The 461,373-nt window shown below is 58.7% G+C and carries 357 protein-coding genes, 1 tRNA gene, 28 pseudogenes and 2 riboswitches (2 of these 388 cut by a window edge); of the genes and pseudogenes, 217 read left to right on the top strand and 169 right to left on the bottom strand.

The genetic code is table 11. The features are described from left to right. The 5 genes from ACYZTL_RS03330 to ACYZTL_RS03310 form a co-directional block, all read left to right on the top strand. On the top strand, positions 1-1,074 hold the 3' portion of the coding sequence (locus ACYZTL_RS03330) for a TonB-dependent siderophore receptor (RefSeq protein WP_461950565.1). The gene continues 1,053 nt to the left of window position 1, outside the view; 1,074 of the gene's 2,127 nt are visible here — the last part of the coding sequence; its start codon lies beyond the left edge, outside the window; it ends in the stop codon at positions 1,072-1,074. Between the two features lie 245 nt (positions 1,075-1,319). Continuing rightward, positions 1,320-2,489: a DUF1624 domain-containing protein gene (locus tag ACYZTL_RS03325; RefSeq protein ID WP_461950564.1), complete on the top strand. Its 1,170-nt coding sequence runs from the start codon at positions 1,320-1,322 to the stop codon at positions 2,487-2,489. Positions 2,490-2,830: 341 nt separating this feature from the next. Then, positions 2,831-5,392, top strand: a complete 2,562-nt coding sequence (gene nirB, locus ACYZTL_RS03320; RefSeq protein ID WP_461950563.1) for a nitrite reductase large subunit NirB — start codon at positions 2,831-2,833, stop codon at positions 5,390-5,392. Continuing rightward, positions 5,392-5,769, top strand: coding sequence for a nitrite reductase small subunit NirD (gene nirD, locus ACYZTL_RS03315; RefSeq protein WP_461950562.1), 378 nt, complete (start codon positions 5,392-5,394; stop codon positions 5,767-5,769). The genes nirB and nirD overlap by 1 nt, the downstream gene beginning before the upstream one ends. A gap of 40 nt (positions 5,770-5,809) precedes the next feature. Continuing rightward, positions 5,810-6,250, top strand: a complete 441-nt coding sequence (locus ACYZTL_RS03310; protein ID WP_461950561.1) for a CBS domain-containing protein — start codon at positions 5,810-5,812, stop codon at positions 6,248-6,250. Between the two features lie 22 nt (positions 6,251-6,272). Here ACYZTL_RS03310 and ACYZTL_RS03305 read toward each other — a convergent pair whose 3' ends face one another. Next, positions 6,273-6,905, bottom strand: coding sequence for a response regulator (locus tag ACYZTL_RS03305; RefSeq protein ID WP_461950560.1), 633 nt, complete (start codon positions 6,903-6,905; stop codon positions 6,273-6,275). 26 nt (positions 6,906-6,931) lie between these two features. Then, positions 6,932-8,293: a cache domain-containing protein gene (locus ACYZTL_RS03300; protein ID WP_461950559.1), complete on the bottom strand. Its 1,362-nt coding sequence runs from the start codon at positions 8,291-8,293 to the stop codon at positions 6,932-6,934. A gap of 500 nt (positions 8,294-8,793) precedes the next feature. Here ACYZTL_RS03300 and ACYZTL_RS03295 point away from each other — a divergent pair, with 500 nt between their 5' ends. Together ACYZTL_RS03295 and ACYZTL_RS03290 are read left to right on the top strand one after the other, a co-directional pair. Continuing rightward, positions 8,794-10,851, top strand: a complete 2,058-nt coding sequence (locus ACYZTL_RS03295) for a carbon starvation CstA family protein (protein ID WP_461950558.1) — start codon at positions 8,794-8,796, stop codon at positions 10,849-10,851. Between the two features lie 14 nt (positions 10,852-10,865). Continuing rightward, a complete protein-coding gene (locus ACYZTL_RS03290; RefSeq protein WP_157715158.1) occupies positions 10,866-11,063 on the top strand; it encodes a YbdD/YjiX family protein in 198 nt (65 codons plus the stop codon). A gap of 169 nt (positions 11,064-11,232) precedes the next feature. Here the strand turns inward: ACYZTL_RS03290 and ACYZTL_RS03285 are convergent, their stop codons facing one another. The 4 genes from ACYZTL_RS03285 to gfa form a co-directional block, all read right to left on the bottom strand. Continuing rightward, a complete protein-coding gene (locus tag ACYZTL_RS03285; RefSeq protein ID WP_461950557.1) occupies positions 11,233-11,715 on the bottom strand; it encodes a hypothetical protein in 483 nt (160 codons plus the stop codon). Positions 11,716-11,721: 6 nt separating this feature from the next. After that, positions 11,722-12,186 (bottom strand): hypothetical protein, encoded by a 465-nt coding sequence (locus ACYZTL_RS03280; RefSeq protein WP_461950556.1) that lies wholly within the window; start codon positions 12,184-12,186, stop codon positions 11,722-11,724. A gap of 352 nt (positions 12,187-12,538) precedes the next feature. Beyond that, a complete protein-coding gene (locus tag ACYZTL_RS03275) occupies positions 12,539-12,829 on the bottom strand; it encodes a hypothetical protein (protein ID WP_461950555.1) in 291 nt (96 codons plus the stop codon). A 170-nt stretch (positions 12,830-12,999) separates the two neighbouring features. Then, positions 13,000-13,578: an S-(hydroxymethyl)glutathione synthase gene (gfa, locus tag ACYZTL_RS03270; protein ID WP_461950554.1), complete on the bottom strand. Its 579-nt coding sequence runs from the start codon at positions 13,576-13,578 to the stop codon at positions 13,000-13,002. 73 nt (positions 13,579-13,651) lie between these two features. Here gfa and ACYZTL_RS03265 point away from each other — a divergent pair. Then, positions 13,652-13,729: pseudogene (locus ACYZTL_RS03265) on the top strand (molybdate ABC transporter substrate-binding protein); the annotation flags it as partial. Between the two features lie 103 nt (positions 13,730-13,832). Then, a complete protein-coding gene (locus tag ACYZTL_RS03260; protein ID WP_461950553.1) occupies positions 13,833-15,833 on the top strand; it encodes a peptidase U32 family protein in 2,001 nt (666 codons plus the stop codon). A gap of 293 nt (positions 15,834-16,126) precedes the next feature. Here ACYZTL_RS03260 and ACYZTL_RS03255 read toward each other — a convergent pair whose 3' ends face one another. Further along, complete coding sequence (locus ACYZTL_RS03255; RefSeq protein WP_461950552.1) at positions 16,127-17,701, bottom strand: sensor domain-containing diguanylate cyclase; 1,575 nt, start codon at positions 17,699-17,701, stop codon at positions 16,127-16,129. Between the two features lie 985 nt (positions 17,702-18,686). Here ACYZTL_RS03255 and ACYZTL_RS03250 point away from each other — a divergent pair. Both ACYZTL_RS03250 and ACYZTL_RS03245 read left to right on the top strand, forming a co-directional pair. Continuing rightward, entirely contained in the window at positions 18,687-19,943 is a 1,257-nt protein-coding gene (locus ACYZTL_RS03250) for a tyrosine-type recombinase/integrase (protein ID WP_461950551.1), read from the top strand. A gap of 250 nt (positions 19,944-20,193) precedes the next feature. After that, positions 20,194-20,415 carry a helix-turn-helix transcriptional regulator gene (locus ACYZTL_RS03245; protein ID WP_461950550.1) on the top strand — a complete coding sequence of 74 codons (222 nt, stop codon included), beginning with the start codon at positions 20,194-20,196 and terminating at the stop codon, positions 20,413-20,415. A 122-nt stretch (positions 20,416-20,537) separates the two neighbouring features. Here ACYZTL_RS03245 and ACYZTL_RS03240 read toward each other — a convergent pair. After that, a protein-coding gene (locus ACYZTL_RS03240; protein ID WP_461950440.1) for an IS3 family transposase occupies positions 20,538-22,090 on the bottom strand; the annotation gives its coding sequence in 2 pieces (ribosomal slippage) (positions 20,538-21,628 and positions 21,628-22,090; 1,554 coding nt in all). A gap of 138 nt (positions 22,091-22,228) precedes the next feature. On the opposite strand from ACYZTL_RS03240, the gene ACYZTL_RS03235 reads away from it, so the two are divergent. Beyond that, on the top strand, positions 22,229-24,223 hold the full coding sequence (locus tag ACYZTL_RS03235; protein WP_461950549.1) for an AAA family ATPase: 1,995 nt from the start codon (positions 22,229-22,231) through the stop codon (positions 24,221-24,223). A gap of 337 nt (positions 24,224-24,560) precedes the next feature. Here ACYZTL_RS03235 and ACYZTL_RS03230 read toward each other — a convergent pair whose 3' ends face one another. After that, positions 24,561-24,965 (bottom strand): hypothetical protein, encoded by a 405-nt coding sequence (locus ACYZTL_RS03230; protein ID WP_461950548.1) that lies wholly within the window; start codon positions 24,963-24,965, stop codon positions 24,561-24,563. 283 nt (positions 24,966-25,248) lie between these two features. Between ACYZTL_RS03230 and ACYZTL_RS03225 the strand changes: the two genes are divergently transcribed. From ACYZTL_RS03225 to ACYZTL_RS03210, 4 genes are read left to right on the top strand one after another with little or no spacing between them, the layout of a single operon-like run. Further along, positions 25,249-25,941: a hypothetical protein gene (locus ACYZTL_RS03225; RefSeq protein WP_461950547.1), complete on the top strand. Its 693-nt coding sequence runs from the start codon at positions 25,249-25,251 to the stop codon at positions 25,939-25,941. Beyond that, positions 25,938-26,468 (top strand): DUF5681 domain-containing protein, encoded by a 531-nt coding sequence (locus ACYZTL_RS03220; protein ID WP_461950546.1) that lies wholly within the window; start codon positions 25,938-25,940, stop codon positions 26,466-26,468. Before ACYZTL_RS03225 ends, ACYZTL_RS03220 begins: the two co-directional genes overlap by 4 nt. Next, positions 26,465-27,112 carry a hypothetical protein gene (locus ACYZTL_RS03215; RefSeq protein ID WP_461950545.1) on the top strand — a complete coding sequence of 216 codons (648 nt, stop codon included), beginning with the start codon at positions 26,465-26,467 and terminating at the stop codon, positions 27,110-27,112. Before ACYZTL_RS03220 ends, ACYZTL_RS03215 begins: the two co-directional genes overlap by 4 nt. Next, a complete protein-coding gene (locus ACYZTL_RS03210; RefSeq protein ID WP_461950544.1) occupies positions 27,109-27,372 on the top strand; it encodes a hypothetical protein in 264 nt (87 codons plus the stop codon). The genes ACYZTL_RS03215 and ACYZTL_RS03210 overlap by 4 nt, the downstream gene beginning before the upstream one ends. Positions 27,373-27,654: 282 nt before the next feature. Here ACYZTL_RS03210 and ACYZTL_RS03205 read toward each other — a convergent pair whose 3' ends face one another. Then, a complete protein-coding gene (locus ACYZTL_RS03205) occupies positions 27,655-28,167 on the bottom strand; it encodes a hypothetical protein (protein ID WP_461950543.1) in 513 nt (170 codons plus the stop codon). A gap of 163 nt (positions 28,168-28,330) precedes the next feature. Next, positions 28,331-28,418 (bottom strand) — tRNA-Ser (locus ACYZTL_RS03200). Positions 28,419-28,541: 123 nt separating this feature from the next. On the opposite strand from ACYZTL_RS03200, the gene ACYZTL_RS03195 reads away from it, so the two are divergent. Then, positions 28,542-29,213: a Bax inhibitor-1/YccA family protein gene (locus ACYZTL_RS03195; RefSeq protein WP_017339210.1), complete on the top strand. Its 672-nt coding sequence runs from the start codon at positions 28,542-28,544 to the stop codon at positions 29,211-29,213. Positions 29,214-29,279: 66 nt separating this feature from the next. Here ACYZTL_RS03195 and ACYZTL_RS03190 read toward each other — a convergent pair whose 3' ends face one another. Next, positions 29,280-29,717, bottom strand: coding sequence for an Lrp/AsnC family transcriptional regulator (locus ACYZTL_RS03190; protein WP_461950542.1), 438 nt, complete (start codon positions 29,715-29,717; stop codon positions 29,280-29,282). Between the two features lie 135 nt (positions 29,718-29,852). On the opposite strand from ACYZTL_RS03190, the gene ACYZTL_RS03185 reads away from it, so the two are divergent. After that, positions 29,853-30,746, top strand: a complete 894-nt coding sequence (locus ACYZTL_RS03185; protein ID WP_461950541.1) for a DMT family transporter — start codon at positions 29,853-29,855, stop codon at positions 30,744-30,746. A gap of 7 nt (positions 30,747-30,753) precedes the next feature. Here the strand turns inward: ACYZTL_RS03185 and ACYZTL_RS03180 are convergent, their stop codons facing one another. Together ACYZTL_RS03180 and ACYZTL_RS03175 are read right to left on the bottom strand one after the other, a co-directional pair. Beyond that, on the bottom strand, positions 30,754-31,797 hold the full coding sequence (locus tag ACYZTL_RS03180) for an FUSC family protein (RefSeq protein WP_461954246.1): 1,044 nt from the start codon (positions 31,795-31,797) through the stop codon (positions 30,754-30,756). Between the two features lie 44 nt (positions 31,798-31,841). Next, positions 31,842-33,467: an NADP-dependent glyceraldehyde-3-phosphate dehydrogenase gene (locus tag ACYZTL_RS03175; protein WP_461950540.1), complete on the bottom strand. Its 1,626-nt coding sequence runs from the start codon at positions 33,465-33,467 to the stop codon at positions 31,842-31,844. A 184-nt stretch (positions 33,468-33,651) separates the two neighbouring features. On the opposite strand from ACYZTL_RS03175, the gene ACYZTL_RS03170 reads away from it, so the two are divergent. From ACYZTL_RS03170 to ACYZTL_RS03125, 10 genes and pseudogenes are all read left to right on the top strand, one after another. Beyond that, positions 33,652-34,539, top strand: a complete 888-nt coding sequence (locus ACYZTL_RS03170; protein ID WP_461950539.1) for a Dyp-type peroxidase — start codon at positions 33,652-33,654, stop codon at positions 34,537-34,539. Positions 34,540-34,730: 191 nt separating this feature from the next. Further along, positions 34,731-35,483, top strand: a complete 753-nt coding sequence (locus tag ACYZTL_RS03165) for a GntR family transcriptional regulator (RefSeq protein ID WP_461950538.1) — start codon at positions 34,731-34,733, stop codon at positions 35,481-35,483. Further along, positions 35,480-36,703: pseudogene (locus tag ACYZTL_RS03160) on the top strand (FAD-dependent oxidoreductase). The gene ACYZTL_RS03165 and the pseudogene ACYZTL_RS03160 overlap by 4 nt, the downstream one beginning before the upstream one ends. Before the next feature lie 25 nt (positions 36,704-36,728). Then, positions 36,729-36,974: a 4Fe-4S dicluster domain-containing protein gene (locus ACYZTL_RS03155; RefSeq protein ID WP_008060065.1), complete on the top strand. Its 246-nt coding sequence runs from the start codon at positions 36,729-36,731 to the stop codon at positions 36,972-36,974. A 318-nt stretch (positions 36,975-37,292) separates the two neighbouring features. After that, positions 37,293-38,028: pseudogene (locus ACYZTL_RS03150) on the top strand (substrate binding domain-containing protein); the annotation flags it as partial. 141 nt (positions 38,029-38,169) lie between these two features. Next, positions 38,170-38,787, top strand: a complete 618-nt coding sequence (gene lexA / locus ACYZTL_RS03145; protein ID WP_461954245.1) for a transcriptional repressor LexA — start codon at positions 38,170-38,172, stop codon at positions 38,785-38,787. Next, positions 38,787-39,404: a translesion DNA synthesis-associated protein ImuA gene (gene imuA, locus ACYZTL_RS03140; RefSeq protein ID WP_461950537.1), complete on the top strand. Its 618-nt coding sequence runs from the start codon at positions 38,787-38,789 to the stop codon at positions 39,402-39,404. Before lexA ends, imuA begins: the two co-directional genes overlap by 1 nt. 7 nt (positions 39,405-39,411) lie before the next feature. Then, a complete protein-coding gene (locus ACYZTL_RS03135) occupies positions 39,412-40,827 on the top strand; it encodes a Y-family DNA polymerase (RefSeq protein ID WP_461950536.1) in 1,416 nt (471 codons plus the stop codon). Then, positions 40,803-43,901 carry an error-prone DNA polymerase gene (locus ACYZTL_RS03130; RefSeq protein WP_461950535.1) on the top strand — a complete coding sequence of 1,033 codons (3,099 nt, stop codon included), beginning with the start codon at positions 40,803-40,805 and terminating at the stop codon, positions 43,899-43,901. Before ACYZTL_RS03135 ends, ACYZTL_RS03130 begins: the two co-directional genes overlap by 25 nt. A gap of 216 nt (positions 43,902-44,117) precedes the next feature. Beyond that, entirely contained in the window at positions 44,118-46,229 is a 2,112-nt protein-coding gene (locus ACYZTL_RS03125) for a hybrid sensor histidine kinase/response regulator (RefSeq protein ID WP_461950534.1), read from the top strand. Positions 46,230-46,272: 43 nt separating this feature from the next. Here the strand turns inward: ACYZTL_RS03125 and ACYZTL_RS03120 are convergent. Next, positions 46,273-46,515 (bottom strand): annotated as a pseudogene (locus ACYZTL_RS03120) (response regulator); the annotation flags it as partial. Positions 46,516-46,765: 250 nt separating this feature from the next. After that, complete coding sequence (locus ACYZTL_RS03115; RefSeq protein WP_461950533.1) at positions 46,766-47,287, bottom strand: DUF4142 domain-containing protein; 522 nt, start codon at positions 47,285-47,287, stop codon at positions 46,766-46,768. Positions 47,288-47,504: 217 nt separating this feature from the next. On the opposite strand from ACYZTL_RS03115, the gene ACYZTL_RS03110 reads away from it, so the two are divergent. Together ACYZTL_RS03110 and ACYZTL_RS03105 are read left to right on the top strand one after the other, a co-directional pair. After that, positions 47,505-47,744: a DUF465 domain-containing protein gene (locus ACYZTL_RS03110; protein ID WP_214382902.1), complete on the top strand. Its 240-nt coding sequence runs from the start codon at positions 47,505-47,507 to the stop codon at positions 47,742-47,744. A gap of 109 nt (positions 47,745-47,853) precedes the next feature. Beyond that, the gene (locus ACYZTL_RS03105; protein ID WP_461950532.1) at positions 47,854-48,096 is read left to right on the top strand and encodes a hypothetical protein; all 243 of its coding nucleotides are present in this window, start codon (positions 47,854-47,856) and stop codon (positions 48,094-48,096) included. 122 nt (positions 48,097-48,218) lie between these two features. Here the strand turns inward: ACYZTL_RS03105 and ACYZTL_RS03100 are convergent, their stop codons facing one another. From ACYZTL_RS03100 to ACYZTL_RS03075, 6 genes are all read right to left on the bottom strand, one after another. Beyond that, positions 48,219-49,310, bottom strand: coding sequence for an SMP-30/gluconolactonase/LRE family protein (locus tag ACYZTL_RS03100; RefSeq protein ID WP_461950531.1), 1,092 nt, complete (start codon positions 49,308-49,310; stop codon positions 48,219-48,221). Next, positions 49,307-50,452 carry an SRPBCC family protein gene (locus tag ACYZTL_RS03095; protein ID WP_461950530.1) on the bottom strand — a complete coding sequence of 382 codons (1,146 nt, stop codon included), beginning with the start codon at positions 50,450-50,452 and terminating at the stop codon, positions 49,307-49,309. The genes ACYZTL_RS03100 and ACYZTL_RS03095 overlap by 4 nt, the downstream gene beginning before the upstream one ends. 106 nt (positions 50,453-50,558) lie before the next feature. Next, positions 50,559-51,422 carry a LysR family transcriptional regulator gene (locus ACYZTL_RS03090; protein WP_461950529.1) on the bottom strand — a complete coding sequence of 288 codons (864 nt, stop codon included), beginning with the start codon at positions 51,420-51,422 and terminating at the stop codon, positions 50,559-50,561. An 895-nt stretch (positions 51,423-52,317) separates the two neighbouring features. After that, a complete protein-coding gene (locus ACYZTL_RS03085; protein WP_461954244.1) occupies positions 52,318-54,165 on the bottom strand; it encodes an amidohydrolase in 1,848 nt (615 codons plus the stop codon). 308 nt (positions 54,166-54,473) lie between these two features. Next, on the bottom strand, positions 54,474-54,788 hold the full coding sequence (locus ACYZTL_RS03080) for an SCP2 sterol-binding domain-containing protein (protein WP_223545087.1): 315 nt from the start codon (positions 54,786-54,788) through the stop codon (positions 54,474-54,476). 64 nt (positions 54,789-54,852) lie between these two features. Beyond that, positions 54,853-55,563, bottom strand: coding sequence for a histidine phosphatase family protein (locus ACYZTL_RS03075; protein WP_461950528.1), 711 nt, complete (start codon positions 55,561-55,563; stop codon positions 54,853-54,855). Between the two features lie 202 nt (positions 55,564-55,765). Here ACYZTL_RS03075 and sohB point away from each other — a divergent pair, with 202 nt between their 5' ends. From sohB to ACYZTL_RS03055, 4 genes and pseudogenes are all read left to right on the top strand, one after another. Then, positions 55,766-56,788 carry a protease SohB gene (gene sohB, locus ACYZTL_RS03070; RefSeq protein WP_461950527.1) on the top strand — a complete coding sequence of 341 codons (1,023 nt, stop codon included), beginning with the start codon at positions 55,766-55,768 and terminating at the stop codon, positions 56,786-56,788. A 197-nt stretch (positions 56,789-56,985) separates the two neighbouring features. Further along, a pseudogene (locus ACYZTL_RS03065) lies at positions 56,986-57,930 on the top strand (dermonecrotic toxin domain-containing protein); the annotation flags it as partial. Positions 57,931-58,083: 153 nt separating this feature from the next. Beyond that, positions 58,084-61,872: an NEL-type E3 ubiquitin ligase domain-containing protein gene (locus tag ACYZTL_RS03060; RefSeq protein ID WP_461954243.1), complete on the top strand. Its 3,789-nt coding sequence runs from the start codon at positions 58,084-58,086 to the stop codon at positions 61,870-61,872. Continuing rightward, the gene (locus ACYZTL_RS03055) at positions 61,865-65,758 is read left to right on the top strand and encodes a leucine-rich repeat domain-containing protein (RefSeq protein WP_461950526.1); all 3,894 of its coding nucleotides are present in this window, start codon (positions 61,865-61,867) and stop codon (positions 65,756-65,758) included. The genes ACYZTL_RS03060 and ACYZTL_RS03055 overlap by 8 nt, the downstream gene beginning before the upstream one ends. A gap of 47 nt (positions 65,759-65,805) precedes the next feature. Here the strand turns inward: ACYZTL_RS03055 and ACYZTL_RS03050 are convergent, their stop codons facing one another. From ACYZTL_RS03050 to metH, 4 genes are all read right to left on the bottom strand, one after another. Further along, on the bottom strand, positions 65,806-66,300 hold the full coding sequence (locus ACYZTL_RS03050; protein ID WP_461950525.1) for a DUF934 domain-containing protein: 495 nt from the start codon (positions 66,298-66,300) through the stop codon (positions 65,806-65,808). After that, positions 66,284-67,942 carry a nitrite/sulfite reductase gene (locus tag ACYZTL_RS03045; RefSeq protein WP_461950524.1) on the bottom strand — a complete coding sequence of 553 codons (1,659 nt, stop codon included), beginning with the start codon at positions 67,940-67,942 and terminating at the stop codon, positions 66,284-66,286. The genes ACYZTL_RS03050 and ACYZTL_RS03045 overlap by 17 nt, the downstream gene beginning before the upstream one ends. 611 nt (positions 67,943-68,553) lie before the next feature. After that, complete coding sequence (locus ACYZTL_RS03040) at positions 68,554-68,772, bottom strand: DUF2970 domain-containing protein (RefSeq protein ID WP_461950523.1); 219 nt, start codon at positions 68,770-68,772, stop codon at positions 68,554-68,556. 128 nt (positions 68,773-68,900) lie between these two features. Further along, on the bottom strand, positions 68,901-72,611 hold the full coding sequence (metH, locus tag ACYZTL_RS03035) for a methionine synthase (RefSeq protein ID WP_461950522.1): 3,711 nt from the start codon (positions 72,609-72,611) through the stop codon (positions 68,901-68,903). A 156-nt stretch (positions 72,612-72,767) separates the two neighbouring features. Between metH and ACYZTL_RS03030 the strand changes: the two genes are divergently transcribed. Then, the gene (locus ACYZTL_RS03030) at positions 72,768-75,065 is read left to right on the top strand and encodes a fatty acid cis/trans isomerase (protein WP_461950521.1); all 2,298 of its coding nucleotides are present in this window, start codon (positions 72,768-72,770) and stop codon (positions 75,063-75,065) included. 201 nt (positions 75,066-75,266) lie between these two features. Next, on the top strand, positions 75,267-75,851 hold the full coding sequence (gene nfuA / locus ACYZTL_RS03025) for a Fe-S biogenesis protein NfuA (RefSeq protein ID WP_028621370.1): 585 nt from the start codon (positions 75,267-75,269) through the stop codon (positions 75,849-75,851). Between the two features lie 167 nt (positions 75,852-76,018). Here the strand turns inward: nfuA and cobM are convergent, their stop codons facing one another. The 4 genes from cobM to ACYZTL_RS03005 form a co-directional block, all read right to left on the bottom strand. Beyond that, positions 76,019-76,765, bottom strand: a complete 747-nt coding sequence (gene cobM, locus ACYZTL_RS03020) for a precorrin-4 C(11)-methyltransferase (RefSeq protein ID WP_461950520.1) — start codon at positions 76,763-76,765, stop codon at positions 76,019-76,021. Between the two features lie 83 nt (positions 76,766-76,848). Beyond that, the gene (locus ACYZTL_RS03015) at positions 76,849-77,262 is read right to left on the bottom strand and encodes a cobalamin biosynthesis protein (RefSeq protein ID WP_461950519.1); all 414 of its coding nucleotides are present in this window, start codon (positions 77,260-77,262) and stop codon (positions 76,849-76,851) included. Continuing rightward, positions 77,259-77,963 carry a CbtA family protein gene (locus ACYZTL_RS03010; RefSeq protein WP_461950518.1) on the bottom strand — a complete coding sequence of 235 codons (705 nt, stop codon included), beginning with the start codon at positions 77,961-77,963 and terminating at the stop codon, positions 77,259-77,261. Before ACYZTL_RS03010 ends, ACYZTL_RS03015 begins: the two co-directional genes overlap by 4 nt. An 11-nt stretch (positions 77,964-77,974) precedes the next feature. Continuing rightward, complete coding sequence (locus ACYZTL_RS03005; protein ID WP_192416590.1) at positions 77,975-78,169, bottom strand: CbtB domain-containing protein; 195 nt, start codon at positions 78,167-78,169, stop codon at positions 77,975-77,977. A 120-nt stretch (positions 78,170-78,289) separates the two neighbouring features. Next, a riboswitch (cobalamin riboswitch) is annotated at positions 78,290-78,517 on the bottom strand. Between the two features lie 94 nt (positions 78,518-78,611). Further along, positions 78,612-78,824, top strand: a riboswitch (cobalamin riboswitch). A 102-nt stretch (positions 78,825-78,926) separates the two neighbouring features. On the opposite strand from ACYZTL_RS03005, the gene cobW reads away from it, so the two are divergent. The 5 genes from cobW to ACYZTL_RS02980 all read left to right on the top strand — a co-directional run bounded on the left by cobW (position 78,927) and on the right by ACYZTL_RS02980 (position 87,550). Beyond that, entirely contained in the window at positions 78,927-79,988 is a 1,062-nt protein-coding gene (cobW, locus tag ACYZTL_RS03000; protein ID WP_461950517.1) for a cobalamin biosynthesis protein CobW, read from the top strand. A 3-nt stretch (positions 79,989-79,991) separates the two neighbouring features. Beyond that, positions 79,992-83,885 carry a cobaltochelatase subunit CobN gene (gene cobN, locus ACYZTL_RS02995; RefSeq protein ID WP_461950516.1) on the top strand — a complete coding sequence of 1,298 codons (3,894 nt, stop codon included), beginning with the start codon at positions 79,992-79,994 and terminating at the stop codon, positions 83,883-83,885. A 172-nt stretch (positions 83,886-84,057) separates the two neighbouring features. Beyond that, positions 84,058-85,056: an ATP-binding protein gene (locus tag ACYZTL_RS02990; protein WP_461950515.1), complete on the top strand. Its 999-nt coding sequence runs from the start codon at positions 84,058-84,060 to the stop codon at positions 85,054-85,056. A 119-nt stretch (positions 85,057-85,175) separates the two neighbouring features. Next, positions 85,176-85,721: a vWA domain-containing protein gene (locus ACYZTL_RS02985; RefSeq protein ID WP_461950514.1), complete on the top strand. Its 546-nt coding sequence runs from the start codon at positions 85,176-85,178 to the stop codon at positions 85,719-85,721. A gap of 182 nt (positions 85,722-85,903) precedes the next feature. Then, positions 85,904-87,550, top strand: coding sequence for a phospholipase D-like domain-containing protein (locus tag ACYZTL_RS02980; RefSeq protein WP_461950513.1), 1,647 nt, complete (start codon positions 85,904-85,906; stop codon positions 87,548-87,550). A gap of 281 nt (positions 87,551-87,831) precedes the next feature. Here the strand turns inward: ACYZTL_RS02980 and ACYZTL_RS02975 are convergent, their stop codons facing one another. Then, the gene (locus ACYZTL_RS02975) at positions 87,832-89,055 is read right to left on the bottom strand and encodes an NADH:flavin oxidoreductase/NADH oxidase family protein (protein WP_461950512.1); all 1,224 of its coding nucleotides are present in this window, start codon (positions 89,053-89,055) and stop codon (positions 87,832-87,834) included. A gap of 77 nt (positions 89,056-89,132) precedes the next feature. On the opposite strand from ACYZTL_RS02975, the gene ACYZTL_RS02970 reads away from it, so the two are divergent. The 3 genes and pseudogenes from ACYZTL_RS02970 to ACYZTL_RS02960 all read left to right on the top strand — a co-directional run. Then, positions 89,133-89,543 carry a MerR family transcriptional regulator gene (locus ACYZTL_RS02970; protein WP_461950511.1) on the top strand — a complete coding sequence of 137 codons (411 nt, stop codon included), beginning with the start codon at positions 89,133-89,135 and terminating at the stop codon, positions 89,541-89,543. Then, positions 89,543-89,671 (top strand): hypothetical protein, encoded by a 129-nt coding sequence (locus tag ACYZTL_RS02965; protein WP_461954387.1) that lies wholly within the window; start codon positions 89,543-89,545, stop codon positions 89,669-89,671. Before ACYZTL_RS02970 ends, ACYZTL_RS02965 begins: the two co-directional genes overlap by 1 nt. Then, positions 89,661-89,759, top strand: a pseudogene (locus ACYZTL_RS02960) (LysR family transcriptional regulator); the annotation flags it as partial. The gene ACYZTL_RS02965 and the pseudogene ACYZTL_RS02960, both read left to right, overlap by 11 nt. Before the next feature lie 131 nt (positions 89,760-89,890). Here ACYZTL_RS02960 and ACYZTL_RS02955 read toward each other — a convergent pair. The 4 genes from ACYZTL_RS02955 to wecB are packed head-to-tail and all read right to left on the bottom strand — an operon-like array spanning position 89,891 to position 97,288. Then, positions 89,891-90,799, bottom strand: a complete 909-nt coding sequence (locus ACYZTL_RS02955; RefSeq protein WP_461950510.1) for a DUF4434 family protein — start codon at positions 90,797-90,799, stop codon at positions 89,891-89,893. Next, on the bottom strand, positions 90,799-93,966 hold the full coding sequence (locus tag ACYZTL_RS02950; protein ID WP_461950509.1) for an NfrA family protein: 3,168 nt from the start codon (positions 93,964-93,966) through the stop codon (positions 90,799-90,801). Before ACYZTL_RS02950 ends, ACYZTL_RS02955 begins: the two co-directional genes overlap by 1 nt. Continuing rightward, positions 93,963-96,137 (bottom strand): cyclic di-3',5'-guanylate-activated glycosyltransferase NfrB, encoded by a 2,175-nt coding sequence (gene nfrB / locus ACYZTL_RS02945; protein WP_461950508.1) that lies wholly within the window; start codon positions 96,135-96,137, stop codon positions 93,963-93,965. The genes ACYZTL_RS02950 and nfrB overlap by 4 nt, the downstream gene beginning before the upstream one ends. Next, positions 96,134-97,288 carry a non-hydrolyzing UDP-N-acetylglucosamine 2-epimerase gene (gene wecB, locus ACYZTL_RS02940; protein WP_461950507.1) on the bottom strand — a complete coding sequence of 385 codons (1,155 nt, stop codon included), beginning with the start codon at positions 97,286-97,288 and terminating at the stop codon, positions 96,134-96,136. The genes nfrB and wecB overlap by 4 nt, the downstream gene beginning before the upstream one ends. A gap of 292 nt (positions 97,289-97,580) precedes the next feature. Between wecB and ACYZTL_RS02935 the strand changes: the two are divergent. From ACYZTL_RS02935 to ACYZTL_RS02915, 5 genes and pseudogenes are all read left to right on the top strand, one after another. Continuing rightward, a pseudogene (locus tag ACYZTL_RS02935) lies at positions 97,581-97,708 on the top strand (amino acid ABC transporter ATP-binding protein); the annotation flags it as partial. A gap of 31 nt (positions 97,709-97,739) precedes the next feature. After that, the gene (locus tag ACYZTL_RS02930) at positions 97,740-98,129 is read left to right on the top strand and encodes a RidA family protein (RefSeq protein WP_461950506.1); all 390 of its coding nucleotides are present in this window, start codon (positions 97,740-97,742) and stop codon (positions 98,127-98,129) included. A gap of 133 nt (positions 98,130-98,262) precedes the next feature. Continuing rightward, a complete protein-coding gene (locus ACYZTL_RS02925) occupies positions 98,263-99,027 on the top strand; it encodes an IclR family transcriptional regulator (protein WP_214382970.1) in 765 nt (254 codons plus the stop codon). Between the two features lie 39 nt (positions 99,028-99,066). Beyond that, entirely contained in the window at positions 99,067-100,284 is a 1,218-nt protein-coding gene (locus tag ACYZTL_RS02920; protein WP_461950505.1) for an amino acid deaminase, read from the top strand. A 57-nt stretch (positions 100,285-100,341) separates the two neighbouring features. Continuing rightward, entirely contained in the window at positions 100,342-101,277 is a 936-nt protein-coding gene (locus ACYZTL_RS02915; protein ID WP_461950504.1) for a sugar kinase, read from the top strand. Between the two features lie 108 nt (positions 101,278-101,385). On the opposite strand, the gene ACYZTL_RS02910 is transcribed toward ACYZTL_RS02915, so the two are convergent. Together ACYZTL_RS02910 and ACYZTL_RS02905 are read right to left on the bottom strand one after the other, a co-directional pair. Continuing rightward, positions 101,386-101,661, bottom strand: a complete 276-nt coding sequence (locus tag ACYZTL_RS02910; protein WP_007898282.1) for a peptidylprolyl isomerase — start codon at positions 101,659-101,661, stop codon at positions 101,386-101,388. Between the two features lie 95 nt (positions 101,662-101,756). Continuing rightward, complete coding sequence (locus ACYZTL_RS02905; protein ID WP_461954242.1) at positions 101,757-104,291, bottom strand: PAS domain-containing hybrid sensor histidine kinase/response regulator; 2,535 nt, start codon at positions 104,289-104,291, stop codon at positions 101,757-101,759. Between the two features lie 121 nt (positions 104,292-104,412). On the opposite strand from ACYZTL_RS02905, the gene ACYZTL_RS02900 reads away from it, so the two are divergent. After that, complete coding sequence (locus tag ACYZTL_RS02900; protein WP_461950503.1) at positions 104,413-105,519, top strand: PilT/PilU family type 4a pilus ATPase; 1,107 nt, start codon at positions 104,413-104,415, stop codon at positions 105,517-105,519. Between the two features lie 217 nt (positions 105,520-105,736). On the opposite strand, the gene ACYZTL_RS02895 is transcribed toward ACYZTL_RS02900, so the two are convergent. The 4 genes from ACYZTL_RS02895 to ACYZTL_RS02880 form a co-directional block, all read right to left on the bottom strand. Next, on the bottom strand, positions 105,737-107,158 hold the full coding sequence (locus ACYZTL_RS02895; protein WP_461950502.1) for an efflux transporter outer membrane subunit: 1,422 nt from the start codon (positions 107,156-107,158) through the stop codon (positions 105,737-105,739). Further along, positions 107,155-110,346 carry an efflux RND transporter permease subunit gene (locus ACYZTL_RS02890; RefSeq protein ID WP_461950501.1) on the bottom strand — a complete coding sequence of 1,064 codons (3,192 nt, stop codon included), beginning with the start codon at positions 110,344-110,346 and terminating at the stop codon, positions 107,155-107,157. Before ACYZTL_RS02890 ends, ACYZTL_RS02895 begins: the two co-directional genes overlap by 4 nt. Before the next feature lie 16 nt (positions 110,347-110,362). Next, positions 110,363-111,616, bottom strand: a complete 1,254-nt coding sequence (gene mexE / locus ACYZTL_RS02885; RefSeq protein ID WP_461950500.1) for a multidrug efflux RND transporter periplasmic adaptor subunit MexE — start codon at positions 111,614-111,616, stop codon at positions 110,363-110,365. A 309-nt stretch (positions 111,617-111,925) separates the two neighbouring features. Then, on the bottom strand, positions 111,926-112,843 hold the full coding sequence (locus ACYZTL_RS02880) for a LysR family transcriptional regulator (protein ID WP_461950499.1): 918 nt from the start codon (positions 112,841-112,843) through the stop codon (positions 111,926-111,928). A 269-nt stretch (positions 112,844-113,112) separates the two neighbouring features. Here ACYZTL_RS02880 and ACYZTL_RS02875 point away from each other — a divergent pair, with 269 nt between their 5' ends. The 4 genes from ACYZTL_RS02875 (at position 113,113) to pgm (ending at position 119,524) form a co-directional block, all read left to right on the top strand. Continuing rightward, a complete protein-coding gene (locus tag ACYZTL_RS02875) occupies positions 113,113-114,135 on the top strand; it encodes a zinc-dependent alcohol dehydrogenase family protein (RefSeq protein WP_461950498.1) in 1,023 nt (340 codons plus the stop codon). Between the two features lie 765 nt (positions 114,136-114,900). Next, positions 114,901-116,370 (top strand): hypothetical protein, encoded by a 1,470-nt coding sequence (locus tag ACYZTL_RS02870; protein ID WP_461950497.1) that lies wholly within the window; start codon positions 114,901-114,903, stop codon positions 116,368-116,370. Beyond that, positions 116,367-117,767, top strand: coding sequence for an aminotransferase-like domain-containing protein (locus ACYZTL_RS02865; RefSeq protein ID WP_461954241.1), 1,401 nt, complete (start codon positions 116,367-116,369; stop codon positions 117,765-117,767). The genes ACYZTL_RS02870 and ACYZTL_RS02865 overlap by 4 nt, the downstream gene beginning before the upstream one ends. A 110-nt stretch (positions 117,768-117,877) precedes the next feature. After that, a complete protein-coding gene (pgm, locus tag ACYZTL_RS02860; protein ID WP_461950496.1) occupies positions 117,878-119,524 on the top strand; it encodes a phosphoglucomutase (alpha-D-glucose-1,6-bisphosphate-dependent) in 1,647 nt (548 codons plus the stop codon). A 108-nt stretch (positions 119,525-119,632) separates the two neighbouring features. On the opposite strand, the gene ACYZTL_RS02855 is transcribed toward pgm, so the two are convergent. Further along, positions 119,633-120,328: a pirin family protein gene (locus ACYZTL_RS02855; RefSeq protein WP_461950495.1), complete on the bottom strand. Its 696-nt coding sequence runs from the start codon at positions 120,326-120,328 to the stop codon at positions 119,633-119,635. A gap of 237 nt (positions 120,329-120,565) precedes the next feature. On the opposite strand from ACYZTL_RS02855, the gene ACYZTL_RS02850 reads away from it, so the two are divergent. Next, positions 120,566-123,037, top strand: a complete 2,472-nt coding sequence (locus ACYZTL_RS02850) for a UvrD-helicase domain-containing protein (RefSeq protein WP_461950494.1) — start codon at positions 120,566-120,568, stop codon at positions 123,035-123,037. Between the two features lie 153 nt (positions 123,038-123,190). On the opposite strand, the gene ACYZTL_RS02845 is transcribed toward ACYZTL_RS02850, so the two are convergent. Beyond that, a complete protein-coding gene (locus ACYZTL_RS02845; RefSeq protein ID WP_461950493.1) occupies positions 123,191-123,463 on the bottom strand; it encodes a DUF1652 domain-containing protein in 273 nt (90 codons plus the stop codon). A gap of 262 nt (positions 123,464-123,725) precedes the next feature. On the opposite strand from ACYZTL_RS02845, the gene ACYZTL_RS02840 reads away from it, so the two are divergent. From ACYZTL_RS02840 to ACYZTL_RS02825, 4 genes are all read left to right on the top strand, one after another. Next, positions 123,726-124,541 carry an AraC family transcriptional regulator gene (locus ACYZTL_RS02840; RefSeq protein ID WP_461950492.1) on the top strand — a complete coding sequence of 272 codons (816 nt, stop codon included), beginning with the start codon at positions 123,726-123,728 and terminating at the stop codon, positions 124,539-124,541. 50 nt (positions 124,542-124,591) lie between these two features. Further along, the gene (locus ACYZTL_RS02835) at positions 124,592-125,998 is read left to right on the top strand and encodes an NAD(P)/FAD-dependent oxidoreductase (RefSeq protein ID WP_461950491.1); all 1,407 of its coding nucleotides are present in this window, start codon (positions 124,592-124,594) and stop codon (positions 125,996-125,998) included. Positions 125,999-126,028: 30 nt separating this feature from the next. After that, a complete protein-coding gene (locus tag ACYZTL_RS02830; protein WP_262166214.1) occupies positions 126,029-126,370 on the top strand; it encodes a cupin domain-containing protein in 342 nt (113 codons plus the stop codon). Positions 126,371-126,431: 61 nt separating this feature from the next. Then, complete coding sequence (locus ACYZTL_RS02825) at positions 126,432-127,517, top strand: polyamine ABC transporter substrate-binding protein (RefSeq protein WP_461950490.1); 1,086 nt, start codon at positions 126,432-126,434, stop codon at positions 127,515-127,517. A gap of 43 nt (positions 127,518-127,560) precedes the next feature. Here ACYZTL_RS02825 and ACYZTL_RS02820 read toward each other — a convergent pair whose 3' ends face one another. Together ACYZTL_RS02820 and ACYZTL_RS02815 are read right to left on the bottom strand one after the other, a co-directional pair. Further along, positions 127,561-128,217, bottom strand: a complete 657-nt coding sequence (locus tag ACYZTL_RS02820; protein WP_461950489.1) for a hypothetical protein — start codon at positions 128,215-128,217, stop codon at positions 127,561-127,563. Between the two features lie 301 nt (positions 128,218-128,518). Then, positions 128,519-128,743, bottom strand: a complete 225-nt coding sequence (locus ACYZTL_RS02815; protein ID WP_461950488.1) for a YgdI/YgdR family lipoprotein — start codon at positions 128,741-128,743, stop codon at positions 128,519-128,521. Between the two features lie 223 nt (positions 128,744-128,966). On the opposite strand from ACYZTL_RS02815, the gene ACYZTL_RS02810 reads away from it, so the two are divergent. The 5 genes and pseudogenes from ACYZTL_RS02810 to ACYZTL_RS02790 form a co-directional block, all read left to right on the top strand. Continuing rightward, positions 128,967-130,619, top strand: coding sequence for a VRR-NUC domain-containing protein (locus tag ACYZTL_RS02810; RefSeq protein ID WP_461950487.1), 1,653 nt, complete (start codon positions 128,967-128,969; stop codon positions 130,617-130,619). Next, entirely contained in the window at positions 130,616-132,895 is a 2,280-nt protein-coding gene (locus ACYZTL_RS02805; protein ID WP_461950486.1) for an ATP-dependent DNA helicase, read from the top strand. The genes ACYZTL_RS02810 and ACYZTL_RS02805 overlap by 4 nt, the downstream gene beginning before the upstream one ends. Positions 132,896-133,023: 128 nt before the next feature. After that, entirely contained in the window at positions 133,024-133,932 is a 909-nt protein-coding gene (locus tag ACYZTL_RS02800) for a zeta toxin family protein (RefSeq protein WP_461950485.1), read from the top strand. Positions 133,933-134,019: 87 nt separating this feature from the next. Further along, a complete protein-coding gene (locus ACYZTL_RS02795) occupies positions 134,020-135,939 on the top strand; it encodes a hybrid sensor histidine kinase/response regulator (RefSeq protein ID WP_461950484.1) in 1,920 nt (639 codons plus the stop codon). 55 nt (positions 135,940-135,994) lie between these two features. Beyond that, positions 135,995-136,351, top strand: a pseudogene (locus ACYZTL_RS02790) (hypothetical protein); the annotation flags it as partial. 195 nt (positions 136,352-136,546) lie between these two features. On the opposite strand, the pseudogene ACYZTL_RS02785 reads toward ACYZTL_RS02790, so the two are convergent. Together ACYZTL_RS02785 and ACYZTL_RS02780 are read right to left on the bottom strand one after the other, a co-directional pair. After that, positions 136,547-136,662, bottom strand: a pseudogene (locus ACYZTL_RS02785) (NAD(P)-dependent oxidoreductase); the annotation flags it as partial. A gap of 60 nt (positions 136,663-136,722) precedes the next feature. Continuing rightward, the gene (locus ACYZTL_RS02780) at positions 136,723-137,877 is read right to left on the bottom strand and encodes a MalY/PatB family protein (protein WP_461950483.1); all 1,155 of its coding nucleotides are present in this window, start codon (positions 137,875-137,877) and stop codon (positions 136,723-136,725) included. A 201-nt stretch (positions 137,878-138,078) separates the two neighbouring features. On the opposite strand from ACYZTL_RS02780, the gene ACYZTL_RS02775 reads away from it, so the two are divergent. The 9 genes from ACYZTL_RS02775 to otnI all read left to right on the top strand — a co-directional run bounded on the left by ACYZTL_RS02775 (position 138,079) and on the right by otnI (position 146,594). Continuing rightward, the gene (locus ACYZTL_RS02775) at positions 138,079-139,167 is read left to right on the top strand and encodes an AI-2E family transporter (protein WP_461950482.1); all 1,089 of its coding nucleotides are present in this window, start codon (positions 138,079-138,081) and stop codon (positions 139,165-139,167) included. A 2-nt stretch (positions 139,168-139,169) separates the two neighbouring features. After that, a complete protein-coding gene (locus ACYZTL_RS02770) occupies positions 139,170-139,901 on the top strand; it encodes a hypothetical protein (protein WP_461950481.1) in 732 nt (243 codons plus the stop codon). 21 nt (positions 139,902-139,922) lie between these two features. Continuing rightward, positions 139,923-140,387: a MaoC family dehydratase gene (locus tag ACYZTL_RS02765; RefSeq protein ID WP_461950480.1), complete on the top strand. Its 465-nt coding sequence runs from the start codon at positions 139,923-139,925 to the stop codon at positions 140,385-140,387. A 478-nt stretch (positions 140,388-140,865) separates the two neighbouring features. After that, positions 140,866-141,033, top strand: a complete 168-nt coding sequence (locus tag ACYZTL_RS02760; RefSeq protein ID WP_461950479.1) for a hypothetical protein — start codon at positions 140,866-140,868, stop codon at positions 141,031-141,033. Continuing rightward, a complete protein-coding gene (gene ltnD / locus ACYZTL_RS02755; protein WP_461950478.1) occupies positions 141,026-141,931 on the top strand; it encodes an L-threonate dehydrogenase in 906 nt (301 codons plus the stop codon). Before ACYZTL_RS02760 ends, ltnD begins: the two co-directional genes overlap by 8 nt. Positions 141,932-141,941: 10 nt before the next feature. Beyond that, positions 141,942-143,240, top strand: a complete 1,299-nt coding sequence (gene otnK / locus ACYZTL_RS02750; protein WP_461950477.1) for a 3-oxo-tetronate kinase — start codon at positions 141,942-141,944, stop codon at positions 143,238-143,240. Continuing rightward, the gene (gene otnC, locus ACYZTL_RS02745; protein ID WP_214383357.1) at positions 143,237-143,875 is read left to right on the top strand and encodes a 3-oxo-tetronate 4-phosphate decarboxylase; all 639 of its coding nucleotides are present in this window, start codon (positions 143,237-143,239) and stop codon (positions 143,873-143,875) included. The genes otnK and otnC overlap by 4 nt, the downstream gene beginning before the upstream one ends. A gap of 191 nt (positions 143,876-144,066) precedes the next feature. Beyond that, positions 144,067-145,527 (top strand): GntT/GntP/DsdX family permease, encoded by a 1,461-nt coding sequence (locus ACYZTL_RS02740; RefSeq protein ID WP_461950476.1) that lies wholly within the window; start codon positions 144,067-144,069, stop codon positions 145,525-145,527. Between the two features lie 284 nt (positions 145,528-145,811). Then, positions 145,812-146,594: a 2-oxo-tetronate isomerase gene (gene otnI / locus ACYZTL_RS02735; protein WP_461950475.1), complete on the top strand. Its 783-nt coding sequence runs from the start codon at positions 145,812-145,814 to the stop codon at positions 146,592-146,594. Positions 146,595-146,645: 51 nt separating this feature from the next. Here the strand turns inward: otnI and ACYZTL_RS02730 are convergent, their stop codons facing one another. The 17 genes and pseudogenes from ACYZTL_RS02730 to ACYZTL_RS02650 all read right to left on the bottom strand — a co-directional run. Then, positions 146,646-147,467 carry a DeoR/GlpR family DNA-binding transcription regulator gene (locus ACYZTL_RS02730; protein ID WP_461950474.1) on the bottom strand — a complete coding sequence of 274 codons (822 nt, stop codon included), beginning with the start codon at positions 147,465-147,467 and terminating at the stop codon, positions 146,646-146,648. 163 nt (positions 147,468-147,630) lie between these two features. Then, positions 147,631-149,256: a methyl-accepting chemotaxis protein gene (locus ACYZTL_RS02725; RefSeq protein ID WP_461950473.1), complete on the bottom strand. Its 1,626-nt coding sequence runs from the start codon at positions 149,254-149,256 to the stop codon at positions 147,631-147,633. Positions 149,257-149,677: 421 nt separating this feature from the next. Next, positions 149,678-150,466 (bottom strand): SDR family oxidoreductase, encoded by a 789-nt coding sequence (locus tag ACYZTL_RS02720; protein ID WP_461950472.1) that lies wholly within the window; start codon positions 150,464-150,466, stop codon positions 149,678-149,680. A gap of 46 nt (positions 150,467-150,512) precedes the next feature. Beyond that, positions 150,513-152,060, bottom strand: coding sequence for an amino acid ABC transporter permease/ATP-binding protein (locus ACYZTL_RS02715; RefSeq protein WP_461950471.1), 1,548 nt, complete (start codon positions 152,058-152,060; stop codon positions 150,513-150,515). Between the two features lie 64 nt (positions 152,061-152,124). Beyond that, entirely contained in the window at positions 152,125-152,919 is a 795-nt protein-coding gene (locus ACYZTL_RS02710; protein WP_461950470.1) for an ABC transporter substrate-binding protein, read from the bottom strand. A gap of 46 nt (positions 152,920-152,965) precedes the next feature. Further along, entirely contained in the window at positions 152,966-154,036 is a 1,071-nt protein-coding gene (locus ACYZTL_RS02705) for an isopenicillin N synthase family dioxygenase (protein ID WP_461950469.1), read from the bottom strand. A gap of 14 nt (positions 154,037-154,050) precedes the next feature. Beyond that, positions 154,051-154,902: a sugar phosphate isomerase/epimerase family protein gene (locus ACYZTL_RS02700; RefSeq protein ID WP_461950468.1), complete on the bottom strand. Its 852-nt coding sequence runs from the start codon at positions 154,900-154,902 to the stop codon at positions 154,051-154,053. A gap of 1,027 nt (positions 154,903-155,929) precedes the next feature. After that, positions 155,930-157,015, bottom strand: a complete 1,086-nt coding sequence (locus tag ACYZTL_RS02695) for an HNH endonuclease (RefSeq protein WP_461950467.1) — start codon at positions 157,013-157,015, stop codon at positions 155,930-155,932. A 96-nt stretch (positions 157,016-157,111) separates the two neighbouring features. Continuing rightward, positions 157,112-159,457: an AAA family ATPase gene (locus tag ACYZTL_RS02690; protein WP_461950466.1), complete on the bottom strand. Its 2,346-nt coding sequence runs from the start codon at positions 159,455-159,457 to the stop codon at positions 157,112-157,114. Between the two features lie 693 nt (positions 159,458-160,150). Beyond that, positions 160,151-160,942 carry an ABC transporter ATP-binding protein gene (locus tag ACYZTL_RS02685; protein ID WP_461950465.1) on the bottom strand — a complete coding sequence of 264 codons (792 nt, stop codon included), beginning with the start codon at positions 160,940-160,942 and terminating at the stop codon, positions 160,151-160,153. Between the two features lie 62 nt (positions 160,943-161,004). After that, positions 161,005-161,856 (bottom strand): nitrate ABC transporter permease, encoded by an 852-nt coding sequence (gene ntrB / locus ACYZTL_RS02680; RefSeq protein WP_461950464.1) that lies wholly within the window; start codon positions 161,854-161,856, stop codon positions 161,005-161,007. A 15-nt stretch (positions 161,857-161,871) separates the two neighbouring features. Next, positions 161,872-163,158, bottom strand: a complete 1,287-nt coding sequence (locus ACYZTL_RS02675; protein ID WP_461950463.1) for a CmpA/NrtA family ABC transporter substrate-binding protein — start codon at positions 163,156-163,158, stop codon at positions 161,872-161,874. Positions 163,159-163,514: 356 nt separating this feature from the next. Continuing rightward, a complete protein-coding gene (locus tag ACYZTL_RS02670) occupies positions 163,515-164,162 on the bottom strand; it encodes a hypothetical protein (protein WP_461950462.1) in 648 nt (215 codons plus the stop codon). After that, complete coding sequence (locus ACYZTL_RS02665; protein WP_461954240.1) at positions 164,159-164,725, bottom strand: methyl-accepting chemotaxis protein; 567 nt, start codon at positions 164,723-164,725, stop codon at positions 164,159-164,161. The genes ACYZTL_RS02670 and ACYZTL_RS02665 overlap by 4 nt, the downstream gene beginning before the upstream one ends. 951 nt (positions 164,726-165,676) lie before the next feature. Further along, the gene (locus ACYZTL_RS02660; protein ID WP_461950461.1) at positions 165,677-165,916 is read right to left on the bottom strand and encodes a hypothetical protein; all 240 of its coding nucleotides are present in this window, start codon (positions 165,914-165,916) and stop codon (positions 165,677-165,679) included. A 289-nt stretch (positions 165,917-166,205) separates the two neighbouring features. Beyond that, positions 166,206-167,433 (bottom strand): annotated as a pseudogene (locus ACYZTL_RS02655) (IS3 family transposase). A gap of 675 nt (positions 167,434-168,108) precedes the next feature. Further along, positions 168,109-168,410: pseudogene (locus tag ACYZTL_RS02650) on the bottom strand (hypothetical protein); the annotation flags it as partial. Positions 168,411-168,533: 123 nt separating this feature from the next. Here ACYZTL_RS02650 and ACYZTL_RS02645 point away from each other — a divergent pair. The 3 genes from ACYZTL_RS02645 (at position 168,534) to ACYZTL_RS02635 (ending at position 173,435) form a co-directional block, all read left to right on the top strand. Next, positions 168,534-169,151, top strand: a complete 618-nt coding sequence (locus ACYZTL_RS02645; protein ID WP_461950460.1) for a TetR/AcrR family transcriptional regulator — start codon at positions 168,534-168,536, stop codon at positions 169,149-169,151. 82 nt (positions 169,152-169,233) lie between these two features. Beyond that, positions 169,234-170,352 carry an efflux RND transporter periplasmic adaptor subunit gene (locus tag ACYZTL_RS02640; RefSeq protein WP_461950459.1) on the top strand — a complete coding sequence of 373 codons (1,119 nt, stop codon included), beginning with the start codon at positions 169,234-169,236 and terminating at the stop codon, positions 170,350-170,352. Further along, positions 170,349-173,435 (top strand): efflux RND transporter permease subunit, encoded by a 3,087-nt coding sequence (locus tag ACYZTL_RS02635; protein ID WP_461950458.1) that lies wholly within the window; start codon positions 170,349-170,351, stop codon positions 173,433-173,435. Before ACYZTL_RS02640 ends, ACYZTL_RS02635 begins: the two co-directional genes overlap by 4 nt. Positions 173,436-173,588: 153 nt before the next feature. On the opposite strand, the pseudogene ACYZTL_RS02630 reads toward ACYZTL_RS02635, so the two are convergent. Next, positions 173,589-173,801, bottom strand: a pseudogene (locus ACYZTL_RS02630) (hypothetical protein); the annotation flags it as partial. Positions 173,802-174,281: 480 nt separating this feature from the next. Between ACYZTL_RS02630 and ACYZTL_RS02625 the strand changes: the two are divergent. Further along, a complete protein-coding gene (locus tag ACYZTL_RS02625) occupies positions 174,282-174,647 on the top strand; it encodes a histone-like nucleoid-structuring protein, MvaT/MvaU family (RefSeq protein ID WP_461950457.1) in 366 nt (121 codons plus the stop codon). Positions 174,648-174,813: 166 nt separating this feature from the next. Here ACYZTL_RS02625 and ACYZTL_RS02620 read toward each other — a convergent pair whose 3' ends face one another. From ACYZTL_RS02620 to ACYZTL_RS02610, 3 genes are all read right to left on the bottom strand, one after another. Continuing rightward, entirely contained in the window at positions 174,814-175,308 is a 495-nt protein-coding gene (locus ACYZTL_RS02620; protein ID WP_461950456.1) for a MaoC/PaaZ C-terminal domain-containing protein, read from the bottom strand. Between the two features lie 263 nt (positions 175,309-175,571). Then, positions 175,572-176,762 carry an acetyl-CoA C-acyltransferase gene (locus ACYZTL_RS02615; protein WP_340311687.1) on the bottom strand — a complete coding sequence of 397 codons (1,191 nt, stop codon included), beginning with the start codon at positions 176,760-176,762 and terminating at the stop codon, positions 175,572-175,574. 60 nt (positions 176,763-176,822) lie between these two features. Beyond that, positions 176,823-177,590, bottom strand: a complete 768-nt coding sequence (locus ACYZTL_RS02610; RefSeq protein WP_340311689.1) for a 3-hydroxyacyl-CoA dehydrogenase — start codon at positions 177,588-177,590, stop codon at positions 176,823-176,825. Positions 177,591-177,882: 292 nt separating this feature from the next. Here ACYZTL_RS02610 and ACYZTL_RS02605 point away from each other — a divergent pair, with 292 nt between their 5' ends. From ACYZTL_RS02605 to ACYZTL_RS02585, 5 genes are all read left to right on the top strand, one after another. Further along, on the top strand, positions 177,883-179,004 hold the full coding sequence (locus ACYZTL_RS02605; RefSeq protein WP_461950455.1) for an AraC family transcriptional regulator: 1,122 nt from the start codon (positions 177,883-177,885) through the stop codon (positions 179,002-179,004). Between the two features lie 339 nt (positions 179,005-179,343). Then, positions 179,344-180,687, top strand: coding sequence for an MFS transporter (locus tag ACYZTL_RS02600; RefSeq protein ID WP_461950454.1), 1,344 nt, complete (start codon positions 179,344-179,346; stop codon positions 180,685-180,687). Between the two features lie 45 nt (positions 180,688-180,732). Continuing rightward, entirely contained in the window at positions 180,733-181,479 is a 747-nt protein-coding gene (locus ACYZTL_RS02595) for a nitroreductase (protein ID WP_461950453.1), read from the top strand. Next, complete coding sequence (locus tag ACYZTL_RS02590) at positions 181,476-183,128, top strand: AMP-binding protein (RefSeq protein WP_461950452.1); 1,653 nt, start codon at positions 181,476-181,478, stop codon at positions 183,126-183,128. The genes ACYZTL_RS02595 and ACYZTL_RS02590 overlap by 4 nt, the downstream gene beginning before the upstream one ends. Before the next feature lie 309 nt (positions 183,129-183,437). Beyond that, entirely contained in the window at positions 183,438-184,745 is a 1,308-nt protein-coding gene (locus ACYZTL_RS02585) for an OprD family porin (protein WP_461950451.1), read from the top strand. 249 nt (positions 184,746-184,994) lie between these two features. Here the strand turns inward: ACYZTL_RS02585 and ACYZTL_RS02580 are convergent, their stop codons facing one another. From ACYZTL_RS02580 to ACYZTL_RS02560, 5 genes are all read right to left on the bottom strand, one after another. After that, positions 184,995-185,234, bottom strand: a complete 240-nt coding sequence (locus ACYZTL_RS02580) for a hypothetical protein (RefSeq protein ID WP_461950450.1) — start codon at positions 185,232-185,234, stop codon at positions 184,995-184,997. 44 nt (positions 185,235-185,278) lie between these two features. Further along, positions 185,279-186,277 (bottom strand): NADP-dependent oxidoreductase, encoded by a 999-nt coding sequence (locus ACYZTL_RS02575; protein ID WP_461950449.1) that lies wholly within the window; start codon positions 186,275-186,277, stop codon positions 185,279-185,281. A 45-nt stretch (positions 186,278-186,322) separates the two neighbouring features. Beyond that, complete coding sequence (locus ACYZTL_RS02570; RefSeq protein WP_461950448.1) at positions 186,323-187,192, bottom strand: alpha/beta fold hydrolase; 870 nt, start codon at positions 187,190-187,192, stop codon at positions 186,323-186,325. Between the two features lie 96 nt (positions 187,193-187,288). Continuing rightward, entirely contained in the window at positions 187,289-188,077 is a 789-nt protein-coding gene (locus ACYZTL_RS02565) for an SDR family NAD(P)-dependent oxidoreductase (RefSeq protein WP_461950447.1), read from the bottom strand. Positions 188,078-188,151: 74 nt separating this feature from the next. Then, complete coding sequence (locus ACYZTL_RS02560) at positions 188,152-189,252, bottom strand: alkene reductase (RefSeq protein WP_461950446.1); 1,101 nt, start codon at positions 189,250-189,252, stop codon at positions 188,152-188,154. Positions 189,253-189,419: 167 nt separating this feature from the next. Here ACYZTL_RS02560 and ACYZTL_RS02555 point away from each other — a divergent pair, with 167 nt between their 5' ends. After that, positions 189,420-190,019, top strand: a complete 600-nt coding sequence (locus tag ACYZTL_RS02555) for a TetR/AcrR family transcriptional regulator (RefSeq protein WP_461950445.1) — start codon at positions 189,420-189,422, stop codon at positions 190,017-190,019. Beyond that, positions 190,013-190,255, top strand: a pseudogene (locus ACYZTL_RS02550) (transposase domain-containing protein); the annotation flags it as partial. The gene ACYZTL_RS02555 and the pseudogene ACYZTL_RS02550, both read left to right, overlap by 7 nt. 51 nt (positions 190,256-190,306) lie before the next feature. Here the strand turns inward: ACYZTL_RS02550 and ACYZTL_RS02545 are convergent. Next, positions 190,307-190,978, bottom strand: coding sequence for a hypothetical protein (locus tag ACYZTL_RS02545; protein ID WP_461950444.1), 672 nt, complete (start codon positions 190,976-190,978; stop codon positions 190,307-190,309). Between the two features lie 93 nt (positions 190,979-191,071). Between ACYZTL_RS02545 and ACYZTL_RS02540 the strand changes: the two are divergent. Together ACYZTL_RS02540 and ACYZTL_RS02535 are read left to right on the top strand one after the other, a co-directional pair. After that, positions 191,072-191,338 (top strand): annotated as a pseudogene (locus ACYZTL_RS02540) (cyclic nucleotide-binding domain-containing protein); the annotation flags it as partial. A gap of 14 nt (positions 191,339-191,352) precedes the next feature. After that, positions 191,353-191,490: pseudogene (locus ACYZTL_RS02535) on the top strand (cupin); the annotation flags it as partial. A gap of 114 nt (positions 191,491-191,604) precedes the next feature. On the opposite strand, the gene ACYZTL_RS02530 reads toward ACYZTL_RS02535, so the two are convergent. After that, positions 191,605-191,985, bottom strand: a complete 381-nt coding sequence (locus tag ACYZTL_RS02530) for a winged helix-turn-helix transcriptional regulator (RefSeq protein ID WP_461950443.1) — start codon at positions 191,983-191,985, stop codon at positions 191,605-191,607. A 96-nt stretch (positions 191,986-192,081) separates the two neighbouring features. Here ACYZTL_RS02530 and ACYZTL_RS02525 point away from each other — a divergent pair, with 96 nt between their 5' ends. Both ACYZTL_RS02525 and ACYZTL_RS02520 read left to right on the top strand, forming a co-directional pair. Beyond that, a complete protein-coding gene (locus tag ACYZTL_RS02525; RefSeq protein ID WP_461950442.1) occupies positions 192,082-192,489 on the top strand; it encodes a DoxX family protein in 408 nt (135 codons plus the stop codon). A gap of 12 nt (positions 192,490-192,501) precedes the next feature. Beyond that, entirely contained in the window at positions 192,502-193,245 is a 744-nt protein-coding gene (locus ACYZTL_RS02520) for an SDR family NAD(P)-dependent oxidoreductase (RefSeq protein WP_461950441.1), read from the top strand. A 74-nt stretch (positions 193,246-193,319) separates the two neighbouring features. Here ACYZTL_RS02520 and ACYZTL_RS02515 read toward each other — a convergent pair. The 5 genes and pseudogenes from ACYZTL_RS02515 to ACYZTL_RS02495 all read right to left on the bottom strand — a co-directional run. Continuing rightward, positions 193,320-194,132, bottom strand: a pseudogene (locus ACYZTL_RS02515) (MFS transporter); the annotation flags it as partial. Positions 194,133-194,170: 38 nt separating this feature from the next. Next, a protein-coding gene (locus ACYZTL_RS02510; protein ID WP_461950440.1) for an IS3 family transposase occupies positions 194,171-195,723 on the bottom strand; the annotation gives its coding sequence in 2 pieces (ribosomal slippage) (positions 194,171-195,261 and positions 195,261-195,723; 1,554 coding nt in all). 40 nt (positions 195,724-195,763) lie between these two features. After that, positions 195,764-196,189: pseudogene (locus tag ACYZTL_RS02505) on the bottom strand (MFS transporter); the annotation flags it as partial. An 86-nt stretch (positions 196,190-196,275) separates the two neighbouring features. Continuing rightward, the gene (locus tag ACYZTL_RS02500) at positions 196,276-197,298 is read right to left on the bottom strand and encodes an alpha/beta hydrolase (RefSeq protein ID WP_461950439.1); all 1,023 of its coding nucleotides are present in this window, start codon (positions 197,296-197,298) and stop codon (positions 196,276-196,278) included. 54 nt (positions 197,299-197,352) lie between these two features. After that, entirely contained in the window at positions 197,353-198,402 is a 1,050-nt protein-coding gene (locus ACYZTL_RS02495; RefSeq protein ID WP_461950438.1) for an NAD(P)-dependent alcohol dehydrogenase, read from the bottom strand. 165 nt (positions 198,403-198,567) lie between these two features. On the opposite strand from ACYZTL_RS02495, the gene ACYZTL_RS02490 reads away from it, so the two are divergent. Next, a complete protein-coding gene (locus tag ACYZTL_RS02490) occupies positions 198,568-199,485 on the top strand; it encodes an AraC family transcriptional regulator (RefSeq protein ID WP_461950437.1) in 918 nt (305 codons plus the stop codon). A 112-nt stretch (positions 199,486-199,597) separates the two neighbouring features. On the opposite strand, the gene ACYZTL_RS02485 is transcribed toward ACYZTL_RS02490, so the two are convergent. The 7 genes and pseudogenes from ACYZTL_RS02485 to ACYZTL_RS02455 form a co-directional block, all read right to left on the bottom strand. Continuing rightward, complete coding sequence (locus ACYZTL_RS02485; protein ID WP_461950436.1) at positions 199,598-199,807, bottom strand: hypothetical protein; 210 nt, start codon at positions 199,805-199,807, stop codon at positions 199,598-199,600. Between the two features lie 255 nt (positions 199,808-200,062). After that, a complete protein-coding gene (locus ACYZTL_RS02480) occupies positions 200,063-200,929 on the bottom strand; it encodes a patatin-like phospholipase family protein (protein WP_461950435.1) in 867 nt (288 codons plus the stop codon). A 432-nt stretch (positions 200,930-201,361) separates the two neighbouring features. After that, positions 201,362-201,470, bottom strand: a pseudogene (locus ACYZTL_RS02475) (DUF2256 domain-containing protein). Beyond that, positions 201,467-201,652, bottom strand: a pseudogene (locus ACYZTL_RS02470) (cryptochrome/photolyase family protein); the annotation flags it as partial. The pseudogenes ACYZTL_RS02470 and ACYZTL_RS02475, both read right to left, overlap by 4 nt. 180 nt (positions 201,653-201,832) lie before the next feature. Next, positions 201,833-202,372, bottom strand: coding sequence for a TetR/AcrR family transcriptional regulator (locus tag ACYZTL_RS02465; protein ID WP_461950434.1), 540 nt, complete (start codon positions 202,370-202,372; stop codon positions 201,833-201,835). Positions 202,373-202,889: 517 nt separating this feature from the next. Then, on the bottom strand, positions 202,890-204,260 hold the full coding sequence (locus tag ACYZTL_RS02460; RefSeq protein ID WP_461950433.1) for an outer membrane protein transport protein: 1,371 nt from the start codon (positions 204,258-204,260) through the stop codon (positions 202,890-202,892). A gap of 340 nt (positions 204,261-204,600) precedes the next feature. Then, entirely contained in the window at positions 204,601-206,244 is a 1,644-nt protein-coding gene (locus ACYZTL_RS02455; RefSeq protein WP_461950432.1) for a GMC oxidoreductase, read from the bottom strand. A 184-nt stretch (positions 206,245-206,428) separates the two neighbouring features. Between ACYZTL_RS02455 and ACYZTL_RS02450 the strand changes: the two genes are divergently transcribed. Genes ACYZTL_RS02450 through ACYZTL_RS02435 form a run of 4 tightly spaced genes read left to right on the top strand, consistent with a single transcriptional unit; the run spans position 206,429 to position 209,688 of the window. Further along, the gene (locus ACYZTL_RS02450; RefSeq protein ID WP_461950431.1) at positions 206,429-207,274 is read left to right on the top strand and encodes an alpha/beta fold hydrolase; all 846 of its coding nucleotides are present in this window, start codon (positions 206,429-206,431) and stop codon (positions 207,272-207,274) included. A 35-nt stretch (positions 207,275-207,309) separates the two neighbouring features. Further along, entirely contained in the window at positions 207,310-207,708 is a 399-nt protein-coding gene (locus ACYZTL_RS02445) for a helicase (RefSeq protein ID WP_461950430.1), read from the top strand. A 20-nt stretch (positions 207,709-207,728) separates the two neighbouring features. Beyond that, complete coding sequence (locus ACYZTL_RS02440; RefSeq protein ID WP_461950429.1) at positions 207,729-208,442, top strand: winged helix-turn-helix transcriptional regulator; 714 nt, start codon at positions 207,729-207,731, stop codon at positions 208,440-208,442. Further along, complete coding sequence (locus ACYZTL_RS02435; RefSeq protein WP_461950428.1) at positions 208,432-209,688, top strand: NADH:flavin oxidoreductase/NADH oxidase family protein; 1,257 nt, start codon at positions 208,432-208,434, stop codon at positions 209,686-209,688. The genes ACYZTL_RS02440 and ACYZTL_RS02435 overlap by 11 nt, the downstream gene beginning before the upstream one ends. A 717-nt stretch (positions 209,689-210,405) precedes the next feature. Here the strand turns inward: ACYZTL_RS02435 and ACYZTL_RS02430 are convergent. From ACYZTL_RS02430 to istA, 3 genes are all read right to left on the bottom strand, one after another. Then, positions 210,406-210,624 (bottom strand): hypothetical protein, encoded by a 219-nt coding sequence (locus ACYZTL_RS02430; protein ID WP_461950427.1) that lies wholly within the window; start codon positions 210,622-210,624, stop codon positions 210,406-210,408. Between the two features lie 94 nt (positions 210,625-210,718). After that, positions 210,719-211,522 carry an IS21-like element helper ATPase IstB gene (istB, locus tag ACYZTL_RS02425; protein WP_461950426.1) on the bottom strand — a complete coding sequence of 268 codons (804 nt, stop codon included), beginning with the start codon at positions 211,520-211,522 and terminating at the stop codon, positions 210,719-210,721. After that, positions 211,515-213,014 (bottom strand): IS21 family transposase, encoded by a 1,500-nt coding sequence (gene istA, locus ACYZTL_RS02420; RefSeq protein ID WP_461950425.1) that lies wholly within the window; start codon positions 213,012-213,014, stop codon positions 211,515-211,517. The genes istB and istA overlap by 8 nt, the downstream gene beginning before the upstream one ends. A gap of 106 nt (positions 213,015-213,120) precedes the next feature. Here istA and ACYZTL_RS02415 point away from each other — a divergent pair. Together ACYZTL_RS02415 and ACYZTL_RS02410 are read left to right on the top strand one after the other, a co-directional pair. Further along, positions 213,121-216,327 (top strand): annotated as a pseudogene (locus tag ACYZTL_RS02415) (YobI family P-loop NTPase); the annotation flags it as partial. A 200-nt stretch (positions 216,328-216,527) separates the two neighbouring features. Further along, on the top strand, positions 216,528-216,815 hold the full coding sequence (locus ACYZTL_RS02410) for a pentapeptide repeat-containing protein (protein ID WP_461954239.1): 288 nt from the start codon (positions 216,528-216,530) through the stop codon (positions 216,813-216,815). A gap of 451 nt (positions 216,816-217,266) precedes the next feature. Here ACYZTL_RS02410 and ACYZTL_RS02405 read toward each other — a convergent pair whose 3' ends face one another. Continuing rightward, a complete protein-coding gene (locus ACYZTL_RS02405; RefSeq protein WP_461950424.1) occupies positions 217,267-218,223 on the bottom strand; it encodes a tyrosine-type recombinase/integrase in 957 nt (318 codons plus the stop codon). Positions 218,224-218,418: 195 nt separating this feature from the next. On the opposite strand from ACYZTL_RS02405, the gene ACYZTL_RS02400 reads away from it, so the two are divergent. The 3 genes from ACYZTL_RS02400 (at position 218,419) to ACYZTL_RS02390 (ending at position 225,607) form a co-directional block, all read left to right on the top strand. Continuing rightward, positions 218,419-219,489 carry a DNA-binding protein gene (locus ACYZTL_RS02400; protein ID WP_461950423.1) on the top strand — a complete coding sequence of 357 codons (1,071 nt, stop codon included), beginning with the start codon at positions 218,419-218,421 and terminating at the stop codon, positions 219,487-219,489. A gap of 310 nt (positions 219,490-219,799) precedes the next feature. Beyond that, positions 219,800-220,834 (top strand): hypothetical protein, encoded by a 1,035-nt coding sequence (locus tag ACYZTL_RS02395; RefSeq protein WP_461950422.1) that lies wholly within the window; start codon positions 219,800-219,802, stop codon positions 220,832-220,834. A 186-nt stretch (positions 220,835-221,020) separates the two neighbouring features. Beyond that, positions 221,021-225,607, top strand: coding sequence for an AAA domain-containing protein (locus tag ACYZTL_RS02390; protein WP_461950421.1), 4,587 nt, complete (start codon positions 221,021-221,023; stop codon positions 225,605-225,607). A gap of 415 nt (positions 225,608-226,022) precedes the next feature. On the opposite strand, the gene ACYZTL_RS02385 is transcribed toward ACYZTL_RS02390, so the two are convergent. Continuing rightward, on the bottom strand, positions 226,023-226,988 hold the full coding sequence (locus ACYZTL_RS02385; protein ID WP_461950420.1) for an integrase: 966 nt from the start codon (positions 226,986-226,988) through the stop codon (positions 226,023-226,025). 465 nt (positions 226,989-227,453) lie between these two features. Continuing rightward, a complete protein-coding gene (locus ACYZTL_RS02380) occupies positions 227,454-227,954 on the bottom strand; it encodes a cupin domain-containing protein (protein ID WP_461950419.1) in 501 nt (166 codons plus the stop codon). A gap of 237 nt (positions 227,955-228,191) precedes the next feature. On the opposite strand from ACYZTL_RS02380, the gene ACYZTL_RS02375 reads away from it, so the two are divergent. Continuing rightward, complete coding sequence (locus ACYZTL_RS02375; RefSeq protein WP_461950418.1) at positions 228,192-229,658, top strand: DUF3300 domain-containing protein; 1,467 nt, start codon at positions 228,192-228,194, stop codon at positions 229,656-229,658. A 26-nt stretch (positions 229,659-229,684) separates the two neighbouring features. After that, a complete protein-coding gene (locus tag ACYZTL_RS02370) occupies positions 229,685-230,572 on the top strand; it encodes a DUF2950 domain-containing protein (protein ID WP_461954238.1) in 888 nt (295 codons plus the stop codon). A 52-nt stretch (positions 230,573-230,624) separates the two neighbouring features. Here ACYZTL_RS02370 and ACYZTL_RS02365 read toward each other — a convergent pair whose 3' ends face one another. From ACYZTL_RS02365 to ACYZTL_RS02335, 7 genes are all read right to left on the bottom strand, one after another. After that, on the bottom strand, positions 230,625-232,268 hold the full coding sequence (locus ACYZTL_RS02365) for a fatty acid--CoA ligase (RefSeq protein ID WP_461950417.1): 1,644 nt from the start codon (positions 232,266-232,268) through the stop codon (positions 230,625-230,627). A gap of 62 nt (positions 232,269-232,330) precedes the next feature. Continuing rightward, the gene (locus tag ACYZTL_RS02360; RefSeq protein ID WP_461950416.1) at positions 232,331-234,109 is read right to left on the bottom strand and encodes an acyl-CoA dehydrogenase C-terminal domain-containing protein; all 1,779 of its coding nucleotides are present in this window, start codon (positions 234,107-234,109) and stop codon (positions 232,331-232,333) included. A gap of 7 nt (positions 234,110-234,116) precedes the next feature. Continuing rightward, the gene (locus ACYZTL_RS02355) at positions 234,117-236,651 is read right to left on the bottom strand and encodes an efflux RND transporter permease subunit (RefSeq protein WP_461950415.1); all 2,535 of its coding nucleotides are present in this window, start codon (positions 236,649-236,651) and stop codon (positions 234,117-234,119) included. Between the two features lie 31 nt (positions 236,652-236,682). Beyond that, entirely contained in the window at positions 236,683-237,756 is a 1,074-nt protein-coding gene (locus ACYZTL_RS02350) for a WD40/YVTN/BNR-like repeat-containing protein (protein WP_461950414.1), read from the bottom strand. Positions 237,757-237,906: 150 nt separating this feature from the next. Then, positions 237,907-239,265: a DUF1329 domain-containing protein gene (locus tag ACYZTL_RS02345; protein ID WP_461950413.1), complete on the bottom strand. Its 1,359-nt coding sequence runs from the start codon at positions 239,263-239,265 to the stop codon at positions 237,907-237,909. A 41-nt stretch (positions 239,266-239,306) separates the two neighbouring features. Beyond that, entirely contained in the window at positions 239,307-241,319 is a 2,013-nt protein-coding gene (locus ACYZTL_RS02340; RefSeq protein ID WP_461950412.1) for a DUF1302 domain-containing protein, read from the bottom strand. Positions 241,320-241,447: 128 nt separating this feature from the next. Then, a complete protein-coding gene (locus ACYZTL_RS02335) occupies positions 241,448-242,014 on the bottom strand; it encodes an RBBP9/YdeN family alpha/beta hydrolase (RefSeq protein ID WP_461950411.1) in 567 nt (188 codons plus the stop codon). Between the two features lie 354 nt (positions 242,015-242,368). Between ACYZTL_RS02335 and ACYZTL_RS02330 the strand changes: the two genes are divergently transcribed. Continuing rightward, positions 242,369-243,418, top strand: a complete 1,050-nt coding sequence (locus ACYZTL_RS02330; RefSeq protein WP_461950410.1) for an AraC family transcriptional regulator — start codon at positions 242,369-242,371, stop codon at positions 243,416-243,418. Between the two features lie 307 nt (positions 243,419-243,725). On the opposite strand, the gene ACYZTL_RS02325 is transcribed toward ACYZTL_RS02330, so the two are convergent. The 7 genes from ACYZTL_RS02325 to ACYZTL_RS02295 all read right to left on the bottom strand — a co-directional run bounded on the left by ACYZTL_RS02325 (position 243,726) and on the right by ACYZTL_RS02295 (position 250,105). Then, positions 243,726-244,736 carry a YeiH family protein gene (locus tag ACYZTL_RS02325; protein ID WP_461950409.1) on the bottom strand — a complete coding sequence of 337 codons (1,011 nt, stop codon included), beginning with the start codon at positions 244,734-244,736 and terminating at the stop codon, positions 243,726-243,728. Then, entirely contained in the window at positions 244,733-245,056 is a 324-nt protein-coding gene (locus tag ACYZTL_RS02320; RefSeq protein ID WP_461950408.1) for a Rieske (2Fe-2S) protein, read from the bottom strand. The genes ACYZTL_RS02325 and ACYZTL_RS02320 overlap by 4 nt, the downstream gene beginning before the upstream one ends. Further along, entirely contained in the window at positions 245,053-245,715 is a 663-nt protein-coding gene (locus tag ACYZTL_RS02315) for a DsbA family oxidoreductase (RefSeq protein WP_461950407.1), read from the bottom strand. Before ACYZTL_RS02315 ends, ACYZTL_RS02320 begins: the two co-directional genes overlap by 4 nt. Further along, the gene (locus ACYZTL_RS02310) at positions 245,712-247,031 is read right to left on the bottom strand and encodes an MFS transporter (RefSeq protein WP_461950406.1); all 1,320 of its coding nucleotides are present in this window, start codon (positions 247,029-247,031) and stop codon (positions 245,712-245,714) included. Before ACYZTL_RS02310 ends, ACYZTL_RS02315 begins: the two co-directional genes overlap by 4 nt. Positions 247,032-247,122: 91 nt before the next feature. Next, positions 247,123-248,175 (bottom strand): beta-keto acid cleavage family enzyme, encoded by a 1,053-nt coding sequence (locus ACYZTL_RS02305; RefSeq protein WP_461950405.1) that lies wholly within the window; start codon positions 248,173-248,175, stop codon positions 247,123-247,125. Positions 248,176-248,261: 86 nt separating this feature from the next. Continuing rightward, positions 248,262-249,110 carry a TauD/TfdA dioxygenase family protein gene (locus ACYZTL_RS02300; protein ID WP_461950404.1) on the bottom strand — a complete coding sequence of 283 codons (849 nt, stop codon included), beginning with the start codon at positions 249,108-249,110 and terminating at the stop codon, positions 248,262-248,264. A 14-nt stretch (positions 249,111-249,124) separates the two neighbouring features. Further along, complete coding sequence (locus tag ACYZTL_RS02295; RefSeq protein ID WP_461950403.1) at positions 249,125-250,105, bottom strand: quinone oxidoreductase family protein; 981 nt, start codon at positions 250,103-250,105, stop codon at positions 249,125-249,127. A 191-nt stretch (positions 250,106-250,296) separates the two neighbouring features. On the opposite strand from ACYZTL_RS02295, the gene ACYZTL_RS02290 reads away from it, so the two are divergent. From ACYZTL_RS02290 to ACYZTL_RS02280, 3 genes are read left to right on the top strand one after another with little or no spacing between them, the layout of a single operon-like run. Continuing rightward, positions 250,297-251,514: an efflux RND transporter periplasmic adaptor subunit gene (locus ACYZTL_RS02290; RefSeq protein ID WP_461950402.1), complete on the top strand. Its 1,218-nt coding sequence runs from the start codon at positions 250,297-250,299 to the stop codon at positions 251,512-251,514. Next, complete coding sequence (locus tag ACYZTL_RS02285) at positions 251,511-254,720, top strand: efflux RND transporter permease subunit (RefSeq protein WP_461950401.1); 3,210 nt, start codon at positions 251,511-251,513, stop codon at positions 254,718-254,720. Before ACYZTL_RS02290 ends, ACYZTL_RS02285 begins: the two co-directional genes overlap by 4 nt. A gap of 1 nt (position 254,721) precedes the next feature. Continuing rightward, entirely contained in the window at positions 254,722-256,158 is a 1,437-nt protein-coding gene (locus ACYZTL_RS02280) for an efflux transporter outer membrane subunit (RefSeq protein WP_461950400.1), read from the top strand. A 211-nt stretch (positions 256,159-256,369) separates the two neighbouring features. On the opposite strand, the gene ACYZTL_RS02275 is transcribed toward ACYZTL_RS02280, so the two are convergent. Both ACYZTL_RS02275 and ACYZTL_RS02270 read right to left on the bottom strand, forming a co-directional pair. After that, the gene (locus ACYZTL_RS02275) at positions 256,370-258,157 is read right to left on the bottom strand and encodes a SulP family inorganic anion transporter (protein ID WP_461950399.1); all 1,788 of its coding nucleotides are present in this window, start codon (positions 258,155-258,157) and stop codon (positions 256,370-256,372) included. Between the two features lie 153 nt (positions 258,158-258,310). Further along, positions 258,311-258,973 carry a hypothetical protein gene (locus ACYZTL_RS02270; protein ID WP_461950398.1) on the bottom strand — a complete coding sequence of 221 codons (663 nt, stop codon included), beginning with the start codon at positions 258,971-258,973 and terminating at the stop codon, positions 258,311-258,313. Positions 258,974-259,152: 179 nt separating this feature from the next. Here ACYZTL_RS02270 and ACYZTL_RS02265 point away from each other — a divergent pair, with 179 nt between their 5' ends. The 5 genes from ACYZTL_RS02265 to ACYZTL_RS02245 all read left to right on the top strand — a co-directional run bounded on the left by ACYZTL_RS02265 (position 259,153) and on the right by ACYZTL_RS02245 (position 265,584). Further along, positions 259,153-260,868 (top strand): cation:proton antiporter, encoded by a 1,716-nt coding sequence (locus tag ACYZTL_RS02265; protein ID WP_461950397.1) that lies wholly within the window; start codon positions 259,153-259,155, stop codon positions 260,866-260,868. Positions 260,869-261,133: 265 nt separating this feature from the next. Further along, positions 261,134-261,808 carry a DUF3313 domain-containing protein gene (locus tag ACYZTL_RS02260; RefSeq protein ID WP_461950396.1) on the top strand — a complete coding sequence of 225 codons (675 nt, stop codon included), beginning with the start codon at positions 261,134-261,136 and terminating at the stop codon, positions 261,806-261,808. Between the two features lie 132 nt (positions 261,809-261,940). Beyond that, a complete protein-coding gene (locus tag ACYZTL_RS02255; protein ID WP_461950395.1) occupies positions 261,941-263,452 on the top strand; it encodes an efflux transporter outer membrane subunit in 1,512 nt (503 codons plus the stop codon). Beyond that, positions 263,445-264,569 (top strand): HlyD family secretion protein, encoded by a 1,125-nt coding sequence (locus ACYZTL_RS02250; RefSeq protein ID WP_461950394.1) that lies wholly within the window; start codon positions 263,445-263,447, stop codon positions 264,567-264,569. The genes ACYZTL_RS02255 and ACYZTL_RS02250 overlap by 8 nt, the downstream gene beginning before the upstream one ends. Further along, a complete protein-coding gene (locus ACYZTL_RS02245; RefSeq protein WP_461950393.1) occupies positions 264,559-265,584 on the top strand; it encodes a DUF2955 domain-containing protein in 1,026 nt (341 codons plus the stop codon). The genes ACYZTL_RS02250 and ACYZTL_RS02245 overlap by 11 nt, the downstream gene beginning before the upstream one ends. Here ACYZTL_RS02245 and ACYZTL_RS02240 read toward each other — a convergent pair. Together ACYZTL_RS02240 and ACYZTL_RS02235 are read right to left on the bottom strand one after the other, a co-directional pair. Continuing rightward, on the bottom strand, positions 265,569-266,021 hold the full coding sequence (locus tag ACYZTL_RS02240; RefSeq protein WP_461950392.1) for a hypothetical protein: 453 nt from the start codon (positions 266,019-266,021) through the stop codon (positions 265,569-265,571). The genes ACYZTL_RS02245 and ACYZTL_RS02240 overlap by 16 nt on opposite strands. Positions 266,022-266,085: 64 nt before the next feature. Further along, positions 266,086-266,994, bottom strand: a complete 909-nt coding sequence (locus tag ACYZTL_RS02235; RefSeq protein ID WP_461950391.1) for a helix-turn-helix domain-containing protein — start codon at positions 266,992-266,994, stop codon at positions 266,086-266,088. A 161-nt stretch (positions 266,995-267,155) separates the two neighbouring features. Between ACYZTL_RS02235 and ACYZTL_RS02230 the strand changes: the two genes are divergently transcribed. The 10 genes from ACYZTL_RS02230 (at position 267,156) to ACYZTL_RS02185 (ending at position 278,680) form a co-directional block, all read left to right on the top strand. After that, positions 267,156-268,514, top strand: a complete 1,359-nt coding sequence (locus ACYZTL_RS02230) for a glutamine synthetase family protein (RefSeq protein WP_461950390.1) — start codon at positions 267,156-267,158, stop codon at positions 268,512-268,514. Between the two features lie 219 nt (positions 268,515-268,733). Beyond that, complete coding sequence (locus ACYZTL_RS02225) at positions 268,734-269,822, top strand: polyamine ABC transporter substrate-binding protein (protein ID WP_461950389.1); 1,089 nt, start codon at positions 268,734-268,736, stop codon at positions 269,820-269,822. Then, complete coding sequence (locus ACYZTL_RS02220; RefSeq protein ID WP_461950388.1) at positions 269,819-271,120, top strand: NAD(P)/FAD-dependent oxidoreductase; 1,302 nt, start codon at positions 269,819-269,821, stop codon at positions 271,118-271,120. The genes ACYZTL_RS02225 and ACYZTL_RS02220 overlap by 4 nt, the downstream gene beginning before the upstream one ends. Positions 271,121-271,398: 278 nt before the next feature. Beyond that, positions 271,399-271,995 (top strand): paraquat-inducible protein A, encoded by a 597-nt coding sequence (locus ACYZTL_RS02215; RefSeq protein ID WP_461950387.1) that lies wholly within the window; start codon positions 271,399-271,401, stop codon positions 271,993-271,995. Beyond that, positions 271,992-272,642, top strand: a complete 651-nt coding sequence (locus ACYZTL_RS02210) for a paraquat-inducible protein A (RefSeq protein WP_461950386.1) — start codon at positions 271,992-271,994, stop codon at positions 272,640-272,642. The genes ACYZTL_RS02215 and ACYZTL_RS02210 overlap by 4 nt, the downstream gene beginning before the upstream one ends. Further along, entirely contained in the window at positions 272,623-274,278 is a 1,656-nt protein-coding gene (locus ACYZTL_RS02205) for a PqiB family protein (protein WP_461950385.1), read from the top strand. The genes ACYZTL_RS02210 and ACYZTL_RS02205 overlap by 20 nt, the downstream gene beginning before the upstream one ends. 17 nt (positions 274,279-274,295) lie before the next feature. Beyond that, positions 274,296-274,856, top strand: a complete 561-nt coding sequence (locus tag ACYZTL_RS02200; protein WP_461950384.1) for a PqiC family protein — start codon at positions 274,296-274,298, stop codon at positions 274,854-274,856. A 140-nt stretch (positions 274,857-274,996) separates the two neighbouring features. Continuing rightward, positions 274,997-276,010, top strand: a complete 1,014-nt coding sequence (locus tag ACYZTL_RS02195) for an iron ABC transporter substrate-binding protein (RefSeq protein WP_461950383.1) — start codon at positions 274,997-274,999, stop codon at positions 276,008-276,010. A gap of 4 nt (positions 276,011-276,014) precedes the next feature. Continuing rightward, entirely contained in the window at positions 276,015-277,613 is a 1,599-nt protein-coding gene (locus ACYZTL_RS02190; RefSeq protein ID WP_461950382.1) for an ABC transporter permease, read from the top strand. Beyond that, the gene (locus ACYZTL_RS02185) at positions 277,610-278,680 is read left to right on the top strand and encodes an ABC transporter ATP-binding protein (RefSeq protein WP_461950381.1); all 1,071 of its coding nucleotides are present in this window, start codon (positions 277,610-277,612) and stop codon (positions 278,678-278,680) included. Before ACYZTL_RS02190 ends, ACYZTL_RS02185 begins: the two co-directional genes overlap by 4 nt. Here ACYZTL_RS02185 and ACYZTL_RS02180 read toward each other — a convergent pair. After that, a complete protein-coding gene (locus ACYZTL_RS02180) occupies positions 278,677-279,567 on the bottom strand; it encodes a site-specific integrase (RefSeq protein ID WP_461950380.1) in 891 nt (296 codons plus the stop codon). The genes ACYZTL_RS02185 and ACYZTL_RS02180 overlap by 4 nt on opposite strands. Before the next feature lie 421 nt (positions 279,568-279,988). Here ACYZTL_RS02180 and arnB point away from each other — a divergent pair, with 421 nt between their 5' ends. The 20 genes and pseudogenes from arnB to ACYZTL_RS02080 all read left to right on the top strand — a co-directional run bounded on the left by arnB (position 279,989) and on the right by ACYZTL_RS02080 (position 304,088). Then, the gene (gene arnB / locus ACYZTL_RS02175; RefSeq protein ID WP_461950379.1) at positions 279,989-281,137 is read left to right on the top strand and encodes a UDP-4-amino-4-deoxy-L-arabinose aminotransferase; all 1,149 of its coding nucleotides are present in this window, start codon (positions 279,989-279,991) and stop codon (positions 281,135-281,137) included. Next, positions 281,134-282,153, top strand: coding sequence for an undecaprenyl-phosphate 4-deoxy-4-formamido-L-arabinose transferase (gene arnC / locus ACYZTL_RS02170; protein ID WP_461950378.1), 1,020 nt, complete (start codon positions 281,134-281,136; stop codon positions 282,151-282,153). The genes arnB and arnC overlap by 4 nt, the downstream gene beginning before the upstream one ends. After that, positions 282,150-284,141, top strand: a complete 1,992-nt coding sequence (arnA, locus tag ACYZTL_RS02165; protein ID WP_461950377.1) for a bifunctional UDP-4-amino-4-deoxy-L-arabinose formyltransferase/UDP-glucuronic acid oxidase ArnA — start codon at positions 282,150-282,152, stop codon at positions 284,139-284,141. Before arnC ends, arnA begins: the two co-directional genes overlap by 4 nt. Continuing rightward, complete coding sequence (gene arnD, locus ACYZTL_RS02160; RefSeq protein WP_461950376.1) at positions 284,141-285,025, top strand: 4-deoxy-4-formamido-L-arabinose-phosphoundecaprenol deformylase; 885 nt, start codon at positions 284,141-284,143, stop codon at positions 285,023-285,025. Before arnA ends, arnD begins: the two co-directional genes overlap by 1 nt. Then, on the top strand, positions 285,022-286,671 hold the full coding sequence (gene arnT / locus ACYZTL_RS02155; RefSeq protein ID WP_461950375.1) for a lipid IV(A) 4-amino-4-deoxy-L-arabinosyltransferase: 1,650 nt from the start codon (positions 285,022-285,024) through the stop codon (positions 286,669-286,671). Before arnD ends, arnT begins: the two co-directional genes overlap by 4 nt. Continuing rightward, positions 286,668-287,012, top strand: coding sequence for a 4-amino-4-deoxy-L-arabinose-phosphoundecaprenol flippase subunit ArnE (gene arnE, locus ACYZTL_RS02150; protein WP_461950374.1), 345 nt, complete (start codon positions 286,668-286,670; stop codon positions 287,010-287,012). The genes arnT and arnE overlap by 4 nt, the downstream gene beginning before the upstream one ends. Beyond that, positions 287,009-287,410 carry a 4-amino-4-deoxy-L-arabinose-phosphoundecaprenol flippase subunit ArnF gene (gene arnF, locus ACYZTL_RS02145; RefSeq protein WP_461950373.1) on the top strand — a complete coding sequence of 134 codons (402 nt, stop codon included), beginning with the start codon at positions 287,009-287,011 and terminating at the stop codon, positions 287,408-287,410. The genes arnE and arnF overlap by 4 nt, the downstream gene beginning before the upstream one ends. Next, complete coding sequence (locus ACYZTL_RS02140) at positions 287,407-288,786, top strand: UDP-glucose dehydrogenase family protein (protein WP_461950372.1); 1,380 nt, start codon at positions 287,407-287,409, stop codon at positions 288,784-288,786. Before arnF ends, ACYZTL_RS02140 begins: the two co-directional genes overlap by 4 nt. Before the next feature lie 303 nt (positions 288,787-289,089). Beyond that, positions 289,090-291,090: a type VI secretion system Vgr family protein gene (locus ACYZTL_RS02135; protein WP_461950371.1), complete on the top strand. Its 2,001-nt coding sequence runs from the start codon at positions 289,090-289,092 to the stop codon at positions 291,088-291,090. Then, positions 291,087-291,953 carry a DUF4123 domain-containing protein gene (locus ACYZTL_RS02130; RefSeq protein ID WP_461950370.1) on the top strand — a complete coding sequence of 289 codons (867 nt, stop codon included), beginning with the start codon at positions 291,087-291,089 and terminating at the stop codon, positions 291,951-291,953. Before ACYZTL_RS02135 ends, ACYZTL_RS02130 begins: the two co-directional genes overlap by 4 nt. Continuing rightward, on the top strand, positions 291,950-294,088 hold the full coding sequence (locus ACYZTL_RS02125) for a toxin VasX (RefSeq protein WP_461950369.1): 2,139 nt from the start codon (positions 291,950-291,952) through the stop codon (positions 294,086-294,088). Before ACYZTL_RS02130 ends, ACYZTL_RS02125 begins: the two co-directional genes overlap by 4 nt. 32 nt (positions 294,089-294,120) lie before the next feature. Beyond that, positions 294,121-295,673, top strand: a protein-coding gene (locus tag ACYZTL_RS02120) for an IS3 family transposase (protein WP_461950368.1) whose coding sequence is annotated in 2 segments (ribosomal slippage) — positions 294,121-294,583 and positions 294,583-295,673 — 1,554 coding nt in all. Because the reading frame shifts where the segments join, the coding sequence is not laid out codon by codon here. A gap of 25 nt (positions 295,674-295,698) precedes the next feature. Beyond that, positions 295,699-297,252, top strand: coding sequence for a hypothetical protein (locus tag ACYZTL_RS02115; protein WP_461950367.1), 1,554 nt, complete (start codon positions 295,699-295,701; stop codon positions 297,250-297,252). Then, positions 297,236-298,366: a hypothetical protein gene (locus ACYZTL_RS02110; RefSeq protein ID WP_461950366.1), complete on the top strand. Its 1,131-nt coding sequence runs from the start codon at positions 297,236-297,238 to the stop codon at positions 298,364-298,366. Before ACYZTL_RS02115 ends, ACYZTL_RS02110 begins: the two co-directional genes overlap by 17 nt. After that, positions 298,363-298,743 carry a GNAT family N-acetyltransferase gene (locus ACYZTL_RS02105; RefSeq protein ID WP_461950365.1) on the top strand — a complete coding sequence of 127 codons (381 nt, stop codon included), beginning with the start codon at positions 298,363-298,365 and terminating at the stop codon, positions 298,741-298,743. Before ACYZTL_RS02110 ends, ACYZTL_RS02105 begins: the two co-directional genes overlap by 4 nt. 178 nt (positions 298,744-298,921) lie before the next feature. After that, positions 298,922-299,410 (top strand): annotated as a pseudogene (locus tag ACYZTL_RS02100) (MmgE/PrpD family protein); the annotation flags it as partial. Positions 299,411-299,560: 150 nt separating this feature from the next. Further along, positions 299,561-300,739: an MFS transporter gene (locus ACYZTL_RS02095; RefSeq protein WP_461950364.1), complete on the top strand. Its 1,179-nt coding sequence runs from the start codon at positions 299,561-299,563 to the stop codon at positions 300,737-300,739. Positions 300,740-300,898: 159 nt separating this feature from the next. After that, complete coding sequence (locus ACYZTL_RS02090; RefSeq protein ID WP_461950363.1) at positions 300,899-301,600, top strand: HPP family protein; 702 nt, start codon at positions 300,899-300,901, stop codon at positions 301,598-301,600. Positions 301,601-301,826: 226 nt separating this feature from the next. Next, positions 301,827-302,933, top strand: coding sequence for an enoyl-CoA hydratase/isomerase family protein (locus tag ACYZTL_RS02085; protein ID WP_461950362.1), 1,107 nt, complete (start codon positions 301,827-301,829; stop codon positions 302,931-302,933). Between the two features lie 3 nt (positions 302,934-302,936). Further along, a complete protein-coding gene (locus ACYZTL_RS02080) occupies positions 302,937-304,088 on the top strand; it encodes an acyl-CoA dehydrogenase family protein (protein ID WP_461950361.1) in 1,152 nt (383 codons plus the stop codon). Between the two features lie 165 nt (positions 304,089-304,253). On the opposite strand, the gene ACYZTL_RS02075 is transcribed toward ACYZTL_RS02080, so the two are convergent. From ACYZTL_RS02075 to ACYZTL_RS02050, 6 genes are all read right to left on the bottom strand, one after another. Next, on the bottom strand, positions 304,254-305,027 hold the full coding sequence (locus ACYZTL_RS02075) for an enoyl-CoA hydratase (RefSeq protein WP_461950360.1): 774 nt from the start codon (positions 305,025-305,027) through the stop codon (positions 304,254-304,256). Positions 305,028-305,150: 123 nt separating this feature from the next. After that, positions 305,151-306,278, bottom strand: a complete 1,128-nt coding sequence (locus ACYZTL_RS02070; protein ID WP_461950359.1) for an acyl-CoA dehydrogenase — start codon at positions 306,276-306,278, stop codon at positions 305,151-305,153. 148 nt (positions 306,279-306,426) lie between these two features. Beyond that, positions 306,427-307,620, bottom strand: a complete 1,194-nt coding sequence (locus ACYZTL_RS02065) for an acetyl-CoA C-acyltransferase (RefSeq protein WP_461950358.1) — start codon at positions 307,618-307,620, stop codon at positions 306,427-306,429. A 12-nt stretch (positions 307,621-307,632) separates the two neighbouring features. Continuing rightward, the gene (locus ACYZTL_RS02060; protein ID WP_461950357.1) at positions 307,633-308,394 is read right to left on the bottom strand and encodes an SDR family NAD(P)-dependent oxidoreductase; all 762 of its coding nucleotides are present in this window, start codon (positions 308,392-308,394) and stop codon (positions 307,633-307,635) included. Positions 308,395-308,410: 16 nt separating this feature from the next. Then, positions 308,411-310,075, bottom strand: coding sequence for an AMP-binding protein (locus tag ACYZTL_RS02055; RefSeq protein ID WP_461950356.1), 1,665 nt, complete (start codon positions 310,073-310,075; stop codon positions 308,411-308,413). Positions 310,076-310,338: 263 nt separating this feature from the next. Further along, positions 310,339-311,355 carry an AraC family transcriptional regulator gene (locus tag ACYZTL_RS02050; RefSeq protein WP_461950355.1) on the bottom strand — a complete coding sequence of 339 codons (1,017 nt, stop codon included), beginning with the start codon at positions 311,353-311,355 and terminating at the stop codon, positions 310,339-310,341. A 168-nt stretch (positions 311,356-311,523) separates the two neighbouring features. On the opposite strand from ACYZTL_RS02050, the gene ACYZTL_RS02045 reads away from it, so the two are divergent. After that, positions 311,524-312,702, top strand: coding sequence for an MFS transporter (locus ACYZTL_RS02045; protein WP_461950354.1), 1,179 nt, complete (start codon positions 311,524-311,526; stop codon positions 312,700-312,702). Here ACYZTL_RS02045 and pssA read toward each other — a convergent pair. Further along, positions 312,697-314,040 carry a CDP-diacylglycerol--serine O-phosphatidyltransferase gene (pssA, locus tag ACYZTL_RS02040; protein ID WP_461950353.1) on the bottom strand — a complete coding sequence of 448 codons (1,344 nt, stop codon included), beginning with the start codon at positions 314,038-314,040 and terminating at the stop codon, positions 312,697-312,699. The two genes, ACYZTL_RS02045 and pssA, sit on opposite strands and share 6 nt — an antisense overlap. A gap of 283 nt (positions 314,041-314,323) precedes the next feature. Between pssA and ACYZTL_RS02035 the strand changes: the two genes are divergently transcribed. Beyond that, the gene (locus ACYZTL_RS02035; protein WP_223434540.1) at positions 314,324-315,103 is read left to right on the top strand and encodes a TSUP family transporter; all 780 of its coding nucleotides are present in this window, start codon (positions 314,324-314,326) and stop codon (positions 315,101-315,103) included. Here ACYZTL_RS02035 and nudC read toward each other — a convergent pair. Further along, entirely contained in the window at positions 315,071-315,901 is an 831-nt protein-coding gene (gene nudC / locus ACYZTL_RS02030) for an NAD(+) diphosphatase (protein ID WP_461950352.1), read from the bottom strand. The two genes, ACYZTL_RS02035 and nudC, sit on opposite strands and share 33 nt — an antisense overlap. 7 nt (positions 315,902-315,908) lie before the next feature. Further along, positions 315,909-316,721 carry a crotonase/enoyl-CoA hydratase family protein gene (locus ACYZTL_RS02025; protein WP_461950351.1) on the bottom strand — a complete coding sequence of 271 codons (813 nt, stop codon included), beginning with the start codon at positions 316,719-316,721 and terminating at the stop codon, positions 315,909-315,911. Positions 316,722-317,253: 532 nt separating this feature from the next. On the opposite strand from ACYZTL_RS02025, the gene glgA reads away from it, so the two are divergent. The 9 genes from glgA to ACYZTL_RS01980 all read left to right on the top strand — a co-directional run bounded on the left by glgA (position 317,254) and on the right by ACYZTL_RS01980 (position 331,657). Continuing rightward, the gene (gene glgA, locus ACYZTL_RS02020) at positions 317,254-318,840 is read left to right on the top strand and encodes a glycogen synthase GlgA (RefSeq protein WP_461950350.1); all 1,587 of its coding nucleotides are present in this window, start codon (positions 317,254-317,256) and stop codon (positions 318,838-318,840) included. A 14-nt stretch (positions 318,841-318,854) separates the two neighbouring features. After that, positions 318,855-320,651, top strand: coding sequence for a malto-oligosyltrehalose trehalohydrolase (gene treZ, locus ACYZTL_RS02015; RefSeq protein WP_461950349.1), 1,797 nt, complete (start codon positions 318,855-318,857; stop codon positions 320,649-320,651). Then, a complete protein-coding gene (malQ, locus tag ACYZTL_RS02010) occupies positions 320,648-322,726 on the top strand; it encodes a 4-alpha-glucanotransferase (protein WP_461950348.1) in 2,079 nt (692 codons plus the stop codon). Before treZ ends, malQ begins: the two co-directional genes overlap by 4 nt. Next, complete coding sequence (locus ACYZTL_RS02005; protein WP_461950347.1) at positions 322,723-325,509, top strand: malto-oligosyltrehalose synthase; 2,787 nt, start codon at positions 322,723-322,725, stop codon at positions 325,507-325,509. The genes malQ and ACYZTL_RS02005 overlap by 4 nt, the downstream gene beginning before the upstream one ends. A 2-nt stretch (positions 325,510-325,511) precedes the next feature. After that, complete coding sequence (locus ACYZTL_RS02000; RefSeq protein WP_461950346.1) at positions 325,512-325,835, top strand: DUF2934 domain-containing protein; 324 nt, start codon at positions 325,512-325,514, stop codon at positions 325,833-325,835. Between the two features lie 235 nt (positions 325,836-326,070). Next, positions 326,071-328,230 (top strand): glycogen debranching protein GlgX, encoded by a 2,160-nt coding sequence (gene glgX / locus ACYZTL_RS01995; protein ID WP_461950345.1) that lies wholly within the window; start codon positions 326,071-326,073, stop codon positions 328,228-328,230. A gap of 218 nt (positions 328,231-328,448) precedes the next feature. Next, complete coding sequence (locus tag ACYZTL_RS01990) at positions 328,449-329,207, top strand: PIG-L deacetylase family protein (protein ID WP_461950344.1); 759 nt, start codon at positions 328,449-328,451, stop codon at positions 329,205-329,207. A 164-nt stretch (positions 329,208-329,371) separates the two neighbouring features. Then, positions 329,372-330,172 (top strand): endonuclease/exonuclease/phosphatase family protein, encoded by an 801-nt coding sequence (locus ACYZTL_RS01985; protein ID WP_461950343.1) that lies wholly within the window; start codon positions 329,372-329,374, stop codon positions 330,170-330,172. A gap of 417 nt (positions 330,173-330,589) precedes the next feature. Further along, a complete protein-coding gene (locus ACYZTL_RS01980; RefSeq protein WP_461950342.1) occupies positions 330,590-331,657 on the top strand; it encodes an autotransporter domain-containing protein in 1,068 nt (355 codons plus the stop codon). Positions 331,658-331,796: 139 nt separating this feature from the next. Here the strand turns inward: ACYZTL_RS01980 and glgB are convergent, their stop codons facing one another. The 3 genes from glgB to ACYZTL_RS01965 all read right to left on the bottom strand — a co-directional run bounded on the left by glgB (position 331,797) and on the right by ACYZTL_RS01965 (position 339,555). Next, entirely contained in the window at positions 331,797-334,028 is a 2,232-nt protein-coding gene (gene glgB / locus ACYZTL_RS01975; RefSeq protein ID WP_461950341.1) for a 1,4-alpha-glucan branching protein GlgB, read from the bottom strand. A 2-nt stretch (positions 334,029-334,030) separates the two neighbouring features. Then, positions 334,031-337,372 carry a maltose alpha-D-glucosyltransferase gene (gene treS, locus ACYZTL_RS01970; RefSeq protein ID WP_461950340.1) on the bottom strand — a complete coding sequence of 1,114 codons (3,342 nt, stop codon included), beginning with the start codon at positions 337,370-337,372 and terminating at the stop codon, positions 334,031-334,033. Between the two features lie 185 nt (positions 337,373-337,557). After that, positions 337,558-339,555: an alpha-1,4-glucan--maltose-1-phosphate maltosyltransferase gene (locus ACYZTL_RS01965; RefSeq protein ID WP_461950339.1), complete on the bottom strand. Its 1,998-nt coding sequence runs from the start codon at positions 339,553-339,555 to the stop codon at positions 337,558-337,560. A gap of 800 nt (positions 339,556-340,355) precedes the next feature. Here ACYZTL_RS01965 and ACYZTL_RS01960 point away from each other — a divergent pair. The 7 genes from ACYZTL_RS01960 (at position 340,356) to ACYZTL_RS01930 (ending at position 345,305) form a co-directional block, all read left to right on the top strand. Next, entirely contained in the window at positions 340,356-340,583 is a 228-nt protein-coding gene (locus ACYZTL_RS01960) for a hypothetical protein (RefSeq protein WP_461950338.1), read from the top strand. A gap of 64 nt (positions 340,584-340,647) precedes the next feature. After that, positions 340,648-341,529, top strand: a complete 882-nt coding sequence (locus ACYZTL_RS01955) for an McbB family protein (RefSeq protein ID WP_461950337.1) — start codon at positions 340,648-340,650, stop codon at positions 341,527-341,529. Beyond that, positions 341,510-342,307, top strand: coding sequence for a SagB/ThcOx family dehydrogenase (locus tag ACYZTL_RS01950; RefSeq protein WP_461950336.1), 798 nt, complete (start codon positions 341,510-341,512; stop codon positions 342,305-342,307). The genes ACYZTL_RS01955 and ACYZTL_RS01950 overlap by 20 nt, the downstream gene beginning before the upstream one ends. Continuing rightward, a complete protein-coding gene (locus ACYZTL_RS01945) occupies positions 342,304-343,512 on the top strand; it encodes a YcaO-like family protein (protein WP_461950335.1) in 1,209 nt (402 codons plus the stop codon). The genes ACYZTL_RS01950 and ACYZTL_RS01945 overlap by 4 nt, the downstream gene beginning before the upstream one ends. A gap of 11 nt (positions 343,513-343,523) precedes the next feature. Beyond that, positions 343,524-344,267, top strand: coding sequence for an ABC transporter permease (locus ACYZTL_RS01940; protein ID WP_461950334.1), 744 nt, complete (start codon positions 343,524-343,526; stop codon positions 344,265-344,267). Beyond that, positions 344,267-345,022: an ATP-binding cassette domain-containing protein gene (locus ACYZTL_RS01935; RefSeq protein ID WP_461950333.1), complete on the top strand. Its 756-nt coding sequence runs from the start codon at positions 344,267-344,269 to the stop codon at positions 345,020-345,022. Before ACYZTL_RS01940 ends, ACYZTL_RS01935 begins: the two co-directional genes overlap by 1 nt. 106 nt (positions 345,023-345,128) lie before the next feature. Further along, positions 345,129-345,305, top strand: coding sequence for a hypothetical protein (locus ACYZTL_RS01930; protein WP_461954386.1), 177 nt, complete (start codon positions 345,129-345,131; stop codon positions 345,303-345,305). 108 nt (positions 345,306-345,413) lie between these two features. On the opposite strand, the gene ACYZTL_RS01925 is transcribed toward ACYZTL_RS01930, so the two are convergent. Next, a complete protein-coding gene (locus tag ACYZTL_RS01925; protein ID WP_461950332.1) occupies positions 345,414-345,917 on the bottom strand; it encodes an MgtC/SapB family protein in 504 nt (167 codons plus the stop codon). Positions 345,918-346,039: 122 nt separating this feature from the next. Here ACYZTL_RS01925 and ACYZTL_RS01920 point away from each other — a divergent pair, with 122 nt between their 5' ends. The 3 genes from ACYZTL_RS01920 to mapR all read left to right on the top strand — a co-directional run bounded on the left by ACYZTL_RS01920 (position 346,040) and on the right by mapR (position 349,444). Beyond that, entirely contained in the window at positions 346,040-346,273 is a 234-nt protein-coding gene (locus ACYZTL_RS01920; RefSeq protein ID WP_461950331.1) for a DUF3203 family protein, read from the top strand. A 195-nt stretch (positions 346,274-346,468) separates the two neighbouring features. Beyond that, complete coding sequence (gene ccoG, locus ACYZTL_RS01915) at positions 346,469-347,881, top strand: cytochrome c oxidase accessory protein CcoG (protein WP_461950330.1); 1,413 nt, start codon at positions 346,469-346,471, stop codon at positions 347,879-347,881. 153 nt (positions 347,882-348,034) lie between these two features. Continuing rightward, positions 348,035-349,444 (top strand): GntR family transcriptional regulator MpaR, encoded by a 1,410-nt coding sequence (mapR, locus tag ACYZTL_RS01910; protein WP_461950329.1) that lies wholly within the window; start codon positions 348,035-348,037, stop codon positions 349,442-349,444. A gap of 177 nt (positions 349,445-349,621) precedes the next feature. On the opposite strand, the gene ACYZTL_RS01905 is transcribed toward mapR, so the two are convergent. From ACYZTL_RS01905 to ACYZTL_RS01870, 8 genes are all read right to left on the bottom strand, one after another. Continuing rightward, positions 349,622-350,368: an SDR family oxidoreductase gene (locus ACYZTL_RS01905; protein ID WP_461950328.1), complete on the bottom strand. Its 747-nt coding sequence runs from the start codon at positions 350,366-350,368 to the stop codon at positions 349,622-349,624. 223 nt (positions 350,369-350,591) lie between these two features. Beyond that, complete coding sequence (locus ACYZTL_RS01900; RefSeq protein ID WP_461950327.1) at positions 350,592-352,673, bottom strand: putative bifunctional diguanylate cyclase/phosphodiesterase; 2,082 nt, start codon at positions 352,671-352,673, stop codon at positions 350,592-350,594. Between the two features lie 295 nt (positions 352,674-352,968). Next, positions 352,969-354,444, bottom strand: a complete 1,476-nt coding sequence (locus ACYZTL_RS01895; RefSeq protein WP_461950326.1) for an efflux transporter outer membrane subunit — start codon at positions 354,442-354,444, stop codon at positions 352,969-352,971. Further along, positions 354,441-357,548, bottom strand: coding sequence for an efflux RND transporter permease subunit (locus ACYZTL_RS01890; RefSeq protein WP_461950325.1), 3,108 nt, complete (start codon positions 357,546-357,548; stop codon positions 354,441-354,443). The genes ACYZTL_RS01895 and ACYZTL_RS01890 overlap by 4 nt, the downstream gene beginning before the upstream one ends. Continuing rightward, entirely contained in the window at positions 357,545-360,649 is a 3,105-nt protein-coding gene (locus tag ACYZTL_RS01885; RefSeq protein WP_461950324.1) for an MdtB/MuxB family multidrug efflux RND transporter permease subunit, read from the bottom strand. The genes ACYZTL_RS01890 and ACYZTL_RS01885 overlap by 4 nt, the downstream gene beginning before the upstream one ends. Next, the gene (locus ACYZTL_RS01880) at positions 360,646-361,962 is read right to left on the bottom strand and encodes an MdtA/MuxA family multidrug efflux RND transporter periplasmic adaptor subunit (protein WP_461950323.1); all 1,317 of its coding nucleotides are present in this window, start codon (positions 361,960-361,962) and stop codon (positions 360,646-360,648) included. Before ACYZTL_RS01880 ends, ACYZTL_RS01885 begins: the two co-directional genes overlap by 4 nt. A gap of 178 nt (positions 361,963-362,140) precedes the next feature. Next, entirely contained in the window at positions 362,141-362,641 is a 501-nt protein-coding gene (gene tpx, locus ACYZTL_RS01875) for a thiol peroxidase (RefSeq protein WP_034146655.1), read from the bottom strand. A 255-nt stretch (positions 362,642-362,896) separates the two neighbouring features. Then, the gene (locus ACYZTL_RS01870; protein WP_461950322.1) at positions 362,897-363,340 is read right to left on the bottom strand and encodes an SRPBCC family protein; all 444 of its coding nucleotides are present in this window, start codon (positions 363,338-363,340) and stop codon (positions 362,897-362,899) included. 173 nt (positions 363,341-363,513) lie between these two features. Here ACYZTL_RS01870 and ACYZTL_RS01865 point away from each other — a divergent pair, with 173 nt between their 5' ends. The 3 genes and pseudogenes from ACYZTL_RS01865 to ACYZTL_RS01855 form a co-directional block, all read left to right on the top strand. Continuing rightward, entirely contained in the window at positions 363,514-363,936 is a 423-nt protein-coding gene (locus tag ACYZTL_RS01865) for a YciI family protein (RefSeq protein WP_461950321.1), read from the top strand. A gap of 278 nt (positions 363,937-364,214) precedes the next feature. Continuing rightward, positions 364,215-365,006, top strand: coding sequence for a hypothetical protein (locus ACYZTL_RS01860; protein WP_461950320.1), 792 nt, complete (start codon positions 364,215-364,217; stop codon positions 365,004-365,006). Positions 365,007-365,016: 10 nt separating this feature from the next. Next, a pseudogene (locus ACYZTL_RS01855) lies at positions 365,017-365,223 on the top strand (DUF1254 domain-containing protein); the annotation flags it as partial. Between the two features lie 117 nt (positions 365,224-365,340). Here ACYZTL_RS01855 and ACYZTL_RS01850 read toward each other — a convergent pair. Continuing rightward, positions 365,341-366,012: a DUF3313 domain-containing protein gene (locus tag ACYZTL_RS01850; protein ID WP_461950319.1), complete on the bottom strand. Its 672-nt coding sequence runs from the start codon at positions 366,010-366,012 to the stop codon at positions 365,341-365,343. Between the two features lie 391 nt (positions 366,013-366,403). Beyond that, positions 366,404-366,898, bottom strand: a complete 495-nt coding sequence (locus tag ACYZTL_RS01845) for a hypothetical protein (protein ID WP_461950318.1) — start codon at positions 366,896-366,898, stop codon at positions 366,404-366,406. 138 nt (positions 366,899-367,036) lie between these two features. On the opposite strand from ACYZTL_RS01845, the gene ACYZTL_RS01840 reads away from it, so the two are divergent. Continuing rightward, entirely contained in the window at positions 367,037-367,729 is a 693-nt protein-coding gene (locus ACYZTL_RS01840; protein WP_461950317.1) for an aspartate/glutamate racemase family protein, read from the top strand. A gap of 1 nt (position 367,730) precedes the next feature. Here the strand turns inward: ACYZTL_RS01840 and ACYZTL_RS01835 are convergent. The 3 genes and pseudogenes from ACYZTL_RS01835 to ACYZTL_RS01825 all read right to left on the bottom strand — a co-directional run bounded on the left by ACYZTL_RS01835 (position 367,731) and on the right by ACYZTL_RS01825 (position 369,954). Next, positions 367,731-368,253: pseudogene (locus ACYZTL_RS01835) on the bottom strand (GNAT family N-acetyltransferase). A gap of 204 nt (positions 368,254-368,457) precedes the next feature. Next, complete coding sequence (locus tag ACYZTL_RS01830) at positions 368,458-369,438, bottom strand: LysR substrate-binding domain-containing protein (protein WP_461950316.1); 981 nt, start codon at positions 369,436-369,438, stop codon at positions 368,458-368,460. Between the two features lie 75 nt (positions 369,439-369,513). Further along, on the bottom strand, positions 369,514-369,954 hold the full coding sequence (locus ACYZTL_RS01825) for a carboxymuconolactone decarboxylase family protein (RefSeq protein WP_461950315.1): 441 nt from the start codon (positions 369,952-369,954) through the stop codon (positions 369,514-369,516). Between the two features lie 203 nt (positions 369,955-370,157). Between ACYZTL_RS01825 and pdxR the strand changes: the two genes are divergently transcribed. The 5 genes from pdxR to ACYZTL_RS01800 all read left to right on the top strand — a co-directional run bounded on the left by pdxR (position 370,158) and on the right by ACYZTL_RS01800 (position 374,263). Then, a complete protein-coding gene (gene pdxR / locus ACYZTL_RS01820) occupies positions 370,158-371,591 on the top strand; it encodes a MocR-like pyridoxine biosynthesis transcription factor PdxR (protein ID WP_461950314.1) in 1,434 nt (477 codons plus the stop codon). A gap of 123 nt (positions 371,592-371,714) precedes the next feature. Then, on the top strand, positions 371,715-372,008 hold the full coding sequence (locus tag ACYZTL_RS01815; RefSeq protein WP_461950313.1) for a putative quinol monooxygenase: 294 nt from the start codon (positions 371,715-371,717) through the stop codon (positions 372,006-372,008). 191 nt (positions 372,009-372,199) lie between these two features. After that, the gene (locus ACYZTL_RS01810; protein WP_461950312.1) at positions 372,200-372,610 is read left to right on the top strand and encodes a cupin domain-containing protein; all 411 of its coding nucleotides are present in this window, start codon (positions 372,200-372,202) and stop codon (positions 372,608-372,610) included. Between the two features lie 212 nt (positions 372,611-372,822). After that, positions 372,823-373,533, top strand: a complete 711-nt coding sequence (locus ACYZTL_RS01805) for an ATPase (RefSeq protein WP_461950311.1) — start codon at positions 372,823-372,825, stop codon at positions 373,531-373,533. Positions 373,534-373,693: 160 nt separating this feature from the next. Beyond that, on the top strand, positions 373,694-374,263 hold the full coding sequence (locus ACYZTL_RS01800) for a hypothetical protein (RefSeq protein ID WP_461950310.1): 570 nt from the start codon (positions 373,694-373,696) through the stop codon (positions 374,261-374,263). An 84-nt stretch (positions 374,264-374,347) separates the two neighbouring features. On the opposite strand, the gene ACYZTL_RS01795 is transcribed toward ACYZTL_RS01800, so the two are convergent. After that, entirely contained in the window at positions 374,348-379,252 is a 4,905-nt protein-coding gene (locus ACYZTL_RS01795) for an NAD-glutamate dehydrogenase (RefSeq protein ID WP_461950309.1), read from the bottom strand. Positions 379,253-379,755: 503 nt separating this feature from the next. Between ACYZTL_RS01795 and ACYZTL_RS01790 the strand changes: the two genes are divergently transcribed. The 12 genes from ACYZTL_RS01790 (at position 379,756) to ACYZTL_RS01735 (ending at position 396,506) form a co-directional block, all read left to right on the top strand. Then, positions 379,756-380,109: a hypothetical protein gene (locus ACYZTL_RS01790; protein WP_017338463.1), complete on the top strand. Its 354-nt coding sequence runs from the start codon at positions 379,756-379,758 to the stop codon at positions 380,107-380,109. A 793-nt stretch (positions 380,110-380,902) separates the two neighbouring features. Next, complete coding sequence (locus ACYZTL_RS01785) at positions 380,903-382,081, top strand: YcaO-like family protein (RefSeq protein ID WP_461950308.1); 1,179 nt, start codon at positions 380,903-380,905, stop codon at positions 382,079-382,081. A gap of 40 nt (positions 382,082-382,121) precedes the next feature. Then, positions 382,122-383,837, top strand: a complete 1,716-nt coding sequence (locus ACYZTL_RS01780; protein ID WP_461950307.1) for an ATP-binding cassette domain-containing protein — start codon at positions 382,122-382,124, stop codon at positions 383,835-383,837. 169 nt (positions 383,838-384,006) lie between these two features. Continuing rightward, a complete protein-coding gene (locus ACYZTL_RS01775; protein WP_008030123.1) occupies positions 384,007-384,966 on the top strand; it encodes an AAA family ATPase in 960 nt (319 codons plus the stop codon). Between the two features lie 5 nt (positions 384,967-384,971). Then, positions 384,972-385,916, top strand: coding sequence for a DUF58 domain-containing protein (locus tag ACYZTL_RS01770; RefSeq protein ID WP_461950306.1), 945 nt, complete (start codon positions 384,972-384,974; stop codon positions 385,914-385,916). Continuing rightward, complete coding sequence (locus ACYZTL_RS01765) at positions 385,913-386,407, top strand: DUF4381 domain-containing protein (protein ID WP_461950305.1); 495 nt, start codon at positions 385,913-385,915, stop codon at positions 386,405-386,407. The genes ACYZTL_RS01770 and ACYZTL_RS01765 overlap by 4 nt, the downstream gene beginning before the upstream one ends. Continuing rightward, complete coding sequence (locus tag ACYZTL_RS01760) at positions 386,400-387,479, top strand: vWA domain-containing protein (RefSeq protein WP_461950304.1); 1,080 nt, start codon at positions 386,400-386,402, stop codon at positions 387,477-387,479. The genes ACYZTL_RS01765 and ACYZTL_RS01760 overlap by 8 nt, the downstream gene beginning before the upstream one ends. After that, entirely contained in the window at positions 387,476-389,212 is a 1,737-nt protein-coding gene (locus tag ACYZTL_RS01755) for a tetratricopeptide repeat protein (RefSeq protein ID WP_461950303.1), read from the top strand. Before ACYZTL_RS01760 ends, ACYZTL_RS01755 begins: the two co-directional genes overlap by 4 nt. Then, positions 389,209-390,849, top strand: coding sequence for a BatD family protein (locus ACYZTL_RS01750; protein ID WP_461950302.1), 1,641 nt, complete (start codon positions 389,209-389,211; stop codon positions 390,847-390,849). Before ACYZTL_RS01755 ends, ACYZTL_RS01750 begins: the two co-directional genes overlap by 4 nt. Before the next feature lie 181 nt (positions 390,850-391,030). Then, positions 391,031-392,275, top strand: a complete 1,245-nt coding sequence (locus ACYZTL_RS01745) for an exonuclease SbcCD subunit D C-terminal domain-containing protein (RefSeq protein WP_461950301.1) — start codon at positions 391,031-391,033, stop codon at positions 392,273-392,275. Then, the gene (locus ACYZTL_RS01740; RefSeq protein WP_461950300.1) at positions 392,272-395,913 is read left to right on the top strand and encodes an SbcC/MukB-like Walker B domain-containing protein; all 3,642 of its coding nucleotides are present in this window, start codon (positions 392,272-392,274) and stop codon (positions 395,911-395,913) included. Before ACYZTL_RS01745 ends, ACYZTL_RS01740 begins: the two co-directional genes overlap by 4 nt. Next, positions 395,910-396,506, top strand: a complete 597-nt coding sequence (locus ACYZTL_RS01735) for a glutathione S-transferase (RefSeq protein WP_461950299.1) — start codon at positions 395,910-395,912, stop codon at positions 396,504-396,506. The genes ACYZTL_RS01740 and ACYZTL_RS01735 overlap by 4 nt, the downstream gene beginning before the upstream one ends. A 97-nt stretch (positions 396,507-396,603) precedes the next feature. Here ACYZTL_RS01735 and ACYZTL_RS01730 read toward each other — a convergent pair whose 3' ends face one another. The 6 genes and pseudogenes from ACYZTL_RS01730 to ACYZTL_RS01705 form a co-directional block, all read right to left on the bottom strand. Continuing rightward, positions 396,604-396,861 (bottom strand): hypothetical protein, encoded by a 258-nt coding sequence (locus ACYZTL_RS01730; protein ID WP_461950298.1) that lies wholly within the window; start codon positions 396,859-396,861, stop codon positions 396,604-396,606. Continuing rightward, on the bottom strand, positions 396,858-397,070 hold the full coding sequence (locus ACYZTL_RS01725; RefSeq protein WP_461950297.1) for a hypothetical protein: 213 nt from the start codon (positions 397,068-397,070) through the stop codon (positions 396,858-396,860). The genes ACYZTL_RS01730 and ACYZTL_RS01725 overlap by 4 nt, the downstream gene beginning before the upstream one ends. Before the next feature lie 115 nt (positions 397,071-397,185). Next, on the bottom strand, positions 397,186-397,311 hold the full coding sequence (locus tag ACYZTL_RS01720) for a hypothetical protein (RefSeq protein WP_461950296.1): 126 nt from the start codon (positions 397,309-397,311) through the stop codon (positions 397,186-397,188). 211 nt (positions 397,312-397,522) lie between these two features. Next, positions 397,523-397,702, bottom strand: coding sequence for a hypothetical protein (locus ACYZTL_RS01715; RefSeq protein WP_031318838.1), 180 nt, complete (start codon positions 397,700-397,702; stop codon positions 397,523-397,525). 155 nt (positions 397,703-397,857) lie between these two features. Beyond that, positions 397,858-398,652: pseudogene (locus ACYZTL_RS01710) on the bottom strand (lactonase family protein); the annotation flags it as partial. A gap of 45 nt (positions 398,653-398,697) precedes the next feature. After that, on the bottom strand, positions 398,698-398,997 hold the full coding sequence (locus ACYZTL_RS01705; protein ID WP_461950295.1) for a DUF5629 family protein: 300 nt from the start codon (positions 398,995-398,997) through the stop codon (positions 398,698-398,700). Positions 398,998-399,174: 177 nt separating this feature from the next. Between ACYZTL_RS01705 and ACYZTL_RS01700 the strand changes: the two genes are divergently transcribed. Next, a complete protein-coding gene (locus tag ACYZTL_RS01700; protein WP_461950294.1) occupies positions 399,175-399,894 on the top strand; it encodes a FadR/GntR family transcriptional regulator in 720 nt (239 codons plus the stop codon). Between the two features lie 172 nt (positions 399,895-400,066). Here ACYZTL_RS01700 and ACYZTL_RS01695 read toward each other — a convergent pair whose 3' ends face one another. Beyond that, positions 400,067-402,442 carry an efflux RND transporter permease subunit gene (locus ACYZTL_RS01695; protein ID WP_461950293.1) on the bottom strand — a complete coding sequence of 792 codons (2,376 nt, stop codon included), beginning with the start codon at positions 402,440-402,442 and terminating at the stop codon, positions 400,067-400,069. Positions 402,443-402,467: 25 nt separating this feature from the next. Next, entirely contained in the window at positions 402,468-403,520 is a 1,053-nt protein-coding gene (locus tag ACYZTL_RS01690; RefSeq protein WP_461950292.1) for a WD40/YVTN/BNR-like repeat-containing protein, read from the bottom strand. 311 nt (positions 403,521-403,831) lie between these two features. Between ACYZTL_RS01690 and ACYZTL_RS01685 the strand changes: the two genes are divergently transcribed. After that, entirely contained in the window at positions 403,832-405,142 is a 1,311-nt protein-coding gene (locus tag ACYZTL_RS01685) for an ElyC/SanA/YdcF family protein (RefSeq protein ID WP_461950291.1), read from the top strand. Positions 405,143-405,223: 81 nt separating this feature from the next. Here the strand turns inward: ACYZTL_RS01685 and pepN are convergent, their stop codons facing one another. Genes pepN through ACYZTL_RS01655 form a run of 6 tightly spaced genes read right to left on the bottom strand, consistent with a single transcriptional unit; the run spans position 405,224 to position 411,741 of the window. After that, the gene (gene pepN, locus ACYZTL_RS01680) at positions 405,224-407,881 is read right to left on the bottom strand and encodes an aminopeptidase N (protein WP_461950290.1); all 2,658 of its coding nucleotides are present in this window, start codon (positions 407,879-407,881) and stop codon (positions 405,224-405,226) included. A gap of 10 nt (positions 407,882-407,891) precedes the next feature. Continuing rightward, on the bottom strand, positions 407,892-408,722 hold the full coding sequence (locus ACYZTL_RS01675) for a DUF2797 domain-containing protein (protein ID WP_461950289.1): 831 nt from the start codon (positions 408,720-408,722) through the stop codon (positions 407,892-407,894). Continuing rightward, positions 408,719-408,979, bottom strand: a complete 261-nt coding sequence (locus tag ACYZTL_RS01670; RefSeq protein WP_461950288.1) for a YeaC family protein — start codon at positions 408,977-408,979, stop codon at positions 408,719-408,721. The genes ACYZTL_RS01675 and ACYZTL_RS01670 overlap by 4 nt, the downstream gene beginning before the upstream one ends. Before the next feature lie 22 nt (positions 408,980-409,001). Then, positions 409,002-409,883 (bottom strand): rhomboid family intramembrane serine protease, encoded by an 882-nt coding sequence (locus ACYZTL_RS01665; protein ID WP_461950287.1) that lies wholly within the window; start codon positions 409,881-409,883, stop codon positions 409,002-409,004. Continuing rightward, a complete protein-coding gene (locus ACYZTL_RS01660; protein WP_461954237.1) occupies positions 409,880-410,854 on the bottom strand; it encodes a metallophosphoesterase in 975 nt (324 codons plus the stop codon). Before ACYZTL_RS01660 ends, ACYZTL_RS01665 begins: the two co-directional genes overlap by 4 nt. After that, positions 410,851-411,741, bottom strand: a complete 891-nt coding sequence (locus ACYZTL_RS01655; RefSeq protein WP_007988608.1) for an NAD(+) kinase — start codon at positions 411,739-411,741, stop codon at positions 410,851-410,853. The genes ACYZTL_RS01660 and ACYZTL_RS01655 overlap by 4 nt, the downstream gene beginning before the upstream one ends. A gap of 123 nt (positions 411,742-411,864) precedes the next feature. Between ACYZTL_RS01655 and ACYZTL_RS01650 the strand changes: the two genes are divergently transcribed. Then, complete coding sequence (locus ACYZTL_RS01650) at positions 411,865-412,815, top strand: DUF1853 family protein (protein ID WP_461950286.1); 951 nt, start codon at positions 411,865-411,867, stop codon at positions 412,813-412,815. Positions 412,816-412,943: 128 nt separating this feature from the next. Here ACYZTL_RS01650 and ACYZTL_RS01645 read toward each other — a convergent pair whose 3' ends face one another. The 3 genes from ACYZTL_RS01645 to ACYZTL_RS01635 all read right to left on the bottom strand — a co-directional run bounded on the left by ACYZTL_RS01645 (position 412,944) and on the right by ACYZTL_RS01635 (position 415,286). Beyond that, positions 412,944-414,227: an arsenic transporter gene (locus ACYZTL_RS01645; RefSeq protein ID WP_461950285.1), complete on the bottom strand. Its 1,284-nt coding sequence runs from the start codon at positions 414,225-414,227 to the stop codon at positions 412,944-412,946. Positions 414,228-414,256: 29 nt separating this feature from the next. Further along, complete coding sequence (locus ACYZTL_RS01640; protein WP_461950284.1) at positions 414,257-414,604, bottom strand: metalloregulator ArsR/SmtB family transcription factor; 348 nt, start codon at positions 414,602-414,604, stop codon at positions 414,257-414,259. A gap of 121 nt (positions 414,605-414,725) precedes the next feature. Next, positions 414,726-415,286 (bottom strand): NADPH-dependent FMN reductase, encoded by a 561-nt coding sequence (locus ACYZTL_RS01635; protein ID WP_461950283.1) that lies wholly within the window; start codon positions 415,284-415,286, stop codon positions 414,726-414,728. Positions 415,287-415,460: 174 nt separating this feature from the next. Between ACYZTL_RS01635 and ACYZTL_RS01630 the strand changes: the two genes are divergently transcribed. Together ACYZTL_RS01630 and ACYZTL_RS01625 are read left to right on the top strand one after the other, a co-directional pair. Continuing rightward, on the top strand, positions 415,461-415,712 hold the full coding sequence (locus ACYZTL_RS01630) for a hypothetical protein (RefSeq protein WP_461950282.1): 252 nt from the start codon (positions 415,461-415,463) through the stop codon (positions 415,710-415,712). A gap of 88 nt (positions 415,713-415,800) precedes the next feature. Next, positions 415,801-416,694 (top strand): LysR family transcriptional regulator, encoded by an 894-nt coding sequence (locus ACYZTL_RS01625; RefSeq protein ID WP_461950281.1) that lies wholly within the window; start codon positions 415,801-415,803, stop codon positions 416,692-416,694. Here ACYZTL_RS01625 and ACYZTL_RS01620 read toward each other — a convergent pair. The 3 genes from ACYZTL_RS01620 to dnaQ form a co-directional block, all read right to left on the bottom strand. Beyond that, complete coding sequence (locus ACYZTL_RS01620) at positions 416,660-417,274, bottom strand: GNAT family N-acetyltransferase (protein WP_461950280.1); 615 nt, start codon at positions 417,272-417,274, stop codon at positions 416,660-416,662. The two genes, ACYZTL_RS01625 and ACYZTL_RS01620, sit on opposite strands and share 35 nt — an antisense overlap. A gap of 14 nt (positions 417,275-417,288) precedes the next feature. Further along, entirely contained in the window at positions 417,289-419,544 is a 2,256-nt protein-coding gene (locus ACYZTL_RS01615) for an Orn/Lys/Arg family decarboxylase (protein WP_461950279.1), read from the bottom strand. Positions 419,545-419,771: 227 nt separating this feature from the next. Continuing rightward, the gene (gene dnaQ / locus ACYZTL_RS01610) at positions 419,772-420,530 is read right to left on the bottom strand and encodes a DNA polymerase III subunit epsilon (protein WP_214383761.1); all 759 of its coding nucleotides are present in this window, start codon (positions 420,528-420,530) and stop codon (positions 419,772-419,774) included. Positions 420,531-420,719: 189 nt separating this feature from the next. Between dnaQ and ACYZTL_RS01605 the strand changes: the two are divergent. After that, positions 420,720-421,023, top strand: a pseudogene (locus ACYZTL_RS01605) (DUF2388 domain-containing protein). Between the two features lie 161 nt (positions 421,024-421,184). Here the strand turns inward: ACYZTL_RS01605 and ACYZTL_RS01600 are convergent. Beyond that, complete coding sequence (locus ACYZTL_RS01600; RefSeq protein WP_461950278.1) at positions 421,185-421,835, bottom strand: T3SS effector cysteine hydrolase SpvD family protein; 651 nt, start codon at positions 421,833-421,835, stop codon at positions 421,185-421,187. Positions 421,836-422,265: 430 nt separating this feature from the next. On the opposite strand from ACYZTL_RS01600, the gene ACYZTL_RS01595 reads away from it, so the two are divergent. Both ACYZTL_RS01595 and ACYZTL_RS01590 read left to right on the top strand, forming a co-directional pair. After that, positions 422,266-422,409, top strand: coding sequence for a flavodoxin-dependent (E)-4-hydroxy-3-methylbut-2-enyl-diphosphate synthase (locus tag ACYZTL_RS01595; protein WP_461950277.1), 144 nt, complete (start codon positions 422,266-422,268; stop codon positions 422,407-422,409). Positions 422,410-422,430: 21 nt separating this feature from the next. Beyond that, positions 422,431-422,556 carry a DUF2388 domain-containing protein gene (locus ACYZTL_RS01590; RefSeq protein WP_461950276.1) on the top strand — a complete coding sequence of 42 codons (126 nt, stop codon included), beginning with the start codon at positions 422,431-422,433 and terminating at the stop codon, positions 422,554-422,556. Positions 422,557-422,665: 109 nt separating this feature from the next. Here ACYZTL_RS01590 and rnhA read toward each other — a convergent pair whose 3' ends face one another. Both rnhA and ACYZTL_RS01580 read right to left on the bottom strand, forming a co-directional pair. After that, entirely contained in the window at positions 422,666-423,118 is a 453-nt protein-coding gene (rnhA, locus tag ACYZTL_RS01585) for a ribonuclease HI (RefSeq protein WP_461950275.1), read from the bottom strand. Between the two features lie 91 nt (positions 423,119-423,209). Beyond that, positions 423,210-423,968 (bottom strand): methyltransferase domain-containing protein, encoded by a 759-nt coding sequence (locus ACYZTL_RS01580; RefSeq protein WP_461950274.1) that lies wholly within the window; start codon positions 423,966-423,968, stop codon positions 423,210-423,212. A gap of 65 nt (positions 423,969-424,033) precedes the next feature. On the opposite strand from ACYZTL_RS01580, the gene gloB reads away from it, so the two are divergent. The 8 genes from gloB to fabI all read left to right on the top strand — a co-directional run bounded on the left by gloB (position 424,034) and on the right by fabI (position 434,763). Beyond that, complete coding sequence (gene gloB / locus ACYZTL_RS01575; RefSeq protein WP_461950273.1) at positions 424,034-424,801, top strand: hydroxyacylglutathione hydrolase; 768 nt, start codon at positions 424,034-424,036, stop codon at positions 424,799-424,801. Between the two features lie 99 nt (positions 424,802-424,900). Next, positions 424,901-426,346: a LysM peptidoglycan-binding domain-containing protein gene (locus tag ACYZTL_RS01570; protein ID WP_461950272.1), complete on the top strand. Its 1,446-nt coding sequence runs from the start codon at positions 424,901-424,903 to the stop codon at positions 426,344-426,346. Positions 426,347-426,584: 238 nt separating this feature from the next. Continuing rightward, complete coding sequence (locus ACYZTL_RS01565; RefSeq protein WP_461954236.1) at positions 426,585-428,399, top strand: extracellular solute-binding protein; 1,815 nt, start codon at positions 426,585-426,587, stop codon at positions 428,397-428,399. Beyond that, positions 428,396-430,237, top strand: a complete 1,842-nt coding sequence (locus ACYZTL_RS01560) for an extracellular solute-binding protein (protein WP_461950271.1) — start codon at positions 428,396-428,398, stop codon at positions 430,235-430,237. The genes ACYZTL_RS01565 and ACYZTL_RS01560 overlap by 4 nt, the downstream gene beginning before the upstream one ends. A gap of 3 nt (positions 430,238-430,240) precedes the next feature. Next, positions 430,241-431,314 carry a microcin C ABC transporter permease YejB gene (locus tag ACYZTL_RS01555; protein WP_150630560.1) on the top strand — a complete coding sequence of 358 codons (1,074 nt, stop codon included), beginning with the start codon at positions 430,241-430,243 and terminating at the stop codon, positions 431,312-431,314. A 1-nt stretch (position 431,315) separates the two neighbouring features. Further along, positions 431,316-432,335 carry an ABC transporter permease gene (locus tag ACYZTL_RS01550; protein WP_461950270.1) on the top strand — a complete coding sequence of 340 codons (1,020 nt, stop codon included), beginning with the start codon at positions 431,316-431,318 and terminating at the stop codon, positions 432,333-432,335. Position 432,336: 1 nt separating this feature from the next. Continuing rightward, on the top strand, positions 432,337-433,947 hold the full coding sequence (locus tag ACYZTL_RS01545) for an ABC transporter ATP-binding protein (RefSeq protein ID WP_461950269.1): 1,611 nt from the start codon (positions 432,337-432,339) through the stop codon (positions 433,945-433,947). A 21-nt stretch (positions 433,948-433,968) separates the two neighbouring features. Next, positions 433,969-434,763, top strand: coding sequence for an enoyl-ACP reductase FabI (gene fabI / locus ACYZTL_RS01540; protein ID WP_461950268.1), 795 nt, complete (start codon positions 433,969-433,971; stop codon positions 434,761-434,763). A gap of 147 nt (positions 434,764-434,910) precedes the next feature. On the opposite strand, the gene ACYZTL_RS01535 is transcribed toward fabI, so the two are convergent. Further along, entirely contained in the window at positions 434,911-435,765 is an 855-nt protein-coding gene (locus ACYZTL_RS01535; protein WP_461950267.1) for a LysR family transcriptional regulator, read from the bottom strand. Positions 435,766-435,879: 114 nt separating this feature from the next. On the opposite strand from ACYZTL_RS01535, the gene ACYZTL_RS01530 reads away from it, so the two are divergent. Further along, complete coding sequence (locus ACYZTL_RS01530) at positions 435,880-436,305, top strand: VOC family protein (protein ID WP_461950266.1); 426 nt, start codon at positions 435,880-435,882, stop codon at positions 436,303-436,305. 133 nt (positions 436,306-436,438) lie between these two features. Here the strand turns inward: ACYZTL_RS01530 and ACYZTL_RS01525 are convergent, their stop codons facing one another. Next, positions 436,439-437,020 carry a GGDEF domain-containing protein gene (locus ACYZTL_RS01525; RefSeq protein WP_461950265.1) on the bottom strand — a complete coding sequence of 194 codons (582 nt, stop codon included), beginning with the start codon at positions 437,018-437,020 and terminating at the stop codon, positions 436,439-436,441. Positions 437,021-437,354: 334 nt separating this feature from the next. After that, positions 437,355-438,200 carry an oxidoreductase gene (locus ACYZTL_RS01520; protein WP_461950264.1) on the bottom strand — a complete coding sequence of 282 codons (846 nt, stop codon included), beginning with the start codon at positions 438,198-438,200 and terminating at the stop codon, positions 437,355-437,357. A 115-nt stretch (positions 438,201-438,315) separates the two neighbouring features. Here ACYZTL_RS01520 and ACYZTL_RS01515 point away from each other — a divergent pair, with 115 nt between their 5' ends. Continuing rightward, on the top strand, positions 438,316-439,239 hold the full coding sequence (locus tag ACYZTL_RS01515) for a LysR family transcriptional regulator (RefSeq protein WP_461950263.1): 924 nt from the start codon (positions 438,316-438,318) through the stop codon (positions 439,237-439,239). Here the strand turns inward: ACYZTL_RS01515 and ACYZTL_RS01510 are convergent. Then, a complete protein-coding gene (locus ACYZTL_RS01510; protein ID WP_461950262.1) occupies positions 439,223-440,377 on the bottom strand; it encodes an NnrS family protein in 1,155 nt (384 codons plus the stop codon). The two genes, ACYZTL_RS01515 and ACYZTL_RS01510, sit on opposite strands and share 17 nt — an antisense overlap. After that, on the bottom strand, positions 440,377-440,625 hold the full coding sequence (locus ACYZTL_RS01505) for a transmembrane sensor/regulator PpyR (protein ID WP_461950261.1): 249 nt from the start codon (positions 440,623-440,625) through the stop codon (positions 440,377-440,379). The genes ACYZTL_RS01510 and ACYZTL_RS01505 overlap by 1 nt, the downstream gene beginning before the upstream one ends. A 282-nt stretch (positions 440,626-440,907) precedes the next feature. Here ACYZTL_RS01505 and ACYZTL_RS01500 point away from each other — a divergent pair, with 282 nt between their 5' ends. The 5 genes from ACYZTL_RS01500 (at position 440,908) to ACYZTL_RS01480 (ending at position 446,524) form a co-directional block, all read left to right on the top strand. Beyond that, positions 440,908-441,432 carry a sigma-70 family RNA polymerase sigma factor gene (locus tag ACYZTL_RS01500; RefSeq protein ID WP_461950260.1) on the top strand — a complete coding sequence of 175 codons (525 nt, stop codon included), beginning with the start codon at positions 440,908-440,910 and terminating at the stop codon, positions 441,430-441,432. A gap of 4 nt (positions 441,433-441,436) precedes the next feature. Next, a complete protein-coding gene (locus ACYZTL_RS01495; RefSeq protein WP_461950259.1) occupies positions 441,437-442,444 on the top strand; it encodes a FecR domain-containing protein in 1,008 nt (335 codons plus the stop codon). A 129-nt stretch (positions 442,445-442,573) separates the two neighbouring features. Beyond that, positions 442,574-445,060 (top strand): TonB-dependent siderophore receptor, encoded by a 2,487-nt coding sequence (locus ACYZTL_RS01490; protein WP_461950258.1) that lies wholly within the window; start codon positions 442,574-442,576, stop codon positions 445,058-445,060. 91 nt (positions 445,061-445,151) lie between these two features. Further along, entirely contained in the window at positions 445,152-445,655 is a 504-nt protein-coding gene (locus ACYZTL_RS01485) for a VOC family protein (RefSeq protein WP_461950257.1), read from the top strand. A gap of 35 nt (positions 445,656-445,690) precedes the next feature. After that, positions 445,691-446,524: an AraC family ligand binding domain-containing protein gene (locus tag ACYZTL_RS01480; RefSeq protein ID WP_461950256.1), complete on the top strand. Its 834-nt coding sequence runs from the start codon at positions 445,691-445,693 to the stop codon at positions 446,522-446,524. A gap of 195 nt (positions 446,525-446,719) precedes the next feature. On the opposite strand, the gene ACYZTL_RS01475 is transcribed toward ACYZTL_RS01480, so the two are convergent. Both ACYZTL_RS01475 and ACYZTL_RS01470 read right to left on the bottom strand, forming a co-directional pair. Next, positions 446,720-447,307 carry a LysE family translocator gene (locus ACYZTL_RS01475; protein WP_461950255.1) on the bottom strand — a complete coding sequence of 196 codons (588 nt, stop codon included), beginning with the start codon at positions 447,305-447,307 and terminating at the stop codon, positions 446,720-446,722. 223 nt (positions 447,308-447,530) lie between these two features. Further along, a complete protein-coding gene (locus ACYZTL_RS01470) occupies positions 447,531-448,862 on the bottom strand; it encodes an aminotransferase-like domain-containing protein (RefSeq protein WP_461950254.1) in 1,332 nt (443 codons plus the stop codon). Between the two features lie 102 nt (positions 448,863-448,964). On the opposite strand from ACYZTL_RS01470, the gene ACYZTL_RS01465 reads away from it, so the two are divergent. From ACYZTL_RS01465 to ACYZTL_RS01405, 13 genes and pseudogenes are all read left to right on the top strand, one after another. After that, positions 448,965-449,861, top strand: a complete 897-nt coding sequence (locus ACYZTL_RS01465) for a DMT family transporter (RefSeq protein WP_461950253.1) — start codon at positions 448,965-448,967, stop codon at positions 449,859-449,861. 382 nt (positions 449,862-450,243) lie between these two features. Beyond that, positions 450,244-450,603 (top strand): DUF6124 family protein, encoded by a 360-nt coding sequence (locus tag ACYZTL_RS01460; RefSeq protein ID WP_461950252.1) that lies wholly within the window; start codon positions 450,244-450,246, stop codon positions 450,601-450,603. Positions 450,604-450,706: 103 nt separating this feature from the next. Continuing rightward, positions 450,707-451,078, top strand: a pseudogene (locus ACYZTL_RS01455) (LysE family translocator); the annotation flags it as partial. A 423-nt stretch (positions 451,079-451,501) separates the two neighbouring features. Continuing rightward, positions 451,502-451,966 (top strand): toll/interleukin-1 receptor domain-containing protein, encoded by a 465-nt coding sequence (locus ACYZTL_RS01450; protein ID WP_461950251.1) that lies wholly within the window; start codon positions 451,502-451,504, stop codon positions 451,964-451,966. Positions 451,967-452,397: 431 nt separating this feature from the next. Further along, positions 452,398-453,570 carry an RES family NAD+ phosphorylase gene (locus tag ACYZTL_RS01445; RefSeq protein WP_461950250.1) on the top strand — a complete coding sequence of 391 codons (1,173 nt, stop codon included), beginning with the start codon at positions 452,398-452,400 and terminating at the stop codon, positions 453,568-453,570. 156 nt (positions 453,571-453,726) lie between these two features. Then, positions 453,727-453,996 (top strand): annotated as a pseudogene (locus ACYZTL_RS01440) (LysE family translocator); the annotation flags it as partial. A gap of 169 nt (positions 453,997-454,165) precedes the next feature. Further along, entirely contained in the window at positions 454,166-455,248 is a 1,083-nt protein-coding gene (locus tag ACYZTL_RS01435; protein ID WP_461950249.1) for a bifunctional transcriptional activator/DNA repair enzyme AdaA, read from the top strand. Between the two features lie 33 nt (positions 455,249-455,281). Next, a complete protein-coding gene (locus ACYZTL_RS01430) occupies positions 455,282-456,094 on the top strand; it encodes an isocitrate lyase/PEP mutase family protein (RefSeq protein ID WP_461950248.1) in 813 nt (270 codons plus the stop codon). Continuing rightward, on the top strand, positions 456,091-456,708 hold the full coding sequence (locus ACYZTL_RS01425) for a DNA-3-methyladenine glycosylase family protein (RefSeq protein ID WP_461950247.1): 618 nt from the start codon (positions 456,091-456,093) through the stop codon (positions 456,706-456,708). Before ACYZTL_RS01430 ends, ACYZTL_RS01425 begins: the two co-directional genes overlap by 4 nt. 179 nt (positions 456,709-456,887) lie before the next feature. Beyond that, positions 456,888-457,376, top strand: a complete 489-nt coding sequence (locus ACYZTL_RS01420) for a GFA family protein (protein ID WP_461950246.1) — start codon at positions 456,888-456,890, stop codon at positions 457,374-457,376. Between the two features lie 119 nt (positions 457,377-457,495). Then, entirely contained in the window at positions 457,496-459,745 is a 2,250-nt protein-coding gene (locus ACYZTL_RS01415) for a TonB-dependent siderophore receptor (protein ID WP_461950245.1), read from the top strand. A 300-nt stretch (positions 459,746-460,045) separates the two neighbouring features. After that, positions 460,046-460,471 (top strand): annotated as a pseudogene (locus tag ACYZTL_RS01410) (MipA/OmpV family protein); the annotation flags it as partial. Between the two features lie 255 nt (positions 460,472-460,726). Next, a protein-coding gene (locus tag ACYZTL_RS01405) for a trypsin-like serine peptidase (RefSeq protein WP_461950244.1) crosses the window boundary here: on the top strand, positions 460,727-461,373 show its start. The gene runs 880 nt beyond the window's last position; the window shows 647 of its 1,527 coding nt (coding positions 1-647); its start codon is at positions 460,727-460,729; its stop codon lies beyond the right edge, outside the window.

Genomic DNA, 461,373 nt, shown 5'->3' with positions numbered 1-461,373 from the left:
AAAGATACCCAGCTCAACCTCACCGGACATTTCTCCACCGGTGGTTTCGATCACACATTGTTGACCGGTGTCGAGTACGAGGATTACGACTACAAGTCCATCATCCAGCGCTCCAGCGGTGCGGTCGGTGCCTACCCGATTGATATCTTCAACCCGGTGTATGGCCAGCCTCGTCCGGCCTTGACCCGAACGCCGACCAACGACCAGGAAAACCTCAAGACCTACGCGGCCTTCGTCCAGGATCAGGTGGCGTTGACTGAGCGGTTGAAGGTGTTAGCCGGCGCCCGTTTCGAGCGCTTCGAGCATGACTATGAGACCTTCGTACCGGGTGGTCGAAGCTGGGAAGCGAGCGACAATGCGGTGACGCCGCGTCTCGGAGTGCTTTATGACCTGACCGATACGTTGGCGGTTTATGCCGATACAGCGCGCTCATTCAAACCCAATACCGGGGCCAGTCGACAGGGTGGCGGCTTTGAGCCGGAAAAGGGCAAGTCCTATGAGGTGGGTATCAAATGGGAAGCTCTGGATCGCCAGTTGAGTGTTGACGCGGCGATCTATCAGATTGAAAAACGCAATGTCCTTACCACCGATCCCGTTGACTCGACCTTCAGCGTGGCGGCTGGCGAGGTACGCAGCCGTGGCTTTGACCTGAACGTGGCAGGCAATGTAACTCCAGAGTGGCGGGTGGTGGGTGGCTATGCCTATGTCGACGCCGAGGTCACCAAAGACAACGTGATCCAGTCGGGCACCCGGCTGATGAACATTCCCAGGAACAGCTTCAGCCTGCTGAACGTTTACGAGTTTCAGGAGGGTGCTTTCAAGGGGCTAGGCTTGGGTGTGGGTGGTAAATACGTCGATGAACGTGCGGGCCAGACCGCTAATACAGCGTTTACGATGGGCAGTTACACCGTCGTCGACCTGCTCAGCTTCTACAAGATCAATGACAAGGTCAGAGTTAATCTCGATGTGAAGAATCTGTTCGACCGGGACTATGAAGAAGGCGCTTTTGGCAATGTCTACGCTTACCCTGGTGAGCCGAGAACAGTTCAGGTCGGTATTTCTTACACACTCTGACGATCAAACCGGTATGTAGGAGCGAGCTTGTCTCCGGGCGGCGTTCCGACGATGGTCGTTAACGGAAACGCGTGTTGTCTGGGTAAACGCGGCGTTCTGAAGTCCATCGTCGGAACGCCGCCCGGAGACAAGCTCGCTCCTACGGTTTCCAATGTGCAGTTGAGATGTTATAGGGTAACAATATAGTATCCTCGTCCGTCTTTTCGGCGGGACACTTTTATTCACCCTTGTGTTGCGAAACCTCCATGACCATTGCGCTCCCTCGTTCCACCGGCACGGCAGTCGGCCGGCTCCTTTCCATCGATGCATTGAGAGGCATGGTGATTCTGTTCATGCTGCTCGACCACGTCCGCGAGACCTTTTTCCTGCATCGACAGGTGTCCGATCCCATGGACATCGCCACGACCGAACCCGTCTTGTTTTTCAGCCGCACACTCGCTCATTTGTGCGCGCCGGTCTTCGTGCTGCTCACCGGTCTGTCGGCCTGGTTGTACGGTGAGAAATACGCCGGCAAGGCTGACGTTTGCAGTTTTCTGTTCAAGCGAGGTCTGTTTCTGGTGGTGCTTGAGTTCACCCTGGTGAACTTCGCCTGGACGTTCCAGCTGCCGCCGACGGTCATTTATATGCAGGTGATCTGGGCCATCGGCTTGAGCATGATTGCGCTGTCGGTGATGGTCTGGCTGCCGCGTCCGATGTTGCTGCTCCTGAGCCTGGCGATCATCGCCGGTCACAACCTGCTGGACGCGCTGCACTTTCCAGTGGAATCGGCGATGCACGTACCTTGGGCGATTCTCCATGATCGCGGCTGGATCGAACTGTCCGAAGGGCTTCGGCTGCGCACGTCCTATCCGGTGCTGCCGTGGATTGGCGTGATCGGACTGGGTTATGCCATGGGGCCGTGGTTCGGGCGAACGGCGGACGCGAGGGGGCGCCAACGCGCATTGCTGATCTGCAGCGTCGCCGGGCTGGCGGGATTCATCGCGCTGCGGCAGCTCAATGGCTATGGCGAGAAGCCCTGGAGCGTGGGCGATACGTCCCTGCAAACGCTGATGAGCTTTTTCAACGTCACCAAATACCCGCCGTCGCTGCTGTTTATTGCGCTGACCCTGAGCGTCGGATGCTTGCTGCTCCTGTGGTTTGAACACTTGCAGAAGAGCCAGTGGCTGCGTCCCATGACGGTCTTCGGATCGGCGCCGATGTTCTTTTATCTTGTGCACCTGTATGCGCTTAAAGTTTTGTATGTCATCGCGGTCGCGCTGTTCGGGTTGAATCAGGGCTCATGGTTTGGCTTCACGTCGGTAGGGGCGGTCTGGATAACGGCCATCTTGCTCGCCATTGCGCTGTACCCGCCGGTTAAATGGTTCTCCGGATTAAAGGCGCGACGTCGAGACATTGCCTGGCTGAAATACTTTTAATACCCATGTTTGTGCACTTTTATAAAGCCGTGAAGCGTGCCGTTGCACTATGCGAAGGCAAAACGCTGGGGCGAAACCCACGGCGAAAGCCCCGACAAGCAGCCTGGAGCAGCACTTTTGCGATCTGGCACAAACACTGCAACACACCAGGCAGGCCCATCGTAAACGCAGTCGAGTGGGCAGCCCCCTCGGTCAACGACGATCGATTCATGGGCAACATCGGTGGATCAGGCATAGACGTCTGGTACTAACACCGCAAAAGAACAGGCAAAGACGCCTGGAACCGAAAGGTTTCAGGCGTTTTTTTTTGCTTTTTGAACCGCTTTAGCCGGGTGCTTCTTATGAATTCCAATGTTGCCGCGTTGAACAAATTGCAAACGCTGATCGTGATCGGCAATGGCATGGTCGGACATCATTGTGTCGAGCAGTTGATCGAGCGGGGGGCGCTTGCCCAGTATTGCTTGCACGTGTTCAGCGAAGAGCCGATGCGTGCCTACGATCGCGTGCATCTTTCCGAGTATTTCTCTGGCCGTGATGCTGAATCCCTGGCCCTCGGCGAAGCCTCGCTGTACCAGACACCGGGCGTCACCCTGCATTTGGGTGTGCCGGTACTGGAAATCGACCGCGCCCGTCGCCAGGTGACCACCGCGCAAGGTTGCGTGCCTTACGACAAATTGGTTCTGGCCACCGGGTCGTATCCGTTTGTGCCGCCGATCGAAGGTGCGGAGGGCGATTCACGCCTGGTGTATCGAACCCTTGAAGACCTCGACGCGATCCGCACCGCCGCTGCCAATGCCCGACGTGGTGTCGTGGTGGGCGGTGGCCTCTTGGGCCTTGAGGCTGCCAACGCGCTGAAGAGTCTGGGCCTGGAAGCGCATGTGGTGGAATTCGCCCCGCGCCTGATGCCGGTGCAGCTGGACGAGATGGGTGGCCTTGCGCTCAAGTCGCAGATCGAAAGGCTGGGCGTCGGTGTGCACCTGTCCCGCGCCACCCAATCGATCAGCGCGGGCGAGGCGTATCGCTACCGCATGAACTTCGCCAACGACGAGTTTCTTGAAGCCGATCTGATCGTGTTCTCGGCCGGCATTCGCGCACAAGATGCGCTGGCCCGGCAATGCTCGCTGGACATCGGTCCGCGCGGCGGCGTCGTGATTGACGACGAATGCCGGAGCAGCGACCCGGACATCTACGCCATCGGCGAGTGCGCCTCGTGGAACGGCAGCCTGTTCGGCTTGGTCGCGCCGGGCTACCAGATGGCGCGTAGCGTCGCGGCACGCCTGTGCAATGAGATTGCCGAGCCCTTCATCGGCGCCGACATGTCGACCAAACTCAAGCTGCTGGGCGTCGATGTCGGCTCCATCGGCGATGCCCACGGCCACACGCCGGGCGCGCGCAGTTATCAGTTCATTGACGAAACCACGGCCAGCTATCGGCGATTGGTGGTGGATGCCACCGGCAAGCACGTTATCGGTGCGGTGCTGGTCGGCGATAACAGCTATTACGACACGCTGCTGCAATACATGCAGAACGCCATCGCCTTGCCGACGGAACCTGCCAGCCTGATTCTGCCGTCCTCCGAAGGCGCCCCGACGCTGGGCCCGGGCGCGTTGCCCGAGTCGGCCACGGTCTGCTCGTGCCACAACGTCACCAAGGGTTCCATCTGCTCGGCCATCGACGGTGGCTGCACCGACCTCGGCCTGCTCAAGGCGCAGACCAAGGCCTGCACCGGCTGCGGTGGTTGCGCCGGTTTGCTCAAGCAAGTCTTCGAGCATGAATTGATTGCCCGGGGTGTCAGCGTCGACAAAAGCCTCTGCGAACACTTCGCCTACACCCGTCAGGAGTTGTATGCGCTGGTGCGGGTAGAAGGGGTGACCACCTTCGAGGAACTGCTGGCCAAACATGGCCGTGGCCACACCGGGTGCGACGTCTGCAAACCGGCGGTTGGCTCGATCCTCGCCTCGTGCTGGAACCAGCCGATCATGGACGCGTCGCTGGTGCCGTTGCAGGACACCAACGACACCTTCATGGCCAACATGCAGAAAAACGGCACCTATTCGGTGGTGCCGCGCATTCCCGGTGGCGAGATCACCGCCGACAAACTGATCGCGATCGGTGTGGTGGCGAAGAAATACGACCTCTACACCAAAATCACCGGCGGCCAGCGTATCGACCTGTTCGGTGCGCAGTTGCATGAACTGCCGGACATCTGGGCCGAGTTGATCGAAGCCGGTTTCGAAACCGGGCACGCCTACGGCAAATCGACCCGGACGGTGAAATCCTGCGTCGGCAGCACCTGGTGCCGTTACGGCGTGCAGGACAGTGTGCAAATGGCCCTGACGATCGAGGATCGTTACAAAGGTCTGCGCTCGCCGCACAAGCTCAAATTTGCGGTGTCCGGTTGCACTCGCGAATGCGCCGAGGCCCAGAGCAAAGACGTGGGCGTGATCGCCACCGAGAAAGGTTGGAACCTCTACATCGCCGGTAATGGCGGCATGCGTCCGCGCCATGCGGAACTGTTCGCCACCGACCTCGACGACGAAACCCTGATCCGCTACATCGACCGCTTCCTGATGTTCTACATTCGCACAGCCGACAAACTGCAGCGCACCTCGGTGTGGCGTGAAACGCTGGAAGGCGGCCTCGATTACCTCAAAGACGTGGTCATCCACGACAGTCTCGGACTTGGCGCGGAACTTGAATCGCAAATGCAGTGGGTGGTCGACCGCTACGAATGCGAATGGGCGAATGCCCTTAAAGATCCGGAAAAACTCAAACGCTTTCGTACCTTCGTCAACGACAAGCGCCCGGACCCGGACATCCATTTTGTCCAGGAGCGTGGTCAGCGGCGCCCGATCATGGCCGCCGAACTCAACCTGATTCCCGTCATCGAGGAGATTGCCTGATGAGCCAGTCTACTACCCAACGCATCAATGCCCTGGCCGACACCAATGTCTGGCAAAGCGTGTGTGCGCGACAGGATCTGGTCAGTGATTCCGGTGTCGTCGTCTGGCTCGACGGCGCACAAGTGGCGCTGTTTTATTTGCCGGGCGCTGAGGGCCGAACCCTCTACGCCATCGACAACCATGACCCGCAATCCGGGGCGAACGTCATCGGCCGCGGGTTGGTCGGCAGCATCAAGGGCGATCTGGTGGTGGCTTCGCCGATCTATAAACAGCATTTTCGGCTGGAGGACGGCAGTTGCCTGGAGTATCCGCAACAACGTCTGCGTGTGTGGCCGGTGCGGTTGAACGGCGACGTCGTGGAAGTCGGAGTGGCTTGAGAGTAATTAACCGCATTGCGCAACGGTACTGGAGGCATGGATGAAAACAGCCGCACAACTGCTGAAACTCAAGGTCGTGCAAAACCAGCACGTCCATAGCATCGCGCCTGACCAGATGGTGCTTGAAGCCCTGAAGCTGATGGCCGAGAAAAACGTCGGCGCGCTGCCGGTCATCGACGCCGGGCAAGTGGTCGGCGTGATCAGTGAACGCGACTATGCACGCAAGGTTGTTCTGCAGGGGCGTTCTTCGGTTGGCACGCCGGTGCGCGAAATCATGAGCGCACCGGTGGTGACCGCCGACAGTCAGCAGAGCATCGAGCGCTGCATGGCCGTCATGACCGACAGTCATCTGCGCCATCTGCCGGTGGTGGAGGGGGGCGAACTGATTGGCCTGTTATCGATTGGTGATCTGGTGAAAGAAGCCATCGCCGAGCAGGCCGATCTGATTCGACAGATGGAGCATTACATTCGCGGTGATTAAGGGGGGGCGGCAAGGAATAGCCCTATGGGGAAATGATCCCGTGATCGATCGCGTACTTGACCAGCGCCGCCGGTTTGTCGATGTTGAGTTTGCGGCGGATGCTCAGGCGATGGGTTTCTACGGTACGCACGCTGATATCCAGATCGCGGGCCATTTCCTTGTTGTTCATCCCTTGCGCCATTTTGTACAACACCTGGCTTTCACGTGGTGTCAGCTCATTGTCGATGCTTTTATCGGCAATGAGCCGCTGGGCGATTTCAGCACTGTAGAACGTCCCGCCGCTGGCAATGGCTTCGATAGCCGCAATGATTTCCCGTGACGGTGCATTCTTCAGTACATACCCGCTGGCACCTGAGCGAACGGACTCACTCACGTATTCGTAGTTGTCGTACATGCTGAGCACCAGCACTTTGAGCGACGGGTACTGGCTGCGCATCAAGCGGGTCAACTCCAGGCCGTTCATGTCCTTGAGGCTGATATCGACCAGCAACAGGTCCGGCTGACAGCGCCCGACCATCTCGATGGCGTCCGCACCATTCTCGGCTTCACCCACCACTTCCAGCGGGGCCATGACAGACAGCAGCGCCTTGATCCCGTCGCGGACCAAAGAGTGATCGTCGACCAGGGCGACGCGGATCGGGGAGGGCAGGTTCATCACGGGCATTCACTCTTATTGTCAGGTCAGCGTTTTGCGCCGGGCATTTTCATCGGCAGCAGCACGTCCAGCTCACTTCTTCCCGGCATCGAGATCAGGTCGAACCGCCCCCCGAAATGCTCGACACGCTCACGGATATTGCGCAGGCCAATGCCGGCGTGCAGACGTTCGACCTGGGCGACATTGAAGCCGACGCCGTCATCGATCACCGTCAGCCGTATGGATTCTTCAGACCCGTGCAGGGTAATGGAAACGTTTTTCGCCTGGGCATGGCGTTCAATATTGGTCAGGCCTTCCTGCACGATGCGGAACAGCGAGACCGCTGCACCATCGACCAGATGGCAGTCGAATTCGTTGTCGTTGTAGGTCACGGCAAGGCCGCTGCGTTGTTCGAATTCTTCGGCAAGTTGGCCGATGGCTGCGGACAGGCCAAGGGTGTCGAGCAAAGACGAGCGCAGGTCGTGGGAGAGGCTGCGAACCTCGCCAATCGCTTCCCCCAACCGCTCCGTGGCCTCTCTTAAAATGCTCAAGCCTTTGTCCTGTCCGTTCTCCAGGACATGGCTGGCCAGTTCGAACTGGAACTTGATCGAGACCAGCACCTGACTGATGCCGTCGTGCAGTTCCCGGGAAACCCGCGATCGTTCTTCCTCCTGCAAACTGACGATGCGCTGGGTCAGGCGCTGGAGTTTTTTGTCGGCCAGACGGTGTTCGCTGACATTCAGCGTCATGCCGCTGGCAAACACGAACAGCACCGCCACGAGCGCCACGGCGGCAATCGCCAGCATGGTTTTGCGGATGCCCTGAGCCACCTCGTCACGCGCCTGCTGAGTGGCGCGTTCAACGTCTTCAAGGTAAATGCCGGTGCCGAGCATCCAGCCCCAGCGATCCAGCATCACCACGTAGGCGAGTTTGTCGGTCACCTGGCCAGAGGAGGGTTTGTTCCAGGCGTAGCGCTGAAAACCTTCGCCCGATTGCGCACTCTTGAGCAATGCCTGGATCACCGGCAGGCCGTGCGGGTCCTTCATGTCCCACAAATACTGCCCCACCAGCTCCGATTGCCGCGCGTGCATCAGGCTGCGGCCCTCGCGGTCGTACACGAAGAAGTAGCCATTGATGCCAAAGCTGAGTTTGCGCAGTTCTTCCAACACTTGCTGCTGGGCGCGCGCGTCACCGTGGCCATCGTCGTACAGCGGCGCGATCAGGCTTTGCGCCATTTCCACGTAGTTTTTCAGTTCAGCGCGCTTGCTGGCCAGAATGCTGTCTTCGATCAGCTGCGCCTGCTGATCACCCAGTTGGCGGTTCAGGGAAATCACCAGCGCACAGATGACAGCAATCGCCAGCACCAGCGGCAGAATCCCGAGCGCGACGATTTTGTGTTTGAGCTGCATCTGGGCTCCTGAGGACTTTGTAGGAGCGAGCTTGCTCGCGATGGTCGTCAACGAAAACGCGGGGTTGCTGAATAGGCGCGTTGTTCTTGAGTCCATCGCGAGCAATCGAGCGTCGACCGGCTGCTCCTACAGGGATGGCGTTAGGCGAAGGCCGGCATCATATGCCAAAGATACGCGCGTCCAGTAGCGCTGCTGGACGGAATGACTTGTGGTTGTGATGAAACGCAAAACCTGTGGGAGCGGGCTTGCCCGCGAAAGCGGTCTGTCAGTCGACTTCAATGCCAACTGAAAGATTGCATTCGCGGGCAAGCCCGCTCCCTCAGGGTCTTCATTTCAACTTGGAGATCAGTGGTGTCTACGTAGAACTACGTAGGCGTCGCGTACGTAGTAACGCGGATTTATTTGTGGACGGCATGCGCGGATATTGGGCCAGCTCCGCACAGCGGACACAATTATAAAAATTACCGCCGCAGTCACTGGCTGTCGGCAGGAGACACGCTATGCCCCGTCTGGCTAAACACCTTGCCTGGTTTGCCGTGGCTGTTCTGGGAGCGTTTGCGCTGAGTGTCGTGGCCCTGCGCCGCGGCGAAGCGATCAACGCCCTCTGGATCGTAGTCGCAGCCGTCGCCATCTACCTCGTTGCCTACCGCTACTACAGCCTGTTCATCGCCAACAAGGTGATGCAACTCGACCCCAATCGAGCCACTCCCGCTGTACTCAATAATGATGGTCTGGACTACGTGCCGACCAACAAACACGTCCTTTTCGGTCACCACTTCGCGGCCATCGCTGGCGCAGGTCCGCTGGTCGGTCCGGTATTGGCGGCGCAGATGGGCTATCTGCCCGGCACGCTGTGGCTGATTGCCGGCGTGGTGCTGGCCGGTGCGGTTCAGGACTTCATGGTCCTGTTCATGTCCACCCGCCGTAACGGCCGCTCCCTGGGCGACATGGTTCGCGAAGAAATGGGTCGCATCCCCGGCACCATCGCGCTGTTTGGCTGCTTCCTGATCATGATCATCATCCTCGCGGTGCTGGCGCTGATCGTGGTCAAAGCCCTGGCCGAAAGCCCGTGGGGCATTTTCACGGTGATGGCGACCATCCCGATCGCGATGTTCATGGGCATCTACATGCGCTACATCCGCCCGGGCCGCATCGGTGAAGTCTCGGTGATCGGCGTGTTGCTGCTGCTCGGTTCGATCTGGCTCGGTGGGCAGATTGCCGCCGATCCGGTGTGGGCCAAAGCCTTCACCTTTACGGGCATCCAAATCACCTGGATGCTGATCGGCTACGGTTTCGTCGCCGCGGTACTGCCGGTGTGGCTGATTCTGGCACCGCGTGACTACCTGTCGACGTTCCTGAAAATCGGCACCATCATCGCCTTGGCGATCGGCATCCTGATCACCATGCCTGATCTGAAAATGCCGGCATTGACCCAATTCATCGACGGCACCGGTCCGGTGTGGAAGGGCGGTCTGTTCCCATTCCTGTTCATCACCATTGCCTGCGGCGCGGTGTCGGGTTTCCACTCGCTGATCGCTTCGGGCACTACGCCGAAGCTGCTGGCCAGCGAAGGCCATGCCCGTTACATCGGGTACGGCGGCATGCTGATGGAATCGTTCGTGGCCATCATGGCGATGGTTGCCGCGTCGGTGATCGAGCCAGGCGTGTATTTCGCCATGAACAGCCCGGCGGCGATTGTCGGTGCTGACGTAGTTTCGGTCGCTCAGACCGTCAGCAGCTGGGGTTTCCTGATTACCCCGGAAGCCCTGCAAGCCGTGGCCAAAGACATCGGTGAAACCACCATCCTGGCTCGCGCCGGCGGTGCGCCGACCCTGGCCGTTGGCATCGCGCAGATCTTGCACAGCGTGCTGCCGGGTGAAAACACCATGGCGTTCTGGTACCACTTCGCGATCCTGTTCGAAGCGCTGTTCATCCTGACCGCAGTCGATGCCGGGACCCGTGCCGGTCGCTTCATGCTCCAGGATTTGCTCGGCTCCTTCGTGCCAGCGCTGAAACGCACCGAATCCTGGACCGCCAACCTGATCGCCACCGCCGGTTGCGTGGCGATGTGGGGTTACTTGCTCTATCAAGGCGTGATCGACCCGCTGGGCGGCATCAACACCTTGTGGCCGCTGTTCGGCATCTCCAACCAGATGCTGGCCGGTATCGCGCTAATGCTGGCGACCGTTGTGCTGATCAAAATGAAACGCCAGCGCTATGTCTGGGTCACGATGCTGCCAGCGGTTTGGCTGCTGATCTGCACCACCACCGCCGGATTCATCAAGTTGTTCGACGCCAACCCGGCCATCGGTTTCCTCGCGCTGGCGAAGAAATACAGTGACGCATTGGCCAACGGTCAGGTACTCGCCCCGGCCAAGAGCATCGAGCAGATGCAGCACGTGATCTACAACGCCTACACCAACGCAACGCTGACGGCGCTGTTTTTGCTGGTGGTCTTCAGCATCCTGTTCTTTGCCCTCAAGGTCGGTATCGCCGCCTGGGGAACCAAGGAGCGCACGGATAAAGAAGCGCCATTTCAAGCGTTGCCGGATGCCTGATCGAGGAGTGCAGCATGTTCAATGACCTGAGTCGCCTCGGTAAATACCTCGGTCAGGCCGCGCGCCTGATGGTCGGCATGCCCGACTACGACAACTACGTCGAGCACATGCAGAGCAAACACCCGGACAAACCGGTGATGAGTTATGAGGCGTTCTTTCGGGAGCGCCAGGAAGCTCGTTATGGCAGCAAGGCCGGACCCAAGTGCTGTTAACGCAACAGCCAGGTTGATGCCAATCCCCCTGTGGGAGCGGCGGTGCGACGATTCGACTTGCTCGCGAAGGCGGTGTGTCATTCAACATTTAAGTTGTCTGACACACCGCCTTCGCGAGCAAGTCGAATCGTCGCACCGCCGCTCCCACATTTGTTTTGCGCAGCAACTTTCAGGGTTTACGTTCGATGATGATTCGCCCCGGTTCACTATGGCAATCAAGTTTGTCCCGATAGTAGTGACACAACGATTGCAGCACATCACTGGCACAAGCCCCGCTAATCCTTCTATCAATGGCAAAACTCGCCACGTCCCCTTTCAGTTGAACATCCACCCCTGACACGGTCTCCAGTCGCTGCTTGATCTCTCCCAGTGTCCAGGGCTTTGAACTGAACACAATGCTGTCGGCCGGGTATTGATTATTCAGCCACCAATAGATGCCTCCCAGTACAGCGAAACATGTCAGCAGGCAAAGCAGGGGAGGCGGCAACTTCAAATGGAGTTTGTCGTAGATGACTTCCGTAAGCGTTTGCCAGAGCTTCAGGCGAAAGGACAAGCCAAGGCCCACAAGCAGCAAGATCGCGGCACCCATCATCGCCACTATCAAACCTGTCCGGTCAAGGTCCGACAGTTCTTCAAGGCATGTGAAATTCATGAGCCTTCACCTCTGTGCTGGCGAGAAGTAAAGAACGCGTAGTTGAATATCCTTTCTGTAATTGATCTGGACACAACCGCGACCCAGTTCAACGTCGCTCTCGGCATCCCACTTGAGGGTGTGCGGCTCTTTTTTGCCGAGGAAAATCGCTTCCAGTTCGCCGCTGTATTTGTGTGTCACATCCTGAATCACGGCATCCAGCTGCTTGATCGGCGCTTCTGCTATTTGCGCGGCTGCGCGATACAGGCTGGCGCGGGCCATTACAGGCAAGCTGCGCGCTATGAATTCGTGATCGCTGAGTTGCGTGATATTGCCCGTTCTTACGAACTCGAGATAACGACTGAAAATGTCAGGAGCGACGTCCAGTTGGGCCTGCAGACTGTTGGAGCCCAGCCTCGGATTAATCAGCACATCGGGATTGGCGCCGATACCGGCGAAGGATATCTCGCAGATGCTGGCTTTTGCGTACATGAATACACCACAGGCACCACTCGTGCCGTAGGCTTGATAATCCCGGCTGCTGAACTCGCACTCACAGGTTTTGACGTCGGGTTGAGCGCTGCTTGCAGCCGATGCCGCAAGAAGGAGTCCGCCAAGGACCCCGGCGGGTAATCTCGGATATAAAAGCATAGGAGGGTCTACCTCTCGTCATGCAGAGGAAGATGCGTTGTGTTGAGCGTAGCGGGAGGTTGAAACGTTGCCTGTGCAGGAAGGGCATTCAATGCGCGGTTTACGGCAACTCTTCCCATTTGACGTCGGTCAAACCGGACTTTTCAGCATGGTCGAGCAACTTGGCGTGGTTTTCCTGGATCGTCAGGGCGCGCTAATTGATCTGCACAATGACCGGACCTTCCGTGATGACCGGTGGGTACGCGTGGATGTGCGAAGCGTTTTTCTGAATCCACTCGCGAGCGACTTTCATGCTCTCATCGGTGCCGGCCTTGTCCGTGCAAACAGTCACCGATATACCGCCATCACCGAGAGGCAGCAGTGTGTAGCTTGCGAGGCCAGGCACTTTCCGGAGGGCAGCTTCGACGTCGGCCTTTTGCTCTTCTAAAAAATCGAAAAGCTGTTTTGCGCCAGGACCCGAGTAAGTTCTTATGACCGCGTACATGTTCGTCTCCTTTGCGAGTGACCGTCTTGATACCCATCCAGATTCGCTGGTGGCCGCTATCACCTGGATTTCAGTTCGTACCGATCTATTCAGCTTAGTCAAACGCTGGTGACAAGCGAAATGCAACGACCACCGGCAGCTCCTGGCCCGGAGCCGCGGCGGTCGATCAATCAGGCGGCGGGGAGCAGGCCTTTCTGTTTGGCGACATGAGTCGCCATTGCGTCCATCAAGTCCGGGGACAGGCAGTCATAGGGTTCCAGGCCGATCGAGCGCAGGCGCTCACGGATGGCCTTCATTTGCGCTGGCGGTGTGCCGGTTTCGATGATGGAGGACACGAACGCCGCGAAGCTCGGCGCAGCCCATCCGCTCTGGGGAGAGAGCTCGGTGTGGACGAAGTCCAGGCCATAAAATGCATGGTCCTTGTTCTCGATCCGCCCGAAGAGATGAACGTGGCACTGCTTGCAGGCGTGGCGCTGGATGGTGGCGGTTTCGTCGACAATTGCCAGTTTTTCGCCGTGGGCAGTGACGCTGACCTTATCCCGAGGTACTACGGCAATGACGGCGAATGTCGCGTTTTGCGGCTTCCAGCATTTGCTGCAGCCGCACGCGTGGTTATGCAGAGTTTGCGCGTCGATCCTGACCTCGACCTTGTCGGTCGCACACAGGCATTGCAGGGTGCCACCGGTGAAATTCGCGGCGGCGGGTTGGAAACCATTGTCCAGTGCAGGGTGAAGTTTCAAGGTGCTCATGCTGGCGTCTCCGTTTCAGGATGTCAGACAAAAGTGCCTGGGGCGGTGCTCCAGGCCGGTAGTTCATCAGAGCTTGATGACCTCCTTCGGTGCGACCGGTCAGTTCTATACCCGGATTAAGAATAGCGCGCCGTTCGAAGTGTTCCCATCAGGCTGGAAAAGCGAGCGGTTACCACTCGGTAGGCCACGGGTGCCGGTCAAGCGTTTCGCCGGTACAATGCGTGCCTCGACCGTGACAAACCAGATAAAAAAATATGTCTCTGCCTAAACATCACCTGGAACTGCTCAGCCCCGCCCGTGACGTGAGCATCGCCCGCGAGGCCATCCTGCATGGTGCCGACGCTGTGTATATCGGTGGCCCAAGCTTTGGCGCCCGCCACAACGCCTGCAACGAGGTGAGTGAAATCGCCGGGCTAGTGGAATTCGCCCGTCGCTACCACGCCCGGGTGTTCACCACCCTCAACACGATCCTGCATGACAACGAGCTGGAGCCGGCCCGCAAGCTGATCCACCAACTGTACGATGCCGGTGTCGATGCGTTGATCGTTCAGGACCTGGGCGTGATGGAGCTGGATATCCCGCCGATCGAGCTGCACGCCAGCACCCAGACCGACATTCGCACCCTGGCGCGGGCGAAGTTTCTTGACCAGGCTGGCTTCTCCCAACTGGTACTCGCCCGCGAGCTGAACCTGCAAGAGATTCGCGCCATCGCCGACGAGACCGATGCGGCGATCGAGTTCTTCATTCACGGCGCGCTGTGTGTGGCGTTCTCCGGCCAGTGCAATATTTCCCACGCACAGAACGGCCGTAGCGCCAACCGTGGCGACTGCTCCCAGGCGTGTCGTTTGCCGTACACGCTCAAGGACGACCAGGGCCGTGTAGTTGCCTACGAAAAACACCTGCTGTCGATGAAGGACAACAACCAGAGCGCCAACATCCGCGCGTTGGTGGAAGCCGGAGTACGCTCGTTCAAGATCGAAGGGCGCTACAAGGACATGGGCTACGTGAAGAACATCACGGCCTACTACCGCCAGCGCCTGGACGACGTCCTAGAAGACCGCCCGGACCTGGCCCGCGCGTCCAGCGGCCGTACCGCGCACTTCTTCGTGCCCGACCCGGACAAGACCTTCCACCGTGGCAGCACCGACTACTTCGTCAGCGAGCGCAAGATCGACATCGGCGCCTTCGACTCACCGACCTTCACCGGCTTGCCGGTGGGCGTGGTGGAGAAGGTTGGCAAGCGCGACTTGCAGGTGGTGACCTTTGAACCGTTGTCCAACGGCGATGGCCTCAATGTGCAGATCAAACGCGAGGTGGTGGGATTTCGCGCCAATATCGCCGAGTCCAAAGGTGAATTCGACGAAGATGGCCAGAAACGCTATCGCTACCGCGTCGAACCCAACGAGATGCCGGAAGGGATGTACAAGCTGCGGCCCAACCATCCACTGAGCCGCAACCTGGACCATAACTGGCAGCAAGCCTTGCAGAAGACCTCCGCCGAACGTCGCATCGGTCTGACCTGGGTCGCACAGCTGAACGAGCAGCGCCTGCAACTCACCGCCACCAGCGAGGAGGGCGTCAGCGCCAGCGTGTCCCTGGACGGCCCGTTCGGTCTGGCCAACAAGCCGGAGCAGGCCTTGGAGCAACTGCGTGACCTGCTCGGTCAACTGGGCACCACCGACTACTACGCCACCGCCATTGAACTGGATGCAGCCCAGGCGTTCTTTATCCCCAACTCGCAGCTCAAGGCCTTGCGCCGCGAAGTGATCGAAGCGTTGACCGTGGCCCGCGTGCAAGCCCATCCACGGGGAGGTCGAAAGGCCGAAACCAGCCCGCCGCCGGTGTACCCGGAATCGCACCTGTCTTTCCTGGCCAACGTCTACAACCAAAAAGCCCGCGACTTCTATCACCGTCATGGCGTGAAGCTGATCGACGCGGCCTTCGAGGCCCACGAGGAGACCGGCGAGGTGCCGGTGATGATCACCAAGCACTGCCTGCGCTTCTCCTTCAACCTTTGCCCCAAGCAAGCCAAAGGCGTTACCGGTGTGCGCACCAAGGTCGCGCCAATGCAACTGGTGCACGGTGACGAGGTGCTGACGCTGAAGTTCGACTGCAAGCCTTGCGAGATGCACGTCATCGGCAAGATCAAGGGACACATCCTTGATCTGCCGCAACCGGGCAGCGTCAAGGAACCGATCGTCGGTCACATCAGCCCCGAAGACCTGCTCAAGACGATTCCTCGCGGGCCACACTGAGCGTGACAGGCGAACGTGCAATGGTCCTGTTGCGTTCGCCTGGTCAGCCCTAATGCCGATCAGTTAAGCGAAGGTGATCCCCTAGATGTAGGAGCGAGCTTGCTCCGGGCGGCGTTCCGACGATGGTCTTTAACGAAAACGCGTGTTTACTGGCTAAACGCGGCGCTCTTGAGTCCATCGCGAGCAAGCTCGCTCCTACATATGGTCAGCCCGATCGCGTTGCGTGAGCTTATCGACCTTCAAGGCCGGGGCGGATACCGTCAGCTACAACCTGGTTTGCAGCGCGGGGAAATTCAGAGCTTTTCCATTTGTTCTTCAGCGCAGCACCAACGATTTCGTCCGCTTTGCTTCGCTGAATACAGACAGGCGTCAGCTGTCTTTATCAAGGTGACTGGCGTTACGTCCTCGATGCTCGGTTGCCTGACAGTTATGCCTGCGCTGGCCGTCACTTTCCCCAGCGGATGTTCGGAGTGTTCGATGTCCAGCGCTCGAATGGCTTCCAGAACATCTTGGGCGACCTGTATTGCACCCGCGCTGTCGGTGTTGGGAAGTAGCACTGCAAACTCTTCTCCGCCGTACCTGGCGGCCAGATCTCCGGGCCTTTTAATCGCTTGCTGGATCGCGCGCCCGACTGCGCTCAGGCAGTCATCGCCGGCGGCGTGCCCATACCTGTCGTTGTAGCGTTTGAAGTAATCGACATCGAGCAAGATCAACGCAAGAGTAGATCCGTTGCGCTGGGCCAAACGAATCTCATCCAGCAGCGCCGTATCCAGACGTCGACGATTACCCAGTCCAGTCAGGCTGTCAGTCAGCGCCATGTCTCGCATGGCTTTGTGTGCGTGACGTAACTCTCTTTCCACCCCCATTCTCTGACGGAGCTGACTCAAGACGATGAGCCCGAAAACCGCGAGAACGGCTATCAGGAAAACCAGCACGAATCCTGTTTTTAGTAGATCACGACGCCAGGGTGCCGTGATGGATTCCCGGGAAAGCCCTGCTTCTACGACCAGGGGGTAAGTGGTCAATGCTCTATAACCGTAAAGACGCTCAGTGTCATCTACCACCGCTTTTGCTTCTGCGACGCCTTCGTTGGAGTTCGGCAGGTAGCTCTTGAAAATCTCGCTGTTCGCCAGGCTCTTGCCGACGACGGATTCGATGAAGGGGCGCCGCACAAGGATCGTTCCGTTGCGCATGGCCAGCACCAGGGCGCCCTTGTTATCGATTTTAAAGTCGCCGTAGTAATCCACGAAGTAGCTGACTTTGATCGTTCCAAGCAGCACGCCTGCGAAAGACCCATCAGGATTGTTCAAGCGGCGTGAAATAGGAATGATCAGATCGTTGGTGGATCTGCTTCTGACGACCTCGCCAATATGTACGTCCCCATCATCATGAGTACGGTGGTACTGAAAGTAATCGCGGTCGGCATTGTTCGCCGGCTCTGGCGTCACTTCCTTGTCCGTCACGATCCACTGCCCGTCAGCGCCGTAAATGAACAGCCCGTGCAGCTGCGGCATTATTCTGGATTGCTCAACCAGGAGGTTGTGAATGCGAGGGATGTTGAGGTTCTGTAAGCCATCACCTTCGACGCGTTCACTGAGCGCAGCGGTCAGTACATCCACTTGTCGAATGGCATCTTCCGCATGCTGAGCTGTTGCACGCGCCAGATTTGTCACGGAGTCGCGGGCCGATGAAAAGGAGGAACGATAGTCACGCCACGTCCGCCAGCCCTCAACCGCCACGAACGCGACGATTGCCACCAGCATGAAACTCACTGTGAGTCGAAATGTAGCTCCAGCTTGCACGGCTTTGGTAGAAAAGGGTTCAGTTGAGCGATCCTCCTTCGGCTCTGGCTGTCTGCGTCCGAGCATTTACGTTTCCTTCTACGACTGAATTGCACACGGTACGTGCCGAACCCAGCCGCAATCATATCAGCGGATTCAGTGACGGGCTAAAGGCCTGGTTCGGTATTGCTGGCCACCAGGAGCGTATCGACGCGGGATCTCCGGTGGTTTCAGCTCAAGAACTCGTCAAGGCACCTTTGAAAGTCAAATGAGTGTCTGGCGCGCCCAGCAGTTGAGGCTATACAAGGCCGACAAACGACAGAATAACGAGGACGATCACAACGGCCCCGACGATGTAGATAATATTGTTCATGAAGATCACCTCTCTATCTGAACGGGATTTCGACACCGAGGTGTCTAGTACAGATGACCCCTTCGCTCGCAGTTCCGTTCCGCAAACCAGTCTCTATCAACAGGTGGGAATTACCTGGATTTGCCAAACTGTACGTAAAATAAGGCTTCATCAATCGGGACCAGCGAAAGGGCCTGGTAACCGAGGCGACCAAGCGATATGTCCATTCAGTCGAAGGTGTTGGTGAAGTACATGAGGTCTTGATAAAAGCCGCGACCCATTAATGAATACCGGTGAGCCGGGCGAAGGAGAGAAGGTGTCGAGTTCGACGTGTTCCCAAACACCAGAAACGACAAAGCCCTGAATAATCAGGGCTTTGTCGTATAAAGATGGCGGAGGCGATGGGATTCGAACTCATGGACCTGTTACAGTCGACGGTTTTCAAGTATGCCGGAGGACAGCTTTATAGTGCTTCCCACTCCTTTGGTAAGCTTCTCCAGCCCTTATAGTTCAAGCACTTAAGTCGCTTGCATGTTTGTTGTAGGTTGTCCTAGCTTTACCCAGCCTGCTTACAATACGCTCACTAGCGCAAAAAGCAGATGCGGCCGGCAGCTGCGCTAACAGCCCCGACCGCGTGGTCAACCTCCTTCTATTTCAAGGAAGCCAACATGCTCATAGTAACCACAGTTGCGCTGATCGCGCACGTCCGCGAGGTGTCGCATGCCTAAGCTGACGAAGTCGTATGTAGACAAGCTCGAACCACCTGCTGACGGATATGCGCTGCACTGGTGTAGCGAAACCAAGGGCTTTGGCCTGCGCTGCACCGCAGCAGGGAAAGTCACCTACGTCGTTCAAGGTCGGGTGCGTGCCAAATCAGCTCGCATCACAATCGGGCCGCATGGAGTTTTCACTGCTGATCAAGCGCGGGAAGTCGCTCGCGAACATCTACGTAGCATGCGTATGGGCATCGACCCACGTGAGACGGCGAAGGAGGAAGCTGCCGCTAACGTGACGCTACGGCAGGTTGCAGATGCCTACATGCGTGATCGCCCATTGAAGGAAAGCAGCAAGAGCGAAATTGACCGTCATGTGACCACAACATTTGAGGCATGGCAGAAAAAGCCTATTACCTCTATCCGTCGCGAGGCAGTCACGAAGCGCTTCAATGAGATGAAGACCAAAGGCTTGCGGGGCGATGGTCCAGCACCCGCGCAGGCAAATCAGAGCTTCTCTGTGTTGCGAGCGCTCTTCAACTACGCGATTCGCGAATACCGCAAACCAGATGGCTCGCCTGTCATCACAGATAACCCTGTCGATGTTCTCTACAAAAAATGGACTCCGATCAAGCCCCGCACTAGCCGCGTTCCAGACAGCAAGCTAGGGGCAGTGTGGTCACACCTGCAACAAAGCCGCGAGGTCGCGTACAACCGTGACACCCTCGCCAGCCTTGACCTCGTCATGTTCCTAATGCTCACCGGCGCACGCATCGGTGAGGCGTCAGCTCTAACATGGGGCAGGGTGAATCTCGAAGAGGGTTGGTGGCATATACCCGATCCGAAGAACTCGAACCCGGTATGGCTGCCACTATCGACACAGGCAGTGGAGCTATTGACCACACGCCAGCGCATCGAGGGAAGCTCCTTCGTCTTCACATCCTGGGGTAAGTGCGGCCACCTCAAAGACCCGCGCGATACGATGAAAAATCTGTCCGTCGTAGCAGGCACAAAGATTACGCCCCACGACTTAAGACGCACGTTCACGACAATAGGTGTGGCCACATGTGGTATCGACTTGCACAAGGTTGAACTGCTGACGAACCACGTTCCCAAGGGCGTGACAGCGCGGCACTATCTGGAAACCTCACATCTTCAATACCTGAAGCCCGAGGTACAACGTATTGCCGACTGGATTGCTGAACAAGGGCGTATTGCTCGGATGATCGCTGATGGTGAAAACGTGATTCCTATTAGGGCTTAAATTGGGCTAGCCCAATAAAATTAAGTAAAAACATCAGCTTGCTACACCATGGTACTTCTGCGTAAAGTACCAACCAACACAACTCGGCTTCCCGTTTCAGCGCGATGCAATTCCTGCACAGGCAGGATGGAACGGTAACGAAAAGTCTGCATGGGCAGGCGGCTAGAGATTCAGCGCGTGCAAATCACGCCGAAACTTGCCGCGCTGCCCATTTTCTTTTCTGCAGGCGGCGGACCAGTCGGAGTCCCCCATGAAGCTACTCACCAACGTACAAGCTTGCGAGCTGCTTGGCCTCAAACCGAACACTTTGGAAGTGTGGCGTACTCAAGGCAAAGGCCCCCAGTACCGAAAAATCGGCCGGGCTATTCGTTACGTTGAGTCTGACATTCTGGCTTGGATTGATGCCCAGACTTGTACCAACACCAGTCAGTATTCGACGCCGTTCTGCGCTAGCCGCCTAGCCGCAATTTAACCTACGACATACCGCATATATGGCGTTCGACCGAGCGCCAGCAGAACTGCGCCGCGAGATATGCCCCAACCATATCTATTCGCGCGGCGTTTTTCAAGGTAGTTGTCGCGTCAACCGTCTAACTATGCCGCTCTTTTCTCGACCTGTTGCTCTCGATCCGGGTTCAACAGCACGGTGCCGATCGGCTCCCAGTTACGTGTGCAACCCGACCACCGTTCCGGCTTTTTCTCTTTGGCTCGTTCGTACAGCTCATGTCGCCGGGCCAAGACCTGATGGTCCAGTCCTCGATGCCGCTCAGCCGGTGTGACGAACCGGATACGGCTATGCCGGTGTTCGTTGTTGTACCAGCGCATGAAATCCCTCACCCAAGCTCGTGCGGCGTCCAGACTGGCAAAGCCATGCTGCGGCCATTGCGGGCAGTACTTCAGTGTTCTAAACAGCGACTCCGAGTAGGGATTGTCGTTGCTCACCCGCGGTCGGCCCCGCGAGGGCGTGATGCCCAGTTCGTACATCTTGCTCAACAGCGTCACCGATTTCATCGGCGCTCCGTTGTCCGAGTGCAGCACCAGCGGTTCGTGTAAACACTGCTCGCCGATCACGCTGCGTTGCAGCAGCGCGGCGGCTTTCTCGCCGCTTTCCGCGTCGTAGACCTCCCAGCCCACGGCCTTGCGGCTGTAAATATCCTCGATCAGATAGAGGTAGTAATACTTGCCGCGTATCGGCGACGGCAGATACGTGATGTCCCATGACCACACCTGATTGGGCGCTTCAGCCGCATGCGTCGTTGGGGCCGCGTGCCGCCTGGGGCGCTGGCTACGACCTCGATGCTGCTGTTGACCCGCCGCACGCAAGACGCGATAAAACGTTGCCTCCGACGCCAGATAGCGCCCTTGATCGGCCAGGCGCGGCACGATCTGGCTCGGCGGCAGATGGGCGTACTCCAGGCTGTTGCACAGCGTCACAATGGTCTGTCGCTCAGCCTCGTTTAGTGCATTTCGCGGCGTTGGCCGTGTGACAGTCGTTCGGGCATCGGCCTGGATAACGTCTGTTTCAGTCCACCGTTGCAAAGTCCGCAGCGATAGACCGATTTCCAGGCTGGCCCTGATTTTTCTGGCTCCCGCCGCGACCGCGTTGCTCAGCCAGTCCACGAGTAACTGCCGTTCTGGCAAAGACGTCAGTTGTCCTCGTTGTCGGTCCCCCAGTAGTCGTTGAGCTTTTTTCGCAGCACCAACAACGCCGCTGTTTCAGCGAGCGCCTTGTCTTTGCGGCGCAGTTCGCGCTCAAGTTCCTGGATGCGTTTCTTATCTTTGCGAGACTGCTCCCGATCTTCTTTTTGCTGGGCCTTTTCCGATTTCTGGCCGGTGATGAAGGCTTGTCGCCAGGCAGTGATTTGCTCGGGGTAAAGGCCTTTGCGGCGGCAATACTCGCCCAGGTCGATCTCGGACAAACCGGCCGCTTCAAGGACGACAGCAAACTTGGTTTCGGCTGACCAGTTCTGAGCCGATTGCTTGTTTTCGGACACTGCACTTCCTTCAGAACTGAGCTGCTTGCGCCAGTTGGACAAAGACATTTCGCTGACCCCTTCGCGCCGGGAAACCTCGGCCATCGACAGGTTCAGTGGGGGAAGCAGCATCTTGAGTAATGCGGCTCTGCGTTCAGGTGAATAGTACGGCACGACCAGTCTCTTTCCGCCCCCGATATGCTTTTTTAGGAAAAACCGGAGAGGCGACAACTATCCTGACACCGGGGGCGCGTAAGCACATTGCAATAAAATCAAAATAGAGGCTTTGAGGGAGTCGCTAGAAGGAATTATATGAACACCCTCATTTCAAACCCTAGCCATAACGGCACCAGTGCGGCACAGCCTTTCACCCAGTACCCAAGCCCTGAGCTGGCATCGATCACGCAGCCACCGGCACCACAGCCTGAGCTGTGGGCGAACATCCCGGCAGAACTACGCGAGCGCCCACAGTGGTGCTTGGCTAGCGACAGTAAGCGACCTATAACTATCAACGGTGGGGCTGCCAGCTCCACTGACCCGAGCTCATGGGCTGATTTTGATAGCGTTATCCGCACTGCGCGCCAGAAGGGTTTACATATCGGCTACATGATCCATGAAGATGATCCCTTTGCGTGCATCGACCTGGACGTGAAGGACAGCACACCACAAGACCAGATAGACCGGTTCTGGTCCATTGTGAAGGCATTCGATAGCTATACCGAACGCTCACGTTCTGGCCGTGGCTTGCACGTATGGGTGCGCGGTGAAATCGGGCAGGGGTGCAAGCGCGACGGTGTGGAGCTGTACAGCCAAGAGCGCTTCATCATTACCACAGGTGACACGCTGCAAAACAACCCTATCGAGCGCCGGCAGGAAATGCTCATCAACATGGCAGAGCAGATGCGTCAAGCGCAAGGAACCGCTGAGCCGCTGCCTGATGAAGACGAAGTTGAAGGTGACGACACTATTCTTCAGCGTGCCCGATCCGCTGAGAACGCAAGCAAATTTATCGCTCATTATGAAGGAGACTTTAATGCAATAGGCGACGATGACCACAGCCGTGTGGACATGGTGCTTGTACAGATGCTCGCTCACTACACGCGGAACAATGCCCAGCTTAAGAGGTTGTTCTTGGGCTCTGCACTCGGACAGCGTGCAAAGGCAAGGCAACGCAAGGACTATCTTGACGGGACAATCCGCCATGCTCGTTCCAATCAAGCCGAAGACGCCAACAAATTCGCTCACGGCGAGTCGATTGCAAAGGTGTTTGTTGAAAATTACGAAAAGGCGAAGCAATCCAAACAGTCTAAGTTCCGCATCTATTCCGAATCTGAAGTTCTGGCTCGACCGCCTGTTCGGTGGCGCGTACACGGATTGATTCCACAAGAGGGGCTGGGCGCCATATTCGGGCAGCCAGCCTGCGGTAAATCGTTCTTAGCTATAGACCTGCTCGCAGCCATAGCAAATGGCCGTGAATGGTTCGGCCGTACAACTCGGCCGAGTTCGGTGGTCTATATCGCATTAGAAGGTCGTGGTGGTATCTCTCAGCGCCTCAGAGCCTACAATGCTTGCAAAGGTCGCTCGAATATTCACTTTATGGACATGCCGCTCGACCTTCGCGATAAACAAGACCGCAAGTGCCTGATCGAAGCAGTGACTGATAAACACCTCCAAGGCGGCATTGTGTGCATCGACACATTGGCTGCAAGCGCTCCAGGAATGGATGAAAACACCAGTGCTGACATGGGTATGGTCATTGCTGGTATGCAAGAGGTTCAGGGCGCTCTAGGCGGGTGCGTGTTATTCGTTCACCACGCAGGGAAAAGCAGTGAGCGTGGACTTCGAGGTTGGTCAGGCTTGACTGGAGCTGTTGACTTTAGCATTGAAGTTTCTGCGAAAGAAAAACTGCGGACATGGCGCGTCGCTAAATCGAAAGACGGCGAAGGTGGCATTGAATGTAACTTTATGCTTGTCCCAGTTAACGTAGGTACGGATGAAGAAGGCTTTGCCATCACCTCCTGTGTTATTGACACCCAAAGCACTTGGAATTTCGAGTCGTCATTAAAGGTCGATGAAGTGACTGGTGGTGAAGATGAAAACTACATTTTTAATTTTATAAAAAACGCTCAAGACAGCGGTCAAAAGTTGAGCGCGGCTCGCCTGGAGTCCGAGATTAAGCCACACAGGTCCATCACTCAGAAAAGATTCCGTGGGGCGATCAAGCGGCTACGGGACTCATGCCGAATAGTGCAAGAAGGAACCGGAAACAGTGCTTGGTTAAGGGCAACATGTACGGAGGTAAGCTAGTTTCTGCGCGTTGCGCGTTGTTGCAGGTTGCTTCGCGTTATTTCAGTTTAACGCGAAGATGAAACTGCTGGGTTGCAAAACGCGCCTTTGCGCGTTACTGCGTTTACCCTATAGGCAACGCGCAAAAAGCAACGCGCAGCACTGGGGTATTACCTCTGGCCATCTATTTAAGTATGCGCGTTACCAAAAAGCGCGCGACCTGCGCCATGCTTAAGCGCACAGCCCTTACCTTGAGCCCGGCCCGATCGGCGCGTTACGGGGCTGGCCGGGAGCCTGCTGGGCATAAACAACCCGCTCCACGCTCTGGCAGGTGGGAAGGGCGCGCAAGCCCCTGTGGTCAAGCGGCATTGACGTTGCGCCTGTTCAACCCGTGATACTTGCGCCACTGATACAGTTCGATTGCTGCATTGTTCTGGTTCCAGCCTTTCTGAAGTGCCGCTGCTTTAACGTTCTTCACTGGCTGGTCACCTTGGGCGTCAAGCCAATCCCACACATTGCCGCAGAGGGTGCCAGACCTGGGCCGCTTGACCCCATTCCGTATATCCGGGGCGCAGTTGGTATCGCTGGCCGCTACTGTGGTCACCACAGGCTTGGCTGCAAAAGCTTTAACCTTCCAGCCGAACTTAACTTCGCTACCGTTCTTATGAACGGTAATGTCTAAGCGCTCACTCGGGACACCCGTGGCAGCAACACCAGCACGACGGGCGTTTTCACGCTTCGTATAGGTCGTCTTCGATTCCATCATTGTTTCTCATTCATTTATTGATGGAGCAACGCTAAGACAGCGCGTCTAGCCTCTGCAACGAACGCTCGCTGTAACCCGCCTAAATATCTCCATCAAGAAATGAGCATTGATGGAAAACCTCAATCACAACTGAGAACAGCAAACTGTAAATACGATGCGGTTATTACAAAGAAGTGAACTAACCACCTGTTAATTAACAAATAGTTTTGTAGATGTCCTGCAATTGCATGTAACTTGTTACCACACCGTAAACAACCACCAATAATTCTAGGACTTTCCAATGGAAATTCATTCGCACGTAACTCCATCTCTCCATCCTCAGAATATTTCTGCCGTGCCGGGATATAACGAAGATATCGCACCTCACTTGGCGTCTGCTGTAGACGCCTTGGATACGGCTTATCAAGGTCTTAACGCTATCCATAAAGCGCGCAAAGGAGCAGCAACGAACCCTACTATGAATGATGCTGGCCGTCTTCTGGTAGTTGCAGACTTCGCAGAAAAACATCAGCACTTAATAAATCGAAAATTTGATTATTCTATGTCGGTGCTAAAGAAGAATATTGATGCGCTTGAAACCATGCTCAATACCCCTTTGGTGCAAAGTAGGGCAGATGGAATAACTGCGGAGATTCGTGCGCACGTAAAAGGGCTTTCAGTTGAAGCGCGACACAACTTCTTAAATGAAGCTCTAGAAAATGGTGACAAACAAACTCTCGGCTCTGTACTTGGGGCTCCGGCATACCTGAGCGGTATTAGCCAAGCCGAGCAGCAAACTCGGACGCGCATGTACCATCGCAGCAATGCCCCAGAAGCGGTACAGCGGTTGGAGGCGACAAAGGCCGCGTATGAAATGCTTGGCAGGGTAGGTGGGTTGGTCCACACCGAAATTGAAAAAGCTATGGGTGCATCCTGGTCAAAGGTTAACGACGTCCGCACCGCCAAGCAGCGCGCGGAGGCACCTTTTAAATGAGCCACCTGCAACCAGACTGCAAATTACAAGAAGGGGCAGAAATTGCCCCTTCGACCACTCCTGAATGGCTCCAGCAGCACCAGCAAGATGCGGCCGGTGAACAGGCGACCCGAGGTGTCTGGCAGCCCGGCCAAAGCGGCAATCCGAAAGGTCGGCCAAAAGGTGCCAAGAACAAGCGGACGCTCCTTGGCGAGGAGCTTGAGAAAAAGGGCGCCGAGGTTGCTGCTGTGGTTATTGAGGCGGCATTGGCTGGCGACATGCACGCGGCAGGCTTGGTACTGGCTCGCCTAGCTCCACCGTTGCGCTCTCAGGCACCGCTTGTACAGTTCGAGCTTGATCGTAACCTGACTCTCACCGAGCAGGCGGGGCAGGTCATCGCAGCCGTAGCCGATGGTCAGCTATCGCCGGATGCCGGAAAAATGCTACTCGATTCGCTGGCAGCCTACGCGAACATGCGAAACGTTGATGAACTCGCGCACAAGCTCGCAGAGATTGAGCGGCGCCTTGGAATAGGGGAGTCGTCATGAGCAACACACCACACGGTTTGCTGTTTTTTTGGGTCCAAGAAAGTACAAGGTATTCAATCGTCGGGGCCATTCATGGGGAGTGCCCAGATGCCATCGAAGTGCTTGATTATGAATCTGCGGATGCGCCAGCAGTAGTCCGCACTATCGTTCGACAAGCTGACGAATCCGCTAACGGCATCTGGCAACGTGCCCTCGACACGATGAAAGATTTCAAGCGAGCGCGCCCATTCAACGCGTCCCAATCGACTCAGGGTCTTTTCAGATTTCGGTATGGCGAAACGGTGGACCAAGCTGAGGCGGGCGCCAATGACTGCTATCGAAATCTGCGGCATCAGGCAGTGTGGACTACCAGAAACGGCGCAACGGAGGAAATCAGAACCGCAGCCAAAGCCGCACTAGGGCGCATGGCTGAACAAACCAATGATTCCATCCTGGAGCGAGCGCTCGCGAATCTTGAAATTACCGCGCTATGTGGTCTGCTGACTCGCGCAGAGAAACGTACTTTCGAACAATGGGCAGAAGAACACCACGCAGCCACGCCAATTGGCGATTCGGAGTCGCTCAATAGGATCGGGAGGCAGTTAGCGCTTCGGGTGCTGAAACTGCTCGAAGGTGCCTCGCATTCCGTGGGCACACTTCAATGAAAGCCCGTACCCCTTCAGCAATGTGGTCAAAGATCAAAGCGATTGCTAGCGCATTGGAGAATACGCCCGTCGCGCTCAGAAGCCGGGCCTTCGCACGCTGGAGCAAAGAAGGTTGGGTAGAAATACTGCCGTTAGACGATTGGGAAGCTGTGGCCACAGTTCAGCAGGGCAAGCTCGTGGCGGACGCACGCGAAAGCATCGCTGAGCCTGCTGAAATCGCCATGGCCTATTCAAACGATGTGAGCCATAAGTACAGGTGAGTCTGGAGCTTCCTACTTAGTCCAGCCTTGCCCTCGAACTCCGGAGTCCCAAAATCCGAGGCGACCGCCGAAGTCGCGGGCTGGGTATAGATAGACCAAGCCACAGTATGTGCAACGCTTAGCTCTACCGTGATCTGTAATTTCAACGCGAATCGCCTCAGGAAGCTTAATCAGCAATCCTTCCTGTACGATCATCTGACGATCCGACTGACCGCCAGCGCATTTGTCAGGGCAATACCCTGGAGGATAAGCACGCTGCATAGGATATCCTGAGTTGGAAGATCAGCTGTCAAAATCACTAGTTGGGAGGATGTCAAGATCGCCTGATTGACTGGTGAATACGCGAAAAGATTTGCTTTGATTTGCCTTGATTACGAAGTCTCGCTCACGTTTTCCAGCGTTCGCAGCACACAAGCCTTTTCCTTCAAGAGCCGCGCCAAGCAGATGCTCGCCAGCCGGGAGATAGAAAACCACCTTTTCTTTCGTATCCAGGCGGGCCGCGCGCTCACCATCCACAAACAGCGAAGCAAAACAACCTGATCCGAGCATGCCACTGTCACGCACCAAGACAAGTCGGCCCATATCTGGTCCATTTTTTTGATAGAGCATCACCCGCTCAGATGGAGCTGCAACTGCCACATCTACGGGGACGGCGGTGGTTGAGCATCCAACAAGCGTGACGCAAAGTACGGCGAAGGTTATGGACTGTAACCGCAGCCCTGTATTAGTACCATTCCCCGTTCCAGTCTCAGTCGCGAGCTGGAAATCCATCGATTTGATTTGCTCAACTTCCATATAAAGCTCCGTCCTATGGCAATTTTTCGTCACTGGTTTGAAGAAGCGACATTGTTTATACCAGCATTGCGTCCTTGGTTACGAGTGCTTACGGTGTGCTTACGCACCCCAAAAAGCAAAAAGGCCAGCCCCGTGAGGGACCAGCCTAAGTGCTTGAAAAATATGGCGGAGGCGATGGGATTCGAACTCATGGACCTGTTACAGTCGACGGTTTTCAAGACCGTTGCCTTAAACCACTCGGCCACACCTCCGTTTGCGTTGCGGGCGCCATAATACCTGAATGAAACACACTGTCAAACTCTCTGCATGGCTTGTTACAGAGCGTCTGCTATGATCTTTGCGACTGAACGTTTCAAACCAACAGGAGTGTCGCCATGCGCGAACAGGATTACGCAGTTAATAACAGCGTGCAGGCTGAGCAGCTAGAGGTTAGCCGCGTCCTGCGCAACACATACGGCTTGCTCGCTCTCACCCTCGCATTCAGCGGCGTGATGGCGTTTGTTGCCCAGCAGATGCGTGTCGGCTACCCGAACATTTTCGTGGTGCTGATCGGTTTCTACGGCCTTTTCTTCCTTACCAACAAACTCCGTGATTCCGCGTGGGGCCTGGTGTCGGCGTTTGCCTTGACCGGTTTCATGGGTTTCCTGCTCGGCCCGATCCTCAACCGCTACCTGGGCATGCAGGGCGGCGCGGAAGTCGTGAGTTCGGCCTTCGCAATGACGGCGCTGGTGTTTGGTGGTCTGTCGGCCTACGTGCTGATCACTCGCAAGGACATGAGTTTCCTCGGCGGCTTCATCACCGCAGGTTTCTTCGTGTTGCTGGGTGCGACGCTGGCGAGCCTGTTCTTTCAGATCAGCGGTCTGCAACTGGCGATCAGCGCAGGTTTCGTGCTGTTCTCGTCGGTCTGCATTCTGTTCCAGACCAGCGCCATCATTCATGGCGGCGAGCGTAACTACATCATGGCGACCATCAGCCTGTATGTATCGATCTACAACCTGTTCATCAGCTTGTTGCAGATCTTCGGCATCATGAGCCGCGACGATTGATCGTTGAGCATGAGTAAAAAACCCGCCTCGGCGGGTTTTTTCTTGCCCGCAATTTGGGTAAGGGACTCACGCCATCGGCGGCAATCGGCGTTTGACCGGGGTTTTCTTGACGATCGCAGTGTTGGTTTCGGCGTGGGTGTTGAGGCGGTCGAGGAGGGTGTCCAACTGTTCCATCGAGCGCACATGCAGGCGGGCGATGAAGCAGTCGTCCCCGGTAACCTTGTCGCACTCAGTGAATTCGGGGATGGCCTGAATCTGCCGCTCCACTTCCTGCAACTGGCCTGGCAGCGGGCGGATGCGCACGATGGCCTGGAGTTGATAGCCGAAGCATCTGGGATCAATCTCGACGGTGTAGCCCTTGAGCACACCGCGTTCTTCGAGGCGGCGTAAACGCTCGGCGACGCTGGGCGAGGACAGGCCGCTGAGGTGCGCCAGGGCCTTGAGCGAACGCCGTGAGTCTTCCATCAACGCCGTGATCAGCACTTGGTCGATATCGTCAGTCATGGCGCAACCCCTATTAGGCAATTAATCGAAACCGCCTTGATAAAAAAGGCAGATACCGAGTTTAGCCTGCTTTTTGCGCTGGAGAAGCCCCCGGTTGGATTGGCATACTTTGGGCTCAAACACAGGAGTCTGATGATGGACAAAACAATTCGTCACGGGTCATTTGAGATGACCGCCGCCATGCTGATCTCCGGGACCATCGGCTGGTTCGTGCTGGTGTCCGGGCAACCGGTGCTGGACGTAGTGTTCTGGCGTTGTGTGTTCGGCGCCGGCACGTTATTGCTGATCTGCGCGGCATTCGGCTTCCTGCGCCCCGGCATTCTGACCCGTACCACCTTCCTGCTGGCCGTGCTCAGCGGCGTGGCGATTGTCGGTAACTGGGTGCTGTTGTTCGCCTCTTACTCCCGCGCCTCGATTGCCATCGGCACCGCGGTGTATAACGTTCAGCCGTTCATGCTGGTCGGATTGGCCGCGTTGTTCCTCAACGAAAAAATCACCTTGCAGAAGCTGTTCTGGCTGGGCGTTTCGTTTCTGGGGATGCTGGCGATTGTCAGTGCACACGGTGAACAGGGCGAGAGTGGCAATGATTACCTGATGGGCATCGCGCTGGCGCTCGGGGCTGCTTTCCTTTACGCAATTGCGGCGTTAATTATCAAACGCCTGACCGGCACACCACCGCATCTGATTGCGCTGATTCAGGTCAGCACCGGCGTGTTGTTGCTCGCGCCGTTCGCACATTTCTCGGCGTTGCCGCAAGCACCGAGCGCCTGGGCCAGCCTGGTGACCCTCGGCATTGTTCACACCGGCGTGATGTACGTGTTGCTGTACGGCGCGATCCAGAAATTGCCGACGGCACTGACCGGTGCGTTGTCGTTCATCTACCCGATTGCGGCGATTTTCGTCGACTGGTTTGCCTTCGGCCATCGCCTGGAAACGCTGCAATGGATCGGTGTCGCCGCGATTTTGCTGGCCGCCGCTGGCATGCAACAGGGTTGGAGCCTGAAGTTTCGTCGCACGGTAACGCCATAAGCTGGCTTCAGATGTTCCAGCGCGGCGCGGTCTTGGCCAGGCGCTGGCGCATCTCGCCAATGTTGCTGGCCAGCTGCCGGATCAACAACCGGTAGCCGTCCAGCGGGTTGTAGACCGGAGTATCCCGGCTTGAATCCGGCGGCAGTTCAACGGGCCGACTGAGCCGCTGGGATGTGCCGGTTTTCAGTGCCCGCGCCATCCCCACCAGTTGCACCCTAATCAGCCGATGCTCCGCTTTCAACGCCGATTGCAGATGAGCCATCGCGTCCGGGTTATTGGTATCCGGTCGGGTGTTACTGAGGATTTCCAAGGTGCTCACGCACATCCGCAAATGACGCTGAATCGCGTCGAGCTCAGTCATGGAGATCTTCACTTCCTTGGACACCGACGGCATCAGCGAACGCAATTGCACCATCACGGCGTTGAGTCGGTTCATCAACTTCACGTGCTCGTCATCGGTGACGGGCTGGCCATTGATGATCCGCCCGTAAATCGTTGCGCAATCGCGCAGGGCGTCGGCCAGGTTGTAGCGCCAGGAGTAAACCGCGTACAGCGGCAGTGCGAAGGAAAACGCCAGGGCCAGGGCAATGCCGATCAGGATGTCCACCCCGCGCCACAACCCGTCGGTCACCGGGTTATCGCCATGCCCGGCGACGATAAACACGGTGATCGCCGACAGCAGTGCCGTGTAACCCCCCTTGCCGATGGCATGGTAAGAGAAGAATCCGCAGACCACCGACATCGCAAAATAGGTCAGCCACGGCATTCCGAGCCAGGCCTGTTGCGCCACGAGCACCAGGCCAACAGCAGCACCGATCAAGGTGCCGATGGCACGCTCGGCGGCTTTTTTGCCGATATTACCGTGGTGCTGCAAACCGCCGATCACCACCAGCATCGTCACCGACGCCCACTCCCCGTGGGGCAGGTGGATGCCGGTGGTCAGCAGGATCGTCGCCAGCAACCCCAACGACACGCGCACCGCGTGGATCAGTTTGGCGTGGCGATAGCGCCGGTACGGGTCCAGTAACGGACGCAGTACCCGGCGCAACAGTGGTGGCAGTCGATGGGCTCTGAAGGTGCTCAGGCTCGTTGTCCTCAGAAGATGTAATCGGTGGTCAGGAAACTCGAACTACGGCCGCTGATGATCTCGCTGATCAGGTCTTTGTTGGTTTCCTGGAACTTGGTCGCGACCAGCGTGCGAATCGAAAACACCCGCAGCGCATCGTGCACCGACAACGTACCTTCGGCGGAATTCTTGCGGCCGTTGAACGGGTAGGTGTCCGGGCCGCGCTGGCACTGGGCGTTGAGGTTGATCCGCCCGACCTGGTTGGCGAAGGTGTCCACGAGCCGGCCGACCGCCACCGGGTTGGTGCCGAAGATACTCAGTTGCTGGCCGAAGTCCGATTCCAGAACGTAATCGATCACCGTGTCCAGATGCCGGTAAGGCACGATCGGCACCACCGGGCCAAACTGTTCCTCCTGATAAACGCGCATCTGCGGCGTCACCGGGAATAACACCGCCGGATAGAAGAAGGACGCGCGAGCCTCGCCACCATTCGGGTTGACCACACGGGCACCTTTGCTCTCGGCATCCGCGACCAGCGCGTGCAGATAGTCGACCTTGCCCGATTCCGGCAGCGGCGTCAGGGCCACGCCGCTTTCCCATGGCATGCCGGGTTTGAGGCTGGCGAGTTTGGCGTTGAACTTGTGGATGAACGCCTCGACCACGTCTTCGTGGACGAAGAGGATTTTCAGCGCGGTGCAGCGCTGGCCATTGAACGACAACGAACCGGTGACCGCTTCATTCACGGCATTGTCCAGATCCACCTCAGGCAAGACGATGCCGGGGTTTTTCGCGTCCAGGCCTAGCGCGGCGCGCAAGCGATGCGGTTTCGGGTGGAGCTTTTTCAGGTCGCTGGCCGCCTTGTTGGTGCCGATAAACGCAAAAATATCAATCTTGCCGCTGGCCATCAGCGCGCTGACCGTCTCGCGGCCGCTGCCGTAGATCACGTTGATCACCCCGGTCGGGAAGCTGTCGCGGAACGCTTCCAGCAACGGGCGAATCAGCAGCACGCCGAGTTTGGCCGGTTTGAACACCACGGTATTGCCCATGATCAGCGCCGGAATCAGCGTGGTGAAGGTTTCGTTCAGCGGGTAGTTGTAAGGTCCCATGCACAACGCCACGCCCAGTGGAACGCGGCGGATCTGGCCCAGCGTGTCCTGTTCCAGCTCGAAACGGCTGGAGCGGCGGTCGAGTTCCTTGAGGGCGTTGATGGTGTCGACGATGTAGTCGCAGGTGCGGTCGAACTCTTTTTCCGAGTCCTTGAGGTTCTTGCCGATCTCCCACATCAGCAACTTGACCACCGCTTCGCGCTGTTCGCGCATACGGCTGAGGAAAGTTTCGACGTGCTGGATACGCTCAGCCACGCGCATGGTCGGCCACAGGCCCTGGCCCCGGTCATAGGCGCGAACGGCGGCGTCGAGGGCGGTCAGTGCGGTGTCGGCATCGAGCAGCGGCGTGCTGCCGAGGATGACCTGTTCATCGCCGTTTTCACCGGTCAGGTACACCGGGCTGCGAACCTGGGCGAGGGGGCCGGGCCAGGTTTTCAGCTCGCCATCGACCAGGTATTCACGCTGTTCGATCTGACCGTCGAGGCGGTATTTTTCCGGGATGTCGCTGGAGTCGGGAAACAGGTTGCCAAGGATATGTGCTGTGGTCATGTCGCTACTCCATGTGATGTCAGCCATGCGCTGGCGGCTTACCGTTAAGATTCACTTCAAAGGTTATACGCCTTATTGGCCCGACTTTTTAAGTGCCGATTTCATGAGCTGCGATCTTTTGACCTGAGGACACACAACGGTCGATGCTGCGGGTAAACTTCGCGCTCTTTCTTAAGGAGTTCATATGAGTGACTACCAGCCGGGCATTCTCGCCACCCCAGTACCGCCTCAAGCCCGTCATATGTTCTTCGCGCTGGAATCCGTAGATGCACTGCCGGCTGCGCTCGAGAAATTGATGCAACTGGTGGACGGGAAGTCGGCAGTGGTCGGTTTCGGTGAATCCCTGGTCAAGGCGCTGCACGTACAAATCGACGGGCTGCGGTCGTTTCCGGCGCTGACCGGCGTTGGCGTCGACAACCCGTCGACCCAGCACGCGCTGTGGTGCTGGTTGCATGGCGTCGACCGTGGCGAGTTGCTCAATCGCAGCAACGCCATCGAAGCCGCGCTGGCGCCGGCCCTGCGTCTGGTGCAGATGAACGAAACCTTCCGCCACCTGACCGGCCACGACCTGACCGGTTACGAAGACGGCACTGAAAACCCGCACGACGAAGCCGCCGTGGCTGCCGCGCTGGTGGGCGAAGGCGTTGAAGGTCTGGTGGGCGGCAGCTTCGCCGCGATCCAGCAGTGGCAGCATGATTTGAAGGGCTTCCACGGAATGTCGTCCCATGAGAAGGACAACATCATGGGCCGTCGCCTGAGCGACAACGAAGAAATCGCTGACGCGCCGGTCTCCGCCCACGTCAAACGCACCGCCCAGGAAAGCTTCGCACCGGAAGCGTTCGTGGTCCGCCGTTCGATGCCGTGGATCGAAGGGGATCGTGCCGGTCTGATGTTCCTCGCGTTCGGTTTTTCTCTCGATGCCTTCGAAGCGCAACTGAGGCGCATGAGCGGTCTGGAAGACGGCATCACCGACGGTTTGTACCGCATCAGCCGGCCGATCACCGGCGGCTACTACTGGTGCCCGCCGATCAAGGACGGTCATCTGGATTTGCGCGCGCTGCGTGTTGGCTGAATAGATCAAAAGATCGCAGCCTGCGGCAGCTCCTACATGGAATGCGTACACATGTAGGAGCTGCCGCAGGCTGCGATCTTTTGTTTTTGCCGACCTGACGGCGAATCTAACCTTATATCCAAACAGTATTCTCAAGCCCGCCATTAGAACCCTAAGATCACGTCATAACTCGTTATAACAAGTGATCCGCCATGACCGATAACGTTCTATCCCTGAGCAGTGTCCCGCTGCACACCCAACTCAGGGATGTCCTGCGCGCCCGCATTCTCGACGGCGAATATCCGCAAGACAGCCAGATGCCCTCCGAAAGCGAACTCGGTGCGCTGTTCAAAGTCAGTCGCATCACCGTGCGCCAGGCGCTGGGCGATCTGCAAAAAGAAGGGCTGATCTTCAAGATTCACGGCAAGGGCACCTTCGTCGCCAAGCCGAAAACCTTCCAGAACGTCAGCACCCTGCAAGGCCTCGCCGAGTCCATGACCGGTCGCGGCTACGAGGTGATCAACCGCCTGCGCAGCTTTAAATTCATTGCCGCCGACAAACTCGTCGCCGAGCGTTTGCAGGTGAGCGAAGGCGAGACCGTGGCGCAGATCAAACGGGTTCGGCTGATCAACCGCGAGCCGATTTCACTGGAAATCACCTACCTGCCGAAAGCCATCGGCGAGCGCCTGGAGAAGGCTGATCTGGTCACACGCGACATCTTCCTGATCCTTGAAAACGACTGCGGTCTGGCCCTCGGTCATGCCGATCTGGCCATCGACGCGGTGCTCGCCGACAGCGACCTGACCCAGGCACTGAACGTCGAAGCCGGCTCGCCGATCATGCGCATCGAGCGTCTGACCCACGATGTCAGCGGCCAGCCCGTGGACTTCGAACACCTTTACTACCGCGGCGATGCGTTCCAGTACCGCCTGCGGATCGACCGGCAAAAAGGGGCGCAGGCATGACCCGGACTACTCTGGAGCAGGAATACGACATCGTCGTGATCGGCGGCGGCATCGCAGGTCCCATGGCGGCAATCAAGGCCAAGAAGCGTAACCGCGATCTGCGGGTGCTGCTGATCGACAAGGCCAACGTCAAACGTAGCGGTGCGATCAGCATGGGCATGGACGGCCTGAACAACGCGATCATTCCCGGCCACTCGACGCCGGAGTAGTACACCAAGGAAATCACCATCGCCAACGACGGCATCGTCAATCAAGCGGCGGTTTACGCCTACGCGACTCACAGCTTTGAAACCATCGAGCAACTGGACCGCTGGGGCGTGAAGTTCGAGAAAGACGAAACCGGCGACTACGCGGTGAAAAAGGTTCACCACATGGGCGCCTACGTGCTGCCGATGCCGGAAGGGCACGACATCAAGAAAGTCCTGTACCGCCAGTTGAAACGCGCGCGGGTCAGCATCACCAATCGCGTCGTTTGCACGCGCTTGCTGACGGACGAAGAGGGCACGGTCAACGGCGTGATGGGCTTCGACTGCCGCACCGCCGATTTCCACGTGATCAAAGCCAAGGCGGTGATCCTCGCGTGCGGTGCCGCCGGGCGCCTGGGGTTACCGTCCTCGGGTTACCTGATGGGCACCTACGAAAACCCGACCAATGCCGGCGACGGTTACGCCATGGCCTATCACGCCGGTGCAGAGCTGGCGAACCTCGAATGCTTCCAGATCAACCCGCTGATCAAGGATTACAACGGTCCGGAAACGGAAAAACAACGGGTCTACGCGCCACTGGACCGTGAACACGGTCTGCCGCCCGCACAAGTCGAATACAAGCTGCGGCGCTTTGTGAACGATTACCTGCAACCGCCGAAAGTCACCAAGAAGATGCAAATCGGCCTGCAACGCTTCAGTGATATCCAGCGTGATCTCGATCAGATCAAGGCCCACAACGCCCACGAACTGATGCGCGCCATGGAAGTCAGCATGATCCGCGACTGCGCCGAAATGGCCGCCCGCGCTTCGTTGTACCGCGCGGAAAGTTACCACTATCGGGTCGATCACCCGCAGCGCAACGACAGCGACTGGTTCTGCCATTGCCATTTGAAGAAGGATGAAAACGGCCAGATGACCCGTTTCAAGAAAGCTGTCGAGCCTTACATCATCCTGCTGGATGCCGAAGAAATGCAGGCTTACGGCCGGCTGCGTGTCGGTGCCTTTGCGGCCTGAGCCTCACAAACAGAGAGACCGCGAAATGGCCTATCAACCCCAGGAAATCTTCTTCCGCTCCAACGCGCCGGTCACGGTCGACGAGGACCTTTGCATTGCCCACAAAGGCTGCACCGTGTGCGTCGACGTCTGCCCGATGGACTTGCTGGCGATCAACCCGGCCACGCAAAAGGCCTACATGGCTTTCGACGAATGCTGGTACTGCATGCCGTGTGAAAAGGACTGCCCGACCGGGGCGGTGAAAGTCGATATCCCGTATCTGTTGCGTTGAAACACGATCTAAATGTGGGAGCGGGCTTGCTCGCGAAGAGGCCAACACAGATTGCATCTCCATTGACTGCAAGGGCGCCTTCGCGGGCAAGCCCGCTCCCACAGGGATTTGCGCTGAATCTAATTTTGCAGACACCAAGGAAACCTGTGGGAGCGGCGGTGCGACGATTCGATTTTCCCGCGAAGGGGCCAGTACAGACAACCCAAAACGCTATCCGGCCACCCCGGACGCTTGCTTCAAAACACCCCTCGTTTCCCACCGCGCCCTGATCGTGGCGGAGACGAACATCCTATAAATGATTCGAGGGGAAACACTCATGTCCTGCTGACTGAATCCGGGCGGCTCTATCTGGAAACCGCGCCAGGTATTGCAGCGACTGGACGAGGCCGGCGAGGAACTCGAGCAGTTGCAGCATGGCTTGCGTGGCAACCTGAAAATCACCGCGCCGCTGGCTTACGGGCAGGCTTTTCTGGATCAGGTCTGCGGCGGTTTTCTGGAGCAATACCCGCAGATCAATCTGCAAGTGGACCTGTGCGATGAGTTCGTCAACCTGCTGGAAAGCGGCTATGACCTCGCGTTGCGCGAAGGCCATGACGATTTGCCGGGGCTGATCGCCCGCGTCGTCGGCAGCAATCGCCTGGCGTTGTGCGCCAGCCCGGCCTATCTGGCGCGCAAGGCACTGCCGGTCACGCCGCAAACCCTCGATGAGCACGAATGGCTGCTGTATCGCCATCCGTTGCTCAGCCGCGAATTCTGGTGGGCCGAGCGCGACGGGCAGCGTCTGAGCCTGCCGCAACCGCCGTCGCCGCGTTTGCGCAGCGACAATTACGACCTGCTGCTGGCCAACGCACTGGCCGGGCGCGGCTTGCTGCACACGCCTTTGTGGAGTGCCGCGCCGTATATTGCAGACGGGCGGCTGGTGCGGGTGATGGCTGACTACGACATCGATCCGGACAGCTTTGGCGCGCACATTCTGGCGGTGTACCCGAGCCATCGGCGGGCGACGGCCAAGGTCCTGGCGTTTATCGATTACATCGCGGGGTTTCTGGCGTCCCCCCCAACTGTAGGAGCGAGCTTGCTCGCGATGGACGTTAACGGTAACGCGGGCTGTCTGAATGACTGCGTTGTTCAGACGTTTTTCGCGAGCGAGCTCGCTCCTACAGGTACTTGTCAGGAAAACATCAAAAGAGTACAAATGTACTCCATGACGACTTTAACTCCCCGCCGTACCGCCATCCTGACCTTTATCCGTGATCGAATCGCGGAGCACGGCCAGTCTCCGAGCCTCGCTGAAATCAGCGAGGCCTTCGGTTTCGCCTCTCGCAGCGTGGCGCGCAAGCATGTGCTGGCGCTGACCGAAGCCGGGTTTATCGAGGTCAATCCGCATCAGGCCCGGGGCATTCGTTTGCTCGGGCAACCGGCGCGGCCCGAGTTGCTGGATATTCCGGTTCTCGGCCGGGTGGCCGCGGGTGCGCCGATCGGTGCCGATGCCGAGGTGCACAGTCGGTTGTTGCTTGATCCTTCGATTTTTTCGCGGGTGCCGGACTACATGCTGCGGGTCAAGGGCGACTCGATGATCGAGGACGGCATTCTCGACGGCGATCTGGTGGGCGTGCACCGCAATCCCGAGGCATTTAACGGTCAGATCGTCGTGGCGCGGCTTGATGGCGAAGTGACCATCAAGCGTTTTGAGCGGGTCGGCGACGCGGTGCGCCTGTTGCCGCGTAACCCGGCCTACCAGCCGATCATCGTTCAACCCGATCAGGACCTCGCGATCGAAGGGGTGTTCTGCGGTCTGGTGAGGCAAGGGTGATGGGCGCCGTCGTTGCGCTGGACACGCTGTTCAATGGCGGCCAGGTCTGGAAAGGCCGGCCTGCGCCTTCGACCGTCAGCCCGCAACCCACCGGGCATGCTGCGTTGGATGCGGCGTTGCCCACCGGCGGCTGGCCGGAAGCGGCGCTGACGGAAATCCTCCTGGCCGGGCAGGGCGTTGGCGAGTTGCAACTGGTGTGGCCGGCGCTGGCGCGGCTGTCGGCAGCGGGCGAGCGCATTGTGCTGGTGGCGCCGCCGTACGTGCCGTATCCGCAAGCGTGGCAAAACGCCGGGGTCGATCTGCGCCAGTTGTCGATCATCCAGGCCAGCGAGCGCGATGCGCTGTGGGCGGCGGAACAATGCCTGCGTTCGGGCAGTTGCGGTGCGGTGCTGTGCTGGCCGCACAAGGCTGATGACCGGGCGTTGCGCCGCTTGCAGGTGGCGGCGGAAACCGGCTCGACCCTGGCGTTCGCCTACCGTTCGATCAATGAAGCGATCAACCCGTCACCGGCCGCGCTGCGCATCGCCATCGACGCCAGGCCTGCGCAATTGCGCGTGCTCAAGTGCCGGGGCGGGCTGGCCCGTTCGGCGCCGATTGCCTTCCCCGTGGGGCATTGAGGTTGCCATGCGCTGGGTCTGCATTCTCTTCCCGCAATTGGCGCTGGACGCGGTACTGCGTCAGCGCGCCGACCCCGATGAGCCGCTGGCGCTGCTGACCGGCCCGGCGCAGCGTCGGGTGTTGCAGGCGGTCAACGCTTCGGCGCGGGCGCTGGGCTTGCGGCCCGGCCAGTCGATGACCGCCGCCCAGGCCTTGAGCAAAGGCTTTGTCACGGCGGAATACGACGCGGCCGAGATCGAACACTGGCAGCAGTTTCTGGCCGCGTGGGCCTACCGCTTCAGCTCCCAGGTCAGCGTGCATTACCCGCGTGCGGTGGTGTTTGAAATCGAGTCCAGCCTGGGATTATTCGGCGATTGGCCGCAACTCGAAGCGCGACTGCGCGCCGAACTCGGCGAGCTGGGGTTTCGGCATCGGATCGTTGCGGCACCCAATCCGGTGGCGGCGCGGATTCTGGCCAACGCCTATGACGGTCTGGTGGTGCCCGACGATCAGGCCTTGCAGCATCATCTGGGGCAATTGCCCGTCGACCGGATCGGGCTGGAGGCCAGCGTCGCCACGGCGTTGTCGCGCATGGGGCTGCGTACCTTGAGCCAGGTGCAGGCGTTGCCCCGGCAGAGTCTGGCCCGGCGTTTCGAGTCTCAGGTGCTCAAGCACCTGGATGCTCTGCTTGGCACGCGGCGACTGGCCCTGGCGTTCTACCTGCCGCCGGACCGGTTCGACGTGCGCATCGAGCTCAATTTCGACGTGCAGTCCCATCAGGCGCTGCTGTTTCCGTTACGCCGGTTGACTGGCGATCTGTCGGCGTTCCTGTGCGGTCGCGACAGCGGCGTGCAGCGTTTCGACCTGCACCTGGAACACGCCGGGTTACCGGACAGCGTGATCAAGGTCGGCCTGCTCAGTGCCGAGCGCGATCCGGCAATGCTTTTCGAACTGGCCCGAGGACGCCTGGAACAGGTTCAGGTCGAAGCGCCGGTGCGCGGTTTTCGCCTGCGCGCCGAAGACTTGCCGGCCTTCGTTCCCCAGTATCAGGAACTGTTCGACGATCGCCCGCAGCAGTCCTTGCCCTGGGAGCAACTGCGCGAGCGCTTGCGCGCGCGGTTGGGGGATGACGCGGTGCATGGCTTGCGGTTCCAGGCCGATCACCGGCCGGAGTGCGCGTGGCAGGCCAGTGTCGACAGTCAGCGTTGCGGTGTCATGCCGGGCGTGCAGCGTCCGGGTTGGTTGCTGACTGAACCGCAGGCGGTCCACGAAGGTTCGACGCGCATCCTCATGGGCCCGGAACGCATCGAGTCCGGTTGGTGGGACGGCGCCGACGTGCGCCGCGATTACTACCTGATCGAAACCCGTTCCGGCCAGCAGGGCTGGGCCTATCGTGCGGTCGGTGAGGACGGCCCGTTGTGGTTGCAGGGCTGGTTCGCATGAGCATCGACTATGCCGAGTTGCACTGCCTGTCGAACTTCAGTTTCCAGCGCGGCGCTTCCAGTGCCCTTGAACTCTTTCAACGGGCGAAAAAGCAGGGCTATCAAGCGCTGGCGATCACCGATGAATGCACCCTGGCCGGCATTGTCCGCGCCTGGCAAGCGGCCAAATCCGTGGAGCTGCCGCTGATTATCGGCAGCGAAGTGCGCATCGAAAACGGTCCGAAACTGGTGCTGCTGGTAGAGAACCTTGAGGGCTACCAAAACCTGTGCCGGCTGATTACCCGGGCGCGACGGCGCACGCAGAAAGGCCAGTATCAGGTGCTGCGGGAGGATTTTCGCGAGCCGTTGCCGGGGCTGTTGGTGTTGTGGGTGCCGGATGCGGTGGACGATTTTCAAAACGGCCACTGGCTGAAGCAGACCTTCGCCGAAGGCCTGTGGCTGGCGGTCCAGCTGCATCGAGGCCAGGACGATACCCGACGGCTGAACGAGCTGTTGATGCTGGCGCGGGAACTGCAAATTCCGGCAGTGGCCAGCGGTGATGTGCACATGCACACCCGTGGCCGACGCGCCTTGCAGGACACCATGACCGCAATCCGTCATCACCTGCCGGTGGCCGAGGCCGGGTTGCGCTTGCACCCCAATGGCGAGCGGCATCTGCGCAGCCTCGATGTCTTGCAATCGATCTACCCGCAAGCGTTGCTCGATGAAACGCTGACCATTGCCCGGCGCTGCACCTTTGATCTTGGCCAGTTGCGTTATCAGTATCCCCGCGAGTTGGTGCCGGAAGGTCACAGCGCAGCGTCCTGGCTGAGCGAGTTGACCGAACGTGGCATTCGCGAGCGATGGCCCGCAGGTGCGAGCGAGAAGGTGCGCGGGTTGATCGACAAGGAGCTGGGGCTGATCGCCGAGCTGGGTTACGAAAGCTATTTCCTGACCGTTCAGGACATTGTTGCCTTCGCCCGACGCGAGAAAATTCTCTGTCAGGGTCGAGGTTCTGCGGCCAACTCGGCGGTGTGTTTCGCCTTGGGCATCACCGAGATCGATCCGGACCGCATGAACATGCTGTTTGAGCGTTTTCTCTCCAAGGAACGCAACGAGCCGCCGGATATTGATGTGGACTTCGAGCACGAACGCCGCGAAGAAGTCTTGCAGTACGTGTTTCAGCGCTATGGCCGGACCCGCGCAGCGTTGACCGCGGTGGTCAGCACCTATCACGCTGCCGGCGCGGTACGCGATGTGGCCAAGGCCCTGGGTTTACCGCCGGATCAGATCAATGCCCTGGCCGATTGCTGCGGGCACTGGAGTGACAAGGCGCCGCCCGTCGAGCGCCTGCTTGAAGGTGGTTTTGATCCCGAGAGCCCGGTGCTGCGCCGGGTGTTGAGTTTGACGCAACAGCTGATCGGTTTCCCCCGGCACCTGTCCCAGCACCCCGGCGGCTTCGTCATTTCCGAGCAGCCGCTGGACAGCCTCGTGCCGGTGGAAAACGCTGCGATGGCCGAGCGCACCATCATTCAGTGGGACAAGGATGATCTCGATGCGGTCGGGCTGCTCAAGGTGGATATTCTGGCATTGGGCATGCTCAGCGCGATTCGTCGTTGTTTCGATCTGCTGCGCCGTCATCGCGACCTGGACTTGAGTCTGGCCACGATACCCGCCGAAGACCCGCAAACCTACGACATGATCAGCCGTGCCGACACCATCGGCGTATTCCAGATCGAATCCCGGGCACAAATGTCGATGCTGCCCAGGCTCAAGCCCCGCAAGTTCTATGATTTGGTGATTGAGGTGGCCATCGTTCGCCCGGGACCTATTCAGGGCGGGATGGTGCATCCGTATCTGCGGCGGCGAAACAAGGAAGAGCTCGAAAGCTACCCCTCTGAAGAGTTGAGGGAAGTGTTGAAACGTACCCTCGGTGTGCCGCTATTTCAGGAGCAGGTCATGCAGATTGCGATTGTCGCCGCCAGCTACAGTCCCGGCGAAGCGGATCAGTTGCGCCGCTCCATGGCGGCCTGGAAACGTCACGGTGGTCTCGAACCGCACAAGGATCGCCTCGCTGCGGGCATGAAGAAAAAAGGCTACACGCCAGAATTCGCCGCGCAGATTTTCGAGCAGATCAAAGGCTTTGGCAGCTACGGATTCCCCGAGTCCCACGCCGCCAGTTTTGCCTTGCTGACCTATGCCAGTTGCTGGTTGAAATGTCACGAACCGGCGGCCTTCGCCTGCGCGCTGATCAACAGCTGGCCCATGGGTTTCTACAGCCCGGACCAGATTTTGCAGGACGCTCGCCGGCATCATTTGCAGATTCGCCCGGTGGACGTGCGCGCCAGCGACTGGGATTGCAGCCTCGAACCGATCATCGGCGCGCAGCCGGCGATTCGCATGGGGTTGCGGATGATCAAGGGTTTTCGCGAAGACGATGCGAGGCGAATCGAAATCGCGAGGTCGAAGGGGGCGTTTATCGACATCGCCGACCTTGGCGAACGGGCGCGGCTCGATGCCCGTGCGCAGGAGCAACTGGCCGATGCCGGCGCGTTGCGTGGGTTGGCCGGTGACCGGCATCGAGCGCGCTGGGAGGTGGCGGGGGTGCAGAAACAATTGGGTTTGTTCGCCGGTTTGCCGAGCCAGGAAGAGGACGCGGTGGCGTTGCCAAAACCCACGGTCGGCGAAGACCTGCTGGCGGATTACAACAGCCTCGGCACCACCCTCGGCCCGCATCCGCTGGCCCTGTTGCGGGGCGAATTGAAAGCCCGGCGCTGCCGCAGTTCGAAGGAGCTGCTGGAGGTCGAGCATGGCCGACCGGTCAGCGTCGCCGGGCTGGTGACCGGCCGACAGCGTCCGGGCACCGCCAGTGGCGTGACCTTCGTCACCCTCGAAGACGAGTTCGGCAACGTCAACGTGGTGGTCTGGCGCGACCTGGCCGAGCGGCAACGGCAGGTGTTGGTCGGATCGCAGTTGCTCAAGGTCGATGGGCGCTGGGAGAAGGAAGGCGAGGTGCGCCACCTGATTGCCGGGCGTTTGAGCGACCTGAGCCCGTTGCTCGACGGCATCAGCGTGCGCAGCCGGGATTTCCATTGACACCGCAATCCCTGTGGGAGCGGGCTTGCTCGCGAAGAGGCCCTTAAATCCAACATCACTGTTGACTGACACGCCGCTTTCGCGAGCAAGCCCGCTCCCACAGGGATCTGTGGTTGCCATGGATTGCCGTGAGAATCAGCTATACCTCTATGAAACCATTGGCATCCGCGATGCTCGAAACAATCGGGTGCCAATCACAGGACACAGAGCCAGTCGATGCAGTTTCTAGACGATAGCCACGGGTGTGCCGGTTGGCACGGCGAAATGGCCGGGCGCATCCGCGCGTTCGACTGGAGCCGGACCGAACTGGGGAGCATCGACACCTGGCCCGCCAGCCTGTGCAGCGAGGTGCAGCTGTTGCTCGCCTCGCCACTGCCGATGGTGATGCTGTGGGGCCGCCCCGGCTACATGATCTATAACGATGCGTACTCGTTGTTCGCCGGTGGCCGGCATCCTTACCTGCTCGGCTCCCCAGTGGAGCTGGGCTGGCCGGAAGTCGCCGAGTTCAACCGGCATGTGGTCGATACCTGCCTGGCCGGCGGCACCTTGTCCTATCGCAACAAAGAGCTGGTGCTGTTGAGGGACGGCGTCCCCGAAGACGTCTGGCTGGACCTCTATTACAGCCCGGTAGCCAATGACAAAGGCGCGCCGGCCGGGGTCATGGCCATGGTGGTCGAAACCACTGACCATGTGATTTCCGAGCGCCGTCGCCAGGAAGCCGAAGATGCCTACCGCGCCGACAATGAGCGGGTGCGTCTGGCGTTGAATGCCGGTGCCTTGCTCGGCTCGTTCGTCTGGGACATCAAGGGCAATCTGCTCACCGGCGATGAACGTTTTGCCCGGACCTTTTCCTATCCGGCCGGGCATAACCTCGGCGATTTGCCGACGGACCTCGCTGAAGCGCGGATTCACCCCGACGACCGCAGTTGGGTCAACGAGCAGGTCAATCAATCCGTCACCACCGGCGAGCCCTTCAACGCCGAATACCGGATTCTGCGCCCTGACGGCAGCTACCTGTGGGTGCAGGCCAGCGGTTGCTGCGAGTTCGATGAGCAAGGCCAGCCATTTCGCTTTCCCGGGGTGTTGATCGACATCCATGAGCGCAAGACCGCCGAAGAATCCCTGCTCAAGTTCACCCGAAATCTGGAGCAGCGCGTCGCCGATGAAGTCGATGCGCGGCTGGCGGCGGAAGAACAACTGCGCCAGTCACAGAAACTCGAAGCCATCGGCGGACTCACGGGTGGCGTGGCCCATGACTTCAATAACCTGTTGCAGGTGATCGCCGGCAACCTGCACTTGCTGGCGCGGCATGAGCCAGACAATGCCAACGTGCAGCGCCGGGTCACCGCATCGATTGCGGCGGTGGAGCGTGGCGCAAAGCTGTCTTCGCAATTGCTCGCATTCGCCCGCCGTCAGCCGCTGTCGCCAGCGGTCTGTGACCCACGGAAAATCTTCGAAGGCCTCGGCGAACTGTTGCAACGGGCACTGGGAGAAACTATCCAGATTGATGTGCGGTTGCCTCAAGCGTCCTGGCGCATCAACGTCGATCGCAATCAACTGGAAAACGCCATTCTCAATCTGGCGATCAATGCCCGTGACGCCATGCAGGGTGAAGGGGTCATCGAACTGAGCGCCGAGAACGTCGTACTCGACCGAAAATTCTGCACGGGCAAGGGTATTTCGGCTGGCGATTATGTCCGCGTCGCCGTGGCCGATACCGGCACCGGCATGTCGCCGCAGGTGCTCGCGCAAGCGTTCGAACCGTTTTTCACCACCAAGGCCGATGGCCAGGGCACGGGGTTGGGGCTGAGCATGGTGTTCGGTTTCGTCAAACAGAGTGGCGGGCACATCGAGATGGCCAGCGTCGAAGGGCAGGGCACTCGGGTGCAGCTGTATTTTCCGCGGAGCCTGCGCCCGTTGCTCAGTGAAACAGCGACCCATGACGCGCAGCAACGCGGCGGCCATGAAACCATTCTGGTGGTCGAGGACAATGAAGCGGTGCGCGTTTCTGCGGTGGAATTGTTGAGCGAGGAGGGCTATCAGGTCCTGACCGCCTCCAACGGCGATGCCGCCATGCAGATGTTGCTGGACGGCGTGGCGGTGGAGCTGATTTTCACCGACGTGGTCATGCCCGGGCTGATCAAAAGTTCGGACCTGGCGGCCTGGGCCAAAGTGCAGACGCCACCGGTGGCGGTGCTGTTCACGTCCGGCCACACCCGTGACATTATTTCGCGCAATCACCAACTCAGCCCCGACACCTTTTTGCTGAGCAAACCCTATAGCCCCGAGTCGCTCACCCGGATGGTCCGCACCGTGCTCAACGGCTGAAACCGATCAAGTGTGGGAGCGGGCTTGCTCGCGAATCGGTTTATCAGGCGCAGTCGAGGGTGCGGCGGACCTTGTCCAGCTGCTCGCTGATCTGGAACGGTTTGATCAGCATGTCCATGCCATCGCCAAGGAACACCTGGCGGTTGAGGGCGTTTTCCGCGTAGCCGGTCATGAACAGGATCGGCAACCCTTCGCGCCAGCCACGGGCGACGTCCGCCAGTTCCCGGCCGTTCATGCGCGGCAGGCCCACGTCCGTCAGCATCAGATTGATGGAAGGGTCGTTTTGAGTGACATTTCTCGTATGAAATAGTTGTTTTCTCCCGCCGGATATTTTCATCCGCGCACACCGACTCCGTAGGAGCTGCCGCAGGCTGCGATCTTTTGATCTTGATTCCGGAATGTAAGCCACAATCAAGATCAAAAGATCGCAGCCTGCGGCAGCTCCTACATAATAGGCAGCCTGTCCAAGGCGGTTATTTACAAGCGCAAACAAAAAGACCGCATCCATGGAGGCGGTCTTTTTGTTTTGGCGCGGGTTACTTGCTCGGATGGGCGGCTTGCAGTTTTTTCGCCATATCCAGGTGCTTTTCCAGACCCGGCAACATTTTCTGTGCGAAACCTTTGAGTTCGGTAGCGCCTTTGACTTTGTCGTCGGTCACGGTGTTGGCTTCTTTCTTGAACAGCTCGATGGTTTCTTCGTGCGCCTTCACCTGATTGTTGGCGTAGGCGGCGTCGAACGATTCGTCACGCATGTCGAGGATCTTTTCCTTGGCCTGCTTCACCAGCGTCGTCTCATCTGGCACTTCGATATCATTTTTCTTCGCGATGGCCGCCAGTTCTTTATTCGCCTTGGAGTGATCGGCGATCATCATGTTGGCAAACGTCTTGATGTCAGCCGAGGCGCTTTTTTCCAGTGCCAGTTTGCTGGTTTCAATTTCCGCGATGCCGCCGGCGGCCGCGTTGTCGACGAAGTCATTGGAAGTGGCCGCGAAAGCCGCGCCCATGCTGGTGCTCAAGGCTACGGCCAAAGCGAGGTGGCGCAGGGTCAATCCGTCCATTGGTCATTCTCCACACAGGTTTTCATGGGCGATCAGGTGATCGTTAACCTGTGGAGGCCGACGGACGGGCAAAGGTTTTATCGGGTTTGCGACAGGACGACGAACGGACACCGCTGGTCTGATAGGCGGTCGACAGAACCGGCACACCGAGGCCATTCTGATAGTTGGTGAACGCAATCGATCGCGTTTGCCACCGATCAACAAACGGAGGTGTTCCATGCCGGTGCCACACGACCTTTATCAGGACTTGAAACTTTCAAAGGAAGATATCCAGCAAAAACGCACCAAGGATCCGTTACTGGATTCACTGATCAACAAGTATTCGCAGGCGGACGCCGAGGTGGTAAAGGCTGAAACCGCCCAATCGGATGCGCCCAGTGATGACGCACTGAAGAAGCTCAAGGAGAAGCGCTTGCAGGTCAAGGACAAGATCGTCCAACAACTCCAGTCGTCCTGACATGTCGCCCCAGCCACCGACGACCGGTGACTGAAAAATTGGAACGGCGATAAATCCCGGCACCTCGAATGATCAGAGTCCGACTGAACGACTCCATACGAGGTGCCCCATGACTGATCCGAAATTCCCCAGCGAAGAGCAGGGTGGCTACGACCCCATCCCCACACATCCCGAGCCATTGAGCCCGGGGCGCACCACCGTCAACCCTGAAGATGAGCCGGGTATCGACGAACTGCCGAACAACGAAGGTGCCATCCCCATGGACCAGGACGACGGCACCGACCTTGACCCGGAGCGCGTTCGTGAAGAAACCGATAACGCGGTGCGCGATGGCGAGATGGATCCTCGGTAAGCCAGTCACACACAATCCCCTGTGGGAGCGAGCCTGCTCGCGAAAGCGGTTATCCATCAAACATTGATGTTGATTGACACAACGCTTTCGCGAGCAGGCTCGCTCCCACATTTTGATTGGCGTTACTTCTGTAGGGCTGTGCTTAGCGGCAACCGCACCATGTGTTTGGCCTTCAACGACCCGAAATACAACCACTCCCCATACTCACGCACCGTAGTGATCGGCGAGTAATTGTCGCTGCTGCCGTCCTGCAGATTGGCAATCACCTTGCCCTCGACATCCAGCCCTAACGCAAACCCGCGTTTCTCCAGCGGTTTGGGCAGAATGGTCATCGCCCGCACGATCATCTTGCGCACGAAGGGATGCGCTGCCGTGGCATCGAGCAGTGCGTTGCGCGGGGCATACAGCGCCACCCAGAAACGGTCCCGGCCATTGAACGCGAGGTTGTCCGGCAGTCCCGGCAAGTTGTCGATAAACAGATCGTGAGTACCTGCTTTCGGCCCGCTGAGCCAGTAACGACTGATGCGATAGGCACCGGTTTCGTTGACCAGCACAAAAGCATCGTCCGGTCCCAGGGTCACGCCGTTGGCAAACTCCAGTTTATCCAGCAGGACCGCCGTTTTACCGGTCTGGAAGTCATAGCGCAGCAAGCGACCATCGCCGCCGTGCTCCATGATCGCCTCGCCATCGTGGCCGTATCCGAAGCGGCTGGAAGCATCACTGAAATAGGCGTAATGCCCGGACTTGTCGATGGCCACGTCGTCGGTGAAACCAAAGTCCACGCCATTCGCCGCCGTGGTCAACGCGATCAACCGGCCTTGAGCGTCCAGCGACAGCAAGCCCTTGACCCCGTCAGCGATCACCAGCAAACCATTGGGATGACGCGCCAGGCCCAGCGGCCGGCCGCCGGTGTCGGCCAGCACTTTGGTGACCTTGCCGTCGAGGCTGGTGCGAATCAGCCGGCCGTCGTGCAGGCCGGTGATGAGGACATTGTCCTCCAGCAGCAACGCTTCCGGCCCGTCGATATCGTCGGCGCCCACACGCTCCATACCTTTGAGGCGCTGATTGTCGGCGTACGGCCCACTGGTGAGTGAAGGCGCCGGTGGCGGCGTCCAGGCCACCGGTTGCACCTTGGTCGGCATCAGCAGCAGAAAGGCCGCAATGGCCACGACCACCAGCAACACGACATGGCGGAACTTGACGGTTCGACTCACACGGTGACTCCTGCTGGTGCCAGGTGCTTGTGGGCCATTTCGCGCAAGGCCAGCATCGACGCGGCTGATTCATGATTGATACGCCGCTTCAGCAATAGACGGTTGGCGATGCGCATCCCCAGGCCGCTGAACCGGTACTCCAGGGTGCGGACAAACCGCGTGCCGTCGCCCTCGGCCTCGCATTCGTAAGTCACCACCAACGACAGGCCATGATCGCCCTGAGCGTGAGCCCTCCAGCGACGACCCGGTAAATACTCGTTGACCGCCCAGCTCAAATGTCCCTCGCGCCCGCCGGCCCGGATGTCTTCTTCGAAGCGCATCCCGGCATGTAGCGGACCGCCATGGCCCTCGACCTTGAGCGACGAAGGGTGCCACTCCGGCCAGCGGGTCACGGTGCTGGCGTAGGCGAGCACGTCAATCGGGTTGCCGGCAATGTTGATCTGGTGCTGCATGCGGGTCATGGGCGTTCTCGTCGGGTGCAGGTAGGTCGGTTCGGGCTCCCAGTAAAGGGTGCCGAACAGGTAGTCCGTCAGTGGGAAAACGATGTTGAAATTGCGTTCCTGCATCAACTCCCGGCGGTGATGCAGTTCATGCAGACGGCGCATCTGACGGATCCACGGCCAGCGCGTCACCGGGTTCGAGGGCGGCAAGTGCTCGCAGGCATGGAACACTTCATAGGTCAGGTAACCGAGGACCAGGCAGCCGCCGACCAGACCGGCGACGTTGGCATCGAACTGCGCGAGCAACCACCAGACGGGCAGGGTGATGACGAGCGTATGCACCACGATTAGCCAGGCCGGAAACAGGATCACCCGCCAGTCGCGGGCGCTGTCGTAAGTCATGTGGCCGGGGGCGAAGAAGCTGTGATGGTCACCGGCATGGCGGGCATAGAACATCCGCGCAAAGCTTTTTTTGTGATGACCCAAGTGGCGATGCACCGTGTACACGCCGAAGTTGAAGAACAACAACGTCAGCGGCACTGCCAGCCATTCCAGCGGCAGCACTTGATGCCCGGTGCTCCAGAATGCCCCAATGGCCAGCAAACCGAACAGCAGCACAAAGCCGCCGTGCAGCCAGGGGTTGTAGCGTGGATGAATGTCAGCGCGATAGCGGGTGCGAAAAGCCTCGGTGGTCTGCCTCACTGCGTTCACCTGTGGTTATTGTTGTCCCAGCAGATTAGACGATCCCGCCGTTTCCGGAGGGCCGAAGCCAGAAGACACAAACGCCATGTTCCGGTGTAAACCGGACTCAGGTCAGCGGGTTCCAGCGTTGCGACCAGTCATCGTCGGACTGGATGACTTCGCGCAGCAGGTCGAAGGCGTGTTGCAGGGTCGCCGAGTCACGGTCGCGGGAGTAAACCAGATAGGTCGGGTAGTTGAATTCCGGGGCTTTCGGCACTTGTTCCAATACACCGCTTTCCAGGTAGCTTTGCACCACCCGGGTACGAAAGTAGCCACTGCCGCCGTTTTCCAGAATGTACTGCAAGGCCAGGGGGCCGAGGTTGAAGCTCAGCGCCGCTTTGGCTTTCTCCGGTAACGCGGCATCGTGCTGACGGCGAAAGTCCTGGCCCCAGTCGATGTACACGTAGGGATCAGGCTTTCTGGCCAGGCGCACCAGAATCAGTTTTTCTTCCAGCACCTGCTCGACTTGCAGGCGTGGCCAATATTCGGGCTGATAGACCAGCGCCGCGTCCAGCACTCCCAGTTCCAGTTGGCGCAGCAGGTTTTCGCCGTCGCGGATCTCCATGCGCAGCGCGTGGCCGGGAATCTTCTCCCGCAGTTCACCGGCCCAACTGAGCATCAACGGGTTGCACAGACTGACTTCGCCGCCGATGTGCAGTACGTCGTGGTAGCCCTCAGGCAACGGCAAGTCCCGGCGTGCGGCTTCCCAGGTTTCGACCAGTTGATTGGCGTAGACCACAAAGGCTTCGCCGTTCGGGGTCAAACGAGCACCGGCGCGGTTACGCACGAATAGCGTGCTGCCCAGCTGGTTTTCGAGTTTCTGTACACGCGCAGTGATCGCGGTCTGGGTGACGTGGAGTTTTTCCGCTGCGGCGGCGAGGCTGCCGTGGCGGACGATTTCCAGAAAGGTACGGGCGAGGTCGATGTCCATGGGGAGGCCGGTTTGGGGGGTGTGGGCATTGTAAGCGGATACTGCGGGGCTCGTTTGTGTGGCGGTTGCGCGGTATTTCTTTTGTTGAATGGGTACATATCCGTTTCCGCGGTAACGGCTGCTGGCGGTTTCGCCCTGACGGCGAGTCACTTGGAAGAGCCCCAAGTAACCAAGGGCTTTTGCCCCTTTCGTTCGGTGCCTCGCTAGTGCTCGGCATGCCCTCGCTCCGGTCCTGCTCCGTGGGCCCGCCGCGATCGGCCATCCATGGCCGTGCGCGGCTAACCCGGCATCCATGCCGGGTTGCCCACTGCGCAGAACCTGCGCTAGGCCTCTCGAGGGGGCGGGCACCGCAACAGCACCGCGAGGCGGCCTGCCAGCCGACCTGATTTCAGGTGTACGCGTTCCCCTGTAGGAGCTGGCTTGCCTGCGATGGACGTGAACGATAACGCGTGCTGTCTGAATGCACGCAGTGCCCAGACGATTTTCGCGAGTAAGCTCGCTCCTACAGTTTTCAGTGGCTCTGGTTCTGGCTCTGGCTCTGGCTCTGGCTTTGGTTTTTGATCTTGATCTTGATCTGCCCCGGAGCGAGGGCATGCCGAGCCTAGGCGAGGCACCGTACGTCAGGGGCGCTGGCGCTTGGTTACTTGGCGCTTTTCCAAGTGACCCGCTGTAAAAGCGGAACCATAAGCGGCCGTTACCGCAGCAACGGATATGTACACCATAAAAAAACTCGTCGCCTGACACACAGCCATCGCAGGCAAGCCAGCTCCCACAGGGTTTCGGGTACATCCGCAAGGTCAGGTCAGCCATCTGCCTCATGACCGAAATGCACGGCAGCAGAGTCCGGCGAGGCATTCCCCTTGGTTAACACAGGCAGCGCTCTCAACGGTTCAATTCAAAACGTAAAACACGAACAGCCAAACGCTCCCCAGAATCCCTGAAAGTCACTGACCGGTGCCGAGGACAATCGCGCCCGATCATGGCTGTGAGCATGCACCGCGCAAGCCCCGACGCATTGATGAGCCTGCGCCGTCATCGGCGCCAACGGTTTCCAATGGCCGGGCACGTTCACCACCGGTGACCATTCCGGCACCACCGGCACGGGGGGCGGACCAAGTTTCTCGAACTCGACGCTGCCATAGACGATCTTGCCATCGACAATCGTCAGCACCGACTCGATCCATTTCACCGCCTCATCCTCGATATGGAAATAGTCCGCCGACAGTGCAATCAAATCCGCCAGTTGCCCGACCTTGATCTGGCCTTTCTTGCCTTGCTCGGAAGAAAACCAGGCACTGCCGTGGGTGAACAGCTCCAGTGCGGTGTCACGGCTCAAGCCTTGCGGGTACAGCGCCAGACCACCAACGGTGCGCCCGCTGATCAGCCAATACATCGACGTCCAGGGGTTGTAGCTCGACACCCGCGTGGCATCGGTGCCGGCGCCAACGGGAACGCCTTCGGCGAGCATCCGTGCGATCGGTGGCGTGTGCTCGGCGGCCTTGGCGCCGTAGCGGTCGACAAAGTACTCGCCCTGAAACGCCATGCGATCCTGGATCGCGATCCCGCCGCCCAAGGCTTTGACCCGCTCGATGTTTTGCGGGGTGATGGTTTCGGCGTGATCGAAAAACCATGGCAAGCCGTCGAACGGAATGTCGCGATTGACCTTCTCGAACACATCGAGCATGCGACTGATGGATTCGTTGTAGGTGGCGTGCAGGCGGAATGGCCAGCGTTGCTCGACGAGGTGGCGAACCACCGGCTCCAGTTCCTGTTCCATGGTTAGCGGCAGGTCCGGACGCGGCTCGAGAAAGTCTTCGAAATCCGCTGCCGAAAACACCAGCATTTCTCCGGCGCCGTTGTGTCGCAGAAAGTCGTCGCCCTGGCCGTAATGGGAGGTGCTGGTCCAGTTTTTGAAGTCGGTCAGCTCTTCCTTGGGTTTCTGGGTGAACAGGTTGTAGGCGATGCGCACTGTGAGCTGTTGGTCCTTGGCCAGTTGCTGAATGACTTGATAGTCGTCCGGATAATTCTGATAACCACCGCCGGCGTCGATGGCGCTGGTGACACCAAGGCGATTGAGTTCGCGCATGAATTGCCGGGTCGAATTGACCTGGTATTCCAGTGGCAGTTTCGGTCCCTTGGCCAGGGTCGAGTAGAGAATCATCGCGTTGGGGCGGGCGATCAGCATGCCGGTCGGGTCGCCATTGGCGTCGCGCTGGATTTCACCGCCGGGCGGGTTCGGCGTGTCGCGGGTGTAGCCGACCACTTTCAATGCGGCGCGGTTGAGCAGGGCGCGGTCGTAGAGGTGCAGCACGAACACCGGCGTGTCCGGTGCCGCTGTATTCAGTTCATCAATGGTTGGCAGGCGTTTTTCGGCGAACTGGAATTCGTTCCAGCCACCGACGACCCGTACCCATTGCGGCGTGGGTGTGCGGTCGGCCTGATCCTTGAGCATGCGCAGGGCATCGACCAGCGACGGCACGCCTTCCCAACGCAGTTCCAGGTTGTAATTCAAACCGCCACGGATCAGGTGCAAGTGCGAGTCGTTGAGGCCGGGAATCACCGTGCGTCCGTGCAGGTCAATAATTTGCGTGCCGGGGCCTTGTAACGCCATGGCTTGAGCGTCGCTGCCGACCACCACGAAGCGTCCGTCCTTGATCGCGACGGCACTGGCCTGGGGTTTCTTGCGATCGACGGTGTGCAGGCGTCCGTTGTAAAGAATGAGGTCGGCCGGAGTCTCTGGCATGGTTTTACTCCCTGCGAATAGAGGGCTGATCCAGGCACCGACGGCACCTGCCGAAAGGCCTTGCAGTACATGTCGGCGGTTGAAACCGTCGTGGTCGTCAGGCGGGCTCATGGCAGTGTTCTCCGCTCGGTTCTTTCATAGAAAAAAAGGGGGACAGAACAGCCGATGTCTGACGCATGCGGCCAGAAGGAATATAGACCGCAAATCCGCAGGGGGCGGTTTTCCAAAGGTGAAAAACGACGAATCCCGCCACAAGGGGCGGGATTCGTATGCAGCCAGAGAGGCTCCCGAGAACGGGAGCCGCCATCTTATGCCGGGAACAGCTCGGACAGTTTCATCGCCAGCATCATGTCGCCTTCAGCGCGCAGTTTGCCGCCCATGAACGCCTGCATGCCGTCGGTCGAACCGTCAACGATGCCTTCCAGGGTTTCGCCGTCCATCACCAGAGTGACCTGGGCGTCCGGGTTCTCACCTTCCTGCAGTTCGCAGGTGCTGTCTTTGACAATCAGCGAGAAGTTCTTGGTGTCGTCGATGCGGAAACCGAAAACCAGGTCCAGACCGGCAGCAGCGGCTGGGTTGAACTTGGCTTTCATTGCTTGTACGGCATCAGCTACGGAGGTCATGGTTCGATCCTTTCTTGGGTAATTAGAGCTGGGTGATTACAGCCAGGGTCACAATAGTCCGGACTCAGCGAAACGTGATGAGTTCCGGTGCTTTCAACAGTTGCAGATGCGCATGATTGTTGAAAGAAGCCAGTGCCACCTCGCGACCACGAAACTTCAGTTGGTTGAGCGAGGTGTTGACGATTTGCCAGTTAAGTTCAAACGCCTGGCGAGCAGGCATTTGCGTAATCAGGTGGAGCAGGGCAGTGATGGTGCCGCCGGAGGTGAACACGGCGATTTTCTGGGTGTTGTCGGCGCTTTCGAGGATTCGGTGCAGACCGGCCTGCACCCGTTCGACAAAACCCAGCCAGCTTTCAAGGCCCGGGGTGTCATACGTACCGGCCAGCCAGCGCTCGATGATCAGGGCGAAAATACGCTGGAACTCGGCACGGTTTTGCGCGGCATTGCGCAGGATCTCCAGCGCTTCGGGCTCGTCGTCGAGCATGGCCGGCAGCAGCGCACGGATCACCGCATCGGCATCGAATTCATTGAAGGCGGAATCGGTTTCCACAATCGGCACCGGCAGCCCCGCAGCGGCGAACTGTTCCAGCGCACTGCTGGCGGTATGTTGCTGGCGGCGCAGATCGCCCGAGAGGCAGCGATCAAAGCGGATGCCCAGCCCGGCGAGGTGCTGGCCGAGGACTTCTGCCTGGCGAATACCGGTCGGTGACAGGACGTCATAGTCGTCTGCACCGAAGGAGGCCTGGCCATGTCGAATCAAATAGATACTGCCCACGTCCGCGTCATCCCGGTACGTTGAAGGTTTGGCGAGGTTATGAGGATGACGGTGAGCTGTCAATGAAAAAACATACGCTTGTTTGAAATGCCCGTTACAGCCTGTTGCCAGAGGTTTCACGGCTGGCCGCCGGGCCGGCGCATGGGTATGCTGATGTTATCCCGCGCGCGTTTATGCAGCGCATTGTACTGAAGGAGCCACTGTGGAGTTTTTGTCCGAGTACGCCAGTTTCCTGGCTAAAACCGTGACGCTGGTGATCGCCATTCTGGTGGTCATGGCCAGTTTCGCGTCGTTGCGCAGCAAAGGTCGGCGCAAGTCGGCCGGTCAGCTGCAAGTCAGCAAACTCAATGATTTCTACAAAGGGCTGCGTGAACGCCTGGAGCAGACCTTGCTCGACAAGGACCAGCTCAAGGCCTTGCGCAAGGTCGAAGCTAAAACCGAGAAAAAGCAGAAGAAAAAACCCGAGGCCAAATCCCGGGTGTTCGTGCTGGATTTCGATGGCGACATCAAGGCCTCGGCCACTGAAAGCCTGCGCCACGAAATCACCGCGCTGCTGACCCTGGCCACGCCAAAGGATGAAGTGGTGCTGCGTCTGGAGAGCGGTGGCGGCATGGTTCACAGCTACGGCCTGGCGTCTTCGCAACTGGCGCGCATCCGTGACGCTGGCGTGCCACTGACGGTGTGCATCGACAAGGTCGCGGCCAGTGGCGGCTACATGATGGCGTGCATCGGCGAGAAGATCATCAGCGCGCCGTTCGCCATCCTCGGCTCGATCGGCGTGGTGGCGCAGTTGCCAAACGTCAATCGCCTGCTGAGAAAGCACGACATCGACTTTGAAGTCCTCACCGCCGGCGAATACAAACGCACCCTGACCGTGTTTGGCGAAAACACCGAAAAGGGCCGCGAGAAATTTCAGGAAGACCTGGACGTCACCCATCAGCTGTTCAAGAACTTCGTTTCCCGCTATCGCCCGCAACTGGCCATCGACGAAGTGGCGACCGGCGAAATCTGGCTCGGCGTTGCCGCGCTGGACAAGCAATTGGTGGACGAACTCAAGACCAGCGACGAATACCTCGCCGAACGGGCCAAGAAGTCGGAGCTTTACCACTTGCACTACGCCGAACGCAAAAGCCTGCAGGAGCGCATCGGCATGGCGGCCAGCGGCTCGGTCGATCGCGTGTTACTGACCTGGTGGAGCCGATTGACGCAGCAGCGTTTCTGGTAAGCCGCACCAAGGGTCTTGTTGCCGGGATCAGCACAAGACCCTATTACACGCTGAGTCGAATCAGCGGTGGTACATATCTATTTTAAAGGCTCGTAATGTTGGTGTTTTAAAGCGCATTCCCATTGGGTATTTGCGCTTTTTTCAAGAGAAGTTCGATCTTAAGCTGACTGTTCCTATCAGTTTCAAGGTCGTTCAACATGGATGTAAAAACGAGCAATACAACACTGCCTGCCATAACGCCTGCTCAACAAGGCGTTTATTTTGACTTGATTAAGAAGCAGACGCCTTCCTGGCTGCTGGAATCCTCAGCCGATTTACGGAGCGAACTGTATAAAAGTCTGAAAGCCAGTTATCAAACGCGCCGTGCGGCGCTTGACGATTTGCAGGCGTTTAAATCTCCGGAATCATTTTGCGCACCGTTATTGGCCAAGGCCATGACGGACAAACTGGGCGAACCCTTCGATGTGGAGGGTGTGGTTTTTCAGCATGTCCGCTCGACTTCAAGCTTGCTTGGCTTGCGAAAGAAACTGGTTTTGCCCATTGGCCGGGACCTGTTGAGGGCCGCCTGTGAGAACTTCGAAGATTCCGAAACTCAGGCAGGCAACTATCACGACAGTTCATTGATTTATGTGCCGGAGCATATTACCGGCCGACCTAACAAAGTTATTTCAATTCATCCGCATGAATTTGCCCAGCTTTGTCGCACGCTGGATTTGGGTAAGCAGTATCAGGATCATGTTAAAGCGCTGTTCGGTGATGGAACGCAAGCGGGTGCTTTGCGCGACAAGTATGTGGCGTGCGCGAAAGATCAGTTTGAAGTCGCCAGGCATATCGCTTTAATGAAAAAGCATATCAGCGCTGATGTTTATCAGATGCTGAAGTCGGTAACGGATGTCAGTCCGTCGATCACTCTGGGTAAAAACACGCTGAGTTTTTAACGTCTGGAAATCTTCGGCGTCAAGTTGAATGGCCCGATGTTCATAGGGCCTGTCAGTGACCCTGCAGACGATGATTACCGTTGCGTGGTTTACATGCCGGATGATCCGGTGCACCCCTTGAAGGAGTACGTGTCGTTCACCCGCTGCGAGGTGGAGTTGATCAATCGCCTGAAAACCCCGGAATTTCGCAACTTTTTCCTGCGTTTCATCGCGCTGGAAGATCGTGACATTTTTTTCAAGGGGGTGGACAAGAAGATTCTGAATCCACCAAAAACGCCGTTTCCCTCGACGAGCGTCTACGCCAATGTCTCCGGTTTTGATCTGCAAGATGAGGTGAAAGCTGATTTATTTCTGGCGATGTATCGTCAGCGTGCGGCGCAAGTCCTTGCTGATTCGCGGTTGCTGGTGGTGCCTACCGATGACGAGGATGAGAAAACCCGTTTGGCCAGGCTGGAAGCCTATGAGGATATCGGCATTAACATAGCGCTGTTTTTCGCCTCGTTTGTGCCCGTCCTTGGCGAAGTCATGTTTGCCGTGGCAGGTTTCCAGTTACTACAGGGGATTTACGAAGGCATTGACAGTTGGGCCAAGGGCGAACAGGAACAAGCGACCGACTATTTTTTCGATACCCTCGAGAATCTGATTTTGATGACGGCATTGAGCGCCGGTACCTCGGCAGCCGGTAAGGCCTACAAAGCCGTCAGAACTTCAAGTTTTGTACAGGGATTGAGGGCGGTGCCTGTTTCTAGCGGTTCTGTGCGGTTATGGAAGCCCGATCTGAGCGCTTATCGACGACCACTGCCAATACGATCTGAATTCCGGCCCGATGAGCAAGGGTTGGTCTTGAGGCATGGGCATCGTTATCTGCCGATTGGCACGGATGGCTATGCCGTGCGCCCGGTTCACGACACGGGCTTGTGGGAAATTCAGTCTCCGGAATCGTTCGGACGCTATTCACCGGTGCTTGAAACCAACGGCGCGGGCGCCTGGCGGCATGCCTCGGAACTGCCCCAGGACTGGAATCTTTTGACCTTGTTCAGGCGTATGGGTTATCGCAAGGCGGATGTGTCGGACGCCCAGGCCTTGCAGATCCTTGCTGCCATTGGCGTCGACGAAAAACCATTGCGTCAGCTATACGTTGATCGGCGCAAACCGATGGCGACCCTGATCGATACGGCGCGACGCTTTCGTGCGGACGGCGATACCGGACACTTCATCGAGCAGATGCGCACGCCGGCCTCCGCGCCGTATGCCGATGCCGACTTGCAGTTGTATTTACTGACCTCCCTCGGTAAATGGCCAGGGGACGCGGCTGTGAGCATTACCAACATTGTGGGCGATGAGGTCACACGCTACGGTTCGGGGACGGCCACCCGGACGATAAAAATCAGTCAGGATCTGCTGCGCAAGGGACAGTTCCACCCACCACTGTTGGCGGCCCTGAATGCTCAGGAACGCTCGCTTCTGCTGGGTTCGGCGACCGCTGGCCAACCCGCACAAACCACGTTGCTGACCGGCTTGATCGCCGAGCACGTGGAGCGCTTCCGACTGCCCCTTTTCGATCGGCTCTTTCGCCGTGCCGACACCCTCAAAACGGAAAAGGCAGCACCCATCCGCGAAGCTTTTACCGAGCTGCCGGCCAGCGTCGCCGACGAATTAGTTGAATATGCCGATCTCGGTGAGTGGCAGGAGTTGGAAGCGGGGCGAGTGCCCTTACGCCTGGCCGAAGAAGCGCGGCGGTATGTGCAGGTGTTGCGCTTGAACCGGGCTTACGAGGGGTTGTACCTGGACGCTACCAACGATCAGGGAGCACACCTGCTGGTGCTGGACGCCCTCGAACACTTGCCAGGCTGGCCGAAGGATGTGTCGGTCCAGATTATGGAATGGGCGGTGCATTCGGACGAGAAACCCAGTATTGGCCCGAACGATGCGGTGCATGAAGTGTTCATCGATGCCCACCCCGACCGTTATGAGGCAACTGATGCCCAGGGCAAGGTTCTGTTCAGCCATCCGGGGCGCACACGCCAACATTTTTTTCAGACACTCTGGGAAAGCCTGCCCGTACAGAGTCGCAAAAGCCTCGGCGTGGAAGCGGACGATGCCGGTGCCGGGTTGCGGCAAAAAATCACGGCACTGGCCCTGCAGCGACGTGACGCCATCGCCAAGAAGATTGGCATCGTGCCTCTACGCGCGTGTTATCGCTCTCCCATGGGATTGGCGGATTGGCCGATAGAGCGTTCAATCTCGCTGGCCTTGCCCGATCCGAAAACCACTGCGCCACGATCACCCGCACTGCTGCAGCGGGCACGAGAACTCTACCCGACGCATTCGCCCGCGCAGATCGAGCGCTTCCTGGTGACGATAGGCACGGATGAAGTGCTGGCGTTGAGAGCACTTGAAAGCTTAAGGCTGGAATATCAAAGCATTCGCAATACGCTGGAGCACTGGGTGCATCGCGACAGCCATTACCAAGTGGGCGATGGCCCCAGACTCAAGGTTCCCGGCCACAGCAAGTCACGAGCGGCGCAGGCCATTCTGCGCGCCTGGCGCAAGGAAACCGACTTAACCCTTGAGGGGGCGCAAGGGACCTACCATTTGGCGTTCGATGCGCAGCCCTTGGGGGACATGCCGGTGATTGTCGGCGGCTTCAGTCACATCGACACGCTGGAGATGAACAAGGTGGGGGGCAGCGCGGGGTTGAATGCGTTCCTGCGTAATTTTACCCATCTGCATGCGTTGAGCCTGACGGGTAACGAGTTGACACGCATCCCTCAGGCGGTGGCAGACATGCCCAATCTGACTCGCCTGGATTTGAGCGATAACCAGATCTATCTAACGCCCGAATCGATCACATCGCTCGGCAGCAACACGCATCTGCATTCCCTCAACCTGAGCTTTAACCCGGCCCTTGGCCGAGTGCCAACAGTCACTTCGCTTAGAGAACTGCGGCATCTTGCGTTGCGCGGAACGGGGATAGTCGAATGGCCGGAAGGGGTGACTGGACTGCCCGATCTGCAGACTATGGATTTGCGCGATAACGCCATCGTGCAGATTCCGAAGGCGGTGTTTGAGGCTCGATCTCCATTGAACTTCGGCACCAGCGTCGACGGCAATCCACTGTCATCGTCCAGCCTGCAAGCGATCGCTTCCTACCAACAGTCCCATGGCATCAATCTGGGCGTGATTACCGCCGACTACCGCCCGGCCGCAAGACGAGTGATTCCGGATCCTCGCGGCTCCAGCTGGATGACAGGCCTGTCCAAAGCACAGATCACCCAACGCCAGGCGCTCTGGCTTTCGCTGTCGGCTTACCCGAATTCTGGAGATTTCTTCTACCTGCTGGGACAACTGCTCAATACCGCCGATTTCGCCCGGCTACCGGGTGACTTGTCTCGACGGGTAGGGGAGGTGCTGGAGGCGGCGGGTGAAGACGACACATTGCGCCGTTCATTGTTTCGAATCAGTCGGCTCGGTCGGGTCAGTGCCGACGATCCGGCCCGGCTGTTCAGCAATCTGGAGGTCCGGGTGTTGTGTTTTCGAGCCATGGCGGCGGCTCGCACCGGCATCCGTTCCCTCGAAGGGGAGCTGGTTCATTTGATGAGGGGACTGTTTCGCTTGCAGGAGGTCGAACGGCAAGCCCTGATGGACGTCGCTGAGCGCATTCTCTCCGGATCGGTCAATCGTGGGCAGGCGCACGAACTCAGCCTGGCCTACCGCGTCGGGCTGGCGCAGCGACTGGATCTGCCCGCTCAGCCAAGAGAAATAAACGTTCGGTTGGATGTCGAGGTTTCCACTGAACAGCTCGAACACGCCTACCAGGAGATCGTCAAGGCCGAAACGCCAACGGCAGTCTTGGGGTCGCACACTCAAGGGTTTTGGTACGAATACCTGCAGGCGACTTATCAGCACCAGTTCAGTGCCATTTCCGAACGCACGACGATAGCCTTGGTAAAACTGGAGGCACAGGTCGACCTGCCCCGTGCAACCGCTACCCAGCGCCTGAAGGCGATCATTGAAAACGATAAAAATGAGAACCGAGAACTCATCAAGCGTCTGACCGATGAGGCCTTGGCAAGACATCCAGGCTTGGCAACGCCCGACACGTCCGTTCGTTCAAGTAACAGCCAGGGAGTGGACAATGATTAATCAACAGCCTATTAAACGTGCCGCGCCTGGTTTACCCCCGACACCGCGAATGCGTGATGAGCTGAGCTCTGTCGTCGATACCGCGCTTCCGCAAACCCCGGGCCAGTTTGGCGGACAACTGATCAAGCAAAAGTGGGGTGCGGAAATCGATCCGCAGACCGCCTTGCTGGTGACCCTCGATTACGACTACAGGGGCCATGAAGAACAGAACGGCATTCACCAAGGGCAAGTGGGAAGTTCGCGCACGCTGGTGCAGACGCTGCTTTCCAACTACCAGACCGTTGGCGACGGGCGCTTTGGTGAAACAGCTTTTGGTTTATATACGCCGCCAGATGTCGGGCCAACTGTTCGTCTCGTCGAAAACGTCGACGAATTCGCTGATCACGGCAGTGGCAATCACCGTACTTACGAAGGCATTTATCGACAGACAACCCCGCAAGCCTATGGACCCGATACACAAATCAAGCTGCGTCCAGCCGATTTCAAGAAATGGGTCTGGGAGCTGGATTTGAAGTATTTGTATGAAAACTATCTGGACAAAGCCTGGCCGTCGGACGAGGTGCTGATTGCGTCCAGACCTTACGCATTGAGAACCTCGGTCAAGGCCGCTTTTGTCATGACCGCGTGGCTGCAACATCATGAAAACAGCTTGTCCAAAAAAGGCCTGGAGCTGGCCATGCGCGCGGCAGGGCTGCCGCCCGATCAAACCTGGGAAGCGCTGACTATTGGACAACTGCAAGCGTCGACTCGGCTGTCTGCCAGCGTCGAGAGGGGCCGTTTAAAGCTCTATCGATACACGGCGAGGGATATCTGGTGTTACCGCGACCGATCCAGTGGCCGAGTGCTGCTGTACATTCCCGGCAACTCCTCACCGCTGCACGAGTTCGCCGACGGGGGCGAGCTTCGCCAATGGATAGTCGAGCAGGGCAAGGCTGCGGTAACGAAGCGGGCACTGGCTGCGCACTTCGCCGAGGATGATCGCGAAGACGGCACGTTTCACGCCGGCGTGCTCACAGCGCTCGATGGCATGGCGATTTATCCGCGCCAGTATCACCTGACCAAAGAATCGGGCTTTTTCAACAACGATGGTTATTGGGACCCGGCCGACTACATCGACGTCGACATTGCTTCCTCGAAGACTGATCCGTTTGCGCAACTGGTTCTGACCATGAAGCAGGCGGCCATCGCCAGTAATCAAATCATCCGCGACGATGCTGATGTCAATCGCGCCAATTTAAGCGCCATCGTCGAGCCCATTGTCCAGTGGGTTAATCAGTTCGGCCCGTTGGCGCTGTTCGTGCCTGGAGGAGAGGGGTTGTTGGTCCTTGCCGGGCTGATCGATACCGGGTATGGCCTGGATCAGACTGTTAACGGTGAGACCGCCAGTAAACGCTCGCAGGGTGTGACCCGAATCGTCTTCGGTTTGCTAAACGCACTGCCGCTGGTATCTGCCGTTGGTTCGCTTGGCAAGGACGGGGCGGAGTTGGCTGAGCTGACCGATCTGGATCACGAAAGCGGCGGATCAAGCCAACCGATAAAGGAACCCGTTGCACCCCCTGCGCCCCTGCAACCGGAATTGCCGCTGCCGACGCGGGTGGAGCTTCTACGGGGAGTCGGTGCCCCGGCCGGTACTTTCACGGATGAAGTGCTGGCACAAATCGGCAAGGTCAGCGCCGTCGATAACGACATGCTTCGGCTGATGCAGACGGGGCGCGCACCCACGCCTTTACTGGCCGACACAGTGGACCGTTTCCGGATTGATCAGGAAGTCGCAGCGCTGGGCGACCCATCGACTGCGGCTGCTGAATTCAACCGTCGGTATCAGGCACTTCAGCAGTCGGAGCACGAATGGGTCCAGCTCTTTCAACGGACCTATCCCGATCTGCCCAAATCGGCCGTGGAGCAAATGCTGGATCGCTATGGCGTCGACTTCAAGACGACCCCCGACCCTGACCTGGCCAGGGAATTGTTCAAAAAGCTGGACAGCAAGGCACGCCAATACCAGCAGCATGTGCGTCTGAGTCGTGCTTATGAAGGTCTCTATCTTCGTTCAGTATCCAGCGCTGAATCGGATACGCTGGCGTTGCACTCTCTTGCAAATCTGCCTGGATGGCCCAAAGGGCTTCGAGTCGAAGTGCTCGACGGTTCGCTAGGCGGTCGAGTGCTGGATCGTGCCGGTCCACTCGATTCACCTGATTGCCTGCGCCTGATCAAGGTCCAGGAGCGGTATCAGTCAGCTTCTGCTACCGCAGCGACGAATTTTTACACGGCGGTCGCCGATGTCCTGTCCAAGGATGAACGCTCGGCCTTGCAACTGCTGTCCGCGGATCCCGGCTCTGAGCTGAAGCTGAAAGTCAGTAATCACGCGCTGTCTCGTTCCGAGCTGGTTACCGGGTTGGACAGAATGAACTCAAGACTCCCCTTTGAGCCGCAGGGACTCAAAGGCGGCAGCAACCCGGGAACAACTCAAGCCGAAGCGCTCACGCAGCCAGTGAAGAGGCTACTGCTCAGGGAAGTCTATCCAGAGTTCACTAATGCTGAAGCCGATGTGGAGTTGGAGCGAGTGGGTATCAATTACATGGCCCATATTGATCGGTTAAAAGATCAACTTGAACAGTTGTGCGTTGATATGAACGACTGGATTAATCTGGTGGCGCAAGACATTGACGATATGGGTGTACCTCTCCTGAACATCGGCGATCCCGCTGCTGCGGGTATGAATCCTGCGCAATTGGCAGCCCATAATGCAGGACTGATTCATGATGCGATGACGCTTGAGAGGCAGCTCAGAATTGAACTGGCTGACGAACTCATTTCCATCTGGCGCAAGCGTCCACCGCAGCAAAATAGCCATTACTCTGGCAACCATTCCGTTGGTTTTACGATGGACATGGATAATGAAACTTTCCATCGATTACCCGCGCTCAACGTTCGACTGAATGATGTCGTCGGTCTGAATATGCACAACTTTCAAATGAACGTCATTTCCAGTCTGGATGAATTTCTTGATGGCTTCCCCAATGTGCAGATGCTGGATCTTGAAGATGTCGACTTGCAGTTCCACATTGCGAATGTGCTACAGGACGGCGAATTGCCATCCACGATTCCGATGTTGAAGCGTCTCACTTCATTGAACTTGCGTAACACCCAACTGAAATTGAGTGAGCTCAATGCCGGGAAGTTGAATGAACTGACCAATCTTCAACACTTGGACATGAGCGATAACCCATTGGGCGATCCGCCCTTGGTAATGAGCATGAACCAGCTGCGATCTTTGAATTTGAACAACACAGGGATCACGATCTGCCCGGTCGGGATCATGGATCAACCGTATTTGACGCTGCTGGATTTGAGGAATAACCGGATTAGCCGCGTACCGCCGGCTGTACTGAATCAGGCTATCGCCCGGGATCGAGTACTGCTGTGGAACAACCCGATCACCGACGAAGATACCTTGCAGAGGTTGGTGACGCATCGGGAGCAAACGGGCATTAACCTGTGGCTGAGCGTGCCGGACGCCAATTATGGGAACCCTGGGGCCTGGTTGAACGGCATTGCGGATGGGCAAGCGAATACCCGATTAGCGATTTGGCAACGATTGGCACTCAGACAGCGCGGCGGACGATTTCTAGGGACCATCAGTACCCTGACGCTCACCGCGGATTTCCAGGTCAATTATCTGGATCTTCAGGCACGGGTATGGCGATTGCTGACTGAAGCAGACGCTTCGGAAGAATTGTGGGGGCGCTTGACCGTGAATGTGCCGTTGCCAGCGGGCGCCTTCGACAACCCGTTTGCGGCGTTCACAACATTAGAGGACCGGGCGCGACTTTATGCCCACTGGGTGGCGTTGGGGCGGCCATTTCCGGCCGTAGGGCAACCCTAGCAACAACCCATGAGCCTTGAACCCCGTAGGGGCTCAAGGCATCACGGTCAACGGCGACGGAACAGCGGCAACGGTTCGTCGGTAGCGGCCTGATAGGTCACCGAGAAGTCCTTGAGACCTTCAAGGGCTTCATACGGGTCTTTATCGGCGCGAATAGCAAATGCATCGAAACCGCAGCGATGCAGGTAGAACAGCTGGTCGCGCAGCACATCGCCAATCGCCCGCAGTTCGCCTTTGAAACCGTAACGGTCACGCAGCAGGCGGGCGTTGGAGTAGTTGCGGCCATCAGTGAAGGCCGGGAAATTCAGGGCGATCACCTGGAAGTTTTCCACGTCGTCACCGATCTCTTCAGCTTCTTCGTCAGCGTCCAGCCAAACGCCCAGACCACCGTCGCGGGCCTTGAGCATGCGGCCGTGTTCGCGCCAGAGCGTCAGCGGCACGATCAGGTCGTCGCAGTTGCTGATCTCGTCGATGTTGAAGTCCTTGGGCAGCAGGTGCCAGGTTTCGTCGACGACTTCGTTGTTCTTAATGATTCGCTGCATAGACGCGTTCCTTGAAGAGGTCGATGCCAATACGTTGATAGGTGTCGATGAAGCGCTCGTCTTCGGTACGTTGTTCGATGTACACGTCGATCAGCTTTTCGATCACGTCAGGCATGGCGTCCTGGGCAAAGGACGGGCCGAGGATCTTGCCCAGGCTGGCGTCGCGACTGGCGCTGCCACCCAGGGACACCTGGTAGAACTCTTCGCCTTTCTTGTCCACCCCGAGGATGCCGATGTGGCCGACGTGGTGGTGACCGCAGGCGTTCATGCAACCGGAGATGTTCAGGTCCAGTTCACCGATGTCGAACAGGTAATCCAGGTCATCGAAACGACGCTGGATGGATTCGGCGATCGGAATCGACTTGGCGTTGGCCAGCGAGCAGAAATCACCGCCAGGGCAGCAGATGATGTCGGTCAACAAACCGATGTTCGGCGTGGCGAAACCTTGCTCGCGCAATTCGCCCCACATCGCGAACAGTTGAGTCTGCTCGACGTCGGCCAGAATGATGTTCTGCTCGTGGGAAGTGCGCAGTTGACCGAAGCTGTAACGATCGGCCAGGTCGGCCACGGCGTCGAGCTGCTTGTCGGTGATGTCGCCCGGCGCAACGCCGGTCGGCTTCAGGGACAGGGTCACGGCCACGTAACCCGGCTTCTTGTGCGCCAGGGTATTGCGAGTGCGCCAGCGAGCGAAGCCAGGGTGTTGCTTGTCGAGTTCGGCCAGTTCGGCCGTCTGGTTGTCCAGCGCCTTGTAGTCCGGGTCAACGAAGTGTTTGGCAACGCGATGCACTTCGGCTTCGGTCAGCGTGGTCTGGCCACCGCGAAGGTGTTCCATTTCCGCATCGACTTTTTGCGCGAAGACTTCAGGCGTCAGGGCCTTGACCAGAATCTTGATCCGCGCCTTGTACTTGTTGTCACGACGGCCATAGCGGTTGTAAACGCGCAGGATGGCGTCGAGGTAGCTCAACAGGTCTTGCCACGGCAGGAATTCATTGATGAACGCGCCGACCACCGGGGTACGGCCCAGTCCACCGCCGACCAGCACACGGAAGCCCAGTTCGCCCGCGGCGTTGTGCACCGGCTCAAGGCCGATGTCGTGGACTTCGATGGCGGCACGATCAGACGTCGAACCGTTGATGGCGATCTTGAACTTGCGCGGCAGGTAAGCGAATTCCGGGTGGAAGGTCGTCCATTGGCGAACGATCTCGCACCATGGGCGCGGGTCGATCAACTCGTCGGCAGCGACACCGGCGAACTGGTCGGTGGTGACGTTGCGCAGGCAGTTGCCGCTGGTCTGGATCGCGTGCATTTGCACGGTGGCCAGTTCAGCCAGGATGTCCGGGATGTCTTCCAGCGCCGGCCAGTTGAACTGCACGTTCTGGCGGGTACTGATGTGGGCATAGCCCTTGTCGTAGTCGCGGGCAATCTTCGCCATCATTCGCGTCTGGCGCGAAGTCAGCTGGCCGTAAGGCACCGCCACCCGCAACATCGGCGCGAAGCGCTGGATATAAAGCCCGTTTTGCAGGCGCAGAGGGCGGAATTCTTCTTCGCTCAGCTCGCCTGCCAGATAGCGTCGGGTCTGATCACGGAACTGCTTGACGCGGTCCTCGATGATCCGCTGATCGTACTCGTCGTATACGTACATATAAGTCCTGTTCTCAGGCTTGGGCCGGTCGGATCCAGTTGCGTTTTTCGCCTGGAAAGTCTCCGATACTGCCTCGGCAATTCTGCGCGCACGGCCGCGCACTCCCTACGGAGCCGGGGCAAGATACCAGTTTGGAGTTATGCGCAAAAGTGATGTTTGAGTATATGTAAAGAACCAAAACGACTAACGAGAACCGTTATTGATAAACCCGTATTTGTCGCGCGGGCAATCCTCGTCTTTACTGTGGTCGAGTCTTTATGCAATCACCGATAAAACCGACAAGAGGCGATGCAATGAACAACCCTGACAAAGCTTCAAAGCCTGACAGTACGGTCGATGCCTGGGCCATTCTGTTTCTGATCATGCTGGTCGTGGGCACCGCGGTATTCTGGGTCAGCCATCAGTAACCGACCCCGTCCGGGCCCGACTCTGACGATTGTCGGCCAAAAGCCGGAATAAGCGCCGTTTTTCGGAGGTTCGCTGGCTAGAATGCGCAGCGAATTTCTGTGGGCTTGGACGATCAATGCTGGAATTGCATGGCCTCGATCGGGGCGTGGACTTCCGTCGACTGTCGGCCGGCGCAATCTGTTCAACTTGCCAACCCTGATGCGCTAAACCCCTGCCAGCAGTACCACCAGCTGCACGATGCCGTAGAGCGTCAATGCGAACACCGCCGTGAACAGAATCCCCAGAATCACGAAATGACTGGGCTTGCCGTGAGTGAAATCCCGGGCCCGGTTCTTCCCGCTCTGCACCCCGAACGCCGCCGCCATGACGCTGTGCAGCATCTGCCAGAACGTGGGCGGCTTGTTGTCGACTGGATCGTCCATAAACCCCTCGTCACCACTATGTGAAAAGTAAGCATAGACAATGCAAAAAAGATCGCAGCCTGCGGCAGCTCCTACAGGGTTATGTGTACACCCTTGTAGGAGCTGCCGCAGGCTGCGATCTTTTGATCTTAGTTGTCGTAACCCAGGTTCGGCGCCAGCCAGCGCTCGGTCACGCTCAACTCCTGGCCTTTGCGCGACGTGTAGCTCTGCACCTGATCCTTGTCGACCTTGCCCACGGCGAAATACTGCGCCTGCGGGTGAGCGAAGTACCAGCCGCTGACCGCCGCCGCCGGGAACATTGCGTAGTGCTCGGTGAGGAACACGCCGCTACGGCCTGCTTTCATTTCGCTGGCTTCAGGGTCGAGCAAGGCAAACAGCGTGCTTTTCTCGGTGTGATCCGGGCACGCCGGGTAGCCCGGAGCAGGGCGGATGCCCGTGTATTGCTCTTTGATCAGCGCTTCGTTGTCGAGCGTTTCGTCCTTCGCGTAGCCCCAGTGCTCTTTACGCACTTGCTGGTGCAACCACTCGGCGCAGGCCTCGGCCAGACGGTCGGCCAAGGCTTTGACCATGATCGAGTTGTAGTCGTCGCCAGCATCCTGATACGCCTTGGCCACTTCTTCGGCACCGATGCCGGCGGTGGTGATGAAGCCGCCCACGTAGTCGGTGATTTCACTGTCTTTCGGTGCGACGAAGTCGGCGAGGGAGAAATTCGGCTTGCCGTCGGTCTTGATGATTTGCTGGCGCAGGTGATGCAGTTTGGCCAATGGCTTGCCGTCGTCGCCGTAGACTTCGATGTCGTCGTCACGCACCTGATTGGCCGGCCAGAAACCGAACACCGCACGGGCGCTGATCAGTTTCTCGTCGATAAGCTTGGCGAGCATTTCCTGAGCGTCCGCGTACAGCGCGGTCGCGGCTTCACCGACCACTTCGTCTTCGAGGATGCGCGGGAACTTGCCGGCCAGGTCCCAGGAGATGAAGAACGGTGTCCAGTCGATGTATTCCGCCAGGACTTTCAGGTCGATGTTGTCCAGCACTTTGGAACCGGTGAAGGTCGGTTTGACCGGCGCGTAGGTGCTCCAGTCGAACTGCGGCTTCTTGGCGATGGCCGCCGGATAGCTCAGGCGTTCGGTGCGGGCGCTGCGGTTGGCGGTCCGTTCGCGAACGTCGATGTATTCCAGACGGGTCTTCTCGACGAACGCCGGTTTCAGCTCCTTGGACAGCAACTGCGTCGCCACGCCCACGGCGCGGGAGGCGTCGGTCACGTAGATCACCGCGTCGTTGCTGTACTTCGGCTCGATCTTCACCGCCGTGTGCGCCTTGGACGTGGTCGCGCCGCCGATCATCAACGGCAGGTAAAAGTCCTGACGCTGCATCTCGCGGGCCACGTGGACCATTTCATCCAGCGAAGGCGTGATCAGACCGGACAGGCCGATGATGTCGCACTTCTGCTCCTTGGCCACCTGCAGGATCTTCTCCGCCGGCACCATCACGCCGAGGTCGACGATGTCGTAGCCGTTACAGCCCAGCACCACGCCGACGATGTTCTTGCCGATGTCGTGCACGTCGCCTTTCACCGTGGCCATCAGGATCTTGCCCTTGGCTTGCGGCTTGTCGCCTTTTTCCAGTTCGATGAACGGGATCAAGTGCGCCACGGCCTGCTTCATTACGCGGGCGGATTTCACCACCTGCGGCAGGAACATTTTGCCGGCGCCGAACAGGTCGCCGACGATGTTCATGCCCGACATCAACGGGCCTTCGATCACTTCGATCGGACGCGCGAACGACTGGCGGGATTCTTCGGTGTCTTCGACGATGTGCGTGGTGATGCCCTTGACCAGGGCGTGCTCCAGACGCTTGTTGACGTCCCAGCCGCGCCACTCTTCGGTCTCGGCTTCCTTGACGCTGCCGTCGCCCTTGTATTTGTCGGCAATGGCGAGGAGGGCGTCGGTGCCTTCCGGGGTGCGGTTGAGGATCACGTCTTCGACGGCGTCGCGCAGCTCGACCGGGATCTGGTCGTAGATCTCCAGTTGGCCAGCGTTGACGATACCCATGGTCAGGCCGTTGCGGATCGCATACAGCAGGAACACTGAGTGAATCGCCTCGCGCACCGGGTTGTTGCCACGGAACGAGAACGACACGTTGGACACTCCGCCCGAGGTCAGCGCATACGGCAGCTCGTCACGGATGTAGGCGCAGGCGTTGATGAAGTCCACGGCGTAGTTGTTGTGTTCTTCGATGCCGGTGGCCACGGCGAAGATGTTCGGGTCGAAGATGATGTCTTCCGGCGGGAAGCCGACTTCGTTGACCAGAATGTCGTAGGAGCGTTTGCAGATCTCTTTCTTGCGCGCTTCGGTGTCGGCCTGGCCGGCTTCGTCGAAGGCCATCACGACGACTGCGGCGCCGTAGCGCTTGCACAGCTTGGCGTGATGAATGAACTGCTCGACGCCTTCTTTCATGCTGATCGAGTTGACGATGCCCTTGCCCTGGATGCACTTCAGGCCGGCTTCGATCACTTCCCATTTCGAGGAGTCGATCATGATCGGCACGCGAGAGATGTCCGGCTCGCCGGCAATCAGATTGAGGAAGGTCACCATCGCCTTCTTCGAATCGAGCATCCCTTCGTCCATGTTGATGTCGATCACCTGGGCGCCGGCTTCGACCTGTTGCAGGGCGACTTCCAGGGCTTCGGTGTAGTTGTCTTCACGGATCAGGCGGGCGAATTTTGCCGAACCGGTGATGTTGGTGCGCTCGCCCACGTTGACGAACAACGAGCTGCGATCGATGGTGAACGGCTCCAGACCGGAGAGGCGGCAGGCCTTCGGAATGTCCGGAATCTCGCGCGGCGCATAACCGGCCACGGCTTTGGCGATGGCTTCGATGTGGCCCGGCGTGGTGCCGCAGCAGCCGCCGACGATGTTGAGGAAGCCGCTTTGGGCGAATTCTTCGATGACCTTGGCGGTTTCCGACGGCAGTTCGTCGTACTCGCCGAACTCGTTCGGCAGGCCGGCGTTCGGGTGCGCCGACACGTGGGTGCTGGCCTTGTTCGACAGCTCTTCCAGGTACGGGCGCAGTTCGCTGGCGCCGAGGGCGCAGTTCAGACCGACCGAAATCGGCTTGGCGTGGGCCACGGAGTTCCAGAACGCTTCGGTGGTCTGGCCCGACAGGGTACGGCCGGAGGCGTCGGTGATGGTGCCGGAAATCATGATCGGCAGCTCGACGCCCAGCTCTTCGAACACCCCTTGCACGGCGAAGATCGCGGCTTTGGCGTTGAGGGTGTCGAAAATGGTTTCGATCAGGATCAGGTCGGCGCCGCCTTCGATCAGGCCTTTGGTGGCCTCGGTGTAGTTTTCCACCAATTCATCGAAGGTCACGTTGCGGTAGCCAGGGTTGTTGACGTCCGGCGACAGCGAGCAGGTGCGGCTGGTCGGGCCGAGCACGCCGGCGACGAAGCGCGGCTTGTCCGGGTTCTCGAGGGTTTTCGCGTCGGCGATCTTGCGCGCCAGTCGAGCGCCTTCTACGTTCAGTTCGTAGGCCAGTTCTTCCATGCCGTAATCGGCCATGGAAATCCGGGTGGCGTTGAAGGTGTTGGTTTCCAGAATGTCAGCGCCGGCATCCAGGTAGGCTTTTTCGATGCCACCGATCACGTCCGGGCGCGTCAGCACCAACAGGTCGTTGTTGCCTTTGACATCGCTTGCCCAGTCGGCAAAGCGCTTGCCACGGTAATCCTGCTCTTCGAGCTTGTAGCTCTGGATCATCGTGCCCATGCCGCCATCGAGAATCAGAATGCGCTCTTTGAGGGCGTGCTTGAGGGCTTGAAGGCGAACACTGCGATCGGACATTGGGACTACTCGGAAAGACCATGACGAAGGGCCGGGATCATAGCAAACCTGTGCGCTTTTAGAGCATGTGCGGTTTTTGCATGAATATCGCTCATGTTGATGTGGGCGCTGTCCCGGTAGAATCGCAGCGTTTTTTCAAGGATCGGGAACAGGGATATGTCGTATCGCGTCGTCATCAGCAGTGTATTGCTGTTTTTAAGCTGGGGCGCCGTGGCGCAGGATCCGGCGATTTCTGCTGCTATTTCCTACAGCCGTGACATTCAACCGATCTTCACCGAAAAGTGCGTGGCCTGCCATGCCTGCAATGACTCCGCCTGTCAGCTCAATCTGGGCAGCGGCGAGGGGGCGGCGCGCGGCGCGTCGAAAGTCCCGGTCTACGACGGCGAACGCAGTCAGGCTGCCGCGCCGACCCGATTGTTTTATGACGCCTTCGGCAAGCACGCCTGGCAGCAAAAAGGCTTCTATCCGGTGCTCGACGCCCAGGGCAGCCAGGCCGCGTTGATGGCGCGGATGCTGGAACTGGGTCACAAAACGCCTCTGACGCCCAACGCCAAATTGCCGGAAGACATCGTCCTGGGCCTGAACCGGGAAAACATGTGCGCGATGCCGGCCGAGTTCGACGGTTACGCCAGCACGCATCCGAAGGAAGGCATGCCGCTGGCGGTCACCGGCCTGACCGATCAGCAGTACCAGACGCTGCAACGCTGGCTGGCCTCGGGCGCGCCGATCGACGAGCAAGGTCTGGTGCCTTCCGCGAAAGAAGCCTTGCAAGTGGTGCAATGGGAAAACCTGCTCAACTCACCGGGCGCCCGCCAGAGCCTGGTGGGGCGCTGGTTGTTTGAACACTGGTTCCTCGCCCATATTTATTTCAAGGATGGCGAACCGGGGCATTTCTTTCAGTGGGTGCGTTCGCGCACGCCCACCGGCCAGCCGATTGACCTGATCAACACGCGCCGCCCGAATGACGATCCCGGCACGCAGGTGTATTACCGCTTGTGGCCGGTGCAGGGCGTGATCGTGCAGAAGACCCACATCACCTATCCGCTGAGTGCGGCGAAGATGGCGCGGATCAAAAGCCTGTTCTACAACGGCAAATGGCAGGTCAACGCCTTGCCGGGTTACGGGCCGGAGCGCCGGGCCAATCCGTTTGCCACGTTCGAGGCGATCCCGGCGCAGGCGCGCTATCAGTTCATGCTCGATAACGCCGAGTACTTCGTGCGCACGTTTATCCGCGGGCCGGTGTGTCGCGGCCAGATCGCCACCGACGTGATCCGCGATAATTTCTGGGCGTTGTTTCAGGCGCCGGAACACGACCTCTATATTATCGACCCCAATTACCGCGGCCAGGCCACGCCATTGCTGGCGATGCCGGGGCAGAACGACGACGTCGGCAGTGTGCTGAGCCTGTGGCATGACTACCGCGACAAGCGCAACGAGTACGAGGCGCTGCGCCGCGACAACTACGCCGATGCGCCCGCGCCGAGCTGGTCGACCTTGTGGGCAGGCAACGACAACGCGCTGCTGAGTATTTTCCGGCACTTCGACAGTGCCTCGGTGAACAAGGGCCTGATCGGCGATGTGCCACAAACGATGTGGCTGTTCGATTTTCCGCTGTTGGAGCGCACGTACTATCAGTTGGCGGTCAACTTCGACGTGTTCGGTAACGTCTCCCATCAGGCTCAGACGCGTCTGTATTTCGACCTGATTCGCAACGGCGCCGAACAGAACTTCCTGCGTCTGATGCCTGCCGACTCCCGGGACGGCTATCTCGACGACTGGTATCAAAGCAGCGGTAAATTCAAGATGTGGCTCGACTATGAAGCCATCGACAACGACAAACCGACGGCGCTGAAGCTCGACGAGAAAGACCCGAAGCGCGACTTCGCGATGCAACTGCTGGCTCGCTACGGTGAACTCAACGCCAAGCCCGATCCGATCAACCGCTGCGACGGGGCGTATTGCTCGCGGCCAAATATCGATCCGGCATTGCAGAGTACCGAGCAGGCGCTCAGCCGCCTGACCTCGCGTCCTGCTGCCGGGCTGAAAGTCATCGATCAGTTGCCGGAAGCAACAATGCTGCGTATTGAAACGGCGAGCGGCAAGCGTGAGGTATACAGCCTGTTGCGCAACCGCGCGCACAGCAACGTGGCGTTCCTGCTGGGCGAGTCGCTGCGTTACCAGCCGGGGCTCGACACGCTCACCCTATTCCCCGGCGTACTCAGCAGCTATCCGAACTTCATGTTCAACATTCCCGCCGAGCAGGTGCCAGCGTTTGTGGAGGCGATGGAAAATGCCAGGGACGCCAACCGTTTCGAGAAAATCGTCGAGCGCTGGGGGATTCGCCGCAGCCATCCGCAGTTCTGGTTCTACTTCCATGACCTGAGCAAGTACGTCCAAGAAACCGACCCGGTGGAAGAGGGCGTGCTGGACATGAACCGGTACGAGAATCTCTGAATCCCCCCTATCTAACGTAGGAGCGAAGCTTGCTCGCGAAGGTGTATCAGCTACATACATGTTTCCTGACACACCTTCGCGAGCAAGCTTCGCTCCTACATTAGGCAGGGGGATTGTCGTAATCTTTCCCGACAAAAATACTGGGACTTTGTGCGGCGCGATGATTGGCGTAAACTGCGCCCAAGCCTGCGAGGAGTTTCCATGACCGCTATTACCATCACCGACGCCGCCCACGATTACCTGGCTGATCTGCTTTCCAAGCAGAACACCCCGGGCATCGGCATCCGCGTCTTCATCACCCAGCCTGGCACTCAGTACGCCGAAACCTGCATTGCCTATTGCAAGCCGGGCGAAGAAAAACCCGAAGATACCGCGCTGGGGCTGAAAAGCTTCACTGCTTACATCGACTCGTTCAGCGAAGCTTTCCTGGACGACGCGGTTGTTGACTACGCCACCGACCGCATGGGCGGCCAACTGACCATCAAGGCGCCAAACGCCAAAGTCCCGATGGTCAACGCCGACAGCCCGGTCAACGAGCGCATCAACTACTACCTGCAAACCGAGATCAACCCGGGGCTCGCCAGCCACGGCGGTCAAGTCAGCCTGATCGATGTGGTCGACGATGGTATCGCCGTGTTGAAGTTCGGCGGCGGTTGCCAAGGCTGCGGCCAGGCGGACGTCACCCTGCGTGAAGGCATCGAGCGCACCTTGCTCGAGCGCATTCCCGAGCTCAAGGGGGTTCGTGACGTGACCGACCATACGCAGAAAGAAAACGCCTACTACTAAGGTGTTCGCTGCGACATAAAAAACGGCACTGTGGCGAGGGAGCTTGCTCCCGCTCGATTGCGAAGCAATCGCAAAGCAGCTAATGCATTCTCCCGTGATGAATGCGTTAGCTGATGTTGGGACCGCTCCGCGGTCCAGCGGGAGCAAGCTCCCTCGCCACAGGTGCTTTAGGGCCGATACAAATGTGCATGCCCCGCGCGATACAGCGATGACTCGCTGAAATGATCGCTTCCTAGCACCCGCCCCACCAGAATCAACGCCGTTCGACGAAACCCTTTCGCCTCAACCTTCCCGGCAATATCCGCCAGCGTCCCCACCACCCAGTCCTGATCCGGCCATGTCGCCCGGTGGATCACCGCAATCGGACAGTCCGCGCCGTAATGCGGCAGCAATTCAACCAGGATTTTCTCCAGATGATTGACCCCAAGGTGAATCGCCATGGTCGCCCCATGCTGCGCCAGACTCCCCAGTTCTTCACCGGCGGGCATCGCAGTCTTGTCGGCGTAGCGAGTCAGAATCACGCTCTGTGACACGTCCGGCAACGTCAGCTCCGCGCCCAAAAGCGCCGCACAGGCCGCCGTGGCGGTGACACCGGGAATGATTTCAAACGGAATGTCGAGTTCACGCAGGTAGCGAATCTGCTCGCCAATCGCACCATAAAGGCTTGGGTCGCCGGAATGCACCCGCGCCACATCATGGCCATTGGCGTGGGCGGTCTTGATCAGTTCGATGATCTGTTTCAGGTGCAGTTCGGCGCTGTTGACCACCTGTACGGCGCAATGTCCTTCAAGTACGGCGGCGGGCACCAGGGAGCCGGCGTAGATGATCACTGGGCAGCTGCGGATCAGGCGCTGGCCTTTAACGGTGATCAGTTCCGGGTCGCCGGGACCTGCGCCAATGAAGTAGACGGTCATCGTCGTTTCCTGTCAGAAAAAGGGTCTGGGCAAAGCTTCAGATGAAGATTGCTCATGATCGAAGGCGGGGATTATCGAGGATTTTACGCAGTGCCGGCCAATGCCAGGGTGGCCTGGGCGTATTTTTGTCGCAAGATCAGCAGTTTTGCCGGTGCCTGAGCCAGTTGTTCAGCGAGGGCGAGGGCGGCACTTTCCGCTACGCCATAGCAGCCGGTGCGTTCAAAAGCGATGTCCGAGCGGTGGCTGAGTCTTGATTGATAACCGGCCAGTTGTTCACTGCTGAAGTACATCAAGGGCAGCGCAAGTTGTGCGGCGAGCTCGATCAGGCCGGGTTCGTCGCGCTTCAGGTCGATGCTGGCCAGGGCCTTGATCTGGTGAAGTTCGATTTGATGCGCCTGTAACGCCTGATCGAGTAACGCCCGCAACGTGCTGACAGGGCAGCCGCGCTGGCAGCCCAGGCCGACCACTAGAGTCGGCGCTGCGTCAGTATCCGTCATGCGTGGTATTGGCCATCGCTTTTGCGGCGAAACAACCAGGCGCTGACCAGGCCCAGGGCCAGCCAGAACGCCACGTTGGTCAGCTGCGAAGCGATTTTGAACTGCGCTTCCAGGGCTTGCGGCGCGAGCATCGAGTGCACTTCCGGTTGCGGCGCGCCGATGACGTGAGGAACGGCGAGAATCGCCACGCCAAGAATCTTCATCAGCCAGTGACGACTGAACACGATCAGCGCGATGCCAACAGCGGTAGACGCTGCAGTGCCGATCCACCAGATTTGCCGTTGGGCCAGATCCGCCGCGGCAGTGCCGGGCAATTCAGGCGGCAGGCCGAGGGTCGGTGCCAGCACGAACGTCGCGTAACCGGCCAGGCCCCAAAGCAGACCCTGAGAGGTTTTGGTCGGCGCACGCAAGGTGTAGAGGCCGGCGAGCATCAGCGCGAAACCCACTGCAACCACCAGGTTGCCGCCCGTGGTGGACAGCACGCGCTGCCAGCCGTCTTCCGGTTCCCAGGCTTTGGCGTCGTGGGTATGAGCGGCGGCACCGGCGGCATGTTGGTGAACCTCAACAGCAGCAGGTTCTGATTTTTCGTAGGTTTCCGCCTGCAGAATCAGCGGAGCGACCCAGAAGCTTTGCAGCAGGGTCAGCAACAGGGCGGCCAGCAGCCCGGTGAAACCTGCGGTTTGCGCAATACGCTTGATCATGTCGGCAGGTCTCAATGGCACGGGAAGGCGGAGCTGTGACGGGTATCGTGCGCGGCGTTGTGCACCGCTTCGATGTGCGAGAAACCGGCGAAATACACCAGGCACGCGCCCAGGATCGACGCACAGACGGCGGCGGTCAGGCGTTGAGCCAAGGTTGTAGTGGTGGTGCTGGCGGATGTGTGGCCGGTGCTGCTGATGATCGACATGGCGCTTCCCTCTGGTCTGTCAGCGGGTGAATAGAGCGCATGGAAGATCCCCGCGAATCGGGCTCGCAGAGATTCAAACAGCGCCCGCCCACCGCGGGTTTGTTATTCAGTGAACGTAATCGTCACTTTGTGTTGCGGGCCGGTCTCCGGGCTCGCGAGGGGCTTGGGCGTCAGCCGAAACCTGCAAGCGTCACCTTCCCATGCCGAACTGCTGGCACAGTGGATCTGACGCTTCGCTCGCTTACCGTTGCGGGGGCAGCACCGGACTGACATGGCTTTGAGTAAAGCACATGATTCACCGGTTTCCCGTTTCACCCTGTGAGGGGCACCCGTAACAAGGTATGTAGGAGAGCATGGGCGGGGGTTGGGCGTCAATTGGCAGGGGTTCTCAATTGGAACTGAATGATGATTCTACGGACATTGACCCGCTTCGACACCATGCGTAGCCTTGCGCTTTCGAGGTTCTTCGGCATTTGCCGAAGCTAAGAAGGGAACGCGGTCGATGCCGCGGCTGCCCCCGCAACTGTGAACGGTGATGTTCGCTGCCACGCCACTGCACGCTCCAGCCCTGGAGCCCGCGGGAAGGCGCAGCAAACGCCAGTCTAGCGACAGGCACACCGTCAGCCAGGAGACCTGCCTCGACACGAATTCTCACTACAACCGGGCGGGGTGATCCGGTGGCGAAATCTTCCGCGCGCCTGCCTGTGCAGCAGCGGTCGTCGTCCCGTATGCCCGCCACCTTGCCAAAGGGCATCCGATGAAAACACTGGCCAAACTCCCCGTCACCATCGTTACCGGTTTCCTCGGCTCGGGCAAAACCACCTTGCTGCGGCACATGCTCGACAACGCTCAGGGCCGCCGCATCGCGGTGATCGTCAACGAGTTCGGTGAGCTGGGCATCGACGGCGAAATCCTCAAGCAGTGCTCCATCGGTTGCACCGAAGAAGAAGCCAACGGTCGGGTCTACGAACTGGCCAACGGCTGCCTGTGCTGCACCGTTCAGGAAGAATTCTTCCCGGTGATGCGCGAACTGGTCGCCCGTCGCGGCGACCTCGATCACATCCTCATCGAAACTTCGGGTCTGGCCCTGCCAAAGCCTTTGGTTCAAGCCTTCCAGTGGCCGGAAATCCGCAGCGCCTGCACGGTTGATGCGGTCATCACCGTGGTCGACAGCCCGGCCGTCGCCGCCGGCACTTTCGCTGCCTTCCCGGATCAGGTCGACGCCCAACGCAAACTCGACCCGAACCTGGACCACGAATCGCCACTGCACGAGCTGTTCGCCGACCAACTGGCCAGCGCCGACCTGGTGATCCTCAACAAGGCCGACCTGATCAGCCCGGAAGACCTCGCCCGCGTACGCCTGGAAGTCGCCGAAGAACTGCCACCAGCGGTGAAAGTCATCGAAGCCAGCAGCGGCCGTCTGCCACTGGACGTGCTGATCGGCCTCGGCGCCGGCTCCGAAGAGCACATCGACAGCCGTCACAGCCATCACGATCACCATCATGAAGGTGAAGATGACCACGATCACGACGCCTTCGACTCCATTTCCATCGAACTGCCCCAAGCCGACGAAAGCCTGCTGCTGGACGCGCTGACCCAGCTGGTGGTCAAGCACGGCATCCTGCGTGTCAAAGGCTTCGCCGCCATCCCGAACAAACCGATGCGCCTGCTGATCCAGGGCGTGGGCACGCGATTCGACAAGCATTTCGACCGTCAGTGGGGCGCCGATGAAGCGCGCACCACGCGTCTGGTGTTGATCGGTCAGGAGCTGGACGCCGCGCAACTCGAAGCGCAATTGCGCGCCGCGCTCAGCGTTTAACCCATGCACCTGCTCAGGACCCAGCCCGGCGGTTTCGTCTCGGATGACAACATTGCCGACCTTGGACAAACCCCCGCCGAGCTGGTGATCCTGTGCAGCGGCGATTCCAGTCTGGCGTTGCTCGCCGAAGCGGCGCAGCAATTGCCCGACGACTACCCGAGCGTGCGCCTGGCCAACCCGATGCAGGTGCAGAATCACGCGTCGGTCGACTTGTACGTCGATGAAGTGCTGCGCCACGCCAAGGTGATTTTGATCTCGCTGCACGGCGGCATCGCGTATTGGCGTTACGGCGTCGAGCGTCTGGTCGAGCTTTCGCAGCGCGGCGTGCAGCTGATTCTGGTGCCCGGCGATGATCGCCCGGACCCGGAGCTCAGCGACCTGAGCACGGTGATACCTGAAGACCGTGATCGGCTCTGGCATTACTTGCGTCAGGGCGGCATGGCCAACGCTCTCGATCTGTTTCGCTGCCTCGCCAATCGCTGGCTGAATCGCGATTATGCGTGGGCCGAACCGCAAACCTTGCCGCGCACCGCGATCTACCACCCGCAAAAAAGCCCCGCAACATTGAGTGATTGGCAAGCCGACTGGCAGGCCGGTCAACCGGTGGCGGCGGTGCTGTTTTACCGCTCGCATTTGCAGGCGGCGAACACCGCGTTCATTGATGTTTTCTGCCAACGTTTGCAAGCGGCGGGGTTGAACCCGTTGCCGATTGCCGTGGCCAGTTTGAAGGAGCCCGGCTGCCTGACGGTGGTCGAGGACTGGCTGGATGAAGCCTGCGCCTCGGTGATTCTCAACACCACCGGTTTCGCCCAGTCCAGCCCCGAAACGCCGCATTTGCGACCGTTTCGCCGCAATATCCCGGTCATTCAGGCGATCTGCGCCCAGGACAACGAACCCGGCTGGCGTGCCAGCGAGCAAGGCCTCGGCCCGCGGGATCTGGCGATGCACATCGCGCTGCCCGAACTGGACGGGCGGATCATCAGCCGCCCGATCAGCTTCAAGGACCTGGCGTGGCGCAGCGAGCGCAGTCAGTCCGATGTGGTCTGCTATCGGCCACAACCGGAGCGCATGGATTTTGTCGCCGAACTGGCGCGGCGCTGGATCGAACTGGCGCGGGTGCCGAACAGCGAAAAACGCATTGCGCTGATCCTCGCCAATTACCCGACACGCGACGGTCGCATTGGCAATGGCGTCGGTCTCGATACACCTGCCGCCGCGTTGAATATCCTCCGAGCGTTGCACGCAGAAGGTTATCCGCTGCCCGCCGAACTGCCGGGCAGCGGCACCGCGTTGATCCAGCAATTGCTCGGCGGTGTCAGCAACGACCTCGATACCCTCGACCAGCGTCCGTGTCATCAAAGCCTGGCACTGGACGACTACAACCTGATGTTCAACGCCTTGCCCGAGGCCAACCGCCAGGCCGTGCTGGAACGCTGGGGCACGCCGGAAAGCGATCCGATGTTCCGCGGCGGACGGATGATGATTGCCGGGCTGCGTTTCGGCCTGACCTTCATCGGCATTCAACCGGCGCGGGGTTATCAGGTTGATCCGAGTGCGGTGTATCACGACCCCGATCTGGTGCCGCCCCACGGCTATCTGGCGTTCTACTTCTGGTTGCGTAACACCTACGGCGCCCATGGCGTGATCCACGTCGGCAAGCACGGCAACCTTGAATGGCTGCCGGGCAAAGGCGTCGGGCTGTCGGAAAGCTGCTGGCCGGACGCGTTGCTCGGGCCGCTGCCAAACATCTATCCGTTTATCGTCAACGATCCGGGCGAGGGCGCCCAGGCCAAGCGTCGCACGCAAGCGGTGATCATCGATCACCTGATGCCACCGCTGACTCGCGCCGAAACGTATGGCCCGCTGCGTAATCTCGAGCTGTTGGCCGACGAATATTACGAAGCGCAATTGCTTGATCCGCGTCGTGCCCGGGAGTTGCAACGCGACATCCTGCAACTGGTGCGCGACACGCACATCGACCGCGAGCTGCAACTGGACGAGAAGCTCGACAGCGATGCTGATGCGGCGATCTGGTTACCGCGTCTGGATACTTATTTATGCGATTTGAAGGAATCGCAGATTCGCGATGGCCTGCATGTGTTCGGCGAGTCGCCGACCGGACGTTTGCGCATCGATACGTTGCTGGCCTTGTTGCGCATTCCGCGTGGCGATGGGCGAGGGGCGCAATCGAGTTTGTTGCGGGCGTTGGCGAAGGCGTTCGGATTGGGTTTCGATCCGCTGGATTGTGCGTTAGCCGAGCCTTGGACCGGGCCGCGCCCGGCTGAATTGCAGCGCGTCGCTGATGAAGTCTGGCGCACGGCCGGTGACACACGCGAACGCCTTGAACTGTTCGCCGCGCAACTGATCTCGCAAGTATTAAATGCCAATCCCGAACCCTGTGGGAACATACCTTTGTGGCGAGGGGATTTATCCCCGTTGGACTGCGCAGCAGTCCCATTTTCCGGGGCCGCTTCGCGACCCAACGGGGATAAATCCCCTCACCACAAAAGCCCGCTCCCACACGAGGCAGGCTGGTCTGATGTGCAAGCCATCCTCGACAACCTGCGCCAAGTGGTCGCGCCACGACTGGACGCCTGCGGCCCGGCCGAAATGCGCGGTCTGCTCGACGCCCTCAGCGGTCGTTTCGTCCCGGCCGGCCCTAGCGGCGCGCCAAGTCGTGGACGCCTGGACGTGCTGCCCACTGGGCGCAATTTCTACTCGGTGGACGTGCGCAACCTGCCGACCACCACCGCGTGGCGCATCGGTTTCCAGTCGGCGAACCTGATTCTTGAGCGGCACTTGCAGGATCACGGTGATCACCTGCGCCAGCTCGGCCTGTCGGTCTGGGGCACCGCGACCATGCGCACCGGCGGCGATGACATCGCGCAAGCCATGGCGCTGATGGGCGTGCGGCCGGTCTGGGCGACGGGCAGTCAGCGCGTCGATGATTTTGAAATCCTGCCGCTGAGTGTGCTGGACCGTCCGCGGGTCGACGTGACTTTGCGCGTGTCCGGGTTCTTCCGTGATGCGTTTGCCAATCTGATCCGCCTGTTCGACGCCGCCGTGCAAGCGGTCGCCGCGCTGGATGAACCGGACGATCTCAATCCATTGGCCGCCAAGGTCCGCGCCGAGCGTGAAACGCTGCTGCAATCGGGGCTCGATGAGGAGGCGGCCAGGCGGCAGGCCGGTTGGCGAATCTTCGGCGCGAAACCCGGTGCTTATGGCGCGGGTGTGCAGGGCGCCATTGATGGGCGCCTGTGGCAAAGCCGCGACGACCTCGCCGAGGTGTACCTGAACTGGGGCGGCTACGCTTACGGCGGTACGGACGAAGGCACCGCCGCCCGCGAACAGTTCGCCCAGCGCCTGAGCCAGGTTCAGGCCGTGCTGCAAAACCAGGACAACCGCGAGCATGACTTGCTCGATTCCAACGACTACTACCAGTTCCAGGGCGGCATGCTCGCCGCCGTGGAAAGTCTGAGCGGCGAAGCGGCGGCCAGTTACCATGGCGATCACAGTCAGCCGGACTTGCCAAAAATCCGCACGTTGAAGGAAGAATTGAACCGGGTGATCCGCTCGCGGGCGGCCAATCCGAAGTGGATCGACGGCGTGAAGCGCCACGGCTACAAAGGTGCGTTTGAACTGGCGGCGACGGTCGATAACCTGTTCGCCTTCGACGCGACGACACAACTGATCGACGATCACCAGTACGCGTTGCTGGCGGATGCTTATTTGCTGGACCCGGCGACGCGGGAGTTTGTTCGCGAACATAATCCGCATGCCTTGCGCGACATGACCGAACGGATGCTGGAAGCGCAGCAGCGCGGGATGTGGAAGGAACCGGGTGAGTACCGCGAGGCGCTGGAGAATTTGTTACTGGACATAGAAGAAGACAGCTAACTGTTGAACGCAGGGCAGCTGTGGCGAGGGAGCTTGCTCCCGCTCGGCTGCGAAGCAGTCGTAAAACCTGAAAATGCTGTGTGTCAGATTTTTTTTTGGGGCCGCTACGCAGCCCAGCGGGAGCAAGCTCCCTCGCCACAGAGTAATAGCCGACCATGAACGAGTATTGAAGATGACCGACACCCCCCATTTCCCGCTCTCCGCCGTGGTCGGCGCCGACGACTTGAAACTCGCCCTGTACCTCACCGCTATCGACCCGAAAATCGGCGGCGTGCTGATCGAAGGCCCGCGCGGCATGGCCAAATCCACCCTGGCCCGAGGCCTCGCGGACCTGCTCGCCAGCGGTCAATTCGTTACGTTGCCGCTTGGTGCCACGGAAGAGCGCCTGGTCGGCACCCTCGACCTCGACGCGGCCCTGAGCGAAGGTCGTGCGCAGTTTTCTCCCGGCGTATTGGCCAAGGCTGACGGCGGTGTGCTTTACGTCGATGAAGTCAATCTGCTGCCCGATCATCTGGTCGACCTGCTGCTCGACGTCGCCGCCAGCGGCACCAACCTGATCGAGCGCGACGGCATTTCCCACCGGCATTCAGCGAAGTTCGTGCTGATTGGCACGATGAACCCGGAAGAGGGTGAGCTGCGACCGCAATTGCTCGACCGCTTTGGATTGAACGTGGCGCTCAGTGGCCATACCGCACCGGCCCAACGTGGTCAGATCATCCGCCGGCGTCTGGATTTCGACAGCGATCCGCAACGGTTCTGCGCCGAGTGGGAAAGTCATCAACAGTCCCTGCGTGAACGTTGCGAGTACGCGCGCAGCACACTGGCGAGCATCCCCCTCGACGATGAAGCGTTGGCACAGATTACCGAGCGCTGCTTTGCCGCCGGTGTCGATGGCCTGCGCGCCGACCTGGTCTGGCTGCGTGCCGCCCGTGCCCATGCGGCGTGGCGGGGTGCGAGCGCCATTGCCGAGGCCGATATCGACGCGGTCGCTGAATTCGCCTTGCGTCACCGTCGTCGCGAACAATCGCCGCCGGCGCCGCACCAGGCCCAGCAACCCGCACCCCACCACTCCAACCCGAGCGAAGGCCAGGGCCAGTGGGGCGAGATGCCTGCCCAGGCGCTGCCGGTCGGAGCCCGGCGTGAAGTGCCGAGCTGGCCAAAAAAGCCCTAGGCATTCGCCCTCGATCTGATGCGGGGGCGAATGCCAGACCCCGTGCCGGACAGCTGGCCAACGGCAAACAGGGTAAACGTCAGGCCGCCCGCAGCGGCTCGATCGACTGGCCCGGCACCTTGCTCAATGGCCGTCCTCGTCAACGGCAGGATCTCCTGTTTCAGGTGCGCACCCGTTCGCCCCACGAACTGTGGCTGGTGATCGTCGACGCCTCGGCCTCGACGCGCCGCCACCAGGCATTGAGCGATGCCAAGGGTTTGTTGGCGCAACTGTTCGACGACGCTTACCGCCAGCGCGCGCGCCTGGCGTTGTTGACGGCCAGCGGTCATGCACCAGCGTGGCAAGTGCAGGGGTTGAAAGCTTCCACCGGTTTACGCCACTGGCTCGATGGCCTCGGTGCGGGCGGTGGCACGCCGTTGCTGGCGGCGCTCGGCGAGGCGGGGCAATGGCTCGCGGCACGACAAAAACGCTTTCCGGCGGAACAGCAGCGGTTGTTGCTGGTGACTGATGGGCGATTGAAGGATTGGTCGAGGTTGCCGGCGCTGGCGTGTCCGGGGTTGCTGATTGATATTGAGCGGGGGCCGATTCGGTTGGGTCGGGCGAGGCAGTTGGCCGCGGAACTACAAGCAGATTATCGACATATCGACGAGCTGATTTCAGGCTGAGTTTTGTGTTGTCTGTGCTGGCCTCTTCGCGAGCAGGCTCGCTCCCACAGTTAATCTCCGGCGTTGACAAATCCCTTGTGGGAGCGAGCCTGCTCGCGAAGGGATCACCTCGGTTTCGGATAATCCGGCTAATCTGCAACGCAGCTCTATGCTCTGAAAGCAGCCATTCAAAGGAGTGAATCATGCGTGTTCTAGCCACAAACAGTCAGGACGATTTCCGCGTCAAAGCCTACGCCGGCACCAACGGCGTGCTGCTGGCCATGGACCTGGCCGAATCCCGGCGCAAAGGTCTGTTGGGTTTTGCCATCGAAAAACAGCAGGGCAGCAAGCCCTGGCTGTTCCTGTTCAACAGCCTGACGTTCCCCGGCAAGGCTCATACGTTCCCGCAGTTCCACGCCACCCCGAGCGATCTCGCGCCGTTGCAGAAATTTCGCTGGGCCGATTACGCGGTCAATCCGGGGATGACGATCCATTACCGGATTCACTTGGCGTACGGCAGCGCTGACGCACCGCAGCTGGGCGAATACCTGGAAGTGACCGTCACGTCCGACAATGGCCTGCCGCAGCATCAAAGCGTGATCTTCAACCGCGCGGTGGCCGCCAGTCAGGCGTTCCAGCGCAAGTTTCCCGACCTCGACGCGCAGATCAGCGCCAACAAAAACCTGCCCATCGAGGCCTGGCCCGATGCCCCTCGGCAATGGCTGGAAAACGGTCTGCTCGGGCGCTTGCTGGGGTTTATCGAGCGGGCGGTGGATGGTCAGTGGGCCCTCGACATTGCCATTTACGAATACGAGCTGGAGGTGGTCGTCGATGCTGTCAACGCGGCGTTCGAACGAGGGGTGAAGGTTCGCGTGCTGTACCACGCGCAACCCGACGATGACGACACCGCCATCAACGAAGCCAGCCTGGAAAAAATCCCCGCGGCGAACAAGCGCGGGCGAATCACTCACAACATCTTCCACAACAAATTCATAGTGCTGAGCCGGGTCGATGCAGCCGGGCAACTTCAGCCCGAAGCGGTGCTGTGTGGCAGCACCAACTTCACACCCAACGGCGTTTATCGCCAGGCCAACGTGGTGCATGTGCTGGACGATGCAAGCGTCAGCGCCAGTTATCTGCGTACTTTCGAGCAAGTCTGGGCGACACCGGCCGACGTCGGCGCCACCCGGCAATGGATCACGCAACACAACCCGATGGACCCGCAGCAACCGGTGTTCGCCGGTTTCTCACCGCGTTCGGGGCAGGGTGATTTGCATGAGTTTGTCGAGATCATCAACGCCGCGAAAAAGGACGTGCTGTTCGTCACCGCGTTCGCCTTGCCCGACGACATTCTCAATGCGTTGCTCGGCCAGCCCCACGACGACATTTTGCGTTACGGCCTGCAAAACACCGCCAGCCGCATTACCGGTTTCCACGCCGACCGCACCGCCGAATTCGCCGCTACTGCGCTGCTCAACACCGGGCTCGAAGGCTGGCTTCGCGAGAACATGAAAGGCCAGAAGGGTAATCTGCTGGTGCACACCAAAGCCGTGGTCACCGACTTCACCAGCGACGCGCCGACGATCATCAGTGGCAGCCACAACCTCAGCGCTGCGGCCAGTAACGGTAACGACGAGAACTACCTGATCGTTCGCGGCGATACCCATCTGGCCGACCGTTATGGCCTGGAACTGCTGCGGTTCTACGAGCATTACCGTTTTCGCTACTTTGCCAAGAAGCTTGCGCTGAAGCAGGTGCAGCCGTTGAAGGCGGATGACAGCTGGACCGATGATTATTACCTCGCGGGGGATTTGCGGCAGCTCTCGCGACTGCGTTTCTCCGGCCGATAGAGGTCCCCTTGTGGGAGCCAATGCTGCTCACTTAAGCGCGCTCTTGGATCATGCATACCTTTGTGGCGAGCGAGCTTGCTCGCGCTGGGCTGCGTAGCGGCCCCAAAAATCTGACGACCAATGCCGATTTTTGTGAGTGCTACGCACTGGAGCGCCAGCCCGGTCAAACGGGAGCAAGCTCCCTCGCCACAGGTTTCTCTGGTTCAGACTCTCTTAAGTGAACAGCATTGCCTTGTGGTAGCGGGCCTTCACCATCACCTCGTTCCCGCACCCGCTCCCGATTACTTGCCCATCGCCTGACGGTACTGCCGCGTGCGACGGCCGATGTACAAGCGGTCGAGGATCAGCGCCCAGACGGCCGACACTTCGGGCCGGGGCTTGCGTCCGCGGCTGAGGCGATGCAGCTGGAATTTCACCACGGCCATGCTCGCCAGTGAGGCCAACGCCTTGCGTTTCCAGCGGATCGGCGGCAATTGCGGATGGCTGTCCTGGCCTGCGCGCCAGTGTTTGACCAACTGCGGTTCGAGGGCCAGCGCCGTGCCGATACCGGCCATGGCGATGCCGCTGTCGAGCACTTGTTCGACGATCGCCAGACGCCGGATCCCGCCGGTCACCATCACCGGCATGCGCGCCACGCTGGCCAGTTCGCCGGCCATCTCCAGAAAGTACGCTTCCCGCGCCAGGGTCCGGCCATCGCGTGCCTCGCCTTGCATGGCCGGGGCTTCGTAGCTGCCGCCAGACAACTCCAACAAATCTATCTGCGAATCGTTGAGCCACTGGATCACTTGCCGGGCGTCGTCGGCATCGAATCCGCCGCGCTGGAAGTCGGCGGAGTTGAGCTTCACCGCCACACAAAACTGCGGTGACACGGCTTGGCGAACGGCGCTGACGACGTCCAGCAGCAGGCGCGCGCGATTCGCAAGCGACCCACCCCAGCGGTCGGTTCGACGGTTAGTCAGCGGCGACAGGAACTGACTGATCAGGTAACCGTGTGCGGCATGAATCTGCACGCCGGTGAATCCGGCTTTTTCAGCGAGCGCGGCGCTGGTGGCGAAGCGCGTGATCACCTCGGCGATCTCGCCCTCGGACATGGGTTTGGGTTCGGCAAACATCTTGGAAAATGAACCAAGATCCAGCGCCACCGCCGAGGGCGCCCACGCTTGCTGGCCGAGGTTGGCCATGGTCTGGCGCCCAGGATGATTGAGCTGCATCCAGAACTGCGCGCCGCCGGTCTTGCCGATGTTTGCCCACTGACGAAAGCGCGCCATGTCCCGCTCGTCTTCCAGCACCACGCCACCGGGGCCGGTCATCGCGCGGCGATCGATCATCACATTGCCGGTCAGCAACAATCCGGCTTCGCCCCCGGCCCAGGCCTGATACAACCGAAACAGCGCGTCGGAAGGGGCCTGGCCGGTATCGGCGAGGTTCTCTTCCATGGCCGCTTTGGCAATGCGATTGCCGATCGTCTGGCCGTTGGGCAAATTCAACGCTTGGAAGGGCGACATGCTTGACTCCTCATAAGTGATGCGTAGAGGCTAAGCTTAAAGTTAACTTTAATGTCAAGCAGGCAAATGAGGCTGAGATGAAGATTGGTGAATTGGCGCAGTTAAGCGGATTCAACGCGTCGCGTATTCGTTTTTATGAAGCCCAGGGCCTGATCCAGAAAGTGGAGCGCCGGGCGAACGGCTACCGGCATTATCCCGACCAGGTTTTGCAAACGCTGTATCTCATCCAGTGTGCGCAGCAGGCCGGGTTCAGCCTGGAAGAGTTGAAGCAGTTGTTGCCGGACACTGCGACCGGTGAGTTCAAGCACGACGAACTGGTGGCGGGTCTCAGGCGCAAAGTCGACCAGATCGAAGAAATGCAGCTGCACCTGGCGCAGAGCAAAGCGAAGCTGTTGGCGGTGATTGACGATATTCAGGCGAAACCCGACGGCATGGGCTGCGATGCGAATGCCGAGCGGGTGCTGGCGTCATTCAAGCATTCGCGCTGATGGCGTCAGCCGAAGGGGCGGGGATCGGATTGCGCATCAACGTGCCCACCACCAACGCCCCCCAGCAAAGACAACAGACCCGCGACCCAAAGCAGGAAACCGCCGACAAAGGCTTGGCGAGCCTGTGAGGCGAGTTCGTGGCTGTCGTTGATTCATTGGCGGTTTGAGAAATCGGCGGCGGTTACCAGGTATATCGAGCGGGTAAAACATCGCTAGAGCAAAAGCTTCGCGAGCAAGCCCGCTCCCACAGTTTGACCGCGTTATCCGGACGAACGCGGTCAAACTGTGGGAGCGGCGGTGCGACGATTCGACTTGCTCGCGAAGGCTGACTCCAATACGACTCAGCCCTATTGATGAAAGGTAGTCCGATCATTCCCCCTATGTTTTGAAATATCGCCGACCTGGTGCTTGCGTTGGTTGTCGAGAATCACTTTGCCCCACGGCCGATAACGCAGGGAAAACACGGCCGTTGAGTGGCAGCCTGCCGACGTGGTGTCCGGAGTGGCCGGTTCCGCGCGAAACGGTTGGCCCTCGGCGCTGACCTGCCGGAAGGCTTCGCGCACGATGCCGACCGGGCAGGGCAGTGCGCTGGCATAGCCGTTGCGCACCAGTGGCGGCAAACGACCGGTGCCGGCGCCGTCCTGCCACCAGACCTGAACACCGATACCCGCGAGACCACCCAGCCACTGGCCGTTCACCTGCGGCGCGAGCTTGCCGACAGTGAAGGCGCTGACGTGCAACGGTGCGTCCAGTTTGCCGGCGAAATCCTTGAGCTGGCGCTGCAGGGTTTGCCGTCGATCGACCGCCAGGAAGTGAAAGTCGTCGAGTTCCAGCGGTAGGTACCAACCGCTGACCGGCAGCTTCCAGTCCTGGCGCAGCCGCTGTTGCTGAGCCAGCGACTGCCCGAGTTGTGCCTGCCAATAAGCCGCGAGCCCGGCGCTGTCCAGCTCATTGATGCGCTGGTAATAGGCCGGGTCCATGCGCAGGCCCAGCACCAGTTTCAGGCCTTGCTCGTGGGCCAGCTTCAGACTGTTGGCGAGCCAGCCGTTGACGCCACCAAAGTTCGAATCACCGTACGCCGTCCATTGCACGATGACGGTCTGCACGCCGTGTCTGGCGCTGTCTTGCCAGATCCGCTGCCATTGCGCCTGGCTCAGACCGGCGTCGACGTTCAGCGGTTGATAAAAAATCCGCTCATCGGCGCGGGCCATTGTGCTGCTCAGTAACAGGCAAAAAACCAGAAGAAGTCGAGTCATCAGAAATTCAACTCCACGCCCAGCAGCACGCCGTTCCCGCCTTCATACAGATTGCCGCTCAGGGATTGCTGATATTCGGTGCGAACCGTCAGGTGTGCGCGGTAGGCGTTGTAGATGTCGTCGTCGAACCACCATTGCCAACGCACGCCGATACCGGTGCGCAGGTCCTGGCGCCAGTCGTTGCTCGGATCCTGTGTGGCGAACTCGAGAAAGCCGTACGGCATGACGGTTTGCGCGCCGTTGAACGGCAGCTTCCAGGTGTGACCTTGCTGGAATCGCGACAGCCATTGGTGATCGCCGGCCTTGGTCCACCACGCCGCGTCGAGGTAAAGGAAGCGTTCTTCCCAGTCGTTTTCATCGACGCGCCAGTCGTTGCGAAACCGTCCCTGATCAAGGAATGACGCGGTGGCGCGCAGCAGGTAATCGGTGCTGGTGTGGCCGTCCTGGCGGTGATCGTGGAACTGGTCGGCCAGCTTTTCGGGAATCAGCAATTGGCCCAGGCTCAAGCGCTGATTGTCGTTGTCATCGAACGTACTCTGCTTGTAGAGCTCGCCATAGAAGTTGATGTTCGCCGTGCCCCAGGGCTTGTAACGCAGACCCACGCCGGTGCCGAGGGATTCAGCGTAACTCGATCGGCCCTGGCCGCCGAGCAACACGCGGCCGTAGACCGACAACGTGCTGCCGGCGCGGCTCGGTTCTTCACCGAGCGCGTGGTCCCAGATCGCCACTTGCACATTTTGCGAGGTGGCGCGCCGTGATGTGTCGCTGCGGTTGCCGTCGGGGCGGAAGCTGTCGTTGGTCGACACCCCGGCCGGTGACCAGGTGCTGGCAAGCGTGCGGCTGTCGCGGCGGGACAAGGTTTCGTGCGCGCGGCGCTGGCGATAACGTCTGGCTTCCATGCTGCCGTCCTCATCGTCGGCGGCCACCGGGTGCTGTTCCAGATCAATGACCCTGCGCAGTTCCTTGCGCGCCGCCGCGCTGTCTTCGACTTCGTCATAACGCAGCGCGAGGGTTTCGCCGAGGCGATAGTCTTCCGGGAAATCCCGGGTGGCGCTTTGCAGATACGGGATGGCGTGGGCGCGTTGTTCCCGCGTGCCAGCACCGGCCAGACGCATGCCGTAATCGGCGCGATAACGCGGGTTGTTCGGCTCGCGGCGTACGGCTTCCGCCAGCCATGCGGTGCTTTGCTCCAGTTCGCCGGCCTTTTGCGCGGTGACCGACGCCGCATAAAAATGACTGGCATCCGGCGCCTGTTGCAAGGCTGAGCGTTGGCGCTGCAACGCCTGTGCATGATCGCCGCGAGCGTCGGCGATGGCAGCACCGAGCGCCCACTCATTGGCGCCCCGGGCGTGACTGTGTTGCCAGTAACGTTGCGCCGCCTGAGGATCGCCAGCGGTGAGGGCGCTGCGACTGGCCGTCAGTTTGGCGTTATCGCTCAGTTCGGCCTCCGGCAGGCTGCGCCAAATGGCCAGGGCACCGGATGAATCTCCGGCCGCTTCCAGGGCATACGCCAGTGGCAGACGGCTGCCTCGGTCGCCGAGTTTTTCTGCCGCCTGGTAATAGACGACTGCTTCGCCCGGCCGATCCGGCATGGCACAACGGCCCAAGGCACGATAGTCGCCGGCGACTTGCGGGTGGTTGCCGATCGCTTGTTGCACCGCCTCGCACTGACCTTTCTCGGCCAGTTGCGCCAGCAGTTGGCCGCGCGTGGCGGGATCGACGCGATTGAGCAGCGACACCCTGCGTTTCTGCTGCGCGAGGGTCGGCGTCGACGATGCATAGAGCCCCGCCAGCCGTTGCAGCATGGCGACGGGTAACTTGCCGTCGTGACGGTCGTAAGCGCTTTCGAGCAACTGTTGCGCGTGTTCACGCTGACCGGCGTTCAGCGCCAGATACGTCGCCTGATTGAGCGAACCGAGGTTGCCGGTCTGCTGGTAGTGGCGCTCCCAAAGCGTTGCCGCTTCGGTATTGCGCCCCAACGCCTGAACTCGTTCGGCCCGACGTTTCACCACGTCAGCGGTCTGTGGCTGGCCGGCGAGCCAGGCCATGACTTTGTCGCTCTGGCCCTGTTCCTGCCAGATATCCAGTAGTCGTGCCTGCCGACGGCTATCCCAGGGTTCGGGCAGTCGCGTGTTTTGCAACAGCTCGGTGGCCTGCAGGCGCTGGGCCAGGATCAGCCAGGTTTGCGGGTCGTCGTTCGGTTGGCAGTTACGCAGTTGCGTGCGTGCGGCTTCCGGATCGCGACCGGACAGCCATTCGGCCGTTTCCAGGCACGGACGCTGCAATTCGCCACTCAAGCGTTGCACGGTAGGCACATCGCCGGTCTGCCGCGCCAATTCCCACAGGCGATGGCGTTGCGCCGGATCAGCCAGATCGCTGGCCGGCAACGATTGAATCCAGCGCTGGGCCTGCTGGACGTGGCCCATGGCGATCGCCCGATCAATCATCGCAAGCCGGGCCTTGCGCGCCGCTTCGGGTGTCGGCGCCTGTTGCAATAATTGCTGCAACGGCTGTTCGTCGAGACGTTGCACGTACGCATTGGCCAGTCGCTGCCAACCTTCGGCGTCCAATTGCTTGCTGGCGGCCAGTGGTGCCAGTTGCTCGATGGTCCCGTTCCAGTCGCCCAATTGCTCCGACCAGTTGGCGCGGGCTAGGCGCAGGATCTTGTCGTCACCCTTGGGCGTCAGTTGCGCCAGCCAGTCGTGGGCCCGGCCCGCGCCACCAAACCTGGCGAGGCTCAGGCTGTAGGCCTGCCACAGGCGTACACGCTGATTGAGGTTGCTGGTGGTCAGCCATTTTTCCACCTGCTCGCTTCCCGGCGGGTCCTGTTCGATCCAGGTCAGGCGCAGGTTGAGCAGGGCGTCGTTGTTATCCGGATTGTCGGGCAACGCTTGCTCGGCATCTTTGTAACGTCGTTGCTTGGCCAACGCTTCCACCAGCAGGGCACGGGCTTCATCGTTTTTCGGCACCATGGCCAGCAGGTGACGCATCAGCCGTTCGACTTCGGCCCAGTTGCCTTTTTTCGCTTCGCGGTAGCTGCGATCCATGTAGGGGAAACTGCGAAATTGTTCGAACTCGCTCAGCGGTTCTGCCTGCACCCACGTTGCGGTAGTCAGACTCAGTAACAGGGTGCCGACGAGCAGGGCATGACGATTAACAGGCTTCATGCGACCTCCCGGACAATGCGGTAGGCGGCTTGTTGTTCGCTGGCCTGATCCGCCAGGGCCTGTTCGAGGATTTCCTGAGTGATCATGCCGCGCGCGATAAGGTGCTCGCCCAAGGACATGTGCTCGGCATCGAAGTCGATCAAGGCCTGATTGAACAGACTCGGCGGCACCATGCCGCGCACTTGCAGCAGGTTACCCAGGAGCACCTGGTGATGACTGACGCGTTCGAGCAAGGCTTCATCGTCCTGATGGCGCTCAAGCACTTCGAGCATGTGGTGGACTTCTTCATTCTGACGGGGGCTGGCGTACCAGTAACGGATACCCAGCGTGACCCGGCCCTGAGGCGCGAGACGGCAGCGCACCGGGCGTTTCAATTGACGGCTGATGGCGCCGAGGGAGACCTGGCTCACCGGCCCCTCGGAGGCGAGCACCAGCGTGTGGCCTTCTTCGGCCACCGGCAGCACGCCGTAGTGCGAGGCAATCTTGCGCGGCACGGCGTCGATCAGGCGTTTGTCGAGCTTGAACGGGTTCAGCGGCGCCCATTCGAGGTCCAGTTGTTCGGCGAGGGTTTCCACCAGTTGCGTGCTGTTGATGTGTTCGCGCAACAGCAGTTCGTGGCCCAGACGGCGCCGTATCGGGCTGGTGATCGCCGCTTCCAGCTGCTCTTCGGTGAGCAGGCCTTTTTCCACCAGTCGATGCCCGAGCGGGGTGCGCTGGGCCTTGGTCAGGGCCGGGAACTCATGGGTGGTCTTGTCCCACGCCACGCGGCGCGAATCGCCCATCTCCATGACCTGTCGCAGTGCTCGCACGTTGGCGAAGAAGTTGATGAAGTTGCTCCACATCATCCGCGGCGCCGACAGCAGGCCTTCGATCAAACCGTAGTAGCGGGTGACAAACCAGGCGCGCTGGAACAACCGATTGATCAGCATCAAACCGTTGAGCCACAGCAGGGTCGCGAGCAGCGGACTGTTGGACAGGATCGATGGGTAGCGCCAGGCCTCGGGCGCAATTATTGTCACCAGCCACATCGCCAGCAGCGCCAGGAACAGCAGGTTGACCAGGAAACTCAGCAAGTAGGCGATCATGCCGCGACGATCACGCCACAGAAAATAATTGAGCACACCCTTGGGGCTCCAGCCGAGGTTCTTGGTGCCCTGAAACACGATGCCGACGATCCAGCGGGATTTCTGCCGGATGGCATGCTGCAAGTCCCGAGGGAAATGCTCGCGCACGCAGATCACCTGGGAAAACACGCGGTCCATGCCGAACACCCAGGGTTGTTCGAGCGCCAGTTTCGGATCGGTCACCGAATAGCGGGCGAAGATGCACTTCATGCCTTTTTGCTTGAGACGGAAACCAATGTCGTAGTCTTCAGTCAGGCTCTGCACGTCGAAGGCAATGCCGTCGCCGTCTTCGAGCAGGGCACTGATGGCTTTACGGCTGAAGCAGGTGCCGACGCCGGCGCTGGGTACCTGGCCGGTCATGGCTTCGCGGACGATCACGTCCTTGCCGTGGTTCTCGGCAAATTCGTCGACATAGTGCCCGGCGGTGAAGCCTCGCCATTCCGGTGCATAGGGGTAGACCGGAATCTGGATCAGGTCCTTGGCCGGCAGAAGGTAGTTGAAGAGGCGCAACTCCATGGGCGAAATCACGTCTTCGGCATCGTGCAGGATGAACCCGGCGAACTGGATTTTCGCTTCGCTTTCAAAGCGCAGGATCGCGTCGATGATGTTGTTCAGGCAGTCGGCCTTACTGGTGGGGCCGGGGCGGGCGCAGACCACTTTGTGTACGTTGGGATAGTGCTGACAGACCGCATCGACGTCGGCCTGGGTCTCGGCATCGTTGGGGTAAGTGCCGACGAATATCTGATAGTTCTCGTAATCGAGGGTCGACGCCGCGAGGCGCGCCATCTCGCCAACCACACCGACTTCGTTCCACGCCGGGACCATGATCGCCAGTGGTTTTTCGGCAATGGCGTACAGACGTTCCTCATCGGCGCGCTTGAATTTTTCATAGATCCGCCAGCGCCGGACCAGCTTGCGGCCCCAGTACACGAGGTCGATGAACAGGTCATCGAGCCCGAGGATGAACATCAACAGCGCCAGGGTGATCGCGAGGTATTTGAGACCGAACAGGACGTAGGCAAAAAAATCGACAACACCGAAAGTCATCGCGCTTTGACCGCCGCCGAGTGTTCGCTCAGCCACTCGCCCAGACGGGTGGCAATGCGTTCGCTGGCGTGGCCGTCACCATAAGGGCTGTGCACGCGGCTCATGCGCTCGAAGTGAGCCTCGTCATCCAGCAACCGGCTGGCTTCCTTGACGATGCGATCGGTGTTGGTGCCGACCAGCAACACGGTCCCGCCTTCGAGCACGGACGGCCGTTCAGTCACCTCACGCAGCACCAGCAGCGGCTTGGCGATAGCAGGGGCTTCCTCCTGGATACCGCCCGAATCGGTGAGGATGAAATGCGCACGGCCCATCAGCCAGACGAAATGCTGATAATCCTGCGGCGCCACCAGATAAATGTTCGGCTTGTCCGACAGCACGCCATACACGGCTTTCTGCACCTGCGGATTCAGGTGCACCGGGTAGACGAATTGCACATCCGGGTAGCGCACCGCGAGGTCGGCGAGCGCCTGGCAGATGTTACGGAAACCATGGCCGAAATTCTCCCGGCGGTGGCCGGTGATGAGCACCATCCGACGATTGTTGTCGAGCACGGCCAGAGGCGAATCAGTAGCCGGGTGCCAGTGAATGTCCTCCTGATGCGTGCGCATCCACAGCAGCGCATCGATCACCGTGTTGCCAGTGACTTCAATATTGGCTTTGGGCACGTTTTCACGCAGCAGGTTATTTTCGCCCTTGGTGGTCGGTGTGAAATGCAGGTCGGCGATGACGCCTGTCAAGCGGCGGTTGGCTTCTTCCGGCCACGGTGCGCGCAGGTTACCGGTACGCAAACCGGCCTCGACGTGGCCGATGGGCAATTGCCGGTTGAAGGCGGCGAGGGCGGCAATGAAGCTGGTGGTGGTATCGCCGTGGACCAGCACGATGTCGGGGTTCACCCGCTCGTAAGCCTGATCGAGCTTGATCAGCAGTTGTTGTGACAATCCGTTGAGGGTCTGGCCCTGAGTCATCACCTGCAGGTCTTCGTCGATCGTCAGTTCGAAGGAATCCAGCACTTGGTTGAGCATCTCCCGGTGTTGGCCGGTGGAACAGATGTTCAGTTTGATCCCGGGCCATTGACGCAACACTCTGGCAAGCGGCGCCATCTTGATGGCCTCCGGACGTGTACCGAAAACCATCATGACTTTGAAAGTCATGGACTTCTCCTGGGGACAGCAAACGCCCAGTTGTGTCTCAGCTATTGAGGTCGTTTATTACCCCCGCTAGTGAATCAAGCAAAGCAGTCTAATCCGAGGTTGTCCAATGCCTGTTGGCGTGGGGGCTCCTGTTCTTCAGATGGGATTTTCCGACCGGAATTCGGACATGCTGATTCAAAACACGTTTCACTTTCCCCTGCATTCGCCTCGCAACCTGTGGCACACTTTCTGTCATCTATTCCGTTGGTGCGAACCATGTTCCGCTATAGCGGAATAACCATCATCCTGGAATCACGAAATGCGCTTCGCTTTCGAGGTCTCGGACAAGATCGTTTTCATGAATCAGGAGCCACCCAAGGAGCTGTTCGAACGTCCGCAATCCTGCGTCTGGCTGAGTTTCTGAAGAACACGCGGTTTTAGAACTTTCATATCTCAAACAGGAGAAACACTCATGAGCATTACTCGTTACGGCATCGGCAGCACCGCCGGTGGCGGCCAGCCCCGTCCTTTCGCTCGCGCCGTTGAAGCCGATGGCTGGCTGCACGTGTCCGGGCAAGTGCCGGCGCTGGATGGCGAAATCATTGTGGGTGGCATCGTCGAGCAGACTCACCAGACCATGAAGAACCTGATCGCCATTCTCGAAGAGGCCGGTTATGGCCTGGAAGACGTGGTGCGCACCGGCGTGTGGCTGGAAGACCCGCGGGATTTCTGGAGTTTCAACAAGGTGTTTTCCGAGTACTTCAGCCCGGAACATGCGCCGGCCCGCGCCTGTGTGCAGGCGAACATGATGGTTGATTGCAAGGTCGAGATCGACTGCATTGCGTACAAGAAAAAGGCCTGAGTGGCGTTCGCTCTTGTAGGAGCTGCCGAAGGCTGCGATCTTTTGGCGTTTTTGGACATGCCGCAAAGGCAAGATCAAAAGATCGCAGCCTGCGGCAGCTCCTACGGGGCGAATTTGATTGGGGATTACTGACATGACCGAAGACACCATCAAGCGCCGGGCTCGCGGTCTGGACCGGGCGTTCGATATCCTCGATTTCCTCAAGGAGATCGGCCAGCCCCTGCGTCCGAATGAAATCGCCAGCGGTATCGGCAGCCCCAAATCCACGGTCTACGAACTGGTGGCCTCGCTGCTGGAGCGGCGGATTCTCGAGCCCGTCGGCAAGGACGGTCACGTCTACCTCGGCCGTCAGCTGTACTTCCTCGGCCAGGCGCACTTACGCCATTTCGACCTGACCCGCGAGGCCGATCATGCCTTGCAGGAGATCGTCAGCCAGACCCGTGAAACCGCGCAGATGTGCCTGCTCAACGGGCGCAAATACACCGTGGCCCTGATGAAAGAGGGCGAGCGGCATTTCCGCATTTCCTCGGACATCGGCGAAAACGCACCGATACCCTGGACCGCATCCGGACGCCTGTTGCTGGCGCACCTGAGCGACCAGGCAATCATCGACCTGATCGACCACGATGACTTCATCCTGCCCAACGGCGAACGCCTGCCGCTGGAGCAGTTTCTTGGTGAAATCCGTCAGGCCGGTATCGACGGTTTTTTCTCCTTCGATAGCGTCGCCGACACCTTTACCCATTGCTTCGCCGCCCCGGTCAAAGACCCGAACGGCATTGCCATTGCGACCCTGTGCATCGTCGCTCCACGGGCCGATGCCAAAAACAATTACAACGACTATCGCCGGGTGCTGATCGACAGCGCCAACAGCCTCGCCCGGCGTATCAACGAATAACAGCGGCTGCCTGCGACCGCGAATGTGAGGAGTTCGACCATGTCTACTGCCCAAAATGCTGCCGCCGTGGAAAAGGGCTTTGCCCAGACCGGTGCCAATCTGGTGCGCGACGTCAGCCTGCCGGCGCTGGTGCTGCACCGCGAAGCGCTGGAGCACAACATTCGCTGGATGCAGGCGTTCGTCAGCAACAGCGGCGCCGAACTCGCGCCTCACGGCAAAACCAGCATGACCCCGGCGCTGTTTCGCCGCCAACTGGATGCCGGCGCCTGGGGAATCACCCTGGCCAGCGCCACGCAAACCCGCGCGGCGTACGCCCATGGCGTGCGTCGGGTGCTGATGGCCAACCAATTGGTCGGTACGCCGAACATGGCGCTGATCGCCGATCTGCTGGCGGACCCGACGTTCGATTTCCATTGCATGGTCGATCACCCGGACAACGTCGCTGACCTCGGTGCTTACTTCGCTTCGCGCGGTGTGCGCTTGAACGTGATGATCGAGTACGGCGTGTTCGGCGGTCGTTGCGGTTGCCGCACCGAAGAGGAAGTGCTCGCGCTGGCCAAGGCCATCAACGCCCAACCGGCATTGGCGCTGACGGGCATCGAAGGCTACGAAGGCGTGATCCATGGCGATCATGCCGTCACCGGCATCCGCGAGTTCGCCGCGTCGTTGGTGCGTTTGGCGGTGCAGTTGCAGGACAGCGGCGCGTTCGCCATTGCCAAGCCGATCATCACCGCGTCGGGTTCGGCCTGGTACGACCTGATCGCCGAATCCTTCGAATCGCAGAACGCCGGCGGACGTTTCCTCAGCGTGTTGCGCCCCGGCAGTTACGTGGCGCACGACCATGGCATCTATAAAGAAGCGCAATGCTGCGTGCTCGACCGCCGCAGTGATTTGCACGAAGGCCTGCGCCCGGCGCTGGAAGTCTGGGCTCACGTGCAATCGTTGCCGGAGCCGGGCTTCGCGGTGATCGCACTGGGCAAGCGCGACGTGGCCTACGACGCGGGTCTGCCGGTGCCGTTGCTGCGTTACAAAGCCGGTGTGGTGCCGGCGACGGGCGACGATGTCAGGGCCTGCAAGGTGACGGCGGTGATGGACCAGCATGCGTTCATGACGGTGGCGCCGGGGGTTGAGTTGCGGGTAGGCGACATCATTTCGTTCGGGACTTCGCACCCGTGCCTGACGTTTGACAAGTGGCGGATCGGGTGTCTGGTGGATGAGCAGTTGAATGTCATTGAAACCATGGAAACCTGTTTCTAAGGCTTGAGACCGAGGCGTCCTCCCAGACACCATCGAACCACCAAAGACACAACAACAATGAACACCATCAACACCCTCGGCCCCAACACCCCGCGCATCGCCCTGATCGGCGAATGCATGATCGAGCTGCAGCAACGCCCCGACAGCAGTCTGCAACAGAGCTTCGGCGGCGATACGTTGAACACTGCGGTCTACCTGTCCCGCGAACTGGGCGAGGGCGGCGCGGTGGATTACGTCACCGCCCTGGGCGATGACAGTTTCAGCGACGCCATGTGCCAGAGTTGGGCCAACGAAAACATCGGTCTGGGCATGGTTCAGCGCTTGCCCGGCCGATTGCCCGGTTTGTATTGCATCCAGACCGACGCCGCCGGCGAGCGACGTTTTCTTTACTGGCGCAACGAAGCCGCGGTCCGTGATTGCTTCACCACCCCGGCCGCGGCACCCATTCTCGCGGCGTTGCCGGATTACGACGTGTTGTATTTCAGCGGCATCACCCTGGCGGTGCTCGGCGAGCAAGGTCGGGCGAAACTGCTGGAAACCTTGATCGAAGCTCGGCAGCGGGATGCGCGCATTGTGTTCGACAACAACTACCGGCCACGCCTATGGGCCTCGATCGAGGAGGCCCGGGCGGCGTATCGCAGCGTGTTGCCGTATGTCGATCTGGCGTTTGTGACGGTGGATGACGAGCAGGCGCTGTTCCATTGTTCCGATTGTGAGGCGGTGTTTGCCGCTTACGCGCAGATGGGGACGCCGGAAGTGGTGCTCAAGCGCGGCGCCGAGGCCTGTCTGATTCGTTGTGACGGTGAGTTGTTCGAGGTGCCGGCGCAGAAGGTTGAACGCGTGGTGGACACCACGGCGGCGGGGGATTCGTTCAGTGCGGCGTATTTGGCCAGTCGGCTCAAGGGTGGAAGCCCGGTGGAGGCGGCCGAGGCGGGGCATCGGTTGGCGAGTCGGGTGATTCAGGTGCCGGGTGCGTTGATTCCCAAGAATTGAAATGCATCCCAATGTAGGAGCTGCCGAAGGCTGCGATCTTTTGATCTTGCCCTTAGAAATCAAGATCAAAAGATCGCAGCCTTCGGCAGCTCCTACAGGGATTTGTGATCAATCCCGGTAAAACACCTGCACCAGGTGATACCCGAACTTGCTTTTGATCGGTCCATGCACCACCCGCAGTGGTTTCTTGAAGATCACCGCGTCAATCACTCCGACCATCTGCCCCGGTCGCACCTCACCGAGATCACCGCCGCGCTTGCCGGACGGGCAGGTGGAGTATTTCTTGGCCAGCACATCGAAGGCTTCGCCCTTTGCGATGCGTTGTTTGAGCTGCTCGGCTTCTTCCGAGGTTTTCACCAGAATATGGCGGGCTTGAGCTTTCATGGGCAGTACCTTGCAACGGTGGTGGCTATGTTGGGGCGATCGGCGCGCGCGATTATGCCTTAACTTGCTGAAAAGATCGCAGCCTGCGGCAGCTCCTACGGTTGGCCGATCATCGTGCGAATCTTGTTGGCCAGCAGATCAATGGAAAACGGTTTGGCCACCATGTCCATGCCTTCCTCGAGGAATCCCTGGCGTTCGGCGGCTTTCTCCGCGTAACCGGTCATGAACAGCACCTTGAGTTCCGGCCGGTGCTGACGCGCGATTTCGGCCAGTTGCCGACCGTTCATGCCCGGCAGCCCGACATCGGTCACGAGCAGATCAACGCGCAAGTCGGACTCCAGCAAGGGCAGGGCGGTCTTCGCATCTTCGGCTTCATGGGCGTGATAACCCAGCTCATTCAGCAAATCGAGGACCAGCATGCGCACGGCCGGATCGTCTTCCACCAACATCACGGTTTCACCGGCAATCGCCGCCGGTGCCTCGCCGTTGAAGGGCATCAGCGTGTTCTCTGGCTCCGGGAAATGCAGGCGCGGCAGGTAAAGGCGAACGCAGGTGCCTTGGCCTGGAAGGCTGTCGAGTTTGACGTGTCCACCTGACTGCTGGGCAAAACCATAAATCATCGACAGGCCAAGACCGGTGCCCTGGCCGATGGGTTTAGTGGTGAAGAACGGGTCGAACGCCTTGGCCAGCACCGACGGGGTCATGCCGGTGCCGTTGTCGCTGACGGCAATCATCACGTAGTCCCCGGCCTTGACCGATTCCAGAGGGATGATGTCATTGCTGTCGAGATACACGTTGGCGGTTTCGATCAGTAACTCGCCGCCATCGGGCATGGCGTCGCGGGCGTTGATCACCAGGTTGAGCAACGCGTTTTCCAGTTGGCTGACGTCGGTGCTGACCGGCCAGACTTCATCGGCCAGTTGCAGTTTCAGCGCAATGTGATCGCCCTTGGTGCGGCTGAGCAGGTCTTCCAGGGAATGAATCAGCTCGTTGGCATTCAGCGTCTTGCGATCCAGCGACTGCCGCCGGGAGAACGCCAGCAGGCGATGGGTCAGGGCGGCCGCGCGGTTGGCGGACGACACCGCCGCTTCGGTGAAACGGCTGATCTCGGCGGTACGCCCGTCGGCGATGTAGCGCTGCATCAGGTCAAGGCTGCCGATGATCCCGGTGAGCATGTTGTTGAAGTCATGGGCGATGCCGCCAGTGAGCTGACCGACCGCCTCCATTTTCTGTGCATGACGCAACGCCTCTTCAGCACGTTCGCGTTCGAACATCTCGTTTTGCAGGCGCTCGTTCGCTTCGGCCAATTGCCGGGTGCGGGCGGCAACGCGCTCTTCAAGGGTTTCGTTGAGGTTGCGCAAGGCTTCTTCGGTCTGTTTACGCTCGGTTTCGTCGATCACGAAAATGTAGAAACCGTTCACCGCACCGTCCGGCCCGTGGCGGGGCAGGTAGTTCATCAGGGCCTGGCGAATGCTGCCGTCGCGGTGTGGCGTGCTGATGCTGAAACAGCAGGTTCTGCCCGCGAGTGCTTCGGTGATGTATTCGGCGCGCAAGGCGTAGGCCTCTTCGCCCAGCACCTCACGAATGGTCCGACCGTAAAGTTCCTGTGGCGTCAGGCCGTACCAATCCAGGTACGCAGCGTTGTTCAGGCGAAAGCGTTCCTCGCTGTCGATGTAACTGATCAGGATCGGCATGGCGTTGATGATCAGTTGCAGCTCGGTCTGGCTCTGGCGCAAGGCCTGTTCGGTATGTTTGCGTTCGGTCAGGTCCAGGGCGGCGCCGAGGAAACGGATCGGCCGACCATGGTGATCCTTGTAACAACGGCCCCGGGCAAATACCCAGCGCAGTTGGCCGTCGGGTTGCAGCAGGCGATATTCCTCGGTGTATTCGGTGCCGTGGGTGATGCAGTGCTTGATGCCGCGGGTGACCATCGAGCGGTCTTCCGGGTGCACGGCCTTGAGGTAGTCGCTGATCGGCAGTTGGCTGGCGAGGAGGGGGTCAATGCCGTGCAATTGGGCGAAGTGCGCGTCGGCGATGAAGCGGTCTTCGCTGATGTCCCAGTCCCAGGTGCCGACGGCGTCGGTGGCCGCCAGCGCCAATTGCAGGCGTTCCTCGGTTTCGCGCTGAGCCTTCAGACTGGCGGCTGAACGCTGCTCCAGTTCGAAGGCGATGCGTCGGCGTTCGTTGGTTTCGATGGCGGTGACCAGAATCCCGGCGACCTCGGCGCTTTCATCGCGGATCGGGCTGTAGGTCAAATCCAGCCAGAAGTCGGAATCATCATCGTTGTGTTGCAGGGTGAAGCGCTGTTCGCTGTAGGTCCGCACCTGGCCCTGTAGGACGGCGCTGTAAATCGGGTCGGTAAAGTCTTTGAGTTCTGGCCAGATCTGGTGTGTCGGTTGTCCGAAAGCGTGCGGATGCTTGCGGCCGGCCAGCAGGGCGAAGCCGTCGTTGTAGATCTGCGTGAGCTCCGGGCCCCACAGCAACAGCATCGGCATCGGTGAATGAATCACGATGTCCACCGCCGTACGCAGGCTCTGCGGCCATGCACTGGCGGCACCCAGCGGGGTGCGCGTCCAGTCCAGTCTGGCAATCAAGGCCTGGGCATCGCTGCCGGTCGGTGATGCGCTCATCAAGGTGTCCTGCACGTCAGTCAGTGTGGCGGGCATCTACTATCCTTGGGCGGTAGACGTTGTATGACCGGTTTTTCGGGGTCATTTCTGTTCATTGAATGCTTCGCGGGTGCTTTTTGCCATGGAAATCGATGCACTGTTGAAGATCCTGGCCAGCCAGGAAGGTTCCGATCTGTACCTGTCCACCGGCGCGGCGCCCTGCGCGCGGTTTGATGGTGTGCTCAAACCCTTGACCGAGCGGCCGTTCAAACCGGGGGAAATCACAGCGATTGCCACATCCATCATGGACGCCGAGCAGCGGCTGGAGTTCGATCGGGAGCTGGAGATGAACCTGGCGATCTCTTTGACGGGGGTCGGGCGTTTTCGGGTCAACATTTTCAAGCAGCGCAACGATGTGTCGATCGTGGTGCGTAATGTCAAACTCGACATTCCGCGTTTCGAAGACCTCCAGTTGCCCGCGGTGTTGCTGGAATCGGTCATGCTCAAACAAGGGCTGTTGCTGTTCGTCGGCGCCACCGACTCGGGCAAGTCTACTTCACTGGCGGCGCTGATCGATTATCGGAACCGCCACAGCAGCGGCCACATCATCACCATCGAAGACCCGGTCGAATACATTCATCGGCACAAGCAATCGATCATCAATCAGCGCGAGGTCGGCGTGGATACCCGCAGTTTTCATGCGGCGTTGAAGAACACGCTGCGCCAGGCGCCGGATGTGGTGCTGATCGGCGAGATCCGCGACCGCGAAACCATGGAGCATGCGCTGGCATTTGCCGATACCGGGCATCTGGTGATTTCCACCCTGCATGCCCACAACGCCAATCAGGCGCTGGACCGCATCATCAACTTCTTTCCGGAAGAACGACGGGCGCAGCTGCTGCATAACCTGGGCAACAATCTGAAAGCGTTCGTTTCCCAACGGCTTGTGCGTACCCGTGATGGTCAACGAAGGGCGGCGGTGGAAGTGATGCTCGGTACGCCGACCATCGGTGACCTGATCCGGCGCAACGAATTTGATGAGCTCAAAGGGATCATGGAGAAGTCTGCCGAGCAGGGCATGCAGACGTTCGATGGCGCGCTGTTCGCATTGGTTGAAGAAGGTGCGATCGATGAAGAAGAAGCGCTGAAGCATGCGGATTCGGTGAACAATTTGCGCCTGCGGCTCAAGTTGCATGCCGAAGCATCACCCGGGCCTCACTCGCCGGGTGATTGGGGACTGATGGATTAACGCTGAACCCCCTGTGGGAGCGGGCTTGCTCGCGAAGGCGTCGGGTCAGACAACAATGATGTCGACTGAAACACCGCATTCGCGAGCAAGCCCGCTCCCACAGGGGACTGTGGCGGATTCAACATTGTGTGCAGACAAAAAAGCCCCGCGACCGAATGAGTCGCGGGGCAAAAAAAATCTGGTTGGTTGCGGCCAACCAAAGGAGTTCGTTAGTGCGTTACTTGCTGGCAACCGTCTCTGGTTGCCAGCCGCCACCAAGGGCCTTGTAGATCGCGACGATGCCGCGATACAGATCGACTTCAGCCTGGGCCTGGGTGTCTTCCGCCGCCAGACGTTCGCGCTGGGCATCGAGCAGGACGAGGAAGTCCGACGAGCCTTCGCGGTAGCGAATTTCCGCCAGGTCGGCTGCTGCGCGGCTTGATTCGCTCTGACGAATCAGCGAAATCAGGCGTTGCTGGCGTTTGCCGTAATCGCTGAAGGCGTTTTCCGACTCTTCCAGGGCCAGCAGCACTTGCTGCTCGTAGGTCGCCAGTGCGCCTTCGGCATCCGCGTCGGCACCGCGCAACCGAGCACGGACGCTGCCCAGGTCAAACGCTGCCCAGGTGATGCTCGGGCCCAGTGCCCAGGCGTTGGCCGCCGAGGAACCGATCTGCGAACCACGCCCGGCGGTAAAGCCGAGGAAGCCACTGAGGCTGACCCGCGGGAACAGGTCCGCCTTGGCCACACCGATACGCGCCGTGGCCGACGCCAGTTTGCGTTCAGCGCTGAGAATGTCCGGACGGCGCTGCAGCAGTTCACCCGGATCACCGATCGGCAGCGCCTTGGCAATCGCTGGCAAATCTTTCGAGCTCAGGTCCACCGTCAGCTTGTCCGGACGCTCGCCCAACAGGGTGGCGATACGGTTTTTCTGCCGAACCTGTTCAGCCTGCAACTGCGGCACGCTGGCTTCGACGGCCGCCAGGCGTGCATCGGCGCGGACCACATCGAGCTGATCGCCGACACCGGCATCACGCAGGCTTTCGGTGATCTTGCGCGATTCCTGCTGGTTGTTCAGGTTAGCCAGGGCAATCTTTTCCCGCAGTTGCGCACCGCGCAATTGACCGTAGGCGTCCACCAGTTCGGCAATCATGGTGACTTGCAGCTGGTACAGATCGGCTTCGGCCGCTTGCTGCTCGGCGTCGCTGGATTCCAGGTTGCGCTGGATACGACCAAACAGGTCCAGTTCCCAGGCCATGTCCAGACCCAGGTCATAGCGTTCGCTATTGACCCGTTTGGTGGTCTGGCCGGGAATCTGACCTTTGCCCAGATCACTGCTGACGCGGCTGGTGATGGTCGGCATGGCGTCATTGCTGACGTCATCGCGGATCGCCCGGGCCGCTTTCCAGCGAGCGAAGGCGACGCGCAAGTCACGGTTGCCTTGCAGGGATTGCGTCACCAACTGGTTGAGGGTCGGGTCTTCAAACTGCTGCCACCAGATGCCTTCGAAACGAGAACGGTCGAAGTTTTTCTGACCGGCAGCGCCATCGGTGGCGGTGGTGATGTTGGCCGGTTCGGTGGCCGGGGTCTTGTAATCCGGGCCGACGGCACAGGCGCTCAGGGCCAGTGCCAGCAGGCTCGGCAGGAAGGCTTTCAGACTCATTGTTGCGCCTCCAGTTGCTTGTCCAGTTTCGGCGCCTTGGCCGCTTTGCGCTTCTCTGCTCGCTCCACGAAATTACGAATCAACACGTAGAACACTGGCGTCAGCAACAGACCGAAGAAGGTCACCCCGAGCATCCCGGAGAACACCGCCACACCCATGGCATGACGCATTTCGGCACCGGCACCGCTGGAGAACACCAGTGGCACCACACCCATGATGAACGCGAAGGAGGTCATCAGGATCGGACGCAGACGCAGACGGCAAGCTTCCAGAACTGCATCCAGCGGGTTGAGACCTTCTTCCTGTTTATCCTTGGCAAACTCGACGATCAGAATCGCGTTCTTGCACGCAAGTCCCACCAGTACGATCAAGCCGATCTGGGTGAAGATGTTGTTGTCGCCGCCCGAAGCAATCACGCCGGTGATGGCCGACAGCAGAGTCATCGGTACGATCAGGATCACCGCCAGAGGCAGGCTCCAGCTTTCGTACTGCGCCGCGAGCACCAGGAACGCCAGCAATACGCAGAGCGGGAACACGAACAGTGCGGTGTTGCCGGACAGAATCTGCTGGTAGGTCAGGTCGGTCCATTCGTAGGTCATGCCGTTCGGAAGTTCTTCCTTGAGCAGTTTCTCGATGGCCGCCTGAGCCTGGCCGGAGCTGTAGCCTGGGGCTGCCGCGCCGTTGATTTCAGCGGTGATGAAGCCGTTGTAGTGCATCACGCGGTCCGGGCCCGAGGTGTCGCTGACCTTGATGAAGGTCGCCAGCGGGATCATCTCGCCTTTGTTGTTGCGCACTTTCAGCTGACCGATCTGGTCCGGCTCGAGGCGGAACTGCTGTTCAGCCTGAACGTTGACCTGATAGGTACGACCGAAGCGGTTGAAGTCGTTGGCATACAGCGAACCCAGGTAGATCTGCAGGGTGTCGAAGATGTCGCTGACGGCCACGCCGTGGGTCTTGGCTTTTTCCCGGTCGATGGCGGCATCGACCTGCGGCACGTTCACGGTGTAGCTGGTGAACAGGGCGGCCAGTTCCGGCACGTTGTGGCTCTTGGTGATGATGTTCATGGTTTCTTTGTACAGTTCGTCGTAACCCAGGTTGCCCCGGTCTTCGATCTGTAGGCGGAAACCACCGATGGTGCCCAGGCCTTGTACCGGCGGTGGCGGGAAGATCGCCATGTAGGCTTCCTGAATCCCGGCGAACTGGCCGTTCAATGCACCGGCAATCGCACCGGCGGACATGCTCGGGTCTTTACGCTCGTCGAATGGTTTCAGGGTCACGAACACGATACCGGCGTTCGGGCTGTTGGTGAACCCGTTGATCGACAGGCCCGGGAACGCGACGGCACTTTCCACCCCTGGCTGTTTCAGGGCCAGGTCGGACATGCGTTTGATCACATCTTCGGTGCGGTCCAGGCTCGAAGCGTCCGGCAGTTGCGCGAAAGCCACCAGGTATTGCTTGTCCTGGCCGGGTACGAAACCGGTCGGGGTGCTGGAGAAACCGAAGAACGTCAGCACCATCAGGCCTGCGTACAACAGCAGGGCGATACCGCTGCTGCGGATAACCCGGCCTACCGTGCCGACGTAAGTGTGGCTGGCCTTGTCAAAGAAACGGTTGAACGGACGGAACAACCAGCCACCGAAGATCTTGTCCAGCACCCTGGAGAAACGGTCTTTCGGTGCGTCATGGCTTTTGAGCAACACAGCGGCCAGTGCGGGCGACAGGGTCAGCGAGTTGAAGGCCGAGATCACCGTCGAGATCGCAATGGTCAGGGCGAACTGTTTGTAGAACTGCCCGGTCAACCCGGAGATGAACGCCGCCGGGATAAACACCGCACACAGCACCAGCGCCGTGGCGATGATCGGGCCGGTCACTTCACGCATGGCACGCTTGGTCGCTTCGACCGGTGTCAGCCCGAGTCCGATGTTTCGCTCGACGTTTTCCACCACCACGATGGCGTCGTCCACCACGATGCCAATGGCCAGAACCAATCCGAACAGTGACAAGGCGTTCAGCGAGAAGCCGAACAGGTGCATGACCGCAAACGTACCGATCAGCGATACGGGCACCGCCACCAACGGAATGATCGAGGCGCGCCAGGTTTGCAGGAACAGGATCACTACCAGAACAACGAGGATCAGCGCTTCGAAGAGGGTGTGAACCACCGCTTCGATGGAACCGCGCACGAAGATCGTCGGGTCATAGACGATGCTGAAGTCCATGCCTTCCGGGAAGCTCTTCTTCAGCTCCGCCATCTTGTCGCGCACTTCGTTGGAGATTTCGATCGCGTTGGAACCCGGACGCTGGAAGATCGGGATCGCCACCGCCGGCTGGTTGTTCAGCAAGGAACGCAGGGCGTACTGGCTGGAACCCAGCTCGACGCGCGCGATGTCTTTCAGACGGGTGATTTCACCGTTTTCGCCGGAGCGAATGATGATGTTCTGGAACTCTTCTTCAGAAACCAGACGACCTTGGGTGTTGACCGACAACTGGAACGCAGTGGCATTCGGCGCAGGAGGCGCACCCAATGCACCGGCAGCGACTTGACGGTTCTGTTCACGAATCGCCGTGACCACATCGGTCGCGGTCAGATTGCGCGAAGCGGTCTTGTTCGGGTCGAGCCACACCCGCAGGGAGTAGTCGCCCATACCGAACAGTTGCACATCACCGACACCGCCCAGACGCGCCAGCTCATCCTTGATGTTGAGCAAGGCGTAGTTGGACAGGTACAGCATGTCGTAGCGTTTGTCCGGCGAGGTCAAGTGCACAACCATGGTCAGGTCGGGCGACGCCTTGTCCACGGTGATACCGATACGCGTCACTTCTTCTGGAAGTTTCGGCTCGGTGCGGGTCACGCGGTTCTGCACCTGCACCTGTGCGTTGTCCAGGTCAGTGCCCAGCGCAAAGGTGATGGTCAGGGTGATCTTGCCGTCAGCGGTGGACTGCGAGGACATGTACAGCATGTTCTCGACGCCGGTGATGGCTTGCTCCAGTGGAGCGGCCACGGTTTCACCGATGACTTTTGGGTTGGCGCCCGGGAAGTTGGCACGGACCACAACGGTCGGTGGCACGACTTCCGGGTATTCGCTGATCGGCAACTGGAACAGCGAGATGGCGCCGGCGATCAGGATCAGCAGCGACAGCACCGCTGCAAAGATCGGCCGTGAAATGAAGAATTGGGAAAAATTCATCGCAGTTGTTGCTCCCTTAACCGCGTGGAGTCGCAGCAGCCAGTTTCACAACCGAACCCGGCGCGACCTTGGCAGGTGCGACTTGGGGCAGGTTGCTGGCTTCCAGCGCTTGTCGTTGTTGTGCGAGTGCCGCGAGGGTTTGCTCGCTGGCCATCGGGATCACTTCAGGGGTGACTGGCGAACCGGGACGTACCCGTTGCAGGCCCTTGACGATGATCGTGTCGTCCTTGTTCAGGCCGTTGCGCACAATGCGCAGACCTTCGATTTTCGGACCCAGCTCGACGGCGCGGTACGCAGTCTTGTTGTCCGCATCCATCACCAGCACGAATTTTTTACCCAGGTCAGTACCGACCGCTTCATCGTTGATCAGCACGGCGGAGTAGGTGCCGCTGCCGACCAGTTTCAGGCGGGCATACAGGCCAGGGGTGTAGGTGCCGTCGGTGTTGTCGAACACCGCGCGACCACGAATGGTGCCGGTTTTCGGGTTGACCTGGTTGTCGACGAAGTTCATCACGCCCTGGTGCGGGTTGCCGTCTTCGTTGGACAGCCCGAGGTAAACCGGGGTGGTGGCGCCGCGTTTGCCCTGGCGAGCGAGCTGGGTGTACTTGAGGAACACACGCTCGTCGGCGTCGAAGTAGGCGTAAACCTTGTCGGTGGAGACCACGCTGGTCAGCGCGGTGGTATCGGCGGTCACCAGGTTGCCGGCGGTGATTTCCGCACGGCTGACACGACCGCTGATTGGCGCGGTGACGCGGGTGAAACTCAGGTTCAGTTTTGCCAGGTCCAGTTGCGCCTGAAGAGCGCCGACAGCGGCGCGGGCTTCTTGTGCAGCGCTGGTGCGCGAATCGGCCAGTTCAGCGGAAATCGCGTTGCTGGTGCGCAGACGTTCACCGCGCTGGGCTTCATTTTCGCTGCGGGTGGCATTGGCACGGGATTGGGCAACCAGCGCTTCGAGGCGGCGGACCTCAGCCTGGAAAGGGCGTGGGTCGATCTGGAACAGCAGGTCACCTTTCTTGACCAGCGCGCCTTCAGTGAAGGCAACGTCATCGATCTGGCCGGAGACCCGTGGACGAATTTCTACCGTTTCCGGCGCCTCAAGGCGCCCGGTGAATTCGTCCCACTCGTTGACCGGTTGTTCCAGCACCTTGGCGACACTGACTTTCGCCGCAGGCATGGTCGCGGCAGACTCCGGAGCCTTGCCGCAAGCGCTCATCACCAGCACGGCCAACATGGCCAAGGGGAAGCGCAAATGTTTGAGTGACTGTTCCATGGATGCATCCGCCAATGTATTGAGATGGGCGGATGATGCTTGGCGGGGTGGTATCGCACGAATCGAATGAAGCGAAGGTAACTATCATTCGGAATGATATAAGTTCAAAGCGAGCCCTCTAGCATGCACCTCAGGTTAGAAAGCGATCAACGTGTTTGACGGTAATTCTGTGTTGCGGGGAATGCAAAGGATTGGGTTGAAACCGAGTCGCGGCATTCGCGGGCAAGCCCGCTCCCACAGGAGTACTCGATTCACTGTGGGAGCGGGCTTGCCCGCGAAGGGGCTATCAGCCCCAACAAAAAATCAAGATCAGGTCAGACTGTCCGGATCCCCAAAGAACATCTGAATCCGCGACCGCAACCAGCGCTCACCGGGATCATTGTCCTGCGACCCACGCCACGCCATGTGCAACTCAAAGCTGCGCACCGGCAATGGCGGATCTTCAGCCCGCACGCCACCGGCTGCCGTCAGCGCTTCAGCCGTGTAATCCGGCACGGTGGCGACAATATCAGTGCCGCTGATCAGCGTACTCAGCCCATTGAACTGCGGCACCGCGAGCACCACATGGCGTTTGCGTCCGAGCTTCTCCAGTTCTTCATCTATAAAGCCGCTCAGGTCGCCGGCAAACGACACCAGTGCATGAGGGCGCGCGCAGAAGTCGTCGAGGCTCAACGGCCCCGGCACGGTATCGGCGCGCAACACCTTCGGCAGGCTGCGGCGTAGCACCTTGCGCTTGGCGTTGGCCGGCAGGTCGGCGGTGTAGCTGACGCCGATTGAAATCTCTCCCGAGGCCAGCAGGCTCGGCATCAGGATGTAGTTGGCCCGCCGCACCACCAGCACAATCCCCGGTGATTCGGCGCGCAGGCGCTTGAGCAGCATCGGCAGCAACGCGAACTCGACATCGTCCGACAGACCAATGCGAAACACCGCGGTGCTGGTCGCCGGATCGAATTCCGCCGCACGGCTGACGGCGGTGGAAATCGAGTCCAGGGCAGGCGAGAGCAGGGCGAAGATCTCCACGGCCCGGGCGGACGGCTCCATGCTGCGGCCGGTGCGCACGAACAACGGGTCATCGAACAGCCCGCGCAGGCGCGAGAGTGCCGCACTGATGGCGGGCTGGCCGAGGAATAATTTCTCCGCAGCGCGGGTCACACTGCGTTCGTGCATCAATGTTTCGAACACGATCAACAGGTTCAGGTCGACACGACGCAGGTCATTACGATTCATCTGGAGTCCTGGCAGAGTCATCAAGCTTGACGAGAGCGGCCATTTGAGAACAATGGCCGGCATGAATATTACGGGCAAAGACTGCTACTCTGCACCGAGTAATTCAGTTTTCCTACAAAGGCTGCTTCGGTTTCTTACGACATTAGGAGATGTCGCCGGCGCTGCGGAATCAATGACAGGCATGTCGACTATTAATAGCCACTGATAGTCTTGGGTAGAAAGCCCAGATAGAGTTCAGGGCATTAGAGGTTTCTTTGACGAGGTTTGCGATGTCCCGCACGATCCGTTTTCACAAGTTTGGTCCAGCCGAGGTGCTCAAATGCGAAGAGCATGCGGCCGCTCTCCCTGCGCCGGGCGAAGTGCAGGTGCGCGTCGAGGCGATTGGCATCAGTTGGTACGACATTCTCTGGCGCCAGAACCTGGCCTCGTCCCACGCTCGTCTGCCTTCAGGCCTCGGCCATGAAATGTCTGGCGTCGTGACGGCGGTCGGCGAGGGCGTCGATGATCTGGCAGTGGGTGACAAGGTCGCCAGTTTCCCGGCTGAAAGCCCGAACGACTATCCGGTCTATGGCGAGCAGATCGTTTTGCCACGCTCGGCACTGACCCGCTATCCGGACGTGCTGAGTCCGATTGAAGCAGCGGTGCATTACACGCCGCTATTGATTGCTTACTTTGCCTATGCCGATCTGGCACGGGTCAAGCCTGGGCAGTTTGCCTTGGTGACTGACGCCAGCCACTGCGCCGGGCCTTCGTTCGTGCAACTGGGCAAAGCCTTGGGTGTACGGGTGATTGCCGCTACCAAGACAGCGGAAGAGCGTGAATACCTGCTGTCACTGGGTGCCGAGAAGGTCATCGTCACCGAAGAAGAAGATCTGCTGATGCGGATCAACAAGATCACCGACAACCGTGGTGTGGACGTGGTGTTCGATGGCTTGGGCGGCCCACAGATGTCGCTGCTCGGCGACGTGTTGGCACCGCGCGGCAGCCTGGTTCTGTATGGCCTGCAGGGTGGCAACCAGACGCCGTTCCCGGCCTGCGCAGCGTTCCAGAAGAACATTCAGTTCTTTGTGCACTGCATCGGCAACTTCACCGGCAAGCCGGAACTGGGCATCGTTCAGGACCAGGTCGCACTGCAACGTGCCTTGCGCGACATCAATCAACTGACCGCCGATCGCGTTCTGCTGCCGCTCAAGACTCGGGTCTTCCCGTTTTCCGAGTTTGTCGAAGCACACCGCTACATGGACGAATGCCCATGCCGCGAACGGGTCGCCCTGCAGGTCGAACCTGCGTAACAGCCCATGAAAAAGTCCGTGCAGGCACGTAATGCTGTTCACTTAAGAGAGTCTTGAATCAGAGAAACCTGTGGCGAGGGAGCTTGCTCCCGCTTGAGTGCGTAGCACTCACAAAGTCGGCAATGGTTGTCAGATTTTTGGGGCCGCTACGCAACCCAGCGCGAGCAAGCTCGCTCGCCACAAAGGTATGCACGACCCAAGAGCGCGCTTAAGTGAACAGCATTACGTGCCTGCACGGACTTTTTTATTGCCTTCTGAAAACATGAGACGTCCCTGCCGATGGGGGGGCAGTTCAGCAACTGAACTGGTTTTTGCTCTCGATCTGTATCTTCTAATCGCCATTTAAGCCCTGATAATTGAATGATTACTTTCATCTCAAGGAAAGAGTCATGGCTGGGTATCGGTTTGATACTTTTCAACGCACATCGTTAATATTTTCCCGACAAACCGTTGTTCATTTCGCAGTTGCCAAACAATCCTGTGCGACTTCTTTCTTTATTTCTTGTGCTAAATGTCTGTGGGACTCTGTCGGACATTTCCTAGGATATATCGCGCAGCCCCGGAGCTCCGGTATTACGGGGCTTTGCGGCGAGCTGCCTTTGGTCACGATGCTCGCACTGTCCAGGCATTTCAAATAACTACGCAAAGCTTAAGTGCTAGCATTTGGCAATAACGCCCAGCACTTCATGTGTGGCAGGCAATCTGTTTGCGCACTGCATATCGTTGTTTGCGCATATTGAACTTACAAGCATCAGGTAAATTAAGATGACCCGTATCCATGATCAGGCGATGAATTATGTCTATCAGCAAATGCTGCAACGTTTACTGAGTTTCTTTTCCCGGGCCGAACGCACGGCATTGCAGCTGATGATTCAGCGGTTGGTGGTCACCGCCGGTGGTATGGAGTGCATTGGCGATTACAAGGTGCTGGCCATCCAGTCCGGGTCCCGGGACAGTTGCTACACCTTGGCGCTGCTGCGCGCCGCGCAGCTGAGTATTGCCGGCAGGGCACCTGCCACGTTCCAGTTGCGCGTAGCTTCATTGCGCATGAACGGCCTCAGTTCGTCGGCTCAAGACAACATTCATCGCACCGGCAGTGCTTTGTTCCTCTACGACGATCCCAGGGTCGAAGTGCTGATGGTCGATAATCGGGAGGTTTTGCCGTTCAGGCACCTGGCGCCGATTTCGGAGGCGGGCCGCGAAGCCAATCGACTCAATCTGCTGATGGTGGGGCATCGTCGGACCTTGGAAGGGTCGATCGATCTGTGGGACGACGGATATCTGGCCACTGGCGAGTTCGTTGGACAAATTGCCCGGTGGAACAGCGGCGTCGATGCATTGATCAGCAGCGATACGCTGCGTCAGCAGAAACAGTTTATCGAGGGCTTGAAGCGGGCCGCCGCGAAGGCCGGGCTCAAGACGTCGAATCATCCCGGAACAGGCTTTGAAGAGCTGTTTGCAGTGCTCGATGAACTCGGCAGCGATTGTTACCGCACGTTTTATGCCGGGCATGACCAGGCGCAATGGCGTCCGGCCGAACAGTTTGAAGCCTGCCGTCGCACCACGTTCATCGACATTCACGACATGCTGGTCAGCAACCGGGAAGAGCGATGGCCGCTGCTCACCGAGTTTCTGGGCTTTCAACCTGACGAACTCTCGGCACAGCTCAGCGACAACGAATTCGTCACCCCGTCGATCTCTGCCCATGTCCGGGGGTTGCAAGCGTGCTTCGTGCACGGTCACAGCTATGAGTCGGGTGTCGCCGAATACTTGCAGCGAGCCTTGGTGATGATGCGTCGCAAGCGACTACCGGAGCGTCTGTGCGAACAAGCCGTGGAGGCCTTTGGCAACCCGACGGGGGTGTCCGATCAGCGCGCACTGGCAGCGGCGGAGGCGCAGAAAAACCTCGGGTTGAACGAGGCGCAGTTGGTGTGCCTGCTCTTCGCGCCTTTTGTCGAAAACGGTGCCCGGCTTGAGCGTTTTCTGCGTCAGTGCCACCCGGGCATGCTGGTCGCGATGCCTGACTTGCACCGGGCGATGCAGGGCAATCCGGTGCCGGAACAGATTGCCCAATGGATGGTTGATGTCAGCGGGCTGCCCGTCAGCCTGATCGGCAAGCTGTACCGCATGGGGCCGGTGCCTGGCGTCGAGGGCAGGGTGACTGACGGGGAATCCGACGGCGCGGACTATGATCACGATGCTGCGGTGGCGGGTGAATGGTCAGCGGGACATTGAAAGGACCTCGCGAGACCGACTTTGCCTATCAGGCGGTGTACCGATACTTGACCCACCTGATCAACGAGCCGGTCAGCGACGCGAGTGTGCGCTTGCCATCGTTACGCCAGTTGGCTAACCGTCTGAGCGTGTCGATCTCGACCATTCAGTACGCTTATTCGCTGCTGGAGAAAGAAGGGCGTGTCTATTCGGTGGCCAAGTCCGGCTATTACGCGTTGCCGGTGTCCTCGATCAATATGCCCGGCAGTGGCAACGACCTGCTCGAAACCGTCTATGTCAGTGCACGGCGGCCGGGCATGCTGGTCCTCAGCGCTGATGAGCCGGCGTTGCTGCAGCCCCTCGACAGTCCGTTGTTGCTGCTGGAGCGCGAACTGCTGCGCCAGTACCCGCGTCAACCACAACTGCCTTCACAACCTTGCGGCGAGCTCGAACTTCGCACCGCCCTCGCGGCACGTTACACCACGTCGCCGGTGCGCTGTTGGCATGCCGATGACGTCTATGTCGGCGCAGACTTGCGCGGTGTCCTGGAAATATTGATCGCCGTACTGGGTCTCAAGGAGGCCGCCGTGGTGGTCGAGTCGCCATGTGACTGGACGATTCTGCGCCTGCTTGAGGCGGCGGACGTTCAAGTGATCGAATGGTCGGTGCAAGCCAATGGCAGCCTGGACGCCGAGCGACTCAAGGAACTGCTGGAAACCCGGCCGGTGCGCCTGGTGATGCTGTCGTCGGGATTGAGCGCCCTGCGGGGCAGTCTGCCGCCCGACGACAATCGACAAGCCATTGCGCAGTTGCTGGAGCAGCATGGCAGTTGGGTGTTGGAAAACGACTGTTACGGTGAGCTCGAATTCGAGCCTGGCGGCTTGCGATTCCGTGACCTGCTCGACCCCGGCCGGCTGATCGTGTTCTCCACGTTCGAGAAAGTCATCGGTCCGGAAGCGCCCTACGGCTATCTGCTTTCGCGGCATTTCAGCGAGCAATTGCAGCGCCACTTTCTGCTACGCTCATTCCGCTTGTCGCCGATTCGCCAGAAAGCCATTGCCCGTTTGTACGGCAATGGCCGGATCGATCAGCATCTTCAGGTGCTGCGCAGGTTGCTCAAGGATCGCAAGGTGCACATGACGCAGATATTGCAGGAGCGTCTGGGTGACGCGCTGCATGTCGTCGAGCCTCAAGGCGGGGCGACGATCTGGGCACGCTCACTGCGTCAGGTCGATATGCGTCGAGTGTTCCAGCGACTGCTCAAGCATCATGTGGTGATTGCGCCGGGGGAGTTGTTCAGTCTGCAGGGCCTGTACACGCAGCACTTGCGCCTGAGTCATGCTTTCGGCGGAGATCATGACATCGGTGCTGCATTGAGCCGGCTGGGGGATGCCTTGCGATTGGAGTCGATGGACTGAACGCGGTCGATAACATCCTCTGTGCCGGTGGATCGATCCCATCGCGTTGCGGTCAAACTGCCAGTAAACTGCGCCCCTATTCCTGAACCACTCTATTCCAGAGGTTTTGCATGACACTCAGTCCTTTTGCGGGCAAACCGGCACCGGCAGAATTGTTGGTCGACATCCCGCGACTGGTCACGGCCTATTACACCGGCCAGCCCGATGCCGCCATCTCCACCCAGCGCGTCGCTTTCGGCACGTCCGGGCACCGGGGCAGCTCGTTCGACCTGAGTTTCAACGAGTGGCACGTCCTGGCGATCAGCCAGGCAATCTGCCTGTACCGCGAAGCCCAGGGCATCGACGGGCCGCTGTTCGTCGGCATCGATACCCACGCGCTGTCTACTCCGGCTGGCGCCAGCGCCCTCGAAGTATTGGCGGCCAACGGCGTGACGGTCATGATTGCCGAAGGTGACGAATACACCCCGACACCGGCGATTTCCCACGCCATTCTCTGCTACAACCGCGGCCGCACGTCCGGGCTGGCGGACGGTATCGTCATCACGCCGTCCCACAACCCGCCGCAAAGCGGTGGCTATAAATACAACCCTACCAACGGTGGTCCGGCCGATACCCACATCACCAAGTGGATCGAAGCCAAGGCCAACGAACTGCTGGGCAACAAGCTCACCGGCGTCAAACGCATCAGCTACGAACAGGCGCTGAATGCCAGCACCACCCATCGTCATGATTTCCTCAACACCTATGTTGCCGACCTGATCAATGTGATCGACTTCGATGCCATTCGCGATGCCAAGCTGCGTCTGGGCGTTGATCCGCTGGGCGGAGCAGGGGTGCGCTACTGGTCGGCGATTGCCGAGCATTACAAGCTGGACCTGGAAGTGGTGAACAAGCAGGTCGATCCGACTTTCCGTTTCATGACGGTCGACTGGGATGGCCAGATCCGCATGGACCCGTCATCCAGTCACGCGATGCAAGGCCTGATCGGCCTGAAAGAGCGCTTTGACGTGGCGTTCGCCTGCGATCCGGATCACGACCGCCATGGCATCGTGACCCCGTCGGGAGGGTTGCTGGCACCGAACAGTTACCTGGCGGTATCGATCGACTACCTGTTCCAGAACCGTCCGCAATGGCGCGCCGATGCGGCCGTGGGCAAAACCGTGGTCAGCAGCGGCTTGATCGATCGTGTGGCCAAGCGTTTGGGCCGTCGTCTGTACGAAGTGCCGGTCGGTTTCAAATGGTTTGCGGACGGTCTGTTCGACGGCTCGCTGGGCTTCGGCGGCGAAGAAAGCGCCGGCGCGTCGTTCCTGCGCAAGGACGGCGGTGTCTGGAGTACTGACAAGGACGGTTTAATCCCGGCGCTGCTGGCTGCAGAAATGACCGCTCGTACCGGTCGTGACCCAAGCCAGGCTTACCGCGCGTTGACCGACGAACTGGGCGAACCGTTCTCGGTGCGGGTCGATGCCAAGGCCAATCCGCAACAGAAAGCGCTGCTGAGCAAGTTGTCGCCGGAGCAGGTCACCTCGACCCAACTGGCGGGCGAAGCGATCCAGAGCATCCTCAGCCATGCGCCGGGCAACGACCAGGCCATCGGCGGGCTGAAAGTCATGACCGAGAACGGCTGGTTCGCGGCGCGTCCGTCGGGCACGGAGGACATCTACAAGATTTACGCCGAGAGTTTCGTTAGTGACGAACATCTGAAACAGTTGGTGGCAGAGGCTCAAACCCTCGTGGATGGCGCAATTTCTGCGAAGTGATCGAGGGCCCTGTGGCGGGGGAGCAAGCTCCCTCGCCACAATTAACAGCATGCAAAAAAGGGGCGACCATCAAGGTTCGCCCCTTTTGCATATCCGGCGTTTACAACATCAAGCCAGGTCTACCAAGACAATCTCACTGTCCTCAACCGCCGTCACCCGCAACACCTGCTCATCGACCACCGCTACACCGTCTCGAGCTTGTGCACGCAACCCATTGACTTCAATGACACCCGTCGCCGGCACCAGGTAAGCACGACGGCCGTTGTCCAGCCGATACTCGGCAGACTCGCCGGCCTTCAGGTTCGCCGCCACCAGTCGCGCATCTGCACGAATCCGCAGGCTTTGGTCGTCGCCGCTCTTGCCGCTCGCCAGCGTCACGAAGCCTTCACGCTGACCTTTAGGGAACGGCTTGGCGCCCCACGACGGTGCCAGGCCGGTTTCGTTCGGGATGATCCAGATCTGGAAGATTTTGGTTTCGGTGGCTTCCAGGTTGTACTCACTGTGGGCAATCCCGGTGCCGGCGCTCATGACCTGAACGTCGCCCGCTTCGGTGCGGCCCCTGTTGCCAAGGTTGTCTTCGTGGGTAATCGCGCCTTCACGAACGTAAGTGATGATCTCCATGTCCCGGTGTGGATGTTTCGGGAACCCGGTGCCTGAGGCAATCACATCGTCGTTCCACACCCGCAGGTTGCCCCAGTTCATGCGTTTGGGGTCGTGGTACTCGGCGAACGAAAAGTGGTGATGGGCATCCAACCAGCCATGGTGGGCGCCGCCCAGGGAGTTGAAAGGTCTGAGTTCGAGCATGATCGTCTCCTGAAATGGGTTTTGATGGCGAGCATCATCCATCAGGCACTGATCGATAAAAAGCGTAAAAAATGCCTCAATACCATCGAATACATTGATATCAAATAACCTCGAAACATTCTCACCCAGCCTTCACTTCATCGCATAAGCCAATGATCTGTAAGCATTTCACTAGAACTGAACGGCAAATGCAGACACCATAGCCCTCAACAGCCTCACACCCTGGAGTCAGCCCGCGTGCCGCAACACACCCCCGATCTTCCTCCTGAACTTCGTCCCTTGGCCGAGATGCCGCTGCTCAAGCGTCTTGCAGCCCGGTTCTTCGGCCATGGCCTGACCCGGCTGCGCGCGCAACACCGTGCGTCATGGCTGCATGGTCAGGCCGATGGCTTCCGTAGTGGCCACAGCGCGGGCGTGGATTATGGCTATAAGGAAGGCAAGCTCGAAGGGTTGGAGGAAGGTCGGCAGGTGTTGCTGATCCGCGATTCGCGCTCGACCGAACACCGCCCACCCAACGTCGACGACAACCTGTTCGATGATTGGCGCCTGCCATTGAGTGCCGACTTGAAAAAGCGCATGAAGGCCGACGTCGCCCGGCTGCTGCCACCCCATGCCCAACCCAGTGCTGCGCAGTGGAAGATGATCTTCAGCGACACGCCATCGACCTCGGTTATCGCCGGCGCGGGTGCGGGCAAGTCCACCACCCTGGTGCTGCGTATATTGCTGCTGACCCACTATCTGGGCTTCGAGCTCGATTCGATGACCGTGGTTACGTTTACACGTGAGTCGCGCAAGGACTTCATCAATAAGCTGATCGAGCTGTTTGCGCTCTGGGGCCGGACACTCAGCTTGAAAGAAGCGCGGGATCTGGTACGCACCTTCCACTCACGAATCCTGCCAATGGTGCGCAGCCTACCGGGCTTCGAAAGGCTGCAAGCCTTCGAAAACCTCAGTCACCGCTCACAAAATGGCGATGAGGAAGCCGACAGCAATCCGTTCGACTTGCGTATCAATGACGCCCAACGTCAGCAACTCAATGCCTGTTATCACAGCCTGCACACCCGCGATGAACGTTTCCGCGAGCTGATCAAGCCATTATCCCGCCATGCCTTGCAGCTAAAGGAACTGGAAAGGGATCACCCGGACGTGCAAAAGCGCATGGCCGTGACCGAACTGGCCGCCAAGCGTGATGAAGAGCTGTGCGATTTCATCGAAGATCTGTGGTTTCGCGCCGGTGCCTGGCCGATCAAGGGTATCGAGCCCAATCGTCAGTCGTTTGATATCAATGGATCGACCTTTCACTGCCATGGCTATATTCCGAGCCTCGATGCGTGGGTGGTGCTGGGATTCGATCCGCGGGAAAACCAGGTCAGTCGCGCAAATGCCAAGCTCAGCGTTCGCGCGGAGTGGGCTGTAAAGCGAACACTGTTTCAAGCTTTCTGTCGTAAGCCATTGATATGGATAGATAGTTATGAATCATCCAAACGGGTTTTGGCCTCACTGGCAGGGGATGCCAGCGCCGGGCCGGGGTTCGATTACAAGGTCAAAGGCGAACTTGGTTCCGCGCCGTTGCTCGACTGTTTCGTCGCGGCGGCCGGGTTTATCGAGAACCTGGGTCTGGATGTTCCAGGCGCGGTTGGCCAGATGAGTTTTGCCAAGGACGACCCGGACCGTTTTTTCTTCGAAGCCCTGAGCCTTTACTGGCGTGCTCTGGAAGATCATCTGCTGGATCAGAAGCCGCCAGTGATGACCTACAACCGCATGTTTGCCTTGTTCAGCGAGCACTCGCCGGAAAACCAGAAACTGCTGAGTGATGAATTGCTGCGACCGCTGTCGCACTTGATGATCGACGAATTTCAGGACGTATCACCGCAGATCGTCTCCTGGATTCGGGCCAGTCTGGCCGAAATTCGCAGTCGCGGCCCGGCCATGCACGTCGGTCGCGGCGCCCAGCGTTCGTCGCTGCTCTGCGTGGGCGATGACTGGCAGTCCATTTATGGATGGCGCGGCAGTTCGCCAACGTATTTCATGGAGTTCAACAAGGAATTCCCGTCGCCGAGCACCACCAAAGTCATGCTCAGTGACAACTATCGCAGCCATCAGCACATCATCGATGCGGCGGAACACATCGTCCGCGCTGCGCCGGCCATCGCCGGGAAAAAGGCCAAGGCCAGCGGCGAGCCCAAATCGCTGCTTCCGGTCAATGTGCTGGATCGGGACGATCAGGGCATGGCCAAACGCCTGATGGAGCACTACAGAAAGGGTGATTCAATCTTGATGCTTTATCGAAAAGGCAGCGATAAGTCGTTGATAGAAGAGCATATTCAGTCTGTAGTTAATGTGGATTCTAGCTTGCCGTACGAAAGCCGGCGGCTGAAGCAATTGACCTACCACAGCGCCAAAGGCCTTCAGGCTGATGCCGTATTCCTGCTGGGGGATTGTCAACACCTGACCAGTTCGCCTTACAAGAATCAGGTCTACCGCATGGCCGGTCTCGGCAAGCCTGGCGACAACGAGGCTTATGACAACTCACAGAAAGACGAAATCTTGCGGCTGGCGTATGTCGGCATCACGCGGGCGGTGAGCCATTGCTACTGGTATGTCGACGGTCAGGACACTCAGGCGGCGAACATGCCCAAGGCTTCCGACCGGGTTGGCAAGGGCAAGGCGTTTTTTGCCGATCATCGTGCAGGCAAGACATCGGCGTAAGCCTTGAAAGATCGCAGCCTCGTTTCACTCGACAGCTCCTACAGGTATCCGCAATCCCTTGTAGGAGCTGTCGAGTGAAACGAGGCTGCGATCTTTTCATCACAAAAAAAGCCCACAAAATGTGGGCTTTTTATTGCAAATGCGCTTCAACCTTCAGGCATAACTCCTGAGGGTCGCCGGTGGAATGAAGGACTCAAGCTCATCCTCCACCGCTTCGATTATTCGTTCCACATCCGCGGCATTCATGACCGTTGCGCACGGAATACCGGCAATGGCGATCATGGTCTCGCCACTGGCGCGGTCAAACAGACGGGCGATCATGCTGCCCGGTGCGTCCATGCTCGCCTCAAAACCCATGGGATGAAAATGCCAGCGCATCAGCTGGCAGGCATTTGGAAAGGTGACCTTACTGAACCCTTTATTCATATGTTGCCCGCCTTTTTCATCGAGCGCTTCCGTTAGCTCATGTTAGGAGGGAGAGCCTTCATTGGCTCAACCGGTGACTGCCCTTAAAAGTAGCATCTGGATGTGAATTTAATGTGGATTTTTGACGCCGATTAGCGATTGGTTGAGTTTTTTTTGATTCAGGTCCCAGCACCACGGAAGTTAGGCAAAGGGCCGGTATTGGATCAACGTTGAAGCCGGGGCTGAATTTCGGCAAGCTCGCTTTTTTCCCATCGAGACCTTTATGCCCGCCGATGATGATGGTCCGCTGCAAACCCAGGCCACGCGCGAGACGGTCATGCGCTATCACCTGCGCTGGAAACACCGGGACCTGGACGGGGTCATTGCGCTTTATCACCCGGATGTTCAATACAACGATTTTTTCCAGAACCGTGTGATGGGGCTGGACGAGTTGCGCGAGTACGTGCGCAGCAGCATGCCGCGCGATCCCGATGAGGCGCTGGAACACTCGGACCGCATTCGACTGGACGGCAATACGGCATTCATTCAATACCGCATCACCCTGCGCGGCGGTGAAGGGTTGGTGTCATTTCGCGCCAGTGAAGCGATTACCGTGCGCGACGGGCTGATCTGGCGGGTCAATGAATACGCCTCGCTGGTCTATGAGCGGCCCGTCAGCAAAACCGCCAACAATCAGCGGCCGGCCGCCAGCCGACTCGGGTTATCACCGCGTCAGCTGAGTTTCATGGCTGAAGACCTACAACAGTATTTCCAGCGTCAGCAGCCCTATCTGAATCCCGAGCTCGACCTGCAACGGGTGGCGAAGGAGTGCGGCTACAGTCGCAATCAGATTTCCTATCTGCTGAATCAGGTGCTGGGCCAGAGTTTCTATCGCTACGTTAACCAGGCGCGGTTGCAGCATCTGCTCGTAGCGCTGGACACCGCCACGCCGCCACTGCGGATTGATGAACTGGCGTTTGCCGCCGGCTTCAATTCGCTGTCGGCGTTCTACAGCTGCTTCCGTCAGCACACCGGCCTGTCGCCGAAGGCCTACGCCAAACAAATTTCTTTGCGTGCACGCGCGCAAGACAGCCTCTGAGCCCACGCACTAGGATCAACGCCATCGAAGTTTGAGTGGCGGAGTCTTGCATGCCGGCGTGGCGCACTATCAGTTTGTGGATGGACCAACTCGACGAGGCGTTGTTGGCGCGTCCGGCGTTGGAGCAGGATCTGGACGTCGACGTCGCCATCATTGGCGCGGGATACACCGGACTCTGGACCGCGTACTACCTCAAACGCCTGGCGCCGGGCCTGGACATCGCCATCATTGAAGCGCAGACCGCCGGTTTTGGTGCCTCGGGACGCAACGGTGGCTGGCTGATGGGCAACATCCTCGGCGAAGACCGCTTGCTGGCCGATCTAACGGCCGAACAGCGTCGTGCCTCTTACGATCTCCTGCACAGCATTCCGGATGAAGTCGAAATTGTCCTCGAACGTGAAGGTATCGACTGCGACTATCGCAAAGGCGGGGCGCTGTATTGCGCGGCGCGCTATCCGGAACAGGAAGCCAGCCTGCGGCGCTATCTGGACAAGCTCTATCAACAGGGCCTGACCGAAAGCGATTACCGCTGGCTCAGCCCGGAGCAGTTGGCGCAACAGATCAGAATTGCCAAGCCTTATGGCGGTATCTATGCACCGCACGTTGCAACCCTTCACCCGGCAAAACTGGTGCGAGGCCTGGCCCGGACGGTGGAGAGCATGGGCGTCAGGATTTACGAAAACAGTCCGGTCAGCCACTGGCAATCGGGCAGCCTGCGTACGGCGAAAGTCGCCGTGCGCAGTCGCTGGATCGTTCCGGCGGTAGAAGGTTACGCGACTACGCTGCCACCGTTGGGTCGTTATCAATTGCCGGTGCAAAGCTTGATTGTGGCGACCGAGCCGCTGTCCGCGGCGACTTGGGACGAAATCGGCCTGAGTCGCGGCCAGGCGTTCGGCGAAAGCAGCCGTCAGGTCACTTACGGTCAGCGTACGGCGGATAACCGCCTGGTGTTCGGCGCACGGGGCGGCTATCAGTTCGCCGGCAAACTGCGCCATGACTTCGACCTGACCAGCAGCGAAGTAGAGCTGCGCCGTTACCTCTTCGGCGAGCTGTTCCCGCAACTCAAGAACGTACGCATCACCCACGGCTGGGGCGGCAACCTGGGTATGTCCCGACGGTTCAAGCCGCACATGTTGTGTGATCAGGCCAGCGGTATCGCCTTGTCCGGCGGTTATGGCGGGGAGGGCGTCGGTGCCAGCAACCTGGGCGGACGGACTCTGGCCGATCTGATCCTGCAACGTGACACCGGGCTGGTTCACCAGCCATGGGTCATTCCTCAAGGCGGTCTCGGTGCGCTCAAAGCCTGGGAACCGGAACCCTGCCGCTGGCTCGGCTACAACGCGATCATCCGCAGCTTCGTCCTCGAAGACCAGACCCTGGCCAACCCTGCCACTGCGCCTTGGCGACGCAAACTGGCCAGCGGGGTTGCCGGGTTCATGGAAGGTTTCATGCAGTAATCGGCGCTCTCTACATCGACAGGTACTCCCATGAGCATCACGCAATTCAAGAACACCGCAACCCTGAAGCTGGACGAATCGAACCCGGTCGCCGTGCCGCTGGGCACACCCGTGGCGGTGGCATCCACCACCAGCGTCGAGCGCGACGATGGCGTCGAAACCGGCGTCTGGGAATGCACCCCCGGTCGCTGGCGCCGGCAGATCGTTGCCCAGGAATTCTGTCATTTCATCCAGGGGCGCTGCACCTTCACCCCAGACGACGGTGAAACCCTCCACATAGAAGCCGGCGACGCACTGATGCTGCCAGCCAACAGCCTCGGTATCTGGGACATCCAGGAAACCGTGCGTAAGACCTACGTGTTGATTTTTTGATCCTCTGATTGCCTGCCGGCCCTTCAATAAAAACAAAAATAACCCACACAGGAATCCACTCATGATCCGAAAGACCCTGGCACTGGCCCCATTGGCGCTCGTCGTGTCCCTCAGCCACGCGGCCGAAACCGTCAAGATCTACAACTGGTCGGACTACATCGCACCGGACACCACCAAAAACTTCCAGACAGAAACCGGCATCGGCTTCAGCTACGACGTCTACGACAGCAACGAAACCCTCGACGGCAAGTTGATGACCGGTAAATCCGGCTACGACGTGGTGTTCCCGTCCAACCACTTCATGGCCCGGCAGATTCAGGGCGGCGCGCTGAAGAAGCTCGACAAGAGCCAGTTGCCGAACTGGAGAAATCTGAATCCGGTCTTGCTCAAAGCGTTGCAGGCCAACGATCCGGGCAACGAGCACGGCTTCCCGTACCTGTGGGGCAGCACCGGCATCGGCTACAACATCGCCAAGGTCAAAGCGGCATTGGGCGATAACGCGCCCGTGGATTCCTGGGACCTGATCTTCAAGCCCGAGAACATGGCCAAACTGCAGAAGTGCGGCGTGGCGATCCTCGACAATGGCCCGGAATTGCTCCCGGCGGCGCTGAACTACCTGGGCCTGCCGCATCACAGCAAGAACCCGGAAGACTACAAAAAGGCTGAAGCGCTGCTGATGAAAGTCCGGCCTTACGTCAGCTATTTCCACTCCTCCAAGTACACCAGCGACCTTGCCAACGGTGACATCTGCGTGGCGGTCGGTTTCTCCGGCGACATCCTTCAGGCCGAAAACCGCGCCAGGGAAGCCAAGAACGGTGTGGACATCGGCTACGCGATTCCCAAGGAAGGCGCCGCCATCTGGTTCGACATGGTTGCCATGCCCGCCGATGCCCCGGACGGAAAAGCCGGTTACGCCTTCATGAACTACCTGCTGCGCCCGGACGTCATGGCCAGCATCAGCAACTACGTGCATTACGCCAATGGCAACGAACAGGCTGACAGCCTGATAGACCCGGCGATCAAGAACGACACCAAGGTCTACCCGAGCCCGGAAATGATGGGGAAATTGTTTGCTCTGGAAGCGATGCCGCTGAATGTAGACCGGATTCGGACGCGGGTGTGGAACAAGATTCGCACCGGCAGCTGACAGGCGGAATCAAGCCATCGGGACAGGATGTCCCGTGGCGCAATCAGCCGATCGGCTCGTTCGTACAACTCATTCGCCCCGATCCCGGCATCTGGAAAAAGGCCTCGATGCCGTTTTGCCAGAAGCTGTAGTTCCCCCGGTAATCCTTGCCGTTGTATTGGGTTGCGAAATCATTCGGTACCTGGATAAGGGTGACAGAGGTATTCGCCCATTTCAGGTACACCACGCGCGGCTCGACATTGAAGAAAGTGGCGGCAATCAACGCGTTGAACCCTGCGCAACGGAAGGCTACGGGGCCATCGGTGAGTCTGCTCGGATCCTTGGTTCGCGCAATCGCCGAGCCCTGACGAAGCTGATGCGCACGCTCGGCATAACTGCGGATCGTGCAGGCCTTGGGATCTGCCCCGGCAGAGCACTGATTGCGGGCGTCGACCCAGAACCGCTGTTCGATCTCGACTTTGTCAGGACGCGGCACCGAATGATCGTCCGTGAGCGCCAAGCGATACAGGCGCGTCAGTTCAATATCCATCTGCTTCAGTTGTGGGGTGCGGCAGATCAGCTTCTCGACGGTTGCGCTGGCCGTGGCGCAATCGAAGCTGGTTGCCAGGACCGTAGAAGTCTCGGCATTTGCGCAAAGGTTCGTTGCCGCGCACGCGCTGGCGGCGATGAGAGCGGCCAAAAAGGGCGTGACCATTTTCATGTCGGCTTCACCCGGATCATTTCGTGAGTCCCGTGGTGCGATGGGAACCATGCATCGTCATTCGTTTACATGGGCCGTATCGCAGTTTAAGGCAGTGTGCGAAACCTGCCACATCGAGGAGGGCTCGGGAGGAACGATAACGCCGGTTGGGGTAGGCTGGACAGTGTTTCTGGAGTGGGGATTGTGATTTCCCGAAGGTGATTCGGTGCCTGCTGGCCTCTTCGCGAGCAAGCCCGCTCCCACAGGATGCACGCCAACCCTGTGGGAGCGGGCTTGCTCGCGAAGAACGATAACGCGGTCCTCAGTCTTCCTTGCGAACCGTGGCCACGTCATCAACCTTGACCTTCACTTTCGTCCCGGAAATATCTTCGAATTCGTAAAAGCCTTCTTTGGTATTGGCTTTCGGCATGTCCTTGGTCAAATACTGGGTGCCGTTCTGCAGGGTCACCACCGTTGGCGTCGAGCAACCAGCCAGGGCCAGCAAGGCCGCCACTGCCAGGGGTAAACCCAGAGTCTTGATATTCATAACCACCTCTCATCCTCCAAAAAAACAGCGCGACTGCTTCGAATCCTTCAATCGTCACTGTACCTCTAACGCGGTTGGTACGACGGATCCGCGGAAAGTTCGACGGGGCATTGAAATATTTTCGGATCACGTCGCCGCTTATCCTTTTCCGTTTGCACCGGACAGGGCGTTGCTGGTATCTGTGCGCATAACCAGTACTCGTTCCCCATGGCCCTGTTTTCCCGTGACCACAAACCCTCTCGACGATCCGTTCTATTACTTGAACAACTTCATGCAAGTGCTTGATTGGCTTGAACATCGCTATACCAATGTGCTGAGTGTCGAGGAGCATGCCTTCATCCGTGATTTCAACCGGTTGCCCCGGGAATCCAGCGCGTTGCTGGTACGGATGGTGATGCGCAGGGGGATTCACTTTCGGGCGAGCAAACTGCATTACCTCGAGATTGGCGACATCGCCAGCGCCGCCGGGCCATTGCTGGAACTGGGCTGGATCGATGAGCAGGCGCCGCTGCCACTCGAAACGTTATTCGACGTGTTGCTCAAGGCGGAAATTGTGCAGTGCTTCGGCACCGCCATCGAACAGCCCAAAGGCAAAAAGACCGACTGGCTCCCGACCCTGAGAGAGCAGTTTCCCGAAGCTTTCAGCTTTACCCATTGGTGCGCACCACTGGAGGACCGGTTGTTCAGCCTGACCATCATGGGCCTGTGTGATCGTCTGCGCCTGATGTTCTTCGGCAATCTCTATCAGGACTGGTCGGAGTTCGTGCTGGCCGACCTCGGCATCTTCACCTACGAAAAAGTTGAGTTCTGCGCCGAATCCCGAGGCTTGCGCAGTCGCGAGGACGTGGATGCCTGTCTCTTCCTTCACGAATGCCTGCAGCAATTCGAGGCCGGAGCGGCGGTGGCGCACATTGTCGAACAGATCAACGGGCTGACACTGACCAATCCCTGGTTGCAGAAACGGCGCGGCAAGCTGTTGTTCCAGATCGCTCAGCACTGCGAGCGCATGGCGGATTTCGCCAATGCGCTGAGCATCTACCGCGACTGTGCCTGGCCCGGTGCGAGGTCGCGGTTGATTCGTGTGCTGGAGCGCTGCGGCGAGTATCAACTGGCTATGGACCTGGCCACGGTTGCTGGCCAATCGCCGGAAAGCCCTGCCGAACAACAGCAGCTTTTGCGTGTGTTGCCCAGGCTGCGGCGCAAGCTCGGCGGGCCGCCAACAAAACGTTCGTCCCCAAGGGAAATGCTACGCCTGGACCTGCGACTGCCCAGAACCGACCCGGAGTTGTCGGTGGAGTTTTACGTACAGGCGCATCTGGCGGAGGATTCGGCACCGGTGCATTACGTCGAAAACAGCCTGATCAACTCGCTGTTCGGGTTGCTGTGCTGGCCGGCGATCTTCGCGCCCTTGCCGGGGGCGTTTTTCCACCCGTTCCAGCGTGGGCCGGTGGACCTGCTCAATGAAGACTTCCATGCACGGCGGGCCGATCTGTTCCAGGCCTGTATCGCCGAGCTCGATGACGGACGTTACCTCCAGACGATCCGGGAGCGCTATGCCGCCAAGTGGGGCGTGCAATCGCCCTTCGTGTTCTGGGGCGCGTTGAACGAAGAATTGCTCGATCAGGCGCTTGATTGCCTGCCGGCCGAGCACCTCAAACACTGGTTCAACCGTTTGCTGCTGGACATCAAGGCCAACCGCGCCGGCATGCCGGACCTGATCCAGTTCTGGCCGCAGCACAAGACCTACCGCATGATCGAAGTCAAAGGCCCTGGCGATCGCCTGCAAGACAACCAGTTGCGCTGGCTCGAGTTCTGTCATGAACACCAGATGCCCGTTGCCGTCTGTTACGTGCAATGGGCGGAGCAAAGCGCTTGAGCTACAGCATCGCGGTGCGGGCGTTGTGTGAGTTCACCGCCAAGGTCGGCGACCTCGACCTGCGCTTCACGCCATCGCCGACTGCGCTGGAGGGTATCGTCGGCCACCGGACGGTGGCGTCCCGGCGTAGCGACGGTTATCAGAGCGAAGTCACGCTTGAAGGCCAGTATCAAACGTTGAAGGTCAAGGGCAGGGCGGACGGCTACGACCCGGCGCAAAACTGCCTGGAAGAAGTCAAAACCTACCGCGGCGACCTGAACAAGCAACCAGCCAACCATCGTCAACTGCACTGGGCGCAGGCCAAGGTCTACGGCTGGTTGATGTGCCAGAAACTGGAGCTGGCGCAGATCAACCTGGCGCTGGTGTACTTCGACATCGTCAGCGAAAAGGAAACCTGTCTGGTCGAGGCCTTCAACGCTGAAGAGCTGAAGGTGTTCTTCGAACACCATTGCAAGCTGTTCCTGCGCTGGGCCGAACAGGAAATGGCCCATCGCGAAGCACGCAACGGCGCGGCGCAGCAACTGGCGTTTCCCCATGCTGACTTTCGTCCGGGGCAACGGCATCTGGCCGAATCCGTGTTCAAGGCCGTCAGCACCGGCCGTTGCCTGATGGCCCAGGCGCCGACCGGCATCGGCAAGACCGTCGGCACGCTGTTTCCGATGCTCAAGGCCCTGGCGCCGCAGCAGCTGGACAAGGTGTTTTTCCTCACGGCGAAAACCCCCGGACGCAAACTGGCGCTCGATGCGGCGCAGGTCATTCTCGACAGCGCCATTACGCCACCGTTGCGTGTCCTGGAAATGATCGCCCGGGACAAGGCCTGCGAGCATCCGGACAAGGCCTGCCATGGCGAATCCTGCCCGTTGGCCCAGGGTTTCTATGATCGGTTGCCGGCCGCGCGCCAGGCCGCCAGTGAGCTGTCACTGTTGAATCAGAACGCCTTGCGCGAGGTGGCCCTGAAGCACAACGTCTGCCCTTATTACTTGAGCCAGGAAATGGCCCGTTGGGCCGACGTGGTGGTCGCTGACTACAACTACTATTTCGATTTCAGCGCGCTGCTGTTCGGGCTGGCCCAGGCCAACAACTGGAAAGTCGCGGTACTGGTGGACGAAGCCCACAATCTGGTGGAACGCGGACGGCAGATGTACAGCGCCAGCCTTGACCAGTCGACCCTCAACGGTGTGCGCAAAACCGCTCCCGAACCGTTGAAGAAAGCCTTGCAGCGGGTCAATCGTGAGTGGAACGCCCTGCATAACCTGCAACTCGCGCCGTACCAGGCGTACGACAAACCCCCGGAGAAATTGCTCCAGGCATTGTCGTCATGCAGCGCGAGCATCGGCGATTACCTCAACGATCATCCTCAAGGCCTGGACAGCGCCTTACAGAGTTTCTATTTCGACATGCTGCAATTCTGCCGGGTAGCCGAATTCTTCGATGAGCAGTTCCTGTTCGACATCAGCAAGCGCGACCTCGACCGCAAACGCAACCTGTCGCAACTGTGCCTGCGTAACGTGGTGCCCGCCGGTTTCATCCGCCCGCGCCTGACGGCGGCACGCAGCACGGTGCTGTTTTCCGCGACGTTGAGCCCCCGGCATTACTATGCCGACCTGCTCGGGACACCCGCGAACACGGTCTGGATCGACGTCGAATCGCCGTTTCACGCTGACCAGTTGAAGGTCCATGTCGTCAGCCAGATTTCCACCCGGTTTGTGCATCGGCAATCTTCTCTGGCGCCGATTGTCGAGCTGATTGCCAGGCAGTTCAGCCAGCGACCCGGCAACTACCTGGCGTTTTTCAGCAGCTTCGATTACTTGCAGCAAGTGGCGCAGTTGCTGGCCGAGACACATCCACACATCAATCTGTGGTCGCAAACCCGAGGCATGGGGGAAGGACAGCGTCAGGACTTTCTCGATCAGTTCACCGCGCACAGCGAGGGCATCGGCTTCGCGGTGCTGGGCGGGGCGTTTGGCGAGGGCATCGACTTGCCCGGAGCCCGGTTGATCGGCGCATTTATCGCCACCCTCGGACTGGCGCAACTCAACCCCGTCAATGAACAGTTGAAACATCGGATGTCAGCGATTTTCGGTGCCGGTTATGACTACACCTACCTGTTTCCTGGCGTGCAGAAAGTGGTTCAGGCGGCGGGACGCGTGATCCGTACCCAACAGGATCAAGGGGTGGTGATGCTGATCGATGACCGGTTTGGCGACAGCAAGGTCAGGCAGCTGTTTCCGCGCTGGTGGTCGGTTGCTCCGCCGATTTCGCTCTCTGTCGAGTAGGATTTTTTACCTTAAAAAACATCGACATACCTTGAAAACTACGGCCGTTTGAACAAACGACGAATCACCGCTTTATTGATAGGGCAAGTCATCACTTTCAAACCCGTCTTTGATAAGGAAATCAAGGTATGTCAGAAGCACCGAAATACACGTACACCTCCGACCAGGTTACGGATGCATTCGATGAAATAATAGCGACGCTGTTCAAGGGCATCACTGCCGAGGACACGCCAAAAATGCTGGTGGTTGCCGGGCTACAGTCCTCGGGCAAAACGTATCTGCTGGAAAAGACCCTCATACCGTCAAAGCGCTACGACAACTATGTTCGTTTGTACCTTCCCGAATACCGGAAAAAACACCCTCAATATGAGGAGATGATCAAACTTGGCGTTCTGCATGCCTACGAGCATACGGACGCGTTTGTTCGGGAACTCAGCACGAAGATCTTCGTGAACGCATTCGTCGCCAAATACAACATCATCATGGAGTGCGCGTTCGACAGCATCGATTTCGCGACTTTTCCATCGGGGGCAACAGCCCAAGGCTATCAATTCGAGAACCACATTGTAGGTTGCACTCAAGAGTTCGCTCATGTGTCGAGCATCAAAAGAGCACTGAAAAGTCTGGAAACCAAAGAAATGGAAAGGTTCCTCCCGGCATCGAAGCTGGAGACCAGCATGGGTTACGCGCAAGCGATCATTCTTGCTTTTGATACAGCTGCGAAGGCGATCAGCGGTGGGCAAACCTGCTTGTACGAGCGCGGATTCGACGCGCTGCAAGAGCGAGTCCTGGTCGCTCAGAGCACCTACACAAAGGCTGCCGGAGGGGCGGTCACCACAACGACAACCAAAAAGGAATTTGCGTTCAGCGACTACTCCAACATCATCGACAATCAAGTCTTCGCGATTCGCGAACGCGACCAGGTCGTAAAGGAATGTCACGTTGCGCTGCATAAAACACAGGGCCATGCCAAGGATGTCCCTGACTTTGTCTACAACGACCTGTATGGCTACATCGTCAAATACGTGTACCGATAACGCTTTACGCCCAGTGCTGCTTTTCGGCTTTCCAAAATCCCGGTTTGTCGCATACTCCTCAAAAAGCATTCCTGACGTGAGGGCTCAATGAGCGAAGATCGAACCAAAGCCAGCACCATCGAGGACGGGCGTTTTCGCCTGTTGATCGATGCGGTGATTGACTACGCGATCTACATGATTGATCCCGACGGCATCATCACTAGCTGGAATGCCGGTGCCAAGCGCTTTAAAGGGTATGAGGAAGCCGAAATTCTCGGTCAGCACTTCTCGCGTTTCTACACGGAAGAGGATCGTCTCAAGGGTTTGCCCCAACGGGCGCTGGATACGGCGATTCGCGAGGGGCGGTTCGAGGGGGAAGGCTGGCGGGTTCGCAAGGACGGTACGCATTTCTGGTGCCACGTGGTGATCGATCCGATCCTCGATCCGACGGGCAAGTTGCTGGGATTTGCCAAAATCCCCCGGGACCTGACCGACCGCAAGATGGCCGAAGAAGTCCTCAAGCAAAGCGAGCAGCAATTCCGGCTATTGGTTCAAAGCGTCACGGACTACGCCATCTACATGCTCGACCCTGATGGACGACTGACCAACTGGAATCCTGGTGCCCAGCGCATCAAGGGTTACTTGCCGGAAGAAGTGATCGGCCAGCATTTTTCGATGTTCTACACCCCGGAGGATCGCGAAGCCGGCGAACCGCAACGCACGTTGACCATTGCCGTGCGTGAGGGACGGTTTGAAAACAAGGGTTGGCGACTGCGCAAGGACGGTACACGGTTCCTGGCGCATGTCGTCGTCGACCCGATTTGGGGCGACACCGGCACATTGCTCGGTTTCGCCAAGATCACCCGGGATATCACCGAAGCGACCCACGCTCAACAGGCCCTTGAGCAAACCCGGGAGGCGCTCTTTCAGGCGCAAAAAATGCAGGCCATCGGGCAACTCAGCGGGGGCATTGCCCATGACTTCAATAATCTGCTGACAGTGATCCTTGGTAATCTGGAAATCGTTCGCAAGCGCGTGGGGGATGATTCGAAAATCACGCGCTTGCTGGACAACGCCACTCAGGGCGCCTTGCGCGGGGTTTCGCTGACCCAACGCATGCTGGCGTTTGCGAGACGTCAGGAACTGAAGACCGAGTCCGTCAAGATTCCAACATTGGTAGAAGGTATTACCGGCCTGTTACGCAGTTCCCTCGGGCCTTCCGTGGTACTCGAAACCCATTTTCCGCAAGAAGTCGAACCGGTTCTGGCCGACGTCAACCAGCTCGAACTGGCGGTCCTGAACCTGGTGACTAACGCCCGTGACGCCATGCCCCACGGCGGGAAAATCCTGATCAGCGCAAGATCTGAAGAAGCCGGCGATCACACGTCGCTCACCTCGATGCCGGGCCGTTATGTCTGCCTGAGCATCACCGATTCGGGGGAGGGCATGGATGACGAGACACTGGCCGTGGCGATGGACCCGTTCTTTACCACCAAGGGCGTCGGCAAAGGTACGGGGCTCGGGCTGTCGATGGTTCATGGCTTCATTGAACAATTGGGTGGACGATTCATTCTCAAGAGCCAGAAGGACAAGGGAACCACGGCCGAACTGTGGATCCCCGTTGCCACGCAGGGCTCGGTTACCAGGCCTGACCAGGAGGAAGCTGCGCCGCCGGTGTCGCGTCTGTGCGTGCTGGTGGTGGATGACGACAGCCTTGTGCTGACCAGTACCTGTCTGTTGCTCGAAGATTTGGGGCATCGGGTGATCAGTGCACCCTCCGGGGCTCATGCGCTGAAAGTGTTCGACAGCGAAAAGGCCATTGATCTGGTCATCACCGACATGGCCATGCCGCAAATGAACGGCGCACAACTGGCGCAGGCGATCCGAACCCTCAAACCGGACCTGCCGATCATCCTCGCCACGGGTTACGCCGAGCGGCTGGAAGGCTTTGCGACCCGACTCCCGCGTCTGTCCAAGCCCTTTACTCAACTCAATCTGGTGGAAATCATTGCCTCGACCATGAAATGACCGGCGTATTCATTGTCCGGTCTCGGTGCCTGGGTTCTTTTTGAAACCGCGCAGGTTCGCATCGTGCATGGCCAACCTCAATCCCGAGTGGCGCAAACTCTTCACCCTGGTGGTGCCGCCGTTTCTGGCGTTGTTGGGGCTGCTCAGCTCGCTCAACGCCTGGCCTGGCATTCGCGCGGCGTATGACATCATCGATCACTGGCACTTCAAACAAAGTGAATTGCTGCGCAGTGAACCCTTGATGGGACTCGCCTACGACGAGTCACCGCTGTTCAGCGAGATGGAGTCGTCCCACAAGGGCTACCGCAAGTCGCTGTTGTTCTCGGTGCGTACACCCTGGATTTTCGCCACGTTCTGGGTGCTGCTGGGCAGTTACGCGGTTTTCATTCAGGTCACAAACCCCGGCGGATAATCGTGAAAAGCAAAAGGCCCGGCGTTTAATGTAATGTTGTTCACTTAAGAGAGTCTTGAATCAGAGAAACCTGTGGCGAGGGAGCTTGCTCCCGCTTGAGTGCGTAGCACTCACAAAAATCGGCAATGGCTGTCAGATTTTTAGGGCCGCTACGCAGCCCAGCGCGAGCAAGCTCGCTCGCCACAGGCTGCTCATTCAAAGCATCGGCTTGCCGCCGGTAATCCCGTAGCGCTGACCGATGCCAGCAGCACATAAATCGGCGCCACTTCGACCGGTTGTCCCGGCCGTCCCAGTAGTGTTTTCCCACCAAAGAAGAGTCAAAGGGTGGACCCCGCTCCCACAGTTGGATTTGTGGTGTTGCTAAGGTTGGGTCAGGCCTTGAGATTGAGCAAACTGCGTTCCATCCGCGCGATGCCTTCCTCCAGCAACGCACGCGGGCAGCCGAAGTTCAGGCGCACGAACTGTTTATGGGCATCGCCGAAATCCAGACCTGCACTCAATCCGACTTTGGCCTGTTCAAGGAAGAACTGCTGCGGATTGTCCAGACCCAGCGCCGAGCAATCGAGCCAGGCCAGATAAGTGCTCTGGGGAACATTCATGGTGACGCCCGGCAGCCGGGTGCGAACCGCATCAACCAGGTAATCGCGGTTACCTTGCAGGTAGCACAACAGCTCGGTCAGCCACGGCCCGGCTTCGGTATAGGCGACGCGTGTCGCCTCCATGCCCAGCGGATTGACGCTGTCGACCATGCCGCAACGGGCGTGGTTGACCCGTTCACGCAAAGCCCGGTCCTGGATGATCATGAACGAGGTCTTCAGACCGGCGATGTTGTAGGCCTTGCTTGCCGACATCAGCGTGATGGTGCGCTGGGCGATTTCCGGGCTCAACGACGCGGTGGGAATGTGTTTGCGCCCGTCGAAGCACAGTTCGGCGTGGATCTCGTCAGAGATGATCCAGGCGTCCTGTTCCAGGCAGATGTCGGCCACCGCTTGCAGTTCGTCCCGTGGGAACGCCTTGCCCAACGGGTTGTGCGGATTGCTCAGCAGCAACGCACCGCCACCGGCCAGCGACTGGCGCAAGGCGTCGAGTGGCGTGGCGTAGGTGCCGTCAGCCAGCGTGTCGAAATTCAGTTCAACCTTGTTCAGGCCCCAATGGACGGGGGCATGCCGCAGCGGCGGGTAGTTGGGAACCTGGACCACGACGTTCTGTTGCGGTTGCACCAAGGCGTTCAGGGCCATGTTGAAACCCGATTCCACACCCGGCAGAAAAATCAGTTCCTGCGGCTCGATGCGCCAGGCGTACTTGTTCCACAGATCGGCAACGATGGCGTGGCGCAAGTCATCCTGAGCCACGCTGTAGCCGAGCAACGGGTGTTCCAGACGTTTTTGCAGGGCCTGGATGATCACCGGCGGCGCGGCGAAGTCCATGTCGGCGACCCACATCGGCAATACCTCGGCCGGGTAGCGGCTCCACTTGGTACTGCCGGTGTTGTGGCGGTCGAACACCTGATCAAAATCGAAAGTCATGCTCATCTCATAAAGGCCGGGATTAATTCGGCAGACATGATAAGCGCCAAGCCCATGTGGGAGCGAGCTTGTGTGGTGAAGGGCCATTGACGATTTTCTGTATGCCGAAGGCGGCGGATAGGGAAGGGAGCGCAAAAACCTCCCTGACGTCTATGCTGGGCTAACCGATCCCGTAACGTTGCAGAGATCAGGAAGGCCTTCATGGAACCCACGTCGTTCTCCGAGAAAATGCTCACACGCACGCTGCTCGATGTCTTGATCCGGGCGGGACTGATCACCGTTCTGGTGCTCTTCTGCTTCCAGATTTTCAGTCCGTTCCGCGACCTGATGCTGTGGTCGCTGATCCTGGCGATCACCCTTTACCCGCTGCAAGAGCGGCTGAAAGGGCCGTTGGGACAAAAAGAGGGGCGTATCGCGACGCTGATTATCCTGGTCGCCATCTTCATCCTGATGGTGCCGATCTACTTGCTGGGCACCTCGATTGCCGACTCGGTCGAGCGCGCGGTGGAAATGGTCAAGGGCGGCAACTTTCAGATTCCACCGCCCGCCGAGTCAGTCGCCAGCTGGCCATTGGTGGGCCGGCCGCTGTCGGAATTGTGGCTGCAGGCATCAACCAATCTTCCCGAATTGACCGCCAAGTACATCCCGCAGATCAAATTCGTCAGCCTGACCCTGTTGGGCAAGCTGGCCGGCGTCGGCATGGGGTTCCTGATCTTCATTTTCGCCTTGATCATTGCCGGTATCTTCATGGCCTACGGCGAGAGTGGCAGCCGCAGCGCAGTACAGATCGCATCGCGCGTCAGCGATCCGGCCAAGGGGCCGAAAATCGCAGCACTCTGCACCGCCACGATCCGTGCGGTGGCGCTGGGCGTGGTGGGCATTGCGTTTATCCAGATGCTGCTGGTGGGGCTCGGTTTTGTCTTCATGGGCATTCCCGGCGCTGGCCTGCTTGCGCTGGCGGTGCTGTTGCTCGGCATCATGCAATTGCCGGTGACGTTGATCACGCTGCCGGTGATTGTCTTTGTGTTTGCCACCCAAGGCCCCAGCACCGGGACGATCGTGTTCGCCATTTACGTTTTTGTTGCCGGCCTGGTGGACAACGTGCTCAAACCGCTTCTGTTGGGGCGCGGGGTCGATGTGCCGATGCCGGTGGTGCTGATCGGCGCACTCGGCGGCATGGTCACCAGTGGCATCATAGGACTGTTCATCGGCCCGGTAATACTGGCGGTCGGGTATCAATTATTCTGGCAATGGGTCCAGGATCGGCCGCCGGAGGGAGGAGGGCCGTAACCATGAATGCGCAGCGTCATGAACTGCTGAATCAGGTACTGACCGCCCACGGCGGTCTGGAACGCTGGAACAGCTTCAGCCAGGTACGCGCCACCATCGTGACCGGTGGCTCACTTTGGGCAATGAAAGGGCTGACCCAGGACAGCGCACCACGCGAGATGACCGTCTGGCTGCATGAACAGCGAGCCTCGGTGACGCCCTTTGGTGGCGCCGATCAATTCACCGCTTACACCCCGGATCGAATCGCCATCGAAAATACCGCCGGCAAGGTGATTGCCGAGCGATCAGCACCCAGAGCGTCCTTTCGCGACCATGGGGAAAACAGCCCTTGGGATCCCCTGCACCGCGCGTACTTCAATGGCTACGCACTCTGGTCCTACCTGACCATGCCTTTCCTGTTCTCCTGGCCGGGTGTCGTGACCGAGGAAGTCGAGCCCTGGCAAGAGGGCCCTCAGCGCTGGCGGCGATTGCGGGTGACCTTTCCCGAGCACGTCGCCACTCACTGCGCCGTGCAGGATTTCTATTTCGGTGAAGACTTTTTGCTGCGTCGACACGACTACAACGTGGACGTCAGCGGTGGCCTGCCTGCCGCCCAGTACGTTCATGGCTATGTTGAAGCCGATGGCTTGCGCATGCCCGGCAAGCGGCGCGCCTATCGACGCAAGGCCGACGGTCAGGCAGACAAGGATGCCTTGCTGGTGGCCATCGACCTCAGTGACATCGGCTACTCGTAATGCACTGCGGAGGAATGAATCATGACCCTGCATTCCTGGGAAAAACTCTATCTCGATGACCTGAGCCTGGGTCAGGAATTTGAAAGCGACCCTGTTCGCGTCCACCAGGAAGCGATGCTGGCGTTTGCTCGCGAATATGACCCGCAACCCTTTCACCTGAACGCCGAAGAGGCCAAGTTGAGTCTGTTCGGCGGCCTGGCTGCCAGCGGTTGGAACACTGCGGCCCTGACCATGAAGCTGCTGGTGGCCAGCGTGCCCTTGGCGGACGGCATCATTGGCCTGAACATCGAGCTGAGTTGGCCAACGCCGACCTATCCAGATGACGTGTTGCGCCTGTTCAGCACTGTGCAGGCGATCGAACCGTCTGCCTCCAAACCGGATCGGGGCGTGGTGACGCTGTTCATGGAAACGCTGAATCAGAATGACAAGGTGGTGCAGCGTGCGACCGGGAAGTTGCTGGTGTTCAGAAAGCCGCCAGAGGATTGAAGTGGCTGGCCCTAATGCCAGTCAGTTAAGGAAATTGTAGGAGCGAGCTTGCTCCGGGCGGCGTTCCGACGATGGACTCAAGAGCGCCTCGTTTAGCCAGTAAGCACGCGTTTTCGTTAAAGACCATCGCGAGCAAGCTCGCTCCTACAGCATTTTGGCTGGCCCCTGTTTCAGGTTTTGGGGGGCGGCGCACGGTCTATAAGTATTCCAGACACATGACCTGCCTGGATTTCTCCCGGGCCGGACGCCATCAGACAAAAGCGCGGAGCACCGCCGGAGCGCCTTCGACCTGAACATTTCGCGCCAGCCCCAGGCATGGATCAGGTAGCCGGAGACCAACGACATTTGAATGCTGTGATTGGTCGGAGTGTTAAAAAATGTTATATCGAAAAAATACTTCACATAATCCGCTCATTGGTGGATGATCTGTGCAGCCGGCATGACAACTTGATAACAAGACAAAAGCAGGACTGCCCTGATGTTCGATGAGATCCCGACTCACGTGCTGAACGACAGCGCCCCTCAGCTGGTTTATCCGCTCGGCGCTGATCCTGCCTGTCGCGCCCCTATCTACAACGCGCCCGCCGTCCGCGCCTTACAGGCGTGGAAGCAGTCGCAGCTTTCCTCTGGAGTACGCCATGAATAACAAGAATGTAGGTGTTGTCGGTCTGGGCGCGATGGGGCTGGGCATTGCCCGCTCGTTGCTGCGCAGCGGTTTCAATGTGCATGCCTGTGATGTGCGCGCTGCCGTAACAGAACAGTTCGCCGGGGAGGGCGGTGTGGCTTGCCCTTCGCCATCGCACATGGCCGCTGAGTGTGACGTGATCATTACCGTCGTGGTCAACGCCGAGCAGACCGAGACCGTATTGTTTGGTGAGGGTGGTGCCGTGGCCTCGCTACGGCCGGGCAGCCTGGTGATCGGCTGCGCCACCGTGGCCCCGACCTATGCCGTGGAGCTGGGCCAGCGCCTGGCCACAATGGGTCTGCTGTATCTGGATGCACCGATTTCCGGGGGGGCCGCCAAAGCTGCCGCTGGCGAGATGACCATGATGACCTCGGGCCCGGCCGACGCCTATGCCAAGGCTGAGTCGATCCTGGCTGGCATGGCTGGCAAGGTTTATCGCCTGGGTGACGTCCATGGCCTGGGTTCGAAGGTCAAAATCATCAACCAACTGCTCGCCGGGGTACATATTGCCGCCTCTGCCGAAGCCATGGCGCTGGGCCTGCGTGAAGGGGTCGATGCCGATGCGCTGTATGAGGTGATTACCCATAGCGCCGGTAATTCCTGGATGTTCGAAAACCGCGTACCGCACATTCTAAAGGCTGACTACACGCCGTTGTCCGCGGTGGATATTTTCGTCAAGGACCTGGGTCTGGTGCTGGATACCGCCCGGGCCAGCAAATTCCCGCTGCCGCTGTCGGCCACCGCTCACCAGATGTTCATGCAGGCTTCCAGTGCCGGCTTCGGTCGTGAGGACGACTCGGCAGTGATCAAGATTTTCCCGGGCATCGAATTGCCGACGGCCAAGCCTGAGTCTGTTTGAGGAACACGTCATGACTACCTCCACCGCACGCCCTCTGTTGGGCTGCATCGCCGACGATTTCACGGGTGCCACGGACCTTGCCAACATGCTGGTGCGCGGCGGTATGCGTACCGTGCAAAGCATCGGTATCCCGAGCTCGGAAGTTGCTGCCGGGCTTGACGCCGATGCGATCGTCATTGCCCTGAAGTCGCGTACCACGCCGGTCGCCGAAGCGGTCGAACAGTCTCTCGCTGCGCTGGAATGGTTGCGCGAACAAGGCTGCGAGCAGATCTTCTTCAAGTATTGCTCGACGTTCGACTCCACCGCGGCCGGCAATATCGGCCAGGTCAGCGAAGCACTGCTGGCCGCACTGGGTAGCGACTTCACCCTGGCCTGCCCGGCATTCCCGGAGAATGGCCGGACGATCTTTCGCGGCCACTTGTTTGTGCAGGATCAGTTGCTCAGCGAGTCGGGTATGCAACATCACCCGCTGACGCCGATGGACGATGCCAATCTGGTTCGGGTGCTTCAATCGCAGACCCGCATGAATGTCGGCCTGTTGCGCTACGACACCATTGCCCGCGGTATCGAGCCGGTACGTGCGCGAATCGCAGAGTTGAAGGCTCAAGGTGTCGGCATGGCAATCGCCGATGCCTTGTCTGACAGCGATCTGTATACCCTTGGTGCCGCTTGCGCCGATCTTCCATTGTTGACGGGTGGTTCGGGGCTGGCCTTGGGCTTGCCGGAGAATTTCCGTTGCGCCGGCAAGTTGCGCGACCTCGATGCCTCGAAACTCCCGGCAGTGTCCGGTGGAGAAGTGGTGTTGGCCGGTAGTGCTTCGATCGCCACCAATGGGCAAGTGGCAGCCTGGCTAGAAGCCGGTCGGCCGGCCTTGCGGATTGATCCGTTGGCCTTGGCTGCTGGTGAACCGGTGGTGGCGCAAGCCTTGACCTTCGCCCGTGATAACGAACAAACCGTATTGATCTACGCCACCAGCTCGCCGGAAGAGGTCAAGTTGGTGCAACAGCAACTGGGTGTGGAGCGAGCGGGCAGCCTGGTGGAAAACGCCCTTGGCGAAATTGCACAAGGTCTGCGTCAGAGCGGTGTGCGCCGCTTCGTGATCGCCGGCGGTGAAACGTCGGGCGCTGTGGTTCAGGCGCTGGGCGTACAACTGCTGCAGATCGGCGCGCAGATCGATCCGGGTGTGCCGGCGACCGTCAGCAGTACTGACGAGCCTTTGGCGCTGGCACTCAAGTCGGGCAACTTCGGTGGCCGGGACTTCTTCACCAAGGCCTTGAATCAACTTGCCCAGGCCGGAGGCGCGCAGTGAGTAACGAAAACGCTCTGCGCGAAGAAATCTGTGAGGTGGGCCGCAGCCTTTACCAGCGCGGTTACACCGTCGGCAGCGCTGGCAATATCAGCGCGCGCCTGGACGACGGCTGGTTGATCACCCCGACTGACGTCTGCCTCGGGCGCCTCGATCCGGCGACCATCGCCAAGGTCAATCTGGCCGGGGAATGGGTGTCCGGTGACAAACCTTCAAAGACCCTGGCGCTGCATCGCCAGGTCTACGACCGCAACCCGAGCGTCGGCGGCGTGGTACATACCCACTCCACCCATCTGGTGGCGTTGACACTGGCCGGTGTCTGGCAGGCGGACGATATTCTGCCTCCACTGACGCCGTATCAGGTCATGAAAGTCGGGCATATCCCGTTGATTGGCTATCAGCGCCCCGGCTCGCCGAAGGTCGCCGAGCAGGTCGCCCAACTGGCCAACAGCGTTCGCGGCGTAATGCTCGAACGGCTGGGCCCGGTGGTCTGGGAGAGTTCGGTATCCAGGGCCAGCTACGCCCTGGAAGAACTCGAGGAAACCGCGCGGCTGTGGCTGATGAGCAATCCCAAGCCCGAACCGCTTGATCAGGCAGCGCTGGACGAGCTGCGAGAGACCTTTGGCGCGCACTGGTAGAGCGCTGGTTCAGCACGACAGAACACGATAGATCGAGAACGCAGGCCTTGTTCGGGAGACGCGCAGCGACTCCCAACGACCCCGGCTTGCCTGAAAAATACAATAACAAGAGGACATCAAAGTATGACTCACTCTCACTGCAACATTATTAGAAGTACCCATTCGTTGTCCCGGCGTGGAGGGCTTTCGATATGAGCCCGTTACTCCTGTTGGTTACCGCGGGGCTAGGGATCGCTCTGTTGTTGTTTCTGGTGCTCAAGTACAAGTTCCAGCCCTTCGTTGCCTTGATGCTGGTGAGCATTCTGGTGGCGCTGGTGGCCGGGGTAAAACCGGCCGATCTGGTCGCTACCATCGAAGGAGGCATGGGCAAGACCCTGGGCCATATCGCGATCATCATTGCCTTGGGCGCGATGATCGGGCGGATCATCGAACTCTCCGGTGGTGCCGAGGCGTTGGCCAAGACACTGATTTCCCGTTTCGGCAACCGGCGTACTCCCCTGGCGTTGACGATTGCCGGCTTCATGGTCGGGGTGCCAGTGTTCTTCGAGGTCGGTGTGATCATCCTCATGCCGCTGGCCTATGGCGTTGCCCGCAGTGCGCGTAAGCCGCTGTTGGTGTTCGCGCTGCCGATGTGCGCGGCTTTGTTGACCGTACACGCCTTTCTGCCGCCACACCCGGGCGCAGTCGCCGCTGCCAGCCAATTGGGCGCCGATCTGGGCCGCGTGTTGATGTTCGGGCTGCCGATGACCGCGTTCCTTTGCTATGTCGGTTACCGCGTGGCCGGGCGCATGACCCGTCGGGTGTTCCCGATGACCGACGATATTCGTGCCGAGGTCTATGGCCCGCATGTCACCAACGAAGATCTGGCCGCCTGGTCCAATGGCAACGACAAGAGCTCTGAACGGGCGGCTGTGGCCGTGTCGCACATGGGTCTGGAAGAGTCCACCAGCAGCATCGTTTCCAAATTGCCGCCGGCACCAGCGCCGGGCTTTGGTCTGATCGTCAGCCTGATCCTGCTACCCATCATTCTGATTCTGTTGGGAACACTGTCCACCTCATTGCTGCCTGCTGAATCGACCCTGCGCGGCATCATGACCGTGCTGGGCGCTCCGCTGGTGGCGTTGTTGATCGACACCTTGCTGTGTGCCTGGTTGCTGGGTTCGCGTCGGGGCTGGAGCCGCACTCAGGTGTCCGATGTGATCGGTTCGGCCTTGCCTGGTGTGGCTATGGTGATTCTGATTGCCGGTGCCGGCGGTGTGTTCGGCAAGGTGCTGGTGGATACCGGAATCGGTGCCGTGGTCTCCGATATGTTGCGCACCACCGGTCTGCCGGTGCTGGCGCTGGGCTTTCTGCTGACCATGCTGTTGCGCGCGGTGCAGGGCTCGACCACGGTGGCGCTGGTGACCACTGCCGGCATCATCAGTCCGCTGATTGCGACCCTCAGTCTCACCCCGAACCACATGGCCCTGCTGTGCCTGGCCATGGGTGGTGGCGGGTTGGCCATGTCCCATATCAATGATGCCGGTTACTGGATTTTCACCAAACTGGCCGGGCTGAATGTGGCCGACGGCTTGCGCACCTGGACGGTATTGACCACTTTGCTCGGTACCCTGGGTTTTTGTATTACCCTGTTGATCTGGCCCTTTGTCTAACGAACTGTCGACCTGTAGGAGTCGAGCTTGCTGGCGATGGCGATCTCAAGGACGCCATCGCCGGCAAGCCGTAATGCCGATCAGTTAAGCGAAAGCTGACTCTTGTAGGAGCGAGCTTGCTCGCGATGGACGCCAACGATAACGCGTATTCTCTGGATACACGCGTCGTCCTGAAGTCCATCGTCGGAACGCCGCCCGGAGCAAGCGCGCTCCTACAATTTCCTTAACTGACTGGCATTACAGCAATCCGTGCACCTGCAATAACGCCATCTATAGGAGCTACCATGCCTCGTTTTGCTGCCAATCTAAGCATGCTCTACCCGGAGCATCAGTTTCTGGATCGTTTCGCCGCCGCGGCTGCCGATGGTTTCGAAGCGGTGGAGTATCTGTTTCCCTACGACTACAGCGCTCAGGAACTCAAGCAACGCTTGAGTGACAACGGCCTGGTACAGGCACTGTTCAATGCGCCGCCCGGTGATTGGGCAGCGGGCGAGCGGGGCATAGTGTCGTTGCCCGGTCGGGAGAGTGAATTTCGTAGCGGTTTTGATCGCGCACTGGAATACGCCGACGTGCTGGGCAATTCACGCATCCATGTCATGGCCGGCCTGCTGCCCTCCGAGGATGACCGGGTACGGCATCACGGTGTTTACCTGGAGAACCTTGCCTACGCCACCGCACAGGCGGCCAAGGTAGGCGTCACCGTATTGCTCGAGCCGATCAATACACGGGACATGCCGGGCTTTTTTCTCAACCGGCAGGATCAGGCCCAGGCCATCTGCAAGGAAGTGGGCGCCAGTAACCTGAAGGTTCAGTTCGACTGCTACCACTGCCAAATCGTCGAAGGTGACCTGGCCACTAAACTGCGTCGGGACTTCGACGGAATCGGCCATATCCAGATCGCCGGCGTGCCAGACCGGCATGAACCGGACCTGGGAGAAGTCAACTATCCCTATCTGTTCGAGCTGATCGACCAGTTGGGTTATGACGGTTGGGTAGGGTGTGAGTACCGGCCGCGAGGCGACACGTCTGCCGGCTTGCAGTGGTTGCGGGACTGGAAGGCGCGCTAGGCGCAGCACAGGAGGGGAGACGGGCTCTGCCGGATCTGAGAGCCCGTTGTTTCAAGCCGAAATATTGTCCGACGGCAGCAACAGCTCGACACCCTGCTTGCGGATACCATCGGCCGCGGCAGGGGCCAACGCGTCATCGCTGAGGATGATGTCGAACTGCTCGAGCCCGGCGATCCTGTACATACTGAAAGTGCCGTATTTCGAACTGCTGGCCACCAGCACCGCTTGCGAGGCCGATTGCATCGCGGCTTGTTTGACCTCCACCTTCAGCGCCGAAGGCGTGGTCAGGCCGCGACGCAAATCCCAGGAACTGGTCGATATGAAGGCGATATCGGTGACGACTTGACGCAAAGTGGCAACCGCCAGGCTGCCCACGCACGATTGATTCGAGTGATCCAGCTGTCCGCCGGTATGAATCACCGTGACATGGGGTGCGTCAATCAGTGCCTGCACAATACCGAAGTCGTTAGTCACCACGGTCATACCGGAAAGCGCCTTGATGTGGGGGACGATTTCCAGTGTGCTGGTTCCCGCATCCAGGTAAATCGTCATATCGGCATGCAGTAACCGGGCGGCGATCCTGGCCATGGCCTGCTTCTGTGGCAATTCGACCACCGCCTTGAATTGATGGCTGGGCTCACTATGGAGCTGGCTAGCGATCCGCACCCCACCCGTTACCGAGTAAGCACGACCTTCCTGCTCCAGCAACGCGATGTCGCGGCGAATGGTCATGTGCGAACAGTCGAACATTTCCATCAATTGATGAACGCTCAGCACCTGATGCTTGCGCAACTGTCGCAGCATCAATTCACGGCGCTGTTCAGGGATCATCGGTGCGCCGTTTTCGGTGGCGATGTCCTTTTGACTAGGCATTCGGGCTCCAAAGTGAGGAAAGCTGACGGTAAAGGAAACGGACAAACATAGTAGCGAATCTGCGGCTGGATCAGTAGCGCGACGATGTGACGGACCCTGCTCAGTCAGCAGGTGGTTGAGCCGATTCGCCAAAGCGAGGGCAGCTCAACGATAGCGTCGGGGGCTAGAAACTGAACCGCTGCAGAATAACGCCCAGTCCGTCGGACATTACCTTGAGTTCCTGGGTTGTGCGCACGATCCCGCCTTGGGCTGTGGCGTTCTCTTCTACACTTTGCGCCACTCTTTCGACGTTGCAGGCGACCTGTTCACTGGCGGCGCGTTGTTCCTGGAGCGACAACGAAATGAAACTGACGGCCGCAAGGGATTCGTCCAGTGCACCCTTGATCCTGCCCATTGAAAGGCCCGCGCTTTCGACCAGTTTCTGACCATGGGTCACGCGCTCACAGCCAGCGGCCATGCTGTCTTTGGCTTTGACCATGCCGCTTTGTATGGCATTGACCAAGGCAACGATTTCCGTGGTGGATTGGGCTGTGCGGGCGGCGAGGCTGCGCACTTCATCGGCGACCACGGCGAAGCCGCGACCTTGCTCACCCGCGCGTGCCGCTTCGATGGCGGCATTGAGGGCAAGGAGATTGGTCTGATCGGCGATGCCCCGAATCACACCGACAATCAAACTGATGTCGTTAGACTGAATCGCCAGTTGATCGATGTCCGAGGCGCTTTGTGTCACCAGATCGGCAATCTGGCCCATTTCCTCAATGGATGCCTGCATGACCGACATGCCTTCGCTGGTGATTTCGCCTGCTTTCTGCGCGGTGCTCTGGGCCTGTCGAGCGTTGTCGGCGATGTGAGTGATGCTTACGGAAAGCTCTTCGACTGTGGCCGCCATGGAGGAGGCTGTCTCGCTTTGCATGGCGGCGCTGCTCAATCCTTGTTCGGAGGACGCAGACAATTGCAGCGTGGCACCTTCGATCTGCTCGGAGGCCTGGCTGATCTTGCCGATCATATCGCTCAGGCTGTGGCGCATCGCCTGGACGGAGTGCAGCACCCCCGTCGCCTGCTGTTGCTGATCAAACTGTGTAGCGGCCAGTTTCCCCTGGGCGATGTTCGAACTGATGGCGGCAAGTTCTGCCGGTTCGGCACCGAGCTGGCGGCTCAACAGTCGGGAGAGGAAGAACGTGTAGGCCGCGCCCGCGATTAGCGCCAATGCCAGAATCAACAGGCTGAACCGGAGACTGGAGGTATAGGCGATCTGGTTCTGCTCGAACTGGTTCTTGGCCTCTACCAGTTGAACCTCGATCAACTCGGAAAACTTGGCTGACAAGGGATCGATCAGTTGATACAAGTGATCTGTCGCGAAACGTGCGAGACCGGCGGCGTCGTTCTGGCGCAGCATGCCCTGCAAGTTTTGCATTGGCCCGTGAGTGGCTTCCATCAGCGGGTCGATTTGCGCGATTAAACGGGTTTCTGCGGGGATCAGTTGAGTCGATTTGAACGCTTGCCACGTGTGATCGATTTCCCTCTGCGCTTGCTCTATCCGGGTCAATGATTCAGCGTTGGTGAAGTTGCCATTGCGTGCCTTGTGGGTGGCATCGACGATGTCCACGGCGTACAGGTCAGCAATTTTTTTCAAGTCCCGTAGCGGCACGACTCGATCGAGATACACGGTCTCCAGACTGTGTACAGCGGATTGCATTCCCAACAGTCCAAGCCCGCCGACACACAACAAACCCAGCAGCAACGTGCTGGTGAGCACAAGCAGGTGAGTCCTGATTTTCCAACTTTCCATAGTCCGTAGTTCCTGAGTCAGCTAATCGATGGGTGATCGAGGGGGCAGCGTCAGTTGCAATGAAGGCACATTGGCATCATGTGCTGAGACTCAGGAGAAAAACATCGTGTGACCGGCGAGAATTTATGATTTTGCGACGTTTGATAACTACCTGACGGGCACGCTATCGGAGTCGACGCGGAAAGACTGGCAATCCCGGTCATTTGCGACAGTTGTGTTACAGCATCAACCTTGAAATGTCATGCAGCCAGTGAAGGCATTGAACAGTGTGTGCTGCTTGGTGATCGGTCTTGGGCCACGGCCGAGAAGAGGCGATGACCCTGCGGTTGGACAGGGTACAGCGACTGATTTGAAGGGCCCGTTCTTGAGAGGTGCGGGGCGAAAGCATCTATGCCATCCGCTCCCATTGTGCCTGCCGTCACTATTGGCTGGAGCGAATGGCCCCTCCATCAATCAACAAGTTCTGCCCGGTCAGGTAGCCCGCATGGCTGCTGCAAACGAAGGCACAAAGAGCACCGAACTCCTCGGGTGAGCCGAAGCGTTTAGCAGGAATTTCGCTACGGCATTCGCCAAGGAATACCTCACTGTCTTGCCCCAACTCTTCGGCAGCAGCGATCAGGTTGTCACGCAGTCGATCGGTGTCGAATGAGCCTGGTTGCAGGTTGTTGATCGTCACATTACGACTGGCAATGTTTTCTTGCCGGGCAAGCCCTGCGATAAACCCCGTCAGACCACTGCGCGCGCCATTGGACAGGCCCAGGCTTTCGATAGGGGACTTCACGGCACTCGAGGTGATGTTGATGATTCGGCCAAATCCGCGTGCCGCCATACCGTCTACCGTTGCCTTGATCAACTCGATAGGGGTCAGCATGTTGGCATCCAGCGCCTTGAGCCAGGCGTCGCGATTCCATTCGCGGAAATCCCCGGGAGGAGGGCCTCCGGCATTGTTGATCAAAATATCGAAATGCTCATGGGCCATGAGGGCTGTCGCCCGACCCTCGGGCGTCGAAATGTCTCCGGCTACGGCGATGACAGTCACTTCGGGATTTATCGCTCTGAGCTGACGGGCTGTGTCATTCAGCGTGTGTTCGCCTCGTGCGGTGATCACCACGTTCACGCCTTCGTGGACGAGTGCCTGTGCGCAGGCTTTACCCAGACCTTTGCTGGCGGCGCACACCAGCGCCCAACGTCCTGCAATTCCAAGATTCATGGGTGTTTTCCTGAAAGAAGGAAGCTCAAAGAAAGTGGATGCCGATTCATGCGTGATCCACCGTTGCAGACAGGTTTGGCGATCGAGCACCGATTCCCATAAAGCGCCGCACTCTTTCTCCTTCGGCATCGCATCGTATGGTTTCAGGTGCAGCATCCAGTTGGATATTGCCGTTCTCCATGAACACGACCCTGTCGGATATCGACATGGCAAAGTCCATTTCGTGGGTCACGATCAGCATGGTCATGCCTTCCTTGGCCAAGTCGCGGATCACGTTCAGCACGTCGTTGACCAGTTCCGGGTCGAGGGCCGAGGTGGGCTCGTCGAACAGCATGATCTGCGGCTCCATCGCCAGGGCCCGGGCGATCGCCACGCGCTGTTGCTGCCCGCCGGAAAGCTGGTGCGGGTACTTGTGGGCATGGGCCAGCAGGCCGACCTTGTCCAGTAGCGCATAAGCACGATGTTCACTCAGCTCGCCCGGCTGGCCATGGTAACGGGGTGCCAGCGTGACGTTGTCGAGAATGGTGCGGTGCGGGAATAGGTTGAAGTTCTGGAACACCATGCCGATGTGCCGCACGCCTTTGCGCAGGCGGGAGCTGTTGGGTTTGTCCGACGCTTCGATGAATTTTTCGCCGAACAACAGAATGTCGCCGGTATCGATGGTTTCCAGGCCGTTGACGGTGCGGATCAGCGAAGTTTTGCCCGAGCCGGATGGCCCGATGATCGAGACCACCTGGCCGTATTCGACATTAAGGTCGATACCCAGCAGCACCTTGTGCGTGCCATAGCTTTTCTGGATGTTCTTCAGTTGCAGGATGGGCGTCGCGTTGCTGCCTGCGGCTTTGCGCGCATTGTCGGGCAACGCTTCGGCGCTGGCCCTGAACGTGTCTATGGCGGCCCCGTCGAGCGTATGCGGCTTGCGGAAGTTCAGGTCCAGGTAACGCTCCAGGCGCTGCAGGAAATAGCCGAACACGGTGACGATCAATACGTAGTAGACGCCTACCGCAGCCAGGGTTTCCATGACCAGGAAGTTAGTGGCATAGAGGCGTTGGCCGACCGTGAGGATTTCGGTCAGGGAGATGACCGAGACCAGCGATGTCAGCTTGACCACAGTGATGTATTCATTGATCAAAGTGGGCAGCGAAATACGGAAAGCCTGAGGGATTACGATCAAGCGTTGCATGCCGAACAGGCCGACACCCAGCGCACGCCCGGCTTCCTTCTGGCCCTTGGCTACAGAGATCAGACCACCACGATGGATTTCCGCCATGTACGCCGCTTCGGTGACCACCAGGGCCAGCAAGCCAGAGTAGAAGGGGTTGGACAGAATCGGTCCGCTACCGGGAAACAATTGCGGCAAGTTGTAGACGAAAACCACCAGCACCAGTAACGGAATGCTGCGGAAGAACCAAATGTAGACAGCTGCGGGAATGCGCAGCAAGGGCGATTGGGACAGCTTGGCCGTGGCCAGGACAAAACCCAGCAGCATGCCGATGAACCAGGCCAGGGCACTGAGTTGGACCACCGTGACGCAGGCATTCCAGAAGTCTGGCAGGGAGAACAGGGAGAAGAAATACGACCAATCAAATTGCATAGGGCACCTCAATCTGCCGCCCCGGTGCAGGGGCGGCAGATGACCAGACTACTAGGACGCGTTCTTAGTTGGCAGTCGGTTCTTCCAAGCCATACTTCTTGAGAATTGCGGCGTATTCACCGCTCTTTTTGGTCTCATCGAAGGCCTTTTGCATGGCCTTGTAGGTTTCGTCGTTACCTTTCTTGACGAAGATGCCCAGGGTTTGCTGATAGATCGGATGCTCGGTGGTGATCACTACCCGGCCATTGGTCTTTTCCGCGATCATTTTTGCGGCGCCGGCGATTTCAACCTGGGCCTGAATGTTCTTGGACAACAGGGCCTGGGTCACTTCGGGTGCCGAGGGGTACTCGCTGACGGTGATGGCACCTTTGTTGTTCGGCACGCAGTAGTCGTCGGACAGCTTGCGGAATTCCTTGACCCAGGTAGTGCCCTGTTCCAGGCCCAGTTTCAAGCCGCACAGATCTTCAGGCTTTTTCGCATTGATCTCGCTGCCCTTGGGCACCATGACTGCGGCACCGGTGTTGGCATAAGCGATGGTCTGGGCCTGAGTCTGGCGCTCCGGTGTGATGTACATGCCGGAAATGATCGCGTCGTACTTGCCGGAGTTCAAGCCCAGGATCAGGCTCGGGAACTTGGTGTCGACGAACTCCACCTTGGCGTTCATGTGCTTGGCCAGTGCCGCGGCCAGCTCGGGGTCTGAACCCACCACGTTTTTGTCCTTGTCATAGGACTCGAAAGGAGGGTAGGTGATCTCCATGCCAACCTTGAGCGTGTCTGCTGCGGCCATGCTCAACGAGGCACCGAGCATACCGGCTGCCAATACAGCCAAGCTCAACAGGTTTTTTTTATTGGTTTTCATTATTTACTGACTCCGGAGTAGGTAAGGGTGCAGCTGAAAACTTCAATCAGGATGTTTGAGCCTGATTTTTCAAATGTCCGAAACTGGCGGGCTTGCGTGCCTTGCCTGGCAGTTGAACTTCCCCATTGGCCACCCTCTGGCGCAGATACTGATAGGTCTGCAGTGCCTGGCCATACATGTGTTCGCCGATCGTGATTTCTTCGTAGTCGTTGCCTGCCTGGGCGAACCCGGGCAGCGGTTTGATCTGGGTGTGATAGTCACAGGCATAAAACAGTGGAAAGGAATAGCGCTCCTCCTTCACGCTCCGCACCCGGTGCGCAGTGGCAACGAATGCGCCTGCCGTCATCACTTCCAGCATATCGCCGATGTTGACCACAAAGGCATCGGCAATCGGTGGTGCATCGATCCATTGGCCAAGATTGTTCATCACCTCAAGGCCTGGTTTGTCGGCCAGGAGAATGGTGAAGCACTCGTAATCGGTATGGGCACCAAGACCCGGTGCGTCATGGGCGGCACCGTCGAAGGGGTAGTGGATAAGGCGCAGCTTGGACGGCGGACGGGTGACCAGACTGTCGAAATAGTTTTCTTCCAGGCCCAGGGTCAGGGCGAAGCCGCCGAACAGGCGCCGGCCCAAGGCGAAGATCGCTTCATAGTAGGCCTGCACCGACGCCTTGAAACCTGACAGCTGCGGCCAGTCGTTGGGCCCCAGCAATGGGGTGTTGGCCAGCACCAGCGGGTCATCGGCCGGGACTTCGAAGCCGACGTCGAAGGCTTCCTTGTGGTCCGGCTTGCCTTTGGAATAGACCTCTTCGCCTTCGGGCACAAAGCCCTTGTGGGTTTGCGAGGTGCCGATGTAGTGCCGCATCTTGGTGTCGAAGGGCTGGTCGAAAAAGTCCTTGGCAGCCTTGCGCAGGTTGGCGATCAGTTGCGGGTCGATACCGTGATCGGTGATATAGAGGAACCCGACTTCGCTGGCGGCGCGCCCCAATTGTTCGGCCACGGCCAGGCGATGTTCCAGTTCAACGCTGAACAGACCGGCGATGTTGACCACCGGAATGCTCTTGAAGTTGGCTTTGTGCGTGTCAGTACTGGCGCTTTTATTTTTATTGTCAGGCATGACGCATCGGCTCCCTAAGGATTGCTTGAGTGGTGGAAACGGTCGAAGTGTTCGCGCTCGGTCCGGCCCATCCACACGTTCAATGACCACAGGTCGGCGACCGGGACATTGGTGAAGGGCAAATGGTGCAGGTAGCCGTCGGCGCCGAATTCCGGGGTCAGGGTGCTGACTTGGTAACCGCGGGCTTGCTGCGAGCGCCAAATGCTTTCCCAGTGTTGCTGATGGAAGGCCAGTTCTTTTGCATATTCGGGCGCCGCCGGGTGCGGAACCTGCGGGCCTTGGTCATAACCCACCCGGGCCTGGATATGGTGAACCCGCTCGATGAAAGCGCTCAGGTCATCGGCCGGGTCATTCAGCAGACGTTCGCAGGTCACGACCCAATGGCTGATGTCACTGGTGAACAACAGATCGGGCAGTTGCCGGATCAACTCCAGGGTCACCCAGGGGTTGAACAGCGAACGCGAGCGATGGGTTTCGAAGCTGCAGACCTGACCGTGCTTGCGCGCCAGTTCCAGTGCCTGACCGAAGAACTCCACTTGCTGTGGCAAGGACCAGCGATCATTGCCCGCCAGCACGTTGACGAAGCGCGGGCCAAGCTCGGCAGCCCAGGCGAGTTTCTGATCGAGGTCATTGAGGTGAACGTCAGGGGTCGCCGACTGGTCCGGCAGTACATCGTACGCGGTGAAGACTGTGCTGATGTAGCCCAGGCGATTCGCCCGGAGAAAGGCAGCGAACTCAGCCCGTTCACGAGCGTCTAATGGCAGACGTGCTTCCATTCCATCAAAGCCCGCGTGCAGCAACTCTTCAAGCGCCTGGGCTTTGCTGGCGGTGTAACCCCACAGCGTGCGGAAAATTTCCAGCTTCATCGGTGATCCTCAAAAGTCTTTAGGCCTGCTGCAAAACTACTTCGACGGAGCCAGTCGACGATCAATGGCCAGCAACAGCAGAGGGTTTTTGAGCTGTGTCTCTGCGTGATGGATCCCACTAAGCGCTGCTGCGGCCAGAGCGCTGTGGAGTCGATGTTAGGCATAGGCGGCGGCGCGAAAGAATCTGAAAACTCAAATCAATACTTCAGACTTTAATAAACAAATAGCTAGCTAATTATCGTGCTTAAAAAGGAGGATTTTAAGGTCGAGTACGTGTCTACGCTGGCTATTAGCGAGAGGTGCCACTGTTACGGCATTATTTTGAAGAGTCCCAAGCGACACCGGGCCGCTGATGGTTCGATTTTGGCTGTGCAGACATTCGTCCGCGAGCAATCACCTTTGAGGGGAGGGGTGAGGTCTCTTTGGATACATACGCCTATCGTCTTGCTTCAAAAGCTATGTTCAGAGACAAACGTGGCTATCTATCGTCATCACTAGGATGGTCAACGCAGTAAATCTACCTGACGAACAAAACGCCGGATTATCAGTGTTCACATGAGGCGGTCATGAAAGGAAGACGAAACTCAAAACGTCTGGATGGTTGGTGGAGGCTCGATTTGAGGCCGAAGCTCAACGCGTGTTGGCGAATAGATCCGTAAAAGCAGCAAGTCGATTTTTTAATGCGGCCGTGCAATTTGAAAGAGAATTCGAACCAATGGGACGCATCGCTGGTAATGCAGCCTGGACTGAACGTGAAAACGTGGGAGGTGAAATTCAGAAGCGATGACGTAGACATCGGTTCGGAGATTTAGATGCTCTGAATTCTGAGATTTAGTTCGGTGAACAACTACAGAGCTTTTGTAAAAGTTCCGCTCTGACACATGATTTAAATTATGGGCGATGATGGACGTTCATAAGTCATCCCAATCACCGCTATTGCTCGTTCAATGGTCGAGCAATTGGATCCGCTGTTCATCAATTCGTGTTCATGAGCCTCGAATCTCATGGCCACCGAAGATAGCCATTGCTAACCAGGTATCTTCAAGACTTCGGTTGCTGTCGGGGGCAATGTTTCAGCAGTATCGCTTTCGAACCGGGGCGCCGAGGCTAGGCGCGTCTGAAAGTCCAGCAGAAACTCGCGAACCATTGCTGAGTATGGCGCCTGGGGTTTGGCCATGTCTTTCATGTGTTCCACGGTGCGGTCTCTCAAGGTCTCCATACGCTTTATGATGCGCAGGTTTTCATCCGCGTATGGGTCGTTCGTGCGCGCTTCCAAGCTCTGAATCATCGTGCATAAATCTTTTACCGATTCCTCTAGAAAAGCGAGCTGGCGCAGGACTCTCGTACGGTCTTGGACCAAACCCAATCGGTTCAGGCCATAGGTATGAATCGACACGGCGCCGCGTAGGCTAAGTTTATCGTTCAGCGCCTGATCCATCTCGCTTTTGAACGCTGGCATTAGATGCGTTGTTGGAACAGCTTTCGGAAGCCCCGCATCATCGTGCGGTTTTGGCAATATCAGCCCGATGAGCTTTTCGCGGTCGATATGGAAGACCAAATGCTCTTGTGGGTTATCGCGACAGGGGTCGAGCAACAGTGCGCACTCCGCTGAACAGTCTCTTGAGGTTGGCGTCGCGCGCTGTCCCAAGATCGGAAAGTGGGTGCCCTTGCCAGTAGTTACCTTGCGTTGTTTGCTAAACCCAGCACCGTCAGCGCGCAGTTCGGCCAGTTGGGTCGAAAGTACCGGCGTTGCATGTTCATTGAGCCGGTTGCAATGTATGCAGCTGGGTAGCAGATTGTCCCAATCCATTGCCAGCCACCAATACCCAGGGTGACTGACATCCTCGCCAAGGCCTGCTTTAGGTCGATAATGCTCTACGTCAACCGGAGCCACAGCTGGATAGAATGTCTCGCAGTACGCGCATTTGCCATGAAACAGCGCGTGCAGCTGAGTTTTGACGGATTTTTTTCGGTATGTGTTGAATGGCGGCTTGACCGGTAAAGCATTCGCTGCCTCGGTTGGTTCGGCTGTGGGCGAATCACCAGCCGCCGTAGCTTGTGCACGCGTCAACGCTTCGAGTGCTGCGGCCTTCTGTTTAAAGTAAGCCGTCAACGCCGCGAGCTCCTGATCAGCGGCGCTGACGGTTGTCTTTCTCGGCAACATCGCACTGGGCTTTTTTACTAGGGTTCGATCAACAAAGCGCACGGTTTAAAAGCCCTCGAGGATATCCAGTATTTTATTCTTGGCATTCGCACGTATTGCCCCCCACGCGTTAGAGGGTTCTTTTTGTCGCTTTTGGAGGAAGTCAGCGACTGCTTCCTGAACCAAGCGCTGCGCTTCGCTGGAGCCAATTGGGAGAACCGTATTAATCTCATTTTCGAAATGCTTCATGACCTGTTGTTCTTGAGAACTCAATGTCTCGTTTTTCCTGAGTTTACTCAGGAGGTCGGCAACATTCGCCAACTGCATTTCTTTTTCCGGTTGGTCAGTGGAAATCAGGTTAAAAAAATCGGACGTCAACAGCTGCTCGATCGTCAACTGGGCGCAATCCGGAAGATTCACCAACCGTTCTACGCAAGCCGCGTATTGAGTATCTGCACCAGCGCTCCTGGACCGACGCTGAACCACCACCACTTCCCCACTTTGCATTCCGCGCAGACACAGTGGGTCATGGCTAGTGGCGATGAACGTGACCTTAGGCAATGCCTTGCGCAACACATGCATGATCTGAATTTTCCAGCGTGGATGTAGATGCGCTTCCACTTCGTCGATCAATACCACCGCCTGGGCATGTTCAAGGCTTTGATAGTTTGGGTTGATGCGTGGGTCCATCAACCGTCGCATGATGTCGCATACCATTGCCAAGATGGTCCTGTAGCCCGAGGACACATCATTGAGCGGGGTCTTGGTCATTACTCCAGCTGGGGCTGTCACGATCAAACAACATATTCCGTCCGGCGACTTTTCGATGACTTTTATGTCGCCTTCCACTGACATGATGATCTTCAGGGCTCGGGCTACGCTGTTGAGATCTTCTCCTTCCAACCCAAGCAGCCATTCTTCCGGATTCGGCAGCACGCGATCTGACTTGAACAGATTGATGATCGTGTGAGTTGACTGATAAGCCGTGCTGTTTTTCTGATATTGGCGAAAAGCTCCATACGCAAAGACTGGAAGCGCATCAGGAGCCCCGTCGTGCTTCCAAATTTTCCCGCCAATGTCGAGGGTTCTATCCGGACCCTCGTCAAAACCGAGACGAACCTGCGCCGAGCCTACGGAGATTTCGTTTTCCGACCCCAATCGCGCGGGGTTGAGCACTAGCGAGCCTATCGTTGGCTTCAGGCTTTTGCACGTTGCTGGGGCACTTAGCGCAAGCGCCGTCGCTTCGAGGATCGAACTTTTTCCTGTGGCGTTCTCTCCCAGTATCAACAACGCCGGTTGCAGGGATACGTTTCTCAAGAGCGATACCTGGGACCGCTGGACAAGGTCAAGTTTGAGATGCTCTATCACTTTGAAATGGCGAAGCTCTATTGAGAGCAACGACGGGTATACAAGTGGCACCGCCGTTTTCGCATCGCCGTACTCGCCCTCCACGTTAGCATTGGCCGGCGCATCTGAAGCGTCTGGCCGGAAGCGACCGAAATCGGTATTTTCGATCCAGCTCTCTAGTAGCGTTCGTTTTTGGCTGAAGGCTTCCATACGAAAGAAAGCTTGAAACGTGTTGGGCAACTTTGCGCGAGTGGTTGGCAGTTTTTTGCCAAGAATACTCGAGAGATACAGAGCAATCCGCCGGCATTGCAGATACCACAAACCGCCGAACTCAAGTTCGGCGAAATCAAACAAGGATAGAAAAGTTTTTTGGCGTGGTTGCCTTACGTTTTCGCTGAATGCCAACAGCTCATAGCGATATAGGCGAAGTCTGGCCTTACGAGCTTCGTTTAACTCCGGACGATCAAGTAGAAAATTAGCAATGGTGATATCGCCTTTTTCTGTTAGGGGTAGCAACTCCCCGGAAACCGACGGGAACAGGTGTTGTTCAAAGTTTTTTTCAACACAGGGATCAAGCAACAGCCCTGTCTCGCTTGGCGGGTACGCGCCCCATGAACCCAAATTTTCATCGGCGTACCGACGTAACTGATCGATACTTGGTAGCGGCGCACGTGCACCTTTGACGGGGAAGTATGAAGGCTGTCGCGGAACACACCTCAGGCAGATGGGGTAAATATTTTCCCAGGCATTGGCGAGCCAAGTGTAATAAAGGTGGGAGTCAATCTCACCCGGCGTAGAGATAACCGCAGATCCAGGTCGGAATCGGTAGGGGAGCGTCAAGTCATGAGTTTCGCAAAACGCACACTTCCCATGAAACAATAGTCCCAGTGCGTCATGAATGGGGCCAATCTGCAGATCCAGTTCCAGCCCTCGTGCGGAAAAGCGGGTCTGTGAACGCTCCAGCGGGTCAAGCATGAAGAACTGAAGCAGCTCACGCCTGGCCAAACTGAATTTTCTTTCGCGAAAAACACTTGGAGGCACTTTACTTCGCACAAACCGTTGCATTGCACATCTTCCCTAAGAGACGCAGAGAAGCTGACACTTCTCATTAATTACGCAATGCTAATAGCATAACGCCACTGACTGATAGTAAAGGTTCGATTCGGCCACCCGTTCGTTTCGATTAGACTCAAGGCAGGTGAGGCCAGGGACTGTTGGCTGTCATGCGTTCATGAGCGGCCGATTTGATCGTAGAGCCTGCGCTGTAGGTTAATCGCCACGGGCGAGGAAGGTCGTGCTTGGTCTGCTGGCCGACCAAACCTCACCAAGGCTGACCAGAGCTTTTAAAATGAAGATGCGCATGCACCTTCACTACCTTGAACACGCTGATGTTGGCCCTGCAGCCCATGCCCAGCGCAGAGGGTTTTCAGCTGTCGCTGGGCTACGCAACCATCTGCTGGGATTAGCCGCATACGCCAGTCAAATTGAGCCCGTTTATGGAGCAGAGCTCAAAGTGCGGTTGATCGCTGTGAACTGGCCAGTCGTGTACTGATGGCCTGGACGTTCCTGTTTTAGGCGGAGAGGGCGACAAAGCTCAGAACGGCTTCGTCTTCGATGACTTGCTCAGCGATCAGAAGCAAATGCGGTGTTTATCTTCTATCTTCGCCACCTATCCTGCTAGCGAAACAACACGAGGATTCCACCCTTAGGGAATGGGAATTTGTGCTTCGCCTGAGATGGTGTCTCGCTAATCTGTTCTCAAGCCGCCGGCATTTGCTGGCGATGGTAGAGAAACTCGAGGACCGTCGTACGGTAGCGGTGGTACTTGGGGTCGTTGGCCAGTACCAGGCGGTTGCGCGGTTTTGTCAGGTCAACACTGAGGATCTCGCCCACGGTGGCCGCCGGCCCGTTGGTCATCATTACGATGCGGTCGGAGAGCAACACGGCCTCATCGACATCATGGGTGACCATCACCACGGTGCTCTGAGTGGCTGCAACGATACGCAGCAACTCGTCTTGAAGATGCGCGCGGGTTAGGGCGTCGAGTGCGCCGAAGGGTTCGTCCATCAGCAATATTTTAGGTTCCATGGCCAGCGCGCGGGCGATACCGACACGCTGCTTCATGCCCCCGGAAATTTCGTTGGGGTGCTTGTGCATGGCATGGTCAAGACCGACCATTGCCAGCGCCGCTTCGGTGCGCGCCTTCAGCGCGGCCTTGTTCTCGCGTTTGCCGAATACTTTCTCCACGGCCAGGTGCACGTTGCCGAAGCACGTCAGCCAGGGCAGCAGGCTGTGGTTCTGAAACACCACGGCGCGCTCAGGGCCGGGACCGTCGATCTCGCGACCGTTGCAGATCAACCCGCCACCATTGGCTTCAAGCAGACCGGCGATCAGGTTCAGCACTGTGGATTTGCCACAGCCGGAATGGCCGATCAATGAGACGAATTCGCCGTGGGCAATACTCAGGTTGACGTTGCTGAGGGCCTGGAAGCGGCCTTTCTTGGTATCGAAGTGTTTGCTGACCTGGGTCAGCTCGACGAATTTTGTCATCTCGGTTCTCCTGCATCGGGTAAGCGTCAGTGGCGGGCTATCCATTACCAGCGCGTGTCGGTTCAATTGGCATAGTCGAAGCGTTTGGCGATCCACAGCAGGCCCTGTTCGAGCAGCAGGCCGACCAGACCGACGATGATGATGGCGATGAGAATGTGTTCGACGTTGAGGTTGTTCCATTCGTCCCACACCCAGAAGCCCAGGCCGACGCCGCCAGTGAGCATTTCTGCGGCGACGATCACCAGCCATGCCACCCCGATGGACAGGCGAATACCCGTCATCAGATGCGGCAACACCGAAGGAAACAGGATATGGGTGAACACCTTCCACTCGCTGAGCTTGAGCACCCGCGCGACGTTCAGATAATCCTGCGGCACGCTGGCGACTCCCGCGGCGGTGTTGAGGATGATCGGCCAGATCGAGCTGATGAAAATCACCCAGATCGATGCCGGGCCGGCAGCCTTGAACACCAGCAGGCCGATTGGCAACCAGGCCAGCGGCGAGACCGGACGTAGCAGGCTGATGATCGGCGCGAACATGCCGCCGAGGAAGGCGAAGCGGCCGATGGCGAAGCCCAGCGGGATACCGAGCAGGGCTGCAAGGCCGAAGCCGATGCCGACCCGGCCAAGGGAGTTCAGCACGTTCCAGCCGATGCCCATGTCGTTCGGACCCTTGTCGTAGAACGGGTCGCTGAACAGCTCCAGGGCCGAATACCAGGTCGCCAGCGGGCCGGGCAGGCCTTCGCTACGCGCCGCTATCAACGCCCAGACGGCGAGGAACAGGGCGATACCCAATAATGGGGCAATGCCATCCCTGGCGCGTTGACGCAACCCACTCAGGAGGGGGGAGCGACGCTCTGGCGGGGTATTCGCCGTAGCGGTGGGCGACGCTGGCAACTTGAGGGGTGCGTTCATGGCGGGTTACTCCGGTCAGGCTTTGATGGTGAAGGAGTTGGCATAGGCGGCCGGATTGGAACCGTCCCAGACCTTGCCGTCGATCAGGGTGCTACTGCGCAGTGGACTGCCCGGTACGGCCAGACCAAGCTGGCTGGCGGCTTCGCCGTAGAGTTTGGTCTGGTTGATGGACTTGGCCACGCCGGCGTAGTCCACGTCTTCCTTGAGCAGGCCCCAGCGGCGGAACTGAGTGAGGAACCACATGCCATCCGACAGGTAGGGATAGTTGACGCTGCCATCCTTGCAGAAGGACATCGCATGCTCGTCCGTCCATTGGTTGCCTAACCCGTCGTCGTAGTGGCCGAGAAAGCGTTGCTCGATCACTTCGACGGGCGCATTCACGTAGGCTTTGCCGGCGATCAGTTGGGCGGTGCTTTTCTTGTTCTCTACGCTGGCCTCGATGAATCGGCTGGCGTCGAGCACCGCCATGGTCAGCGCCCGGGCGGTATTGGGGTATTGCTCGACGAAGGCACGGGTGGTGCCAAGGATTTTCTCCGGGTGGTCGGGCCAGAGTTTCTGGGTGGTGAGGGCAGTGAAACCGATGTTGTCGGAGATTGCGCGGGCTCCCCAGGGCTCGCCGACGCAGAAGCCGTCCATGTTGCCCACGCGCATATTGGCGACCATCTGTGGCGGTGGCACCACGATGGTTTTCACGTCGCTCAGTGGGTTGATGCCGAGGCTGGCGAGCCAGTAATTGAGCCACATGGCATGGGTGCCGGTGGGGAATGTCTGGGCGAAGGTCAGTGGGGTGCCGCCTTGCTTGACCTTGGCTGCCAGTTGCTCGCCATTGGTCACGCCCGCTTGCTGCAACTGCCTGGAGAGGGTTATCGCCTGGCCGTTCTGGTTCAGCCCCATGAGCATGGCCATATCTTTCTGCGGCCCGCCGATGCCCAGTTGCACGCCATAGATCAGGCCGTAGAGCACATGGGCAGCATCCAGTTCGCCGTTTAGCAGTTTGTCGCGTACGCCGGCCCAGGATGCCTCTTTGCTTGGCGTGATGGTGAGGCCGTATTTTTCGCCGAAGCCCTGGGTTGCCGCCACCACGACTGATGCGCAGTCGGTAAGCGGAATGAAACCGACCTTCAGTGCAGCTTTCTCCGGCGCATCGCTGCCGGCGGCCCAGACCGCGCTGCGCAGCAAGCCCGGCGTGGCCAGATCAAGGGCGGCGATCCCGGCGACAGTGCCTGCCGCCACCAGGGATTGCTTCAGGAAGGTGCGCCGGCCAGGGTGTACCGGATGTTGCGAGTCACGCTCATCAGTCATAACCACATCCTTTTTTGAGGGGCAAACAAAAACGGCGTGCGCCAGGCACCCTCGATAGAGGGGCCTGGCGGACGCCGTTGTCCGGAAAGTGCAGCACGCCGCCATTGGTGTGCTGCTTGAGTCTGTAAGACAGCAGCTGCAAAGGGCTTGCCAAGTTTATGTCCGAGTTTTTTTATGCGATAAAAACCAGTCGGAACAAAGGCTTGAAGTGGTTTTGTGATGTCTTCTAAAAAATATCGAAGGGCGGCGTAGAGCGGGAGGGGGCGAAGCACTGATCGTTTGTTGGGCAGCTTGGGTGCGAGGTGAACTAAAACAGGTCTCCTCTGCACCGTTGCGAAATCGAATGGCGATAAACCTCAGTCCAGATCCCGGCGGATAGAGTCCAGACGTTCGTCGAGCAATGGGGTGAGGAGGGCATAGCACTCCGCCGGGGTGATGGACACTGTCGTTGTGCCGATCAGGCAGCGTTGTAGCCGTTCGAGAGCGTTGTGCAGCGAGCGGGGGGCGTGCCTGAGCAAGCGCTCGTGCAGGTACTGCAATTGAACAAGCATTTCCAATGGGCAACGCTGATGGCCTGCGGCGCGTACCGACAAGCCGCGCAGTCGCCCCAGGTCTTCAAGTTCCCAGCAGCGTTCGGCGATGCTCGGGGGCTGCAGATTGAGCGCACAGCGCTGCAGTTCGAGGTGCTGGATGGCGCCGAGCAGGTCTTGCAGCAACCGGCAATGGCCATCGAAATCCTCTGGATCGCGGCGTAGCGCATTCCAGTTCTGGCACTGTGCGGAGTAGGGCCACTCTCTCCAGCGTTGATCGAGCGACTGACCCAGTGCCTGGCATCGCTGTTGTGCCTCGCGGGTGGTCTGTCCGCCGAGACCACGATGCTGCTGCAGACCTTGCAACAAATCGAGGCCCAGCAAGAGAGCCTGTCTTAGTCCTGCATCATTCTTTGGCAGACGGATTTGTCGGGATTGCCCACCCTCGAGTGTGGCGGCGAGTTTCAGGTTCATGGGCGGCTTCCGACGGTGAGCTGGTTGAGATAACGGGTCAGATCATGCAGCGCATGGGTCTGCGAGCTTTGCTCCTGTACCGCGCCATTGACCTGTTGCAATTGTTCACTGAGGGCATGATTGGCTTGCTGGTGCTCGCTAAGCGCCTGTTGCATGGCGCCGAGGTGTTGCAGATTGATCTGGCTTTGTTGAGCCAGTTCGTCGAGGTTGGTGGCGAGGTGTTCGCTCTGCTGGCTGCCGGCCTCAAGCAGGTCGCGGTGTTCTTTGACCTCGCCATCCACTTGGCGCACTGCCATGGCGATCGCCGTCGCGGCTGTGGTGATTTCGTCGGTAGCCCGGTCGGTGGCCTGAGCCAGGCTACGGACCTCCTCGGCGACCACGGCGAAACCGCGACCGTGCTCGCCGGCGCGGGCAGCCTCGATGGAGGCGTTGAGTGCCAGTAACTGGGTCTGCCTGGCCAGTGCCTGGATGCTATTGACGGTGCTTTCCACTGCGGTAGTGCGCTGTAGCAACGCTTCCACGGCCTGCGCGGTATTGCCCAGACTGTGCTGGATGTCGCGCATGTTGCCACCCACTGAGCGCGCCTCCAGACAACCGGCTTCGCTCTGGGCATGGGCGTTGGCGAAGGCCGCCAGCGCACCTTGGGCCAAGGAATCGATGCTGTGCAGGGTCTGATCGATCTGCTCGCTGGCGGCCGCGATCATGGCGATCCGTTGGCTTTGCTCCTCACCTTGGTCGCTGGCCTGCTGGGCCATTTGCTCCAGCGCACGGCTGGCGAACTGGACTTCGCTGCGCATGCGTTCGCTGTTGCGCAGTTGCATGCTTGCGGCCACCAGTAGCGTCGCCGGGTCGGCATCCCGGGAACTGCGTAGCAGTTGTGCAAGTTCGGTGTCCCAGAATGTCTGTAGATGGCGTTGATGACGCTCGCGAAGGTGCCAGGCGCACCCCAGGTAGAGGACGCCAGGTATCAGGGGCAGTGCGCTTGCGGGCTGTTCGGCCAGTGCAAGACCGCAGGCGCCGAGGGCCAATCCGAGTGGTAACCAGAGGCCGATCCTGCTGCGTTCGAGCAGGGCCATGCCAGGTTCGAACAACGCCCTGAGTGCAATGCCAGCGGGGCGTGACTTGCCAACACCACTGTGCGGAGTCGCGATGGCATGACCCGTGGGGAGCATTCCTTGAGCAGACATGAGGATTTCCTTTTATGCCGGGGTGAAAGCAAAAACGGCGCACGCCCACCTTCCACAATGTGAAGGGGAGCGGACGCCGTTGCCCGTGATGTTTGGGAACCATCGTCGTTGATGGTTCAAGCCTGATCAGGTCTAAGCAAGTTGTTTGCCAGGGCCCAAAAAGATCGCAGCCTTCGGCAGCTCCTTGGGTTGGTGTGCCGCTTCTACTCCACGGGCTTTGCAGGTTGCGAAAGCAGAAAAGGCGATCAACGCACCAGTCTCGGGAGTTGTTGGGCTGCAGTGCTCCGTTCTGGTTCGGGTCAACCAAGGTCGGGGTTCTACCACTCTTCATCGCAGCAGGTCTCGCAGGAAAGCAGAACACGCCGCTGCATTTTCTGCCGGCCAACTCACCACGACTACGCCTTTTGAATGCGGCACTTCGATTCGGATCGTGGCAGGAAGGGCCTGATGCATCGGCACCGGCGGCGATGTCTTGACCGGGATGAAGGCGGTTTGCAGCGCCAGAGTTTTCTGTGCATGCACCCGAATCCATTTATGGACGAGGTTGGCGTTGAGGTTGTGGGTCAACGCGACATTGGCGATCTAGATGTCAGGCTGCGCGCATTCGGCGATGACCTGGGCCTTGAAGGACTTTGAATAGGAACGGCGTTCTTGTGGCATAGGCGTCCGCTTAAATAGGCTAAAAATGGTGTCCACTTAAATTTAGGTGGACACCATCGCCTCAAGCGACGGTGTCAGGAAGGTGTGTTGCCCGGACGGTTACAATAAGACTGACGTCGCAATGGGTGAACAGAAGGAGTTCATGCTGATGGGGGCTGCTGGACTTGCCCCTACAAAACCGGACACCAACTCCCTGTTAAATTGATGCGGCCGCCAAGCGCCTGAACTCCCTCGGTGAGCGATAGTTCAAGGCGCTGTGCGGATGCTGCTCGTTGTAGTGTTCGAAGGCAATTGCCAGGTTACGCAGCGCCGTTTCTCGATCCGGCTTGGGCATGTGCGCCACGTAGTCACGTAGTCACGCTTGATCTTCTTCACGAAGCTCTCGGCCATGCCGTTGCTCTGCGGGCTGCGAACTGGGGTGGTCACCGGTTGCAAGCCGATCTGCCGAGCAAACAGGCGCGTCTGTTCGGCGGTATACGCCGAGCCGTTGTCGCTTAGCCATTGCACCGGCGTTGTCGGCAGTTGGTCACCAAAACGCTTCTCAACGCTTTCCAGCATCAAGTCGCGGATATCATCGCCGCTGTACCCGGTCGGGCTGGCGACCCAACCGATGGCTTCGCGATCACAGCAGTCCAGGGCGAAGGTCACGCTCAATTTGGCGCCGTCCTCGCAGCGGAACTCAAAGCCGTCCGAGCACCAACGCGTATCACTGGTTTGCACCGCAATACGGCCTTCGTGCCGACGTGGCACACCGGGCTGTTTGAGTCGGCGCTCAAGCAACAGATTGTGATCGCGCATGACCCGGTAAACCCGCTTCACGTTGATCGCCGGCAGCGACTGGGTTTCACGTGCACGACGCAGTAATCCCCAGACACGACGATAGCCATAGCTGGGCAACTCGCTGACCTGCTGTTGGATTTTGATCACCAGATCAGCATCGTTCACGGGCCTGCTTCGCCGTACCTTGGGCACGACCGAGTGTTTGATTCGAACCGTTAATTGCGAGCGCGCCACACCGAGACATTCGCTGACCAGCTTCACTGGTCGTCCCCCGGCAACAAGGGTGAGTGCGCAATCCATTTTCGCGACCGGGCAATCTCCACGGCCTCTTTGAGGATTTCTGCTTCCATTGTTTTCTTGCCCAGCATCCGTTGCAGTTCACGGATCTGCTTGAGCGCATCGCTCAGTTCCGAGGCAGGCACCACGGCTTCACCGGCACTGACCGCCGACAGGCTGCCGTCCTGATACAGCTTGCGCCACAGGAATAGCTGGTTGGCATTGATGCCGTTGCGCCGAGCCACCACCGAAACGCTTTGTCCTGGCTCAAGACTCTCGCGAACCATGGCCAGTTTCTGCTCTGGGCTCCAGCGGCGACGCCGCTCCTGGCCCAAAAGCTCCCCACTCTTATCGTTGCTGTTAGTCATAAACATAACCGTTTGCCTATCCCTTATCGTAAGGGGGAAACGGTGTCCTGTCTTTCATGGGGCTCGTTCAGCGCTTGGCGCAGCAGACATGTGACACGGCAGCTTTTGTGCGACTGGTTGAAGAGGCTGTCGGTAGTTTCAAGAGATATCCTGGGTTCGATCCTACCGTGCGGCTGCACGCGTCAGGGATCGGCACTGAGAGCATCAGGGTGTTGCGTGATGTTCTGAAACGTCGTGATATCTATGCAGGCCCAACTGCAGGCTACGTCGAGCTCAGGTCTCGTCTGAATATGCATTTGCGCGACCAGTTGCAATTGCACCTTATGAAGGTTGGTTTGGCCACTGATGAAATGAAAGCGGATCAGCTAGGTCGAGATCTAGGGCTGTAGGAAGTTTCGTGTTGGTGTGTTAGGTCGCGCTCCATCTGTCTTAATTCCTCTTCTGCTCTGTCCTACAGAGAGGTTGGCCAATTGATGAAGACCGACTGGCACGAGAGTTTGCGGGTCGCAAGGCTTACGCAGTGCCAAGCCCAGAACGTTAGAAGGGACGCACTTGGGCCGTAGAAACCATTCCAGTCGGCGATGTTGCGAAGGCGGATTCAGTAGCCGATTCGTTAGATCTCCAGCCTGATCCAGAAATCACTTTCAGGGCTCTGAATTTAGGAAACTTCGTCCACAGCGTTCGGTACCATTGCGCGTAGGGTGAGTTGGAAACCTGATGCCTATTCAAGTCAGGACTGCTGTCGTTCCACCACACAGGGCCTCGCTCTCCGAGTGCTGCCTTGGCAGCTTGAACACGCGTCCTGGCCGCGTTTAACTGCTCAGGTTTGCCAGATTCGCTGCCTTCACATCACTTCCCGCTGCCATGAGATCGTTGACCAACAGCTGCCGCACATCCTCACTGAGCGATGGGTTGGTGCAACGCCACAGCTGCCAGTTGACTACAAAGTAGTGACCGTCAGGAGTCGTTGGATTCATTTCAGATGCTCTCATCCTGAATGAGCGCCCCCCAAAGCAAAAGATATGGTCATCATGCTTGTAACCAAAAAGAAAATAAGTCACTAATTGTCCACTTCTATGGCAGACGGTGAGCGGTAAATCATGGGTCAAACAGTCACTAATTCGGCACCGACTCGCGGCCCGGCCGACCACGATGTACGCACTCAGATCGTCGCCGCCGCCACCGAGCACTTCAGTCATTATGGTTACGAGAAGACGACCGTCTCCGATCTCGCTCGATCAATCGGTTTCTCCAAGGCCTACATCTACAAGTTTTTCGAATCCAAGCAGGCGATTGGCGAGATGATTTGTGCCAATTGCCTGAGCCAAATCGAGGCCGAGGTGAGGGCAGCGGTCAACGAAGCCGATCACCCACCGGAGAAGCTACGGCGGCTGTTCCAGGCGATAGTCGAGGCGAGCCTTCGCCTTTTCTCACAGGATCGCAAGCTCTACGAGATTGCCACTTCAGCAGCGTCCGAGCGCTGGGGGGTGACGATCGATTATGAAGAGCGCATCCGCGAATTGCTTCAAAACGTTCTGCAGGAAGGTCGCCAAAGCGGAGACTTCGAGCGCAAGACACCTCTGGATGAAACCGTCATGTCGATTTATCTGGTCATTCGGCCATACCTTAACCCGCTGCTCCTGCAGCACGGCTTCGATTACATCGATGAGGCGCCCAGTAAATTGTCCAGTCTGGTGCTGCGCAGCCTTTCGTCGTAATTATAATGCGATAGTGACTATTGACTAAATTAGTCACTAGATACAAGGTGAGCGTCCCGATCCTTTTTTGTATGGGACTCTCATGCGCCTGCGCCGCTTTGTATTACCTATTGTCATTTGCCTGTTTCCACTTGCGTTGGTCGCTTGCGGCGAGACAGTGCCAACCGATCCACGCACCAAATCGCCGTCGGTGCGTGTCGCGATCGCTCAAGCGGCAACACGAACGCCACGCACTTTCACCGGCATCGTAGCGGCTCGTGTTCAAAGTGACCTGGGCTTTCGAGTCTCCGGCAAAGTGCTGGAACGCCTGGTTGATACGGGGCAAACCGTGAAGCGCGGCCAAATCCTCATGCGCATCGACCCAGTCGATTTGAAACTGGTCGCACATGCGCAACGCGAGGCTGTTGCAGCTGCGCAAGCGCGAGCGCGGCAAACAGGTCAGGACGAGGCCCGTTACCGTGTGCTGCGTGGAACGGGCGCAATATCAGCTTCGACCTACGACCAATTCAAGGCTGCGGCGGATTCTTCCAGGGCTCAGCTCAGCGCGGCTCAGGCTCAGGCGCAAGTGGCCTTTAACGCCATCCAATATGCAGAATTGCGTGCGGACGCGGACGGCATCGTCATGGACACGCTGGTCGAACCAGGTCAGGTCGTGAATGCGGGACAGGTGGTGGTGCGCGTAGCGCATGCTGGGCCGCGAGAAGCGCTGATCCAATTGCCGGAAACCCTGCGACCTACAATCGGTTCGATTGCTCAGGCCTCGCTGTACGGCAAAGAAGGCCCCAGTGTGGCTGCGAAGTTGCGGCAGTTATCGGATGTTGCAGACAGCCTGACTAGAACGTTCGAAGCGCGCTACGTGCTGGACGGCGAGCAGGCAATTGCTCCTCTGGGCACCACCATCACATTGCAAATTTCAGATGAATTTTCTTCCACCCAGGCAGGAGGTGTGCAGGTACCAATAAGCGCTCTGTACGACTCCGGCGACGGCCCGGGAGTATGGCTCATAAGGGGAGAGCCGACGCAAGTTCGCTGGCAGCCAGTTGTGGTTCAACAACTTAATGATGAACTCGCGCGAATCTCCGGTGAGTTAAAGCCAGGTCAGCAGATCGTCGCGCTCGGCGCCCACCTGCTACAGGAAGGCCAGCAAGTTCGAGTGACGGGGCAAAGCAACGTCGCGACTATCGAAGGGGTTCGTCGATGAGTGAGCGTCGCTTCAACCTGTCGGCACTCGCGGTACGCGAGCGCTCCGTCACACTGTTCTTGGTGTGCCTGATCTCTCTGGTCGGGCTCGTTGCATTCTTCAAGCTGGGGAGGGCGGAAGACCCGGCGTTCACGGTGAAGGTGATGACTATCGTCACTGCCTGGCCCGGGGCAACTGCGCAGGAAATGCAGGATCAGGTGGCGGAAAAAATCGAAAAGCGTCTCCAGGAGCTGCGCTGGTACGACCGCAGTGAAACCTACACGCGCCCCGGCCTCGCCTTTACGACCTTGACGCTGCTCGACAGCACGCCGCCATCGCAGGTGCAGGAAGAGTTCTACCAGGCGCGCAAGAAGGTCAGCGATGAAGCGAAGGCACTTCCGGCAGGCGTGATCGGGCCGAAGGTCAACGACGAATACTCGGATGTCACGTTTGCCCTGTTCGCGCTCAAGGCCAGAGGAGAGCCGCAGCGGTTGCTGGTACGTGATGCGGAGAAACTGCGTCAGCGCTTGCTGCACGTAGCGGGGGTGAAGAAGGTCAATATTATCGGCGAGCAACCCGAGCGCATTTATGTCGAATTTTCGCATGAGCGTTTGGCGACGCTGGGTATCGGCCCGCAAGAAGTGTTCGCCGCGCTTAACGGACAGAATGTTCTGACTCCCGCCGGCTCCGTGGAAACCCAAGGGCCCCAGGTGTTCATTCGTCTGGATGGTGCGTTTGATGAAATGTCGAAAATCCGTGACACCCCTATCATCGCGCAAGGCGTTACGCTGAAGTTGTCGGACATCGCCACCGTCAAGCGTGGCTATGAAGACCCGGCCACCTTCATGATCCGTAATGGTGGTGAGCCCGCGCTGTTGCTGGGCATTGTCATGCGCGATGGTTGGAACGGTTTGGATCTGGGCAAGGCACTGGACACCGAGGTAGAGGGGATCAACGCAGAGATGCCGCTGGGAATGAGCCTGACCAAGGTGACGGATCAAGCAGTCAACATCAACTCAGCGGTTGATGAGTTCATGATCAAGTTCTTCGTTGCGTTATTGGTGGTGATGCTAGTGAGCTTTGTTAGCATGGGCTGGCGCGTCGGCGTGGTGGTCGCAGCGGCCGTGCCGCTGACTTTAGCGATGGTCTTCGTGGTGATGGCGGCGACTGGCAAAAATTTTGACCGTATCACCCTGGGCTCGCTTATTTTGGCGCTGGGCTTGCTGGTGGATGACGCCATCATCGCGATCGAAATGATGGTTGTGAAAATGGAGGAGGGCTACAGCCGCATCGCTGCTTCTGCTTACGCCTGGAGCCATACTGCCGCTCCGATGTTATCAGGCACGCTGGTCACTGCTGTCGGTTTTATGCCAAATGGTTTCGCCCGCTCTACGGCAGGCGAATACACCAGCAACATGTTTTGGATCGTTGGTGTCGCTTTAATCGCGTCGTGGCTAGTTGCCGTGGTGTTTACACCCTACATTGGCGTCAAGCTGCTACCCGATATCAAACAGGTCGCAGGTGCTCATGACGCGATGTACGCTACGCCGCGATACAACCGCTTTCGCCTGTTACTGCAAAGGGTCATAGAGCATAAGTGGCTGGTCGCGAGTGCTGTAGTAAGTCTTTTCGTGGCGGCCATACTCGGAATGGGATTGGTCAAGAAGCAGTTTTTCCCAGTCTCCGACCGCCCTGAAGTGCTCTTAGAAGTTCAGATGCCTTACGGCACATCGATCACCCAAACCAGCGCCGCCACTGCAGAAGTGGAAGCCTGGCTGGCAGAGCAGAAAGAAGCCCGGATCGTTACAGCGTACATCGGTCAGGGCGCGCCACGTTTTTACATGGCGATGGGGCCGGAGCTACCTGACCCGTCATTCGCCAAGATCGTGATTCGTACGGAAAACGAGCAAGAGCGCGAGGCGTTGAAGCATCGGTTGCGGGAGGCGATTTCCGAGGGCTTGGCTCCACAGGCACGGGTGCGAGTCACGCAACTTGTGTTCGGCCCTTATTCGCCATTCCCTGTTGCATACCGGATTACTGGGCCAAATCCGGCTAAGTTGCGCGAGATTGCCGCTGAGGTGCAGCAAGTCATGGTTGCCAGCCCGATGATGCGCACAGTCAATAGCGACTGGGGGGCGCGCGCACCTGCTCTGCACTTCACCTTGCAGCAGGATCGCTTGCAAGCCTTTGGACTCACCTCCAGCGCGGTAGGGCAACAATTGCAATTCCTGTTGAGCGGCGTGCCGGTGACCGCCGTGCGAGAGGACATCCGCACGGTGCAAGTGGTGGCCCGCTCGGCAGGTGGCAATCGCTTCGATCCGGCAATGGTCATGAACTTCACGCTGGCTGGTGCAAACGGGCAACGCATCCCGCTTTCGCAACTCGGCGAGGTTGATGTCCGCATGGAAGAGCCAGTCATGCGTCGGCGCGACCGGGTGCCAACGATCACTGTGCGTGGCGATATCGCCGAAGGTCTGCAGCCGCCAGACGTATCAACGAGGATTTCCGAACAGTTACAGCCTGTCATTGAGAAACTGCCGAAGGGCTATCGCATCGACCAAGCGGGTTCGATCGAGGAGTCCGGTAAAGCGACGGTAGCGATGTTGCCGCTTTTTCCAATTATGCTGGCGATCACCCTGATAATTCTCGTTCTGCAGGTTCGTTCGATATCTGCCATGGTCATGGTCTTCTTGACCAGTCCGTTAGGGCTGATCGGTGTAGTACCGATGCTGATTCTTTTTCAGCAGCCATTCGGCATTAACGCATTGGTTGGCCTGATTGCGCTGTCTGGCATCCTCATGCGCAATACGCTGATTTTAATTGGGCAGATTCATCACAACGAGCGGGCGGGACTTGATCCGTTTCATGCAGTGGTCGAGGCGACCGTACAGCGTGCCCGGCCGGTGACCCTGACCGCACTGGCGGCGATTCTGGCCTTTATCCCGCTGACTCATTCGGTGTTCTGGGGAACGCTTGCCTACACGCTGATCGGAGGAACGTTGGCAGGAACAGTGCTGACTCTGGTGTTTCTGCCAGCCATGTACTCCATCTGGTTTAGGATCAAGCTCGACAGCAGCCGCGCGCTTATAGCGCAGCCCGCATAAACCGGAAGGTGCGGCGGGTCGATCCCGCCGCACTGACTTTGACCCTATAGCGAAACTCCAGCGGTAACGGCACGATCTCTTCGACGACTTGCTGATGGGCACCTGAAACCGGTTCAAATCTGGGCTGCCGTCGTTCCACTACACCGGGCCTCACTCCCCGAGCGCCACCTCCGCTCTTTCGCGCGCCCTGGCCAACTTCAGCTGCCCAAGATCGTCAGAGGCTTTCGCTGCCTCTACCTCACGACACGCGGCTATGTGTACATCGAAGAGGCGCTGCCGCGCATCTACATTCAGCGAGGGGTTGGTGGAGCGCCACAGCTGCCCTTTGACTACAAAGTAGCGACCGTCAGGTGTCGTCGGATACATCTCGGAAACGCCTTGTTATTCCAAGTGCCGTGGCTTAGCTCGTATTAGACCGCAACTGGCACCACCAGAACGGTTCTCAGGTGGCAGCGCTTGGGGCGTCTCACAGAGGCATCTTCGGGTATTCGCCTTGGCACTTAAAAGGCTGTTAGCGCCAAACAGATGATTCAGTGATGTGCTTAGCAGCTAAGGCTATACAAGACCGACAAACGAAAGAATAACTAGGACGATCACAACGGCCCCGACGATGTAGATAATATTGTTCATGAAAACCACCTCTCTATCTCAACAGGATTGCGACACTAATGTGTCTAATACAAATGACACCTCGCTCTCAGTTCCGTTCCGCGAGCCCAGTCTCAGAGGTGGCGCCATCGCACTAATGTTCCCTATTCGCGATTATTCAAACATTCTCTTGTCGCCACTTCATGCACATCGTTGTTTTGGTGTACTGTTAGGAGACTAATTACATAGAGATTGGCCATGTCTAAGCTTGCAGAATTTCGTCAGCTAGAAAAACACCTCGCCGAGCAACTCCAAGCGCTTGAAGCCTTGAAGGGCGATGCTGGCCTGAAGAAAGAAATAGAATTTGAATCGAAGCTGCGCGCTTTGCTCGCCGAGTACGGTTACAGCCTACCGAACGTGATCAACCTGCTTGATCCGAAGTCTGGTCGTCGCGCACCAGCAGCCGAGTCCAAGACCGGCACTCGTAAACCACGCCAAGTAAAGATTTATAAAAATCCGCACACCGGCGAAGTCGTCGAAACCAAAGGCGGCAATCACAAAACGCTGAAGGAGTGGAAAGCAGAGCACGGTTCCGCCACTGTCGAATCCTGGCTGACCCAGTGATTTCGGTTTGAGTACAAAGGGGCCCTCCGAGGGCCTCCTGTATCTCATTTGAGAGAGGCGGTTGTTCTTCTCGGCGCAGAGATCAAGCATCTCCTGGGTCTCTTGAGCAACGGCTAGTTGGCGCTACAATCTGTGCGTTTCTGGCCAAAAGAGGGCCACAGGAGCCTCACTGCTGGCCAACGCTTCCAGGTAAAGACCCACCCTGACTGCCCCTGCGCAATATCAATACCGCCACCTCATAAACAAGGACGGTTTTTCCCTCCGTCGTAGCGACGTCAATTTTAAACACAACCCACCCCCGTTCATGGTTTTCCGCGTGGATGAGTGATCGAACGACTTGAATTGAGAGCTTGAGAGTGTCTCCAGGTACAACTGGAGCAACCATCCTAAAACCATCGATCTTCCCACCCGCCACGACATTTGTTTGAAGCAGTAAGGCATCACACATCAACCGCTGCGAGATACCGAAGGTTTGTACCCCGCTGGCACAGTGCACCCCAAGCGGACTCGAACGGGCAAGGTCAGGATCTATATGTATATCGAGAGGATCGTACTCGGCAGCAAAGGCGATAATTTGTTCCGTTGTGATAGGAACAGATTGCTTGGCTGTCCAAATTCTACCTAGGGTGAAGTCTTCCCAAAACAGCTCTTTCTCTGCCACGGTATCTCCTCGATTTTGCAGCGTTGAACTCGCGACACTGCCGCTCAAAACTTAGCTGTGCGTTTCTCCACAAATGCTCGCATCCCTTCTTTCTGGTCAGGCATTGTGTTGATCGCATTCAGCGCGTCTGGGCGGTTAAGTGTGATCAAGCCAACCCCTTCGACTTGATCAACTATTAGGAACTGGTAGTTCGCAGGCAGATTCTTTGAGCAAAAAAAGATCTGCGAGGCGCAGCAGGAAGCTTATAGCCAGTCAACGCTGCTCTATGAGAGGAGTTCGATAGCAATCGCGGTCGCCTCGCCACCACCAATGCACACAGAAGCGATGCCACGCTTTAGCGTGTTCTGCCTCAAAGCATTTACCAACGTAACAACAACACGTGCGCCTGACGCGCCAATCGGGTGCCCCAAAGCGCATGCCCCACCGTGGACATTTAATTGCTCATGTCCGACGTTCAAGTCTCGGATAACAACCATGGGAACCACTGCAAAGGCTTCATTGATCTCAAAGAGGTCAACATCCTTTATTGACCAGTTGGTTCGCTCGAGCAAGCGTTTAATCGCACCGACTGGAGCGGTGGCAAAGAGGCCGGGAGCGTGCGCGTAGGATGCATGACCTGCTATCCGGGCCAACGGTGTAAGGCCTCTACGCTCGGCTTCAGACAAGCGCATCAGCACGAGGGCAGCCGAGCCATCCGAAATAGAACTGGAGTTCGCCGCAGTCACCGTCCCGCCTTCGCGAAACGCAGGTTTCAACGTAGGGATTTTGTCGATCCGGGCCTTACCCGGCTGTTCATCGCTTTCAATCGAAACCGTCTCACGGCCAGACGAAGCCAGCACAGGGACAATTTCGTCCTGGAAACGCCCTTCGGTGATTGCCTTCTGAGCTCGGGTCAACGAGCTGATCGCAAACTCATCCTGCTGGCCTCGAGTGAATCCATAACTCTGAGCACAGTCTTCGGCGTATGTACCCATGAGCCGGCCTTTCTCGTAGGCATCTTCCAACCCATCGAGAAACATATGATCAATGATCTTGCTGTGGCCCATGCGATAGCCTGAGCGAGCTCGCTCCAACAGGTAGGGAGCGTTTGACATGCTTTCCATGCCTCCAGCAACCACCACCTCCGCGCTCCCGGCATGGAGAAGGTCGTGGCCGAACATCAGCGCTTTCATGCCAGAGCCGCACATCTTGTTGACTGTTGAGCACACCACGTGCTCCGGAAGATTCGCCAACAGGGCAGCTTGGCGAGCCGGAGCCTGGCCTTGCCCAGCCTGTAGCACGCATCCCATGATGACCTCGCCAATGTCACTGGGCTGCAGGCTGGCTCGTTCCACGGCGGCACGAATTGCAACCGCACCCAGTTGCGCAGCGGTGACTTCCTTGAAATTCCCAAGAAAGCCTCCTAACGGAGTTCGGGCAGCACTGACAATGACGATAGGGTCGGTATGGCTCATAACTGAATCCTCTGTTTCATGTTGGGGGGCTTGTGCCCGATCACAAACTTTTAGCTCGATCTATTTCGCGGCCATTCTCAAAGCACCATCTAAACGAATCACCTCACCATTAAGCATGGAGTTTTCGATGATGTGCGCTGCCAACGCCGCGTACTCGGACGGCCGTCCCAGCCGTGGAGGGAACGGCACATTGGCTGCCAATGATGCCTGCACGTCCTGAGGCATACCCGCCATCATCGGGGTCTCAAATATTCCGGGTGCGATGCACATAACGCGGATGCCTGAACGAGCTAAGTCGCGTGCCAATGGTAGTGTCATGGCAGCGACTCCACCTTTGGACGCTGCGTAAGCGGCTTGGCCTGTCTGACCGTCAAAAGCTGCGACAGAGGCCGTATTTATGACTACGCCGCGTTCACCTTCTACATTGGGCTCTCCTCCCGCCATAGCTTCAGCAGCAAGGCGAACCATGTTGAAGCTACCGATCAAATTGATTTCGATAGTTCGGCGAAAACTTTCAAGCCCATGTGCGCCATTACGACCTAAAACCCGTTCGGCTGGTGCAACACCTGCGCAGTTGATCACCCCATGCAACGCGCCAAAGACGCCAATTGCTGAGGCAATTGCTGTACGGCAATCAATCTCACTGGTGATGTCGGCTCGCACGAAAATCGCACGTTTTCCAAGCTCATCAGCGCGAGCTACACCAGCGGCTTCGTTTACATCGACCAGCACCACGTTTGCACCCCGGCCCACTAATTCGCGTGCCGAAGCCAGCCCGAGTCCAGAACCTGCGCCAGTAATTAGGAAGACTGAGTTTTCGATGCGCATGATGTTTCCTCACAAATTGGCAGTACCGCATACGCGGTTACTTGACATATAAAAGGCCCAAAGGCCAGATCGCTGCCGGCCGCTGGTTTACTTCAGGTGTAAGCCACGCCGGAGATTCTTAAGCGGATAGTGTCGATGGTCAGTGGCCTCGACAATGCTCAAACGCCTCAGCTTATTTGAATGCTTTGGACAATTGAGGCTAGGGATCGAGGGCTGGAAGGAGGGGTTGCAAATGGGCACCCTGATAACAAAACCTTCGGGTTAACATGCAATGCTGGGAGCAGGAACCTAGATGAAATTTAGGCTCGTCAGGTTGCTCGAATCAGAACTGCCGAAGAGATTTGAAGTTCAGCATCAAGTCAGAAATCAGCTGCGGAGAGGAATAAGCGTGCTCATCCAGGACAAGGGAACTACTTCAATTGGATTGGTGCATGAAGCCCTTGATGGCGCATTGCGGCGCCAACTGGACACATCCATCGCATTGCAGCAAGCACGTATTGACCCGGAACTCCTCACTTCTCCCCAGGCCAGGGTTTCGGCTGCTGCATTTTCTCGCCTGTGGGTCGCTCTTTCAGATCTACTCGACGATGAGTTTTTCGGAATCGATAGCCATCCAATGCGAAGAGGTAGCTTCCGATTGATGTGCCAGTCTTCGATTGACTGCGAGTCGTTAGGGCAAGCGCTGCGACGGATTCTGAATTTTCTACGCCTCGTATTGGATGATATTCACGGTGAACTGAGGCTTGAAGACGACTCCGCCGTCATTGTTATCCATGACAAAGGAATTGAGCGCCGCCTCTTTAGCTACGGAACATGGCTGATCTTGGTGCATGGATTGCTCTGCTGGCTGGGTAACAGACGCATTCCGATAAAGGAACTCTGCTTTAGACCGAATCGACCGCTCGACGATAGCGACTATCGGATGCGCTTTTGTGAAGAAATTCAGTTTGGCGCTCCAGTTACGATGATTCGTTTTGACCGCATTTTTCTAAGCCTGAAGGTCGTTCAAAACAAGGCGAGCCTATCGACGTTCTTGAAAGAGTCGCCTGCTAATCTGCTGGTAAAATACCGTAATGAGGACAGCATCAGCGCCCAGATCCGAATGAGATTGAGAGACCTGAATCCGGAGGAATGGCCAGAGCTAGATAAGGTGGCAAAAGTGCTCGGCATGTCATATTCGACCCTTCAGCGAAGGCTCCAAGCCGAGGGGGTTAGCTATCAGCGTTTGAAAGACAATCTGCGCCGCGACATGGCGATCAACCTGCTGTGCCAGCCAAATATGACAGTAACCGAAGTAGCTGCTCTCACAGGCTTCCAAGAAAGCAGTGCGTTTCACCGCGCCTTCAAGAAGTGGACGGGAGTGAGCCCTGGCGCTTATCGCCGCTCCAATGCTGACGAACCGGGCGAAAGCTAAAAGCCTTTCTACCGGAACAAGAGAACTACTTCCCCCTCCAGATTACGTACTGAGATCTGCAGCTCGTTTCACCTACCAAAATGCTGATGTACATCTCTTCCCCAAGATCACATTGGTGGTTTCTGGCCAGCTATGGGTGTCCAAATCGGTCAAGCAGAACGATGCCGTAGGGCATAGGCCGCAGCAAGCCCAACTCCTACGATGCGACGCAGGTAGCCCAAGTGTCGCATCTCAAGCAGACCACCAAGTCTTCAACCGGTGCGTTCTCCTCCTCGATATGCCTCCAAGTCAGGGCGCCTAGCACTTCACAAACAAAAACAAGATCGAAGGAGACGCGATATGCAGCCGGTAAACATTTATGCACTCGCGGTTGAATCGAAGTTCAACCGCTTCCATGGGCTCATTCTATTTTGGTGTGTCCTCATTCTGATAATTGATGGCTATGACCTTGCTGTAGTCGGTGCAGCCCTTCCGGCGATCATGAAGGACATGAACATTGATCCAACCAGCGCCGGCATCATGGCTGGTTCTGCGCTCTTCGGAACCATGCTCGGTGCGATATTTCTTGGAACGCTAGCTGACCGTATTGGGCGTCCCAAGATGATCGCAATCTGCGTGGCCTTGTTCAGTATTTTCACTGCTGGAGCTGGTCTCACCAGTGACCCGATTAGCTTCAGCATTTCTCGCTTCATCGCGGGCCTTGGCATCGGCGGCGTACTGCCAATTTGCACCGCTCAGATGGGTGAGTTTTCTCCACTCAAACTCCGTACTCGCCTGGTGACCCTCGTTTTCGCGGGGTACTCCGTGGGCGGTATTTTGGTTGCGCTAACTGGCAAGCAACTCATTGAGAGTCATGGATGGCAGTGGGTGTTTTACGTAGCGCTGCTGCCAGTGGTTCTGATTCCTATGATCCTAAAGACTATGCCTGAGTCCATAGGCTACCTGCTTAAAACCGGACGTCAGGATGAGCTACGGGCTATTGCTCGCAAGATAGACCCTACTCTCATTATCGACGAAAACACTTTGATGACCGGAAACGCCACAGTATTGGAAAAGCAGGAAGCCCCTGTTCGTAACTTGTTCAAGGATGGTCGAGGCTTTAGCACCGTAATGATTTGGGCAGCGTTCATGACCGGCCTCTTCATGGTGTACGCCCTTAACTCTTGGTTGACCAAGCTTATGGCGATGGCTGGGTTCAGTCTTGGCTCCGCGTTGAACTTTGTGATTGTTTTCAATGTGGGGGCCATCGTCGGTGCAATTGGTGGAGGATGGTTGAGCGACAAGCTAAACATCAAACATGTACTGGTCTGCTTTTATATCGTAGGAGCAATTGCTCTAACAATTTTGGGCTATACGCGTTCAACCACTTTGCTATTTCCTGTGGTGTTCATTGTCGGGGCATCGACTCTTGGTACCCAGCTGTTGGCATATGCGTACGCTGGGGATTTCTACCCGTCATCGATTCGTTCAACCGGCGTGGGTTTCGCGTCTGGTGTGGGAAGAATTGGCGCTATTGTCGCACCTGTTCTCATTGGCTGGTTGGTGTCACTAAACCTTCCGCTTGAGAAGAACTTCATGGCCATTAGCCTTGCTGGCCTTATTGGCGCTGTCGCAGTCACCATGATCAATCAGTCCCGCGCAGACTCGACTCAAGTTAGAAAGGCCCCAGCCCTATCTAGTTAATACCATGATGCATCCGCCTGTAGCTGAATCCGTGGACTCGAAGGCATGAAAATGAATCGCTTATCCAAACCGCCAATATCGTCTGAACTTCTTAGCCAAACGGTTGATTGGGCGATAGCTTCACGACGCAGCATTCGGGCTTTTTTGCCCACTCCTGTGCCACGCGAAGAAATTGAATCGATCCTTGATGTCGCTCGATTCTGCGCAACGGGAGTGAACATGCAGCCTTGGCGCGTCCACGTTGTCACTGGAGAAGCAAAGGCTCATCTTTCACGCGCGATCGCGGAAATTGATAACAACCCGTCGCTTAGCAACAACCTAGAAGACGCATATGAGTATTACCCACGCGAATGGACTTCACCATACGTTGATCGGAGAAGGAAAGTCGGCTGGGAACTCTATGGTTTGCTGGGAATTGCAAAGGGTGACAAACAGCGGATGCATGCGCAACACGGTCGCAATTACCATTTCTTTGATGCACCGGTCGGCTTGATCTTCACTATTGATCGAGTGCTAAAGGAAGGGAGTCTCCTTGACTACGGAATGTTTCTGCAGGCCGTGATGGTGGCAGCTCGAGGAAGGAAGTTACACACCTGCCCACAAGCAGCCTTTCTGAAATATCACCAAGTGATTTCGGAAGCTCTTTCAATCCCCGCTGATCAGATGCTGGTTTGCGGAATGAGTCTTGGATACGCCGACGAGACCAGTATTGAGAACACCTTAGTTACTGATCGCGAGCCGGTGAGCTCTTTTTCCACTTTTCATCACAATAATAAGGAGACAACGCCATGAAGCCTGGTGCTTATGAGAATGGGCTTGATCACTGTAAGGCAAACTATTTGCCCCTGACCCCCCTTGGTTTTCTAGATCGCGCAGCACTTGTGCACCCGGATCGGATAGCTGTTGTCCATGGAGAACTTCGCAGAACCTGGAGTGAAACGCGCGAACGGTGCTATCGACTAGCCTCAGCACTTTCCGGAAAAGGCATGGGTGCGGGAGACACCATTTCAATTCTGTCTCCGAATACCCCTGCCATGCTCGAAGCCCATTTTGGGATTCCCCTCTGTGGCGCGGTACTGAATACAGTTAACTACCGCCTGGATGCTGAAGGCGTGGCATTCATACTGCGTCATGGGGAATGCAAGCTCCTCTTAGTGGATCGAGAGTTTGCAGCACTGGCTGATGCCGCGCTTGAGCTCCTCGAGCACCGTCCGTTGGTGATCGACATCAATGACCACTTGGCGCCCGTTTGCAAAAGTATTGGAGACATCGATTACGAAACCTTCATTGGCAGCGGTAGTCCAGATTTCGAAGGGGTATGGCCTAGCGATGAGTGGCAGCCGATAGCGCTCAACTACACCTCGGGTACAACTGGCGATCCAAAGGGTGTTGTCGCTAGCCATCGCGGCACTTACCTCATGAGTATGCTGCAGATGACTAACTGGCCGCTTTCCCGGGCTCCTCGTTATCTGTGGACACTACCTATGTTCCACGCTAATGGATGGTGTTTTACCTGGGCTATCACTGCGGCGGCCGGCACGCACGTGTGCCTGCGAAAAGTTTCCGCAGAGACAGTGTTTGAGTCGATAGATAACTATGGTGTCGACCACTTCTGTGCGGCGCCTATTGTTATGGCCATGATTGCGAACGCTGCAGACCGTCCTCCGCTTAAAACTCCGGTTCGAGTGCTGACTGCTGGTTCCCCACCTCCCGCCACTGTACTCAACGCCGTAGTCTCACGAGGCTTCGATGTTGACCATGTTTATGGAATTACTGAAGTTTCCGGCACCCCGATTAGCTGCGTATGGCAGGACGGTTGGGACGATTTAACACCGAGCGAGCAAGGCGCTTTCCGTGTGCGCCAAGGGGCTCGTGCAGCAGCCTTCGAAGGCCTAATGGTCGCTGACTCCGAAACTATGCAGCCAGTACCAAAAGACGGCCAAACAACTGGTGAGCTGCTACTCAAGGGCAACACCGTGATGATGGGTTATCTGAAGAATGAAAGCGCAACCCGAAAAGCCTTTGAAGGCGGATGGTTTCATACTGGTGATGTAGCAGTTGTGCACCCCAACGGTTATATTCAAATTACCGACCGTTGCAAGGATGTCATTATTTCCGGAGGGGAGAATATCTCGTCCGTAGAAATCGAAGAAACCATCCATTGTCATCCAGCTGTTTTACATGCCGCAGTCGTCGCTCAGCCTGATGACAAGTGGGGGGAAGTCCCATGCGCGTTTGTCGAACTAAAAAGTGGTATTGAGCCTCCCACCGAGGCAGAAATGATTGTGTTCTGTCAGACCCGTCTTGCTCGTTTCAAATGCCCTCGCAGAGTGATCTTTACGGAGTTGCCAAAAACCGCAACTGGGAAAATTCAGAAGTTTTTACTTCGAGAGCAAGCAGGTAGTCGCGATGCAATTGTCCGTTTAGCCTCAAATTGCTAGGGCGTGTTCACCTCGCCCATAGAGGGAGCTGAATTGTAGTGGCGATAGTTTTGCGCACAACTTTCACATGCTGATGTTGTGAGCGAGATAATGCTAAATATGTCTAGATAGAACTCCTCTAATTCATCTGAAGTCAGAAGGTGGATTATGCCGTTGGATGCGAATTGGGAACTCCCGATCAGCATACTAAATTTATACATTCATGTTGGCGAACGTCTGTGTGGGATTCATGCTTGTTGCGTTGGCTTGGAAAGTTTTTCTTGTTGCTTCTGTTGCTTACAAAAATATAAAAAACTCGGAGCGTTATAAGTGAACGTAAAGAAAATTTCTGCAACTTTGGTGTTTGGCAGCATTGCCCTAAGTGGCCAGGCGTTTGCTGACTTCCTAAGTGATAGCAAAGCTACCTTGGGAATGAGGAACTTCTACTTCAATAATGACAACCGTGATGGAACCGCTGCCCCTTCGAAAACCGAAGAGTGGGCGCAGGGTTTCATGTTGGACTTCAAATCGGGATATACCAACGGTACCGTTGGCTTTGGTGTGGATACCCTGGGGTTGCTGGGCATTACCCTGGACTCTGGCAAGGGACGACACGTCGGCAGCTCTATGATTCCATCGGACAGTGACAACCGAGCCGTCGACGAGTGGAGCCGGTTGGGGCTGACCGGAAAGGTCAAAATGTCGAAGACCGAACTACGCTACGGCACCTTGATTCCGAAACTTCCGATTCTGGTCGCCAACGATGGACGGGTGCTGCCACAAACCTTCGAGGGCGGCCAAATCACCTCGAGCGAGTTCAAGGATCTGACCCTGACGGGTGGGCGAATTGAACATGCAACTGGTCGCGGTTCAACGGATCAGACGGGGCTGGCCGCTATGGGCGGTACCCGCGAAAGCAACCAGTTCGACTTCGTCGGGGGTGACTGGAAAGTCACCAAGGATCTGACGGCTCAGTACTACTATGCCCACCTCGAGAACTACTATAACCAGCAGTTTTTTGGACTGATACACACGCTTGCGTTCTCGGACAACCAATCCCTGAAAACCGACCTGCGCTACTTCAAAACTGACTCGTCAGGTGAAAACAGCTCCGGCACATCGGGTTACAGAATCAGTGGCTACACCAAAAACGGTGATGGCGTGATCGACAACCGTCTCTGGAGCGCTGCATTGATATACACCCTTGGCGGCCATGCGATAACTGCGGGCTACCAAAGCGTTTCGGACGGTAGCAGCTTCACCCAGCTCAACCAAGGTAGCTTGGTAGATAAAGGCGCTGGAGGCAGCAGCTTGTACCTGTATACAGACCGTCTGATCCAGAGCTTCACCCGTGCAGGGGAGCGTACATCATTCGGTCAGTACGCCTATGACTTTGCCGCCCTGGGTGTCCCAGGCCTGAAAGCCTCGGTCATGTACGTCTCCGGGGACAATATCAAGACGAGATCCGGCGACAATCAGAAAGAATGGGAAAGGGATATCTTTCTGGACTACGTCTTTCAGTCGGGCGCGCTCAAAGGTGTTGGCTTCGGCTGGCGTAACGGTAAATCCAATAGCGAAGCCGCCCGTGATCAAGATCAGAACCGGGTGTTTGTAAGCTACAGCATCCCGCTTCTCTAAGGGTGCAGCATAAACGTATCGCGCTCATTTCGAGAGTTCTGAGCTGGTCAATTGGCCTCTGCGCTGACACGTCCTGTTGACGCCGGCGCCGAATTGACCCGCGAGCTGAAGCAAGACTGACTCACCTCTAAATCTGCACAAATCCCGCATTGGCAATGGTTCGAGAGGAGCAGACTGGGTCAGTGACATCTCGGCAACTGGGGCAATTCGGCATCGGTGCCAACATGCACGAAGCTGCGGGTTCTTCAGCTACTGCTCCAACATTAGTTTGTGCCAGACGATTGTGGGAGGTGGTACTGAAGGCTTGAGATTTGATTCTGGCTGGATTTTTCCGTGCTTAAGGGTAGGAAGCGAACGAGGAAATTCTGATACATCCATAGGATTGGCCCGTTCAGATGTCTCATCCGGCAACCTGCTCGTGCTGTCGATTAAGGAGAGTTTTTCGTGAATTTTATCCGTTTCATTTTCGTCATTTTGACGCGCACTCATCGTTACATACCATTTATGTTCTCGAGAACGTGTTTGGAGTTCGGTCAGACCAGCTTAATGACTACTTTGCCTTTCGATCTTCCTTGTTCGACATAGCGCAAAGCCTCGGCTGTCGATTCGAAAGGGAAGGTTGTGTCGATCACCGGTTTGATAATGCCGGACTCGACGAGAGCAGTAATTTCACCCAGTTGAGCACCGCTCGCGCGCATAAAAACGAATGCATAGCTGACTTCTTTTTTGCGCGCTTTTCTGCGGATACCGCCGCTCAACAGACGCATCACCAAACCCAATCCCCAGAACAGTTTTTGCTCTTCAGCGAATTGTGGCGTCGGCGGCCCCGAGATGGAGATGAGCTGGCCACCTGGCTTCAGTATGTTGAGCGACTTTTCCAGTTCATCCGCGCCCAAGCTGTTCAATACGACATCGTAGCCCTGCAAAACGCTTTCGTAGTTTTGCTTCTTGTAGTCGATGACAACGTCCGCCCCCAGCGCTCTAACCCATTCAACATTGTTTGTGCTGGTGGTTGTCGCAACGAAGGCGCCCAGATGCTTGGCGAGCTGGATTGCGATGGTGCCAACACCGCCGGAACCGGCGTGAATAAAGACCTTCTGCCCTTTTTGCAACCTGGCTGTTTCAACCAGCACCTGCCAGGCCGTCAGAGCGACCAGGGGGAGGGAAGCAGCTTCTTCCATACTGATATTTTTGGGTTTCAACGCGAGTGCATTTTCTTCCACCGCAATAAGCTCGGCGAAAGTGCCTATGCGCTCTTGAGGAGGGCGCGCGTAGACTTCGTCACCTGGTTTGAAGCGCCGCACAGCTGAGCCCACGCCAACCACCAGCCCAGCCAGGTCATTGCCCAGTATCAATGGGAATGAATACGGCAAGATCAGTTTGAATTCGCCTTTACTGATCTTCGAATCGAGCACGTTGACGCTTGTGGCATGCACTTTAACCAGGACGTCATGGGCACCCAATTCAGGGGCAGGCACCTCGCCAATACGTCCATTATGCTTGCCGTAACGATCGATTAAAAAAGCCTTCATATTGATTCAACTCTCATCGCTTGAAATGGGAATGACGGAGCATCCTCAGGCATCTAGGAATGCCGTCGCTTTCGCCACGAAGTCGGCATGATGTTGAAAAATTCCGCCATGCCCTGCGTCTTCGTAAATGATCAGGTGTGAATTCGGGATCCGGTTTGCCAAGTCGGTAGAGTTCATCGTGGGCACCATGATGTCGTTGTCACCGTTCGCGATCAGCGTCGGTATCTGTATGCGACTGAGATTTTGTGGGGGTTGTCTGCCCCAGGCGTGAATGGCTTTCAACTGCCGCAAAAAAGCGGTTGGCGTTGGATTTTTGTCTCGATCTTTCCTGCGCTCCTTCAGGCGATTCAGAAAATCCTTGGCGGCTCGCCGGCCATTGATCGTAGAGGTGAAGAATAGGTAGGTCTTCGGATCGCGCAACGTCAGCAAACCTTTAAGCATCAGTGGCCATGACACTGACCAGACCTTGTCGATGCCGCTACCGCCAGCAGGCCCCGTACCGGTCAGAATCAGTCTGCGCACCAGTTCAGGGGCGCTCAGAGCAATTTCCTGGGCCACGAATCCTCCGAGTGAAAAACCCAGCAGGTCGACCTTTTCGAACCCCAGCGCACGAATCACAGCAATGGCATCGTTTGCCATTTCGCTGACCGTCGCAGGGGCGGTGCCATCTGAGGCGCCGATTCCCCGATAGTCAGTGGCGATGATGCGCCTGGTGCTTGCGAGCCTATCCATGATCCGTGGGTCGAAGTTGTCCAGCACTGCGCCCCAATGGTTCAGCAGAACGAGCGGCAACTCACCTTTGGGGCCTATGTCACGGTAAGCGAACGCTGCTCCTTCGACCTTGATCCATTTGTTCGCTGCATTTACGAACTGCGTGCGCGATCCGGGATGAAGTTTTGTGTCTTGAATATTCATGTTTGCCCCGTGATGCGGGTCGAAAAGCTGCAAGTGAGACTGTGTTGCAGGCGCTTTTAAATCGAGTGCTGCGCACCAGCGCCTGCTGCACGATGATTACGCCTTGGCTTGATAGCGCTCGGCGACATCGGATTGCCTGATCTGCGACAGTAAGCCCTGGCGTGCGGCCTGCAAGGCATCCCAACGAGCGGCGTCCTGCAAGGGTGGGATCGTCACTGGCTCGCGACGATCGAAACCGACCAGCGCGGCATCGACAAGATCACCCACTTCCATGACTTCACTGAGGGTATTGATGTCGATGCCCGCTCGCTCCCAGATTTCGGTGCGAGTGGCTGCCGGCAGAACGGCTTGCACATAGACGCCTTTGGGCGACAGCTCCAGGCTCATACCTTGAGAGAGAAACAGTACAAACGCCTTGGTCGCGCCGTAGACCGTCATCCCGAACTCAGGTGCCAGACCAACAACCGAGCCTATGTTGATAATCGCGCCGTCCCCGGCTTGTGCCAGGCGTGGGGCGATGGCGCTGGCAAGCCGTACCAGTGCGGTAGTGTTGAGCGTAACCAACTGAGCAACGCTGTCGGTGGATTGTTCGATAAAGTTGCCGGATTGTGCGGCGCCTGCATTGTTCACCAGGATGCCAATACTGGCGTCGTCGCGCAGGCGAGCTTCGACCGTGGTCAGATCGCTGATTTGGGTCAGGTCAGCCTGGAGAACATCAATGGTGACGTTGTGTTGCTCACGCAGCCGCGCTGCAAGAGCATCCAGCCGCCCTTTGTCGCGGGCAACCAGTACGAGGTCGTGTCCGCGTTGTGCAAAGCGCTCGGCGTAGGTAGCGCCGATGCCAGTGGAAGCGCCGGTAATGAGAACGGTGGTAGGGATGCTCATGAATTGATCCTCAGTTTCGGATATCGATAGGCGAGTCATGCGTGGTGTCCGGAGGACGTGCGCAGACGTGATTTTCAGCCGTGACGGGTACCGGATTCAGCAAGGGTTGGGTAGTCGATGTAGCCTTCTGCACCGCCGCCATACAGGGTCGCAGGATCGAATGCCGACAAATAGGCAGCGGTTTTAAGGCGCGCCACCAAGTCCGGGTTACCTATGAAGGGACGTCCAAAGGCGATCAAGTCAGCCTTGTCATCGTTGAGTTGAGAGGTGGCCAAATTCACGTCGTAGCCATTGTTCGCGATGTAAGTGTTTTTGAAGCGTTTGCGCAAAGAACCAAAGTCGAAGGGCGCAATATCGCGCGGCCCGCCAGTCGCGCCTTCGACCACATGGAGGTACACAATGCCCAAGGCATCGAGTTGGTCGACAATGTAGTCAAACTGGGCCTGCGGTTCGCTGCTGGAGACACCATTGGCTGGCGAAACTGGCGATATACGGATGCCTGTGCGTTCTGCACCGACCTCGGCTACTACCGCCGCCGTCACTTCCAGCAGTAGGCGAGCGCGATTTTCAATCGAGCCACCGTAGGCATCGGTGCGGATGTTGGCACCGTCTTTGACGAACTGATCCAGCAAATAGCCGTTCGCACCATGGATCTCTACGCCATCGAATCCTGCAGCGATGGCATTTGCCGCCGCTTGGCGAAAATCATTAACGATCCCAGGAAGCTCGCTGATATCAAGCGCTCGCGGTTCTGAAACGTCTACGAAACTATTATTGACGAACACCTTGGTCGCAGGACGGAGAGCGGAGGGTGCTACCGGAGCCGCACCGTTCTCCTGCAGGTCAACGTGCGATACGCGTCCGACATGCCAGAGTTGCAGGAAAATTCGTCCGCCTTTTGCGTGGACGGCATCGGTGACCTTGCGCCAGCCATCAACCTGCGCCTGTGTGTAGATACCGGGCGTATCCTGGTAGCCCTGTCCCTGCTGCGAGATCTGCGAGGCTTCGGAGATCAACAGGCCTGTAGAGGCTCTCTGGCTGTAATAGGTTGCAGCGAACTCGCTCGGGACGAAGCCTTCTCCCGCACGGTTACGCGTCAGCGGAGCCATCACGATTCTGTTGGAAAGTGTCAGCGAGCCGAGCGTGTACGGCTCAAATAACGTCTTATCGTTCATATCGTTTCCATACTCGTTGATTAATGAAGGCGACATGCGCCGTGCCAGGGATTTTTCGCATTGGCGTATTTATGATGTCGATCATACTCAAAACTGTCAATGCTTTTGATTATGATCGACATCATAGTATGATGAGGGCATTGCTTTGAGATGCAGAGGCGCGGGAAATGAAGATCACCAAGGCACAATCACTCGCCAATAGAGCTCACATCGTTGAGACGGCTTCAGAGCTGTTTCGCGAGCGTGGCTACGATGGCGTGGGGGTGGCTGAACTCATGGCAGCAGCCGGATTTACGCAAGGCGGTTTCTACAAGCACTTCGGCTCCAAGGCTGATTTGATGGCTGAAGCGGCAGCGAACAGTCTTTCGCATTCGCTGACCAGTTCCGAAGGTCTCGACGTTGCTGAGTTCGTCGATCTTTATGTGTCGAGGGATCACCGAGACGGCAGGGGCAGCGGTTGCACCATGGCGGCCCTTTGTGGAGACGCTGCGCGTCAATCAGATGAGTTGAAAGCCACCTTTGCCAGCGGGGTAGAAAGCACGCTGGCGGCGCTCGAAGAAAAGTACAAAACGAGGCAAGACGCGCCGCCGGATGGGGTACGGGCAAAAATGATCGACATGCTGGCGCATGCAATCGGTGCCGTCATGTTGTCGCGCGCCTGCCCAGATGATTCTTCTCTGGCTGATGAAATACTCGAGGTTTGCCACGCTGAGATAATTGCGTCATTGCCGTTGTCCCCAGATAGTGAGCCGCAGGGGAACCCATAGACAACAATTGGGCCGAAAACCAAATCAGGCCATGAGCTCTTGGACGCAAGAACTGGTTCTTCGCAGGGGCGTTACGCAGCGGAAAACGGGCGGCAGCGATCATGAGCTTGATACAGTCTGCGTGGCCGAATTGTCATGATCCGTATGCATGTCTGAAGGATGTTCTCTCGCGCCTGCCGACGCAGCGGGCGAGTGAAATCGATCAGTTGCTGCCGCACAAGTGGCAGCCGGATTAATCAAGCAAGGCGAGACGCCGCACGCTTACCTTTAAAGCGATTGTTTGATGTTCACTCGTGCAATCGCTCACTTCTATTCAAAAGCCATGACATCAGCAGCCCTGGAATCAGGAAGCCTAACGAGACTAAAACCCCGTGAAGTATATGCGTCAGAGGTTCATCGAGAGTGGCAACAAGCTTCATGGGTGAAGCGACTGGGGATAGCTGCAAAAACAAGACAACCAGCACCACACAAGGCCAAAGCAAGCTCACACCGCGTCGCGCACTGAGCCGCCATGCATAGGCTGCCAGCACGGCTGAGAAAACTCCTTCGAGAATCCAAGAGGCAGTCCCCAGCTTGCCCCATAGGCCATAACCGTAATGTTCAACCGAGTGGGGATACAGTGCTAGATCGCTGTTGTGCATCGGCCAATCAGCGATGAAGTGAGAGAAGCCTGCCAACGCTGCCACAACTGCCACTGGGCGATGTTTTATGAAAAGCAGTCCCCAAATCGCTGACCAGAATACAGCGGCAAGCAATGAGTGATCCCAATCGATAAAGGTCAGATCAAAGAACAGGTACGGCCCGCTGTTTAAATTGGGGGTGACGGTGTTGAAGCCGAGAATGATGAAAATCCCATCGAGCAGATCCAAAAAACCAACTCCCATCATGATGGGTATCGCAGGGATTTTGGGATAGCGGGCCTTGATTGCCAGGCCGATGGCGAAGTGACCTACGTACATTCTATGCTCCTGTTTCAGGTATGCCTGTCGTCTACAGGCTAGGCGCTTTTGATACTATCCGAGCCTTCAAAACAAGATTGTCGGGTTTTGGCAATGTCTGAACTATCTCCTAAGGCTACATCCCCATCCTTCTCTCTACCGCCCGAGGTGGACGCGATCTTACTTGAGGCATCTCGGGTCAAGACGTTGGTAAAATCAGAGGCAGTGTTTCCTCAGGGCTCTGAACCAATAGGAATGTTTCGTGTGATTCAGGGTACCTTGCGAGTCAATAGCCTAGGAGCTAGTGGACGCCAACTCTTTCTTACTCAATTGACATCTGGAGATTGGTTCGGAGAAGTACCACTTCTAGATGGCTTACCAAGAACCTATGACGTTACCCGCCGGGACAGCATGCAGACATATGTCGCGAGGCACCAAGCAAGTCGCAACTGGCGAGAATCGACGAGCTGTCGTTTCCAAATCAAGACCCGGTGCAAGGCGTGCATGGCGCCTTACGTAAATATTGGAAGTAGTACGTTCCGTGTCGAGGCAGATTGAGCTGGACAGGTAACGCAGCCATTGGCCGCGATTAGCGCATACCTGCTTCAAAGCGATTCGAAGGTCAATCGGGCGGCAACACTCAAGGCTTAACCGCTTTTAGGTTTGCGACCGCGTGAGCTTGGCTTCACCGGCACGCTTTTTCCATACTCACTCCACCATAACGCGAGTGCCTCCATCGTTGGCCCGAGCGCACGGGCCTTTGCCGTCATCTCATATTCGACGCGTGGGGGGACTTCTGCGAAGACTGTTCGCGATACCAGGCCATCGTTTTCAAGTTCACGAAGTTGTGCTGTCAGCATGTGCTGGGTGATGCCGCTGATCGCCTTGCGAAGTTCTCCGAAGCGATAGATTCGCTGGTTCAACAACCACATGATTTCCAGCTTCCACTTGCCTGAGAGGAGCGCAAATGCACGGCGCATTTCCTCGTGCATGTTGATCTGATCGCCATCAATAGTCTGGTTTTCCATACTAAGCACCACTTTTTCATCCTACTTGTAGCTTTTCATATTAGGCGACATCTTTGACCTAAGTCGACGCATTAAGGTTCGCTTAGGAAAACGCCCATGATTGAAATCTACATTTATTGGATCAGTACGACACTGCTGTCGTTGCTGTATTTGGCCTCGGCGACTCTGTACCTGGTTAAAAGAGAGTGGGTGCGTCAAGCACTCGCTGACCTCGGCTATCCCGCAACTCTAATGCCGCTGCTCATTGCAGTGAAGATCCTGGCAGTGGTCGCCATTCTTCTGCGCCTCAACGTGCCGCTTAGCGATCTTGCCTACGCTGGCATGCTTTATCACCTGCTGCTCTCTGCGTTTGCTCACATCAATGTGCGCAAGCCTAGTGGGGCGTTGCCGGCTGCTATTTGCCTCGTGTTGCTGATCACTTCTTTCGTCACCCAAAACGCCGCTCGTGACGTGCAGTCACCCTACATGCAAGCACCAGCGGCACATTTAGTAACCCCTGAATAACTGGAGATACATATGTCCCGACTCAATGGAAAAGTAGCCATCGTCACTGGAGCCGGTCGTGGTATTGGCCGCGCTACCGCAAAGCTTTTTGCAGAAGAAGGCGCGAAGGTAGCCGTTGTTTCATGGACGGCTGAGAATGTGGCTGGTGTTGTCGCTGAGATCCAGGCAGCGGGCGGCGTTGCCCTCGGAGTAGTCTGTGATATTTCCGACCTGGATCAGATCAATGCCGCCGTCGAAAAGGTTGTGGTTGAATATGGCCGCATCGATATTCTTGTGAACAATGCCTTCGACCCCTCAGTCGTCTTTTCATCGGTTCTCGATCTGTCGACCGAGAAACTGCAACGCAATTTAGAGATGGGGCCGATTGCCTATCTCCGGACGATGCAAGCCTGCTATTCACATCTCAAAGCCAGCGGGGAGGGTAGAGTCATCAACTTTGCGTCGTTGGCCGGTGTCATCGGGTTGCAGGGTTATGCCCCTTACAACATGGCTAAGGAGGCGGTGCGTGCCTTGACTCGCTCGGCGGCAAGGGAGTGGGGCGCAGACAAAATCACGGTAAACAATGTCATGCCGGTTGCAGACACTTGGGGTGCAGCTGCCAATGCGCCTGCACCCACCAACGCACTTGGCCGTTATGGATCGCCAGAAGAGGATATTGCGCCGGTCGTGCTGTTCCTCGCCAGCAAGGATGCGCAGTTCCTGACCGGGTACAGCCTGACGCCAGACGGTGGTCAAATCATCGACAGCGCACGCTGACTGTCACGTCCAACTTCCGAGAGTATGCTCAACCGAAACCACAAGGCATGCCTTGGCGTGTCTTGTGGTTATTTTCAAGCGATGTTCGCCAATGCAGGAGACTCCCGCGTCGCTACGTGTGCAGCCAGGAAGGCAAGAACGGCTGCCACGCCCAGCAAGGCTGCGCTCAACTCGAAAGTCGCTCGATAGCCACTCAAGTCAAAGACCAGCCCGCCAACGGTTGCCCCTGATGCGATTGCTAGTTGGATGATCGCCACCATTAAGCCGCCTCCCGCTTCAGCAGCGTCTGGCAACGTTCTCGCCAGCCATGTCCACCATCCCACGGGCGCTGCAGTCGCAACCAGTCCCCATAGGCCCAGCAAGACAGTGGTAGTCGCCGCCGAGCTGCCGAATGAAACCAGCGCCAGTGCAATCACCGCCATCAAGATCGGGATGACGATGAGCGTTCGATGCAGGCCATTTTTCAAGAACGCTTCAATCAGGAAGGTTCCTGCGAGGCCCGCAAGGCCCAGGACGAGCAACATCAACGACAGCATTGAAACACTGACGTGCGTGACCGTTTCAAGAAACGGGCGCAAATAGGTAAACAGCATGAACTGGCCCATGAAAAACACGCTCACCGCCACCATGCCTAACGCCACCGGCGTGCTTTTCATTAACTTGAAGACGTTGCCAGTGCCTGAACCGCTTTGCGATTTCATCGATGAAAGGCTAAACAACAGCCATACACAAGCGACTATCGCGACTGGGATGACGCACAAAAATGCGCCGCGCCAGCCAATCAAGGCGCCGAGAAAACTACCCAATGGCGCTGCAATAACCGTCGCCAAAGCGTTGCCGCCGTTGATGATGGCCATTGCGCGAGTGATCTGGTCATCAGGCACCAGCGGCGTTTTTCAAGGTAGTTGTCGCGTCAACCGTCTAACTATGCCGCTCTTTTCTCGACCTGTTGCTCTCGATCCGGGTTCAACAGCACGGTGCCGATCGGCTCCCAGTTACGTGTGCAACCCGACCACCGTTCCGGCTTTTTCTCTTTGGCTCGTTCGTACAGCTCATGTCGCCGGGCCAAGACCTGATGGTCCAGTCCTCGATGCCGCTCAGCCGGTGTGACGAACCGGATACGGCTATGCCGGTGTTCGTTGTTGTACCAGCGCATGAAATCCCTCACCCAAGCTCGTGCGGCGTCCAGACTGGCAAAGCCATGCTGCGGCCATTGCGGGCAGTACTTCAGTGTTCTAAACAGCGACTCCGAGTAGGGATTGTCGTTGCTCACCCGCGGTCGGCCCCGCGAGGGCGTGATGCCCAGTTCGTACATCTTGCTCAACAGCGTCACCGATTTCATCGGCGCTCCGTTGTCCGAGTGCAGCACCAGCGGTTCGTGTAAACACTGCTCGCCGATCACGCTGCGTTGCAGCAGCGCGGCGGCTTTCTCGCCGCTTTCCGCGTCGTAGACCTCCCAGCCCACGGCCTTGCGGCTGTAAATATCCTCGATCAGATAGAGGTAGTAATACTTGCCGCGTATCGGCGACGGCAGATACGTGATGTCCCATGACCACACCTGATTGGGCGCTTCAGCCGCATGCGTCGTTGGGGCCGCGTGCCGCCTGGGGCGCTGGCTACGACCTCGATGCTGCTGTTGACCCGCCGCACGCAAGACGCGATAAAACGTTGCCTCCGACGCCAGATAGCGCCCTTGATCGGCCAGGCGCGGCACGATCTGGCTCGGCGGCAGATGGGCGTACTCCAGGCTGTTGCACAGCGTCACAATGGTCTGTCGCTCAGCCTCGTTTAGTGCATTTCGCGGCGTTGGCCGTGTGACAGTCGTTCGGGCATCGGCCTGGATAACGTCTGTTTCAGTCCACCGTTGCAAAGTCCGCAGCGATAGACCGATTTCCAGGCTGGCCCTGATTTTTCTGGCTCCCGCCGCGACCGCGTTGCTCAGCCAGTCCACGAGTAACTGCCGTTCTGGCAAAGACGTCAGTTGTCCTCGTTGTCGGTCCCCCAGTAGTCGTTGAGCTTTTTTCGCAGCACCAACAACGCCGCTGTTTCAGCGAGCGCCTTGTCTTTGCGGCGCAGTTCGCGCTCAAGTTCCTGGATGCGTTTCTTATCTTTGCGAGACTGCTCCCGATCTTCTTTTTGCTGGGCCTTTTCCGATTTCTGGCCGGTGATGAAGGCTTGTCGCCAGGCAGTGATTTGCTCGGGGTAAAGGCCTTTGCGGCGGCAATACTCGCCCAGGTCGATCTCGGACAAACCGGCCGCTTCAAGGACGACAGCAAACTTGGTTTCGGCTGACCAGTTCTGAGCCGATTGCTTGTTTTCGGACACTGCACTTCCTTCAGAACTGAGCTGCTTGCGCCAGTTGGACAAAGACATTTCGCTGACCCCTTCGCGCCGGGAAACCTCGGCCATCGACAGGTTCAGTGGGGGAAGCAGCATCTTGAGTAATGCGGCTCTGCGTTCAGGTGAATAGTACGGCACGACCAGTCTCTTTCCGCCCCCGATATGCTTTTTTAGGAAAAACCGGAGAGGCGACAACTATCCTGACACCGGGGGCCAGGCGCATGGCGGTTGCCGCCGACAATGACCAGAAGCCACCTATCGCAACACCGATCAGCGTGCGGCCAATCATGAACACCCAGTAGTTCGGGGCGAACGCGACCACAGTTCCGGACAGGATCATCAACAACGTCAGGGAAAGGAGCAGTGGTTTACGGTCAACCCGCGCGGCTACCGAAGCGATCAGCAGACTGGTGAATAAGGCAAACAGTCCCGACACGGAGATTCCCTGACCGGCTTGCCCCTCGGTGATATGCAGATCTAAGGCAATCGGTGTCAGCAGGCTTACGGGCATGAACTCCGATGCCACCAGCACAAAGGCGGCGAGCGACATGGCGAATACGGCGCCCCATGATTTATGGGGCCCTGGGAGGGAGTGATCAGTCATTGTTTGAATCCTGTATTGCACGAAGCGTCGTAGCCCCGAGAACGAGGCTACGAGAGAAGCGATGCCCGGCCAGGGCACCGAACAGGCTACTTCAGGTTGCTTTTGAAGAAGGTGGTCAACTTGGCGAATGGAATGAGGTTGACCCGGTCGTAGAGATCGACATGGTTGGCGCCAGGGATGATGACCAGTTCTTTAGGTTCCGCAGCACGCTTGTAGGCATCTTCACTGTATTCACGGGAATGAGCCTCGGAGCCGGCGATAAACAGAAGCGGACGTGGCGAAATGGTCTCGATGTCGTCGAACGGGTAGAAATTGTAGAACTTCGCATTGCTGGTCAGCGTCGGCATGGTGGAAGTCTGCGGCGATGCGCCGGCAGGGGTTACCTCGCCGCGAGGAGTGCGATAGAAGTCCACAAACTCGTCGCCTATGGCATTGCCTGTCAGCTTCAATGGGGCACCGGCGGTAAACTTGGTAGCGCCGCCAGTGAATTCCACATAGCGTTGTTCTGCCGCTTCGGCAAGTGCCGTGCGTTTCTGTTCTGGGGTCGTCGAGTTACCCAAACCTTTGCGATATAGGTCGCCGTGGTTGTACATGCTGACTGTTGCAATTGCCTTCAGTCTAGGGTCGATCTTGGCCGCGCTGATAACAAAGGCGCCGCTGCCGCAAATGCCGATGATGCCAATGCGCTCACGGTTAACGAAAGGCCGTGTGCCCAAGAAATCCACCGCTGCGCTGAAATCCTCAGCGTAGATGTCCGGCGACACAGCTTGACGGGGCTGCCCCTCGCTTTCACCCCAGAACGAAAGATCAATCGCCAATGTCACGAAACCTTGCTCGGCGAGCTTTTGGGCATACAGGTTGGAGCTCTGCTCCTTCACCGCGCCCATTGGGTGCCCTACGATGATCGCGGGGCTCTTGGTCTTGGGATCCACCCCTTTAGGAATGTAGAGGTTCCCTACAACGTTCATCTTGTATTGGTTTTTAAAGGTGACCTTTTCCGCGATGACCTTTTCGCTTTTGTAGAAGTTGTCAGCACCGTTAGACATATCAGCTCCCATTGATGAGAAAGAGGCGATAAGCAGCCCCAGGGCAAGAAAGAGTCTGTTCATTCGATATTCCTTACTTTTGGATTGTGTTCATTTGCGCTCTGGAATCTGAGGCGCTCAATCAACCAATGTGGAGTTGTCGATCACGAAACGATACTTGACGTCACCTTTGAGCATTCGCTCGTAGGATTCATTTATCTGGTCTGCTCGAACCAGTTCGATGTCGGCGACGATTCCGTGCTCGGCGCAGAAATCGAGCATCTCCTGTGTTTCGGGGATGCCACCGATCATCGAGCCGGCAATCGTTCGGCGTTTCATGATCAGGTTGAAGACGTTGGGTGACGGATGCGGCGAGGCCGGTGCCCCGACCAGCGTCAGCGCACCATCACGCTTGAGCAGAACCAAAAAAGCATCAAGATCGTGGGGGGCTGCGACGGTGTTGAGAATGAAGTCGAAACTCTTGGTATGTGCGGCCATTTCCTCAGGGTTGCGCGATACAACGACCTCATCTGCGCCTAACTCCTTTGCCGCTGCGCGCTTGGATTCAGAGGTGGTGAATGCCACAACATGGGCACCCATCGCATGAGCCAGTTTGATGCCCATGTGGCCCAGGCCCCCGATGCCGACCACTCCGATCTTCTTGCCCGGCCCGGCGTTCCAGTGACGCAGGGGTGAGTAGGTGGTGATGCCCGCGCACAGCAGTGGAGCTACGGCAGCTAGTTGCGCCTCGGGATGGCGGATGCGCAACACGTAGCGCTCATGCACCACAATGTTTTGGGAGTAGCCGCCCAGTGTCCAGCCAGGTGCGTCCTGTGTCGGGAAATTGTAGGTGCCGACCATGTCGTCGCAGTAGTTTTCCAGGCCTGTGTCACAGTCGTCGCAGTGTTTGCAGCTATCGACGATGCAGCCCACGCCGACCAGATCACCAACTTTAAAATCCTTTACATGCGGGCCCACCGCCGATACACGACCTACAATTTCGTGCCCCGGAACACAGGGAAACTGCGTGCCTGCCCACTCGGCGCGCACTTGGTGCAAATCTGAATGACAGATGCCACAGAAGGCGATATCGATCTGAACATCATGGGCTGCCGGCTCGCGGCGGTTGATCTGTATTGGCTCAAGGGGTTTGTCGCCCGCGTGAGCGCCGTAGGCTTTGACAAGCATGGGAGCATCCTCGATGGGTTTGTCGGATGAACATTCTCCCGCTCTGCCCAGACCCTCTGTAGTGCATTCCGCTGGATTACTTGCCTGATTCTATGAGTCTCTGTTTTTTTGCAGGACGATCATGTGTTGGCGAGTTAGAGTTCAGTTAAGAGGTACAAGACGAATATGACGAACAAACCCAGCACCGATCCTCAACAGACATCGCCACAAGAAAAGCTTGCGCAGATCATCGGCGCGCAGATCTCGAAACCAGGTGATTACGGAACGGCCATTACTGGCCTCGGCTTCTTCAGACGAGAACATCCCGCACCGCCCATCGTCTGCATGGTTGAGCCAAGCATCATCCTTGTCGCCCGAGGTGAGAAACAGCTCTGGGTAGGTGGCGAGGGCTACCCCTATGACACGTCGCGATTTCTGATCACCTCATTGGACTTGCCTGCCAATTCAGAAGTGCTAACGGCAAGCCCGGAACAGCCATGCCTGGGGCTGACGTTGAAACTCGATCTGCGCATGTTGGCCGAGCTGATAGCACAAAGTGACCTGCCACCAACCCGTGATCGATCAGTTGCGAAGGGGGTGGGAATTGGTTCAGTGACCTCTGCGATGCTGGCTTCATTCGAACGCTTGTTGGCACTGCTCGATGAGCCGGAGTCAATCCCTGTTCTTGCCCCCTTGATCCAGCGCGAGATTCACTACCGTCTCTTGCAGAGTGATCAGGCGAGCCGGCTTCGACAAATAACTTCTGTCGATGGCCAAGGTTATCGGATCGCGAAAGCCATCGATTGGCTGAAGTTGAATTACACCTCGGCGCTTCGCGTTGATGAACTTGCGGCCCGAGTGCAGATGAGCACTCCGACCTTTCACCACCACTTCCGCCAACTCACCGCAATGAGCCCCTTGCAGTATCAAAAGTGGCTGCGACTGAATGAGGCAAGGCGATTGATGCTCAATGAACACCAGGACGTATCCAGTGCGGCCTTCAAGGTCGGATATGAAAGCCCGTCTCAGTTCAGTCGCGAATACAGCCGTCTGTTTGGCGTCCCCCCTAAGAGGGATATTGCGGTGCTACGAGGGCCGGGATAGCAACATCAATGCGTACAAGTGGTGCAATCCACAACCCATAGCTGACGTTGAGGATCTTCAAAGGAATGCAGCCAAGCAAGAGCGGAGTGGTGTGGTGTATGTCATGACGTAGTCATTCCGGCGTCATCAGCACAGCGAGTGTCATGTTGATGAACTCTTCGTTTTTGCTGATTGTGTCCAAAGCACCACGAACGTTGCCGGCGACCTCCGCTGATCCGCGCTGCTCGACCCAGAGTGTCGGCTCCATGATCGCGGCTTCGAGGGCGAGTTGGTTTTGATTGATCTTGAAGAGTAGGGAAGGGAGTAGGTCTGCGTTCGACATTGTGAGTCCTCCGTGGAAGAGGTCAGCGTAGCAGGAGGAAAAATGAGGTGGGACGCTTTCAGAAGGACGGAGCACAATCTTGAGTCCGCGTAACCCAACTAGACTGGAAATTGATCGCGGCTTTCCCTGTGATGTAGTGCTCACAGGACACTCGGCATAGGTCAATATCGAAGTGAGGCACGTTCAACCTCTCCAGGTACTCTCGCAACATTGCACTGAGTGTTGAGAGCCTCTTTTATCGGTAATTCACATCACTCAATGCTCATGAGCATGTGAATGGATGGTCAGGGCACCGGGTACCTTGGTGCGTTCGAGCCCCCCACGCTCCAGCCAACGGAGGGTCTGCGTATAGGCGCGCTGCAGCAAAGACTCGGTCTGGTCAAAGTTGAACACCGAGACATCCACAGGGCACAAGGGCGGGACGATGTGCAAGCTGGTGAGAGTGCGGAAGTGTTCGATGTCACTCACCAACTGGCGCATGCTCATCAGATTGACGGTGTGCAGGGCTAAGGCGACCAGGCCTCGGGGCGGTTGTGTTAGGGCGCAACTCACCCCAGTGGGGATAACCACGACGTTGGTGGCTCCCAAGGCTACGGCAGTCGAAATAGGTGTATTGCTCGCCACGCCGCCGTCAACCAGGAAATGATCGGCGATTTGTACGCAGGGGAACACCAGTGGGATGGCAGCGCTGGCCAGTAACGCCTGTTCAAGTTCACCACTGGACAGAACCGTCTCGGCACCACTGAGCAGGTCGGTGGTGACGATGTGTAGGGGCAGCGCCGCATCCTCAATGCGGTGAATGGGGAGTGCCTGACCCAGCAATCGGTTCAAGGCCGCCGGCTGCAACAGAAAGCCACGCCGTTTGATCAGTCCTCTACAGGTATCGAACCAAGAGAGGGGGAAGATGTCAGTTTTACACAGCCCGCGCCAGAATCCGGCGAGCGCCTCGACGCCATCGGTATCGGGCCTTGCGGCATAGTAGGCACCGTTGATAGCGCCTACCGAAGCGCCAACCACCATGTCGAATCGAACATTGGTCTCGACCAAGGCCCGCAACATACCCACCTGCACCGCACCCAAACTGCCGCCGCCAGCGAATACGATTGCGGTTTTGGTAGCCATGGTCGAAGTCTCTGTGCAGAAATGTATCGAATTAGTGTAGCTGGCGGGTCGGCGTTACTTCCGGGTGCTCGCCACATGATCGAGACGTCGCAAGCTTGGAGTTCCGGACGATGCCGAATCCCAACGGAAACGGGATCAATGCGTAACGGATTGCGCCTCTTCTGCGAAACCACGCCAATAAGATTCAACATCTATGACAATGATGAGAAGCTCCGTCTGAAGACGGCCTATCAGACTAGACATGAAGCTGAATTTGAGTGCCAACGGTTTAGCCTGGAGCGTCTATAAAGTGTCCTTTCTGAGCGAGAAACCCCGTCGGTTCTGTAAGCATTACCAAAAATGTATATCTATTCGGCGCTGAGCTTTGCGAAATGGCGAAGACTCACAGGTGCTTCGCGGCAAGGCACGACGTCCGCCCAATTCCTTGCATGCTCAGCGTTCAATGCGTCTATGTCGCCGGCAACGCTCCGAGCAATAGCGCAACTCAGCCCAGCAGACCGCAGACCGCGCAAAGCTTGACCGGGAGCTCACTCTTTTTCAGAACGAATCCCCGGCATCGAGTTTGGCAAGCAGCGTCTGGCCGCGCTGCCAGAGCGCCTGCTGCTTGGATTCAGGCATGCGATCGAGGTTTTTGTAAACCATGCCCATGCGTTGATTGCCCCGCAGAAGATCGCCGTGGCGCATCAGAAAATTCCAGTAGAGCGAATTGAAAGGGAGGGTATTTCTTATGGCTGCTGCCGCACTAGCTTTGCTCGCATCGAGAGCGGCTAAGCTAATCCACAACTGCTGATGCGTAAATCGTCAATTCGCCCTAGGTCAAATTTCAATCGGCAGGGTAGGGTAGTGTTCAATCAGCGCCAACAATTAGGGCTCTTGCTGGTGAAACATGCTTCTGGGCGCGAACTAAATGGCGAGTGACTGCTTACAGGTGTCCAGGATTTCGTCGGCTAGCAGCGCATCATCTGGGCAGGCCCGCGACAGTACAATGGCTCCGACCGCTTGTGCCAACAATGAAACTGCCTTGGCACGGGCTTCCTTTTGCTCGTCAGCGGATAGCCCGGAACTCAAGCCTGATATTAGCTTCTCTATGCCAGCCTCAAATACGGACTTGATTTCTATATGTTGACGAGCAGCATCGCCACCGAGCGCAGCGATCGCGCACCCTTGGCCGGCTGAATCACGGTGAGCACGGGATACGTAGTAATTGATGAAGTCACTCGCATTGGAGTCAGCAGTCATTTGGGAAAGAGCGAACGACGTAGCTTCGATCATCAGTGTCGACTTTGAGCTGAATTGGTTGTAAAACCCTCCATGAGTGAGTCCGACCCCCGCCATCAATTCCTTAACCCCGATACCGTCATAGCCGCGCTCGCGGAACAGCACTGAAGCTGATTCAACAACGCGTACCCGATTTTTCCGCGCCTGTGCTTTGCTGGTACTCATTTTCATACCTCATTTGACTATCTCATTAATCAGGTGAGTTGGGGCAAGGGTGACTAAAATCAAAACACTTGCCGTGTGGTGTTATTGCTATAATCTTTTGCTCTAGTCGAGTTTATGGGGCACCTAGCCATTATCGACGGATTGAAAAAATACTATTGAAAAAATGGTTTGCCGAGACAGTGTTATGACATGAGTGTCGAATCAGGATTTTTCCTTGTTTCGTCGATAGGGGTGACTTTGGTGCCTCGGCTATTGAGACGATCGCTTTTAGTACTGACTCAGATATGCCTATTAGTAGATTTATGCCCTCATGTCGGTATGGGTTCCTTCTGTTTCTGAAGATCTCGGGGTTCAAGTCGAAGAGTTTGGCATTGCATCATCCGGATTTTTCAAGTTGAAGATATCCGAGCGGCTTAAGTACTGGGGCGATTCATGTTCCTTTATAAGAAACGCGCAACGCCCTCTTAGTCAGCAAGAATGATGATGTCATCATTCAAGATGCCACGCCAAAGGGACGTCAAAATCGATGTGTTAGCTGTGCTGCTATAATGTGTGCGCTATTGTTGTATTTAGCGCTAAATCCAGGTTGTAAACCGTTTGTATCGGTTTGATTAACAGATGTGGTTGACTCCCATAGATAGGTATAGGCTATATCGATAGTCAGATCAGGGTTGGGTGAGTAAGCGGCACCAAAAGCCAAGGCTTTTCGGTTTCCTACTGGAAGTCGCACGTTTCGGTCGGAGTTGCGGGCTGGCGAAGGATCAGAAGCCAAGCCACTGCGAAGTAGCCACTGTGAAGAGAGTTGGTACGAGACGCCAATAGCTGTCGACACAGTATTATGAAGTTTAAAGTCGTCTCCAACGGCACCGAATCCTAACTGTTGGCCTAGGGAGGGTAATCCACTATTGATTGCTTCAATCCTCTGGATTCGACTCCACCGAGTCCAGATAGCACCTGCGTAAACAGTCCAGCGCTCATCAAAGCGATGGGTGAATGATGTATCCACTGACTCTGGTAGTGTCACATCCATCTTGTTGTTGTATTTTCCATCGAGGCCAAGTGCACCGGGGCTGTCGCTTATTTTAGTGTGGCCATCGACATGGAAGTCAAGTTTTGAGTGATAAGTTAATCCCCATGTGGTTGATTCGTTCACATCAACCATCAGGCCCAAGTTATAGCCAATGGCAGTATCATTGCCTTTTACAGTAAGCTGCGTGTCCTTTCCATCATTCAAAGTTCCTGTGGCTAAATAGGACTGGAGGTTGTTCTCAATACGATTGAATGTGGTGCCAATGCCAATAGCTACTCGATCGTTTAAGCGGTACGAGACAGCAGGGTGCAATGTTTTAACCTGAACCTTGCTGTAGGAGCCATGGTAGCGACCTTGGAAGGAGCTCTCATAATCATTAACGAGGCCGTATGACGCATACAGACCAATGCCAGCGGTAAAACGATCGTCGATTGGCGAGGAGAAGTATCCAAAAGGAATAGCTGTAAGAGGTACGGAATTGCCGTCAGTGGTACCTGGGACAGTACTTCTTGCATCGCTTATGTTAACTTTTGCGTCAATTAATGCCAGTCCGCCGCTTACCTCTATTTTTTTGATTTTACTTAAACCCGCTGGGTTACCATACACGGTGCTTGCGTCTATTGCTGACGAGGAGCGGCCAGCATAAGCAGTCCCCGCAGCACTAGCGCTTTGTTCGTTGAGCGCAAGTCCATTTGCCCATGAAGCAGATGGAGTCCCCAGTGTTAGTATTAGAGTCGTCCCGAATAATATTGAACTGCGCAGGGTGGGGTGTGAGTTTATTTTAAGTTTGGATTGGACGCTAGGGCAGGGATGAGGTGTCACGCCAGCTGATGGTTCAGCAGTTTTTTTTGTATTCATTGGATGACCCATTTTTTATTTTTAAGCTTAGGCAATGGTGCCGTTTCCCGCTAAGGATGGCAGTTCTTTAATATGACCAATCTGGTTCTGTATTGATGTGGTTTTTATCGATTTAAAGTTCTCTTACGGCTTCTTTAGATGGTTCTGTAGAAGGCATAATTCGCGTCGTCCTGTATGACTTTTGGATATGGATATTTGTACCACTAGCAAAACCGGCGCAAACGCAGTCGCTAATCGGCCTCTACAATTCGAGACGTTTATCGAGTCTTGGTCGCCGTATTCACGTGGCGCAACGGTTCTGTTCTTGTTACCGAGGCGCGTTCGCCCGTAAAGCAACCCGTTATTCCAACTGGGTCATCGCAATCCGAGTTTCGACTTGAGATTTCCCTTTCATTGGTATGTGCGACATCGCGTGTTCCGCTAGTGCAGTGATCGTCAGGCTTGGGTTCACGCCAAGGTTGGCACTGAGCATTGATCCGTCGCAGATCAGCAGGTTGCGATATCCAAACACTCTATTTTGCGCGTCCATGACACCATGGCCGTCGGATTCCGCCATGGCGCAACCGCCCATGCAATGCGCGGTTGTTGGAATGTTGAACAGGATTTCGCTGAGGAAGGTGGTCGCTATACCACCTAGTGCCTTGGCACCCTTCTCGACGAAGGCATTCGCTTCCGGGATGAACGTAGGAATTGGGCCGCCTTCTGTCACTAGACGGCTTCCTAACGGCCAGTACCAGCGACGTTTAAGACGCATATTGATATGAGCATCGACCGTTTGCATCACAAGCAACAACATGTTTTCCCGTGCAAAGCCTCTGGGGTTGTGTACCCGTAGGGCCTGCATCGGGTGCCTGAGTAATGTCAGTATCCAAGTACCAATTCGCCTCCAGCCAGGGCGACCACCGCTCATCAGCGTCATCATCAGCCCTATGGCATCTGACCCTTCCGGATAGCGTACGACACCTATATGAGTATGCTCGTCCAAGTAGATACTGGCCCCGCCCGCCAAGCCTGGCGACATACTTTTATCTGTGGAAGGGAAGCGGACGCCGATAAGTGACTCGGCATTGGTACGTATCCGTTTACCCAGATCCTGACTGATACGAGGCAGAGAGCCTTTCTCCCTGAGCCGGAACAGCAACTCCATCGTCCCTAACGAGGATGCCGCGAACACCACGCCTCGGGCGCGGAAGACCCGCTTATTCTTGCGGAACCAGGAAGTCGAACATTGCGTGTGGATCTCGTAGCCATCGCTGCCGTCCACCTTGCCATTCAACGGTCGGACGTCTACGACTTGAGTTTCCGCAAAGACTTGAGCTCCGTTCTTCTCAGCCAAAAACAGGTAGTTCTTGTCGAGTGTGTTCTTGGCATTGTGCCGGCAGCCCATCATGCAGCCGCCGCAGCCCACGCAACTGCCTCGCTCAGGGCCTTCACCGCCGAAGTACGGATCGGGATAGGTTTTGCCCGCGACCTCGCCCTCTGGAGCGAAGAAGGTACCAACATTGGGTGCGTGAAAGGTGTGGGCGACGCCATTTAGCTCCGCCATCCTTTTAAGACGCAAATCCGCTTCTCCCAGGATTTTGCCCTCAGTCACTCCCAGCATTCTCTCGGCCTCTGCATAGTGCCTTGGCATGATGCTCTTCCAATCTGCCAGACCTGCCCATGAGCCCTCGTCCCAAACCTTATCCGAAGGCCTCAGCAGTGCGTTGGCATAAGTGATGGAGCCTCCGCCGACCGCATTGCCGCTTGCGACGACCACGTGTCGAAACATCCGCATGCTGTAGAAGCCGAACATTTTCAGCGCAGGCATCCACATCCATCTACGCAGATCCCAGTTGCTTTTCGGAAACTCATCTGCACGCCAACGGCGCCCCATTTCCATCACACCAACACGGTAGCCCTTCTCCGTCAGCCGGTGCGCCGAAACGCTGCCGCCGAAGCCCGAGCCTATGACGATGAAGTCAAAGTCTAAAACCAGTTCCACGTTACGCTCCCATTTTTATTTTTTTGGAGAGGTCATGGCCTGCAAAAGCAGAGCAAGGCCCAGTCACGAATTCACTATACGATTCGTATTTCATTAATGCTATATTTTTTGTATAGTAAATACCGGCGATCACAGGCTAGAATTGCTCCAGCCTCAGAATCCGAAACCGCTCGTGAGGAAAGACATGACCGATACGCATCAGACTGCCCAAACCCGCTTCAGCGAGATCGATGGCGACCGCTTCGCCTACCGCAGGTGGGGAAATACGGCCACCGAACAGCCGCCGCTGCTGATGCTTCAGCACTTTCGCGGTGGCATGGATCACTGGGATCCGCTGATGACCGACGGCTTGGCCCAGGGTCGGGAAGTGATCCTCTTTAATGGTCGTGGCGTGGCCTCGTCCTCCGGCCAGCCACGTCGTCGCATTGAAGACATGGCTGATGATGCCGCCGCCTTCGTAGGTGTCTTGGGCCTGGAGAAAATCGATGTATTGGGCTTCTCACTTGGCGGCTTCCAGGCGTTGGATCTGACATGGCGACATCCCGCACTTATTCGTAAGCTGATGCTATTGGGTACAGGCCCGCGTGGAGGCAACCCGGACATGGAACCTAAGGTACTGACGACCGCGCCGCGTCCAGTTCCGACCTACGAAGATTTTGAGTACCTGTTTTTTGGCCGTTCCGAGGAGGCAAAGCGAGCTGCAAGCGAATTCTGGGAGCGCCGGCATCAGCGCGAGGATCAGGATCCGCCAACTTCGCAGGAAGTTGCATCAGCGCAGATCGAGGCAAACATGATGTATCTGCCGAGGGTGTCCGAAGGCGATCCGTTTGCCTACTTACGTCAAATCAAGCAACCGACGTTTATCCTTAATGGCGTGAACGACGTAATGATTCCGACCATCAACTCGTTCTACATGGCGCGCAATCTGCCGAACGCGCAGTTATTTATTTATCCGGATGCCGGGCACGGCGCGCAGTTCCAGTACCCGGAGCGCTTTCTCTATCACGCCGCAAGGTTTCTCAGCGAATAACGTCAAAACCGATCCACGGACTCAAGGTTGCCACCATGATCAAGTTCAAATTTCTATTGTGGATGTTCACCCAACTGCTGAAACGGCAAGTCAGGATAAACCCCAATTGCGCCCGTTACATCGAAGGCGAGGATCTTGTGTTCCAGATCCGTACCGATGCTGGTATCGGCCGCTATTTCGTCATCCGAAACGGCGCCATCCGCTCTGTTGCCGGCCTGGCCGACAATCCGCGCTTCACTTTGAAATTTAAAGACGCCGATAAGGGTTTTGCAATTCTCTCGGCCAAGGACAGCCAGGCAGCGTTCCTTAGGGGGTTGGGTAACGAGGAGTTGGTTATCAGCGGTGATTTCCTCAAGGTAATGTTTTTCCAGGGACTGACTGCTTACCTGCAGCCACCCACAGTGGTCGCTCCCTATGACCGCACTGCGTTTTAACGAAGATGGCGCCTGACAAAATGCTAAACAAGACCTATGGGCAGCTTTGTCCGATTGCCAGAAGCCTCGATGTGCTAGGCGAGCGCTGGACGCTATTGGTGCTCCGCGAACTGCTATTGGGCCCAAAGCGGTTCAAAGAGCTGTTGGCGGTATTGCCGGCAATGGGGACTAACCGGTTGTCCGCACGCCTGAAGGTGCTGGTAGACAACGGAATCGCCAAGCCTGCTACAGCGCCAATTTCCGCCTACGAATTAACGGAATTGGGGGAGCAGTTGCGTAAACCACTGCTCGCGCTAGGACTCTGGGGGCTGAGCTTGCCAGTGGACGAACGCATCGATCCCGCGACTGCACGCGCTGAACTCATAGCCCTCAGCCTCACGGGCATTGGCCGCTCCGATGCAAGCAGTGGATTACGCGCGACATACGAGTTTCACGTGGGCGAGGAAGTCTTCCACGTACGCGTGGATGACAGCGAGATACTCGCGCGCTCAGGTTATGCCCCAGCGGCCGATGTGGTCATCCAGTGCGATCTGAATACCTTCATGGCGCTGGCCCTACGACAAATTTCGCCGGCAGACGCGTTGCGCGAAGGTCGGGCTCATCTACCGCACACACAGCTCGAAACCTTCGAGCAACTGTTTCAAGTGCTCGAATTCAATCCGGAAAACTTACCGGACACATTGCTTGCTGCTCTTCCTCATTCCAGCCTTGTGGGAACACCAGATGAAAGCTGAAACAAACCTGCTGAACCAATCCCTGCAACTGCCCAACGGAAGCGTGCTGCGCAATCGACTGGCCAAGGCATCGATGAGCGAGACGTTGGGCACTTACAATAACCGGCCTACCCTAGGGTTAGTCGAACTGTACCGTCGCTGGGCAGCTTCCGGTCTGGGACTTATCATTACGGGGAATGTGATGATTGACCGTCGGGCCCTTGGCGAACCGGGCAATGTCGTAATTGAGGACGAGAAAGATCTGCCGGTACTGCGACAGTGGGCGAAGGTTGCTACCGACCAGGGGGCGGCGATCTGGGTGCAACTCAACCACCCTGGCAAACAATCGACAAAGGGGCTGAACGCCAGCAACCTTGCTCCATCGGCTGTTCCGTTCCGAGAGGATATGGCTGCCTTTTTCGAAACCCCACGTGAAGCCACTGTTGCCGAGATCCAAGACATCATCGAGCGCTTCGGGCGCAGTGCAGCCATCTGCAAAAAAGCTGGTTTCAGTGGAGTGGAAATCCACGGAGCACACGGCTACCTAATCAATCAGTTCCTCTCACCCCATCACAATCGGCGCGAAGACGAATGGGGTGGCACACCGGAGAGGCGTCGCCGTTTTGTGCTGGCCGTCTACGCCGAAATTCGACGTCAAGTCGGAGCGGACTTCCCAGTGGGGATTAAACTCAACTCCGCTGACTTCCAGCGCGGAGGCTTCACTGAAGAGGAGTCGATGGCAACTATCCGCGCGCTGATCGACGCTGGTATTGATCTAATCGAGATATCCGGCGGCACCTACGAGGCTCCAGCCATGAGTGGTGCGATGCATGAGCCGAAAAAAGGCTCTACCGTAGCACGCGAAGCCTACTTCTTAGAGTTCGCCGCGAAGGTTCGAGCTAACGTGCAAGTGCCCTTGATGGTCACAGGTGGTTTTCGCACTGCGGCAGGGATGAACGAGGCACTGCGATCCGGATCACTAGATGTGGTCGGTCTGGCACGATTGTTGGCCATTGATCCGGATGCCCCAGTGGCATTGCTGAAGGGGAGCGACAGCAATCAACAGGTGCGACCAATCAATACCGGCATCAAGGCCGTGGATCGCATGGGGATTATGGAAATCCTTTGGTACACCGGACAACTCAAACGCATTGCCAAAGGTGGCGAACCTCGCCCCAGCGAAAGTGGATTCTGGGCGTTCCTTAAAGCTGCGTTCGGCAGCGGGTGGGGGGCATTCCGCACTCGCCGCTTGCGGGCCCGCTCCTGAAACCGGCATAAGCTGCGAGTCCCGAGGCGCTGCCCCCAGCACCAGTCGGCCGCTTTATTGCAGCACTGGCGTTGACCTCTTACTCGGGTCGTCCTTTGTCTCGCCGATAGACTCAATGCCAACAAAGCCCCTGGGGCATTGTGGAGCTTAGGTTCCATGTTAAAAGGCTTTCACGATGCAGCCGCACTGAGATCGTATGCTTTACAGCGGGGGATGGCGATGCCGTCCTGATGCTCCACGGTGGGTTCCCCCAGCCGCTAGCGATCTAGAAGCAATCGCACCAGCAATGGTCGCGCGCGGCTGTAGCGTAGTGTGTGCTGACCTGGTCGGCTATGGCGGGGTCTGGTAAGCCTTCGATGCAAGCGGATCTTTCCCGCTACGGCTTCGGGCGGTGGCTGCATACTAACTGGCACTGATGCGCGCTCTGGGGCGTGAACGCTTCCATCTGGTCGGGCACGATCGCGGGGAGCGCATCACGCACAGATTGGCCTCGACTACCCTCGCGCCGTTGCCAGCGTCGTTTGGATGTGCGTATGCCACGGGAGACGTCCCTTAGAACCTGGTAGACCTCACGGGCATTGAGGGGGGAGTTTGTGTTCAAATCATACTGCGCTCGAGTCATCGCTTGCCCATGGCTAAGCTGTGGTGTGATGTGACATCAACGAGAAGGTCGCTACTTCGGGTCAACGAGGCCCGGATAGCCTACCAAGAGACTACTCACTCAGGCGTCATGAGCACCGCTAAAGTCATGTTGATGAACTCCTCATTCTTGCTAATCGTTTCGAGTGCTCCGCGCACATTGCCTCCAACTTCACCCGAGCCGCGCTGCTCAACCCAAAGCGTGAGCTCCATGATGGCGGCCTGTCGGCGCTGATTGAAAACTGACCCACCCTGCCGATTGAAATTTGACCCAGGGCGGATTGCTGATTTTTGCATCAGCAATTGTGGATAAGCTTAGCAGTCGTGTCCCAGTGGACGAGGCATCAAGCCCCACCGCATGCAGGCATGCGGCAGGGTATCTTGGTGCAGATCAAAACGGCTCATCGTCCTCGGCACCATCATCGTCCTTGCGCTTTCGTTCACGTGATTTGATCTTCGTCTGGGCGACCAAGCTGCTGTGTTGCAGGCGGTAGGACTCGTTGCCCGTTTCGACGATGTGGCAGTGGTGTGTCAGCCGATCTAGCAACGCCGTGGTCATCTTGGCGTCGCCAAACACGCTCGACCATTCCGAGAAGCTGAGGTTGGTCGTGATGACCACGCTGGTGTGCTCGTACAGCTTGGACAGCAAGTGAAATAACAGGGCACCACCGCTCTGGCTGAAGGGCAAATACCCCAGTTCATCGAGTATCACCAGGTCTGTGCGAAGCAGCCCTTGAGCGATTCGGCCTGCCTTGCCGTCGTACTTTTCGCGCTCCAGTAAATTGACCAGATCCACCGTGGAGTAGAAGCGCACGCGTTTGTGATGCGTCGTGATCCCGGACACGGCCAAGGCGGTGGCGAGGTGTGTTTTGCCTGTTCCAGGCCCGCCGATGAACACGACATTTTGCGCGGTATCGGTGAACTCCAGGTTGGACAGATCCCTGACCAGGCGGGCGTCAGCGCTGGAAGCGCTGAAGTCGAAGCCGGCCAAATCACGATGCATGGGGAGTTTGGCCATGTGCATCTGATGATTCACAGACCGTACGGCACGATCTGCATGTTCTTGTTGAAGCAGATGTTCGAGCAGCCATTTCGACGAGGTCGTTGAGGCCTCTCCTTGGGAAGCCAGTTCTTCCCAGGCGCTGGCCATGCCATGCAGACGCAGTTCTTTGAGTTCCGCCATAAGATCACGCATTGCGAGTCTCCTCATCGGTGGTACGGAGCCGGTCGTAGCGTGCCGTATTGGCGACAGGCGCTATCTTGAGTTGAAGGCTGGTTTCGGCGGACGGAGGGGCTGCTGTCGATGTCAGTCGAGCCAGGACATTCAGGATGTGGTCAGCGCTCAAGCTGCCTGATTCAAGTACCAACTCCACAGCCACCAACACGGCATCGAGCCCGGCGATGGGAACAGCCGCCAGTACCTGCGTCATGATTCGATCACCGTTGGTGTGACGCCTCAGACCGCGTTTTAGCAGTTGCAACGGCTTCGGCAGATCAGCAAACGGAGCGCCATTGCGCAGCGCTCCGGGCTTGCGTTCGATGAGCGGGATGTAGTGCTGCCAGTCGAAGCTGACCTGGTCTCGATCAAAGAGGCGCTTGTGACTGGCAATCGTCGTTTCATCGGCGATGACTACAATCCGCGAAGGATACAGACGGCTGCTGACCCACTGGCCGACCCGCTCACACGGCACCGAGTAGCGATTTCGCGCCACGCTGATCAGGCAGGTGCTGGAGACCCGCACGGTGCGCTCGACGTAACCATCAAAGGCGGTCGGCATCGGCATCAATTCAGCGCGTTCCAGCTCCAGGACGTCCGCCACTGTCAGCCCGTTGTACTGCGGGTGCACCAGCTCGTCCCAGAGCGCACGGCAGCGTTGGCCGAGCCAAGCATTCAGTTCCTCGAAGGTGTGGAACATGCAGTTTTGAGCATCGAGCCAGATGCGCCGTCGGCTGTCTTGGACGTTCTTTTCAACGATACCTTTTTCCCAGCCGGAGGCCACGTTGCAGAAGTCCGGGTCGAACAGGTAGTGCGCGCACATCACGGCAAACCGGGCATTGACCGTGCGGCCCTTGCCCTTGTTGACCTTGTCGACAGCGGTCTTCATGTTGTCGTAGATGCCGCGACGCGGCACCCCACCTAACGCGCCAAACGAGCGGGTATGGGCATCGAACAACATCTCGTGGCCTTGGCTGGGATACGCAACCAACCAAAATGCGCGACTGGCGCACAGCTTCATGTGGGAGACCTGGATGCGTCGGAACAGGCCGCCAATCAGCAGACCTTCTTCGCTCCAGTCGAATTGAAAAGCCTCACCGAGTGCGAACGTCAACGGTACAAAGGCACGTAAGGATTTGCCTTGCTCACCGCGCCACGAGCGAATGAAGGCGGTGAGCTGGCTGTAGCCGCCGTCGTAACCCTCGGCCTTGATCAGCTCAAGGAGCGCTTTGGCGCTCCTGCGGTTGTGCTTTGCCCGAAACGAATCGGCCTTGAGCGCCTGCTCCAGCGTCTGGTGAAATGGACTGAGTTTGTTGAAGGCTGCGCACCGCTGGTACGCCGGCTGAGTTGCTTCGGGCGCTCTGACCCATTTTCGGATGGTGTTTCTCGACAGCCCGGTACGCTTGGCTATCTGATGCAGCGACAGCTTGTCGCGAAAGTACATCCGCCGAATTTTCCCCAACATTTCCATGCTGATCACCCTGTGTTCTCCTGCTCGGAAAGCGAGCAGAAGCAGTTGAACACCTGGGTCAGTTTTCAGTCGGCAGAACAGCCTTTACTGGGTCAGTTTTCGGTCAGCGGCAACATCGCTGGCCGCCTTCGGCAAAGATCTAAACAACGGTGGGGCAGGGAAGGTGGCCTCGGCTGATTCTCCGGTCACTCCCGCTGAATCCAGTCCAAGTGCTACAGATCCCAAAGGTGCAGAGAAAAAAACCGAGTCGGATATTTTGACGCGCATCGAGGAAACCATCGTTCAGCAACTGCTGTACGCGGTACCGTCAGATGAACTGCCGAAGAGTCGATTGAAGCGAATCATCCAGGCGTCTTCGTCCATCATCTTGGTGCGTACAATTTTCTACGTTCTGATGATCGTAGGCGTACTGAGACTTTACGTTCCAACAGTCGAGAAGCTACCGAAAATCGACCCGGCTTGGTTGGTCGAATGGCTTCTATGGATCCCGGGGTGGGCAGCTGTTTTGGTGCTGGGGGGTGGTGGCATCTACATGTTGTTCTCGGGGTTGAAGCTGCTTTCCCTGTTCAGCATTGACGGCTTCACGATCAAGGGCGGAAAACTGGAAACGACTCACCACGGCTCCGTGTTGCACAAAAATGTTGATGAAATCGTCTACTGCTTTGAACGCAGCAAAATCGACATCGTGGTGATCGAGGATCTGGACAGATTTGGAATTCATGACGTTTTCACGCGCCTGCGGGAAATCAATTTCATCATCAAGCAATCCCCGCAAATCAAACGACCGGTTTACTTCATCTATGCGCTTCGGGATGAGCTGTTCGCCGTCGGTGAGAAAACGAAATTTTTCGACCTGATCATTCCCATAATTCCCGTGGTCAACTCCGAGAACTCTCGCGAGCAAATGTTCAAGATGCTTCGTGAGCGACAGTTCAATGGGGCAGCGCTGGATGTTGGGCTAAATGACTCATTGGTCGAAACCGTTTGTTACCTCATTGATGACATGCGGTTGATCAAGAATATCGTCAACGAATTCGACATGTTCTCCAGCATTCTCAGCGGTGGCTCCGGCCTGAAGCTTGATCCGAACAAGCTGTTTTCAATCATCGCGATTCGCAATCTGCATCCTGCCGAATACGCTGACCTGGTAAAACGACGTGGGGCCATTTACGAGACCATCCAAGGTTTCAGTGAGTGGCGATTCCAGCAGTCTAGGCAAGCTGAGGATGCCTACCAGGCATTGCGCGAAAAGCGGGAACGGCGGGTACAGGAAATCGCTGAGAGTGTGGCAGAGCTGCGGGCATACGTGTGGTTTGAGCTTCAGAAGGCTTCAAATTTGCCAAGCGCAAACTTTGTCCTGGTGCTACAGGGCAACATGTTTACGATGCTCGATTTAGTGACCGATCAGGTTTTTGACGGGATTTTCAATCAATCGACTCGTTTGCAGATGATCCATGCCGACGTGCAAAGGCGGGTGCTGCAGACGTCAGAGGTTGTGGACTCTAAGGAACTCCTAGCGTCGACGTCATACCAAAAAAGGTATGACCTGCTCCAGCGAACGCTGCTTGATATTGACAATGAGATGGTCGAACACCGAATCGAAGCAGGCCGAATCAATCACCAAACCTTCCGGGCCGCGGCCAAAAAAACCTACGGCGATGTCATCACTCAAAAACTGAACGGCTTGGACGTCGTCATTTACCTGATGCGCCACGGATACTTCGATACCGATTACACGGACTACTTCGGCTACTTCTACGAAGGATCCCTCACATCCGAGGACAAAAACCTGATCCTGGAGCTCAGACGTGGTGTCTCTGTGGACGTCGCGACGGTGATCAGTGCCCCGAAAAAGGCCGTGGAAAAGCTAGACACGGATGATCTGAGCGATGGCAGGGGCATTATTGTCGCGCTGATCGAGCACCTTTCTGGCTGTCCATACACCGATCCTGGCATGAGTCATGAGCGCAGTAAGCTCGCGACTATTCTAAGGAGTGGCCTTGATGGGCACCTGGACAGAATGGCGCAAGCGACCGAAATTTTGATATCGATCGCGGCATCGCCAAAGTTCATTCAGGCTGTTTATGTTCTGGAGCCTGGGTTGTTTCACGCGTTGTTGAACGCTGAACAATTCGAGCCAGCGGTATTGAGACAAGCACTAATCACTGCAGTCATGGATGGATTGGAGGCTGCTCAGCTCCGTGAGCTTGATTCTATGCCTGACAAGAGAATTTATGATGCCATTGCGAGTCTTGAAGATGTCTCGCGCTTGATGCTTGGACTCGAAGCGGGAGGTAAAGGCTGGCCTTGGCTGAAAGAGCTACCGATGCGCTTCTCAGCGTTAAATGACGGCATCGACCTGGACGACCTCAAGAAGCTGATCAAGTGGGGTTGCGTTGAGGTAAACCTGAACATGCTCACGCTGATTTGCCAAAAAGCCGAATCCATTCATGCAAGCAAAGCTGATCATAGTGTAAGCATCATTTCCTATCGTCGACTGCAGGCGCTGGAGATTGAGGGCCTGAATGACCTCCTGCTTGAGTCTCCAGAGGGATTTACGACCACGCTTTTAGCTCAAGTTGGCACGCTGGACGAGTCCGCAGCTTCCTTTAAAGAACTGCTACGGGCCATCTTGAAAGAGTCGGATGATTTAGATGCCGTGGCTCAACTGTTTGATCGAACGGCATGCACCTTCGACCGACTTGAAGACACAACCCCATCGCTGTGGGCGAAAATACTGCTGTCTGATCGGGTGAAATTGAAGGCTATTGCAGTTTGGACATTCTTCCAAGACATACTCGTACCTGCTTTAGAGCATAAAGGTTGCGAAACCTTGGACATGGAGGCCTTCGCAAGCTTTATCCAGCGCTACGCTAAGGAGCTAAGAGGTGATCTCTGGGACTTCAATACCTCCATGCATCCAGAGCTACAAAAGTACCTACTCGGCCCAACAGGCTTATCGAACGAAGCGCTTGAATTGCTCTTAGCGAATGTAGTCTTGAACGATCCTGGAATCCTTAAGGGGCTGCAATCCAGGGAGCGTTGGGAGATGCTTGCAAGTGCGCCGTTTCTGGCGTACAGCCCTGAGATCCGCGAGTGCATCAGGACGTTCAGTGCAGATCTGGAAGCTCCGTATCTTGCGGCACATTGGGTACAGGCACGCGACCAAATTGATCTATCTCAACTGTCGATCGACATGGCGTTACCACTCAGTAAAAGCGGTGCGCTTGAGCTGAATGAAAAAATCCAAATGTGGGCGGCGTTACCGATTGAAGCCTTCGATACCAACAACGAGGCCGTCAAAGAGGTCGCTGTGTTGAGGCTGCAGATAAATGCCACCCGATTGGGATTGTCGCGCGCAAACGTAGTGTTTCCTTTGAGCAATTCCACTTCAGCCAGGAACTTTATAATCATCTGTATACGGTTGTGGAATTCGACAGCCTCAGTTTTGAGGGCCTGCACGCGCCTAATAGCGTCTTCAACTCGGCTTGGGCAGAGTCCGCAACGAATTTCATGGGGGCTAACCTGGAGCGTTGCCGATTCATGCACATGGACGATTTGTACGCAACTTGGCCAGGGATACACGTGTACGAAGGTAACTTTGCGCGTGCAAATCTCGCCGGCGCCGATATGCGTCGTTCCTATCTGCGTAGCTCAGACTTCTTCTCGTGCAAACTTGAAGGGGCAGACCTGCGTGGGGCCAACGTCAACGAATGTGGTTTCGGGGGTTCTCATGGGAAATTTCTTTCTTCGAAGCCAGCCGATCGGTATTCAACACGACAGCGTGTCTCGATGATCTAGATTCTCCTGCGCCAGATAGATCTACCCGCGATAGAGCAATGTAAAACTCATGCGGAATACATCGGCGTTGGTGGGCATGGCCACAAAGCCAAGCACCCGTTTTTAGGCCGGGTGCTGGTTCACACGAAGGCGTGCTCAAATCCTCAGCTCACGGAAGGCCGGCTTCTGGATTGCCTAAATCGCGGCCGTGGGAGTCATGCTTATGTTTTGCTGACGGATCATGGGGTGGCACCTGTTGAGCGTGACCGCCTTCGCTTAAGCCCAAGACGGATAAGTTGTAGCCTGAAGTTGATATTTGCTTCGCGGGCAGGCTGGCCTTAGCGGGGTGTCTGCATTACTGACGCCTGAGGGTGAGGAGCGCATTAATTGCTTTACAGGATCAGGAAATCAGAATGACGAGCCGGTATTCGTCATGGCTTTTTTCTACACGAAACACAATTGAACCGAGTGATCATCCTAGCTGAGGGTTCTCTGCTAGCCTCCTCGCTGCAGGTGCTGACAACCCACCGAACGATACGCTTGAATCGACGTAGCGCAACGCCGACTTCATGTCCTTCCAGCCCACATAATTCATCAAGCCCTTAATGTCCCAACCGTTCGCAGAGGCCCAGGTTGCGAATCCGCGCCGCATCGAGTGACTGCTATACAACTCCGCCGGCAATCCTGCCTCTTTGAAAATGCGGCGCAGCACGGGGATCAGGCTATGCGGCTGCATGGCTTTGCCTGAAAGAGTGCCCCAGCGATCAATCCGCTGGAACACCGGGCCCCTTGCGATTCCGGCAACTGTTATCCAGTTGATGTAGGCCTCCACGGGGCAGAGCATGGTGAGCGCCGGCGTCTGGAACGTAGCGCCTTCATGCTGGCGGTCACCCTTGGTATAAGGCAGAAAAAAAGTAATCCCTTCACCGCTGATGGCTTGCGTGTTCTCCACAGTCAGCCTAGCCAACTCGTCTCCCCGAAAGCCACGCCAGAACCCAATCAAGATAATCGCCACTGAGCGACGGTGACGCACCAGCGATTTGTAATCTCCCCGCTCAATCGCAGCTGCAGCTTCCCCTTCGAGCCATGTGACCGCTTGCTCCAGGTGCTTCAGCAGTAGTGGGGCGGCCTGTTTAACCCGTGCAGGGTGCACGACCCTGATGCCTTTGATCATCTGGCGAACGTCAGGCGTCTTGGTCGGATCAGGGAAGCCCTGAGTGATGTGCCATTGCGCAAGGGCTGCCAGACGCTGCTTCAGAGTGTTGATGGAGAGCTTGTCGGCATACTCAGCCAGGTAGCGAACGACACCCACGCCGGTCGTGGGCAGGTACCCGCCCCAAGTCACCTCGAAGTGCTCGATCGCCGCCCGGTAGCTTTTTCTGGTGTTCTCCCGGGTGCCGGCGCTGAGGTACCGGTCTGCCTTTTCCATCGTTTTTGCCTTCAAAATCGGAGCGCTCCTGCCCGCATACGCCATTGGGCGGTTTCGTGGGTATCACGGCGGCTCAAGAAGCCATAAAGTACTATTATGTGCTTCTGGAATATCAAGATCAAACGGGGTAAAATCCATCTAATATGTTATGTATCTACATGCCATGTAACACAGTACGAAATCGTAGGAGACCCCATGGCTCGAGGCGGAATCAATAAAGCTGTTGTGCAAGAAGCACGTCAGGCGCTACTGGCCAGGGGAGTCAACCCCAGCATCGATGCAGTGCGCGTAGAACTCGGAAATACGGGCTCCAAGACAACGATTTCTCGGTATCTGAAAGAGCTTGAGCCCTCCAGTCCAGGGCCCGTGGCATCACGGGAACGTATGGGCGACATGCTCAACGGCATGGTGCAAACGCTGCTGGATCAGCTTATGGAGGAGGGCCAGGATGTAATCGCCCAGGCGACCGCAGCTTTTAACGTGCAGCGGGCCGCGCTGGAAAATCAGATCATCGAGCTCAGATCGGAGCTGGCTACCGCTCAACGTAATTCGGCCACCCAACAGGCCGCAATAGAGACGCAGAGCGCTGAACTTGTGACCAGCCAGTCCTCGCTTCAGGCGGAGCTGACCCGCAACGCAGGCCTCAATAACCGCTGTACCAACCTTGAGTCTTTGGTTGCTGAAAAGGACAAGCACATCCAATCGCTGGAGGAGAAGCACGTTCAGGCCCGTGGGGCGCTCGAGCACTATCGGGAAGCGGTGAAGGAACAGCGGGATCAGGATCAACGCAGGCACGAGTCTCAACTGCATGAGATGCAGGTTGAGCAGCGGAAGCTGCGGGAGACCATCGCTGTGAAACAGGACGAGTTGACGCGACTGAATCGTGACAATGAACGCCTGCTGGGTGAAGCCAGGCAGCAAACCAAAGCTCTGCACACTCAGGAGGCCTTAGCTCAGTCTCTCAACACTCAAATTCAGGCACTACGTCAGGGTGAGGCCAAGTCAGCTGGAGTGACTGAGCACCTCACGGAGCAGATCTCTGCGCTGCGCGAAGAGGTCAAGGTACTCCACCAGACCGCAGTTGTAGCCGAGCTGCGTGAGCAAGAAACCGCGGTACTGCTGGCGGCTGTACAGAAAGAGAATGAGCAACTGCGGCAGCCTGGGATTGACGAGCCTGGCCTGAAGGAGAGTAGCGATGCCTCCTCAGGGATAGAGGATCAGCAAAATGCCGGGCACGCCAAGCCTTCGAAACGACCGAGGAGTTGAAACATGGATCAGATCACAGGAAATCCACGTAGCCATAATGCAGGCACCTCAGGTTGGAAGTTCGCTCATCAGCGTCTATCCCAAATGCTCATAGAAAGGGTTGAGCCATTCGGCTCCCTTACTCTGCTTATGAAGCTGGATGCCACCGGCGTCAGGTATCAATGGCCGCCCACCCCATCGGCAGATAGAAAGGCCGTAAGAGCCTGAGAGAACATGCCACTCTCATCGGCTTGAAAGGTGCCTAGGGCATCTAGCGACCTATAGTGGCGGAATGCATCCTCTGAGCAGGCACCAATACATAGAGACCGTCATGTCCTTTACTAAGGCGCATCAGGCAGCAATGGCCCAGCAGCGCAACAGGGGGCGATGCCTCCATCACGAAAATGGGGCCCGCTGCGACGCCATCATCTCTGCGCATTCCATCCAGAAGGGCGGCCAGCTCAGCCTGATCGAGGAACAGGGTCACGTTTACCGACTCTCCGCAGATCTCACCTCGTTGAGAGCTAGCGGGGGCAAGCCTCAGCTGAAGAAAGCGGGGATCAATAAGGTTTCTACCTTCCGTGGCATGTGCAAGCACCACGACAACAGGCTGTTCGCGCCTATCGATGATAGGCCACTGACATTCGATCATGAACAGGTTGCCCTCTACGCCTACCGCAGCGTTTGTCGTGAGTACTTTGTCAAAGAGAATGCCGCACGCGCCCTGGCAACTATGATCGACCACCCAGATTTGCCTGAAGCCAACCGCCAATTACTAAAGGATGCCGCTCAAGGTCAGGCTTTTGGTTTTCAGCATCTCCACTGGCACAAAGTCATCTACGATGCGGCACTCGCCCAGAGGAATTTTGCTGAATTCCGATTCATTGTCTTTTGGTCAAGCTCTCCTTGCTCGATACAAGCCACAGGCCTGCTTTTCCCAGATTATGATTTTCTTGGGCGCAAGATCCAGGATTTGGGGCCAGAGGCTGAAGCGCTCGATTTAATGACATTTTTTACGGCCCCCTCTGATCAAGGGTGGGCGTATGTTCTCGCCTGGCACGAGTCAAGCGACCAGACCTGTCAGCTGGTGCGTCAGTCGCTACAAGAAGGCTTCCGTTGCGGTACAAGGCTTGAAGATATGCTACTGCGAATTTCACTGACGTGTGAGAATCATGCTGTCCGTATATCTTGGTGGGATGGATTGAACCCGTCGGCCCAGAGTGCAGGGCTTGCAGCATTGGCAGTGGGGGCTGATCCAAAAGTAGGCGTACCGTCTGACTACCTTGCCCGTGGCTGTGAAGGGCTGGCCGATTGGACATTTGATTCTGTCCAAGACGGATCGAGCGGTTTACACACCTATAGATAGTACGTCCATGCCTCTACGCCTAATCTACGGATGACTGGTACCTGCGGTTCTATCTGAACTTGCCCAGTGAGTCTGGACACTCGTCGGAAGAGATTAATTTCGAGACCACGTGTAGAGGCAATATGTCATCCTTGGCGCCATATTTACCGATGTAATCGCGCCCCTGAATTATTACGGAGTATCAACATGCAACGGACGCCTAACGAGCTCCTCAGTCGGCTATTTGAGTATGCAGAGGAAAGCCTCAAGGAGCTTGATCCGTCGCGTTTTCAGCTAGCGAGCTCTGTTAATGACGTGTATCCACCGGCGGGCCTTTTAGGTCTCCCTGGGTTGCACTTTGATCTCCAATTCACAGGCGACAATGTCTGGCTGCAGATCGAGCGGCTCGAAGAATCACGTGCTCCAGCACCAGTTGATGGCGGCTACAGCTCCCTCATCAAAGTCAGTGACAATCCTGCCAAGCCCCCAGTGCTCTCCGAGCAGGCACTCCTCCAGCTTATCCGCGAGCAGCAGGACAAAGATCCGGAAGGCGATATCGGCGCAGTAGAATCAGAGGTGCGCACGCAAGCTTCGGCTGCGCTTACGACATACCTTATCCAGTGGCACGAATGGGCTGAGCTTGAGAAGCCCCGCCGCAAGACCATCAGTCTCTATGGCGACATGTTTGCATTGATGCAGCAGATGGAGACGGGAAAATCTGCCCGGGAGTTGGTATGGGGCATCGGCGTCAGCGCTTGGACGCTAACAATCAACGATGCGCAGCAGGGATTCAATTATCCTTTGTTGACCCAGGCGCTCGACATCTCTTTGAACGAGGAGAGCATGGCGGTCGAAGTCCGCCCGCGTGCCACAGAGCCGATGATTGAGTTCGATGCGCTGATTAACGCCAATATCCCTGGTGCCAGCGAGTGCGAAAGAGCTATTCGCGATCACCTGGGCAGACATTCCGACTCCCCTTTGAACCCATTCTTGCCATCGACCTTTGCTGATGTGCTCAAGCTCTCGGCCAGAAGCCTCGACAGCAAAGGCAAATATCTGGAAGTGATGGGAGACAGCGCCCAGGGCTTACCGGAACCAGGTGACACACTGCAGGTAAGCGATGCATGGGTCGTGTTTGCGCGCCCCAAACCCAGCAACTGGTTGATCAACGACCTTCGCAAGATCCGGGAGAAACTTAAAGACTGTCTCGAACTGCCTGCCGGCCCGCTTGCGTTGGTGACCCCGGCATCGACGATTGCAATCGATTACCAGCACGTCAACTTCCGGGGGCTGTCTAGCCGAAGCATGGATGGATCGAGGGCTGAGCCCAAGGAACTGTATTTCCCCCTCCCATACAACGACGAGCAGGTCACTATCGTTCAACGTCTGGAGCACGCACCAGGCGTGGCGGTTCAGGGCCCTCCCGGTACCGGCAAAACCCATACGATCGCCAACATCATCTGCCACTACCTGGCGACTGGCAAACGTGTGCTTGTCACCTCACGTGGCGAGCAGGCCCTGAAGGTGCTCCAGTCGAAAATACCGGCTGAGGTTCGGCCACTGACGGTTGCGCTGCTGACCAGTGACCGCGAGGGGATCCGGCAATTCCAAGGCTCGATTGAGGCTATCCAACACCAAGTTTCGCAAATCAATCCATCACTTGCTCGAGGAGAGATTGATCGCCTGCACCAGTCCATTGATCTTGCTCATACCGAGCTGGTGAGGCTTGATCGCCGCGTCAATGAGATTGCCCTGAATCAGCTTTCCGATATCCAGGTAGGCGATGCCAAGTATCGTGCGGAAGAGCTTGCTGAGCTTCTGATGAAGGGCGGCGACCAATACGCCTGGTTTGACGACGAACTTTCGTTGTCTCTCGAACACTCGCTGCCTTTCGACGATGAGTTCGGTAGAAGCTTAAGACAGGCCCGTCGCGACCTCGGACATGACCTTGTCTACGTCAACTCCAGTCTGCCTGAGGTGGAGCAATTACCGGCAGCGGCGGATATCGGCAAGCTTCATGGCTCACTCTGCCAGCTAAAGTCGCTCGAATATGCCCTGGGTCAGGGTGATCTCATACCCCTGATATCCGACAGTGAAGCCGTTGTCGCTGCCGCCAGGAAGCTGGATCTAGCACTAGATCAGTGCGAAGAAAAGCTTGTGGTGTTGCACGACGGCGGGGACTGCGAAATTCCTTGGTCGCTGGAGCTGCGACTCAAGGCGGCAGGTGGACGTTACGACAGTGAGATTTCAGTCCTTGTAGGCATGCTTCCAGCCGCGCAGGCGTTGATGCAACGGCGCAAGGTCATGCTGGAAAACTTTGTCGAATTCCCAGAGGAAGCCTTGGATTGCGAAAAAACGTCTGAGGCAGTGGATAGAGCTACCGAAACAGGAAAGCCGTTTGGGCTGATGAGCTTCGGAGCATCCCAAGCCAAGACACACATCAGCCATGTCCGCATCAATGGCTCAGCTCCGAAGTCTGCCGAGCACTGGAAGACCGTCCAGGACTACCTGAAGCTTTACGCGGAGGTGCGATCCTTCACTGCGCGTTGGAACCCGCTGGCCGAGACCCTGGGGATCCCGCGACTTCAAGCGGGAATGGCCCATCTGCGGCAACTGGAGCTGACCGTTAGTACAGTTCAGGCGGCTCTCGAGCTCACCTCACGGTACGTCGACAAGGTACAGCCGCTTTGCGAGGAGGTCTTCGCAGATGCGCCGGATAACATGCATCGGCTGACAATCGCCGAGATTCGTGGCCTGCGGGATCATCTCACTCAAAACCTTGCGCGATTAGATCTCAGTATGGCGGGCGCCTCGCTCGCGATTCTGCAGGCCAAAGTCGCGGGCGAGAGCCCTATCGCCTGCCGGCTTCGTGCATTCGTTCTGGAGTGCCTGGGCAGCCCGGATCAGGATACGCATCGGATCGTATCCCAGTATGTAGACCTGCTGACAGAATTGCAGCGGATCAGAGAACTCGGTGTCCTCCTGAATCATGTCAGGGAGGGCGCGCATCGGGTGATGACAGCTGGAGCGGAAAAGCTCTCCGATAGGTTGTTGACTGTCCCCGTTGAGAACGGTGCTGAAGACCCGGCTTTCCCAAGTAGTTGGAAGGAGGCGTGGCAGCATGCGCAGATACGCTCTCACCTGCAGAGCATCGAAGCGCGTCATGAACTCGTCGAGCTAAACGGCAAGCGGGTAAAACTCGAGGCTGGCCTGGCGCGTATGTATCGGGAAGTGGTGAGCCGTGCGGCTTGGCTGTCCACTAAGGCCAATGCCAGCCCCCTGGTACTGCAAGCGTTAGCCGGCTACTCGACAGCAATACGCAAGATAGGGCAGGGGACAGGGCCGAACGCGGAGCGTTATCGCCGCGATGCTCAACAGTGCATGCAGGATGCTGCCGGCGCTGTGCCATGCTGGATCATGAGTCATGCCAAGATTTCTGAGTCCATGCCGGCGGAAATCGGCGCCTTCGACCTGGTGATTGTGGATGAGGCGAGCCAGTCAGACTTATGGGCTTTGCCGGCTATCGTCAGGGCCAAAAAGGTACTGGTAGTAGGGGATGACAAGCAGGTTTCTCCCGATGGCGGTTTCAAATCCGGCAAGAGGATCGGCGAGCTTCGTAACCGGTTCCTGAATGACCAGCCCTATGGCGCCGACATGACGCCGGATAAATCTCTTTACGATTTGGCATCGCGCGTATTCGCTGGCCACATGGTTATGCTGCGTGAGCATTTCCGCTGCGTCCCTCCCATCATTTCCTATTCCAACCAGTTCTACGGCGGTGCGATCCAGCCCCTTCGAATCCCTCGACCATCCGAGCGCCTCGATCCACCGCTGGTGGACATCTACGTCAAAGACGGAGTGAGGAACAAGAAGGGCTGCAACAAGCTTGAGGCCGAAGCCATCGTTGAAGAAATCCAGGCACTTATCAAGGACGACAAGTATGCGGGTCGCTCGATTGGTGTGGTGACGCTGCTAGGGGGCATGGAACAAGCCAAATTCATCGATTCGCTAGTACGTGAACGATGCCCGGCCGTGGAGCTCCACGCTCGCGAATTTGCGTGTGGTGACGCCAGCACCTTCCAGGGAAGCGAGCGCGACATCATCTTCATTTCCATGGTCGCAGATCCGGAGAACTGCCATCCGCTTTCAGGCAATGCTGCTGAACAGCGGTTCAACGTAGCCGCTAGCCGTGCGCGTGACAGGATGTACCTGATTCGCTCAGTCACTCTTGATCACCTCTCCCAGAAAGACGTTCGTCGTACACTCCTCGAGTACTTCAGCAAACCGCTAACTGAGCAGGAGGTCGATCAGGATGGTCTCATCAAGCTGTGCGAGTCTGGATTCGAGCAGCAGGTATTCAGCAGATTGGTTGAGCGAGGATACCGAGTCATCCCGCAGGTGAAGAGTGGGGCATTCAGGCTCGACATGGTCGTAGAAGGCGCAAACGATAATCGTCTGGCCATCGAGTGTGATGGTGACGCTTTCCATGGCCCCGATCGCTGGGAGGCAGACATGAATCGCCAACGTATCCTCGAGCGTGCAGGCTGGACGTTCTGGCGGTGCTTTGCTTCGTCCTGGAGCATGCATAAGGAGGAAATCTTCGGAGAACTTCTGCAGCGCCTAGCTGAGCTTGGGATCGAACCGACTAATGCCTTGGAAAAGCTCCCGGCGGTAGTAGAGCTACGGGAATGGTCATCCGCGGTTAGCACATCCATGGATGAAGATGACGAGGACATCGGCGAGTTGGCAGCATCACCGACTGCCGGTGAGGAGCAGCAAGTCCTAGCGATCTGAAGAGTTGACTCACCGCGCGCGCGATCGGTTGTGTGCGGCAGTGCCAAGCTTGGAACTCCAAGAGGTATAGATTCCGTATCCTAAACTGCAGGACGTTATTGCAAGTTGTTTGGGGTCTGAGTCATTCAACTTGCTGAGCAAGGAGGAAGTCGTCGGGGACTGTTGAAGTAGCAGAAGCTGGGGCAGGGGCCCCGTGTCCAAAGCCGGCATTGTCATTAACCCCATCTGGTGACTGCAACCACTCAGGAGTGCTCAGGCAAGCGTAGTGCGCAGGCGTGAGGATGCACGCCCACATGGTCGAGACGGCTGCTCCGCGGACGGCTCAATTCACGACAGTCTAACTCGTAGAGCCACAGCCAAAACGGCTGAAATGCCTACCCATAGGCTGACTTAGCCTTGGGAAAACAGGTTGGCTTTAAGCGGCTGTCCGGTTCGAAACCAAGGCGGTTGTCAGACGCCGAATTTCACCCGCTGCTTGGGCAATATCTGGGTTATCTGAGGCGGTGGCCGTATCCGCAAGGCTCTCCCTGATCGAGCAGGTGATGCGCCAGAGCCCTTTGTGATCATAGGCGCCGAGCGAATTTTCCCAGGGAAACAGGCTTGATGCCGGCAAAGGCTGGCTTGAGTCAATATTCAGATAAATCAGGTATCGATCGAATACCCGGGCAAAAGCAGGGGGCAACGGGACTGCGGCAGCATTTTTAGGATGGCTTTCTAGCCATGTGCCGTGCGAATTGCGCATGAACTGATTGACACGCCCGGGGCTTGAGGCGGTACCCAGCACCTGCCACATCGGTCTGGCTGTGTATCTGGCGATGGTTAGATACATTTCAATCACGTGAGATTTATGAGTGCTAAGCAGGCTCGGGAGCGTTTCAAGAATCCATTTCATCACGACGTCCGAAATTACGCCTCTTACTTGCGGCGGCTTGAAAGTCAGCGAGTCCAATTTCGCAGCAGCGACGTTTGGCCGAGTGGCAGACACGTCCTTGAGGTAGAAGTCCATGAATTGGGTGGCGCACCTGATCTCGCGCTTCCAGACGTTCTCGTCGATAGTTCCGCTCGAATCGGCGGCACGGGCCGCTTGGAATAACTTCCAATGCGGATTTATAGGGCAATCCCAGAAGTCCATACCCGGGTTTATAAGGAATCGGGGCTGGCTGCTAGCGCTGGCCCAGGCACTGTCCGGAGTTTGGATAAAACCTGCATAGTTTTTGAAGTCGGCGGGCGTCCAATCAAGCAAGCAGAGATTGTTGGCGAAGCTCCAGTTGAGCATCTTTTCCAAGCCATTGATGCATTTGTAGTACTGCAGGTGCGGCGACTGGGGATTCCAATTATGTGCAATCCAATTGATGAACCGGTCGGCGTACCAGGTGCTCATGAACGGCAGGCACGAGTCGTTGACTTCACTTAGGCGGGCTGAGACGTGAGCGTTGGCTGGGAACCGTTTTACTCGGTTAGGTCGCCAATGGTCGTACGGCGGGAAGATCGGGAATGGGATGAACGGCCGCGTCATAGGGGAACCGGCAAGCTAGAATCGTTTGTTAGTCCTATACGTGTAGCAGAGCGATTGCCGTACGGCCAGTCTTCGGAGGTAACACGGGCAAACCGGAGATTAGTGACAGAGCTTCATGGTAGAGAGGATGAGGATGTGTGTTCAAGATGCTGAATTTTCGGGAAACGGGGTTTTGTGCAAATGTCACCGGAGGTTAGTGATATTGGACAACATCATGAACATATCTAACATAGCACCTCGTTTAACATAATATACATTACACGTAACAAGATGTTTCGAGGCTAGCCTGGTTGCACGCAGATCTGGCGCAGCTGATTTCCCCCTCAGCCCTCATGCTCGTGTCAGCTGCTCAATCAACGCCGAATGCTCAGGAAACGCCTCGCACAGTTTTTGCCTGTCGCCCATCTGCATATCCGCGAAATCAAACCCTGGCGATACCGCTTCACTGATCAAACCCAATCCTGCTGATCCACTCAAGAGCCGCGAAGCTTTCCAGACGCCGCCCGGTACATGTAGCTGCAATAATTCTCCGGCCATGACATTGCTGCCCATCACGACAGTTTTCAATTCGCCGTTCGGGAAAATCAGGCTGTACTGAATGGCGTCGCCCAGATGGTAGTAATGCATGATGTCCGATTGGTTCAGGTGGAATTGGCCGATCGGAGACTCGTTGGTCAACAGGTAATAAATGGACGTCATCAAATAACGCGGACCATCAGCCGTCTCGACCAGAGGCTGCTGATCAGCCTGAAACGTTCTTCGATAGTAACCACCTTCAATATGCGGTTCCAGGTTAAGCGCGGACACTAAGGCTTCGCTTTTCAGCTGCACTTTTTTGCTCCAGATCCAATGATGGCAATTAGCTATACTAAATAGCCCTTTAGTCGAGTTGGCAACTGATTATGCGCGGACTTGTCACCGGTGCTGACCACTCGGAAGTTCGCTGCACTGAATTCATGGCAACAAATAAAGCTTTGCTACCATTATTGAGAGTCACCGAGGTGGCCTGCTTTCACTTCCTCACATTGATCCACTCATTTCAAGCCTACCTGACCACATGGGGGCACGATGCGCATTCCATTATTTTACGCAGTATCAGCTGTACTGTTTCTTAGTGGATTTTCTTGCCTGACCCTGGCGCAACCATTGGATGCGGCCGCAAATGCTGCCGATACAGCGCCCGTCACGGCGGCGGCCAAAGATGCCGTATTTACTCAGGAGCAGCTGGATCAGATGCTCGCTCCCATCGCGCTCTACCCGGATCCACTGCTCGCACAGGTACTGATGGCAACCACGTACCCCGGCGAAATCGCCGAGGCGGTCACCTGGTCCAAAGCTCACCCCGACGCCAAGGGCGATGATGCGGTCAAACAAGTGGCGAGCCAGCCCTGGGATCCGAGCGTGCAGGCGCTGGTCGCCTTCCCGCAGGTCCTGGCAACGCTGGGACAGGATCCCGTTTGGGTACAGCGTCTGGGCGATGCTTTCCTGGCGCAACCCGACGATGTCATGGAGGGAGTGCAACGCTTGCGTCATCAGGCGCAAGCGGCAGGCAATCTGCAGAGCAACCAATATCAGAACGTGACGGTTCAAGCGGCACCGGCCCCCGCGCCCACAACCGAGGCCCCTGCCCCTCCCCCTGCCAGCACCTCCACCATCATCATTCAACCCTCCGATCCGCAGGTGGTGTACGTACCCACTTACAACCCGACAACAGCCTACGGCACCTGGGCCTACCCAGCGTCGCCGCCCGTTTACTATCCGCCGCCGCCAGCCTATTACCCCGGTCAGGCATTGCTGGCTGGACTGGCGTTTGGTACCGGTGTGGCGATCATCGGCTCGTTGTGGGGTGATTGCGACTGGGGCAATAACGACATCGACATTGACGTCGACCGCTACAACACTATCAATCGCAACAACCAAATCACCAATAACAAGTGGCAGCACAACGCCGCTCATCGCGATGGCGTTCCCTATCGAGACAATCGGAGCCGCGAACAATTCGGCCGACAACTGGACGGTGCCAATCGCCGTGACGCCTATCGAGGGGATAATGCTCAGCGAGCCCAGGCTCGTGAAACTGCCCGTAGTTCCATGGACAGGCATGGTATCGAAAGACCTGCCACCAGTAATCGCGAAGCCCGTGATCGAGCGCGCGCAGCGCAGTCCGGAACTTCGGCGGGCAATCGGATGCAAGGAGGTGCGCAGAGACCGGGATCGTCTGACAGAAGCCAAGGCACCGCCAGAAACACTCGGGAAAATCAGCAGCCCCGCAGAGAGACCGCTCAGGCAAATCAGCGCGGGAAGGACTTCTCGCAGGCGCGCCAAGGTGCACAAGGACGGGCGTCCGCCAATACGGGCAGAGCCCGCAACAATGCATTCGCTGGCGCGCGCTCGCCGTCCCAGTCCAACGTTCAAGCCAATCGTGGACGGACCAGCCAGGTATCAGCTCAGCGCCCCAGTGCCTCGCGATCTGCCGGTCATCAGATCAGTCGGCCGTCGAGTCCACCAGCACGTTCAAGGGGGGGCCGTCGTTGAAAAACATTCCTCGAGTGAAGTCACTCATGGGCCCGGTCCCTCATGTATTGGCGATAGCCGCTGGCGTGGCATGGTCGTGCATGGTGATGGCACAGCAATCATTTCCAACACCCGAAAAAGCCGCTGAAGCGTTCGTCGAGGCACTGGGCACGGAACACGCCGATCAGGCACGCCTGACAGAGTTGCTGGGTGCTGAATGGCACAGTTACATCCCGCGCGAAGGTGTGCAGCGCAGCGATGTGGACGCGTTTCTGAAGCAATACCGCGAGCAGCATCACATTGAAAAAACCGGAGATCGCAAGGCGGTCCTTTCGGTTGGCAATGACCACTGGACATTGCCTATACCCCTGATCAAAGTCGAAAACGGCTGGCGCTTCGATATCAAGGCCGGTAACGCGGAAATACGTGCCAGACGAATTGGCAGCAACGAACTCGCCGCGGTGCAATCGGTGAAGACCTATCACGACGCCCAGATGGACTATGCGTCAGTGGATCGTGACGGTGACGGGGCCCTCGAGTATGCGCAGAAAATCTTCAGCACGCCCGGAAAGCACGACGGGCTCTATTGGGCGGACGACGATAGCGGCCAGATCAGCCCGTTGGGTCCTTTGTTCGGTAAAACCATTGCCGGCGAAGACTGGCATGGCTACCACTTTCGCATCCTTGAGGGCCAAGGTCCTTCGGCACCTGGCGGCGCCTTCAGCTATTTTATCGGTGACAAGATGAGCCGTGGCTTTGCACTGATCGCCTGGCCGGCAAAATACAATGACACCGGAGTGATGAGCTTCATGATCAGTCATGAAGGACAGGTGTTTGAGAAAGACTTGGGGCCCGATGGAGCCAAACTGGCGCAGTCGCTGAAGCGCTTTGATCCAGATGACAGTTGGAAGGTGGTGACAGCAGATCCCGAGTAACCGTTTTATCTGGGCCTCACCGGTGATTGTCGGCGAGGCCCGCCCGCGCCCTTCAGCTCAATGCGTCTTCCCGGATGAGCTTCTTGTTGATTTTGCCGACGCTGGTCTTGGGGATCTCGGCGACGAATTTGAACTGCTTGGGGATTGCCCATTTGTTGATTCGCCCACGCTCGACAAACGCTTGCAGGTGCGCTTCCAGGATTTTGCGATCGACGTAGTGGCCCGGCTCGCACACCACCAGCGCCATGGGCCGTTCACCCCACTGCTCATCGGCGATGCCCACGACCGCGACCGATCGGACCGCCGTGTGTTCGCTGATCAGGCTCTCCAGCTCCAGGGAGCTGATCCACTCCCCGCCTGTCTTGATCACGTCCTTGATTCGATCCTTGATTTCCACGCCGCCCAGTGGGTCGATTGAAGCGATGTCGCCGGTGTGCAGCCAACCGTCCTGCCACAGTTCTGCGCCCTTTTCGGGTTCCTTTAAGTAGCCTTGCGTCAGCCAGGGTGCGCGCACCACGACCTCACCCAGGGATTCACCGTCATGGGCAACGTCGTTGCCGCTAGCGTCGATAATTTTCAGGTCGACCATCGGCACGGGTGTTCCGGTCTTGATCCGAGTCGCCAATTGGTCCTGCACGGATTTTTCGAGGTCGTCATCACGAAGGTACGTGAGGCACAGCAACGGACAGGTTTCCGACATGCCGTAGCCGCTGTGCACTTGAATGCCTTTGGCACTCGCGTCGCTGGCAATGCCCAAGGTCAGCGCGCTGCCGCCCAGGAGCATTTTCCAGCCATCAAAACGAGTCTGCTGCGCTTCTTCGCAGTTCAGGATCATTTGCAAAATGGTCGGCACGCAGTGAGAAAAGCTGACTTTCTCCTCTCGGTAAAGCCTGACCAGGCTGTTGGGCTCGTATCGGCCCGGGTATACCTGTTTCAGCCCCATCAACGTGGCGACATAGGGCACACCCCAGGCATGCACATGAAACATCGGGGTGATCGGCATGTAGACGTCATCGGAGCGCAGCAGCGGCAGCCCCTGATACACGCCAAGCGTGCCTGCGGCGTTCAAGGTGTGCAGGACCAATTGGCGGTGGGTGAAATACACCCCTTTCGGAGCGCCGGTGGTGCCCGTGGTGTAGAACAGGGTCGCCACCGAGTTTTCATCGAAGTCGGGAAACTCATACTGGTCCGACGCCTGCGACAGCAGCTGCTCATATTCCCCCACCATCGGCAGCGCTGTTGCGGTTGCCGTGTCGTCGGTGAGTTGCAGGTAGCCTTTGACGGTTGTGAGTTGCTCTTGAATCTGTTCCAGCAGCGGCAGGAAATCGTCATGCACCAGGACCAGGTCGTCCTCGGCATGGTTCATGGTGTAGAGCACCTGATCCGGCGACAGACGAATGTTCACGGTGTGCAACACCGCGCCGATCATCGGCACGGCAAAAAAGCACTCCAGGTAGCGATGGCTGTCCCAGTCCAGCAGTGCCACGGTATCCCCGGCCTTGACGCCGGCAGCGGTCAAGGCGTTGGCCAGTTTGCGGATGCGCTGGTTGAGGGTCTGGTAGCTGTAGCGCAGCTTGTCGGCATACACGATTTCCCTGCCCGGTTCGTAGCGCACGCCGGACAGCAACAAGCGCTTGATCAGCAAGGGATAGGCATAGGCGCCATCGGCGGGCGGAATTATTTTTGTCGCCATCATGGTTGTTGTTCCTGGTCCTCAAATAACAGTGGCTCAGTAGCGCGAATCGTTGAATCGAGCGGTCAGAACTGCGTCGCATCCAGCTGAAACAGGCACTCGCTGCCGGCCCGGGCCGACGCACTCAACGAATGGATACGTGGCAATAGGCGAGCGAAGAAGAAACGTGCGGTGCCCAGTTTGCTGGCGTAGAAGTCATCCTCGGCCTGCTTGCCCAGGGCGGCCCTGGCCATGAGTGCCCACATGTAGGCGTACGCGGTGTAGCCGAACACCTGCAGGTACTCGACCGAGGCTGCACCGATTTCCTGCGGGTTGTTCGCGCTGCGGTCCAGCAGCCATGCGGTCAATTCGTCGAGGGTGTGCAGGGCGGCGTTCAGCGGTTTGGTGAACTCAGCAAGATCAGCGCTGGCGTTGGCGGTGAAGTGGCGCATTTCGGCGGCGAACAACCGGTAGAGCGCCCCGCCGCTGCCGACAATCTTGCGTCCGGCCAGGTCCAGTGACTGGATGCCGTTGGTGCCTTCGTAGATCTGCGTGATTCGCACATCACGCACCAGTTGCTCCTGACCCCACTCACGAATGTAGCCGTGACCTCCAAACACCTGCTGGCCATGCACCGTGGTTTCCAGCCCCATGTCGGTGAGAAACGCCTTGGCCACTGGCGTCAGCAGCGACACCAGCTCCTGCGCGCGGTTGCGGGTTGCCGCGTTTTCACTGTATTTGGCCGTGTCCAGTTGCATCGCCACGTAGCTGGAGAATGCACGTCCGCCCTCGTTCAGGGCCTTCATGGTCAACAGCATGCGCCGCACGTCCGGGTGGACGATGATCGGATCGGCAGCCTTGTCCTGATGCTGTGGGCCAAGCGGCGAACGGCTTTGCAGACGGTCGCGGGCATAGGCGACTGCGTTCTGGTAGGAGCGCTCACCCAACGCCAGGCCCTGGATACCCACACCCAGGCGTTCGTAATTCATCATTGTGAACATCGCCGCCAGGCCTTTGTTCGGCGCATCAATGATCCAGCCAGTGGCGCCGTCAAAGTTCATCACGCAGGTGGCAGAAGCCTTGATACCCATCTTGTGCTCGATCGAACCGCACGACAGCGCGTTGCGCTCCCCCAGCGAGCCATCGGCGTTGACCAGCACCTTGGGCACCAGAAACAGCGAAATCCCTTTAGGACCGTCCGGCGCATCCGGCAACCGAGCCAGGACCAGATGAACGATATTTTCAGTCAGGTCGTGCTCGCCGCCGGTGATGAAAATCTTGCTGCCACTGATCTTGTAACTACCGTCGGCCTGGGGCTCGGCACGGGTGCGGATCAGGCCCAGGTCTGTACCGGCATGTGCCTCGGTCAGGCACATCGATCCAGTCCAGGTGCCGGCGTACATGTTCGGCAGATAGCGTTCCTTGAGTTCCTCGCTGGCGTGGGCGTTGATCGACAGGCACGCGCCGGCGGTCAGCATCGGGTACAGGCCAAACGACAGGCTCGCGCCGTTGACCATTTCCTCGACCTGCGCCGAAATGACCTTGGGCATGCCCATCCCACCGAACCGCGGATCACCGCCGACGCCGACCCAACCACCGTCGGCGAACGCCTGGTACGCCGCGGCAAAACCATCCGGCGCCTGTACTGCGCCATCCTTCCACGTACACCCCTGCTCGTCGCTGCTTCGGTTCAGCGGAGCAATGAACGCGGCGCTGATCTTGCCGGCCTCTTCAAGGATCGCGGCGGCAGTTTCTTCATCGATCACCTCGGCCAGGCCCGGCAATGCGGCCCACAACCGGGACACCTCGAAAACCTCGTTGAGTACAAAGCGCATGTCGCGCAAAGGAGCGTTGTAAACAGACATAGTTGGCTTACTCGGAAAGGGTCAGGGTGTGAGGCACGCCCTGGCGTTGGGAGGTGTCGGTTTCACCGGTTTGCGCCGCCGGCGCTCGCGCAACGGAGCGAGGCTCCAGCGACGCCCCGCGCAGCAAGAAGTAAGAAAGGGCCGGGATCAGAATCAGCGCGCCCAGCATGTTCCACAGGAACATGAAGGTCAGCAGGATGCCCATGTCAGCCTGGAACTTGATCGGCGACCAGACCCAGCACACCACGCCCGCCGCCAGGGTGATGCCGACCAGCCCCACTACCCGGCCGGTGAACGACACGGCGTTGCGGTAGGCCTGAGTCAACGGCAGCCCCTGGCGCTGGTAATGCAGTTGCACACTGAGCAGGTACAACGCGTAATCGACGCCGATCCCCACCCCCAGTGCGATCACCGGCAGGGTCGCGACTTTCACGCCGATGCCCATGGCGACCATCAGTGCCTCGCAGAGGATTGAGGTCAGGACCAGTGGCAACAGGGCAACCAGGGTGGCGCGCCAGCTGCGGAACGTGATCAGGCAGAACACCGTCACCGCCGCATAGACGTAAAACAGCATGGTGCGATTGGCTTCGCGCACCACAATGTTGGTCGCGGCCTCAATACCCGCCGATCCGGCCGCCAGCAGAAACTGGCGCTCGTCGCTGTGGTTCTCACGGGCAAAGCGCTCGGCGATGCCCACCACGGCATCCAGCGTCTCGGCCTTGTGATCCTTGAGGAAGGTAATCACCGGCATCAGCGAACAATCGGTGTTGAACAACTCCGGGGAATTGACCGAAGCTTGCTGCGCGGCGTAGTTCAGCACGTCCTGGTTGCGCTGGATGCTGTTGAGCTTTGGATTGCCCTCATAAGACCCGGCCGTGATCTGGCGCACCGCATTGACCAGCGAGGCCGTCGCCTGCACGCCTGGATACTGTTGCAGTTCCCAGGCCAGGCGGTCGGCGAGGATCAGCGTCTTGTAGTTCAGGCAGCCTTCGGGGGCGGTCTTGATCATCACCGCGAACAAGTCGCTGGACAGCGCGTAATGGCTGGTGATGTAGGCGTTGTCACGGTTGTAGCGCGAATCGGCACGCAACTCCGGTGCACCGCTTTCCAGGTCGCCGATTTTCAGGTGCAGGCTGACCATGAAACCGCCAATGCCCATCAGTGCCGCGACCAGCACGGCGCCCGTGGCCCACTTGGCCGTGGTGAAACGGTCGAGCACGTCCCACAGTTTGCCGAACCCCTTGTGCACATCTGCACGGGAGTCGATTTTCAGTGCGCGTTCGGCAGCCTTGGCGCCGACGCCGACGTAAGACAACGCCACCGGCATCAGCAGCAGAGAAGTGAAGATCAACACCGCCACGCCGATACTGGCGGTAATGGCCAGGTCGCGAATCACCGGAATGTCGATCAGCATCAGCACCGCGAACCCGACGGCATCGGCCAACAGTGCGGTGACACCGGCAATGAACAGACGGCGAAAGGTGTAGCGGGCGGCGATCAGCCTGTGGGTGCCACGGGCGATGTCCTGCATGATCCCGTTCATCTTCTGCGCCGCGTGGGACACGCCGATGGCGAAGATCAGGAACGGCACCAGCACCGAATACGGATCGATGGCATAGCCCAGCCAGGCGACGATGCCGAGCTGCCAGACCACTGCGATCAGCGAGCAGCCGACTACCAGCAAGGTGCTGCGCACACAACGGGTGTAGGCGTAAATGATGACCAAAGAAGTGACCACGGCCAGGCCGAAAAACATCATCACCTGGATCAAGCCGTCGATCAGGTCTCCCATCAGTTTGGCGAAACCGATCACCCGGACCTTGTACTGGCCCTTGCCCTCCTCCCCGGCCTTGCGCGCGGCGCTATCACCGGCGAATTCGATCTTGTCGCGCAATTGCTCTTCGAGCACCTGCGAAAAAGCGTGGTAGTCGATGCGCTTGCCGCTGGCCGTGGCCTTGTCCAGCAACGGCACGATCAGCATGCTCGACTTGAAGTCGCTGGCAACCAGGCTGCCCACGATGCCGGCGCGGGAGATGTTCTGGCGCAACTGTTCAATTTCTTCCGGCTTGCCCTGATAGGTATCGGGCATCACCGGGCCACCCTGGAACCCTTCCTCGGTGACTTCGGTCCAGCGCACCGCCGGACTCCACAACGACTTCATCCACGCACGGTCGACGCCTTCGGTGAGGAACAGTCGGTCGTTGACCTGCTTGAGCACGTCCAGGTAACCGGGGTCGAAGATATCGCCCTGGGTATTCTCCACCACTACCCGCACCGAGTTGCCCAGACCGCGCAGCGATTGGCGGTTTTCCAGGTAATTCTTGATGTACGGCTGACTCTGCGGAATCATTTTTTCGAAGCTTGGGCGCAGTTCCAGGCGTGTCGCGGCCATGTAGCCCAATACGACGGTGGCCAGCGCCATCAGCAGCATGAACAGCGGGCGGTAGTTGAACACCAGCCGTTCCAGCACGTTGCCGGATTGGTGGTCGAAGTCCCGCAGATCGCGGATCACCGGCATGGTTTCTTGTTTGGTATGGCCCATGTCTGGGTTCTCGCTCTAAGGGTTCGAGGACTTATTCAACGGACAGCGTCCGTGCACCACGGCTGCCAACCACCAACAGTGCACCGTCGGCGGCGCGCGTGACGCCGGTCACCGGTACCGGTTCGACTTGCTGCACGAAGCGCATTTGCGCGCCGCTGCCCTGGCTGACCAGCATCTGCCCGCCCTGGGTGAACAAACGGTAATTGCCCTGGGCATCGATGATGCCGGCGGTGATGCTGACGTGCAGGCCGCTATCCAGTGCCGCCCAACTGCGGCCGCCATCGGTACTGCGCAGCACATTGCCGCGCAGGCCGTAGACCAGCGTTTCGCCGGGCTTGCCGAGAACACCGAAGAAGCTGCCCTGATAGGGTGTTTGCACAGCGGCGAATCGTTGCTGGTGGTCATCCCATTTGAGCAACAGTCCCTGCTCTCCGGCGATGTACAGCGCGTCGCCGGTTGAAGCGATGACGTTGAGGTGAAAGCCCTGCGGGTTGTCGGTGCGATCCTGGAACGGTGTCCAGTTCTGGCCGCCATCCTCGGTGCGCAGGATCAGGTTGAACACCCCTACCACATAGCCGACGCGGTCATCGGTGAACCAGACATCCAGCAAGGGTTTGTCGGCGCCCTGCTCCGCCAGGCGTTCGCCTTCAGCGACCAATAGGGGCCATTGTTGGTTGTCGGGTTCGGTACTGGCCAACGCCTGGTAATGCTTGACCAGCAAGGCACCGATTTCGCGACCGTCCAGTTGCTTGCGCCAGGTCATACCGGCGTCATTGCTGTGCAACACCACGCCGTCGCCACCCACCGCCCAGCCTTCAGTGGCTGAAGGAAAGGTCACGGCATTGAGATCGGCGCTGACCGGCGCCGCAGCCTGTTGCCAGTGCTTGCCGGTATCGTCGGAATAGAGAATGTGGCCACGCTGGCCGACGGCGATCAGGCGCTCGCCCGCGCGGGCCATCCCGGATAACGGGCTGCTGACCGCGAGGGTGCTGGCCCTGGCCGGCAGATCCAGCACGTCGACATAAGCGGACGCGTGGCTGAGGCTCTGCAACATCGCAAGCAATGCGCCAAGCGCCAGCTGCAGGTAATTCTTGTACGAACACATACCGCGTCCTCTTCGCAAAACCGCGACGGAACACACATCCGTGTGCCCAACGTTCAAACCCCGTGCCCGCAACGATCGGCATACACCGATCGTCGTGCGGTCACGCAGCCTTGCAGCAGCGGACCGAACGGACGATTTTTATCGGTTTGGTTAGCGAATCCCGCTACCGGCCAGGGATTCCGCTGACCATTGCGCCTTGGAAAGCGGATCGATGTACTTGATGCCGCCATAAGGCCCTACTACACCGTTGATGTTGTACGAGCCACCGACCAGGTCGTAGATCATGAAAGGCGTGGAGTCCGGGACCTGCTTGTCGTAGCTCTGGCTGAGGAAGGCAAAAGAGCCACGATACAGTTGACCACGGGCGTCGTACTGGTCGGAGGCCACAGCGGTCCAGCTGTCTTCATCCAGATAGAAGCGGCGCTTCTGGTAAATGTGACGGGCGCCGGCCTTGAGGTTGCCCTCTACTACCCAGACGCGGTGCTTTTCCCAGCGCACGTAATCCGATGCCAGGTGATTGGCCGTGGTCAGAGACTTCGGATCCTGGGCGTAGGTCAGCTTGTAGGTGTTGTAGGGAATGATCATTTCCTGCTTGCCCACCAGCTTCCAGTCGTAGCGGTCCAGCGCACCGTTGAACACGAAGACGTCGTCGTAGGTGCCCGCGCCAGCGGTGCCAGGGTTAGGCGTGTCGTAGGCCAGGTTCGGCGCCAGCTTGACCCGGCGTTGGCCAGGCAGGTACTGCCAGGCGCGGCGCGGTTGCTGCAGCGGGTTGGCGGCGTCCTTGAGCATCACCGCTTCGCCGGCCCGACGTGCGGGGCCGGTGTAGGACAGTTTCATCTGGTAGTACACATCGTCGCTGCGGATCGGCTGTGCCAGGTTTTCGTAGATCGGATAGGAGATGTTCGCCTGACCGGTGATCGCCAGGCTTGGCACACCAGCGGAGTCGACGTTCCACGAGTCGTACTTGGAACTGATGTTGACGCCCTGATAACGCAGCAGGAAGTTCCACATCGCTTCGTTGCCCGACTGCGGGATTGGAAATGGTACACCCGGCAGTACGTTGTCGATGGCCAATCCGCCTTCAAGGGACTTGGCGCCGGTGGCATTTTTCACGCCATTGTCCAGCACGGCCTTGGGCAGTGTGACGGTGCGGTGAGTCGGGTAAACGTTGACATGAAAGCTGGGGAAACGCTTGGCCAGTTCGACTGTGGTCGCGGTGAGCGCGCCCTTGTATTGGTCGACGTTCTTGCCGTCGATCACCAGTAGAGGTTTCTCGTCGGCGAATGGGTCCGGGCGCATGCTGTCACCGGCCTTGAACGAGGCTGGTGGCGTGGTCAGGCCGCCGGCGTAAGCGGGAATCGAGCCATCAGCGTTCCCGGCTTTTTCGGCACCGACCAGGGTCAGGCTGGTGCCCAGTTTTGCGGCGTCGTCCGCCGATACGACGGCCTGCGCCTGAGCGGCGATGGCCATGGCCAATGATGCGGCCAACACGGTTTGCATGAATTTCATCTTGTTATTCTCCTGCTTGCGCTGAGCAAGCCAGTGGTGAATCAAAAGGTGGTTTTCATCGTCAGGTAAACAGCGCCACGGTCCGCCGTGGTTGCTCCACCACCCGAAAATGCCGAGTAACCACCGGCGTAACACGCGTAGTTTTCGTTACCGCTGAACGCGTTTGGTGTGGAACCGTCGCCGCTGCCAGCATTGGCCGCGCCAGAGCTCGAACCGCTGACGTTGCACTTGTCGGTCTTGCCGAAAGAGTCCACGTACTTCAGATCGACGAAGTACTTGTTGTACACAACGGCGCCGATGCCCACGGCATAGTTGCCGGTGTTCTTGGCGCCGCCACCGGAGACCGGCGAGACGCCGTCGATGCCGACGTTGACAGACATCGGCGCGTTGAGATCGACGCCGGGGAACACCTGGTACCAGGTCGGCGTGAAGTTGACTGCGATGCCCCAGTTGTCCCGGGTCGGCGCGTCGATGCCGCGATAGGTGTCCTTGCCTTTGTAGAGCGCCTCGTTCTTGCTATCGAGCTTGAGCAGGTTGCTGTAATACAGCTCGGCGAGCAGGGTCGCCGAATCGAAAACCGGGGTTTTCGGCAGGGTCATCAGACCGTTGAGCGTCCAGTGCAACGTGTCACCGGTGGCGCCCATGCTGTCGCCCTTTTCCGGGGTGTCATAGATCACGCCAGTCGCGGCGGTGCGGGCTGGCAACAGTCCAAGGCCGGCGCCGAGGCCCCGCGGTCCAGTGGAGCTGACGATCGCCGGAATACTGGCCAGCGGCATGTTGTGACGAATGTTCAGGTCCGACCCCACGCTCACACCGCCGACATCCTTGGACAGGCTCAGGCCGAAGATCTGAATGTTGTCGGCGTAGGCCAGTTGATAGGTGCTGGTGCTCAACGAGTTGAGGGTGTTGACGACAGGCGCTATCGGCCCTACCGGTGCGGTTCCGTTCGGATTGGCCGACGTCAGTCCGGTGGCGTTCAGCCAGGCCTGCGGCAGGATTTCCGAAGTGTTGCGGTAGTAAACGCCGAGAGTGCCGTCCAGCCAGGCAGGCGACCACTTGGCCATGACGCCCCAGTCGCCGCGTTTGTCCGGCGTCAGGTCATGGCCCCGACGCACGTTGGTCAGCCCGTTGCACGGCGCCAGGCCACAACCCAGAGGGCTGCCCGGAACCACCGCGTTGGTGTTGCCGAGCAGGAACGACTGCGCACCGAAACCGACCAGGTCGGAACCGCCATAGTAAGTGCCGGCTTCCGGCAGGCGGGCGGCATCCCAGTCGAGGAAATATTGGGCGCCCACTGTCAATTCGGGATTGATGGTGAACGACATCGACAGTTGGTTACGCGGGACGAACAGCTCCTTTGCTTCAGTACCGGGCGACGCCGCCAGTTTGGCCAGGTCGAGGCCGGACTGGCCGTAGCTCATCGAATGCACCGGGTTGAGAAGGGTCTCGCCCCAGAAGACGTTGTGCTGACCGGCCTTGACGCTCAGCAACGACTCCTCGCCCACTTCGGTGCTGTAGAACACGAAGGCATCGAGGATTTCGCCGGACGGACCAGTGTAGTAACGCTGGGCGTAGTTGCTCAGGTGCGGGCTGCCATTGCCGACGTTGTCGCCGGTAACGGCGGCAAGACGCGGATCGTTGGCGACCAGGCCCGAACGGGCGCCATTCCCGTTGACGAACGGGTTGGAATTGGAGCCGGTGTTCTCATACGCCTTGTCGTACCAACTGGCGGCGCTGACGCGAAAGCCCATGTGGTTCTGGTAGACCACATCCATCTCGGTCAACAAGTCGATACGATTGGTGATGTTGGTGCCGGCCTTGCGAAAGTTGTAGTCACCGTCGTTGTTGTTCGGTGTTCCCAACATGCGCTTGTCGGCGCTTTCAGTGCGCACACCGTAGTTGTACTTGACGGTGTTATCCAGACGCGCGGTCCAGTCCGGGTTGCCGGTGTCGAGTTCTACCGCATGGGCGACCGGCATGCTTGCAGCCAGAATGGCCATTGCTAACACGCTGTAAGGCGATGGTGCGAACCCGTGACGCTTAGTGTTGTGCATTGCGTTGTCTCCGCCTTTTTGTATTTGTTTTAAGCGCAGCTGCCCTCACGCACCCCCTTGTTCCAGGGTTTTGCGTTTTTCAGGTTTGAGGGCAAATGCCGGTTGGCTTGTGCCAGCCGACTCCTGAACTAGCGATCCAGCTCGAGAATGAGGGCTTCGGCTTGCGGCCAATGTCCATAACCAGCTGCCGGATTGAGATGGCCTACTTCGCCCAGATTGAGCAGTTCGCTACCCCAGCCTTCTGCCATGCGCGTCACGGCGTCGAGGCTGGCGAGGTGATCGTTGGTGCTGCCGGCCACCAGGCTGCGAAACGGCAGCGGGCCAGTCGGTAGAGGGTCCCAACCGTTAGTACGCAGGGACTCGGCGGACGGGTAGCCTTGCGGCCATTGCGCATTGAGGTTCGGCGGAGCGGCCAGCAGTGCGCCCTTGATCGGACGACGGTGCTTCTCCGCCCAGTGCGCGACCATCAACACGCCGGCACTGTGGGCGACCAGAATCACCGGGCCGTCGATCTGCGCAAGTTCGTGCTGGATCGCCTCGACCCGCTTGCTGCAGTCGAGCTTGTCGGTTTCCAGCGGCGGCACACTGCGTACCTTGCAGAGCCTGGCTTCAAGCAGCGTTTGCCAATGCTCGGCAACGTGCTCGCGCAGGCCCGGTACGATCAGAACGGTTGCGGCAGTTTGCAGTTTGTCCACTTCAACACCTTCGCTTTCACGGTAGCTCGGCTGACTCTGTGGTCAGCGCTTTCTTGTAGGACTGACATTAAAGAGCGCCCACCCCGGGCGCTTTTCATTGGACGTCATGCACTTTTCTTTTGATGACAAATTGGCGGGCGTCGGCGGTGCGCGACCGTTGGTCAAAAAACTCCACAGGTGCGATGCAGGCCGCTGTAATCAATGGATGCGCGTCGACTGACGCGACTGAGGGTGATGATTCCGGGCTGCGCAGGGCGACCGTCGGCGATGACGTCGCAACTGTTCAAGTGATGAAGTGCTGGATATAGTCGCCACGCTCATTTCCACCGAAACCGGCCCAGGAAAGACCTTCGCATGACCAAGCTTGTTCGCGCCGCCGTCTTGACCAATTACCTGGAGGTCACGCAGTACCTGTCGTTCAACCCGCGGGATTTACTGGCAGCTGTCGGCCTGAGCAAGGCCCAACTGCAGGCCCCTGAGCACCGTATTCCCATTGACGCAGCCGTGCGGCTGCTGGAAGACTCGGCGGCCGCCAGTGGCTGCCAGACCTTCGGCCTGAGCATGGCCGAGTCGCGCCAACTTTCGGACTTCGGCGTGGTCAGCCTGCTGCTCACCCACCAGCGAACCCTGCGTGAAGCCCTGCAGGTCGTGGTGAACTACCGGCACCTGATGAACGATTCGCTGGCCATTTTCATTGAAGAGGCCGGCAAGATGGTGATCATTCGCGAAGAGGTGGTCACCGAGACGCCCATGCCCTGCCGGCAAGCCAACGAGTTGGCAATCGGTGTGATGTTCCGCCTGTGCGCGGCCCTGCTCGGTTCACACTGGCACCCGTACAGCGTCAACTTCACACACCAGCCCCCGGACAACCTGCAACTTCACCGTCGCCTGTTCGGCTGCACGGTGGAGTTCGGCAGTGAGTTCAACGGCATTGTCTGTTCCGATGCCAGCCTCGACATCACCAACCCCCATGCCGATCCGGCCATGGCGCGCTATGCCCAGAGCTACCTCGACTCGCTGCTCAGTCACGAAGGTTCGTCGATGCTGTTCGAGGTGCGTAAAGCCATTTACCTGCTGCTGCCCATGGGACGCGCCACCATCGAGCAGATAGCCCAGAGCCAGGGGATGAACGTCCGGACCCTACAGCGCCGCCTCAAGGACGACGGCTGCGCCTTCAACGACCTGATCAATGATGTGCGCCGCGACCTGGTGCTGCGCTACCTGGACAACCCGAATTACTCGCTGGGCCGGATCGCCGACATGCTCGGCTATTCCATGGCAAGCTCCTTCACCCGTTGGTTCATCACCCAGTTCGGCATGCCCCCCGCCGTCTGGCGCGCCGCGCAGAAACAGCCCAAGGCGCCAACGCCACCGACCACCCTGCCCGACCCCGCCGAGCCCTGAAGCGAGAGGCATCGACGCAGGTCGCTCTGAAACACCGCTCTCTGAAAAACACCGCACTCTTTGTGGGCGCGGGCTTGCTCGCGAAAGCGGTGCGTCAGGCAAAGAGATGCCGGACATGCCAACGCCTTCGCGAGCAAGCCCGCTCCCACAGGTTTCTATGTCGTATGCGATATTTGTGAACGACGCACCCAAAAGGGATTCCAAAAAAAAAGGCGACTGCTGGTACAGTCGCCGCAAAGAACCGGTGTTTGTGACACCGGTCGAAAGCCTCGTTACGCTAGGAGTAAACGCAACAAGGCCCTGCCATTCAAGCCCCCCAGTGCAGCAACAACAGCACCAGCACGACCAGAAATATCGTCTCCCCCACCATCAACAGAATCGGCTTGATACCCACTGCCGCCAACTCCTTGAGCTGGGTCTTCATGCCCAGGGCACTGATTGACACCACCAGGCACCAGCGCGACAACTCATTGATCGAACTTTGCACCACCGGCGCCACCCATCCGGTGCTGTTGATACAGGCCAGCATCAGAAAACCGACGGCGAACCACGGCAGCAGCGGCGGCCGTTTTCCGGTGGGGTCGGCGCCCTGCATGCGAGTGATCATCGCGGCAGTGACGATTACCGGCAGCAACATGGCGACGCGCATCAGTTTGACCACCGTCGCCGTATCGCCGGTCTCGGTCGACATGCTGTAACCGGCGCCGACCACCTGGGCAACATCGTGGATGGTGGCCCCGAGGAACACGCCGGCCACTTGCGGCGACAGCGACAACCCGTTGGCAATCATCGGATAGAGGATCATCGCCAGGGTCGACAGCGCGGACACGCCGATCACCGTGAACAGCGTGGCCCGTTCCTTCTGCGGATGGTTGGGCAATGCCGCCGCCAACGCGAGTGCCGCCGATGCACCGCAGATCGCCGTCGCGCCACCAGTGAGCATGCCGAACAGACGCTGGAACCCCAGCGCCTTGGCCGCGACCACCGACACGCTGATGGTCACCACCACCAGAATTACCACCAGGGCCAAGGGTTTCCAGCCCAGCGCTGCCATTTGTTCGAGGGTGATGCGCATGCCCAGCAGTGCCACACCGACGCGCAACACACTGCGTGCGGTGAATTCGATGCCGGCCTTGCAAGGGCCGTCACCGGACAGAAAATTCAGCGCCATACCCAGCAGTAAGGCGAACAACATGACGGGTGCACCGTAGTGCTCGGACAGAAAAGATGCCGCCGCCGCAACGATCAGGCTGACGATAAAGCCCGGCGCCAGTTCGCGCGTGCGGCTGTGGATACGGGTCAGGGCAATGGCGCTCATGCCGCGGGCTCCTCGCAGAGAATGATGAACACCTGGTCGTTGACGACTTCGACCGGGTAAGTGGCGACTTTGACTTGGGTGGAATTGAGCAGGCAGCCACTGCGCAGATCGAAACGCAGACCATGGGCGCAGCATTGAATTACCCGCCCCTCAAGTCGCCCGCCACACAGCGAGGCGCCCTGATGGGGGCAACTGTCGTCGATGGCATACAAGTCACCTTCGACGTTGAACAACGCCAGGCTCTTGCCATCGAATTCGAACAGCGAACGGCCCCCGACCTGCGGGTGTTTTCCGGCAGGCACACAGACACGCAAGCTCATGAGGATTGCCGCTCGCCGGCACGTTCGAGCAAGGCTTCGTACATGACACCAAACAGCGCTTCGGCAGGCTGCGCGCCCACCACTGTCACTCTCCGGTCGAACTGAAAACACGGAACGCCGCCGGCAGCCCCGGGACTGCCGACAAAAGGCTCGCCGTTACCGTACAGACAGTCAGCCACAAAGCCGGTGTCGAAGCCGCACGACTGGGCGATGGTGATCAATGTTTCACGATTTCCCAGATCCTCGCCGTAAAGGAAGTACGCGGCGAACAGGCGTTCGAGCAAAGCGTCGCGCTGCCGGGAATTGCCCAGTACGCTGACCCGCTCCAACAGGCGATGGGCATCAGCGGTATTGGGCATCGTGGCAATTCGCCCGAAGTCGATGGTCTCACCCACCGCCAACGCGGCCTGCTGCACTTGGGACAGACGCATCTGTACAGCGTCGGCATTGCCCAGCCGCTTGCGATAGAACTCGGCGAAGGGCTCTCCCTGTACGGGCAGCTGTGGCAACAGTTGCACCCCATTCCATGTCGTTATGAATTCCACGCCCGGCTGGTGGGAGCGCAACAGCTCTTGCGCGCGCTCCAGCTGGCGTTTTCCGATCAGGCACCAGGGGCAGATGAAATCGAAAAACACATCGATACGTAAACGACCACTCACAACTTCACCTCTAATACGGATTCGGCCACCGGATCATTGACCTGCTCGCCCTTGATCCGGGCAATGTCGCTGGCGTAATGACACCGGGCATAAAAGAACACCGCCGCCGCCGCGATACTCACCAGCGGCACCATCTGGAAAGCGGCGTGCAAACCGATCACATCGGATAACCTGCCGGTGATGAACGGCCCAGGTGCCAGCCCGAGTATGTTGTTGGCCAAGGTCAGGGTGGCGAACGCCGTGCCGTGGACCGAGTAGTGGGTCAAGTTGGCAACCATCGCCCCGGCCGGTCCAGTGGTGCCGGCGGCAATCAGCATGCCCAGGCAGATCAAGGCCAGTTGCAGAGGCCCCGCTTGCAAGGCAAACGCCGCCGACAACAACAGGCAACTGCCGAGGCAAAAAGCGATCGCCAGCGCGACCTTGCGCTGAGGCGAATGACGACACAGGCGGTCGCTGAGCATCCCGCACAGAATCATCCCCGCACCGCTGCACAGCACGATAATCGCTGCAACACCGCCCGCCTTGTCCGTCGCCATGTCGTAATAACGATTGAGGTAGCTGGGCATCCACACAATCACGGTGCCACCGACGAACAGTTGCAGACCGCTGCCGATGTAAGTGGCGATGACTGAAGGGCTGGACCACAACGTACACAACGGACGCTTGACCGCTGCAACCGCCTTGTCCGCGACGCGTTTGGGAGCGATGCGCGCTTCCTTGACGATAATCGGGTACAGCATCGCCAGCAGCAGGCCGAACAGCGACATGCCGGCAAACGACCAGCGCCAGCCTAGCTTGGCGGCGATGGCCCCGCCCAATGCCATGCCCAATACCGAACCGAACATGCCGCCAGCCATGAAGGCGCTGGCCAGCGTTGCCCGCAGGTGTTTAGGGAACACCGAGATCACCACGGCGATGCCAACGCTGCCGTACGCGGCTTCGCCGACGCCGACCATGAACCGGGCAATGAACATCTGCTGATAATCCTGCGCCACTGCGCAGCCCAGCGTGGCCAGGCTCCACAGCAGGGCCATCAACGCGAGGCTCTTGACCCGACCGAAACGGTCCGCCAGCAACGACAGTGGAAAGGTCAGCAGGCCTACCATCAGGGCGACGATCCCGCTGAGCAGGCCGAGTTGGCTGTCGCTCAGGACCCACTCGCTCTTGAGCAGGGGGAACACTGCATTCAGCACCTGGCGCGACATGTAATCGGAGATCAACAGGCCGAACGTCAGTGCGAACACGATCCAGGCATACGGGCGCGCAACAGCGACGGCACCGTCGTCATCGTCTGCGGCAATCGGGTGAAAGGCCATTCAGCCTCCTCAAAGCTTTGTTTTATTGTTGTTATCAAGCGTGTTGCGGTTAAGCGAACGAGAGGTCACGGCCTCTCGTTCCGTCTACCGGTCAGCCACGTTGCGGCACACCTTTCTGCCCGGCCTTGCGGTTAGGCGCCATACCGTTGGCCAGCAAGGTTTCTTCAATGCTCTGGTACTGCACACCGATACGGTAGATCTCACGGGCTTCCTTGCCGCTGGCGATTTCGCGACCCAGTTCATGGGCGACGCGCACGGTTTGCTCGATCTGTTGCACGGAGCTGAAGCGCTTGCCCTTGTGATCAATAATAGTGTCTTCAATGCCCACGCGCGGATGCATCCCCATGGCCATTGCCATGGTGTTGAACGGCAGTACGTTTTTCAGCAGCGACTCGGCGGTCAGGGTGCAACCGTCCGGCGCGCGGTGAACGAAGTTGAAGAAGTTGAACGGGTTTGGGCCGTCGAAACCACCGCCGATGCCGATCCAGGTCAGGTTCAGCGGTCCCATGTAAATGCCCTTGCGCACCAGGCGCTCGAGGGTTTCCATGGCGTGCATGCCGGTCAGCTGGAAATGCGGTTGTACACCAGCGGCCGTCAGCCGCTTCAAGTGCTCCGCAACCCAGGCCGGGCCCGCTGGCACGGTCATCTCGCTGTAAGCCGCCTGATACAGCGGGTTCGCCAGGGACGTGCCTTCCAGATATTCCGGATACAGCAGTTCCATGATGTTCATCTGGCAGGTGTTGATGGCCACCGTCACCTGATCCGGTTTCGGCGTCAGCTCGGCCAGCATGTGGCGCGTGTCGTCCGACAGCCACTTGGCGGCTTCGCCATCGCTTTCAGGGGCGAAGGAAATCGAACCGCCGACCTGAATGATCATGTCCGGCACGGCCTCACGCACGCCGGCGATCAGTTCGTTGAACTTGGACAGGCGCTTGGAGCCCTTGCCGTCCAGTTCACGCACGTGCAGATGCAGGACGGTGGCCCCGGCTTCATAGCAATCGACCGCTTTCTGCACCTGCTCGTCCATGGTCAGGGGGATGTCTTCGGGAAAGTCTTCCGGCATCCATTCCGGGCCGTACGGGGCCACGGTAATGACCACTTTTTCCATGTTTTCCGGGTGCAGGGAATCGTCAAAAAATTGCATGAGTTACTCCGGTTTTTATGATTGTCCGCCCACCCGGGAATGTGCCGGGCGGACGTGTCTACGAGTTCGAATGCAGAGGGGGTCTATCAGAACGTCTTGTCGCCGATGATCCCGGCACGTTCCATCTTGCGATGGCACGGCGGGTAATCCATGACGGCGTAGTGCTGGGTACTGCGGTTGTCCCAGATGGCGATGCTGTTCGGCTTCCAGCGCCAGCGCATCTGGTATTCGGGGATGTACGCCTGGCTGACCAGATAACGCAGCAGCTCGCTCGCGCCAGGATTGGCGTCCTGGCCGAAGCGCACCCGATCAGGGGTGTGGTAGTTGCTGAAATGGGTAGTGAAGGCGTTGACGAACAGCACTTTTTCCCCGGTTTCCGGGTGAGTGCGCACGACCGGGTGCTCGGCATCCGGGTACATCGCCTTGAGCGCCAGGCGTTTCTCGATCGGCATCGCCGCGCCGAAGCTCGCTTCGATGCTGTGGCGGGCACGAAGGTCGGCAATTTTCACTTTCACGTCATCCGGTAACTGCGCATAAGCCTCCACCATGTTGGCCCACATGGTGTCGCCGCCCACTGGCGGGCACTCCACGCAGCGCAGCACACAGCCCATCGGCGGCGCCTCGCGCCAGGTCGCGTCGGTGTGCCAGGCGTTTTCGTAGCGGTCCATCGGCTGGTCCGGGTTCTTGTAAATGCGCACCAACCCCGGATGATCCGGATCGCTGCCGGCCACCGGATGATCCTCCAGTTCACCGAAGCGACGGGCGAAAGCCACGTGCTCGGCACGGGTAATGTCCTGATCACGCAGGAACACCACCCGATGCTTGAGCAACTGAGCACGAATCTCGGCGAGTAGACCGTCGTCGTGGACCGCATCGGCGAGGCTCACGCCGATCAGTTCCGCGCCAATGTTGCAGGTCAATTGTTCGACTTTCATGGCGAGCAACTCCCTTAAATGACGAAAATCGACGAGCCCGTGGTCTTGCGTGACTCCAGGTCGCGATGGGCCTGTACGGCATCTTGCAAGGCGTAATGCTGGTTGATCTCGATCTTGATCCGGCCACTGCCGACGTGGTCGAACAACTCGCCGGCCAGGGCGGCTTTTTCCGCCGGATCGGCGATGTAGTCGGCCAGCGCCGGACGGGTCAGGAACAGCGAACCCTTCATCGCCAGCATCACCGGATCGAAGGCCGGGATCGGTCCGGAGGCCGTGCCGACGCACACCATCAGGCCGCGACGCTTGAGCGAGTCCAGCGAGCCCATGAAAGTGTTCTTGCCGACACTGTCAAACACTACGTTGACGCCCACGCCGTCAGTCAACTCGCGCACGCGCTGGGCGACATCTTCGTGACTGTAGTTGATGACATGATCGCAGCCATGGGCCTTGGCGATTTCACCCTTGAACTCGGTCGATACGGTGCCGATGACGTTCAGGCCGAGCAACTTGGCCCATTGCGAAACGATCAGGCCGACACCGCCAGCGGCGGCGTGCAGCAGAATGCTGTCCCCGGCCTTGAAGTCGTAGATGCGGCGCATCAGGTACGACGAGGTCAGACCGCGCATGGTCATGGCCGCGGCGGTTTCAAAACTGATGGTTTCCGGCAACTTGATCAGCGGCGCGGCCGGGATCAGGCGCTCGGTGCTGTAGGCACCCAGGGTGTTGATGAAACCGGTATAGGTGACGCGATCCCCCACTTGCACGTTGGTCACGCCCTCGCCGATGGCCTGGACCACGCCGGAAGCTTCAACGCCCATGCCGTTGGACATCGGGATCGGGTAGGTTCCGTTGCGAAAGTAGGTGTCGGCATAGTTCAGACCAACGGCCACATGACGAAGACGAACCTGGCCCGGACCGGGTTCGCCTACTTCGACCTCTTCATAACGAAGTACATCGGGACCACCGGTTTCATAGAAGCGTACGGCTTTAGCCATTTTTGTTATTCCCCAGTCTGCATTATTGGCGAGCTGCGTCGAATTGCGCTGATTGGACTGTAGGACGGCGTATGGCGAGCCGCTTCTCATCAGACGACAACGGCTTTTCATTTCGTGACAGCGGCATTGGTTAGCGTTGCGCAAAAAATGTGACTACGCTTCTGAACGGGGGACAGTTGCGGAGCGTAGGGATGGGCGTGAAAACATTCGTTGTCAGGCCGCGCGTGAGCGTGCCGATTGCTTTTCTGTTGGGGCTTTCCAGCCTGCTGGGTGGCTGCGGAAAAGAACCTGTTTCCCCGGCTCGCCAGGCACCCGAGGTGACCGTCATGACGGTCACCGCGCGTGACACTCCGGTCACCTTCGAATTCGTCGCCCAGACCCAAAGCTCCCGCGAAGTGGAAATACGGGCACGTGTCGCCGGGTTCCTGGATCGGCGGCTGTACACCGAAGGCGATCTGGTAAAAACCGGGCAAACCCTGTTTCAGATGGACCGCAAACCTTTCGAGGCAGCGCTGGCGTCGGCCCAGGGGCAAATGGCCCAGCAACAGGCGCGCTGGGAATTGGCCAAGGCCACCCTCGCCCGCGTCCGGCCGCTGGCGGCGCAGAACGCGGTCAGCAAGATGGACCTGGACAATGCCGTCGGCGCAGAGCGTGAGACCAAGGCAGCCGTACTCGCCGCAGAAGGCTCCGTGCGCACGGCGCAACTGAACTTGAGTTACACCACCATCACCTCTCCCCTCAACGGTCTTTCGAGCGATGCCAAAAAGCAGGAAGGCAGCTACGTCACGCCCGGCGAATCGGGACTGCTGACGTCCGTGTCACAGATGGACCCGATGTACGTCAACTTTAGTCTTTCAGAAAACGAAAATCTGAAATACCGCGACGAACTCGCCGCCGGACGTCTCAAATTCCCGCCACGCAGTGACTTTGTCGTGGAAGTGGTATTGGCTGACGGTACCGTGGTGCCCGACCGCGGCAAGGTGAATTTCCTGGCACCATCTTATAGTCAGGAAACCGGCACCTTTCTCGTCCGGGCGGTGCTCGCCAACCCGAATGGCCTGCTGCGGCCGGGCCAGTTCGTGCGCGCACTGGCCAAAGGCGCTTCCCGGCCAAACGCTATTCTGGTGCCTCAGAAGGCGGTGCTTGAGGGCGCCAAGAGCCACTTCGTCTGGGTCGTCAATGCCGAGGGCAAGCCCGAGCAACGGATTGTCGAAGTGGGTGAGTGGCAAGGTGATGACTGGTTCATCAGCAAGGGCCTGCGCGCCGGCGAACGCATCGTGGTCGATGGCGCGCTCAGGGTAACGCCGGGAGGTCCGCTGAAAATCGTCGAGGCGCCTGGTGTCGCGCCTGCCCCCGCCGCATCCGCGCAACCGGTAAAAGCCGGTGCAGCCAGCGGGAACAGCCCATGAGCATTTCCCACTATTGCATTGAGCGGCCAATCTTCGCCTCGGTCATCTCGATCATCATCACCCTGGCCGGCGCCGTGGCCATGCTGGCGTTGCCCGTTGCCCAGTACCCGGACATCACGCCGCCGCAGATTACTGTGGCAGCGACCTATCCCGGCGCCGATGCTCAAGTCGTGGCCAACAACGTCGCGGCGCCCATCGAGCAGCAAGTCAACGGCGCGGACAACATGATCTACATGAACTCGTCGAGCTCGGCGACGGGCAACATGACCCTCAACGTGTTTTTCGAGATTGGTACCGACCCTTCCCTGGCCCAGGTGGACGTGCAGAACCGGGTCAACCTGGCCTTGCCGCAACTGCCCTCCGCGGTGCAGAGCCAGGGCATCCAGGTGCAGAAGAAATCCTCGGCGTTCATGATGGTGCTGGCCGTGTACTCCGCGGGTGACCGCTATGACAGCACCTATGTCGCCAACTACGCCAACCTTTATATTCTGGATGCGATCAAGCGTATTCCGGGTGCCAACCAGGCCAGCATCTTCGGTACGCCGGACTACGCCATGCGGATCTGGCTCAAGCCCGATCGCATGGCCCAATTGGGCATCACCGCCGCCGATGTGCAGAAAGCCGTGGCCAACCAGAACCAGCAATTCGCGGTAGGACGTGTTGGCCAATCGCCAACGGGCGCCGCCGTCGAGCAGTCGTTTGCCGTGACCACCAAGGGGCGCCTGACCGAGCCTGCGGAGTTCGAAAACATCATCCTGCGCGCCAGCAACGAAGGGGGCGCCATTGTGCGTCTCAAGGACATCGGCCGCGCTGAACTCGGACAGAAGGACTACTCGCTGCGCAGCACCTACCAGGGCAAGCCGGCGACGCTGATTGCGGTGTATCAACAACCCGGCGCCAATGCTCTGGACGTCTCGGCGGCGGTCACCAAAACCCTGGCAGACATGAAGGCAACCTTCCCCGAAGGCATCGAATACAAGATTGTGATGGACACCACCGCATTCACCCGCGCTTCGATTTCCGAGGTGATACACACTTTTTTCGAAGCGTTGGTGCTGGTGGTCGTGGTGGTTTACATCTTCCTTCAGAGTCTGCGCGCCACCTTGATTCCGGTAATTGCGGTGCCAGTATCGATTGTCGGCACCTTCATCGGCATGTCAGCCCTGGGATTTTCCGTGAACATGCTGACGCTGTTCGGCATGGTGCTGGCCATCGGTATCGTAGTGGACGACGCGATCGTGGTGATCGAAAACGTCGAGCGCAACATGCAAGTGCACAAGATGACGCCCAAGGACGCCGCCAAACGGGCGATGGACGAAGTGGCGGGCCCGGTGGTGGCCATTGTGCTGGTGCTGTGCGCGGTGTTCATCCCGGTGGCGTTCATGGGCGGTATTACCGGCCAGCTCTACAAACAGTTCGCGATCACCATCGCCATTTCCGTGGTGATTTCCGGCCTGGTCGCCCTGACCCTGTCACCGGCCTTGGCCGCCTTGCTGCTCAAGCCGCAGCACGGCGACAAAAACGCCTTCTTCCGCTGGTTTGAACGCAGCTTCGAACGCATGACCGAGGGTTACTCGCGCTCCGTGGCGTTCATGATCAAACGCTACGTGCTGGCGCTGTTGCTGTTTGCCGGCATGATCGTGCTTATTTTGTTGATGGCGCAGCGTATACCCAGTGCTTTCCTGCCTCCCGAGGACCAGGGCTATCTGCTCGGCGCGATCATCATGCCCGACGCTGCCAGTCTGGATCGCACCGGCGAGGTCGGCAAAGTGGCCAGTGATTTCTTCATGAACGATGAGGCCGTCGAGGGCGTGGCCATCGTCAACGGCTACAGCCTGCTGGATGGCCAGAACAAGAATAACGCCGCCGCGTTCTTCGTCGGCTTCAAGGATTTCGAAGGGCGCTACAAGGACTCGGACACCATCGAGCAGCAAAGCGCCCCGGCGGTGATCCAGAAAGCCGCCCGCGCCTTTTCCACCGTGCAGGAAGGGATCATTCTGCCGGTCAACCCTCCGTCCATTCCCGGCCTGGGCACCACCGGCGGCATGGAGGTGTGGGTACAGAGCAAGGGCGATTCGAGCATCGACCAGTTGGCCGAAGTGGTCGGCTCCCTCGTGGCAAAGGCTAAAGAACGCCCGGAACTCGGCGCCATCACCTCAACCTTCAACGTTCATTCCCGTCAATTGATGGTCGATGTGGACCGGGAAAAAGCCGAGAGCCTGGGCGTGCCCGTGGAAGATGTCTACAGCGCCATGCAGACCATGTTCGGCTCACTGTATGTCTCGCAGTTCAACAAATTCAGCCGGCTGTGGCAGGTCATTCTGCAGGCGGAACCGTCCTATCGCCTCAAGGCCGAAGATCTGCAACAAATCTATGTGCGCAGCAAAAACAGGGAGATGGTGCCGCTCAAAGCGGTGCTGACCACCCGGTATGTCACGGGTCCCGACCTGCTGACCCGTTTCAACAACTTCCCCGCGGTCAAACTCACCGCCAACGCGGCCCCCGGCTACAGTTCCGGCCAGGCGCTCAAAGCGCTGGAAGAGATCAGCGCCGAGATCATGACCAATGATTATGCGCTGGCCTTGAGTGGCGAGGCGTTCGAGGAGAAAAAGAGCGGCGGCGCCTCGTCCCAGGTGTTCATCTTCGGCCTGGTGATGGTGTTCCTGATCCTGGCCGCCCAGTACGAAAAATGGTCCTTGCCCGTCGGGGTACTGCTGGCGGTGCCCTTCGCACTGTTCGGCGCTCTGCTCGCCGTGCTGCTGCGGGGCCTGAGCAACGACGTGTACTTCCAGATCGGCTTGACCATGCTGGTGGCCCTCGCCGCCAAGAATGCCATTCTGATTTTCGAGTTTGCGGTGCTCAACCGGGAAAACGGCATGTCTGCCTACGATGCCGCCATGACCGCTGCGAAGGAGCGTTTGCGACCTATCGTGATGACGTCGCTGGCGTTCATCCTGGGCTGCGTACCCCTGGCGATTGCCGTCGGCGCGTCCGAGAACAGCCGCCACTCCATCGGTACCGGGGTGATCGGCGGGATGCTGGCGGCGACGGTGATCGCGATCTTCTTCATTCCCTTGTTCTACTACCTGGTGGAGCGGATGTTCGGGAACAAGGACAGCGCTCAAACGGCCGCTCAGCCGGCACAATCGACACCCGCTGCGCCGATTCCCGACGGCGCAGCACAACACCGACATGAGGGGGATTGAGATGCACAACCCCTCTCTCCCGCTGTTGCTGTGCCTGGGCCTGGCCGGCTGCATGGTGGGGCCGGATTACCAGCACCCCGGCATTGAAACCCCGGCGGCCTACCGCTATGCGGACAAGGAAGCGAAGAACCTGTCCAACACGCTGTGGTGGGAGCAGTTCCAGGACCCTGTGCTGAATGAGCTGATCCGCACCGCCCTGCTCGAGAACAAGGACATCAAGATTGCCGCCGCGCGAGTGGAGCAATTCCAGGGGCGCTACGGTGAAACCCGGTCCTTGTACTTTCCCCAGGTCGGGCTCAGCACGCAGGGCCAGCGCAACCGGTCTCCCCGAGACAACGGTCCAGTGCCGCTGGATTCCTCCGTCGATCCGGTGTTCAACAACTATCAGGCCCTCCTTAGTGTGAACTGGGAGCTGGACGTCTGGGGCCGCTTGCGGCGCCTCAACGAATCCGCCCGTGCCGATTTGCTGGCGTCCGAGGAAGGACGCCGTAGCGTCATCCTCAGCCTGGTGTCGTCCGTGGCGACGAGTTACGTGACGCTGCGTGATCTTGACCGAGAGCTGGAAATTGCCCGCACCACCGCCAAGGTGCGCGGTGACTCCTACGAAATATTCAAGCTGCGCTTTGGTGCCGGGACCATCTCCGAAATGGAGTTGGCGCAGAACCAGTCCGAGTACCAGCGGACCCTGGCTTCGGTCGCACAGTTCGAGCCCCTCGTCGCGCAGCAGGAAAATTTGCTCGCCGTGCTTATCGGGCGCAATCCGGGCCCGATCCTGCGCGGTCGTGACCTGGCGCAACTGACGCTGCCGTCGGTGCCTGCCGGTTTACCTTCGGACTTGCTGGAGCGCCGACCCGATCTGCGTCAGGCCGAGCTGAACCTGATCTCGGCGAATGCCCAGATCGGTGCGGCCAAGGCCCAGTATTTTCCGACCATTTCCTTGACCGGGCTGCTGGGTTCGGTCAGCAACCAACTCTCGAACCTGTTCACCGGGCCTGCCGCCACCTGGTCTTATGGCGTCGCGGCGAGCATGCCGATCTTTACCGGCGGTGGCATCGCCGGGCAGGTTCAACAAGCCGAAGCCTTCCAGCAACAAGCCCTGCTGACGTACCAGAAAGCCATTCAGTCGGCCTTCGGCGATGTCGAAAACGCCTTGGTCGCGTCCAGCAAATCCCGTGAACAGATGGCCTTTCAGGCCGGTCAGGTCGAGGCCCTGCGCACTTACGCCCACTATGCACGGCTGCGCTATGACAACGGCTACACCAGTTACATCGAGGTGCTCGACGCCGAACGCAGCCTGTTTGATGCCGAGCTGAACTACACCCGCACTCGTGGCTCGGTGTTCACTTCCATGATTGATCTTTACAAGGCAACCGGCGGCGGTTGGGTGACCGAGGCGGACAAGCTGACGGCTGCTGATGTGCCGGGAGAACAGCAATGATCAAGCACTTGATTCCCCTTGGCATGGTGGCGATTGCCATCGTGCTCGGCGGGTCGTCTTGCCATGACTATGGGAAAGACGACAGTGGGTATTTTCAGCAGGGTCAGCCCACGAATAGCCGTACGGGGGCCGGGATCGTGCCTCGGCAGCAAATCCAGCCATCCGTTCTGCCGAGGCCCAGGTAGCGGTAACTGCCGCGCAGCTCTACCGTCTATTCGAGATCCTCGTCCTCCCCTTCTCTCCATTCCACCGGGTCGGTTTTGAGGTAGCTGCTGACGGCGGCGCCTATCGTGGCGAAGAACGCCGCTTCGCCAAACCGCGCGAACAGGCCGAATCGCTTCAACTTGTCCTTGACCGGGTCTTTCATCTCGGCCAGGCACAGCTTGATGCCAGCCGTGTGCAATGTTTCATCCAGCTCGGCGAGCATGTCGGCGGAAGTAACGTCCACGCTGGTGACCGGTTCCGCCGCCACGACCAGCCAGCGCACCGGCGTGGGTGATGTCGCCACGGCGTCCAGTACTCGGTCATGAAAAAGTTCTGCGTTAGCAAAGAACAGTGGCGCATCCCAGCGAAACAGGACCAGGCCGGGGATAAGGCGCGCCTGCGGATAACGATTGATATCGTGATAACCCCGGACGCCTTTGGCACGACCCAGCACCGTCGAGTACGGACGCCAGCCATCCCAGAGGAACTCGATGACGGCAATGACGATGGCCAGGCCAATGCCCTCGATCGCGCCGAATACGGCCACCCCGACGGTACATACGATCGACAGCCAGAATTCCCAACGCTGAATACGATAGATTCGCCGCAGGTCGGCAACCTCGATCAGTCCAATAGCCGAGGCGATGACCACCGCCGCCAGTGCGCTGGTGGGCAAGTTCTTCAGCAAATCCGGCGCCACCATCAACAGCAAAGCAACCGCGAGTGCACCGACGACGCCGGCCAATTGGGTTTTCGCGCCCGCCGCTTCGGCGACGGGCGTGCGTGACGAACTGCTGCTGATCGGGAAGCCCTGGAACAAACCACCGGCCAGGTTGGCGATGCCGAGTCCTACCATCTCCTGGTTCGGATCGACATGAGTCTGAGTCCGCGCCGCATAAACCCGCGACAGCACGCTGGTGTCGGCGAACGAGACCAGCGCAACGGCGCAACCGCCGATCAGCACCGGGACGATATCGGCGCGGGTGATCCAGGGAATGGCAAACGCTGGCAGGCCTTGAGGAAGTTTGCCGAGGACCGCTACGTTGTGCGCCGCAAGGTCCAGCATGCCAACAGCGATGGTGGCTCCGGCCACGGCGATCAGAATGCCTGGCACGCGCTTGTGATTCTTGAGCGACAAGATCACCGCGAGGGTGACCGCGCCGATCAGGAACGTGGTCCAGTTGGTTTTTCCATCCATCACCGCAGTGGCAATGGCCCACAGGTCTCTCAATGGGCCGTGGGTTTCGATCGAAAAGCCGAAAAACTTGGGCAACTGGCTAATCAACACCGTCAGCGCGATGCCGTTCATGTAGCCATAGCGAATCGGTTTGGACAGCAGCTCGGTGACGAAACCCAGTCGCGCTATCCCGGCCAGGATGCACACCGTTCCCGAGACGATCGCCATCATGCCGGCAAGGGCGATCGCGCGATGCGGGTCGCCGCCGGACAGCGGCAGAATGACGGCGAGAATGACGGCGGCCAACGATGAATCCGGTCCCAGCACCAGGATTCGGCTGGGGCCGAACAACGCATAGGCGAGTAGCGGAACGATGGTCGCGTAAAGGCCATAGATGCCCGGCACCCCCGAGGCTACCGCGTAGGCGATGCCGACAGGCACCAGCATGGTGGTGAGCACCAGTCCGGCGACGATGTCGTGCTGCAACCACGCCAGCTTGTACCGGCGCAATGTGTTGAGCCCCGGTAGCCAGCGGCTCCAGCCGGTCTTGTCGACCGTGTTGCGGCGCGCAATCCGGCCGGGTTCCGGGTCCGGAGGTGACGTATTCGAATGACTCATACGACTTGGCCCTCTGGGGTAATGCGCAGGTGCACTTGAATGAACCGTCAGGATTTTTCCGGGATGTGCCGCAACGGATCGCCGGTTCACGATATCGCTGCATATACATGCTCTTCTCGCGATCAGTGGGCGCGTGCTACAGGCGTTGGGGAGCTATCCGCCGAGCGCGATGATCGCGAAGATCAGCAACGCACCGGTGATTGCCAGCGCAACGGCGCCCTGCCACGGTTTCGCACCGGCGTATCGCGCAAGCATCCAGCCGGCCAGGAACAGCACCACGAGTCCGATGAGGTTGGACAGGCGCACTGCAAGCAGGGTCTGGTCAAGCAGCATGAATGGCACCACGAGCGGAAATGTTGCGAGCACGACCAACAGGAAAACTCCGACCGCGCCCTTGAAATCATCCAGGCCCAGAATCGGCTGCGGCGGCATGGCTGGCGCTTCGATCAGGCGGCGGCGCAGGGCTTCAAGGCCCTCGGGGCCGGCTGCCGCAACAATTCGTGGCGGCAGCGCATCAGCAATCAGCGCCTGTCCGGTGGCCGAATCGGCCCCGCCGGACAACCCGGCAAATAATGTGCGGTTGCGCGTGCGTTCGATCAGGGTTCGCAGCAGATACATCACCGCATCGGCAAGGCCCCACGCCAGGTTGCAGCCGAGCGCGGCGAACATCATCGTGCGCTCGGCCTCCTGGTCGGCGGTCGCCACGCTGATCGTTCCGGTGAAGGTCATGGCCATGAGCAGGCCGAAAATCACCTCGGTGACGCGATCGACCGGATCGAGCACCCGTGCCGACTTTTCTCTTCCATTGTTCTGCATGCGGCCAACCTTTGCAGATTCGACCCGAAGGTCTCTGACAGCCCCACTTGAGTGTAGATTCAAACAGTTTTGCCGCCACAGCGATCGCGAGTTTTCATACGCGCCTGAACACGCCCGTCGTACTTTGGGGTGCGAGCTACAATTGCCCACCTGCACACCAGAGCCGTCACGGAGCTTCCATGTTCGTCAGCCTGTTGGTCATTTTCACCGCCTCACTGGTCGTCATTGCCCTGTTTCATCGCCTGCGCTTGCCGCCGGTACTGGGTTACCTCTGTGTGGGGCTGATCGTGGGACCTACGGCGTTCGACTGGGTGCATGACAATGACGCGTTGCCACTGATTGCCGAAATGGGCGTGGTGTTTTTGCTGTTTTCTCTGGGGCTGGAGTTTTCGCTGTCGAAAATGATTGCGCTACGTCGGGTGGTGTTTGGCCTGGGCAGCCTTCAAGTGCTGGTATCCGGGGGCGTTGGGGGGGCCTTGCTGATGCTGGCAGGTGTACCGACGGCTCCGGCGTTTTTGCTCGGTGGGGGTTTGGCGCTTTCCTCCACGGCCATCGTCAGCAAGGAACTGGGCAGTCTCGGCGAGATTTTCAGCAGCCACGGTCAGAATGCCATCGGCGTGTTGCTGTTTCAGGACGTCGTGGCAGTGTTATTGCTGACCCTGGTCCCAGTGTTTGCCGGCACCAGCGATCAAGCCTGGTACTGGGCGCTTCCCGTCACGCTGGGCAAGACCCTCGTGCTGTTCGTCGGGCTGTCCCTGGCTAGTCGCTGGGTGTTGCCGCGCCTGTTTCATGAGGTGGCGGCGTCGCATTCCGCCGAGCTGTTCGTACTTCTCGCCCTGGTGATCGTGCTGCTGACGGCGGGGTTGACGCATCTGATTGGCCTCTCCCCTGCACTGGGCGCTTTTCTCGCCGGCATGCTGCTGGGGGAAAGCCATTACCGGCATCAGATCGAGGCCGACATTCGCCCTTTTCGCGACATCCTGCTTGGCGTGTTTTTTGTCAGTATCGGCATGTTGATCGACTTGCGCCTGTTTGCCAGCCACGGCCTGTTGATCCTCGGTCTGACTGTGGGACTGTTGCTGATCAAGGGCTGCGTCGTCGCGCTGTTGGTCAAATGGCGAGGCAGCGACGGTGAAACTGCCTGGCGCAGCGGGCTGGCGCTGGCCCAGGGTGGCGAATTCTGCTTTGCATTGATGACGCAGATGCAGCAGAACAATTTGATGCCGGCCGATCTTGGCGGACTGCTGCTCGCAGCGACCTTCTGCTCGATGCTGGTCACGCCGTCGCTGCTGCGCTTGGCTCCGCGCCTCGCCGCACGCTTGCATCGCAAGCCCTACGAAGAAGCGAGGCTTGAGGAAATCACTGCGCTTAACGCGCAAGCGCAGCGTCACGTGGTGATTTGTGGTTACGGCCGCGTGGGCGAATCCATCGGGCGGATCCTGCGAAACGCCCAGCAGTCTTACGTAGCGCTGGACAGCGACCCGGTAAGGGTTCAAGAGGCAGCGGCCGCTGAACAGGCTGTGCACTATGGAGATTCACAGCGCGGTGACCTGCTGGCGGCGGTCGGACTGGAGCGTGCCAGTCTGCTGGTCATCGCCGTCGACAAGACCGCCACCGCCCTGCAGATCCTGCAAGCGGCACGTCGAATCAACCCCAGCGTGCCGATCCTGGTGCGCACCAAGGACGACGATCAGCGGCCCGAGTTGAAAGCAGCCGGTGCCAGCGAAGTGGTACCCGAACTGATGGAGTCCAGCCTGGTGCTCGCCTCGCATGCGCTAATTCTGTTGGGTTTTCCCGGACAGCAGGTGCAGGACCGGGTCGATCAGATCCGACGTGACCGCTATCAACTGCTGCACGGTTTTTATCCGGGTGCGGAAGATGAAGAGTTTCATTGAGAAGCGCACTGCGGGCGCTTTACAAAACGAAAAAACGAACTAATTTCTAACTCAACTCGACAGGTCTGATTGTCGGTTTTCTTGGGGCGAGGCCTCTGAAATTGGCTCTTCGGTCCATTGTTCATATGAGCCCAAGAGCAGTAAGGCTTTAAACAACAATGGAATGTGCCCCTGGCCAACCTCCAAAGGCTGCCCGTGTTCTCCTGATCGAACATTGTCAAATGTTTGCCAAACAAGACGACTTATTCATGGAGCACAAACCACTATGAGCCTCTCCCGAAAACTGTTTATCGGCGCTGCGCTGGCCAGCCTGCTACTCGGCGGTTGCACCTCGAAAGTCACCGAGCGTGAGCAATATTCCGGCTTCCTCTCCAACTACAACAACTTACAGCAGGTCACCACCACCAGCGGCGAAACAGCCATGCGCTGGGTGAGCCCGTCCTGGAATCCGGATGCCTATAACACCGTGGCTTTCAACAAGCTGGAGCTTTACCCGGCGCCACAGCCTAACGAACGGGTCAACCGGCAAACCCTGGACGAATTACAGAGTTACATGACCAGCAAAGCCAAAAGCGTGCTGGGCCTGAAATATCGGCTTGTGTCGAGCGCAAAAGCAGCGCCGGCCGGTTCAAAAACCTTGATCATGCGCGCGGCGATCACCGGGGTGAATGCCGAAAACGAAGGCATGAAATGGTATGAAGTGGTTCCGGTCGCCGCCGTCGTAGGGGGTGTTTCCGCTGTCAGTGGCCACCGTGATCAAGAAACCACCCTGTTCATCGAGGCCGAGTTTATCGACGCCAGCAACAACCAGACCGTGGCCAAAGTGGTGCGCAAAGTCTTTGGCAGTACGCTGTCAAACGACAGCCAGAAGATCACCACCAAGGATTTCAAAGTGGCGATCGACAAGCTGACCCAGGATCTGCAGGTTTTCATCAAATAACGGAAAGCCGAGCATCAGTAGCGCGCCTTTTTGACCGGCCGTGCCGAATGTGAAGACGCTTGAAACGCGTGGCGGTCAATTGATCATCCGGGCGTCTATGCTCCAGTGATATTCCTGGACTGGAAAACACGCATGCATCTGACGCGACCGGGCCAACTGCTCCTGCTGGGTGTGCTCGGCTTGAGTGGCTGCGTGCGTCTGGGGCCGGATTTTCAGTCCCCGAAACAAACGTGGATTGACCGGTGGGGCTCCCCGGCCCTCGAGCAATCCAGCCAACGCAGCCTGAACCCGGACTTGCGTCAATGGTGGCAGGTTTTCGGCGATCCGGTGCTCGATCGCCTGATCGCCGAAGCGGATGCCCGCAATTCCGATCTGAAGATCGCTGGCTTGCGAGTGATGGAAGCCCGTGCCCAATTGGGCATTGCCCAGAGCGGACGTTACCCGCAATTGCAGCAAGCCAGCGTCGACAGTCTGTACTTCAACCGCAGGCAATCTGGCGGAAACAATCCTCAGGACAGCCATTTCTGGCAACACAGCGCCGGGTTCGACGTGGGGTGGGAGCTGGATTTCTGGGGCCGTTTCAGCCGGGCCATTGAGTCGGCCGACGCCAACTATTTCGCCACACAGGCCAACTATGAAGACGTACTTGTTCTACTGCGCGCCCAGGTGGCGGATACCTACTTTTCGTTGCGTACCACCGAGGCGCGTTTGTGGGTGGCAAAGGAGAACGCCAAACAGCAAAAGCGCAACTTCGAGATCACCGAAAAGCTGTTCAACAGCGGCCAGCAAGCCGAACTCGATCTGCAACAAGCCAGAACCCAATACCTGGGCACCCTCAGCACCATCCCAAACTTCGAGGACCAGGTGCTACGCACCCGCAATGCGCTGGCTGTGTTGATCGGTCAACCGCCCGGCGAATTGCCGCAGTTACTTGAGAATCAAGGATTGATCCCGCTGGTGGACCGCGCCGTGCTGCAGGATGTACCGGCCAGTCTGCTGCTGCGCCGGCCCGACGTGCGCGCGGCCGAACTCAATGTCGCAGCCCAGTCGGCGCTGATTGGCGTGGCCGAAACTGATTTCTACCCGTCGCTGACCTTGCTCGGCAGCATCGTCTGGTCGGCCGATACGCTGAACGGCACGTCCAGAAGCCTGGACTTCATAGGCGGCCCCAGTCTGCGCTGGAACCTGTTCGACCATGGCCAGATCAGCAACAACGTGCGTGTCCAGGATGCGCGGTTGCAGCAGTTGATCGAAGCCTACCGCGACAAGGTTCGCCAGGCGGCGCGCGAGGCGGATGACGCTGCCAACGGATTGATCAAATCCCTGGAGCGCGAGCGAATCCTGCGCGAGGCCGAAATCGCCGCCAAACGCTCGCTGGTGCTGGCCAGCGCTCAATATCGTGAAGGTTATTCGGATTTCCAGCGGGTGCTGGATGCGCAACGCGCCTTGCTGGAGCAACAGGACAATTACCTGGTCAGCCGCAGCAATGCCGTGAGCAATGTGATCGCCCTGTACAAAGCCTTGGGCGGTGGCTGGTACAGCGCGCTGCCGAAAATCGATGCGGCCACCCGCCGACAGATGGAGCAGCGCACGGACTGGGGCGATCTGCTGGATGAGCCTAAAAAGGTAAAAGACCATGAGTGAAGCTGCACCGCCCTCCCCCAAAGCGCCCGAGCCACCCGCCGACCCCGCGAAAAAAGGCATCAAATGGGTGTTGCTGGTGATCGTCCTGAGCCTGGCCTGGTACCTGTTGGCTGACCGGTTCACGCCCTATACGCAACAGGCGCGGGTGGGTGCTTTTGTGATTCCGGTGGCCGCGGAAGTCGCCGGCCGGGTCATCCGCGTCAACGTGCGCAACAACCAGGACGTCAAGGCCGGAGACGTTCTGTTCGAGGTGGATCCCCAGCCGTATCAAATCGCAGTCGACCGTGCACGCGCAGACCTCGAATCGACGCGCCGACAAATCGGCGCGAGCACCGCCGGCATTGCTTCGGCGCAAGCCAATTTGCGCGCCGCCCAGGCCAACGAACTCAAGGCACGGCAGGATAACCAGCGCCTTGAGGGGCTGTATCGCGATGACCCCGGAACCATTTCCGTGCGCCTGCTCGAAGTGTCGCGCGCCAGCCGCGAACAAGCCGTCAGCCAGGTCGCCGCCGCCCGTGCCGAAGTCCAGCGTGCGCGTGAGCAGGAAGGCGGCAGCGCGGAAGATAACGCTCTGCTACGCAGCGCCGCCACGGCATTGTCGAAAGCCGAACTGGACCTGGCCAATGCACAGATTCGCGCACGCTCGGCAGGCTTGATCACCGACCTGCGCACCGACGCCGGACAGTTCGCCGCCGTCGGCAGTCCGGTCATGACCCTGATTGCCATTCACGACGTATGGATCAGCGCCGACATGACCGAGAACAATCTTGGCCTGATCAGGCTCGATACGCCGGTGGTGATTGTTCTGGATGCGCTGCCGGGCGAAGTGTTCGACGGGCGCGTACGCAGTGTTGGCTATGGCGTCAGTGTCGGTCAGCCCGCGGCGCCCGGTACGTTGCCCAGTGTGCAGAACAGCCGCGATTGGTTGCGTCCGGCCCAGCGTTTTCCGGTGATCATCGAGTTTTCCGAGGCGTCGATGACGAAGCTGCGTGACAGTCGCGCCATCCGTGCCGGGGGCCAGGCTGAAGTCATGGCCTTTCCCACCCAAGGTAATCCGTTGAACCTGCTCGGCCGTCTGTTTCTTGGCCTGATGAGTTGGCTGGCGTATGCCTATTAAACGCACGCCCAGGGCTCAGCGCGCACTGCGTCTGGCCACGGGCACTGCATTGTGTCTCGCGGCGAGTTTCGGTTTGGGATTGCCTATTCCGTTTATCGCGCCGGTGCTTGCGCTGTTGCTTCTCGCCAGCGTCAACCGCCCGCTGCCGTTCAAGGCAGGACTGGCTCTGGCCGTGGTTGCGATGTTGACCACCGCCGTCGGCCTGTTGTTGATTCCGATCCTGCGTTATTACCCGGTCAGCGGCGTGCTGCTGATCGGCGTAAGTCTGTTCCTGGTTTTTCGCTTTGGGCTGCGCGGCGGCAATAACCTGATCGTCACCTTTCTGGTGATCGGCCTGACCATGATTTCATCGGCCGGTGTCGCCGAGTTCGACCTCGCGGCGATGGTTATTGGTGCTCTGGTCAAAGGATTGCTCCTCGCGGTGATGGTGGTGACGGTGAGTCACTGGCTGTTTCCCGACCCGGCCAACGTGCCGTCGCCACCCGCCGCCTCGCTGTTGCCAGCGGAAGAAGTCAGTCGGGTTGCGCTGCGTGCAACCCTGATTGTGCTGCCGGCGTTTTTGCTGGCACTGATCGATCCGGCAAGCTATCTGCCGATCATTCTGAAGGCAGTCAGCCTGGGTCAGCAGAGTTCCATCACTGCCCGGAACGCCGGTCGCGAACTGGTCGGCTCGACCCTGCTCGGCGGCGCGCTGGCCGTACTGTTCTGGTGTGCCCTCAGTCTGTTTGTGCACCTATGGATGTTTTTTCTGTGGATGTTGCTGTTCGGTCTGATCCTGGCGCGCAAGTTGTACGCCCTGAGCCCGACCCGGTTGAGTCCGGGGTTCTGGCTCAACAGCCTGATCACCATGATTATCCTGCTCGGTCAGTCGGTGCAGGACAGCCTCGCGGGCAAGGACGTCTACACGGCATTTGTCGTGCGCATGGGACTGTTCATCCTGGTGACGTTGTATGCCTGCCTGATGGTTTATCTGCTGGATCAGCGACCGCCAAAACGCGTTCAGGGATTAACCTGATACCCCTTGCCTTGCAGGCAACTGGTGTAGGCCGTCGAACTGGTGGAATCGGCGGTTTTCTGCTGCGCCCGGCGCTCCTGGCGTTGACGCGAGGCACCCACCACCGCACCGGCAGCGGCCGTCTCTTTGGCCCGATTCTGCCGATAATCCTGCTTCACATCGTCATCCACACGGTCATAAAGCTCATCGTGCTGGCGTCCGCGAACCTGAGCACCCGCCGCTCCGGCAGCGGCACCGACTGCCGCACCTTTCAGGCGGCCACCGGATGCCGGCGGCGTCGTTGTACTCTGACTGGCGGCGACGTTGTGGCAGGCGTCGATGTCCAGTTGGGTTTGTTGCGAAGTCTGACCCTTCATCGGCACCACCGTTTCGGCCCATCCCTGGGTGGCGAAAACCGACAGCGCGACACACAGGCCAAGGGAAGACAACCTGTTCATGATGACCTCCGAGCATTTCTCTGCCATCAAGAGTGTAGATCACCCCCACTCGCCTTCTTGCGACTTATGACTGACGGCTACGCTTCAGCGTTTCACTCGGCAGCTCTTTGAACAGCGCGCGATAACTGCTGGAAAACCGCCCCAAATGCCAGAACGACCACTGCATCGCCACTTCGGCCACCGTGGTTTCCATGGGCGAGCGACCGAGCAGTTCGCGGTGGGCACTGTTGAGGCGGCGCAGGCGCAGCCAATGGGTCGGCGTCATGCCGGTGTACGCCTTGAACGCATGCTGCAACTGACGCAGTGAAACCCCGGCAACCTGGGACAGTTCCATCAGGTTCAGGGTTTCTTCCGGGGAATCGGCCGCCCATTCGCCGATGCGCTTCATCACCGCCCGCTCTTCAGCACGGCGCTGCAAACCGCCGCGATCCAGGCAGGCACAGGCGTTGTCGAGGATGTACAGACAGTCTTCCAGCAACTGCTGGGTCAAGGCCTCTTTGCTCGGCGGATCGAGGGTCTGCGCCAACCGGGTCAAGGTCCCGCTCAGCCAACGACTGAACAGCGCGTTCTGCCTCGAATTCAGCGGCGCCATGAACAGCCCTTCGAGCCTGGCGACATTCAGACCGTGTCGCTGAACGAATGCCGGCCCGAACACCACGGCGATTTCCTGATAGTTTTCCGGCGTGATCCAGATGTTGCGGCTTTCTTCATTCAACACGTACAGCGCGTTGTCGCTGCGATCGAAACAGAACGCCAGTGAACCCTCGGGCGCGCTGAAATTCTGCTCGACCCGGGTGTTCATGTGTTCCTCGTAAATCTCTACGCCCTGCAGATCGAGGTAACGCACCCGCCCGGCGAAATGCCCCGGCGACATCTGCTGATAGTGCTGGACCCAGCCCGGTGTGGCGCGGATTTGCTCGGCGACATCGGCGGTGTTAAACGCTTGGACCTGTAATGAATTGCACGCCGTCATGGGTGACCTTACGCACTCGTTTGGTGCGTTTTGGTGCTGCTGAAAGTGGATAGATGGATCGGCAAGGCTCGCCCAAGATAGTCGTCAACGCGTCCCAGGGGAAGTGTGTGGCGGATGAAACCACCCTCCCCGGCGTTAATAAAACCAATAACGAGGTCTTTATGAATGTCCCTTTCGATCAGCTGCTCACGTGGCTGAAAGATCACAAGATTACCGAAGTCGAGTGTGTCGTCAGCGACCTGACCGGCATTGCACGCGGCAAGATTGCACCCACCAACAAGTTCCTGCATGAGCGAGGCATGCGCCTGCCGGAAAGTGTGCTTTTGCAAACGGTAACCGGGGACTTTGTCGACGACGACATCTACTACGACCTGCTCGACCCGGCCGACATCGACATGGTGTGCAAGCCGGTTTCCGACGCGGTTTACGTGATTCCATGGGCCATCGAGCCGACCGCAATCGTGATCCACGACACCTTCGACAAGTTCGGCAACCCGATCGAACTGTCGCCGCGCAACGTGTTGAAAAAAGTCCTGCAGCTGTACACCGACAAAGGCTGGAGGCCGATTGTCGCGCCGGAAATGGAGTTTTACCTGACCCAGCGCTGCGAAGACCCGGACTTGCCGCTCAAGGCGCCGATGGGCCGTTCGGGCCGGGCGGAAAGTGGTCGTCAGTCGTTTTCCATCGACGCCGCCAACGAGTTCGATCCGCTGTTCGAAGACGTCTACGACTGGTGCGAACTGCAGGGCCTGGACCTCGACACGCTGATCCACGAAGACGGCCCGGCGCAAATGGAAATCAACTTCCGCCACGGCGACGCGCTGGACCTGGCCGACCAGATCACCGTCTTCAAACGCACCCTGCGTGAAGCAGCGCTCAAGCACAACGTCGCGGCGACGTTCATGGCCAAGCCGATTGGCGACGAGCCGGGCAGCGCCATGCACATCCACCAGAGTGTGGTGGACATCGCCACCGGCAAGCCGATATTCGCCAATGCCGACGGGCAAATGAGCGAGCTGTTCCTGCACTACATCGGCGGCCTGCAGAAATACATTCCCAAAGTGCTGCCGATGTTCGCACCCAACGTGAACTCGTTCCGTCGTTTCCTGCCTGACACCTCTGCGCCGGTGAACGTCGAGTGGGGCGAAGAAAACCGCACCGTGGGCCTGCGGGTGCCGACCTCCAGCCCTGAGGCAATGCGCGTGGAAAACCGCTTGCCTGGCGCGGATGCCAACCCGTATCTGGCGATCGCCGCCAGCCTGTTGTGTGGCTACCTCGGCATGGTCGAACGCATCGAGCCGAGCGCTGCGGTGCAGGGCCGGGCCTATGAGCGACGCAACCTGCGTTTGCCGATCACCATCGAAGACGCGCTGACGCAGATGGAGGAATGCGAAACCATCGGGCGGTATCTGGGCAGCAAGTTTGTCCGTGGTTATGTGGCGGTCAAGCGTGCCGAGCACGAGAACTTCAAGCGGGTGATCAGCTCCTGGGAGCGGGAGTTTTTGTTGCTCAGCGTCTAACCGCCATTTAACGAAACGGTGAGACAACACCAAACCTGTGGCGAGGGGATTTATCCCCGTTGGGCTGCGAAGCGGCCCCAAAACCTGCGACTGCGGTAAGTCAGGCATACCGCGAGCAATAGTTTTACGACTGCTCCGCAGCCGAACGGGGATAAATCCCCTCGCCACAATTTATCCAAGAAACACCTGATAAATCCAATAACTCCAAAAGGTGTCCATATGCGTCTACTGAAATCCATGGTCCCGGTCGCGCTGGCCATGCTGTTCAGCGCCGTTGCACAGGCCCAGCCCACTGTCAGCGTCTACAACTGGACCGATTACATCGGCGAAACCACCCTCGCCGACTTCCAGGCGAAAACCGCGATCAAAGTGATCTACGACGTCTTCGATTCCAATGAAACCCTTGAGGGGAAATTGCTCGCCGGCCGTACCGGGTATGACGTGGTGGTGCCGTCCAACCACTTCCTCGCTCGCCAGGTAAAGGCCGGTGCGTTCCTCAAACTCGATCGCGCGCAGTTGCCGAACTTCAAGAACCTCGACCCGAAACTGCTGGCACTGCTGGAGAAGAACGATCCGGGCAACGAACACTCCGTGCCGTATCTGTGGGGCACCAACGGCATCGGTTACAACGTCGACAAGGTCAAGCAAGTGCTGGGCATTGATCACATCGATTCCTGGGCAGTGTTGTTCGAACCGGAAAACATCAAGAAACTCAGCCAGTGCGGCGTGTCGATGATGGATTCGGCGGACGAAGTGTTTCCCGCCATCCTCAATTACATGGGCATGGACCCACGCAGCGAGAACCCGGAAGACTTTAAAAAAGCCGAAGCCAAGCTGTTGAGCATCCGGCCTTACATCACTTATTTCCACTCGTCCAAGTACGTGTCGGACCTGGCCAACGGCGACATCTGCGTGGCCTTCGGTTACTCGGGCGACGTGTTCCAGGCCGCCAACCGCGCCAGGGAAGCCAAGAACGGCGTGAACATCGCTTATGCGATCCCCAAGGAAGGCAGCAATTTGTGGTTCGACTTGCTGGCAATTCCCGCCGATGCGAGCAACCCGAAGGAGGCTCATGCCTTCATCAACTACCTGCTGGACCCACAAGTGATCGCCAAGGTCAGCGCCTCGGTCGGTTACGCCAACCCGAACCCCGCCGCCAAGCCATACATGGACGCTGAACTGGTGAACAATCCCGAGGTTTACCCGCCTCAGGAAGTGCTCGACAAACTCTACATCTCGACCACCCCGCCCCAGGCGATCATGCGTCTGATGACCCGTTCCTGGAGCAAAGTGAAGTCCAACAAATGAATCAGTACAGCAACGAACATGCGCGTTCCTATTACGCCGCGTCGGCCAATACGCTGGCGCCCTTCCCCGCGTTGGCCGAAGACCTCGTGGCAGATGTCTGCGTGATCGGCGGCGGATTCACCGGGGTCAACACCGTCATCGAACTCGCGCAGCGCGGGCTCTCGGTGATTCTGCTGGAGGCCCGACGAATCGGCTGGGGCGCCAGCGGGCGCAATGGGGGGCAGTTGATTCGCGGCATCGGTCATGACGTCAGCGGTTTCGCCAGGCATGTCGGTAACGAAGGCGTGCGTTACCTTGAGCGTGCGGGGATCGAATCGGTGGAACTCGTGGGCAATCGCATCCGTGAGCACAACATCGATTGCGACCTGCGCTGGGGCTTCTGTGAACTGGCCAACACCAAGGCGCAGTTCGCGGCGTTCAAGGCTGAGCAGCAAGGCCTTGCCGAGTCGGGTTACGCCCATGAAACGCGATTGGTCAGGCCGGAGCAGATCCGAGAGCAAGTGGTCAACTCGGGTGTGTATGCCGGTGGTCTGGTCGACATGGGCTCGGGGCACTTGCACCCGCTGAATCTGGTGCTGGGCGAAGCGCGACTGGCGCAATCGCTTGGGGTGCAGATCTTCGAACAAAGCCCGGTACTGGAACTGATCCATGGCAGCACGGTGCAGGTTCGTTGTGCCGGCGGCACGGTGCGTGCCGGCAGTCTGGTATTGGCGTGTAATGCGCACCTGGACGAACTTGAACCGAAACTCAGCGGCAAAGTGCTTCCGGCGGGCAGCTACATCGTCGCCACCGAGCCTTTGGCGCCGGAGGTTGCCGCGCAATTGATCCCGCAGAACCTGGCGTTGTGCGACCAGAAAGTCGGCCTGGACTATTACCGGCTCTCGGCGGACCGGCGTTTGCTGTTCGGCGGAGCCTGTCATTATTCCGGGCGCGATCCGGCGGACATCGGTGCTTATATGCGGCCGCACATGCTCAAGGTCTTCCCGCAGTTGGCCGATGTACGCATTGATTTTCAATGGGGCGGCAAGATCGGGATCACAGCGAATCGCTTTCCGCAGGTCGGTCGCTTGCGCCAACAGCCGAACGTGTTTTACGCCCAGGGTTACTCCGGTCATGGGCTGAACGTGACCCACTGGTGCGCAAAACTGCTGGGCGAAGCGATTCATACCGGGCAAAGCCAAGGGTTTGACGTATTCAGCGCCGTGCCGCACATGACCTTCCCCGGCGGCCCGATGCTGCGTTCTCCGCTGTTGGCCCTTGGCATGTTCTGGTATCGGCTGCGTGAAGTGCTCGGCTGACACTAGGTCGCAGACCTCACACAAAACTTGTGGCGAGGGGATTTATCCCCGTTCGGCTGCGAAGCAGTCGCAATCCTTTTTCAAGAGGAATGCCGGGGGCCGCTTCGCGACCCAACGGGGATAAATCCCCTCGCCACAGGTAACCACCTCGCCACAAATGTCTTCTTGATCGTCACACCCCGTCCACTCGCTAAATAGCCTTTCGATTTGCTCATTCGCAAGGCACTTCTATATTGAGGAGGTGCTCTGACTTTCCTGTCTCCTGGCGAGTGCGGCCTATGGCTACGACTGACCAACTGATCATCTGCGAGCACTGTGACTGCGTGTATCAAAAAGTCACGCTCGCCAAACATCAGAAAACCCTGTGTACGCGCTGCGGCGGCGTGCTTCAGCGCTATAACGGCCTGTCGGTGGAGCAGCGGCTGGCGCTGACCTTCACGGCATTGATGCTGTGGATTTTCGCCAATTTCTACCCGGTCATGAGCATCAGCCTCCAAGGCCTGAAAAACAGCGCGACGCTGTGGGATTCCGTGCTGGCCCTGAGTCTGGGCCCGATTACCTTCATCGCCCTGGTGGCGGCCATCGCCATGATCATCGCGCCGATTTTCCAGCTGCTGCTGCTGATCTGGGTCCTGAGTTTCGCCCTCGCCTCCCGTCGCTCGCCGGGTTTCAGAATCTGTATGCGCTGGCTGGAAACCCTGCGGCCCTGGAGCATGCTGGAAGTCTGCCTGCTGGGGGCGATGGTTGCGGTGATCAAGCTCGCCGGGTTGCTCGACGTGCTGCCCGGCATCGGTCTGTTCGCACTGGCCATTCTCAGCCTGATGATGATCCGCATTGCCGGACGCGATGTCCGTGAACTGTGGGATGTTTTATGACCACGCCTCCGGTCGCGAGCGAACTCAACCTGTGCCTTTGCCACAGCTGCGGCATGGCCTGTGACATGACCGGTGAACCCCACGAATGCGAGCGCTGCGGTGCACCGCTGCATCGGCGCAAAACCAACGCACTGACCCGGACCTGGGCCTACCTGCTCACGTCCCTGGTGTTTTACATCCCGGCCAATCTGTTGCCGGTGATGAACACCAAAATGGTCGGCAACGGCGCCGACAGCACGATCATGGGCGGTGTGCTGGATTTCTGGCACCACGGCGCCTGGGACATCGCCTTGATCATTTTTATCGCCAGCATCGCGGTGCCGGGCGTCAAGTTCGTCGCCCTTACGTTGCTCCTGGTAACCGTTCAGCGCGACAGCCAATGGGCGCGCAAGGAGCGCTCTCAAATGTACCGCTTCGTCGAACTCATCGGTTATTGGTCGATGCTCGACGTGATCGTGGTCGCGCTGGTGGCATCGCTGGTGAAATTTCAAGACCTGGCCGATATCGAACCGCGCGCGGGCATTCTGTTCTTTGGTCTGGTGGTGGTGTTCACCATGCTGTCGGCGATGAGTTTCGACCCGCGCCTGATCTGGGACCAACACCATTCGAAAAACGAGGAGGTCATGGATGAAGTCGCAAGCCACTGACGGGCCGCAAGCCCCCGGGCAAGCCCCGATCAAGACCCGTCGCTTCAGCGTATCGCTGGTTTGGATCGTCCCGATTGTTGCGGTGCTGGTGGGTATTTCACTGGTGGTGCACAGCATCCTGCAGGAAGGACCGACCATCACTGTGACCTTCAAGACCGGCAGCGGCCTGACGGCCAACAAGACCGAGGTCAAATACCGCAACGTGGTGATCGGGCATGTGTCCGACGTCGAACTGAGCAACGACCAGAAGAGCGTCAACGCCACGATCAAACTGTCCAAGCAAGCGGAAAGCTTCACCCGTGAAGATTCGCAATTCTGGGTCGTGCGGCCACGTATCGGGGCCGGCGGCGTGTCGGGCATCGATACCCTGCTGTCCGGGGATTACATTGGCGCCGACATCGGCCAGGCCAATGCCCGGGCGAAGAATTTCACCGGGCTGGAAAACCCGCCGCCCATCACCTATGGCGAGCCGGGCAAGCGCTTCACGCTGCACACTCAGGACCTGGGTTCGCTGGACATCGGCTCGCCGGTTTACTACCGCAAGATTCCCGTCGGCCAAGTCGTCGCTTATGCCCTGGATGCCGACGGCAAAGGGGTGAACATCGAAGTCTTCATTCATTCACCCAACGATGCCTACGTCACCGAAAACACCCGATTCTGGAACGCCAGTGGCATCGATGTGAATGTCGGCGCCAACGGCTTTGCAGTGAAGACCGAGTCGCTGTCCTCCATGTTGGTGGGCGGTATCGCCTTCCGTGCCCCGGAATACAGCCCCAACGATAAACCGGCCTCCGAGGAAAAAGCCTTCGAGCTGTTCGAAGACCAACAAATCGCCCTCGCCCCGCCCAACGGCAAGGCGCAATTCCTGAGCTTGCGTTTCGACCAGGCGTTGCGCGGACTCAAGGTCGATGCGCCGGTGGAATTCCTCGGCATCGAGTTCGGCAGAGTGGTGTCGGTCAATCTGGATTTCGATGCAAAAAAACGCACCTTTCCGGTCAATGTCGGCATCGTGATCTACCCGCAACGACTGGGTCAGGCCCACGCCAAAATGCTTGAGGTCTTGAAGCACGACCCCAATGACGAAGCCGCCAGCATTCGTCTGATGGGAACGTTCATTGAAAATGGTCTGCGCGCTCAGGCCCGCAGCGGCAACCTGTTGACCGGTCAGCTGTACATCTCGCTCGACTTCTACCCGAAAGCCGAGAAGGTCGTGTTCGACCCGTCCGCCCGCCCCGTCACTATCCCGACCGTTCCTGGCAGCCTTGAGCAGTTGCAGGAAAAACTCGAAGGCATGGTCAACAAAATCAACGATCTGCCCATCGGACGCATTGCCGGCAACCTCGACAGCAACCTCGTCGAGCTGCGCAAAGGCCTCGCACAATTCAACGCCAAGACCCTGCCCGGCGTGCAAACCACCCTGGCGGATGTCAGCAAGACCCTGCAATCGGCCAGTTCGACCCTCGCCGATGACTCGCCGCAACGCGAGCAGTTGACCCAGACCCTGGACGAACTAGGGCGCATGTCGCGTTCCTTGCGTGAGCTCTCGGATTACCTGGGCCGGCATCCGGAGTCGCTGATTCGCGGTCGCCCCGACAACGCCGAGCCGATTGATTTGAAGGCGCCACCGCGCAACTGACCACAGGAGCAACACCCATGGTTTCTTCGCTGAAGATGACGTTGGTCACTGCGCTCATGCTGCTCGCCGCGTGCCGCAGTGAGCCGATTCAGTTCCACACCCTGACCCCGGCGCAATTGAGCGGGACGGTGCGCGGCAACGGCGGGGAAATCCTGATCGAAGGCCTCAGCGTACCGCCGCAAGTCGATCGTCCGCAGATCGTCATTCGTCAGGGCAACAGCGGCCTGGCGATTCTGGAGACCGAATGGTGGGCCGCGAGCCTGGTGGACGAGTTGCGTAGCGCCTTGGTCGATCAATTGGCCAACAGCAATCCCCAGCGCAAAGTGTCGGTGCGCGTGGAGGTTCAGCGTTTTGATTCGGTGCCCGGACAGTACGCGCTGATGGACGTCAAATGGCGCCTGCGCAGCCTCGGCGAAGGCGATAACACGCTGGTCAGCTGCCGCAGTACGTTGAAAACGCCCTCAGGACCGACCATCGACGACTTGGTCATTGCCCAACAAAACAACGTCAAACGCCTCGCCGCGTTAATCAGCCAGGCTGCGAACGGAAAACAAAAATCTTGCCCGACACCGCAATGAATTGACGTTTTTTTCTCATCCTGCCCCTTACATTTGGCGCCGCTTAAATCTGCAAATGATTCGTATTGACCTACAATCATTGACGACCCTTCCGGTCTGTCAGCTTGCACGATTAAAAAAATAACTGGAGCCGCCACCGCATGAATCGCCGAATTCCCTCTTTCCTGAAAAAAGCATTCTTGGCCACTGCGCTGCTCGGTGCCGGCCACGTGTACGCTGCCGATGCCGACGGCATCGTGGTCTACAACGCCCAGCATGAAAGCCTGACCAAAGCCTGGATCGAGGGCTTTACCGGGGAGACCGGCATCAAGGTCACCGTGCGCAACGGCGACGACACCGAAATGGGTAACCAGATCGTGCAGGAAGGCGCTGCCTCCCCCGCTGACGTGTTCCTGACCGAAAACTCCCCGGCCATGGTGCTGGTGGACAACGCGGGGCTGTTTGCACCCGTAGCGCCGACCACCCTGGAACAAGTCGGCGCAGCCTACCGTCCGGCCCATGGCAAGTGGGTGGGAATCGCCGCGCGCTCCACGGTGTTTGTCTACAACCCGGGCAAACTGCCCGAAGCCGAATTGCCGAAGTCGCTGATGGACCTCGCCGATCCGAAATGGAAAGGTCGATGGGCGGCGTCACCGGCCGGCGCCGACTTCCAGGCCATTGTCGCCGCATTGCTGGAACTCAAGGGCGAAGCCGCCACCCTTGAGTGGTTGAAAGGGATGAAATCCAACTTCACCGCGTACCGGGGCAACAGCTCCGTGTTGAAAGCGGTGAATGCCGGGCAGATCGACAGCGGTGTGATTTACCACTATTACCGTTTCGGCGATCAGGCCCGAACCGGCGAAAACAGCAAGAACACTGCCCTGCACTACTTCAAACACAAGGACCCGGGTGCGTTCGTCAGCCTCTCCGGTGGCGGCGTTCTGGCGTCCAGCCAACACAAGGAACAGGCCCAGGCGTTCCTGAAATGGATCACCGGCAAGGACGGCCAGGCCATCCTCAAGACGGGTAAATCGTTCGAATATGCCGTGGGCAAAAACGCTGAATCCAACCCCAAACTGGTGCCTCTGCAGCAGCTCGACGCGCCGAAAGTCGATGCGTCAAAACTCGACAGTAAAAAAGCCGTGGATCTGATGACTCAGGCCGGACTGCTCTGAATTGATGCCTGAAACGCTACCGGCGGGTGCCGCTGCGGCCATACCCGCATATGTACGCCGCCGCTCCCGCGGATTGTTCGCGGGTCGCGGCGGTGCGTGGGTGATCGGTTTGTCGGTGCTGATTTCATTGCTGGCGCTGCTGCCGATTGCCTTTGTTATCGGTGTGTCCATGCAGACCGGTTGGGCCACCCTGGCAACGCTGATGTTCCGGCCCCGGGTTGGCGAGTTGTTGATCAACACCGTGTTGCTGGTAGCGATCACGATTCCCTTGTGCATCGTGCTGGGCGTGACGCTGGCCTGGCTGACCGAGCGCAGCGATCTGCCGGGGCGACGCTGGTGGTCATTGCTGGCGACCGCGCCGCTGGCGGTCCCGGCCTTCGTTCACAGCTACGCCTGGGTCAGTCTGGTGCCGCCGATTCATGGTCTGTTTGCCGGGGTTCTGGTTTCGGTCATCGCCTACTTCCCCTTCCTTTACTTGCCGATTGCGGCCACCTTGCGCCGGCTCGATCCAGCCATTGAAGATGTGGCGGAATCGATGGGGCTCAAACCCTGGGCGGTGTTTTTCCGGGTGGTGCTGCCGCAGCTGCGTCTGGCCATCTGTGGCGGTGCCTTGCTGGTCGGGCTGCACTTGCTGGCCGAATATGGCCTGTACGCGATGATCCGCTTCGACACCTTCACCACGGCGATCTTCGATCAGTTCAAGTCCACCTTCAACGGTCCCGCCGCCAACATGCTGGCCGGCGTGCTCGCCCTGTGCTGCCTGGCGATGCTGACCGTCGAATCGGCGGCGCGTGGCCATGCGCGGTATGCGCGGGTCGGTTCGGGAAGTGCCCGCGAACAGCGCGTCGTGCGCTTGAAGACCGGGACAGCCGGGCTTGCGCTGACGTTGCTGATCGTGACCTGCGCCCTCGCGCTGGGTGTGCCGTTAATCACCTTGGGTAAATGGCTGATCGCCGGTGGTGCGCAGGTCTGGCAGATGGCCGAGCTGATGCCGGCGCTGCAACAGACACTCCTGCTCGGGGTCGCGGGTGCGGCGCTCACCACCTGCGCCGCCATCCCGATTGCCTGGTTGTCGATTCGCTCGCCGGGTCGGATGCAACGGGTGCTGGAAAGCTGCAACTACATCACCAGTTCATTGCCGGGTATTGTCGTCGCCCTGGCCCTGGTGACGGTCACGGTGCATTTCGCCCGGCCGATTTATCAGACCACGATCACGGTGCTGCTGGCGTACCTGCTGATGTTCTTGCCCCGCGCCCTGGTGAGTTTGCGTGCCGGCATCGCCCAGGCACCGGTGGAACTGGAGAACATTGCCCGCAGCCTCGGGCGCTCGCCCACGCGGGCGCTGTGGTTGATCACCTTGCGACTGGCGGCGCCCGGTGCTGCCGCTGGCGCTGCGCTGGTATTCCTGGCAATCACCAATGAATTGACCGCCACCCTGCTCCTCGCCCCGAACGGTACGCGCACGCTGGCGACCGGGTTCTGGGCCTTGACCAGCGAAATCGACTACGCCGCGGCGGCGCCCTATGCCTTGCTGATGATTCTGCTGTCACTACCGCTGACCGGACTTCTCTATCACCAATCCAAACGAACGGCTGGCCGATGAACACGCTTGAACTGCATTCGATCTGCAAATCCTACGGTTCGCAAAGGGCCCTGGAAGACATTAGCCTGTCGGTGCCGACGGGCAGCCGCACGGTGATCGTCGGCCCTTCGGGTTCGGGTAAAACCACTTTGCTGCGAATGATCGCGGGCTTCGAGTTCCCGGATGCGGGGCGTCTTTCGCTCAACGGTCAGACGCTGGTCGACGACACCCAGGAAGTGCCCGCGCACCAACGTCAGATCGGTTATGTGCCTCAGGACGGCGCCTTGTTCCCGCACATGACCGTGGCCGCCAACATCGGTTTCGGATTGTCGATCAAGGGCCTCGAAAAACGCGAGCGTATCGCCCAGTTGATGGACAGCGTTGCCCTGGAGGCGAACATGGCCGACCGCTGGCCCCATGAACTCTCTGGCGGTCAGCAACAACGGGTGGCGCTGGCAAGGGCTCTGGCGCAACAGCCGCGTTTGATGTTGCTGGATGAACCGTTTTCCGCGCTCGATACCGGGCTGCGCGCGGCCATGCGCAAACTGGTCGCGCGGTTGCTGGCAGACGCCGGTGTCACCACCATTCTGGTGACCCATGACCAGAGTGAAGCGCTGTCGTTTGCCGATCAATTGGCGGTCATGCGCGAGGGGCGCCTGGTGCAGTCCGGTCATCCGCTGGACCTCTACCGCTACCCCGGCGACGAGCAAACCGCGATGTTCCTCGGCGATGCCGTGGTCATGCCGGCCCGGATCGAAGCCGGCTGGGCCCATTGCGATCTGGGGCGAATCCCGGTCAACAATCATCGCAACAACCGCTTTGCGCAGATCATGCTGCGGCCCGAGCAGCTGCAAGTGGTCGGCATCGTGCCCAGCGCTGTCGAGGCCGTCGGGTGCCGCGCCGTAGTGACCGAGCGGGATTTCAGCGGCAACACCTGCACGTTGACCGTGGAACTGGAGACTTTGCCATCCTGCGACCAGCCCGGTCGATCATTGATGGTGCGCAGTTCTGGCCTGTACGCGCCACCGACCGGCAGTGCGGTTCACGTCTCGACCATCGGCCACGCCCATGTTCTGAGCGAAACTTAAAGATCGAAGCGGTCCACCGCGCGCCGCCGCTCGTTGTCGTTCCGCACGTCGTAGTTGGCCGTCGTCTGGATATTGCTGTGATGGGCGAGTTTCTGCGCGATCGACAAGTCATGTTCCTCGATCACCCGGGTAATGAACGAGCGCCGGAAATCGTGAGGCATGATTTTCACCCCGACCTGCGCGCCGCGCTGCCGGGCAATGTAATAGATCGCGTGTTTGGTGATGCGCTCACGGGTGATGTGGCTGCCGCGACGGATGCGATTGAACAGGAACGGATCGTCCACTTCGCCTTCCTTGAGTTGCGAACGACGCAACTCCAGCCAGGCATCCAGTTTGGCGAATGCCCAGGCCGGCGCGTATTTGATCAACTGCTTGTTGCCTTTGGCGGTCACCCGCAGGCTGCGCTCGGTGAAATCCACCTGATCGAGGTCGAGGTTCACCGACTCTGATTTACGCATGCCCGAGCCGTACAGAATCCCGATGATCGCCGCGTCCCGCAGGCCTTGTGGCCGTGGGTCCGCCGCACAGACCGCCATCATTTCCTGAATCAGCGAACGCCGCAGATTACGCCCCTGGGACAGACGCGTGCCGGCAATGCCCTTGACCGAACGCATTTTCAGCAAGTGTTCCTGGCTGATCAGGCTCATGCGCCAGGCTTCATTCATCACCCCGCGCACGGCGTTGACGTACAGCGAAGACGTGTTGGGCGCGTAGCCGTCCGCGCGCAAGGCCGCAACCAACGAAATCACATCCTCGGGCTGCAGCTGGTGCCAGGGAATCTCCTCGACGTTCATGTCTTCGAAGCCCAGGCGGTCGGCTGCATCCTGCAACACATAGCGCATGGTCAGTTGGCTGGACGGCGCCAGTCGCGCCAGATACAGAGGCATTGGGTTGGTCTTTGCAGCACTTGAATCAGCAACAGGTAAGTCAATCAAAACAAAACGGCCTTGAGTGGTAACAGATCAATAGAACAACTAAGGATTGAAACATTCTTCATGTAACGCGAGACACTTCCGTAGGACGTTTCTACTAAAGAGAGCGATCAACGGCAGAAGTCTGAACATTGGCTTAATAACGTTCAGATAAACGATTCGACGACTGGTTTTTGATGTTTCTTTCACAAAAACCGGCCTAACCTAATCACTACCCGGTGAGCCTCAATGGGCTCCCAACCTGCCGGCCATGGCTGCAAAAGTCAAATATGGCTCGTGCCCGACAGGTCACTAAACCGAACAGGTCACTAAACCTTTGAAATCCCGTTAATTTCGGCACTTTTGCCGAAGGACGGCCTACGCCCCGAGGTTTTCCATGAGTGAGGCTTTTCTACCCTTCTCCCGTCCCAGTATCGGCGATGAAGAAATTGCCGCCGTAGAGCAAGTATTGCGCTCTGGCTGGATCACAACCGGGCCGAAAAACCAGCAACTCGAAGAACACTTCGCCAACTATGTGGGATGCCGCCATGCCGTGGCACTGTCCTCGGCCACCGGCGCCATGCATGTCACGCTATTGGCATTGGGCATCGGTCCCGGCGACGAAGTCATCACGCCGTCGCAGACCTGGGTCTCCACCGCCAACATGATCTGTCTGCTGGGCGCAACGCCGGTGTTTGTCGACGTCGACCGCGACACGCTGATGAGCAGCGTCGAGCACATCGAAGCGGCCATCACCCCGCGCACCCGGGCGATTATTCCGGTGCACTACGCCGGCGCGGCGTTCGATCTCGATCCGCTCTACGCCCTGGCCGACAAGTACGGCATCCCGGTCATCGAAGACGCCGCCCACGCCACCGGCACCCTCTACAAAAACCGTCACGTCGGCGCGCAAGGCACGGCGATCTTCTCGTTTCACGCGATCAAGAACATGACCTGCGCCGAGGGCGCGATGTTCGTCAGTGACGATGAAGCGTTGGCCAACCGGGTGCGCATGCTCAAGTTTCACGGCCTCGGCGTCGATGCCTACGATCGCATGACCCATGGCCGCAAACCCCAGGCCCAGGTGATCGAGCCGGGTTTCAAATACAACCTGGCCGACATCAATGCCGCTATCGCGCTGGTGCAACTGGAACGTCTGGACGAGATCAACGCCAAGCGCACCGCGCTGGCCAGAACCTATTTGCAACGGCTGGAAGGCTCAACGGTGCAGCCGCTGGCCATTCCGCTTTACCCGCAACAGCACGCCTGGCACTTGTTCATCCTGCGCATCGACGCCGAGCGCTGCGGACTCGACCGTGAAGCATTCATGAAAGCCCTGCAGGCGCAGAACATCGGCACCGGCATCCACTTCATCGCCACGCACTTGCACACGTATTACCGCCAGCGCTTCCCCAACATTTACCTGCCCAACACCGAATGGAACTCGGCGCGCCTGTGCTCGATCCCGTTGTTCCCCGACATGACCACCGATGACGTCGACCGTGTCGTCAGCGCTATCGAACTCACATTGGACACACGCCTGTGAAACCTTATCCGATCCGTTGCGTGTCGATCGTCATCCCGGTCTACAACGAGCAAGACAGCCTGCCCGAATTGCTCAGGCGCACCGAAGCGGCGTGCCAGCAACTGCACCATGACTACGAAATCGTCATGGTCGATGACGGCAGTCGCGACCACTCGGCGCAGATCCTCGAAGAGGCCGCCAGTCGCGAGTGCAGCCCGGTGGTGGCGGTCATTCTTAACCGCAATTACGGTCAACACGCGGCAATCATGGCCGGTTTCGAGCAGTGCAAGGGCGATGTCGTCATCACCCTCGACGCCGATCTGCAAAACCCTCCCGAAGAGATTCCGCGCCTGGTGGCCCAGGCCGAACTGGGCTATGACGTGGTCGCCACGGTGCGTAGCAATCGTCAGGATTCGGCCTTGCGTCGCTGGCCGTCAAAACTGATCAACCTCGCCGTGCAGCGCTCCACCGGAGTTGCCATGAGCGACTACGGCTGCATGCTTCGCGCCTATCGACGCAGCATCGTTGACGCCATGCTCGCCTGCCGCGAACGCAGCACGTTCATCCCTATCCTCGCCAACAGCTTCGCCCGACACACCACGGAAATCCTGGTGACCCACGCCGAACGCGAACACGGTGAATCGAAGTACAGCCCGATGCGTCTGGTCAACCTGATGTTCGACCTGATCACCTGCATGACCACCACGCCGCTGCGGCTGCTGAGCATTGTCGGATTCGCCATGGCCGGGCTCGGCGTGGCGTTCGCTACCGCACTGATTGTCCTGCGGCTGGTGTTCGGCGCCAGTTGGGCCGGTGACGGTACGTTCGTGCTGTTCGCCGTGCTGTTCGTGTTCACCGGCGGCCAGTTCATCGGCATGGGCCTGTTGGGCGAATACCTGGGGCGGATGTACAGCGACGTCCGTGCGCGCCCGCGGTTCTTTATCGAAAAAGTCCTGCGCAGCCAGCCCGCCACACCCGTTCCCGTGGTCACCGTTGACGGCCTCACTTCCTCTTCCTCAGATCAGGTTCTCTCATGAGCGCAAAAGCTGTTGTTTTCGCCTACCACGATATTGGCTGTGCCGGCATTGAAACCCTGCTCGACAGCGGTTACGAGATTGCCGCCGTATTCACCCACGCCGATGATCCGAAGGAAAACGCGTTTTACGGCTCCGTAGCGCAACTGTGTGCGCGCAACGGCATCCCGGTGCATGCCCCGGAAGATGCCAACCACCCGCTCTGGATCGAGCGCATCAGCAAGCTCAACCCGGATTACCTGTTCTCGTTCTACTACCGCCATCTGCTGAGCGAACCGCTGCTGGCCACAGCACGCAAAGGCGCATTCAACCTGCACGGTTCATTGCTGCCGCGCTATCGCGGTCGCGCGCCGGCCAATTGGGTGCTGGTCAACGGCGAAAGCGAAACCGGCGTGACCCTGCACCGCATGGTCAAGCGTGCCGACGCTGGCGCAATCATTGCCCAGCAAAAAGTCGCGATTGAGCGCACCGACACGGCGCTGAGCCTGCACGGCAAACTGCGCGTGGCCGCCGCCGACCTGCTGCGCGACACGCTGCCCGCGTTGCTCGCGGGTAAAGTCAGCGAAACCGTGCAAGACGAATCCCAAGCCACTACGTTTGGTCGCCGTACGCCGGCCGACGGCAAACTGGTGTGGAGCAAGCCCGCCGAAGAGCTGTTCAACCTGGTGCGCGCCGTAACCCAGCCGTATCCCGGCGCATTCTGCGCCGTCGGCGAACACAAGCTGATTGTCTGGAGCGCGCAAATCGTCAAGGGCAACGAAGGCCAGGAACCGGGCCGGGTCATCAGCGTCGATCCGCTGCGCATCGCCTGCGGCGAAGATTCGCTGGTCATCAGCGCCGGTCAGCGCAACGACAACGGCTTGTACCTGAGTGGCCCGCAACTGGCCAGCGAACTGGGGCTGGTGGACGGCTCCGTGCTGCGTGGCGCCGAGTCCGGTCGCGCCCCACGTCGCACGCGCGTGCTGATCCTCGGCGTCAACGGTTTCATCGGCAATCACCTGTCCGAGCGCCTGCTGCGCGACGACAAGTACGAGGTGTATGGCCTGGACATCGGTTCGGACGCCATCGAGCGTTTGCGTAGCCATGCGAATTTCCATTTCGTCGAAGGCGATATCAGCATCCACTCCGAGTGGATCGAGTACCACATCAAGAAGTGCGACGTGATCCTGCCGTTGGTGGCGATCGCCACGCCTATCGAATACACCCGCAACCCGCTGCGCGTGTTCGAGCTGGACTTCGAAGAGAACCTGAAACTGGTTCGCTACTGCGTCAAATACAACAAGCGGGTGATCTTCCCGTCGACGTCGGAAGTCTATGGCATGTGCCAGGACGGCAAATTCGACGAGGACAGCTCCAACCTCGTGGTCGGGCCGATCAACAAGCAACGCTGGATTTACTCGATCTCCAAGCAACTGCTCGACCGGGTAATCTGGGCCTACGGCCAGAAAGGCCTGAATTTCACCCTGTTCCGTCCCTTCAACTGGATGGGCCCGCGCCTGGACCGTCTGGATTCGGCACGCATCGGCAGTTCCCGGGCGATCACGCAATTGATCCTCAATCTGGTGGAAGGCACGCCGATTCGCCTGTTCGACGGCGGTGAGCAAAAACGCTGCTTCACCGACATTGCTGACGGCGTAGAAGCGCTGGCGCGAATCATCGACAACGACAACGACGCCTGCAACGGCCAGATCATCAACATCGGCAACCCGGACAACGAAGCCAGCATCCGTCAGTTGGGCGAAGAGCTGCTGCGTCAGTTCGAAGCGCATCCGTTGCGCCACAACTTCCCGCCGTTCGCCGGGTTCCGCGACGTCGAAAGCAAGGCGTTTTACGGTGCGGGTTATCAGGACGTGTCTCACCGCAAACCGAGTATCGACAATGCCAAACGGCTGCTGGACTGGGCACCTACGGTCGAGATGAGCGAAACCATCGGCAACACCCTGGATTTCTTCCTGCGTGAAGCCATGCTCGAAATCGCGGACAAACGCTAATGCAGGCGGGCCTTCGGATTGATGTCGACACCTACCGAGGCACTCGTGAGGGTGTGCCTCGGCTGCTGGAAATCCTCGATGAGGCCCAGATCAAGGCAACGTTCTTCTTCAGCGTCGGGCCGGACAACATGGGCCGGCACTTGTGGCGCCTGATCCACCCGCAGTTTTTCTGGAAGATGTTGCGCTCCAACGCCGCCGGCCTGTATGGCTGGGACATTTTGCTGGCCGGCACCGCGTGGCCGGGCAAGCCGATTGGCCGCGATCTCGGGCACTTGATGCGTCAAACCCTGGCGGCCGGGCATGAAGTCGGCCTGCACGCCTGGGATCACCATGGCTGGCAGGCCAATGCCGGACGCTGGAGCGACGTGCAACTGATCGAGCAGATTCGTCAGGGCGTGGACACGCTCAGCGACATCCTCGGGCAACCCATCGAGTGCTCTGCGTCTGCCGGTTGGCGGGCGGACGAGCGCGTGATCGAAGCCAAGCAGGGTTTTGGGTTTCGCTACAACAGCGATTGTCGTGGCCGCAGTCTGTTCCGGCCGACATTGGCCGATGGTGGCCTGGGCGCGCCTCAGATCCCGGTGGACCTGCCCACCTTCGATGAAGTGGTCGGCCCGGCCGTCGTCGCCAAGGATTTCAACACCTTCATCCTTGACCGGTTCACCCCGCAAAACCTCAACGTCTACACGGTCCACGCCGAAGTGGAAGGGATTCTGATGGCCGACGATTTCCGTCAACTGCTGACCGACGCACGCCAGCGTGATATCCGTTTTCAACCCTTGGGTGACCTGCTGCCCGACACACTGGACGCCTTGCCCGGTGGCCGGGTAAGGCGAGGCGCGCTCGGCGGTCGTGAAGGCTGGCTGGGAGTGCAAGGCGTATGAGCAAACGCTTGGCATTGCCGTTTTTGCTGGGCCTTTGTCTGCTGGCTTACCTGCTGCCGATGGGCAGCCATGGCTTGTGGATTCCGGACGAAACCCGCTACGCGCAGATCAGCCAGGGCATGCTCCTGAGCGGCGACTGGGTGTCGCCGCATTTCATGGGCCTGCGCTACTTCGAAAAACCGGTGGCCGGTTACTGGATGATCGCCCTCGGTCAGGCCGTGTTTGGCGACAACCTGTTCGGCGTGCGTTTCGCTTCGGCCCTCAGCACCGGGCTCAGTGTGATGCTGGGTTACCTGATCGCCCGTCGGCTGTGGAACGAGCCGCGCAAGAGTTTTGCCTGCGCGCTGCTGTACATGAGTTTTACCGTGGTTGCCGGCGCCGCGGGCTACGCCAACCTCGATCCGCAGTTCACCTTTTGGGTCAACCTGAGCCTGGTTGCCTTGTGGTTTGCCCTGGACAGCGTCAGCCGTAGCCAGCGCCTGATCGGCTGGGCGATGCTGGGCCTGGCCTGCGGCATGGGGTTCATGACCAAGGGTTTTCTCGCCTGGCTGCTGCCCGTGCTGATCGCCCTGCCCTGGATGGTCTGGCAAAAACGCTGGCGTGAACTGCTGATCTACGGTCCGTTGGCGATTGTCGTGGCCATCGCCGTCAGCCTGCCCTGGGTCTTGGCGGTGCATGCGCAGGAACCGGATTACTGGCGCTTCTTCTTCTGGCACGAACACATACGCCGTTTCGCCGGTGACGACGCACAGCATGACGCACCTTGGTGGTTCTACCTGCCGTTACTGGTGGCGTTCAGTTTGCCGTGGGTGGCGCTGTTGCCACCGGCGCTGCGGCAGGCGTGGCAAACACGTCGCCAGGCGAATATCGCTTTCCTGTTGCTGTGGCTGCTGATGCCGCTGCTGTTTTTCAGCCTGAGCAAAGGCAAACTGCCGAGCTACATCCTGCCGTGCCTGTTGCCATTGGCCCTGTTGCTGGGCAACGCACTGGCGGATCGCTTGCGGCTGGAGCAAGGCCGCGCGCTGGGCGTCAATGGCTTGCTCAACCTCCTTCTGGGCCTGACCACCCTGCTCGCCCTCGTCTATCTGCAACTGAAAAAACCGCTGTACCACCACGAACTGCACAGCCTGGTGCTGGTGTTCGTCGGCCTGATCGGCTGGATCATGGCCAACCTGCTGCAAGCGTTCCGACCGTTGCAGTGCTGGGCGGCGCCGGCCTTTGGCAGCCTGCTGCTGATCGGCGTTCTGCCGGCGGCGATGCCCGAAGCGGTGGTGGCGAACAAGATGCCCGACCAGTTCGTCCTTGAGCATGCACAGGAACTCGGCGAGGCCGGCACGCTGCTCAGCAACGATCTGGGCGCCGCTTCGGCCCTGGCCTGGCGCCTGAAACGCCCGGACGTGGCTTTGTACAACACGATAGGCGAACTGAAATATGGCCTCGCTTATCCTGACGGTGCGCAGCAGCGCGTCGACCCCGATCGCGTGCAGCAGTGGATGCACGACGCCCGCCAGAACGGTTCGGTGGGCGTGCTGATGCGGGTCAAAGGGGAGGACGAACTGCGTGAAATCGAACGCTTGCCCAAGGATGGCAAACGCTATGAACAAGGCAACCTTGTGATTTTGATTTTTCCTCAGGGTGCGTCATGAGACTGTTGCTGGTGTTGGCAGCCTGCCTGCTCACCTGCCTGGGCCAGATCGCCCAGAAATATGCCGTGGAGCACTGGCGCGGCCAACCGTCGGGCTGGAGCGAAAAACTGCGCTCACCGTGGCTGTGGCTGGCAATCGCCGCGCTGGGCGCGGGTTTGTTGGTGTGGCTGCTGGTGTTGCAGCGCCTTGAAGTCGGCGTCGCGTACCCGATGCTGAGCCTGAATTTCGTGCTGATCACCCTGATCGCCCGCTTCGTCTTCCACGAAATCATCGACCGTCGTCACTGGATGGGCGTGGCGCTGGTGATTGGCGGCGTGATCCTGCTGGGGCTGCACACATGAGCCTGCGTCGTGGCCTCTCCTTCGCCCTCGGCAGCGTGCTGCTGGGCAGTGCCGCGCAGCTGGGCATGCGCTGGAGCATGACGCGCCTGCCGTCACCCGAACACTGGCTCACCGCCGCCATTGATCCGACCGCTGTGGTCGTGGTGCTCGCCGCCATCCTCGCCTATGCCCTGTCGATGTTCAGCTGGCTCGCCGCCCTGCGCGATGTGCCGCTGGGCCGCGCTTATGCGCTGCTGAGCATCAGCTATGCGCTGGTGTACCTGATCGCCGCCGCGCTACCGGTGTTCAACGAAGATTTCAGTCTTTCCAAAAGCCTTGGGGTGGCCTTGGTCATCCTCGGCGTTATCACCATCAATTCTCGACCTGCTCATGCGTCCAATCTCAGGAGTGACCTATGAAAATCAGTGTATTCGGTAGCGGTTACGTTGGCCTGGTGCAGGCCGCTGTGCTGGCTGAAGTCGGCCACGACGTGGTCTGCATGGACATCGACGAAAAGAAAGTCGAGTTGCTGCAACAGGGCCACGTGAGCATTTTCGAACCGGGGCTGGCCAGCCTGGTGCGTGAAGGCCTGGAAGGCAAGCGACTGCAGTTCACCACCGATGAAAAACTCGCGGTGCAACACGGTCAGGTGTTGTTCATCGCGGTGGGCACGCCGTCCCGGGACGATGGCTCGGCGGACCTGCGTTACGTGCTGTCGGTGGGCGAAGCGGTGGCCCGTCATCGTGAGCAACCGGTGATTCTGGTGGAGAAATCCACGGTTCCCGTGGGCACCGGCGATACCTTGCGCGCGCACATCGACAAGTGCCTGATCAAGGTCGGGCGGTTGTTGCAGTTCGAGATCGTCTCCAACCCGGAGTTTCTGAAAGAAGGCTCGGCCGTGGCCGATTGCCGACGCCCGGACCGAATCGTCATCGGCTGCGAAAGCGATGACGTGCGCGACGTCATGCGCGATCTCTACGCGCCGTTCAACCGCAACCATGACCGGATCATGTTCATGGACCTGCGCAGCGCCGAACTGACCAAATACGCCGCCAACTGCATGCTGGCGACCAAGATCAGCTTCATCAACCAGATTGCCGAACTGGCCGAGCACCTTGGCGCCGACATCGAATCGGTGCGCCTGGGCATCGGCGCCGATTCGCGCATCGGCTATCACTTCATCTACCCCGGCTGCGGTTACGGCGGCTCGTGTTTCCCCAAAGACATGCGCGCCCTGATCCACAGCGCCGAAGAAGCGCATTGCTCCAGCGATCTGCTGCAAGCGGTGGAAGCGATCAACCAGCGGCAGAAACACAAGCTGTTCGAACGCATCAACGCGTTCTACAAGGGCGAATTGCACGGCAAGACGTTCGCCGTGTGGGGGCTGGCGTTCAAACCCAACACCGATGACATGCGCGACGCACCGAGTCGCGTGCTGCTTGAATCGCTGTGGGCCGCCGGCGCCAGCGTTCGGGCGTTCGATCCGGAAGCGATGCAGGAAACCCAGCAGTTGTACCCGGACGAAGCAAAGCTGATGCTCATGGGCACCCCGGAATCGGTGCTGGCCGGCGCCGATGCGTTGATCATCTGCACCGAGTGGCAACAGTTCAAGGCCCCGGATTTCAACTTGATCCAGCAACGGCTCAAGGCCCCGGTGATCTTTGACGGACGCAACCTGTACGACGCCGATCGCCTGGCGCGCAACGGGTTCATGTACTTCCCGATGGGGCGTGGCGATTCACGCAACTTACCGATTCCGCATCAGCAATGGCCGGCGGCTTCGGATGTCGCTTGACCGGTAACTCGCCGCGCATTCGCCAGCAGTCCCTGGGGATCGGGCTGCTGGCGCTGAGGTTGTTCAGCGCCGGGGTTTATCAGTTGCTTCCTACGCTTTGCGCCCGCGAAACAGCGTATCCCCGCCCCCGTCCCTACAGACCGCTCCTACAACCCTGCGTCTTGTGACGAAGGCAGTCCGCACCTGACCGCCGATGACGACTTAACGGACCCGTCCTACGCCAAATATCGAATCGCCTGACATCAACCAATCGGTAGATCCACGCAAAGTCCTGAGTCTTGAAATAGACACAAGGAAATGTGGATGTTAAGCGCCCTCAAACCCGCCGTTTTCACACTCGACATTGAAGGTTTTCCCCGCGACCTTCAGGTACTCGAATTCCGCGCCAGGGAAGCGCTGAATCAACCCTATGAAGTTAATCTCGAACTGGTCGGCGAACGCCACGACCTGGACATCAAGTCGCTTCATCATCGCTCGGCCTTTTTGCGCTTCGGAGCTGACGGTGCCGGCATCCACGGGCAAGTCTATGCAATTGCCGAAGGTGATTCGGGCAAGCGTCTGACCCGCTACCAGATGACCCTGGTGCCGCACCTCACCTATCTCTCCCACTGCCACAACCAGCGCATTTTTCAGAACCTGAGCGTGCCGCAAATCATTGCAAAAGTACTGAAAGATCAAGGCATGCAGGCCGATACCTGGCGTTTCCAGCTGAATGCCGAGTACCGACCCCGGCTGTATTGTGTTCAGTACGAGACGGACCTGAATTTTCTACAAAGGCTGTGTGAAGAAGAAGGTTTGCACTTTCACTTTGAGCACAGCGCCGAAGGGCATGTGCTGGTGTTCGGTGACGATCAAACCAGTTTTTCGAAACCAGAACGGTCAACCGCCTACAGGCAAGCCAGCGGCATGGTCGCGCAAGCGCCAGTGATTGACCAGTTCAAGCTAAAACTGAATACCCGCCCGACCCATGTCAGCCGTCGTGATTACGATTTCGAGAAACCACGCGTGAAACTCGACAGCGAGGCTAAAAAATCGCTGGTGCCGCACCTCGAGGACTATGCCTTTCCCGGGCAGTTCACCCATCGCGACCGCGGTAAACAGCTGGCCAATCAGGCACTGGAACGCCACCGCGCCGATTACCAGCTTGCCAACGGGCGCAGCGACCAAAGCGCCATGCGCAGCGGTCATTTTTTCGAGATGACCGAGCACCCACTCGGTGATCGTAATGGCCTTTGGTTATTGACTGAAATCGAGCATGTCGGCTTGCAACCCCAGGTGCTGGAAGAAGCGATTACCGACGCCACTGCAGAAGATGGTTTCAGTCAGGGTTACCGTAACCACTTCATCACCACACCGTGGGACGTGATATTCCGGCCGGCCCTCGAACACCCTAAGCCCCGGATGACAGGCAGTCAGCACGCAGTCGTCACCGGCCCGTCAGGTGAAGAGATTTACTGTGACCAGTACGGCCGGGTCAAAGTCCAGCTGCTCTGGGATCGCGAGGGTGAGCACAACGAACAATCGAGTTGCTGGCTGCGAGTTTCGACTGGTTGGGCCCATGACGGTTACGGCAACGTGCAAATCCCCCGAGTGGGAATGGAAGTGCAGGTAGGTTTCACCGACGGCGACCCGGACAAACCCTACGTCCTGTGCTGTCTGCCCAACGCCTCGACCCCGGTGCCACTGGATTTGCCCGCCGAGCAGACCCGCAGCATTTTCCGCAGCCAGAGCAGTCCCGGCGGTGGCGGTTACAACGAGCTACGCATCGAGGACAGAAAAGGCGCCGAGGAAATTGCCCTGCGTGCCCAGCGCGATTTCGTGCAGCACGTTCTGAACGATGAACGCATTCAAGTCGACAACCAGCGCAACGTGGTGGTCGGTGGCATAAGCAGTCATGACCTGCGCGGCGAAGAACGCCACTTGACCCATGGCAACCGTCTGACCGAACTCAAACAGGATGACCACCTGTTGGTCCTTGGCGATCAGCATGTTCGCGTCGCCAATCAACGACTCAGCGCCATGCAACAGCTCCACTTCAGCGCAGTTCAACAAGTCGTCATCAATGGCGGGACGTACCTGGCGCTCGTGGGTGGCGGTCAATGGCTAATACTGGGGCCAGAAGGCATTTTCAGCAGCGTCCCCATTATGCAGGGCGGCACCCCGCCCGTGTGCCTGACGGCGGAGCCGCTGATGCCGGGCGCCCTGCCCTTGCTGAAAGTGACGTTCGATGCAGCGCGGCAACGCCATGCACTGATCTCAACCCGCGCCTCGCGGTGCCTGATTTGTGAGGGCGCCCAAGCATGAGTCTCTTGACTTCCCTGCCTGACGACCTGCCCTGGAGCGAGCATCAGGCGTTGGTGTTGCTGGACGGTGTGACCCTGAGCAATTTGCCGGAGCGCATCAAACAACTGAGTCCCGGTGCAAGCACCATCGCGCTGTATGACTGTGCGCCCTTCACCGCGTTGCGCGATATCTCACCGCTGCTGGTGGCGATCCAACAACCTGACGACCCGGTCTTTCAGTTCTATCTGCAACAGGCGGACGAGGAATGGGGTGTGCTGTTGTTCAGCACGGCGTCTGCCCATGATGTGGCTCAACACTTGCGAAAACTGCTGACGGTTGAACTGCCCGAAGGACTGCCGGTCGTCTTGCGTCTGGCTGATGCGGCGGTGGCGCAGGCACTGTTCGGCAGCGGCGATCAGCGCTTGTTCGGGCCCCTTTCCTGCGTGGTGATGGCCGATAGCGTCAACGCAAACTGGCAGCGTCATCAACCCCGAATGCCCCAATCCCCGGAACTGTCGACACCGTATCGCTTGAGTCCTGAACTGAATGCAGCAATGGACCGAACTGATCGACGCCGCGCGCTGCTCGAACTCGACGCCCATTGGCTCAACTATTTTCCCGAACGCCATGACGGTGAAACCTTGGCCCAGCGCTGGCCGGTGCTGGAGCAACTGGAGGCCGAGGCCAACGCCTTGGGTTTGTCCAGCCAATCCGAGCTTCTTCATTACGCCAACCTCGTGGCCTGGCTGGATGGTACTGCGCTCGAACAACACCCTGCTATCGCCCAACTGCTCCACTCGCCCTCCCTGCAACCACCCGGCGAGCGCGTGGCGCTGGCCGCTGACCTAGCCCATAGCTGGGCTATCCAACGGAGGCGCCCATGACCCATCCTGCCATCCTCGCCGCAGCTGCTGCCTCGAAAACCGCCATCGGCTCTCCCGGTGCCTGCCCTCTACGCAACACCCATGTGCAGCTATTGCCCTTGCGCTATGGGCTGGTGGAAAAGCCACTCGACCCGAGTGCCAAACTGAAGCTGCCCTACGCCCTCACCACTCGACCGTTGGGTGTCCGTTTACTGCGCGATGGCTGGTTGTACGTCATCGACAGCGTTACCGGCCATCTCCACGAATATCAGCTACTCGACGGACTGGTCAGCGCCCTGCTGCACAAGGGCGCCAAGGTCGATGACGACCGGCGCACGCCCATTGAAGAGCGTCCGGCGCTGGTGTTTTCAAGGCGCAGCACGCTGTACGTGAACTTTGCGGAAGTGCAATGGACGGCGGCGAAATGCGCCCAGGTGCTCGACAGTCGTGAGGAACGCGAGCACTTCATGCAGGTTGTCGATCTCGGCCCGGTGGATTGCGAAACCGGTGGCACGCATTTGCTGACGGTTGCACAAGGCAAACAGTGGCTGGCGGAGATTGCGACCGTTCCGGCCGGACAGGCGCAAGCCGCACACGACCGCGAAGAGCTGGAAGCCACGTCGCCGCCGGACGCCGTTCTGTTGCCAACGGTGCAGGTCAGCGATGCCCCCGAGCACGAACGTGAACCCTATTTGTGGGAGCAGCCTCGGCGCTTTCGCGAGGCGCACATCGGCGAGTTGCTCGGTCGGGTACGCGGGCCTTATCAGGACGACACGCTGTTTCTGGTGGTGCAGGATGAGCTCGGCGTATTGCGTGATCTGGCCGAGTATCAAGACACCGTGGTGGGCTGGGTCGATGACTGGAGTAATGCCGGCACCAACGAACGCGATTACTTGCTGGCCTGTTACATCGAATCCCTGAGCCAGCTCAGTGCCGAGGATATCGGCGAACTGGCCAAGGTTGACGGCAACCCGGCCGTGCAGGCGTTGTTCGCCGATCTGGAACAGTTGCCGGAACCGGATCGGGAACACACCCGCCAAGCCCTGCTGGATTATCTGAACAAGGGCGGCAAGGTCGAGCCTTCGGGCGTACCGGCGCCGCCGGAGCTGGAGCAATTACGTAAGAAAGCCCATGCCGAAGCGTTACAGTTCGCCAAGTACCAAGGCGCGACACCCGACTTCACCGCCCACAGCCGCGCCAGTGACCAGGCCGACCGCCGTTACTACACGCGCCAACATTTCGAGGGTACGCCCGACGATTTCGTCGAGCGTCATCTCGATACCCTGATCAAACTCGCCCAAGAGCAAAACAAACGCATCATCGACGTGCTCGAAGGTTCCCGTTTCAGTGGCAAACGCGGGGTCAATGATTTCATCGACCGCCCGGCCATGGACTTTGCGCTGTCTCAGCATCGCGACGACCTTGGCCGCTGGAACCGGATGCTCGATCGCATCACCGCCGACCGCACGATGCTGGTGGGTGGCGGTCGCTTCCACCGTTCGGCCTGGTACTACGACGCGCAGGATCAACAGCAACTTCACCAAGCCTTCACCGCGGAATACGCCTGCCTCAAAGACATCTGCCGCAGCGACCACGCCAGCGAAATCCTGCTCGGTTATCTGGAGGAACACCCGGAACTGACCCGGCCGCTGTTCTACACCTTGCCCCTGCGCCTTCAGCCTGAGAAAGCCGCGCAATACACGACGTTGTTCAACGCCGGCATGGGTGTGTTCAACAACCTGCCGCACTGGTTGGCCGAGTTGAAGAAAATCGAACAACCACCCCTGCCAGCGCTCGACGATTTACCCGACCCCACCCGCGCCGTCGCCGACGCCGCCCAGCACAGCCTCAGCCCCGCGCTGAATCTGGGCCTGAGCCGGGCGCTGGCAGGGTTCGACCTGGCGGGCGAGAAAATCCCCGACCTCGACGAACTGTTCCGGCAACTGCCCAAGGCTTTATCGGCACGGATCCTCGACGCCGCAAAAACCACCGGCGTGACCTTCACCGTCGCCAGCCCGGCGGAACACGCGGCGCTGCAAACCCACCTCAAGGACATGCTCAGCGAGCGCGACTACCTGAAAACCCTGACCCGCGAACGCAACCAGCTCACCCACCCCCGGTGTCAGGATAGTTGTCGCCTCTCCGGTTTTTCCTAAAAAAGCATATCGGGGGCGGAAAGAGACTGGTCGTGCCGTACTATTCACCTGAACGCAGAGCCGCATTACTCAAGATGCTGCTTCCCCCACTGAACCTGTCGATGGCCGAGGTTTCCCGGCGCGAAGGGGTCAGCGAAATGTCTTTGTCCAACTGGCGCAAGCAGCTCAGTTCTGAAGGAAGTGCAGTGTCCGAAAACAAGCAATCGGCTCAGAACTGGTCAGCCGAAACCAAGTTTGCTGTCGTCCTTGAAGCGGCCGGTTTGTCCGAGATCGACCTGGGCGAGTATTGCCGCCGCAAAGGCCTTTACCCCGAGCAAATCACTGCCTGGCGACAAGCCTTCATCACCGGCCAGAAATCGGAAAAGGCCCAGCAAAAAGAAGATCGGGAGCAGTCTCGCAAAGATAAGAAACGCATCCAGGAACTTGAGCGCGAACTGCGCCGCAAAGACAAGGCGCTCGCTGAAACAGCGGCGTTGTTGGTGCTGCGAAAAAAGCTCAACGACTACTGGGGGACCGACAACGAGGACAACTGACGTCTTTGCCAGAACGGCAGTTACTCGTGGACTGGCTGAGCAACGCGGTCGCGGCGGGAGCCAGAAAAATCAGGGCCTGCCTGGAAATCGGTCTATCGCTGCGGACTTTGCAACGGTGGACTGAAACAGACGTTATCCAGGCCGATGCCCGAACGACTGTCACACGGCCAACGCCGCGAAATGCACTAAACGAGGCTGAGCGACAGACCATTGTGACGCTGTGCAACAGCCTGGAGTACGCCCATCTGCCGCCGAGCCAGATCGTGCCGCGCCTGGCCGATCAAGGGCGCTATCTGGCGTCGGAGGCAACGTTTTATCGCGTCTTGCGTGCGGCGGGTCAACAGCAGCATCGAGGTCGTAGCCAGCGCCCCAGGCGGCACGCGGCCCCAACGACGCATGCGGCTGAAGCGCCCAATCAGGTGTGGTCATGGGACATCACGTATCTGCCGTCGCCGATACGCGGCAAGTATTACTACCTCTATCTGATCGAGGATATTTACAGCCGCAAGGCCGTGGGCTGGGAGGTCTACGACGCGGAAAGCGGCGAGAAAGCCGCCGCGCTGCTGCAACGCAGCGTGATCGGCGAGCAGTGTTTACACGAACCGCTGGTGCTGCACTCGGACAACGGAGCGCCGATGAAATCGGTGACGCTGTTGAGCAAGATGTACGAACTGGGCATCACGCCCTCGCGGGGCCGACCGCGGGTGAGCAACGACAATCCCTACTCGGAGTCGCTGTTTAGAACACTGAAGTACTGCCCGCAATGGCCGCAGCATGGCTTTGCCAGTCTGGACGCCGCACGAGCTTGGGTGAGGGATTTCATGCGCTGGTACAACAACGAACACCGGCATAGCCGTATCCGGTTCGTCACACCGGCTGAGCGGCATCGAGGACTGGACCATCAGGTCTTGGCCCGGCGACATGAGCTGTACGAACGAGCCAAAGAGAAAAAGCCGGAACGGTGGTCGGGTTGCACACGTAACTGGGAGCCGATCGGCACCGTGCTGTTGAACCCGGATCGAGAGCAACAGGTCGAGAAAAGAGCGGCATAGTTAGACGGTTGACGCGACAACTACCTTGAAAAACGCCGCCCACAACAAAAACCGCCAGGGGCACAAGACGCCGCGGGCGCTGGAGTTGCAGGGCGAGATCGTGCGGGTGCGCGGGCAGTTGACGCAGCTTGAAGGGCAATTGGCCGGGGCGTTGAGCCCGATTGCGGAGCTGCCGGATCAGTCGGTTCGCCTGTACGGTGCGACGCAGGCTCGGGCGGGAGTGACGGCGGTGTTTCCGCCGGCGCAGCAGTTGGAGGTAAGGAGTTTGTTGAAGGATATTCGGATTGGGGTGAGCTCGGTGCCGAATGGGAAGTTGATTCGGAGTGAGGGGATGGGGTTGTTGGTGTTTTTGGTGCAGGGGGTGAATTTGGTTTCGGTGTATCGAGAGATGATGAATCAAACGAAAAACCCCAAGAAACGGACCAATTTCTTTGCCGCGCTGACCGCTACGGGAGCGGCAGGTTTTACGGCGGCGCAAAGTCTGGCTGATACCGCTCTGAAGGCGCGAAGCGCAGAACTAACTGCGGGGCTTCAACACCACGCATTACAGAATGTGCATGTGCAGATGGGGAAGATGCATGTTGGATTGGGCGTTTTTACCTACAGCCTTGGTCTCTTTTCTTCACTGTCCAGCCTCAATTCCCAACAGCAGAAATGGCAAGAGGCAACGCGTAGCGGAGATCGTTCGGCACAGAGTAGTGCAGCGCTTGCCACATTAGGTGCAGGTGGAATGACGGCTATGAATGCCTATGGCTTGGGTCATACCTTGCACGCGGGCTATACCGTAGCGATAGCCAGAAACGCTGCGGCAAGAACGGCTGCCTGGGCCGCTGCGGGAACAAGATTATCTACCGTGTTCTTCCGATTCAATCTGGCCGGCGCCCTATTCACCGTATTGGAACTGGGGGGAACCTGGCTATATAACCGCTACAACACCAGCGCCCACGACAAATGGCTCAGAATCACGCCCTGGAGTCTGGATGCCGATCATCGTGGCGACCATACCCTGGATGACTATCAGCAGTATTTGGGCTATTTGCTCAACGCCCCGTATGCACAACTTGGCCCGAACGAACATGACTCGTGGCTGAAAAATTTGCTGCTGAAAGCCAAGCCCAGCGACATTCATCTAGTCCTGCCGAGGTTCAATCTCAGTGACTTTCAGCCACCGCTGAGTGGACAACCGGCTCACCGTCTGGGGATCGGCGCCCGACGTCTTTCCGTCCCCCTTCACAGCCGAGGTGTGCCACAAGAACGCAAGGACGTCATCAGCGATGAGGTGACGGCCAGCCTGCGCCTCGTGCAAGCGGAATCAGATCGTCTGGTGCTGTGCCTGCGATATCCCGTGAATCCTGACGCCGAGTTTACCCCGGCGTCTGAAACGTTGGAGCTCGCCGTCTGCATACAGACCTTAAACGCCAAAGGAGTGTGGGAGTCGCGGACTAACGTCATTCGTCTCACCCCTCGCAGTGCGGGGCGCTTCCCTTCCTTGTCCCCTCAATCCGCCACCGAGCATACACCGCTGTTACTGGTTGAAACCCATCTGTTGGAGTTGGCCGACCATGCCCACCAAGAGTGATGTCCCAATGCCTGACCCGGTTACCGAGCAGTCCCGCAACGCCGGTGATGTCGAGCCGTTTCCCACCGGCAGGATCACCTATCTCGCGCCTTTGCCGTTGCCGACAGCAATGCCGCCGCATGGGCCTCACATTGGGGAGCTGAATGATGTGTACATGGATTTTGGGCTGGGATCGCCTCAGGTGTTTATGTGGCAGATGACATTAGGCGGGCCATTCAGCGTTGTCTTTTCAGTAATATTTCTCTTCCCGTTATTTACTGGATTTCTTGGGATTGTTTTTGATTATGGCTGGGCAGATATATGGGGCTCAATGGTCGGTATGTTTGATGAAGGCCGCGAAAACGCTCTCGTAGGCGGCCCCTTAATACTGTTCATCGGCCTCGCCGTCTGGCACCACAACCACAAAAAACGCATCAACATCATCCCCACCCGCTTCAACCGCCAACGCCGCGAAGTCTGCTTCATGCCCGAAGACGCCACCGAACCCCTCTTCGTCCCTTGGGAGTCCCTCTCCGCCTGGATCATCGAAGCCCAAGGCGCCACCCAATACGGCATCCACCGCCAATACGGCATGGGCATCGGTTTCCAGCACGGCGAAACCCTGACCAGCGTCGAATTCCCCTGCTTCGGCCTCTCCATCGCCATCAGCCACTGGGAAGCGATCCGCGGCTACATGGAGTACGAAATCCACGACCTCAAATCCATCCAGGACCTGCAAGACTTGCAAGGCCCCGACGATCCACCCCACGAAGGCCTGCACACCTTCCGCAACGCCCGCGCGCGTCTGCACCAGCAAATTCGCGACGGCCAGCGCAACCGGATCTCGGGATTTTTCTGGTACCTGTACCACGTCATGACACTGTGGACGATTCCCAACCACCTGGTCGAATGGGAAGTCCGCCGCCTTCAGAAAATGGCCCCGCAGACCATGCCCGATGTAATGCGTGAATGGTCCGAGCCGTTGCCAAAGGAGCAGTGGGCAAAACCGAGTGAAGAACTCGTTCGGATGAGCCTACAGGTTCGCGCCCTGCACAAACGCCAACCGCGCCGGCCGATCACTGAGATTTTTGCCGAGGTGCAGCGCTTGAATCCGACTGACAAACGTTCCGCATGAACGGTGACAACCGTGATAAGCACCATTTCCAATCGTTGCCCGCCAACCCATCACCGAACGTGGCCCGAACCTTCGACAGAGCTGTGCCCGATGCCGAACACTATCCGCGGGCAATCGAGACCGAGCAGGTTTGGGTGGCGCAATCGGCCGAGGGTGTACTTTCGGGGTTTCTCGCTGCGGTGGAAGTCGACAACCAACTGCATATTCAGGAACTCTCCGTCAGCCAGCCATTTCAGGCTCGGGGTGTTGGTCGAAAGTTACTGTTAGCGGCTGTTTCATACGCTCGGGAGCAAGCACTCACAGGTCTGACTTTGACCACGTTCCGCGACTTGCCGTGGAATGAACTGTTTTATTGGCGCATGGGCTTTCCAACATAGAGCCCTGCTGAACAGGCCCGCGTTTAGCCCAGGTATTAAACGACGAAATCGTCCACGGATTGCCCGGTGAGCGCCGTTGTGCGATGCGCTTCAGCCTTGAACCGGCACCTTCAAATCCACCCCCCAATGCATGGGCGAACGCCTTGACCAGCGGACTGCGCACGGTGTTGTGCCGCAGGATCAAATGCGGGTCAGCGTCGATCAGGTCGAGGACATTCAAGTGTCGCTATGCGGTTTTCTGCAGGACATGTGCGGCGGACAGGACGTGATCACGCTGGCGGCGGCGCAGATGAGCCTGCCGTTTGCCCTCGCCGCCCGGCTGGTGCATGGCTATAGCCGGCTGGAAGCGTATGACGATGAACAGCGGAGTGATCCGCGGATTGTCCAGTGGATGTCGCGTATTCGCCTTGAAGTGGACCTGCAACTGTCAGAGGATGGCGAGCCTGTTGTCAGCGTGCGGACGTTGGACGGTCGGCGGGCGAGTCTTTGTGTGGATCCACCACTGGGTGCGCCGGGTAATCCGTTGAGTGATGTGGCACTGGAGCAGAAGTTTTTCAGTCTGGCGGGGCGGGTGATGTCGAGGTCGCAGGCGACAGAATTGCTTGAACAGTTGTGGCGGCTTGAAGCACTTGAATCGGTTCGTTCGCTGGATCAGTGGCTGACTTGAGTCTTGCATTGCCTGCCCCGGCCTCTTCGCGAGCAAGCCCGCTCCCACAGTGGATCGCGGTCTAATGTGGGAGCGGGCTTGCTCGCGAATGGCCGCGACTCGGTACATCGACGAACACCATGAAATCTGAGTAAGGACATTTGCCCCACCGTGGCCACTTACTCGCTCGTTATCCGCCGATTGATGATCGTCTCGCTGACCATCGTCGTCAGCCGCGCCATCACCAGTCCGTTGCTCACGTTGTTCCTGAGCAACAAGCTCGGGGTCAACCAACAGGACGTTGGCTTGCTGCTGGGCATCGCGGTGTTCATCGCCACCCTGCTCGCGCTCTACGGCGGTTACATCATCGACCGCCTCGAAAAACGCCGGTTGCTGATCCTGGCCATGCTCTCCAGCGCCATCGGTTTCGTGCTGCTGACCTTCTCCGAAAACCTGTACTTGACCACACTGACCCTGGTCATCACCGAAACCGCGTCGGCGCTGTTCCTGATCGGGTCGAAGGCGATCCTCAGCGAAAACCTGCCCATAGGCCAGCGTGCCAAGGCCTTCTCCCTGCGTTACACCCTGACCAACATCGGCTACGCCACCGGCCCAATGCTCGGTGTGGTGATTGCCGGGGTGTACCCGATTGCGCCCTTCCTGATTGCCGGCGCCATTGCGTTTTTCAGCATCTTTTTGCTGAGCGGAATTCCCAGGGACTCGGCTCAGACACCCGCGACCGGTCAGCCACAGAGTTTCCTGAAAACCCTGATCACCCTGAAAAACGACCGCACGCTGATCATGTTTACCTGCGGCTGTTTGCTCAGCACCGTGGTCCACGGGCGTTTCACCCTGTACCTGTCGCAATACCTGCTGGTGACCCACGACTCCAAACGCGCCCTGGAAACCATGGCCGCCCTGCTCGCCTGCAACGCCATCAGCGTGATCCTGCTGCAATACCAGATCGGCCGTTTTCTCAAGCGCGAACAACTGCGCTATTGGATTGCCGGCGGCACCAGCCTGTTCATCGTCGGCCTGATCGGTTTCAGTCTGGCGGATAGCCTGGTGTCGTGGTGCGTGGCGATGTTCATTTTCACCCTCGGCGAAATGATCATTTACCCCGCCGAATTCCTCTTCGTCGACACCCTCGCCCCGGAAGAACTGCGCGGCAGCTACTACGGCGCGCAGAACCTCGCAGCCCTCGGCGGTGCGCTGAGCCCGGTGATTTGCGGTTTCCTGTTGATGCGCACTCCGGCGCCGACGATGTTTTATGCCCTGAGCGCACTCACCGCCATGGGCGGTTTTCTGTGTTTCATGAGCGGTCGCCGAGTCGCCTTACCGCAAAAATAATGCACTCAAGCTGCATTAATATGAATTTGTCAGCATGTGGAATGAGCGGCACACTGTGCCCGTTCCTCCCCCAATTGTTGGAACACCTTCAAGGGCTTTCTGGGTATCCCAGCTAAGCCTTTTTTTTTGCCTCGATTTTTTCAATGGGTCGTTTGCCAAATGCTCGCTCGCTGGTTACCCGCCTCCGTCAACACCCGCCCTTCGGAATGGAGCCGCGCCGCCATCGGCATGGCCCTGGGTACGATGTTTAGCGTCTGGGTCTGCTCCCGGGTATTCGGCATCGAAGTCGCCCAGCACCTGATCGGACCGCTGGGCGCGTCGGCAGTGCTTCTGTTTGCGGTGTCCTCCGGCGCGCTGGCGCAACCCTGGTCGATACTCGGCGGCTACTTGAGCGCCGGCGTGATTGCGCTGCTGGTCGCTCACGTGCTCGGACGCACACTCGGCAGCGCGTGCCTCGCGGCGGGTATGGCACTGATCCTGATGTGCTGGCTGCGCTGCCTGCATCCGCCGGCCGGCGCCCTGGCCCTGACGCTGGTGCTGGCCGATCCGGCGACCATCGCCCTGGACTGGAAAGCCCTCGCCCCGGTGATGCTTGGTGCCTCGACGATGCTGTTCAGCGCCCTGGCCTTTAACAACCTGACGCGCATTCGTTACCCCAAACGCGCCAGCGAACCGGTGGCCGTGTTGCCGGCCGATCATCCGCCGATCGACAATCAAGCGATCACCGCCCAGGATTTGAAACTGGCCCTGGCGGAGATGGAAGCGTTCATTGATGTCACGCCTGAAGATTTGGAACAGCTGATTCATGCCAGCGAGTTGCAAGCCAAGCGCCGCAGTGTTGGGGATGTGTTTTCTCGATAGGGTTGAAGTAGATCAAAAGATCGCAGCCTTCGGCAGCTCCTACGCCGGATCGTATTCCAACGTAGGAGCTGCCGAAGGCTGCGATCTTTTGATCTTGCTTTAAGGCAAAAACGCAAACTAACCCTGCATATATCCCGGTTGTACTGGGCAAATTTGCACTGTTACGATCCAGCATCGCTCGCGCGCGAGCTTCTCTATAAAGAACAATAAAAGCAGGGAGTTAGTGATGACTGCTCAGGTTTCATCGAAGGGGACTTCGTCCATGGATGCCACGCAAAATGACGTGCTGGCCGAGGTTCGCAACCACATCGGTCACCTGACCCTCAATCGCCCCGCCGGTCTCAACGCGATCACCCTGGACATGGTCCGCCAGCTGCACCGCCAGCTCGACGTCTGGGCGAACGATCCGCAGGTTCACGCCGTGGTTTTGCGCGGGGCTGGCGAGAAAGCTTTCTGTGCCGGTGGCGATATCCGCTCGCTGTACGACAGTTTCAAAAGCGGCGACACCCTGCACGAAGATTTCTTTGTCGAGGAATACGCCCTCGACCTTGCTATCCACCATTACCGCAAACCCGTTCTCGCCTTGATGGACGGTTTCGTCCTGGGTGGCGGCATGGGCCTGGTGCAAGGCGCCGACTTGCGGGTGGTCACCGAGAAAAGCCGTCTGGCGATGCCGGAAGTGGCCATAGGTTATTTTCCGGACGTGGGCGGCAGTTATTTTCTGCCGCGCATTCCGGGCGAGCTGGGCATTTATCTGGGCGTCAGCGGCGTACAAATCCGCGCGGCAGATGCGCTGTATTGCGGTCTGGCCGACTGGTATCTGGAAAGCAGCAAACTGGCTACGCTGGACGAAAAACTCGATCAGCTGGAATGGCGAGGCACGCCGCTAAAAGACCTTCAAGGCCTGCTTGCCCAGCTCGCCGTGCAGCAACTGCCCGATGCTCCATTAAAAGCGCTGCGCTCGGCCATCGATCATTTCTTCACCCTGCCCGACGTGCCGAGTATTGTTGAACAACTGCGCGAAGTGACGGTTGCCGACAGCCATGAATGGGCGACGACCACGGCGGATCTGCTGGAAAGCCGTTCACCACTGGCCATGGCTGTGACATTGGAAATGCTGCGGCGCGGTCGGCACTTGAGCCTGGAAGACTGCTTCGCCCTCGAGCTGCACCTGGACCGTCAATGGTTCGAGCGCGGCGACCTGATCGAAGGCGTGCGCGCCTTGCTGATCGACAAAGACAAGAATCCGCGCTGGAACCCGCCGACCTTGCAGGCACTGGACGCCGGGCATGTCGCGAGTTTCTTCACAGGGTTTGACCGGAGCGGGAGCTGAGCCATGCACGATATCGAATTGAGCGAAGAACAAGTCATGATCCGCGACATGGCCCGGGATTTTGCCCGCGGCGAAATCGCGCCCCATGCGCAAGCCTGGGAAAAGGCCGGCTGGATCGACGACGGTCTGGTGGCGAAGATGGGCGAACTGGGCCTGCTGGGCATGGTGGTGCCTGAGGAATGGGGCGGCACTTATGTCGATTACGTCGCCTACGCCCTGGCGGTGGAAGAGATTTCCGCCGGTGACGGCGCCACGGGTGCATTGATGAGCATCCACAATTCCGTGGGTTGCGGGCCGGTTCTGAACTACGGTACTGAAGAACAGAAAAAGACCTGGCTGCCAGATCTCGCCAGCGGCCAGGCCATCGGCTGCTTCTGCCTGACCGAGCCGCAAGCCGGTTCCGAAGCGCACAACCTGCGCACCCGTGCCGAACTGCGCGACGGCCAGTGGGTAATCAACGGCGCCAAGCAATTTGTCAGCAACGGTAAACGGGCGAAACTGGCCATCGTGTTTGCCGTGACCGATCCGGATCTGGGCAAGCGCGGCATTTCGGCGTTTCTGGTGCCGACCGATACCGCCGGTTTCATCGTTGATCGCAGCGAACACAAGATGGGTATCCGCGCCTCTGATACCTGCGCGGTCACCCTGAGCAATTGCACGATTCCCGAAGCCAATCTGTTGGGTGAACGCGGTAAAGGCCTGGCCATCGCCCTGTCGAACCTTGAAGGCGGCCGCATCGGCATCGCCGCGCAAGCGTTGGGCATCGCCCGTGCGGCGTTCGAAGCGGCACTGGCCTACTCCCGTGATCGCGTGCAGTTCGACAAGCCGATCATCGAGCACCAGAGCATTGCCAATATGCTGGCCGACATGCACACCCGCCTGAACGCCGCGCGATTGCTGATTTTGCATGCCGCGCGGTTGCGCAGTGCGGGCAAGCCGTGTTTGTCGGAGGCTTCGCAGGCCAAGCTGTTTGCCTCGGAGATGGCCGAGAAGGTCTGCTCGTCAGCGATGCAGATTCATGGCGGGTACGGGTATCTGGAAGATTACCCGGTGGAGCGTTATTACCGGGATGCGCGGATTACGCAGATTTATGAAGGGTCTAGCGAGATACAGCGGATGGTGATTGCCCGGGAGTTGAAAAACTATCTGGTGTGATGCCTTGTAGGAGCGAGCTTGCTCGCGATGGTGGCCAACGATACCGCGGGGAGTCTGAATCACCACGGTGCTCTCTGGTTTTTCGCGAGCAAGCTCGCTCCTACAGGAGTACGCCATCCTGTGGGAGCGAGGCTTGCCCGCGAAGACGTCCGTGAGAACGCTACATTACTTACTGACGAACTCTGCCTCACGCTTGGCAATAAACGCCGCCATCCCCTCCTTCTGATCCAGCGTCGCAAACGCCGCATGGAACACCCGGCGTTCAAAGCGCACGCCTTCAGACAGGCTAACTTCAAACGCACGGTTGACGCTTTCCTTGACCATCATCGCAATCGGCAACGACTTCTTGGCGATCAACGCGGCGACTTTCAGCGCTTCGTCCAGCAATTCGTCCGATGGCACGATCCGCGCCACGATCCCGCAACGCTCCGCTTCCACCGCATCGATCAAACGCCCGCTCAGGCACATTTCCATCGCCTTGGCTTTACCGACGGCACGAGTCAGGCGCTGGGTGCCGCCCATGCCCGGCAGCACGCCGAGGTTGATTTCCGGCTGACCGAATCTGGCGTTATCACCGGCCAGGATGAAGTCGCACATCAGCGCCAGCTCACAACCACCGCCCAAGGCAAAACCGTTGACTGCGGCGATAATCGGCTTGCGGCGGTTGGCCACGCGATCACTGTCGCTGAACAGATCGTCGAGGTAGATCTGCGGGTAGGTCAGCTCGGCCATTTCCTTGATGTCGGCACCGGCGGCGAAGGCTTTCTTCGAGCCGGTCAGCACGATGCAACCGATGTTCGAATCGGCTTCCAGGCCATCGAGGGCGTGGTTCAGCTCGCTGACAATCTGCGCGTTCAACGCGTTCAGCGCCTGCGGACGGTTGAGGGTGATCAGGCCGACACGGCCGTGGGTTTCCAGCAAAATCGTTTCGTAACTCATAAATAACTCCTTTTTGCATAAGGCTCGATTCCCCTGTAGGAGCTGCCGAAGGCTGCGATCTTTTGACTTTGATTTTTAAGATCAAAAGATCGCAGCCTTCGGCAGCTCCTACGGGGATCGATTTTAGAGACTGCGCGAAATGACCATGCGCTGAATATCGCTGGTGCCTTCGTAGATCTGGCAGACCCGCACGTCACGGTAGATCCGCTCCAGTGGGAAGTCGTTCAGGTAACCGTAACCGCCGAGGGTTTGCAATGCGGCGGAGCAGACCTTTTCGGCCATCTCCGAGGCGAACAGCTTGGCCATGGAGGCTTCGACCAGCGCTGGTTTGCCGCTGTCACGCAACGCTGCCGCGTAATGCACCATCTGCCGGGCAACGGCGATCTGGGTCGCCATGTCCGCGAGGCGGAACGCGACCGCTTGATGCTCGATGATCGGTTTGCCGAAACTCTCGCGCTCACGGGCGTAATCCCGGGCCGCTTCGAACGCAGCGCGGGCCATGCCCACCGCTTGCGAGGCGATGCCGACGCGGCCGCCTTCGAGGTTGGCCAGGGCGATCCGGTAACCTTCACCCTCTTCGCCCAAGCGGTTGGCCACCGGCACTTTCACGTCTTCGAACAGAATCTGGCAGGTATCGGAGGCGTGCTGGCCGAGCTTGTCTTCGACGCGGGCGACTTTGTAGCCCGGCGAATCGGTGGGCACGATCAGCGCGGTGATCCCGCGTTTGCCGGCGCTCGGGTCGGTCACCGCAAACACGATCACCACGCCGGCGTTCTGCCCGGAGGTGATGAACTGCTTGCAGCCGTTAAGCACGTAGTGATCGCCTTCGAGACGGGCGCGGGTTTTCAGGCCGCTGGCATCGGAGCCGGCTTGGGGTTCGGTCAACGCGAAAGCGCCGAGCATCGCACCGCTGGCCAACGGCTTGAGGAAGCGTTCTTTCTGATCGTCGTTGCCGTAGTTGAGGATCGGCACGCAACCCACCGAGTTGTGCACGCTCATGATGGTCGAGCAGGCGCCGTCGCCGGCGGCGATTTCTTCCAGGGCCATGGCGTAGGCAAGGTAACCGGTGTCGCAACCGCCCCACTGCTCGGGCACCAACATGCCAAAGAAACCCAGCTCAGCCATCTCGCCGATGGCTTCCTTGGGGAAACGGTGCTCGCGGTCCCATTCGGCGGCGAACGGTTTCAGCCGTTCCTGGGCAAACTGCCGGGCCGCGTCGCTGATCTGAAGTTGTTCGTCATTGGGAATCATGACCAGTCCTTAATTGGGTTGAAGCTTAAAACCACCTGTAGGAGCGAGCTTGCTCGCGAAGAACGTCTGGGCACCGCGTTCATCCAGGCAACCCACTTCATCGTTAACGTCCATCGCGAGCAGGCTCGCTCCTACAGGGACCGCGTAGTTAGTAGAGGCATTCCACGGCCATTGCCGTGGCTTCACCGCCGCCGATGCAGATCGCCGCGACCCCGCGTTTCAGGCCTTTCTGGCGCAGGGCCGAGAGCAAGGTCACCAGAATCCGCGCGCCGGACGCACCGATCGGGTGGCCCAAGGCGCAGGCGCCGCCGTGCACGTTGAGTTTCTCGTGGGGGATTTCCAGGTGAGTCATCGCTGCCATGCCGACCACGGCGAAGGCTTCGTTGACTTCGACCAGATCGACGTCGTTCAGCGACCAGCCGGTTTTCTTCATCAGCTTCTTGATCGCGCCGATCGGAGCCACCGGGAACAGGCCCGGCGTGTCGGCAAATGCCGCATGACCATGAATCACCGCCAGTGGTTTCAAACCGCGTTTTTCCGCTTCGGAACGGCGCATCAACACCAGTGCCGCTGCGCCATCGGAAATCGAACTGGAGTTGGCCGCAGTAACGGTGCCGCCTTCGCGGAATGCCGGTTTCAGCGAGGCGATCTTATCCAGTTTGGCTTTCGGTGGCTGTTCATCGTTGCTGATCAGCACCTGCTCTTTACCGACGGTCACGGTCAACGGCACGATTTCGTCCTTGAAGCTGCCGTCCTTGATTGCCTGCTGCGCGCGGGTGGTCGAAGCGATGGCAAACGCATCCTGCGCTTCGCGGCTGAAGCCGTTGGTTTCGGCGCAATCTTCGGCGAAGGTGCCCATCAGGCGACCTTTGTCGTAGGCGTCTTCCAGACCATCGAGAAACATGGAATCGAGCACGCGACCGTGGCCCATGCGGTAGCCACTGCGGGCGCGGTCCAGCAGGTACGGCGCGTTGGACATGCTTTCCATGCCGCCGGCAACCACCACGTCGGCGCTGCCGGCGACCAGCATGTCGTGGGCCAGAATGGCCGCTTCCATGCCCGAACCGCACATCTTGTTCAGGGTGGTGCAGCGGGTCGATTTATCCAGCCCGGCGCCCAGTGCAGCCTGACGTGCAGGGGCCTGGCCGAGGCCGGCGGGCAACACGCAGCCGAACAGCACTTCTTCAACCGCATCCGGTGCCACACCGGCACGTTCGACGGCGGCGCGAATCGCGGCAGCACCGAGTTGCGGCGCGGTCAGGCTTTTCAGTTCACCCTGAAAACCACCCATCGGGGTGCGGACGGCGCTGACGATAACAATGGGATCGTTGAAAGTGGTCATGACAAATCCTCCTTACTTGGCGGCCATGCGCAAGGCACCGTCGAGACGGATCACCTCGCCATTGAGCATGCTGTTTTCAATGATATGCCTGACCAGCGCGGCGTACTCGACCGGTTTGCCCAGACGCGGCGGAAATGGCACGCCGGCGGCCAGGGAGTCGCGGACTTCCGGGGTCATGCCGGCCATCATCGGCGTTTCGAAAATGCCCGGAGCGATGGTCATCACGCGGATGCCGAAGCGCGCCAGTTCACGGGCAGCGGGCAAGGTCAGGCTGACGATCGCGCCTTTGGACGCGGCATAAGCCGCCTGGCCAATCTGGCCGTCATAGGCCGCAGCCGAAGCGGTGTTGATGATAATCCCGCGCTCGCCATCGGCATCCGGCTCGGTTTCGGCGATGGCCGCCGACGCCAGACGCAGCATGTTGAAGCTGCCGATCAGGTTGACGTTGATCACCTGGCTGAAACTGCTCAGTGCGTGCGGGCCGTTCTTGCCGAGAATCTTCTCGCCACGGACGATGCCGGCGCAGTTGACCAGACCGTTGAGGCCGCCGAAGGCTTTGACCGTGGCCTGCACCGCCGCTTCGGCCGCCGCTTCGTTGCTGATGTCCGCAACCACGCTTTGCGCACCCAGACGTTCGGCCTGAGCTGCAACGGCGTCGGCGTTCATGTCCACCAGCATCACTTTGGCGCCAGCGGCGATCAGCATTTCAGCCGTGGCCGCACCGAGCCCGGACGCGCCGCCGGTGACGAGAAAAACCTTGTTTTCGATCTGCATCATTGTTTCCTTGGATTCAAGCTGAAACGTTCTTCGCGGCGGCCTCTTGAGCCTTGGCGATTTCCTGGTTGCGCAAGATAAAGCGCTGCAATTTGCCGCTTGGGGTTTTCGGCAACTCACTGACAAATTCGATTTCACGGGGATACGAGTGCGCGGCCAGACGTTTGCGCACGTGTTGGCGCAACTCTTCGGCCAGTTCGGGCGCGGCACGGTACTGCGCGCTAAGCACGACGAACGCTTTGACCAGTTCGGTGCGCTCCGGGTCGGGTTTGCCCACAACTGCCGCTTCGACCACCGCAGGGTGTTCGATCAACGCACTTTCGACGTCGAACGGGCCGACGCGGTAGCCGGAGGTGGTGATGACGTCATCACTGCGGCCGACGAAGCTGATGCTGCCGTCCGGGTTCCACTCGACGGTGTCGCCGCTCAGGTAATAGTTGCCGACGAAAGCCTTGGTGGGTGCGCCTTCGTATCCGCCGAACCAGCACATCGGCGACTGGGTACGGTCGATGGCCAGGATGCCGGGCTGGCCGACGCCGAGTTCCTTATAGTCCTCGTCCAACACCACGATGCGGTGGCCCGGCGAGGCAAAACCGGCGGCGCCCATGTGGATCGGGTGGTCGAGACCGTGGTGGTTGCACAGGACCATGCCCAATTCGGTTTGGCCGTAATGGTCATGAATCACCACGCCGAGGTTGTCGGCGAACCAGCGGATCACTTCCGGGTTCAGCGGCTCGCCGGCACTGCTGACGATGCGCAGCTTGCCCTTGATCGACTTCGCGAACTCGTCGCCACCGGCAATCAACAGGCGATACGCGGTCGGCGAACCGGTGAGGTTGGTGATCCCGTATTTGTTGATCACCCGGCAGGTGCTTTCGAGGGTGAACGGGCCATCGTAAAAGGTGATCGGATGCCCCATCGCCATCGGCCCGGTGACACCGAAATAGATGCCATAGGCCCAGCCCGGATCGGCGACGTTCCAGAACGCGTCTTCCGGGCGCAGGTCCACGGCGTCACGGGTGTAGCTCTGGAAGGCGACGATCGCCTTGAGCGGCACGGACAACGCTTTTGACGGGCCGGTAGTGCCCGAGGTGAACATCAGCAGGAACGGGTCTTCGCCGGTCAGCAGCACCGGTTCGCACTCGGGGGAATAGTTGGCCAGTTCGGCCCAGAAACTGAAGTCGCCACGAACGATGCCCTGGCCTTTCGGGCCGCCGACAGTAACGATGGTTGGGCAGTCGGGGACTTCAGCGAGTTTGGAACGGTTGACCGCGTCGGTGACCACCACTTTGGCGCCAGAACAGCTCAAGCGGTGTTCGATGGCTTTGGGGCCGAACGCAGTGAACAACGGCTGATACACCGCGCCGATGCGCCAGGTGGCGAACACGGTGATCAACAATTCGATATTGCGCGGCAGGAGACCGGCGACCTTGTCGCCTTTCTTCACACCCTGGGCGAGCAGGAAATTGGCGAAACGCGCAGCCTTGTCCTGTAAGTCGCTGAAAGTGTACGTCGCACTGGCGCCGTCACGGCCTTCCCAGAACAGCGCAATGCGGCCTGGCAATGCATGCCGGTCGCAACACTCGACGCAGGCATTGAGGGCCGTCAGATCGCCCGCAAGTGCGGCGTCGACGGTGTGCTGATAATTGAACTGTGACGTGGCAGACAAGTAATCGCGCATTGCCAGAATCCCTCTGTATTTTTATTAGGTTGGGGAACCGTAACCAACAGGGAAATAGTCGCTCTGCGCGGGGGGTGGGGCAATGGTCAAAGCCATCAAGTTGTCTGACTGGTTTGGCCAAGGTTTGAGGGGTGGGTTGCCTGTGATGGCCTCTTCGCGAGCAAGCCCGCTCCCACAGGGGGAATGCATTCCAAATGTGGGAGCGGGCTTGCTCCGGGCGGCGTTCCGACGAAGGCGCCAGACCCAACAGCACCGGGTCCGGATCAGCTCGCTTCGTTCAGAATCAAACTCCGATAATGCCCCGGATTCGACCCCGACCACTTGCGAAACGCCTTGTAGAACGAACTCGCATCGGCAAACCCCAGCCGCGTGGCGATCTCGGCGAAGCTGATACTCGGTTCAGCCAGCCAAACGATGGCCAATTCCTTGCGCACACTGTCCTTGAGCCCCTGATACGTCTGCCCCTCTTCCGCCAGCCGCCGACGCAAGGTCGACGCCGACATGCACAACTGCTGCGCCAGCGGCTCGGTTTCCGGCCAGTATTCGGCCGGCAGTTGCCGCAGATCCTGCTTGATGCGACTGGCCAGGCTCTGCGGATCGCGGTACTTGACCAGAATGTTCGCCGGCGCATGGGCCAGGAATCGCTTGAGTTCTTCAACGCTGCGTTTGATCGGCAAATCCAGGCAATCGGCCGAGAAAATCATCCGGGTGCGTGGCCGGTCGAACCGCAGGTTTTCAGAGAACATCACCTGATAGTCATCACAAAAGTCCGGCGCCGGGCAGCGCAACTCGATGGCCAGAATCGGAATCCGTCGCCCAGCCAACCAGCAGGCAACGCCGTGCACGATCATCCAGTAGGTGAAATAGGTAAAGGCACGACGCGGGTCCTGGTCATCTTCCAAAAGCACGATCTCCGCCAGACTTTGCTGGCGAACCAGTTGCGCGGGCAAGTGTTCGAGCATCAACGACAGAAACCCCAGCCCCGAGGTCAGGCCGGCGGCGAGGCTCGGCTGGACCATGGAGCAGCGGCATAGAAACGCCAGACTGCCGGATTTGAGCTTGCGCGGGTCCATGCCAAAAAATTCATCGTCACGACGTCGGGCCAGTAAACGCCACAGTCGTGCGTACGCGGTGGCCGGCACGCGGGATTTGGATGATTCGAGCAGCACCGGATCGATGCCGACCTTGTTCAACACCTCGTCGGTGGCGGCGCCCGGGGCGCAACTTTGCAACAGCGCTTCACGCACCAGTTGAATGGAAATGGTGTCTTTTTCCGACATTGAGCGAGGTGTGCCGTGTTGTTTGGGTGGTGGCATCTTAGCGCAGCGAACAGCTCGGCGCAGAACCCTTGTGGGAGCGGGCTTGCTCGCGAAGGCATTTTCAGCCTCAACACAGCCCCTCCTGCTAACATCCCCCGCCAATAACAAAAGCTCACGGAAGACTCACCCATGTCCGCCCCAACCTTCGACCTGCGCCCGCTCATGGTCGCCAACATGGCCTGCACCATGGCGATGATGGCGTTCGTCTCATTGATCGGGCCCATCGCCCGGGTATTGGGCCTGGCCACCTGGCAGGCCGGGGCGGCGGTGACGGTGTCGGGGGTGATCTGGATGGTGCTGGCGCGTCCGTGGGGTCAGGCCAGCGACCGCTTCGGACGGCGGCGGATTCTGTTGCTCGGCACGGCGGGATTCACCCTCGCCTATTGGGCCTTGTGCCTGTTCATCGACACTTCGTTGCGATTCCTGCCGTCGGCGCTGCTGGCGTTTATCGGACTGATGTTCGGGCGCGGGCTGATCGGCGTGTTCTACGCGGCGATTCCGGTGGGCTGCAATGCGTTGATTGCCGACAACGTCGAACCGCAACATCGCGCCAAAGCCATGGCCGCATTGGGTGCTGCCAACGCCTGCGGGCTGGTGATCGGCCCGGCGATCGCAGCCTTGCTGTCCCGATACAGCCTGAGTCTGCCGTTCTACGCCATGGCTTTTTTACCGTTGCTGGCGTTCCTCGTGCTGCGTTACAAGCTCAAGGCTCAGGAACTGCATTTGCGCCAGGCACCGCGCAAGGTTCACCTGAATGATGCACGGCTGCGCCGGCCCATGGTCGTGGCGTTCGTGGCGATGCTGTGCGTGTCTATCGCCCAGATCACCGTTGGCTTTTTCGCCCTCGACCGACTCGGCATGAGCCCCGCCGACGCCGCGCAAACGGCCGGTATCGCCCTGACCATGGTGGGGTTCGCGTTAATCTGTTCGCAATTGGTTGTGCGTCGACTGGAATGGCCGCCGCTGCGGTTGATTCGGGTCGGCGCGGTGGTGGCTGCGCTGGGCTTTTCCGGCAGCATCATTGCCGATACCGCGTGGGGCTTATGGTTGTGCTTCTTTGTCTCGGCGGGCGGCATGGGCCTGATTTTCCCGTCCTTCGCCGCACTTGCCGCCAATGCGGTCGAGGCCTCGGAGCAAGGCGCGACCGCCGGTTCCATCGGCGCCGCTCAAGGGTTCGGCGTGGTGATCGGGCCGTTGGCGGCCACGCTGATCTACGGCATCGAGCCTCGCTTGCCGTATCTGGTGGCCGCAACGTTATTGCTGCTGGTGGCCTTGTGGCCAGGGCCCCGGCAGCGTCGGGCTTTATAGAATGCGATAGAGCAAGCGTTCAATGCGCACGCGACTGACGCGCTTGAGGAACTTGGCCACGCCCGCCGGGTAATCCGGCAGGGTTTCCAGGTCCTGATACCGCTCGATGCGCGTGGTGTGCTGGAAAATCTCCGCCAGCTCGCTGCGACGCGGCACCAGCAATTCCCCTTTCGGATCATCAATCAGCAACGCATTTTCCAGATCGAGACGAAACGCCCGCGGATTGAGGTTGTTGCCGGTCAGCAAGGTATAACGCTGATCGATCCACATGCCTTTGAGGTGATAGGTGTTATCGCCGTCCTTCCACAGGTGCAGGTTCAACTGGCCACTGTCGACGCTACGATGATGACGCTTGGTGAAACGCCGCAGGCTGATTTCGTAGAGGTACGGCAACGCCGCGATCACCCTGAACGGCTCGCTCGGCGGAATGTAGAAGTCGTTGGCGGTCTTGTCGCCGACCACGATGTCGATCTTCACGCCTCGCGCCAGCGCCCGATTGATCTCGCGAATGATCGCCAGCGGCAAATTGAAGTACGGCGTGCAGATGGTCAGTTGATGCTGGGCACTGGCGATCAGTTCGCAGATCACCCGGTTCAGCGGATTGTTTTTGCCCACACCCAGCAATGGGCTCACCGACAGACCGCCCTTGTCCGTGATGCCCTGCGTCGTGTCGTACGCGGCGTGCTTGAGGCGGCTGCGCAGGTCGCCAATGTCGTTGCGCAGGCTGCGGGTGGTCGGCAGGTTTGGCAAATCGAGGCGATGCACCGCTTTCGAGGCGATCAGACCGTGCTGGACCAGGTGCTGCATCGAATCGGCCAGCGCGCTGTTCTGCAGCAGGTGATAGCGGTCGTAGCGGTATTTGTCGAACTTGTGCAGGTAGACGTTGTTGAGACTCGCGCCGCTGTAAATCACGCAGTCATCGATTACGAAGCCTTTCAAATGCAGCACGCCGAACAGCTCGCGGGTCTGCACCGGCACGCCGTACACAGGGACCACGCTGGCGTGGGTTCGGGTGGTTTCCTGATACCACGCCGAGTTGCCCGGCTGCTTGCCGGCACCGATCAAGCCACGCTGGGCGCGCAGCCAGTCGACGACGACCACCACGTCCAGTTCCGGACGCGCCAGTTTGGCGGCGTGCAAGGCATCGAGAATTTCCTGGCCGGCTTCATCCTGTTGCAGGTACAGCGCGACGATGTAGATGCGCCGGGTCGCCTGGGCGATTTTTTCCAGCAGGCAACGACGGAACTCGGCAGCGCCAGAAAGGATGGTGACGGCATCGGCGGTCAGCGGAAAACTGCGCAGTTTGGGCAGCAGAGAGCGTTTGAAAAGCGACGGCATAGGGCTCGCAAATGGGTCGAATCTGGAGAGCTTGAGAGCTTACACCATGGATGGGCTTGGGTCTTGTGGCTGTCTGCTCCGGCGCCATCGCGGGCAAGCCCGCTCCCACAAGGATTGAGGGTGCTTACATAGTTTGTGTTCACCCAGACCCTGTGGGAGCGGGCTTGCTCCGGGCGGCGTTCCGACGAAGAGGCCAGACAGGTCGCAGCAAAAGTTGGATATAGGTAAGATATCGGCCCTTCCCCGCAGCCTTTTCCTGCACCCCGCCGAATAAGCCGATTCCATGCCTTTCGAACTCAGCGTTGACCTCACCACCCTGGCCATTCTGGCCGTCGTCGCCTTCATTGCCGGTTTCATCGACGCCATCGCAGGCGGCGGTGGGCTGTTGACCACCCCGGCGCTGCTGACCGCCGGCCTGCCGCCGCATCTGGTGCTGGGCACCAACAAACTCAGTTCGACCTTCGGCTCGGCCACCGCCAGTTTCACCTTCTACCGACGCAAGCTGTTCCATCCCCGGCAGTGGGTGCACGCCATCGTCGGTACGCTGGTCGGTGCGTTGACCGGTGCAGTGGTTGCGCATTACCTGCCCGCTGAATGGTTGAACAAAATGTTGCCGGTGATTGTGTTCGCCTGCGGTCTTTATCTGTTGTTTGGTGGCACGCCGAAAGCGCCGCTGGACAGCAACGCACCGATCAAGAAAAAGTGGCAATCGACCCAAGGCTTCAGCCTCGGTTTCTACGACGGCGTGGCCGGCCCCGGTACTGGCGCGTTCTGGACCGTGAGCAGCCTGCTGATGTACCCCATCGACCTGGTGAAGGCCAGCGGCGTGGCCCGCAGCATGAACTTCGTCAGCAACATTGCGGCGCTGTCGGTGTTCATCTTTTCCGGGCAAGTGGACTGGATCATCGGCCTGAGCATGGGCCTGTCGGTAATGGTCGGCGCATTCTTCGGCGCGCGCTCCGCCATCAGTGGCGGAGCCAAGTTCATTCGCCCGGTGTTCATCACCGTGGTGCTGGGCCTGACTGTGCGGTTAGCCTGGCAACACTGGTTCAGCGTGGCCTAAACGCCGCGCCACATAGACGTCGATCAGGTAGCGGGCAATCGAGCGTGACGCCGGTAACGGCGGCAGCTCGTGCACGTTGAACCACTGGGCGTCCTCGATCTCGTCTTCCTGGCACACAATCTCGCCACCGGCGTACTCGGCGTGAAAGCCGAGCATCATCGAGTGCGGGAATGGCCAGCACTGGCTGCCCATGTACTGGATGTTCTTGACCTCGATCTGCACTTCCTCGCGAACCTCACGAATCAGGCAGTCTTCGGCCGACTCGCCCGGCTCGGCAAATCCCGCCAGCGTGCTGTAGATCCCGGTGACAAAACGCGGTGAACGCGCCAGCAGGATTTCATCGCCACGGGTGATCAGCACGATCATGCTCGGCGAAATGCGCGGGTAATAACGCAGATCGCACGGTTCGCAGTACATCGCCCGTTCCCGGATGACTTGCTTCGTGGCTTGCCCGCAATTGCCGCAAAAGCGGTGCTCTCGGGCCCAGGTGCCGATCTGCGCGGCATAACCCAGCACCTTGTAAACGGCGTGATCACCCTCGAGCATGAACGCCCGCAGGCCTTTCCAGTTGCAGCCCGGCACTTCGCTGTGACTGCGCAGCTCCAGCAGATACACCGGCTCGCCATCCAGGTGGCCGATGCCATGTTCGGCGAGAATCGACAGGTCCTGACGCTTGAGCCATTCACGCGGGAACAGCGCGCCATTGTCATCGAACAAAAAGCCTTCAGGGCTGCGCGCAACGGCCCAGCCGCCCGGTTGATCGGTGTCCAGTACTGCGGTGGTCCAGCGTGAAGTCATTTTTCAATCAATCCAGAAATTCGGGTTTCTGTTTGCTCATGTGGGCAGCCATGGCCACGCGCAAATCAGTGGATTGCAGCATGGCGGCGTTCCAGGTGGCGACGTATTCGAGGCCGTCGTCGATGCGATGGTCGCGCATGTAGCCGATCATCTCTTTGGTGCCGGTGATCGCAATCGGTGACTTGCCGGCGATGTCGCGGGCAATGCCCATGACGCCGTCGAGCAGGCTGGCGGTGTCGCTGTAGACGCGATTGACCAGGCCCATGCCACGCGCTTCCTCGGCGCCGAACGAGCGACCAGTGTAAGCCAGTTCACGCAGCATGCCGTCACCGATGATCCGCGGCAAGCGTTGCAAGGTGCCAACGTCGGCGGCCATGCCGATGTCGATTTCCTTGATCGAGAATTGCGCGTCTTCGGCGGCGTAACGCATGTCGCAGGCAGCAATAAGGTCGATCGCGCCACCCAGGCAATAACCCTGAATCGCCGCCAGCACCGGCTTGCGGCAATTGTCGACGGCATTGAAGGAGGCTTGCAGCGCCAGAATCTTGCGGCGCAGCAGACGCGCGTTGCGGCCGACATCTTTGCCCAGCTCATTGGCCACGCCGGCCAACATCATCAGGTCGATGCCGGACGAGAAATGTTTGCCGGCGCCACTGAGCACCACCACCCGCACTTCGTCGGTGTCGTCGATCCACTGGAAGATCTCGATGATCTCGTTCCAGAACGCAGCGTTCATCGAATTGATTTTTTCCGGACGATTGATTTGCACATGGGCGATTTTATCGGCCAGTTCGACAGTGAACGCAGTGTACTCAGACATGCAGTGATCCTTTACCGGGCAAAAAAGAGGCCCGAACTATAACAAGGCATCCCGTTCGGCAGTAAGGCAGCGGTTCGGCCAAAAGCAGGACCGCCGAGCGCACTACAATGGTGCGCAAGACGTACGGCGCTGGCACATTCGTGTGAAAGTCAGATTACTTTTTGGGGCTCGATCGCAGAAAAACATGCCCTTCGTCGGAGCGTTCGAGCGCTATTCATGCACGTTCGTACCTCTTTGAACCGATTGTCGAACATTTTCCTCACCGCTCTAAGTTCTGGCCTAGACTCCTTTTCGCGGGGTAGAACCGGCCGGTCACAAAGTGCAAAAAAAATCTAAACTTTTGCGGTTTTGAGTCGGTCTTCTGAAAGGTAAGTGCGTTGCGACTGGTGCAATCCTTGCAACGACCTCTCCAGCCATACTGCTTCAACGCATGGGAAGCCTTTGCTAGCCACTGCGTGGCGCGTTTGCGCTCGGCCACAGGAATTGGCCACGAATGGACCTGAGAATTAGATCAACAATACGGGAGATTCATATGATCAGTGCGGGTTTAGATGTCCAGGGAGAACGTGCTCATCAGCAGGTCGGCGAATCGAGCGTCGTCAGCGCCCCAACTGTCCAATCGATCAACGTTCCGAGCACCAAGACGTTGACGCCGGTGTCGATTCAGAATCCCAATCGAAAGAAAGTCTTGTTCGTGACCTCGGAAATCGCCGACCTGGTGAAGACCGGCGGTCTGGGCGACGTCTCTGCTGCACTGCCCCGGGCCATGGCGCAATTGCACGATGTGCGTGTATTGATCCCCGGTTACCCGCAAGTGCTGAACAGCGAAAACCCGATTCATGTCATTGGCGAGCTCGGTGGTCACGCCGCGTTGCCCCCCTGCAAGATCGGGCGCATGGACATGCCCGACGGTCTGGTCATTTACGTGTTGATCTGCCCTGAACTCTACGAGCGCGAAGGGTCGCCCTACGGCGCCAACAACGGCCGCGACTGGCCGGACAACCATATCCGCTTCGCCCGCCTGGGCCTGGCCGCCGCCGATATCGCCGCCAACCTCGCCCAGATTCACTGGTGCCCGGACCTGGTGCACGCCCATGACTGGCCCGCCGGCCTGGCGCCTGCCTACATGCACTGGCGTGGGCAGCGCACCCCGACGCTGTTCACCATTCACAACCTCGCTTATCAAGGCGTGACCAGTCTCGGGTCCTGCCCGGAGCTGGGCATTCCCACGCATGCCCTGCAACAGGAAGGCATGGAGTTCTACGGCAAGATGTCGTTCCTCAAGGCCGGCATGGCTTATTCGAGCCACATCACAACGGTCAGCGCCACCTACGCCCAGGAAATCACCACGCCGGCCTTCGGCTGTGGCCTCGACGGCTTTCTCGCCGCCAAGACCCAGCAAGGCCTGCTCAGCGGCATTCCCAATGGCATTGATGAGAGCTGGGACGCCGCCACTGACTCGCACCTGTTCCGTCCGTTCGGCATCGGTGACTGGGAAGGTAAAGCGGTCAACGCGGCGCACGTGCGCGACCTGTTCGGCCTGGACGATTCAGAAGGCCCGCTGTTTGCCGTGGTCTCGCGTCTGGTCTACCAGAAAGGCCTGGACCTGACCGAAGCCGTGTCCGAGTACATCGTCAAATCAGGTGGCCAGATCGCGATCATCGGTCGTGGCGAACCGGAAGAAGAACAAGCCATGCGTGAACTGGCCCTGCGTTTCCCCGGGCAGATTGGTGTACGCATCGGCTTCAACGAAACGGACGCCCGCCGCATGTTCGCCGGCAGCGATTTCCTGCTGATGCCGTCCCGTTACGAACCTTGCGGCCTGAGCCAGATGTACGCCCAGCGCTTCGGTTCGTTGCCGGTGGCCCGCAACACCGGTGGTCTGGCCGACACCATCGAAAACGGCGTGACCGGTTTCCTGTTCGACGAATCCACCGTAGAGAGTTATCAGGAAGCCCTGAGCCGGGCCTTCAAGGTGTTTGCCTTTCCCGACCTGCTCAACGCCATGCGTTGCCGCGCCATGGCTGCGCCGTTCAACTGGAGCAAAGCGGTCGAACCCTACGCCGATCTCTATGAACAGCTGGTGGCTAAAGCGCTGGGGAAATCGAACAGACAGTAAGAGGTTTTTCAACGATGCCGTTACGGACCCTTGAGACCTGGCCCCACGGCGCAATCATGCTGGACGCAGAACACACGCGTTTTGCCTTGTGGGCGCCAGATGCGTTTTTTGTCAGTGTCGAACTGGAAGATGGACAATCCTTGCCACTACTGCCTCAGGCCGATGGCTGGTTCGTGATCAAAACGCGTTGCCCCGCCGGCACGCGTTACCGCTACAACATCGACGGCGAGATTGAAGTACCCGACCCGGCCTCCCGCGCACAGGCCGGGGACCTTCATCTGTACAGTGTGGTGGTCGATCCCCTCGCCTACACCTGGCAACACAGCACATGGCTGGGGCGGCCATGGAACGAGGCGGTGATTTACGAGTTGCATGTCGGTGCGCTGGGCGGTTTAAGCGAAGTCGAACAGCACCTCGAGCGCCTCGCGGCGTTGGGCATTACGGCCATCGAGCTGATGCCCATTGCGCAATTTCCCGGTGAACGGAACTGGGGCTACGACGGCGTGCTGCCCTACGCGCCCCAGGCTTCCTATGGCACTCCCGAACAACTCAAGCACTTGATCGACACCGCCCACGGCCATGGTCTGGCGGTGATCCTCGACGTGGTCTACAACCACTTCGGCCCGGACGGCAATTACCTGCATCGCTATGCCAAGGCGTTCTTCAATGAAGACAAGCACACGCCCTGGGGCGCGGCCATCGACTTCCGGCGGCGCGAGGTGCGCGACTTCTTCATCGACAATGCGTTGATGTGGTTGCTGGAGTACCGCTTTGACGGTTTGCGCTTTGACGCAGTACATGCCATCGAAAGCCCGGACTTTCTTCAGGAACTGGCGCAACGGGTCCGGCAGCAGACCGATCCGGCGCGGCATGTCTGGCTGACGGTCGAAAACGAGCACAACCAGGCCAGCTTGTTGCAGGAAGGTTACGACGCGCAGTGGAACGACGACGGCCACAACGCGTTGCACGTGCTGCTGACCGGTGAAACCGATGCCTATTACGCCGACTACGCCGACAACCCCACCGAACAATTGGCCCGCTGCCTGAGCCAGGGCTTCGTGTTTCAGGGCCACATCAACCGCCATGGCAAAGCCCGGGGTGAACCCAGTGGTCACTTGCCACCCACGGCATTCGTGCTGTTTCTGCAAAATCATGACCAGATCGGCAATCGCGCGTTTGGCGAACGGCTGCATCAACTGGCCCATCCCGACGCATTGAAAGCCGCCACCGCGTTGTTGCTGCTGTCGCCCATGATCCCGCTGATGTTCATGGGTGACGAATTCGCCGCCGAACAACCGTTCCTGTTTTTCACCAGCCACCACGGTGAACTGGCGGAACGGGTTCGCGAAGGACGCCGTAACGAATTTGCCGCGTTCAGCTCATTTGCCGATCCGCATAAGCGCGAACAGATCCCCGACCCCAACGCGCCGCAGACCTTTGAAGCCTCACGACCGAAACTGTCAGCCACCCGGACATCCGCCCTCTACGGACTTTATCGCCAACTGCTGCAGATCCGTCGTGAGCAAATCATTCCCCATCTGCCTGGCGCCCAGGCATTGGGCGCGGACGTATTGGCCGAGGGCGCCGTGACGGCGCGCTGGCGACTGGGCAACGGCAGCGAGCTGCGCATCGACCTGAACCTCAGCGACAAGCCGGTGGTCCACTCCCCACAGGCCGACGCTTCGTTGTTGTTCGAACACCCGCCGAAGTCCGCCGACCTGCTGAATCAGGGCACGCTTGCCCCGTATTGCGCGCTAGTCAGCCTCACGCCCGCAGCCCCTTTGCCAACCCCGGATGGAGAGCGCCAATGAGCGATGCGCAACTGGAAATACTGGCCAGCCGAGCTGGCCTGGCGGTCGACTGGATCGACGCCAACGGCCGCCCACAGAAAGTCGCTCCATCCGTGTTACGCAATGTCCTGACCGGACTCGGCCACCCGGCCGGCAGCGCACAGGAAATCGACGCCAGCCTGCTTGAATTGCTGCAGGTGCAACAGACCCGGCACCTGCCGCCGCTATTGACCGCCGACGTTGGCGTGGGCCTCAGCCTGGCGCATTACTTTGAACCGGAAACACCCTGCGAAATCCACCTCGAAGACGGCTCGCGGCTCAACCTGAAACTGGATGCCGAGGCGATGTTGCCGGGGCTGATCCCGGTCGGTTACCAGCACGTCAGCATTGACGGGCAATCCTTTACGCTGGCCGTGGCACCGACGCGCTGCTACAGCGTCGGTGATGCCGTCGACAGTCCGATCCCGCGCGCCTGGGGTCTCAGCGTGCAGTTGTATTCGCTGCGCCGTCCCGGCGATGGCGGTTTCGGCGATACCCAGGCACTGGAGGATCTCGCCCGGGTAGCCGGTGAACGTGGCGCCGAAGCGTTGGCGATCAGTCCGCTGCACGCGATGTTCAGCAGCGACACCCAGCGCTACAGTCCTTATTCACCGTCCAGCCGTTTGTTTCTCAACAGCCTGTACGCCGCGCCCGGTGCGATCCTTGGCGAGCGAGCGATGCGCACGGCGATTGATGCCACCGGACTCGCCGCTGAACTCAAGCACCTGGAAGAATTGCCCCTGATCGACTGGCCCGTCGCGGCTGAAGCCAAGCATCGTCTGTTGCAGGCGTTGTACGAAGGCTTTGTCCAGGGCGAACACCCGCTGCATGCCGACTTCAGCAGTTTCCGCCACGCTGCCGGCGAAGCCCTGGAAAACCACTGCCGCTTCGAAGCCATCCAGGAAGACCGCGCCGCCAAGGGTGAAGACCTCGACTGGCGCGAATGGCCCGAGCAATGGCGCGATCCGCGCAGCGCGGCGCTGGCCGAATTCGCCGAAGAGAATGCCGGGCGCATCGGCTTCTTTGCCTTCTGCCAATGGCTGATCACCCGATGCCTGGAGCGAGCGCAAACCGCCGCCCGCAGCAGCGGCATGAGCATTGGTTTGATCGCTGACCTGGCGGTGGGTGCCGATGGCGGTGGCAGCCAGGCCTGGAGCCGTCAGGACGAATTACTTGCCTCCCTGACCGTAGGCGCGCCGCCGGACATTCTCAACCGCACCGGCCAGGGCTGGGGGATTTCCGCATTCTCGCCCGAAGGTCTGGTGCGCAACGGCTTTCGCGCCTTTATCGAAATGCTCCGGGCCAACTTCGCCCACGCTGGCGGCCTGCGCATCGATCACGTCATGGGCCTGCAACGGCTGTGGGTGATCCCTAACGGCGCATCACCCGCTGACGGCGCTTATCTCTATTACCCGGTTGACGATCTACTGCGCCTGCTGACCCTGGAATCCCATCGGCATCAGGCCATCGTCCTCGGCGAAGATCTCGGGACGGTGGCGGACGGCCTGCGGGAAAAACTCATCGCCCGCGCGATCCTCGGCATGCGCGTGATGCTGTTCGAACAGGACAACGCACGCTTCAAACCGATCCTCGACTGGCCGGACAACGCACTGGCGACCACCAGCACCCACGACCTGCCGACGCTCAATGGCTGGTGGCATGGCCGCGATATCGACTGGAACGCTCGACTGGGGCTGGTCGATGCCCAAAGTGAAATCGAGTGGCGCCATCATCGCGAACGGGAGCGCGAAGGCCTGCGCCGCGTGTTGAGCGAAGATCCGCAAAACTTCCGCGAGGAATCCCACGAAACCGATCAGGTGCTCGACGCAGCCATTCGTTTCCTTGGTCATACCCGCGCGCCGCTGGTGTTGCTGCCGCTGGAGGATGCCCTGGGCATCGAACAGCAGGCCAACCTGCCCGGCACCATCGACACTCATCCCAATTGGTCGCGACGCTTGCCCGGTGCCAGCGAAGCGATGCTCGATGACCCGGACGCCGCCCGGCGCCTGGAACTGCTCGCTTGTGCGCGACTTCAGGCCGCCGAGCGTGACCGATGAATCAGCAACGCATTCAAGCGCTGCGCGCGACTTTGCGACTGCAGTTTCATAAAGGCTTCACGCTCGACGATGCGGTGCCGCTGGTGGCGTATTTCGCCAGCCTCGGCATCAGCCATGTCTACGCCTCGCCGTTGCTGAGCGCCCGCGCCGGCTCCATGCATGGCTATGACGTGGTGGACCCGACGACGGTCAACCCTGAACTGGGCGGCGAAGCAGCGTTGCGCCGGCTGGTCAGCGCGTTGCGTGCGCAGAACATGGGGCTGATCCTCGACATCGTCTCCAACCACATGGCCGTCGGCGGCGGCGATAACCCCTGGTGGCTGGACTTGCTGGAATGGGGACGCCTGAGTCCTTATGGCGAGTTCTTCGACATCCAGTGGCATTCGCCCGATCCGTTGATGGAAGGCCAACTGCTGTTGCCCTTCCTCGGCAGCGATTACGGCGTTGCGTTGCAGGACGGCACCCTGCCCTTGCGCTTCGATGCACGACACGGCGCGTTTTACGTCGAACACTACGACCATCATTTCCCGATTTGCCCGATGAATTACGGCGAACTGCTGAAAGCGGATGACAAGCAGCTCAAATCACTGGCCGACCGCTTCAGCACCTTGAGTTATCAGACCGACGCCCACCGTCTGGCAATGCCGTTGAAAGACGAACTGCGCGAACTCGCCAGCGACCCGACCGTGCTTCAAACCATCGAACAGAACCTGAAAGCCTACGATTCGCTCACACCGGACGGCTTCCAGCGTCTGCATCAGTTGCTGGAGCGCCAGAGCTATCGCCTCGCCAGTTGGCGCACGGCAGCGGACGACATCAACTGGCGGCGCTTTTTCGATGTCAACGAACTGGGCGGCCTGCGCGTGGAGCGTCCGGCCGTGTTCGAGGCGACCCACGCAAAAATCTTCGAACTGGTGGCTGAGGGCCTGATCGACGGCTTGCGCATCGACCACATCGACGGCCTCGCCGACCCGCGTGGTTACTGCCGAAAACTGCGGCGTCGGGTCGACAGCCTGGCGCCGGGTCGACACTTGCCGATCTACGTCGAGAAGATCCTTGGCGAGGGGGAAACCCTGCACCGTGACTGGTCGGTGGACGGCACCACCGGTTACGAATTCATGAACCAGTTGTCGTTGCTGCAACATGACCCCGCCGGCGCACAACCCCTGGGTGAACTGTGGAATCGCTACAGCGAACGGCCCGCCGATTTTCGTCAGGAAGCGCAGCTGGCACGACAGCAAATCCTCAATGGCTCCCTTGCCGGTGATTTCGAAAGTGTCGCCCAGGCCCTGCTGCAAGTGGCCCGGGGCGACCTGATGACTCGCGACCTGACCCTCGGCGCGATTCGTCGGGCGTTGCAGGAATTGATCGTGCACTTTCCGGTGTATCGCACCTACATCAGCCCCCGTGGGCGCTCCGCGCAAGACGATGTGTTTTTCCAGCAAGCCATGGAGGGTGCGCGACAAACCCTCGGCGAGGCGGATTGGCCCGTGCTCGATTGCCTGGCCCGATGGTTGGGTGGTGAACCGTGGCGCAAACGTCCGGTAGGTCGCCCGCGCAAGATGCTCAAGCACGCCTGCGTACGTTTTCAGCAACTGACGTCGCCGGCGGCGGCAAAGGCCGTGGAAGACACCGCGTTCTATCGCTCGGCGGTTCTGCTGTCGCGCAATGACGTGGGTTTCAGCACCGAGCAATTCAGCGCGCCGGTGGCCGACTTCCATGCGGCGTGCCTCAATCGTCTCGAAGAATTCCCCGACAACCTGCTGGCCACTGCGACCCACGACCACAAACGCGGCGAAGACACCCGCGCCAGGCTGGCGGTGTTGAGCGAGCGCAGCGCGTGGTTTGCCGAGCAGGTGTTGCTCTGGCGGACGCTGGCCCGGCCGCTGCGCGAAGACGACCAGATGCCGTCCCCGGGCGATGAGCTGATCCTGTATCAAGCACTTCTCGGCAGTTGGCCACTGGATCTGCGCAATGACGATCACGCGGCGTACGAGCACTACGCTCAACGTGTGTGGCAGTGGCAACAGAAAGCCTTGCGCGAAGCCAAGTTGCAAAGCAGCTGGAGCGCGCCCAACGACGCTTACGAACACGCGGCTCACCAATTCCTCGAACGCCTGCTGCTCAGCCCGGAAGGAGAACGGCTGCGCGCAGGCCTCGGTAACGCGGCGATGTCGATGGCTGCACCCGGTGCACTCAACGGCCTGGCGCAAACCTTGCTGCGCATGACCGTGCCGGGCATACCGGACCTTTACCAAGGCAACGAATACTGGGACTTCTCGCTGGTCGACCCGGACAACCGCCGCCCGGTGGATTACGCCAGCCGCCAACAGGCCATGCACCGTCCGCTGGACCTGCCTGACCTGCTGGCGAACTGGCGTGACGGGCGTATCAAACAAACCCTGATCGCGCGCACGTTGAACCTGCGCGCCGAGCATGCCGAACTGTTCCAGCGAGGGTCGTATCAAGCGCTGGAAGTGGTCGGCAGCGAGGCGCACCGGGTATTGGCATTTGCGCGTTCGTACAACCAGAAGCGGGCCATCGTGATCGTACCGATACGCTGTGCAGGCCTGCTGAACAATAATGCCGAACCCCAAGTCGGCGCGCAGCAGTGGGGCGATACGCGGGTCAAATTACCGTTCACCTCCCCTGACGACAATCTGAAGGGACTTTTTTCCAGCGTCGCAGTCACAGAACACAAGGAGCTGATGATTGGCGTCGCGCTGGAGGATTTCCCGGTCAATCTCTTTATCCAAAACTTTGAGTTCAGTTCAGGAGCATAGCGATGAGTACCGACGAAAAACGCGTTCGCGAATTTGCCTATCAGATCTGGGAGTCGGAAGGAAAGCCCGAGGGCCAGGAAGCCCGTCATTGGGAAATGGCTCGCAAACTGGCTGCTGCCGAAGCCCTGGCTCCAAGTAAATCGCCCAAGGCTGCCGGCAGTAAAACGGCGGGCAAGTCCGCCGCCAGCAAAGCCGCCAATGGCAAGGCTGGCGAGCCAAAAACCAAAGCCAAGGCCAAGCCGGTCGCTGCGGCAGCGGTGATTCCGCCTGGCGAAAAATCCACCGAGAAGAAACCTCGCGCTGCGCGTAAACCGCCCGCGGTCTGACGCTTCCCGGCATTGTCCTGACTGACCTCGTGGCGAGCTCGCTCGCCACCGTGGACGCGCTCGTCCCCGAAAAACCGGAACGCCGCCGTTCCCCTGTAGGAGCTGCCGAAGGCTGCGATCTTTTGATCTTGATCTTCAAAAGCAACATCAAAAGATCGCAGCCTTCGGCAGCTCCTACCCATTGAGACCGATCGACATTAGACCGTTTGCGTCCCCTTTTTTTGCAGGAGCACCTATGACCAGTCCAAAGAAATCCGCGCCAGAACCTCAGGCCGAGCCCTCGCGAATTCGTGAAGGCTTGCCCTTCCCGCTCGGCGCAACGTGGGATGGTCTGGGGGTCAACTTTGCATTGTTCTCCGCCAACGCAACCAGGGTCGAGCTGTGCATTTTCGATGACGCCGGCGAGGTCGAACTGGAGCGCATCGAACTACCGGAATACACCGACGAGATCTACCACGGTTATTTGCCCGACGCCCATCCGGGGCTGATCTACGGCTACCGCGTGTATGGCCCGTATGACCCGGCCAAAGGTCATCGCTTCAACCACAACAAACTGCTGATCGACCCCTACGCCAAACAACTGGTCGGCCAGTTGAAATGGTCTGAAGCGCTGTTCGGCTACACCATCGGCCACCCTGACGCCGACCTCAGTTTCGACGAGCGCGACAGCGCGCCGTTCGTGCCGAAATGCAAGGTGATCGACCCGGCTCACACCTGGGGCCACGACCATCGCGTCAGCGTGCCGTGGGACAAGACGATCATTTATGAGACACACGTTCGCGGTTTCAGCATGCGCCACCCTTCCGTCCCCGAGAACGTGCGTGGCACCTTCGCCGGGTTGATGGTCGATGATGTGCTGGAACACATCCGCAAACTCGGCGTGTCGACCGTGGAATTGCTGCCGATTCACGCGTTTGTGAATGACCAGCATTTGCTGCACAAAGGCATGACCAATTACTGGGGCTACAACAGCATCGCGTTCTTCGCCCCGGACCCGCGCTACCTGGCCAGCGGCAAGATCGCCGAGTTCAAGGAGATGGTCGCGCACCTGCACGAAGCCAATCTCGAAGTGATCCTCGACGTGGTGTACAACCACACCGCCGAAGGCAACGAACAAGGCCCGACCCTGTCCATGCGCGGCATCGACAACGCCTCGTACTACCGCCTGAAGCCCGACGACAAGCGCTTCTACATCAACGATTCCGGCACCGGCAACACCCTGGACCTGAGTCACCCGTGCGTGCTGCAAATGGTCACCGACTCCCTGCGCTACTGGGCTTCGGAAATGCACGTCGACGGTTTCCGCTTTGACCTGGCGACCATTCTCGGGCGCTATCACGATGGCTTCGACGAGCGTCACAGCTTCCTTGTCGCCTGCCGTCAGGACCCGGTACTGCGCCAGGTAAAAATGATTGCCGAACCGTGGGATTGCGGTCCCGGCGGTTATCAGGTTGGTGGCTTTCCGCCGGGTTGGGTCGAGTGGAACGACAAGTTCCGCGACACCGTGCGTGCGTTCTGGAAAGGTGATGAAGGTCAACTGGCCGACTTCGCCAGTCGCATGACGGCGTCCGGCGAGATGTTCAACCAGCGCGGTCGGCGGCCGTATGCGTCGATGAACTTCATCACCGCCCACGACGGTTTTACCCTCAACGACCTGGTGTCGTACAACGACAAACACAACGAAGCCAACGACGAGAACAACCAGGACGGCAGCAACAACAACCTGTCCTGGAACCACGGTGTCGAAGGTCCGACCGACGATCCCGAGATCAACGCGCTGCGCCAGCGGCAAATGCGCAACTTCTTCGCCACGCTGCTGCTGGCCCAGGGCACGCCGATGCTGGTGGCCGGCGACGAATTCGCCCGCACTCAGGACGGCAACAACAACGCCTACTGCCAGGACAGCGAAATCGGTTGGGTCAATTGGGACTTGAGCGAAGACGGCAAGGCTTTGCTGAAATTCGTTAAACGCCTGATCAAGTTGCGCCTGGCCTACCCGATCCTGCGGCGCGGACGGTTCCTGGTGGGCAATTACAACGAAGACATCGGCGTCAAGGACGTGACCTGGCTCGCGCCGGATGGCAGCGAGATGAGCATCGAGCAATGGGAAGAAGCGCACGGCAAATGCCTCGGCATGTTGCTGGATGGCCGGGCGCAGGAAACCGGGATTCGCCGCAAGGGCGGTGACGCGACCTTGTTGCTGGTGGTCAACGCGCACCACGACATCGTCAATTTCACCCTGCCCGAAGTCCCGGATGGCGGTTTCTGGACCTGCATGGTCGACACCAACCAACCGTCGATCCGTGGCCAGGAACGCTTTGAGTTCGGGCATGAGTATTCCGTCACTGGTCGTTCGCTGCTGCTGTTCGAATTGCAGCATGAGGAAGAAGAGTGAAATGGACCTGCCGGCCTTTCTCCATCGACAGTCACCGGACTAAGCCGATACCCGGGCGCTGAGCTGGTGCTTGCGGGAACGGGTCGAGGCCGGATAAATAGTCTGCCGGATCGAACATCGACGCGACGAATAGCCTTACTTGAGCAATACTCTTCTCGCCGCAATCCAGGGTCCGGAGCGCGGCACATTGCTATCAACGAGAACAAGGACGTAACCCGATGAAACCTGTTTCCATCAGCGACAGCAGCCTGTCAGCCCAGATCTGGAATAACGCTCCTCAGTTGGACAATGTTCCGGTCATCAACACTCAGACCCTGGTCCCCACTGGCGCGCGCGCCGTGGTGATTGCACCGCATCCCGGTGACGAAGTCGTGACCTGCGGCGGTCTGCTGCAATTACTCAGTGCCCTTGGCCATCCCCTGCAATTGATCTCGATCACCGACGGCAGCGCCAGTCATCCGGGGTCGCAGCAGTGGTCGGAGAAACGTCTCAGCGTGTTTCGCCCCCAGGAAAGCGTCGAAGCCTTGCGCCGGCTCGGTTTGCCGATGCACAGCCTTAAGTGGATTCGCGGCGGTTTCACCGACAATGCCCTCGCCGAGCGCGAGCTTCAATTGACCCAGTTCATTGCCCGCTACCTGCGGCCTGGCGATGTGGTGTTCACCACCTGGTGCGAGGACGGCAATGTCGATCATGACGCCGTCGGCCGAGCCAGCGCCAACGCCGCGGCTTCGGTCGGGGCCGCGTTGAACGAAATGCCAGTCTGGGCCTGGCACTGGCCATCGCGCGATCAAGGGTTGATCCCTTGGCACCGCGCACGCAAGGTCCGGCTCGACACCTGGACCGTCGCGCGCAAAAGCCACGCCACTCACGCCTACGCCAGCCAGCTCGACGGTGAACCGGCCATCGGTATAGCCCCGATGCTGCCACCGGTACTGCTTGAGCGCATGCGGTTGCCGTATGAAATCGTGTTTGTCTGAGAAGATCAAAAGATCGCAGCCTTCGGCAGCTCCTACAGGAGTACGCGATTCAACCGTAGGAGCTGCCGTAGGCTGCGATCTTTTTGCATCACGACGAATCACGCTGAACTGCCCGCGCCGGTTTCAGTCGCATACATAAGCAACCCTGATTCAGAGGCGTGAAAGTGAGCGATGATTCCAAACGGCAGTCCGTCGACTCGGTGCCAGTGAACACGCCCCCGGCGATTCATCGACTTCGGGTGCTGACGGTCAACACCCACAAGGGGTTCACCGCATTCAACCGACGCTTCATTCTTCCGGAACTGCGTGAGGCGGTACGCAGTACGTCGGCGGACCTGGTGTTCCTGCAGGAAGTCGTCGGTGAACACGACCGGCATTCTTCCCGTTTCAACAATTGGCCGCAGACCTCGCAATACGAATTTCTGGCCGACAGCATGTGGAGCGATTTCGCCTACGGCCGCAACGCGGTCTACCCCAATGGCCACCACGGCAACGCACTGCTGTCGAAGTACCCGATCCGCGAATACCGCAACCTCGACGTCTCGATCACCGGTCCCGAACGCCGCGGACTGTTGCATTGTGTGCTGGACGTCCCGGGCCACGCCGAAGTCCATGCGATTTGCGTGCACCTGAGCCTGCTGGAAAGCCATCGCCAGTTGCAGCTCGAACTACTCTGCCAACTGCTGGAATCCCTGCCCGACCGTGCACCGGTCATCATCGCCGGCGACTTCAACGACTGGCAGTTACAAGGCAACACCGCCCTCGGCCGTCGCGACTACCTGCACGAAGCCTTCGAGCGCCACCATGGTCGCCCTGCCAAAACCTATCCGGCTCGGTTTCCGTTGCTGCGCCTGGACCGGATTTATCTGCGCAATGCCAGTAGCCACGACCCGCGGATACTGGGCAGCAGGCCGTGGACGCATTTGTCGGATCATTTGCCGTTGGCGGTGGAAGTGCATTTGTAGCCCCGACGTGCACCAATGTTTGCTGAAGCACTATTGACAGCAATTTGAGGGCGAATGTGATCGGAAATCCCGTCGGTCATACTTGGCGGCCTTACCGATGGTCGGCTGCCGAACGCCTCTGAATCACGGCCTCCACGATGATTTTTCGTACAAACAAGAACTTAGATAAGCGCAGAAAAACAATCAGTTGCATTCGCTAATTTAGTCTAACCGCTCATCGTTCATTTTCTTGACGCGCAGCCTTCAGTCTTCTTAGCTTCACCGTACTACCCCCGGAAGTATCACCTGAGGCAAACCAACAGACACCCGTGAAAACGGGAGGGCCAAGGCTTGCCCCACTCCATTCGGTCGCCCCTCAATCAGGGGTAGGAGAGACGCCAGAGCGAGATGCCTCATGCGACTGCAAGGTAGACCTCCATGAAAACTTCATTCACCCCACAAGAGATCAAAGTCACTTTTTGCACTGTCTCGAGTTCACTCCTGCTGTGCTCATCCATGGAAGTGCAGGCCTCGCCTCCCGTGGAAGAAACAACCCCCTGGTATGACCAGGAGGTCCCGGTACTTACCTTGCCCGCACTCGCATCAACCTACCCCGGCCGCTTCAGTGCCAACCCTGATTTGCGAAGTTCACACCTGACGATCGAAGACGTTGCGCCTTCGGCCTGGGATCAGCTTTACGGACAGGCGTCGCGGCAGGCTCTAACCGATTACCAGTCCCAGGGCTTCTCGCTTCCTGGCGCCAATCAATTCAAAGGCCCGGCGATCCTCACCCTGCAAAGTGGCAGCGGCCATACCCAGCAGATCGGTCTGATCGGCGGCACCAGTCAGTTCCAGAGTAACGGCAACGGCCTGCTGACCAGTCGCGCCCTCGCCGCCCCCAACACCGACACGCTTAACCTTGAAGGCCAGAGCCTCGGCGCCTACTGGCGCCTGACCGCCCCCGAAGGCTGGCACGTGGATTTGACGGCCAGCGGAGGTCGGGTCAACGGCGTCAGCCGCAACGAACAAGGCGCCCGGCAAGTCACCGAAGGCAGTGCAGTCACCTTCTCGGTGGAAGGCGGCTTTCCGATTGGCTTGAGCGACAACTGGGTCGTCGAACCCCAGGCGCAGTTAATCAATCAGCGAATCACTCTCGACACGCCCTATGCAGGATCGGGAAATGCGTCGTCCAGCGACATGAGCTCCTGGAGCGGCCGGGTCGGTGCACGGTTGAAAGGTAGTTACGACATCAATGGCCTGGCGGTCGAACCGTACGTGCGAACCAACTTGTGGCACACGGTGTACACCGGCAATACCGTGACCCTCGATCAGGTCGACAAGATCAGCAGCAGCCGCAACTCATCAACAGTCGAAGTGGGGTTGGGGCTGGTGGCCAGAGTGACACCCGCCGTGAGTCTGTACTTCAGCGCTGATTACAGCAGTGATGTGGATGACAATGCCTTGAATGGGTTGATTGGCAGTCTGGGTGTGCGGATGCGGTGGTGAGGGACTGACTTTCAAGAGGTGCGTTGTCTGAGTTACCGCTTTCGCGAGCAAGCCCGCTCCCACAGTACAGCGTGATCCCTGTGGGAGCGGCGGTGCGGCGATCCGACTTGCTCGCGAATGGCAGCGACGCGGTTTCAGATCAACCCTCCGGCCGCAACATCAACACCGCCAACGGCGGCAAATTCAGCACCAGCGACAACGCCTGGCCGTGGCTCGCCTCTTCCTCGGTAGACGCCCCGCCGCTGTTCCCGTAATTCGACCCGGCATACATCGCCGCATCGCTGTTGATCACCTCAGTCCACCGTCCGGCAAACGGCACGCCAATACGATAAGCCTCGCGCGGCACCGGAGTGAAGTTAGCCACCACCAACACCGGCCGCCCGTCTTTGCTCCAGCGCAAAAACGCATAAACACTGTTGATCGCATCATCGCCAATCAACCACTGGAACCCTTGCGGCGCGTCGTCCTGCCCATACAAGGCGGGTTCTTCGCGGTACAACCGGTTCAGGTCGCCGACAAGTTTCTGCACGCCTTTGTGTTCCGAATACTGCAGCAAGTACCAATCCAGCTGCTGATCGTGGTTCCACTCGCGCCACTGACCAAATTCGCAACCCATGAACAACAGTTTCTTGCCCGGATGCGCCCACATGAAACTCAGGTACGCCCGCAGGTTGGCAAATTTCTGCCAGCGGTCACCGGGCATCTTGTCGATCAGCGAGTGTTTGCCGTGGACCACTTCGTCGTGGGAAATCGGCAGGATGAAGCGTTCGGACCAGGCATACACCAGACCGAAACTCAGTTCGTTGTGGTGATGCGCGCGGTACACCGGGTCCTGCTGGATGTAATGCAGCGAATCGTGCATCCAGCCCATGTTCCATTTGTAGTCGAAACCCAGGCCGCCCTGTTGCGTGCTCTGGCTGACGCCGGGCCACGCCGTGGATTCTTCGGCAATCACGAGCGCGCCAGGCGCTTCCAGGTTGACCACGTCGTTGAGGTGGCGCAGGAAGTCGATCGCTTCAAGGTTTTCGCGACCGCCGTGACGGTTCGGCACCCACTCGCCGGCCTTGCGCGAGTAATCGCGATACAGCATCGAAGCCACCGCATCGACGCGCAGGCCGTCGACGTGGAAATGCTTGAGCCAGTGCAGCCCCGAAGCCAGCATATAGCCATGCACTTCAGTGCGCCCGAGGTTGTAGATCAGCGTGTCCCAATCCTGATGGAAGCCTTCCTGCGGGTTGCCGTATTCGTACAGCGCAGTGCCGTCGAATTGTGCCAGCCCGTGGGTATCGGTCGGAAAATGCGCCGGGACCCAATCGAGGATGACGCCGATGTCGGCCAGGTGACAGGCGTTGACGAACGCTGCGAAATCATCCGGCGAACCGTAACGGGCGCTCGGGGCGAATTGCGAGAGCAGTTGATAGCCCCACGAGCCACCGAATGGGTGTTCCATGATCGGCATCAGTTCAATGTGGGTGAAACCCAGTTCCTTGACGTACGGAATCAACCGTTCGCCCAGCTCATGCCAGGTGTACTGACGGGCCACTTCGCCCAGATCGTCCAGCTCGCACTGCCAGGAGCCGGCGTGCAATTCGTAGATCGACAGCGGTGCACCGGGGTGCGAACGCTCGACCCGTGCCTGCATCCACTCGTGGTCCTGCCAGTCGATGTTCAGCGGCGAAGCCACTCTCGATGCGGTGTCTGGCGGCATCGAGGTGGCCAGCGCCATCGGATCGGCTTTGAGCGGCAGAATGCCGTGGGCACCGAGGATCTCGTACTTGTAGGCCTCACCTGCCTGCATGCGCGGGATGAACAACTCCCAGACACCGGTAGGGTGACGCAGGCGCATCGGGTGCCGACGGCCGTCCCAGTTATTGAAGTCGCCGACCACCGACACCCGTTTGGCGTTCGGTGCCCACACAGCGAAACGCACGCCATCGACACCCTCGACGTTTTTCAACTGCGCACCGAGGCAACTGCTCAGGTCACGGTGATTGCCTTCGGCGAACAGGTACAAGTCCATTTCACCGAGCAACGGACCAAAGCTGTAAGGATCTTCGGCAACCTGTTCGCCGCCCGCCCAACGCGTGCGCAGCACATACGGCTGCGCCCAATCGAAATGCCCGACAAACAGCCCGGGCGTTTCGGTGGCCTCAAGGGGGCCGAGTTCTTCCCCGGAGTCCCTGGCCAGCACCTGTACGCTCAACGCGTCAGGCAAATAAGCCCGAATGAATTGCCCGCCGGCGTTATCGCCATGGGGGCCGAGAATTGCAAAGGGGTCGTGATGCTGAGCACGTACCAGCGCGTCGATGTCCCGCGATCCGGGCAGTAACGCCTCTTTAGCGTGACCCTGTTCCTTGTTCGAGAAACTCATGACTACTCTCCACCAAGATCGGAAAAGGGTTTAAGCCCACTCAATAATCCATATAAACCGTGCAACGGCACGGGCAACCAGGTGGGCCGATTCTCTGCCTCATAGGCCACCTCATATGCCGCCTTTTCCAGACCGAACAACGCCAGCGCGGCGTCCTCGCCTTCCGGATCTTGCCACGCATGAGCAAGACTAGCTGCCGCCAGCCGATAAGCGTCGACAAATGTCTGTTTCGCTTCAATTAAGTAGCGGTCGGAGACTCGCTGACGGGCGGCTTTGGCATCGGCGGTGTTATCGACGTTTTGCACGTTGATCGCCATGGCCGCCGCGTAGTCGAACGAGCGCAAGACGCCGCTGACATCCTTGTACGGGCTGTGCTTGCCGCGCCGTTCAGCCAGTGGCCGCGCCGGTTCGCCTTCAAAGTCGATCAGGTAAGCATCGCCCTTGATCACCAGCACTTGCCCCAGGTGCAAGTCGCCATGGACGCGAATCCGCAAGCCACCGGTCGCCTTTTTGCCCAGTTCCTGAACGTGGCTGAGGATGGCTTTTTTGTTGTCCAGTAAACGAGTGACCAGGTTTTTGTCCGCCGGGTTCAGTTCGTTTTGATGCTGCTTGAGCAACTTCAGCGCGTGCTCCAGTTGCGCGGCGACATCCTTGGCCGAGGTCTGGGCATCTTTGTGCGTGGTGACTTGCGGGGCGAAGTCCGGGTTGTCCGTCGGCGCTGCCAGTACCTGATGCATTTCCCCCAGACGCTGACCGAGCATGCCGGCAAAGTCGCGCAGTTCGCCGAGGGCGTTGTAATGCTGTTCCTGCTCGGACATGGCATCGGCGAGTTCATCGCGCAGCGCCCGTTCGAGGTTGTTCTGCGTCCATTCCCACGCATCGCCCTGATTGCTCAAATAGCCTTGGGCGATCATCAGCAGGTTGTCTTCGCCCTTGGCATCGCGGCGGACCACGGAACCCAGCAACGGCGAGATATTGGCGAAGCCTGCATCGGTCAGGTAGGCGCTCATTTCCAGTTCCGGGTGCACGCCCGAGGCGACCTTGCGGATCAGTTTGAGCACCAGACTGCTGCCGATTACCACTGAACTGTTGGACTGCTCGGCAGAGAGATAGCGCACTTCCGATTCAGCCGTCAGGCCCAGTCTGGCCAGCTCGGCGGTTGGCTCGAAACGAATTTCGCCGCCATCGGAAGGCAGCAAGGTGTTGTCCTGCATGCCTTGCAAGACTGCGCGAATGAAGTGTTCAAGGCTGAATGCATCGGTGATCAAACCCACCTGCGGACCGCGTCGCACCCGAGACAGCGCCAGTTGCTGCGGCAACGCTGGTCCGACCTGATCATCCGCGATGAAGCCGAACGGCAGCTGATAACAGCTGGTCTGGCCGCCGCTGGTGACTTCGATTTCACTCAACAGCACCGGATGTTGCGCATCACCGAAGCGCACACCGTAGGTCAGATTGACCTTGTCGATGGCTGCGTCCTTGCCGGCGAACCAACGCCGGTTTTGCAACCAGCTCGGCAGGATGCCCTGCTCAAGTGTGCCGCGAGACGGCGCTTCGAGCAGTTCTTCCATACGTTTTTTCAGCACCAGGGTGGTGAAGTCCGGCAGGCTTTGCGCCGGTTCTACGTGCCAGCTCGGCATTTGATTCTCCGCAGCAAGTCCGAACCAATAGAAGCCGTAAGGCGCCAGGGTCAGGAGGAAGTTCAACTGGCCAATCGGCGGGAAGGCGTTACCACCGAGCATTTCCACCGGCACCATGCCGACGTAAGCCGACAGATCCAGTTCCGCCGCTTGCGCACTGCGGGAGACGTTGGCCACGCACAGAATGATTTCGTGCTTGCCGTCTGCCCCGGTGAATTCTCGGGTATAGGCCAGAATCCGCCGGTTGCTCGGCGACAGCATTTTCAGGGTGCCGCGCCCGAACGCCTTGGACTGCTTGCGTACCGCGAGCATGCGTCGGGTCCAGTTGAGCAGCGAATGCGGGTCGCCGGCCTGGGTTTCGACGTTGACCGACAGGTAGCCGTATTGCGGGTCCATGATCGGTGGTAGCACCAGGCTCGCCGGATCGGCGCGGGAGAAACCGCCGTTACGGTCGATCGACCATTGCATCGGCGTACGCACGCCATCGCGGTCGCCGAGGTAGATGTTGTCGCCCATGCCGATTTCATCGCCGTAATACAGCGTCGGTGTGCCTGGCATCGACAGCAGCAGGCTGTTGAGCAGTTCCACACGGCGACGATCGCGCTCCATCAACGGCGCGAGACGGCGGCGAATCCCCAGGTTGATTCGCGCCCGACGGTCGGCCGCGTAGTAATTCCACAGGTAGTCGCGTTCCTTGTCGGTGACCATCTCCAGGGTCAGTTCATCGTGGTTGCGCAGGAAAATCGCCCACTGACAGTTGGCCGGGATTTCCGGGGTCTGGCGCAGAATGTCGGTGATCGGAAAACGGTCTTCCTGGGCCAGCGCCATGTACATGCGCGGCATCAACGGGAAGTGGAACGCCATGTGGCATTCGTCGCCGTTGAGGCCTTTTTTGTCCGTGGCTCCGAAGTACAACTGCGTGTCTTCCGGCCATTGGTTGGCCTCGGCGAGCAGCATGCGGTCGGGGTAGTTGGCGTCGATTTCGGCGCGGATCTGTTTGAGGACGTCGTGGGTCTCGGGCAGGTTTTCGTTGTTGGTGCCGTCCCGTTCGATCAGGTACGGAATCGCGTCCAGGCGTAGACCGTCGATGCCCATGTCGAGCCAGTAGCGCATCACCGAGAGCACGGCTTTCATGACCTGCGGGTTATCGAAATTCAGGTCCGGCTGGTGCGAATAGAAACGGTGCCAGAAGTACTGGCCGGCGACCGGGTCCCAGGTCCAGTTGGACTTCTCGGTGTCGAGAAAGATGATGCGGGTGCCGTCGTATTTTTGATCGTCATCGGACCACACGTAGAAGTCCCGCGCCGCCGAACCGGGTTTGGCTTTGCGCGCACGCTGGAACCAGGCGTGCTGGTCCGAGGTGTGGTTGATGACCAGTTCGGTAATCACCCGCAAACCGCGTTTGTGGGCTTCGGCGATAAAGCGCTTGGCATCGGCCATGGTGCCGTAATCGGAATGCACGCCACGGTATTCGGCAATGTCGTAGCCGTCATCGCGCCGTGGCGACGGGTAGAACGGCAGGAGCCAGATGGTGTTGACGCCGAGGTCGGCGATGTAATCGAGTTTGGCGATAAGACCGGGAAAGTCACCGATCCCGTCGTTGTTGGAGTCGAAAAAAGATTTAACGTGAACCTGGTAGATCACTGCATCCTTGTACCAGAGCGGGTCCTTGATAAAAGTGGCTGCCTTGGGTTTCTTCGCCATTTGAAACTCCTGTTGAATTCAATAGAACCCTCAAACCCGGCGGAGCACTGTAGGAGCTGCCGAAGGCTGCGATCTTTTGACTTTGCTTATCAAAATCAAGATCAAAAGATCGCAGCCTTCGGCAGCTCCTACAGAGTCATTCACTCTCCCGCAATAGATGTGTGGTCACAGGATGCGCGGTGTGTTCAAGAGGTGGTGATTCGCCAAATCCCGAACGGCTGATGCGCCGGGTCGATCCGCATGAACTGGTACTTGCCGTGCCACGTCCAGCGGTGACCGCTCATCAGATCCTCGCCCTGAGTGCTGGCATCGTCGGGCAAACCCATTTCCCAAAGCGGCAATTCGAAATTCGCCTCCTGAACGTTATGCGGATCGAGGCTGACCACCACCAGAATGAAGTTGCTGCCATCCTCGCTGCGTTTGCCGAAAAACAGAATGTTGTCGTTCCAGGCGTTGTAGATCTTCAGGCCCAGATGCGTGTGCAAGGCCGGGTTTTGCCGGCGAATGCGGTTGAGCTGGGCGATCTCGGCGATGATGTTGCCCGGCGCGTTGAAGTCCCTGGGGCGGATTTCGTACTTCTCGGAGTTGAGGTATTCCTCCTTCCCCGGCACGGGTGCGGCTTCACAGAGTTCGAAACCTGAATACATGCCCCACAGCCCGGAACCCATGGTTGCCAGGGCCGCACGGATCAGAAAACCGGCGCGTCCGGATTCATGCAGAAACGCCGGGTTGATGTCCGGTGTATTGACGAAAAAGTTCGGCCGATAGCATTCGCGCCACGGCGATTGGTTGAGCTCGCTGAAATAGGTCGACAGTTCGTACTTGGTGTTGCGCCAGGTGAAGTAGGTGTAGCTCTGCGAATAACCGACCTTGCCCAATCGCGCCATCATCGCCGGCGTGGTGAACGCTTCGGCGAGAAAGATCACTTCCGGGTGCAGCGCGCGCACATCGGCGATCAGCCACTGCCAGAACGGCAACGGTTTGGTGTGCGGATTGTCGACGCGAAAGATCTTCACGCCCTCTTCGACCCAACCGACCACGACGTCGCGCAGTTCGACCCAGAGGCTGGGAATCGCCTCGGCGGCATAGAAGTCGACGTTGACGATGTCCTGGTATTTCTTCGGCGGGTTCTCGGCATATTTGATCGTGCCGTCCGGCCGCCAGTTGAACCAGCCTGGGTGCTGCTTGAGCCACGGGTGGTCCTGGGAACACTGGATGGCGAAATCGAGAGCGATTTCCAGGCCATGGTCAGCAGCTGCGGCCACCAGTCGACGGAAGTCTTCGCGGGTGCCCAGTTCCGAGTGAATCGCCTCGTGCCCGCCCTCTTCGCTGCCGATGGCATACGGGCTGCCCGGATCGTCAGGACCGGCGGTGAGGGAATTGTTCGGGCCTTTGCGGTAGCTGCGACCGATCGGGTGGATCGGCGGGAAATACAACACGTCGAAACCCATGTCCTGGATCATCGGCAGCCGCGAATGCACGTCGTTAAAGGTGCCGTGACGCGCCGGATCATCGGTGATCGAACGCGGAAACAACTCATACCAACTGGCGAACTGCGCGAGTTCACGCTCGACATCCAGCGGATACTCGGGGCTGAAGCTCAAATAGGCGCGGTGATCGGCCTGAGCCATCAGGTCGGCGCTTCGCTGGTGCAGAAACAGCGCCACCTGCTCGATTTCGAGCAGCCCGGCCAATTCTTGGTGCAACGCCGCGAGCGCTTCGCTGAGTGGTCCCTCCGTGCGTTCGGCCGCTTGCTGAACCAGGGTTCGCCCTTCCTGCAACTCAAGACTCACTGGCACTCTGGCCGTGTGTTTTTTCTCCAGCTCGTAGCAGAAGCTGGCGAATTGATCGATCCAGGCCTCGATGCAGAAGACATAACGGCCCTGTGACCTCACACGAAACTGTCCCTGCCAGCCGTTATTGCCCAGGTCGGTCATGGCTTCGCTTTGCCAGGTTTCATCACCGTCGGCACGCCAGCGCACACGCACGGCGAGTTTGTCGTGGCCATCGGCAAACACTTTGCTCGTGACCATCACGCCTTGCCCCTCCACCGCTTTGACGGCGAATTGCCCGCCATCGAGGGTCGGCATGGTGTTTTCAATGGCGATGCGCGGCAGCAGTAATGCCTGCGACAGCGGCATGTGAGGGTTGTAGTTCAGCTCTGTCGGTTTTTCAGCAGTCATCGAGCATCTCTCCTGTACGCCCCATGGACGCTCTTGTGCAGGGTCGTCTATCGCGTAAAGCCGTCGGCCCCGGAATGAACTCACTTAGGTTCCGAGCGGCAGGCCTCGGTAAAGTTCACGGGGATTTGCCCGGATCTCCGGTGGAATCAATTCCTGTGCGCAATGGTCAATCCACTTAAGCACGTCTTACGCCATGTGCCACTGGAGGCTTCAACGATGAGTATTCCAATCCCGGCCGAAACACCCGATCCGAATATCGACAGCCCGACTCTGCCACCAGCGGAACCAGAACCAGCACAGGACCCACCGAAACCCGGAGTTCAATGTCCGGTGGGCGATCCTCCGAACGAAGAACCTTCGGTCAAGGCTTAAGGCAATCCTAGCTGTACATTTGCGACAGGCACTTTCATTGAGGAAGCATTTAGAGTGACCAATTTCTGAAAAGGAGACTACCGCCTGTCGCTTTTTTTTAAGAAAAAAACTACGAATTACCACGAGTTTGTTTGTTTAGTCCTACAGATGCTGCTTGCATGCCCCTCTCCAATGTGCAACGACTAAAACACAGTTTTTTAAAGAAAGTTAGAATCGTCTTTTAGCCCCACCTCCCTCTCGGCATTTAAACAGCCAAAAGAACCTTCCCAATTCTTTGTAAGACCATTCTTGGACGGATGAACGAACGCTCCTACACGCTGTTACTTGCCCGCTTGCAATAACGTAAGCAATCTTCTAAATCTAACACCGCCACTCAATCCCGAGTGGTAACTACGATGAGTGAAAAACAAAAATGAAAAACGAAAAACTTGGCGAAGTTCTTTTCAACTTCAGAAATGATGTTGGTTCAAACACTAATCCGCAAATTGCTGGAGGCTCTGGAGGACAAGGAGGTTGTGGTGGCAGCGGAGGATGTGGAGGTGGAGGTGGGTGCAGCGGAGGTAGCGGTGGAGGTAATGGCGGCTGTGGAGGCGCGGGTGGGACAGGTGGTGGTGGCACAGGTGGTTGCAAGGCAATGTAGTTCGACTCGATGCTAAACCGTCTGAAATTTTCTGACTAAAAGGATCTTCCATTAATGGAAGATCCCTTAGGAGATGTTGGATGAATCTTGTTTACAGCGAATACGACATAATAAACCTACCGAACGAATCGTTAATAGTCTCCAGCATCGGGGCCTCAAAAACGACCTCCGCAAAACTGGTAAACGTTTTACAAGAACTAAAAAAACAGCACCGGACGTGCGTAACAGAATTGACATTTAACAAAATAGTGTCAAAAAACAAACTAGCAAAAAAAGAGGCTTACCTATTTTTGCAGAATGCGATAGGACTAAAGCCTCAAGCTCCAATGGCGTACTTCAAAAAAGCGCTGATAGCTCATGACTGGAAGGAAAAGAAAGAGATCGAAACGATAATTGGCCAAGAGCTGACCTGCGAATACGAAATAACTGAAGATCTAGACAGGCTGTTAGAGCGAGCTGAGGGCGACTCGTATTTCATCGTTATAATTTGCTTGCATTATAATTATTCAAAACTTAAAAAAATATACTTCAATTTGGCAGATTCATCGCCCAACAGCGCAATCTCTCCCGCTTATTTAAATGGCAAGACCTTCAGGATCGATCAACCGTACATCGCAAGTGTTGGAAATCCTTGTCATTTTTGCCTGATCGATAGGCAGTTGAACTACGAAAAATGCAGCAACACACAAAACTCATGGTCGGCATTATTAAAGTTCTGCATGGAGCGCAACATCACCCTGCCCTCACAGCAGTTAAGTGTATTACAAAGAAATCTGGCTATCGGTGCTATATCTCAAAAAATAAAACTTCACACTGAGCACGGACAAGAAGTCAGATATCAAGACAATGTTCTTTCGTCAATGATAGTAGATTTGAATAAAGGTGCCATTACCGAAGAGCCAAGTCCGCACTGGCATTCTTGTAACTGCCTGAGGTCAAAAAATGAAAAATATACCGCATGATTATTATTTGAAATTTCTCGAGCCAAGAGTTTACGAGGACACACTGGAATTCCATTGCAAAGGTAATTTCACAATCCATGATTGCGTTAGAAATATCTCCCATCTTAACAACCTAGAACCGAAACTACTAGCCGACTTGACAGGCAATGAACTACAACTCTATCCGGATATGGATATTACTTTAAATGGTCCACTGCTGAAAACGTTGAATGCTATAAACCCCCTGCATCGAAATTTTTCATGCGATTTTTTTGATGGCGGTGCTGTAACATTTGAGTCCATAAGACAGCTGATTAGCCCACTGCTAAGAAAGAACGAGAACACCCATAAGCGAGGCTACCCAAGCGCGGGCGCGCTGTATCCTGTAGAAGTATTTTGTTGCTCCTTGTCGCCATTGAATATCTGGCCATGCTCTGAAAAAATTTTGCACCTACTTCCTAATTCGAGAAAATTTGAAGTATTGCAAGATAGCCATGATATCAGCCTCCTGAAAGACGCAATACTGCCAACTGGAAATGGCATAGGCAATCCTAGTCACGCCATAATTTATATGATGTACATGCCAAAAACCTTATTCAAGTATCGTTATCGCGGATACAGACTGGCACTAATGGAAACCGGGTCAATGTACATGCTAGTTGACCTTCAATGTAAAGCATTAAAGCTTAAAAGCCGTCAATGGTCAGGATACACCGACAATATGGTGTGCAAAGCGCTAGGCCTGAACCCTACACTTTTCTATCCTTCGTGCGTGCAGTTTATAGGAGGCACCAAATGAATATATTAAGTTACGGCTTGAGTTCGGAGTTGCCAGAAGAGTTATGGATTCAACCCCCTTGCGTGTTTGATTTCCCCTTTAGTGTTGAGGTTGGCGACCAATGGCGCAATATCGGATCCGGAGTTGGTAATAGCTCAGGGGCAATAAAGACTGCTTTGGGCGAATATTTTGAGCGCCGGCATTTTTATCTGGAAGTATTACGTGACTGTACGTCCACCCTGGAAAAGGGCCTGAGCCCAACTGAGGTAAGGAAATTTATAAAAGCCTTTGGACAAACTGCTGCACCGAATGCGGACATAAGCAATCTCGCAAGCAGACAGTTCAATATGAGTTCAGTAGTTCGTATTTCCGATTTTTCCAGATGCACCATTCCCACTATTTGTATTTCGTTAACTCACCACGGCAATGACGAAGACGATAATATTTATCCGAGTCGAGACACTTGTGGGTGTAGCTTTCATCAAAGCTCAGAATCTGCCATTTTTGGCTCTATCAAGGAGTTGCTGGAAAGACAGTTTCTTACTCGATTCTGGCTAACCAAGCAATGTGTTGGAATGGTAAATCCCGATCAAATATCAAATGCAATCCAGAAAACATCCGCATATGGTTTATATAAAGTTCTTTCAAAGTCGGGAGAGCTCACGACAATCGATATTTCCGACAACAACTTTCCCGGCGTGTGCCTGCTGACTGTTTACGGCAACAATGACCGAAACCGAAATGTTCATTATTGCGCAGGGATGTCTTACGCGGAAAACCAAGTCACGGCATTGGAAAAATCCATTCTAGAGTTATGGCAAACATTCAGATTTATGAATCTATTTAGAGTTTTCCGAAGAGACCCAAATACGCTTCAGGACTCTTACATTCGTCATTTTATGAATTGTGATACTTACAAAACATTTGAGGAGATCACATCACATCTAAAACGCTCACCCTTCCCACCATCTCCTCTGCAGTCAATTCTCGGGTTCGATACTCCAGGATTGATACAGGCATTAAGAGTACAAAATATTGAAGGGTATCTATATATTAAAACAACCAAAATAGGTGATTCCGGTTATACATTCTGCAAATTCACTTCGCCGTCTTTATTTATGCATATGGATAATTCAAAAAATATCAATCTGGACAATGATTACTCGGCTCCTTTTTTCAAATCTATAGATAAAAGTCGAAAAAAAGAAATGGTTCCATTTCCTTAAGGATAGCAATCATGAAAAAAAATATAAACTCTAGAATTTTCACCCTAGCAGGTCTGTTCATAAAAGAACAACTTAAAGAACCTATCGCATTATTTTGGATTATGATTTCGCCTTGTGCACTTTTTTATTTTTTTGCAATAACAAGACAGGACGCAAACTACTTTCAGAGTAATTACATGGAAGCATCGGCATGGTTTTATGCGTATGTAGCGTCCAGCGTAGCTTTGTTTGGATTTGCATTTTACATAATTGGCAGAAGAGAAAGTGGCTTTATTAGATCCTTTATTTATTCAAAAAAATCAAAAATCATATTTCTCTACTCGCACTTTTTTGCTTACTCGTTAATTTCAATTGCATACTGCTCAACTTTTTACCTGGCGACAAAACTTCCATTTGGCGACTATGAGCTCGAGGAGTTACTGAATATTATTTTGCGCTTCTACGTTTGTTTTGTCATGTTTTGCAGCATCGGCGCCTTGTTCACGCTGCTTCCAATTAATTTTCATAATTCGAATACACTACTATCCATTTGTTCGTTTTGCATGCTTATCTTCGGAGTAATGGGAGCCAGCAACACAAGCGGGACTATCGACACAATAAACTCGGCCAACCCTCTAACAATTGCAAATCAATTAATGACAAAAGACTTGAGCTTTAATAAAACCACGGTTGCGCTAATAACTGTTTTATCTGCGTTATCGGCTTTCGGACTACTAAGGCACTTAAGAATCAACCCTGTTTGGAGTAGATACTGATGCGCGAATTTAGAGCAAAATGCATTGATTTCTTCTATGAAAATAAAGTGATTTTAAGTAAAGCATCTCTAGAAATCCCTGAAGGGTCCATCGTTGGCATCTTAGGCCCCAACGGATCAGGAAAGACAACATTTTTCGATATCGCCTGCGAACTAAAAAAAATAACATCTGGCGAGATAAAAAATGATTTTTCCGATTTCGCTTACCTGTCTCAGACAATTACAACCCCCCCTTCCCTACGCATGCGTGACATATTCAAGATGATCATCGCACTGTCCTCCGATGAACATATGACACAATCCCGTGCGCTAGAAAAATTAAGTTGCTGGAGCCCAACGATAGTCAGTCGATACAAAGAAATCTGGAACAAAAAATCTTCATTGTGCAGTTATGGAGAGACGCGTTGGTTCTTCACGCTGTCCCTGTTATCAATATCCACTGACTTCGTTATCCTCGATGAGCCTACCGCCGGTGTGGACCCTGAATTTCGCTACTATATTTGGGAATGTCTTCATGGTGCCGCCAGAGATGGTGCGGCAATTTTGGTGTCATCACACAACGTTGATGAAGTAATAAACAACTGCACCTACTTTTACATGATTAGCCAGCAACGCTTCAATCGCTTTTCCAGTGGCTCAGAGTTCATGCGCCGGTATGGAGCCGAAACCGTAGACGACGCATTTATCCGCGCCGTTACTGAACCAGATTTCGCAAGCGGCCCTAAATACGATAAAACACAACATCAGCCAGAGTAGTCAGATATGACAACAATATTTATACGCGCCAGCAGCTTCGCAGAAAGCGTGAGCGCAAAGAAAACTGCGCTCAACCGTGAATTACTGAACGACGGCTGGCCTGATTTTGAAAACATTCAACTACGATCTGCTTTATTTCCCAACCGCGACAAACGAAATCGACAGCCCGGCGATTCCGCCAACCGAACCTGCGCCGGTGCCCGAGCAGGAGCCACCGGGCACCACACCGCCGCCGCGGGAAGATCCGCCGGAAACCATGCCGCCGGTGATTGTCAGTCCCTGACTCCGCCGTTTTTTGTAGGAGCGAGCTTGCTCGCGATGATCGCCAACGATAACGCTGCAAACCTGACACAGCGCAGCGTTCACAAGTCCATCGCGAGCAAGCTCGCTCCTACAAGGAATCTTTGTCCTTATCCAGTATCTTCACGATCCTCGGCATCACACTGAAAATCGCCAGCGCCAGCAACGTACTGAACACCGCCGTCGCTTCACGCCCCAACCCGGCCGAAACACCGATGGCCGCGGTCATCCACAACCCGGCGGCGGTGGTCAGGCCTTTCACATGGCCTTCGTCGCCTTCCTGGTTTTTCAGGATGGTCCCGGCGCCGAGGAAGCCGATCCCGGCGATCACCCCTTGCACCACCCGACTCATGGCATCCGCCTGAGAGCCGGACATCTGCGGCACCAGCACAAACAGCGCGGCACCGAGCGCCACCAGCATGTGCGTACGCACACCGGCGGCCTTGCCCTTGTGCTCGCGTTCGAAACCGAGAATCCCGCCCAACAGGGCAGCGATTAGCAGTCTCACGGTTACACGTGTCAGTTGTGAGGCGTCGCCGATGTCGGCGAACTCCGCTTGCAGCGTCACCCAAACTTCATGCCACCAGGCGTTCATGGTGCAATCCCTGTAAATGACCGCTAGAGGATGGACCGCGCAGACCATTAATCGGTTGCACAGAACGATGGCCGCCGGTTATGCCCTAACCCTGTAGAACCCGCAGAAAAAAGGACCTCTCCATGACTGTGCGCATCGAAAACCAGACCTGCTTCTTCATCACCGAGAACGGCGAAGAAATCCGCCTGTGTCCCGACGTCACTATCGTCACCGACGGCGACCAAGCCATGTCGGCGGTAGACATCGATGGCCAGCGCATCTACATCACCGAAGCAGAAGCCGATGCATTGACCGTAGCAGGTGCGGTGGATGGTCGCCGGCATCTGAAGGTCACCGACAGTGATTCGGTGATTTGACTGACCCGGATCAACACCCTCTGCGGGCGCCTGTCATAGGCGCCCGCATCCCGTTATGGCGGGTGCATCAAGTTGTCGCAGGCAGCGGCTCAGCGCTCATCTGATCCGCTTTTTATTGTGATATCTGAGTCTGTTATGCAAACAGATCGACGCTCATAGTGACCCGGCCTGATGGAGGCTGATGAGCGAAAGACCATGAGCGAAAGAATCCCCGTCCGAACCGTAGAAACCTTTGAGCCTTTGCGTCCCAAGATGAAGGCCAAATCCAGCGACAACCTGATCCACACCCGCAGCTTCACCGGCCTGTTCCGCACCCTGCGCATGAGCGGCGCGGGTTTTCTGTTTCTGCTGTTCTTCGGCACGGTGTGGTTGAACTGGGGCGGCCGCCAGGCGGTGCTCTGGGACCTTTCCGAAAGCAAATTCCACATCTTCGGCGCGACCTTCTGGCCGCAGGATTTCATCCTGCTGTCGGCGTTGCTGATCATTGCTGCGTTCGGCCTGTTTGCGATCACCGTGTTTGCCGGACGCGTCTGGTGCGGTTACACCTGCCCACAGAGTTCCTGGACCTGGATCTTCATGTGGTGCGAGAAGATTACCGAAGGCGAACGCAACCAGCGGATCAAGCTACAAGCCGCGCCCTGGGGCCTGAACAAACTGATGCGCCGCGCGGCCAAGCACACCTTGTGGCTGGCAATCAGTTTGCTGACCGGCCTGACCTTTGTCGGCTACTTCACACCGATCCGGCCGCTGGCCGAAGAACTGCTGACCCTGCAGATCGGCGGCGTCAGCCTGTTCTGGGTGCTGTTCTTCACCGGTGCCACGTACATCAACGCCGGTTGGCTGCGTGAAGCGGTGTGCATGCACATGTGCCCTTATGCGCGGTTCCAGAGTGTGATGTTCGATAAGGACACCCTGACCATTTCCTACGACGTCGCCCGTGGCGAAAACCGTGGCCCGCGCAAACGTGACGTGAAACCTGCCGAGGTCGGCCTTGGTGATTGCATCGATTGCCAGCTCTGCGTACAGGTGTGCCCGACCGGCATCGACATTCGCGACGGCCTGCAAATGGAATGCATCGGGTGCGCCGCGTGTATCGACGCCTGTGATTCGATCATGGACAAAATGGGCTACGCCCGTGGCCTGATCAGCTACACCTCGGAGCATGAGTTGCAGGGGGGCAAAACCCACCTGCTGCGACCACGGCTGATCGGCTACACCGCGGTGTTGCTGGTGATGATCGGCGCCCTCGCCCTAACGCTTGTCGAGCGGCCGATGGTCTCGCTGGACGTCAGCAAGGACCGTGGACTGTTCCGCGAAAACAGCCTGGGGCAGATCGAAAACATCTACAGCCTGAAGGTCATCAACAAAACCCAGCAACGTCAGGACTACCGTTTGACCCTGGTCGATGGCGACGGCTTCCAGTTGCAAGGCAAGACCGAACTGAGCCTGGCGCCCGGCGAGATTGTTGACGTGCCGGTGTCCGTGGCGATGACTACAGAACGGCCAAGCAGCAGTTCGCAGAGCATCAGCTTCAAGATCGTCGACAGCGATGAACCCGAGGTTTATAGCGTCGCGGACAGCCGGTTTGTTGCGCCGATGAATCGTTGATCCCTTAGACTGCGGTGCTCTGTGGCGAGGGAGCTTGCTCCCGCTGGGGTGCGAAGCGCCCCCAAAAGATTTACGACTGCTACGCAGCCGAGCGGGAGCAAGCTCCCTCGCCACAACAGTGCATCAACTGAATAACTTCAAACCGGGCACTCGATGAAACGCTACGAAAAATTCGCCGATGACATCGCTGAACTGATCCGCTCCGGCGTCCTCGGCCCCGGCCAGCGCGTGCCGTCGGTGCGCTACGCCAGCCAGACCTACGGCGTCAGCCCGTCCACGGTGTTCCAGGCCTATTACCTGCTAGAACGCCGTGGCCTGATCCGCGCCCGCCCGCGTTCCGGTTATTTCGTCAACACCCATGCACCGAGCCCGTTTTCGGAGCCAGTGATCAGCAGCCAGGTCAATGAATCCACCGAAGTCGATGTCAGTGAACTGGTGTTCTCGGTGCTCGACTCGATCAAGGACCCGACCACCGTCCCCTTCGGCTCGGCCTTCCCCAGCCCTACCCTGTTTCCGCTGCAACGCCTGTCCCGTTCACTGGCCAGCGCCACCCGGGACATGGACCCGCGCATGGTCGTCACCGACATGTCGCCGGGCAACCCGCAACTGCGCCGACAAATCGCCCTGCGCTACATGGTCGGCGGCCTGATGCTGCCCATGGAAGAACTGCTGATTACCAACGGCGCGCTGGAAGCGTTGAACCTGTGCCTGCAAGCCGTCACTCAACCCGGCGACCTGGTGGCCATCGAAGCACCGGCGTTCTACGCCTGCCTGCAAATCCTCGAACGTCTTAAGCTCAAAGCCGTGGAAATCCCCGTGCACCCGCGCGACGGTATCGACCTCGGCGTGCTCGCGCAAACCCTGGAGCGCCACCCGATCAAGGTTTGCTGGTGCATGACCAGTTTCCAGAACCCCATGGGCGCCACCATGCCCGAGGCGAAGAAACAGGAACTGGTGGAATTGTTGCGCAGCCATCAAGTGCCGCTGATCGAGGACGATGTCTACGCCGAACTCTATTACGGCCAACAAGCGCCGAAACCGGCCAAGGCGTTCGATACCGAAGGGCTGGTGATGCATTGCGGCTCCTTCGCCAAAAGCCTGGCCCCCGGTTATCGCATTGGCTGGGTGGCTGCCGGGCGGTATGCGCAGAAGATTGAGCGCCTGAAACTCATGACATCGCTTTGTGCGTCGATGCCGGCTCAGGCGGCCATTGCCGATTACCTGCAACATGGTGGCTATGACCGGCATTTGCGCAAATTGCGTTATGCGCTGGAAGAACAGCAGAGCGCGATGCTGGCGGCGATTGCTCGCTACTTTCCGGCGCACACTCGGGTCAGTCAGCCGGCCGGTGGGTACTTTTTGTGGCTGGAACTGCCGGCGCAGATGGATTCGTTGAAGTTGTTTCAGATGGCGTTGGCGCAGGGGATCAGCATTGCGCCTGGGCCGATTTTTTCGCCGGCCCAGCGGTTCAGGAATTGCATTCGGTTGAATTATGGCAGCCCTTGGGATGAGGCTGCGGAAAAGGCGATGGAGACGTTGGGGCGGATTGTTCGGTCATTCTGAAGGTTTGAGGTTGACTGGTCCGGCCCCTTCGTCGGAACGCCGCCCGGAGCAAGCCCGCTCCCACAGGGTTTGCGGGTGCTCACAGTTTTTTGTTCACACCAATCCACTGTGGGAGCGGGCTTGCTCCGGGCGGCGTTCCGACGAAGAGGTCAGAACAGACAAAGCAAATATTGAGGCCTAACGCCCGCCCCCAAGATCGACGAAAGTCCCCGTCGCATAAGAAGCCTTATCCGACAACAACCACACAATCGCCTCCGCCACTTCATCCGGCCGGCCGCCGCGGGCCATCGGGATCGCAGACTCAAGCTTGCTGACCCGGTCCGGGTCGCCACTCAACGCATGGAAATCGGTGTAGATGTAACCGGGGCGCACGGCGTTGACCCGGATGCCTTCGCCCGCCACTTCCTTGGACAGACCGATGGTGAACGTGTCGAGCGCGCCTTTGGACGCCGCGTAATCCACGTACTCATTCGGCGCTCCCAGGCGCGCGGCAACCGACGATACGTTGACGATGCTGCCGCCCTGCCCGCCGTGTTTCGGTGACATGCGCAGTACGGCGTGCTTGGCGCAGAGAATGGGCGCCAGGACGTTGGTTTTGAGGGTTTTGAGAATGCGGAACTCGGACATTTCGTCGACCCGGGATTTGTGTCCCACGGTGCCGGCGTTGTTGACCAGTGCGGTCACCCGGCCCAGTTCGGCGTCAACCCGGTTAAACAGCGCGATCACTTCATCTTCGATGCTGACGTCGGCACGTACCGCGATGGCTTGGGCGCCGAGGGCGCGGACTTGCTCCAGCACGCTATGCGCCGCCTCTTCATCGGACTGATAGTTGATGCAGATCCGATAGCCTTGTCCGGCGGCCAACAGTGCGGTGGCGGCGCCGATGCCGCGGCTGCCGCCGGTGATGACGATGACTTTGTCCATGCGAGCTTTCCCCGTTCAAGCGTAGGCAGTCGGGGCCAAGAATAACCGTCATTGGCGGGTTTTGCATGGGGTCTGTGGTGTCCTGTGGCGAGGGAGCTTGCTCCCGCTGGGCTGCGAAGCAGCCCCAGAACCATGCGCCGCAGTGCATCAGTTAAACCACATCCATAGTTTTACGACTGCTTCGCAGCCGAGCGGGAGCAAGCTCCCTCGCCACAGGGGGGCGTCAACTCACCGCCAACTGCTCTGCGCGAAGAATATCTACCATGAAGCGCTCCGCCGGCAGCGGATGCCCCAACAGATAGCCCTGCAACGAGTCGCAACCGAGTTGAGTCAGGAAATCCTGCTGCATATCGGTTTCCACGCCTTCGGCGACGATGCGCAAACCCAGCGCCTGGCCAAGGGCAACGATGGCGGAAACGATGGCCGCATCGTCGCTGTCGCGTTCCAGGTCGCGGACAAACCCCCTGTCGATTTTCAGTTCGTTGGCCGGCAAGCGCTTGAGGTACATCAAACTCGAATAGCCAGTACCAAAATCATCAATCGACAGGTCGACCCCCATCTCCGCAAGTTCGTTAAGCACCGTCATGCTCGCATCAGCGTCGCTCATGGCGGTGGTTTCGGTGATTTCCAGGGTCAGGCTGTTGGCCGGCAAATGGTGCGTGGCCAACGCCTTGGCAACGCTCTGGACCAGGCCCGCATTGCAAAACTGCAAAGCCGAGAGGTTCACCGCGATGCGCCAGTTGGTGTAACCGAGCACGTACCATTCGCGCATCTGCCGGCAGGCTTCATTGAGTACCCAATCGCCAATCGGAATGATCAGCCCAGTCTTCTCCGCCAGTTCGATGAATTTGTCCGGCATCAGCATGCCCTGCGTCGGGTGCACCCAGCGCAACAACGCCTCGGCGCCGACTGGCCGGCCGTTGCTGGCGTTGAATTTTGGCTGGTAGTAGAGGCTGAATTGTTGCTGCTCCACTGCATTGCGCAGGTCTTGCAGCAATTGCAGCTGTTTGCGCGCGTTGCTGTTCATCGAGGCGTCGAAGAAGCTGTAGCCGTTTTTGCCCGTGCCCTTGGCGTGATACATCGCGGCGTCGGCGTTCATCAGCAGTTCTTCGGCGGTCTGGCCGTTTCCCGGATAAAGGGCAATGCCGACACTGGCGGAGATCTGCAAATCATGTTCGGCGACGCGGAACGAGCGCGCGATCAACCCGACCTGCCGGGACGCGAGACTCAGTACATCATGCTCATCGGCCAGTTGCACCAGCAGCACGAACTCATCGCCGCCAATCCGTGCCAACGTGTCCTGGCTACGCAAATCCTCATGCAGGCGCAGAGCGACTTCGCGTAGCAACTGGTCACCCATGTGATGACCGAATGCATCATTGACTGGCTTGAAACCGTCCAGATCGATGAACATCAAGGCAAAACAGCCACCCTGCTCCTGCACCCTCGACATGCCTTGGCCTATACGGTCAGCCAGCAACACCCGATTTGGCAGACCGGTCAGGGGGTCGTGCAGCGCCAATTGGGTGAGTTCGCGGTTGGCCTCTGTCAGCGAGTGGGCCAGACCGGCGGTGCGAGCCTCCAGGCGCGCATCGAGAATCGACGTAAGCAAGGCAATGCTCAGCACCGCCATCGTGGTGATCAGCACCAGACTGTCCAGGCCCTTGCCGCTCAAACCGCTGACCGCCGCACCACAAAAACTGCCGTCGGGAAAACGCGCGGCGGCCATGGCGGTGTAGTGCATGCCGACGATGGCAATGCCCATGATCACCGCCGCGCCGCCTCGAATCAGGTTGACATAAGGCGTGTGCCGACGCAGGCGAAAGGAGATCCATAACGCTGCGCCCGACGCGCCGACGGCGATGAGCAGAGAGGCGACGAACAGTGTCGGGTCGTAATCGATACCCGGCTGCATGCGCATGGCGGCCATGCCGGTGTAGTGCATGGCGCTGATGCCCGCACCCATCACCAGCGCTCCGAACGCCAGTTGCCAGATCGGGAGGAGTGGCTGACTGACCAGCCACAGGGCAAAGCCGCAGGACAGGATTGCTGTCAGCAGCGACAGGGTCGTCAAAGTGACGTCGTAGCCGAGGTCGATTGGCAGTTCAAACGCGAGCATGCCGATGAAATGCATCGACCACACGCCAATGCCCATCGCCAAACCGCCGCCGGCCGTCCACAAATGTACTGCGCGACCTCTGGCAGTGGCGATGCGCCCGGTCATGTCGAGCGCGGTATAAGACGCGAGAATCGCCACAAAAAGCGAGATGATAACCAGCGTGGGGGAATAGCTACCGATGAGCATGGGACTTCTCGCGACGACCCGCCGTAATGCTTCCATTTTCGGGGGGCAAATCGGGCGATTGTACTGATTGCATGAAAGAACGCACTGACAAAATTTAGCAAAGTGCCATCAAGCCGATGAAACGCTTGTTTGATTTCTCGCGATTCCTCTGGATCCTTGCCCCCCCGCTCCCCTTGTAGGCGCTGTGTAGGAGCTGTCGAGTGAAACGAGGCTGCGATCTTTTCAGCCGCATGAAGATCAAGATCAAAAGATCGCAGCCTCGTTTCACTCGGCAGCTCCTACAGGGATATAGGTATCAGTTGTTGAGCTCGAGCTGTCCGTCCCAACCGCCACCCAACGCCGCAATCAACTGCACGCTGGCAATCAGACGGCTCTGCAACAAGTCCAGCATGTTGCGCTCGTTGTTCAGCGCCGTGGCTTGCACCACCACCACATCCAGATAAGCAATCAACCCGGCCTTGTACTGATTCTGGGTCAGGCGCAAGGACTCACGCGCCGCGTCCAGTGCCTGCTGACGCACGGCCGATTCGTTTTCCAGGACCTTGAGCTGGACCAGATAATTTTCCACCTCGCGGAAGCCGTCGAGCACGGTCTGGCGGTACTTGGCGACGGTCTCGTCATAGGCCGCTTCGCTGCGGTCGACTTCGGCGGAACGCTGTCCGCCGTCAAACAAGGTCATTGCCAGTTGCGGGCCGACCGACCAGAAGCGGTTCGGCACGCTGATCCAGTTCGACGACGTGCTGCTGCTGTAACCACCGTTCAGGCTCAGCGTCAGGTCCGGGTAGTAAGCCGCCTTGGCCACGCCGATGTTGGCGTTGGCCGCCATTACCGAGCGCTCGGCGGAGGCGATGTCCGGGCGGCGCTCCAGTAATTGCGAAGGCAGGTTCAGCGGCACGTCGGGCAGCACCGGGATATCCGTGGTTTCCGCCAGGCTGAATTCGGCCGGCGGCAGCCCGATCAGCACGGCGATGGCGTTCTCGAACTGCGCGCGCTGCCAGATCAGATCGACCAACTCGGCCTCGGTGCTCCTGAGCTGAGTAGTGGCCTGAGCCACCGCGTCCTTGCCGGAAACGCCGGCGCGGTACTGGTTTTCGGTCATTTTCAGCGAACGCTGATAGGCCTCGACCGTCGCTTGCAGCAGACGCTTTTGCTCATCAATCACCCGCAGTTGCAGGTAGTTCTGCACCAGTTCCGACTGCTGACTCAACCGCATCGCCGCCAAATCGGCAAAACTCGCCTCGGCGTTGGCGGTGTCCGCCTCAAGGCCTCGGCGCAATTTGCCCCAGACATCGGCCTCCCAACTGACACCGGCCTGGGCCGTGTAAGTGTCGCGGATCCCGCTGGAAGAACTTGTCAGGCTCGAACTGCTGCTGCCGGTGCCCTGGCTGGAACGGTTTTTCCCGACGGTCAGGTCCACGGTCGGAAAAAACGCACCACGAGCGCTGCGCACCAAGGCCTGGGCCTGACGGTATTGGGCTTCGGACTGGGCGACGGTCTGGTTGGCGCTGTTGAGCTTCTCGATCAGGCCGTTCAGTTGTTGATCGCCATACAACTCCCACCAGGCACCACGGGCCAGGGAATCGCTCGGGTTGGCCTGACGCCAGCCGGCCGCTTCCTTGTACTGCACCGGCGCGGCGGTTTGCGGGCGCTGGTAATCCGGGCCGATGGCGCAGGCACTGAGCAGCGCCACGCACAGCGACAGGCTCAACAAACGCGAGCCTCGGGCCGTCATCAGCGGTGCAGACAGGTTGATAAGCGAACGATCAGTCATAGCGGAGTTTCCAGAGCAGCATCAGTACGCACCCCACGCCAGTGGTTGAAGCGATGGCGCAGTTTGTCGAGATAGAGGTAAACCACCGGGGTGGTGTAAAGGGTCAGCACCTGACTGAAGATCAGCCCGCCAATGATGGTCAGGCCCAGTGGTTGACGCATTTCCGCACCCTCGGCACGGCTCAGCAGCAGCGGCAAGGCACCGAGGATCGCGGCCAGCGTGGTCATCAGAATCGGACGCAGACGTTGCAGGCACGCGCTGCGAATCGACTCCAGCGGTTCCAGGCCCTGATGCCGTTCGAGTTGCAAAGCCAGGTCGATCATCAGAATCGCGTTTTTCTTCACCACACCGATCAGCAGGAACAGCCCCAGCAACGAGATCAGGCTGAACTCGCCCCCCAGCGCATAGATCGACAGCAACGCGCCGACCCCGGCCGACGGCAAGGTCGAGAGAATGGTCAGCGGATGGATGTAGCTTTCATACAGCACACCCAGCACCAGATACACCGCCACCAGCGCGCCAAGAATCATCCACGGCTGGCTCTTTTGGGTCGCGGCGAAAGCGTTGGCGGTGCCGGCCATTTTCGCGATCACGTCTTCCGGCATGCCGAGTCTGGCAATCGCCCGTTCGATGGCTGCCGTGCCCTGCTCCACGGTCACGCCTTCGGCCATGTCGAAGGAAATGCTTTCGGAAGCGAACTGGCCTTCGTGGCTGACGCGGTCATCTTCCAGGCTGTTTTCGTAATGGGCGATGGTCGACAGTGGAATTCGCGCGCCATCAGCGGTGATCACCTGAACCTGCTTGAGGGTGATCGGGTCCTGGGCGTACTTCGGGTTGACCTCCATCACCACCTGATACTGGTTGAGGCTGTCGTAGATTGTCGAAATCTGCCGCTGGCTGTAAGCGTTGTTCAAAACGGCGGTGACCATGTCCATGTCCACGCCCAGGCGTTTGGCCTGATCGCGATCGACGATCAAGGTCACCTGCTGCGCGCCGCGTCCTTCACGGGCGTCAATGGCGGTCAGCTCCGGCAACGCCTTGAGCGCGGTCACCACTTTCGGATACCACTGGCGCAATTCGCCAAGGTCGGCGCTTTGCAGGATGTAGGAATACTGCGAGGTGGTCTGTTCACGACCACCGCCAAACTGCAGATCCTGATCTGCCATCAGCATCAACTGTGCGCCGGGAACCTTGGGCATTTCCTTGCGCAGGCGTTCGATGACTTTTTGTGCAGAAACGCCCCGTTCCTTGATCGGTTTCAGGCGCACCAGCATGAAGGCGTTGTTGGTGCCGTTGGTGCCGCCGATGAAGCCGGCGACGCTTTCCACCGCTTCATCCTTGAGTACGGCGCGGCGGAAGATTTCCATTTTCGGTTGCATCACGCTGAACGACAGGCCGTCGTCACCGCGCACGAACCCGATCAACTGGCCGGTGTCCTGCTGCGGCATAAAGGTTTTAGGAACAACCACATACAGCGCAACGTTAACGCCAACTGTCACGATCAGACTGAGCAAGGTCAGACGACGGTGACGCAACACCCAGTCAAGGCTGGTGGCGTATTTTCCGACCATCCACTCGTTGGCGCGCTGGCTCCAGCGTTGCAGGCGGTTTTCTTCACCCGGCGTGTGCGGCTTGAGCCAACGGGCGCACAGCATCGGCGTCAGGGTCAGCGAGACCAGCAGCGACACCACGATGGACGCCGCCAGCGTGATGGAAAACTCACGGAACAGGCTTTCGATAATCCCGCCCATGAACAGGATCGACAGGAACACGGCGACCAGCGAGACGTTCATCGACAGCAGGGTAAAGCCGACTTCCTGAGCCCCGAGGTAGGCGGCCTTCATGGGCGGCACGCCTTCGTCGATATGGCGGGTGATGTTCTCCAGCACCACGATGGCATCGTCCACCACCAGCCCGGTGGCCAGAATCAGCGCCATCAGCGACAGGTTGTTCAGGGAAAACCCGTACAGGTACATCACCGCGAAGGTGCCCACCAGCGACACCGGCACCGCGAGGGTCGGAATCAGCGAGGCGCGGAAGTTACCGAGAAACAGGAACACCACCAGAATCACCAGCGCCACGGCGATCAGCAAGGTCATTTCCGCTTCGTGCAGAGTGGCCTTGATCACCGGCGAGCGGTCCATGGCCAGATTCAGTTTGACGCTGGCCGGCAGCACGGCTTGCAAGGCCGGGAGCTGGGCCTTGATCTCGTTGACCGTTTCGATGATGTTGGCGCCGGCCTGACGGTTGATCACCAGCAGCACCGCCGCGTCATCGTTGAAGAAACCGCTGTTGTAACGGTCTTCGACGCCGTCGCTGACCTTCGCCACATCCTTCAACCGCAGTGCCGCACCGCCGTTGTAGTGAATGATCAGCGACTCGTAATCCTTGGCTTTTTCCAGTTGATCGTTGGCCTGAACCTGCCACAACCGCTGGCCGTCTTCGACCGAGCCTTTCGGCCGGCGCACGTTGGCATTGGCGATGGTGTTGCGCACATCGTCCAGCGCGACGCCGTACTGGTTGAGCGCCTGGGGTTCGAGTTCGATGCGCACCGCCGGCAGGGAACTGCCGCCGATCTGCACTTCACCCACGCCCTGCACCTGGGACAGGCTCTGGGACAGGATCGTCGAGGCCAAATCGTAAAGCTGGCCCTTTTCCAGCACGTCCGAAGTCAGCGACAGCACCATGATCGGTGCCTGGGACGGGTTGACCTTCTTGTAGGTCGGCATGCTGCGCATCCCGCTCGGCAGCAGGTTACGCGAGGCGTTGATCGCCGCTTGCACTTCCCGCGCCGCGCCGTTGATGTCGCGGTCGAGGTCGAACTGCAGAATCACCCGGGTCGAGCCCTGGCTGGAACGGCTGCTCATGGTGTTGACCCCGGCGATGGCGCCGAAGGAGCGCTCCAGCGGTGTGGCCACGGTCGACGCCATCACCTCGGGGCTCGCGCCCGGCAGACTGGCCTGGACCACGATCACCGGGAAGTCCATTTGCGGCAGCGGCGACACCGGCAGTAAACCGAAGCTCACCCCGCCCAGCAGCATGATCGCCAGGCTCAGCAACATCGTTGCGACCGGGCGCTTGATGAAAGGTCCGGAGAGGTTCATGGCTGCTCGACCACTTCCACGGACTCGGATTTGCGGCCCCAGCGCCGACCAAGGCGATCGAAGTACAGGTAAATGACCGGCGTGGTGAACAGGGTCAGCACCTGACTCACCAGCAAACCACCGACCATCACCAGACCCAGCGGCTGACGCAGCTCAGCGCCGGAACCGGTGGCCAGCATCAACGGCACTGCACCGAACAATGCCGCCAGCGTGGTCATCAGGATCGGCCGGAAACGCAGCAGCGCCGCCTGATAGATCGCCGTCTCCGGGTCCATGCCCTGATTGCGCTCGGCGTCGAGGGCGAAGTCGATCATCATGATCGCGTTCTTCTTCACGATGCCGATCAGCAGGATGATACCGATGATCGCGATCATCCCCAGGTCATTGCCACTCAACAGCAAGGCCAGCAAGGCGCCGACCGCCGCAGACGGCAAGGTCGAGAGAATGGTGATCGGGTGGATGTAGCTCTCGTAGAGCACGCCGAGCACGATGTACATGGTCACCACTGCCGCCAGAATCAGCAGCAAGGTACTCGACAACGACGCCTGGAATGCTTCGGCCGCGCCCTGGAACTGGGTCTGCACGCCAATCGGCATGCCGATGTCTTTCTGCACCTGTTCGATGATTTCCACCGCGTGCCCCAGCGCCACGCCGGGCGCGAGGTTGAACGACATCATCACCGCCGGGAACTGGCCGATGTGAGTGATCGCCAGTTGCGCCTGACGCTCCTCGATGTGCGCCAGGCTGGACAGGCGCACTTGCCCGCCGTCGGTGGTCTTGACGTGAATCTGGTTGAGCGCATTCGGGCCGATTTTCTCGCCGGACTGCGACTGCAGGACCACACGGTACTGGCTGGCCTGGGTGTAAATGGTGGAAATCTGCCGCTGACCGAAGGCGTCATACAGCGCGTCGGTGATATTCGACACCGATACGCCGACCCGCGACGCGGCATCGCGGTCGATCACCAGATAGACCTGCAAGCCTTTGTCCTGCAAATCGCTGGCGACGTCGGTCAGCTCCGGCCGTTGGGCCAATGCCTCAACCAGACGACCGCTCCACAGGCTGAGCAGCTCGGAATCCGGCGACGACATGCTGAACTGGTACTGAGTGCGGCTGACCCGGTCTTCGATGGTCAGGTCCTGCACCGGTTGCATGAAAAGGCGAATGCCGACCAGCTTGTCCAGTTCCGGTTGCAGGCGGGCGATGACCTCGGTAGCGCTCAAGTCGCGATTGCTGTGGGACTTGAGGTTGATCAGCAGGCGACCGCTGTTGAGCGTCGAATTGTCACCGTCAACACCGATGTAGGACGACAGACTCTCAACGGCCGGATCCGCCAGAATCACCTTGGCCAGTTCCTGTTGCCGCTCACTCATCGCCGCAAAGGAAATCGACTGCGGCGCCTCGGAAATGCCCTGAATCACCCCGGTGTCTTGCACCGGGAAGAAGCCCTTGGGCACCACCATGTACAGGAACACGGTCAGCGCCAGTGTGCCGATGGCCACCAGCAACGTCAGCGGTTGATGCTTGAGAACCCACTTTAACTTGCGTCCGTAAGCCGCGATCATCCAGTCAATTGTGGCGCCGCTGGCCCGGTAAAAACGGCCCTGATCTTCTTCCTTGGGCTCACGCTTGAGCAGCCGCGCGCACATCATCGGCGTCAGGGTCAAAGACACGACCAGGGAAATCAGGATCGCCACCGCCAAGGTGATCGCAAACTCGCGGAACAAACGCCCTACCACGTCAGCCATGAACAGCAGCGGAATCAGTACCGCGATCAGCGACAGTGTCAGGGAAATCAGCGTAAAGCCAATCTGCTTGGCGCCCTTGAGCGCCGCATTCAGCGGGCTGTCGCCCTCTTCGATGAATCGGGAAATGTTCTCCAGCATCACGATCGCATCGTCCACCACGAAACCGGTGGCGATGGTCAGGGCCATCAGGGTCAGGTTGTTCACCGAGAAACCGGCGAGGTACATCACGCCGAAGGTGCCGATCAATGACAGCGGCACGGCCACCGAAGGAATGATCGTGGCACTGGCGCGCCGCAGGAACAGGAACGTCACCATCACGACCAGCGCAATGGCGATCAGCAATTCGTGTTGCACGTCGGTGACGGACGCACGGATGGTCTGGGTTCGGTCGGTCAGCACGGTGACGTCGAGACCGGCCGGCAGGTTATCGGTGATGCTCGGCAGCAAGGCCTTGATCCGGTCGACTACCTCGATAACGTTGGCGCCGGGCTGACGCTGGATGTTCAGCAATACCGCCTGGTTTTCATTGGCCCAGGCCGCGAGGCGTTCGTTCTCCGCTCCGTCGACGATTTCCGCCACGTCCTTGAGCCGCAATGGCGCACCGTTGGCGTAGGCCAGGATCAGGTTGGCGTAATCCTTGGGCGAGGTCAGTTGATCGTTTGCATCGAGCATCGAGACCCGGGTCGGGCCGTCGAAGTTGCCCTTGGGCTGGTTGACGTTGGACGCGCCGATCAGGGTGCGCACGTCCGACAGGTTCAAACCGTTGGCCGCCAGGGCTTCGGGGTTGACCTTGATCCGCACCGCCTGACGCTGGCCGCCGGCAATGCTGACCATGCCGACGCCGCTGATCTGGGCGATCTTCTGCGCCATGCGCGTATCGACCAGGTCATTGAGCTTGGGCAGCAACATGGTCTTGGACGTGATCGCCAGGGTCAGCACCGGGGTGTCCGCCGGGTTGACCTTGTTGTACACCGGCGGTGCCGGCAGGTCCTTGGGCAGCAAGTTGGTTGCGGCGTTGATCGCCGCCTGCACCTGCTGCTCGGCGACGTCCATGTTGATGTCGAGGCTGAACCGCAGGGTCAGCACCGAAGCGCCGCCGGAACTGGTCGAGGCCATCTGGGTCAGGCCGGGCATTTGCCCGAACTGACGCTCGAGCGGCGCGGTCACGGCGCTGGTCATGACGTCCGGGCTGGCGCCGGGATAGAGAGTCATCACACGAATGGTCGGGTAATCGACCTGAGGCAAGGCCGACACAGGCAACAGCCGATAGGCGATCACACCGGCCAGAATAATGGCCAGCATGCTCAGCGTCGTGGCGACCGGGCGAAGGATGAACAGCCGCGAGATGTTCATGCGCCGCCCTTTTTCGCCTTGTCGGTGGTCGCCGGCTCAGTCGCGTTGACCGCCGATTTGCCTTGCAGGTGCCCGGTCGGGGTGGTCGGTACGTCCTTGGTGTCGTTGACCACTTCCACTTCACTGCCTTCCTTCAGGCGGTCGGTGCCTTCCAGAACCACGCGATCGCCAGCCGCCAGGCCTGCGGTGATCACGGTGTTGTCACCGTCACTGGCGCCGACTTTCAACTGACGGATCGTGACTTTCTTGTCGCCATCCATCGCATAGACGAAGGTGCCATTGGTGCCGAACTGGATAGCTGCCGACGGTGCGAGCACCACGTCTTTGAGGGTGTCGGCCAGCAGATGGACGTTGACGAACTGATTGGGGAACAGTGCCTGATCACGGTTTTCGTAGCGTGCCTTGAATTTCAGGGTGCCGGTGGTGACGTCGATCTGGTTGTCGAGGCTCTGCAATACGCCGGTGGCCTGCAGTTTGGTGTCCCCACGATCCCAGGCTTCGGCGGGCAGTTTGGCGCCGCTGCGATAGCGGGCCAGCACCACGTCGAGGCTGTTTTCCGGCAAGGTGAAGGCCACGCTGATCGGCTGGGTCTGGGTGATGATCGCCAGCGCCGTGGTGTCATTGGCGGCAACAAGGTTGCCGACGTCGAGCTGGCGCAGGCCCACCCGGCCGGCAATCGGCGCGCGGATTTTGGTGAATTCGAGATTGAGCTTGGCGTCGTTGACCGCCGCCTGATTGGTCTTGACCGTGCCCTGATACTGGCCGACCAATGCTTCAGCTGTGTCGAGGGTTTGCTTGGCGATACTGTCTTCGCGGTACAGGCCACGATAACGCTCGACATCGACCTGGGCGTTCTTCAATTGCGCCTGGTTCTGCAGCAAGGTGCCTTCGGCCTGCAGCAAGGCGTTCTGGTAAGGGCGCGGGTCGATTTCCGCCAGCAGATCGCCGGCCTTGACCATCTGCCCTTCTTCGAACGACACCTTGATCAGCTCGCCGCCCACCCGGCTGCGTACATTGATGGTGTTCAGCGCCGTCACGGTGCCCAGCGCCTTGTAATACAGCGGGAAGTCACCCTTGACCGCCGGCGCCACGCGCACCGGTACCGGCCCGGTCGCCCCGCCGAAGCCCGGACGCATGCCACCCGAACGGCCAGTGTGCCCCGCCACGGCTTTTTGTCCTGCGCCTTCTTTTGGCGCAGCGCTGCCGGGCCAGAATTTCCAGCACAGGCCAGCGATGACCAACAGGACAAGCAGGCCGAACAGCCAGCGACGAGGACTACGGGAAGCGGAGGATTGCATTGAATGATCAACCATTGGGCGCGTGGGCTTCTACTACGGGAGGCTGAACGATAAGCACTGGCGGGTATTTAGCAAAGCGCCTTTACCGGCAATTTACCTTCGGCTTACGTAACAGGAGATTTATCTAAGACACTGAAGCACAAATGAAAACGGCCTGGACAGGGCCAGGCCGTTAACAATTGTAAAAGTACGCTTATTTCAGAACAGCGAGTGCCGCTTCGTAGTTCGGTTCCTGACCGATTTCGCTGACCAGCTCGCTGTGCAGCACGTTGTCATTTTCGTCCAGCACCACGACGGCACGGGCGGTCAGGCCTTTCAGTGGGCCATCGGCGATCGCCACACCGTAGTTCTCGATGAACTCGGCACCGCGCAGGGTCGACAGGTTCTGTACGTTTTCCAGGCCTTCGGCGCCGCAGAAACGGGCCTGGGCGAACGGCAGGTCAGCGGAAATGCACAGCACCACGGTGTTGGCGACGTCGTTGGCCTGGGCGTTGAACTTGCGAACCGACGTCGCGCAGGTCGGGGTGTCGACGCTTGGGAAGATGTTCAGCACTTTGCGCTTGCCGGCGAAGTTCGCCAGCGTCACGTCGGACAGATTGCCGGCAACCAGGGAGAAGGCTGGTGCCTTGGAACCGGCTTGTGGCAGTTGGCCGTTGACTTGAACCGGGTTGCCTTTAAGAGTGACTTGAGCCATGAACGGAGTCCTTCTGAACGTTGGATTGGAGAATTTTGAAGAGGCCGAAGTTAACCACGAAATGGTCCGGTGACCTATGGGTGGATACAAATTGGGAAGTGTCATCCCCAAACTGGATACAACACCGATTCACTGTAGGAGCAGCCGGTCGACGCTCGATTGCTCGCGATGGTCTTTAACGAAAACGCGTGTTTACTGGCTAAGCGCGGCGCTCTTGAGTCCATCGCGAGCAAGCTCGCTCCTACAGAATCTGCGTTAGCTCAGTAATCGCAACATATTGCGATGCCGCGCCTCGAAAATCCGCCGCATGTACCCGTTGACCATCAACCATTCCAGAGGCGCACCGCCAATCGCCGCATACGTCACACGGTCGGTGTACAGCGTACCGCCCTCTCCCGTGGCCACCCGATGTTCATGACGAAAGGCAGCCATCGGCCCCTTGAGCATTTCGTCGATGAAATGTCGGTCGCCGACTTCACGGATCACCACCGTCCAGTTTGCCGGGATGACATTGAACATCCAGTGCCGAAAACGGAACTGGCGACCGGCTTCGATACGCAGGTTACTCAGGTCGATATCACCCAGCGGGGTGATACGTTCGGGAAAGATCTTCGGGAAATTCACGCCTTCCAGACAGAAATCGAGGACTTCTTCGGGCGTACGGTCGGGGATGAGCGTGGTGAGTTCCAGGGTGGGCATGAGATCGCATTCCGTTGTTCGATGGATGGGCTGGCCAGACATGACTAATAACGAAATGAATGTCGAAAATTAACCGTCGAATCCCGTCTGCGACGTTTTTTGAAACATTGTCGATCTGGCGAATCACCAATCGACCATACAGTGAATCATTCAAATCCAGAGGACACACCACCATGCGATTCATGATCATTGTCAAAGCCAGCCCGGACTCCGAGGCGGGTGTCATGCCCAGGGAAGAACTGCTGACCGCGATGGGCAATTACAACGAGGAACTGGTCAAGGCCGGGATCATGCTCGCCGGCGAAGGTTTGCACCCGAGTAGCAAGGGCGCCCGCGTGCAGTTTTCCGGAAACCAGCGCACGGTGATCGACGGTCCGTTTATCGAAACCAAGGAGTTGATCGCCGGCTACTGGCTGTGGCAGGTGAAGTCGAAAGAGGAAGCGATCGAGTGGGTCAAGCGCTGCCCGAATCCGATGCCGGGCACTGAAGCCGAGATCGAGATTCGGCAGGTGTTCGAGGCGGAGGATTTTGGTGCCGAGTTCACGCCGGAACTGCGGGAACAGGAGGAACGGTTGCGTGAGCAGGTGAAGCGCTGAACAGCAACGTAAAAGCGTGATCACGCCCTTCCCTTTTGTCAGCGATGGACGTGATCGAGCGCTTGTCACGAAACCCGCTTTCCGTGTTCCCACGGCTGGCGGGTTTTGTCGTTTCTGCTGCACACCAAAACCAACGAATTAATCCCTTCGACTGGATAACCCGCCGGCAACTGCTAACGTCATCAGACGTGTCCTACAGGCTTGATAGGAAAGAGATTACGCAGTGACAGCCGCCAAATGCCGAGTAGACCGATGAGCCACCATGGAACCGGGGAATCATGTCGAAGAATCCAGGAGCGAGCGCCCTTTTGTTGGCGACCTCAATAACTTCTGCCGTTTGTGCCCACGCAGACAACGCCGACACGGCCAACAAAAGTAACAACCCGTTGAACCTCGCGCCGGGGATGAACCTGCTGGACTACTACACCCCGAAGTACTACGACTCCAATATCCACACCAACGACGTGCTGGTGCGTGGCACGCTTCCGATTGCGCCCAACAGTTTCATCGGCGTCCCACAATTGCTGCGCGCCACTGCACCCATCAGCACACGCCCCGACCCGCACGGCGGGTATAGCACCGGTGAAGGTGATCTGAACCTGATCGATATCTTCCTGCTCAAGACCGATGGCGTGCAGTTGGGCATCGGCCCGCAGATCACCGCGCCTTATGCCGATAAGGACGAGCTCGGCACCGGCAAATGGCAGGCGGGGCTGGCAGCCATTGCGATTGATTCATCGCCCCGTGGTTTGCTCGGTGCGCTGGTGCAATACCAGAGCTCTTTCGCTGGTGAGAGTGACCGCCCGCATGTCGAATCGGCCACCTTGCAGCCGTTTATCACTCACAACCTGAACGGAGGCTGGTACCTGCGCTCAACCGCCACCTGGACCTTCGACCTGAAGAACGACACCCATTACATCCCCCTCGGTCTGGGTGCCGGCAAGGTCTGGAAATCCGGGGCCAATATCCTCAACACTTTCATCGAACCGCAGTGGACCGTCGACCACAAGGGTGACGGCTTGCCGCAGTTCACGTTGTTCTTCGGGATCAACGTCACCTTCGGCCAATGAGGACTTCACTATGCACGGTGCACTTCGCGCTGCCGGTTACAGCCTGATGATCATGTTCGTGAGTTGCGGCGTAGGCGCTCAGGACGTCAGCGCCGGTCAGAAAACAAACTTCACCCCCAACCCTGAAGAAGCCGAGGATACTGCGGTCGTCGTGTCCAACGCCGACACGCTTTACTCCTTTGTCCGGATGGATCTGCGCGCAGAACCGGTGGTGCTGATCGTGGTGCGTGGGCCAGGGATATTCGCGAGGTGATGCGCGCGGATGAGGAGTAACGTCGTACCTGAATGCCGCCTTCGCGAGCCTTGCTCGCGAAGAGGCCCTCCGCCTCACGCATCATTTGGATTTGAGCTTCAAATACGACTGATGCAAGTCCGAAGCCCAGCCATCGATCACGCCTTTCACGTCATCGGCCTTCATGACCTGAGATTCATTTTCCAGCGGTTTACCGGTGCCCTTGCGCACCACCTGGGCCAGGACTTTATTGTTGCCGCCATCGAGAAATACCGCCTCCGTAGCCAGGTCGGTTTCCTGATCACGAATACCGCTGGCGGTACTCACCGCCGCCGCGACCAGCGCAATCGGGATCACTTCATAAGGCTTCAGTCCTTCGGTCTTGCTGCTGACGGCAGTGATCGCGGCACGCACCACAATCACCCCCGGGCCAGGGCCTGCGGCCAGAGGCAGGGATTTACCTATTTCGCGTTTGAGCGCCTGATCGTAATAACTGGTGATCCCGTTCAGGGTGGACTGAGGAATACTCACGGTCGGCTGAGGCTTGGGATACAGTTGGGTCGGCTCGATGTACACGCTTTTGAATTTATTGATGTCGAGCTTAGGATCGATCCAGCGCATCACCACCGCCCCCGAAGGTGACTTGGCTTCCTTGAGCTGGCTGTAATCCTTGAGAAACCCCGAATACTGGTCCGGCTCGACTTTGGTGCTGGCGCAGCCAACCACGCCGATCGAAGCAATGCACAGTGTGCTCATCATTAATGCAAACTTCATGCGGTAACTCCTGTAAGTCGGTCGACCACGGTTTGGAAACAGGAGTTACAGGTATAGCCAATGCGGCGCGTTTTGTTGCGGGGAATTACAATATTCATCTATCACCGCGCAGCCTCTTCGCGAACAGGCTCGCAGTCCGGGTATCCGACGTGACGATGGCGGAACGTGAAGCGCAGATTGCCTGAAGTGAGGAACTTGAGATGATCGAGATTGTGCTGAATGGTTTGGGCGTGGAAAAGCCGGGTTGGGGGAAACCTCGACATCTGATCTGACACAGGTCCAATGTGGGAGCGGGCTTGCTCCGGGCGGCGCTCCAACGAAAGCGGTATGTCGGTTACATGAATGTTGAATGTGCCGCCGCCTTCGCGAGCAAGCCCGCTCCCACAGGGGATTAGCTGCGATCTCTAGGGATCAGGCTCTGCAACTGCTGCGCCAGAAAATTCGCGTCGAAGGCAAAGGTATCCGGGTCCTTCAAACCATTGGTCTTGCGCCACTGCCAACTGCTCGACGGCGGCAGGCATACCAGCGAAATGCTGCCATAGCGCGCGGCGGTCAGGCCCATCACGGCCAGGGAAATCTGCCCACCCGCGCCCATCACATCCGGCACGAACTCCACCGGTTTGCCGGCAATCACGATGCCCAGCTTCTCGGTCTTGAACGTCGACGTCTCGACCGGAACGCTCGGCCCCGAGGCGACATAGGTCTCACGGCTCACTTCCAGCAGGTTCGGTGCCTTGACCGGTTCCAGCCATTGCTGGATCTGATCGAACAGCTCGCCAATGCGCGTCGCCCACACGGCCGATTGCGACTCGAACAGTTGTTTTTTGTGCGCTTCGCTGTCTGCGTAGTGGCGAAGCATCTCGCCCAGTTGCTGTACGTCGTCCATTGCGGTGTTCCTTTGGTTGAAGCAGTGCTGCGGACTTTGAGCATGGCAGATGCGCGCGGCGGGCGTACAAGTCAATTGCACCGGCGGTCACATCACGGGACACTCGCGGCTCAGGGCAGCCATCAACAGGAGCACGTCATGCGCACCATCGGCCTTATCGGCGGCATGAGCTGGGAGTCCAGCGCCGAGTATTACCGCCTCATCAATCAACAGGTACGCGACCGGCTCGGGCCGTTGCGCTCGGCGAAATTGCTGATGTACAGCGTCGACTTCGGGCCTGTCGAACAGGCTCAGCATGCCGGCCGCTGGGACGATGCGGCAGTGATTCTGGTGGACGCGGCGCGGCGGCTTGAAGCGGGTGGCGCCGATTGCGTGGTGCTGTGCACCAACACCATGCACAAGGTGGCCGGGCAGATTCAGGCAGCGATCAATGTTCCGTTCCTGCACATCGCCGACCCGGCCGGTCAGGCGGCTGTCGAGGCGGGTGCGCTGAAGGTCGGACTGCTTGGCACGGCGTTCACCATGGAACAGGACTTCCTCAAGGAACGCCTGACGTCGATGGGGCTGACCGTACTGGTGCCGGAGGCCGAGGAGCGTCAGGCCGTGCACCGGATCATCTACGACGAGTTGTGCGTCGGGGTCATCAGCGAGGAATCGCGCCGGGTTTATCAGCAGGTCATCGAATCCCTGACCCAACGCGGCGCCCAGGCCATCATCCTTGGCTGCACTGAAATCGGCCTGCTGATCAAACCCGAGCACAGCGTCCTGCCCCTGCTCGACACCACCGAACTGCATGCGCAGGCGGCGGTGGCGTTCGCACTGGCTGAGTGACTCAACCGGCCTTGGGCGTGCGACGCAGACGCGCCATGCTCAAGGTATCCACCAACATGCCGTCACGCACGGCGTAGTCACGAAACAGGCCTTCGGTTTCAAAGCCGAACTTTGCGGTACAAGCCGATGGCCGCTTCGTTATCGGCGTACACCGAAAGCTCGACCCGTTGCAGGTTCATCCAGTTGTCAGCGATGTCCAGCGCGGTTGCCAACAGCTTCGAACCAACGCCCTTGCCCTGCCACGCCTCAGAGACGCCCATGCCGAAATTGGCGGCATGGCTGCGACGGATGCGCGAGAACTGCTCCAGGCCGATGTTGCCGATCACCTTCCCTTGATGCAGCGCTACCAGCTGTACATGGCGTTCGTTGCCCGGATCCAGGCGTTTGCGCCAGACCTCGGTGGATTGAAAGGGCATTTGCAGCACTTGCCGGGTAATCGCCGGCTCGTTGTAGAGCGCGGTGATGCCTTCGAGATGGGATTCGTTGAAGCGTTCGAGGGTGATGACAGCGTCAGTGACGGGCATGGGTGATTCATCCTTGAGACAGACATGGCCGCCCACTCTACAACGCATACTTCAAACATGGCGAGAACCCAATGTGGGAGCGGGCTTGCTCCGGGCGGCGTTCCGACGAAAGCGGTGTGTCAGTTGCGATCAATGTTGACTGATACACCGCCTTCGTCGGAACGCCGCCCGGAGCAAGCCCGCTCCCACATTTTTTGACAGTGATCAGCCTTCAAACCACTCTTGGCGCTCATTGAAGGTGTTCTGGATCAGCTCGACGATCATCTGTACCTGCGCCTCTTCCTGCGACTGCGCATTCACCGCCATCCACACCTGACGCTGCATCGGTTGGGCAAACAGCCCCGGCAATGCAATGAGACCGCGGTCAAAGCGACTCATGTAGCCGGGCAGCAAACCGATGCAGGCGCTGCAACGAATCATCTCCAGCAGCAGCTCATAGGAATGCAGCTGCACCACACCGGCCAGACGCTGGTCCACCAGCGCGTTCCACGGCACGAAACTCTCGACCTGACCGTGAGACCGCCATTGCACCAACAGGAAATCCGCGAGGTCATCAAGGCTGTCCGGACGCGACGCTGTGCGTGAGTAACGCTTGGCGATGTGCGGCAGGTAGTCGAGCCGCGCCAGGCGCTGGGGTTCGCTGACGGCAAAACTCGGGCCCGGCAGCGGCGAATCGGTGCCGGCCAGCCACACCACCACATCGGCACTGACCGCTTGCAGGGCCAGTTCGCTTTCAAGGGTGATGATGTCCAGGCGTACGCTGGCGTTGCGGCGCAACAAGGCCACCAGGTCGCGGCCGAGAATGTCGTGCAGGATCGACTCGGCGACCGCCAGCCGTACCAACGGTTGCTCGATCACGGGCAAATCGCGTTCATGGGCCAATGCAATCAACTGCGCCTGAAGCTGCAAGCCTTCAAGGCTGAGGGCGATGCCATTGTCGCAATGGCTGAACAGCGAACACTGCAGTTGCGTTTCGAGCTGCGCCAACTGTTTGCGCAGCAAGGTCGCCTTGATGTTGAGGCTGCGGGCCGCCTGCATGAAACAGCCGCATCGGGCACTGACCGTAAACGCCTGAGCCAGTTGCGGATCAATCGCGGCGACCTGCGCACGCCAGGACGGCGTGGTTTCTACCGGCGAACGGTACTCGGCAGGGCTTTGGCGCCCTGTGGTTTCCATGAATGACAACGATGACTCCCTGTCGATCTGTCCTTTGAAAACCTCATCTTGCGCACCGATGATGAATCTGGTGTGACAACCGCATCAAGCACTGGGCGCTTGTCGAAAACTCACGGCCAGGCGATTCCAGCTGTTGATGGTGGTGACCGCGATGGTCAGGTCGACCATCTCGCTTTCACTGAACTGCTCCCGGGCCTGCGCGTAGACGTTGTCCGGCACATGGCTTTCCGAGAGCAAGGTGACCGCTTCGGTCCAGGCCAGCGCCGCGCGCTCCCGTGGGTTGAAGAAGCCGCTGTCGCGCCAGACCACGATCGAATACAGGCGCCGGTCGGTCTCGCCGAGGCGCCGCGCATCCACCGAATGCATGTCGGTGCAGAAGGCGCAGCCATTGAGCTGCGAGGCACGGATCTTGATCAGGTGCAGCAGCGCCGGCTCGATACTCAGGTTGCTGGTCAACGCCTCCATGGCAATCATGGCTTTCATCGCTTTGGGCGACGCGCTGTAGTAATCCAGACGGGAAGTCATGGCGTGCCTCGTGGATCGTTTGAGGCTTTCACGGTAAGCGCTGATGCGCAGGCGTTACAGATCCAATTCAGCGAAATACCGGTGGACCACCCGGCAACAGGCCAATCCGCAGTTTTTCATCCACGCAACTACTGCGCAGCGGTGCTTGCGGGTAATCTGGCGCGACGCACACGCGCCTCAACCGCCCCAGGAGCCCCGCCGATATGGAACTTCATGTTGTCATCAACGGCCGCAAGGACCTGGCAGGCCAGTTGTACAACCAACTGCGCAGCGCCATCGAGTCCGGTCGTCTGACAGCCGGGACGCAACTGCCGCCCAGTCGTTTGCTGGCCGAACAGTTGGGCATCTCGCGCAAGACCATTTCCGACACCTACGCGCAGTTGACGTATGAAAACTTCCTGACCGGTGTGATTGGTAAAGGCACCTTCGTCAACGCACGGACCGCAAAAGCACTGCCCAAGCAAACGCATTCGCAGTTGGCGAGCGCCGAAGTCATCGAGTCATGGCGCAATCTGCCGGTGTTTTTGCGCCATCCGACGCTGGAAGGCTCGCTGCGCTATGACTTCATCGGTGGCGCCACCAGCAAGGGTCAATTCCCCCAGGACGATTGGCGGCGCTGCACCTCTCACGCCTTGCGCCAGATGGTCGGTTCCAAAGGTTTCTACAGCCTGCCCGAAGGCCTTCCGGCGCTGCGCAACGCGATCGCCCGGCATATCGCATTTTCCCGTGGAGTGAACTGTCAGGACGAAGACGTGGTGGTGTGCAACGGCGCGCAACAGGCGCTGGACCTGATCTCCCGCGTGATGACCCGCCCCGGCAGCGTCGTCGCCATGGAAGACCCCGGCTACCCGCCCGCGCGCCTGTTGTTCGGCAGCCACGGCGCCACGGTGATCGGCGTGCCGGTCGATGCCGAAGGCATCCAGGTCGACAAAATCCCCTTGGGCACCCGGCTGATTTATGTCACGCCGTCCCACCAGTTTCCGCTCGGCATGCCGATGAGCCAGGCCCGTCGGATAGCACTGCTGGAGCGCGCCTACGAGTTGGGCGCGATCATCATCGAGGACGATTACGACAGCGAATTTCGCTACGAAGGCCGGCCCACCGACTCCCTGCAAAGCATGGATGAGCGCGGGATCGTCGCCTACGTCGGAACCTTCTCGAAAACCTTGCTGCCGGAATTGCGCCTCGGTTACGCGATTTTGCCGCCGGCCATTCTCGAGGCAGTGATCCGCGCCAAACAACTCACCGACCTGCACACCTCCACCCTGCCCCAATGGGCACTGGCCAAGTTTATCGCCGCAGGCTGTCTGCTCAAGCATATCCGGCGCTGCCATACGATCTATGCCGGGCGTCGCGAGCGCATCCTGACGCGCATCGCAGGTGATCTGTCTCCCTGGTTCGAAGCGATCCCGAGCACGGCGGGATTTCACATGGCGCTTATGTGCAAAGTGCCTATCGATATGCCACTGGTGATCGAACTGGCGAAAAAGGTCGAAGTCGGGCTGTATTCCATCGACACCTTTTTCTATCAGCAAACGCCACAGGCCGGGCTTCTCATGGGGTTTGGCGCCATTGAAACCCTGGACATCGACACCGCCCTGGACCGATTGCGGGACATTTTGCAGCAGGTCGCCTGACAGATTGGTCTGGGTTTTTATCCGGCGATTGGCTATTGGCGGTCCCAGGGTGCGGGCCTATCCTGCATAAACGTTATCCCTCAATGAGCAGGATTCGTCCGGCCTGATTCAGGAGTGTGAGCAATGTCCAACGAAGTGATCAATACCGTAAAGGTGCAGGCCGCTGCCGGCCGCTCGGATGAACTGGGTAGGCAACTGCAAAGAATTGTCGAAACCCTGCGCGAACAACCGGGCTGTGAATCCTATATGGTCGACCGCTGCCCCGAGGACAGCAACCGCTGGAATGTCAGCGCCCGCTGGCAATCGGAAACGGCAATGCAGATGCATTTCAACAGCCCTGAAGTTCAAGGCTTTATCGGCCTGATCGACAGTCGACTGGCCAACGCCGTCGACTTCAACAGCTTTCCTATCGTCTAGAAAGTTAGGTCCCGGCTTGCGGTCATTCCTGCAGGGCAATGGGTACCCCTGCAAGAGCGGCCGCAAGCCGGGATCTTCACGTAACAAAGCCCCCGATTGGTCCCCTGGCCTTCCCGTAAATTGGCTGTTTGATTGCCGTCACTGGCGGACTAACGTTGTTCCTGACAACTAACCACCGCAGGTGATGAACCATGAAAGTTTTGCGTCTACTGGCGGCCCCAATTGCCGTCCTCGCCCTGAGCGTTTCTGCCTCGGCATTCGCCCACGCCCCCTCGGAAAAAGTCACGATCCTGCAAGACGAAGTACTGAAGAACGTCCCGGGCAAAAAGGCGCTGATGATTGAAGTTGATTACAAGCCAGGTCAATCCTCCATCGCCCACAAACACGAAGGCACGGCAATGGCTTACGTGATTTCGGGGTCGATCGTTTCCCAGGTGAAAGGCGAGCAACCGAAAACCTACAAGACCGGCGAGTATTGGTATGAACCGGCGGGCTCGGAACATCTGGTCTCGAAAAATGCCAGTGCGACAAAGCCTGCGAAGTTATTAGTGTTCATGGTCCTGTCCCCGGACGAAAAGGTTTTGATTCCCCTGGAAAACTGATGACTGAACGTACAGCCATAAATATAAAGGCCCGAATCATGAATTCGGGCCTTTATATTTCCTGACGTCATTAACGGCAATGGTTTAAACCAAACAAAACTATCGGTCACCTGACAAGTGCAGGAATTGGCTATTTCATTCTGCCGACACAGGTTTAGTCTGAAATCGGCAATTTTACTTAACGACTCAAGTTGTTTCACTGGAGAAACACCATGAAACTTTTACTTGTCAGCACCTTTACGTTCGCTGCTGTTTTGACCGGATGTTCAATCCCCACTGCACCCACGGCTGTATCTTCACTCGACGGCCTGTTCAGCGAACCGGTAGGCCGGAGCAGCGCCACCCGTGTCACCAACGGTGAGCATGTGTCAGTGGGCATCGTCTACAGCCGCAACACGCAGACCAACCGCGCCTACCTTCAGGATTACAGGGCAAATGCCGGCACCGGTTTTGGCCAGAGCCTGCTGGTGCAGCCCATTCATGACGCCTACGTCGCCACCTCCAATCCGGATCTGGCGGTGGACTGGGTCAAAGCGTCCCTGCAGCGTCAGTTCGGCTCGGTAACGGTCTACCCGGATATGCAAAGTCTCAGGGCAGCGAAACCCGACGTGGTGGCCATCGTCGATACGCGCAGTCAATTGATGACCTCGCGCAGTTCGGACATCGAGGCGAATGTCAGCGCTGATTTCTATGATACGAATCTGAATTACATCGGCACTGCCCGAGGGCATGACGCCAAGACACTCAGTCCGTTATGGGCGGACTATAAACGCAGCGAAGAAATCGTGGCGGATATTAACGAGCAACAGAATGTTCAGGTTCGCGCGTTGCAGAAATTCGATCAGTCCCTGTCCCGACTGCTCAGTCGCCCATCAAGTAACGTGTCGATGCTGGATAACAATCAAGGCTCTAAACTGCATTAACATTCACAACCTCTTCGCGGCTTGGTTCGCGAAGAGGTGCTCGCCACAAAGCGGTAATATCAGGCAATTTTTTGCTGATAGCCATAACGATCAACTCCATTATTCTGTCGCTCGCAGGACGCGAAAAATTCAAACCACCTAAAATTCATGGAAGAACATTATGAGCCTCAATCAGAAAAGATCATTTTTTGCACACGTAGAGCACAACAACAAACGCTTGACCTTTCTCGACCTGATATTGGGCGAAAGTTACTCTGCAGGCGAAGCCAACGTTCTCACCACACTGCCGCCCCTTAAGCGCAACCCCGGGGGAGTAACGCGTAGCTATCCGCCTTTCATTGCGTATTTCGCGTGTTATGACGACTACTACAACATACAGATTCGAGGCCACAGCTATTTCGGAAACTACATCAGCAAAAACGCTGATGGCAAGTTGAGCGCCCTTCCAGGAGCCGGTGGGAATACAACGTCCTTTAATTTGCTGGATGACAATAACAGGATAATCACACTCGACGATCTCGGCTCCAGAAACGCCAATGTATATTTGAAAGCCCGAAATGCGGGCGTCATCAAAACAAACAAGAAAACCGCGGACCGCAGGGAAGCTCAATACTTCAATGACAGTTCAGAAGACACCTTTAAGTTCAACCTCGAAATTCTCGAAAGAAATGTTTACGACCCCAGTGGCTCCAGGCCCGACGAGTACAATGATTTTTTTGAAGAAGATTGATAATCCGCGCACGAATCGGTCATAACGCCAGAAATTAAAAAGCCCCGCCTCTTTCGAGACGGGGCTTTTTCATTCAGCGACTGATCAGGCCGCAGGCTCCAGTTCAGCGCTGGCCGTGGCAGTAGCCGCAGGCACTACCGCCTGCCCGCTCAACGCCAGATCCAGCAACTCACGGTTGGCCACCGCGTACATGGCGTAGTCCGTGCCGCTGGCGGCACGGATTTCCACCAGCATGGCGCGCCAGCGTTCGATCATGCCTTCGTGCTGCTCCATCCACAGCGCCAGGCGTGTTTCCACGTCCTGAGTGCCATCGCCCTGTTGCAGGACGGAGATGGTGATCGCACGTTGCTGCCAGTCGACGTCATCGCGGAACGCTTCACGGGCCAGGGCTTGCCAGTTGTTTTCAACCGGCAAAGCACTGATCTGTTGCAGGTACCAGGTGATGTCCAGCGCGCTGCCCACGGCGAAGTAGGCCTTGGCCACGTCCGCAGGATTCTGGCCGGTCACGTCGGAGGCCTCGATGATCGGCAGCAGGGTGTACAGGTGCGAGGTGCCAGCCACCATGCGCGCCAGCAACTCCGGCACACCGGCTGCGACGTACGCCTGATAGCGGGCCTGCCAGTTCTCGTGGATCTCGCCACTCAGCAGTTCGTCGAGCTTGAGGCCCAACTCCTTCAGATGCGGACCGAAGTGCGCGACGTCACGGGCAGCGTTCTGCTCGTTGCGACGGGCACGCAGGAACCAGCGCGTAGCGCGACGGCCCAGACGCATCAGCTCGTCCATCAGCTCCAGTTGTACGTCGGCCGAAACCTGGTAATCCAGGGCCTCTATCTGACGGAACCAGTGCGGGAGATGGAAGATGTCACGCACGATCACGTAAGCACCCGCAACATTCGCCGGGCTCATGCCGGTCGACTCTTTGAGTCGTTGAACGAAGGTGATGCCCATGTGGTTGACCAGATCGTTGGCGATCTGGGTGCTGACGATTTCGCGCTTCAGACGGTGACGGCGCATGGCGTCGGAGAACTTGCTCACCAGGCTTGGCGGGAAAGCGGTTTCCATGTCGCGCGTCAGGTAGTCGTCGTCCGGCACGAGGGAGTTGAGCAGCGCTTCCTTGAGGTCGATCTTGCTGTAGGAGATCAGCACCGACAGCTCGGCACGGGTCAGGCCATGGCCTTCCGCGAGGCGCTCGTTGAGCGCCTCTTCAGCCGGCAGGAACTCGATGGCGCGATCCAGCTTGCCGCGGCCTTCCAGATCGTTCATCAGACGCTTGTATTCGGCAATCCGCACAAAGGCACGGCGTGCCGCCAGGGACAGCGCTTGAGTCTGCTTGTAGTTGTTGCCCAGCACCAGGTTGCCGACTTCGTCGGTCATGCTCGCCAGCAACTGGTTACGTTGCTTGTCGGTCATGTCGCCGGCATGAACCACTTCGTTCAGCAGGATCTTGATGTTCACTTCGTGGTCGGAGCAGTCCACGCCACCGGCGTTGTCGATGAAGTCGGTGTTGGAGCCGCCGCCATTCAGACCGAACTCGACACGACCCAGTTGGGTCATACCGAGGTTACCGCCCTCGCCCACGACTTTGCAGCGCAGTTCGTTGCCGTTCACGCGCAGTGCATCGTTGGCCTTGTCGCCCACATCGGCGTGGCTTTCGCTGCTGGCCTTGACGTAGGTGCCGATACCGCCGTTCCACAACAGATCCACCGGCGCCTTGAGCAAGGCATTCAGCAGTTCGGTCGGGGTCAGCTTGTCGGCCTGAATGTCGAAACGCTCTTTCATCTGCGGGGAAATCGCGATGCTTTTCGCGCTACGGGAGAAGATCCCGCCGCCTTCGGACATGATGCTGGTGTCGTAATCCGACCACGCCGAACGCGGCAGATCGAACAGGCGCTGACGCTCGACGAAGCTGTTCGCAGGCTCAGGGTTCGGATCGATGAAGATGTGCAGGTGGTTGAACGCTGCGACCAGTTGCAGCTTGTCGGACATCAACAAGCCGTTACCGAACACGTCACCGGCCATGTCGCCGACGCCCACCACGGTGATGCTGTCTTCCTGAACATTGATGCCGCGCTCGCGGAAGTGACGTTGTACGCCGACCCACGCGCCCTTGGCGGTAATGCCCATTTTCTTGTGGTCGTAACCCGCCGAACCACCGGACGCAAACGCGTCACCCAGCCAGAAGCCGTAGTCGATGGCGATGCCGTTGGCGATGTCGGAGAAGGTTGCAGTGCCCTTGTCCGCAGCCACCACCAGGTACGGGTCATCGTCGTCATGACGCACGACGTTGGCCGGCGGCACCAGCGCGCCGTCCTTCAGGTTGTCGGTGATGTCCAACAGGCCCGAAATGAAGATGCGGTAGCAGGCGATGCCCTCGGCCGCGATCTCGTCACGGCTGCCGCCCAGTGGCAGGCGACGCGGCAGGAAGCCACCCTTCGCACCCACTGGCACGATGACCGAGTTCTTCACTTGCTGGGCTTTTACCAGGCCCAGGACTTCGGTACGGAAGTCTTCTTCACGGTCAGACCAGCGCAGACCGCCGCGAGCGACGTTGCCGAAGCGCAGGTGCACGCCTTCGACGCGTGGCGAGTAAACGAAGATTTCGAACTTCGGAACCGGCTTCGGCAGCTCTGGAATCTGGTGCGGGTTGAACTTGAAGCTGAAGTAGGACTTGTTCTGACCGTGGGCGTCGGTCTGGTAGAAGTTAGTGCGCAGGGTCGCCTTGATCAGGTCCAGGTAGCGACGCAGGATGCGGTCTTCGTTCAGCACCTGGACGTCGTCCAGTGCGGTGACGATCGCGTGTTCCAGGCGTTGCTGCTTGTCTTCCAGATCGTCAGTACCGAGCTTGCGAGCCAGGTAGAAACGGGTCTTGAACAACCGGGTCAACTCGCGAGCGATGTCGGTGTGGTTGTTCAGGGTGCTGGCGATGTAGCCCAGGTCGAAGCCCAGACGGATCTGCTTCATGTAACGGGCGTAGGCACGCAGCAAAGCCACGTCGCGCCATGGCAGGCCGGCGGTCAGTACCAGACGGTTGAACGCATCGTTCTCGGCATCGCCACGCACGATGTGGACGAAGGCGTCCTGCAAGGTGTCGTTGAGTTGCTGGATGTCGAGTTCCAGGCCTTCGGCGGCGGTGAAGGCGAAATCGTGAATCCAGAACTCGCGGCCATTGTTGTGACGCAGGCGATACGGGAATTCACCCAGTACGCGCAGGCCGAGGTTTTCCAGGATCGGCAACACGTCGGACAGCGCCAGCGGGGTGTCAGCGTGATAGAGCTTGCAGTGCAGCTCGCGCTTACCGGAGACCTGACCCAGTGGCTGATAGAAGCTCATCACCAGTGGATTGGTTTCTTTCAGGCTGAGCAGGTGCTGCATGTCGACCACAGCCGAATGCGCGGCAAAACGCTCGCGGTAACCGGCCGGGAAGCCTTTCGGGAAGTCGGCCAGCACGTTGGTGCCGTGGGCTTCGCCGAAGCTTTCGACCACCAGGCTCGCGTAGTCGTCCTGCCAGCTGCGGCAGGCCTGGATCACTTCGTTTTCCAGCTGCTGCGGGTCGATGTCGAGACGGTTCTTCGGATCGACGCGCAGGATCAGTTGCACGCGGGCCAGAACGGATTCGGAGAAGAAGGTCCAGAACTCGCAGTCCGAAGCTTTCAGGCGATCCATCAGCACTTGCTGGATCTTCTGGCGCACTTCGGTGGAATAGATGTCACGCGGCACGTAAGCCAGGCAGTAGCAGAAACGACCGTACGGGTCTTTGCGCAGGAACACGCGGATCTTGTTGCGTTCCTGGATCTGCACAATCGACATCACGGTGCTGAACAGCTCGTCCACCGGAGTCTGGAACAGATCGTCGCGCGGCAGCACTTCGACCACCTGCGCCAGTTCCTTGCCCAGGTGAGCCTTGGCCTGGAAGCCGGAACGGCGTTCGATCTCTTCGACCTTGCGGCGGATGTACGGAATGACCCGCACGCTCTCGCCATACACCGACGAGGTGTACAGGCCCATGAAGCGGCATTCCTTGATGACGTTGCCGTCGGCATCGATTTCGCGGATCGACACGTAATCCGGGTAAGCCGGACGGTGCACGCGGCTTGGGTGCGCAGCCTTGGCGAACGACAACAGGGTCGGTTCGCGCAGGTAGTTCACGGCGTAGTCTTCGATGCGCAGGTCATCGTAGGTCAGGCCGGTACGCAGCAGCCTGGTCAGGCCGAGGAACGAATCCTGGTCATAGACGATGTGGCCGCCGTCGGCTTCATCGCGCACCACGAATTCTTCATAGCCCAGAAACGTGAAGTGGTTGCCCACCAACCATTCCAGGAAGCTTTTGATTTCAGCTTTTTCTTCGCTGTCGACAGCAAACTGGCTGTTGTCCAGGCCGGTCAGGATTTCCTGGACCTTGGCTTTCATCGGTTCGAAATCGGCGACCGCGACGCGGACTTCACCGAGAACCTGCTCCAGCTCTTTGCTCAGGACATTCAGTTCGGCCGTGTTCGCGCAACGGTCGATTTCCAGGTACATCAGGGATTCTTGCAGGATCCCTTCGCCCTGGGTGCCTTTCGGCAGGATTTCCAGCAATTCGCCCTTGCTGCCGCGACGCACGCTGAGCACCGTGGTTTGCAAGGTATGAATGCTGTAGCCGCGACGGTTCAGCTCGGTACGCACCGAGTCCACCAGGAATGGCAGGTCGTGGTGCAGCACTTCGACCGCGGTGTGGGTCGACTGCCAGCCGTGGCGTTCGTAATCAGGGTTGTAGACGCGAACCTGCGGTTGCGCGTGATCGAAGCGCTCAAGCAGGCGCCACGCAGAAAGGGTACAGCCAGCGAGGTCGGACAGCCGACGCTGGGTCAGCTCGTCAAGGGAAATGATGCCGAAGAATTGTTCAGCGAACAGCGCCACTTGTGGCAGTGCCTGTTCACTGATGTGCTGCGCCAGTGCCGCTTGCAGTTGGTGCTGGAAGTCGGCTTTGCTGGCTGCGGTGAAGAACGCCATCTGTGGTACTCCGCTTGGGCTTGTTATTGATGGAAGCGTCGCGTGCAAAACCCCTTTCGGGGCGATCCCTCACCCTGTTCCTGATTCTCGGGCAGAGGAAACAGGGTGACAGGTGGGTGAAGCTGGACGAGACACTCAGGTCACATTCACCTTCCATGAATGGGCATCTGCAAAAACGACTGGCGAACCTACAGCACAATGTCTTTACAGGTGCTCATCCGTTGCGCAGCTTAACGAGTGCGGCAAGGCCCGTGCTTGCAGCGCTGCGACATATTCGGTCATCGGCACGCAGCTCTCGCCCTGTGCACCGGACAACACTAGCAGTCGTGTAGGAAATTGGGCGTTTTATGCCCGGATTTACGGCACCTGCGTGCCAGAAATGACCAGCGGCGGCCCGAAAGTTCACGACGCATTCTCTGACAGTCAGCCGAGCAGAAATTCCCGAGGGCTGGCAGAATTGCCTTTTGTTGTGTTCACAACGCTCGCCGAGCCAGGAATTCCCCATGCAAATGACCACCTCCCTGTTGATCGTCAACCCGTGTGACGAGGAAGAAGACAACATGGCCATGCTCGCCTGCCACAGCGATCAGGGTGAAATGTTCCTGATGAGCCGCTATCCGGACGAGGACGAGCTGGAGATCACGCTTGATGGCGAGCCTTCGACGCTGGACGGCGTGAAAGTGACGCTGAGCCCTACCCGATTGCTGATCGAAATTGCGGCGGCGGATGCGGATGCGCTGAATGGGGATGATTCGCTGGAGATCATTCACAGTACCGATGCGAGTGATTTGGCGGAGGTGGAAGAGACTTTGCAGAACATTCTCAAGGGGACTGGCACTTACATCAGCCAGCTCTGACGTTGTCTGAGCGGGCGCCTTCGCGAGCAAGCCCGCTCCCACATTGAGCGCATTTTTTCCAGAAAGAACGCGGTTAAATGTGGGAGCGGGCTTGCTCGCGAAGAGGCCCGAAAGAACGACACCACTCTCCGACCAGCACAACTTCCAACAATTTCACCCATCTATCCCCACACTTTGCACAAAATGCCGTTAGTCGCCGCCCCCCGCGATAGATTAAAGTAACGCCCCCAGCCCTGGCGTTATTCGAACGTCTTCGGTCACCCTTTCCAGGAACAGTCATCGATGGAACATCGTGAAGCGCTGCGAATTTCGTGGCCATGTAAAGGCTTGACCAGGCTATCCCATCCGCATATACGAAAAAAATTAAACACCTCAAACCATTGAAACAGACAATCTGAAAAGATGACTTAAACGAAAACGCCTATTTCCTACGCATTCGTCCTGCCGACCATCAGGAACAGAGCTACGTCAGCATCGGAAGTTACGCCCTATCCCGCCCATAAGCTTGCTGCTATTAATTAATCACTTGCGACAAAGTACGCAAGTTTGGTGATCGTTTCGCGACACCAATAAATCAACAGCAAAGGAGTTAATTGCCATGGGTAAAAAACGCTCTGAAATAAACACTTTCGACGACCTGCCGCAGGTATTGGGCTTTTCCAAAGGACTGTTGGTGTCTGAAGCTGGTTTTTTCGCATCTCTGACCAGCTGAAATCATAGAACGATTAAGTTCTTGTAAAAAAAATGCCGAAAGACTCTCCCTTTCGGCATTCAAATAATCCGGAGGCCTCCTATGTCCGAGCGCGAACTAACGTCTTCTGAAGCGCTGTTCAACATTATGTCCACTATCCACACACTCGGGTTCGAAGCAGTGGCACGTTATGCGGGACCATCCAAGCTCGTGGCAACTGCCGAGCTTTTTGACAAGAATAATAATCTAGTTGAATCCGGCGCAGGAAAGGGACCGGACTCATTGATAGGCGCGCTGGCCGAAAGTATTGAGCACTTTAGCATCTTCAACACCCATGCGAATGATGTATCAAAGCATCGATGTGATTCTATCGCTGCGCAGAAAGCTGCCGAGCGGGACGGAATTTTCACCAGTCTGCCAGGCGCTGAGGAATCGATAGAATGTTTTAAACTTACAACACTGTGCAAAAAGGAAAGCCTCCTGGTTCCATGCGTACTCCTCTGTCCCATAACAGAAAAAAACAAATACAGCGATCAAAGCCTTGCCATGCAATTTTTGGCTCGCTACTCATCCAACTCCGGTACTGCCTTTGGGTGCACCGAAGCCGAAGCCCTATTGCACGGAACCCACGAAATCATTGAAAGGCACATCCTGTCTCTCTTTTTTATGTCGGTTTGCGGAATCGGACCCAAAATGAAGCTGTATGCGCCATCCAAAGCACTACTAACCAAGGCTCTTCAAAACAATTCATATGCACTTGAAAACGCAGACGAGCTGCAAATAGTCATCATAAAAGATGTGCTGTCTGTGTATTTCTCTGTCGCATTCCCGAAAAACGGAGCGGGAGGTAGTCATTTGTCGCCGATAGGTTCAGGTAGCTCACTGGATATCTGCACCGCCATTCAGCGCGCGGTGACCGAGCAACTCCAGTCGAGTGAGTTATACGACGCCGCTGAAGAGTCAATGGACAGGAAAACATTCGAGCTACTATCCTGCTCGAACAAACTGAAAAACCTCATTGACCTTAGCCCCATCAAAAAAATAACACTTCCTGTACTTGATGACCCTTTGCAAACTCTCACTGAAACCGTTTCAGCACAACTGGATACGCTTCAAAAAAACCTATTACAATCCGGCTTGAAATTATTCCGTCGAACCATACTGCACCACTCAAACAACAGTATCGTCACGCAAACATACATCCCTGGCCTTGAACGGTTCAACATCATCAGGAATGGACGTCTTGTCGCACCGCAACATGTCCTGCGCGCTAAACAATGAGCCCGCCGCAAAGCGCTCTGAAAAATCACGGACAGCCAACATGAACGCTATTCTGACGCTGATAAAAACTGCTTGCGAAAAACACGCAGCACTTCTGCTATCGACAATCACAACCATAATACTTCTTAAAGCACTATTACTCGCCCCGCCTTTACTACTGGGCAAGATAGTAGACTCCTTAAGCAGCGACATTCCTGTCGCGCTAGACGCATTACTCACTTTAACTGCAGCACTGATGATCGCCGGTTGCGTTCAGGCAATTATCAGTCCGTTACAGACATTCTTCTTATCAAAGCTCGTGCAGCATATCGTAATGACTGCGTCTATCGACTGGCTTTCAACTCTGATGCGCAAAGAGTTTTCCCAATTCAGTTCGTGGCGTATCGGTCACTTCATAAAATCAGTTGAACGTGGAATCACTGCTCACGAACAGCTACTGACGTTCTTTGTCACGGTCGGTTTTTCAATGTGCCTGGAATTCCTGATCGTTGGCGGCGCCTTCCTGTATATGGGAGGGGGCGATGTGTTCCTCGGAATGACCGGGCTTGGTATCGTCTACCTTATTGTCACCCACAAAATAATCAGGTGGCGCAGGAAGCACATTGACGCAGTCAACGAGCAAGAAGATGAGTTAAGCGCCCTTCTGTTCAACACCCTCAATGCTGGCAAAGCCATAAAGCTGGAAAGTGCCACACCCACCGCAATGCAGCCATTAAATCGGGCGTTCAAACGCTATGCCAATGCCGCTGTGACTGCAACCAGCTCCGGCGGTCTCTTGAGCGGCGCTAAAATTCTGTTTATCAGTCTTTCCACAGGCGGATTACTGGGATGGGGAGTTGTTGATCAGCTTTCGAGTCAGCCCAGTATCAGCGTCGGGCAATTGGTTGCCATTTTTTCCATTGCAGGAAGTTATTTACTCAACATCGCCGCATTGACGGAGGGCTATCGCATTCTGGATCAGTTCCTTGCAGACCAGGATCGATTTCAGAGACTGCTGTCGCTACCGGACTTCGATCATTGCGATCGGCAAACGGAAGTCATATTTCGGGGTGCATCGACACTGGCACTTGCCCCCTGTGTACTGACAGCAAATGGAGAGGTTCGGTTGTCGATCGAACAGCGCCTGGCATTTACTCAAGGTCAATCAGTGGCGATTATCGGCCCAAGTGGCGCAGGCAAATCCACCCTGCTGGAAGCACTCGCCGGTCTCGATCAGTCGACACGAAATCATTTGAGCATCGACGAAACACCGGTTTCGCTACTAAATTCTCAAACCCACTTGAGCGCCCTGAGGTACTGCCCTCAGCAGCCCCGATTTCTGGAAGGGACATTTGAAAAGTCGGTTCTGTTTGGAAGCAAAGCGTCGCCGTTTTTGAATGAAGCAATACGGCGGCTGCAACTTGAGGAACTTGTCTCCCAACGCGATATCAGTGAACACGCATCCAACATTTCCGGCGGCGAAGCTAAACGCCTGTCACTACTGCGCCTGATCAACAAGCCCGGGCAATTCAATTTGTTCGACGAGCCAAGCGCGTCGATCGAACCAAAGCTGGCCAGCCCGGTCTGGGACTTGCTATTCGACTCGTTCGGCAAGCGCGGGCTGATATGTGTTACCCACGACGTCCGCCATTTGTACCGCTTTGATCGCGTCATCGTCATGCAGGACGGTGGAATTATTGAGGATGGCCCGTGGTTTGATCTGATCAACAAATCAGCCATCAAACGGCTATTGAATGACCTTCAGGAGACGGAGTAATAGCATCCGGTTGCTACCATTTTCCTGTGCGAAGTAGAGACCGGATCTAAATCACCACACTTTGCACAAAATGCCGTTAGTCGCCGCCCCCCGCGATAGATTAAAGTAACGCCCCCAGCCCTGGCGTTATTCGAACGTCTTCGGTCACCCTTTCCAGGAACAGTCATCGATGGAACATCGTGAAGCGCTGCTCGCGCTGCGAACCTTTCTTTCAACGCAGATTCTCGGCCAGGAAAAACTCATCGAGCGCTTGCTCATCGCCTTGCTCGCCGACGGCCACATGCTGGTCGAGGGCGCGCCGGGCCTGGCCAAGACCAAAGCCATCAAAGAACTCGCCGAAGGCATCGAAGCCCAGTTCCATCGCATCCAGTTCACCCCCGACCTGTTGCCTGCCGACATCACCGGCACGGAGATCTATCGTCCGGAAACCGGCAGTTTCGTGTTCCAGCAAGGCCCAATCTTCCACAACCTGGTATTGGCGGACGAAATCAACCGTGCCCCGGCCAAGGTCCAGTCGGCGCTGCTCGAAGCCATGGGCGAGCGTCAGGTCAGTGTCGGGCGCAGCACCTACGAGCTGTCGCCGCTGTTCCTGGTGATGGCCACGCAAAACCCGATCGAGCAGGAAGGCACTTACCCGCTGCCCGAAGCGCAGCTGGACCGTTTCCTGATGCACGTGAAAATCGGTTTTCCGGACGCGACTGTCGAGCGGCGCATCCTGCAACAAGCCCGTGGCGAAGCCTTGAACGGCGAAACCAAACCCGAGCGCCGGGTCAGCCAGCAGGCCATTTTCGCCGCACGCAAGGAAATCCTCGGTTTGTACATGGCCGACGCCGTGGAGGAATACCTGGTGCAACTGGTCATGGCCACGCGCACGCCGGCCAAGTTCGACCCGGAAATGGCCGAATGGATCGCCTATGGCGCCAGCCCCCGTGGTTCGATTGCCCTCGACCGGTGCGCACGCGCCCATGCCTGGCTCGCCGGTCGCGACTTCGTCAGCCCGGAAGACATCCAGGCCGTGCTGTTCGACGTCCTGCGCCACCGCATCATTCTTTCCTTTGAAGCCGAAGCCGCTGGTATCGACCAGGACCGGGTGGTCCAGCGGATTCTCGATGTCGTAGCCGTCGCTTGACCCCGATGAACGCCATCCTGCCGCCCGAGCCGGGCATCCGAGTCAGCCTCGCCGAGCTGATCGAGATGCGCCATCGCGTGCGTGAAGTGCAGCTGTTTTCCACACCGAGCCAGCGCAGCCCGCTGATCGGCCTGCACCACTCCAAGCTGCGTGGCCGTGGGGTCGACTTCGATCAGGTGCGGGTCTATCAGGCCGGCGACGACGTGCGCAGCATCGACTGGCGGGTCACTGCTCGCACGCAGGAGCCGCACACCAAGCTGTTCCACGAAGAGCGCGAACGTCCGATTTTCATCATGGTCGAGCAAAGCCGTCGGCTGTTTTTCGGTTCAGGGCTGATGTTCAAATCGGTGCTCGCCGCCCAGGCCGCGAGCCTGATCGGCTGGGCCGCGCTCGGCCATAACGATCGGGTCGGCGGGCTGGTGTTCGGCGATAACGAACACTACGAAATCAAGCCACGGCGCAGCAAACAAAGCCTGCTGCAATTTCTCAACCGACTGGTGCGCGTCAATCAATCGCTGCACACCGAAAGCGAGCAGAACCGCGATACCCTCAACCTCGCCCTGCGTCGCGCCCGGGAAGTGCTGCGCCCTGGTAGCCTGGTGATCGTGATCTGCGACGAGCGCGCGCTGACTGAAGGCGCCGAGCAACAATTGAGTCTGCTGTCCCGCCATTGCGACCTGTTGCTGCTGCCGCTGTCCGACCCACTGGACCACGCCCTGCCCGCTGCTGGCCTTTTGCGCTTTGCCGAGCGCGGTGCGCAACTGGAACTCGACACGCTGAATTTCGACCTGCGCCAAACCTACCGTGCCCAGGCCGAAGCACGCATCGCCCATTGGGAATTGCTCGCGCAAAAACTGCGGGTGTTGTTGATGCCCCTGAGCACCCAGAGTGAGATGGTCGAACAGCTGCGCGAGTACCTGAACCCGCAGAAACCGGGGAAACGTCGATGAGCAGCCTCGATCAACTGCAGCCGCTGATTTCCCCGCCACCCATCGCCTTCTGGCCACCGGCTCCGGGCTGGTGGCTGCTGCTGTTGTTGCTGCCGCTGATCGGCTTCGGCCTTTGGAAGGCGCGACGCTTCCTGCCAAACAAACGCCGCATCGTGCGCGCCGAACAACCGCTGGACCCAGTGCGCCTCGCCGCACTGGCCGAACTGGCACGGATGCCCAAACCGTACGACGGCGCACCGGCCGGCGCCTGGCTGCAGCAACTCAACGGTTTGCTCAAGCGCCTGTGCCGCAACCATTACCCCTACAGCCAGAGCCACACCCTCAACGGGCGCAAATGGCTGGCGTTCCTCGACAACCGCTGCCCGGCCGCCGGCCTGACGCGCTGGATGGTGCTGGTCGAAGGCGCCTACAAACCCGAATGCAAACTCGACGACAAGGCCATCGCCGGCCTGACGCAAGCCGTCGATACGTGGATTCGCAAACATGTTTGAGTTCGCCTGGCCTTGGATCTTCGCCCTGCTGCCGCTGCCCTGGCTGATGCGCATCGTGCTGCCGGTGGCCGACAGCGGCGAACCAGCACTCAAAGTCAGCTTCCTCAGCGACCTCGAAGGCCTCGCCCGGCGCCGTGCTCGGGCCAATCTGCCGGCCTGGCGCCAGCAAGCGCCGTTCATGCTGCTGTGGCTGTTTTTACTGATCGCAGCCGCGCGCCCGCAATGGCTCGGCGAACCGTTGCCGATTGCCGCCAGTGGCCGTGATCTGCTGGTGGCGGTGGACGTTTCCGGCTCCATGGATTTTCCCGACATGCAGTGGCAGGGCGATGAGGTCAGCCGCCTGACGCTGGTTCAACATTTGCTCGGCGATTTTCTGGAAAGACGCGAAGGCGACCGTGTCGGCCTGATTCTGTTCGGCAGCAGGGCATACCTGCAGGCACCGCTGACCTTTGACCGGCGCACCGTGCGGGTCTGGCTCGACGAGGCACGCATCGGCATCGCTGGCAAGAACACCGCCATTGGCGACGCCATCGGCCTCGCGCTCAAACGTCTGCGCCTGCGTCCAGCGCAAAGCCGCGTGTTGATTCTGGTCACTGACGGCGCCAATAACGGCGGCGAAATCGACCCGTTGACGGCCGCGCGGCTGGCGGCCAAGGAAGGCGTGAAAATCTACCCGATCGGCATCGGCGCCGATCCGGAGCAAAGCGGCACCGCGGGATTCCTCGGTATCAACCCGAGCCTGGACCTCGACGAACCTGCGCTGAAGGCCATCGCCGCCGCCACGGGTGGCCAGTATTTCCGCGCCCGCGACGCCAAGGAATTGCAATCGATCAAGCAAACTCTCGATCAACTGGAGCCCGTGACTCAGCAACCGACCCAGGCCCGCCCGGCGCAAACGTTGTATCACTGGCCGTTGGCGGTGGCGCTGCTGTTGAGCATGCTGCTGGTCATCCGCGAACGCTGGCCGGACAACCCGTTGCAGCGCCTGTTTACCAAGGATCTGTTCTTGCAGACGCCACTGCCTGACTGGCGCCAACGGCTCAAACGCCTGCGCCTGCGGAGGCGCCGATGAGTGTGCTGTGGCCTTACTGGTTCCGCCCTTGGTGGCTGTTGCTGTTGCCGCTGCTCGGCTGGTTGCTCTGGCAACTCTGGCATCGACAGAAGCGTGCCGGACGCTGGCAGATGATTCTGCCGCCGGCCTTTCATTCCGCGCTGCTCAGTGGCGGCAACGGTCGTGACAGCAAACTGCCGTGGGTCGCGCTCGGCGTGGCGTGGCTGTTGACGATTCTGGCGCTGCTGGGGCCGAGCTGGGATCGCGTAGAGCAAACCAGTCAGAAACCGGCCGACCCAATGGTGGTGATTCTGGAGCTGACCCCGGAAATGCTCGCCACCGACGTCACGCCAAACCGGCTGGAACAAGCCCGGCGCAAGCTGTTCGACCTGCTGCAGAATCGCAGCGACGCGCAGACCGCCATCGTCGTCTACGCCGGCAGCGCGCACACGCTGGTGCCGCTGTCGGACGACCTCACCACCAGTCGTAATCTGCTGGATGCGCTCAAACCGTCGCTGATGCCCCAGGCCGGCCATCGCGCCGAGTTCGCGGTGACCAAGGCCCTTGCGCTGCTGGATCAGGGCGCGTTGGGGGACGGCCGGATCCTGCTGATCGGCTCGTCTTTGACCGATCTGGAACGCGAAGGGATTCAGCAGGCGCTCGACGGCAAGTCGACACAGTTTTTAATGCTCGGCATTGGCACCGCCGAAGGTGCGCCAATCACGCAGGAAGACGGCAGCTTCCTCAAGGATGATCAGGGCGCGATTCTGGTGCCGCACCTGGACGAGCCGAGCCTGAAAGCGTTCGTCAACGGCCTCGATGGCCGCTATCGCCATGCGCGTCTGGACGATGCCGACCTGCGCGCCCTGGGCCTGCTTGATGGCCCACGCCATTTGCGCAATGACGGCCAGACCTTGCGCCTCGATACCTGGGCCGATCAGGGTTACTGGCTCTTATTACCGTTGTTGCTGCTGGCGGCCTGCGCCGGTCGCCGCGGCTGGTTGTTCTGCTTGCCGTTGCTGTTCCTGCTACCGCAACCGAGCTATGCCTTCGACTTCAACGACTTGTGGCTGCGTCCCGATCAGCAAGGTCTGCACCTGCTGAAGAAGAAGCGTCCGGCCGAAGCCGCGCAACATTTCGAGGATCGACAATGGCAAGGCGTCGCGCTCTATGAGGCCGGCGACTACAGTGGCGCCGCCCAGCGATTCGCCGAGGGCAAAGACGCTCACGCCCACTACAATCGAGGCAACGCCCTGGCCAGAAGCGGTGAGCTGGAAGCCGCGCTGGATGCTTACGAACAGGCGCTGGAACTTCAGCCAGATCTGCGCCCGGCGTTGACCAACAAGGCCTTGGTGGAAAGTCTGCTCAAGCAGAAAAACACACCGGAGCCCGTTGAGCCGGACAAAACCGAAGGCGACGAGACCGGAGCCCCGCAGGAACCACCGCCCGGCGCGGCCACCCAACAGTCAAACAGTGGCGAACCGAAGTCCGACGCCGAGACGACTACGCCCGAGGCGCAACAGTCGGATACGACACCCGCGCGCCCCGGCACCAATGAGGTGCCCGGTAGCGAGTTAGGCGATGAACAAAGCACCATCCCGCCGATGCGACCCGCCAGCGATGCCATCGATGGCGAACAGCGTCAGGCGCTGGAGCAATGGCTGCGCAAGATCCCGGATGACCCGGGTGAATTGCTCAGGCGCAAATTCTGGTACGAACAGCAACAACATCAGGATCAGGAAAACACTCGATGACCCGCTTCACCGCTTTCTTGCTTGCCATGTTTCTCTGGACTGTACAGGCCCAGGCTGCGGAGCTGGTCGCCAGTGTCGATCGCAGTCGCCTGAACTCCGGCGAGACGGTCGAGCTGACCCTGGAATCCAACGACGTAACGCAGTTCGGCAAGCCTGACCTGACGGCGCTGGAGCCGCTGTTCGACGTGCGCGGCACCCGCCAGGTCAACCAGTTGACCACCATTAACGGCGACAACCGCGCGACCACCCGCTGGATCATTACCCTGCTGCCTCGTCAGAACGGCAGTGTGGTGATTCCGGCGTTACAACTGGGCGAGGTGCAAAGCCAGCCGATCACCTTGCAAGTGGTGGAAAGCGAAACCCAGGACAGCACCCAGAAACTGGCCCCGGTGTTCATCGACGCCAGCCTCGATCAGAGCAGCGTGTACGTGCAGGCCCAGGCGATCCTGACCTTGCGCATCTACCATTCCGTTTCGCTGTACGACGACAGCAGCCTGACCCCGCTGCAGATTCCCGATGCGCGCATCGAGCAACTGGGTGAGTCGCGCACTTACGAAAAAGACATCAACGGCCTGCGCCACGGCGTGATCGAACTGCGTTACGCGATCTACCCGCAACACAGCGGCCAGTTGACCATTCCGGCGCAGATATTCAGTGCCACGCTGGTGGACTCACAACCGGCGAGGGACGTCGAATCCCAAGTGCCGAAATCCGGCAAACTGATGCGCGTCAGCTCGGTCGAACTGCCGCTTGCCGTCAAGGCAAAACCCGCCACTTACCCGGCTGACGTGCCTTGGCTGCCGGCCAGAAGCCTGAGTTTGAGCGAGAGCTGGAACCCTGAACCGGATCATGTGCAGGTGGGCGATTCGCTGACCCGCAGCCTGACCTTGAAGGCCGAAGGCCTGGCCAGTTCACAGCTGCCACCGTTGCCGGCGACCGACATCAACGGCTTGCGGCGTTATCCGGACCAGCCGGTGCTGGTCAACCAGAACAGCGAGCGCGGCCTGATCGGCAGCCGCGAGGACCGTGAAGCGCTGGTGCCTGTTCGCAACGGCGACGTCGAGTTGCCGGCGGTGGAGGTGGTCTGGTGGAACACGTTTGAGGATCATCTGGAACACACCAGCCTGCCGGCCCGGACCCTGCAAGTGGCGAATAATCCAGGTTTGATGGTCGATACCCCGGCGGGCATGCCGCCGGTCATTTCCGCTGCCGACAACGAAGCGCTCTGGTGGTGGAAACTCAGCACCGTGATTCTGGCCTGCACCACCCTGCTGGGCTTCGGCCTCTGGTGGCGCGGCCGCTGGCAACCGGCAATCCTGCGAGCCGCGCAGACCGGCCCGAGCCCACGCACCGTGCTCGACGACCTCAAACGCGCCTGCCAGGCCAACGACTCCCACGCCACCCGCCAGGCCCTCGACGCCTGGGCCCGGCAACAACCGGAAACCCTGGCCGACATGGCGGCGCGATTCGTGCCGTTGTCCGATGCGCTGGATGGTTTGAATGGGGCGCTGTACAGCGAAACCGGCCAGCATTGGCAGGGTGAGGAGCTGTGGCGAGCGATCAAGGCGATCCCGATTGCCGAGCGGGTTCACGATCCGGTGGGCGACAGTGGCCTGCCGCCGCTTTATCCAAAATAAGATCAAAAGATCGCAGCCTGCGGCAGCTCCTACATTGGATCGGCGTACACCCTGTAGGAGCTGCCGAAGGCTGCGATCTTTCCGCTTCTCGGCATTCCCGACTGTTTGCCAGTAAACTCTCCCCCCTTTAGCCGCTTTCATTTCCCGTGCGGCCATTACCTGAATTCCTACGGAGCTCGCCTTGCGTCTGTTTCACACCTCCGACTGGCACCTTGGGCAGAACCTGCACGGCCAGGACCGTGATTTCGAGCACGGCTGTTTCCTCGAGTGGCTGTTGCGCCAGCTGAAGCTGGACCAGCCCGACGTGCTGCTGATCGCCGGCGATATCTTCGACACGGTCAATCCGCCGGTCAAAGCCCAGGAGCGCCTTTACGACTTCATCGTCAGCGCCCATGAACAACAGCCGAAGCTGACCATCGTGATGATCGCCGGCAACCACGATTCCGGTTCGCGGATCGAGCTGCCGGCACCGTTGATGCGCCGTTTGCGCACCCACGCCCTCGGTCGTGTGTTGTGGCTGGATGACGGGCAGCTCGACGCCGAGCGTCTGCTGCTGCCACTGCCGGACGCCAAGGGCAAAACCGTCGCCTGGTGCCTGGCGCTGCCGTTCCTGCGCCCTGCCGAAGTGACCGGCGCACATCTGGGCGACAACTACCTGCGCGGGATCGGCCAGGTTCACGAGTGGCTGATCGAAGCCGCCAACGCCAAGCGCAAGAAGGGCCAGGCGCTGATTGCCATCAGTCATGCGCACATGGCGGGCGGTTCGGTGTCGGAAGACTCCGAGCGCAGCCTGATCATCGGTAACGCCGAAGCCCTGCCCGCCAGCCTTTTCGGCCCGAGCATCAGCTACGTCGCCCTCGGTCATTTGCACAAGCCACAGAAGGTCAACGGTGAAGAGCGCATTCGCTACAGCGGCTCGCCGATTCCATTGTCGTTCTCCGAAATCGGTTATCAGCATCAGATTCTCGACATCCAGCTCGACGGCGAAACCCTGGTCAGCGTGGAGCCGAAGCTGATTCCCCGCGCCGTGAACCTGCAACGTATTGGCCCCGCGCCTTTGGCCGAAATCCTCCTGCAACTGGCCGACCTGCCGAACATTGATCTGCTGGCCGACATTCACCGTCAGCCGTGGCTGGAAGTCCGGGTTCGCCTCGACGAACCGCAACCTGACTTGCGCCACCAGATCGAAACCGCCCTGCAAGGCAAAGCCGTGCGCCTGGTGCGCATCGCCGCTGAATACGCCGGCAACGGTAGCCGCGACAGTGTCGATGACGGCACCACCTTGATTGAACTGGACCAACTCACGCCTCAGGAACTGTTCAGCCGCGCCTGGCAGGACAACTACGGCAGCGAAGTCGACGAGCAAACGCTTATGGACTTTGCCGAGCTGTTGCAGGACGTGCAGATGGAGAGCGAGCAGCCATGAAAATTCTCGCGATCCGCCTGAAAAACCTCGCCTCGCTGGCCGGGCCGTTTGAAATCGACTTCACCGCAGAACCCTTGGCCAGTGCCGGTTTGTTCGCGATCACCGGGCCGACTGGTGCCGGTAAAAGCACTTTGCTCGATGCCTTGTGCCTGGCGCTGTTCGGCGCCGTGCCGCGTTTGAGCAGTGCTCAAGTGTCGGCCAAAGCGCCGGACGCCGACGGCGAGATCAGCACCGGCGACCCGCGTACGCTGCTGCGTCGCGGCACGGGCGAAGGGTATGCCGAAGTGGATTTCGTCGGTATCGATGGCCGTCGCTACCGCGCGCGCTGGGAAGCCAATCGCGCCCGGGAGAAGGCTGGCGGCAAGCTGCAACACAGCCGTCAGAGCTTGCGCGACATCGACCTGGACCAACTGCTGGCCAGTCAGAAAGTTGAATTCAAGGTCCAGCTCGAAACCGTCCTGGGCCTGAACTTCGAGCAATTCACCCGCGCCGTGTTGCTGGCCCAGAGCGAATTCAGTGCGTTCCTCAAGGCCAACGACAACGAGCGCAGCGAACTGCTGGAAAAACTCACCGACACCGCGCTTTACACGCGCCTCGGTCGTCGCGCGTTCGACAAGACCAAAGAAGCCCGCGAAACCCACAAGCTGTTGCAGGATCAAGCCACCGGCGTCACACCGCTGTCGCCTGAAGCCCGGGCAGAACTGGATGAACGCTTCAACGAAGCGCAGCAGCAACTCAAGACCCAACAAGCGCAACTCAAGCAATTAGAGCTGCAACACACCTGGCTGAAAGAACTGCGCCAATTGCAAGACGAGCAGCTCAGCGCCACCGAACAACTGACCGGCGCCCGGCAGGATTGGGAAAGTCTGGCTGGCGAACGCCTGAAGTTGACTCGCCTGGAACATCTGGCGCCACAACGGCACCAGTTCGCCCGCCAGACTGAACTCAGCGCCCGGCTCACGCCATTGGCTGCGCAGATTCAGCAGCACACCCGGCAAGAACAGGATCTGCAGGCGCGTCAGACGCAACTCGAACACAGCCTGAGCGCGGCGCAAACCGCGCTGGTCGAGGCGCAAAGCCAACACACTTCAAGCGCCCCCCTGCTGCGTCAGGCCTTTGAGGCGCAAAGCACCCTCACCCGCCTGATCAGGGACACCGGCCTCAGTGCCGACCTCAAGCAGCAAGCGGAACTGACCTGTTCCGAAGGCCAACAGACGATTCAAGGTTTGCTTGAGCAGCAGAAGCAAGTTGCCGAGCGTTTGCAACGGATTGCCGCCGAACTTGAACAAAGCACCCACCTGGCGCCGCTCAGCGATGCCTGGAATGCCTACCGCGACCGCCTGCAGCAATTGATGCTGATCGGCAATCGCCTGAACAAGGGTCAGGCGGAACTGGCGTCTCTGGAACAGAATGCCACCCGTGCCACCGAAGAATGGAACGCGCAAAAACAGAGCCTGGAAGTGCTCTACAAAGAAGCCGGCGCCGAGCCTGAAGCGGTGGCCGAACAGATTCAGTTGCTCGGCAATCTGTTGCAGGACAACCGCAAGCAACTGCGCGCCTTTGAAGAGTTGACGCGCCTGTGGATCAGCCAGCAGGAACTGGACAAGCGCATCGCCGAACTGCAGCAACGTCAAACCGTTGCCCAGCAGGAACGCGACCGTCTGACCCAGGACGGGGTGAAAACCAAAAACGAATTGGCCGTCGCTGAGCAGACCATGACGGTGACCCGCGAACTGCTGGAACGCCAGCGTCTGGCCCGTAGCGCCAGTGTCGAAGAACTGCGCGAGCAGTTGCAAGATGATCAGCCGTGCCCGGTTTGCGGCAGCCCGGACCATCCTTATCATCAGCCCGAAGCGCTGTTGCAAAGCCTTGGCCGCCATGATGAAAGCGAACAGGCCAACGCGCAGAAAGCGGTGGATTTGCTCAAAGAAAAACTCACCGACCTGCGTACCGAAGTCGGCGGTGTGATCGCGCAGCAGAAGGAACTGCTGCAGCAGCAGGAACAACTCGTCGCTCAACAGCAGAGCCTGGCCCCCAGCCTCGAAACGCACCCGTTATCGGCGCAGCTTTTCACTCACGATGCCGCCAAACGTGATGCCTGGCTAACCCAGCAAAACAGCCAGTTGAACCAAAGCATCACGCAGGACGAACAGCGGCAAACCGCCCTGCTCACCCTGCAACAGGACGCTGTGCGCTTGCAGCAGCAACTGCGCACCGCCGAAGCGGCGAGTCAGCAGGCAAACCAGCACCTGACCAACCAGCAACGAGAACTGAGCAATGATCGCCAGCGTCTGGACGAAGAGCTGATCGCATTCAGCACCCTGCTCCCGACCGACACGCTGGACGCCTTGCGCAACGAACCTGCCGCGACCTTCATGCAACTCGACCGACAGATCGCCCAGCGCCTGGAACAACTCGACCAGCAACGGGATGAACTCAGCGAACAGCAACAACGTCAGCAGACGCTGGAGAAAGAACAGGACCGTCAACTGACCCGCCTCCAGCAACTGGAAGCGGCTCAGCAGCAGTTCACGGCCCTCGCCGAGCAACAACAGGCTTGCCAGCAACAACTGACGCAACTGCTCGTTTCACACAGCAGCGCCGAACACTGGCAACAGCAACTGGATCACGCCGTCGAACAGGCGCGCAATGCCGAAGTGACAGCCAATCAGGAGCTGCAATCGGTGCGCACGCGCCTCGTGCAACTGGCCGCCGAACTCAACGCGCAGCAAGAACGCCTGCTCGCCCTGGAAACCGAAGACCGCGAACTGAACACGAAGATCGCCGACTGGCGCGCCTTGCATCCGGAACTGGATGACGGCGGCCTGGAACAGTTGCTGAGCGTCGACGACCAGCAGGTCAGCGAATTGCGCCAACGCTTGCAGCACAACGAAAAAGCCATCGAACAAGCCAAGGTGTTGTTGCAGGAGCGCGACAAGCGCCTGACCAGTCACCAGGCGCAGCACAATGGCAATCTCGACGCCGGACAACTCGCTACCGCCCTGACCGAACTGCAAAGCCAGTTTGCCGCCAGCGAGCACCGCTGCGCCGAACTGCGCGCCGAGCAGGCCGAGGATCAGCGCCGGCAGAACGCCAATCAGGCGCTGGCCCAACAGATCGCCGACGCCTACACCGAGTACCAGCGCTGGGCGCGTCTGAATGCGTTGATCGGCTCCGCCAGCGGCGACACCTTCCGCAAGATTGCCCAGGCTTACAACCTCGACTTGCTGGTGCATCACGCCAACGTACAGTTGCGTCAACTGGTGCGGCGTTATCGCTTGAAACGCGGCGGTAGCATGCTCGGGTTACTGGTGATGGACACCGAGATGGGCGACGAACTGCGTTCGGTGCATTCGTTGTCCGGCGGCGAAACCTTCCTGGTGTCGTTGGCGCTGGCGTTGGGTCTGGCGTCGATGGCGTCGAGCACGTTGAAGATCGAATCGCTGTTCATCGACGAAGGCTTCGGCAGCCTCGATCCGGAATCCCTGCAATTGGCCATGGATGCCCTCGACGGCTTGCAGGCTCAGGGCCGCAAGGTCGCGGTGATTTCCCACGTTCAGGAAATGCACGAACGGATCCCGGTGCAAATTCAGGTCCACCGCCAGGGCAACGGCCTGAGTACGCTGGAGGTGAAGTGACGACGCTGTACTCCTTCCGCCGCTGCCCGTACGCCATGCGGGCGCGCATGGCCCTGCGCTATTCCGGGGTTGCGGTGAACATCGTTGAGGTCAGCCTGAAGGCCAAGCCTGCCGAGATGCTTGCGCTATCGAGCAAAGGCACGGTGCCGGTGTTGAGTGTCGACGGTGAAGTGATTGATGAAAGCCTGTCGATCATGCACTGGGCGCTGGCGCAGAACGATCCGCAGGATTGGTTGCTCAAGGATGATTCCGTTGGGCAAGTGCAAATCGCTGCGCTGATTGAAGAAAACGATCAGGTGTTCAAGGTGCACCTGAATCGCTACAAGTACGCCGAGCGTTATCCCGAGCAGCCGATGGCGTTTTATCGCAGCGAGGGTGAGGTGTTCTTGCGCAGGCTGGAGGAATTGCTGGAGGGACGCGATTATTTGTTGGCGGACCATCCAAGTCTGGCGGATGTGGCGCTGATGCCGTTCGTACGGCAGTTCGCGCATGTTGATCGCGAGTGGTTCGGGCAAACGCCCTACGTGCGGTTGCAGGCATGGTTGCAAAGGTTTCTGGAGTCGGATTTGTTCATATCAGTGATGGTGAAGTAGAACACGATCTCTGTAGGAGCTGCCGCAGGCTGCGATCTTTTGATCTTCAGCATTTTTAACATCAAAAGATCGCAGCCTGCGGCAGCTCCTACGAGATTCAGGCAAACACTTCGCACATTTCTAACACCGAGCAATCGACCTGGAACGGACCGAAAAAATCACCTTGGCGTTTGAGCGGCGGATTACCGGCCAGCAACCCCATAGCCTTGTCGGTTTCGATGCTGCGAGCGAGGTTGTGGTTGGCTTCGATGGAGCGAGCCACGGAACCTGCCGATGCTTGCCCGATCCCCAACAGGGATGAGCCATTGGTCATGAACGCCAGAAAGGCGATGACCCAGAGTTTGCCCCCTTTCATGCCCCTGCCACTCCCGCCACGAATGCGTGATCGACCACGGCGTCTTGTGCGCGGTGTTCGAACTGAATGGCGGGATAAGCGACCTGAATGGGTGCTTCGATATCGTGTTGCGGGTGAGCCGAAAGGCTGACGACCAACACCAGCGCCACGTAAAGACCGATGGCCAGGTAGGCGCCGTGTTTGGCAGAAGTGAGAATGGCGCTGGCCATGGTGATCTCCGTGGGCATGTTTCGATGCCCACAGATTCGATCAAAAAAGCCGTGATAACCACTCAGGGTTATCCATAGTAACCATCAGCTTTGTTAATCATTAAGCCAGTCTATTTCAGCCTTCAATAAAACTCATCATGCGCTCGTGCGCAGCGTCGGGCTCGCCTGGAACGGGCGTCGCAGCCGATAAGATCGGGGTCGAATAGAGGAACAGAAGTACCACGGCCAGACGCATCGCCATGCTGTCGATCCTTTTTATAAGAGAAGGAGTCAAAAATTCAGCGTCAAATTTAAACTCATGGCCATGTGATATCAAGCAATGCATTGATAGCAATATGATGCTGTCGCAAACGCGTTATGCAGGAGCGACATCACTCAGGCTTTCTCGAAGCTTTTCAGCTTGATCCGCGCAAGTGACTTCGCTCCTGCATAAAGGGTGCAGGGCTCAAATTTCAGGCTTGGGTTTTGTGATCCAGCGCAGCGTAGAAGTTGGCGCTCTGTTGCAGGTACTTCTGGGTGTAGCTTTGGGTGTGGGATTTTTTGTCGCTGATTTCAACGTTGGCGCTGGCTGGCAGAGCAACGGTGGCCGAGATAGCGGAAGCGGCGATTACAGAGAAGAGATTGAAGTTCATGGCGGTATTCCTCGAAGTCAGTTGGCTTGCTTGCCCGGTGGGGCCGTGAAGCAAACTTAACCGTCGAGGCTGACGCCTTGAAATCTTTTGTAGCATTAGCAGATATCAGCGTCATTAATAGAAGGAGGCAGGCCCCATCAACCGGGGCCTGCGGCCTATTGACGCACCAGGAACTTGAGGTTGCTCGGGGCATCCATCGGCAGTTTCTGCACGGTTTTACCCAGCAGACCGCTCTTGGCATCGCGCTCGACAACGACAATCTGGTTGCTCTTCTGATTGGCAATCAGCACGAACTTGCCACTCGGGTCGAGGCTGAACTCGCGCGGGTGATCACCTTCCACCGAACGACGTTGCAGCTCCTTGAGGTGGCCGGTGGCTGGGTCGATGGCAAACACCAGCAACTGATTGGCAGTGCCGCGATTGCTGACGTAGAGGAACTTGCCATCCTTTGATGCATGCAACGCCGCGGCCGCTTTATTCGACGTCGGTTGCCCGGCTGCCAAATCGACCATTTGCGTTTGCTCAAGCTTGCCGTTCTGGTAGTCGAACACAGCAACCAGCGCGCTCATTTCCATGGTCAGCCAGGCGTGCTTGCCATCGGCACTGAACAGCAAATGCCGGGGTCCGCTGCCGGGTGGCAACTGGACCGAAGCAGGTGTCGCGGCAGTCAAGGGCAGATCCGGATTGGCCTTGGGATCGAAGCGGTAGACAAAGATCTTGTCCGCGCCAAGGTCATTGGAGAACACGAACTTGCCGTCCGGCGAGGACACCGTCGAATGCACATGCGCCGACATCTGCCGCTCGGGATTGACCCGGCTGGACGGATGACTACTCATCTGCACCACGGTTTTGAGCGTACCGTCGGCGCCCACCGGCAACACGGCCAAGGTGCCGCCCGGATCTTCAGCCACCGAGTAGTTGCTGACGAACAAGTGACCGGCGTCGCCTGAACGCCCATGGCGCCGACGCTGCCAGCCATCAACAGTGGCCAGAAATTACGCATCCTTATTCACATCATCATCCTCGTCGTCATCACCGCGAAACGCGGTCATGCACACCAGCCGGTGTTCGCCGGAATCACCGGTGATGACCCAGCTTTGCAAGGTCGGATCAAAGATCGCAGCCTGGATCTGCGCCGGGGTGAATTCCCAATGCTTGGCTGCACGGCCGTCCATGCATTCGATGTGCAGGTTGTCGTCTTCATCGAGAGAAAACTCAAAGGCATGCAGCCCGTCGATTTCCACCATGTCGCAGTGTTCGAGGGTGCTGAGCAGGGTGTCGGTTGCGGAAGTCATGGCAGTCAATCTTTGAAAGGGAAAGACGCAATGATAGCTCAATGTGGTGGTGCCTCAGTGTCTGCCACAAAACTCCATCACAACCCGCTCCCACATTTGATCTATGCCCGCCTCAAGATTGCGCCGCGCCTGTTATCATGCGCGGCATCTCCATCGCACAGGATCGCGCCGTTCCCCATGGATTACCGCAAACCCTCCGACCGCAAAAGCATGCATTCGCGCATCGTCCAGGAACTGGGCATGCAGATTGTCTCGGGACGCTTCAAACCGGACGACAAGTTGCCCGCCGAAGCTCTGTTGTGCGAGGAGTACGCGGTCAGCCGGCCAGTGCTGCGCGAAGCCACTCGTGTGCTGGTCGCCAAAGGCCTGGTGTATTCCCGTCCGCGGGTGGGCACAGTGGTGAAGCAGCGCAAGGAATGGCACATGCTCGACCCGGACGTTCTGCACTGGTTGATGCAAAGCAGCCCGCAAAATGAATTCTTCGATCTGCTCACCAGCGTGCGCAGCATCATCGAACCGGCAGCGGCGGCCCTCGCCGCGCAGTTCGCCACCGACGCGGACATCGCCTCCATCGGTGAAGCCTACAAACGCATGGAAGCCGCGCCGACTCTCGAAGCGCTGTTGCAACCGGACCTGGATTTCCACAGCCGGATCGCCGATGCGACGCACAACGATCTGTTGGCCAACCTGTGCAACATGCTGTCGGTGGCGATTGCCGAAGCGTTGAAACATTCCAACCAGCGTCCGAATCTGCATGAACTCGCACTGCCACGACACAAGGCGATTCTCACGGCGATCGAGAATCGCGATGCGCTGGGCGCACGGCATGCGACGCTGGTGCAACTGGATGATGCGCGCAGTGCGTTGAATGTGGTGTTGGGTAGCGATCCTTCATAGAAGCAAAATCAAAAGATCGCAGCCTTCGGCAGCTCCTACATTGATCGCGTGCACTGCTGAATTGCGTATGTACTCGGCCTATGTAGGAGCTGCCGAAGGCTGCGATCTTTTGACCTTCATATGTAAAAAAGCCGCCACCCTGAGGTTGCGGCTTTTTAGTTTCTGCCAGGGATCAGTGAGCAAACAATGAATTGCCCTTCTGCCCCGCCAGTTTCTCCGGTTTGATCAGGAACCGCGCCAGTGCTGGCAACAGCCACAGCGCACCGAACATGTTCCAGAGCAGCATGAAGGTCAGCATCAGCCCCATGTCGGCCTGGAACTTGATGGCCGAGAAGATCCAGGTGCACACGCCGATGGCCAGGCACAGACCGGTGAACAACACGGCTTTACCCGTGGATTTCAAGGTCTGGTAATAGGCTTCCTGCAACGGCAGACCGGCACGCAGGAAACTTTCCAGTCGGCTGTAGATGTAAATCCCGTAGTCCACGCCAATCCCTACACCCAGCGCCACCACCGGCAGGGTCGCGACTTTCACGCCGATGCCCATGAAGGCCATCAGGGCGTTACCGAGCACCGAGGTCAGCACCAGCGGCAGCACGATACACAAAGTCGCCGCCCACGAACGGAAGGTGATCATGCACATGGTCGCGACGCAGATGTAGACGAGGATCAGGATGGTCAGCTCGGATTGCTTGATCACCTCGTTGGTGGCCGCCTCGATGCCGGCGTTACCGGCGGCGAGGATGAACTCCAGGCCTTCCTTGTTGTTTTCCTTGGAGAAGTCCTGCACCGCGTGCACTGCGCGATCCAGCGTTGCAGCCTTGTGATCGTTGAGGAACACCAGCACCGGCGCCAGGGAGCAGCTGTTGTTGTACAGGCCGTCAGCCCGGGCGATGGAGTTGTTCAGCACGTCCGGGTTGCGTGACAGGGTTTCCCATTTCAGGTTGCCCTCGTTCATGCCCTTGATCATCTGCTTGGACACGGTCACCAGGGAAATCGCCGATTGAACGCCCTCGGTGTTCTGCATCTTCCACATCAGCTCGTCGATCGGCGCCATGGCTTCGTAGCGCGAGCAGCCTTCGGACTTGGTCTTGACCATCACCACCAACACGTCAGAACTGGTGGAGTAGTTGCTGATGATGAAGTTGTTGTCCTTGTTGTAGCGCGAATCCGGACGCAGCTCTGGAGCACCCTGGTCGAGGTCGCCGATTTTCAGGTTCTGGCTGTACCAGAGGCCACCACCGAAGGCCAACAGGGCCAACACGATCGACACCGGCGCAACTTTCGGGCTGGCAAAGTTCGACAGCAGGCGCCAGAACGGGTGTTCACGGTGTGCGTCTTTCTTGCTGCGCTCGACGGCGCGTTTACTGATGCCGACGTAGGAAATCGCCACCGGCAGCAGAATCAGGTTGGTGAACACGATCACCGCCACGCCGATGGACGCGCCGATGGCCAGCTCGCGGATCACACCGATATCGATGATCAGCAACGTGATGAAACCCACCGCATCCGCGAGGATCGCGATCATCCCCGGCAGGAACAGCTGGCGGAAGGTGCGCCGCGCGGCGGTCAGCGCGTTGTCGGCCTCGCTTGACTGCAGGGCGATGCCGTTGATCTTCTGCACGCCATGGGAAATACCGATGGCGAAGATCAGGAACGGCACCAGCATCGAGTACGGATCAAGCCCGAAGCCGAAAAAGTGCATCAGCCCGAGCTGCCAGACCACCGCCACCAGCGTCGTGCTCAATACCGCCACGGTGCTGCGCATGCAGTTGGTGAACCAGTACAGCAGGATCAGGGTGATAACAAAGGCGACACCGAAGAACATCACCACCATGACCAGGCCATCGATCAGGTCGCCGACTTTCTTGGCGAAACCGACGATGTGGATCTGCACGTTGGGGTTTTGTTTTTCAAACTTGTCGCGGATCTTTTCTTCCAGCTCGTGGGAAAACTTGCGGTAGTCCAGCGCCAGCAACGTGCCCTGGTCCTGCGGGTCCGGGTAGGACTCCAGCAGCGGGATATCGACGATGCTCGACTTGAAGTCGTTGGCCACCAGACGCCCGACCTGCCCGGACTTGAGCACGTTATTGCGCAGCAGGTCGAGGCTTTGCTGGGAGCCGTTGTAGCTCTGCGGGATCACTTCACCACCGGCGAAGCCCTCCTCCGTCACCTCGGTCCAGCGTACGCTCGGACTCCACAGCGACTTGAGGCCGGAACGGTCGACGCCGGAGATGTAGAACACCTCGTCGTTGATCTGGCGCAGGGTCTCCATGTACTCCTTGGAGAAGATGTCGCCGTCGGTGGCTTCAACCGAGATCCGCACGGTGTTGCCCAGGTTCGCCAGATCGTTGCGGTGCTCCATCATCTTTTGAATGAACGGATGCTCGAGCGGGATCATTTTTTCGAAACTGGTGGACGGCCGGATCAGCGTCGCCTGCCAGAACAGGAAAACACTGACCAGCAGGCAGATGAATATCACTGCCGGGCGGTTGTTGAAAATCAGACGCTCAAGAAACGTCGCCTTGTCTTGGTGATGGCTTGTCATGGATGTCATAGCTCCGCCCTTCTTATTATTTGCCCAGCTCTGAGCCGGTTGGCGAAGTAGCGCGAACGCCGCCCTGTCCCGCCAGAATCAGATTGCCGTTGCCCGCTGCAGTCACCGCCGCCACGGAAATGCGATCCGGGCGGTTGAACACGCTGAAGGTTTCGCCGTTGTCGTTGCTGCGGATCACGCTGCCACCGTTGCCGACGATCACGATGGAACCGTCGTCGAGCAGCGTCGCGCCGGACAGACCGAACTCCAGTGTGCCGCGGGTCGCTTTCAGCTCGACCGGTTCCCAGGTGCTGCCGAAGTCGGTGGAGCGAAACAGGTTGCCGCGCAGACCGTAGGCCAGCAGCGTGTTGGCTTGAGCGGTGCCGATCACGCCGAACAGCGAACCTTCGTATGGGCCTTCAAGCTTTTCCCAGGTCTGGCCCCAGTCGGCGGAGCGGAACATGCTGCCCTGCTCGCCGACGATGAACAGGCCGGCATCCTTGACCGCGGCAATGCCGTTGAGGTGGTACTGGTCTTCGTTATCGAGGCGATCGCTGGCGTCTTCCCAGTTTTTGCCGCCGTCGGTGGTGGCCAGCAGCGCGCCGTAAGCGCCCACGGCAAAGCCGCTGTTGGCGTCCTGGAACCAGACGTCAAGCAGCGGCGATTCGCGTTTCAGATCTTCGAATTGCTTGGTCCAGGTGACGCCGCCATCCTCACTGGCGAGGATCTGTGCGTCATGGCCGACAGCCCAGCCATGTTTGTCGTCGACAAAATAGACCGAGGTCAACAGTTGCCGGGTCGGCACCTTGGCCTGGGTCCAAGTCGCGCCCTGGTCATCGGAATACAGAATGTGCCCGCGATCGCCGACCGCCACCAGGCGCTTGCCGGCGTGCACGACGTCGAGCATCAGGCTTTTGCTGGCCTTGGCGGATTCAACGGAATAGATAACGTCAGATGCCGGCGCCGCGGCGGCCAGGACAGGTGCCGACAACACGGCACAGCCCAACAGCGAGAGCGCTGTAGCCAGCAACGCTAATTTGCGCAGTGCCGGCGGGCGGCAGATACCCACACCCATGACAGGCTCACTCATAGACCTTCCCCCATTTTTATTGTTAGGTCGTTCGACCTTTCAGGGCGCCGTTAGGGTTGCTCATCGGGATTGAATGGTTCGGAGCATAGTCCTGAAACCCGCAATCCAGAGCCCCTTCGGAAGCTGGCTTATCCTATCGGGGTTTTGAAAGGTCTGACAATCGACGCCACGTTATCTTTTGTTAACCTGGGGTCGATGCGCCTGGGGTGAATAACCGGGCATTCCGCAGGATGATGGTGGTGAGCGGTTTTTGTGAGTTATCAACCTGCCAGTTCTCTAGAGTCAGAATTTACTCTCGACGAAGACAAGTAATGATTCATTTAATAAGCGGCTCCTTATCCAGCCCGTCTCTTCAAATCAACACCCACACCCAGGCTTCGACGCCGACTTCAAAAGAGCTGGAAACTGTTTGCCAAGGTAAAGCTGAATTCGTGCTGAGCAAAGAAAACAGACAAGCCGAGTTCGCTACTTCAAAAGGTTTCATCAAGACGTCTCAGTTCTTTGACACCGTACCGCGCTCTTATTCAAGCACCACTACCACTACGATTTTGTCGTCCGAACAGATCAAGGCTAACGTAAAAAACAATCTGAACACCGCGCTGACCATGCACAACCTGATAAAAGAGGGATATGAGCTCGCAGAACACAAACCGGAAAGCACCTCGCCGCGCATAGAACTCGCCACGCGCATTCAGTCCAGCTTGAGTGAAGCTGCCAACGATCGTCTATCCATACTTGCCGGTCCGGTTGGTTTGGTCGTAGATAGAAGCAACATCACATCCTCCACCCCGGCTACATGCAGCGTGGACCAGTGGCTAAAGCAACATGACAGACCGGATTGCTACATCGTCCTGAACGGCAACAACGACGAAACCTACGTCTCGTTCATCGCTGAAAAACTCGCGGACAGCAAGCACATCAATTTTATTACCAGTGGATTCGGTGGCCACGGCACGACGGATCGTCACGCCATCGCGACCAACAAAACCGAGGGTGACCGCTTCAAAGAACTGTTGATGGAAAAAGGCATCGACCCACAGCGGATCATCGTTGACCCGTTCTCGACCAACAGCGGCCAGAATGCGATTAACGTCGCCGACATCATTAACCGTGACATTAAAGATGGAAAGCCACTGGGCACGGTGGTTGTCAGTGGTACGCCCGCCGCGGTCTTTCGACAAACCTATACCTACGCTCAGCAACTCAAGGTAAACAGCGAAACGCCATTTCAGATTGAATCATTCCCGTTCTGTGACGAGGCTAAATACACCTCGCTCGCTGATAATCTGGCAATTATTCGAGAGTTTTCTACCACGCTGAATTATCTGTTCAATACCCAGTACCTACCGAGTGATGCGAGCGTCTACCCTGACACGTTTTTCTCCTCGGCTCAGAACTGCCTGGCTACGTTCGCTGAAAAGTTGACGGCGGACAACCCGAAAGATGCTGCTGACAATGAAGAGGTTGTCAGCGCCATACGAACAATTGACCCGCACATGATTGAGCGATTCAAGTCGGGGCAGTTGACCCTGGATGACAAGACCGCCGTACGTAAAGTCGACGACTTTTTCAGGTCTCTCTTCAATCCTCTGGAACTCACCTTCACTCGCGACACCGTATAAGCCATAAAAAAATGCCCGTATCGAAAGATACGGGCATTTCAGTTTCAGCAGCCTTTGCGAACAAACTCGCTCACACAAGCATCACGCCAGACTTTTGCTGACCACTTCAAACACATCGCTGGACAGCTGACCCGAAGCACGAATCCGCTCCAGCTCACCTTTCATCAATGCCTGACGAGCATCGTCGTATTTGCGCCAGCGCGTCAGCGGCGCCAGTTGCCGCGAAGCGATCTGCGGGTTGAAGCCGTTCAACTCGATGACCAGATCCGCGAGGAAGCGATACCCGGAACCATCCGCCGCATGGAAGTTGATCAGGTTCTGCCCGGCAAACGCACCAACCAGCGCCCGCACCTTGTTCGGGTTCTTGATATTGAACGCCGGATGCTGCATCAACTGACGCACACGCTCCAGCCCACCCGGCAACGTGCTGCCCGCCTGAACGCTGAACCACTGATCCATGACCAGCGGGTTGTCCTTGAAGTGTTCGGCAAAACTCGCCAGCGCCCTGGCCTTCTCTTCTTCAAATGGCGAATTGACCAACACGGCCAATGCCGTCAGACGCTCGGTCATGTTGTCGCTGGTCTCGAACTGCTCAAGCGTGGTCGCCAGGACTTCCGGCTTGCCGCTCAACATCAGGTACGACAGCGCAATGTTCTGCAACGCGCGACGAGCAAAGTGCTCGGCCTCGGCCACGTATGGGGTTTGTTTCGACAGATCACGATTGGCCTGGTAACGCAGCCACAACGCCTCGAACAAACCGTCCGCCAATTGCTTGCGGGCAAACTCGCGAGCGATATGGATGGCATCGACGTCAGCCACTTCGCTGATTTCTGTCAGATATGCCTCACCAGGCAGCGAGAGCATTTCGGCAACCATCGCCTGATCCAGCGTCTCGTCCGACAGCACAGTGCGCAAGGCAGAAACCAGACGCTGATCCAGCACCAGCGTCTCGCCCTTCTGCTGCTGAGCGATCAGTTCTTGCAGCACTTGAACCGACAATTGCTGACCGGCATCCCAGCGATTGAAGCCGTCGCTGTCGTGCTGCATCAGGAACATCAGCTGATCACGGTTGTACGGGAAGCTCAATTTCACCGGTGCCGAGAAGCCGCGCAGCAACGAAGGCAAAGGCTGTTCAGCAATGTCGACGAAGGTGAAGGTCTGCTCGGCCTCAGTCACCGAAATCACCCGCGAAGTGCCCTGAGCGCTGGCTTCACCGGAAAGACGCAAGGCAATGGCCGCGCCTTTGGAGTCCAGCAGGCCCAACTCGACAGGAATAACGAACGGCAGTTTTTCAACCTTGTCCGGGGTGGCCGGGCAGCTTTGGCGGAACGTCAGGCTGTAGGTTTTCGCGGCGGCGTCGTAGGACTCACTCACAGCCAATCGCGGTGTACCGGCCTGGCTGTACCAGCGTTTGAACTGGGTCAGGTCGACACCATTGGCATCTTCCATGGCTTTGATGAAGTCATCACAGGTCACGGCCTGGCCATCATGGCGTTCGAAGTACAGGTCACTGCCTTTGCGGAACCCTTCGGCGCCGAGCAAAGTGTGGATCATGCCGACCACTTCCGAGCCCTTTTCGTACACGGTCAGGGTGTAGAAGTTGGAGATTTCGATGAAGCTGTCCGGGCGTACGGCGTGTGCCATCGGGCCAGCGTCTTCGGCGAACTGATGGGTGCGCAAGTAAGCCACGTCCTGAATGCGCTTCACGGTGGCCGAGTTCATGTCGGCGGAGAAGCCCGAATCACGGAACACGGTAAAGCCTTCCTTCAGCGACAATTGGAACCAGTCGCGGCAGGTCACGCGGTTACCCGACCAATTGTGGAAGTATTCGTGGGCAACGATCGCTTCGACTCGCTGGTGCGCGGCGTCGGTCGCGGTTTCGGCGCGGGCCAGCACGGCGCTGGAGTTGAAGATGTTGAGACCCTTGTTCTCCATGGCGCCCATGTTGAAGTCGTTGACCGCAACGATCATGAAGATGTCCAGATCGTACTCGCGACCGTAGACTTCTTCGTCCCAGCGCATCGACTTCTTCAGACTGTTCATGGCGTGCTGGCACTTGTCGATGTTTTCCGGCTCGACATAAATGCGCAGCGCTACGGAGCGCTCGGTCATGGTGGTGAAGGTGTCTTCGACGCACCACAAGTCACCGGCCACCAGCGCAAACAGGTACGCCGGTTTCATGAACGGGTCTTCCCACGTCGCCCAATGGCGGCCGTCTTCGCCCGGACCGCTGGCAATCGGGTTGCCGTTGGACAGCAGCACCGGATAGCTGTGCTGCTCGGCGACCACCGTGGTGGTGAACTTGCTCATCACGTCCGGGCGGTCGAGGTAATAGGTGATCTTGCGGAAACCTTCGGCCTCGCACTGGGTGCAGAACATGCCGCTGGATTTGTACAGGCCCTCCAGCGCGGTGTTGGTTTCCGGGTGGATCTTGACGCTGGTATCGACCGTAAACGTCGTGCTGGTCGGGTGCAGGGTCAGGTGATTCTCGGTCAGTTGGTAATCAGCATCACTCAGGTCGCGATCAGCCAAAGTGACCGACAGCAATTCGAGCTGCTGACCATCGAGTACCAACGGCGGCAGGCCCGGACCGCGATCAGGGTTACGGCGCATCACCAGTTGCGCATGGACCAGGCTGTGGTCCTCGAACAACTCGAAGGTCAGGTGCGTTTCGTCGATCAGGTACTCGGGCGCCTGATAGTCTTTCAAATAGATCATCTTCGGTTGTTCGGTGCGCATGCTGGAGTCCTTACTGATGCACGGCGAGCTGATAAGCCGTGTATTTTCGAATATTGATCACGCCGGTGTCGAAAATCAGGTACTGGCCCTTGATTCCCAGCAGCGTGCCTTCGGCAATCGGGTTTTTGTCCAGGTTGAAGCTGACGATCTTGGCCGGGTATTGCTCTACCGGATAGCGGATTTCCAGCGGTTCCACGTCGGCAATGGTCTGGATGGCTTGCAGGCCAAATCGTTCCTGCAAGTTTTGCAGGCCTTCGGCGCAGCTTTCAAACAGCTGATCGCGAACCGCTGCCAGATCCACCGAAACCGCTTCGCCCTTGAGTAAAGCACGCCAGTTGGTCTTGTCCGCGACCTGACTGCGGAACAGGTCTTCGACGAAGCCCGACTGCTGGCGGGTCGAAACACGCATGATCGGCAACGCCTGACGGGCGCCCTGGTCGATCCAGCGGGTCGGCAACTGGGTGGCGCGGGTAATCCCGACTTTCACCCCGGACGAGTTCGACAGATATACAATGTGATCGGTCATGCAGAACTTCTCGCCCCACTCCGGTTCACGGCAGGTGCCGGCGTCGTAATGGCAACGCTCCGGGCTCATGATGCAGATATCGCACTGCGCCAGTTTGGTCATGCACGGGTAGCAGTAACCCTGGCTGAAACTGGTTTTGGTCTTGCGCCCGCAATGGGAGCAGTGGATCGCCCCCAGGTATTCCAGACGAATCGTAGAGCCGATCAACGGATTGACCGGCACCTCGACTTCGCCCAGACGAAACGCGTACTGCACGTCGGACCCGTCCAGGCGTGTCGACATTTTACTGATTGCACCGCGGCCAATCTCGATCAATGGATGGCATCCGACTTGAACAGGATATTCGGTACGGTGATCGACTTGGAGCTGCACTCCTGCGGGCCCATATAGCCAGTGCGCTCTTCTTCGGGAAGGTTCTGGATTTCCCAGGCGATCATCGCTTGCAGCGACAGTTCGCGTTGCTCGGCGGTGAGTTTGCCACCGTCCGACCATTTGCCGATTTCCACCGCCAGTTTCAGGCTCCGGTAGATATCCGGGGTGATGTTTTTGATCATTTCGTTAAAAGAGGACATCAAGGTCTCCGCGCTCTTTAATTCACATACGATTCTGGACGGCCAGTTTACGGCGGTTGTACAAACCGCCCAACAAACCGGTCAAGCATCCGACGAGCAACCCGCCGACGTGGGCGGCGTTGGCAATTTCACCGAAGCCGATCATCGAGACCAGCCCGGACAGGCACAGCAGCAGCCACACCAGCATCATCACCAGCACACCGCGCGGCAGGCGATAAGCCTGGTTCGGCGACAGAACCTGGAAGATCCAGCAATGCCCGAGCAGTCCGTACAGCACACCGGACAACCCGCCAAACAAGGTCGGGCCGCTGAAGTAAAACTGGGCGTAGTTCGACACGAGGGCGAACAGCGAGGTCAGGCCGATCAGGTTGATGCTGCCCTGGCGCGACTCGATGCGCCGCCCCAGCTCCCAATACCACATGCCGTTCATGGCCAGGTGCAGGAAACCGAAGTGGATCAGCATAGGCGTCACCAGGCGCCACCACTGCCCCGCCGCCAGGCTGTCGGCCAGTGGCGTGAAATGGATGTACTCGCCAACCACCCGAAAATCGAGGAAGGTGAACCAGCGCATCGTGTCGAGGTTTTCGCCCAGCAGCGTCACCGCGCCGACGATCAGGCTCAGCAGCAGCACCAGTGCAGTCGCTTTGGCGTGGCGCAATTGCTCGACGAAACCAGGACGCTTTGTGGTTTTCGCCACCGGAATGTCCAGTTGCTGATCGGGATCACCTGCCGGGAAACGCTCGTACAATGCACGCACGTCTTCACTGATATTGGCGGGCACCCACAGCACCTGCTCGCCCTGCTCTTCGCTGACCCGATGCGGCACCTGCATGCGTTGCAGCAGTTTGACGAACCCGCTCAGATCCACCGCCAGCGGCAGGCGCAATACAGCAACGGCACTCATCGCAGCATCTCCGGCCGTTCAACATCGACCCAGACAAACTTGTGCGGATCGAGCCGGGTTTCCTGGTCCAGGCGATAGGCAACCAGCTTGCCGTAGAGCACCGCGCTGTAATCCAGGCAGGCCAGGTTCGGGCGGATCGGCGCCGGTTTACCGCTGCGCCAGTAGTGGCCGACGAACAGCAGGGGCTCGTCAACGCCATAGCGCAGCAAGGTGTCTTTTTCGGTGGAAGACAGCGGCGTTCGGGCCACGGGTTCCGGTAAGGCGTCAGGCTGGAACACGATGTCTCCGTAGGTTTGCGGGTCGTCTTCCCAGAACTTGGTGCGGAAGAACGAGCGCGTCAGGCCATCGCCGCTGGTCATGGTCAAACCGTGGGGCAAACGCATGTCGGTGCCACGCAGCAAGCGGTCGAACACGGTGCAGGCGAAACTGCCCGGCACCGCGGAGGCCTGGAGGAAATGTTCATCGACGCAACCGTCGGGAAACAGCGCGCGCAACGGCTCGATCAGGCCCGAGTCCCAACAGGCATGCACCACGCGGAAACGCCCGGCATCCAGAAACAGCGGCAATTCGTAGAACCATTGCTGGAAGGCATGCCAGTCGCCGGGGTGATCTTCAAACTGGGTCAGGGTTTCACCCAGCAGGCGCGCATGACGCGGGGTATGTTCACGGACGAACTGCTTGCCGCTGCCCGGCGGCGCCGGCGTGCTCCAGCCGAGTGCGTTGAATTCGTGGTTGCCCATGATGCACAGCGCCTGGCCAGCCTCGACCATGTCATGAACGATGTGCAGCGCCTCGCGAATCCGCGGGCCACGGTCGATGATGTCACCGACGAACACCGCCATGCGCGACGCATGCCGCCAGACACCACCTTGTTTGCGGTAACCGAGCCGGTCGAGCAAGTGCTCAAGGGTCAGAGCGCATCCGTGCACGTCACCGATCAGGTCGTAACTTCGCGCGGGATCGAGCATCAGTCGCCTCCACCCCCCAACTTGCTTCCCCAGCCGAGCTTGGTTCGGCAGACCTCATAGTAGTTGTGGTCGAGCGGGTGAATCAGCCGCAGCTTCTGTGCTTTCTTGCTGACGGTGATGGTGTCACCTGGCGCGCAGGTGAAGTGGTTCTGCCCGTCACAGGAGACTTGCGGGTAGATCTGCATATCCTTGGACACGACGATTTTCAGCTCACTGTTGCCATCGACCACAATCGGCCGGCCCGACAAGGTATGGGGGTACATCGGCACAATCACAATAGCGTCGAGCTTGGGGTGCATGATCGGGCCGCCCGCCGACAGTGCGTAAGCGGTCGAACCGGTCGGCGTGGCGACGATCAGGCCGTCGGCCTTCTGGCTGCAGACGAACTGGCCGTCGATGTACAGCTCGAACTCGATCATCCGCGTCGATTTGCCGGGGTGCAGTACCACGTCGTTCAGTGCATCGCCCTGGCCAATGGCCTCGGCATGGCGCCGGACTTCGGCCTGCAGCAGGAAGCGGTTTTCCACCAGGTAGTGGCCGTCGAGCACTTCGGCGACTTTGACTTCGAGCTCGTCCGGGCGGATATCGGTCAGGAAACCCAGGCTGCCCCGGTTGATCCCGAGCACCGGAATATTGTGTCGGGCCAGTGCGCGCGCGGCGCCGAGCAGGCTGCCGTCACCGCCGACCACAATCACCATGTCACACACTTCGCCTAGCATCTTGCGCGACGAGGTTTGCAAGCCATGACCCGGCAGCACTTCGGCGATGGTGTCTTCGAGGATCACGTGCAGATGACGATCGAGCAGAAACCGTTTCAGTCGGCGGACGGTATCCAGCACCTGCGAACTGCCCAGGCGACCGATGATGCCGATATTACGAAATTGCTCCATGGGGCTCCTATTGGGACGCGGGGGCCTGCGACGGCGAAAAACACGATTATGGGCGAAAGCGCGGGATAGACAAAATCCTTTCAGCGACAAGGGTGTACTCATGTTTAGGGCTATGCTCGCAAGATGATCCTATTTCCCGATTTGCTGCAGTTACCCCACCAGTTGCGCCACCCTGAGGTGCGCGATTTGGCGTGGGTCATCCTCGCGCCGCCGATGCTCGAGGTCACGCCGTGGCCGCAACGTCATCCGCTGGCCGGCAGTGACTGGGTGCAGGCGCCGGAACGGCTGGAACTTTGGCTGCGGCAACTGGATCGCGACAGTTATGACCTGCTGCACTGGCTGGCCCAGGCCCGGACCCGGCGTCTGGGTCTGTACTACGAACGGCTGTGGCAATACGCCGTGCGCCATGCGCCGGGCATCGATCTGATTGCCGCTAATATGCCGATCCGCCGCGAGGGTCACACGCTGGGCGAGCTGGACATGCTGCTGCGTGATCGCGACGGCGTGCATCACCTGGAACTGGCGATCAAGCTTTACCTCGGCCCGCAAGAGGGCAATGGGCACGACACGGCGCACTGGTTAGGCCCGGGCTGCCATGATCGACTGGACCGCAAACTGGCGCACTTGAGTCAGCATCAGTTGCCGATTTCCGCCCGGCCGGAGAGCCGTGAAGTTCTGGCGGCGCTGGATATCCAGCAGTTCAGCGCGCATTTGTGGCTGGGTGGGTATTTGTTGTATCCGTGGCCGGGGCAGTCCCAGTCACCGGACGGCGCACATCCGCAACATTTACGCGGAAGCTGGCTGCATCAAAAGGACTGGAAGGATTTTGTCGCACAGCGTCCGTTCGGGCGCTGGCAGCCCCTGCCCCGTCATGCCTGGCTGGCTCCGGCACATTATCCGGTGGAGCAGGCCTGGAACACGGAACAGCTGGAAGCCTGGCTCAGCGATCTGGAACCGCTGGCACCGGCGCAGTTGCTGGTGCGGTTGATCGAGAATGCCGAGGGGGATTGGGAGGAAGCGGAGCGGTTGTTTCTGGTGGCGGATCTTTGGCCGAATGTGCCGGGCAGTGGTTGAGTTTGTGGTTGTCTGGCCCGGCCTCATCGCGGGCAAGCCCGCTCCCACAAAATTTATGTTGGATGCAAAACTGGCGAACGGCACAAAACCTGTGGGAGCGGGCTTGCCCGCGAATGGGCCAACTTGGTCTAAATGGACAACCGCACAGCCAACGCCGCCAACGTCACCAGCAACACCGGCACCGTCAACACAATCCCAACCTTGAAGTAATACCCCCACCCGATCCGGATACTCTTGCGCTCCAGCACATGCAGCCACAACAACGTCGCCAGACTGCCAATCGGCGTAATCTTCGGCCCCAGGTCGCTGCCAATGACGTTGGCGTAGATCATCGCCTCCTTCACCACACCTGTTGCCTGGCTGGCATCAATCGACAGCAATCCAATCAGCACCGTCGGCATATTGTTCATCATCGACGACAGCAACGCGGTCAGCACCCCAGTGCCCATCGCTGCGCCCCAGACGCCGTAACCGGCGAAGCCGTCCAGCCAACCCGCCAGATACCCGGTGAGTCCGGCGTTGCGCAGCCCGTAGACCACCAGATACATGCCCAGCGAGAAAATCACGATCTGCCACGGCGCTTCTTTCATCACCTTGCGCGTGGAAATCTTGTGACCTCGGGCAGCAATGGCCAGCAACAACGCCGCGCACACCGCCGAAATGGCACTGATGGGAATGCCCAGCGGTTCCAGCGCAAAACAGCCGAGCAACAGGATCAGCAACACCGCCCAGCCCGCGAAAAAAGTCGCCTTGTCGTGGATCGCGCTGGCCGGATGCGCCAGTTGCTCGGGATCGTAATCCTTGGGAATGTCGCGCCGGAAGAACCACATCAACACCACCAGCGTCGCCCCGACGCTGACCAGATTGACCGGGATCATCACCGCCGCGTAGCGATTGAAGGTGATGTGGAAGAAGTCGGCGGAAACGATGTTCACCAGGTTCGACACCACCAGTGGCAGGCTCGCAGTGTCGGCGATGAACCCGGCGCCCATCACGAACGCCAGGGTCGCCGCCGGCGAAAAACGCAGCGCCAGCAACATGGAAATCACGATAGGCGTGAGGATCAGCGCAGCGCCGTCATTGGCAAACAGCGCCGAGACCAGCGCGCCAAGCAGCACCATGTAGGCAAACAACTTGCGCCCACTGCCACGGCCCCAACGCGCAACATGCAGCGCCGCCCAGGCAAAGAACCCTGCCTCGTCCAGCAACAGGCTGATGATGATCAGCGCGACAAAGGTGCCGGTGGCGTTCCAGATGATCTGCCACACCAGCGGGATATCGCTCAGGTGCACCACCCCGAAAACCAGCGCCAGCACGGCGCCGAACACCGCGCTCCAGCCGACACCGAGGCCTTTGGGTTGCCAGATCACCAGAGTAATGGTCAGCAGGAAAATCAACGACGCAATGAGCATGCAAAGCAGCCTTCAACAGAAATCAGGAATTAGCAGCAACGTACCGGGCGATCAGCCATGACCTGCAAACGAGCGACGTCATCGGCGAGCCATTCGCCGTGATCCGCTAACGCGCCCTGCAACAGCGAGATGACCCAAGGCGCTAACTCCGGGTGCAGACGATAAAACACCCACTGCCCCTGGCGCCGGTCCGCCAACAGGCCATTGCTGCGCAAGAGCGCCAGATGGCGAGAGATCTTCGGCTGGCTCAAGTCCAGCCCTGCAGTCAACTCGCACACGCACAACTCGCCTTCGCGGGCGATCAACAGGGCGATTCGACTGCGGGTGTCATCGGCCAGGGCCTTGAAAATATCGACGGGACTGTGGGAGTCGAACATGCGGGGAACGCCTCGGAGCAAACGAGGCGTGAATATATGGAATTTCGAATATTCAGTAAAGCGAAGTCTGGAAAACACTGTTTTATGTAGCCGCGCCGAGCTTGCGAGGCTGCTGCTACAGTCAAACCTTTTTGTGCTGCTCGACCCACTCGCCATAAGCATTGATGAATTTTTGCAAAAACGGCTTCACCGCCTCGGACAGTTTGCCCGCCTCATCGAAGGCCGAACCGGCGCCGCTCAGGTAGGATTCCGGTTGTTGCATGCAGGGCACATCGAGAAACACCATGGACTGGCGCAGATGGTGGTTGGCGCCAAATCCGCCGATCGCCCCCGGTGAAACGCTGATCACCGCCCCGGGCTTGCCACCCCAGGCACTCTTGCCATAGGGCCGCGAGCCGACGTCGATCGCATTCTTCAGGGGCGCCGGTACCGAACGGTTGTATTCCGGGGTGACGAACAGCAACGCGTCGGATGAACTCACTTGTTGTCGGAAAGTGCTGTAGGCTGCCGGCGGTGAAGTGCCATCGATGTCTTCGTTGTACAGCGGCAAGTCGCCAATTTCGATGATTTTCAGTTTGAGATTCGCAGGTGCAAGATCGGCCAGGGCCAACGCGACCTTGCGATTGATCGATTCCTTTCTCAAGCTGCCGACCAGAACGGCGATCGTATAGACGTTGCTCATGGAAGATTCTCGACTGTCCGATGAAAGAGCTTGTAGTTATAGATGACGATTCACACAGCGGACGACTGAAAATGCCGTCCCGGACTATTTTTTTCCCGTAGGAAAACTTACCTCGCCCAACCACGGTCTACAGAGCCGCAAATTGAGTGATTTATCTCCAGAGGTTCTAAGCAGATGGCAGCAGTACTCGTCGGTCAGTTCCATGCAAGAGACGCGGAAGGCCGTGTCTATTCCGTGCATGAGTTCCAGGAATCCACCCCGTCAACAGACGGTCTCACCGCTGTCACCACTTACAAGCTGGCCATTGGCGACCGCGTCAACAAGCTTGATGAAAACGAGTTTCTGCTGGTGCAATCGGGCGTCACCATCGTTCGCGAATCCGACACCTTCATTGCCGGCGTGCCGGAAACCAACGTCGCCTCATAACCTCGCGTTATGAGCAGAAGTCTTATGCGCGGACTTGGGTTAGGATTCAGCCACTGACTCCCTCTCCTGCTGAACATGGACTTCACGCATGCGTTTACGTCATATCGAAGTGATACAGGCGCTCCTGCAGACCGGTCACCTGGGCACCGCCGCCGAATGGTTGCAGTTGCCAGTGGCCGAGGTCGAAAGCATTTTGCGTGACGCCGAGAGCCAGTTGGGTTTCATGTTGTTTTCCAGCGTGCGTGGACGCTTGCAGGCCACGCGCGAGGCGCGGGAGTTGCAGGTCGAAATCGCCCACGTCTACGAGGCGCTCGAACCGGTCCAGCGTCTGGCCAGCAGCCTCAAGCAGTATCAGGCTCCGCCCCTTCGCATCATTTGCACGCCGCCCCTGGCTCAACAATTGTTGCCCCAGAGCATCGCGGCCCTGCGCCGGCGTCTCCCCGACGTGCCCTGCAGCCTTTTGAGCCAGCCCACCCGTGACATCGTCAGAAGCCTGCTGCTGCGCGAAAGCGATCTGGGCTTGAGCCTGCACGATCCCGATCACGCAGACATTCATTGTCAGGTCATTGCCCAGGGCAAACTGCAGCTGTTGGCCCCCCACGGCTGGCTGCAACCGAAACAGAAGTACATTTCGCTGCAAGACCTGGCGGGCCAGTCGATGGTCGGCCTGGAAGGTCATGATCCGCTGAGCCCTGCGCTCGACAACAAACTGCACGGCTTGCGCCCTGCGCCTGTCGTTCACACCCGGGTTCAGACCCACCAGATGATGCGCAGCATGGTCGAGGCCGGGGAAGGTCTGGCAATTGTCGACCCGTTCACCGCGCTCGGTGCCAAATCCGCTGGCCTGGACGCCTGTCCGTTGGCGCCCGCCGTGCCGATCAGCGTCTACGCCCTGACCTTGAAGAACGGCGAGCCTTCCCCGGCCGTTCAGGCATTGCTGGATATCGTCACGGAACAAGCCGTGGCGATGTTGGCGAGCTGATCGGGTTTTCCAGCGGGTTTTCGAACAATCGATACCAGAACAACGCGATCTCGGCGGTGTTGGGGTCGATGCCGCGATAGCGCAGGTGATCGATTCCGCCAACCGCGTAACCGCAGCGCTCATACAGTCGACACGCTCCCAGGTTGTTGTTCTGGGTTTCGAGCATGATGCCTGGCAGTTTTTTCTTGCGACTCCAGAACTGCGCCACGTCCAGCAGCGCCTTGGCCACGCCATGCCGCCGGGCCGGCGCGTGTACCGCCAACTCGTCGATGTGGGCAAAGCCGTTCCAGTTAGTGCTGATGACTAGGTGACCCACCGGCTCATCGTCGAGATAAGCCATGAAAATCGCACTGTCGGCGGCATCGCGGAAACTGCTGAATTCCTCGGGATCAATACCGTAGCACTTGCGGTAAGGGATGATCGGCGTTACCGGCCACTGCTCCACCGGTTTGCCGATTTCGGCTGCGCCATAGGCCGCGACTTCAAAACTGAAATCACTGCCCCAGATGTAAGCAGCGAAGCCATCGTCGGCAACGCGCACCGATAGCCCCGGGTACTTCGGATTCATAACCGGTTGCATACTGGGAAAGGTCCTCACGCCTTGATGCAATCGACGGTGTAATGCCGCCCACTGCCCTCGTCTTCGTGTTGCAAGCCGTGCACATCGGCGACAAACCCCGGGAAACTGCTGTCGAACGTGCGGGCAAACGCCAGGTAATCGATGATCGAGCGGGTCGACTCGGTGAAGCGTTCGCCGGGCATGATCAACGGGATCCCCGGCGGGTACGGCACCAGCATGACTGCGGCGATGCGGCCATCCAGCGCATCGATCGACACCGCCTCCACTTCGCCACGTACCAGTTGATCATAGGCGTCGGCGGGCTTCATGGCGATTTCCGGCAGCACCGTGTACATGCGTTTGAGATGTTTGGCCGTGGCATTGCTGCGGTAACAGGCGTGCAATTGATCGCACAGATCGCGCAACCCCATGCCCTTGTAACGCGCGCCATCCTGCTGCGCCACGCACGGCAGGCAGGTCGAGAGACTGACGTTGGCGTCATAGCTGCGCTTGAACTCCAGCAACTCGGTCAGCAGCGTGCTCCATTTGCCTTTGGTGATACCCATGGAAAACAGCACCAGAAATGAATACAAACCGGTCTTCTCGACCACCAGCCCGCGCTCCCAAAGGAACTTGCTGACCACCGCCGCCGGAATCCCGCGTTCACTCAGCGCACCGCCCGCCGTCAGGCCCGGCATCACCAGGGTGACCTTGATCGGATCGAGCAGCACATAGTCGTCGGTCACGCCGCCAAAACCGTGCCAGTCGGCATCGGGTTGCAGCAGCCAGTCTTCGGTGACGACACGCTCGATGCCTTCCACCGACGGCGGCTGCCAGATCGAAAACCACCAGTCATCGGCAGCAATGTGCTGCCGCAGGTTGGCCAGCGCCCGACGGAAACTCAAGGCCTCGTCGAACATTTCCTGTAACAAGGAACGCCCGGCCGGGCCTTCCATCATGGCCGATGCCACGTCCAACGAGGCAATGATGCTGTACTGCGGCGACGTGGAGATGTGCATCATGAACGCTTCGTTGAAGCGGTCACGGTCCAGTTGCCGCGCTCCACCGTCCTGAACGTGAATCATCGAGGCCTGACTGAACGCCGCCAACAATTTGTGGGTGGAATGGGTGGTGAACACCAGCGGGCTGTCTTCGCTGCGGGAAGTGCCCATGCCGTAACGCCCGGCGAAGAATTCGTGAAACGCCGCGTAGGCATACCAGGCCTCATCGAAATGCAGCACTTCGACGCTGTTGCCCAGGTTTTGCTTGATCAGTTCGGCGTTGTAGCAGAGGCCGTCATAGGTGGAATTGGTCACCACCGCCAGTTTGACTTTGGGCGCGCGGCCCTTGGTCAGCGGGCTGGCGTCGATCTTGGCCTGGATCGACTCGCGGCTGAACTCGCTCAGCGGAATCGGGCCGATGATCCCCAGTTCGTTGCGCTCCGGGCACAGGTACAGCGGAATGGCGCCGGTCATGATGATCGAGTGCAATACCGACTTGTGGCAATTGCGGTCCACCAGCACCAGATCATCGCGGGCAACCATGGAATGCCAGACGATTTTGTTCGCAGTCGAAGTGCCATTGATGACGAAAAAAGTGTGATCGGCGCCGAAGTTGCGCGCCGCTCGCGCCTCCGCCTCGGCCAGCGGGCCAGTGTGATCGAGCAGCGAACCCAATTCGGGCACCGACACCGACAAATCAGAGCGCAGGGTGTTTTCCCCGAAAAACTGGTGGAACGCCTGCCCCACCGGGCTCTTGTGATACGCCACGCCGCCGCCATGCCCAGGCGTGTGCCAGGAATAGTTGGAATCGGCGGTGTGCTGCACCAGCGCCTTGAAAAACGGTGGCAGCAGACCATCCAGGTATTTGCGTGCAGCTCGTGCAACCTGTCGCGCCAGAAACGGCACGGTGTCTTCGAACAGATAAAGAATGCCGCGCAGCTGATTGAGCTCGTCCATGGCATCCGCCGGGGCGTTTTCCAGCGTCACTTGCTCGCCGAGGGCGAAGATCGGCAAATCCGGCGCACGCACCCGCGCCAGGCTGATCAGTTCGGCCATGTTCTGCAGCAGATGGGAATTGGCGCTGGGGTCTTCGGCGGCGATCAACATGCACGAGAGGCCGTGATGCGTCGACGCAACCAGTCGCCCCTCGGTGTAATCCACCGCCGAGACAATGCTGAAGCCTTCCTGCTCCAGCTCCCGGGCGATGCCACGCACGCGATCACCGGCGACGGTGTCAGCCTTGATGTCGCGATGGACGATCAGGATCGGGAATCTCAAATCTTTATACATGGGGCTCAGTGTCCTGAGGCGGCAGACCTTGGCCTGCCAATAACCTCAGGGTAGAGGGTTGAGGCGCATGTGGCGAGGGGGGACGTCCTGAAATGGGTCATCGGCGGCGCTACGCTTGATCAAGATCAAAAGATCGCAGCCTCGTTTCACTCGACAGCTCCTACAGGGTTACGCATTCCATTGTAGGAGCTGTCGAGTGAAACGAGGCTGCGATCTTTTTGAAGGACCTAAGCCTGAGCTTCAGCCTCAGCGAGTTGCACCCACAGTGCCGGGGCGCCGGCAGATTTGGCAATGGCTTCCATCCGCGCCACATGCCGGGCCAGATCGTCTTCGCTGGCGCGAATGATCCGCGTCGGCTGACGATCGGCCGGCAAGCGGCGGATTTCAGTGGCGGAATTGTCCGCGCCTTCACCGGAGCCATTACCGTCGGACGCATTGCCGGCCAGCGACAGACTGGTCTGGCCGCCGGTCATGGTCAGGTAAACGTCGGCAAGGATCTCGGAGTCGAGCAAGGCGCCGTGGAGTTCACGGCCGGAGTTGTCGACGCCATAACGTTTGCACAAGGCGTCGAGGCTGTTGCGCTGCCCCGGGTGACGTTCCCGGGCCATCATCAGGGTGTCGAGAATCGAGCAGTGTTGCGTGATGTCCGCACGATCGTGCTGACCCATCAGGGCGAATTCGTTGTTGATGAACCCAACGTCAAACGCCGCGTTGTGGATGATCAGCTGCGCGCCCTTGATGAACTCGAAAAACTCATCGGCCACTTCAGTGAAGCGCGGCTTGCCCACCAGGAATTCGTTGGTGATGCCGTGGACGCCGATGGCGCCTTCGTCACTTTCGCGGTCCGGTTGCAGGTAAACGTGGAAATGCCGGCCCGTCAGGCGCCGACCGATCAACTCGACACAACCGATTTCGATAATCCGGTGGCCGTCGGTCACCGGCATGCCGGTGGTTTCGGTATCGAGTACAACGGATCTGGTGGCCATCAGTGCTCAGCTCTCAACGGGTCAATCGTGCAAAAGCGGCGATGTTAACACGCTCGCCGGATCCGGTGCGCACACAGACAAATGACTGACGCTCATGCAATTTTTAACAATCATTAGCAATGTTCATAAAGCCTGACAGAGAACGTCTTGATAGCGTGCGCCCCTTGATTTCCAAGGGTTTGAATTGTCATGAAGAGTGCACGGCTTCTTGTGTTGATTACCTGCCTGTCGAGTTCGGGCGCTCAGGCCACCAGTTTTGTCATCAGCACGGATATCACGCTGAGCCTGACCTTGATTTCGTCCAAGGTCACCAGTGGTTCGTTCAAAGACGATGTTGTGCTGGCGGCCAAGGATAACGCGGCAACGTTCGTGGCCAGTGAGGGGGAGATTCGCGGGGTTCGAATCGAGGCGGCGTTTGAGCGGATTCGGGGGGGGGTTGGTCAACGGTCAGCATTCAGATCAACAACTGGCTACCGCAATTTTGATGCTGTGACTTCCTGTGGGAGCCGGGCTTGCCCGCGATGCAGACACCGCGGACATTCAGTAAAACCGCGTCATCGTTCATCGCGGGCAAGCCCGGCTCCCACAGTGAATCGGTGGAGCGAAGCTGATTCCATTAAACTTGAAGCTTTGCGTTCAGATTTCCAGGGACGGCTAATTTCCTCCACACGAGCGGACGGTGAAGTACGCTGACGCCGGAAAATATGACTTTAATTCCTCCATACTGGGAGTCGTGTTAGAAGTTTTCCATGAGTCAAGATATTGGACCATTGGTTTACTCTCCGAGTCCAACAAGACAACAGCATTAAAGTCATGCGCACACTCCCCAATTAATGGAACGACGTAATTCTCAGCGCCTACAATGCAAGACCTTTCCCCATTAACCTCATACCTCCTAAGAACTTCCTTATCAACCTCTTCAAGGGAGTGAAAACAACATGAAAGATTTAACACATCACCAAAAACAAACATATCCACCACATCAGAATCTAGCGCCATATGGGGTGATGATGTGTTTTCACAGCGAAGGATATTGGCGTTATTTTCTATATTGTAGTGAACGCATGCAGACAACAAACTACAATTTCCCGAGTAATGGATATAAGTATAATTAGCAAATCTGGCGATCTGACGGAGATCCTCAACACTTAAGTGTTCAGGCAATGGCTTTGGACTCTCATCAAGATGTAGAGACTGCTGAATTCTTTTCAGATCATGACTGCCAATATCGCCAAGCTTTCTCTCCGCAAATTTGGAACTCAAAGAGTGAACACCATATCCTGCCGCACTGCCAAATACTTTCATATATATCACCCCGCTCAACTTCGCCCACTATATGGACATACAGAGACAAAAAACGCTACCTTGCCAATTGTCAAAATACGCGATTCAGCCTACTTCCTGCACCCATAAAAAAGGGACTTGCAAGCTTTGCTATTGCAGCATGCTTTAAACTCTATCCGCGCAAACACCCGCTTATTCTCGGAATCAGCCTCACCACACAATATGCAAGCGCTTATTGAAACAGACTACTCACTCCCCACCAAAAACCAAACACCTTGCAGAACAAACACTCTATCAACTCAAACTTCAACCACTCTCACATGCAAACACAGGCCTTTAGCATTTTCGATGTGTTCTCTGTCACAAAATAATAATGAAACATCGCATTGAAAACTAACAGCCAGCCCTGTAGCTCTCGCGCTACCCGAGCAACAATACACGCCAAGCCAATATGCAATGGAACCACAACGTCATCACACTAGGCGGCGCCAAGATTCTCATCCAGTCGATGACCAATACCGATACTGTTGACACAATGGCTACCGTAGCCAAAGTCAAAGACTTGGCAGATGCAGGATCTGAACTGTCTAGATAACAGTCAAGCCCCTAAGCCGCCGTGATTGTGGCCACTGAGCGGGAGATTCGCGGGGTTCGGATCGAGGCGGCGTTTGAGCGGATTCGTGGTACAATAGCCGAAAAGTATTTAGATCAACAACTGGCTACCAAAATTTTGATGCTGTGACTTCCTGTGGGAGCCGGGCTTGCCCGCGATGCAGACACCGCGGACATTCAGTAAAACCGCGTCATCGTTCATCGCGGGCAAGCCCGGCTCCCACAGTGTATCGGCGGCGTCAGGCTTGTTTGTACCCACGCACTTCATCCACGCCACGGTTAGCCAACTGGTCAGCCCGCTCGTTGCCGTGATGCCCGATATGCCCGCGCACCCATTTCCACGTGACGTTGTGACGGTTGACTTGCTCATCCAGCAGCTTCCACAAGTCAGCATTTTTCACCGGTTCTTTCGCTGCCGTTTTCCAGCCGCGTTTCTTCCAGTTTTCCATCCACTCGTTGATGCCTTTCATCACGTACTGCGAGTCCGTCACCAACAGCACGTCGCAGGAGCGCTTGAGTTCTTCCAGCCCGCGGATCGCGCCCATCAGTTCCATGCGGTTGTTGGTGGTGTTGGCTTCGCCGCCCCAGAGTTCTTTTTCAACGCCCTTGCACACCAGCAATGCGCCCCAGCCGCCTGGGCCAGGGTTGCCTTTGCAGGCGCCGTCGGTGAAGAGTTCTACGCTATCGCTCATGCCAATCTATCCAGAAAATGCGGTGGCTCGCCGATCCACGATCGACGATGCCCGAGGCCGGGGTGAACCCGGCCGGGAATAAAAACAGGTGTTACGGTTCGATATCGCGCCGGTTGACCTTGGCCATCGGCAGGGGAATCAGCTTGCCCATCGGCTCGCGACGTTCCTGACGTAGCGGGCGCAGACCCACCACAATCTTGCGCGCCACCAATAAATAGAAGCCGCCGCCAGACAATTGCCACTCACCGGCCTTGCGCTCCCAGCCGGCCAGACGGGCTTGCCAGGCGGGGGACGCAAGCGGCGGACGATAGCACCCGAAGCGGCGTTTCTCCAGCGCAAAGCCCAGCAGATTCAGCCAGTCGCCGACCCGTGACGGCGAAATGCAACGGGCCTTGCGCAAGGCGTCATGGGCGAACACGTGGCGCAAACCCCAAGTGCTCCAGGGGTTGATCCCGATAATCAGCAAATGCCCGCCGGGGCGGACGCTGCTCGCCGCTTCACGCAGCAAACCGTGGGGCGAGAGGCAGAAATCCAGACCATGCTGCAGCACCACCACGTCGGCGGCATGCTCGCTCAACGGCCAGGCCTGTTCTTCACAGACGATTTCGACACCCGGCAACGGCGCGCCGAGCCGCACATTGCGCTGGACCTGCGGTGCCGACGGCGGTGTCTCGGCCGAAGGACCGTAATGCACCAGATAGCCACCGAAGAAGCGCCCCAACTCGTCTTCGAGCATGCGGCGTTCTTCATCCAGCAGAAATTGCCCGAGGGGGCCGGACAGCCATTCACGGGCCGCGCTGATCAAGGCCAGCCAGTCAGGATCAGCCTGAGCGAACGCTTTATCGGTCATTGCATTCTCCAACGCGCCAGGAAGTTCTAAGATGCGCCATTGTTTTCCGCTTGGCGAATCCGACGATGATACAGATCACAGCCCTGCCCGCCTTCACCGACAACTACATCTGGTTGTTACAAGACCCCGGCACCCGGCGCTGCGCGGTGGTTGACCCCGGCGATGCCGCGCCGGTTCAGGCCTGGCTCGCGGCCAATCCGGGCTGGGTACTGAGTGACATTCTGATCACTCACCATCATCACGACCATGTCGGCGGCGTCGAGCAGCTGAAAAAAGCGACAGACGCGAAGGTCTACGGCCCGGCCAGCGAAACCATCCCGGCGCGGGACGTCGCCCTCAAGGACAACGATCGCATCAACGTGCTGGGTTGGGACTTCGATGTGCTTGCCGTTCCCGGCCACACCCTGGGGCACATCGCCTTCTACCATCCGGGCACGCTGTTTTGCGGTGACACCCTGTTCGCCGCCGGTTGCGGGCGCCTGTTCGAAGGCACGCCCGAGCAAATGCACACCTCGCTGACACAACTCGCCGCGTTGCCTGAAGATACGCGGGTTTACTGCACCCACGAATACACCCTCAGCAACCTTAAGTTTGCCGTGGCCGTCGAACCCAACAATTTGCATACCGCCGAACGTCTGGCAAAAGTCATGCAGCAACGGAAAGCCGGGATCATCACGCTGCCATCGACGATCGCTCTGGAAAAGCAGACAAACCCGTTTTTGCGTACCGGTGAAACATCCGTTAAAGAAAAAGTGGACGAACGGGACGGCCCCAATAACCGGGCTCCCAGTGCGGTTTTTGCTGCCCTTCGGGCTTGGAAAGATAAGTTCTGACAGGGCTTGCCGTTAGTGCTGAAAATCTGAATGGTTGACCGCAAGGGGTGCGCTTTCTAGAATCGCCCGACATTTTTGCCCGGAACTTACTTCCAGCCAATGTCGTCACCTATTCGTAAAGCCATCAATTCAGACGCATTGACCCGCTTGGCTCAAGCCATAGCGGTAGCTGTGTCCGCCACTCTGGCGGGCTGTTCCAGCCATGTGCCGCAGACGGATGCGGCCCACACCCCGAACATCGCCGCTCGAGCCAAACAGAAACCCATCTGGCTCAGCGAAAAGCCGACCCCGCAAATTCCACAAGACGTCTGGGAGCGCATGCGCCAGGGCTTCCAGTTGCAGGAAGGCCTGGGCGTCAACCCGCGCATCGAGCAACAGCGTCTGTGGTTCGCCAGCAACCCATCTTTCCTCGAAAACGCCGGCGAGCGTGGCAGCCTCTACATTCACTACATCGTCGAACGCCTTGAAGAACGCAACATGCCGCTGGAACTGGCGCTGCTGCCAGTGATTGAAAGCGCCTACAACCCGATGGCCTATTCCCGGGCCGATGCGGTTGGCTTGTGGCAATTCATTCCTTCCACCGGGCGTTATTTCAACCTGCGTCAAACCCGTTTCTATGATGGCCGTCGCGACATCACCGCTTCGACCACCGCCGCAATGGACTACCTGACGCGTCTGCACGACATGTTCAACGGCGACTGGCTGCTGGCCCTCGCGGCTTACAACGCCGGTGAAGGCACGGTCAGCCGGGCCATCGAGCGTAACGAAAAGCTCGGCCTGCCAACCGATTACTGGAACCTGCCGCTGCCGGCCGAAACACAGGCCTATGTGCCGAAGCTGCTGGCCTTGTCGCAAGTAGTGCTGGCGCCGGAAGCTTACGGCGTGAATCTCAACCCGATCGCCAACGAACCGTACTTCCAGGTCGTCGAAATCAACCAGCGCATGGACCTGTCCAAGGTGGCCGCGGTTGCCAATATCGACGAAGACGAACTGTTCCAGCTCAACCCTGCCTTCAAGCAGCGCACGACCACCCTGGACGGCCCTCAGCATTTGCTGGTGCCGACGTCCAAGGCACAGCTGCTGACCGCCAGCCTGTCGACCATGCGTCCCGAAGAGTTGATCAGCAAGAAGTCGCTCAAGCCGGTTTTCGAAGGTGCAGACGACGCCCAGCTCGCCACCCTCAAACGCGCCTACCGGGTTAAACGTGGCGACAACCTCGGCACCATCGCCAAGGCCAACAAGGTCGAGGTCAAGGACCTGCAACGCTGGAACAAGCTGACCGGCAAGGACCTCAAGGTCGGCCAGACGCTGGTGATGCAGGACAAGACCAAACGCAGCGCCGGACGCGTGAACACCGTCGTGGCGGCCAATACCAAGACGAAGACCCAGCAGCCGCAGACCCAATACAAGGTCCAGCAAGGTGATTCGCTGTACATCGTGGCCAAGCGTTTCAACGTTGAAATGCAACACCTCAAGCGCTGGAATCCGCTTGTTGGTCAGGCCCTCAAGCCTGGGCAGATGCTGACGGTGGCTTCGCCGCATTGATAAATTGGTTTGAGGCTGAAAAGATCGCAGCCTTCGGCAGCTCCTACAGATAGGCGTACATCCAATCAATCGCGGGTGTATACGATCGGTGTAGGAGCTGCCGTAGGCTGCGATCTTTTTTATGCCCCGACACGGCTTTCGAACCCCGTCTTTTTCCTGTCCATACAAGCTGTTACTGTACGGCCCACAAAGCCCAAGCCGCCTGGATCGGATCTCTGACTTGAAGCGTCCCCTCCTCCTGCTCCTGATCAGCCTGGCCTTGAGCTCCTCCGCAAGTGCGACGATCAGCGAAAGCCATGGTTATGCGCAGTTCGGCACGCTCAAGTACCCGGCCAGATTTACCCACTTCGACTGGGTCAACCCGCAAGCGCCCAAGGGCGGTACGTTGCGGGTGATGGCGTTTGGCACGTTCGATACGCTCAATCCCTACACATTCAAGGGCTCGAGCCCGGTCTCCACCGCGAATTTCCTGCAATACGGCATCAATGAGCTGAACGAACCGCTGATGGCCGGCACGGGCCAATACGCACCGTCCGGCGACGAGCCGACGTCCAGTTATGGCCTGATCGCCCAATCGGTGGAATACAGCGAAGACCGCAGTTGGGTGGTGTTCAACCTGCGCCCCGAAGCACGATTTCACGATGGCACGCCGATCACCGCGTACGACGTCGCGTTCTCCTACCGGTTGCTGCTCAAGGAAGGCCATCCGCAATACCGCACCAATCTTCAGGAAGTGTTGCGGGTCGACGTGCTCAACCCGCAGCGCGTTCGTTTTGTTTTCAAGCGCTCCGGTAATCCGCTGTTGATCCTGCGCTTGGGCGAGTTGCCGGTGCTGCCGCAGCATTACTGGAAAGGTCGCGACTTCAAGGCCACCACCTTCGAGCCGCCGCTGGGCAGTGGGCCTTATCGCATCACCTCGGTCATGCCCGGGCGCCAGATCGTGTTCGAACGGGTCAAGGATTACTGGGGCAAAGACCTGCCGGTCAATCGTGGCAAGTACAACGTCGACCGTATGGAAGTCGAGTTCTACCGCGACAGCGACGTCGCGTTCGAAGCGTTCAAGGCCGGCGAGTTCGATATCTATATCGAGCATCAGGCGAAGAACTGGGAAAACGGTTACAACTTCCCGGCCGTGCGACGGGGCGATGTCATCAAGGCGCAGATCCCGCATCAGATCCCGACCCAGAGCCAGGGCCTGTTCATGAACACCCGGCGCCCGACGTTCTCCGACCCAAAGGTCCGTGAAGCGCTGGGGTTGATGTTCGATTTCGAGTGGACCAATCGCACGCTGTTCAGCGGCGCTTACAAACGCGCCATGAGTTACTACCCCAACAGCGAGTTTTCCGCCACCGGCCTGCCGGTCGGTCACGAATGGCTGATGCTCAAGCCGTATCGCGAGCAGTTGCCTGCCAAACTGCTCACCGAGCCGTTCAGCCTGCCGCAGACCCAAGGGCGCGGCATTCCAAGGGAAACCATGCGCAAGGCCCTGGGCCTGCTCGCCGAAGCCGGCTGGAAGCTTGACGGCCAACACGTACAGAACGCCGCCGGACAACCGCTGCGCCTGGAAATCCTGCTGGTCAACCCGAACCTGGAACGCATCCTCCAGCCTTATGTCGAGAACCTCGCCAGCATCGGCATCGACGCCCGGCTGCGCACAGTGGATCGCGCCCAGTACAAACAGCGCCTCGACCAGTTCGATTTCGACATGATCCTGATGACCCTCAGCCAGACGCTCAGCCCAGGCCTGGAGCAATGGCAGTATTTCCACTCCAGCCAGGTCGGGGTCAAGGGCAGCAAAAACTACGCGGGCATTGCCAACCCGGTGGTCGATCATTTACTTGAGCAATTGCTCGCCGCCCAGACCCGCGATGAACAGGTTGCCGCCGGCAAAGCCCTGGACCGCGTGCTGTTGTGGCAGCACTACATCATTCCCAACTGGTACCTCAATTATCACCGCCTGGCGTACCGCAACCGGTTCGCCTTCGTCACCACGCCGCCCTACACGTTGGGCCTGAGCGCGTGGTGGCTGAAATCTTCGGAGAAAGATCGATGAAACCCGTACGTGCGCTGCTCTTGCAGGCCAGCGGCCTGTTGTTCGCCGGGCTGGCCTGCGCCGCCCCGCAACATGCCCTGACCTTGTACAACGAGCCGCCGAAATACCCGGCCGACTTCAAGCATTTCGACTATGTGAATCCTGATGCACCCAAGGGCGGAATCTTTCGTCAGGCCGGATTCGGTGGCTTCGACAGCCTCAACCCGTTCATCAGCAAAGGCGTGTCAGCCGGCGACATCGACCTGATCTACGACACCCTGGCCAAACAGGGCCTGGATGAGCCGTTCACCGAATACGGATTGGTCGCCGGCAAGATCGAAAAGGCCCCGGACAACAGCTGGGTGCGTTTCTACCTGCGCCCCGAAGCGCACTTTCACGACGGTCATCCGATCCGTGCCGAAGACGTGGTGTTCAGCTTCCAGACCCTGATCAAGGACGGCGCGCCGTTGTACCGCGGTTACTACAACGATGTCGACGAAGCGGTCGCCGAAGATCCGCTCACCGTGCTGTTCAAGTTCAAGCACAGCAACAACCGCGAGCTGCCGCTGATCCTCGGCCAGTTGCCGGTACTGCCCAAACACTGGTGGGCGACCCGGGATTTCAACAAGGGCAACCTGGAAATTCCGTTGGGCAGCGGCCCGTACAAGGTCAGCGAGGTGAAGGCCGGGCGCTCGATTCGCTACGAGCGGGTCATGGATTACTGGGGCAAGGACCTGCCGGCCAACCGTGGTTTCTACAACTTCGACGTGATGACCACCGATTATTACCGCGACAACACCGTGGCCCTGGAAGCACTCAAGGCCGGTCAGTTCGATTACTGGCTGGAAATGAGCGCGAAGAACTGGGCCAACGCCTACAACATCCCGGCGGTCACCGAAGGTCGGCTGAACAAGGAACAGATCCCCAACGGCAACCCGACCGGCATGCAGGGTTTTGTGTTCAACCTGCGCCGTCCGGTATTCCAGGACGTGCGCGTGCGCCATGCACTGACGCTGTTGCTGGACTTTGAATGGACCAACAAGCAACTGTTCAACGGCGCCTACGTGCGCACCCGCAGTTACTTCGAAAACTCGGAAATGGCCGCCAGCGGTTTGCCGGATGCCGACCAATTGGCCATTCTCGACCCGTTCCGCGGCAAAATCCCGGAGCAAGTATTCACCGAGGCTTTCCAGAACCCGGTGACCGATGCCAGCGGCATGATCCGCACGCAGCAACGCAAGGCTTATCAACTGCTGCAAGAGGCAGGCTGGCGGATCGTCGACGACAAAATGGTCGACGCCAACGGCAAACCGGTGACCATCGAGTTCCTGTTGGCGCAGACCGAATTCGAACGGGTGCTGCTGCCGTTCAAGCGCAACCTCAGCGATCTGGGCATCGACCTGGTGATTCGCCGGGTCGACGTCTCGCAGTACATCAACCGCGTGCGCTCGCGAGACTTCGACATGATCGTCGGCAGCTTCCCGCAGTCCAACTCGCCGGGTAACGAACAGCGTGAATTCTGGATGTCTGCCGCCGCCGACAAACCCGGCAGCCGCAACTCCATGGGCCTGAAAGACCCGGTGGTGGACCAATTGGTCGAACAGTTGATCAACGCCGACTCGCGCAACAGTCTCGTTGCCCACGCCCGCGCACTGGACCGCGTGCTGCAATGGGGCTATTACGTGATCCCCAACTGGCACATCAAGACTTGGCGCGTGGCGTACTGGAACCACATCGGCCACCCGAAAATCTCACCCAGGTACGACATCGGCACGGCCACCTGGTGGATCAAGCCAAACGTGACACCGGCGATAGAAGTCGAAACCAAACTGCAAGCCGACCCTGCGGGCACGGAGTAATAGATGCTGGCGTATATTTTTCGGCGACTGCTGCTGATCATCCCGACCTTGCTCGGCATTTTGCTGATCAACTTCGTGATCATTCAGGCCGCCCCCGGTGGGCCGGTGGAGCAGATGATCGCCAAGCTCGAAGGCTTCGAAGGCGCCACCAGCCGCATTGCCGGCGGCGGTGCCGAAGTGTCGGTGGCGGGTTCCGCCTATCGCGGCGCGCAGGGCCTGGACCCTGCGCTGGTCAAGGAAATCGAGCACATGTACGGCTTCGACAAATCGGCGCCGGAACGTTTGTGGATCATGGTCAAGAACTACGCCACCCTGGACTTCGGCGACAGCTTCTTCCGCGATGCCAAGGTCATCGACCTGATCAAGGAAAAGATGCCGGTGTCGATCTCCCTCGGGCTGTGGAGCACGCTGATCATGTATCTGGTGTCGATCCCGCTGGGGATCGCCAAGGCCACGCGGCACGGCAGCCACTTCGATGTCTGGACCAGTTCGGCGATCATCGTCGGCTACGCGATCCCGGCGTTCCTGTTCGCCATTCTGCTGATCGTGGTGTTTGCCGGCGGCAGCTATTTCGACTGGTTCCCGCTACGGGGCCTGACCTCGAACAACTTCGATGAGCTGAGCATGGGTGGCAAGGTGCTCGATTACTTCTGGCACCTGGCGTTGCCGGTGACGGCGCTGGTGATTGGCAACTTCGCAACCATGACTTTGCTCACCAAAAACAGCTTCCTCGATGAAATCAACAAGCAGTACGTGGTAACGGCGAAAGCCAAAGGTTTAACCAATCACCGTGTGCTCTACGGCCATGTGTTCCGCAACGCCATGTTGCTGGTAATCGCCGGTTTCCCCTCGGCATTTATCGGAATCTTCTTCACCGGTTCGTTGCTGGTGGAAGTGATCTTCTCCCTCGACGGACTCGGGCTGATGAGTTTCGAAGCCGCGATCAACCGCGATTACCCGGTGGTCTTCGGTACGCTGTTTATCTTCACGCTGCTGGGGCTGGTGGTGAAACTGATCGGCGATCTCACGTACACCTTTGTCGATCCGCGCATCGATTTCGAAAGCCGGGAGCATTGAGATGAACCTGTCCCCTCTCAATCGCCGACGTTTCGAACTGTTCAAGGCCAACAAGCGTGGCTGGTGGTCGCTGTGGCTGTTTCTGCTGCTGTTCGGCCTGAGCCTCGGCGCCGAGCTGATCGCCAACGACAAACCGCTGGTGGTGCATTACGACAACAGCTGGTATTTCCCGGCGCTCAAGCGTTACCCGGAAACTACGTTCGGTGGCGAATTCCCGCTGGAAGCCAACTACAAGAGCCCGTACATCCGCGAACTGCTCAAGGCCAAGGAGGCCTGGGTGCTGTGGGCGCCAATTCCCTACAGTTACCAAAGCATCAACTACGACCTGAAAGTCCCGGCTCCGGCGCCGCCGTCGACCGACAACCTGCTGGGCACCGACGATCAGGGTCGCGACGTGTTGGCGCGGGTGATTTATGGCTTCCGGATTTCGGTGCTGTTTGCCCTGACCCTGACCATTCTCAGCTCGATCATTGGCGTGATTGCGGGCGCATTGCAGGGTTTCTATGGCGGCTGGGTCGATCTGGCCGGGCAACGCTTTCTGGAGATCTGGTCCGGGCTGCCGGTGCTGTATCTGCTGATCATTCTGGCCAGTTTCGTCCAGCCGAATTTCTGGTGGCTGCTGGGGATCATGCTGCTGTTCTCGTGGATGAGCCTGGTGGACGTGGTCCGTGCCGAGTTCCTGCGCGGACGCAACCTTGAATACGTGCGCGCGGCCCGGGCGCTGGGGATGCAGAATGGTGCGATCATGTTCCGCCATATCTTGCCCAACGCCATGGTCTCGACCATGACCTTCATGCCGTTCATCCTGACCGGCGCGATTGGCACGCTGACCGCGCTGGACTTCCTGGGTTTCGGTTTACCGCCGGGCGCACCATCGCTCGGTGAACTGGTGGCCCAGGGCAAATCCAACCTGCAAGCGCCGTGGCTCGGCATGAGCGCGTTTGCGGTGCTTGCGTTGATGTTGAGTCTGCTGGTGTTCATCGGCGAGTCCGCTCGCGATGCCTTCGACCCGAGGAAGTGAAATGAATCAGGACAATCTGATCGAAGTGCGCGACCTGTCTGTCGAATTCATCGTCGGCGAACGTTGTCAGCGCGTGGTCGAAGGCGTCAGTTTCGACATCAAGCGCGGCGAAACCCTGGCGCTGGTCGGTGAAAGCGGTTCCGGCAAATCGGTGACCGCGCACTCGATTCTGCGCTTGCTGCCCTACCCGCTTGCCCGGCATCCGTCCGGCACCATCGAGTATTCCGGGCAAAACCTGCTGAGCCTGAAAGAGAAAACCATCCGCCACATTCGCGGCAACCGGATCGCGATGATCTTTCAGGAGCCAATGACTTCGCTGAATCCGCTGCACTCGATCGAGAAGCAGATCAACGAAGTCCTCAGCATTCACAAAGGCTTGATCGGCAAAGTCGCGACCAAGCGCACGCTGGAACTGCTGGAAATGGTCGGCATTCCGGAACCCGAGAAGCGCCTGAAGGCCCTGCCCCACGAGTTGTCCGGCGGTCAGCGTCAGCGGGTGATGATCGCCATGGCCCTGGCCAACGAGCCGGAACTGCTCATCGCCGATGAACCGACCACCGCGCTGGACGTGACCGTTCAGCTGAAAATCCTCGAATTGCTCAAGGAATTGCAGGCCCGTCTGGGCATGGCGTTGCTACTGATCAGTCACGATTTGAACCTTGTGCGAAGAATTGCGCATCGCGTATGTGTCATGCAGCGCGGTTGCATCGTCGAACAGGCATCGTGCGAAGAGTTGTTCCGCGCGCCGCAGCATCCGTACACTCGGGAACTGCTGGCAGCGGAGCCCAGCGGCAAGCCGGCGACCAATGTTATCGGGCCGCCCTTGCTGCAGGTCGAGGACCTGAAAGTCTGGTTCCCGATCAAGAAAGGCTTGCTGAAAAAGACCGTCGATCACATCAAAGCGGTGGACGGGATCAATTTCAGTCTGCCTCAGGGCCAGACCCTGGGGATTGTGGGAGAAAGCGGTTCGGGCAAGTCGACACTCGGTTTGGCGATTTTGCGGCTGATCGGCAGCAAAGGTGCAATCCGTTTTGAAGGCAAGCAGCTAGACTGCCTGACGCAGCAACAGGTTCGGCCGCTGCGTCGGGAGATGCAGGTGGTGTTTCAGGACCCGTTTGGTAGCCTGAGCCCGCGGATGTGCGTGAGCCAGATCGTCGGCGAAGGGCTGCGGATCCACAAGATGGGCACCGAGGCGGAACAGGAACAAGCGATTATTGCGGCATTGAAGGAGGTAGGTCTGGATCCGGAAACCCGGCACCGCTACCCCCACGAATTTTCCGGCGGGCAGCGGCAGAGAATCGCCATTGCCCGGGCATTAGTGCTAAAACCGGCGCTGATATTGCTGGACGAGCCGACCTCGGCCCTCGACCGGACAGTGCAGCGCCAAGTGGTGGAGCTGCTGCGTTCACTGCAAACCAAGTACAACCTGACGTATCTGTTTATCAGCCATGACCTGGCTGTCGTCAAAGCGCTGAGCCACCAGCTGATGGTGGTCAAGCATGGCCAAGTGGTCGAACAGGGAGACGCGCAAAGTATCTTTGCCGCCCCCCAACATCCGTATACACAGCAGTTGCTGGAAGCCGCTTTTCTGGCACCAGCCACTGCGCAATAACCTGAAAGAGAGGAGCAACACATGGGTTTTCTCGCCGGTAAGCGCGTACTGATCGTCGGTGTCGCCAGCAAGCTGTCCATCGCATCCGGCATCGCTGCCGCCATGCATCGCGAGGGCGCTGAGCTTGCCTTCACTTATCAGAACGACAAACTCAAGGGTCGTGTCGAAGAGTTCGCACAGAGCTGGGGTTCCAACCCGGACCTGTGCTTCCCGTGCGACGTGGCCAGCGATGAAGAAATCGCCAAGGTCTTCGTTGAGCTGGGCAAAAAGTGGGATGGCCTGGACTGCATCGTGCACTCCGTTGGCTTCGCCCCGGGCGACCAACTGGACGGCGACTTCACCGAAGCCACCACCCGTGACGGTTTCCGCATCGCTCACGACATCAGCGCCTACAGCTTCGTGGCCCTGGCCAAAGCCGGTCGCGAAATGATGAAAGGCCGCAACGGCAGCCTGCTGACCCTGTCGTACCTGGGCGCCGAGCGCACCATGCCGAACTACAACGTGATGGGCATGGCCAAGGCTTCGCTGGAAGCTGGCGTGCGTTACCTGGCCGGTTCCCTGGGCCCGGACGGTACTCGCGTCAACTGCGTATCGGCCGGCCCGATCCGCACCCTCGCCGCTTCCGGCATCAAGAACTTCCGCAAGATGCTGGCTGCCAACGAAGCGCAAACCCCGCTGCGTCGCAACGTCACCATCGACGAAGTCGGCAACGCCGGCGCCTTCCTGTGCTCGGACCTGGCGTCCGGCATCAGCGGCGAAATCATGTACGTGGACGGTGGCTTCAACACCACGGCCATGGGCAGCCTCGAAGAGTAATCTTCGGCTAGCCACTAAAAAACCCGCCTCTTCAGGCGGGTTTTTTTTGGGGCAAGATCAAGAGATCGCAGCCTTCGGCAGCTCCTACAGGGGATATGTGTGAACCGAATAGAGTAGGAGCTGCCGAAGGCTGCGATCTCTTGATCTTCAAACCAGGCACCGAGCAAACAGTTGCTGGATCGGCTGCGTGCGCTGGCTGTAACGCTGCAACAGCACAATCTCACGATAGAACGTCAACTCGCCCAACCGGATGATCCTGACCTTCGCGCCATACTCGAGCCACAACCCTGCTTCGGGAAGCAGCGACACACCCAATCCGCATTCAACCATTTTGACGATGGCCTCCAGCTCATCCAGTTCCAAAGCCACTTGCACATCAATCTGCTGCTCTCGCAGAAACCGCGTCACCAGACGCCCACCGAATGAATTGCGGTCGTAACGCACATGGGGATGGCTCGCGAGAATCTGCAACGGGTCATCACCCTCAAGCTCCGTCGGTACGATCAGCACAAACGGTTCCCTGCGGATGACCTGCGCCGACAGCTCCTTGGGCAAGTCAAACGGCGGCTTGATGAGGATTGCCAGGTCAATCTCGCCGGTATCGACCTGGCTCAACAGGTTCAGCGAAACGCCGGGCACCAGTTTCGGTTCAAGCAACGGCGCTTGCTGGCGCAGACGCAACAACGCCTGGGGCAGCAATCCGGTTTGGGCCGTGGCCACGGCGCCGATTTTCAACTCGCCGCGATACTCGCTGACATCATCGCTGATGGCCATGCGGCTGAAGGTTTCCAGCATTTCTTTGGCCATCGGCAATGCCCGTTGCCCCGCCGCATTGAGAATGGCCTGACGCCCGGTGCGATCAAATAAACGAATGCCCAGCGCCTGTTCCAGGTTGCGCATCTGCGCGCTGACCGCCGACTGAGTCAGGCCGATGTGCATCCCGGCCGCAGCGAACGTTCCATAACGCGTCACGGCGATAAAGGTCTTCAGTTCACGCAGCATGGCATTCCCGATTAATCGAAATTATTTGAGCTCGACGCAAAAACTATCGTCTTTCAATCGAAAAGCACAGCGTTAAACTTCACTTCAACCACCGTCAATCTGCGAGGCACAGCGATGCAACTCTCCCCTTTTCACTTGGCCATCCCGGTATATGACCTTGCTGCAGCCCGGACTTTTTACCGTGACGTCTTCGGCCTGGAGGAAGGCCGCTCAAGCGACCATTGGGTCGACTTCAACTTCTTCGGCCACCAACTGGTGATTCACCTGGCGCCCAAAAACGCCTCTCAAGAAGCGGCGCACACCAATGCCGTGGACGGGCATGACGTGCCGGTGCCGCATTTTGGCTTGGTGCTGGGGATGGACGAATGGGAAGGTTTGGCTGAACGGCTGAAGGCGCTTGATACCCGATTCGTAATTGAACCGGGCATTCGGTTTCAGGGGTTGGTGGGGGAACAGGCGACGATGTTTCTGTTCGATCCCTGTGGTAATGCGCTGGAGTTCAAGGCGTTCAGGGACATCAGCCAACTGTTTGCAAAGTGAGGGAAATGGGTGATTTTGAGGGCCTCTTCGCGAGCAAGCCCGCTCCCACATTGGATCTGTATCGTTCACAAATCCAATGTGGGAGCGGGCTTGCTCGCGAAGAGGCCGGCTCATACACCGCTGAATGTCCAGTCTACCGATGCAACGCCTTCTCAACCTCAATCAACAATTCATCGATCGAGTGGTGAAGATGGCTGTCGTATTCAACCTGCCCAATGCTGAAACGAATGTCATAACCGCGACGCATCGTGGCGTTTCGCTCGTCGAGGATTTCTTCGAGCCGCGCCTTGATCGCGGTCAGCTCCACGGTACTTGAACCGGTCAGTAAGGCGACAAATTCGTCATCACCCAGTCGACCGATCACATCGCTTTCGCGAAAGGCGATGCGCAGCACGTCAGCGAAGGTTTTCAGCGCATCGTCACCCTCGGCACGACCGTACAGATAGTTGATGTGCTTGAAGTTATCGAGGTCGAAGAACAGCAAAGTGGCCGGTATTTCCAAGCGTTGACAGTCATCCAGCCCCAGTTGGGCCAGTGAAGTGAAACCGTGGCGGTTGGAGAGCAGGGTCAGCTCATCCATGCTCGCCATGGTCACGCCCATCACTTCCTGCTCGGCCTGACGCGCCCTGTCACGCAGTACTTCACGTGCCTGTTGCGGCGAAAGCGAAGGATCTGCGCTAACGCCCTGTTTTACCGGTTTTCCTGGGATCAGCATTACTTACTCCAGTGGCGGGTATGTTCTTTAGAGTCGTCCCTACCCGCTTTGACTCCCTGCTAACGGACCGCCGGTCACGGTGACGCCGTTATGTTTGTGAGTCGGCTCTATCCTTTAGCTAAGCGCAAATTACCGGGCAAAACCGGTTCATCGACCACCGGTCACACAAAGGCCGCCTCAATGGGCGGCCTTGAAATGAACCTGTGGCGAAGGAGCTTGCTCCCGCTCGGCTGCGCAGCAGTCGTAAAACCTGCATGCAAGGTATGTCTGAAAGAATGTCCGGGGCCGCTTCGCAGCCCAGCGGGAGCAAGCTCCCTCGCCACAAAAGTGCTGATCAATAGTCAGTGGACACTGACACCTCGCGCCAAACCTGCAACTCACCGGCGACAAAGCTGTTTTTCGCTTCGATCGCTGCAACACAGTCACTGCCCAGCGGCAAGCGCAGGGGCGCATTTTCCGCTTCCACCAGGGTGATCATGACCTGAGCGAGTTTGTCCGGATCACCCGGCTGGTTCAGCGTCACGGCCTTGGCGATCTTGCGCACTTCACCTGCGGTGCTGTCGTAGTCGGCAATCGAGGACGGAGACTCGACCAGTGAATTGCCTTCGAGGAATTCAGTGCGAAAGTAACCGGGTTCGACAATGGTCACCTTGACGCCCAGCGGCGCCAGCTCGGCGTGCAAGGCCTCACTCAAGCCTTCGACAGCAAATTTCGTCGAGCAGTAGACGCCGAAACCCGGCCCCGACCTGTAACCGCCCACCGAGGACAGGTTGATCACATGCCCACTACGAGCCGCACGCATGTGTGGCAGGACGGCGCGGGTGACATTGAGCAGGCCGAAGACGTTGGTCTCGTACACGCGCCGCACTTCATCGGCGCTGGCCTCTTCCACCGCGCCCAGCAAACCGAACCCGGCGTTGTTGACCAGCACGTCGATGCGCCCGAAGTGGTCGATGGCCAACTGGGCGACCGCCACGCCTTGTGCTTCGTCGGTGACGTCCAGGCTGGCGGCCAGCAAACCGGGTTGTTCGCCAAAACGCTGAGTGATGCTGCTGGCGTCACGGGCGGTGGCAACCACAGCGTCACCGTTGGTCAGCGCAGCGGCAGTGATTTTTGCGCCGATACCACGGGAAGCGCCAGTGATGAGCCAGATGCGTTTGAAGGCGTTGGAAGTAGTCATGAGCGTGTTTCCGTGTGTGCAGTGGGGGTAGGCACAAGGTACGCAGGAAGATTGCCCGGAAAAATGGCCTCGTGTTACAAGCACTATGAAACGCTCTTTCATAATGGCGGCTGCAATGAACCACGATCCATTCGACGGCTTGACCGAGTTTTTGGCAGTGGCCGAGCACAAGAGTTTCACCCTGGCCGCAACCCGCTTGGCGGTGACTCCCACCGCTGTCAGCCACGCCATCAAATTGCTGGAACGCCGCACCGGCGTGTTGCTGTTCCAACGCACCACTCGCCGGGTGGCGTTGACCGAAGCCGGTGCCAGCCTGTTTGCCCGCTTGCGTCCCGCGGCCAGCGAGATCGATGAGGCGCTGGCAGTGCTCAGCGGGTTTCGTGATCAGCCGATGGGCACGTTGCGCCTCACCGCTCCGCGGTTGTCCGGGGCTTTGTTGATGGAGCCGCTGATCCCGCTGTTTCGCGAGGCGTACCCGCAAGTCACCCTCGACATCTCCCTCGACGACGCCACGGTGGACCTCATGGCCGGCGGCTTCGACGCCGGGATTCGGCTGGGCGAGTCCATCGAAAAAGACATGATTGCGGTACGCCTCACCCCCGATCTGCAATGGTCAGTGGTGGGCGCTCCGGCCTATTTCGCCAAGGCGGGTAAACCGGCGAGCCCTGAAGACCTGACCCGCCATCAATGCATCGGCTTTCGCTTCTCGACTTCGGGCAGCGCACACCGCTGGGAGTTTCGCCGCGAGGGGCGCGACTTTACGGTGGGCGTCGAGGGCGGCGTGATCGTCAATGACCGACGGCTGCTGGTGGCAGCCGCTCGCAGCGGCTCGGGCCTGGCGTATGCCTGTGATCTGGAGATCGCCGACGAGTTGGCGGATGGACGGCTGGAACGGGTGTTGCAGCCGTTTGTGCCGCTCAGTTCAGCGTTGTATCTGTATTTCCCCAGCCGCACCCAGACTCAGCCGAAGCTGCGCGCCTTCATTGATCTGGCCACCCAGTGGATCGCCAAACAGGGAAGCCTTAAACCCTCGGTTTGAGCAATACGCCGGTGTAGCGCATCAGGAACAGCCCGAACGCGGCACACCAGAACAGCGCGGACAGCGCCAGCCCGCCCCCGGAAAACGGCACCAGAAACACCCGACACACGCCGGCGATCACCAGCAGCAAAAATCCGACAACAATCGCTTTCGACGGCTGCAACAACCGCCCGGTATGTCCGAGGCTGACCCGGGCAATCATCGCCAGGATCAAACCGCCAATCCCGCCGACAGCCAATGAATGCGTGGCCAGGCTCTGTTGCGGCATTGCTCCCGCGTGCCAAAGCGCCATGGCCAGTGCGGCAATCGCCAGCCACGCATAGGCCAGATACAACGACCACAGCAGTGGCAGCCGCCAGATGCCCCGGTCATGCCAGCGCCACAGGCGCAGCAGGTGCAAACCGCCGATCAATAGAAACAGCGTCGCGAGCCAGACTCGGGGAATGTCGTTCAAACCGCCAGCAAAGGAAACGGCGGCCAGCAAACTGCTCGCCAGCAACAACCGGGTTGGCATCGGATGGACCGGGTTGGCGGCAGGACGATTCAAACCGCGCTGAATAAAGAACGGAATCACGCGCCCGCCAATCACGCTCATCAACGCGCCGATCAACCACACTGCCGCCAGCACTCCGCGCCGTTGCAGGCCGACGTCATCGGTAGAAATCCCCCACAGCGTCATGGCCTGAGTCGCGGCCAGCAGCGCAACGACCAGCAGAATCGGATAATTGTCGCGTTTGCCGACGGCCACCAAATCCCGCCCCAGCGCCCACGCCAGCAAGGGCAGAAAAGGCATTTGCAGCGCAAGCAACGCGACCGCAGGGATTGGCATCAGCCACGCCAGTCGCGCCAACAGCCATACCAGCAGCAGACCGATCAACGGCCAACCGTTGAGCCCCGGACGCCCGGTCCAGTTCGGCACCGCCGTCAGCAGGAAACCGGCGATGATCGCTGCGGCGAACCCGAACGGCATCTCATGCCGATGCCAGCTCAGCATGCCGCCGACCGGTTGTGCACCGGGCAATCGCCCGTACAACCACAGCGCCCAGACCGCCACGGCGATGGCTGCAAACCCGGCACCGGCCAGAAAGAACGGGCGAAAGCCGAGGCTGAAAACCGGTGCAGCGGCGAGCCGGCGCATCAAGCCACCGCCCAGGCCAGACGAGTGCCCATCCTAAGCTGGGCCAGCAGGCGCATGACGTAGCCGATCTTGATCAGGGTCGGGCCGATGATGGTCATCGTATGCATCGAGACCAGCACCACGATCGGCAAATGCCCGGCGTAAAGATAAGCGCCGTAGATACCCGCCAGTAGCAACGCCAGACCCATGCCCAGGACTTTGCTCGACAGGTGCAGAACGTTCTGAGGATTGCCGAAGTAAGCGAACATTTTCCGTACTCCTGAATCAGACCAGTTGTACGTTTGTTATTTCAGGTTTCGTGCCAGGTTTGTCATGCCTATAAATCAACGGGTTGAGGCGTTAGAAGTCAATTTGACCAAGCCAGATAATTGTCAATTTGACACCTATAGAAGTCATATTGACTGCATGCAGACTCAGACACCATAAAAGCAAACCAATATCATTTGCATGCAACCAAGCCTTTTTGTTTTAATCGCGACCAATTCTTATTTGCACCGAAGGCGCCTGGCGCCCATGGACACGTGCTCACGATGATGGTCGCCGATTCTTCCAGCATTCAGAACCTCTACGTCACTCATCACCGCTGGTTGCATGAGCTGCTGCGCCGTCGCTTGAGCAATGCATTCGATGCCGCTGACCTTGCCCATGACACCTTCATCCGGGTGCTCAAGCGCCCTCAGGTGTTCGATTGCGAAACCCGCGAACGCTCTTACCTGGCCACCATCGCCCGGGGCTTGTGCATCGATCACTGGCGCCGCCGACAACTGGAACAGGCATGGCTGGAGACGCTGGCCTCACGCCCGCAGGCGGTTCAACCGTCGCCGGAGCAACGGGCGATCATCGTCGAAACCCTGTACGAAGTGGACGCCATGCTGCTGCGCCTGCCCAAGAATGTGCGCGACGCGTTCATCCTCGCCCAGCTGCACGGCCTGCCCTACCGCGCCATCGCCGAAGAAATCGGCGTGTGCGAGCGCATGGTGAAAAAGTACCTGGCGCAAGCGCTGATGCATTGCGCGATGCTCGAGGCCGAGCTTGACGGCCTGTTGATCGAGTAACCGCATGCCATCTGCCGCCTCCAACACCATCAGCTATGCCAGCCTCGAACAGGCGGCGCAATGGTATGTGCAACTCAACGATCAGCAGGTCGGCGAACACGAGCGTCAGCGCTGGCAAGCCTGGCTGGCGCAAAGTGGCGATCATCAGGCGGCCTGGCGATATGTCGAGCGCGTGGGCCAGCGCTTCGCCGCGTTGCAGGACGATCAGCAGCAGGCCGCCGGCCTGGTGTTGCGCAACACCGCGCGCTCGCCGATCACCCGCCGGCAAACGGTCAAGAGCCTGCTCATCCTCGCCTCGGGCGGCCTGCTGGGCTGGAATTCCTGGCGCGAAACCTCGCTACCGGACGCCTTGGGCCGCTGGACTGCCGACATTTCAACTGGCACCGGCGAAACCCGCGAAAGCCTGCTCAGCGACGGCAGCCGGATCTGGCTCAACGCCCTGAGCGCATTGAATGTACGTTTCGACACCACGCATCGCCTGTTGCTGTTGAGTGCCGGGGAAGTGCTGATCGACACCGCCAAGGACAGCAGCCGACCGTTTCTGGTGCAAACCGCCCAGGGTCGGATGCGTGCGCTCGGCACGCGTTTCAGTGTGCGTCAGGAAGAACAGCATACGTTGCTCAACGTCTACGAAGGCGCGGTCGAAGTCCGAACCACTCAGGGCCAGGTGCAAGTGATCGAAGCCGGACGACAACTGGCGTTCACGCAAAGCCACATCCCGCCATCCTCCGAAGCTGCGGCGGGCCGCGAAGCCTGGCGGCGTGGTGTGTTGCTGGCGGATAACCTGCCGCTGGGGCAGTTGATCGAGGAATTGAGCCGCTACCGTCACGGGCATCTGGCCTGCGACCCTGCCATCGCCGGGTTGCCGGTCATGGGTTCGTTCCCGCTCAAGGACACCGATCAGGCCTTGCGCCTGTTGGAAGCAGCGCTACCGATACGCGTGGAGAAAACCCTGGCCTGGTGGGTCAACATCGGCCCGGGTGGGAGCGGGCTTGCTCGCGAAGAACGATGACGCGGTCTGCCTGGCTACCCCTGCGTGAGCGAAAAACTTTCACGCCGCAGTTCCCTTTTGCATTTCTCGTTCGGTTAACCCTGTGAAGCCCTTCAATTGCCGTTCGATTTGATGCCAGGGAACACCCATTTGCGCAACACCTTCATTCGCACTCGTTTTGCTTTGCGACCGTTGGCCCTGGCCCTTCCGGTCGCGTTGCTCACCCTTGTTCCGACGCATGCCCACGCCGAAACATCCGCCACCCGTGAACAGTCAGGCAGCCACACGCGTTATTACGCGATCGCTGCCGGCTCGCTGGTGAGCGTACTGAACAGCTTCGCCGAACAAGCAGGGATTTTCCTCGCCGGTCATAACGATCTGGCAAGTGACAAGCGCAGTCCGGGGCTTAATGGCGAGTTCACCGCGCAACAGGGTTTGCAGCGCCTGTTGCAAGGCAGCGGCTTGCTAGCGCAATCCCAAGGCGACCGTGGTTATGTGCTCAAGGCCGCCCCCGCAACAGAAGGCCCGCTGGAACTGGGCGCCACCAACATTTCCAGCCAGGCGCTGGGCGCCACTACCGAAGACACCCATTCCTACACCACCGGATCGACCTCTTCAGCCGCCGGCCTGCCACTGTCTCTGCGCGAAACGCCGCAATCCGTGACGGTCATCACCCGTCAGCAACTGGACGATCAGGGCTCCACCAGCATCGCCGACGCCCTGCGTCGCGTGTCCGGCATCAGCGTGCAGAATTACGACAGCGAACGCTGGGAGTTTTCCAGCCGTGGCCTGCCGATCACCAACTTCCAGTACGACGGCGTCAATACCGACTACGACGGCGTCTACGATTACGGTACCACCAGCACCGACATGGCGACCTTCGACCGCGTCGAAATCATCAAGGGTGCGACCGGTCTGATGACCGGTTCGGGCGATCCGTCGGCCACCGTCAACCTGATCCGCAAACGTCCCACCAAAGCGTTCAAGGCCTCGATCACCGGCACCGTCGGTTCCTGGGACAACTATCGCAGCACGGGCGATATCGCCGGCCCGCTGACCGAGAGCGGCAACGTGCGCGGACGGTTCGTCGGGGCTTATCAGGACCGCAGCGCCTACATGGATAACTACCGCAACACCCGCGACATCGCCTACGGCATCCTCGAAGCCGACCTCACGCCGGACACCCTGGTGACCTTCGGTATCGACCAGCAGAACACCCGCTCCCGTGGCGCCAGCTGGACCGGTTTCCCGATGTACAACAGCGACGGTTCGCGCACGCGTTTTTCCCGCTCGTTCAACCCGGCCACCGACTGGAGTCGTCGCGATTTCACCAACCAGACGATCTTCACCTCGGTGGAACAGCAGTTGGCCAACGAGTGGACACTCAAGGTCAGCTACGACCGCAAGCATCGCCAGCACGACACCTTCCTCGCCTCGGCCAGCGGCGGCAATCCTGACCCGGTCAGCGGCAACGGCATGTTCATGTACATGGGGAAGTTCAAGGGCGATCAGGTGCAGGACAACCTCGACGTCAACTTCACCGGCCCGTTCCGACTGTTCGGTCGCGAGCACGAGTTGATCGCCGGCTTCATGTCGATGAACACCCGCCAGGACATCCCGGTGCACGGCTCGGTCTATCCGCCCGTCGACGGCAGCATCTACGACTGGCGCGGCGAGTTCCCCAAACCGGACATTGCCAAGGTCGGCGACAACGACATCGTCCAGCGACAGACCGGTGCCTACCTCGCTACGCGACTCAAGCCCACCGACGATCTGGCGGTAATCCTCGGCACCCGCGTCAGTCAGTTCAAGGCCAACGATGACCTGGATTACAGCGATCCAAACACCCCGGACCTGCACGACAGCTACCACCAGACCGGCGTGGTCACGCCGTACGCCGGGCTGGTCTACGACCTCGACGAGACGTATTCGGTGTACACCAGCTACACCAACATCTATCAGCCGCAGATGAGCAAGGATGCCCAGCGCAAATTGCTCGACCCGGTGGAAGGCAACAGCTACGAAGCGGGGATCAAGGCCGAATACTTCGGCGGCCGTCTGAACGCCAGCTTCGCCGTGTTCCGCATCGAACAAGACAACCTTGCCCAGTACGTCAGTGGCGTTGATTCCGAGTCGGTGTACCGCCCCGTGCAAGGCGCGACCACCAAGGGCTTCGAGGTCGAACTGGCCGGTGAAGTGCTGGACGGCTGGAACCTGTCGGCCGGCTACAGCTACAACCACACCCGCGATGCCAAGGGCGAATACGTCTACGGCTCGATCCTGCAAACCACCGCGCCGGAACAGGTGGTTCGGGTGTTCAGCACTTATCGCCTTTCGGGCGCGCTGGAAAAACTCACCGTCGGCGGCGGCGTGAACTGGCAGAGCGAATTCTTCGGCAACGTGTTCCAGCCCAATCCGAATGACACGGTCAACTTCGGCCAGTCCTCGACGATCATCCAGCGAAGCTACGCCCTAGTGGACGTCATGGCGCGCTACCGCTTCAACGATCACCTGAGCACGACGCTGAACGTGAAGAACCTGTTCGACAAGACCTACTACACCGGGCTCGGCAATTTCGGCACCGGGTTCTATGGCGAACCGCGCAGCCTGCAACTGACCACCCGCTGGGATTTCTGATCGGCGATTTGTCGATCTACGGCACTCCCGGACGACGACAGGCTGGCTACGCTGAAAGCTCAGCATGAATCCCGTGTAGAGGAGCAGCGCCATGCAACGCGTTCAAAAACTCACGCCCTGCCTTTGGTTCGACCATCAGGCCGAAGAGGCCGCGAAGTACTACTGCAGCATCTTCGATCATTCGAAAATCACCGCCATCACCCACTACGGCAAAGCCGGTCAGGAAGTTCACGGTCAGCCCGACGGCTCGGTCCTGACGGTCAGTTTCGAACTCGACGGGCAGAGCTTCACCGGCCTCAACGGCGGCCCGGTCTTCAAGTTCAATGAGGCGATCTCGTTTCAGGTCAATTGCCACACCCAGGAGGAAGTCGACCATTTCTGGGGGCGCCTGTCGGCGGGTGGCCCTGTCGAGGCCCAGCAATGCGGCTGGGTCAAGGACAAGTTCGGCGTGTCGTGGCAGATCGTGCCAATCGCCATGATGGACATGCTGAAAAGCCCCGACACGGTAAAATCCCAGCGCGCCATGGCGGCGATGATGCAGATGAAAAAACTCGACATCGCGGCACTGCAACGAGCCTTTGACGGCGAGAGCTAATACACTCCGACGCTGACCTGCCGAGGACACCGACGATGAAGTCCACCCCTGCCAAAGACACTGACAAGGCCCCGCGCTTCTGGCGCGACGACGCCCTGCCCTTCATCGAAGCCCGCTCCATCGCCGACGGCCGTGAGGTCTGCTACACGCGGCATGCCCACGAGCATTTTTCCATCGGCGCGATTACCGCCGGGCGCAGTACCTATATCCATGAACAATTGGAGGTTCAGGTCGGTGCCGGCACGGTGGTGCTGATGAATCCCGGCGATGTCCACGCCTGCAATCCGATTGACGACCAGCCGTGGTCGTATTTGATGTTGTACGTCGATACGGCCTGGCTCACTGATTTGCAGCACCAACTGGGGTTCAGCAGCGACCTGGCGTTTCGGCGGTTTTCCGTCACCCATACGGATGACGCCAGCCTGTTTTCCGGCCTCAGGGCGTTGTATGAGGTGTTGGTCGACACGGAGCAAGACGTGCTGAGCAAACACAGCGCGGCGGTCGAGTTTTTCACCGACGTGCAGCAACGACTCAACCCCGGCGATCAACCGCTGCGCGAGCCCAATTTCAAACTGGAGCGCGCGGCGGATTTCATCCGCGACCACTGCACGCAACTGCTCAAGCTCGAAGACATTTGCGACGCCGCGCAACTGTCGCCGTCGTACCTGATCCGCGCGTTCAAACAGCATTACGGCATGACACCCCACGCGTTTCTGGTCAACCGGCGCATCCAGTTCGCCCGGGAGCGGTTGCGCAGCGGCCAACTGATCGCCGACGTGGCGCTGGAAGCGGGGTTCGCCGATCAGGCGCATTTTCAGCGGGCGTTCAAACAGCATCTGGCGGCGACGCCGGGGCAGTATCGGGGCTGAGGCCTGCATAAGTACCTGTGGCTCGTATGTACCTGTGGTGATGGGATTTTTGTGGCGAGGGGATTTATCCCCGTTGGGCTGCGTAGCGGCCCCGGCATTGTTTCTGGTAAACCGCATACTCAGGTTTTGCGACGGCTTCGCCGCCGAACGGGGATAAATCCCCTCGCCACAAAGCTCCCTCGCCACAGAAGCCGATTAGGGCAACAGTAGATAAACCGCACACATCGCCAGCAACGCCGCCATGATCCGGTTGAACAACCGCATGCCCGCCGGGTTATTCAAGTAACCGCGCAAAAAGGTCCCGGCGTACGCCCAGCAACCCACGGACAGGTAGCAGATCACCAGATACACCGCCGCAAACTGCCAGACCAGCCGCGCCTCGCCGTCCGCGACAAACGCGCCCATGCCGGCGACGCAGGCCAGCCAGGCTTTCGGGTTGAGCCATTGCATGACCGCGCCATACACCATCGACGGCGCCCGTGCTGAATCCTTCGCATCGAGTTGCCCGTTGTCTGCCGCCAGTTTCCACGCCATGAACAGCAAAAACGCCACGCCCGCCAATTGCACCACCCGCGTCAGCACCGGCCACAACTGCAACACCTCGTGCAGACCCAACCCCATCAGCACCAGCAACAACACAAAACCCAGCGTCGCCCCGGCCACGTGTCGCTGACTGGCGCGAAAACCGAACTGCGCGCCGGAACTCAACGCCACAATATTCACCGGCCCCGGCGTGATCGACGCCACCAGCGCAAACGCTGCCATCGAAATAATCAGACTCATTGCGTACCTTCTTCAATTCAGTTGAACCAGGCCTCAAGGTAAAGAGCGGTCTGGCCCGCGTATTGAAGAAAACTGCCCACTGACGGGTATGGTTCAACACTTCCCCTTGTGGGAGCGGGCTTGCCCGCGATGAGCCTGAGGGCGACGCGATCAATCAGGAAGTTCGCGTTATCGTTAACGTTCATCGCGAGCAAGCTCGCTCCCACAGGAGGTCGTGGGTATCTCAGGAATACGCGCCCACCACCCGTTTCACTTTGATCAACGCTTGTCGAAGCGAATCCATATCCACTGACCCCAGCGCCAGCCGGATCGCATGCGGTACGTGGACAGAGGTTGCAAAAGGTTCGGCGGTGGAGACGGCAACTTGCTCGTGCATCAACTCCATGGCGATCTGATCCGCTCTGGCGTCTTCCGCCAGAGGCAACCACAGAAAGTACGAATTTGGATGAGTCATGCAACGCAGCCCTTTCAGCAGTTCGGCAGCCATGGCTTGCCGGGCCTGAGCATCCGCACGCTTTTGCGCTTCCAGTTGGCTCACGGTTCCATCGTCGAGCCATGCGCAGGTGATTGCCGTCATTACGCCGGGAGTGTTCCAGGTGGTTGCCCTGATTGCGCGCTCCAATGCAGGCACCTTTTCGACCGGCGCGACAACGAAACCGACGCGCAGTCCCGTGGCGACATTCTTGGAGAACCCCGACACGTAGACGGTCCGTTCCGGCGCCAATTCGGCCAAGGGTGCCGGGGCGTCTTCGACCAGGAAGGCGTATGCGGCGTCTTCAATGATCAACAGGTCATGCTGGCGTGCAATCGACACGAACTGATCCCGCCACTGCGCATCCATGACCCAACCCAGCGGATTATGCAGCGTGGGCATGGTGTAGACGGCCCGCACCGACCGGCGCCGGCAAAGCGCTTCCAACGCCTCAAGATCAGGCCCGGTGTCCGTGGCGGGAATGGGCACGATTTCCAGGTGCAGCGATTCGGCGAGCACCTTGAAACCGGTATAGGTCAACGCATCCGCCGCGATCACATCGCCCGGTTTGAGCAACGCCATCATCGTCACCGCCAATCCATGCTGAGCACCACTGACGATCAACACCTGTTCGGCCTGGACGCTCAACCCGCGTGAAGCCAGATGGTTCGCGATCGAGGCCCGCTCATGCAGGCGCCCGGCATGGGGCTGATAGCGCAAATGGGATTCGAGGTCGCCGGACAACGCGAGCTGACGCAAGGCCGTTCGCAACAGATCCGCCTGACCGGGCAATGACGGGTAGTTGAAGTTGAGATCGGCCATGCCCACGGCCACCACGTGCTGGCTCACGCCCTGACCGGGCGGAAGCGACGTCTCCCTGACGAACGTGCCCCGCCCCGTTTCGCCGCTGACCAGGCCCATCGCCTCAAGCTCCGCATACACGCGGCTGGCGGTGACCAGCGCCAACCCGTGCTCAGCGGCGAGCTGACGATGGGTTGGCAGGCGCGTACCGGGCGGCAAATGTCCTGAACGGATGTCTGCGGCAAAGGTGTCGACCAGCGACTTGTAGCGCAAGCGAGGCATAGCGGATGTATCCATGACAATTTTTTGATTGTCTTAATAGTCGGTCATACGATGCGCCCAAGGCAACCCGCCGCATAAACCCTTTGTCGAGTGTGACCCTCAATGGAACGAGTATCGAATCTGAACACCCTGCCTCAGGAAAACACTACCAGTGGGTGGCTCAACGGGCTGATCGGCGTGGTGATCTTCAGCGGCTCGCTGCCCGCCACGCGGGTTGCGGTGCTGGAATTCGATCCGGTGTTCCTGACGGTTGCCCGGGCCACCATCGCCGGCGTGCTGGCGCTGTGCATGCTGTGGCTGTTCAAGGAAAAACGTCCGGCGCGCAACCAGTTGCTGCCGCTGGTCATCGTGGCCATGGGTGTGGTGGTCGGGTTCCCGCTGTTGACCGCGCTGGCGCTGCAATACGTGACCTCGGCGCACTCGATTGTCTTCGTGGGTCTGTTGCCGCTCGCGACCGCCGTGTTCGGTGTGGTGCGCGGTGGCGAGCGTCCCCGCCCGGTTTTCTGGTTTTTTTCGGTGCTGGGCAGTCTGCTGGTGGTGGGGTTTGCCGTGTCCCAAGGCCTGACCGCCTCGCCTGAAGGCGACCTCCTGATGCTGGCGGCGATCCTGGCCTGCGGCCTCGGTTATGCCGAGGGGGCGAAGCTGTCCCGGACACTCGGCGGCTGGCAGGTGATTTGCTGGGCGCTGGTGCTGTCGTTGCCGGTGATGGCGCTGTTGACCTTGTGGCTCACACCCGTTTCGTTTGCCGGGATTAGTGCGCCAGCGTGGTTCAGCCTGGGTTATGTGTCGCTGTTCAGCATGCTGATTGGCTTCGTGTTCTGGTATCGCGGGCTGGCGCAGGGCGGAATTGCCGCCGTGGGGCAGTTGCAACTTTTGCAGCCGTTTTTTGGATTGGCGCTGGCGGCGACGTTGCTTCACGAGCAGGTGAGCATTGGCATAGTGGCGGTGACCGTTGCGGTGATTCTGTGCGTGGCGGGCGCGAAAAAATTCGCGAAATAGTCGATTTGATTTCCCGTAAATCCGCCTGTTTAACCTGCTTGTTTAAGTGCGGTCAGATTTACTTCCTGAAAGCTACATAACCTTGCGTCGTTGCCTACGGTTACGCCAGAATCCGCCGGCTTGTGCGCCTTGGACCTGGGCTCTATCGTTTTCCGATCGCTGAAAAGAACAGCGATCGGGTTTGGTAGCCCGGGTTCTACAAGGTGTATTGCATCGCCATTGGGGCACTTTTTGTCTCAGCTTTATGGTGGTCATGCACAGGGCGTCTTCGGGCGCGCCGGTTTCCTTGTGCCCGGTCTACCAACCTGCGTATGGCCACCACCCTTCGTTTGGTAGCGAAGGTGATGGCTCCTCGTTTGTTGCTGCACAAGGAGTTGTATCTATGTTCAAAGTAACGCCCAACCCACCAGACACCGATCCGGCCTCCCCGTACGAACACGATTCAAAAAAACTCAACGAGGCCGCCGAACGGGCCCTCGACTTTCATTTCCCGTCGGCTGCCGACCTCAAAGCCACCCCGCGCACACCCGGCACCATGTTCATCGTCAACCCTGAGCTCGATACCGAAACCCTGCTAGCCCATGCGTGCGAGTCGCTGGCCTCGGCCAATGTCATGACCATGGATCTGGCGGACCACATGGACGGGCCAAGTCGCAATACCCTGCTGGGCATTGCGCAAGTCATCATGCTTGGCGAACTGGCGGTGAACCGGGCGCTGGGTCAACTCGACCCGATCGAATAGTCACTGCCTCCCATGATTGTACGGTGCCTGCGGTACACGACTGTACGGGTCAAGCCGCACGGCACCTGCGTTAAAAACATCGCTCTCGTTACTGGAGCCGATCATGGACCTCGCCACACTCACCCTCTTTCTCCCGGCCTGCTTCGCCCTCAACATGGCCCCCGGCCCGAACAACCTGCTGTCGGTCAGCAACTCGACGCGTTACGGCTATCGCACGGCGTGTGTGGCGGGTATCGGTCGGCTGCTGGCATTCGCCGGGATGATCGCACTCGCCTCGGCAGGGCTAGTGGTGGTGTTGCAGACGTCGGAATTGCTGTTCTACGGGATCAAGATTGTCGGCGCGGCCTACCTGTTCTACCTCGCGTGGCAATTGTGGCGCGCCGATCCGGGGACGAAGAACGTTGTGACCGGCGCACCGGGGGGGATGCTGACCTTGGCGCGGCAGGAGTTTCTGGTGGCGGCCGGCAAGCCTAAAGATGGGCAATATAAACTATCCTGATAGACGGCTTTCAGTAAGTTACTCCCACAGGCATAGCTTGGGCTCCGATTGTAGCGGGCATAGTACTGATCCCTAAATTTGCGCTTCTCTTTAGTCGTGGCACTAGGCTATCGTTCAGTCGGACTTACATCCGTATGTCGCAAAGGGACTGGCCAATGGAAGGATCACGACATGTCTAGATGCACAGCACCAGTACGCGGGCATAGCTCATCAGCAGCTGCTGCTGCCTGCCCTGCATGCCGCTATCGCAGTAGCTCACGCTCCTACTCTTCATCGGGCAGCAGCGGGAGTAGCGGGAGTAGCTATGCCAACAGTAGTGGCGGTGGTAGCAGGTCTAGCGGCAGTTCAAAGCCACGTTGGTCGAAAGCCGGTTCATCCGTTTCGTACACGATTGCCCAAGTGCAGTCCCTAACGCCAATTCGCCAATCCGTTGAGACGCGAGCAGCGACTCAACCCGATCTACGTGATGTGTTTCTGTGCCACGCATGGGACGACCGTCAGGGGGCGGCCAAAGAGCTGCACGACTTGCTCGTGGCGGCTGGTGTCAAAGTATGGTTCAGCGAGAATGACCTTGGCCTCGGCGTTCCGATGATGCGCGCCATCGACAAGGGCTTAGCGAACTCGCGAATTGGGCTTGTGCTGGTCACCCCTGCGCTTTTAATCCGCCTCCCCAAAGAAAGCGTGGCCGACAAAGAGCTTTCGACACTACTGGCAGGTAACCAGCTCGTTCCCATCGTGCACAACACGACGTATGAAGCTCTCCGCAATGTCAGTCCCATGCTCGCCTCCCGAACTGGCCTGGATACTACAGAAGATACGATGGCGGTGGTTGCGGCAAAAATCGCCGAGCTGGTCGCACTCTAGCTATATTGCCCACACAGGTTCGCCATTCTGATGCGTCTGTTCAGAAATATGTGTTCGAACCCTACGGCCAACCAGAACCACCAGCGGAAGGCCGGCTGGCGCCAAAGCTAGAGTCCGTTTTTGGGCCTTTATCTGCCCTATCCGAGGGGTAGCTAAAGGGCCGAAGCGGCCCTTCTCTTCCGTCGAATTACTCGGCGGCTGATAGCTCGTCACTGGATGTGCTCTATGGGTATAAATCACCGTCCTTATCGCGTTTTTCTTCATAAACGCCTCCGCATCCTAAGACGGCAAAAAGCGAGGTTCAGCAAGCACCTATGATTTGCATTGATTGCGTAACACCGGCGCCACTCAAAAAGTTGTTCGACACACACGGAACCGAGGGTGACTGCAAATACTGCGGCCGTCACGGGCACGCGATGGAGTCGAAGGAGATGTTCGACTACGTTTACGAGCGCGTCGTGGAGAATGTTGCCATCAAGGACGACCTGTCCCACTACGAGCTCGGCATGCTGTATCACTGCGGGTCGGACGCCATCAACGTTTCGGATATCGATATCGTCCTCATGGAGTGGTTTGAGCTCGGTAACGAACCGTACTTTGCGGATCTCTGCGATGGCGTTCCACCTGAATTCAGGAAGGACGACGCGGGGGACGAAACGCATTTTTACGACGATGATGGCACTTTGGAGCAGAACATCTACGAGGACCGCTGGAAGAAGTTCGTTGAGGATGTCCACTACAAGCACCGCTACTTCAATGCCGGAGCCGACCAGTTCCTCGATTCCGTCTTTTCGGTGCTGGTAACCGACGGCAACCAGCTCAAGCCGGAGGTGCTGCGGACTATCGCCCAGGGCGAGCTGCTCTACCGGGCACGCCATGCCCAGAACCAAAAGCAGGCAGAGGAAATCATCGGTGATCCTGCCGGTCAGTTCGGGCCCACGCCAAAGCATCTGGCCAGCAGCCAACGAATGACCCCGAATGGCATCTCCGCCCTGTATTGTGCATTGGAGAGAGAGACCTGCCTCAGCGAAATCCGCTCCATCACCGGTGACCACGTGGTCAGTGCCGCCCTGACACCCATCCGCGAGCTGAAGCTTCTGGACCTCACCGTGCTGGACCGGGTAGAGCCTCCGGCGCTCACGTTGCTGGACGAAGGACTCCGCGAGTCACTGCATCGGAAAGTGTTCCTGGGCTCGTTGGTCAAGAAGATGTCCCGGCCCAAAGCGCGCAACGACGAGTTGAGCTATTTGTCGACGCAGGTGGTCTTCGAGTACTTGCGGCTGCGTTTCGGCAAGTACGTGGATGGCTTGGTGTTCCCCTCCGTCCAAACGGGTGAGGTGGGAACCAACGTGGTATTTTTCCCTGAAGCCAGCCGACTTTCCTACGAGCCTCCTGCCGATCCTGAACCGGCGGACGGGCCAGTCCCGAAGGCCGTGCCACCGGAAAATCGATTTGGGCCACCGGCCAAACTGGCCGTGGTGGCTGACTCCATCCAGTTCCACAAGGTCACTGCGATTGAAACTAAGGCCAAGGAATACAGCCATATCTACGACCTGTTCATGAGCGACTTGAACCGTAAGCGCTTGGGCCTGAACTTCGAATGAGTGAGTTGATGGCGGAAGGTTGTGGCTTCTGCCAGGAGAGGGGGAACTTGATCGCTCCCTTTCTCTTATTTCACGAGCTTCGGAACCCGGCCCCGTTGCTGCTGGCGCACTACCTGCAACCGGGCCGGACCAGTCACTCTTAGCCACTGCATTAAGCTAGGCTCAAGCAACCCGAAAGCAATCCTGATCTTCACCGCATTCCTGCCCCAGTTCGTTGATCCAGGCCAGGCTGTGACGCCGCAATTTGCAGTGCTCGGCGCGTTGTTCCTGAGGCTGGAATGGATCGCCATCGGCGCCTACGCCTACATGGGCCTGCACATGCGCCGCTGGTTCGCCAAGCCTCGGGGCAAGCGGATTTTCAATCGTTGCTGCGCGGGGTTGTTGTCGGCGGCGGCTTCTGTGTTGCTGATGGCGCGCCGGGCCTGAAAGGATGGTTATTTACTTGTGTGTGCGGGCTTGCTCGCGAAGGCGGAGTGTCAGTCAACCAATGTGTTGAATGTGACGCCGCTTTCGCGAGCAAGCCCGCTCCCACATGAAAGAATTCCATGTCGAAATGTCGGTGGAGGCCTGAGGCGGCGCGCCCTATGCTCAATCCATGAACCTACAAAACACGATGCTTCCGCCCCACGCCGAGATGGTTCGCGCCATGCTCGAACGAGACACCACCTACGAGGGGGTGTTTTTTACTGCGGTCAAAACCACCGGCATCTTCTGCCGCCCCAGCTGCACGGCGCGCAAACCAAAACCGGAGAACGTCGAGTTCTTCGCCCACGCCGATGACTGCCTGTCTGCCGGCTATCGCGCCTGCCTGCGCTGCAAACCGCTGGATGCGGCCGCCATCGCGCCGGACTGGGTGCAGACGCTGCTCCAGTCGGTGGACGCCGATCCAGAGCTGCGCTGGACCGATGCGCAGTTGCTGGCCGAAGGCATCGAGCCACTGAAACTGCGGCGCTGGTTCAAGCAGCATTTCGGCATGACCTTTCACGCGTGGCTGCGCACCCGACGCCTCGGCATGGCATTGGGCGGGATCAAGCAGGGCAATTCCATTGACAACGCGGCGTTCGATTCCGGTTACGAATCCCTGAGCGGGTTTCGCGACGCCTTTCAAAAATCCTTCCACATCACCCCCGGTCGTGCGGCCAACAGCGAGCCCCTGCTGTTCACGCGCCTGACCACGCCGCTGGGGCCGATGATTGCCATGGCGGAACGGCGCGGGCTGGTGCTGCTGGAGTTTCTCGACCGGCCGGCGCTGACTCGGGAAGTCGAAGCGTTGCAGAACCGTCATGGCTATGCGGTAGCGCCCGGGCACAACGCGCACTTGCGGCAGATCGAAGAAGAACTGGCCCAGTACTTCGCCGGCAAACTGACCGAATTCAAGGTGCCTCTGCACTTGCCCGGCACTGAGTTCTCCCGGCAGGTCTGGGCCGAACTGGCGAAAATCCCCTACGGCCAGACCAGCACCTACGGCACCATCGCCGCGCTGTTGGGCAAACCCGGCGCCAGCCGTGCCGTCGGCCTGGCCAACGGGCATAACCGGATTTCGATTGTCCTGCCCTGCCACCGGGTGATCGGTGCGGATGGCTCGCTGACGGGCTATGGTGGAGGACAACCGCGCAAGGCGTTTCTGCTCAGGCTGGAAAACGCGGCGGTGCAGGTCACGCAACAACTCGCGTTCTGACTCTTCGGTGTTTTTCATAAGGAAGGAAACTCAATGGACACGCTCGACCAGCAATTCCACAGGCTGCATCAGGACGGCCTGCTGATTCTCACCAACGTCGCCGATGCCGCCGGGGCGCGCATCGTCGAGCAACTGGGCAGCAAAGCCGTGGCCACCAGCAGTGCGGCAGTGGCCTGGGCTCACGGTTATGCGGACGGCAATGCCCTACCCCTCGAACGCTTGGTCTCGACCGTCGAGTCCATCGCCCGCGTGACTTCGCTGCCGTTGACGGTGGACATCGAGGCCGGCTATTCCGATGACCTGACACGGGTTGCCGAAGTGATTGATGCGGTGATTGCCGCCGGTGCCGTCGGGATCAATATCGAAGACGGTGCTTCCCCGCCCGAACTGCTGGCCCGCAAGATCGAAATCGCCCGTCAGGTTGCCGAGCGCCGCGAAGTGAAGTTGTTCATCAACGCCCGCACCGATGTGTACCTCAAGGGTCTGGTGCCGGCCGAAGATCGCGTCGCGGAAACGCTCAAACGCGCGGCGCTGTATCAGGCGGCGGGTGCTGACGGGCTGTTCGCGGCCGGCGTTTCGGCGGAGTACGAGATTGCTGCGCTGTGCCGTGGCACGCCGCTACCGGTGAATGTACTCGGGCTGCCGGAATTGCCGTCGCCTAAAGTGTTGAAAGCGCTGGGCGTTCGCCGGTTGAGCGCCGGTTCCGGTATCGCCGAGTTCCTTTACGGTGCGATGGCCGGCCTGGCCAAAAGCTTTCTGGAAACCGGCAAACTCGATAGCAGCCACCTCAAGGCTTTCACCTACGGGGAAGTGAACGCGTTGCTGAAAACGGCGGTGAAGGTTTGACCGATCCTTACTTGCCCGCAACGGCGTTTCTCGCGTCCATTGATGAAGACTGGGCGCGCCACGTCGCGGCCATCGGCCCCTGCCTGCACCAGCCGCATGCGGCGCGCGATCCGTATGAATCCCTGGTGCGGGCGATTGCCTATCAGCAACTGCATGCCAAAGCCGGGGATGCGATTGTCGGTCGGCTGCTGGCGTTGTTTCCATCGACGGCGTTTCCGCGACCTGAGCAGATTCTGGCGACCGGGTTTGATCAACTGCGCGGGTGCGGCTTTTCCGCGAGCAAGATTGCGACCATTCAGGGCATCGCTCAGGCAGCGCTGGATGGCGTGGTGCCGGATTATGCGACGGCATTGGCCATGAATGACGAGGCGTTGATCGAGCGGTTGATTACCCTGCGCGGGGTTGGGCGCTGGACGGTGGAGATGTTGCTGATTTACAGCCTGGAGCGGCCGGATATTCTGCCGGCCGATGACTTCGGGGTGCGTGAGGGGTATCGACGGTTGAAGGGGCTGGAGGTGCAGCCGACGCGTAAGCAGATGGTGGATATCGGGTTGGGGTGGAGTCCTTATCGGACGGTGGCTTCCTGGTATTTGTGGCGGGTGGCCAACAAGTAGACCGCGTTATCGTTCTTCGTCGGAACGCCGCCCGGAGCAAGCCCGCCCCCACATTTAACCGAGCTCTCCCATGAGAATGCGGTCGCATGTGGGAGCGGGCTTGCTCGCGAAGGCGTCGGCATTTGCACCACAAATCTCCTAGGCTGAACCGCATAACTAAATTTCACTGGAGGCCCCTCATGCAACTCGAAGGCTCCTGCCACTGCGGCGCCGTGTCGTTCAGTCTGACCAGCGCCCACCCCTACCCTTATCAACGTTGCTACTGCTCGATCTGCCGCAAGACTCAGGGCGGTGGCGGTTACTCGATCAACATCGCCGGCGATACCGCCAGCCTCAAGGTGCGCGGTCGCAAATCCATCGCGATTTACCACGCGCGGCTCAAGGACGAAGGCGACAAACGCGCCCACCGCAGCACGGCAGAGCGGCACTTCTGTTCAGTGTGTGGCTCGGGGTTGTGGCTGTTCAGCCCTGAATGGCCGGAACTGATTCACCCGTTCGCCTCGGCCATCGACACCGCGCTACCGATGCCACCCGAGTACACGCACGTGATGCTCGGTTCGAAAGCGCCGTGGGTGGAGGTCCCGGCGCATCACGGTGATAGGCAGTGCGAAATCTGGCCGGAAGAATCCATCGCGCAGTGGCATGAGCGTCTGGGTCTGGCGCGCTGAATCAAGAGAAAACACGAACCTCGATTTTTTTGCACACGGCAGTTCCCTTTTGCGTTTTTCGTTCGGTTAACCCTCAGAAGCCTTTCACTTACCGAACGATTCGATACAAAGGGATCTCCATGTCGCACCCACTTGCCGCACGTTTTCGTTTTGCCCTGCGCCCCTTGGCCCTGGCCCTGCCAGCCGCCCTGCTGAGCCTTTCCTACACCGCCCATGCCGCCGAAACGGTTGAAAACAAGCCGGCTCCCAAGGACGACGGTGCGCTGCAACTGGGTGCGACGAGTATTTCTGCCGTAGGCCTGGGCGAGACCACCGAGAACACCCATTCCTACACCACCGGCTCAACGTCCTCAGCCACCGGCCTGGCTTTGTCGCCCCGTGAAGCGCCGCAATCGGTCACCGTGGTAACCCGTCAGCAAATGGACGATCGCGGTGTGCAGAGTGTCAGCGACGCGTTGCGCAACGCCCCTGGGGTCTCGATGCAAAAGTACGACAGTGACCGTACCGAGTTTTCCGCCCGTGGTTTTGCCATCACCAACTTCCAGTACGACGGAGTCAACCAGCCGTATGACGGTGTCTACGGTGAAAACCCGAACAACAGCGATGACGCGGCCAGCCTCGACCGCATCGAAATCGTCAAGGGCTCGACCGGTCTGATGACGGGTTCGGGTGACCCGTCCGCCACCGTCAACATGATTCGCAAGAAGCCGACCAAGGAATTCAAGGCCTCGATCAGCGGCACCGTCGGCTCGTGGGACAGCTACCGCAGCACTGGCGATATTTCCGGTCCGCTGAACGATAGCGGCAGCGTGCGTGGCCGCTTCGTGGGTTCGTACCAGGACAAAAATTCCTACATCGATCACTACAGCCAGAAGAAAGACCTGTTTTACGGCATCCTCGAAGCCGACCTGACGGACGACACCTTGCTGACCTTCGGCATCGACAAGTCCAGTGCCACCCCACGCGGCACCTCCTGGACCGGCAACACGGTGTACTTCGCCGACGGCGGCCGCACCGACTTCTCGCGCAGCTTCAACCCGGGCGCCGACTGGAGCCGTCGTGATTTCGACACTGTCACCTACTTCACGTCGCTGGAACAGGCGTTGGCCAATGACTGGAAACTCAAGGTCAATCTCAACCAGAAAACCACCGATCACGATACGCGCCTGGCCTCGGCCAGCGGCGGCTCCCCGGACCGCGCCACCGGTGAAGGCATGTTCCTTTACTGGGGTCGCTGGGAAGGTCATCGCGTGCAGAACACGGCTGACGTGAACGTCTCCGGGCCCTTCACCCTGGGCGGTCGCGAACACGAACTGGTGGCTGGTTTCATGACGTCCCATGCCCGCCAGACCGGCGCGACATTCGACAGCGTTATCCCCGGAGCCGGAGGTGTGCCCGGCAGCATCTATGACTGGAAAGGCAATCTGCCGGAACAGGACTTCCCGAAAAACGGCAAGTACGAACGTACCACCAGTCAGAACGGCGCTTACCTGGCCACGCGCCTGCGCCCGACCGACGACCTGTCGATCATCCTCGGCAGCCGCGTGAGCACCTTCAAGTACAACGAGGATTACAGCTACTACCCGGGCGCCGGCCAGGCCGACACCCAAACCAGCTACAAGGAACACGGCGTCGTCACCCCTTACGCCGGTGTGATCTATGACCTGGACGACACGTATTCGGTCTACGCCAGCTACACCAACATTTACCAGCCGCAGACCTACAAGGACGCCGCCGGTTCGACCCTGAAACCGGTTGAAGGCAACAGCTACGAGACTGGCCTGAAAGCGGCGTACCTCGAAGGCAAACTGAACGCCAGCCTGGCCTTCTTCCGCATCGAGCAGGAGAACATCGCCCAATACGTCACCACCGACGGCACCGGGCAGGACGTTTACGAAGCCATTCCCGGCGCCACCACCAAAGGCGTGGAGCTTGAATTGGCCGGTGAACTGTCCGATGGCTGGAACCTGTCGGCCGGCTACACCTATGCCCGCACTCGCGACAAGGACGAGCAACGGATCTACGGTTTCCCGCTGGCCACCACCAAACCTGAACACGTAGTGCGTACGTTCACCACTTACCGCCTGCCCGGCGCACTGGACAAGGTCACCGTCGGCGGCGGCGTCAGCTGGCAGAGCGCTTACTACGGTCAGAGCTTCAGCCCTACCGAAGGCAGCACTTCGCTCAAACAAGGCGGCTACACCCTCGTCGACCTGATGACCCGTTATCAGTACAACGAGCACCTGAGCTTCACCGCCAACGCCAACAACGTCTTCGACAAGAAGTACCTGTCGGGCCTGGGCAACTTCGGCACCACGTTCTACGGCGAGCCGCGCAACCTGATGCTGACCACCAAGTGGGATTTCTAAGCTGAAGTGACACTGACCTGTGGCGAGTGGGCTGTGGGCTGTGGGCTGTGGCGGGTGGGCTTTATGTGGCGAGGGAGCTTGCTCCCGCTGGGTCGCGAAGCGGCCCTCAAAAAGGGACTGCTGCGCAGTCCAGCGGGAGCAAGCTCCCTCGCCACAGCAAGCTGCCTCGCCATACGCGAGCACTGCTCGCTCAGCCCCATTCACAGCCTTTGACAGTTTCCCGACAAAGCTGTCAAAGATTGCCGACCGGCACCCGCCTAGCATGGGGCGCATCCAACTTCCCTTCGGGTGCTCCCATATGTGCGCAAGGATCGCAAGACCGGGTTCAAAGGTTCGGACGAGCTGGACGGCATGGGCTCGACGGGATGTATCACATGGGACCGATCATTCTCGGCGCGAGTTTTGAACATGCGCTGGAAAAGGACGATGACGATGACGATGACGATGACGACACGGGTTCGCCTGGAACCGCTTGAAACTGAGCATCAGCGCGCCTTTTACGAGGGTGACCATGGCAAGGTCGTGGGCAGCCTCAATAGTCAGTTCGGCGATAGCAATTACATGCGCACGTGGTATGGCGTCAGCACGGGTCAGGCGTCGCGCAGTCAGTTTCGGGCGTATGACGCTCATGGTGGGCTGGTGAGTCGCGGGGCCGATTTGACCTGGTCGTTGCCGATCAATGATCAATGGAGTGTGTCGACGGTGTTGGCAGTGCAGTACCTGGCCGAGACGGGACGGTGAGGACGGGCAAGAAAACCGGACTTCTGCGCCAGTTTCCAATGATCTTTCATGCTTCTAAGAGTTTTTAACAATTGCACTGTGTACTTTCACAATGGCAACTTCCTTGCAATAGATCGAAACCAATCAATCCACTACGCGCCATTGAATGGCTTGCCGATTTCAAACGAAGCTTTTACTGTCGAATGACAGGAGCGCGACTTATATACTTTTTAGCGCCTGAAACTAAACCAAGGAATGGTTATGAACAAGAAACACCTGGCAACTTCATCTTTACTGGCTGGAACATTATTTTTATCGGCATACACCTCTGCGATGGGCTTTGGTGCGGAATTAATCAATGGCTCCGACTCAATACTATTAAATAACAAAAACAACGAGAGCATGCGCTGGAGTGGGATCGGAGAGATTTTCTGGGGAGACGACTCAATTTGCACCGCCAGCTTGCTGGACACCCGGGACAAAGCCAACAACGCTGTCGGCCCCGCTTATTTGCTCACTGCGGCGGACTGCGTAGTAGGTGTCAGAGCTGTCCCACACTTACTCCAACCTCAACCCGTTCCAATCACTGTAAAATTTAATTATTTCAACGACACGCCTGGAGACTATAAAACTTATACGATTCGCACTGCAACCTGGAACAACTCCGAGCATACGAATCTTGCAATCATGGAATTGGAATCCCCTCTCGCCACATTATTGGAGGATGGAATAACACCGCTCAAGATCGCACCTAAAACACCTGACCTATCCAATGACGTACTTATTTCAAGCACAGGAACAAAGCAACAGGAAACAGGACTGCGTGTAAAAGCCTGCTCTCAGGAACCTACAGGGGGAGCTGTTATTTCAGGGGAAAGCAGAATGTATCTAAACACCCTGAAAATTCG

Source organism: Pseudomonas sp. LB3P81 (genome assembly GCF_054897965.1).
The sequence above is the reverse complement of the archived record's forward strand: the minus strand, read 5'-3'. Positions and strand labels throughout refer to the sequence as shown.

Coding starts and splice junctions, on each gene's coding strand:
- ACYZTL_RS02225 (WP_461950389.1), top strand. CDS start 268,734: ATGCGTCTACTGAAATCCATGGTCCCGGTCGCGCTGGCCATGCTGTTC.
- ACYZTL_RS02685 (WP_461950465.1), bottom strand. CDS start 160,942: ATGACAAAATTCGTCGAGCTGACCCAGGTCAGCAAACACTTCGATACC.
- ACYZTL_RS03250 (WP_461950551.1), top strand. CDS start 18,687: ATGCCTAAGCTGACGAAGTCGTATGTAGACAAGCTCGAACCACCTGCT.
- ACYZTL_RS01435 (WP_461950249.1), top strand. CDS start 454,166: ATGAACCTACAAAACACGATGCTTCCGCCCCACGCCGAGATGGTTCGC.
- ACYZTL_RS02665 (WP_461954240.1), bottom strand. CDS start 164,725: ATGCGCGACATCCAGCACAGTCTGGGCAATACCGCGCAGGCCGTGGAA.
- ACYZTL_RS02195 (WP_461950383.1), top strand. CDS start 274,997: ATGAATCGCCGAATTCCCTCTTTCCTGAAAAAAGCATTCTTGGCCACT.
- ACYZTL_RS01840 (WP_461950317.1), top strand. CDS start 367,037: ATGCGCACCATCGGCCTTATCGGCGGCATGAGCTGGGAGTCCAGCGCC.
- ACYZTL_RS02605 (WP_461950455.1), top strand. CDS start 177,883: ATGAAATTTAGGCTCGTCAGGTTGCTCGAATCAGAACTGCCGAAGAGA.
- arnA (WP_461950377.1), top strand. CDS start 282,150: ATGAGCGCAAAAGCTGTTGTTTTCGCCTACCACGATATTGGCTGTGCC.
- ACYZTL_RS01890 (WP_461950325.1), bottom strand. CDS start 357,548: ATGAACCTCTCCGGACCTTTCATCAAGCGCCCGGTCGCAACGATGTTG.
- imuA (WP_461950537.1), top strand. CDS start 38,787: ATGGGCGCCGTCGTTGCGCTGGACACGCTGTTCAATGGCGGCCAGGTC.
- nirB (WP_461950563.1), top strand. CDS start 2,831: ATGAATTCCAATGTTGCCGCGTTGAACAAATTGCAAACGCTGATCGTG.
- ACYZTL_RS01880 (WP_461950323.1), bottom strand. CDS start 361,962: ATGGTTGATCATTCAATGCAATCCTCCGCTTCCCGTAGTCCTCGTCGC.
- ACYZTL_RS03215 (WP_461950545.1), top strand. CDS start 26,465: ATGAGCAACACACCACACGGTTTGCTGTTTTTTTGGGTCCAAGAAAGT.
- wecB (WP_461950507.1), bottom strand. CDS start 97,288: ATGACTTTCAAAGTCATGATGGTTTTCGGTACACGTCCGGAGGCCATC.
- ACYZTL_RS01980 (WP_461950342.1), top strand. CDS start 330,590: ATGAAAACTTCATTCACCCCACAAGAGATCAAAGTCACTTTTTGCACT.
- ACYZTL_RS01485 (WP_461950257.1), top strand. CDS start 445,152: ATGCAACGCGTTCAAAAACTCACGCCCTGCCTTTGGTTCGACCATCAG.
- ACYZTL_RS02210 (WP_461950386.1), top strand. CDS start 271,992: ATGACCACGCCTCCGGTCGCGAGCGAACTCAACCTGTGCCTTTGCCAC.
- ACYZTL_RS02000 (WP_461950346.1), top strand. CDS start 325,512: ATGAGTACCGACGAAAAACGCGTTCGCGAATTTGCCTATCAGATCTGG.
- ACYZTL_RS02230 (WP_461950390.1), top strand. CDS start 267,156: ATGAATGTCCCTTTCGATCAGCTGCTCACGTGGCTGAAAGATCACAAG.
- ACYZTL_RS03030 (WP_461950521.1), top strand. CDS start 72,768: ATGTCGTATCGCGTCGTCATCAGCAGTGTATTGCTGTTTTTAAGCTGG.
- ACYZTL_RS02250 (WP_461950394.1), top strand. CDS start 263,445: ATGAGTGAAGCTGCACCGCCCTCCCCCAAAGCGCCCGAGCCACCCGCC.
- ACYZTL_RS01850 (WP_461950319.1), bottom strand. CDS start 366,012: ATGAAGTTTGCATTAATGATGAGCACACTGTGCATTGCTTCGATCGGC.
- ACYZTL_RS02375 (WP_461950418.1), top strand. CDS start 228,192: ATGCGCATTCCATTATTTTACGCAGTATCAGCTGTACTGTTTCTTAGT.
- istB (WP_461950426.1), bottom strand. CDS start 211,522: ATGCGTGATCTTATGGCGGAACTCAAAGAACTGCGTCTGCATGGCATG.
- ACYZTL_RS01895 (WP_461950326.1), bottom strand. CDS start 354,444: ATGACTGATCGTTCGCTTATCAACCTGTCTGCACCGCTGATGACGGCC.
- ACYZTL_RS02765 (WP_461950480.1), top strand. CDS start 139,923: ATGACCCTGCATTCCTGGGAAAAACTCTATCTCGATGACCTGAGCCTG.
- ACYZTL_RS02140 (WP_461950372.1), top strand. CDS start 287,407: ATGAAAATCAGTGTATTCGGTAGCGGTTACGTTGGCCTGGTGCAGGCC.
- ACYZTL_RS01955 (WP_461950337.1), top strand. CDS start 340,648: ATGAATCTTGTTTACAGCGAATACGACATAATAAACCTACCGAACGAA.
- ACYZTL_RS02900 (WP_461950503.1), top strand. CDS start 104,413: ATGGAAATCGATGCACTGTTGAAGATCCTGGCCAGCCAGGAAGGTTCC.
- ACYZTL_RS01845 (WP_461950318.1), bottom strand. CDS start 366,898: ATGGACGACGTACAGCAACTGGGCGAGATGCTTCGCCACTACGCAGAC.
- ACYZTL_RS02105 (WP_461950365.1), top strand. CDS start 298,363: ATGAACGGTGACAACCGTGATAAGCACCATTTCCAATCGTTGCCCGCC.
- ACYZTL_RS02065 (WP_461950358.1), bottom strand. CDS start 307,620: ATGACCACTTTCAACGATCCCATTGTTATCGTCAGCGCCGTCCGCACC.
- ACYZTL_RS02770 (WP_461950481.1), top strand. CDS start 139,170: ATGAATGCGCAGCGTCATGAACTGCTGAATCAGGTACTGACCGCCCAC.
- ACYZTL_RS02480 (WP_461950435.1), bottom strand. CDS start 200,929: ATGGCTACCAAAACCGCAATCGTATTCGCTGGCGGCGGCAGTTTGGGT.
- ACYZTL_RS01555 (WP_150630560.1), top strand. CDS start 430,241: ATGCTGGCGTATATTTTTCGGCGACTGCTGCTGATCATCCCGACCTTG.
- ACYZTL_RS03225 (WP_461950547.1), top strand. CDS start 25,249: ATGGAAATTCATTCGCACGTAACTCCATCTCTCCATCCTCAGAATATT.
- ACYZTL_RS01420 (WP_461950246.1), top strand. CDS start 456,888: ATGCAACTCGAAGGCTCCTGCCACTGCGGCGCCGTGTCGTTCAGTCTG.
- ACYZTL_RS02110 (WP_461950366.1), top strand. CDS start 297,236: ATGCCCACCAAGAGTGATGTCCCAATGCCTGACCCGGTTACCGAGCAG.
- ACYZTL_RS01500 (WP_461950260.1), top strand. CDS start 440,908: ATGATGGTCGCCGATTCTTCCAGCATTCAGAACCTCTACGTCACTCAT.
- ACYZTL_RS02700 (WP_461950468.1), bottom strand. CDS start 154,902: ATGAAGCTGGAAATTTTCCGCACGCTGTGGGGTTACACCGCCAGCAAA.
- dnaQ (WP_214383761.1), bottom strand. CDS start 420,530: ATGGCCACCAGATCCGTTGTACTCGATACCGAAACCACCGGCATGCCG.
- ACYZTL_RS01415 (WP_461950245.1), top strand. CDS start 457,496: ATGTCGCACCCACTTGCCGCACGTTTTCGTTTTGCCCTGCGCCCCTTG.
- gfa (WP_461950554.1), bottom strand. CDS start 13,578: ATGAGCACCTTGAAACTTCACCCTGCACTGGACAATGGTTTCCAACCC.
- ACYZTL_RS03165 (WP_461950538.1), top strand. CDS start 34,731: ATGACCGATAACGTTCTATCCCTGAGCAGTGTCCCGCTGCACACCCAA.
- ACYZTL_RS02815 (WP_461950488.1), bottom strand. CDS start 128,743: ATGAATATCAAGACTCTGGGTTTACCCCTGGCAGTGGCGGCCTTGCTG.
- ACYZTL_RS03255 (WP_461950552.1), bottom strand. CDS start 17,701: ATGCTCGGACGCAGACAGCCAGAGCCGAAGGAGGATCGCTCAACTGAA.
- pepN (WP_461950290.1), bottom strand. CDS start 407,881: ATGCGCACCGAACAACCGAAGATGATCTATTTGAAAGACTATCAGGCG.
- ACYZTL_RS01520 (WP_461950264.1), bottom strand. CDS start 438,200: ATGACTACTTCCAACGCCTTCAAACGCATCTGGCTCATCACTGGCGCT.
- ACYZTL_RS02045 (WP_461950354.1), top strand. CDS start 311,524: ATGTCCGCCCCAACCTTCGACCTGCGCCCGCTCATGGTCGCCAACATG.
- ACYZTL_RS01800 (WP_461950310.1), top strand. CDS start 373,694: ATGAGCCTCAATCAGAAAAGATCATTTTTTGCACACGTAGAGCACAAC.
- ACYZTL_RS01825 (WP_461950315.1), bottom strand. CDS start 369,954: ATGACTTCCCGTCTGGATTACTACAGCGCGTCGCCCAAAGCGATGAAA.
- ACYZTL_RS02300 (WP_461950404.1), bottom strand. CDS start 249,110: ATGAAAGTCGAACAATTGACCTGCAACATTGGCGCGGAACTGATCGGC.
- ACYZTL_RS02705 (WP_461950469.1), bottom strand. CDS start 154,036: ATGCCTGACAATAAAAATAAAAGCGCCAGTACTGACACGCACAAAGCC.
- ACYZTL_RS01920 (WP_461950331.1), top strand. CDS start 346,040: ATGACTGTGCGCATCGAAAACCAGACCTGCTTCTTCATCACCGAGAAC.
- ACYZTL_RS02135 (WP_461950371.1), top strand. CDS start 289,090: ATGTTAAGCGCCCTCAAACCCGCCGTTTTCACACTCGACATTGAAGGT.
- ACYZTL_RS02525 (WP_461950442.1), top strand. CDS start 192,082: ATGATTGAAATCTACATTTATTGGATCAGTACGACACTGCTGTCGTTG.
- ACYZTL_RS01650 (WP_461950286.1), top strand. CDS start 411,865: ATGATCCTATTTCCCGATTTGCTGCAGTTACCCCACCAGTTGCGCCAC.
- ACYZTL_RS03245 (WP_461950550.1), top strand. CDS start 20,194: ATGAAGCTACTCACCAACGTACAAGCTTGCGAGCTGCTTGGCCTCAAA.
- ACYZTL_RS02910 (WP_007898282.1), bottom strand. CDS start 101,661: ATGAAAGCTCAAGCCCGCCATATTCTGGTGAAAACCTCGGAAGAAGCC.
- ACYZTL_RS02295 (WP_461950403.1), bottom strand. CDS start 250,105: ATGGCTAAAGCCGTACGCTTCTATGAAACCGGTGGTCCCGATGTACTT.
- ACYZTL_RS02595 (WP_461950453.1), top strand. CDS start 180,733: ATGAAAATGAATCGCTTATCCAAACCGCCAATATCGTCTGAACTTCTT.
- nfrB (WP_461950508.1), bottom strand. CDS start 96,137: ATGACTTTCGGTGTTGTCGATTTTTTTGCCTACGTCCTGTTCGGTCTC.
- rnhA (WP_461950275.1), bottom strand. CDS start 423,118: ATGAGCGATAGCGTAGAACTCTTCACCGACGGCGCCTGCAAAGGCAAC.
- ACYZTL_RS02485 (WP_461950436.1), bottom strand. CDS start 199,807: ATGTCGAACGCAGACCTACTCCCTTCCCTACTCTTCAAGATCAATCAA.
- treS (WP_461950340.1), bottom strand. CDS start 337,372: ATGGCGAAGAAACCCAAGGCAGCCACTTTTATCAAGGACCCGCTCTGG.
- ACYZTL_RS01640 (WP_461950284.1), bottom strand. CDS start 414,604: ATGTTCGACTCCCACAGTCCCGTCGATATTTTCAAGGCCCTGGCCGAT.
- ACYZTL_RS03235 (WP_461950549.1), top strand. CDS start 22,229: ATGAACACCCTCATTTCAAACCCTAGCCATAACGGCACCAGTGCGGCA.
- ACYZTL_RS02555 (WP_461950445.1), top strand. CDS start 189,420: ATGAAGATCACCAAGGCACAATCACTCGCCAATAGAGCTCACATCGTT.
- otnK (WP_461950477.1), top strand. CDS start 141,942: ATGACTACCTCCACCGCACGCCCTCTGTTGGGCTGCATCGCCGACGAT.
- ACYZTL_RS02215 (WP_461950387.1), top strand. CDS start 271,399: ATGGCTACGACTGACCAACTGATCATCTGCGAGCACTGTGACTGCGTG.
- ACYZTL_RS02235 (WP_461950391.1), bottom strand. CDS start 266,994: ATGACGGCGTGCAATTCATTACAGGTCCAAGCGTTTAACACCGCCGAT.
- ACYZTL_RS01480 (WP_461950256.1), top strand. CDS start 445,691: ATGAAGTCCACCCCTGCCAAAGACACTGACAAGGCCCCGCGCTTCTGG.
- ACYZTL_RS02130 (WP_461950370.1), top strand. CDS start 291,087: ATGAGTCTCTTGACTTCCCTGCCTGACGACCTGCCCTGGAGCGAGCAT.
- ACYZTL_RS02180 (WP_461950380.1), bottom strand. CDS start 279,567: ATGCCTCTGTATCTGGCGCGACTGGCGCCGTCCAGCCAACTGACCATG.
- pssA (WP_461950353.1), bottom strand. CDS start 314,040: ATGCCGTCGCTTTTCAAACGCTCTCTGCTGCCCAAACTGCGCAGTTTT.
- ACYZTL_RS02835 (WP_461950491.1), top strand. CDS start 124,592: ATGCCGGCGTGGCGCACTATCAGTTTGTGGATGGACCAACTCGACGAG.
- ACYZTL_RS01790 (WP_017338463.1), top strand. CDS start 379,756: ATGCAAATGACCACCTCCCTGTTGATCGTCAACCCGTGTGACGAGGAA.
- ACYZTL_RS02560 (WP_461950446.1), bottom strand. CDS start 189,252: ATGAACGATAAGACGTTATTTGAGCCGTACACGCTCGGCTCGCTGACA.
- ACYZTL_RS02990 (WP_461950515.1), top strand. CDS start 84,058: ATGACCGACACCCCCCATTTCCCGCTCTCCGCCGTGGTCGGCGCCGAC.
- ACYZTL_RS02400 (WP_461950423.1), top strand. CDS start 218,419: ATGGCTCGAGGCGGAATCAATAAAGCTGTTGTGCAAGAAGCACGTCAG.
- ACYZTL_RS01780 (WP_461950307.1), top strand. CDS start 382,122: ATGAACGCTATTCTGACGCTGATAAAAACTGCTTGCGAAAAACACGCA.
- ACYZTL_RS01795 (WP_461950309.1), bottom strand. CDS start 379,252: ATGGCGTTCTTCACCGCAGCCAGCAAAGCCGACTTCCAGCACCAACTG.
- ACYZTL_RS02290 (WP_461950402.1), top strand. CDS start 250,297: ATGGGCGTGAAAACATTCGTTGTCAGGCCGCGCGTGAGCGTGCCGATT.
- ACYZTL_RS01775 (WP_008030123.1), top strand. CDS start 384,007: ATGGAACATCGTGAAGCGCTGCTCGCGCTGCGAACCTTTCTTTCAACG.
- ACYZTL_RS02915 (WP_461950504.1), top strand. CDS start 100,342: ATGAACACCATCAACACCCTCGGCCCCAACACCCCGCGCATCGCCCTG.
- ACYZTL_RS03190 (WP_461950542.1), bottom strand. CDS start 29,717: ATGACTGACGATATCGACCAAGTGCTGATCACGGCGTTGATGGAAGAC.
- ACYZTL_RS02275 (WP_461950399.1), bottom strand. CDS start 258,157: ATGAGTCATTCGAATACGTCACCTCCGGACCCGGAACCCGGCCGGATT.
- ACYZTL_RS02385 (WP_461950420.1), bottom strand. CDS start 226,988: ATGAGCACCTGGTACGCCGACCGGTTCATCAATTGGATTGCACATAAT.
- ACYZTL_RS01535 (WP_461950267.1), bottom strand. CDS start 435,765: ATGCTGCGTGAACTGAAGACCTTTATCGCCGTGACGCGTTATGGAACG.
- ACYZTL_RS02610 (WP_340311689.1), bottom strand. CDS start 177,590: ATGCGCATCGAAAACTCAGTCTTCCTAATTACTGGCGCAGGTTCTGGA.
- ACYZTL_RS03310 (WP_461950561.1), top strand. CDS start 5,810: ATGAAAACAGCCGCACAACTGCTGAAACTCAAGGTCGTGCAAAACCAG.
- ACYZTL_RS02565 (WP_461950447.1), bottom strand. CDS start 188,077: ATGAGCATCCCTACCACCGTTCTCATTACCGGCGCTTCCACTGGCATC.
- treZ (WP_461950349.1), top strand. CDS start 318,855: ATGCCGTTACGGACCCTTGAGACCTGGCCCCACGGCGCAATCATGCTG.
- ACYZTL_RS03090 (WP_461950529.1), bottom strand. CDS start 51,422: ATGGACATCGACCTCGCCCGTACCTTTCTGGAAATCGTCCGCCACGGC.
- ACYZTL_RS02615 (WP_340311687.1), bottom strand. CDS start 176,762: ATGAGCCATACCGACCCTATCGTCATTGTCAGTGCTGCCCGAACTCCG.
- ACYZTL_RS01965 (WP_461950339.1), bottom strand. CDS start 339,555: ATGACTGCTGAAAAACCGACAGAGCTGAACTACAACCCTCACATGCCG.
- ACYZTL_RS03195 (WP_017339210.1), top strand. CDS start 28,542: ATGCGCGAACAGGATTACGCAGTTAATAACAGCGTGCAGGCTGAGCAG.
- ACYZTL_RS02530 (WP_461950443.1), bottom strand. CDS start 191,985: ATGGAAAACCAGACTATTGATGGCGATCAGATCAACATGCACGAGGAA.
- ACYZTL_RS02575 (WP_461950449.1), bottom strand. CDS start 186,277: ATGAAGGCTTTTTTAATCGATCGTTACGGCAAGCATAATGGACGTATT.
- ACYZTL_RS02265 (WP_461950397.1), top strand. CDS start 259,153: ATGTTCGTCAGCCTGTTGGTCATTTTCACCGCCTCACTGGTCGTCATT.
- ACYZTL_RS02460 (WP_461950433.1), bottom strand. CDS start 204,260: ATGAATACAAAAAAAACTGCTGAACCATCAGCTGGCGTGACACCTCAT.
- ACYZTL_RS02925 (WP_214382970.1), top strand. CDS start 98,263: ATGACCGAAGACACCATCAAGCGCCGGGCTCGCGGTCTGGACCGGGCG.
- ACYZTL_RS03010 (WP_461950518.1), bottom strand. CDS start 77,963: ATGATCAAGCGTATTGCGCAAACCGCAGGTTTCACCGGGCTGCTGGCC.
- ACYZTL_RS01505 (WP_461950261.1), bottom strand. CDS start 440,625: ATGTTCGCTTACTTCGGCAATCCTCAGAACGTTCTGCACCTGTCGAGC.
- ACYZTL_RS02080 (WP_461950361.1), top strand. CDS start 302,937: ATGCACGATATCGAATTGAGCGAAGAACAAGTCATGATCCGCGACATG.
- ACYZTL_RS01760 (WP_461950304.1), top strand. CDS start 386,400: ATGTTTGAGTTCGCCTGGCCTTGGATCTTCGCCCTGCTGCCGCTGCCC.
- ACYZTL_RS02285 (WP_461950401.1), top strand. CDS start 251,511: ATGAGCATTTCCCACTATTGCATTGAGCGGCCAATCTTCGCCTCGGTC.
- lexA (WP_461954245.1), top strand. CDS start 38,170: ATGTACTCCATGACGACTTTAACTCCCCGCCGTACCGCCATCCTGACC.
- ACYZTL_RS02500 (WP_461950439.1), bottom strand. CDS start 197,298: ATGAACAGACTCTTTCTTGCCCTGGGGCTGCTTATCGCCTCTTTCTCA.
- ACYZTL_RS03285 (WP_461950557.1), bottom strand. CDS start 11,715: ATGAATTTCACATGCCTTGAAGAACTGTCGGACCTTGACCGGACAGGT.
- ACYZTL_RS01600 (WP_461950278.1), bottom strand. CDS start 421,835: ATGAAAGTATTTGGCAGTGCGGCAGGATATGGTGTTCACTCTTTGAGT.
- ACYZTL_RS03085 (WP_461954244.1), bottom strand. CDS start 54,165: ATGCCAGAGACTCCGGCCGACCTCATTCTTTACAACGGACGCCTGCAC.
- ACYZTL_RS02520 (WP_461950441.1), top strand. CDS start 192,502: ATGTCCCGACTCAATGGAAAAGTAGCCATCGTCACTGGAGCCGGTCGT.
- ACYZTL_RS02740 (WP_461950476.1), top strand. CDS start 144,067: ATGAGCCCGTTACTCCTGTTGGTTACCGCGGGGCTAGGGATCGCTCTG.
- ACYZTL_RS02800 (WP_461950485.1), top strand. CDS start 133,024: ATGTCAGAAGCACCGAAATACACGTACACCTCCGACCAGGTTACGGAT.
- ACYZTL_RS03260 (WP_461950553.1), top strand. CDS start 13,833: ATGTCTCTGCCTAAACATCACCTGGAACTGCTCAGCCCCGCCCGTGAC.
- ACYZTL_RS02730 (WP_461950474.1), bottom strand. CDS start 147,467: ATGCCTAGTCAAAAGGACATCGCCACCGAAAACGGCGCACCGATGATC.
- ACYZTL_RS01570 (WP_461950272.1), top strand. CDS start 424,901: ATGTCGTCACCTATTCGTAAAGCCATCAATTCAGACGCATTGACCCGC.
- ACYZTL_RS02930 (WP_461950506.1), top strand. CDS start 97,740: ATGAGCATTACTCGTTACGGCATCGGCAGCACCGCCGGTGGCGGCCAG.
- ACYZTL_RS01870 (WP_461950322.1), bottom strand. CDS start 363,340: ATGCCCACCCTGGAACTCACCACGCTCATCCCCGACCGTACGCCCGAA.
- ACYZTL_RS02640 (WP_461950459.1), top strand. CDS start 169,234: ATGCGCCTGCGCCGCTTTGTATTACCTATTGTCATTTGCCTGTTTCCA.
- ACYZTL_RS02965 (WP_461954387.1), top strand. CDS start 89,543: ATGGCGTCAGCCGAAGGGGCGGGGATCGGATTGCGCATCAACGTGCCC.
- ccoG (WP_461950330.1), top strand. CDS start 346,469: ATGAGCGAAAGAATCCCCGTCCGAACCGTAGAAACCTTTGAGCCTTTG.
- ACYZTL_RS02355 (WP_461950415.1), bottom strand. CDS start 236,651: ATGGGCCATACCAAACAAGAAACCATGCCGGTGATCCGCGATCTGCGG.
- ACYZTL_RS03040 (WP_461950523.1), bottom strand. CDS start 68,772: ATGGACGATCCAGTCGACAACAAGCCGCCCACGTTCTGGCAGATGCTG.
- ACYZTL_RS03280 (WP_461950556.1), bottom strand. CDS start 12,186: ATGTACGCAAAAGCCAGCATCTGCGAGATATCCTTCGCCGGTATCGGC.
- ACYZTL_RS02125 (WP_461950369.1), top strand. CDS start 291,950: ATGACCCATCCTGCCATCCTCGCCGCAGCTGCTGCCTCGAAAACCGCC.
- ACYZTL_RS02350 (WP_461950414.1), bottom strand. CDS start 237,756: ATGTGTTCGTACAAGAATTACCTGCAGCTGGCGCTTGGCGCATTGCTT.
- ACYZTL_RS03290 (WP_157715158.1), top strand. CDS start 10,866: ATGTTCAATGACCTGAGTCGCCTCGGTAAATACCTCGGTCAGGCCGCG.
- ACYZTL_RS01785 (WP_461950308.1), top strand. CDS start 380,903: ATGTCCGAGCGCGAACTAACGTCTTCTGAAGCGCTGTTCAACATTATG.
- ACYZTL_RS02795 (WP_461950484.1), top strand. CDS start 134,020: ATGAGCGAAGATCGAACCAAAGCCAGCACCATCGAGGACGGGCGTTTT.
- ACYZTL_RS02085 (WP_461950362.1), top strand. CDS start 301,827: ATGACTGCTCAGGTTTCATCGAAGGGGACTTCGTCCATGGATGCCACG.
- ACYZTL_RS01550 (WP_461950270.1), top strand. CDS start 431,316: ATGAACCTGTCCCCTCTCAATCGCCGACGTTTCGAACTGTTCAAGGCC.
- ACYZTL_RS01495 (WP_461950259.1), top strand. CDS start 441,437: ATGCCATCTGCCGCCTCCAACACCATCAGCTATGCCAGCCTCGAACAG.
- ACYZTL_RS01460 (WP_461950252.1), top strand. CDS start 450,244: ATGTTCAAAGTAACGCCCAACCCACCAGACACCGATCCGGCCTCCCCG.
- ACYZTL_RS02370 (WP_461954238.1), top strand. CDS start 229,685: ATGGGCCCGGTCCCTCATGTATTGGCGATAGCCGCTGGCGTGGCATGG.
- ACYZTL_RS02870 (WP_461950497.1), top strand. CDS start 114,901: ATGACCCGTATCCATGATCAGGCGATGAATTATGTCTATCAGCAAATG.
- ACYZTL_RS02430 (WP_461950427.1), bottom strand. CDS start 210,624: ATGCAAAAATCAGCAATCCGCCCTGGGTCAAATTTCAATCGGCAGGGT.
- ACYZTL_RS03205 (WP_461950543.1), bottom strand. CDS start 28,167: ATGGAAGTTGAGCAAATCAAATCGATGGATTTCCAGCTCGCGACTGAG.
- ACYZTL_RS01545 (WP_461950269.1), top strand. CDS start 432,337: ATGAATCAGGACAATCTGATCGAAGTGCGCGACCTGTCTGTCGAATTC.
- ACYZTL_RS01515 (WP_461950263.1), top strand. CDS start 438,316: ATGAACCACGATCCATTCGACGGCTTGACCGAGTTTTTGGCAGTGGCC.
- ACYZTL_RS02220 (WP_461950388.1), top strand. CDS start 269,819: ATGAATCAGTACAGCAACGAACATGCGCGTTCCTATTACGCCGCGTCG.
- ACYZTL_RS03325 (WP_461950564.1), top strand. CDS start 1,320: ATGACCATTGCGCTCCCTCGTTCCACCGGCACGGCAGTCGGCCGGCTC.
- ACYZTL_RS02825 (WP_461950490.1), top strand. CDS start 126,432: ATGATCCGAAAGACCCTGGCACTGGCCCCATTGGCGCTCGTCGTGTCC.
- ACYZTL_RS01645 (WP_461950285.1), bottom strand. CDS start 414,227: ATGCTCATTGCGTCGTTGATTTTCCTGCTGACCATTACTCTGGTGATC.
- ACYZTL_RS02820 (WP_461950489.1), bottom strand. CDS start 128,217: ATGAAAATGGTCACGCCCTTTTTGGCCGCTCTCATCGCCGCCAGCGCG.
- nfuA (WP_028621370.1), top strand. CDS start 75,267: ATGACCGCTATTACCATCACCGACGCCGCCCACGATTACCTGGCTGAT.
- ACYZTL_RS02840 (WP_461950492.1), top strand. CDS start 123,726: ATGCCCGCCGATGATGATGGTCCGCTGCAAACCCAGGCCACGCGCGAG.
- ACYZTL_RS01730 (WP_461950298.1), bottom strand. CDS start 396,861: ATGAAAGGGGGCAAACTCTGGGTCATCGCCTTTCTGGCGTTCATGACC.
- ACYZTL_RS01430 (WP_461950248.1), top strand. CDS start 455,282: ATGGACACGCTCGACCAGCAATTCCACAGGCTGCATCAGGACGGCCTG.
- ACYZTL_RS02715 (WP_461950471.1), bottom strand. CDS start 152,060: ATGCAATTTGATTGGTCGTATTTCTTCTCCCTGTTCTCCCTGCCAGAC.
- ACYZTL_RS02075 (WP_461950360.1), bottom strand. CDS start 305,027: ATGAGTTACGAAACGATTTTGCTGGAAACCCACGGCCGTGTCGGCCTG.
- ACYZTL_RS03300 (WP_461950559.1), bottom strand. CDS start 8,293: ATGCAGCTCAAACACAAAATCGTCGCGCTCGGGATTCTGCCGCTGGTG.
- ACYZTL_RS02005 (WP_461950347.1), top strand. CDS start 322,723: ATGAATCAGCAACGCATTCAAGCGCTGCGCGCGACTTTGCGACTGCAG.
- ACYZTL_RS02185 (WP_461950381.1), top strand. CDS start 277,610: ATGAACACGCTTGAACTGCATTCGATCTGCAAATCCTACGGTTCGCAA.
- ACYZTL_RS03125 (WP_461950534.1), top strand. CDS start 44,118: ATGCAGTTTCTAGACGATAGCCACGGGTGTGCCGGTTGGCACGGCGAA.
- ACYZTL_RS01925 (WP_461950332.1), bottom strand. CDS start 345,917: ATGAACGCCTGGTGGCATGAAGTTTGGGTGACGCTGCAAGCGGAGTTC.
- ACYZTL_RS02490 (WP_461950437.1), top strand. CDS start 198,568: ATGACGAACAAACCCAGCACCGATCCTCAACAGACATCGCCACAAGAA.
- ACYZTL_RS02920 (WP_461950505.1), top strand. CDS start 99,067: ATGTCTACTGCCCAAAATGCTGCCGCCGTGGAAAAGGGCTTTGCCCAG.
- glgB (WP_461950341.1), bottom strand. CDS start 334,028: ATGAGTTTCTCGAACAAGGAACAGGGTCACGCTAAAGAGGCGTTACTG.
- ACYZTL_RS01945 (WP_461950335.1), top strand. CDS start 342,304: ATGAATATATTAAGTTACGGCTTGAGTTCGGAGTTGCCAGAAGAGTTA.
- ACYZTL_RS03050 (WP_461950525.1), bottom strand. CDS start 66,300: ATGCAGCGAATCATTAAGAACAACGAAGTCGTCGACGAAACCTGGCAC.
- ACYZTL_RS02190 (WP_461950382.1), top strand. CDS start 276,015: ATGCCTGAAACGCTACCGGCGGGTGCCGCTGCGGCCATACCCGCATAT.
- ACYZTL_RS02435 (WP_461950428.1), top strand. CDS start 208,432: ATGAAAGCTGAAACAAACCTGCTGAACCAATCCCTGCAACTGCCCAAC.
- ACYZTL_RS01685 (WP_461950291.1), top strand. CDS start 403,832: ATGATTCATTTAATAAGCGGCTCCTTATCCAGCCCGTCTCTTCAAATC.
- ACYZTL_RS02980 (WP_461950513.1), top strand. CDS start 85,904: ATGCGTGTTCTAGCCACAAACAGTCAGGACGATTTCCGCGTCAAAGCC.
- ACYZTL_RS03005 (WP_192416590.1), bottom strand. CDS start 78,169: ATGTCGATCATCAGCAGCACCGGCCACACATCCGCCAGCACCACCACT.
- ACYZTL_RS01690 (WP_461950292.1), bottom strand. CDS start 403,520: ATGAGTGAGCCTGTCATGGGTGTGGGTATCTGCCGCCCGCCGGCACTG.
- ACYZTL_RS02975 (WP_461950512.1), bottom strand. CDS start 89,055: ATGTCGCCCTTCCAAGCGTTGAATTTGCCCAACGGCCAGACGATCGGC.
- ACYZTL_RS03185 (WP_461950541.1), top strand. CDS start 29,853: ATGGACAAAACAATTCGTCACGGGTCATTTGAGATGACCGCCGCCATG.
- ACYZTL_RS02270 (WP_461950398.1), bottom strand. CDS start 258,973: ATGCAGAACAATGGAAGAGAAAAGTCGGCACGGGTGCTCGATCCGGTC.
- ACYZTL_RS02440 (WP_461950429.1), top strand. CDS start 207,729: ATGCTAAACAAGACCTATGGGCAGCTTTGTCCGATTGCCAGAAGCCTC.
- ACYZTL_RS01905 (WP_461950328.1), bottom strand. CDS start 350,368: ATGGACAAAGTCATCGTCATCACCGGCGGCAGCCGCGGCATCGGCGCC.
- ACYZTL_RS01475 (WP_461950255.1), bottom strand. CDS start 447,307: ATGAGTCTGATTATTTCGATGGCAGCGTTTGCGCTGGTGGCGTCGATC.
- ACYZTL_RS02025 (WP_461950351.1), bottom strand. CDS start 316,721: ATGTCTGAGTACACTGCGTTCACTGTCGAACTGGCCGATAAAATCGCC.
- cobN (WP_461950516.1), top strand. CDS start 79,992: ATGCACCTGCTCAGGACCCAGCCCGGCGGTTTCGTCTCGGATGACAAC.
- ACYZTL_RS01665 (WP_461950287.1), bottom strand. CDS start 409,883: ATGAGTGCCGTTGCTGTATTGCGCCTGCCGCTGGCGGTGGATCTGAGC.
- ACYZTL_RS01720 (WP_461950296.1), bottom strand. CDS start 397,311: ATGGCGATGCGTCTGGCCGTGGTACTTCTGTTCCTCTATTCGACCCCG.
- ACYZTL_RS03210 (WP_461950544.1), top strand. CDS start 27,109: ATGAAAGCCCGTACCCCTTCAGCAATGTGGTCAAAGATCAAAGCGATT.
- ACYZTL_RS02310 (WP_461950406.1), bottom strand. CDS start 247,031: ATGGCCTTTCACCCGATTGCCGCAGACGATGACGACGGTGCCGTCGCT.
- ACYZTL_RS01695 (WP_461950293.1), bottom strand. CDS start 402,442: ATGACAAGCCATCACCAAGACAAGGCGACGTTTCTTGAGCGTCTGATT.
- ACYZTL_RS02775 (WP_461950482.1), top strand. CDS start 138,079: ATGGAACCCACGTCGTTCTCCGAGAAAATGCTCACACGCACGCTGCTC.
- ACYZTL_RS03055 (WP_461950526.1), top strand. CDS start 61,865: ATGATTAATCAACAGCCTATTAAACGTGCCGCGCCTGGTTTACCCCCG.
- ACYZTL_RS02240 (WP_461950392.1), bottom strand. CDS start 266,021: ATGAACAGGTTGTCTTCCCTTGGCCTGTGTGTCGCGCTGTCGGTTTTC.
- ACYZTL_RS02035 (WP_223434540.1), top strand. CDS start 314,324: ATGCCTTTCGAACTCAGCGTTGACCTCACCACCCTGGCCATTCTGGCC.
- ACYZTL_RS02345 (WP_461950413.1), bottom strand. CDS start 239,265: ATGAAATTCATGCAAACCGTGTTGGCCGCATCATTGGCCATGGCCATC.
- cobW (WP_461950517.1), top strand. CDS start 78,927: ATGAAAACACTGGCCAAACTCCCCGTCACCATCGTTACCGGTTTCCTC.
- ACYZTL_RS01725 (WP_461950297.1), bottom strand. CDS start 397,070: ATGGCCAGCGCCATTCTCACTTCTGCCAAACACGGCGCCTACCTGGCC.
- ACYZTL_RS02465 (WP_461950434.1), bottom strand. CDS start 202,372: ATGAGTACCAGCAAAGCACAGGCGCGGAAAAATCGGGTACGCGTTGTT.
- metH (WP_461950522.1), bottom strand. CDS start 72,611: ATGTCCGATCGCAGTGTTCGCCTTCAAGCCCTCAAGCACGCCCTCAAA.
- ACYZTL_RS02255 (WP_461950395.1), top strand. CDS start 261,941: ATGCATCTGACGCGACCGGGCCAACTGCTCCTGCTGGGTGTGCTCGGC.
- ACYZTL_RS01615 (WP_461950279.1), bottom strand. CDS start 419,544: ATGTATAAAGATTTGAGATTCCCGATCCTGATCGTCCATCGCGACATC.
- ACYZTL_RS02830 (WP_262166214.1), top strand. CDS start 126,029: ATGAGCATCACGCAATTCAAGAACACCGCAACCCTGAAGCTGGACGAA.
- ltnD (WP_461950478.1), top strand. CDS start 141,026: ATGAATAACAAGAATGTAGGTGTTGTCGGTCTGGGCGCGATGGGGCTG.
- ACYZTL_RS02690 (WP_461950466.1), bottom strand. CDS start 159,457: ATGCAACGGTTTGTGCGAAGTAAAGTGCCTCCAAGTGTTTTTCGCGAA.
- cobM (WP_461950520.1), bottom strand. CDS start 76,765: ATGACCGTCTACTTCATTGGCGCAGGTCCCGGCGACCCGGAACTGATC.
- ACYZTL_RS02305 (WP_461950405.1), bottom strand. CDS start 248,175: ATGCAATTTTTTGACGATTCCCTGCACCCGGAAAACATGGAAAAAGTG.
- ACYZTL_RS01525 (WP_461950265.1), bottom strand. CDS start 437,020: ATGCTGATCCCAGGAAAACCGGTAAAACAGGGCGTTAGCGCAGATCCT.
- ACYZTL_RS01635 (WP_461950283.1), bottom strand. CDS start 415,286: ATGAGCAACGTCTATACGATCGCCGTTCTGGTCGGCAGCTTGAGAAAG.
- ACYZTL_RS03080 (WP_223545087.1), bottom strand. CDS start 54,788: ATGACCTCCGTAGCTGATGCCGTACAAGCAATGAAAGCCAAGTTCAAC.
- ACYZTL_RS02340 (WP_461950412.1), bottom strand. CDS start 241,319: ATGCACAACACTAAGCGTCACGGGTTCGCACCATCGCCTTACAGCGTG.
- ACYZTL_RS01740 (WP_461950300.1), top strand. CDS start 392,272: ATGAAAATTCTCGCGATCCGCCTGAAAAACCTCGCCTCGCTGGCCGGG.
- ACYZTL_RS02055 (WP_461950356.1), bottom strand. CDS start 310,075: ATGCGCGATTACTTGTCTGCCACGTCACAGTTCAATTATCAGCACACC.
- ACYZTL_RS02070 (WP_461950359.1), bottom strand. CDS start 306,278: ATGATTCCCAATGACGAACAACTTCAGATCAGCGACGCGGCCCGGCAG.
- ACYZTL_RS02320 (WP_461950408.1), bottom strand. CDS start 245,056: ATGAGCTTGCGTGTCTGTGTGCCTGCCGGAAAACACCCGCAGGTCGGG.
- ACYZTL_RS01700 (WP_461950294.1), top strand. CDS start 399,175: ATGGATTACCGCAAACCCTCCGACCGCAAAAGCATGCATTCGCGCATC.
- ACYZTL_RS01620 (WP_461950280.1), bottom strand. CDS start 417,274: ATGCAACCGGTTATGAATCCGAAGTACCCGGGGCTATCGGTGCGCGTT.
- istA (WP_461950425.1), bottom strand. CDS start 213,014: ATGGAAATGTTGGGGAAAATTCGGCGGATGTACTTTCGCGACAAGCTG.
- ACYZTL_RS02365 (WP_461950417.1), bottom strand. CDS start 232,268: ATGATGGCGACAAAAATAATTCCGCCCGCCGATGGCGCCTATGCCTAT.
- ACYZTL_RS02325 (WP_461950409.1), bottom strand. CDS start 244,736: ATGAGCGCCATTGCCCTGACCCGTATCCACAGCCGCACGCGCGAACTG.
- ACYZTL_RS01630 (WP_461950282.1), top strand. CDS start 415,461: ATGGCAGCAGTACTCGTCGGTCAGTTCCATGCAAGAGACGCGGAAGGC.
- ACYZTL_RS02635 (WP_461950458.1), top strand. CDS start 170,349: ATGAGTGAGCGTCGCTTCAACCTGTCGGCACTCGCGGTACGCGAGCGC.
- ACYZTL_RS01470 (WP_461950254.1), bottom strand. CDS start 448,862: ATGCCTCGCTTGCGCTACAAGTCGCTGGTCGACACCTTTGCCGCAGAC.
- pgm (WP_461950496.1), top strand. CDS start 117,878: ATGACACTCAGTCCTTTTGCGGGCAAACCGGCACCGGCAGAATTGTTG.
- ACYZTL_RS01510 (WP_461950262.1), bottom strand. CDS start 440,377: ATGCGCCGGCTCGCCGCTGCACCGGTTTTCAGCCTCGGCTTTCGCCCG.
- ACYZTL_RS03110 (WP_214382902.1), top strand. CDS start 47,505: ATGCCGGTGCCACACGACCTTTATCAGGACTTGAAACTTTCAAAGGAA.
- ACYZTL_RS02260 (WP_461950396.1), top strand. CDS start 261,134: ATGAGCCTCTCCCGAAAACTGTTTATCGGCGCTGCGCTGGCCAGCCTG.
- pdxR (WP_461950314.1), top strand. CDS start 370,158: ATGGAACTTCATGTTGTCATCAACGGCCGCAAGGACCTGGCAGGCCAG.
- arnE (WP_461950374.1), top strand. CDS start 286,668: ATGAGACTGTTGCTGGTGTTGGCAGCCTGCCTGCTCACCTGCCTGGGC.
- glgA (WP_461950350.1), top strand. CDS start 317,254: ATGATCAGTGCGGGTTTAGATGTCCAGGGAGAACGTGCTCATCAGCAG.
- ACYZTL_RS02970 (WP_461950511.1), top strand. CDS start 89,133: ATGAAGATTGGTGAATTGGCGCAGTTAAGCGGATTCAACGCGTCGCGT.
- ACYZTL_RS02060 (WP_461950357.1), bottom strand. CDS start 308,394: ATGCAGATCGAAAACAAGGTTTTTCTCGTCACCGGCGGCGCGTCCGGG.
- malQ (WP_461950348.1), top strand. CDS start 320,648: ATGAGCGATGCGCAACTGGAAATACTGGCCAGCCGAGCTGGCCTGGCG.
- ACYZTL_RS01655 (WP_007988608.1), bottom strand. CDS start 411,741: ATGGAGCAATTTCGTAATATCGGCATCATCGGTCGCCTGGGCAGTTCG.
- ACYZTL_RS02600 (WP_461950454.1), top strand. CDS start 179,344: ATGCAGCCGGTAAACATTTATGCACTCGCGGTTGAATCGAAGTTCAAC.
- nirD (WP_461950562.1), top strand. CDS start 5,392: ATGAGCCAGTCTACTACCCAACGCATCAATGCCCTGGCCGACACCAAT.
- ACYZTL_RS01990 (WP_461950344.1), top strand. CDS start 328,449: ATGAAACCTGTTTCCATCAGCGACAGCAGCCTGTCAGCCCAGATCTGG.
- ACYZTL_RS01715 (WP_031318838.1), bottom strand. CDS start 397,702: ATGAACTTCAATCTCTTCTCTGTAATCGCCGCTTCCGCTATCTCGGCC.
- ACYZTL_RS01750 (WP_461950302.1), top strand. CDS start 389,209: ATGACCCGCTTCACCGCTTTCTTGCTTGCCATGTTTCTCTGGACTGTA.
- ACYZTL_RS02390 (WP_461950421.1), top strand. CDS start 221,021: ATGCAACGGACGCCTAACGAGCTCCTCAGTCGGCTATTTGAGTATGCA.
- ACYZTL_RS01465 (WP_461950253.1), top strand. CDS start 448,965: ATGGAACGAGTATCGAATCTGAACACCCTGCCTCAGGAAAACACTACC.
- ACYZTL_RS02710 (WP_461950470.1), bottom strand. CDS start 152,919: ATGAAAACCAATAAAAAAAACCTGTTGAGCTTGGCTGTATTGGCAGCC.
- ACYZTL_RS03105 (WP_461950532.1), top strand. CDS start 47,854: ATGACTGATCCGAAATTCCCCAGCGAAGAGCAGGGTGGCTACGACCCC.
- ACYZTL_RS02590 (WP_461950452.1), top strand. CDS start 181,476: ATGAAGCCTGGTGCTTATGAGAATGGGCTTGATCACTGTAAGGCAAAC.
- ACYZTL_RS02200 (WP_461950384.1), top strand. CDS start 274,296: ATGGTTTCTTCGCTGAAGATGACGTTGGTCACTGCGCTCATGCTGCTC.
- ACYZTL_RS02645 (WP_461950460.1), top strand. CDS start 168,534: ATGGGTCAAACAGTCACTAATTCGGCACCGACTCGCGGCCCGGCCGAC.
- ACYZTL_RS01670 (WP_461950288.1), bottom strand. CDS start 408,979: ATGTCCTCTTTTAACGAAATGATCAAAAACATCACCCCGGATATCTAC.
- arnF (WP_461950373.1), top strand. CDS start 287,009: ATGAGCCTGCGTCGTGGCCTCTCCTTCGCCCTCGGCAGCGTGCTGCTG.
- ACYZTL_RS03060 (WP_461954243.1), top strand. CDS start 58,084: ATGTATCGTCAGCGTGCGGCGCAAGTCCTTGCTGATTCGCGGTTGCTG.
- glgX (WP_461950345.1), top strand. CDS start 326,071: ATGACCAGTCCAAAGAAATCCGCGCCAGAACCTCAGGCCGAGCCCTCG.
- ACYZTL_RS03295 (WP_461950558.1), top strand. CDS start 8,794: ATGCCCCGTCTGGCTAAACACCTTGCCTGGTTTGCCGTGGCTGTTCTG.
- tpx (WP_034146655.1), bottom strand. CDS start 362,641: ATGGCTCAAGTCACTCTTAAAGGCAACCCGGTTCAAGTCAACGGCCAA.
- ACYZTL_RS03115 (WP_461950533.1), bottom strand. CDS start 47,287: ATGGACGGATTGACCCTGCGCCACCTCGCTTTGGCCGTAGCCTTGAGC.
- ACYZTL_RS02410 (WP_461954239.1), top strand. CDS start 216,528: ATGGGGGCTAACCTGGAGCGTTGCCGATTCATGCACATGGACGATTTG.
- ACYZTL_RS02570 (WP_461950448.1), bottom strand. CDS start 187,192: ATGAATATTCAAGACACAAAACTTCATCCCGGATCGCGCACGCAGTTC.
- ACYZTL_RS02905 (WP_461954242.1), bottom strand. CDS start 104,291: ATGAGCGCATCACCGACCGGCAGCGATGCCCAGGCCTTGATTGCCAGA.
- ACYZTL_RS02760 (WP_461950479.1), top strand. CDS start 140,866: ATGTTCGATGAGATCCCGACTCACGTGCTGAACGACAGCGCCCCTCAG.
- ACYZTL_RS03230 (WP_461950548.1), bottom strand. CDS start 24,965: ATGGAATCGAAGACGACCTATACGAAGCGTGAAAACGCCCGTCGTGCT.
- ntrB (WP_461950464.1), bottom strand. CDS start 161,856: ATGAACGCACCCCTCAAGTTGCCAGCGTCGCCCACCGCTACGGCGAAT.
- ACYZTL_RS01445 (WP_461950250.1), top strand. CDS start 452,398: ATGTTCGACTACGTTTACGAGCGCGTCGTGGAGAATGTTGCCATCAAG.
- ACYZTL_RS02450 (WP_461950431.1), top strand. CDS start 206,429: ATGACCGATACGCATCAGACTGCCCAAACCCGCTTCAGCGAGATCGAT.
- ACYZTL_RS02090 (WP_461950363.1), top strand. CDS start 300,899: ATGCTCGCTCGCTGGTTACCCGCCTCCGTCAACACCCGCCCTTCGGAA.
- ACYZTL_RS02875 (WP_461950498.1), top strand. CDS start 113,113: ATGTCCCGCACGATCCGTTTTCACAAGTTTGGTCCAGCCGAGGTGCTC.
- ACYZTL_RS03305 (WP_461950560.1), bottom strand. CDS start 6,905: ATGAACCTGCCCTCCCCGATCCGCGTCGCCCTGGTCGACGATCACTCT.
- ACYZTL_RS01530 (WP_461950266.1), top strand. CDS start 435,880: ATGCAACTCTCCCCTTTTCACTTGGCCATCCCGGTATATGACCTTGCT.
- ACYZTL_RS03175 (WP_461950540.1), bottom strand. CDS start 33,467: ATGACCACAGCACATATCCTTGGCAACCTGTTTCCCGACTCCAGCGAC.
- ACYZTL_RS02855 (WP_461950495.1), bottom strand. CDS start 120,328: ATGCTCGAACTCAGACCTTTCAACTCCCTGGGCGGCGCCCACCATGGC.
- ACYZTL_RS01705 (WP_461950295.1), bottom strand. CDS start 398,997: ATGACTTCCGCAACCGACACCCTGCTCAGCACCCTCGAACACTGCGAC.
- ACYZTL_RS02675 (WP_461950463.1), bottom strand. CDS start 163,158: ATGACTGATGAGCGTGACTCGCAACATCCGGTACACCCTGGCCGGCGC.
- ACYZTL_RS01580 (WP_461950274.1), bottom strand. CDS start 423,968: ATGACCGATAAAGCGTTCGCTCAGGCTGATCCTGACTGGCTGGCCTTG.
- ACYZTL_RS01755 (WP_461950303.1), top strand. CDS start 387,476: ATGAGTGTGCTGTGGCCTTACTGGTTCCGCCCTTGGTGGCTGTTGCTG.
- ACYZTL_RS03045 (WP_461950524.1), bottom strand. CDS start 67,942: ATGTACGTATACGACGAGTACGATCAGCGGATCATCGAGGACCGCGTC.
- ACYZTL_RS02445 (WP_461950430.1), top strand. CDS start 207,310: ATGATCAAGTTCAAATTTCTATTGTGGATGTTCACCCAACTGCTGAAA.
- ACYZTL_RS01940 (WP_461950334.1), top strand. CDS start 343,524: ATGAAAAAAAATATAAACTCTAGAATTTTCACCCTAGCAGGTCTGTTC.
- ACYZTL_RS01935 (WP_461950333.1), top strand. CDS start 344,267: ATGCGCGAATTTAGAGCAAAATGCATTGATTTCTTCTATGAAAATAAA.
- ACYZTL_RS02360 (WP_461950416.1), bottom strand. CDS start 234,109: ATGTCTGTTTACAACGCTCCTTTGCGCGACATGCGCTTTGTACTCAAC.
- ACYZTL_RS02495 (WP_461950438.1), bottom strand. CDS start 198,402: ATGCTTGTCAAAGCCTACGGCGCTCACGCGGGCGACAAACCCCTTGAG.
- fabI (WP_461950268.1), top strand. CDS start 433,969: ATGGGTTTTCTCGCCGGTAAGCGCGTACTGATCGTCGGTGTCGCCAGC.
- ACYZTL_RS03155 (WP_008060065.1), top strand. CDS start 36,729: ATGGCCTATCAACCCCAGGAAATCTTCTTCCGCTCCAACGCGCCGGTC.
- arnB (WP_461950379.1), top strand. CDS start 279,989: ATGAGTGAGGCTTTTCTACCCTTCTCCCGTCCCAGTATCGGCGATGAA.
- ACYZTL_RS02725 (WP_461950473.1), bottom strand. CDS start 149,256: ATGGAAAGTTGGAAAATCAGGACTCACCTGCTTGTGCTCACCAGCACG.
- ACYZTL_RS03220 (WP_461950546.1), top strand. CDS start 25,938: ATGAGCCACCTGCAACCAGACTGCAAATTACAAGAAGGGGCAGAAATT.
- ACYZTL_RS01560 (WP_461950271.1), top strand. CDS start 428,396: ATGAAACCCGTACGTGCGCTGCTCTTGCAGGCCAGCGGCCTGTTGTTC.
- ACYZTL_RS02895 (WP_461950502.1), bottom strand. CDS start 107,158: ATGAGTCTGAAAGCCTTCCTGCCGAGCCTGCTGGCACTGGCCCTGAGC.
- arnD (WP_461950376.1), top strand. CDS start 284,141: ATGCAGGCGGGCCTTCGGATTGATGTCGACACCTACCGAGGCACTCGT.
- ACYZTL_RS02720 (WP_461950472.1), bottom strand. CDS start 150,466: ATGAATCTTGGAATTGCAGGACGTTGGGCGCTGGTGTGCGCCGCCAGC.
- arnT (WP_461950375.1), top strand. CDS start 285,022: ATGAGCAAACGCTTGGCATTGCCGTTTTTGCTGGGCCTTTGTCTGCTG.
- ACYZTL_RS01765 (WP_461950305.1), top strand. CDS start 385,913: ATGAGCAGCCTCGATCAACTGCAGCCGCTGATTTCCCCGCCACCCATC.
- ACYZTL_RS02950 (WP_461950509.1), bottom strand. CDS start 93,966: ATGAAGCCTGTTAATCGTCATGCCCTGCTCGTCGGCACCCTGTTACTG.
- ACYZTL_RS02050 (WP_461950355.1), bottom strand. CDS start 311,355: ATGTCGGAAAAAGACACCATTTCCATTCAACTGGTGCGTGAAGCGCTG.
- ACYZTL_RS01810 (WP_461950312.1), top strand. CDS start 372,200: ATGAAAGTTTTGCGTCTACTGGCGGCCCCAATTGCCGTCCTCGCCCTG.
- ACYZTL_RS01770 (WP_461950306.1), top strand. CDS start 384,972: ATGAACGCCATCCTGCCGCCCGAGCCGGGCATCCGAGTCAGCCTCGCC.
- ACYZTL_RS02955 (WP_461950510.1), bottom strand. CDS start 90,799: ATGACTCGACTTCTTCTGGTTTTTTGCCTGTTACTGAGCAGCACAATG.
- ACYZTL_RS02280 (WP_461950400.1), top strand. CDS start 254,722: ATGCACAACCCCTCTCTCCCGCTGTTGCTGTGCCTGGGCCTGGCCGGC.
- ACYZTL_RS02625 (WP_461950457.1), top strand. CDS start 174,282: ATGTCTAAGCTTGCAGAATTTCGTCAGCTAGAAAAACACCTCGCCGAG.
- mexE (WP_461950500.1), bottom strand. CDS start 111,616: ATGGAACAGTCACTCAAACATTTGCGCTTCCCCTTGGCCATGTTGGCC.
- ACYZTL_RS02780 (WP_461950483.1), bottom strand. CDS start 137,877: ATGACTTTCGATTTTGATCAGGTGTTCGACCGCCACAACACCGGCAGT.
- ACYZTL_RS02545 (WP_461950444.1), bottom strand. CDS start 190,978: ATGTACGTAGGTCACTTCGCCATCGGCCTGGCAATCAAGGCCCGCTAT.
- gloB (WP_461950273.1), top strand. CDS start 424,034: ATGATACAGATCACAGCCCTGCCCGCCTTCACCGACAACTACATCTGG.
- ACYZTL_RS01885 (WP_461950324.1), bottom strand. CDS start 360,649: ATGAACATCTCGCGGCTGTTCATCCTTCGCCCGGTCGCCACGACGCTG.
- ACYZTL_RS01805 (WP_461950311.1), top strand. CDS start 372,823: ATGAAACTTTTACTTGTCAGCACCTTTACGTTCGCTGCTGTTTTGACC.
- ACYZTL_RS02580 (WP_461950450.1), bottom strand. CDS start 185,234: ATGAGTGCGCGTCAAAATGACGAAAATGAAACGGATAAAATTCACGAA.
- otnI (WP_461950475.1), top strand. CDS start 145,812: ATGCCTCGTTTTGCTGCCAATCTAAGCATGCTCTACCCGGAGCATCAG.
- ACYZTL_RS03135 (WP_461950536.1), top strand. CDS start 39,412: ATGCGCTGGGTCTGCATTCTCTTCCCGCAATTGGCGCTGGACGCGGTA.
- ACYZTL_RS02890 (WP_461950501.1), bottom strand. CDS start 110,346: ATGAATTTTTCCCAATTCTTCATTTCACGGCCGATCTTTGCAGCGGTG.
- ACYZTL_RS02405 (WP_461950424.1), bottom strand. CDS start 218,223: ATGGAAAAGGCAGACCGGTACCTCAGCGCCGGCACCCGGGAGAACACC.
- ACYZTL_RS01860 (WP_461950320.1), top strand. CDS start 364,215: ATGTCGAAGAATCCAGGAGCGAGCGCCCTTTTGTTGGCGACCTCAATA.
- ACYZTL_RS02395 (WP_461950422.1), top strand. CDS start 219,800: ATGTCCTTTACTAAGGCGCATCAGGCAGCAATGGCCCAGCAGCGCAAC.
- mapR (WP_461950329.1), top strand. CDS start 348,035: ATGAAACGCTACGAAAAATTCGCCGATGACATCGCTGAACTGATCCGC.
- ACYZTL_RS01625 (WP_461950281.1), top strand. CDS start 415,801: ATGCGTTTACGTCATATCGAAGTGATACAGGCGCTCCTGCAGACCGGT.
- ACYZTL_RS02670 (WP_461950462.1), bottom strand. CDS start 164,162: ATGAACCTGAAACTCGCCGCCACACTCGAGGGTGGGCAATCCCGACAA.
- nudC (WP_461950352.1), bottom strand. CDS start 315,901: ATGACTTCACGCTGGACCACCGCAGTACTGGACACCGATCAACCGGGC.
- ACYZTL_RS03275 (WP_461950555.1), bottom strand. CDS start 12,829: ATGTACGCGGTCATAAGAACTTACTCGGGTCCTGGCGCAAAACAGCTT.
- ACYZTL_RS01815 (WP_461950313.1), top strand. CDS start 371,715: ATGTCCAACGAAGTGATCAATACCGTAAAGGTGCAGGCCGCTGCCGGC.
- ACYZTL_RS02845 (WP_461950493.1), bottom strand. CDS start 123,463: ATGAATAAAGGGTTCAGTAAGGTCACCTTTCCAAATGCCTGCCAGCTG.
- ACYZTL_RS01595 (WP_461950277.1), top strand. CDS start 422,266: ATGCAATGGAACCACAACGTCATCACACTAGGCGGCGCCAAGATTCTC.
- ACYZTL_RS02880 (WP_461950499.1), bottom strand. CDS start 112,843: ATGAATCGTAATGACCTGCGTCGTGTCGACCTGAACCTGTTGATCGTG.
- ACYZTL_RS01950 (WP_461950336.1), top strand. CDS start 341,510: ATGAAAAATATACCGCATGATTATTATTTGAAATTTCTCGAGCCAAGA.
- ACYZTL_RS01865 (WP_461950321.1), top strand. CDS start 363,514: ATGCGATTCATGATCATTGTCAAAGCCAGCCCGGACTCCGAGGCGGGT.
- ACYZTL_RS03170 (WP_461950539.1), top strand. CDS start 33,652: ATGAGTGACTACCAGCCGGGCATTCTCGCCACCCCAGTACCGCCTCAA.
- ACYZTL_RS02245 (WP_461950393.1), top strand. CDS start 264,559: ATGCCTATTAAACGCACGCCCAGGGCTCAGCGCGCACTGCGTCTGGCC.
- ACYZTL_RS01900 (WP_461950327.1), bottom strand. CDS start 352,673: ATGCTCATCGGTAGCTATTCCCCCACGCTGGTTATCATCTCGCTTTTT.
- ACYZTL_RS02330 (WP_461950410.1), top strand. CDS start 242,369: ATGACCAAGCTTGTTCGCGCCGCCGTCTTGACCAATTACCTGGAGGTC.
- ACYZTL_RS02205 (WP_461950385.1), top strand. CDS start 272,623: ATGAAGTCGCAAGCCACTGACGGGCCGCAAGCCCCCGGGCAAGCCCCG.
- ACYZTL_RS03015 (WP_461950519.1), bottom strand. CDS start 77,262: ATGACGGATACTGACGCAGCGCCGACTCTAGTGGTCGGCCTGGGCTGC.